Origin of the sequence: Limnohabitans sp. Jir72, assembly GCF_003063575.1 — a bacterium.
Taxonomy (GTDB): Bacteria; Pseudomonadota; Gammaproteobacteria; order Burkholderiales; family Burkholderiaceae_C; genus Limnohabitans_A.
Window position 1 is genome coordinate 1 of sequence record NZ_NESC01000001.1, and the last position, 461373, is coordinate 461373.

Genomic DNA, 461373 nt, shown 5'->3' on the forward strand with positions numbered 1-461373 from the left:
TCATCCCTTTGCAGCGCCTTGACTTGGTAGTAAAACGTGCTGCGAGGCAGCTCGGCCACCTGGAGCAAAGTGGCCAAGGGGTGATGCTGCCTTAGTTCGATCAGGGCTTTCGCTTTGTCTGCGCAGCCTGCTGCTTGGCTCGAACTAAGGCATCCAACTTTTTTAGATAAGCCACCTCCGCTCGCAAGTACTCATTTTCGCGTTGCAGCTCTTGCAACGTTTTGTCCTGCACGGGCTGCTCGCTAGAGGGCGTAGTGGGTTCGGGAGGTTTCATCGGTTTTGGGCGCCCTCGGGGCTTGGGAGCTAATGCTGTGATACCGCCCTCATGGTACTTGCGCTCCCAATCCGAGACAACTCCAGTGCCCCCGCGCAGATCAAACAAGTGAATGGTCTGGTTAAACGAAAGCTCTTCGCGCCACATGTGCTCTAGGACACGCAGCTTAAATTCAGCGCTGTAATGACTGGACTTCTTGGTTAGCCCACTATCGCCGTTTTGAAGAAAGGCGCCCACCCAATGCCGTATCTGTCCATCATTGACTCCGTACTTGGCAGAAAGCTTTGTGTAGCCACCGCCACCGGCTAAGTAATCTTGAACAACAGATTTTTTAAATTTCTCGTCGTACTTCGTCATGAAAAACACCCCAAAGGTTGGATTGGTGTCCAACTTTTGGGGTGCAGTTCATTTATTGCGGCTTTTTATTATTTGAATAAATATGTTATTTAAAAAATATAAAAGTCTTAAATTGATTGAATTTAATACATGCCTCGTTTATAGTTAGAAAGATTAACGGATACACAAACTGGGTTTAAATTAATTCCATGTCATTCGAAAAGTCAAACCGCATCAGTGGTGAGCTATTGCGCAATTTGCGAGAAGCCAAATCCATGGAGATTTCGGCGATTGCACGAAGGGTCAATTTGTCTGTGGCCCAGTTGCGGCAATTGGAGTCTGATCGGTTGGCACCCGGTGAAAAGGCTTTGTTTTACTCGGAGGCCATCAAAGCGAATGCAGCCAAAAAAGTTGCACGCGCTCTTGGCGCGGATTTGGATGCTTTGGTCGCGGCCCAAGACAGCGCAACCGCAACCGCAACCGCAACCACGAATGACGTGCACGACAAGCAAGTCATGGAAGACCTGGCGCAACTCCTTCAAAAGCAAGCGCGTGCCCAACAAGTTGGCCAAGGGCGTGCTTTTTTCCGAGTCAAGTGGCTGTGGCCAGTTTTGGCGCTTTGTGTTGTGACGGCCTTGCTCTGGTCTTTTCAAAAATCACTGTTTGAGTTTGAGTGGCACATTGCCGCTCCTGCAACGCCGCCAGTGTCCGATGCCTTGACTGTGCCCGCTGTTGTCCCTGTCAGCGAAGCTGCTGCAACGGTTGATTTGCCCGTCCTTGCCATGTCCGAGGTGACCAGTGTTTCGCCCGCAGAAGCTTTGTGCACCCTCGAAGTGACGACTGCTCCACTGAAAGCTTCTGCGCCCAACAAGGCGGGTAAAGTGGTTTATTTGGTGGCCAATGTCGATACCTCTGTGTGTGTGCAAGATGCTTCAGGGAAAAAAATCGCGGTCAACCTCAAGGCGCAAGAGTCGCGCAGTTTTTTTGGTGCGCCGCCATGGAAGTTGCACGTCGGTGAAACTGCGGCGCTTCAATTGTTTTTCCAGGGGCAGCGCATGCGTTGGCCAGAGGGCGGGCAAAAGTCCTTCACCCTGGAAGAGGTGCCTGGCGCTTATTGAACAGCATTCAGTTGGGTTTGAAGTTCAAGCACTTGCTGGCGCAAGCGGTGATTTTCTTCGGTCAGTGCTTGCAGGCGCAGTTGCAGGTCTGCCAAGCGCTCATTCGTTGAGCTTGCGTCACTCGGTGCTTCTTCTTTTGCCGGTTTGAGCTTGATTTCACGCACGCGCTTGGCCGCTTGCTTGAGTTCGTCCTTGCCACCCAAGACGGCACTTTTTTGATCTTCAGTGGGCAAGGTGGCCACAGCCGCTGCAGCGTTGATGGAAATTGTTCCCGCTTTGACCGCAGCCACCAACTCGGGCGCGGCTTGCTTTTGGATCTTTTCGATCTGCATGACCTGGCTGCTGCTCAGCCGAGCGGCTTTGGCGATGTCGGAGCGGCTTTTCAAGGGTTCTGTGCTGTTCGGCTCGGCGCCAGCATCGGCGGGCGGTGAGGCATTTTCCGCTGCGGCTGCAAGGCGGCGTTCTTCGAGGATCTCGCGCTTTCGCAAAGCCAGCACGCCACGCTGAAAGTCCGAGACGCTGCGCCTGCCCAGGTGCTGGTCGATCATCCACAGGTGCACATCTTCCATCGACTGGAACCGTGTGTTCTGAACGGTCTGAAAGGGCAGGCCATGTTTTTGGCAGATGCCATAGCGGTTGTGCCCGTCCACCAGCACATCACCCCACAAGACCAGTGCATCGCGGCAACCTTCGGCCAGGATGCTGCGCTCCAATGCCTTGTGCTCATCGGGGGTCAAGGGATCGATGTAGGCCTTGAGTTTTTCGTTGACGGTGATGTTCATGGTGGGGGCTTTGTCTGCTTCGGAAATGCCGAAGGCCCCTTGCGGGGCCTTCTTGAAGTTGGAGCGGGTGATGGGAATCGAACCCACGTTATTTGCTTGGGAAGCAAGAGTCCTACCATTGAACGACACCCGCGATGGATGTGATTGTACGTTGTACTCAGTGAGGTACTCCGACCGCATTGGCAGTCTCACGGGTGACGATTTGGAACCATTGTTCTGGCTTACCCGGTGGACGAGTCAGCCAGCTTCGCATAACTTGGGGTTTTGAGTCCACAGAAGTTTTTGAGCATGACCACTGATCTCCATTCCCCGATTGAAACCACCGATGCACAACGTCGCAAAACCTTGCAAGGCATGGCAGGCATCTTGGCTGGCTTGAGCGCTCCAGCGCTCATCAGCGGACCAGCTTGGGCGCAAGACAAGTTTCCCACCAAGCCCATCACCTTGATTGCACCTTGGCCGCCTGGCGGCAGCAGTGACGCGGTCATGCGCGCCTTCGCCGAGAGTGCTTCGCGCGCACTGGGCGTGTCGGTCATTGTGGACAACCGGCCAGGCGCTGGGGGCACGCTGGGCGCCACCGCCATGGTGAACGCCAGGCCCGATGGCTACATGCTCACACAGCTGCCTCTGGGCGTGTACCGCTTGCCGCACATGCAGAAAATGCCGTTTGACCCCGTCAAGGACCTCACACACATTGCTTGTTTGACCGGCTACACCTTCGGCCTGGTGGCCACGATGGATTCACCTTTCAAGACGCTCAAGGAAATGGTGGCCTATGCCAAGGCCAATCCAGGCAAGCTGGAGTACGGCAGCACGGGCACCGGCACCACACCCCATTTGGCCGTTGAAGAGTTCGCGCAAAAAGCGGGCATTGTCCTGAACCATGTGCCCTACAAAGGTTCTGCAGAATTGATGCAGGCCATCCTGGGTGGGCACATCCGTGTGATGAGCGGCACCACGGAATTTGCGCCTTTTGTCAAAGAAGGCAAGCTGCGTTTGCTGGCCACACTGGGGCGCAACCGCACCAAAGCTTTTCCCGATGTGCCCACCGTCAAGGAAAGCGGCTGGGACACCATCACCGAATCGCCATTTGGCATTGGTGGACCCAAGGGCATGGACCCGGCCGTGGTGCGGGTGCTGCACGATGCGTTCAAGAAAACATTGGAGGACCCCAAGGTTCTGGAGACGCTAGACCGCTTTTTCCAGCCCGTGATCTACATGGGCACCGAGGAATACACCCGCTACGGACAGCGCACGTTTGAAGCCGAGCGCGCCACCATCGAGCGCTTGGGCTTGGCCAAGAAGACATGAAAAAGGCACCCGAAGGTGCCTGATCTCAAGACGTAAAAAGCCGCCAGTTTGTCTGGCGGCTTTTTTCATTTCAAGATGTCGCCCACGCAGAGGTACTTGATCTCCACATAGTCGTCGATGCCGTGGCTGGAGCCTTCGCGGCCCAGGCCCGACTGCTTGACCCCACCAAAGGGCACATGCTCGGTGGCCAGGATGCCAACGTTGATGCCGACCATGCCGTATTCCAGCGCTTCGCTCACGCGGAAGATGCGGCCCACGTCGCGGCTGTAGAAGTAGCTGGCCAGACCAAACTCGGTGTTGTTGGCCGCATCAATCGCTTCTTGCTCGGTCTTGAACTTGAAGATCGGCGCGAAGGGACCGAAGGTTTCTTCACGGGCGCAAACCATGTCTGCCGTCGCGTCGGCGATCACGGTGGGCTCGAAGAACTGGCCATCCAGTCGCTTGCCACCGGTCAGCACGCGGCCGCCTTTGGCAATCGCGTCTTTCACATGGCGCTCGACCTTGTCGAGGGCTGAGGGCTCGATCAGCGGCCCCTGGTTGACGCCGTCTTCAAAGCCGTTGCCGACCTTGGCGGTTTGGACCTTGGCCGTGAACTTGGCGGCGAATTCGTCGTACACCGATTCCTGCACATAAATGCGGTTGGAGCACACGCAAGTCTGGCCCGCGTTGCGGTACTTGCTGGCAAAAGCGCCTTCCACGGCGCTGTCGATGTCGGCGTCTTCAAACACGATGAAAGGCGCGTTGCCGCCGAGTTCCAAGGACATTTTTTTGACGGTGGGGGCCGACTGCGCCATCAGGATGCGGCCGACTTCGGTGGAACCGGTGAAGCTGATGTGGCGCACCACGTCGCTGGCGCACAGGGCCTTGCCAATGGCGATGCTTTGCGGACCGTCGGCGGTGATGATGTTGAGCACGCCCGCCGGAATGCCGGCGCGAATCGCCAGCTCGGCGGCGGCCAGGGCTGTGAGCGGCGTTTGTTCGGCGGGTTTGATGATCACCGGGCAGCCTGCCGCCAGCGCCGGGGCCACTTTGCGGGTGATCATGGCCAGCGGGAAGTTCCAGGGCGTGATGGCCGCGCACACGCCAATGGCCTGGCGCAGCACCAGCAGGCGGCGGTTGTTGTCGAACTGGGGCAGGGTTTCGCCATTGATGCGTTTGGCCTCTTCGGCAAACCACTCCACAAAGCTGGCGCCGTAGGCCACTTCGCCACGCGACTCGGCGATGGGTTTGCCGTTTTCGGCGGTCATCAGGCGGGCCAAGTCTTCGGTGTTGGCGATCAACAGGTCAAACCATTTGCGCAGAATGATGCTGCGTTCCTTAGCGGTCTTGGCGCGCCAGGCGGGCCAGGCCGCGTTGGCCGCGGCAATGGCGGCTTCGGCTTGCGCTGCGCCCAAGTTCGCCACGCTGGCCAAGTGCCCACCCGTGGCGGGGTCGGTCACGTCAAAGCGCTGGCTGCCCGCGACCCACTGGCCGTTGATCAGCGAGTCTGTTTTAAGCAGGCTAGGGTCGTTCAGCAGTGCGAGGGGCGATGTCTTCATGTCCATGATCGTGCCTTCATTTAGTTAACCAGTTAATCGATTTAAGTGTGCCACGGTTTTTAGACGCTCGCCAGAAAACCCGTAGGGCTTGCGCACCGATACCCCGCTTTTTTGTGAGTTAATTGGTATTCAAAAAATCAGTGCTCATTGTGCGTGGCTTATTGCAAGGATGTTTATGACCAGCCAGAAGATGCCGTCTAATCTGAAGTGGGTGGGCGACCCGTATTGCGTGCAGCAAACACGGGAGTCACGGCCCATATCGATCACCTCGGGACAGTTAAAGGCCATTTGTCCGCGGGCCAACAAGGCTCTCTGAGCGGCTGGGTTCAACCCATGACGGGACAGACAGGTTACGCCCGTTGGGGAGACGCTCCAGTGTTGTGGCTTTCGTTTTCGCTTTTGTGTTTGGGCTTGATCTCTCGTGCGGTGAAACCCGTGAGACCTGCCCAATAGTCAATCCAATGATTTTCAGCGTTTGCCTGCAAAACTCCCATTCGCATGCGGAGCACCACCCGTGGGCTTGCTCAAAAACCACTGTCCTTGCATCATAAATTGGTTCAGGTCCATTCGCCCCATGGCCATGGCATGGTCCGGACCCGTGCTCCCCCCCAAAGTGAAATCGCCGTTGGTGTTGTTGATTTGTCCTGACAGCGCGAATTGGGCCTGGTTTTCAGGTTGAACCCAGCCATTGAGTTTGCCATCAGGGCTCAGCTGCAGCGAGAAAGCGCCAGAGAGTTGGCCTGCAAATCGACCCGTATACAGTCCCGCGGCCTTCATGAACGCGCCAGCAAGAGGAGAAGCATTGGAGGCATAGCCATTCTGGGCAACCACGACAGTCGTTGGCTGCACCACCACCGCCGTTTGTACAGGCATGGCATGAGCCATTGGTGTCGCACGTGTAGAGAGCTGCGCATTGACCTGAGACGAGGCGGAAGTGGCCTGCACCAACAAGGGTTTGTTGCGCACTTGCTGAACGATGCGATTGAAGTTGTCCAGTAAGCTGGCTGCCAGCAATTTTCCTTCTGGTGTTTTCGAATAGCCACCCGCGCTGGCCCAGCCAAAGCCGCCCCAGCCCCAGCCCCCCAAGCTGAAGTCCATTTTGCTGGCTTGTCCTTCGGCACTGGCCACCTGAATTCCTGAGCGCACATCAGCAAGCAACAATGTGGTCTCAGCTTCCTTGAAGCTCAAACCACCGGCTAACCCGCCCAGCGCACCGAGGGCACCTCCCATGCGGCCCAACAATCCGCCTACTGCTGCCCCTATTCCCCCTGTACCGCCAGAGAATTGCAGACTGGGGGAGAGCACGAAATCGGCCGCTTGCAGTTGTCCTCCTCCCATATTGGCATCCTGCTGGAGCAAGCCTCCACTGGCGAGTGCGCGTTCTTGCTGGATGTTTTGCATGGCCACACCGCGCTCTACCACCGTGAAACACCCCGACTCTTGGGCAATCATTCGCAGCATGGTGCTGGGCGAGCCCAGTTTGTATTGGCCTAGACTGGCCAGTACATGGCTTTGGGGTTCCGCTACGGCAAGCGTACCCAGATTGCGTTCGCATTTTTCAATATTGCCCTCCTTACCCCCAGAGCCTGTTTGCGCTTGTGTGGGCACATTGCCCAGCAGACCAAACACCAGCAAAGTCAGGCCAAAGGCAGAGAGTTGAATGCGCGGGTAATTGGGTTGCATGAGAAATCCTTCCTGAGTTGATGAATACAGTAATTAAGCAATATGTTTTAATTTTAATTCACTTAAAAATATTTTTTAGACGGAAAAGTACATCTTTCTCGTTCTGTGCGTGCAGAACCATGGGGATAGGAGCGTACCAATTTGGGGTTTGTGTTCTGAGGCTTATGCGCTGTGGGTAAGCGATGCAGATTTATTTGAATGCCCTCAGCAGGCCTGACCGGCGGTCTGTCGTCCCTGCTTGTCAAAGCGGATGGCGGTGATGCCTTGGTGCAGTTCGCTTTGGGGTTGGGTGAAGCCTTGCCCTTGTTGCACTTGCTGGGCCATCAGGCGTTGCTCGGTGCGTGCCAGGCTGGCATCGTAGCTGCGTTGCCAGTCGGTGGTGATGCTGTTGCCTGCTTGCAGGTGGGCTAAGCCAGCGAGGTCGCGGCGCAGGTTGGTGGCGATGGTGCGTTCAGGCGCGAGGGTGCGCAGCCAGGGGCGTTGTACGGGGCTGAGGGTCAGCCCTGTGACTTGTTGCTGGCCGTTGCGAGGGTGATGCAGCCAGTGGCCCGTTCCTTGGAGATGCCTTGGCTCAATACCAAGTTTCAAGAAAGTCCCCACCCGGCATGCTGTGCCTGGGCAAGCCACCAGAAAAGCGCTCAATGTCCCAGCCGAACAGCACGCCGTCTGGCTTGAGACGAAACTTCAAGCGCAAGCCACCACCGTTTTTGCGGATTTCTCGGACTACATCGTCGGGGATGCGGCTGGCAACTGGGAAGGTGTAGTCGCCAACGATGGGGGCGCTGTAGCGTATACGGCCTTGTTTGTCGTAGAAACCTTCTGATGCATTTTTTCTCCAAGTCACCCGCACCCTTTCCGGCACCACCCCACTGGGGAAGGCCATGATGGCTCTTCCTGTTTTTCTTTGCAGAGAACGGGCATAAAACGGAAACTCATTGCCGTCAGCAAAAAACTCCACGCCCAGCATTTCTGCGCCTTCCACGGCGTCCACCACCAGGGTCAGGCCCATGCCGTCCATGCGTTTTTGGGTGGGGCTGAGGGGCGGGCGCTGGCCCATTGCGGTGACGTTGCAGGCGCTCAGTAAGGCGGCCACAGGCAACAGCGCCAATGTTTTTACAAAAAATCGTTTGATGTTTGGCATGGTCATTGCACCTTCAGGTTTCCAAGTTCGTAGCCGTTGTCCCGCAACCATTTCAGATAAGCGGTCATGTCCACTGTGCCTGTGCTCTGATCGCTTTGGGGTGTGCGGGTTTGTGTTCCATCGCTGTTGAGCTGGGGCGGGTAGTAACTGACAAACTGCCCCGTATCGGCATAGGTCATGGTGGTGCCGGTCATTTGGCGCTGCGTGCCACCACTGCCGCCGTGCACCGCCCGGTCTTCGCTGCAGCCAGGGCCATTCAGGCAATACTGGTTGTCGGTCTTGTCGTGGAGGACTGGATTGGAGTCAACTTGATTTCTGATTGGATCATTTATCTTCACCCCTGCATCTTTTGCTTGCTCAATCATCCAGTTCAAGGTCACAAGGGGTAAACCATTCTCCTGATTCTGAAACCCACCCCCGATATCCGCATGCGAGCCGATGAAGCCCATCTCAATGCGGGTCTGGCCAACAGGCACTGCGGTGCCCATGATCGACTCCAGCGGAAACGCGCCCGTGGAATTGGGCAAACGTCTGAAGGTGTCGCCACGGTACTCGTTGAGGGCCACGGCTTGTGCCACATGCTGAAAGCCGGGGATGACCGTCATGTTGTAGCTGGTGCCGCTGAGGTTGGTTGATAACACCGTGTCCCACAGCCCCATGAAGCGGAAGTTGATCATCTGGCAGTGCTGCACCTGCTTGCCATCGACCGTGGTGGTGTAGCTGTATTGACCGTTTTTCGTGTTGGCATTGATGCGGTTCGCAAAATCACGTGCCTCGGCTGCGCCACGGCTAAATCCGACAATGTCCACATCCATCAATTTGGAGTTTTCAGAGAAAAGCTCTGCCTCCGCATTGAAGTAAGCGACCATCCGCTCGATGCGCTGTGGGCCCGTGAAATTGCCACCCATGTCCACGGTCGAGGTGTTACCCCAGCTCCAATGGATATCGCCGCCAAACTGCGGGTCGGTTTCACGGTGGCGCGTACCGACACCAGTGACGTAGCGCCTATTTCCGTCGGCATAAAGCTGGCGAAACTGCCACACGTTCGAGATGCCGTTGCCCAGTTCATCGAGCGCGGCCTGGTCATTGCTATTTCCCGTCCCATCAAACGCAAACAGAATGAGCCCATCGGGGTCTATGAAGGTGAGCGGATTTCCCGCTGCGTAGAGGTAAGCGTTGGGGCCGTCAGGTTGGCCCAGCGGGTCGGGGCTGAGGTACTGGCCCCGCTCAGGGGCGTAGTAGCGCTGGCGGTTGTAGTGCAGGCCGGTTTCTTCGTCCCACACTTGGCCGGGCAGGCGGATGTGCAGGGTGAAGGTGCGTGATGCAGAGCCGGTGTTTTCAGAACCTTTAGCCGATGCGAATGTCCGCACCGTTGCTCCCCCAAATGGCGCGTAATCAGCTGCCCAGACGGGCAGGCCTTGGGCGTTGGTGGCCAGCTCGGGTGCGCCCAGGTGGTTGCTGTGGATGAAGGTCAGCTGCCAGGGGTGCTCGGTCACTGCGCTGCCCATGACTTGGCCCCAGCTCACCACCAGTGCCCACAGGTCTTGCGTGAGGGGCACTTCTTGCGCCAAGGGCTGGCTGTGTGCGGTGTTTGCGGTATCAGCAGCACTGGCGGGGGTGAGCCCTGAGTCTGAGTCCATGACGGCCAGCAGCCTGTCGGCCAGCCAAATGTATTGGCGGGTGATGCGGCCTTGTGCGTTGAGTTCGGCCAAGGGCTGACGGGACTCGTTGTAGAGGGTGTGGGTGGTGGTGTTTGCTGAGCCAGAGCCGCTGACGGTTTTGGTGGTTCGCAGGCCGCGGTGGTCGTAGGCGTAGCGGGCCAGTGCTTGGTCGCCTTGGCGCACTTGCGTCAGGCGCCCCAGTGCGTCCCAGTTGTAGCGGCGCGGGCCTTGGGCGGTGCCCACTTGTTCGGGTTGGCCGTTGAGGTTGTAGGTGGTGGCCAGTGTGGCTTGGCCTTGCCCGTCAATTTGCCCGTTGCCTTGTGCTTTGGTTTGCTCCGATACGCCCAATTTCTCGGCGATGTGGCGATAGGTCAGATGGCGAGCTTTGAGGTGCGAACGCAAGCTGTCAAAAATGAATTGTCCGGTTTTCATTTTTGAATTATTAAGCATTCTTTATCCGTGTGAGTCTGATTGCGGTGAGCGGTGGCTCCCTATAATCAAGCGGCTTACTTTTTGCCTGGGTGCCGCAGCCCGGTTCACACTCTCTTATTGCCATGAGCCAACCTGTTATTTCCGTTGCCGACATCCGCAAGACCTTTTTGGACTTTTTTGCGTCCAAAGGTCACACCGTGGTAGCCTCCAGCCCCTTGGTGCCGGGCAACGACCCGACCCTGATGTTCACCAACTCGGGCATGGTCCAGTTCAAGGACGTGTTTTTGGGCTCCGACAAGCGCTCGTATGTGCGTGCGGCCTCCGTTCAGGCCTGCCTGCGCGCCGGTGGCAAGCACAACGACCTGGAGAACGTGGGCTACACCGCCCGCCACCACACTTTCTTCGAGATGCTGGGCAACTGGTCGTTTGGCGACTACTTCAAGCGCGAATCGCTGCAATGGGCCTGGGAGCTGCTGACCGAGGTCTACAAGCTGCCTGCCGACAAGCTTTACGCCACGGTGTACATGGAAGACGATGAGGCCTATGGCATTTGGCAAGACATTTTTGTCAAAGCAGGCTGGACGCCTGAGCGCATCGTGCAGGAAACCCGCATCATCCGCATCGGTGACAACAAAGGCGCCCGCTACAAGTCCGACAACTTCTGGATGATGGCCGACACCGGCCCCTGCGGCCCTTGCTCTGAAATCTTTTACGACCACGGTGACCACATTCCCGGCGGCCCACCCGGCAGCCCCGATGAAGACGGCGACCGCTTCATCGAAATCTGGAACAACGTGTTCATGCAGTTCAACATGGACGAAACCGGTGCCGTCACGCCGCTGCCCGCACCGTGCGTGGACACGGGCATGGGCTTGGAGCGCTTGGCCGCCATCTTGCAGCACGTTCACAGCAACTACGAAATCGACATTTTTGACGCGTTGATCAAGGCCGCTGCCCGAGAGACTGGCTGCACCGACCTGAACCACAAGAGCCTGCGCGTGATCGCTGACCACATTCGCGCCACATCGTTCTTGGTGAGCGACGGCGTGGTGCCGAGCAACGAAGGCCGTGGTTACGTGCAGCGCCGCATCATCCGCCGCGCCATTCGCCACGGGTATTTGCTGGGCCAGAAAAAACCGTTTTTCCACAAGCTGGTGCCCGATCTGGTCCAGCTCATGGGCGCGGCGTATCCCAACATGGCCAATCAGGCCGACCGCATTGCCGACGTTTTGCGTGTGGAAGAAGAGCGCTTCTTTGAGACCCTGCAAAGCGGCATGCAAATTCTGGACGCGGCTCTGGACGGTGGCGTAAAAGTGCTGCCCGGCGAAGTGGCTTTCAAGCTGCACGACACCTATGGCTTCCCGCTCGACCTGTCTGCCGACGTCTGCCGCGAACGCGGTTTGAGCGTGGACGAAGCCGGTTTTGCCACCGCCATGGAAAAGCAAAAAGCCCAAGCCCGGGCAGCCGGCAAGTTCAAGATGGACAAGGCGCTGGACTACTCCGGCGCTGGCAACGACTTTGTGGGCTACGAAGACCTGACGGCCAACGCCAAAGTGCTGGCTTTGTATGCCGATGGCAATGCTGTGACCGAGCTGAAGGCTGGGCAAGCGGGCGTGGTCGTGCTGGACACGACCCCGTTCTACGCCGAGTCCGGCGGTCAGGTGGGCGACCAAGGCGTGCTGAACAACGCGGGCGGCCAGTTCAATGTGGCCGACACCCTCAAGATCAAGGCCGATGTGTTTGGCCACCACGGTGAAGTCAAATCCGGCAGCCTCAAGGTGGGCGACGCGGTGCAAGCCCATGTGGACTTGGGCCTACGCGCCGCCACCGTGCGCAACCACAGCGCCACCCACCTGATGCACAAAGCCCTGCGCGAAGTGCTGGGCACCCATGTGCAGCAAAAGGGCAGTTTGGTGAATGCCGAGCGCACCCGTTTTGACTTTGCGCACAACGCGCCTGTGACCGACGCTGAGATCCGTCAGATCGAAGCCCAAGTCAACGCCGAAGTCTTGGCCAACGCTGCGGCACAAGCGCGTGTGATGGACATTGAAAGCGCCCAAAAAACTGGCGCGATGATGCTGTTTGGCGAGAAGTACGGCGAGACCGTGCGTGTGCTCGACATCGGCTCCAGCCGCGAATTGTGCGGCGGTACCCACGTCAAAGCCACGGGTGACATTGGCCTGTTCAAGATCGTCAGCGAAGGCGGCGTGGCCGCAGGCGTGCGCCGCATCGAAGCCGTGACCGGTGCCAATGCTTTGGCTTATCTGCAATCGCTCGAAGACACCGTGACGCAAGCTGCAGGCTCGCTCAAGGCCCAGCCTGCCGAGCTGAACAACCGCATCGCGCAGGTGCTGGACCAAGTCAAAGCGCTCGAAAAAGAACTGGCTGCCGCCAAAGGCAAGCTGGCTTCGGCCCAGGGCGACGAGTTGATGACGCAAGCGGTGGATGTCAAAGGCATCAAGCTGTTGGTGGCCAAGCTCGAAGGGGCCGACGCTAAAACCTTGCGCGACACCATGGACAAGCTCAAGGACAAGATGAAAACTGCCGTGATCGTCTTGACGGCAGTGGATGGCGAGAAGGTGCAGATCGCCGCTGGCGTGACCGCCGACACCACCGGCAAAGTCAAAGCCGGTGAGCTGGCCAGCTTTGTGGCGGCCCAAGTGGGCGGCAAAGGCGGCGGCAAGCCCGACATGGCCATGGCCGGGGGCACCAACCCCGCTGCCTTGCCCGCAGCCTTGGCCAGCGTTCAGGCTTGGGTGACTGAGCGGGTTTGATCGACCCCATTCGCGAAAGGCGCTCCTGCTTTGGCGGGCGCGCCTTTTTCATTGAAACTGTGAAACCAGCCGCTTGACCATGAACTGCTCGCTTGTGAACTTGGCCCTAAGAGGCTTGCTGGCGGCTGTGTTCACGCTTGTTCCCCTCAGTGCTTGGGCGCAGTTCGACAAGCAAGCCTGGCCTGCGAAGACGGCGTCGCCGGTCTTGAATCTGCAAGACCTGCAAGGCCGCATGTGGACGAGTGCCGCCTTGAAAGGCCGTGTGGTGGTGCTCAATTTTTGGGCCACCTGGTGCGCACCTTGCAAAGAGGAAATGCCCACCTTGCAAGACTTGCACGATTCGCCTCAGCCACCCGTGGTGATTGCGGTCAATGTCAAAGAGCCCAAGAGCCGGGTGCAGGCTTTTTTGAATCAACGCAACTTGAGCTTGCCCGTGGTGCTGGATGAACGCGGGGATTTGGCTCGGCAGTGGGGCGTGCGCGTGTACCCCACCACGGTGCTGATCGCGCCTGATGGTCAGGCCCGTTGGCGGGTGCTGGGCGATCTGGACTGGGACGGCTTGCAGGCCGAGGCTTGGATCAAGGACCTGCAGCGCCTGCGCTGAAACGACCTGCGCAGCCGCTGGAGCTTGCATCAAGGATAATCGCCGCAGCTGTGCGCGCTGTGCGCCAGTTGACCTGCCTTCGGGGCATTGGCGATCCACCTGCACAGGTGGCGCCTCGTGTGTGCCGACAGGTCTTGCCCCTACACCGGAGTTTCTTCATGACGACCGCTCGCCGTTCCTTGCTCAAAGGCGGTGCCGCCTTGGGCGCGCTTTTCGCGACCCCCACTTGGCTGCACGCCCAATCCCCCGATGCACAACGACGCTTTGCGCCCCAAGTCGGCACTTGGCGCACTTTTGACGTGACCACCCGCGTGGAGATCGCTGACCCCCAAGGTGCCACCCGCATTTGGCTGCCCGTGCCCAGTGTGGACACCGCTTGGCAGCAGTCCCTGGACACCCGCATCAGCAGCAATGGCCAGGCCCGCATGGCCAGCGATGGCCAAGAAGGCACCCGTTTCGTGTCCGCTGAATTTGCAGCAGGCGTGCGCCCCGTGATCGAGATCACCAGCCGCGTGCAAACCCAAAACCGCGCCGCCGAACTGACAGCGCGCAACACCTCACCTGAAGCGGCCGACACGCTGCGTTACTTCACCCGTGCCACCCAGATGCTGCCGCTCGATGGCATTGTGCGCACCACCGCCTTGAAAGCCACCCAAGGCGCCAAAACCGACGAACAAAAAGCCCGCGCCATCTATGACTGGGTGGTGCGCAACGCCTACCGCGAGCCCAAAGTGCGCGGTTGCGGCGAAGGCGACATCAAGACCATGCTCGAGACCGGCAACCTGGGCGGCAAATGCGCCGATCTGAACGCCTTGTTTGTGGGCCTGTGCCGCGCGGTGGGTCTGCCTGCCCGCGATGTGTACGGCCTGCGCCTGGCGCCATCGGCTTTTGGCTACAAAGAACTGTCGGGCAACCCGAACAGCCTCAAAGGGGCACAACACTGCCGCGCCGAGGTGTACCTGCAAGCCCACGGTTGGGTGGCTGCAGACCCGGCCGATGTGGCCAAAGTCATGCGTTTGGAGACTGCTGAGTGGCTCAAGACCACCGACCACCCCGTGGTGGCACCCGTGTACAAGCACCTGCTGGGCGGCTGGGAAGGCAACTGGCTGGCCTGGAACACGGTGCACGACTTGCGCTTGCCGGGCTCCAAAGGCGACAAGCTCAACTTTTTGATGTACCCGATTGCCGAAACCGAAGAGGGCCGTTTGGACTCTTATTCGCCCGACGCCTTCAAGTACACCATCACAGCGACCGAAGTGAAAGCTTGATGCCCAATTGAGTACCAAACAGAGGTGTGGCTGAAAAAGCCCCTGCAAGCGAAGCGCATGCAGGGGCTTTTTGCTGGGTTGAGCTGTCCGCTACAGCTTGTGCGTCATGCTCAGTTGCAGCCGACTCTCAAACTTGCGGTGCTCGCCCGTCAAGGGGTCGGTGAATGCCACCGCCTGTGCCAGCAACTGCAAGGGGCGCTTGAAATCCTCCGCTTCGTCCGGGCCGCGCAGCACATGGGGATAGAACTGATCGCCCTCGATGGGGATGCCCAGCGCGTTCATGTGCACACGCAGCTGGTGGCGTTTGCCGGTGACGGGTTCGAGCTGGTACAAGGCCCGCTGGCCTTCTTGGTGCAACACAGCGATGCTTGTTTCGCTGTTGGCCTCACCCGGTACTTCGCGCATTTTGAAAAAATGCGCCGGGTCTTCGGCCAAGCGGCTGGTGTGCACGCTTGGCAGCGCCAGGTTTGCGCAGTGCGCGGCCACGGCGTGGTAACGCTTGTGAATCTGGTGGTCTCGAAACAGGGCGTGGTAAGCATCGCGCTCGTGCAGGCGTTTGCCAAACAGCACCAGGCCTGCCGTTTCGCGGTCAATCCGGTGCAAGGGCACGAGGTCGGCGTGGCCCGTCAGCCGTTTGAGTTGCACCAAGAGACATTGCTGCACATAGGGCCCAGACGGCGTGACGGGCATGAAATGCGGCTTGTCTGCCACCAGCAGGTGATCGTCTTCGAACAAGACCGCCGCCTGCACGGGCAGGCGTGGTTCGTCGGCCACGTTGCGGTAATAAAAAAAGCGCTGCCCAGCCTGGCAGGCTTGGTCAACTTGGGCGCTTTGCCCGCTTTCTTGCAGCACCAAGCCTTGGCTGAGACGCTGCGCCCATTCATCGCGTGGGATGCCGGGCATGCGTTGGGCCAAAAAGTCGAGCAAGCTGGGCCAGTGCCCAGCCGGAACCGACACCACGCTGGCGCTCACGCCCTCGTGCACAGGCATTTGGGCAACGCGTCCCGAGCGGGTCATGTCAGACCCGGCGGAACACCAAGTCCCACACGCCGTGGCCCAGCTTGAGGCCGCGGTTTTCAAATTTGGTCAGCGGGCGATAGTCTGGCTTGGTGGCGAAGCCACCAGCGTCTGCGCTGGCGGTGTTGGCCAGCAGCGGTTCTGCGCTGACCACGGCCAGCATCTGCTCGGCATAGGGTTGCCAGTCGGTGGCCAGGTGCAGGTAGCCGCCGGGTTTGATGTGCTGTGCCAAGCGCTGCACAAAAGGCGACTGGATCAGGCGGCGCTTGTGGTGGCGGCTTTTGTGCCAAGGGTCCGGAAAAAAGATGTGCACCCCGTCCAGGCTGTCTGTGCCCAGCATGTGGTCCATCACCTCCACGGCGTCGTGTTGCACGATGCGGATGTTGCCAATGCTTTCTTCGCCGCAGCGCTTGAGCAAAGCGCCCACGCCGGGCTCGTGCACTTCGCAGCACAGGAAGTTGTCATCGGGGCGCACCTGCGCGATCTTGGCGGTGGCGTCGCCCATGCCAAAACCGATTTCCAAAATCAAGGGCGCACTGCGGCCAAACGCGGCCTGCACATCCAAGCGCTCTGCGCTGTAAGGCACGAGGAACTGCGGGCCGAACTGATCGAAAGCACGCACCTGGCCAGAGCCCATGCGGCCTGCACGCAGCACATAGGTTTTGATGGTGCGCATGAAAGGTGCCTCTGCGGGCGGGGTCGGCGTGGCGGTCGTCTGGTTTTCTGGCGTGGTCATGGGGCGGTCAGTGTTTCGCGTAAGCCCTGATTATCGCGGTTGGTCGTGCATTGCAAGCCTGTCAGGCATCAGTTGCGGGTGGCCCAGTCCTGACACCACTGGCTCAATGCTTGAGGAATACGCGTCTCGGCCGGCACCGCTGCCAAGCCCAGCGCCTGCGCCGCCTGGTTGAGCGCTGTCAGTGGCGCGTTCAGGTCCAGTGCTTGCGCGCCGTTTTGTTTGCTCAGTTTTTCGCCATTGGCGCCCAGCACCAGCGGCGTGTGCAGGTATTGCGGGGTGGGCAGGCCCAAGGCGTGTTGCAGCACGATTTGACGTGCGGTGTTGTCGGCCAGGTCTTCGCCGCGCACCACATGGGTGATGCCTTGCGCCGCATCGTCCACCACCACCGCCAGTTGGTAGGCCCACAGGCCGTCAGCCCGGCGCAGCACAAAGTCGCCGACCGCTTCGCTCACGTTTTGGTTTTGCGCGCCCAATCGGCGGTCTTGCCAGTGGGTCAATGCGGGCAGCTCCAAAGCCTGCTGAACGGCCTGCACATGGAGCCGCCAGGCCCGAGCGGTTTTGCCTTGCAGCCCTTGGCGGCAAGTGCCGGGATAGACCGCCGCATGGTGCCGGGCCACGGCCTGGCTTTGGGCGGCTTCTATCTCCTTGCGGGAGCAGCCGCAGGGGTAGGCCCAGCCTTTCGCGATCAGCGTGTCCAGCGCCGCTTGGTAAGTGTCACCCCGCTGGCTTTGCCAGAGGGGGGCTTCGTCCGGCTGCAAGCCGCATTGGGCCAGTTGCGCAAGGATGCGGTGATCGGCGCCTGGCACGCAGCGGGGCGTGTCCACATCCTCGATGCGCACCAGCCAGCGGCCTGCGTGGGCGCGTGCGTCCAGCCAGCTGGCCAAGGCCGCCACCAGCGAGCCAGAATGCAAAAGGCCGGTAGGCGAGGGCGCGAACCGGCCTGTGTACCTCACACCCATGCGGGATCAGCGTTTTTTCAGGACCGACAGTGCCAGCTCCAGACCCGAGACAAAAGCGTCTTCGACCCGGTGGCCCAGGCACCAATCGCCACACAGGCCAATGCCCTGGTCCTTGAACCACAAGTGGCTTTGACCCAGAGGCACAGCGGTTTTGGCGTACAGCCAGCGGTGCACCTCGGCCTGGGCCGGTGTGGCGCGGATGCCGCTGATCTCGGCAAAGGCCTTGAGCAGCTTGCCGCTGATGCGGTCCGCGCTGTCGTTGATGTGCTCGGCCGACCAAGGGGCGCTGGCTTGCACGGTCCAGCGCTCGATGCGTTCGCGGCCGGGTTTGGACGATTCGCGTGACATCCAGGCGATGCGGTGGTGGGTGCTGCGGGCAGCGTTCCATTGGGGCCCAATCGTGATCAGACCGGGCTGCACCGCTTGGGGGTAGGCCACCATCAGCGTCCAGCAGGGATCAACCCGCACATCCTTCAAAGGCTCGGCCAGGTCGTTCAGCTGCGAGGCCCGCAGCAGATCGGTCGCCTGCGCAGGCGGAATTGCCAGGATCACTTTGTCAAAGCCGCCATACACATGCACTGCGCCGTCATCGGCTTCGGTGTGCAGCTGCCAGCTGTTTTTCTGGAACGGGTCGGCACTGATTTGCGTCACGCGGGTTTGCAGCAACACATTGTTGTCTTCCACCAGCGGCTCGGCCCAGGCTTTGACCAGACCGTTCATGCCCGGCGTGGCCACCCAGTGGCGCTCGCCGCCGGGCAGACCCGCTTCGATCACCCGGCCATTGGGGTCCAGCACGCGCACGGCGTTGGCGCTCCAGGGTTTGCACAAGCCGGGCACCGTGCCCAGCGCCAATTCAAAGCGCGGGTCGCGCACCGTGAAGTACTGGGTGCCATGGTCAAAGCTGCCAAAGGCACTGGCACGCGTGGCCATCCGACCGCCCAGTCCCCGGCTTTTTTCAAACAGGGTCACTTGGTGACCGGCTTGGCGCAATGTCCGTGCGCAAACCACGCCGGCCATGCCGACGCCGATGATGGCGATGTTTTGTGTGTTCATGACCCTACTCTACACGCGATGCACTGGGGCGAGCAATGCGTCCCGCGTGGCCGGGCGTTCCAATTGCGACAACCACCAGCGCAGCGCCTGACCCGCCGGGGCTTCCTTGCTGTCGCGCCACGCGCACTGCACGGTGGCCACGCGCTGGCTTTGCACGCGCTTGGCCACCAGCAAGCCTTTGTCGATGAAGGCTTGCGCCATGGTCTCGGGCAAAAAACCCCCACCCAGCCCACGCAGTTGGGCGTCCAGTTTGCTGTCCATGTCTGGCACGGTGAACACGTCTTGGCCTTCCACCAGGCCGATGGTCAGGCCTGCGCCCCGGCTGACCGAATCGGCCACGGCCACCGCCCGGTGTTGCTGCAACTGGGTTGGGGTCAGTGGCTCTGTGGCGCAGGCCAAAGGGTGGTGGGCGGCGACGGCGTAAACAAAAGCCACCTTGCCCAGCACCTGGTGCTGGATGTCAGAACCCGTGCCTGGCTCCAGCACCACGCCCAGGGCCAGATCGGCTTGGCCAGAGGTGAGCGCCGTCAAGGTGCCAGAGAGCGTCTCGTAACGCAGCCGCAGTTGTGTGGGGGTCTTGAGGTCCAAAAACGCAGCGCACAAGTCCATCACCACCGGGCGGGCAATCAGGCTGTCCACCGCGATGGTGAGCACCGCTTCCCAGCCTGTGGCCACGCGGCGCACCCGGTTGGCCACCGCGTCCATGTCGTCCAACAGGCGTTTGGCCTCGCGCAGCAGGGCTTGGCCCGCCGCTGTGGGGCGGGCCTGACGCGAAGACCGGTCGAACAGCAACACGTCCAGCGCGTCTTCAAGCTGGCGCACCCGGTAGGTCAAGGCGCTGGGCACCAGGCCCAGCTGCCGAGCGGCGCCGGCAAAGCTGCCCGCTTGGTCGATGGTCACCAGCATCGTCAGGGCTTCGGGGGTCAACCAATCGCGGGGAGTTTGCATGATGGGGGTATGAGGATTCAATTGGTTTGAATGATGCCAGCAAATGGATTGCACCGCACGGTCGGGCTGTTTGCTTACAGTCATGCTCTTGAATACAAAGGAACAGACATGCTGACACTGCGCAAATCCACTGAACGCGGCTACGCCGACCACGGCTGGCTCAAGTCGTTCCACAGTTTTTCGTTCGCCAACTACTTTGACCCGGCCCACATGGGCTGGGGCAATCTGCGCGTCATCAACGAAGACCGCATCGCACCAGGCACCGGTTTTGGCACCCACGGCCACCGCGACATGGAAATCATCAGCTACGTGCTCACAGGCAACTTGGCCCACCAAGACAGCATGGGCAACGTCAAAGGCATCCCGCCTGGCGATGTTCAGCGCATGAGCGCGGGCCGCGGCGTGCAGCACAGCGAGTTCAACCACGCCAAGGGCGAGCAGACCCACTTTTTGCAAATCTGGATCGAGCCCAATGTGACGGGCATTGAGCCCGGCTACGAGCAAAAAACGGTGCCCGACAGCGCCAAGCGCGGCCAGCTGGCGCTGGTGGCCGCACCTGAAGTCGGTGAGCACACGGTCAAAATCCACGCCGATGCCCGCATGTACGCGGGCCTGTTCACCGGCGCTGAAACCGCGCAGCTGGCGCTGGATTCATCCCGCAAAGCCTATGTGTTTTTGGTGCGTGGCGCTTTGCAGGTCAATGGCCACAGTCTGAGCGCCGGTGACGCCGCCATGCTGCAGGCTGAACCCTCATTGACCCTCAGCCATGGCCAGGATGCAGAAGTCCTGGTGTTTGACTTGGCTGCCTGATTTTTCTTTCTTCTCTGTCTTTTTAAAGGAGTTTTCTCATGGCTAAAACTGTTGTTGTTTTCCATTCCGGCTACGGCCACACCCAGCGCGTGGCCCAATTTGTGGCCCAGGGCGCGAACGCCCAAACCATCGCCATCGACGCCGACGGCAACATCACCGAGGCTGACTGGGCCACACTGGACGCGGCTGACGCCATCATCTTTGGCTCGCCCACCTACATGGGCATGGCCTCTTGGCAGTTCAAGAAGTTTGCCGACGCCACCTCCAAGCGTTGGTTCACCAGCGCCTGGAAAGACAAGGTCGCTGGCGGCTTCACCATCTCGGCCAGCCCCAGTGGCGACAAGCTGTCTACCATCCAGTACTTCATCACCCTGGCCATGCAGCAAGGCATGGTCTGGGTGGGTCAGCCTTCCATGAACGACGGCAACATCAACCGCATCGGCTCCAACTCCGGTGTGATGGCGCAAGTGGGCCCGACCAGCCCTGCGGAAGATATCCCACAGGGCGACCTGGACACCGCCAAAGCTTATGGCGAGCGAGTGGCTGCTGTGGCCACCAAACTGCGCGCTTGAGTGCCCGGCTCCTGGGGCCCATCCAGGAGCCGTCTCGCTGTCTAAAGCGGGTGGCTTTTTCAGGGGATTGGTTTTCTCCATTGTTCAAGCCAGTGCGGTTTTTTTTCTGTGCCTGCTAGGCCCAAACTCGGGCATCGCACTGAATGGACCTGAGGGGCTGTTTTGAAAAGGCTCTTTCAGCAGGCTGGAATGCACAGCGCCTGTGCCGCCCTGTCTGATGCGGGGCATGTCCTAAATTCGTGGCGCAGCGCAGCGCCAGACCCTATAAAAGGCCTGCAACTGTAGGCCTGCAACGCGCCCCCGGCCCATGTGTCCGGTGACTTCTGGGTGCAGCCCCAACTTCCACGTTTTTTTTATTTTCTTGCATTGGTGCGTCTGCACCTGCACCTGCTGTTTGCGCGCGCAGTCGTGTTCTGTGGGCACCCACTTGCTTGTAGATACAACGCTTATTTCGAGCGTGCTTAATAGAATTCAATGATTTCTTCGAAGTGATTACATTTGTTAATTTTTGTACGCCAATGTGGGTATTTAATTTCGATAAATAAGATAAACAATATCAACCGTATAAATCTGTTTTCCATTGCAAATAGTGGTTTACACAAGGGCCTAAGGGAAAAAATGAACACCGCTCAGTCTAGCCAAAATAGTTACAAAGTTCAGATCAAAAATGCGCAATCTGGTGCTCAGCAGGCATTTGACTTGCCTCAAGGCACAGCCGCTCCGCAAGGAGCCGTGCGCATCAAGGCCAAGGCGGGTGACAAGTACCAATTGGAGACTGTGTCGGCCGAGCGCAGGTCTGGACCAGAGCAGGTCAAGCTCAAGCGCGTGGGCCAACATTTGCAAGTCATTTTTGATGACGCCGAGCAAGCCAGTCTGATTGTTGAAGACTATTACAGTGTCATGCCAGAGGGGTACCGCGGGGTGATCGGACAGGCAGAAAACGGCAACTTGTATGACTATGTGGCCGAAGACTTGGCGTCCACGCCTGGTGGATCGACTTGGCCTGCGGATGGTCAGGAAATCAATGTGGTTCTGGGTGCTCAGGCTGCAGGCTCATCGGGTGCCGCTGTGGGTGTTGTGGCCATCAATCCTTTGTTGGCGGCTTTGGGTGTCGCTGGTGCGGCAGGTGCTGCGGCCGGAGGGAGCGCAACGTCAACACAAACCGTTCAACCAACCACGGTGGTCAATTTGGCCAGCAGCAGCGATACCGGTGTCGTGGGTGATCAGGTGACTCGAGATACCAAACCGGTGGTGACCGGCAAGACCGCGCCCGGAGCCGCCTTGGTGCTTGAGATCAAGAATGCCCTGAGCCAGGTGGTGGCCACCTACACGGCCACAGCCGATGCCAGTGGCAACTACAGCATCCCGGTCCAGCAAGCGCTGGTGGATGGTACCTACACACCGGTCCTCAAAGTCACGTCCACGGGGGCGGGCACCGTGGTCAGTACAGGCGCCGAATTCACCATTGATACGGTTGCACCGACCGTCATGCTCAGTACAGACAAAACAAGCTTGCTGGCCGGGCAGTCGGCCACTGTGACATTCACATTCAGCGAAGCCGTCAATGACTTCGCACTGGACGATGTGGCGGTGTCGGGTGGCACCCTGTCCAAGCTGGAAGGCAGTGGCAACCACTACACCGCCATCTTCACAGCCACAGCCACCGAGGTGGTGGTGGCCAGCATGACTGTGCAGACCCAGCGTTTCACCGATGTGGCGGGCAACGCCAACGCGTCGCTCAGCAATGCCGTACAGATCAAACTCAACGCTTCGGCCAACGCCAATGCTGTGCTTGACATTCTGGCGATCAGCGAGGACACGGGCAGCAGCAGTACCGACTTCATCACCCAAGACAATACTTTGACCTTTACAGGTTCGTTGGCTGGTTTTTCCAGCAACGGGGACCGTGTGCTGTTGGTACTCAAAAACGCGGCCAACGAAGTTCTTGCCAGCACGACTGTGGTGCCCACGGGTGACCGTTGGTCGTGGACCGATGCGGCGGTTCGCGACGATGGCCAATACAGTTTGCAAGCCACCTTGGTCGATGCACAAGGAAAGCCTGTGGTGGGTGACAACGGGTCGCCTTCGGTGCAGGATGCTCAGCGCATCACCATCGCCCATGTGACGGCAGCGGCCGACATGGTCACGGCCCAGGAAGCTGGTGGATCGCACAATGCTTTGCTCGGTATAACGCCCAGCGGCAAATTGTTGGCCAACGATCTGGGTGCCAACTTGGTGGTGCTTGATGTCGCAATGGCCGATGTGGGGGGCAAAGTCCCTGTGGGCACGGGCATCTTGCTCGATGGTCTTTACGGCCGCCTGAGCCTTCAGGCCGATGGCACTTACACCTACAAAGTAGACAATAACCTCACTGAGGTGCAAGCCCTGCATTCGCGCAGTGACACCTTGGTCGAGCAGTTTGTGTACACCGTCAAAGACGCTGTCTCGGGTGCACTCAGCAGCGCATTGTTGTCGGTGACTGTGCAAGGTCAGAATGACGCCCCAGACTTGCTTGTGCCATTGCGTGATGTGTCTTATGCCGTGGGTAAGTCCTTTTCCATCGGTGGTGTGGCCTCCAGCTTTACCGATGTCGACAGCAACGATGTCACCATTTTGAACGCCACGCTGGCCGATGGCGGTGCCTTACCTTCGTGGTTGATTTTCAATGCGTCGACGGGCAGTTTCAGTGGCTTGGCTCCGAGTGGTACCGCTGCACAAGTCCTGGACATTGTGGTCACCGCCACTGATTTTGCGGGCTTGAAGGTCTCGGACAGCTTTAGTCTGAGCATGTTGGCACAACCCCTGCCTAATGGTGGTTTGGCGCCGTGGGTCACTGTCCAGAACGATACCAACAACGATGGCAACATCAATGCCTCAGAAATCGGGTCTGCCAACAGTCTGAGTGTGAGGGTTGGTTTTGATCCTTCCAGTATGACTGCAGGCGATCGGGTGGTGGTCAGCAGCGGCAGCGCTTCGCAGACCCTGGTCATCAAGGAGGCCGACATTGCCAATGGCTATGTGCAAGCCAGCGTGGACAAACCCGCAGAGGGCGGTACCCTGAGCGTGACCGCACGTGTGCAGGATGGCAGTGGCAACAACAACACGGCTTGGGGCACCGACAGCGCGCTGCTCGATACCGTAGGCCCGGTTCTGCTCAGCTTGGACATGGACAAAACCACTCTCAAAATGGGTGAAACCGCCGTGGTGACCCTCCATTTCAGTGAAAAGGTCATGGGTCTGGAATTGGGTGATTTGACGGCGACCAGCGGCAAGCTCAGTCACCTGCTGAGCACCGATGGAGGTCAGACTTGGACGGTCACCTTCACCCCGACGACCGATCTGGAAGAAGCAAGCAACGTCATCACACTGAATGGCAATTACACCGACTGGGTGAACAACCCGGGCGCTAAAGGCGACGGCCCCAATTACCTGGTGGATACCAAGGCCCCAGTGTTCACCGTGCAACTGGACGATGCCAGCAACAGCGCATCCAAGACGGACCGCTTGACCAACGACGACACGCCCACCCTGACTGGCACTGGCACCGATGGCGACACCATTGAGGTGACCATGCCCGGCTCTAACGAAGTCCTCAAGGCTGTGGTTTCAGGCGGCGTCTGGCAGGTCACGCCCACACAAGCGATTGCCAGTGGCAGCGTCACGGCCATGGCCCAAGATGTGCACGGCAACACCAGCGCATCACAAACCTTGGCCTTGGCCATCGACACCATCATCGCCACCCCCGGCCTGAGCTTGGTATGCGACAGCGGCAGCAGTGCTGGCGATAAGGTCAGCAAGGACGCATCGCTCGCACTGAGCAAGCTCGAAACCGGTGCGCTGTTGGAGTACAGCACCAACAACGGCAGTTCTTGGACCTCCTCGTTTACACCCAAGGAGGGTGCCAACACCGTCAACGTGCGCCAGACCGATGCGGCAGGCAACGTGGCCGTCTCCAGCACTTTGAATTTCACGCTCGACACCACGGCCCCAGTGCCCACCTTGAGCGTCAGTCCCATTTCCGGCGACAACGCCATGGGTCCGTCCGACGCGCAATCGGCCACCACCAGCATCGTGGGCGTGGTCAACAATGCGCAAGACGGTGACAAAGTCAACGTTTACGTCCAGGGCAAAACCTTCACAGGGACCGTGGACGCCTCGGGTCATTACAGCGTCGAAGTGAACACCGCAGACCTGATCGCCGACTCTGACCGAAGCATCAGCGTGGTGGTGTTTGCCACAGACGCTGCAGGCAACACTGCCCAGGCATCGGTGGACCAGCTCTACAGCGTTGACATCACAGCCCCCACGGTGCAAAGCTTGGTGGTCAGTCAAACATCACTCAAGTCATCGGAGACGGCCACCGTCACCATCACCTTCAGCGAAAAAGTGACCGCTTTCGACCTGAGCGATATCAGCGCCGACAACGGCGTGCTGAGCAATCTCACGAGTAACGACGGGGGGCAGACCTGGCGTGCCACCTTCACGGCCAACGCCAACGTGGAAGACCTGACCAACGCGATCCAAGTGGGCTTGGCCTACACCGACTTGGCAGGCAACGCCGCCGTGGGTGGCCCAGGCAACATCAGCAGCAACTACGTCATTGACAACAAGGCCCCCACGGCCACGATCCAACTGGCCGACGAAGCCCTCAAGGCAGGAGAGACCACCACGCTGACCATCACCTTCAGCGAGAAGGTGGCCAACTTCAGCAACGCCGATGTCACCGTGGCCAACGGCAGCTTGGGCACGCTCAGCAGCACCGATGGCATCGTCTGGACCGGCACCTTCACGCCCAGCGTCAACCTCGAAGACGCGACTAACAGCATCACCTTGGCCAGCACCTACACCGACGTGGCAGGCAACGCAGTCCAAAGCGCCGACAGCGGCAACTACACCGTAGACACCAAGGCCCCCACGGCCAGCGTCACCCTCACGGACAACACCAATACGGCCATCACCAGCCTGACAGCCGGTCAAAGCGCCAAAGTCACCATCACCTTCAGCGAAGCGGTCAAAGACTTCAGCAACGCCGACGTCACCGCGCCCAGCGGCACGCTCAGCACCCTGGCCAGCACCGACGGCGGCACCACCTGGACGGCCACGTTCACGCCGAGCGCCAACGTCGAAGTCGCCGCCAACAGCATCAGCGTCAACCCCGGTGCTTACAGCGATCTCGCCTCCAACGCAGGCAGCGCAGCCTCCAGCGCCACCTACGCCGTCGACACCCAAGGCCCCACCGCCAGCATCAGCATCAGCGACAACGCCTTGACTGCCGGCGAGACCGCCCAAGTGACGATCAGCTTCAGTGAGAAAGTCACCGGCTTTGACAACAGCGACGTTGCTGTAGAAAACGGCACGCTCAGCACCCTGGCCACCACCGACGGCGGCAAAACCTGGACGGGCACCTTCACGCCCACCGCAGGCACGGCCGACGCCAGCAACCTGATGAGCGTGGCCAACAGCTACACCGACGTGGCGGGCAACCAAGGTGCCAGCACCGCAAGCGGCAACTACGCCATCGATTTGAAGGCCCCCACCGCCACCATCGCTTTGAGCGACAACGCCCTCAAAGCAGGCGAGAGCGCCACGGTCACCATCACCTTCAGCGAGAAAGTCAAAGACTTCAGCAACGCCGACATCACAGCCCCCAACGGAGCCCTGAGCAGCTTCACCGCCAGCGCAGACGGCCTGATCTGGACAGCCACCTTCACGCCAGCGGTGGACACCGAAGCGGCCAGCAACACATTGAGCCTGGGCACCGCCTACACCGACGAGGCGGGCAATGCAGGCACCACAGCGCAAGCCAGCTACGCAGTCGACACCAAAGCCCCGGTGTTCACCGTGCAACTGGACGACGCCAGCAACAGCGCGGCCAAGACCGACCGCCTCACCAACGACAGCACCCCCACCATCAGCGGCACGGGCACAACGGGCGACACCATCCAAGTGACCATGCCCGGCACACTGGAAGTGCTCAGCACCACCGTGGATGCAAACGGCAAGTGGAGCGTGACGCCCACTTTGGTGATCGCCAGCGGCAGCGTGAGCGTGACGGCCCAAGACGCAGCAGGCAACACCAGCCCGGCGCAAACCCTGGCTTTGGTGATTGACACAGCAGTGGCCACACCTACAGTGGCCCTGGTGTGCGACAGCGGCGCGAGCAGCAGCGACAAGATCAGCCAAAGCGGCGTGATCAACGTGAGCGGCCTGGAGGCCGGAGCCACCGTCGAGTACAGCACCAACGGTACAACGTGGGGCACGACCTTCACAGCCACTGAAGCCGCCAACACGGTGTACGTGCGCCAAACCGACACGGCAGGCAACGTCAGCAGCACAACCAGCCTGAGCTTCACCCTGGACACCACAGCGCCCACGCCCACCGTCAGCATCAACGCCATTGGCGGCGATGACGCCCTGAGCCCTGCGGACGCGGTGCAAACCCACACCGGCATCACCGGCAGCGTGACCGACGCCCGTGAAGGCGACCTGGTCAAAGTGCTGGTCAACGGCCAAACCTTCAGCGGCACCGTGGACGCCCTGGGCCACTACAGCGTCAGCGTGCCCACGACCGACCTGATCGCTGACCAAGGCTCAGAAATCGAAGTTGTCCTCATGGCCAGCGATGCGGCAGGCAACACCCACATGGTCTCGGACACCCGCGCCTACGCGGTGGACGTCACCGTGCCCACAGTGCAAAGCATCGTGCTGGACAAGAGCGCCCTCAAAGTGGGCGACAGCGCCACCGTCACCATCACCTTCAGCGAGAAAGTCAAAGCCTTTGACCTGTCGGACCTGACGGCCGACAACGCCGCGCTTAGCAACTTGGCCACCGCCGACAGCGGCCTGACCTGGACCGCCACACTCACACCGACGGCCAACATCGAAGACACCACCAACGTGGTCAAAGTGCTGGCCAACTACACCGACCTGTCGGACAACCTGGGCACCGCAGGCACCAGCGGCAACTACAGCGTGGAAACCCTGGCCCCCACAGCCACGATCCAACTGGCCGACGAAGCATTGAAGGCCGGAGAGACCACCACGCTGACCATCACCTTCAGCGAGAAAGTGGCCAACTTCAGCAACGCCGACGTCACCGTGGCCAACGGCAGCTTGGGCACGCTCAGCAGCACCGACGGCATCGTCTGGACCGGCACCTTCACGCCCAGCGTCAACCTCGAAGACGCCACCAACAGCATCACCCTGGCCAGCACCTACACCGACGTGGCCGGCAACGCAGGCCAAAGCGCAGCCAGCGGCAACTACAGCGTGGACACCAAGGCCCCCACGGCCAGCGTCACCCTGACCGATGGCACAAGCGCCAACACAGCCATCACCAGCCTGACCGCCGGTCAAAGCGCCCAAGTCACCATCACCTTCAGCGAAGCCGTCCAAGACTTCAGCAACGCCGACGTGACCGCGCCCAGCGGCACGCTCAGCACCCTGGCCAGCACCGACGGCGGCACCACCTGGACCGCGACGTTCACGCCCAGCGCCAACGTCGAAGTCGCTGCCAACAGCATCAGCGTCAACCCCGGTGCCTACAGCGATCTCGCCTCCAACGCAGGCAGCGCAGCCTCGAGCGCCACCTACGCCGTGGACACCCAAGGCCCCACCGCCAGCATCAGCATCAGCGACAACGCCTTGACTGCCGGCGAGACCGCCCAAGTGACGATCAGCTTCAGTGAGAAAGTCACCGGCTTTGACAACAGCGACGTTGCTGTAGAAAACGGCACGCTCAGCACATTGGCCACCACCGACGGCGGCAAGACCTGGACGGGCACCTTCACACCCACCGCAGGCACAGCCGACGCCAGCAACCTGATGAGCGTGGCCAACAGCTACACCGACGTGGCGGGCAACCAAGGCGCCAGCACCGCAAGCGGCAACTACGCCATTGACCTCAAAGCCCCCACGGCCACCATCGCCCTGAGTGACAACGCCCTCAAAGCAGGCGAGAGCGCCACGGTCACCATCACCTTCAGCGAGAAGGTCAAAGACTTCAGCAACGCGGACATCACGGCCCCCAACGGCACATTGAGCAGCTTCACCGCCAGCGCAGACGGCCTGATCTGGACAGCCACCTTCACACCAGCCGTGGACACCGAAGCGGCCAGCAACACCCTGAGCCTGGGCACCGCTTACACCGACGAAGCGGGCAATGCAGGCACCACAGCGCAAGCCAGCTACGCAGTCGACACCAAAGCCCCGGTGTTCACCGTGCAACTGGACGATGCCAGCAACAGCGCGGCCAAGACCGACCGCCTCACCAACGACAGCACCCCCACCATCAGCGGCACGGGCACAACAGGTGACATCATCCAAGTGACCATGCCCGGCACACTGGAAGTGCTCAGCACCACGGTGGATGCAAACGGCAAGTGGAGCGTGACGCCCACTTTGGTGATCGCCAGCGGCAACGTGAGCGTGACGGCCCAAGACGCGGCAGGCAACACCAGCCCGGCGCAAAGCCTGGCTTTGGTGATTGACACGGCTGTGGCCACCCCCACAGTGGCATTGGTGTGCGACAGCGGCACCAGCAGCAGCGACAAGATCAGCCAAAGCGGCGTGATCAACGTGAGCGGCTTGGAAGCGGGTGCCACGGTTGAGTACAGCATCAACGGCACAACATGGGGCACGACCTTCGCAGCCACAGAAGGCAGCAACACGGTCCAAGTGCGCCAGACGGACGCCGCAGGCAACGTGGCCACCTCGAATGCCTTCAACTTCACGCTGGACAGCCAGATGGGTGCCTTCACGGTGGCGCTCAGCTGCGACAGCGGCACGGCAGGCGACAAAGTCAGCCAAGACGCCAGCCTGCTCATCACCGGCGCCGAGGTCGGAGCCAACGTGGCCTACAGCACCGACGGCAGCACCTGGGACAGCACTTACGCGGCAGCCGAAGGCGTGAACAACGTCAAAGTGCGCGTGATGGACGCGGCAGGCAACCAACGCACACAAGACTACAGCTTCACCCTGGACAGCACAGCGCCCACCCCAGCCGTGCTCACCTTGGTGTGCGACAGCGGCAGCCAAGCGGGCGACAAACTCACCAACAACGGTGCCCTCAACGTGGTGGCCGAAGCCGGTGCCACGCTGGAGTACAGCACCAACGGAAGCACCTGGAACAGCACCTTTGCGGCCGCAGACGGCGCCAACACCGTCAGCGTGCGCGTGACCGACAAGGCGGGCAACGTCAGCAGCACCTCCAGCCTGAGCTTCACGCTGGACAAAACAGCGCCCGTGGCTGCCAGCGTCAGCCTGGTGTGCGACAGCGGCCTGACCGCCGTGGCCAACAACGACAAAATCAGCCACACCGGCACACTGGCGGTGCAAACAGCAGAAACCGCAGGGCTGATTGAATACAGCACCGACGGCCTGAGCTGGGCCGCCACCTTGGCCGCAGCCGAAGGCGTGAACAACGTCAAAGTGCGCGTGACCGATGCGGCAGGCAACCTGGGCGCGGTCACCGACTACGCCTTCACACTGGACACCCAAGCGCCTGCAGCGCCCGTATTGGGCCTGGTGTGCGACAGCGGCCTGTTGGGCAGCGACAAGATCACCCAAAACGGCGCATTCAGCGCCACCACAAGCGAAGTGGGCGCGACACTGCAATACAGCACAGACGGCGTGGCCTGGGGCAACACCTTTGTGGCGGCCGAAGGCAGCAACACCGTCAAGGCACGGGTGTTGGACGCCGCGGGCAACGCAGGCGCAGCCAGCACGCTGAGCTTCACGCTGGACACACTCATCAGCAAACCCAGCGTTGCGCTCAGCTGCGACAGTGGTGCCAGCAGCAGCGACAAGATCACCCGCAGCGGTGCGCTGAGCCTGAACAACGTGGACAGCGACGCCCAAGTGCAATACAGCACCGACGGCCAAAACTGGACCAGCAGCTTCACGGCGGTGGAGGGCAGCAACAGCGTGAGCGTCAAAGTGACGGACGCGGCAGGCAATGTGGCCACCTCGGACACCCTGGTGTTCCAGCTGCGCACGCTGGACGCGGCCTTCACACTGAAGCTGGACAACACCAGCAACAGCGGCAGCCAGACCGACTTGGTGACCAACGACGTGACCCCCACGATCAGCGGCACGGGCACCACAGGCGACATCATCCAGGTGACCATGCCCGGTACAGGCGAAGTGCTCAGCACCACGGTGGCGGCTGACGGCTCGTGGAGCGTGACACCCACGATGGACGTGGCCAGCGGCAGCGTGAGCGTGACGGCCACCAACGCAGCGGGCGTGGTGAGTGCGCCCAAGACACTGCCTTTGGTGATGGACACGGCCGTGGCCACACCTACAGTGGCCTTGGTGTGCGACAGCGGTTCAAGCAGCAGCGACAAGATCAGCCGAGACGGCAGCCTCGTGGTGGGCAACCTGGAAGCAGGCTCAACCGTCGAGTACAGCACCAACGGTACAACGTGGGGCACGACCTTCGCGGCTTCAGAAAACGCCAACACGGTGTACGTGCGCCAAACCGACACGGCAGGCAACGTCAGCAGCACAACCAGCCTGAGCTTCACCCTGGACACCGCCGCCAGTGCCTTCACCTTGGCCTTGGCCTGTGACAGCGGCACGGCGGGTGACAAGATCTCCAGCGTCGCCACACTGGCCTTGTCCGGCGTGGAAGCCGGTGCCGTGGTCAGTTACAGCACCAACGGTGGTACCACTTGGTCCAACACCTTTGCGGCCACCGAAGGCGCCAACACCGTCAGCGTGCGCACCACCGATGTGGCGGGCAACGAGCGCATTCAGGATCTGGCCTTCAGCTGGCTCAAAACCAAACCCTTGGCACCCGTGTTGACGTTGGTGTGCGACAGCGGTCTGTCGGGCAGTGACCTGATCACCAAGACCGATGCCTTGCACGTCATCACGGCGGTGGGCACCACTTTGCTCTACAGCACCGACGCCGCCACATGGACCAACACCTTCACCGCCATCGAAGGCGCCAACACGGTGTACGCCCGAGCGGTGGATGCAGCGGGCAATCTGAGTGACACCAGCGTTCTGGCTTTCACGCTCGACATCACCGCCCCCTTGCCGGTGACCATCAGCCTGACCTGCGACAGCGGCAGCAGCAACAGCGACAAAATCAGCCAAAACGGCACATTGGCCGTGAACACGTCCGAAACCGGCGGGTTCATTGAGTACAGCGTCAACGGCGGTGCCTGGGGCACCACCTTCACGGCGGCCGAAGGCCTCAACAGCGTCAAGGCACGCCTGACCGACACCGCTGGCAACGTCAGCAGCCTGACCACTTACAGCTTCACACTCGACACCGCCGCACCCGCAGCCCCCGTTTTGGCCTTGGTGTGCGACAGCGGCAGTCTGGGCGGCGACAAAGTCACCAACAACGGCGCGGTGAGTTCCACCACCCTCGAATCGGGTGCCAGTGTGCAGTACAGCCTGGACGGCAGCGCATGGGGCACCACTTTTGCGGCCGTGGAGGGCAGCAACACGGTCAAGTCGCGTGTGGTCGATGCCGCAGGCAACGAAGGGGCCGTCTCGACTCTGAGTTTCACTTTGGATACGCAGGTGTCCAAGCCCACCGTCAGCCTGGTGTCTGACACCGGTTTGGCCGGTGACAAGATCACCGCCAATGGCCAATTCACCGTGTCCGGTGCCGATGTCGGGACGGTGCTCAGCTACAGCACCAACGGCACGGTCTGGTCGAACACCTTCATGGCCACTGAAGGCACCAACGCCCTGTATGTTCGCGCCACCGATGTGGCAGGCAACAGCGCCGTGTCCGACGTCTTCAACTTTGTGCTCAACACCCAAAGCAACAACCTGACCGCCACACTGGCCTCGACCAGCAACAGCGGCAGCTTGTTGGACCTGGTCACCAACGACGACACCCCCACCATCAGTGGCACAGGGTCGGCAGGTGACCGCGTACAGGTGACCATGCCTGGCACGGGCGAAGTCCTGAGCGCCACCGTGGACGCCAGCGGCCAGTGGAGCGTGACCCCCCTGACCGCCATCGCTTCGGGCGATGTGTCGGTGCTCTACACCGGCCCATCGACCTCGTCCACCAGGACCTTGGCCTTGGTCATTGACAAAACCATTGCCACCCCCGGCCTGAGCCTGGCCTGCGACAGTGGCAGCAGTGCCAGCGACAAGATCAGCAACAGCGCCAGCTTCACGGTGAGCAACCAGGAATCGGGTGCCACGCTGGAATACAGCACCAACGGCAGCGCCTGGAGCACCACGTTCACGCCCACCGAAGGGGCCAACACGGTGTTCGTGCGCCAGACCGACGCCGCAGGCAATATGGCCACCTCCAGCGTGCTGAACTTCACGCTCGACACCACGGCTCCCACACCCACCTTGACGGTCAGCCCGGTGGCGGGTGACGACGCCATTGGCCCGGTCGATGCACAGGCGCTCACGACCACCATTGAAGGTGCGGTGACCAACGCCCGCGAAGGCGACAAAGTCAGCGTGTTTGCACGCGGCAAGACCTTCACCAGCACCGTGGACGCTTCGGGCCACTACAGCGTCGACGTGACCACCGCCGACCTGGTGGCCGACTCCGACAAGACCCTCAGCGTGGTGGTGTATGCCACCGACGCTGCGGGCAACACACAGACGGGGTCGATCAACCACAGCTACACCGTGGACACCGCAGCACCCACCGTGCAAAGCTTGTCCATCAACAAGGCCAGCCTCAAGGCGGGCGATACGGCCACCGTCACCATCACGCTCAGCGAGAAAGTGATTGGCTTTGACCTGAGCGACCTGAGCGCCGACAACGGCGTGCTGAGCAACCTGGCCACCAGCGACAGCGGTCAGACCTGGAGCGCCACCTTCACCGCCAACGCCAATGTCGAAGACAGCACCAACGTGGTCCAAGTGGGCACGGCCTTCACCGACATCTCGGGCAACGGCGCACTCAGCTCTGCCAGCAACACCAGCAACAATTACGCCATCGACAGCAAGGCCCCCACGGCCACCATCCAGCTGGCCAACGAAGCCCTCAAGGCCGGTCAATCGACGGTTCTGACGATCACCTTCAGCGAGAAAGTGGCCGACTTCAGCAACGCCGACGTCACCGTGGCCAACGGCAGCCTGGGCACCTTGAGCAGCGCCGATGACGGCAAGACCTGGACCGGCACCTTCACACCAACAGCCAATCTGGAAGATGCGACCAACGTCATCACCCTGGCCAACACCTACACCGACTTGGCGGGTAACACGGGCAGCACCGGTGCCAGCGGCAACTACACCCTCGACACCCTGGCTCCCACTGCCTTGGTGAGTCTGAAAGACGGGCAGGGTGCCAGCATCACCAGCCTGACCACCGGCCAAAGCGCCAGCGTCACCATCACCTTCAACGAAGCCGTCAAGGACTTCAGCAATGCCGATGTGACCGCCCCCAACGGCACCCTCAGCACCCTGACCAGCACCGACGGTGGCAAAACCTGGGCCGGCACCTTCACCGCCAGCAATGCCACAGAGTCCGCTGTCAACGCCGTCACGGTCAATGCAGGCGGCTACAGCGATTTGGCGGGCAACCTGGGCGGCACGGCTGCCAGCGGCAACTACGCCGTGGACACCCAAGGCCCCACCGCCACCATCACCCTGAGCGACAGCACCCTGACCGCCGGTGAAACCGCGCAAGTCACGATCAGCTTCAACGAAAAGGTCAAGGACTTCGACAACACCGACGTCACGGTGCAAAACGGCACTTTGGGCACCCTGGCCACCACCGACGGTGGCAAGACTTGGGTGAGCACCTTCACCCCTACCAATGGGGTTCAGGCGGCCAGCAACACCGTCAGCATCACCAATGCCTACACCGACCTGGTAGGCAACCAAGGCAGCAGCCAGACCAGCGCCAACTACAGCGTGGACCGCAAGGCCCCCACCGCCACCATCAGCCTGAGCGATACCGCTTTGCAGGCCGGTGAAACCGCGACGGTGACCATCACCTTCTCGGAAAAGGTGAGCAGTTTCACCAATGCCGACGTGACGGCAGAAAACGGTACGCTGAACACCTTTGCCAGCACCGACGGCATCACTTGGACTGCCCAGTTCACCCCGAGCGCCAGCACCCAGGTGGCTGTGAACACCCTGAGCCTGGCCACCAGCTACACCGACGAAGCGGGCAACACCGGCACCGCCGCCAGCGCCGTGTATGCCGTGGACACCCGCGCCCCCGCATTTGTGGCCAAGCTGGACGTCAGCAGCAACTCGGGTGCCAGCACCGACCTCATCACCAACGACGACACGCCCACCATCAGCGGCACCGGCACCGCCGGTGACCGCATCGAAGTGACGATGCCCGGCACCAACGAGCTGCTGTCCACCGTGGTGGGCAGCGATGGCAACTGGACCGTCACGCCCACCCAGGCGATCAGCAGTGGCAACGTCAGCATCGTGGCCAAGAACCCCTCGAACGTGAGCTCCTTGCCCCAGTTGCTGGCCCTGACCATTGACAAAACCATTGCCACCCCGGGCCTGAGCCTGGCCTGCGACAGCGGCAACAGTGCCAGCGACAAGGTCAGCAACAGCGCCAGCCTCACACTCAGTGGCATTGAAACCGGTGCAGTGGTCGAGTACAGCACCAACGGCAGCGTGTGGGGGACCACCTTCACCGCCACCGAAGGCGTCAACACCGTCCGCGTGCGCCAGACCGATGCCGCAGGCAATGTGGCCACCTCCAGCGTGCTGAATTTCACACTCGACACCACGGCACCCAGCCCTGTGGTCACCGTCAGCCCCATTGCGGGCGACAACGCCATTGGCCCGGTGGACGCTCAAGCCACCACCACCGCCATCGTGGGCACCGTGACCAACGCACTGGCCGGTGACAAAGTCAGTGTGTTTGTGCACGGCCAGACCTTCACTGGCACCGTGGACGCCTCGGGCCACTACAGCGTCGAGGTCACCACCGCCAACCTGGTGGCCGACTCCGACAAGAGCATCAGCGTGGTGGTGGATGCCACCGACGCGGCTGGCAACACCAAAACCGGCGTGGCCGACCACAGCTACAGCGTGGACACCGATGCGCCCACGGTGCAAAGCCTGTCCATCAGCAAGCCTGCCCTCAAGGCGGGCGATACGGCCACGGTCACCATCACCTTCAGTGAAAAAGTGACGGCCTTTGACCTGAGCGACATCAGCGCCGACAACGGCGTGCTGAGCAACCTGGCCACCAGCGACAGCGGTCAGACCTGGAGCGCCACCTTCACTGCCAACGCCAATGTCGAAGACACCACCAACGTGGTCCAGGTGGGCACCGCCTTCACCGACCTGGCGGGCAACGCAGCCATCAGCAGCGCCAACAACACCAGCAGCAACTACGTGATCGACAGCAAGGCCCCCACGGCCACGATCAAACTGGCCAACGAAGCCCTTAAGGCGGGTGACTCGACCACGCTGACCATCACCTTCACTGAAAAAGTGGCCGACTTCAGCAACACCGACGTGACCGTGGCCAACGGCAGCTTGGGCACCTTGTCCAGCGCCGACGGCGGCATCACCTGGACCGGCACCTTCACGCCCACAGCCAACCTGGAAGACGTCACCAACGTCATCACCCTGGCCAACACCTACACCGACCTGGCGGGCAACACCGGCAGCACCGGCACCAGCGGCAACTACACCATCGACACCCAGGCACCTTCTGCCAGCGTGACGCTCAAGGACGGGCAGGGCGGCAGCATCACCAGCCTGACCGCAGGCCAAAGCGCCAACGTGACCATCACCTTCAACGAAGCCGTCAAGGACTTCAGCAACGCCGACGTCAGCGCCCCCAACGGCACCCTGAGCACCCTGAGCAGCGCCGATGGCGGCAAAACATGGACGGCCACTTTCACGGCCACCAGCGCCCTTGAAGCAGGCGCCAACGGCATCACCGTCAACGCCGGCGGCTACAGCGACCTGGCCGGTAACCTGGGCGGTACCGCCGCCAGTGGCAACTACGCCGTGGACACCCAAGGCCCCACCGCCACCATCGGCCTGAGCGACACCGCCCTCACAGCGGGTGAAACCGCTGTGGTGACCATCAGCTTCAGCGAGAAGGTCAAGGACTTCGACAACACCGATGTCACGGTGCAAAACGGCACCCTCAGCACCCTGGCCACCACCGACGGTGGCAAGACCTGGGTGGGCACTTTCACGCCCGACGCCGGTGTGGTCGATGCGACCAACACCATCAGCCTGTCCGCCGCTTACACCGACTTGGTGGGCAACCAGGGCAGCAGCGCCACCAGCGTCAACTACGCCATCGACCGCCAGGCCCCTACGGCCAGCATCGCCATCAGCGACACCGCACTCAAAGTGGGTGAGTCCGCCACTGTGACCGTGACGTTCAGTGAAAAAGTGCTGGGCTTCAGCAAAGCCGACATCGGTGCCCCCAACGGCAGCCTGACCGACTTTGTGGCCAGCACCGATGGCCTGGTCTGGACCGCCACCTTCACCCCGGCTCAGGGTGTGGAGTCGGCCAGCAACAGCCTGAGCCTGGCCACCAGCTACACCGACGAGGCCGGCAACACCGGCACCGCCGCCAGCGCCAGCTATGCGGTGGACACCTTGGCACCCAGTTTCACAGTGCAGTTGGCCACGTCCAGCAACAGCGGCAGCACCGCCGACCTGGTCACCAGCGACGACACCCCCACTTTGAGTGGTACCGGCAGCAACGGTGACCAGATCAAGGTCACCCTGCCCGGCACCAACGAGGTGCTGACCACCGTGGTGGCTGCAGGCGTGTGGTCGGTCACGGCGCAGCAAGCCATGGCCAGCGGCACCGTCAGCGTGGTTGCCACCGATGCTGCGGGCAACACCAGCGCCGCGCAGACCCTGACCTTGACCATTGACAAGTCCGTGGCCACGCCCACCTTGAGCCTGACTTGCGACAGCGGCTTCAGCAGCAGCGACAAGATCTCCAACCAGGGGGCCATCACCACCGGCAACCTGGAAAGCGGGGCTTTGCTGGAGTACAGCACCGACGGCAGCACTTGGGCTGCGACTTTTGCCGCCACCGAAGGCAGCAACACCCTCATGGCCCGCCAGACCGATGTGGCTGGCAACGTCAGCGCCAACGCCAGCCTGAGCTTCACCTTGGACACCAGCAAGGCCACCTCGGTGTTCACCATCGACGATGTCACCTCGGGCAACACCCTCAACCTGAGCGAATCGGGCCAGACCACCACCCTGGTCACCGGTCGTGCCACCAACGCCCGCGAAGGCGACACGGTGGAGTTGATGATCAACAACACCCCTTACACCGGCACCCTGGACAGCGCTCTGGCTTTCAGCATCGCGGTCGATACCGCCGACCTGATGGCCGATGGCGACACCAAGATCGCCGCCAAGCTGCTGGGTTCGGACACGGCTGGCAACAACGACGTCACCAACCAGACCAAAACCTACAGCATCGACACCACACCGTCGAGCTTTGCCATGGCCTTGGGCACGTCCAGCAACAGCGGCGTGAGCAACGACCTGATCACCAGCGACACCACCCCGACGGTGGTGGGCTTGGGCACGGCCGATGACACCCTCATCGTCACCTTCCAAAGCACGGGCGAGATCCTCTCGACCGTGGTGGCCGCGGACGGCAGCTGGTCGGTCACCCCCACGCTGGGCCTGTTTGACGGCAACCGCACCGTGAGCGCCGTGGTCAAAGACCCGGCGGGCAACGTCAGCAGTGCACAGACCCTGACCCTGACCATTGACACCAGCACCAGCAAGCCTGTCTTTACACTGGCTTGCGATTCAGGCAACTCCGCATCCGACCTGATCACCAAACAAGCGGGCCTGAGCGCCATCACCGGCATCGAGACCGGTGCCACTGTCGATTACAAAGTCGACAGCGGTAACTTTGGCTCCAGCTACACCGCGCCCAGCACCAACGGCGTGCACACCGTGGTGGTGCGCAGCACCGACGTGGCTGGCAACGTGTCCACCGAGAGCCTGACCTTCACCCTTGACCTGGAAGCGCCCCTCAAGCCCGCGATTTCACTGGTTTGCGACACCGGCACCTTCAGCGCCGACAAGGTCACTTACACCAGCGAAATCAAGCTGGACAAGACCTACGCCCCGACCGACACGGTGGAATACCGCTACAGCAAAGACTCTGGCGTCACGTTCACCGCTTATGACAGCTTGTTCTTGCCCACCACCAGTGGCACGTACCTGGTCCAAGCCCGTGTGTCCGACGTGGTGGGCAACCAGGTGGTCAGTGACATCTTCACCTTCAACTACGACATCACCGCGCCCAACGCGCCCGTGGTGGCTCTGTACGACGACAACGGTGTTGACCCTGCCGACAAGAAAACCAACAACCCGACCTTGGTCATCACCGGCGGCAACACCGGCGTGGGCGACGTTTACCAGTACAGCATTGACGGCGGCATCAACTGGACCGGCTCTTTCAATGCCCAGACCGGCCCCAACAACCTGTTGGTGCGCATCAAGGACCTGGCCGGCAACAACAGCAATGCCACCGCCTTCAGCTTTGACTACAACAACGCGGCGCTGGCACCCACCGTGGTGTTGCAAATGGATTCGGGTTACAGCAGCAGCGACAAGCTGACCAACGTGACGGCCGTCGGCGTGACCGATGCCGCCTCGACCGACACCTTCGAGTTCAGTCTGGACGGCTTCACCTGGACCAGCAGCTACGCTGCACCCACGGTGGACGGTGCCTACGGCCTGCGTGTGCGCCGCATCGACGAGTTTGGCAACATCAGCCCCAACACCACGCTCAGCTTTGTGCGCGACACCACCGCTGCAGCCATCAGCAGCGTCACCAGCACCAGCCCCAACGCGGCTTACGACATCCTCACGGCCTCGGGCGGCTTTGGTGTGGGCGACACCCTGAACGTCACCATCAACCTGAACGAAGCGGTGGTGGCGGGCTCCTACATGATCGTCAAGTTCGACACCGGCCAGAAGGTGGTGGTCACTGCTGCGGCCAACGGCTCCACACTCACAGGCGTCTACACCGTCGGCTCCAACGAATCGACCACCGACCTGAACGTGGTCGACATCGTCAAGGTGGCGCTGACCGATTTGGCCGGAAATGCCTCGACCACGGCGACCATTCCCAGTCTGTCCAACTTTGGGGACAACAAAGACATCTCGATCCGTTGGGGCCTGATGGGCACCAGTGGCAATGACCAGATCAACGCCCTGACCCGTGGCACCGGCACCAACGACGATTACAACGGTTTGCAAGGATCGGACACGCTGGATTACAGCGCCTCGGCCTTGGGCTTCAGCCTGAGCCTGGCCGCTGGCGTGGCCAGCGGTGGCGACATCGGCATCGACAGCATTGTCGGTTTTGAAAACGTCATGGGCGGTGCGGGCAACGACACCTTGGTGGGCGATGCACAGGCCAACATTTTGTCCGGCGGCGCAGGCAACGACAGCCTGGACGGCGGCTTGGGCAACGACACCCTCATTGGTGGCCTGGGCAACGACAGCGTGGACGGCGGCGGCGGCATCGACTGGATGGATTACAGCGCGGCATCGGGGGCGGTGATCGGCACCCTGACCGGTGCGAGCGACGCAATCTTCACCGATGGCGATGGTGGCACGGCAGAAAAACTGCGCAACATTGAAAACATTGCGGGCAGCGCCGCCAACGACAACATCGGCGGCGACGGCTCGGACAACATCTTGCTGGGCGCTGCAGGCAGCGACACCTTGTTAGGTGGCGCAGGCAACGACTCGCTGGATGGCGGCACCGGCAATGACTCTTTGGACGGTGGCTCTGGCAACGACACGCTCAACGGTGGCATCGGAGACGACTATCTGATTGGGGGCACCAACATCGATTGGGCCGACTACAGCGCAGCGCCCAGCGGCCTGAACCTGAACCTGGCCACCTCGATCGCTGCAGACGGCAGCGGCGGTGTGGACACCCTCTCGCAAATTGAAAACGTCATGGGCACCGCCTATGCTGACGTGATGGTGGGCGATGCGGCCGACAACCGTTTGGTGGGCGGCGCGGGCGACGACACTTTGCAAGGTGGCCAAGGCAGCGACACCTTGGAAGGCGGCGCGGGCAACGACTGGGCGGTGTATTCGGAAAACAACCTCGGCGTCACGGTGGACCTGGTGGCGGGCACCGCCACCGGCAACGCGGGCAACGACCTGCTCAGCGCGATTGAAAACGTCATGGGCGGCGCGTCCAACGACTACCTGGGCGGTGATGCACTGGCCAACATCCTGAACGGTGGCCTGGGCAACGACACCCTGAACGGCGGCGCGGGCAACAACACCCTGATCGGTGGCGGCGGTGCCGACCTGATCGTGGGCGGCTCGGACAACGACAGCATCGTGACCAGCGCGGGCAGCCAGGTGATTGCGGGTGCAGGCAATGACACCATTGCATTCGAGAACATTGGGCAGGACTTCACCAACGTCTCCATCGACGGTGGCATGGGCACCGATGTTTTGCGCCTGACCGGCTTCAACCAGACCTTCAACGTCTATGGCCTCAATGGTGCCAGTGCCCATGTGGCCGCGCCCATCAGCAAGATCGAGGTGATTGACCTGGGCAACGGCCTGAACCAGTTGAACCTGTCGGATTCGCTGGAGACCATCGAGAACCTCGTCAATGGCGCGGGCACGGCTTCTTTGCTGCGCATCGACGGCGACAACGGCAAAGTGTTTTTGGCGGCCGGTTGGTCGTCCATGGGCACTGGCACCACCACAGTGATTGGCGGCGCGACCTACGACCTGTACGCCAACGCCGTGGTCTCGGGCAATGACACCTTGGCCGTCAAGCAAGGCATCGAGGTCACTTACCCGACCACCCTGACCCCGAGCAACGACAACTACTCGGGCGACGAAAAGTCCAACTTCATCGATGCCATGTCGGGCAACGACAGCATCAATGGCTTGGGCGGGGACGACACCATCCGTGGTGGCACCGGCAACGACACCCTGGACGGCGGTGCAGGCAACGACTGGTTGGACTTCGGTGATGCCAGTCTGGGCACCGCATCGGTCAGCGTGAACTTGACGACCGGCGCATTCACCAGCACCGTTTTGGGCACCGATGTGGTGACCAATTTTGAGAACGTTGTCGGCGGTGCAGGCAACGACACCGTGGTCGGCACCACAGCCGACAATTGGATCAAAGGCGGCGCAGGCAACGACTCGATCCTGGCGGGTACGGGCAACGACACTTTGACCGGTGGCGTGGGCAACGACTGGCTGGACGGCGAAGCCGGCACAGCCGACTGGGCCGATTATTCCAACGCCAGCGGCGGTGTGACCGTGTCCCTGAGCAGTGCCACACCCGGCTCGGCCACCACCTCGGGTGCCGATGGTGTGGACACCTTGCGCGGCATCGAAAACCTCATGGGCGGCACTGGCGCGGACAACCTGGTGGGCGACGGCAATGCCAACTACCTGATCGGTGGTCTGGGCTCTGACACCTTGCAGGCCATTGGCGGCAACGACACCTTGTATGGCCAGGACGGCGACGACAGCCTGGTGGGCGGCGCAGGTGCCGATTTGTTCCAGGCCGAACTGGGCAACGACACCTACACCGGTGGCGACACTGGCAACGCTGGCCCCGCCGACACCTTGGACCTGAGTGCCTACAACGGCAACTACTCGGTGCTGGGCACCACCCAGACCGACCTGACCATTTCGGGCGGCAGCACCGGCATCGACCGGGCCAGCTACATCGATGTATGGAAGTTTGGCAATGGCAACATCACCTTCAATAACCTCACCAGCCTGGGCAACACCACCTGGAACGAAACCGTCATCACCGGCAGCGGCAACGACTCGATCTGGACGGGCAACGGCAAGGATTACATCCTGGCAGGGGCAGGCAACGACACGGTCAACGGCAGTGTGACGGGCACGGTGGACACGGCTGACCTGGACACCATGGACGGTGGCCCCGGCGAGGACTGGTTGTCGTACCAATCCCAAGGTTATTCGGTTTATGTGTCTTTGGACGGTGGCTCCACCTCTTGGCAGACGGTGACCCTTGCGGGCAGTGGCAGCTACATCGATTACGTCAAAGGCTTTGAGCACATCATCACCGATGCGGGGGCCGACAAGATCTGGGGCGGCAGCGGCAACTCGTCCATTCTGGCCGGTGCCGGTGCCGACTATGTGAGCGACTTGCAAGGCGACAACTACATCGACGTGGGCAAGGACTGGCGTGGCAGCAACGACGGTGCCACCGATACGGTGGTGGCTGGTTCTGGTAATGACACGATTTACACCGGTGGTGGCGTATTTGAATCTGTTAACGCAGGCGACGGTAACAACTTGGTGGATGTAACCGGCTCAACCGGTTATGGCGACACCATCACCAGCGGTGCTGGCAATGACACCATCGTGGGGTTTACGGGTACCAATTACAACCGTACATATTCGAGTTACTACGCAAACATGTATGGCAACGGTTATGCGGGCTATTACTACATCCCCGGATTTGTGAATGCTGGCGATGGCAACAACTACATCAAGAGTTCTTCTGCTTCTGCAACCTTGGCGGAGAGTGTGATTACAGGTTCTGGAAATGATTACATCGATGTAACCGGGGGGCGTTTGGATGAATATGCATCTGACACCGTTTTTTCTGGTGCTGGCAATGACACGATTTATGTGGGTGGCGGGTATGCATACAATCCGACCACAGGTTTGCCCAGCGAATTGCAAGTGGTAGATGCCGGGGATGGGGATGACCAAGTATTTGCGTTTTATTCGTCATCCGGTGGCAGCAACAACTCGAACTCGATCATCGGCGGCGCAGGCAACGACACCTTGTCATCCACCGGCGGCAGCACCAACGTCATGGACGGCGGTTTGGGCAACGACTCGATGGTCGGCGGCACGGGTTCTGACACCATGATCGGTGGCGCGGGCAACGACACGATTGCCGTGTTCTCGGGCACCGACACGGTGGATGCAGGGGACGGCAATGACGTGGTCACCTCTTCGGGCTACGGCACTTTGCGTGGTGGCGCGGGTGACGACCAGTTGATCCATGCCTCCACCACGACCTACATCAACCTCTTGGGCGAAGCGGGCAACGACACCCTGATTTCGGGCTCCGGTGCAGACTCTCTGGACGGTGGCAGCGGCAACGACAGCCTGTTCAGCGCTGCAGGTGCCGACACCTTCCGGGGTGGCGATGGGGATGACACCTTGGGCTTCGGCGGCGGCGCTCGGGTCTTTGGCGACGCGGGCAATGACCGCATCGTCAGCAATGGCGGACCTGCCTCGTCCACGGTCTGGGGCGGCGCTGCTGACGATTACATCGACATGCGTGCCGACACTTTGGGCGACACCATCATGGGTGACGATGTCTCGGTGCTGGCCACCGACGGCAAAGACACGATTTATGCAGGCTCAGCCGCGGACAGCATCCTTTCAGGTGGCGGCGACGACTTCGTGTCCGCAGGCGGGGGGGCCGACAACGTGTCTGGTGGTGACGGCAACGACTACCTGATGGGCGATGGCGGCAACGACAGCATGGACGGTGGTCTGGGCGATGACCGCCTGGACGGCGGTGTGGGCAACGACACCTTGCTGGGTGGCGCAGGCAGCGACACCATCACCATGGGCGATGGTGCCAACTATGTGCAGGGGGGCACGGGTTCAGACTTGTTTGTCTACGACGCCACTTGGGCGGCAGACAGCATGGCCGACACGGTGGACGGGGGCACTGGTATTGACGCGGTGTATTTCACCGGTGCCAACCAGGCGCTGGACTTGACTTCTCCAACCTTGCACTTGAATGCCAACTGGCTGTCTGTTGAGCGCATCGACTTGACCGGCACAGGCAACAACACCTTGAAGCTGCACGCTCAGGATGTGCTGGACTTGACCGACATGACGGCGGCCACGGCTGTGCTGATGATCGATGGCAACACAGGAGATGCGATCGACATGTCGGCCTTCGGTTTGGGTGTGGGTACGCTCAACGCGTTGAACAAACCGACATCGGCCAAGAGCATCAGCTTGGACTTCAACGGCAACGGTACGTTTGATGTGGGTGAAACAGCCACTTCAGACGCCACGGGTCTGATCACCTTCAACAATGGTTTCCGGGGCAGCCAGACTTATCAGATTTGGCAAGCAGGCAGCTCCAACGCGACCTTCACCGGCATGATGATGCTGGTGGACACGGACATCGTCTTCACCGGTATTTGACAGAAGCCCATCCCTTGGCCATGGGTGTGGCCACGCCCACGCCCTGCCAACCATCGCCCACAGGGGTGGGCTCCTACGATCTTTTGCGTGCCCCGCCCAAGGGGAGATCCGTTGCTCGCAAGGGCTTGTGCAAAAGCCAATGCCTGGTTTTTGTAGGAGCTCACCCCGTGGGCGATGGGCGTGGCACACGCCCTGTCAACCATCGCCCACAGGGGTAGGCCCCTACGAGCTTTTGCGTGCCCCGACCAATGGGAGATCCGTTGCTCGCAAGCGTTTGCGCAAAAGCAAAAGCCAATGCCTGGTTTTTGTAGGAGCCCACCCCGTGGGCGATGGGCGTGGCACACGCCCTGCCAACCATCGCCCACAGGGGTGGGCCCCTACGAGCTTTTGCGTGCCCCGCCCAAGGGGAGATCCGTTGCTCGCAAGCGTTTGCGCAAAAGCAAAAGCCAATGCCTGGTTTTTTGTAGAAGCGCACCCCGTGGGCGATGGGCGTGGCACACGCCCTGCCAACCATCGCCCACAGGGGTGGGCCCCTACGAGCTTTTGCGTGCCCCGCCCAAGGGGAGATCCGTTGCTCGCAAGCGTTTGCGCAAAAGCAAAAGCCAATGCCTGGTTTTTGTAGGAGCCCACCCCGTGGGCGATGGGCGTGGCACACGCCCTGCCAACCATCGCCCACAGGGGTGGGCCCCTACGAGCTTTTGCGTGCCCCGGCCACGGGGTGGGCGGCTGCAAGATGAGGGCTTAGACCTGAAAGCCTTTTGGGGGCAGGCCTTGGGCGTGTCTTTGTGCCATGTGGCTGTAGGCCGATGCCATCCGTTGGGCGAGCCGCTGGCCGTCAAACAGGTCGGCGCGTTGGGGGCTTTGCATCACGCGTTGGCGCAATTGCTGCAGCCGCGTGGGCTGCTTGCACAGTTGCAACGCCAGGTTTTCATAGTCGGCCAGGGTGTGGGTGATGAGTTCTTGCAGGCCCAGGCTGCTCAGCAGGCTGGCCCCCACGCGTGAGGCGAAGCTGCGCCCGCTCAGGGTGAGCACGGGCAGCCCCACCCAGAGGGCGTCGCTGGCGGTGGTGTGGGCGTTGTAGGGCGCGGTGTCCAAAAACAGGTCGGCCAGCCGGTAGCGCGAGAGGTGTTGGGCCAGGGGGGCGTACTCGGCAAACACCAGCCGCTCGGGCGCAAGGCCTTGCGCGGCCGCGCATTGGCGCAGTGTGTCTTGCACTTGCCGGTTTTTGTCAAACAGCCACAGCACGGCCTGCGGCACCCGCTTCAGGATGCGCAGCCAGACTTGAAACATCTCGGGGCTGATTTTGAAGGTGCTGTTGAAGCAGCACAGCACCAGCGCGTCTTCGGGCAGTCCGGCTTGGGCGCGGCTGAGGCCGGGGGTGGCCACGGCCCGCTGTGTGTCGTTGGCCTGGTAGCAGCCGGGCAAGCGGATCACTTGCTCGGTGTAGAAGGCTTCGTCGCCCGGTGGGATGACACTGGCGTCGCCGACCACATAGTCCATCCAGGGGGCACCCGATGTGCCCGGAAAACCGATGTAGCTGACCTGCAGCGGGGCGGCACGCCAGGCAAAAATATGGGGCCGGCCTTGGCGGGTGTGGCCTTTGAGGTCGACGGCGATGTCGAGTTCATGGGTGCGCGCCAGTTCGGCGATGGCGCGCGGGCCCAGGGCGCTGACTTCGTGAAAGTGCTCGATCCCGCGTTCCAGGCGCTGACGGTAGGCGTGCTGCCGGGCGTTGGGGCCAAAGCTGTAGGCAAAAATTTCAAACTGCTGCCGGTCGTGCGATTCGAGCATTTGGGCCATCAGGTAGCTGGTGGCGTGGTCATGGAAGTCGGCAGAAAAGTAGCCAATGCGCAGGCGTTGCAGGCGGGCGCTGCGCGCCGGATGGGACACTACGGGGAAGGGGAAGGGCAGGGGCTGGATGTGCTGCCCAATCAGGGCCGATTCCAGCTCGGCCGCACGGCGTTGCAAGGCGGGGTCGTCGCTGACGATGGTCATCAAAAAGGGGTTGACCGGCACGTCGCTGTGCGCGGCCGCGTGCAGCACCTGTTGGAGCCGCTCATCGTGGTGCTGCCAGTCGCCCACGCAGCGCTCGGCCCGCATGAGGGCCGACAGGGCGTGCACGTTGTCGGGTTCGATGCGCAGGGCGTGCTGGTAAGCGTCTCGGGCTTGCAGGTCTTGCCCCAGCGATGTGCAGCTGTGGCCGTATTGCAGCCAGGCATCAAAGTGGTTGGGCAGGTGTTCGGTGGCCAGTTGCAGCAGCTGACGTTGTTGGGGGGTGTCGTCCAGTTGCTCGGCCCCACGGGCTTGCAGCAGCAGCACATCGCCCGGATGTCCGGCGGCTGGCGTAGGCAGCCTCAGCAACCGCTGCCACCACGGACGGGCCTGGGCCAGTTGCCCCAGCTCGTCGAGGGTGATGGCGATGTTCGATAAATAGTAGGGGTTGTGGGGCTCGCGTGCGTGGGCTTGCTCGAAGTCGGCCAGGGCCTGGGGGGTGGGCAGGTCATGCGCGCGCCCGAGCATGCCGCGCAGGTTCAGGGCTTCGGCGTTGCCCGGCTGGAGGTCCAGGGCTTGCTGCACGCAGGCCAGGGCCTCGGTGTGTTGTTCCAAGGCCAGGTGGACCGAGGCTTGTTGCACCCAAGCGCCGCTGTGCCGGGCTTGCCGTGCGGTCCAGGCCTGACACAGTGCCAGGGCGGTGGCCAGTTGGCCACGCTTGCGCTGCAGCCGGATGTGCAGCAGCGGGTATTCGGTGTTGTGCGGGGCCTGGCTTTCCAGCTGGCCGAGGTGTTCGCAGGCGGCTGGGGTGTGCCCTGCTTGTTCGAGGGTGAGGGTGAGTTCGTAGCGCAGGCGCTCGTTGTCCGGGGCCAGCCGGTGGGCTTGCTGCAGGTCGCTCAGGGCTTGTGCCTGTGCCGCGCGGCTGTTCACGCGCAGTGCGCTGTGGGCACGCGCTTGCCAGAGTGTGGCTTCGGTGGGCCGGTGTTTGAGGGCTTCGTCAAAGAGGCTCAGGGCGGCTTCGGTTTGACCGGCCTGCAGCAAGTGTAGGCTTTGTTTTTGCAGTTCTTGGGCGCTGGCAGCCGACAGCTTGGGGGCCGGGGCGGTGATGGCTGATGACGATGACGGCTTCAGCGCTGGCGTGGCGGGTACCGTGATGTCGGCCGGTGCCAGGCCGTTTTGCCAGCGTTGCCACATGGCGGTGTAGGCCGCTTCCAAGTGACGGCAGGTGAGGGCCGCGTCGAACAGGGGCAAACGGGCGCGGTGGCTGCACAGGTGCGCGCGCAGGCTGTGCAGGCGTTCGGGTTGCTGGGCCAGGGCCACGGCGCGGGCAACGTAGTCGGCCGCTTGGTCGACCGCCAGGGTGTCGACCAGGGTGTTGATCAAGGGCGCATGGGGCGTGTTGGCTGTGTGAGGGGCATCGGCTTCGGGCGGCAGCTGGCAGGCGTGCAGCAGCGACAGCCCGACCCGGCTGGAGAAGCTGCGCCCGTAGCGTGTCAGCACGGGCAGTCCCATCCACAGGGCGTCGGCGGCGGTGGTGTGGGCGTTGACGGGAAAGGTGTCCAGAAACAGATCGGCGTGGACGTGTCTGGCCAGGTGTTCGGGGGTGGGTGCCCGTGGGGCAAAGACCAGCCGCGTGGGGTCGATGCCGTGTTCAGCGGCCTGTTCGCGCAAGCGGCTGGGCACTTGGTCGTTGGCATCGAGCAGCCACAGCACGCTGCCGGGGGTGGCCTTCAAAATGTTCATCCATTGGCCGAACACGTCGGGCGTGATTTTGTAGCTGTTGTTGAAGCAGGCAAACACAAAGCCTTGTGTGCCTGAGCCTTTTTCGGGCAAGCCCAGCTGGGCGCGGTTGGGGCAGCTTGGGGCCACGCTGCGCAGGGGGTCGTTGGCTTGGTAGCTGTGGGGCAGGCGGGCCAGGTGTTCGCTGTAGTGCAGGCGGTCTGCCGGGGCAATCACATGCGGATCGGCGATCAAATAGTCGATGTAGGGCGCACCCAGCGAGCCAGGGTAGCCCAGGTAGTTGACCTGAATGGGGCAGGGCCGGTGCGCGAAGATGCCCAGTCGGTAGTTTTGCGCAAAGCCTTTGATGTCGATGGCGATGTCGATGTGCTGACTGGCCATCCACTGGGCCACTTGCACATCGCTTTGCCCGGAGATGTCGATAAAGTGCTCAACGCCTGCGCGGATGCGTTGCTGCATGCTGTCTTGCAGTGGGGTCCAGGACAGGGCGAAGATTTCAAACCGGCTCGTGTCGTGCAATTCGAGCACGCGGGCCAGCAACACGGCGGTGGCATGGTTGCAAAAGTCGTTGGACAGGTAGGCCACGCGGATGCGCGGGTTTTGCCAGCGTGCATCGGTCCACAGGGGCGCGGTTGGCGGGTGTCGGTCTTGCACCAGTTGGCGGGCGCAGTGGAGGTGTTCGGCAGGGTCGTCGCTGAAGCCCAGGTATTCAAATGGCCATGCGGTGCGTTGCCTGCTGCGCAGGGCTTGCTGGAGTTGATTTTGTCGCTGGGCGTCGTCTGTCCAGTCGGCCATGAGTCGGCGTGTGTAGGCCAGGCGACCGAGCATGTAGGGGGCGGCTTGTCCTCCTTGCAGGCTTTGTGCCAACCAACGCTGGCAGTGCTCGGCAGCTTGCGCGTAGCGGCGGGTGCGGTGCAGCAGACCTGCCAGGTTCTCCAGGGCGTCGGCGTGTTGCGGCTGTCTGGCCAGGGCTTGCTCAAAGCGGGCAATGGCTTGGTCGTCGCGGCCCATGCGCGCGAGCACGGCACCCAGTGCATTGAGGATGTCGGGGTTGTTCGGGGTGAGCTGCCGGGCTTGTTCAAACACGCTCAGAGCTTGTTGGCCGTCCAGCTGTCGGTCGGCGTGCAATTGGGCACCCAGCCTGAAAAGTGTTTGGGCTTGAATGCTTTCGGGCGTTGGCAGCATGGGCATTGAGCCTGTCTCAAGCGCGCATGGCTTGGCCTGTGATGATGCGGTGGTGTCGGGGCAGGCAGACGCTTTGGTAGTCGTAGTGCTGGACCACGTGGGTCCGTGCTGCACGTCGGATATCCAGGTAGTCCTTGGGCCGTGCCAGAACATCGCACACTTTTCGTGCGATGTCTTTGGGGTCAAAGAAGTCCACCAACAAGCCGTTTTGGCCGTGGGTGATGACTTCTTGAACGGGCGGTGTGGACGAGCCGACCACGCAGCAGCCCAGGCTCATGGCTTCGAGCATGGACCAAGACAGCACAAAGGGCACCGTGAGGTACACATGCACCGCAGAAATGCGCAGCATGTTGACCATGGTGCCGTAGGGCACTTGGCCGACGAAGTGGACGCGGGACAGGTCGATTTTGTCTTGCACTTCGCGCAGGAATTGCGCTTTGTAGCCGCCGCCGGTGGCCGGGGCCGGGCCGTAGCTGACTTCGTTGCCGCCGAGCAAGATCACCCGCGCGTTGGGGCGCTCGGCCAGGATGTGGGGCAGTGCCCGCATGAAGCTGTGGTAGCCGCGCATGGGTTCGAGGTTGCGGTTGATGAAGGTGATGATTTCATCGCCCATCTGGGCCTTGATGTTGTCGCGCCCAAGTTTGATCCAGGCATCCTTGTGGGGGGTCAGTCGATCGGTTTCGATGCCGTCGTGGCAAACCTCAAGGCGTTGGCGCAAAAAGTCTGGGAATTGGCTGGCTTGCCATTCGGTCGGCGACAGGCCCACGTCCGAGTCAACCAGGGCCGATGTGAGGTGCAGGTTGCGTGCATGGCAGCGCAACATGGCATCAGGGGCTGCAGGGAACTCGGGGTCGAAGTCCACATCGCTGCCTTGGCCGTGGTAAAAATATTCACAAAAACTGACGATGCGGGCGTGAGGCGCGACCTGGCGCACGAACTGCATTTCGCCCCAGCCGGCGTGGCCGACGATGGCATCGGGCACAAAGCCGTTTTTGATCAGTTGTTCCAGCGTGCTGGCCACGGCCTGCCCTCGGATGATGGCCGCTTCGGTCGATTGCAGCCAGGGGTGGATGTTTTTGCTGGAGCTGCGCGGGTTCTCGTAGCTGATGTTGGGGATGCCCTGGATGCTGGTTTCCTTGCGGCTTGAGATGGCCATCACTTCGTGGCCTTGCTTGACCATGGAGGGAGCCAGCGCCCGGTACTGACCCGGAAAGTTCTGGTGAATGAAGAGGATTTTCATGAGGGCTGTGAATCGGGTGTGGGGGTTTGGTCTTGGGCCTCGTCGCTTTCGTCCTTGTGTTTGGACGCAGGTGTGGGCCAATTGAATTGGCAATAGGTCTTGTAGGCTTGTTTCCAGTTGTCCGAGTCGTATTGGCCACCACTGAAATGCGTCATGGCAATGGGCCAGACGCCCATGCGCAGTCCGGCCCGGTGCGCACGCTGGCAAAACTCCATGTCGTACAGGTGAAAGGCGAGTTCGGGCGCGAATTGCACTTTGTGCAATCGCAGTGTTCCTGCGCGTGCAGCCAGAAACACGCCGTCGAGCACGCGTGCAGCTGTGCGGGTGGGGCCATAGCGGCTGAATCCGTTGGCCCGATCGGGCAGTTCGTGGTTGATGCCGCCCAGCAGGTTGTGGGCATGGTCCCATTGGCCCATTTTTTCGGCAAAGGCCCAGGCACCTTGTCGGGGTTTGAGGCGGCGGTTGCCTGCCACCCCAATCACGTCAAAAACGGCCAGTCCTTCGACCAGACGATCAGCGATGAACAGGTCATCCAGACGCACGTCGTCGTGGATAAACACCAGAATTTGCTCGGGCGCACGATGCGCGATGGCTTTGTTGTAAAGCGTGGCCAGGGGACTGGCATTTTGTGCAGCCAATTCAAGTGCAAAGGCCACGCCTTGTCCTTGCAGTCGGGTCAGCGATTGCCCCAAGGGTGCCTTTAGCCAAAAGTCGTCCACGCTGAGCCGGGTGGCGCAGACGAAGACCACCAGGGGAGGGCTGTTCGGGAAGCTCATGTCCGGGCACCTTTGTGAGGTGTTTGGGGGGTGGCCGCTGGCGTGGCAGCATCTGGCGCAGCCACAGCCATGTTCCAGCTGCCCGAGGCCAAGCCATGGGCCTGACAAAGCGCTTGCAGTTGGCCTGCGAGGGCGGGCAAATCATTGGCTTGTTGGGTCCTGTCTGATGCCTGACTGGCCAGCAGCAGGTCATGGCGCATGGCCAAGGCATGCGGCAGTTGCTTGACCAGAGCCATTTGCGCCCAGGCATCGTGCAGGCGCTCAGCCAGCCAGAAGTCTTGGATGTGGGCTTGCGGCGAAAGCCAAAATGCGTGCCCCCCTTGCTGCGCAATGGCTTGCAGCTCGGTGCTCAGGCAGCGGACGGTGTTTGTGTTGGTGTCGATGGGGTGCAGCACCCAGCGCTCGTCGGTCAGTAGCCGTGCGATGTCGGCTCTGTCAGCCAGATGGGGCAGTTCGCAAATGAGGTGGATCTGGCGCTTGAGACTGCTTGCCGCAGGCGCTTGGGTGCGGACCTGACCGATTTTGATGAGCCATCCGGCCAAGCGCAGGCTTTGGGCCGTGCTCAGTTGCAGAGATTGACCCCATTCGCCGATGCTGCGCGGCTGCGTGTTGTGCAAGGCGGGCAGGGCTTGGGCCACTTTGTCTGCTGGGGGCAGCCAAGTTTCGACCAGAAAACTCCACATGCGCCACTGGCGAATGTCTCTCGCTTGCGATGCGGTCGCCTTGGCGGTGTAAACGCCCGGCCATTCCTGGCGGTACAGCGGGGTGCTGGGCTGCAGTTTTTTGCTGGGGTAGTGGCCGAAAAGGTCGGCTGGGCTCAGACGGGCGCTTTGGATGCGGGGCAGGCGCGGTCCGCTGTCCGCCTGTTGGCGTGCCTTTTGCTCACGCCACAGTTCGTCGTATCGGCCAATGATGTGATGCCAGTCAAAGTGCTGGCGAGCGTGCTCTCGCCCGGCTTGGCCCATGCGCTGGCGCAGTGGCGGTTGTGTCAAGAGAAGGGTCAGGGCCTGGGCTGCAGCTTCGATGTCCACCGATGTCAGGGCGTGGACGTGGCCGATGTAGTGGTCGTAGCTGAGCGCGTCGTCTGCGTAGCGGTGTTCAAGGCCGTCAAGTCCGACACGGCTGGGCATCTGGGTGGGGATCAGGAAACCGTGTTCGCCGTGTAGGGCTGTTTCGCGATAACCGTTCCAATCGCTCAGGATGCAGGGCAGGCCTGCTGCCATGGCCTCCAGCGGTGTGAGCCCGAAGGTCTCTTGAATGTTGTCGGACAGTGAGCAAAACACATCTGCAGCAGCAAAGCAGCGTTGCACCAGGGCGGCGTTGCGCCCGTCAACCCTTTGAACGGTGATGCCAAATTGGTGTGCAGCTTCGTCAAAAGCGTGCTCGGTGGGCTCGTTGGCAAACCAGCCGCATTCGAGGATGCGCACTTTTTGCCCGGTCTGACCAGATGCTTGGGCAGCTGCACGGTACAAGGCCAGAGGGTTGGCTTTGGCGTGAAAGCTCAGCCGCCCCACAAACAGCACCACCTGCTCGTCAGGCGAAAATCCCAAGGTGGTGCGGGCGGCCAGTCGGTCCATGGGCGTGAAGGCGAAATCCCCAGTGTGAATGCCCAGCGGTATCACCGGCAGGTCCGGCAGTGCAGGGGCTTGCCGGAATGGCCCAAAGCGCCTTTGCAAGACGGCTTGCTCCACTTGCCAAATACGCTCGACGGCCTTGTGCACTGACTGCGAGGTGCAAATCAGGGCATCGCTGCGACGGGTGGGTTCGCGCACGTAGGCGCTCAGTTGCTGCACGATCTGGGCTGAGCTGATGGTGTGGGTCACGCCTGACAGGCTCAGCCCGTTGAGTCGGTGCACCCCCCGCTGCGCGAGTTGTCGGCTGCTCATGGGGGCGGGCATGTGGACCACGTCAAGCGCGCTCCATGTGGCCGGTCTGTGCAGGTTTAATTCGGGCAGGATCAGCTCTTTGGCCTGCGAGGGCAGGCATTGCTGCACCACTTTGCGCACGGCGTCGCGGGCTTGGGTGCCTGGCGTGAGCAAGGTGATGCGCTCTCGCAAGCTGCTGTGGTTTAGACATGCCCGTAAAAAACCGTGTCCTGCCGATTGCCGCCCCATGAGTTTAGGGTTGTCCATGGAGATGGCGTCTTCGGTGAGGATCAGCCCGATGCGTGGGGGGGGCGGTGTTTTGGCCATGGTGTTTTGAGTTGTACCGCCTGCGCTGTTGTCTGAGCTTGCTGCGAAGCGGTATCGGTCAGGGGGTTGAGTCAGAGAGGTCTTAGATTTCGCAGGCTTACAAGCGCGCTGTGACAGATCCCAAGGTAGTGGTTATGGTTTCATATTCCTACTTTAATGGATGTTGACGATTTTTTTGAGTCCTTAAAAATTAATCGTTTGGCGTTCTGCTGTCATGCAAAGGCCAGTCGCCGCTTAGGCTTGTCCTTGTTACGATGGTGACTTATGAAAATCATTTCGATGTTGCCCTGGGCCGATTGGATGGCTCTGTTCACGTTTTTTGGCTTGTGGGTTGGTTACGCTTGGTTGGCTAAGGTGCGGGGGCTGCGCGACCAAAGCCTGATTGCCACCACCAACCGTTACCGTCAACTGTGGATGGTGCAAGCGACCGGTCGTGATCCGCGCATGCTCGATGGCCTGATCACGCAAAATCTGTCGCAAACACCGGCTTTTTTTTCCTCGACCACGATCATCATCATCGGCGGCTTGTTTGCTTTGCTGGGCACCACCGATAAGGCCGCCGAGTTGGTGCGCGAAATCCCCTTTGCGCAGCCAACGCCAATCTTGGTATTTGAGTTCAAGATTTTGCTCTTGGTGGGTATTTTTGTGTATGCGTTTTTCCGCTTTTCCTGGTCCATGCGACAGTACACTTTCGTCGCTCTGGTCATTGGGGCCATGCCGCCGCCAGCTGATTTCGCCTGTCAGCAGTTGGATCGCCAGTGCTTCTCGGAGCGCGCAGGCAAACTGGTGAGCGCTGCTGCCGAAACTTTCAACGATGGTTTGCGAGCCTATTATTTTTCCTTCGCCGCCATGGCCTGGTTTTTTTCATCTCTTGCGTTGGTCTTGGCTACGGCTTTGGTTGTGCTGATTTTGTATGGGCGTGAATTTCGTTCAGACGTGTTACAAGTCTTGCGTGACGAGCGATTTTGAGCCTTGCCAGTCCCTCCAATGGTTGGGTAATCACCAACGCGCCAGGCAATCGATGACAACTTGCATGTGTGCGAACCGTGTTGCTGTAGTTGTTTTATCAGCAGGGGTCTATTTCTTCATCACCCCTTTTCTTTATTAAAGTCTTGGACCGTACACGGTTTTTTGCGAATTAATTAATTTTAACTAATATTTTGTATTTATAATTTTCAATATATTCGGTGAATGTTCTGTGAAAAATGCTGTCATTAAGGCATTTTGTATGATTGAGTAAATCATATATTTCAAAAAATCATTTAATCTAAATTTTCTGTTTAAATTGATTTTAAAAGTATTAAAATTTACATCAAACTAGTTTTTCAGTATGTGTATTGTGATGTATGATAGACGAATCAATGTATTAAATTTTTTAATCATGAAATTGCAAGCTTCGTCCGTTTCACAGGCACATCGCCTGGATGTGTTGAAGACGCTTGAGAGTCGATACAGTGATCGGTCTGGTTTGAACCGAATTCGTCTTAAATTGAAAATTAGCGCATGGTATCTTATTATATATTTCGCAGCTTCCCTTAAAAGATTATTGGATATTTTTGGTGCAATATTTGGATTGCTTATTTTTTCTCCAATTTTCATCATTGTTTCTTTTTTAATTTATTCTCACGATGGGGGAGCGGTGATCTTCACGCAAAGGCGTGTTGGTCGCTGGGGGCGTGAATTTGAATTTCCGAAATTTCGCTCCATGGTAAAAAATGCCGAAGATCTTAAAAGTTCATTACTGTCGCAAAATCAACATGCCGATGGAGTGACTTTTAAAATTAAGAAAGATCCCAGAATTACGCCCATTGGCAGGTTCATACGAAAAACAAGCATTGATGAGTTGCCGCAGCTGTGGTGTGTGCTGATGGGGGATATGTCTTTGGTCGGTCCAAGGCCCCAACTGCCAGATGAGGTTCTCAAATATTCATTGGCCCAACGGCGTCGTCTGGACATCAAGCCAGGGTTGACATGCTTTTGGCAAATCGAAGGCAGAGGAGATATCCCATTTTCCAAACAAGCCGACCTGGATATTCAGTATGTGGACAGTCAGAGTATTTTTCTTGATATTTTTCTGATCATCAAAACAGTTCCTGCCGTTCTGTTTGGTAAAGGTGCGTATTGAGATGCAAGGCCCTGAATCTCATTCGTTTGCTGTCTTGGTTGTGGGGTCACCTTTTGATCGAACAGAAGCGGCACCTTTTCTTTATGAAAGACCCGTGCACCTGACGCCGTTACTTGGGAAAAATAGTCTTATTTATGCCTTGGAAGCGATCGTAGATTCGGGCATCAAAGAGATCGTTTGCATGGGTTGGGATGAAGAGCCGCAGCAAGTTCAAAAGCTGTTGGGACATGGGGATCGCTGGGGATGTCGGCTAACTTGGTTGACGCTCTCTGGGCCCGAACAGGTGTTCAAGAAACTGGCGCAATTAACCCTCCACCGGCAGGATGTCTTGTTGGCGAGTACGGCCAGCTTGATGTTGCCTCCAACGCCTCAGCCTAAGTTTTTGTGTGGCACTTTATTGACAGCGCCGATGCATTCCTCGGCATGGCCTTGGGCCATTCTTGATGCCGGACAGTGTGCTGCTTTGGCCAAGACTGGGCAGTGGGCGAGATGGGCAGAGAGTTTGCGCTCTGTTTGTATTCATCAGCATGAGCTAGTAGGTGCGGATGTTTCTGATGGCGCTGCTTTGTTGAATGCCATGGAACGGATTTTGTCGCGTGACATGCCTTTGTTGATCGACGCCAGCGAAGTCGAACCGGGCGTTTTCATCTCGCGAGGTGTTGTGATTCATCCTACTGCTGAGATTGTCCCGCCCGTTTACTTGGCAAGAGATGTTGAGATTGGTCAGGCTTGCCAAGTGGGGCCTTTTGTGGCTTTGGGCGCACGCAGCCGAGTCGGTCATGGTTGCCACATCGTTCAAACCCAAGTGGGTCCAAACGCTTGGTTGGGCGAGCAGTTGGATGTGCACGACGCCATGGTTTGGCGCGGCGTGGTCTGGAGCCGTAAATGGCGCGATCGGCTCACGATTGTCGATCTGGATTTATTGGCTGATGGTGGCTTTCCCAAATGGGGTTGGCGATCTTTGTCTTATGCAGGGATGCGTTTGATCGGGGTGATTTTGGCTTTGATGCTGTCGCCACTTTGGTTGCTGCTGAAAATCTGGTGCGCTGCATTCTCAGGTCAGTCTCGCACGCTCGAGTTTGTTCAGTCTGGTTATGCCTTGGCCTTTATGCGGACTCGAGTTTGGCAGAGTTGGTGGGGTGCAACGCCGCGCAGCCGAGGATGGTTGCATGCCTTTGGATTTGTGCTTCCCAATATGTGGGGGGCGGTTGTTGGGCACTTGAATCTATGTGGTTTGCGCCCTCGCACTTTGGAGGAGTGGGAAGTTGAACCCCCGGATTACCGCCAATGGTTGTCTCGCTCGAAGGCGGGATTGATTCAAGAGGAGTGGTTGAACAACGATGCTGACGGCAGTGAGTTGGGCGCGATGGTGATTGAGCGGTACCAGGTTTCTCGTTCCGCCTCGTTGCGCTATCGGATGGATTTGTGCTTTCGGTATGTACGAGCTTTGAAAAAAACAATTGATCAAAAGGGATTTTCACCATGGAAATAGAGGTTAAAGACCATCGCCAGATCCAAGTTCTGAAGCCTGTGGTGAAGGCTTTGGATGCCTCCAATTCAACGCTTTTCAAGGATCTCGTTCGTCCTCGGTTGGTTGCTGGTACCGCTATTTTGTTGGATTTGGAACATGTGAACTTCATGGACAGTTCCGGCTTGGGTGTGCTGGTTTGGTTGCTGCGTGAAGTCGAGACCCAGAACGGACAGGTCAAATTGTGCTGTGTCAATAAACCAGTTCAGTTGCTTTTAGAGATGGTTCGAATGCACCGTGTTTTTGAAATTGAACCCAGCGTAGAGCAGGCTGTCAGCGGATGGGTTGCATGAGTGCAGATGTGACTTTCCTGCCGCCGCTTGACACGGTGCACTGGAGTCCGGCCTTGGCGTTGACACGTCTGGACGGCGATGACCAATTGCTGGCAAGCGTGATTGCGCTGATGCGGTCGGTGTTGATCCGCGAATTGCCTGTGTTGTTGCATTGCATCCAAATACGAGATTGCATGCGCATACGGCAGCTCACTCATGCGCAGTTGCCTTCGCTCAAAATTTTAGGTTTCGATAAGCCGGCGGAAATTTTCGAGCGCTTTGAATCCGTGGCGTTGAAGTCGGATTGGCAAGCGTGTGAACACATGATGCCCTCAATCGAGATGATCTGGACGCGCATCATTGATGCCCTTGGCCAGCATTTGCAAACTCAGGATTAGCACGATGCGCATTGGTGTGATTTCTGCCTTGTATCCGCCGACTTCAATTGGTGGCGCAGAAGTCATGGCGGCTCAATTGGTGAATGGATTATCGCCACAGGACGATGTCCATGTGCTGACTTTGGAATCGGTGCAATCTTCGATTCACCAAGTCAGAGGCGTTGAGCGGGTGCCGCTGCGTAATTTATATTGGCCCTACGATCGCCAAAAGGTTTCACGATCGAGTGTCAGTCGCTTAGCCTGGCATGTGATTGACACGGCCAATCCATGGATGGTCAAAGTGGTGGAGCGTTGGGTTCGAGCACATCAGTTTGATGTGGTTTGTACGCAAAATCTGCAAGGATTTTCGACGTCAATTTGGCCCATGTTGTCTCGCATGAGAATGCCTGTTGTGCATGTCTTGCACGATTTTTCCTTGCTGTGTCCCAGAACCATCTTGTTTCGCAATGGAAAGCTTTGTGGTCATGGCCCAAAAAGGTGTGCTGAGTGTCGGGTGCTGACGGGGCCAAGGTTCAAGCATGCGCAATCACTCGATGCTGTTGTCGGGGTCAGTCATTCGATTTTGAACTTGCACCAAGAGCATGGCTTGTTTCAACAGGCACGCTGCTCAGTCATCTACAACGCGCTGGACGCACAGTCCATGCCCGCTACGCCCGTGCAGTGGAGCCATTCGGCTGTATTGCGTTTGGGTTTCTTGGGGCGGCTTGATCATGCCAAAGGCGTGGATGTCTTGTTGGGCGCTGCACAGCTGTTGCAGCAGCAGGGCATTGCATTGCGACTTGTGTTGGGCGGTCGCGGTCAGGAGGGGCAGATTGCTGCGTGGAAAGAACAGTTTGCAGACTTGCACATTGAATGGTGTGGCCACATGGCACCTTCTGTGCTTTGGCCTGAAATTGATGTTCTTGTTTTTCCAAGTGCCTCAATGGAGGCGTTAGGCAACGTGGTGCTGGAGGCTGCGGCAGCAGGACGGCCGAGCATCGTGAGCCGTCATGGCGGCGCTCCTGAGTTGGTTGAGGATGGTGTTACCGGTGCGAGCTTCGCTCCGGGCGATGTTCATGATTTGGCGCGCCTCATTGCGCAATGCCATGCACAGCCGGGGCTTTGGCGTCAATGGGGCGACGCCGCATTTTTGCGAGCTCAGAGATTCAATGTTTCTGAGCGAATCCGTGCATTCAGGGCACTGTTCGAAGAGGTTGTCCATGCATACCGCTGAGCAGTTTGCGAAGACGAATGCAATGCGACCTATGCGCGTAGCAGTTGTGCATGACTGGTTGGTGGTCTATGGAGGTGCCGAGCGCGTTCTTGAACACATTTTGGACATCTACCCGCAGGCCGATCTGTTTACCCTGATTGATTTTGTGCCCGCTGAACAACGTCACTTTCTGCGGGGCAAGATACCTAAGACCAGTTTTTTGCAGCGCTTACCTGGTGCGCATCGGCATTACCGAAAAATGCTGCCGCTGATGCCTTTAGCGATAGAGCAGTTGGATTTAACGGATTATGACTTGATCATTTCGAGTCACTACAGTGTGGCCAAGGGGGTCTTGTCCGGACCCAATCAGGTTCATGTGTGCTACTGCCACTCCCCTATGCGCTACGCGTGGGACCATTACCAGCCGTATTTGCGTGAGATGAATTTGCAGCGCGGGCCAGCCTCTTGGTTTGCCCGTTGGCAGCTCCATTGGATTCGTGGATGGGATCAGCGAAGCTCTGTGGCGGTTGATCAATTTGTGGCGAACTCTCAATTTGTGGCGCGGCGGATCGCAAAATTTTATGGACGGGACAGTTCGGTCATTGCACCACCTGTTGACACACAGTTGTTCAGCCTTGTGTCGAAAAAAGAAGATTTTTATGTCTGTGCGGGACGGTTTGTTCCCTTCAAACGGATTGATCTGGTGGCGGAGGCTTTTGCTGCCATGCCGGGTAAAAAACTGGTGTTGATCGGCGATGGGCCTGAGATGGAGAAGATCAAATCCAAAGCGGGTCCCGATTGTGTGTTCACAGGCTTTTTGCCGCCCGATCAGGTTTATGGCTACCTCAGTCGTGCCCGGGCTTTTATTTTTCCTTCAGAGGAAGACTTTGGAATCGTTCCTGTGGAGGCACAAGCGTGTGGCACACCGGTGATTGCGTTTGGCCGTGGCGGTGCTTTGGAGACGGTGGTCGGTTGGTCGAGTTCGCTGGGTGATAACAAGGTGGCCACCGGTACTTTTTTTGAAGATCAGACAGTGCATAGTCTGATTCAGGCAGTCAAGCAGTTTGAGTCCATTGAGGCCGATTTAAGTGCTGCGACCATCAGTCGGCATGCACAGAGTTTTTCGATTGATTCGTTTAAACGGAAATTTCAGTGCGCTGTCAATGAAGCCTTGGCTCGCCATGCTGCTTGGCAGGCGCCCAGTGTCAAAGATCCCGCACAGCTTGACCAGAGTGAGGCGCGGAATTTTGAATAAGGCTGTCCAGTACCTGCTGCACTGTATGCGACCACAAGAATTTTCTGGCGTGTTGCATGCCGAGAATACGCATGTTTTGTCGCATGGGTTCGCTTTGCATCACGCGCGCGATGGCATCGCTGAGCGATTGAGCTTGGTGTGGATCACAGTAAATGGCAGCATCTGCGCAGACTTCTGGCAGTGCGGATGTGTTTGCTGCAATCACAGGGCAGCCTTGCCACATGGCTTCCAGCGGGGGCAAGCCGAAACCTTCGTAAAACGAGGGGTAGACCAGCACACCGGCACGTTGGTACAAGGCAACCAACTCACCGTCTGTGACATAGCCCAAATGGTGAACACGGTGCATGTCAAGGCTGCTGCTGGCAAAAACCCGGTCATAACGTTGACCGACGATCACACAGGGGGGCGCATCTTGGCCCAGCATGGACAGTGCAGCGATCACCGCAGCGAAGTTTTTGTTGGGGCTGGCACTGGACACGGCCAGGACAAAAAATTTTCCTTTGAGGTCACTCAGCAGCGTTTGAAGTCGGTCCGAGAAATCGACTTGGCGGCGATCCATATGGTCTGCACCCAAGTGCGCCACAGTGATGCGCTCTGGCGTAATTGCGGCGTATCGATTCAGTTCTTTGGCCGAGAACGCAGAGTTTGTCAAAACGCCTGCGCTGAAATAGCCGCTGATGCGAAAAAGCGCCCTGTACCAAAAGCGCAATGCAGGTGTGAAGTTTTCGGGGATTGCAAATGTCTGTGCATCGTGAAGAAACATCCACTGACGGCGTTTAAACAGTGGCCCCGTATTGCAAAAATTGATCAAACCATCGTGCCAAGTGACGAGGGGCAGGACTGTTTGCTCCCAGAAGTGACCATTGCCAGTGCCCGCCTGCTTCATAGGCAAAGAAGGCCAAGGATTATTCAGTGCATTCGCCGTTTGAGGCGCGATCAATTGAAATTGAATTCGTCCACCGGCCCCATGCCATTGGCCTTGCGGATCCAGATGATGCTCGACCAAGGCAGAGATGATTTCTATGGCAACGCGTTCCACGCCAGTGATGGCGCGGGTGAGGAAGCGTGCGTTGATCCAAATGACCGGTATGGTTTTTTGTCGTGTCGAGGTCATTTGCAGCCTGTGAAGTTCCGTTCAGGGAGATTGAATGTCTGAAATCAATCCATCGCTGAATGCGATTGCTGAAAAATTGCTTCCACTGCGTATTTTAGTAGTTGATGACGATCCTGTATTGAGACACATAGTAGGCTCTTGGCTGATGCGCCTCGATTATCAGTACACCTTGGTGGATGATCTTGATTCGGCAGATCAGCACTTGATTGATCAGGTGTGGGATGTGGTCATTGCCGACTTGAATCTGGGCGTGCGTGTTGGCGAAGGCAATGGCCTCGATTTGATCAAAAGGGTCAATGCTCTTCAGGCGAATGCAGCTTGTGTGTTGATGACTGCCTATGGCGAGCAGCATGAATTTTCGAGTGCCGTGAAGATGGGCATCGACCGATTGCTGATCAAGCCATTGAGGCGCGATGAGTTTTTGGACATGTTGTCCAAGCTGGATCAGATCCGATTGACCAGGCATGACTTGAGTCAGGCGCGTGCTGCATTGGAGACGAGCCATAAATTGCTATTGGGCTGGCGTGAGCGCGAACACCGGATAGCCAATGTTGCACAAAAGTATCTGCTGTTCTCTGTGCCGCATGAAAAACTGGAACGCATGTCTCTTTTTGCGGCGGCACAGGCCCAGGAAGGGGCAAGCGGTGATTTGATCGATGTTTGCAGACACCAGCATGGCATTGATCTGGTCATGGGGGATGTGATGGGCAAAGGCCTGGGCGCAGCCATTGTCTCAGCGGGCATCAAAACGTCCTTGGCTCAGGTGCGACAACACAGTGCCGAGGCTGCCATCGAGAGCTTGGTCGATTCTTTGCGAGCCCGCATCAATCCCATGCTTCATGAAATGGAGAGCTTGTTGACCTTGATTGCGGCGCGCGTAGATACCGGCGTCGGAGAGTTGCGTTTTGTTGATTTTGGTGCCCCCTATATCTTGCTGCAACGAGCCATCAGTGGGCGTGTGATTTTTGTGCACGGCGACATGTTGCCCTTAGGCGTATCCGATGAGGACTTGCGTGTCACGCGCTTGCCGCTTTATCCGGGTGACCGCTTGTTATTCATCTCAGATGGCATTTTGGATGGCTTGGGTTTGCCTGATGCCAGGCAGGCTTACGCGCACTTGGCGCAACACTGGACTGACTGTGCAGCGATGGATCCGCAAGATTTTGTACATGGGCTGGTTAAGTTTTTTGGCCAATCGCATGCACATCAAGACGATAAATCTTGTGTGCTTATTCAATGCGCTCATGAAAATCTTTCAAAAAGGAAAATCATGAATTTTGATTTTGAAAGTAGTTTGCATGAGGTCGCTGTATTCAGAGAGGCATTGCAATTGGCTGTGTGTGATTGGATTGCGAAATCTATTCGGATGCCTGAGCATTGGTTATCTGAGTTTGCTCTTGGTGCAACAGAGATATTTACAAATATCATTAAGCACGGTCTGAAGATGGAAAAAAAATCTTCATCCATTCAGGTGTTATTGACCTTGGAATCGCATGGTATTTGGTTGGAATTTTTTTACCAAGGTTTACCTTATATTGCCCCGTCCAAGCGTCAAGTTATTGCACCAAATCCTGAATCAATGAATGAATCTGGTTATGGAATGTTTCTTATACAAGAATTGTTTGATAAAGTGGATTATTTTACGGAAATGGCCAGCAGTCAAGCCATTGTTGTTTTTAAAAATTTAATGCCTGAAGAGGATTGAATTGATGAAAAAAATCAATATTTCTATGTTTAGATATTTTTTTGTAGGATTTGCAATTTTTTTAAATTATGCGAATATGTCGATCGCACAAGATTTTAAAATAACACCCATACCAGATATTTATGGGGTACCTAAACAAGTCAATCCAACAGCTGCTGCTGAAGGAGGAATGGAATCTCCAAGGCAAAAAATAGACAGACCCAATTCGCTTTACCCGAGTCTACGCATGAACAATATTTCAAGCAGAGTCACAGTTGAGCCTCCGACTGTTAATAAGCAAGGAAATAAAATTCCATCACCGAAAGAAATGTCGGATTTTGAAATCATGGTTCAGCAAAGCTTGGGTGTTGTGTTACCCGTTTTTGGTCGTGAACTCTTTGATGCACCTGCGAGCACATTCAATACGGGAGATCAGGTGAATGTGCCATCTGATTTTGTCATAGGTCCAGGGGATGAGTTGATCATTCGCGCTTGGGGATCAATTGAGTTGGAGTATGCAGTCACAGTTGATCGACAAGGAGCAATTTTCATACCAAAATTAGGTAGTTTACCGTTGGCAGGAGTTACGTACAAGGAAGTCTCATCCATAATCAATATGGCGTTGTCAAAAATATACAAAGGTTTTGAATTAAACGTCACAATGGGAACTTTGAGAAGTATTAGGATTTATGTGACAGGCTATGCACGTTCACCTGGAACATATCAAATTAACTCTTTGAATTCTTTGATCAGTGCACTGTTCATGACGGGCGGCCCTTCCAGCACAGGAGATATGCGTCGTATTGAATTGCGTCGCAATGGTGCAGTGACTGGAACCATCGATTTGTATGATTTTTTAATTCATGGAAATCGACAAGGGGATATGCGCTTGCAAAATGAAGATGTCATTCACATTCCATCTTTAGAAGGACAAGTTGCGATTGCCGGCAGTGTTCGCAACAGCGCCATTTTCCAAGTCAAAGCAGGAATGACTTTAGGTGATTTATTTCAGATCAGTGGGGGATCAAGTTCTACAGCAGATGGACTTAAATTGTCATTAGAGCGCGTCAAACCTGCAGTGATTTCTGACCCATCTGCAGAAGCATCACTTGGTCAAACTGATCGTAAGTCGAATCGAATCATTGAAGAGCTGACCTTCAGCCCTCAGTCGATGTCGACCGTTCTGAGAGATGGTGATTTGGTGATCGTGGTTCCGCTTTCTCCTCAATTCACCAATGCCGTCACGCTCAAAGGTCAAGTGGCTTTACCTTTGCGCTTCGCATGGCGAAATGGCTTGCGTATCTCTGACATGCTGCCTTCTGCATCTGCCTTGATTTCTCCAGATTATTGGATTCAAAGAAATGCTGAAACAAAATTGGCTTCATTTTTGACCGACCCGGCAAAAACACAAGGGGCTCCTACATTTCCTGAAATCAATTGGGAGTATGCCGTTATTGAAAGAATATTGCCTGAATCTTTGCGTGTAACCTTGATTCCGTTTGAATTGGGTAAAGCTATTTTGGAGCGTGATCCTAAGCATGATTTGATTTTGCAACCAGGCGATGTGATCACGGTATTTTCACGAAAAGAATTCAGGGGGCCATTGGAAAATACCACACGTTTCGTAAAAATTGAAGGTGAAGTAAGACGTCCAGGAATTTATCCGGTTGCTCAAGGTGTTAATTTACCTCAAATCATTGAGCAAGCAGGCGGTGTTACAGATATTTCATATTTATTTGGTACTCAACTTTTCCGTGAATCTTTGAAATCCCAACAACAGAAAAGAATTGATGAGGCAATTGAGGGTCTTGAGCGAGATATAACACGAAATATTGTTGATCGAAGTCGAAATTCCTTGGTTGCTGAAGAACCGAATGCAGTTTCTAAAGAGGCAGACGCTGTAAAGTCTTTTCTTTCAGTTCTCAAGCAAAAGAAACCGGATGGTCGAATGCTTTTGGAGTTGAATATCTCTACAAGTAAGACATCTCAATTGCCAACCATTCGACTTGAAAATAATGATGTCATTTATATTCCTGCAGTTCCTGAGACTGTAGAAGTGGTTGGTGCTGTTGCTGCACAGAGGTCTTTCCTTTGGAGGGATGGTCGAAATGCTGAGGATTATATTCAGATGGCTGGTGGGCGCAAGAAAATTGCGAGTTCTTCACCGCCAATGCTGATACGCGCAGATGGCAGCATGTTGAGATTATCTTTTGTTAATAATACTAATGTGGCACCTGGGGATACCATCTGGGTTGAAGAAAAAGAGGAGCAAGTTGGATGGCTTCGCTTGATCAAAGATTGGAGTCAAATTATTTATCAATTTGGTTTTGGGGCTGCTGGATTCAAAATATTGCAGGGAGGTTTGTAAGTCATGAGTGATTCAATAGATCCAGCTGTAAGTTCCAGCCCGCCGACGAAAGAGAATTACAGTTTAATGCCGATTCTTCTGCCACTTGTACAGGCTAAACTGATTGTTGTGGGTTTTCCATTTTTAGTTTTGGTTTTGGTTTTATTGCATGGAATTTTTTCTACGCCATATTACACTGCATCGACTCGTATATTGCCGCCTCAATATAATCAAAATACAATTGGAAGAGGGCTGGTCACCATGGGCGGAGAGAGTGCATTGGGTAACTCTGCCTTGAACTTGAAGAATCCTACCGATTTATTTGTCGGAATTTTGCGCAGTCGAACCATTCTGGATGGGGTCATCACGGACAATGATCTGATCAAACATTATGAGGCGAAAGATATTGACAGTGCCCGTGGCAAGTTGGCGTCCAGAACTGGAATTGAGTCAGGCAAAGATGGAATTGTTGAAATTTCCGTGGAAGATTCCAGCGCTGAATTGGCTGCACAACTTGCCAATTCATATGTCAAAGAATTGCAGACTTTTTCCGGTGAACTGGCCAAAAGAGAGGGCGGCCGACGCACTGATTTTTTCAATAATGCGTTGAACCGGGCGCGACAAAGCCTGAATGAGGCCGATGAGCGTTTGAGGCAGGTGGAGAGCAAAACGGGTTTTACCCGTTTGCGTGGACAAGACGAGGCCATTGTCAGTGGTGTGCGGGATCTTCGCAGCCAATTGGCTGATAAAGAGGTTCAGTTGCGCACACTGATGAGTTATTCGACCGATTCAAATCCAGATGTCAAATTGTTGAGAAATGAAATAGCCAACTTGAATTCAAAAATTCAGGAGGTTTCGGGGCTGCCAAATACTCCGAATCAGGCATCGGGAACATCGCATACCGCGCTGACTTTGGCACAAGTACCCGATGCCTTGATGTTGCACAGCCAACGCAAACGCGATGTCGAGTATTGGGTCAATATTGTGACAATTCTTGGCCAATACACGGAGCTTGGAAAAATGGATGAAACGCGTGATTTTTCCTTGTTTCAAGTGCTGGATGTAGCGGTACCTCCGCTGGATAACTCTCGGCCGAGAATTAAATTGAACTTGATTGTTTTTGGTTTGGGTTCGTCAATGCTGGTTGTTTTCTATGTTTGGGCACGGGCTTATGTCAGGCAACGGCGCTCATCGAGTGATTATTTTGCTTCACAGTGGGTGATCTTGAAGGCAGAACTGTTGAAGATGCCGTGGCGTCAGTCAAAGTGATGGTCAAGAAAAATGTCTGGCAACGCAACGCGCTTGCATTGTATGTATTGCAGATTGCCAATTACATCATTCCATTGTTGACATTACCATTTTTGGTGAGAACGCTGGGTGCTGAAGCTTACGGTTGGTTGGCATTTTCGGCGGCAGTCAATTTTTATTTCGTGTTGGCTGTTGATGCCGGCATGAACACCCACGGGGCCAGACTTTTGGCGCAGCTCGATCCAGTTCAAGATCCACTTTGTGCTCACAAGTCGGGCATCTTGTTTGCAAATATCACTGCGCTCAAGATGCTTTGCGCATTGGTGTGCTGCATCTTTTTGATGACTTTGGTGTTGGTAACGCCCGCATGGCGTGCCCAATCAGCTTTGTTTGCATGGAGTTTCTTACCCGTTCTGGGCTCGTTGACCTTTCCTACCTGGATGTTTCAGGGCATGCAGGTGATGCATTTGACAATGGTGCTTGGGGTTTTGGGGCGTTTGCTCATGACGGGGGCCTTGTTTTTGTGGGTGAGCGGGCCAGAGGACCTTTTGTGGGCTGCGGCCTTTCAAGGCGGCGCGACTTTGATGTCCGGCGTATTGGCTTTGATGGTTTTGGCTCGCATGCCAGGGCTGCGCTGGTGTTTGCCGACTTGGCGGGGTGTTCAAGATGTGGCGATGAGCAGTCGTGAGTTTGCTGTGTCCGAGTTTTCTTTGACCGCTGTGGCCAACAGCACCGTTTTTTTTGTGGGATTGGTTGAGTCCAAAGAGGTGGTGGGGGTGTTTGCCGCCATTGAAAAGGCGTTGCGTGCCGCGGCCAGTTCGTTCAGTCCACTGATTCAGGCCATGCAACCCCGTATCGTGCAAGCATGGATTGGCTGTCAGGAGGGTGTGCCTAGAGTGTTGCTGCCTTGGAGTCGACGTGTCGCTTTACTCGCACTGGTCTGTGGTTTGACAGGGATCATGGTCACGCCTTGGGCATTGCATGGGCTGTTCGGGCAAGCCATTGAAGGCCATGAAGCATGGGGGCAGATGTTGTGTGTCTGGGTGCCGTTTTCCGTGACCAATATGCTGTTGGCTCAGTGGTGGTGGCTTGGATCGGGGAGAGGTCGGGGTTATGCCCGTCGTGTCTTGCCTGGGGTGATTTTGCAGGCAGGACTGTTTTTCACCCTGACCAGTTTGGAGGGGGTTTCCTGGGGCATAGGGTGTTGGGTCCTGGGGGAGTTGCTGATGACGGGCCTCTTGTTGTTTAGAAGCGGATGGCTCAATGACGCTTTCTGATCCCGTGCAGGAGCGAGTCGAGCGATGGGTGCTGGTGGCTTTGCTGGCTTATTCGGTTGCAGCCGTAACGACAGGTCCTTTGCGTTGGGGCTTGGGCATGGTCAAACTCAGTCCTTTGATTTATGTGCCTCAAGTGTTGATGATGTTGACCATTGCGGCCGTGGTCGTGTGGGAGGCGCGTCCCGGTTTCACGCCTGAGCGAGCGATGACATTGATGGTTGTTGCTTTTGCTTTGACGGTTGGCGCACTTTATACGCCACTCAAGCAGGTTGCTTTTGGTTGGTACAGCTTGCTTCCGTTTTGGTTTGGCTTGGCATGTGCTGAGATCGTGTTCAAGCACTGGGGCCAAGTCAGTCGAGTGGCGCTGTATTTGTGGGTGATTGTGCTGGTGGGCGTGGTGGTTAACAACATGTTGTCCTATCCTTGGGAGGGGTTCAGTTACTCTGTAGGCGAGGTGGAAGTGGTCAGTTCCCGTGAATGGGAAAACATTGGCGGTGGCAAGCGTTTGGCGGGATTTGCGCGCGCATCATTTGATGCGGGTTTGCAAGCTTTGTTGCTGGGTCTGATCGTTGCCTTGAGTTTGAAGTCCACTGTGTGGCGTACTGTGGTGTGGAGCTTGAGCTTTGTCACCATTTACCTCACCACCAGCAAAGGCGTTTACAACATGTTTTTTGTCTTGACGCCCTTGGCGATTGCCGGTCATAAAGTGCCCAGCTCTTTGGTGAGAATGTGGCCTTTGCTGATTGGTTTGGTTGGCTTGCTGATGCCCATGACACCCTTGTTCATGAATGTGAATTTTTATATCCGTGATGAACAGCTTGCCAACCTGACATTTTCCTTTTGGGATCGGTTGAACGACATGTGGCCTAACGCCTGGCGCTTGCTGGAGGAGCACGGCCATCCTTTGTGGGGGCGAGGTTTGGGAGGGGTGGGCACGGCGCAAACGTATTTCGAACCCATGCGATTTAATGCGGCGGACAATTTGTTCATATATTGGTTTGTGATCTGGGGATGGATTGCTCTGCCAGGTTTCCTTGTCCTGCTGTTGCGTACCCTGCGCTTGAATCACAGACGATCCAGCCAGGAAGCAGCCTCGTTTTCAATCTTACTGGCCACCTTTGTGTATGGAATCACCGCTAATGTGGTTGAAAGCGGACTTTTTGCCATTGCATCAGGCATGTCCATTCGTTTCTTGTTCATACGGTCAGACGATTGACCCTTGACCACTTGCTGCGAGATGCTGGCTTGCTTTGCATATGCTGCATTTTGTCTGGTGCACACACTCAAAAGGACGGGTAGGTCTCCATAGCGTGCCTACAATCTGGAGATGTTTGTCCATCTTCGCCTCCATTCCGAATTCTCAGTCGTTGACTCCACTTGCCGCATCGACGATGTGGTCAAGATGGCCGCCAAGGATGGGCAGCCCGCCCTGGCCATCACCGATCTGAACAACTTGTTTGGCGGGGTCAAGTTCTACAAGGAAGGCCGCGGCAAGGGGGTCAAGCCCATCCTGGGGGCGGAAATCAACCTTGAAGGTCTGGGCGGTGATGCGGGTGCGCTGTCTCGTGTGATCTTGCTGGTGCAAAGCCACCAGGGCTACCTGAACATTTGTGAGCTGCTGGCGCGGGCTTGGACGCAAAACGTGCTCAAAGGCGTGGCGGTCGTCAAAGTCAACTGGCTCAAGGAATTGTCTGAAGGCTTGATCTTGCTTTCTGGCGCACAGGCCGGGCCGGTGGGGCAGGCGATTGTGCAGGGCGACACCGACAAGGCGGCCGATGTGGCGCTGCAGTTGGGCTCGACTTTTCCACACCGTTTTTACTTGGAGCTGCAACGCGCAGGCCGTCCTGAAGACGAAACACAAGTGGCTGGTGCCGTGGCGCTGGCAGCGCGGCTGCATTTGCCGGTGGTGGCCACGCACCCGGTGCAGTTTCATGCGGCAGACGACTACGAGGCCCATGAAGCCCGCGTGTGCATTTCCGAAGGCGAGATCCTGGCCAACCCGCGCCGAGTGCGCAAGTTCACGCGCGAGCAGTATTTCAAGTCGGCCGAGGAAATGTGCGCCTTGTTTGCCGATGTGCCCAGCGCGATCGCCAACACGCTGGAGATCGCCAAGCGCTGCAACCTGAGCTTGGTGCTGGGCAAGCCGCAGTTGCCCAACTTCCCCATTCCACCCGTCGACGGCGTGGTCATGTCGGTGGACGATTATTTCCGCCATGTCTCTTTCGAAGGCCTGGAGGCGCGCCTTGCCCACCTGTACCCGGATGAGGCCAAGCGCAACGCCGAGCGCCCGCGCTACGTGGAGCGGCTGGAGTTTGAGCTGGGCACCATTTTGAAGATGGGCTTTCCGGGTTACTTCCTGATCGTGGGTGACTTCATCCAGTGGGCCAAGGCCAATGGCTGCCCTGTGGGCCCGGGCCGGGGTTCGGGTGCGGGCTCGCTCGTGGCCTACGCGCTCAAGATCACCGACCTGGACCCTCTGCAATACAGCCTGCTGTTTGAGCGCTTTTTGAACCCCGAGCGGGTGTCCATGCCCGACTTTGACATCGACTTTTGCCAGGGCAACCGGGACAGAGTGATCGACTATGTGAAGGACAAATACGGGCGTGACGCGGTCAGCCAGATCGCCACCTTCGGCACTATGGCCGCGCGTGCGGCGATCCGCGACGTGGGCCGCGTGCTGGACATGAGCTACACCTTTTGCGACGGCATCAGCAAGCTGATTCCCAACAAACCGGGCATGTCGGTCACCCTGCAATACCCGCCCGCCACGCCCAAGGAGGGCGACAAGAACAACTACGCGATTGCCATGGAGCCCATCCTGGCCGAGCGGATTGAGCGCGAAGAAGACGTCAAGACCCTGATCGAGCTGGCCCAAAAGCTCGAAGGCATGACGCGCAACATCGGCATGCACGCCGGGGGCGTGTTGATCGCGCCAGGCAAGCTGACCGACTTTTGCCCGCTGTACCAGCAGCCCGGCAGCGAATCGGCAGTGAGCCAGTACGACAAAGACGACGTGGAGGCCGCAGGTCTGGTGAAGTTCGACTTCTTGGGCCTGGCCACGCTGACGATCCTGGAGATCGCCCGCGAATTCATCATGAAGCGGCACAAAGGCCAGGAAAATTTCGCCTTTGAAAACATCGCCATCGACGACGCGGCGACTTACAAACTGTTCTCGGACGGCAAGACCGAAGCCGTGTTCCAGTTTGAAAGTCGCGGCATGCAGGGCATGCTGCGCGACGCCCGCCCGAGCCGCCTGGAAGACCTGATTGCGTTGAACGCGCTGTACCGCCCGGGGCCTATGGACCTGATCCCCAGTTTTGTGGCTCGCAAGCACGGGCGCGAAGTGGTGGAGTACCCGCACCCTGCAGTGGCCGAGATGCTGAGCGAGACCTACGGCATCATGGTCTATCAGGAGCAGGTGATGCAGACGGCGCAGATTCTGGGCGGCTACTCGCTCGGCGGCGCGGACTTGCTGCGCCGCGCCATGGGCAAGAAAAAGGCCGAAGAAATGGCCGAGCACCGCGAGAAGTTCCGCGCAGGTGCCCTGGCCACCCACGGCATTGCGCAGGACAAGGCCGACGAGGTCTTTGACCTGATGGAAAAATTTGCGGGCTACGGCTTCAACAAGTCGCACGCGGCTGCGTATTCACTGCTGGCGTACCACACCGGTTGGCTCAAGGTGCACTACACCGCCGAGTTCTTCTGCGCCAACATGACGGTGGAAATGGACGACACCGACAAGCTCAAGGTGCTCTACGAAGACGCGCTGAAGTTCGGCATCACCTTCGACCCGCCCGATGTGAACCGGGGCACGCACCGCTTTGAGCCTGTCACAGATAAGGTCATCCGTTATGGTCTGGGCGCCATCAAGGGCACGGGCCAGCAGGCCATTGAAGCCATTGTGGCCGCCCGCAACGAAGGCGGTCCGTTTACCAGCTTGTTTGATTTTGCCGTGCGCGTGGACCGCACCCGCATCAACAAACGCACGGTGGATGCGCTCATCAAGGCAGGCGCTTTCGACTCGCTGCACATGAACCGTGCCGCCTTGTCGGCCAGCATCGACCGGGCTTTTGAATTTGCCAGCGCCACCACGGCCAATGCCAACCAGGGCGGCTTGTTCGACATGCTGGGCGATGACTCGCACGGATCAAGCACCCAAGAGCCTGATTTGGTAGACGTGTTGCCATGGGGCATCAAAGAGCGCTTGCTGCTGGAAAAAACCGCTGTGGGCTTTTACCTGTCGGGCCATTTGTTCGATGCGGTGGAGCGCGAAGTGCGGCAGTTTGCGCGCCGCAAGATCGACGACCTGATCGACAGCCGTGAGTCCATGGTGCTGGCGGGCATCGTCAGCGATTTGCGCATCATCAACGGCCAGCGTGGCAAAGTGGCCATCTTCAAGCTCGACGACAAATCGGGCGTGATGGAAGCCACCGCCGACGAAGGCCTGATCAACTCGGCTAAACAGTTGCTCAAAGACGACGAATTGATCATCGTCACGGCCAAGATGCAGGCCGACCGTTTTTCAGGCGGCTTTCGCCTCAAGATGGAACAGATCATGGACCTGGGCGCAGCGCGTTGCCGCTATGGCAAATTCCTGCGCGTAGCCGTCAACGGCCGCGCTCCGGACATTGCGCGCTTGGTCAAAGAATTCCCGGCGCAGCGTGAGCAAACCGAGCAGGGCGAGCTGGTCAGGGGCTTGCCGGTGCGCTTGCAACTGGAGCGCCGCAATGAACAGTTGGGCGCACGTGCCGAATTGGCGCTGGGAGAACAAGCCCGCTTTTTTCCGTCCGATGCGGCTTTGGCCAGCTGGATGGCCCAAGCCGATCAGGGGCAGGCGGTCATTGTGTACGAAGACAACAACCCGATACTGACCTTGAGGACGGTGTCGCAGTAAGGCAGCTTGGTCCAAGCCGATGCTGTGCCTTGGACCACTGAGCGAAAAACACTGACCCGACAGGGAGTGCCCTCGATGGGCGAAGTTTCACTCAGTCCTGAGGCCTGAAGCCCAATACGATGACCGAGGGAACCCGGCCATCGGTGTCCTTGGGAAAAACCTCGGTCTTGTCGATGGCACGCAGCACGACGTCGTCCCAAGCGCGGTTGCCGCTTGTTTGGACAATGCGGCGGCTCAAGATGGTGCCATCCGGGCTGACCTTGACTTCCACCTCGGCACGCGGGTTGCCGACCACATCGCCGGGGTAGGTGATGTTGGGTTTGATGCGGCCCACCAGGCGACCGGCATAGCTGGCCGATGGGCCGGATGACTTGAGGGCGCTGCCCGTGGCGTTCTCGCCCCCCGAAGCCCCAGCCAAGCCTTGCATTCGTTTGAGGTTCTCGCTGCGCAGGTCGTCCATGCGGGCTGCGTCGGCTTTGGCGTCTGCCGCCTTTTTGGCGTCGTCTTGCTTGCGCTTTTTAGCGTCGGCCTCGGCTTTTTCGGCAGCCTTTTTCTTTTCAAGCTCTTTGTCAGCCTTGTCCTTTTCGGCCTTTTCTTTGGCGGCTTTTTCTTCTTTCTCGCGCTCTTTGCGCTTGAGTTCGGCTTTTTCCTTTTCCAGCTTCTCGGCTTCTTTTTTCTGGTCCAGTTGCTTTTTCTTTTCGAGCGCAATTTGCGCATCGCGCCGCTCGACTTCCGGATCGGGCGCGGGGGGCGGCGTCGGCGTCGGTTTGACCTTGGGCTCAGGTTTGGGGGGCTCGGGTTCGGGCTGTGTCGCGGGCGGGGGCTCTTGCAAGCGGGGAGCGGCGGCCTGTGGTGTCGCCGACCACAATTCGGCCTCGGCTTGAACGGTCTGGGGCTGGGTTCGCCATTGGGTGGCCAATGCCAAGGCCAGGAAGAGGGCCGCGTGCGCTGCGATGGCGATCAACAGCGAGCCTTGACGCCCCTCCGGTGCGGGCGGTGCAAATTCCAGGTGCGGGGCAGGGCGTGGGCTCACAGCCGAATTCCTCATGCAGAGCTCAAGGTGCCAGCTGGACCGACAGGCCCACACGCGCAACGCCTGCGCGTTGCAAACTGTCCATGACCTTGACCACGGTTTCGTATTTCACCGTGCGGTCGGCACTGATGACCACGGCGGTGTTGCTGTCCTGACCGATCAGGTTTTTGACGCTGGCCGCCACGCTGTTGAGGGTGGCGTTGTTGGTTTTACCGTCGCTGACCAGCTCCAGCCGTTCGTCTTTCTGGATCACCACTTGGATCACCTTGTCGGGCTGCTTGGCGGCTTTGCCCACGCTGGGCAAATCCACCATGCTGGGCGTGATCATGGGGGCGGTGACCATGAAGATGATCAGCAGCACCAGCATCACGTCGATGAAGGGCACCATGTTGATTTCAGCGATGGTGCGGCGACCGCGACCCCGGGATGAAACGGCGGGCATGCAGTGCTCCTTTCAGTGGCCAGACGCCGAGCTGCTGGTACCGGCCGAACCCAGGCTGCGTTGCAAGATGTTGGAGAACTCTTCGATGAAGGTTTCCATCTTGATGGCGATGCGGTCCACGTCGTGTGAGAAACGGTTGTAGGCCAGCACGGCTGGAATGGCGGCAAACAGGCCAATGGCGGTGGCCACCAGTGCTTCGGCAATGCCGGGGGCCACAGTGGCCAAGGTCACTTGCTGCAAATTGGCCAGACCGGTGAAGGCATGCATGATGCCCCACACCGTGCCGAACAAGCCGACATAAGGCGAGATCGAACCGACCGAAGCCAGAAAGGCCAGCTGGGATTCGGCCACGTCCATCTCGCGTTGGAAACTGGCGCGCATGGCGCGGCGTGCACCGTCAAGCAAAGTGCCTGCATCGCTGATGCGGCGCTCGCGCAGCTTTTGGTACTCGCGCATGCCGCTGGCAAAAATGCGTTCCATGGGGCCCGACATCTTGGCGTTTTGTGTGGCTGCATTGAACAGCTCGTTCAGGCTGGTGCCTGACCAGAAGACCCGCTCGAACTCTTCATTGAGGTTTTTAATGTGCTTGAGCGCCGACAATTTGCGTGCAATGGCTGCCCAGCTGGTGACCGATATGCCCAGCAAGATGAGCACCACCAACTGGACCACAAAGCTGGCGTGCAGCAACAGCGAGACGATGGACATGTCTTGGTTCATTTCAGGGCTTCCAGAACGGGGGCCGGAATGCGGCCCGGTTTCAAAGTTTGGCTGTCGACCCAGCCAAGGCGGATGGTGCCTTCGGCCAGGAGTCGGTCGGTTTGGCCGGGCGTGCGCAAGTAGGCACGCTGGGCAATGGTCAGGCTCACGCGCCCGGATGCTTGCAGCTCGGCGGTGACCACCAAGGTGTCGTCCAGCCGGGCAGGTGAATGGTATTTGACGGCCGTTTCGCTCACCACGAACATGCCGCCCGACTCGTCGCGCAGCACCTGTTGGCCAAAGCCCAATGCGCGCAGCCATTCGGTGCGGGCGCGTTCAAAGAACTTCAGGTAGTTGGCATAGAACACGATGCCACCGGCGTCGGTGTCTTCCCAATAGATGCGGATGGGGAACTGAAAGGGTGTGTTCATGGGTGCAGCCAGGCTTTCAGGCGTGCAATCGCCGTTTGCAATTCGACCATCGAGTTGGCGGTGGAAAACCGCACAAAACGCGCAGTCTGGTCGGTGCCAAAGTCGCGGCCGGGTGTGATGGCCACATGGGCATGCTCCAGTGCGGCGAAGGCGAAGTCCCAGCTGCCCTTGAGGCCCAGCTTTTGGCAGGCGGCCGTACAGTCGGCCCAAGCGTAAAAAGCGCCATCGGGGGCCACGGGTACCGTCAGACCCAAGTCGTTCAGTGCAGGGATGAAGTAATCACGGCGGGCTTTGAATTCGGTACGGCGGCGCTCGTATTCGGCCAGGCTTTCGGGGGCAAAGCAGGCCAATGCGGCCTGCTGCGCCACGGTGCTGGCACAGATGAACAGGTTTTGCGCCAAGCGTTCGAGCACCGGCACCAGCGCCTCGGGCACCACCAGCCAGCCCAAGCGCCAACCGGTCATGTTGAAGTACTTGCTGAAACTGTTGATGCTGACGATGTCTTCGCCCAAAGCCAATGCGCTTTGGCCAAACTGCTCATCGTGGCTCAGGCCCAGGTAAATCTCGTCGATCAGGGTGATGCCGCCGCGAGCACGCACCACCTCATGGATGCGACGCAGCTCGGCCGGATCGATGGACGTACCGGTGGGGTTGGAGGGCGAGGCCAGCAACACGCCGCGGGTGTGCGGCCCCCAAGCGGCGGCGACTTTCTCGGCGCTGAGCTGGAAGCGTTCTGCTGCTGTGGTGGGGATCAGTTTGGCAGTGCCCTCTGCTGCGCTCACAAAGTGGCGGTTGCAGGGGTAGCTCGGGTCGGGCATCAGGATTTCGTCGCCACGATCGATCAGCGCCAGGCAAGCCAGGTGCAAAGCAGCCGAGGCGCCTGCGGTGATGACGATCCGGCTGGCAGGCACCTCAACGCCAAAGCGCGAGCCATACCAGTTGCTGATGGCTTGGCGCAAAGGCTCCAGGCCCAGGGCAGGGGTGTATTGGGTTTGACCCGCGTCGATGGCTGCTTGCGCGGCTTGCTGCACCAGGGGCGGGGCGGTGAAGTCGGGCTCACCGATGTTGAGGAAGACCACCGGGCGGTCGGTGTGGGCCACTTCGCGGGCTTTTTGCGAGGCGGCCTTGGCCACCTCCATCACGTAAAACGGCTCGATGCGCTCGGCGCGTTGGGAGGTGCGCATGGGGGCTGTGCAGCTTTACTTGATGCGACCGGCCTGGCGGTCGGCTTGTACCTCGGCGGCGCGCAACTCGGGGGCCAAGCCACCCAACACGGCATTGACGTATTTGTGACCGTCGGTACCGCCAAAGTCCTTGGCCAGCTCGATGCACTCGTTGAGCACCACGCGCCAAGGCACGTCCAGGCAGTGCTGCAGCTCGTAGACGCCGATCCACATCACGGCGTGTTCAACGGGCGAGATCTCGGCAAAACTGCGGTCCAGCTTAGGGCCGATCAGGCCGTCCAGTGCTTTCGCTTGTTCGGTACAGCCGTAGAGCAGGGCGTCGTAGTGGGCCGAGTCGGCTTTGTGAAAGCCAGACAGGTCGCGGGTAAAGACGTCGATGTCCGAAGCTTCGTTTTTACCCACGATGTGCTGGTACAGCGCCTGCAGTGCAAATTCGCGCGAACGGCTGCGGGCTGGTTTGGCCGAGGACTTGCGCGAGCCCTGGGCTGCAGGCAGGGTGCTGGCCGTTTCTGTCTCTGGCGTGCTGTTTTGGTCGTTCATCACGCGTTCTCTTCGTCGTCAAACTCTTCGGCCAGATCGGCTGACAGGTCGTCCATGATGCAGGCCATCTCGACCGCCACGCGTGCTGCGTCGCGGCCTTTTTCGGTCTGGCGGGCGATGGCTTGCTCCAGGTTTTCGGTGGTCAAAATCGCGTTGGCAATGGGCAAGTTGTAATCGAGCGAGACGCGGCTCACGCCTGCGCCGGATTCGTTGGCCACCAGTTCAAAGTGGTAGGTCTCGCCGCGGATGATGCAGCCCAGCGCGATCAGCGCGTCGTATTCGGCGCGTTCGGCCATGGCCTGCAGGGCCACGGGCACTTCCAAAGCGCCGGGCACCATGACGTGGTCGATGCTGGTCACGCCCAGCGCTTGCAGCTCTTCGATGCAGGCTTTGGCCAATGCGTTGGTGATGTCTTCGTTGAAACGGGCTTGCACAATGCCGATGTGCAGGAATTGCCCGTCAAGTTCTTGTTCTGTGCCTTTGTTCGCTTCGAGCATGTTCATTCCTTGGGGATGTAACCGGTGATTTCGAGGCCGTAGCCGGTCATGCTGGGCATGCGGCGGGGCTGGCCCATGAGTTTCATCTTGTGAACGCCGCATTCGCGCAAAATTTGCGCGCCCACGCCGTAAGTGCGCAGGTCCATCTTGCCGCGCTCGGGCGCTTGGGCTGAGCGGGCCCGGCCTTCAAACTGTGCCAGCAGCTGGTCAGCCGATTCGCCGCAGTTGAGCAGCACGGCCACGCCGCAGCCTTGGGCGTTGAGGTAGTGCAAGCTGGTGTCCAGGCTCCAGGAGTGCATGGCGCGGTTGACTTCGAGGGCATCCAACACCGACAGGGGTTCGTGTACACGCACGGGCACTTCGGTGTCGGCGGACCATTGGCCTTTGACCAGCGCCAAGTGCACGGTCTGGCTGGGTTGGTCGCGAAAAGCGTGTGCGGTGAATTCGCCGTGTGCGGTTTGCAACGTGCGGCTGCCGATGCGCTCCACCAGCGATTCGTTGCGGCTGCGGTATTCGATCAGGTCGGCTATCGTGCCGATCTTCAAGCCGTGCTCGGCCGCGAAGATTTGCAAGTCGGGCAGGCGGGCCATGGTGCCGTCGTCTTTCATGATCTCGCAGATCACGGACGATGCGCTGCAACCGGCCATCGCAGCCAAATCGCAACCCGCTTCGGTGTGGCCTGCGCGCATGAGCACGCCGCCATCCACCGCTTGAAGCGGGAAGATGTGGCCGGGCTGGACCAGGTCAGTGGGTTGGGTGTTGCGCGCCACGGCCACCTGCACCGTACGAGCACGGTCAGCGGCCGAAATGCCGGTGGTCACGCCTTCGGCGGCTTCAATGGAGACGGTGAAGGCGGTGCTGTAGACCGTGCCGTTGCGCGCCGCCATGGGCGGCAGCTTCAAAAATTCGCAGCGCTCGCGGGTGAGCGTCAGGCAAATCAGGCCCCGGCCAAAGCGGGCCATGAAGTTGATGGCTTCGGGTGTGACGTGGTCGGACGCCAGCACCAGATCGCCTTCGTTTTCGCGGTCTTCTTCGTCGACCAGGATCACGATGCGACCGGCTTTCATCTCGGCCACGATCTCTTCGACCGGCGAGATCGCCACGGGTGTCAATTGCGCTGGAACGTTCATGCGGTGTCTTTCTGGATCAGGCCTGCGCTGAGCATGCGCTCAACGTAACGGGCGACGGTGTCGATTTCGAGGTTGACCCGGCTGCCTGTTTGGAGGCTGCCAAGCGCCGTGTTGTCCACGGTGTGGGGGATCAGGTTGATGCTGATCTCGCAGCCTTGCGCCACATCGGCCACCTTGTTCACCGTCAGGCTCACGCCGTTGACGGTTATGGAGCCTTTGTAGGCGAGGTATTTGGCCAGTGTGTGCGGTGCCAGAACGCGCAATTCCCAGCTTTCGCCAATTTGCTCGAAATGGCTGATTTGCCCCACACCGTCCACATGGCCCGACACGATGTGTCCGCCCAAGCGGTCATGGGCACGCAAAGCTTTTTCGAGGTTGACGGTGCCTTCTTGGTCCAGACCGCTGGTTTTGTCGAGCGATTCGGCCGAGATGTCGATGGTGAATTGACGGCTCTCGGGGTTGAAGGTGGTGACGGTCATGCAAGCGCCGTTGAGGGCGATGCTGTCGCCCAAGCCCACATCGTCAAGGTACCCGGCGGGGGCCTCGATGGTGAGGCGCTTGCCGTGGTGTAAAGAGCGACCCAAGTCGTGGTGGGCGACGATTCGCCCCACGCCAGTGATGATTCCAGTGAACATAGCTGTCTATTTTCGCAGGGATTGCGCTGGAATCGGGTTGCACGCCAAGAAAAACCTTCATCGGCGCGTATTTCCTTGATGCCAAGTTTGGCCTGATGCACTTATCAGGGTAAACCGGGTTTGCCTCATTCTGGTGCCTACCTAAAATGTGTTGCAGTGCAGCACAATGGCTTGTTGCCTGTGCTTTTCTTGGAGTTCTCTGTGCCGATCCCGTCTTCATCTCGCGATTCATCGTCTGAGTCCTCTTCGGCGGGTTCCGTGCGCACGATCAAAAAATACCCCAACCGCCGTCTGTACGACACCCAGACATCGTCTTACGTCACGTTGGTCGAATTGAAAAAACTGGTCATGGACGGCATGCCGATGGTGGTGCGTGATGCCAAAACAGGGGATGACCTGACCCGGTCCATCTTGCTGCAGATCATTTTGGAAGAAGAGTCTGCGGGCGTGCCGATGTTCAGCGAGGCTGTCTTATCCAACATCATCCGCTTTTACGGCCATGCCATGCAGGGCTACATGGGCTCTTACCTGGAGAACCATGTCCAATCCTTCATGGATTGGCAGTCCAAGCTCGGGGCGAACAGCCAGCCTCTGAGCCCCGAGGTGTGGGCGCAGTTCATGCAGTGGCAAAACCCGCTGATGCAAAACATGTTCTCTGGCTTGGCCAATCCGTCCCAGAACGTGGTCTCGCAAATGCAGGAGCAGATGCAAAAACAGATCCAGAAGAACACCGAGCAGATGCTGGGCGTGCTCGGTTTGAGGACTTGATGGGCGCTTCATGCCCTTTTGTCACATCGCCATCGTTTTTGCGCGGACAATCGGGGCATGAGCGAAACGATACCTACACCCGCCCCCAAAGTGGGCTTTGTCAGCCTGGGTTGCCCCAAGGCTTTGACCGACTCCGAGTTGATCCTCACGCAATTGAGCGCTGAGGGTTACCAGACCTCCAAAACTTTCGATGGTGCCGACTTGGTCATCGTCAACACCTGCGGCTTCATTGACGATGCGGTCAAGGAAAGTTTGGACACGATTGCCGAAGCCCTCAACGAAAACGGCAAAGTGATCGTGACCGGTTGCCTGGGCGCCAAGACCGGCGAGGGCGGCGGCAACATGATCCGCGAAATGCACCCCAGCGTGCTGGCCGTGACAGGCCCGCATGCAACCCAAGAGGTGATGGACGCTGTGCACGCCTATCTGCCCAAACCGCATGATCCTTTCATGGACTTGGTGCCAGGTGGCTTTGGTGAAGCCGGTTTGAAGCTAACGCCGCGCCACTATGCGTACTTGAAAATCAGCGAAGGATGCAACCACCGGTGTACGTTTTGCATCATCCCATCCATGCGCGGCGACTTGGTCTCGCGCCCGATTGGCGATGTGCTCAAGGAGGCCAAGGCCTTGTTCGATGGTGGCGTCAAAGAGTTGCTGGTCATCAGCCAGGACACTTCTGCCTATGGCGTGGACGTCAAATACCGCACGGGTTTTTGGGATGGCAAGCCGATCAAGACCCGCATGCTGGAGCTGGTCCGTGCTTTGGGTGAGATGGCACGTGAGCACGATGCTTGGGTTCGTTTGCACTATGTGTACCCATATCCCAGCGTGGACGACATCATCCCGCTGATGGCCGAAGGCCTTGTCTTGCCTTATCTGGACGTACCGTTCCAGCACAGCCACCCCGATGTTCTCAAGCGCATGAAGCGGCCCGCCAGCGGAGAGAAAAATCTGGAGCGAATCCAGCGCTGGCGCGAGCTGTGTCCCGAGTTGGTCATTCGCAGCACTTTCATTGCTGGTTTCCCCGGTGAGACCGAAGAAGAGTTCCAGCATTTACTGGACTTTTTGCGCGAAGCGCAAATCGACCGCGCCGGTTGCTTTGCCTACAGCCCGGTCGAGGGTGCAACAGCCAACGAGTTACCAGGCATGCTGCCCGATGATGTGCGTGAAGCGCGTCGAGCTCGCTTTATGGCCGTGGCCGAGGAAGTGTCGATTGCCCGCTTGCAGCAGCGTGTGGGCTTGACCATGCAAGTTCTGGTCGATTCGGCGCCAGCGATGGGCCGACGCGGTGGTGTGGCGCGCACCTACGGTGATGCCCCCGAGATTGATGGCGTGGTGCGTTTGTTGCCGCCCGAGAAAATCAGCAAGACATTCAAGGTGGGTGAACTCATCCGTGCACGGATAGTGGCCGTGGAAGGCCACGACCTGGTGGGAGTGCCGGTTTGATTTTCTGCCTGACGCCGATCAGCCTCAAGGCTGACGGCGCGGGCCGTCGTTCATCGCTTTGTGAAATGGGCAACAAAAAAGCCGTTGATCAAAAATTAACGGCTTGTAATGCATCCTATTCGATAAGATTGGTGCCCAGAAGAGGACTCGAACCTCCACGATGTTACTCGCTAGTACCTGAAACTAGTGCGTCTACCAATTCCGCCATCTGGGCATCTCAGGAAGATTTGAATTATAGGTCATCCCCATCGTCTCTCCGGGCTCGACTTGAACAAAAATGCAAATTTATTGCGGCAACCGGCACGGGGACAAACAAAAAAGCCGATGAGTTGAATTCATCGGCTGATATGGGTTTGTGTTTGTTTAAGATGGTGCCCAGAAGAGGACTCGAACCTCCACGATGTTACTCGCTAGTACCTGAAACTAGTGCGTCTACCAATTCCGCCATCTGGGCATCTCAGGAATCAAGGATTGTATATTAAAAAAGTAGCTCCAACCAGCGGGATGCTGGATGAAATCGAAGGTCAGGTGCAAGGGCACCGTGACGGCCATGGCTTCCTGATTCGTGACAATGGCGAGTCGGATATTTACCTCTCGCCCAACGAGATGCGCGCGGTGTTGCACCGCGACCGGGTCAAGGTGCGCATCGTGCGCCAGGACCGCAAAGGTCGGCCCGAAGGGCGCATTGTCGAAATCGTTGAGCGTCCCGAGCAGCCCATCATTGGCCGCTTGTTGCAAGAGGGTGGTTTGTGGCTGGTGGCGCCGGAGGACAAGCGTTACGGCCAAGACGTGATGATCCCCAAAGGTGCCACGGGTACGGCCAAGCCGGGTCAGGTGGTGGTGGTTGAGCTGACCGAGCCACCTGCTTTGTTTGGGCAGCCCGTGGGCCGCGTCAAAGAGGTGCTCGGTGAGATCGATGATCCCGGCATGGAGATCGAGATTGCGGTGCGCAAATACAGCGTGCCCCACGAATTCTCTGCGGGCTGTCTTGAGCAAGCCAAGGGCCTGCCCGATAAAGTGCTGGCCAAAGATCGCAAGGACCGAGTGGATTTGCGCGATGTGCCTTTGGTCACCATCGATGGCGAAGATGCGCGTGATTTTGACGATGCCGTCTATTGCGAACCGGCCAAGGTCGGTCGCGGCAAGGGCTGGCGTTTGCTGGTGGCGATTGCCGATGTGAGCCACTATGTGCAAACAGGCAGCGACATCGACATCGATGCCTACGACCGAGCCACCAGCGTGTATTTCCCCCGCCGGGTTATTCCGATGCTGCCGGAGAAATTGTCCAACGGTCTGTGCTCGCTGAACCCGGATGTTGACCGCTTGTGCATGGTCTGCGACATGCTGGTCAATGCCAAGGGCGATGTGCATGCCTACCAGTTTTACCCAGCTGTGATGCACAGCCATGCGCGCTTCACCTACACCGAGGTGGCTGCCATTTTGGCCAACACCCGTGGGCCAGAAGCGGCCAAGCGCAAGACGCGCGTGACCGACCTGATGAACTTGCAGGACGTCTACAAGGCGCTGCTGGCCTCGCGTGCGGTGCGCGGTGCGGTGGATTTTGAAACCACTGAAACTCAGATCGTGTGTGACGAGAGTGGTCGCATTGAAAAAATCGTGCCACGCGTGCGCAACGAAGCGCACCGCCTGATTGAAGAAGCCATGCTGGCGGCCAACGTTTGCAGCGCTGATTTCATCCAGCAAGGCAAGCACCCTGGTTTGTTCCGCGTGCACGAAGGCCCGACGGCCGAGAAAAAAGACATCCTGCGCAATTACCTCAAGGCCTTGGGCTTGGGCCTGAGCATCAGCGACGACCCGCACACTTCTGAGTTTCAGAAGATTGCGCAAGCGACCAAGGACCGCCCGGACGCACAGCAGATCCACACCATGCTGTTGCGCTCCATGCAGCAGGCCATCTATACGCCCGTCAACAGTGGCCACTTTGGCCTGGCTTATGAGGCATATACGCATTTCACCAGCCCGATCCGGCGTTATCCGGATTTGCTGGTGCACCGTGTTATCAAATCGATCTTGATGGGTCGCAAATACCAGCTCCCCAAATTGCCGGTGCCAGGCGAGGCGCATGCCAAGTTGACCAAACGTCTGGAGAAAAACAAGGCAGCCAAGGGTGCATCCGATGCGAATGCGCCTCGCGTGCACATGTCGGCCGCTGACCAGCAAGCCTGGGAGGCTGCAGGCCTGCATTGCAGTGCCAACGAACGACGTGCGGATGAAGCCAGTCGTGACGTGGAGGCTTGGCTCAAGTGCAAGTACATGCGCGAGCACCTTGGCGAGGAATATGGCGGCGTCGTGTCTGCTGCGACCAGCTTCGGTATTTTTGTGACCTTGGACGCTCTGTATGTGGAGGGCCTGGTGCACATCACCGAACTGGGCGGCGAGTATTTCCGCTTCGATGAGCTGCGTCAGGAGCTTCGCGGTGAGCGCACCGGTATCCGCTATGCCATTGGCACGCGGGTGCAGGTGCAGGTCAGTCGGGTGGATCTGGATGGTCGCAAGATCGACTTCCGTTTGGTGCACCCCGGCGATGATTTGGTGCCGCGCGCCATGCGCGACAAAGGCTTGTCGGCTCCAACGGCTCCTGAAGGCGTGCATGGCAAAAAGCATGGCGGTCCCGCCCGGGGTGATCGCGCTGCGGATCGCCGCATGGCCGATGCCGAGCGCAACCGCTCGCCGATTCAGGCGCTCAAAGCTTCGGTCAAAAAGGCTTCTGCGAAGAAAACCGGCACCAATAAGAAGGGACCTCGGACCAGCAAATCGCGCCGTTGAGCCGATGATGCCCTGTAGCGGCCATGCACTGGAGTGCATGGCCGTTTTGCATGGTGTATTTCAGTACAAGGCCTGAGCCAGTTGGCTGGCCGTGAGTGACCGGCCTGCAGGCCAGTCATCCGCAACTTGACCGTGTTGATGCACAGCGGCGCAAGCGGCATCAAAGGCACTCAGGTTTTGAGCCATGCGAGCGCCAATGAGGCCGGCCAGCACATCGCCGGTGCCACCGATGGCCAATTTGCCGTTGCCTGTGGTGTTGATGCGCGGGGTCTGCCCGGGTGCTGCAATCACGGTGCCTGAGCCTTTGAGCACCACAACACAATCGAACAGTGCCGCCAGGTCTTGAGCCGCTTGCAGGCGATTGTTTTGAATGCTCGTGGTATCGGTTTTCAAAAGCCTTGCGGCTTCCAGGGGGTGGGGTGTCATCACTGTGGCCTGTTGGAGGCCACGGCCGCGCAAGGCCCTGGCCAGTACTTCGTCTTGTGCCACTGCGTTCAGTCCATCGGCGTCCAGCACCAGTTGTGCGCTGCGTGCCAGCACTTCGGCTAGGAGGGTTTGGATGGCTTGTCCGCCACCGCAGCCACACACGACATGCAGTTTTTCCAGGTCCAGTTGCGTCCACGGGCGTTGCATCAGATCCGGTGGCACCGACACCTCGGGCTCACCCAGCAGACTGAGCATCACCCGCCCAGCGCCTGCGTGAAGTGCGGCCGTAGCGGCCAATACAGCCGCGCCGCGCATGCCCATGCCATGCAGGGCCATCGCTTCGCCACCGATGATGGCGACATCGCCGTGACTGCCCTTGTGGCTGGCGTGGGCCTTATGGCGTTGTTCGCCAGGCGTGTTGAGCCAAGCCTGTGGCAGAAGAAGGACGGGCTCTTTGGCGTCTGAATCGAGGCTTTCCAACCAGATGTCTCCACAGACATCTCGGCCATGGCCCATGAATAGGCCCGGTTTGGCTGCAACAAAAGTCAGTGTGTGATGTGCCCGTACGGCGCGCGACGGCGTCTTTGCATCCGCGCCCAGAAGTTGGCCAGACTGCGCATCTAGCCCTGTGGGTAAATCCAGCGCCAAAACTTGTGCCCGGGAATGGTTGATGGCGTCGACCCAAGCTTGTATTTGAGTGCTCAGTGGGCGGGATGCGCCCAAGCCCAGCAAGCCGTCGATGCACAGGTCTTGCGGGCCCATGCCTGCGATCCAGTCGCAGGGTATCTCGGTTTGTACCGTGAGCCCTGCATGCAGGGCTCTGGCCAGTGCCGCTTGTGCATCGGCGGCTTGTTGGTCTCGGTCGATCAGCAGGCTGACCCGCACCGTCTTGCCAGCCAGGTGCAGGTGCATGGCCGCTTCCAGACCATCGCCCCCGTTGTTGCCCGGTCCAGCCGCCACCCAAATGCGCTGGGCATGCGGGGCCATGGCCAGTGCCAGTTGCGCCGCGGCGAGGCCTGCGCTCTGCATCAATGGGTCATGGCTGCAGGCCTGAAGTTGTCGCTCCAGGGCTTTCAGGCTGTCGCGCTGAAAAACAGGCCAGTTGGAGGTGGGGGTCAAGCGGTGCATGGTGCTCAGGCTTTTTGAAGCAGTGGTTCGAGCAGCAGGGCCAATTGAAGGATGGCGTCGTCGTGCATGGCACCATGCCAGGCCATCAGACCGACCGGCAGTTCACCCGGCGCATGGCAAGGCAGGCTGATGCCGCAGCCGTCCAGCGTGTTGACGGCTGCTGTGTTGCGCAGCAACAGTCCATTGACCCGGAAGAATTCGGCGTCACGCTCAGCGCCGGGTGCCACATCGCGCAAGAGCGGTGCGGCGATCGGTGTGGTGGGCGACAGCACGGCATCGTGGTGCTGCAAAGCGGCTTCGATGCGCTGGATCCAATCGGCGCGGGCATGCAGCAGGTCGATGTACTCGTGCGCCTTCATGCCAGCGCCAATTTGGATGCGTTGAGCCACCCGAGGGTCGTACAAATCGGCGCTTTGTGCCAGCAATTGCCGATGCCAAGCAAAGCTTTCCGCAGGACTGAAGCCCCCGGTGCGCATCATGGGGCCGATTTCCAGGAGTTCAGGCAAGGCGATTTCTTCAATTTGCGCACCAGCCGCGCGCAGTGTTTGCAAGCTGCGTTCAAACGCGCGGCTCACGGTGGCGTCCATGCCATCTTGCATGAAGTCACTGACCACAGCGAGTCGGTAGCTGGCCAAGGGTTTGTCAGATTTCGGTACTTGGCGGTTCGACAGGATTTCGTGCGCGAGGATGGTGTCGCGCACGGTCCGGGTCATGGCACACACCGTGTCCAGCGTGGTGGACAAGGGCAGGGCGCCTTGTGTGGGCACCAGACGGGCGGTGTTCTTGAAGCCCACGATGCCGTTGAGTGCGGCGGGAATCCGGATGGAGCCTCCAGTATCGGAGCCCAGTCCGATGAAGGCCGCGCCTGTGGCCACGGACACAGCCGCGCCAGAGCTAGAGCCGCCTGGCACCCTGGGTGATTGGGCATCGCCAGCGGGTGTGTCGGTCAGGGCATCCCAAGCGGCGGGAGTGCGGTGGTGGGGGTTGACGCCCACGCCAGAGAAAGCGAACTCCACCATATTGGTCCGCCCAATCAGCCCGGCCCCGGCGGCGCGCAATCGCGCCACGGCTTGTGCATCTTGCTGCGCAGGGGGCTGATCACGCAAAACCACCGATCCGGCTGCTGTCACTTGTCCTTGGACATCGAACAAATCTTTGACAGAGACCGCCAGACCCGCCAAAGGCCGTGTCTTGACGACCGCTTGGCTTGCCGTTTGCTTCAGCGTTTCAGGGGTGAGTAGCAAAAAGGTGTCCCGGCAATCGGTGCTTTGGGCGATGTCGAGGCAGGCTTCGGCCACGGCTTGCGGATGGATTTGGCCCTCCACAATGGATTGACGGGTGGCGATCAGGTCTTTTTTCATAGCGGGCGGCTGAGTTCAGCGTGTGTCAGGATGCTATAATCCTAAGGCTTTGTACAGCGCAGCGGCTGTCTCTTGGGTAGCTTACCCAAAAGCCAGATCAGCCAAGCCAGCAGAGCACATCCGCAAACCAGCCCCCTCAAGGTGTTGCGCTAATTTTGTTGGCGTGATCAGTGGGCTGGATTTTAGACACAACCTTTGGAGTACTTTATGTCCGTTACCATGCGCGAAATGCTGGAAGCCGGTGTCCACTTCGGCCACCAAACCCGCTTCTGGAACCCCAAGATGGCACCCTTCATCTTCGGTCACCGCAACAAGATTCACATCATCAACCTGGAAAAATCGCTCCCGATGTTCCAGGATGCGATCAAATTCGCCAAGCAGTTGTCTGCTAACCGTGGCAACATCCTGATGGTTGGCACCAAGCGCCAAGCCCGTGAACTGGTGGCTGCTGAAGCCCAGCGCGCTGGCGTTCCATTCGTCGACCAGCGCTGGTTGGGTGGCATGTTGACCAACTTCAAAACCGTCAAGACCTCGATCAAGCGTCTGAAGGACATGAAGGCTCAACAAGAAGTTGGCCTCGACAGCCTGAGCAAAAAAGAGCAATTGATGTTCAAGCGCGAGATGGAAAAGCTCGAAAAAGACATCGGTGGTATCCAAGACATGGCCACTTTGCCTGATGCGATCTTCGTGATCGACGTTGGTTACCACAAGATTGCCATCGCCGAAGCCAAGAAATTGGGTATCCCATTGATCGGTGTGGTGGACTCCAACCACTCGCCAGAAGGCATCGACTACATCATCCCCGGCAACGACGACTCGGCCAAGGCTGTCGCTTTGTACGCACGTGGTATCGCTGACGCCATCATCGAAGGCCGTGCAAACGCCGTCAACGATGTGGTCAAAGCTGTGACAGAAGGCGCTGACGAATTCGTCGAAGAAGCCAACGCTTCTGCCTGAGTCCATAGGACTCGATGAAAGGGGCTTTGCGGCCCCTTTTTTTTAATCTGACTTTTAGACTGAATACGGAGAAATCAAATGGCTGTAATTACCGCAAGCATGGTCGCTGAACTGCGCGCAAAAACCGACGCCCCCATGATGGAGTGCAAAAAAGCCCTCACTGAAGCTGAAGGCGATATGGCCAAAGCCGAAGAGTTGTTGCGCGTCAAGCTGGGCACCAAAGCTGGCAAAGCAGCTTCGCGCGTGACAGCTGAAGGCGTTGTCACAAGTTTCGTCAGCGGCACCACTGGTGCCATGATTGAAGTCAACTGCGAAACCGACTTTGTGACCAAGAACGACAGCTTCTTGGCTTTGGCCAACGCCGCTGCCAAACTGGTCGCTGAGCACAACCCTGCTGACATCGCTGCTCTGGGCGAGTTGGCTTATAGCCAAGACGGCTTTGGCCCCACTTTGGAAGATGTGCGCAAAGGCCTGATCGGCAAGATTGGCGAGAACATGAGCTTCCGCCGTTTCAAGCGTGCTTCGGGCGATGCCAAGATTGCCAATTACCTCCACGGCACCCGCATCGGCGTTTTGGTGGAGTTTGACGGTGACGAAACTGCAGCCAAAGACGTGGCCATGCACGTCGCCGCCATGAAGCCTGTGTCCTTGACCAGCGCTGAAGTGCCGGCCGAATTGATCGAAAAAGAGCGCTCGGTGGCTGCTGCCAAGGCTGTTGAGTCGGGCAAGCCTGCCGACATCGCGACCAAGATGGTCGAAGGCTCTGTGCAAAAGTACCTGAAAGAAGTGTCTTTGTTCAACCAATCTTTCGTCAAGAACGACAAGCAAACCGTTGAGCAAATGCTCAAGGCTGCAGGCACCACCGTGAAGGCTTTCACGTTGTATGTGGTCGGTGAAGGCATTGAGAAGAAAGTCGACGACTTCGCTGCTGAAGTGGCTGCCCAAGTGGCTGCTGCTCAAGCTGCTGCTTGAGTTGAACCCCTTGCGTCATCCCCTTGTTCGTTTCCACATTGAAGGAGTCCATCATGTCCCAAGCCAAGCCAGCCTTTAAGCGCATCTTGCTCAAGCTGTCCGGCGAGGCCCTGATGGGGGATGACGCTTTCGGTATCAACCGCGCCACCATCGTGCGCATGTCCGAAGAGATCGCGGAAATCACGCGTCTCGGCGTTCAAGTAGCCGTGGTGATCGGTGGCGGCAACATTTTCCGTGGTGTGGCGGGTGGTTCGGTCGGAATGGACCGTGCAACCGCCGATTACATGGGCATGTTGGCCACGGTGATGAACTCCTTGGCATTGGCCGATGCCATGGACAAGGCCGGTTTGACAGCGCGTGTCATGTCGGCCATCGGCATTGACCAGGTGGTGGAGCCCTATGTTCGCCCAAAGGCTTTGCAGTACCTTGAAGAAGGAAAGGTTGTCGTTTTCGCTGCGGGCACTGGCAATCCTTTCTTCACCACCGATACAGCAGCGGCTTTGCGTGGCGCGGAAATTGGCGCCGAAATGGTGCTCAAGGCCACCAAGGTGGATGGTGTGTACACCGCAGATCCCAAGAAAGATCCTTTGGCGACCCGCTACAGCAAAATCAGTTTCGACGAAGCCATCTCGCGCAACCTGGGCATCATGGACGCCACCGCGTTTGCCTTGTGCCGCGACCAGAAGCTGCCAATCAAGGTGTTTTCGATCATCAAGAACGGAGCCTTGAAACGCGTGGTGATGGGTGAAGACGAAGGCACGCTGGTTTACGCTTGATCCCGTTCTGACGAGGAGAACCCTATGACGATTGCAGACATCAAAAAGACAGCAGAAACCAAGATGGATCAATCCATTGCGGCGTTCAAGAACAACCTCACCAAAATCCGCACTGGCCGTGCCAATCCGGCATTGCTGGACACCATCCATGTCGATTACTACGGCTCGCCCGTGCCTTTGTCGCAAGTGGCCAATGTGTCATTGATGGATTCGCGCACGATCAGCGTTCAGCCTTGGGAAAAAGGCATGGGTGCCAAGATCGAAAAAGCCATCCGTGAAAGCGAGTTGGGCCTGAACCCTGCATCCATGGGCGATTTGATTCGTGTGCCTATGCCGCCCATGAGCGAAGAGCGTCGCAAGGAAATGACCAAGCTGGCCCGTACCGAAGGTGAGAACAGCAAGATTGCCATTCGCAACCTGCGCCGTGACGCCAACGAATCGGTGAAAAAGCTGGTCAAGGAAAAACTGGCTTCGGAAGACGATCAAAAGCGTGCTGAGGCCGATGTGCAAAAATTGACAGATAAGCGCATGACCGAGATTGATCAACTGGTGACCGCCAAAGAACAAGAGATCATGGCGGTCTGAGTCTGCACACGATGCCGTGGCCATCCACGGTCTGAATGGCCGCCTATTGGCGGCCTTTTTTTCTGGAGAAAGCATGCTCAAGCAAAGAGTCATCACAGCACTGGTCTTGCTGGCCTTGTTGTTGCCCGCCTTGTTTGCGGTCAATCCCTGGCCCTTCATGGCTTTGACCGTGCTGATGATTGCTGCAGGGGCTTGGGAGTGGGGGCGCCTGAATGCCATGGGGCCAATGTGGTCATGGGCAGGGGCATTAATGGTTTTGACGCTGTGTGGCCTTGCCCAACGCTCGGGCTGGGTGCAGGCAAGTCCGCCACAGATTTGGCTGCTGGCAGGTGCCGGCTGGGTCTTGCTGGGGGCCTGGATGATTCGCCGCGGCGTGGACGCATGGGCCTTGTGGCCGAAGACCTTGCGTTGGGTTCTTGGTTTATGCCTCTTGGTCATCGCTTGGTTGGCCATGGCGCAAGCCCATCAGCGCGGAGTGAATTTCTTGTTGTCGGTATTGGTCTTGGTGTGGGCGGCGGATGTGTTCGCCTATTTCTTTGGACGTGCTTTCGGTGGCCGTCTGGTGGGCGTGAAACTGGCGCCCAGCATCAGTCCCGGTAAAAGCTGGGAAGGTGTGTTTGGCGGGATGCTGGGGGTGATGCTGGTGGCATTGATTTGGTCCCAAATCGATCGCCGTTGGGCGCTGCCCAGCCAGAGCTTTTATTCCTTGCTGTTTGCTAAAGGTGCCTGGGTGGCTTGGCCCGCTTTGCTGTTCATGTGCGCCATGAGTGTGGTGGGTGATCTGGTCGAGTCGCTGGTCAAACGCAGCGCGGGCATGAAAGACAGCTCGGGTTTGTTGCCTGGGCATGGCGGCGTGCTCGACCGTGTCGATGCTTTGCTGCCCACCTTGCCATTGGCCATGATGTTGGTAACCTGGATTTGAAGGGCGATCGATGAACAATAAACAGAGCATTACCATTTTGGGTTCTACCGGCTCCATCGGGACCAGCACCTTGGATGTCTTGGCACGTCATCCCGAGCAGTTTTCGGTCTATGCCCTCACGGCTTCCCGCCAGGTGGACCTGATGCTGGCCCAGTGCGCGCAATTCAAACCACAAATAGCTGTGATGGTCCGCGAGGACGCTGGGCGTTTGCTGGCCGATCGGGTCAAGGCCGAAGGCTTGCCGGTGGAGGTGCGATGGGGGGCTCAGGCGCTCGATGAAGTGTCATGTGCGCCTGAAGTCGATGCGGTGATGGCCGCCATTGTGGGTGCCGCAGGTTTGTCACCCTGTTTGGCTGCAGCACGTGCCGGCAAGCGATTGCTTTTGGCGAACAAGGAAGCCCTGGTCGTGGGCGGCGACGTGTTCTTGTCGGCTGTGCGCGAGGGAGGGGCAACGCTGCTGCCCATCGACAGTGAGCATTCGGCCATTTTCCAGTCCCTGCCCGAAGACCCCACAACGTGGCAACGTCGTGTGCACAAGATCATTCTGACGGCTTCAGGGGGGCCGTTCCGTGGACGTGATCCATCCACCCTCAAGGATGTGACCCCCGAGCAGGCTTGCGCCCACCCCAATTGGGTCATGGGGCGCAAAATTTCGGTCGATTCCGCCACCATGATGAACAAAGCGTTGGAGGTGATCGAGGCGCGTTATTTGTTCGGCATGTCCCCAGATCAACTCGAAGTGGTTATCCATCCCCAAAGCGTGATCCACTCTATGGTTCAGTACAAGGACAATTCGGTGGTCGCTCAGCTGGGTACGCCAGACATGCGTGTGCCCATTGCTTATGGCTTGAGCTGGCCGGAGCGCATGACGTCAGGCGCCTCGGCACTGGATTTCCACGCACTTGCGGCAATGACCTTTGAGGCCATGGGTGACCATGGCCATCCCCGGCGCTTTCCGGGCATTCAGCTGGCTTGGGAGACGCTTAACGGCGCGCCTGGAAGCTGTGCCGTGCTCAATGCGGCCAATGAGATTGCGGTGGAGGCTTTCTTGAACCGGCAGATCCGGTTCGATCAGATTCACGGTGTTAATCAAACGACATTAGATAGACTGGTTTGCACAACACCGCGCAATTTGGTTGATTTGTTGGAACTTGATCGACAGGCTCGTGAGATGGCCAGAACGACAGTGAGCAAGCTTCTTGAATGACATCTCTTTGCCTGTTCAATGGATGGATAAAAGTCGGTTAGGGGGTCTCCTGCGATATGATCATCCCGATTCTGATGTGGGTTAGGTCAGCGCTATGTTGCTCGAAAACCTGGAATTTAAATGTTGTTTTTTGAATTTATTTTGGTTTTTTTAAAAAACTTTGAGATGCATTTTTTAACTCGACTCTGATCGTTTCGATTGCCGCCTTTTTTCTTCACTGGGTCATCCATGAATTTTCAATTTATCCGTCGCCGCACGAACGCCTCTGCGTTGACTTTACTGGCATCGGCGTTGGCATGTTTGCCAGCCTGGGCTGTCGAGCCTTTCACTGTTCGGGATATCCGAGTTGAAGGCTTGCAGCGGATCGAGCCAGGGACTGTTTTTGCTTCATTGCCATTTCGAGTTGGTGAACAGTACACCGATGACAAAGGTGCTGCTGCTATCCGGGCCTTGTTTGCACTGGGTTTGTTCAAAGATGTGCGCTTGGAAACACAGGGCGAAGTCTTGGTGGTGGTGGTGGAAGAGCGGCCATCCGTTGCTGCAGTTGAATTTGTGGGCCTCAAGGAATTTGACAAGGATGTACTGTTCAAGGCGCTCAAAGAGGTGGGTTTGGCCGAGGGGCGTCCTTATGACAAGGCGTTGGCTGACAAGGCTGAACAAGAACTCAAGCGCCAATACATCAGCCGCAGTCTTTATGGCGCAGAAGTGGTGACAACGGCCACCCCTATTGATCGCAACCGTGTGAATCTGACTTTCACGATCACAGAGGGTGGCCCCGCCAAGATCAGCCATATCGAGATTGTGGGCAACAAGGTATTTTCTGCTGATACCTTGCGTGACCAATTCAATTTGGACACTGGTGGCTGGATGAGTTGGTACACCAAATCGGATCGGTATTCACGCTCCAAACTCAATGGCGATCTTGAGGCATTACGTTCATTCTATTTGGCGCGAGGTTATTTGGAGTTTCGTATTGACTCTACACAAGTGGCCATGACACCAGATAAACAGCAGATGTCAATCACTGTCAATATCAATGAAGGTGAACGATTTCTTGTGTCTGGCGTCAAGCTGGAAGGCAATTACTTGGATAAGGATGATGAGTTCAAATCGCTGGTGAAGATAAAATCTGGTGAGGCCTATAACGCTGAAACAGTGGCGGAGACAATCAAGATATTTACCGATTATTTTGGTAAATTTGGGTTTGCTTTTGCTAGGGTTGAGGCCAAGCCGGTCATTGACCGAAAGAACAATCGTGTGCAATTTTTATTGTTTGCTGAGCCATCACGTCGTGCTTATGTGCGTCGTATATTGGTCGCAGGTAACAATCGTACTCGAGATGAGGTCATTCGCCGAGAGTTTCGTCAATTGGAAGCAGCGTGGTATGATGGCGATAAAATAAGTCTTTCCCGAGATCGTGTCAATCGTTTGGGTTATTTCACTGACGTTAATGTCGACACGCAAGAAATTCCAGGTGCGCCTGATCAAGTGGATTTGTTGTTCAGTGTGACTGAGAAGCCTACCGGCAGCATTTCACTGGGTGCGGGTTTTTCTTCAGCAGAGAAGGTAGCTCTTAGTTTTGGCATTCAGCAAGAGAACGCTTTTGGCTCTGGAAACTATTTGGCAATTCAAGTTAATACCAGCAAATACAACCGAAATTACGTTGTCAGCACCACCGATCCTTATTTCACCCAAAACGGTATTTCTCGATCGGTTGATTTATTTCACAGAACCACACGCCCCTATTTAGGTGACTTGAATGCCTACAGCTTAGTGAACTCGGGTTTGGGCCTGCGTTTTGGTGTGCCAGTGACAGAGACGGACCGTGTATTTGTGGGGGGCAATTTTGAGCAGACACAAATTGTGGCTGGTACTGGCTTACCTGTTGAATACCAGAATTATGCAAATAAATTCGGCTCTACCAGCACGGCCCTGCCACTCACGCTGGGCTGGGCACATGACGGGCGTGACAGTGCCTTGGTGCCCACCAAGGGTAGCTTGCAGAGCTTCACTGCTGATGTGAGTGTTGCTGGTGATGTTCGTTATGCTCGGACAAATTTCAAATATCAGCAATATATCCCCTTAAACAAAAAATATACATTTGCATTTAATACGGATTTGGGTTGGGGTCAAGGTTTGAGTGGGCAGGATTATCCCTTGTTCAAGAACTTTTATGTCGGGGGCTTGGGTAGCGTCCGTGGTTTTGAGCAATCCACATTGGGCCCAAAATCATCATCAACATCCGGTATTTATTTGGGCGGTCCGAAGAAAGTGGTCTTTAATGCCGAATTGATGACGCCATTTCCGGGTGCAGGCAATGACAAAACACTGCGTTTATTTGCCTTTACCGACGTAGGCCGAGCTTTTGGGCAGAACGAAAGCGTGTCCTTTGCCCAACTTCGCGCCTCCGCAGGTTTTGGCTTGAGTTGGATTTCACCCATGGGTCCATTGCGTTTTTCGTATGCTGTACCGATTCGTCAGCAGACTGACGATAGAATCCAAAAACTTCAATTCCAAATCGGAACTTCTTTCTAATGAAAACGATTCGTCAACATTTCACACTGGCCCTGATCACTGGTGTCGTCGCTTTTTCTGCCATGGCCCAAGCGCAGGAGTTCAAGCTGGGCTTCGTGAACACCGAGCGGATTTTCCGCGAGGCGGCCACCGCCAAACAGGCACAGGCCAAACTTGAGCAAGAATTCTCCCGACGCGAGAAGGAGTTGGTGGATGCGGGCAACACTTTGAAGTCAGCTTCGGAAAAATTTGAGCGCGAAGCACCAACGCTGGCGGAATCGCAGCGCACAGCACGCCAAAAACAATTGTTAGACCAAGACCGTGAGTTTCAGCGCAAACGCCGTGAGTTCCAGGAAGATTTGAATGCTCGCAAAAATGAAGAGCAGCAAGCCGTGGTCGAGCGTGCTAACCGTGCGGTCAAGCAAGTGGCCGAATCTGAAAAATACGATGTGGTGTTTCAGGAAGCGGTGTACATCAACCCCAAGCATGACATCACTGAAAAAGTGATCAAGGCACTCAACGCCTCTGCTGGCAAATAACAGGTTCTGACCTGTTGGAAATGGCGGCATTGAAGCTTAGATCCATCGTAGAGGCACTTGGTGGCCGCTTGCTGGGGGCTGCCGACTTGCAGATCGCCGGGCTTGCACCTTTGCAAACGGCGCGTGCCGATCAAATCAGCTTTCTGAGCCATCCCCGTTACCAAAACCAGTTGGCCATCAGCTTGGCCGGATGTGTGATTGTGGCTCCCGCGTTTGAGGCGATGGTGGCAGATCGACCTGCAGCGATCGTTACAGACGATCCATACCTTTATTTCGCACGCTTGACCCGGTTGTGGAAGCGCGAACAGCATCAGCACAAAGGGCCGCGTATTCACCCCAGTGCAGTCATTGATCCCAATGCCTCGGTTGCGGATGATGCAGTGATCGGACCTTTGTGCGTGATCGAGCGTGGAGCCCGGGTCGGTTCGGGGTCTGTGCTGAAGTCACGCGTCACGCTGGGCGAAGACTGCAGCATAGGTGCCCGTTGCATTGTTCATGCAGGCGTGGTCATTGGCGCAGATGGTTTTGGTTTTGCCTTGCACAAGGGGCAATGGGAAAAGATCGAGCAATTGGGTGCTGTCTGCATCGGTGACGATGTGGAGATCGGAGCCAACACCTGCATCGACCGCGGCGCATTGGATGACACGGTGATCGAAAACGGCGTCAAGCTGGATAACCTGATTCAGATCGGGCACAACGTGCGCATTGGCCAACACACTGCCATGGCAGGGTGTGTAGGCGTTGCGGGCAGTGCTCGCATTGGTGCACATTGCACGGTGGGTGGTGGTGCGATTGTTCTGGGTCATTTGACGGTGGCCGACCATGTCCACATTTCAGCAGCCTCTGTGGTTACTCGATCTATCGCTCAGCCCGGTCAATACACCGGCATGTTCCCACTTGACAGCAATGCCAATTGGGAAAAAAACGCGGCCAGCCTCAAACAGCTCTCGCGCTTGCGTGACCGCATCAGAGCGCTGGAAACTGACATTCAAAATAACAAGGAAACCTAGACCATGATGGACATCCACCAAATCCTCAAGCAATTGCCTCACCGCTACCCCATCCTCTTGGTCGATCGCGTGCTGGAGCTTGAAAAAGGCGTGCGCATCAAGGCACTCAAAAATGTGTCCATCAATGAGCCCTACTTTTTGGGTCACTTTCCACACCGCCCCGTCATGCCGGGCGTGTTGATGCTCGAAGCCTTGGCTCAGGCGGCCGCCTTGCTGGCTTTTGATACCCTGGGTGAGACCCCGGATGACCAAACGGTGTATTACTTTGCAGGCATCGATGGCGCCCGTTTCAAACGCCCTGTGGAGCCCGGTGATCAATTGATTCTGGAAGTGGAACTGGACCGCATGAAAGCGGGCATTTTCAAGTTCAAGGCGCGTGCCAAGGTGGGTAACGAGATCGCTACCGAAGCCGAACTGATGTGCACCATGCGCAAGATCCCTCAGGCTTGAGCACCATGAGTAATATCCATCCAACGGCCATCATCAGCGTGAGCGCTGAGCTCGACAGCTCGGTGACCGTTGGGCCTTACAGTGTGATCGGTCCGCACGTGCGCATGGGCGCGGGGACCACGGTGGCCAGCCACTGCGTGATCGAAGGCCACACCACGATTGGCCGTGATAACCGGATTTTCCAGTTCAGCTCCTTGGGCGCTGTGCCGCAGGACAAGAAGTACAACAACGAGCCATGTGAACTGGTCATCGGTGACCGCAACACGATCCGCGAGTTTTGTACCTTCAACATCGGTTCGCCCGGTGACCGCGCCGTGACCTCGGTGGGCAACGACAACTGGATCATGGCTTATGTGCATTTGGCCCATGATTGCCAAGTGGGGAACCACACGATCTTTGCCAACAACACGCAATTGGCCGGTCATGTGGTGGTGGACGATTGGGTGATCTTGGGGGGCTTCACGGTGGTACACCAGTTTTGCCGCATTGGCGCGCACAGCTTCACCGCCATGAACTCCTTGCTGTTCGCCGATTTGCCGCCTTTTGTGATGGCACAAGGGCAACCTGCCCAAGCGCGTTCGATGAACTTTGAAGGTCTGCGTCGCCGAGGTTTTACGCCTGCTCGCATCAGCGCCGTCAAAGCCATGCACAAGGCCCTTTACCGAGATGGCTTGTCTTTGGCCGATGCCATGGAACGCATTGCTGGCCTGACTGCCCAAACGCCAGAGGCCGCAGAGGATGTGAAGATGATGTTGGACTTTTTGTTGGCCGCCTCGCCGCAGCGCGGCATTGTGCGTTGATCACCGATGACTGATGCTCAGGCTCCGGTGCAACAGGCCCCTTCGGGGGCCTTGTCCTTTGGCATGGTGGCCGGAGAAGCCTCGGGCGATTTGCTGGCGGGTTTGCTGATTCAAGGTTTGCAGCAACGTTGGCCACAGGCGCAGGGCTTTGGCATTGGCGGCCCCCGGATGGCCGCTTTGGGTTTCGATGCCTGGTGGCCTCACGAACGCCTGGCGGTCCGTGGTTACGTTGAAGTGCTGCGCCACTACCGTGGCATTGTGGCCATCCGTGAGCAGCTCAAGCAGCGGCTTTTGGCCTCGCCACCCGATGTGTTCATCGGGGTGGATGCCCCTGATTTCAATCTGGACCTAGAGGCTCATCTCAAAGCTGCAGGCATTCCCACGGTGCACTTCGTGTGTCCTTCGATCTGGGCATGGCGACCTGAGCGCATCGAAAAGATTCAGCGCAGCGTGGACCACATGCTGTGCATTTTCCCGTTTGAACCCGAGCTGCTGGCACGCGCTGGCATTGAGGCCACCTATGTGGGCCATCCGCTGGCGCAAACCATTCCCATGACACCTGACCGTGTTACCGCACGCCAAAGCTTGGGTCTGAATCCGGATCGTCCCTTGGTGGCCTTGTTGCCAGGCAGTCGCCAATCCGAGATCGAGCACTTGGTGCCGCGTTTCATTCAGGCAGCGCAAATCATGCAAAAGAAACAGCCCCTTCTGCAGTTTGTGTTGCCTGCCATCCCGAGCTTGCAAGCATCGGTTCAAAGCCTGGTCGATGCACAAGGCGGCTTGAGCGGACTGCATCTTCTCAAGGCTCAATCGCATCAGGCTTTGGCGGCCTGTGACGTGACTTTGATCGCCAGCGGCACCGCCACGCTGGAGGCTGCCTTGTTCAAGCGCCCCATGGTCATTGGCTACCACATGAACTGGCTCAGCTGGCAGATCATGAAGCGCAAAAAATTGCAGCCCTGGGTGGGCTTGCCCAATATCCTGTGCCAAGACTTTGTGGTGCCCGAATTCATCCAAGACCAGTGCACGCCCGAAGCCCTGGCCTCAGCCACACTCGAATGGCTGGCGCATCCGGACCGTGTGGCTGCGGTACAAACCCGTTTCGAGCAGCTGCACCAGACCTTGCAGTGCGATACCGCAGATTTGGCGACCCATGCCCTCGAAAAAGTCCTGGGCGCTTGAGCAGGCGCCATTGAATTTTGACGTCCCCGGCCTGATGGCCGGTGTGGACGAGGCTGGCCGTGGCCCTCTGGCAGGGCCTGTCGTGGCTGCGGCCGTGATTTTGGATGACTTGCATCCGATCGCTGGTCTCAATGACTCGAAAAAGCTCAGCGCCAAACGCCGTGAGCAATTGTTCGATGAGATCAAAGCCAAGGCTTTGTGCTTTTCGATTGCCCAAGCGTCGGCGCAAGAGATTGACGAGATCAACATTTTGCAAGCGACCCTGCTGGCCATGAAGCGGGCGGTCGAAGGGTTGCGCCTCAAGCCCGTGAAAGTTCTGGTGGATGGCAACCGTCTGCCGAGCATTGACATTCGCGCAGAAGCGATTGTTCAAGGCGATGCCTTGGTGCCCGCCATTTCAGCGGCATCCATTTTGGCCAAAGTGCACCGCGATCGGCTTTGCGAGCAAATGCACGCACAGTACCCGCAATACGGGTTTGATCAACACAAGGGCTATGGCACAGCCGTTCATATGGCGGCTTTGCAAGCCCATGGCCCAGCCGAATGCCACAGACTGACTTTTGCCCCGGTGGCCAGGAGTGTTCGATGAATCTGATCACCTCGCGTGACAACCCCTTGGTCAAGTCCATACGACGCTTGGCGCAAGAGAGTTCGGCCTACCGCAAGGCCGGGCAGTTCTGGCTGGAGGGTGATCATTTGTGCCGCGCAGCAGTGCAGCGCGGTGTGCGGCCTTTGCAGGTTGTGCTGACGGAGTCATTTTGGCAAGAGCAGGGCGCCGAATGGGCTGCGCACGGCGATCAGTTGATCGTCATGCCGGACACCTTGTTCGCTTCCTTGAGTGGCCTGGAGTCACCCGCCCGCATGGGCTTTGTGGTGGCTTGGTCGGACCAAGCCGCAGTCTTGCCTGATGCGTCCACGGTGATCCTGGACCGCTTGCAAGATGCCGGCAATGTGGGTGCCATCCTGCGCTGCGCTTCGGCTTTTGGCTATCGGCAGGTTCTGGCGATCAAAGGCACCGCCGCGCTGTGGTCGCCTAAAGTCCTTCGGGCGGGCATGGGCGCGCACTTTGGCCTCCATCTGGTCGAGTCGGCCAGCGTTGCCGATGTGGCGGCCTTGACGGTGCCGGTCTTGACCACCAGTTCCCATGGCGGCTCTTTTTTGCACGAGCTTTTGAAAAATGGGCAGTTGCAACCGCAGTGCGCGTGGCTGTTTGGCCATGAAGGGCAGGGCGTCAGCGAGGCCTTGATGTTGCATGCCCGGCAAATGGTCCGCATCGCGCAACCGGGGGGTGAAGAGTCCCTCAACGTGGCAACAGCGGCGGCGATTTGTTTGCACGCCAGTGCAACGGCTTGAATTTGACCGCTTTCGCAGGCCTGATCCGGATTTGGCGAGGGTATTTGTCAGGGTTTTCGAGGTGGTCCTCGGCTATAATGGGAGGCTTTCCTGCATCAACCCGTACGCCACAGTCCATCCCAGGCCCATTCCTCGAACAAGCAGCCAAAAAGAGACTTGATCTCTGATGCGCGCTGAGGCGTACCCGAACTATTCCGGAGAACCCAGTGCTTTTGTCTCTTCAGGGAACCTTCCCGCCCGCCATTTTGGCGCTCGCAGACGGCACGGTCTTTATCGGCAACTCGATTGGAGCCACCGGCTCCACAGTCGGCGAAGTGGTGTTCAACACCTCGCTCACCGGCTACCAAGAAATCCTCACCGACCCCAGCTACTGCCAGCAGATCGTCACCTTGACGTACCCGCACATCGGTAACTACGGCGTCAACGTGGAAGACATCGAAGCTGACAAAGTCCATGCCGCTGGCTTGATCATCAAAGACTTGCCTTTGGTTGCAAGCAACTTCCGCTCTTGCCAAACCTTGTCGGCCTATTTGGCGGATGCAGGCACCGTGGCGATTGCCAACATCGACACCCGTCAATTGACACGCATTTTGCGCACCAAGGGTGCCCAAAACGGCGCGATCGTGGGTTTGGCCAAAGGCCAAGAAGTCACACAAGCGTTGATCGACCAAGCCGTGGCCGCCGCCAAAGGCGCGCCTAATATGGCTGGCCTCGATTTGGCGCAAAAAGTCACCGTGTCCAAGTCGTATGAGTGGACACAAACCGAGTGGACATTGGGCGAAGGCTACGGCAACTTGACCGCACCTAAGTTCCATGTGGTCGCGTATGACTTCGGCGTGAAGAAAAACATCTTGCGCATGTTGGCCGAGCGTGGCTGTAAAGTGACCGTGGTGCCTGCCAAGACGCCAGCCGCTGACGTGCTCAAGCACAACCCCGACGGCATCTTCTTGTCCAACGGCCCTGGCGACCCTCAGCCTTGCGACTACGCGATTGCGGCAGCTGCTGAGTTGATCGAAACCGGCATTCCCACATTTGGCATTTGCTTGGGTCACCAAATCATGGCCTTGGCCAGTGGCGCGAAAACTTTCAAGATGAAGTTTGGCCACCATGGCGCGAACCATCCTGTGAAAGATCTCGACTCAGGTCGTGTGTCCATCACAAGCCAAAACCACGGTTTTGCGGTGGACGAAAAAACCTTGCCTGCCAATTTGCGCGCCACCCATGTGTCGCTGTTTGACGGCACCTTGCAGGGCTTGGCCCGCACAGACAAGCCTGCTTTTTGCTTCCAAGGTCACCCCGAAGCTTCTCCAGGCCCGCACGATATTGCTTACCTCTTTGACCGCTTCATCCACCTGATGGAGGCTCCATAACATGCCAAAGCGCACCGACCTCAAAAGCATCCTCATCATTGGCGCCGGCCCGATCATCATCGGTCAAGCTTGCGAGTTCGACTACTCCGGCGTGCAGGCCTGCAAAGCTTTGCGTGAAGAGGGCTACAAAGTCATCTTGATCAACAGCAACCCTGCCACGATCATGACCGACCCAGCCACGGCCGACGTCACCTACATCGAGCCCATCACTTGGCAGACGGTTGAGAAGATCATCGCCAAAGAACGTCCCGATGCCATTCTGCCCACCATGGGCGGCCAGACGGCGCTGAACTGCGCGTTGGACCTGTGGCACAACGGCGTGCTCGACAAGTACAAGGTCGAGCTGATTGGCGCGACGCCAGAGGCGATCGACAAAGCCGAAGACCGCTTGAAGTTCAAAGACGCCATGACCAAAATTGGTCTGGGTTCTGCGCGCTCTGGCATCGCCCACAGCATGGAAGAAGCTTGGGATGTGCAAAAGACCTTGGGTTTCCCCACGGTCATTCGCCCCAGCTTTACCTTGGGTGGCACGGGTGGCGGCATTGCCTACAACCCCGAAGAATTCGAAGTGATTTGCAAACGCGGTCTGGAGGCTTCGCCCACCACCGAGTTGTTGATTGAAGAATCTTTGCTCGGTTGGAAAGAGTACGAGATGGAAGTGGTGCGCGACAAGGCGGACAACTGCATCATCATCTGCTCGATCGAAAACCTGGACCCCATGGGTGTGCACACGGGCGACTCGATCACCGTGGCACCTGCCCAGACGCTGACCGACAAGGAATACCAGATTCTGCGCAACGCCTCTTTGGCTGTTCTGCGTGAGATCGGGGTGGACACCGGCGGCTCTAATGTGCAGTTCTCGATCAACCCCAAAGACGGCCGCATGGTCGTCATTGAGATGAACCCCCGCGTGTCGCGTTCATCGGCATTGGCATCTAAAGCCACGGGTTTCCCGATTGCGAAAGTCGCGGCCAAACTGGCTGTGGGTTACACGCTCGACGAGTTGCGCAACGAGATTACAGGTGGTGCAACCCCCGCGTCTTTCGAGCCTTCGATCGACTACGTGGTCACCAAAATCCCACGTTTTGCGTTTGAGAAATTCCCCACAGCCGACAGCCGTTTGACCACCCAAATGAAGTCGGTGGGCGAGGTCATGGCCATGGGTCGCACCTTCCAAGAGTCGTTCCAAAAAGCCCTGCGTGGTCTCGAAGTTGGCGTGGACGGCATGAACGAAAAAACCCAAGACCGCGAAGTGCTCGAGAAAGAACTGGGTGAGCCCGGTCCTGAACGCATTTGGTACGTGGGTGATGCCTTTGCCATGGGCCTGAGCGTGGACGAGGTGTTTGCCTTGACCAAGATCGACCCTTGGTTCCTGGTGCAGATCGAAGAGATCGTGAAGATCGAACTGGAACTTGAAACCACCACGCTGGAAGCCATCACGGCAGACGAGCTGCGTGCGCTCAAGAAGAAAGGCTTCTCCGATCGCCGCTTGGCCAAGTTGCTCAAGACCACAGAGCACGTGGTGCGTGCCCGTCGCCATGCCTTGAACATTCGCCCCGTCTACAAACGCGTGGACACCTGCGCGGCCGAGTTCTCGACCGATACGGCCTACATGTACTCTTGCTACGAGGGTAATGGCGACGGTGAGTGCGAAGCCGAACCGACGACCAACAAGAAAATCATGGTGCTGGGCGGTGGTCCGAACCGCATTGGTCAGGGCATCGAGTTTGACTACTGCTGCGTGCACGCCGCGCTCGCCATGCGCGAAGACGGTTACGAAACCATCATGGTCAACTGCAACCCCGAGACCGTGTCGACCGACTACGACACCTCAGACCGTTTGTATTTCGAACCCGTCACCTTGGAAGACGTGCTCGAAATCGTCGACAAAGAGAAGCCCACGGGCGTCATCGTTCAATACGGCGGCCAAACCCCTTTGAAATTGGCGCTCGATTTGGAAGCCGCTGGCGTGCCCATCATCGGCACCAGCCCCGACATGATCGACGCTGCGGAAGACCGCGAGCGTTTCCAAAAGCTGCTGCAAGACTTGGGTCTGCGTCAGCCGCCCAACGCCACAGCGCGCACCGAGCCAGAAGCGCTGGAAAAGGCAGCCGCCTTGGGTTACCCCTTGGTCGTTCGCCCCAGCTATGTGCTGGGTGGCCGCGCCATGGAAATCGTGCACGAGCAACGTGACCTCGAACGCTACATGCGCGAAGCGGTCAAGGTTTCGCATGACTCGCCCGTGTTGTTGGACCGTTTCTTGAACGATGCCATCGAATGCGATGTGGATTGCCTGCGCGACCCCGAAGGTAAAACCTTCATCGGTGGCGTGATGGAACACATCGAACAAGCGGGCGTGCACAGCGGTGACTCGGCTTGCTCATTGCCGCCTTATTCGTTGTCGGTTGAAACCGTCAACGAACTCAAGCGCCAATCGGCTGCCATGGCCGGTGCTTTGAACGTGGTCGGTTTGATGAACGTGCAGTTCGCGATCCAAAACATCGATGGCAAAGACGTCATCTATGTGCTGGAAGTGAACCCCCGCGCTTCACGCACTGTGCCTTACGTGTCTAAAGCCACGGGCATCCAGTTGGCCAAGGTCGCTGCTCGTTGCATGGCGGGCCAATCGTTGGCGTCACAAGGCATCACGAAAGAAGTTACGCCTCCATATTTCAGTGTTAAAGAAGCGGTGTTCCCGTTCGTGAAGTTCCCAGGCGTTGACACCATCCTCGGCCCTGAGATGAAGTCCACGGGCGAAGTCATGGGCGTGGGCAAGACCTTTGGCGAAGCTTTTGTGAAGAGCCAATTGGGTGCAGGCACCAAACTGCCGCGCCCCACCAAAGCCGACGGCACGCCCTCAGGCAAGGTGTTCATTTCGGTCAAGAACAACGACAAGCCACGCGTCATTGAAGTAGCTCGCCAATTGGCAGCGCAAGGCTTTGCGCTGATTGCAACCAAAGGCACGGCCAACGCCATCAATGCTGCGGGCGTGGCTTGCGCCATCGTGAACAAGGTCACCGAAGGTCGCCCCCACATTGTGGACATGATCAAAAACAACGAGGTGGTGTTGGTCATCAACACCGTCGAAGAGCGCCGCAATGCGATCGCCGATTCGCGTCACATCCGTACCTCGGCCTTGCTCAACCGTGTCACCACCTTCACAACCATCGCAGGCGCGGAAGCGGCTGTGGAAGGCATGAAGTACATGGATCAGCTGGACGTGATTTCTGTACAGGAAATGCACGCTCAATTAACGGCCTGAAAAGCCAGCTTGAAGCCCGTGCCTTGCGCCTTTGGTGCAAGGCATAATGGAATCATTACCGCCGAGTCGCAACACTCGGCGGTTTGTTTTTGGAGAACAGAACATGTCAACCATCCCGATCACAAAACGCGGCTCAGAAAAGCTCAAAGACGAATTGCATCGTCTCAAAACGGTGGATCGTCCCAGTGTCATCCAAGCCATTGCCGAGGCGCGTGCCCAAGGCGATTTGAGTGAGAACGCCGAGTACGAAGCCGCCAAAGACCGTCAAGGTTTCATCGAAGGCCGCATCCAGGAAATCGAAGGCAAGTTGTCTGCAGCCCAGATCATCGACCCTGCAACAGTCGATGCTGGGGGCCGTGTTGTCTTTGGCACCACTGTCGAGTTGGAAGACGAAAGCACCGGTGATACGGTGACTTATCAGATCGTGGGCGAAGACGAAGCCGACTTGAAGCTGGGCCTGATCAACATCAGCAGCCCGATTGCCCGTGCTTTGATTGGCAAGGAAGAGGGTGACGTGGCTGAAGTCCAGGCACCGGGTGGCGTGCGTCGCTATGAAATCGTGGGCGTTTCCTACATCTGATCACCATGAAAAAAGCCTGGGCGTTCACAGGAACATCCAGGCTTGAGGGTTTCAGCCAGGCATTGATGCCCGGCTGTTGGTCGATCAGTCCAAGCGGCCTTTTTTGACAGATTTTTGCTTGGGTTTGGCGCGTTTGATCTGGCCGCCCGCGGCCAGGCGCTGGTTGCCCAAAACCCGCAGGGTTTTGACTTCAGGCCGTTGGCCACCACGCTTGCTGTATTTCAGGATTTTGAAGTCACGCGGACCCGCTTTGCGGTCTTCGTCAATTTCCTTGATTTTTTCAGGCTGAGGCCTCCACAGGACCAGCAATTTTCCGATGTGCTGAATGGGCGCGGCGTTCAGCTGGTCCGCCAGTTGGACGAACATGGCTTCGCGTGCTGCTCGATCGTCGCCCAGAACCCGGATTTTGATCAGGCCATGGGCATTGAGCGCGGCTTCGGTTTCCTTGATCACGGCGGCCGACAGGCCATCGCCGCCGATCATGACGACAGGATCAAGGTGGTGTGCATCGGCGCGGAAAACCTTACGCTCTGCAGGAGTGAGTTGTATTTGAGGCATGTCGCTATTATCCCAGCAAGGACGGACAGGAATGAAAGTAAAAACACAAAGTAAAAAAGTCAACAAGGCCTGGCTGAATGACCATGTCAACGATCCGTATGTGAAGTTGGCTCACAAAGAGGGCTACCGGGCTCGTGCGGCTTACAAACTCAAGGAGATTGATGAGACCCTGGGTTTGATCCGTCCGGGGCAGCTGGTGGTGGATCTGGGCTCGGCACCGGGTGCTTGGAGTCAGTACCTGCGCCGCCGTCTGTCGCCTCAGGGGGCCGCTGTCGGTGAGCTCAACGGCACCATTGTGGCCTTGGATCTTTTGCCGATGGACCCGATCGAAGGTGTCCAGTTCATTCAAGGGGACTTTCGTGAAGACGCTGTCCTTGCAGAGTTGGAGGCGGCTGTGGCTGGGCGTCAGGCGGATGTGGTTGTATCCGACATGGCCCCTAATTTGTCGGGTATCGATTCCACCGATGCGGCCCGCATAGCCCATTTGACCGAACTGGCTCTGGAATTTTCTCAAAAGCACCTCAAGCCTCAGGGGGCCTTGGTGGTCAAACTTTTTCATGGCAGTGGTTACAGCCAGCTGGTCAAGCTGTTCAAAGCCACGTTCAAAGTGGTCAAACCCATCAAGCCCAAGTCCTCGCGCGACAAATCATCGGAGACTTTTTTGGTTGGTATCGGGCTGATTTCACCGCGAGCGGATTAATTCCCGCGTTTTACAGGGCCAAAACACCAAGAGCCACTAGGAAGCGTCAGTGCACAGGCCTAAAATGACAACAGTAATTTTTTCAATTGGAGCCTCGCTTGAATAACCCCTGGTTTTCAAAGATTGCCGTTTGGGTGGTGATAGCCATGGTGCTGTTCACTGTGTTCAAACAGTTTGACACTCACGGCACGGCTGGCGCGAATGCCATCGGGTATTCGGATTTCCTCGAGGAAGTGCGCGGTAACCGCATCAAAACTGCGACGATCCAGGAGAGTCCTGGTGGCACGGAAATTCTGGCCACCACCAACGACGACCGCCGCATCAAGACCACCGCCACTTACCTCGACCGTGGCCTGGTAGGTGATCTGATCAACAGCGGTGTCAAATTCGACGTCAAGCCCCGTGAAGAAGGCTCCTTGCTCATGAGCTTGCTCGTGAGCTGGGGCCCCATGTTGCTGCTGATCGGTGTCTGGGTGTATTTCATGCGACAGATGCAAGGCGGCGGCAAAGGTGGTGCCTTCAGCTTTGGCAAGTCCAAAGCACGCATGCTCGACGAGAACAACAATCAAGTGACTTTTGCCGATGTCGCCGGATGTGACGAAGCCAAGGAAGAAGTCAAGGAAGTCGTGGACTTCCTGAAAGATCCCCAAAAGTTTCAAAAGCTCGGTGGCCGCATTCCCCGTGGCTTGTTGCTCGTAGGACCTCCGGGTACCGGTAAAACGCTTCTGGCCAAAGGCATTGCAGGCGAAGCCAAAGTGCCATTTTTTAGCATTTCCGGTTCGGACTTTGTCGAGATGTTTGTGGGCGTTGGTGCTGCCCGTGTCCGCGACATGTTCGAAAACGCCAAGAAAAATGCACCTTGCATCATCTTCATCGATGAAATCGATGCGGTCGGTCGCCAGCGCGGTGCAGGCTTGGGCGGTGGCAACGATGAGCGTGAGCAAACACTCAACCAGATGCTGGTCGAGATGGATGGTTTCGAGACCAACCTGGGCGTCATCGTGGTCGCTGCCACCAATCGCCCCGACATCCTGGATGCCGCTTTGCTCCGTCCAGGTCGTTTTGACCGTCAGGTGTATGTGACTCTGCCCGATATCCGCGGCCGTGAGCAGATTCTCAACGTGCACATGCGCAAGGTGCCGATTGGCCAGGACGTCAATGCCGGGGTGATTGCCCGCGGCACGCCCGGCATGAGTGGCGCTGATCTGGCCAATCTTTGCAATGAAGCGGCCTTGATGGCCGCCCGCCGAAACGCGCGAGTGGTCGAGATGGTGGACTTCGAAAAGGCCAAAGACAAGATCCTGATGGGCCCAGAGCGCAAGAGCATGGTCATGCCAGAACATGAGCGCCGCAACACGGCCTACCACGAAGCAGGGCACGCCTTGATCGGCAAACTGCTGCCTAAATGCGATCCCGTGCACAAGGTCACCATCATCCCCCGTGGTCGTGCTTTGGGCGTGACGATGAGCCTGCCCGAGGAAGACCGCTACAGCTATGACAAAGAATTCATGCTGAACCAAATCAGCATGTTGTTCGGTGGTCGTATTGCCGAAGAAGTCTTTATGAACCAAATGACGACTGGTGCCAGCAACGACTTTGAGCGTGCCACATCGATTGCCCGTGACATGGTGATGCGCTATGGCATGACCGATGCGCTGGGCCCCATGGTCTATGCCGAAAACGAAGGCGAAGTGTTCCTGGGCCGTTCGGTGACCAAGACCACCAACATGAGTGAATCCACCATGCAAAAGGTGGATGCCGAAGTGCGCAGCATCATCGATGAGCAGTACAAACTGGCTCGCCGCTTGATTGAAGAGCACAGCGTGCAGATGCACGCCATGGCCAAGGCATTGCTGGAATGGGAAACCATCGACAAGGACCAGCTTGATGACATCATGGCCGGGCGCGATCCCCTTCCCCCCAAGGACTGGACGCCTCGCAACCCGCCTTCGGGTGGTGGTTCTGCGGGTGGCACCCCAGTGGTTAAGGCAGAACCTGCCACTACAGCTGTTTGATTTACAACAAGCAGCATGCAAACGGGGCCTTGTGCCCCGTTTTGCATGGTGGGCAAGAAATCAAGGAGTTTTTCATGGGCATGCGTTGGCAAACCACACGTTTTGATCTCGATTTGTCCTACCCACGGGTGATGGGCATTGTGAACGCAACACCGGACTCCTTTTCGGACGGTGGTCGTTACCAAGACACGCGGGCAGCAGTTCAACATGCTGAGCGACTGCTCAAGGATGGGGCGGCCATTTTGGATGTAGGCGGTGAGTCCACAAGGCCAGGTGCCGCGGTGGTGCCTGCCGAAGAGGAGCTGTCCCGCTTGATCCCGGTTTTGCAAGAACTGGTTCGTTGGCAAGTCCCCATTTCTGTGGACACTTATAAGCCTGAGGTGATGCAAGCGGTGCTGGACTTGGGTGTGGACATCGTCAATGACATCTGGGCTTTGCGCCAGCCTCGCGCAGAGGCGGTTGTGGCGGCGCACCCCAAGTGTGGGGTGTGTCTGATGCACATGCACCGAGATCCCCAAAGCATGCAATTGCACACCATGGAGGGTGATGTCTTGGACGCTGTCACGGCATTCTTGGCGCAGCGGCTGCAAAGTCTGCAAGCACAAGGGGTGGCTGCGCAGCGCCTGGTTCTCGACCCGGGCATTGGGTTTGGCAAAACGGTGGCGCAAAACTTCCGCTTGCTCGCGCGCCAATCCGACCTGTTGCATTTGGGGCGGCCTGTTTTGGCGGGGTGGTCACGCAAGTCCTCTTTGGGCGCAGTGCTCTCGCAAGATGGTCAGGCCCCAGCGCCTTCGCAACGGGAAACGGCCAGCGTCGCTGCCGCCTTGTTGGCGGTGGAGCGGGGCGCTGCCGTGGTGCGCGTGCACGATGTCAAGGCCACAGTGGATGCACTCAAAGTCTGGCAGGCCATACAAGACAATGCTTGATCGCGTGCAGTGCCGAACAGTGACTCTTAAAGTGTGTGCTTGCACGGCATAAAATCAACGATCGATTACAAATTTCAGGACTGTTGGCATGACTCGGCAATATTTCGGCACAGACGGCATTCGCGGCACGGTGGGTCAAAAGCCTATCACTCCAGATTTCATTTTGCGTTTGGCGCACGCGGTGGGACGCGTACTGAAGTCCCAGGAGGCCCACCCAACGGTCCTGATCGGCAAAGACACCCGCATTTCGGGCTACATGCTCGAAAGTGCGCTGGAGTCCGGCTTCAATTCTGCGGGTGTGGATGTGGTTTTGCTGGGCCCTGTTCCTACGCCTGCCGTCGCCTATTTGACCCGCGCCCAAAGGGCATCCTTGGGCGTGGTCATCAGCGCCAGTCACAACCCATTTGCTGACAACGGCATCAAGTTTTTCAGTGCCCAGGGAACCAAGTTGTCCGACGCTTGGGAAGAGGCCGTTGAAGCCGCTTTGCTGGAAGACCCGGTGTGGGTGGATTCGGCCGCATTGGGTAAAACACGTCGTTTGGACGACGCGGCTGGCCGCTACATTGAGTTTTGCAAAAGTACATTCTCCAACGATCTGACCCTCAAAGGTTTGAAGATCGTGGTCGATGCCGCACACGGTGCCGCCTACCAAATAGCCCCCAAGGTGTTTCACGAACTGGGCGCTGAAGTCATTTCAATGGGATGTTCTCCTGACGGTCTGAACATCAACAAAGGCGTGGGGGCCACCCACCCCGAAGCCTTGGTTCAACTGGTCAAGGACCATCAGGCCGATTACGGTGTGGCCTTGGACGGTGATGCCGATCGATTGCAATTGGTGGATGCCTCGGGCCGCTTGTTCAATGGCGATGAGTTGTTGTATTTGATGGTGGCTGATCGCTTGGCGCGCGATGAAGCCGTGCCGGGAGCCGTGGGCACCTTGATGACCAATATGGCGATCGAAGTGGCACTCAAGAAGAAGGGCGTTCAGTTCGTGCGGGCCAAGGTGGGTGATCGCTATGTGCTAGAGGTTTTGCACGACAAAGGCTGGTTGCTCGGCGGTGAAGGCTCGGGCCATTTGCTGGCCTTAGACAAGCACACCACGGGCGATGGCTTGGTCAGTGCGTTGCAGGTCTTGCAGGCCTGTGTGGGCAGCGGCCAGACCATGGCGCAATTGTTGTACGGTATTGAGCTGTTTCCGCAAACCTTGATCAATGTGCGCCTGAAGCCGGGCTTTGACTGGCAAGGCCATCAGCCTTTGTGGGATGCCACCAAGGCAGCAGAAACCGAGTTGGGTGAAGCGGGGCGGGCGTTGATCCGGGCCAGTGGTACAGAGCCCTTGGTGCGCGTGATGGTGGAGGGGCGTGATCCTGTTCAGGCACGCCAGTGGGCGGAGCGCATTGCCGCCACATTGGCCCAGTGATTGCCCCAACCAGTCGTTCCCGCCTGTGACGGGCGGCTCAATAAATGAGCCGTTCGGGGCGGATTTCCTGCAAGATGGTGGTGGCGATTTCTTCGATGGACTTGGTCGTTGTGGACAGCCACCGAATGCCTGATCGGCGCATCATGGCCTCGGCTTCGGAGACTTCCATGCGGCAATTTTCAAGGCTTGCATAGCGGGAGTTGGGGCGGCGTTCTGAGCGAATTTCGGCTAGGCGTTCTGGTTGAATGCTCAGACCAAAAATCTTTTTGCGGTGCGGCACCAGGGCAGGCGGCAGTTGCCGACGGTCAAAGTCCTCCGGAATCAAGGGGTAATTGGCCGCCTTGAGGCCATGCTGCATGGCCAAATACAAGCTAGTGGGTGTCTTTCCGCTGCGGCTGACACCGACCAAGATGACCTCAGCCGACTCCAGATCCCGGTTCGATTGCCCATCGTCATGGGCCAGCGAGAAGTTGATCGCTTCGATCCGGTCGTGGTATTCCTTGCTTTTGCTCACGTCCGAAAACCGACCCACACGGTGGTGTGATTTGATGCCCAGCTCATTTTCCAGCGGGTTCACAAAGGTGCCGAACATGTCCAACAACATGCCCTGGCAATGTTCCTGGAGCACTTTCAGCACATCCATGTTCACCAAGGTGGTGAACACAATCGGTTTGTTGCCTTCGGTCTCTGCTGTGTGGTTGATCTGGCGCACCGCCTGGTGGGCTTTGTCGATGGTGTCGGTGAAAGGCAGGCGCACATGGCGGGTTTTCATCTCGAACTGCGCCAAGATGGCGTTGCCAAAAGTTTCGGCAGTGATGCCTGTGCCATCTGAGACAAAGAAAACAGTGCGTTTGGACATGTTGATCAGAAAATATTTCAAAGGTCAGGGGCGGCCAAGCCCCTAAAATGATTCGATTATCCATGGCCCTCAGGTTTGCGGTTCCATAAAGAGAACAATAAAGCCCCGCCTGACACATGGAGCCCGGTTTTTAACTTTGGAGCTTCTCATGTCTGTTTTGTTTGATGCGGCCGCTTTGGTCGTCCCGTTTGAAAAGTTACGAATGACCGATGTGGAGTCGGTTGGTGGCAAAAATGCCAGCTTGGGGGAGATGATTTCCCAGCTGCCTTCAGGTGTCCGCGTGCCCACCGGTTTTGCAACCACCGCCCATGCTTTCCGCGAATTTCTGAAGTTCGATGGCCTGACCGACCGCATCAATGCGCGCCTGGATGCGCTGGATACCGAAGATGTCCGCGCTTTGGCTGTGGTCGGTGCCGAGATCCGTGCCATGGTGGAGGCGCAGCCCTTTCCAGCCGACTTGGAAAATGCCATCCGCGAAGAATTCATCCGTCTGCAAGGTGGCAATGCGCAGGCCTCTTTCGCCGTCCGATCTTCCGCCACAGCAGAAGACTTGCCGGATGCTTCTTTTGCCGGTCAACAAGAAACGTTCCTCAATGTGGTGGGCATCGAAGATGTGCTGCACAAGATGAAAGAGGTGTTTGCCTCCTTGTACAACGACCGCGCCATCAGCTACCGCGTGCACAAAGGCTTTGCCCACGCCGATGTGGCCTTGTCGGCGGGCGTGCAGCGCATGGTGCGCTCCGATCTGGGGGCAGCCGGTGTGATGTTCACCATCGACACCGAATCCGGTTTCGAAGAGGTCGTCTTCATCACCTCCAGCTATGGTTTGGGTGAAACCGTGGTGCAAGGTGCCGTGAACCCTGACGAGTTTTATGTGCACAAGCCCATGTTGGCTGCTGGTCACCGTGCCGTCATTCGCCGCAATTTGGGCTCCAAACTGATCGAGATGGTGTTTGCTAGCCCCGAAGAAAAAGCCGCTTCAGGCAAGTTGGTCAAAACAGTTGATGTGCCTGCTGAACTGCGCAACCGCTACAGCCTGACCGATGCCGAAATCGAGCAATTGGCCAAATATGCGCTTGTCATTGAGCAGCACTATGGCCGTCCTATGGACATCGAGTGGGGCAAGGACGGGTCAGATGGCCAGTTGTACATTTTGCAGGCACGTCCCGAAACCGTGAAGAGCCAAGCCAAGGGCACGCCAGAACTGCGTTACAAGCTCAAAGGCAAGAGCACTGTGCTGGCTGAAGGTCGTGCCATTGGCCAGAAGATCGGTACGGGCCCCGTGCGCTTGGTGCATAACATCAGCGAGATGGACAAGGTTCAACCCGGTGATGTGTTGGTGACTGACATGACCGACCCGAACTGGGAACCCGTGATGAAACGCGCCAGCGCCATCGTCACCAACCGAGGCGGGCGCACCTGCCACGCAGCCATCATCGCCCGTGAGTTGGGCATTCCCGCTGTGGTGGGCTGCGGCAACGCCACTGAGCAATTGACCGAAGGCACCTTGGTCACTGTCAGTTGTGCTGAGGGCGATACCGGTCACATCTACGATGGCCTGCTGGAGACCGAAATCAGCGAGATCCAGCGCGGCGTGCTGCCCGAGATCAAAACCAAGATCATGATGAACGTGGGCAACCCTCAACTGGCCTTTGATTTTGCCCAGCTGCCCAATGCAGGCGTGGGTCTGGCCCGCTTGGAGTTCATCATCAACAACAACATCGGGGTGCACCCCAAGGCGATCCTGGACTACCCCGCAATCGATGCGGATTTGAAGAAAGCCGTGGAGTCTGTAGCCCGGGGTCACGCCTCGCCACGTGCTTTCTACGTCGATAAAGTGGCCGAGGGTGTTGCCAGCATTGCTGCTGCGTTCTGGCCCAAACCGGTGATCGTGCGTTTGTCGGATTTCAAGAGCAACGAATACCGTAAGCTGATCGGCGGCAGCCGTTATGAGCCCGAGGAAGAAAACCCGATGTTGGGTTTCCGAGGCGCTGCGCGTTACATCAGCGCAGACTTCGGTGAAGCCTTTGCCATGGAGTGTGAAGCCCTCAAGCGCGTGCGCGGCGATATGGGTTTGACCAACGTTCAGGTCATGGTGCCTTTTGTGCGTACATTGGGGCAGGCTGAAAAAGTCACCAAGTTGTTGGCCAGTCAGGGCCTGAGTCGTGGAGAGAACGGCTTGAAAGTCATCATGATGTGCGAGGTACCCAGCAACGCCATCTTGGCCGAGCGCTTCCTTGAGTTCTTTGATGGTTTCTCGATCGGCTCCAACGATTTGACCCAGCTCACGCTGGGCCTGGACCGTGACTCAGGCATGGAGCTGCTGGCGGTTGACTTTGATGAACGCGACCCCGCCGTGACGGCCTTGATCGAGCAGGCCATCAAGGCCTGCCTGGCGCAGGGAAAATACATCGGGATTTGCGGCCAGGGCCCCAGCGATCACCTTGATTTTGCACATTGGTTGATGGACCGCGGTATCAGCTCGATTTCGCTGAACCCAGACACGGTTATAGAGACTTGGACGGCTTTGGGTTCCTGAACCCTTTGTGGTGCATGCGATGAACGAGTTGACGCAAGCGGGTATCACCTCAGCTTACCGATGGCGAATTCATCGCAATGTGCTTTGTTACCTTGTGATCTTGATCGGTTTGATAGCGACGATGGCCTGGGCCGAGCAGTGGGGCTTGTCACGCAATTTGATTGGCCCCATTTTCCTGTTCAGCACGGTGATGATCTATGCCTTGATCGGCATATCCGGGCGCACCTCTGATCAGGACGAATATTACGTTGCTGGGCGGCGCATCCCAGCCATGTACAACGGCATGGCCACTGCGGCCGACTGGGTCAGCGCGGCTTCTTTCATCAGCTTGTCGGGGGCGCTTTATTTACAAGGCTTTTCCGGGAGTGGTCAGCAGCCAGGGGGGCTGGCGTATGTGATGGGCTGGACTGGGGGCTTTTGTCTGGTCGCTTGTCTGATTGCACCTCATTTGCGGTCCATGAATCTGTACACCTTGCCCGATTACTTTGATCGCCGATTTGGCGGTCGCTGGCCTCGTGTGATCGCAGCGCTGGCGTCGGTTTTGTGTTCCTTTACCTATGTGGTGGCACAGATTTATGGCATTGGCCTGATCGCTTCACGCTTGACGGGGGTGCAATTTGAGATTGGCATATTGCTCGGTTTGGGGGGGGTGTTGCTCTGCTCTTTTTTAGGTGGCATGCGTGCAATTACTTGGACGCAGGTTGCGCAATACATCGTTTTGCTGCTTGCTTTTTTGATTCCTGTATCTTGGCTGGCCTACCAACAATTAGGATCGCCCATGGCAGCACTGGCCTATGGGGCCCAGCTTTCACGCATCGAAGCCATCGAGAAGAGGCTGATCGATGATCCGGCCGAAATCGAAGTTCGCCAAGAATATGCGCGCCGCGCCGGTGTGTTTGAATCGCGACTGGTCGATGTAGACCGTGCCATGGTGGACCTTCGCCAGTCACTGGAAGACGAAATTCGTGAATTGAAATCGCAAGGGGCTGACTTTGCGTCGATTGCCAAAGCGCGCCGTGAATTGTTGGCGGTCCCCAAAGATCCCGCTGCGGCCAGAGAGTTGTGGTCCAAGGCCATGCTGGACAACCAAGAGCGCTCATTGCCGCTGGGGGGGATGCCCCCGCACGCTCAGGCTTTTCAGGGAGACCCGGATGGCAACCCCGAGCAGATCAGGCAATTCAATGATTCGAGACTGAATTTCATGGCGCTGATTTTTTGCTTGATGGTCGGGACCGCGGGTTTGCCACATTTGTTGACCCGCTTTTATACACTCCCATCGGTGGCTGAAACCCGTTCATCTGTCGCGTGGTCTTTGTTTTTCATAGGCTTGTTGTACCTCAGTGTGCCGGCGTTGGCGGTACTGGTGAAGTTCGAGGTTCTGAACAATCTGGTAGGCAGCAGTTTTGAGGATTTGCCCAGCTGGATGGCGCAATGGGCCCGGGTGGACTCCGGTTTGCTGGAAATCTCGGATGTCAATGGAGATCGGGTTTTGCAATTGGGAGAACTCAAACTCGGTGCTGACATGATCATGCTGGCGACCCCCGAGCTCGGTGGGATGCCCTTTGTTGTCTCGGGCTTGGTGGCCGCCGGTGGGTTGGCTGCTGCTTTGTCAACCGCAGATGGTTTGCTGCTGACCATCAGCAATGCTTTGGTGCACGACATTGGGCCGGGCAGGGCGCGCAAACCCAAATCGGCGGAGGGCCGTGTGATCTTGTCCAAATTCGCCTTGCTGGCGGTGGCCATGCTCGCGGCGGTGGTAGCAGCTTTTAAGCCCGCCCAGATTCTCGCCTTGGTCTCGGCCTCGTTTTCTTTGGCTGCGGCGGCTTTTTTTCCGGGTATGGTGCTCGGCATGGCCTGGCAACGGGTGCACCGCAAAGCCGTCGTGGTAGGCATGCTATCTGGGCTGTCGGTGACGGTTTATTACCTCATATCGAACGCGCCGGGCCTGCGTCATGCGCTCATGCTGGAACCTTTGGGGGGCTTGTGGTTCGGGATTCAGCCCTTGTCTGCAGGGGTGTTTGGCGTTCCCGTTGGATTTTTGGCCATGATCTTTGCCACCTGGCTCTTGCCTCCTTCGGTGGACTCTACAGCATCGCAGACGCATGAGGCAGATCATCCCCTTGAGCGCTATCCGGGACTGTGAATTCACGCTATAATTTGAGGCTTCGCCTTGCTGCACCCCGACAGACGCTGGGGGCAGCTTTTCCAACCTTTTGGGTTAACCGCAAGGAGTCTCAATGCGTCATTACGAAATCATTTTGCTGATCCATCCCGATCAGTCCGAACAAGTTCCAGCCATGCTGGAGCGTTACAAAGGCATGATCACTGCCGGCGGTGGCAATATCCACCGCGTTGAAGACTGGGGCCGCCGTCAGTTGGCATACCAGATCAACAAGCTGGGCAAAGCCCACTATCTGTGCGTGAACATCGAAGCCGACCAAGCTGTGATGGCTGAACTGGAGCATGCCTTCAAGTTCAACGATGCTGTTTTGCGTCACCTGACTGTGCAAAAGAAAAAGGCCGACACCGCTCCTTCGTCCATGATGAAGACTGTTGAGCGCGAAGAAGCCCGCAAGTCACAACAAGCCGAATTCGCCGCTTGACACGTGCCTGTTGAGGAGTGAACCGTACCCAACTGACTGCCTGTATTGCCGAGCAAGCCGCTTTGCGATACACACCCGCTGGTTTACCTGCTTTGGATGTAATCCTCGAGCACGCCTCTGAAGTTCAAGAGGCTGGGCAAAACCGAAAAGTCCAGTTGAAAATTCGCGCTTTGGCCATTGGGTCCATTGCCGAAAGACTGGTCAAGCAAGCAGTGGGCAGTGTTTGGACGTTCAAAGGCTTTTTGGCTACCCCTCGACAAGGCAAAAGTGTCGTGTTGCACATTCAAGAGTTTCAGCAAGATTAATTTCAGGAGGCCCCATGGCCACGTTCAAAAAATTCAACAAAGACAAGCGCCCAAAGCGCAACACCCAGTCGCTGCTGTTCAAACGCAAGCGTTTTTGCCGCTTCACCGTGACTGGCGTCGAAGAAATCGACTACAAAGATGTGGACACATTGCGTGACTTCATCGCCGAAAACGGCAAGATCATTCCTGCACGCCTGACTGGCACACGTGCCATTTTCCAGCGTCAGCTCAACACAGCCATCAAGCGTGCACGCTTCTTGGCCATGTTGCCCTACACCGACCAGCACAAAGTCTAAGGAGTCCAGCCATGCAAATCATTCTGCTCGAAAAGGTTGTGAACCTGGGTAATCTGGGTGAGATCGTCAAGGTCAAGGACGGTTACGCACGTAACTTCCTGATCCCTCAAGGCCGCGCTCGCCGCGCCACCGAAGCCAACAAGGCCGAGTTCGAAGCTCGTCGCGCCGAGTTGGAAAAAGCTGCTGCTGCCAAGTTGGCCGAAGCCCAAGCCCAAGGCGAAAAGCTCGCTGGTCTGGTGGTCAAGTTGACTCAAAAAGCCGGTGTGGATGGCCGTTTGTTTGGTTCTGTGACCAACCACGACATCGCTGAAGAATTGAACAAGCAAGGTTATGCCTTGGTCAAGTCTCAGATCCGCATGCCCCATGGCCCCATCAAGGTCGTGAGCGATTCCACCGTGTCCGTGGCTTTGCACACCGACGTGGTGGTGGATGTCACCGTGACGGTTTACGGCGAAACAGCCTGATCGTCCGGTTCATCCCGGCAAGAGCCGCCAGCGAAAGCTTGGCGGCTTTTTTTATTGCATTGCGCGCTTTGGTATTCATGTGCAGGTTGTCCCGCATTGATCACCGGATTCCCCATGCTTATCCACAGACTTATCCCGTGACGGGCTGGCTGGGGCCGAGTACCATGATCTTTTAAGTTGTGTCCTGATGTCTGCTGTATTTTCAAACCACCTCAACGAGTTCCCTGCCGATCTGTCAGCCGACAGCCAAGTGGCCAAATTGCGCGTGCCGCCGCACTCGATTGAGGCCGAATCCAGTGTGCTGGGTGGACTCTTGCTGGACAACGGCGCATGGGATCGCGTGGGTGATCTGCTGGTCGATAACGACTTTTACCGTCACGAACACAAACTGATTTACAGCGCCATCGGTGCCTTGATCAATGCCTCCAAGCCCGCCGATGTGATCACGGTCAGTGAGCATCTGCAAAACCAGGGCAAATCCGAAGAAATGGGGGGCTTGACCTACCTGAACTCTTTGGCGCAATACGTCCCCAGTGCCAGCAACATTCGGCGTTACGCCGAGATCGTTCGCGAACGCTCCATCTTGCGCAAGCTGGTGACGGCCAGTGACGAGATTTCCACCAATGCCTTCAACCCGCAGGGCAAGGCGATTGACCGCATTCTGGACGAAGCTGAGCAAAAAATCTTCAACATCGGGGAAGAGGGCTCCCGCATGAAACAGGGCTTCCAGTCCATGGACACCTTGGTCGTGGAGTTGCTCGACCGCGTTCAGGAGATGGCCGACAACCCGAACGACATCACCGGCGTGCCGACCGGTTTTTACGATCTGGACCGCATGACCTCAGGCCTCCAGCCAGGCGATATGGTGGTTTTGGCGGCGCGTCCTTCGATGGGTAAAACCGCATTTGCGATCAACATTGCGGAGCACGTGGCGCTCAACGAAGGCCTGCCTGTGGCCGTGTTCTCGATGGAGATGGGCGCATCGCAGCTGGCCGTTCGTGTGGTTGGCTCCATTGGGCGCGTGGACCAAGGGCATTTGCGAACCGGCAAGCTGACCGACGAAGAATGGCCTCGGTTGACGGAAGCCATTGAGAAGCTGCGCACGGTGTCCTTGCACATCGATGAAACCCCTGGTCTGACACCGTCCGAATTGCGTGCCAACGCCCGCCGGCTGGCGCGCCAATGTGGCAAATTGGGCTTGATCGTGGTCGACTACTTGCAGCTGATGAGTGGTTCTGGCGGCTCTGGCGGCGACAACCGCGCTACCGAGCTGGGTGAGATTTCTCGGGGCTTGAAGATGCTGGCCAAAGAGTTGCAGTGCCCGGTCATTGCCTTGTCCCAGCTCAACCGAAGCGTGGAACAGCGCACCGACAAGCGGCCCATGATGAGTGACTTGCGAGAGTCGGGTGCGATCGAGCAGGATGCCGACATCATCATGTTCATCTACCGCGACGATTATTACAACAAAGATTCCAAAGATCCGGGTGTGGCAGAGATCATCATCGGCAAACAACGAAACGGTCCCACTGGGACCGTTCGTTTGGCATTCTTGAAGAACCTGACGCGCTTTGAAAGCCTGGCCTCAGGTGGCCTGGGCAGCGACGATTACTGATCGTCGTTGCTGAGCAACTCAGAGAGTTTCGCTGGCAAAGTCGGCCAAGCGAGAGCGCTCACCGCGGGCCAGCGTGATGTGACCACCGTGGGCCCAGCCCTTGAAGCGGTCCACAGCGTAGGTCAGGCCTGAGGAGCCTTCGGTCAGATAAGGCGTATCGATCTGGGCCAGGTTGCCCATGCAGATGATCTTGGTGCCCGGGCCAGCACGCGTGATCAAGGTCTTCATCTGTTTGGGCGTCAGGTTTTGCGCCTCATCGATGATCACGTACTTGTTCATGAAGGTGCGACCCCGCATGAAGTTCATGCTTTTGATCTTGATCCGGCTCTTGATGAGCTCGTTGGTGGCAGCGCGCCCCCATTCGCCCGCATTGCCGCCATCGCCTTTGGCCAGGAATTCCAGGTTGTCGTCCAATGCGCCCATCCAGGGGCCCATTTTTTCTTCTTCGGTGCCAGGCAGGAAGCCGATGTCTTCACCCACGCTCACGGTAGCGCGGGTCATGATGATTTCGGTGTAGCGGCGATCGTCCAGTACCTGCGTCAAGCCAGCGGCCAAAGCCATCAAGGTTTTGCCGGTGCCAGCGGTGCCTGCAAGCGTCACAAAGTCCACATCCGGATCGGTCAGCAGGTTCATGGCGAAGTTCTGCTCGCGATTGCGAGTGGTCACGCCCCAGACAGCGTTCTTTTGCGAAGTGAAATCTTTGAGCGTGCGCAGCACCGCCGTCTTGCCTCGGATCTCAGTCACGCGGGCATACAAACTGGGCTCACCCGGTGCTTCAAAGTAGACAAACTGGTTCATATACAGGCTGGGCACCACCGGGCCGGTGATCCGGTAATAGGTGTGTGTGCCTTGCTGCCAGCTTTCCACGGTTTTGCCGTGCTTGGTCCAAAAGTCGGTGGGCAGGGCCAAAGAGCCTGGGTAGAGCAGGTCGCCGTCTTCCAGTGTCTTGTCGTTCTGGTAGTCCTCGGCTTGCAGGCCCAAGGCGCGGGCCTTGACCCTCATGTTGATGTCCTTGGAAACCAACACCACTTCACGAGGCTTGTGCAGTTCACCCAAGGCTTTGACCACCCCCAGAATCTGGTTGTCGGCTTTGCCTTGTGGCAAGGCCAGCGGCAAGCTCAGGTCCAGCGCTTGCGTTTGGAAAAAAAGCTGCCCCAAAGCATCGGTGTAACCCGTTGTGTTCAAGGGTGACCCTTTGCCCAAGTCTGCGCCTTGGGCTGACGCAAGGGCGTCCAGCGATCGGCTGGCTTGGCGCGCATTGCGCGCCACCTCGGTCATGCCTTTTTTGTGACCGTCCAACTCCTCCAGAACAATCATGGGCAAGAAGACGTCATGTTCTTCAAACCGGAACAGACTCATCGGGTCGTGCATCAGTACATTGGTGTCCAGAACAAACAGCTTCGTTGGACCTGTATGGCGTTTGCTGCGCGTTGGTTTGGTTTTTTCGCGCGCGTTGTCACGGGACTCAGGGGCTGCAGCTTGAGGTGCGGCGGCCAATGGTGCAGTGTTGCGAACGGCGGCGGTTTTGCTGGACTTCGCTGTGCGTTTGGCGTTACGGGACTCTTGCGATGGCACGGGCTTGCTCGTTGCCTCTGTTACTGCGCCGTCATTGTCATCGGGCTGGGTGTCGAAAGCCTTGTGGGTCAGACGGCTGGCGCGTTGGGTGGGAGCGGGTGGCAGTGGCATGGACGTAAGCCTCTTGAAAAAGTGAAACAGATGCCGTTAAAAAAGAAAAAGCCGCCTGGAGGCCAAGGCGGCTTTTACGTGGTGTGTGGGGCTGATGTTCACCGGCATGAATTCATTATGCACGAGCCCTGTGACAACTTTCGAGAAATGATTTTAAAAAATCATTTGGCCTTTTTCAGGTCTTTGACGGCCTTGAGGACTTCTTCCACATGACCGGGAACCTTCAGGCCACGCCACTCTTGCTTGAGTGTGCCATCTTCGCCGATCAGGAAGGTGCTGCGCTCGATACCTTTGACCTTCTTGCCGTACATGATCTTGTTTTTGACCACACCAAACATGTGGCACATTTTTTCTTCGGTGTCGGCGATCAGCTCGAAGGGCAGTTCCAGCTTCGTCTTGAATTCGTCGTGCGATTTCATGTTGTCGCGTGAAACGCCAAAGACCGCTGCGCCTGCTTTGACGAAGTCCTTGTACTTGTCACGAAACTGCATGGCTTCGGTGGTGCAGCCAGGGGTGTTGTCCTTGGGGTAGAAGTACAACACGACAGTTTGGCCGAGATGGGAAACGTTCGAAACTTTCAGACCGCCGGTGGCGTTCGATTCAAATTCGGGGAGGGGCTTGTTCAGAACGATCGCCATAAAACTTTGATCTCGCTTGACTGGTTGAGCGTTTGCCACCATCGGTTGGCGTCAGCTTCGCTAAAGGCCATGAGCCTTGACAACCTGCTATTTTACTCTGAAAGCGCCAGGGTCAGATGCCCAGTATCCATGAGCAGGTCATAAGGTGGATATGCATGCTTTAAGGTTCGATCAAAAGCGCAGCCAGCACTCTGCGACCCTCGCTGGCCAATATGTTGTAAGTGCGACATGCGGCGGAGGTGTCCATGGATTCCAGGCCGATACCTTTCGAAATCAAGGGAGCCATCAAGGACGCTGCTGGAAACTGCAGCCGTTTGCCGCAGCCCAAAATAACCAGCTCAATGCCGTCTTGGGCCAGAGCCTCAAAAGATTCAACGGTGAGCTGACCAAAGTTGTTGGCCTGCCAAGTCCAGGAGGGCAAACCCTCCAGACTGCTGACCACCACGGACTGCGTGTGCTTGAGTCCATTGACTTCAACCCAATCAGGTCCATAGGCATTGATGGTGGGGGCGTTGGATTTGTCGGGCTGAAGTTTCATGGGGTGGATCCAATGCGCGTCTTATGGCTTGTAGGCTGCAGGCCGAAACAGGCCTGAAATTGTGGTCAAATTATAGGTTTTCCCTCAATGCAACTGACTTTGGAGGCACTTTGAAGCCTATTCAGAAATCCGCCAAGCTCGCCAACGTCTGTTATGACATCCGCGGCCCCATCATGGACCGCGCTCGCCAGATGGAAGAAGACGGGCACAAGATCATCAAATTGAACATCGGGAACCTGGCGGTTTTTGGTTTTGACGCGCCCGAAGAAATTCAACAAGACATGATCCGCAACCTGCCCAATTCGGCGGGCTACTCGGACAGCAAAGGCATTTTTGCAGCCCGCAAGGCGGTGATGCACGAGACCCAAAAGCAAGGCATTTTGGGCGTGACGCTGGACGACATTTACCTGGGCAACGGGGCCAGCGAATTGATCGTCATGGCCACCAATGGCTTGCTCGACGATGGCGATGAATTGTTGCTGCCGTCCCCCGATTACCCACTGTGGACCGCTGCTGCCAGTTTGTCGGGCGGCACGCCAGTGCACTACCGCTGTGACGAAGCCAACGGCTGGATGCCTGACCTGAACGACATCCGAGCCAAAGTCACACCGCGCACCAAGGGCATCGTGGTGATCAACCCGAACAACCCAACGGGAGCCTTGTACTCAGACGCGCTGTTGCAGGGCATCGTGGCCATTGCGCGCGAACACGGCTTGGTGATTTTTGCCGATGAGGTCTACGACAAAGTTTTGTATGACGGCGTCAAGCACACCCCTTTGGGCAGCTTGTCGCAAGACGTGCTGACCTTGACGTTCAATTCCTTGTCCAAGAGCTACCGCTCCTGCGGCTACCGTGCAGGCTGGATGGTGATCTCGGGCGATAAGAAAGTGGCCAAGGATTACATCGAGGGCCTGAACATGCTCTCGAACATGCGTTTGTGTGCCAATGTGCCCGGCCAGTGGGCCATTCAGACGGCGCTGGGTGGGCATCAGAGCATCAACGAGCTGGTGGGCGAGGGCGGTCGTCTGCGCAAGCAGCGCGACCTGGCCTATGAACTGATCACCGCCATTCCCGGCGTCAGCTGCGTCAAGCCACAAGCGGCGCTTTACATGTTTCCCAAACTCGACCCGAAGATTTACCCGATCCAGGACGACCAAGATTTCTTCTTGCATTTGCTGGAGGAAACCAAGGTGATGTTGGTGCAAGGCACGGGTTTCAACTGGCCTGACCCTGACCATTTCCGGATCGTGTTTTTGCCGCATGTGGACGATCTGCGCGAAGCGATTGGCCGGGTGGCCCGTTTCCTGGAAGGTGCGCGCAAGCGTTTTGGCACCGAACACCTGGTGGCCTGATATTTTTAGAATCATGACCCGGAATCTCCGGGTCCAACTGTAGAAGAGAAGTCGATGAAACCGATCAAAGTGGGCCTGTTGGGCATTGGTACCGTGGGCAGTGGCACTTTCAATGTGCTCCAGCGCAACCAGGAAGAAATCCAGCGCCGTGCTGGCCGTGGCATTGAAATCGCCATGGTGGCCGACCTGAATGTGGCCCGCGCCCAAGAGGTGGTGGGTGCTGGCGTGAAGGTGGTGGCCGATGCCCGTGAGGTGATCGCTAACCCGGACATCGACATCGTGATCGAGCTGATTGGCGGCTACGGCATCGCCAAGGCCTTGGTGCTGGAAGCGATTGCCGCAGGCAAGCATGTGGTCACGGCCAACAAGGCCTTGCTGGCCGTGCATGGCACCGAAATTTTTGCGGCTGCGCAAGCCAAGGGCGTGATGGTGGCGTTTGAAGCCGCTGTGGCCGGGGGCATCCCGATCATCAAGGCGCTGCGCGAAGGCTTGACCGCCAACAGCATCCAATGGGTGGCCGGCATCATCAACGGCACCACCAACTTCATCTTGTCCGAAATGCGCGACAAGGGCCTGGACTTTGGCGTGGTGCTCAAGGAAGCGCAGCGTCTGGGTTATGCTGAAGCCGATCCGACTTTCGACATCGAAGGCGTGGACGCGGCCCACAAAGTGACTTTGATGAGCGCGATTGCTTTTGGCATTCCAGTTCAGTTCGACAAGGCCTATGTCGAAGGCATCACCAAGCTGGGTGCTGCCGACATCAAATACGCCGAGCAGTTGGGCTACCGCATCAAGCTCTTGGGCATCACCAAGCGCACGGCGCAAGGCGTGGAGCTGCGCGTGCACCCCAGCCTGGTGCCGACACAGCGTTTGATCGCCAACGTCGAAGGCGCGATGAACGCCGTGATGGTGCAAGGCGACGCCGTGGGCACGACCTTGTACTACGGCAAGGGCGCAGGCTCCGAGCCAACGGCCAGCGCCGTGATCGCCGATTTGGTGGACATCACCCGTTTGCACACCGCCGATCCGCTCAACCGTGTGCCGCATCTGGCCTTCCAGCCGGGCGCCATGAGCGATCTGAAGGTCCTGCCCATGGCCGAAGTCGTCACCAGCTATTACTTGCGTTTGCGCGTGGCCGATCAAGCCGGTGTGCTGGCCAAGCTGACCGGTTTGCTGGCCGATGCGGGCATCAGCATCGATGCCGTGTTGCAGCGCGAAGCCGATCAGGTGAGCCAGGCGGGTGAAAACCAGACCGACGTGATCATCCTCACGCACGACACCCGCGAAGGAACACTGAACGATGTGCTGGCCCAAATGCAGGCCTTGCCCACCGTGATGGCCCCGATTGTCCGCATTCGCAAAGAAGAGTTGAACTGATGCGTTATTTGTCCACCCGCGGCCATGCTGACCGCAAACGCTTTTGCGAAATCCTGCTCGAAGGTCTGGCGCCCGATGGCGGTTTGTACCTGCCCGAGTCATACCCCCATGTGGATGTCGATGCTTTGACGCGTTTGCGCCAAGTCTGGCAAAGCCAGGGCTATGCCGCGCTGGCGTTTGAGATCTTGTCGCTGTACATCGACGACATTCCAGCCGATGACCTGAAGGCCTTGTGCCAGAAAACCTACACGGAAAAAGTGTTTGGCAGTGCTCAGATCGTGCCGCTTAAGCCTTTGCAAAGCGCTGGCAGCAGCAAGCCGGATGTGTACCTCGAAGCTTTGTCCAATGGTCCGACACTGGCCTTCAAGGACATGGCCATGCAATTGCTGGGCAATTTGTTTGAGTACGAGTTGGCCCGCCGCGGTGACGAGCTCAATATTTTTGGCGCCACCTCGGGCGACACCGGCAGTGCGGCCGAGTACGCCATGCGCGGCAAAAAGGGTGTCCGGGTTTTCATGACCAGCCCGCATGGCCGCATGAGCCCGTTCCAGCAGGCCCAGATGTTCAGCTTGCTCGACGAAAACATCCACAACATCGCCATCGAAGGCGTGTTCGACGATTGCCAGGACCTGGTCAAGGCGGTGTCCAATGACTTGGCGTTCAAGCGCCAATACAAAATCGGCACAGTCAACTCGATCAACTGGGCGCGCTTGCTGGCCCAGGTCGTTTACTACTTTGCGGGCTATTTCCAGGCCACCACCAGCAATGACCAGAAGGTCAGCTTCACGGTGCCCAGCGGCAATTTCGGCAATGTCTGTGCCGGCCATGTGGCCCGCATGATGGGGCTGCCGATCGACCGCCTGGTCGTCGCCACCAACGAAAACGATGTGCTGGACGAGTTTTTCCGCACCAGTGTTTACCGTGTGCGCGGCACAGCCGACACGCATGAAACATCGAGCCCTTCGATGGACATCTCCAAAGCCAGCAACTTCGAGCGCTTTGTCTTTGATTTGCTCGAACGCGACGCGCCCAAAACCCAGGCGATTTTCGGTGAAGGTCTCAGCCGTGAAGGCTTTTTTGACTTGTCGACCGATCCCCGTTTTGCCAAAGCCGCCAGCTTTTACGGCTTCGAGAGCGGCAAAAGCACCCATGCCGATCGCCTCAAAACCATCCAGCAGGTGTTCGCACAGTACGGCGTGATGGTCGATACCCACACCGCCGATGGCATCAAAGTGGCCAAAGAGCATCTGAATCCGGCGGTGCCGATGATCGTGCTGGAGACGGCATTGCCCATCAAATTCGCAGCCACCTTGGTGGAAGCCTTGGGCCGCGAGCCAGACCGTCCTGCTCAGTTTGAAGGCATTGAGCTATTGCCCAAACGTGTCATGGTCATGAAAGCGGATGTGGCGCAAATCAAGGCCTATATCGCAGCGCACTGCGATTGAGAACGCCCATGCCCAGCGCCCCACGAAAGCCTTTAATGCCTCTGGATGAGGCACTGTCCACTTTGCTTCAGCAGATCACGCCCTTAACGGGCGCTGAGCAACTTGCCACCTTCGACGCGGATGGCCGTGTGCTGGCCGAGGATGTGGTGTCCTCATTGCAGGTGCCGGCATTCGACAATTCGTCCATGGACGGGTACGCCGTTCGCTGTGCGGACTTGCTGCCCGACGCTGAGCTGTCGGTGACCCAACGCATTCCCGCAGGCCATCAGGGGCAAGCTTTGCAGCCAGGTCAAGTGGCACGCATTTTCACTGGTGCACCTGTGCCATTGGGAGCCGATGCCATCGTGATGCAAGAGCAAGCCGAGTTGGTGGCCGACGGTGAAATTCCCCGTGTGCGTTTCACACACCAGCCGCAAGTCGGTGAGTGGATTCGGTGCAGTGGCGAAGACATCCGGCAGGGGCAAACCGCTTTGCGCCGTGGTCAGAAGTTGGGGCCTGCTGAACTGGGTTTGGCTGCCAGCCTCGGATTGGCTCAATTGCTTGTGGTGCAGCGTCCACGCGTGGCCTTGTTCTCGACAGGCGATGAACTGGTGATGCCCGGTGATGTGGCGCCGCAAGACATGCCCGCAGGCGCCATCTACAACTCCAATCGTTTTTTCCTGCGGGCTTTGCTGCACCGACTGGGCTGCGAAGTCAGTGATCTGGGCATCGTGCCCGACCGCCGCGACGCCACATTGGCTGCACTCAAAACGGCAGCCGACCACCATGACCTGATTTTGACCAGTGGTGGCGTGTCGGTGGGCGAGGAAGACCATGTCAAACCCGCTGTGCAAGCATTGGGTGCTTTGGCTTTGTGGCAAATTGCCATGAAGCCCGGTAAGCCCTTTGCCTATGGCCATGTGCGCCGGGAAACGCAAACCGGCACAGCCCATTTCGTGGGCTTGCCGGGCAATCCGGTTTCCAGTTACATGACTTTCCTGCTCTTGGTCAGGCCCTTGATCCTGAAATTGCAAGGCGTTGAAAACCTCACACCGCCTTGCCTGCAATTGCCCGCGCACTTTGACTTGCCCAAGGCCGACAAGCGCCGGGAGTTTTTGCGCGCTCGCCGCAACGACCAAGGGGGGCTGGATCTGTTTGCCAACCAGAGCTCGGGGGTACTGACCTCGGTGGTTTGGGGGGATGGCGTGATCGACAACCCATCGGGTAAGACGATCGCCCGTGGTGATGTCGTCAACTTCTGGCCTTTTGCAGGATGGTTGTCATGAAGATTCAAATCCGTTATTTCGCCTCTTTGCGCGAGACTCTGGGCATGCCCGGCGAAACACTGGAGACCACCAGTACAGATGTTGCGGCCTTGCGCGCCGAGTTGATGGCCAAGGGAGACGCCTATGCGCAAGCCTTGTCCTCGGGTCGTGCTGTACGGGTTGCGGTCAACCAGGTCATGGCCTCGGGCGATACACGCTTGAGCGAGCATTGCGAGGTGGGCTTTTTCCCGCCTGTGACTGGGGGCTGAAGCCATGTCCACACGTGTGCTGATTCAAACCGCTGACTTTGATGTCAGCGCCGAGATGGATGCGCTCCGTGCCCAAGATTTGCGCGTGGGGGCGGTGTGCAGCTTTGTCGGCACGGTGCGCGATACCCAGGCCTTGACCGGGCAAGCACAAGACGAAGTGCAGGCCATGGAACTGGAGCACTACCCGGGCATGACCGAAAAATCCATCGAAGCCATGATCGATGAAGCGCACACACGCTTTGATTTTTATGGCGCGCGTGTGGTGCACCGGGTGGGACGCTTGCTGCCTGCGGACCAGATCGTGCTGGTGGCGGTGACGTCCGCCCATCGGGGTGAGAGCTTCAAAGCTTGTGAGTTTTTGATGGACTACCTCAAGACCCAGGCGCCTTTCTGGAAGAAAGAACAAACCCCTGAAGGGGCGCATTGGGTGGATGCCCGGGTGTCCGACGATGCCGCCTTGGCCCGCTGGGGCATTCAGTCCACCAACGCTTGAGGGCTTGGCGCGCTCAGTGCGTGTAGCGCGGTGGCGTTTCTGTCACCAGCGCTGCTGGCTCGGCAGATACAGGCGCGTTGGGGGTCGTGGTGAAGCCCCATTCGGCCTTGACCAAGGCTTGCTGGATCAAATGCACCAAGCCGTGCACCAGGCTCGCTTGCAGGTTCAGCTGGCAAGACTTGACGGCACCCTCTACCGATTTTTCCTGGAAAGTGATCAACAGGCCGCCGCCGGCTTGCAAGCTCAGCTGCGCGTCGGTGATCAAGAGTGGCTCTTCGCCCAGAGGTCGTTGTTCAGCTTTGGCCTCGAACGGGGTGGCGAAATCGGCTTTCTGCAAAAACGCATCCCGTTTGATTTCGGTGAGTATTTTTTGCGATGAAGGATCAGGCGCGGCCACTCCCGGCTGACTGGCCTCCAGACGAACCACCGACTGGTCAATCGCAGGCATCAGACGCAGGCACATGCGGCGTGTCAGCCAAAAGCGGAACTCTTGCTTGTCGAGTGTGTTCAAACGCAACAAGATGCGGTCTTGGCGTTCTTCATAACTGACGGAAAGCTGGTGAATGTTCATGATTTGATTTTAGGCAAATTCCATGCAGGCCATAACGCTTGAAAATGCCAAGAACGGCCCAAGCTTGGAATCATTGGAGAAACATACATGCGCATCGATAAATTGACCACCAAATTTCAGGAAGCCTTGGCCGATGCCCAGTCTTTGGCGCTGGGCCGCGACCATGCTTACATCGAGCCGGCGCATGTGCTGGTGACCATGCTCAAGCAAGACGAAGGGCCCAAAGCCCTCTTGCAACGTGCAGGCGTTCAGGTCCAGGGTTTGCTGCAAGCCTTTGAGGCGGCCGTGACACGTTTGCCCCAAGTGACGGGCCAAGACCAGGTGCAGGTGGGGCCTGACTTGGCCAAACTGCTGCAAGCGGCCGAAAAGGAATCCATCAAGCGAGGCGACGCATTCATTGCCAGCGAATTGTTTTTGCTGGCCTTGGCAGACAGCAAGTCCGAAGCAGGGCGCTTGTGCAAAGAAAACGGGCTCTCACGCAAGAGCCTGGAGTCTGCCATCGATGCCGTGCGTGGTGGTCAGACTGTGGGCAGCGCCGATGCCGAAGGCCAACGCGAAGCCCTCAAGAAATACTGCATTGACCTGACCGAGCGCGCCCGCATTGGCAAGCTCGATCCGGTGATTGGCCGTGATGACGAAATTCGCAGAGCCATCCAGGTCTTGCAGCGTCGCACCAAAAACAACCCGGTGCTCATCGGCGAGCCTGGTGTCGGCAAGACCGCCATTGTCGAAGGCCTGGCCCAGCGCATCGTCGCCGGTGAAGTGCCTGACTCTCTCAAGGGCAAGCGTGTCTTGTCGCTGGACATGGCCGCTTTGCTGGCGGGGGCCAAGTTCCGTGGTGAATTTGAAGAGCGCCTGAAAACCGTGCTCAGCGAATTGGCCAAAGATGAGGGCCAAACCATCGTGTTCATTGACGAACTGCACACGATGGTCGGCGCGGGCAAAGGCGAGGGCGCGATGGACGCTGGCAACATGCTCAAGCCCGCGTTGGCCCGAGGTGAGTTGCATTGTGTGGGGGCAACCACGCTCAATGAATACCGCAAGTACATCGAAAAAGACGCGGCATTGGAGCGTCGTTTTCAGAAGATTTTGGTCAGCGAACCTTCTGTGGAAGCCACGATCGCGATCTTGCGCGGCTTGCAAGAAAAATACGAAATCCACCACGGTGTGGACATCACCGATCCGGCCATTGTGGCAGCAGCTGAGCTGAGCCACCGTTACATCACGGACCGCTTCTTGCCCGACAAGGCGATTGATTTGATCGACGAGGCCGCCGCCAAGATCAAGATTGAAATCGACTCCAAACCCGAGGTGATGGACAAGCTCGATCGCCGATTGATCCAGCTGCAAATTGAGCGTGAAGCCGTGCGCAAGGAAAAGGACGAAGCGTCTCAAAAACGCTTGACCTTGATCGAGGAAGAGATCATCAAGCTCAAGAAGGAAGCGGCCGATTTGGAGGAAATCTGGCAAGCCGAAAAAGCCCAGGCCCAAGGCGGCCAGCAAGTGCGCGAGCAGATTGACCAGTTGCGCCAGCAAATCGAAGAGCTGACCCGCAAGGGTGATTTCAACAAGGTGGCCGAGCTGCAATATGGGCAATTGCCTGCCTTGGAAAAAACACTCAAAGACGTGCAGGCCAAAGAAGCGGCACCTGGCGAAAAACCGGTGCACCGCTTGCTGCGCACCCAGGTGGGCGCTGAAGAGATTGCCGAGGTGGTCTCGCGCGCCACTGGCATTCCCGTGTCCAAGATGATGCAGGGGGAGCGTGAAAAACTGCTGCAGATGGAAGACAAATTGCACCAGCGTGTGGTGGGGCAAGACGAAGCCATTTTGGCTGTCGCCAACGCCATTCGCCGTTCGCGCTCTGGTCTGTCTGACCCGAACCGCCCCACAGGTTCTTTCTTGTTTTTGGGCCCCACCGGTGTGGGAAAGACAGAGCTGTGCAAAGCCTTGGCCGGCTTCTTGTTCGACAGCGAGGACCACCTGATCCGTCTGGACATGAGCGAGTTCATGGAGAAACACTCGGTGGCCCGTTTGATCGGTGCGCCACCGGGCTATGTGGGCTACGAAGAGGGCGGGTACCTGACCGAGGCGGTGCGCCGCAAGCCCTACAGCGTGTTGCTGTTGGACGAAGTGGAAAAAGCCCATCCGGATGTGTTCAACATCTTGCTGCAAGTGCTGGACGACGGCCGACTGACCGATGGCCAAGGCCGTACCGTGGACTTCAAAAACACGGTGATCGTCATGACCTCCAATTTGGGCTCACACCTGATCCAGGCCATGGTAGGGCAGCCTGCCGAAGAGATCAAGGACGCTGTCTGGGACGAACTGAAGACGCATTTTCGTCCTGAGTTCCTCAACCGCATTGATGAGACCGTGGTCTTTCATGGGCTGGATGCACAGCACATTGCGTCGATTGCCAGCATCCAATTGCAAGCCTTGCGCGATCGCCTGACACGCATGGACTTGAGTCTGAATGTCAGCACTGCGGCTTTGTCTGAGCTGGCCAAGGTGGGTTTTGATCCGGTGTTTGGTGCGCGTCCGCTCAAGCGCGCTATTCAGCAAAGGCTGGAAAACCCTTTGTCTCGCTTGTTGCTCGAAGGGCGCTTCCCGCCCAAGAGCACCATCGAGGTCTCGGTGGACCCCGTGCAAAACCCGGGGCATTTCGATTTCAAGGTGATCGAAGCGGCCGTTTGAAAGCAGCGCTTCCCATAGGGGCATGGTGGCGACACCATGCCCCTTTTTTCATGGCTAAACTGCAGCATTTGCAGCGCGCCAAGCCTTCACATTCTTGAAGCCGCCCGTTGCAAGCACGAAAGAACAGACGTTTATGCAACTGGCCTCATCGGGTTCTGAGCCCACAGTTTCCTTGCAAAGTGACGCCAAAGTGATGGGGCTGGTCGGTTTGGCCCATGCCAGCTCGCACTTTTCGCACCTCTTGCTGCCCTTGATGTTCCCCATCTTCATTCGGGACTTTGGTTGGTCTTATTCAGAGCTGGGATTGCTCACCACTTTGTTTTTTGTGGTCTCGGGTGTGGGACAGGCTTCGGCAGGCTTTGTGGTGGACCGCTTGGGCGCCCGTCCGGTCTTGTTCAGCTCCCTGGTCTTGTTCACCTTGGCTTGTCTTTTGGCTTCGGTGGCCGAGGGCTATGCGGCGCTCATGGCGGTGGCGATGCTGGCTGGCTTGGGCAACGCACCGTTTCATCCGGTGGACTTCACGATCTTGAACCAACGCGTGTCGTCTCCGCGCCTGGGCTATGCCTTCAGCGTTCATGGCTTGAGCGGTAATCTGGGCTGGGCTGTGGCCCCGGTGTTTTTCACGGTCACGGGTGCGCTTTGGGGCTGGCGGCAGGCGTTTGTGGCAGCTGCAGGCCTGTATGGCCTGGTCTTGTTGGTTCTGGTGCTGAATCGTTCTGTACTCAAGACCGAGCCCTCTGCGCGTGCACAAGGTGATGCAGGTGTGGCGAATGACTTGGCTTTCATGCGCTTGCCCGTGGTGTGGTGGTGTTTCGCCTTCTTTTTGCTGTCCACTGTGACGCTGGCGGTGGTGCAGAATTTCTCCGTGCCCATCCTCAAGGCCTTGCATGGGGTGAGCTTGGAGCTGGCCTCCATGACACTGACCGCGTACATGCTGTGCGGCGCTGTCGGCATGCTGATCGGTGGTTTTGTGGCGGCGCGCTGGCCGCGCTGGAGCGATCGCGTGGTGGCCGCATGCATGGCGGGTGCAGCAGTTTTGATGGCCTTGTGTGCCAGTGGCTTGTTTGGTCAGATGGGTACGCTGTGGGTTTTGGCCGCTACAGGTTTTGCCATTGGCGTGGGTGGGCCGAGCCGCGATTTGATGATCAAGAAGGCGACGCCTAAAGGCGCCACGGGGCGGGTCTATGGCTTGGTTTATTCTGGTCTCGATGTGGGTTTTGCCTTGTCGCCCGTATTTTTCGGTGCGCTCATGGACCGCGGGCTTTACCAAGCGACCTTGCTGGGTGCGGCTTTGGTGCTCTTGTTCAGCGTCGTGGCCGCTTTGGGTGTAGGCAAGCGAACTGCAGTGCCCGCTTGAGCACTTAACGCTTGGGCGACAGATGGCCGCAATGGGCTTGGGCAAAATCAGCGCATGACACAAAAAATTGCAGGCCACCTTCTCGTTGAATGCCTCTTGGCCCAAGGCGTTACCCATGCGTTTGGCGTGCCGGGTGAAAGTTATCTGGCGGTACTCGATGGTTTCCACCTGCACCGCGACCAGATCCGTTTTGTGATCTGTCGCCAAGAAGGTGGCGCGGCCTTCATGGCCGAAGCGCAAGGCAAGTTGACGGGCCGCCCCGGTGTCTGTTTCGTCACCCGGGGTCCAGGTGCGACCAATGCCTCGATTGGCGTGCACACGGCTTTTCAGGATTCCACACCGATGGTGCTCTTTGTGGGCGATGTGGCCAGCGATACACGCGACCGCGAGGCCTTTCAGGAAATGGATTACACCCATTTCTTCGGCCCGTCGACCAAAGGCATGGCCAAGCGGGTCGAACGCATCGACGACCCCGAGCGCTTGCCCGAATACGTGGCGCGGGCATTTGCAACTGCCATGAACGGACGTCCGGGTCCTGTGGTGCTGGTTTTGCCCGAAGACATGTTGACCCAGGCCGTTGACCATGTGCAGGCTTTGCCGCGCGTGGAGCCTGTGCAGGCCTGGAGCGACCCCGGTGCACTGCGCACGTTGCGGGACATGCTGCTGCAGGCCCAAAAACCACTGGTCATTTGCGGCGGCGGTGGGTGGACCGTGCAGGCTGCGCAGGCCTTGCAGCGCTTTGCGGAGAACTGGCAATTGCCTGTGGGCAACGCATTCCGCTTTCAGGATACTTTTGACAATCACCATCCTCTTTATGCGGGCGATGTGGGCATCGGCATCAATCCAGCCTTGGCGACTCGTGTGCGAGACTCGGATTTGATCCTGGCGATCGGCCCACGTTTGGGCGAGATGACGACCGGCGGCTACAGCTTGCTGAAGGCACCCAAGACGCAGCAAAAGCTGGTGCACATCCATGGCAGTGCAGAAGAGTTGAACCGGGTCTACCAAGCCGATCTGGCCATTCTGTCCACCATGAACGCCGCGGCCAGGAGCCTAGAGGTGTTGACCGCTCCCGCCGACTTGCCATGGACAGATTGGGCGCGTTCAGCCCATGCCGATTACCTGGCCAATCTGCAGCCGCAAGCACTGCCTGGCGACATCGACATGCCGGCCATCGTGGCCACGCTGAAAAAACACCTGCCTGAAGATGCGGTATTGACCAACGGCGCAGGCAACTTTGCCAGCTGGATGCACCGGTTCTTCAAACACCATGGGTTGGTCAAAGGTCACAAAACCCAGCTGGCGCCAACCGTTGGCGCCATGGGGTATGGCGTGCCGGCGGGCATTGCCGCCAATCTGTTGACAGGGCGTTTGGCCTTCACGATCGCTGGTGATGGTGATTTCCTGATGAATGGGCAGGAGCTGGCCACTGCCGTGCAGCATGGCGGCAAGAGCATCATCTTGCTCTTGAACAATGGCATGTACGGCACGATCCGCATGCACCAGGAGCGTGAATACCCCACACATGTGACGGGTTCACAACTGAGCAATCCTGATTTCGTGATGCTGGCTCAGGCCTACGGCTATGCAGCCACACGGATTCACAAAACGGCAGAGTTCGAGCAAGCCTTGCTCGATGCACTGCAAAGGCCGCAGGGCACCTTGATTGAGGTGATGCTCGATCCGGAGGTGATCACCACCCGAGGCACGCTGAGCGCCATCACCGAGTCTGCCTTGGCCAAGCGCCAGGCTTGAAAACTTGCACGCTGCGCTGTTGGCGCTGCTTTGGACATGAAAAAACCCGCCGAAGCGGGTTTTTTCATGGGCTCACCAGAATCACTTCAGGTGCTTGCCGATCAAGCCAGCCATTTCGAACATGGTGACTTGCGCTTTGCCGAACACTGCTTTGAGCTTGTCGTCAGCATTGATGGCGCGGCGGTTGGTTGCGTCTTGCAAGTTGTGTTTCTTGATGTACACCCACATCTTGCTCACGACTTCAGTGCGCGGCAGGGGAGTTGCACCCACCACAGCGGCCAATGCGGCGCTGGGGGTCAGTGCTTTCATGAACGCAGCGTTGGGTGTGCGTTTGCTCGCGGGAGCTTTGGCCGCTACTTTTTTAGCGGGTGCTGCAGCTTTGGTTGCTGGAGCGACTTTCTTTGCCGGTGCTGCTTTTTTAGCGGGAGCAGCTTTTTTAGCCGGAGTTTTTTTCGCAGTTGCCATGGTTAAGTTCCTTTGATCGGAAGTTGGTTCGCCGCTGAAAAACGATGCGTTTTCAGCTCAACGCATGCTACTGGAGAAAGCTGTACTTTCCAAGCGGAAAAATCAATTTTTGCTAGGGGTTGTTCCGGATTTGTCTTGCTCCTCGCGCATTTCAAGACTTTTTGCCCCTGCATGGTGCGTATGGACTGTGTAAGTGAGCTGATTTCCACTCTCACTTTTTTGAAGGACTCCGCCATGCCCACAGCATCCTCGATTGCTTTTTCAACGTGTGATTTTTGTGATGACCAGAAAACGAACGGCATCGCAGACTTTCGCGTCATTCCAACGGTCTTCCAGAACTATGGCGCTCGCGTGAAATTTGCTGGCCCTGTCTTGACGGTCAAATGCTATGAAGATAACAGCCATGTCAAGCAGGCGGTGGAGTCCGAAGGTCACGGCCGCGTGCTGGTGGTCGATGGCGGAGCTTCAATGCGTCGCGCCTTATTAGGAGGCAATCTGGCCACTGCTGCTTTGCGCAATGGCTGGGCTGGCATAGTTATTGATGGTTGTGTGCGTGATGCAGCCGAGTTGGCTGCCCTGGAGACCGGCATTCGCGCACTTGCTTTGAACCCCATGCCGACCGATCGTTCTGCACAGGGGCAGACGGGCTTGGTCATTCACATACAAGGCGTTCCAGTCAAAACCGGTGACTGGCTCTATGCCGATCTGGATGGCATCGTCATCAGCAGCATTGCTTTGCATGCTGTTTCATGATGCACATTCAGTTTTTTATAATATGAAATAAACACATGCGGCACCGCTTCATTTTTTCTCAATATGGGAAATACAATTTCGCATTGAGAAAATATATGCGTAAGTTGCTGAATTTAAACAAATAAAAATAACTCTTGTATAAGACATAAGAATAAGAATATGTCTTGTACAAGAGTTAAGCTTTGTCCAACGACAAAGCAGAATCCGCTGCCCACATCGCCCGATTTCAACTTGACTTCAGGAGTCCTGACATGCCAGCAAACCTCAACCAACAATTGAGCCGTGAACAACAAATCGCCGCCCTCGAAAAAGACTGGGCCACCAACCCCCGTTGGAAAGGCGTCAAGCGCGGTTACTCCGCTGCTGACGTTGTGCGTCTGCGCGGCAGCATGCAAATCGAGCACACACTGGCCAAGCGCGGTGCAGAAAAGCTGTGGGAAAAAGTCAACGGCGGCGCCAAAAAAGGTTACGTCAATGCCTTTGGCGCCATCAGCGCTGGCCAGGCCATGCAACAAGCCAAAGCCGGTCTGGAAGCTGTGTATCTGTCCGGTTGGCAAGTGGCTGCTGACGGCAACACATCGGAAACCATGTACCCCGACCAGTCGCTCTACGCCTACGACTCGGTACCCACCATGGTTCGCCGCATCAACAACACCTTCAAGCGCGCAGACGAAATCCAGTGGGGCCGTGGCATCGAGCCAGGTTCCAAGGACTTCATCGACTACTTCCTGCCCATCGTGGCCGACGCTGAAGCCGGTTTCGGTGGCGTGCTCAACGCTTTTGAACTGATGAAGAACATGATCTCGGCAGGTGCTGCTGGCGTTCACTTCGAAGACCAACTGGCTGCCGTGAAGAAATGCGGCCACATGGGCGGCAAGGTGTTGGTGCCTACACAAGAAGCTTGCGAGAAATTGATCTCTGCACGTTTCGCTGCGGACGTGATGGGCACATCCACCATCGTGTTGGCCCGTACCGATGCTGAAGCTGCCAACTTGATCACATCTGATCACGATGCCAATGACAAGCCATTCTTGACCGGCGAGCGCACACAAGAAGGTTTCTACCGCGTCAAAAACGGTTTGGAACAAGCCATCAGCCGTGGCGTGGCTTACGCTCCCTACGCTGATTTGGTGTGGTGCGAAACAGGTGTGCCAGACATCGGCTTCGCTCGCGAATTCGCACAAGCTGTGCACGCGGCATGCCCCGGCAAGTTGTTGTCTTACAACTGCTCGCCTTCTTTCAACTGGAAGAAAAACCTCAACGACAGCCAAATCGCTTCGTTCCAAGAGGACTTGTCGGCATTGGGCTACAAGTACCAGTTCATCACCTTGGCGGGTATCCACATCAACTGGTACAACACCTTCCAGTTCGCCAATGCATACGCCAACGGCGAAGGCATGAAGCATTACGTCAACATGGTGCAAGAGCCTGAATTCGCAGCACGCGACAAGGGCTATACCTTCGTGTCACACCAACAAGAAGTGGGCGCAGGCTACTTCGACGACGTGACCACTGTGATCCAGGGCGGTTCGTCTTCTGTGAAAGCTTTGACAGGCTCTACAGAAGAAGAGCAGTTCCACTGATCAACCAATTAAAGTGCGCTCTAAAAGCGCATTTCTTTAGAAAAAGCCACCTGCTGCGAGAGCATCGGGTGGTTTTTTCGGCTTCAAAATTAAAATGGTTTTGTGACAGCAAAGTTGATCCGCATATCTCCAGGCTGTGTATTCGCTGTGGTCCATACGCTGGGTTTTTTACCGATTGCCACGGCCATTGACAAGGTCCAATACGCTTTGTCAATTGTGCCCCCGAGTTGCATGCCTGCACCTTGGAGCATGTACGCGATGGAGTTTGTTGCGCTGCTCACTGGTCTGTGATCACTCTTTACTGCACCTATGTCATAAAACAGACCGCCCCAAACTTCGGGCACAACTTGGTGAGTGAAATCAAACGAGAGCTGCGCCCCTTGGTCGCCAACCCCGTCGATCGACGAGAAAGACCGCATTCCGTTGATACCGCCCAACGCAATTTTGTTGTAACTGTCCAGATTTTTGGATGCAGCTTGAGCTCTCCACCGGATGGATCCCGTGTAAATGCCATCCTTATCGAGTCTTTGCGATACGCCGCCATTCATTTCCAGCTTTTGGTACTTGCCAGCGACTTTCAATGTCGATGCATCGTAAAGTTTGTCGGTGTCAAGTCGATCTAAATTGATATAACCCGTGGTCAAAATCAGTTCATTATTGAAGCTGTCCGTCCATCCTTTAGAGGATTCTGCACGCAGTTTCAGTCTCAGTTGTTGGTCTACGCGATTGGCTGTCACAAGACCAACCGTAGAGTTTTCTGTTTGACGGCGTGATACTTCCATAGCAGCTAACCAACGACCGGTGCGATCCGTGCTCAATAACTTCGTCAAACCGGCTCCGAACTCCTGTGACGAACCATTGGTTTTAATCGATTGGCTTTTGACGTCACTGCCATACACTTTCCAGCGCACACCCCTTGCGATGCCAGGGGCTTCGTAATCGGCACGGTAATAGCCGACACCTTCAGATTGTTGTGTTGTCAAACCAAGTTCAGACAGTGGCGTGAAGCCAGCAATGCGAACATTGCCGAGCAATTGCGCACGTCCAAATTGCTGTAATCCATAATTGTTGGCTTGTAATATGCCGCCCAGCACATGGCCTGTTTGAGCGTCAACAGTTCGCAAGTGAATGACAACATCCACCACAGTGCGGTTGGTTTGACGCATGCTCACTTCAAGCTCAACAGGAAGATCATAGGTCACGGCATTGAGCTGGTTTTCAAACCCTTGAATATCGACGGTCGTGCCTGACTTGTAAATGGTGCTGAAGCGACGAGTCACCTCGTCAGCGAACTCTTTTCCCTTGTTACCTTCTGTTGTCACAACAAACACTTTTCCTACAGTCGGAAACACAGTGTCCACTGTCAAAATTGTGCCTTCTGGTGTCAATTCAGTACTGGTTGTGATGTAGGCCAGATAGCCTTTTTTTTGAAAGAAATTCCATGCGAAAGCTTTGAACTCACTCATCTTTTGGGCTGGAACGGGCTTGTTGATTTCACTCTTCCAGAACGCCATCAGCTCTTGTTGGTACATAGGGCTGGTCACGTGAATTTCTTTAAGGAGAGAAAACCCTTGATCGGTTGTGACGGATGGGGTTTCTTGCTGGGCCGCTGGTTTTTGAGTTGAGCGACTGAAGTCAATTTTGTTTTGCTCGATGTTGCGCAGAACGTCGGCAGCGGAAGGGGCTGTTTGAGCGTATGCAGTCCTCGTGAGAAAAACACATATGCACGCACTGGCAATGAGCCCAATTTTGAAACCGGGTTTAATTATTTGATATTTTTTCATTTGGAAGAAAGTCCTGTCAGTAACGATCGAGGTTTATTTTTAATTTCTTTTTCGTAGCAAACAATCACTTCTTCATGGACAGTCGATGCTTCGCAAAAGCATGTCTCAGGGTCGTTTTCAAAACAAGTTTCTTCAGCAACATTCTCGCTAAAAGTACGCTCAGATAAGGGCTCTGAGCCAAGGTTAATTTTCACGCGAGAAGTCAGATCCTTAGGTTTGCTTGGTGAAATCGGCGGTACCGGTTTTGACGGTTGATCCGTGATCGTTGCTTTGGTCGTTGCGGCGCCTGAGGTGCTGAGCTTGTAGTTATTCCAGTTGCCTGTGCCGTTGGTTTTTGTCAGTGTTTCCACATTGTTCACGGTCACAGTTTTAAGGCTTCCTGGTGCCGAATCAGAAAAATTGCCTTTACCGCTGATCAATAGAATTTCAGTTTCAATGCCAGTGTTGATTACCCCAGATGTGATGGTGGCCTCTGTGGTGCCGTCGAACATCTTGTTTGCAGCTGTGATACTCTCGAGTGTCACGTTTTTGGGCTTGATATCGGCCATTGTCCTCGCCGAGCCGGTCGACGTCAGGTTGTAGTTGTCCCAAGTACCTGTGCCATTGGTTTTGAGCAATGTGGCGACATCTGTCACAGTCACAAGCTTGCCCGCAGCGGCATTTTTGTCAGAAAAATTGCCCGCTCCACTGATGGCCAAAGTCTCGGAAGTCACGCCAGTTGGGATGTCGCCTGAAATCACAACGGCATCGGTGTTGCCGTCGTAGGTTTTGTTGGCTGCTGTGATGCTCAGTAAAGAAACATCTTTTTTGCTGATATTTGCGGTCGCTGTGGCCTGATCGGTCACGCTGTAGTTGCGCACATCTGCACCCCCAAAGGTGTTGTTCAGGCGCACGGTTTTGCCATTGGCGGCATTGTTGTCACTGAAGTTGCCGGTGGAGGTGACGGTCAGTTTGTCGCCCGCAACCAAGTCGCTGAAGACGGCATTGGAGACAAAGATGTTGGCACTGCTGGTACCGTCATATGTTTTGTTAGCTGCGACGATGCCCGACAAGGCGACTTTTTTTGGTGTGATGTCGGCGATGGTGAAGCTTTGGCCTGCAACGTTGTAATTGCTTAGATCTGGACCACCCAGGGTGTTGTTGAGATTCACCGTCTTACCCGTTTCAGCATTTTTGTCGCTGAAGTTACCGCTAGAGGTGACGGTCAACTTGTCGCCTGACTCGATGCCATTGAACAGGGCATTACCTGTTTCGATATCGGCATGTGTTTTGCCATCGTAGATTTTGTTAAAAGCGGTGATGCCTGACAAGGTGATGGATTTTGAATTGACCACATAGTTCTTGTCGGTGGTTGTGAGTCCGGCAAAGCTGTAGTCGCTTGAATCGTCACCAGTGATCGCTGTGGCGGTCTGCTTGTAGCTGCCCGCTTTGAGATTGCCGCTTGAACTTGTGGCGGCGTCCACGATGGAGGCGGAGGCCGTCACCTTGTCAGCACCTTGCACGTTGCCAAAGCTCACGGCACCGGCGTCAGCTGCTGTGGCGTAGGTGGTGGTGACGCCAGCAATGGCGGCATTGGTCAGGGCCAGTTGATTGACGACATAGTTCTTGTCGGTGGTTGTGAGTCCGGCAAAGCTGTAGTTGCTTGAATCGTCGCCCGTGATGGCGTTCGACGTCTGCTTGTAACTGCCCGCTTTGAGATTACCGCTTGAACTTGTGGCCGCGTCCACGATGGAGGCGGAGGCCGTCACCTTGTCAGCACCTTGCACATTGCCAAAGCTCACGGCACCGGCGTCAGCTGCTGTGGCGTAGGTGGTGGTGACGCCAGCAATGGCGGCATTGGTCAAGGCCAGTTGGTTGACAACGTAGTTCTTGTCGGTGGTGGTCAGTCCAGCAAAGCTGTAGTTGGCAGAATCGTCGCCGCTGATGACGGTGGCGGTCTGCTTGTAGCTGCCCGCTTTGAGATTGCCGCTGCTGCTGGTGGCAGCGCCCACGATGGAGGCTACAGAAGTGACCTTGTCAACGCCTTGCACATTGCCAAAGCTCACGGCACCGGCGTCAGCTGCAGTGGCGTAAGTGGTTGTGACGCCAGCAATGGCGGCATTGGTCAAGGCCAGTTGATTGACCACATAGTTCTTGTCGGTCGTGGTCAGCCCAGCAAAGCTGTAGTTGGCAGAATCGTCACCGCTGATGACGGTGGCGGTTTGCTTGTAGCTACCCGCTTTGAGATTGCCGCTTGAACTTGTGGCGGCGTCCACGATGGAGGCGGAGGCCGTCACCTTGTCAGCACCTTGCACGTTGCCAAAGCTCACGGCACCGGCGTCAGCTGCTGTGGCGTAGGTGGTGGTGACGCCAGCAATGGCGGCATTGGTCAGGGCCAGTTGATTGACGACATAGTTCTTGTCGGTCGTGGTCAGCCCGGCAAAGCTGTAGTTGGCCGAGTCGTCACCAGTGATCGCTGTGGCGGTTTGCTTGTAGCTGCCCGCTTTGAGATTGCCGCTGCTGCTGGTGGCAGCGTCCAAGATGGAGGCGGAGGCTATCACCTTGTCAGCACCTTGCACGTTGCTGAACGTCACCACACCTGCATCGGCTGCTGTAGCGTAGGTGGTGGTGACACCGGCAATGGCGGCATTGGTCAGGGCCAGTTGGTTGACCACATAGTTCTTGTCGGTCGTGGTCAGCCCGGCAAAGCTGTAGTTGGCCGAGTCGTCACCAGTGATCGCTGTGGCGGTCTGCTTGTAGCTGCCCGCTTTGAGATTACCGCTGTTGCTGGTGGCGGCGTCCACGATGGAGGCGGAGGCCGTCACCTTGTCAGCACCTTGCACGTTGCCAAAGCTCACGGCACCGGCGTCAGCTGCTGTGGCGTAGGTGGTGGTGACGCCAGCAATGGCGGCATTGGTCAGGGCCAGTTGGTTGACGACATAGTTCTTGTCGGTCGTGGTCAGTCCAGCAAAGCTGTAGTTGGCAGAATCGTCACCGCTGATGACGGTGGCGGTTTGCTTGTAGCTGCCCGCTTTGAGATTGCCGCTGCTGCTGGTAGCAGCGCCCACGATGGAGGCCACAGAAGTGACCTTGTCAACGCCTTGCACATTGCCAAAGCTCACGGCACCGGCGTCAGCTGCAGTGGCGTAGGTGGTGGTGACGCCAGCAATGGCGGCATTGGTCAGATCAAGCTTGTTGACCACATAGTTCTTGTCGGTGGTCGTGAGCCCGGCAAAGCTGTAGTTGGCCGAGTCGTCACCAGTGATCGCTGTGGCGGTCTGCTTGTAACTGCCCGCTTTGAGATTACCGCTTGAACTTGTGGCAGCGTCCACGATGGAGGAGGAGGCTGTCACCTTGTCGGCACCTTGCACGTTGCCAAAGCTCACGGCACCGGCGTCAGCTGCAGTGGCGTAGGTGGTGGTGACACCGGCAATCGCGGCATTGGTCAAGGCCAGTTGATTGACGACATAGTTCTTGTCGGTGGTTGTGAGCCCGGCAAAGCTGTAGTTGGCCGAGTCGTCACCAGTGATCGCTGTGGCGGTCTGCTTGTAACTGCCCGCTTTGAGATTACCGCTTGAACTTGTGGCAGCGTCCACGATGGAGGCGGAGGCCGTCACCTTGTCAGCACCTTGCACATTGCCAAAGCTCACGGCACCGGCGTCAGCTGCTGTGGCGTAGGTGGTGGTGACGCCAGCAATGGCGGCATTGGTCAGGGCCAGTTGGTTGACGACGTAGTTCTTGTCGGTGGTAACGATCCCGGCAAAGCTGTAATTTGCGGAGTCGTCACCAGTGATCGCTGTGGCGGTTTGCTTGTAGCTGCCCGCTTTGAGATTACCGCTTGAACTTGTGGCGGCGTCCACGATGGAGGCGGAGGCGGTCACCTTGTCAGCACCTTGCACGTTGCCAAAGCTCACGGCACCTGCATCGGCTGCAGTGGCGTAGGTGGTGGTGACACCGGCAATCGCGGCGTTGGTCAAGGCCAGTTGGTTGACGACGTAGTTCTTGTCGGTGGTGGTCAGTCCAGCAAAGCTGTAGTTGCTTGAATCGTCACCAGTGATCGCTGTGGCGGTTTGCTTGTAGCTGCCCGCTTTGAGATTACCGCTTGAACTTGTGGCGGCGTCCACAATGGAGGCCACAGAAGTGACCTTGTCAACGCCTTGCACGTTGCCAAAGCTCACGGCACCGGCGTCAGCTGCTGTGGCGTAGGTGGTGGTGACACCGGCAATCGCGGCATTGGTCAAGGCCAGTTGATTGACCACATAGTTCTTGTCCGTGGTTGTGAGTCCGGCAAAGCTGTAGTTGGCCGAGTCGTCACCGGTGATCGTTGTGGCGGTCTGCTTGTAGCTACCCGCTTTGAGATTACCGCTTGAACTTGTGGCCGCGTTCACGATGGAGGCGGAGGCTATCACCTTGTCAACGCCTTGCACATTGCCAAAGCTCACGGCACCTGCATCGGCTGCTGTGGCGTAGGTGGTGCTGACACCGGCAATGGCGGCATTGGTCAGGGCCAGTTGGCTGACTTTATAGTCGCCTTTGATATCGGCAAAGCTGTAGTTGTCTTTGTCAACACCATTCAGGCCAGTGAGGGATTGGATTGCCGCGTAATCACCGGCTTTGAGGTTGCCGCTTGTGCTGGTCCTGCCGCTGGTATCGATGTTCACACCACTGGCATGGACATCGTCTGAACCGACCTTGTTGGTCAAGTTCACTGTGCCAGCAGTCATGCCAGAGCCATAAACGCTTACACCTTGTGCGATGGAGCCGGTCAGTGCCAGTTTGTTGACCACATAGTTGGCGGTCGGCGTGGTCAGACCTGCAAAGCTGTAGTTGTTGGCGTCTGTACCAGTCAAGCTTGTGCCGACGGTTTGTGCATAGTTGCCTGCTTTGAGGTTGCCACTGCTGCTGTTGGTGCCGTTGACCAGGGTTGCAGCGCTGGAAGCCAGAACATCGTCTGTGCCGATTTTTCCGATCAAACTGACTGCGCCCGTGGAGGCCGGTGTGCCATAAGTGGTGGTCACATCCGCGATGCTGCCGGTCAATCCTTTGGCCGACAGCACAGCCGTATTGCCAATGCTTGCAGCACTCAAGGCGGGTAATTTGTAATCGTTGGCCAAAGCCCCATTGGGACCATCGATCAGGGTCACCGCATTCACAAAGTTGATGCTGTTGTCAGCCACGTTTTTGCTGTTCATCGTGGCATTGGTGTACCCAAGGCTCTCTGTGCCTACACCGGTGGTGATGCTCAGCTGGGCACCTGTGAGTGTTTTGTTGCCGTCGTAAATTTTGCTGGCCGCCAGGCTGACTTCTTTTTGGTCAATGAACAAGCTGCCATTGATTTTGGTGATCGCGTAGTTGCCGTTGGTGTAAGACGCGTCATTGAGCGTGCTGCTGTAAGTACCTGCATGTGTACCCTTGGCGCCAGCGGAGATGCTGGCCAGGTCCACCGAAATGCTGTCAGTTCCCTGCAGACTCCCGCTGGTGATGGCAAAGCCATTCACACTTTGTTCCGTGCCGTTGTAGACCTTGCTGGTGTCGCTGTTGGCCGTCAAAGTCAGGGGGGCTTTGTTGATGGTGCTTGTGGTGTTGTTGGCATAGGTCACGGTGTAGTTCTGCCCGTTGTTGCCATCGTTCACGGTCACAGCCGAAACTTCAACCACTTTGTTACCGGTGCCTGCATTTTTATTGGTGAACGTGAATGCACCACCACTGAGGTTGTCTGAACCAAACAACTGTGTGTTTTGTGTGACCGCAGCAGAACCCGAAGCGCTGGTTGTGCCATCGTAAGTTTTGATCACATTACTGGAAGTCAGCACAAGTGGCGCAGCAGTGATGGCGCCGTCTGCCCCTGAGAGGCTGGATGAACCACCGCTCAGGTGGTAGTTGCTGGCATCGGCACCACTCAATGCGATGTTGGCAATGGTGTAGTTCAGGCCCGTGCCCACATTCTTTTGAGAAAACGCACCGTTGCCGCTGATGGACAAGTTGTCGCCAGTGATTTCACCTGTCAAACCCACCTGCACATTGGTCATGGCCGTGGTGCTGTCGTAAACCTTGCTCACGCCGGTGGCATTAGGGGTGATGGCCTTGGTGGTGATGCTCAGGCTGCCAGCAAAGACAGGCGCACCGACAAAGTTGCCCCCCACCACTGTGGGACTGACGTCCTTGATGCTGTAGTTGCCTACCACCGTGTTGCCAGAGCTGCTCAGCCCGGCTGGGCTTGTGCCTGCATAGGGCTTGAGCGTTGCAGTGACCGAAGTGCCTGCGCCATCGCTGAAAGTAAACCCGCTGCCGCTGACAGTGCGGTTGAGTGTGATGATGGTGTCGTTTTTGCCGTCCAAGTACTGGGCTGTGGGGTTGTAAGTCCAGTTGCTGCCATATGTGGTGCTGATGTTGTCGTTGCTGATCAACAACTGATTGGCCGGCACGATGGTGTAGTTGCCGGTGGCATAGGCAATGCTGTAGTTGCCCGAAGTCAGTCCGGATGGCGACAAAACACCTGCATAAACACCAGCGCCCAGGGTCGAAGCATTGGTGCGCGTGATGGCCAGGGTGCCGCCCAGCACGCTGCTGGTCTCGCCATTCACCAAACCTGTGTAATAGGCCCCTTTGAAACCAACGGTGTCTGTGCGTCCTACAAAACGGGCATCGTCGACTGCCGTGACTGTCAGGTTGGCCTTGTTGATCAGGCTGCTGGTGTTGTCGGTGTAGGTGATGTTGTAGTTGCCGGTCATGTCGGCATTTGCCGCATCTTTGATCGTCACACCAGAAGCTCGCACAGTTTTATTAGAGCCCGCATTGGGGTCCAAAAAGGCTTGGGTGCCTGTGCTGTTGACCACATCACCGCCCCCCGCACCCGCCAATGAAGCTACCGTGCCCAAGCCCGAAGCGTTGTTGGTGCCGTCATAAGTTTTGGTGACAGGGTTGGCTGTGATCGTCAGGTTGGCCTTGTTGATGGTCAATTCGCCCGCGCTGTAGGTCAGACCATAGCCCAGCGCGTTTTTACCGCCTGCGTCGATGGCCGAAATCACATACGGTGTGGCCGATGCATTTTTAGTGCCCTGCGAAGAGCCACCGAATGCAACGTTGGCCGTGAGCCCAGCCAATGTGTCGCCATTGGCCAATGCCCCGGATGTCAATGTACTGTTGAGGGAGCCACCGCTGAAGCCGAGGCCATCGTAGGTTTTACTCACACTGTTGACCTGCACGGTCACCAGAGGTTGTTCGCGGTAAATGGCATAAGCGCCAGAGCCCAAGGCTGAGGTGTAGCTGGTGGTGACTTCATCGCTGTTGTAGCGGTTGTTGCCGGCCAAGACCCCCATGCCGGTGCTGCCCAAAATAGAACCCGTCATGTAGGTGGCGCGTCCACCGCTGCCCACGGTGACCGCACCGCTGCCCGAAATCTGAATGTCGCCGCCTGTGGCTGTGCCCGCTGCCGTGGCTTTGCCGGATTCGAGAAACACGGCTGACGCCGTGGCGTTTGTCGTGCTGATGCCTTGCTTCACCAACAGGTTGCCATCGGTGACCAAGTTCGCCGTGCCGCCTGTCAGGTTGATGCTGCGGTTGACCGTCAGGTCACTGGTTGCACCCGTGATGTTGGCCGACACGTTGCCTGCGCCAGAAATGGTGTTGGCGATGGTGGTGCTGGCGGAGCGCACATAGCTCAAAGTGGCGTTGTTGCTGAGCGTGACATCGCCTGCGCCCAAGGTGCCTGTGCTGCCACCGTTGCCCACCTGCAAGGTGCCACCACTGACGGTGGTGGTGCCTGCATACGTGTTGTCTGCAGCCAAGGTGCTTGTGCCCGAACCCATTTGGGTCAAGGTGCCTGTGCCGCTGATGGCACCGCTCACCAGCAAGGCGTTGGAACGGTTGAACACCAGATTGGTGTTGTTCACCACTGCGCCAGTGCCCAAGGTGCCAGCGGTGCCACCGTTGCCCACTTGCAAAGTGCCTGTGCTGATGGTGGTGGTGCCCGAATAGGTGTTCGTGCCTGTCAGGATGGTGGTGCCTGTACCGGATTGCGTCAGCGTGCCCGTGCCGCTGATGGCGTTGCCCACGGTCAGCGTATTGCTGCGGTTAAAGACCAAAGCGGCGTTGTCCACCACCGGACCTGTGCCCAAATTCCCCGTGGTGCCGCCATTGCCGACCTGCAAGACACCCGCACTGATGGTGGTGGTGCCGGTGTAGGTGTTGTTGCCCGTCAGGATCTGCGTGCCTGTGCCTATTTTGGTCAGTTTGGCTGCTTGTCCGTTCGCATCCTGGATGACCCCTGAAAATGTGCCTGAGCCGTTGTTGACTCCCACATTGATGCCATACCCATAACCTGGAAACCCTGAGTTGACCGTTCCACCGCCGGTCAAGGCATCCACGGTGATGTTGCCTTCCACACCCTGAAACGTGGCGCCGGTTGCAACATTCAGTGAAGCTTTGTTGTTGGTCCAGATGTCATTGGCACTGTTCGATCCAACAAGAACCCCGGCTTGCACATCGATCAAACCGCCGGTCATGCCAAAAACAGCAGAAGCACTACTCCAGGTTAAACCACCTGCACCCGTTTTTTGCAGCGTGCCTGTTCCTGTGAACGTGTTACTGGTTAAATAGTTGGCTGTTGTTCCCGTCTTGACGTTGAAATTCAGGGTGGCACCCGAAGCGATGTTGGTCGTACCTGAACCAATCTGTCCGTTGTTGGTTCCATCGCCAATTTGCAGCATGCTCGACACCACATCGGTGCCACCTGTGTAGGTGTTGACACCGGTCAAGGTGGTGACACCTGTCCCTGACTGGGTCAATTTTCCTGATCCACTGATGATCTGGCTGATCGTGACCGCATCGGAATGTTTGATCACCAGATTGCCGTTGTCCACAATGTTGCCGGTGCCCAAATGGCCCGATGTGCCACCATCGCCCACTTGCAAAGTGCCGGCACTGATGGTGGTCACCCCGCTGTAGTTGTTGGCACCATTGAGGCTGGCCGAGTCCATCAATGTCAGCGTGCCAGTGCCGGCCTTGGTCAACCCACCCGTTCCGGTGATTTTCTGGTCAGCCGTGATGTTGTCGCTGCGATTGAAAGCCAGTGTGCCGTTGTCTGTGACGGTGGTGGAGGTTCCCAGTGTGCCTGTGGTGCCGCCATTGCCAATTTGCAAAGTGCCTGCGCTGATGGTGGTGGAGCCGCTCCAGTCGTTGTTAGCTGTCAGCGTGGTCATGCCTGTGCCCGCCTGGGTCACAGTGCCCGTGCCAGAAATTTTGGCACTGACCACCAAAGCGTTATCGCTGCGGTTAAAAATCAGTGCACCGTTGTCGGTGATGGCACCTGTCCCAATGGTGCCCGCCGTACCACCGTTGCCAATTTGCAAGGTGCCTGCGTTGATGGTGGTGGTGCCGGCGTAAGTGTTGTTGCCCGCCAGAACTTGTGTGCCCGTGCCGTTTTTGACCAAGTTCAAGGGTGATGAAGTCCCGACGATGGTGCCGGTATACGTTGCACTGCTGCTGTTGTTGCCCACGCTGAAGGTGGTCAGCAAGCCGCCTGAAGTGCTTGCGGTTTCGACTTTGCCCGAACCCGAAAGCCCATCGATCGATTGGTGATTGCCATCCAGCATGCGCAGTGTGCCGTTGTTGATCACATTCGTCGTGGTGGGCAGGTTGTACTTGGCGCTGGCTTGAAGTACCGTGCCCGAGGAAATGGTGACATTGCCCACAAAATCATTGGCCGAAATTCCTGTACCGCTGACGGCGCCCATCGTGATGCGGGTGCCGGTCAAGGTGATGTTGCCCGTGCCTGTGATTTGACCGTCCAGTGTCAATCGGTCGTTGGTGGCATCGTTGATAAACACATCCCGGTTCAGGGTGATTTTGCTGTTGACCGTCGACCAGCCCCGCCCCGTCTCGCCCGCAGGTCCATAGGTGGTGCCCAAGGTGGCTGTGCCTGTGCCATTGTTGGTGAAAGTGATGTCTCTGGTCAGGTAACCCCATTCATTGCCAGGCGTGCCTTTTTCGACCAGCAAACTCACGTTGTTGTTGCCCGTATTGAGATCGCCCACAACGATCGCGCCGGTGCCTGCCGTTTTGTTGTAGTTGCCACCGCCATGCCCGATCACCAGTGCGCCTTGACTGATGGTGGTGCCCCCCGAGAATGTGTTGGTCTCGTAGTTCCCTGTGGTGGCGTTATAGGCTGACAAGGTCAGTTGACCTGCGCCTGATTTCAGCAGTGAGCCGGTGCCGCTGATCGTGCCCGAAATGGAGCCCACCGCAGGGTTGGTGACGGTGAGTTGGGTGCCAACAGAGATGTTGCCAGCAGCCACCAAAGAAGTGCCAGAGCCCACCCCGCCAGAAGTCAATGTGGTGGCTTGTGTGGATGTCAACCTGGCAGCACCATTGCTGATGTTGATCGCCGCGCCGGATGCGCCGGTGTTTTCGCCGTTGATGGTGATGTTCGCGGCCGTCAAAGCGGCGGAACTTTTGATTTCAACACCGCTGCCCAGAGTGCTTGCCTTCTTGCCGCTCAAAACGATCTGACCCCCGTCAGTCGCGGTGATGGTGCGCAGCATTGGGTTGCTGGCCAAATTCGGGTCGGTGGCTCGCAAGCTGTCAGCGATTTGGACGCCTGAGCGGCCAGAGGCTGTGGACACACCACTGCCTGCCGTGAAAACGCCCCCAGCGAACGTGCCGCCCGTGTTGTCGATGATCACGTTCTTGCCGGTGATGGCCGTTGAGGTCACCGAGTTGGGTACCCCGTCTTGAATCAAGATCGAACCTTGATTGCTCTTGAGGGTGGTGTTGCCGCCTGTCGATACAAATGAAGATGCGCCGCCTATATAGCCTGGAGCTGGGACACCTGCAAAGTATGCGGAAGAATTGATGAAAATCGCGTCTGTAGCGGCGTTGTTGGTGGTGGCACTGACGGTCAGGTCCCCGTCGGCCCTGGCCTGAACACCCACCATGCTGATGGTGGGACTGGTGTTGGCCGCAGAGGCGTTGGTGCCAGTGATGCTGAGGGTGCCACCCGCTGTGTACGCGCTGACCAGGTTTTGCCAGCTGGTCGTGCCGTGATCAATGGCTTTGCCGGAGCCTTCGCCATTCACGGTGCCGGTGATCGACAGATTCCCGGCTGCTGTAACGGTGTTGCCCGCGAATGCACCGATGTAGCTGAGAAAACCCGATGAACCCGCACCCGATGTGCTGCCATGGATGGAGACATTTTTGCCCAGCAACTTCATGTTGTAGGCGTTGCTGTATGTCAAATTGTTGAAAACGCCGTGATTGCCTGTGGACGTCCCCGTGATCGAAATGTCACCTGTGGTGCCTGCATCGATGAGGGTGTTGTTCAAGGCAACACCGTAGCCTGTTCCAGAAGTCGATGTGCCCGTGACCGTCACAGCGCCTGGGGTGGTGATGCTGGCACCAGAACCGAATTGGACGCCAGCCCCTGCACCCGTGTTTTTGTTAGTGCCCGTCAAGGTGACCGCGCCATTGGTGTTGATGGTGCTGCTCAGCACAATGCCTTGGCTGCTGGCGTGTTCGGCTGTGTTGCCCTGGTAGTTGCCGTTGGCCGTCAAGTTGACGTTGACCCGTTGAGCGCTTGCGGCGTTGGTGGTGATCGATGCGCCCGCGTTTTGCGTGATGCCGTTGTCGGCCACCAGGTTCAAGCTGGCGTCTGTGGCCCCTTGGTTGTTGAAGAGCAAGGCGTTGGCGAGGGTGATGTTGCCAGCGCCCGTGGTGTTGCTGTCATTGGTGGTTTTGATGGTGACGCTGGTGCCCGCGTTGATGGCCGTCTGAATGGTGTTGACGCTGACCACGCTGCTGGTGCCCGTGGCCCCGTTGGGCGTGGTGTCGGCAGGGCTGGTGCCCGTCACATTGCTGTCGGCGGCGCTGGAGATGGTGATGTCGGACGGGTCCAGCAACCACTCGGCTGCTTTGACAGAGACCTCGCGTGTGACCAGGTGGTTGCCCGAAGTCTCGACAAAGCCGCGCTGGCTTTCCAACTTGGCACCGCTCACGTCGGTGGCCTTGGCCAATGCACCCGTTTGTTCATCCCGGCCAATGACAATATCGCCGCCTCGATTGGCTTGGCCATCGGTGTGACCTGAGCTGTTGGCTGTGATGCTGCCATCGACCTTGATGACGCCTCCATCAGCCAAGACCGTGACCGCCCCCGCTTGGGGGGCTGATGTGTCGATGTGTCCGCTGTGCGTCACGCTGGCTACTGCCGTGCTGAGTGCAGCTGCTTGCAGCAATACTTGTCCACCCTCTGTGACGATCACGCCGCTTTCGGTGTTGTTCACTGCGGTGTTGATGGCCGCTGGGTCCAGCTCCAGGCGCACGCGTTTGCTCAATGGCACGCTCACTGTGCTGGGGGGGGCGGGCAGGGTGGCGTTTTCTGCGGCCACCAGCATCACATCGCCTTGGGGGGCGTGGATGATGCCTTCGTTGGTGACTGTGGCACCGATCAAGGCCACAAAGCCTCCGGCAGCAGTTTCAATCGTGCCTTGGTTGACCACAGACGCTGAGCTGCCGTTGCGCTTGTATTTGTACAGGCCGGCCTTGAAATCAGCATCACTCAAGCCGAAGGTGCTGGCTGTAAAGGCGCTGGCTGTGACCGAGCCATCTTTGCCGAATACGATGCCGTTGGGGTTGAGCAAAATCACCTGTCCATTGGCTGAAAGCTTGCCCAGGATTTGACTGGGGTCGTTGCCGATCACACGGTTGAGCAATACCGACGATGCACTGGGTTGTGTGATGTTGACAGCCGCATCGCTGCCAATGCTGAAGCTTTGCCAGTTGATGCTGGCCTTGTCGGTGCTTTGGTTGATGGTCATTTGGGCACCGTTGTTGCCAATGGTGGCCGAACCCGTGCTGACAATGCCTCCTTGAGGCAAAACGGTAGAGAACAAGTTGCCGCCTGCTTTCGCTTGCGTTGTTCCCAAAGCGATGCAAACCAAAGCCCCTGATGCAAAAATCAGCCGCAAAATGCCCACAAAACCTTCGAACACGGTGTTGACCACTGCCTGTGGTGCCACGTGGCCATGGCAAGCTTGGCCGCTTGCTGTTTTGCTTGTGGCGGTGGCATGTTCGCCCACAGCCACGAGCGCGCCCAGGCGTTCAGAGAAGATGGTTTTATAGCAATTGGTGTTCATATGGCTTGCAGTCAGCAAATTTCTTGAATTTATTGAAGACTTATGAATTCTATTGAATTTGCTTAATACGTATATACGCTGATTGGCGTATCAAATTAAATTATTTGTTATTCGTGATGAAAGTGCCACCCTGCTGGACGGTGTCACGCTGGTGCGTGCGTTTGGCGGTCATTCAATGCGCTGTGTGGCCAAGCAAGCCTGCGCCATACGACCCGCAAAGGGGCCTTGAAGCAATGAATCAAAAGCCAAGCGCCATTGGGAAATGGGGGGGAGGGCGGGGAAAAAGAGGGGTGAGGGAGGCGCAGACAATGTCTGGCCAACAAGCCGTACAGGGGCTTTGCCCTGAGCACCTGCATTGGGCGGCGTAAAATCTACCCTCAGCGTTTAGATATCTCTTTCAAGCGCGGCCTTTGCCGCGCTTTTTTAATTGCAAACTCATGGTTCAGATTACCCTTCCCGACGGTTCATTGCGTGAATTTCCCGGCCCTGTGACGGTGGCCGAAGTGGCCGCGTCCATTGGTACAGGTTTGGCCAAGGCGGCTTTGGGCGGCAAGGTCAACGGTCAATTGGTTGACACCAGCTTCAGCATTGCGGGCAATTCTCAACTGGCCATCGTCACTGCCAAGGACCCTGAAGGTCTGGAGTTGATCCGTCACTCGACCGCCCACTTGCTGGCCTATGCCGTCAAGGATCTTTTTCCTCAGGCGCAAGTCACCATCGGTCCAGTGATCGATAACGGCTTTTATTACGACTTCTCCTACAGTCGCCCTTTTACGCCAGAAGATTTGGTGGCCATTGAAAAACGCATGACCGAGCTGGCCAACAAGGATGAGCCCGTGGTGCGTCGTGTTTTGCCGCGTGATGAAGCGGTGGCCTATTTCAAGAGCCTGGGCGAGCACTACAAAGCCGAGATCATTGCCAGCATCCCCACCGATCAGGACGTGAGCTTGTACCGAGAAGGCGCGTTTGAAGACCTGTGCCGCGGCCCGCATGTGCCCAGCACCGGCAAGCTCAAGCACTTCAAGCTGATGAAGGTGGCAGGCGCCTATTGGCGAGGTGACAGCAAGAACGAGATGCTCCAGCGTGTTTATGGCACCGCATGGGCCAGCAAAGATGACTTGCAGCTGTACCTGACCCGCCTGGAAGAGGCCGAAAAACGCGACCACCGCAAATTGGGCCGCGAACTCGACCTGTTCCACATTGACGAACACGCGCCAGGCCTGGTGTTCTGGCACCCCAAAGGCTGGACCGTCTGGCAAACCATTGAGCAGTACATGCGTCAGGTGTACCGCGACAACGGCTACCAAGAGGTCAAGGGTCCACAGATCATTGACAAGAGCCTGTGGGAAAAGACCGGCCACTGGGACAAGTACCGTGACAACATGTTCACCACCGAATCGGAAAAACGCGATTACGCCTTGAAGCCGATGAACTGCCCGGGTCACATCCTGATCTTCAAGCAAGGCATCAAGAGCTACCGCGATCTGCCTTTGCGCTACGGTGAATTTGGCCAGTGCCACCGCAACGAGCCTTCGGGTGGCCTGCACGGCATCATGCGCGTGCGAGGCTTCACGCAGGACGACGGCCACATCTTCTGCACTGAAGACCAGATCCTGCCCGAGTGCGACACCTTCACCAAGGTGCTCAAGAAAGTCTATGCCGATTTCGGTTTCACAGACATCCTTTACAAGGTCTCCACCCGGCCAGCAGCGCGCATTGGGTCGGACGATCTGTGGGACAAGGCTGAGAAAGCCTTGATGGACAGCTTGCGTGCCTCGGGTTGCGATTTTGTGATCTCTGAGGGTGACGGCGCTTTCTACGGTCCCAAGATCGAATACACCCTGAAAGATGCGATTGGCCGTGAGTGGCAGTGCGGCACGATTCAGGTGGACTTCAACCTGTCCGAGCGCCTGGATGCTGAATACGTGGCCGAAGATGGCTCGCGTCAAAGGCCCGTGATCTTGCATCGCGCTATCGTGGGCAGCATGGAGCGTTTCATCGGTATTTTGATCGAGCAACACGCAGGTGCCTTGCCCACTTGGCTGGCACCGCTTCAGGTCTCAGTGCTCAACATCACCGATGCGCAGTCCGATTACTGTCGCGAAATCGCTGCAAAATTGCAGAAATCAGTGTCAAATCAAGGCCTTAGGGTCGATTTTGACCTGCGCAACGAGAAAATCACGTATAAAATACGTGAGCATTCGTTGCAAAAGCTGCCTTACATCCTTGTCGCTGGCGATAAGGAAAAGGCAGCAGGTACCGTCGCAGTGCGCGCCCGAGGCAACAAAGACCTCGGTGTGATGTCGATCGATGCGTTCATTGAACTCATCGCTTCCGACATCGCTTCTAAAGCCTGAAGGTGAGTTTCGCCACAAGCTTTGGCCCGTGGGCACAAAGGCGGTTAGGCTGCTTTTCGCAGTTTTTACCCTTGAAGGATTGAGTCATCGCTACCGAATTTCGTGATCGTCGCCAACGCGAAGAACGCAAACACCGTTTGAACCGTGAAATCATGGCCCCTGAGGTGCGTGTTTCCGGCCCTGAAAACGAGCCATTGGGCATTTTGTCACTGGCAGACGCCTTGCGCATGGCAGGTGAGTTGGACGTGGACCTGGTTGAAATTGCCGCCACTGCCAATCCACCTGTGTGCCGTTTGATGGACTACGGCAAGTTCAAGTACCAAGAGCAAAAGCGTGCGGCAGAAGCCAAAGCCAAGCAAACGGTCATTGACATCAAGGAAGTTAAATTCCGCCCTGGTACCGACGATGGTGACTACAACATCAAGATGCGCAACATCCGCCGCTTTTTGGCAGATGGCGATAAATGCAAGATCACTTTGCGTTTCCGCGGTCGTGAGATCACCCACCAAGAGCTGGGCATAGCCTTGCTGAACCGGATTCGTGATGAGCTGGCTGATTTGATTCTCGTTGAGCAGTTTCCTAAGCTCGAAGGTCGTCAGATGATCATGATGATCGCGCCTGGCCGTAAAAAACCTGCAGGCAAAGCAGCGGACACGGCAGCATCTGCAGAATCGGCTTGAAGAAGAATTTGACTGGCCTTCGGGCTGGTCGAGTCTGAGACCACCTTCGGGTGGTTTTTGTAAAAGTGGCTCGGGGCCATCAAGGCTGCAAAATTTTTGCAGACGCCTCACGAGCACAAATAAAGGAGCATTGATATGCCCAAGATGAAGACCAAAAGCAGTGCTAAAAAGCGCTTCCGTGTTCGTCCAGGTGGAACCGTTAAACGCGGTCAAGCCTTCAAGCGTCACATCCTGACCAAGAAGACCACCAAGAACAAACGCCACCTCCGCGGTGCAGTGGCTGTGCATGAGACCAATATGGGTCACATGGCGCAGATGCTGCCTATGGCTGGCCTGTAATTCACTGACGAACTAGGAGAAAAATATGCCTCGCGTTAAACGTGGTGTAACGGCACGTGCCCGTCACAAGAAAGTTTTGGCCCTTGCAAAAGGTTTCCGCGGTCGCCGCGGCAATGTCTTCCGTATCGCCAAACAGGCGGTGATGAAGGCTGGCCAATACGCCTACCGTGATCGCCGTACCAAAAAGCGTGTGTTCCGTCAGTTGTGGATTGCCCGTATCAACGCCGCTGCGCGTGAATGCGGTCTGACCTACAGCCAGTTCGCCAACGGCCTGAAAAAGGCTGCCATCGAAATCGACCGTAAGATGCTGGCGGACATCGCCGTGCACGACAAGGCCGCTTTTGCTGGCATCGTGAACCAAGTTAAAGCCAAGTTGGCCTCAGCTTGATTTCATGAGTGACATGAACCTTTGGTTCATGCCGCGCACTCGATCAAAGGGATTGAGGCTCACAAAAGCTTCAATCCCTTTTTTATTCCCCATTACACAGATCACCCACAGATCTCCCACACCATGAACGAGCTGGACACCCTGGTCGAATCCGCCCGCCAGAGTTTTGCGCAGGCACTGACACCTGCTGACCTCGAAAACGCCAAAGCCCAATTTCTGGGCAAAGCCGGTCGCCTGACCGAGCTGATGAAGGGCATGGCCGCTCTGAGCGTGGAAGACAAGAAAACCCGCGGTGCGGCCATCAACCTCGCCAAGCAAGCGATCGAGGCCGCGCTGAACGGCTGCCGCCAGGCTCTGGCCGACGCCGAGCTGCAAGCGCAGCTCAAGGCCGAGGCGCTCGATGTGAGCTTGCCGGGCCGCAGCGCCAATGTAGGCGGTTTGCACCCCGTCTCACTCACGCTCGAACGCGTGGAACAAATTTTTGGCTCCATGGGCTTTGAAGTGGCCCAAGGCCCAGAGATCGAGACCGACTGGTTCAACTTCACCGCGCTCAACACGCCAGAAGACCACCCGGCCCGCTCCATGCACGACACCTTTTACGTCGAAGGCGGCCACCTGCTGCGCACGCACACGAGCCCCATGCAGATTCGCCATGCAGTGCAGCACGTCAAGCGCTACACAAACCAACTCGATGCGGGTCAGGGCATGCCCGAGATCCGAGTCATCGCGCCAGGCCGCACTTACCGCGTGGACAGCGACGCCACCCACTCACCCATGTTTCACCAGTGCGAAGGTCTGTGGATTGGTCAGAACGTGAGTTTCAAAGACCTGAAGGTGGTGGTCACCGATTTCTGCCGCACCTTCTTTGAAAGCGACGATCTGGTGCTGCGTTTCCGTCCCAGCTTCTTTCCATTCACCGAGCCCAGTGCCGAGATCGACATCCAGTTCCAAAGTGGCCCGCTGGCTGGTCGCTGGCTTGAAGTGGGTGGCTCTGGCCAAGTCCATCCTAACGTGGTGCGCAACATGGGTCTGGACCCCGAGAAGTTCATCGGCTTTGCCTTTGGCATGGGCATGGACCGCTTCACCATGCTGCGCTACGGTGTGAACGACCTGCGCCTGTTCTTTGACGGCGATGTGCGTTTTCTGAGCCAATTCCAATAAGCCTCTTCCTGTCTTCCCTGAACGCTGGCCTGGTGTGCGCCCGGCAGCGAAAAGAAGTGAGTTCTGCAAATGCAATTTCCTGAATCCTGGTTGCGCGAGTTCTGCAACCCGTCCTTGACGACCCAGCAACTGGCCGACACCTTGACCATGGCTGGCCTCGAAGTGGAAGAGCTCGAGCCTGTGGCCCCGCCGTTCACCCACATCGTGGTCGGTGAAATCAAGGAAGCCGTGCAGCACCCCAACGCCGACCGCCTGCGTGTGTGTCAGGTTGACGTGGGGCAGGGCGCACTGCTGAACATCGTTTGTGGTGCACCCAACGCCCGAGTGGGCATCCGCGTGCCTTGCGCCATGGTCGGGGCCGAATTGCCTCCGGGTGAAGACGGCAAGCCATTCGTCATCAAGGTGGGCAAGCTGCGTGGTGTGGAAAGCCAAGGCATGTTGTGTTCAGCCAAAGAACTGAAGATAGCGGATGACCACGGCGGCCTGCTGGAGTTGCCCGCAGACGCGCCTCTGGGTCAGGACATTCGTGAGTACCTGAATCTGGACGACACCCTGTTCACCATCAAGTTGACGCCCAACTTGGCCCATTGTTTGAGCGTGTACGGCATTGCCCGTGAAGTGGCTGCCCTGACCGGTGCGCCGTTGAAGGCCCCATCCTCCCCTGCTGTGGCGACTCAAATCCAGGACAAAGTGGCGGTGCAAGTGCAAGCCACCGACCTGTGCGGGCGCTTCAGCGGCCGTGTGGTCAAGGGCGTAAATACCCAAGCCCAAACTCCCAAGTGGATGGTGGACCGCCTGGCCCGTTGCGGCCAGCGCAGCGTGAGCCCATTGGTGGACATCTCCAACTACGTGATGTTCGAGTTCGGTCGACCTTCGCATATTTTTGACCTGGACAAAATCCACGGCGACCTGCAAGTGCGGTGGGGCAAAGCAGGTGAGTCTCTCAAGCTGCTCAACGGCAACACCGTGACCGTGGATGAGAAGGTCGGCGTGATCGCCGATGACAGCCAGGTCGAGTCATTGGCCGGCATCATGGGTGGGGACGCCACTGCCGTGTCCGACGACACACAAAACATCTACATCGAAGCCGCCTTCTGGTGGCCCACGTCGATCGCAGGCCGTTCGCGCCGCTTCAACTTCTCGACCGACGCCGGTCACCGCTTTGAGCGTGGTGTGGACCCGCAGCTGACCGTGGAGCACATTGAGCGCATCACCCAGCTGGTGCTCGACATCTGCGGCACACCCGAGACAAAGGTCGGCCCGATTGACGACCAAATTCTGAACATCCCAGCGATCACACCCGTCACACTGCGCGTGGCCCGTGCGGTCAAAGTCATCGGCATGCCGCTCACGCAGCAGCAGTGTGCCGATGCTTTGCGCGGTTTGGGCTTGCAAGTCGCCGAAGGCGAGGGCACCGTCACCGTGACACCGCCCAGCTTCCGCTTTGACCTGCAGATCGAAGAAGACCTGATCGAAGAAGTGGCCCGCATGGTGGGCTACAACAACCTGCCAACCAATCCGCCGCTGGCCCCCATCACCGCCAAGGTGCGCCGCGAGACCGAGCGCAGCCCATCTGCCGTGCGCCGCGCCATTGCGGCTCTGGGTTACCAGGAAACCATCAACTACAGCTTTGTTGAAGAAGCTTGGGAAAAAGACTTGGCGGGCAATACCAGCCCGATCCGCCTGCTCAACCCGATCGCCAGCCAGATGAGCGTGATGCGCTCCAGCCTGATCGGCTCTCTGCTGCAAGTCGTGAAGTTCAACGCCGACCGCAAGGCCGACCGCGTGCGCGTTTTCGAGCTGGGCCGCGTATTCCTGCGCAATGCCACGGTGCAAAGCACCGACACCACGGTGGAGGGGTTCGAGCAACCCATGCGCGTGGCAGGCATGGCTTGGGGCCCGGTGGAGCCTTTGGGTTGGCAAGGCAAGGCCCGCAACGTCGACTATTACGACGTCAAGGCCGATGTGGAAAAACTGCTGGCCCCACGCAAAGCAGAATTCGTTGCCGCTGAACACCCTGCCTTGCACCCTGGTCGGTCGGCCCAGGTGCTGTTGGAGGGGGTTGTCATCGGTCATGTGGGCGAATTGCATCCCCGCTGGCGTCAGGCCTGGGAGCTGAGCAGCGCACCCGTGGTGTTCGAGCTGTCGCTTGAAGCCGTCACGGCCCGCACGGTACCTGTGTCCCAAAACGTGGCCAAGCACCAGCCGGTGGAGCGTGACATCGCTGTGATCGTGGCCGAATCGGTCACCCATGTGCAGTTGATGCAAGCCATCCACGCAGCCCCCACCGAAGGTTTGCTCCAAGGCGCGGTGTTGTTTGACATTTACCGCCCCAAGGCCGATGCAGCGGGTGCAAGCTTGACGCAGGGTGAGAAGAGTTTGGCCGTGCGCCTGACCTTGGCCAGTCCCGATGCCACATTGACCGATGCTCAGATCGACGCCGCCATGAACGCGGTGTTGGCCCACCTGGCCAGTCAAGTGTCCGCGCGTTTGCGCGCTTAACAGGGTGGGTGTGATGGAAATTTCAGTTGAAAGCCTTGAAACCCCGGCCTTGACCAAGGCGCATCTGGCCGATTTGTTGTTTGAACAAATCGGCTTGAACAAGCGCGAGTCCAAAGACATGGTCGATGCCTTCTTTGATTTGATGGTGGACAGCTTGATCGAAGGCACAGACGTCAAGATTTCTGGCTTTGGCAATTTCCAAATCCGCACCAAAGCAGCTCGTCCCGGGCGCAATCCGCGTACCGGAGAATTGATTCCGATTGATGCACGTCGCGTCGCGACCTTCCATGCCAGCCATAAACTCAAGGCTTTGATTCAGGGCGAGACTGACGAAAACAGCACCATGGAGATGCTGGGTATTTGAGTCGGACCTCTGAAGCTTCTAGGAGGACCCCATGCTTTTCAAATTCAAATCTGCCGCCGCCAGCGACCTGATCATGCTGGAGCTTGACGCCCGCAAATTGCTCCAGATCATGCTGGGGGACGATCCTGTGCAAGGCATCATGCTGGCCAACACCCTGTCTGCACGCATCCAGACATTGGAAACTGCCGTGTTGCAAGACGAAACCTTGCGCAAACGGCTTGCGCAGCAAGCTGCATCGGGCGCAAGCGACTGCGACGAGAGAGAAGTGGCGCTGGATGCCGTGCGTTTGTCTCAAAGGGCCACGCCCATGCTCAAACTCTTGCAGCGCAGCTTGGCGGAAAGCTCAGACGTGGTTTGGGGCATTTAAGGCGGGGTCAACCCCGGCCTTAAGGCGATCAGCGGGCAAATGCCTGGCCACCCAACTGGTAGCCCGCCTTGATTTGCCGTTTGGCAAACCAACCGACATTCATTTCCAGCACAAAACGCACCGGTCTGGTAGAGCAGTGGGAATCATCGCTTTGGGGCTTCATGTCGGCCAAGTTCACGATGGTGCCATCTTCGGCAATGAAAGCCGCAGTCAAAGGGATCAACGTGTTGCGCATCCAGAAACATTGTGTGGCGGGCTGTTCAAATACAAACAACATGCCTTCGTGTTGGGGCATTTCTTTGCGAAACATCAGGCCGATTTGACGTTGCTCAGGCGTTTGGGCCAGTTGAACGTCCAGCATGTGCATGCCCGCCGTCAACTTGGTGCGCGGCAACTGCATTTGTGGACCGGCTTGCGCCGCAGCCAAGGTGCTCACCGCTGCCAGCAAACATCCAGCAGTCCAATGCATGGATTGGGTGCAAATACGGGAAATCAAGCGAAAAGTCATTGAGAAAATCCATCCGAGCAGGTAGCACAAGCCCACAAGGATAACGCGTACCGTAAACACCGCTAAGCAGGCGACCCCCAATCAGGTGACAGGACCCGGCGAGTCCTGTGCCGCTTGCGCGGGCAATGCTGCACTCCGTTCAGCCAATATATGAGTGGCCATCAAGCCTTTGGCTCCGTTGTTGAGCTCGAAACTGACCCGAGCACCCTCTTTGAGACTTTTGAACCCTTCGCCCTCAATGGCTGAAAAGTGGGCAAAAGCATCCGGACCACCGCCATCGGGCTGGATGAACCCGAAGCCCTTGGCATCGTTGAACCATTTGACCGTTCCGGTGGGCATGGCGTGTCTCCATTTTTTTGTATGCACCAGTTTGAAGCGTGCCTGTTGATTTTGTCAATGTGAGGTTTTCCCCGAGATGCAAGGCCACATCCAAGTCTTTTCAGGCCTTGCGCTTCAAGGGCTTGAAAGCACCGATAGAATGAAAACATGGCTACGAAAAAACCACAGAATCCAACGCTGCCGCCATCAACGCCCAGCACCACAGACGGTGGCGACTCGGTGGTTCTAGAGCGACGGGCCCAGAAAGTTCAGCCGCCCCAGATGTACCAGGTGGCCATGCTCAATGACGACTACACCCCGATGGAGTTCGTGGTGATGGTGATCCAGGAGTTCTTTGGCAAAGACCGCGAGGCGGCCACCCAGATCATGCTCAAGATCCATCTCGATGGCAAAGGCGTTTGCGGTGTGTATTCCCGCGATGTGGCCGCCACCAAAGTCGATCAAGTGCTCGATGCCGCCAAGCAGGGGGGACACCCCTTGCAATGCATCAGCGAACCCATTGAATAGTGGGCAGGATGCCCCACATGCACAAAATCTCTCAGCAAGGCAAAAAGGAAATCACATGATTGCCCAGGAATTGGAAGTCAGCTTGCACATGGCCTTTGTCGAGGCCCGTCAGCAGCGCCACGAGTTCATCACGGTCGAGCACTTGTTGCTCGCCTTGCTGGACAACCCCAGCGCGGCCGAGGTGTTGCGTGCTTGCGCCGCCAACATCGACGATTTGCGCACCGCCTTGACCAACTTCATCAAGGACAACACCCCCCAGGTGGCAGGCACCGAAGAGGTGGACACCCAGCCCACCTTGGGGTTTCAGCGCGTTATCCAGCGCGCCATCATGCACGTCCAATCAACGGGCAATGGCAAAAAAGAAGTCACCGGCGCCAATGTGCTGGTGGCCATCTTTGGCGAGAAGGACTCCCATGCCGTGTATTACCTGCACCAGCAGGGCATCACACGCTTGGACGTGGTCAACTTCATCGCCCATGGCATCCGCAAAAGCGATCCGCCTGAAGCGGCCAAATCTGCAGAAGCACCGTCCAATTCGGAGTCTGAGGAGTCGTCGGGTGGCGAGCGCAACGAAAAAGCTTCGCCCCTTGAGCAGTACACCAACAACCTGAACCAGGCCGCGAAAGAAGGCAAGATTGATCCGCTGATCGGCCGCGAGTACGAAGTCGAACGCACCATCCAGATCCTGTGCCGTCGCCGCAAAAATAATCCGCTGTTGGTGGGCGAGGCCGGTGTGGGTAAGACTGCGATTGCCGAGGGCTTGGCCTGGCGCATCACGCAAGGCAGCGTGCCCGAGATCCTGACCGAGGCCACGGTGTATTCGCTCGACATGGGCGCTTTGCTGGCCGGCACCAAATACCGGGGCGACTTTGAGCAGCGCTTGAAAGGCGTGCTGAAGTCGCTCAAGGACAAGCCCAACGGCATTTTGTTCATCGATGAGATCCACACCTTGATCGGTGCCGGGGCGGCCTCTGGCGGTACGCTGGATGCGTCCAACCTGCTCAAGCCTGCACTGTCCAGTGGTCAGCTCAAATGCATCGGTGCCACCACCTTCACCGAGTACCGTGGCATCTTCGAAAAAGACGCGGCCTTGAGCCGCCGCTTCCAAAAAGTGGACGTGGTTGAGCCTACCGTGTCTGAGACTGTGGACATCCTCAAAGGCCTCAAGAGCCGTTTTGAAGACCACCACAGCGTCAAGTACACCATCGCCGCCCTGCAGGCCGCCGCCGAACTGTCGGCCAAGTTCATCAACGACCGCCAACTGCCCGACAAGGCGATTGACGTGATCGACGAAGCCGGTGCCGCACAGCGCATTCAAATCGCTTCCAAGCGCAAGAAAACCATTGGCAAGGCCGAGATCGAAGACATCGTGGCCAAGATCGCCCGCATCCCGCCGGCCAACGTGTCCAACGACGACCGCAGCAAGCTGCAAAGCATCGAGCGCGACCTCAAGTCGGTGGTGTTTGGCCAGGACAAAGCCCTTGAGGTACTGGCCTCTGCCGTCAAAATGGCCCGCTCGGGCTTGGGCAAGACCGACAAGCCAATTGGCTCGTTCCTGTTCTCGGGCCCCACCGGTGTGGGCAAGACCGAAGCGGCCAAGCAACTGGCCTACATCCTGGGCATTGAGCTGATCCGCTTTGACATGTCCGAGTACATGGAGCGCCATGCGGTCAGCCGCTTGATTGGCGCGCCTCCAGGCTATGTGGGCTTTGACCAGGGCGGCTTGCTGACCGAAGCGGTGACCAAGAAGCCGCATTGCGTGCTCTTGCTCGACGAGATCGAGAAAGCACATCCGGACATCTTCAATGTGCTGCTGCAGGTCATGGACCACGGCACGCTGACCGACAACAACGGGCGCAAGGCCGACTTCCGCAACGTGATCATCATCATGACCACCAACGCGGGTGCCGAGACCATGAACAAGGCCACCATTGGTTTCACCAATCCGCGTCAGGCCGGTGACGAAATGGGCGACATCAAGCGCTTGTTCACCCCTGAGTTTCGTAACCGCCTGGACGCCATGGTCAGCTTCAAACCGTTGGATGAACAAATCATCCTGCGCGTGGTGGACAAGTTCCTGCTGCAACTGGAGCAACAGCTCGGAGAGAAGAAGGTTGAAGTCACTTTCACCGACAACTTGCGCAAGTTCCTGGGCAAGAAGGGCTTTGATCCGCTCATGGGCGCTCGCCCGATGCAGCGCCTGATCCAGGACACGATCCGCAAGGCCTTGGCCGATGAACTGCTGTTCGGTCGCTTGACCGAGGGTGGTCGCCTCACGGTGGACATCAACGACAAGGACGAAGTCCTGCTGGACATCACGCCACTGCCCAAGAAGGAAGGTCGCGCATCACGCGTGGAGCCTGCTGAGCCGGAAGAGGCTGCAGCGAGCTGACGCACAGCTCAAACCATGAAACAAGCCAGACCGAGTGATCGGTCTGGCTTTTTTTCATTCTGCATTTGGAATCAGCGTCTGCGTTTACCGCCAGCCGACCCCAGCAATCCCCCAAGCACGCCGCGCACGATCTCCCGGCCGATGGCCGAGCCGACGTTGCGCACAGCACTTTTCACCAACAGTTGCGCCACGCCGTCGTGTTGACCGCCACGCGGGCCGGTGGAGCCGAAGATGAAGTCGGACACTGTATTCATGAGGCCTGAGCCGCTTTCGGCTGGGGCACCGGCTGCACCCGTTGGGGCTGGGGTGCCATTGGCAGCCGGTGAGCCTTTGAGTTTTTCGTAGGCCGATTCGCGGTCTTGCGTGGTTTCGTAAACACCGGCCACCAGGGAATTTTTCAACAAGGCTTGGCGCTGCTCCGGCGTGATCGGGCCCAACTGGCTGGCCGGTGGCATGACGAACACACGCTCGGTCTCGGTAGGGCGGCCTTTGGCGTCCAGCAGGCTGACCAAGGCTTCGCCCACGCCCAGCTCGGTGATGGCCGCTTCGATGTCCAGGCCCGCCTTGGGGCGCATGGTTTGCGCCGTGGCGGCCACGGCTTTTTGGTCGCGGGGCGTGAAGGCGCGCAGCGCATGCTGCACGCGGTTGCCCAGCTGGCCCAAAATGCTGTCTGGGATGTCCAGCGGGTTTTGGGTCACGAAATACACCCCCACGCCTTTGGAGCGCACCAGTCGCACCACCAGCTCGATGCGTTCGATCAAAGCTGCAGGTGCGTCTTTGAACAAAAGGTGGGCTTCGTCAAAGAAGAACACCAGTTTGGGTTTTTCAGGGTCGCCAATTTCGGGCAAGACCTCGAACAATTCTGAAAGCATCCAAAGCAAGAAGGTCGCGTACAGGCGCGGCGAGTTCATCAGCTTGTCGGCGGCCAGGATGTTGACCACACCCATGCCGTCGGCGGTTTGCATGAAGTCTTCGATGTTGAGCATGGGCTCGCCAAAGAATTGGTCGCCGCCCTGGGTTTCGATCTGCAGCAAGCCGCGCTGAATGGCGCCGATGCTGGCGGCGCTGATGTTGCCGTATTCGGTGGTGAAGTTTTTGGCGTTGTCGCCCACGTGCTGCAGCATGGCCCGCAGGTCTTTCATGTCCAGCAGCAGCAAGCCGTTGTCGTCGGCGATCTTGAACACCAGGTTCAGCACACCGGCCTGAGTCTCGTTGAGCCCCAGCATGCGGGCCAGCAGCAGGGGACCCATGTCGGACACCGTAGCCCGCACGGGATGGCCCTGCTGTCCAAACACGTCCCACAAGGTGGTGGGGCAGGCCAAGGGCTCGGGCAGGGCGATGCCCCGGTCCTTGAGCACCGCCGCCAGCTTGTCGCCGATGTGGCCAGCCTGACTGATGCCCGTCAAATCGCCTTTGACGTCGGCCATGAACACCGGCACGCCCAGGCGTGAGAAGTTCTCAGCCAGGGTTTGCAAGGTCACGGTTTTGCCGGTGCCAGTAGCGCCGGTGATCAGGCCGTGGCGGTTGGCCAGGCTGGGCAGCAGGTGGCACTGTGCCGTCTTGTTTTGGGCAATCAACATGGGTTCGGCCATCAAAAAATCCCTCACGCGTGTGAAAAGTAAAATCTACCCATAGGTTAAATCAACATTCAAGGAATTCCCGATGGCTGGCCACAGTAAATGGGCAAATATTCAGCACCGCAAGGGCCGACAAGACGAAAAAAGGCAACGTATTTGGACCCGGGTGGTTCGCGAGATCATGGTCGCCGCGCGCACCGGCGGCGGCGATGTCTCGGCCAACCCCCGTTTGCGTCTGGCCATTGAAAAGGCCAAGGCGGCCAACATGCCGGCCGACACCATCAAGCGCAACGTCGACAAAGCCACCGGCAACCTCGAAGGCGTCAGCTACGAAGAAATCCGCTACGAAGGCTATGGCATCGGTGGCGCGGCCGTGATTGTGGACACCATGACCGACAACCGCGTGCGCACGGTGGCCGAAGTGCGGCACGCCTTCAGCAAGCATGGGGGCAATTTGGGCACCGAAGGCTCGGTGGCTTTCCAGTTCAAGAATTGCGGTCAACTGATCTTTGCCCCGGGCACCGACGAAGACAAGGTCATGGAAGTCGCCTTGGAGGCCGGTGCCGAAGATGTGATCACCGATGAGGAAGGCGCCATCGAGGTGCTGACCGCACCGGCTGATTTTGAAGCCGTGAAAAACGCACTCGAAGCTGCGGGCCTGGTGGCCGACATGGCCGAAGTGACCATGCGTGCTGAAAACACCATCGCGCTCAGCGGTGATGACGCAGCAAAAATGCAAAAGCTTCTGGACATTCTGGAAGATCTGGACGACGTGCAAAACGTGTTCCACAACGCCGAGATGGAAGAATAAGGAAATCTGATGAAAGTTTTAGTGGTCGGCCATGGTGGCCGTGAACATGCCATGGCCTGGAAATTGGCCCAGTCTCCCCGCGTGCAGCAGGTGTATGTGGCCCCCGGCAATGGCGGCACAGCCCGCGACAAGAATTTGGTGAATGTGCCCATCACCGACATCCCGCAGTTGCGCCAATGGGCGCAGGACAACCAGATTGGCTTGACGGTGGTGGGCCCCGAAGCCCCCTTGGCAGCTGGCATCGTGGACGACTTCAGCGCCCATGGTCTGCGTATTTTTGGCCCGACCCAAAAGGCAGCGCAACTGGAAAGTTCCAAGGCATTTTCTAAAGCCTTCATGGAGCGCCACAGCATTCCCACGGCGGAGTTCGAGACCTTCACCGATCCGGTGGCGGCACACGCCTACGTGGACCGCAAAGGCGCACCCATTGTGGTCAAGGCCGATGGTCTGGCCGCTGGCAAGGGCGTGGTCGTGGCCATGAGTCTGGCCGAAGCGCACGAAGCGATCGACTTCATGCTGGTGGACAACACCCTGGGCGTGACCCACAACGAAGGTGGCGCCCGCGTGGTGATTGAAGAGTTTTTGCAAGGCGAAGAGGCCAGCTTCATCGTGCTGTGCGATGGCAAGAACGTGACCGCTTTGGCCACCAGCCAAGACCACAAGCGCTTGCTGGACGCAGACGAGGGCCCCAACACCGGCGGTATGGGCGCCTATTCGCCAGCGCCCGTGGTCACGGCCGATGTGCACGCGCGTGCCATGCGCGAGGTGATCATGCCCACCATCAAGGGCATGGAAAAAGACGGCATTCCCTACACCGGCTTCTTGTACGCCGGCCTGATGATCGATGCCCAAGGCAAGCCCAAGACGCTCGAGTTCAACTGCCGCATGGGTGATCCTGAGACTCAGCCGATCCTGATGCGTTTGAAGTCCGATCTGTTGGAAGTCATGCTGGCCGCGACCTCCGAAGGTCTGGACAAGATCGAGCTGGCGTGGGACCGCCGCGTGGCTTTGGGTGTGGTGATGGCCACGGCCGGTTACCCGCTGAACCCACGCAAAGGCGATGCCATCACCGGTTTGCCTGCAGATGCTGAAGAAGCCATGGTGTTCCATGCGGGCACGACTGAAAAAGAAGGCCAGATCCTGACGTCCGGTGGTCGCGTGCTGTGCGTGACGGCTTTGGCCGATTCGGTGCGCCTGGCCCAGCAAAAGGCTTACCAGACTGCCAGCAGCATCCGGTTTGACGGCATGCAGTTGCGCAAGGACATTGGCTTTCGCGCCATCAAAAACTGAAGCAAACCCGAAAGACCCCTCTTCATGGCACACCCTGTGACGTTCAAAGGCTCTCGCTTGGCCCGATGGATTTTGAAAGCCTTTGGTTGGAAGCTGGCCTTTGAGGGTTTCCCCACGCTCCAAGGGGTGGCCATCGTGTACCCGCATACCAGCAATTGGGATTTCCCGGTTGGCATTCTGGCCAAGTGGGCCTTGGGCATACCTGCGAATTTTTGGGGCAAGGATTCCTTGTTCAAATTGCCGGCAATCGGGGCCTGGATGCGCTGGGTAGGCGGCGTGCCAATTGACCGCAGTTCGCCCAAAGGCGTGGTGGGCGAAATGGTGCAGGTCTTCGTGCAGCACAAACGCGAGGCTCGACTGCTTTGGCTGGCCTTGGCCCCAGAGGGCACGCGCAGCCTGACGCCCGGTTGGCGCAGTGGTTTTTACCAAGTGGCCAAAGGGGCTGACGTGCCTTTGGCGCTGGTCAAGATCGATTGGGGCACACGCACTTTGTCCTTGGTCGATTTCTACAATTTGACGGGCAATGTCGATGCCGACTACGCCCACATGGCACAGGTGTTTGATGGCGTCAAGGGGTACAACGCCCTTCAGGCATCGCCAGTGCTCCCTTGGAGTCCTCCTGCGCGAATTGAGCCTTTGGCCTCCAGCACTTGTGCAAGCGATGTAAACAGCACCCACAAAAATTTGCATTCATGAACGACGCCATTGATCTGGGCGCTGTGCGCCAATACCTGCTGGGCTTGCAATCGAGCATCACCCAAGCCTTGACCGACATCGATGGCACGCCTTTTCTGGTGGACCACTGGACCAAGCCCGCTGGCGAGAAACTGCAAGGCAGGGGCGTCACCCAGATCCTCGAAGGTGGTCCGATTTTCGAACGCGCCGGTTGTGGCTTTTCGCATGTGAGTGGCCCGCAATTGCCGCCATCGGCCACGCAGCACCGCCCTGAACTGGCCGGTTCGGCCTTCGAGGCCATGGGCGTTTCGCTGGTGTTCCATCCGCGCAATCCGCATGTACCCACAGTGCACATGAACGTTCGCATGATCGCGGCCAAGCCCGAGGGGAGGGCGCCTGTGGCCTGGTTTGGCGGCGGCATGGACCTGACGCCTTACTACGGCCATGACGAAGATGCGGTGCATTTCCACCAGACCTGCAAGGACGCCTTGGCGCCGTTTGGCGAAGGCCTTTATCCGCGTTTCAAGACCTGGTGTGACGATTACTTTTGCAACAAACACCGCAACGAACAGCGCGGCATTGGCGGCATCTTTTTTGACGACTTTTCCGAGCTGGGCATGGGCCAGAGTTTTGCCATGCTGCAAAGCGTCGGCGATGCTTTGTTGAATGCCTATTTGCCCATCGTCCGGCGCCGCAAAGACATGGCCTGGGGTGAGCGTGAGCGCGATTTTCAGCTGTACCGCCGTGGCCGCTATGTCGAGTTCAACCTGGTCTGGGACCGGGGCACCCACTTTGGCTTGCAGTCGGGTGGCCGGACCGAGTCGATCCTCTTGTCCATGCCGCCTGAGGTGCGCTGGTCCTATCAGCGCCAGGATGAGGCGGGTTCGCCCGAGGCGCGGTTGCTCAGCCACTATCTGGTGCCCAAGGATTGGATTTGAGGACTGCACAGCCACCGATGCGATTGGGTGTTTTTGGCGGGGCGTTTGACCCGCCGCATATCGCCCATGTGGCCTTGGTGGAGGCGGCCATTGGCCAGCTTCAATTGGACGCGGTGCATGTCTTGCCCACCGGGCAAGCGTGGCACAAGCCCCGCTTGCTCAGTCCGGCCGCAGACCGGTTGATGATGGCGCAGTTGGCTTTTGCGCCCTTGCCGCAGGTGGTGGTCGATGACCGTGAAATGCAGCGCCAAGGTCCCAGCTACACGGTTGAGACTCTGCGCGAGCTCCAAGCCCAATTTCCGCAAGCCCAGCTGTATTTGTTGCTGGGCGATGACCAGCGCCGCTCACTGCCATCTTGGCACCAGATCGATGAAATCGCCCGGCTCGCTATAATCTGTGCCGCAGGCCGCGATGCAGCCGTTCAGGCTTGGAGTGATTCCAGCACAGGAACCCCATCCCTGGCCCTTGACCCCTCATTTGATGCGCGCATCCACTCCTTGACGATGCCGCTCATGCCCCACAGTGCCACGGACATCCGTGCGCTGGTGGCCACAGACCACAGCATTGCAGGTCTGGTGCCCCCGGCGGTTGAGCGCTATATTCACGAACAACACCTCTACAGGCCCCATTGATGACCGAAACCGCTGCCAAAAAAGACATCCAAAAACTCCAGCGTGCCATTGTGGACGCCCTGGAAGACGTGAAGGCGCAAGACCTGCAGGTCTTTGACACCGAGCACCTTTCCCCTTTGTTCGAGCGCGTGATCATCGCCTCGGGCACCTCGAACCGCCAGACCAAAGCCCTGGCCGCCAGCGTGCGAGACAAAGTGCGCGAAGCCGGTTTTGGCAAGCCCCGCATTGAGGGCGAAGACAACGGTGAGTGGATCATCGTGGACTGCGGCGCGGCTGTGGCGCACATCATGCAACCCACGATCCGTACTTATTACAACCTCGAAGAAATCTGGGGCGACAAGCCTGTGCGCTTGAAGTTTGGCGCCCCCAAGCCGGTGGCAACCGAACCCAAGGCCACAACGCGTAAAGCCGCTGCCAAGAAGTCTGCAGCCAAATCGCCAGCGGCTAAAACCAGCGCGGCCAAGCCTGCAGCCAAAGTTGCTTTGAAAGCCCCCGCCAAGAGCACCCGCTCTGCGGCCAAACCTGCAGCCAAGTCGGCCGCAAAAGCACCGGCTAAAACACCGGCTAAAACACCGGCTAAAACACCGGCTAAAACACCGGCCAAGTCCGCAGCTGCTAAGTCCAAAGTGGTGAAGGCGCCTGCCAAGACAGCGTCCAAACCCACCGTGAAGACGGTGGGCAAACCATCGCCCAAAGCCGCAGCCAAAGCCTCGGCAGCCAAGACACCCGCTCGCAAGGCCCTGAAGGTGCCTACCCGCCGCAAAGCCGATTGATCTTTCATGAAGCTGCTGATCGTTGCGGTCGGCCAGCGTGTGCCTGACTGGGCGCAGACCGCCTGGGACGACTATGCCAAGCGTTTCCCGCCCGAGCTCAAGGTCGAGCTCAAGGCGGTGAAAACCGAGCCACGCGGCTCCAAAACCCTGCCCACGTTGTATGCGGCCGAGCGCCAACGCATCGAAGCGGCCATCCCTCGCGGCACCCGCATTGTGGTGCTGGACGAGCGCGGCACCAACCTCACCACACAGGCACTGGCGACTCGACTGACCTCTTGGCAATTGGGAGGTGACGATGTGGCCTTGGTGATTGGCGGGCCCGATGGCTTGGAGCCAGAATTTCGCCAAGCGGCACACGAGCGCATCCGCCTGTCCGACATGACTTTGCCCCACGCCATGGCCCGGGTGTTGCTGATCGAGCAGCTTTACCGCGCCTGGTCAATCAACGCCAACCACCCCTACCACCGCGAATGAGTGCATTCATTTACCTGGCTTCGCAAAGCCCGCGCCGCAGCCAGCTGCTGACGCAAATTGGCGTGACCCACGAGCTCCTCTTGCCCGACCCCGCCGAAGATGCGGAAGCCTTGGAAGACATCCGTGGCAGCGAAGCCCCTGGCCGTTATGTGGCCCGAGTGACGGGTCTCAAGCTCGATGCCGCTGTGGCCCGCCTCCAGCGTTTGGGCTTGTCCGCAGCGCCGGTGCTGTGCGCCGACACCACCGTGGCCTTGGGCCGCGAGATTTTGGGCAAGCCAGCCGATGAAGCCGATGCCCGGCGCATCTTGCAGCAACTGTCGGGTCAGACGCACCGCGTGCTGACCGCTGTGGCTGTTCAGTCTGGCCGCAAACGCGTTCAGGCGGTGTCCGAGTCTTGGGTGCGTTTTGCGCCCATGAGCGCTGCGCAAATCAAGGCGTATGTGGCCAGCGGCGAGCCCATGGGTAAGGCGGGCGCTTACGGCGTGCAGGGCAGGGCCGCGTCGCACATCGAACAGATCCGTGGCAGTTATTCGGGCATCATGGGCCTGCCCCTGTTCGAGACGGCGACGCTTTTGCGATCAGTGGGCATCTCTTGCTGATCCTTGTCGGCTGACCGACACCCCTCATCTCACACGAAGCGTTCCATGCAACAAGATATTTTGGTCAATTGGTCCCCGCAGGAGACGCGTGTGGCGGTCGTCGAGTTCGGCGCCGTGCAAGAGTTGCATGTGGAGCGCACGCTAGAGCGTGGCTTGGTGGGCAATGTTTACCTGGGCAAAGTGGCCCGCGTGTTGCCGGGCATGCAGTCGGCTTTCATCGACATCGGTCTGGACAAGGCCGCGTTTTTGCATGTGGCCGATGTCTGGCAAAAACACACCGATGGTGATGCCTCTGCACGCACAGGCCAACCCCTGGTGCCTATTGAAAAGCAGGTGTTTGAGGGCCGGGCCATCATGGTGCAGGTCATCAAGGACCCGATGGGTACCAAAGGGGCCAGACTGTCCACCCAGATCAGCATCGCTGGGCGGCACTTGGTGTTTTTGCCGCAAGATGATCACATCGGCGTGTCGCAAAAAATCCCGTCTGAGCAGCGCGATGCTTTGCGCAAACGCGTGCAAGCCTTGGTGGGGCCCGCCGGTGGAGGCTTCATTTTGCGCACCAACGCAGAAGACTCCAGCGACGAAGAGTTGCAAGACGACATCGCCTACCTGCGCAAGACCTGGGCCCGAATTAAAGAAGCGTCGATGCGCTTGCCGCCTGCGTCGTTGTTGCATCAGGATCTGACATTGCTGCAGCGTGTCTTGCGCGACTTGGTTGGGGATGTCACGCAAAGCATCCGCATCGATTCGCAGGAGCAGTACGCGCAGTTGGAGGCATTTGGCCGCGAGTTCATGCCCAAGGCGGCCGAGCGCTTGCAGCTGTACAAAGGCGAACGACCAATTTTTGACTTGTATTCGATTGACGAAGAAATTGCCCGAGCTTTGGGGCGCCGTGTTGACTTGAAGTCGGGGGGTTACCTGATCATCGACCAGACCGAGGCCCTGACCACGGTGGATGTGAACACCGGGGGTTATGTGGGGGCCCGCAATTTTGAAGACACCATCTTCAAGACCAATCTGGAAGCGGCGCAGGCCATTGCCCGCCAACTGCGCTTGCGCAATCTGGGCGGCATCATCATTGCCGACTTCATTGACATGTCGCGCAGCGACCACCAAGAGCAGGTGTTGGGTGAGTTCCGAAAACAGCTTTCGCGCGACAGGGTCAAGACCATGGCCGGTGGGTTTTCATCGCTGGGTTTGCTGGAGATGACGCGCAAGCGCACCCGTGAATCGCTGGCACACATGCTGTGCGAGCCATGCCCCAGTTGCCAGGGCAAGGGCATCGTCAAGACGGCTCGATCGGTCGTTTATGACATCTTGCGTGAGATCTTGCGCGAAGCCCGTCAGTTCAACCCACGTGAGTTCCGCGTGGTGGCGGGGGCGGCGGTGATCGATTTGTTGCTCGACGAAGAAAGCCAGCACCTGGCGGGCTTGTCGGACTTCATTGCCAAGCCGATTTCTCTGCAGGTGGAAACGTCGATGGGCCCCGAGCAGTACGACATCGTGCTGCTCTGAGGGCCGCTTCACGCCTGTGGGGTCACCCACTCGCCTCGGTGGTGCAAGCGGGCGTAGGCACCGCCTGCAGCCAGCAGCGCCGCCGGTGCGCCTTGTTCCACAATCTGTCCTTGCTCCATGACCACCACCCGGTCGGCATGCTCGATGGTGGACAGGCGGTGTGCCACGATCAAGGTGGTGCGTCCTTGCATGAGTTTTTGCAAGGCGTCCTGTACCAGCCGTTCCGATTCGTTGTCCAGCGCTGAGGTGGCCTCGTCCAAGATCAGGATGGGCGCGTCTTTGTAGAGAGCTCTGGCGATGGCCAGGCGTTGGCGTTGGCCACCAGACAGCTGGCTGGCGTTGTGGCCGAGCAGGGTGTCCATGCCATGCGGCAATTGCACCACATGGGTCCACAGGTTGGCCGCTTCAAGACTTTTCTGAATGCGCTCACGATCTGGCGTCTGCCCCAGGCACACATTGGCAGCCAGCGTGTCGTTGAGCATGACCACATCCTGGCTGACCATCGCGATTTGTTGGCGCAGGCTGCGCAAAGTCCAGTCCTGTACAGGCACTTGGTCGATCAGCACCTGCCCGGCAGTGGGGTTGAGAAAGCGCGGCAGCAGCTGAATCAGTGTGGTTTTGCCAGCACCAGAACTGCCGACCAGAGCCACGGTTTCTCCGGCTTGCACCATCAAGGACACGGCATGCAGCGCCGGTGGACTGTCCGGCTTGAATTGCAGGTCCACGTTTTGCCATTCAATCGCACCGGTGGCCCGCATGGTTTCATACGTGCCCTGGGTTTCTTCTGGTGCGTCTTGCAGCAAAGCCAGACCACGCTCCAGCGCGGCCAGACCGCGCGTGATGGGGTTGGCCACTTCGGCCAAGCGTTTGATGGGCGACACCAGCATCAGCATGGCGGTGATGAAGGCCACAAAACTCCCGACAGTAGCGCCTGAGGCGCTGTCCCGGCTTTGGACCAAGGCGATGACCAGCACCAGTGACAGGGCAATGGCCGACATGATCTGCGTCAAGGGCGACATGGCGGCCGAGGCGGCGGTGGACTTGAGGGCCAGTTTGCGCAAATTGCGGCCCAGATCTGCAAAACGTTCAATTTGCTGGTTTTGGGCCCCGTGCAGCCGAATCATGCGGTGTGCCAGCACGTTTTCTTCGACCACATAGGCCAGGGCATCTGTGGAGTCCTGGCTTTCGCGGGTGAGGCGGTAAAGGCGCTTGGAAAGGGCTTTCATGATGTAACTCAGGGCTGGGGCCACGATGAACACCACCAGGGTCAGCTTCCAGTTGAGCCACATCAAATAGCCCACCAGGGCCAACAAGGTGAAGCCGTCGCGGCTCAGGCCAATCAAGGCAGAGATCAATTGGGCCGCCCCGTTCATCACCTCGTAAACCACGGTGTTGGACAGCGCGCTGGCCGACTGGCGGTTGAAAAGGCCCAATTCGGCCTTCACCAGTTGGGCAAACAAATCATTGCGCAGCTTTTCCATGCCATCGTTGGTCACGCGTGCCAAGGCGTACTGCGCCAAAAAAAAGGTGATGCCCCGGATGGCGAACAAACCGATCACCGCCACCGGGATGAACCAAAGCGGCAAACCTTTGCCCGTAAAACCTTGGTCCAGCAGTGGCTTGAACAAGGCCGGAATCAAAGGTTCGGTCATCGCTGCGACCACAGTGGCACCGATGGCGACCCCCCATATGCCACGCTGGCGCACAAAATAGGGGGCCAATTTCAACAGTCGACTGCGAATGTTGGCAGCAGGTGGGGGGGCTTCGTCAGTGATCATGTGCGCTAGATTGTAGTAAGCGAGGTCTTCCCCATGGCAGGGTGGGCAGAAAAGGGCCTTTGACGGTGTACGATCACGGCTTGTCTTTAAGGCCGTCTGGTCACTGTGCTGAAAATGAAACGTTTTTTTGTCCGAATGGTGCGCTCGATCCGATGGCTTGAGCTGACCGCTTTGGTGTGTCTTGTAGCGCCTGCATGGGCACAATTTCGAGTGGAAGTCACGGGTGTTGGCATGACGCAATTGCCCGTGGTCATTGCCCCATTCAAGGGGGAAGCCCAGTCACTCCAAAAAATCTCAAGCATTGTTCAGGCAGACCTAGAGCGCAGTGGGCAATTCAAGGGCTTGCCTGCCGGCGGTACTCAGCTGGATGAAATCAGCCGCCCAGATTGGACCGTGTGGCGTCAACTCTCAACAGAGGCTTTATTGGCCGGCTCGGTCACGCGCTTGGCCGATGGCCGACTGGACATTCGTGCTCGATTGTGGGACGCGGTCAAAGGGCAGGAAAAATCCGACTTTCGTGAAACCGTGGTGGCGGCTGATCTTCGTTTGTCTGCGCACCGCATTGCCGACTGGGTTTACCAGCAATTGACAGGTGGGCAAGGCGCGTTCGCTACGAGAATTGCCTACGTGACCAAATCTTCGGGGCGCTACACCTTATGGATCGCTGATTCCGATGGTGAGGGTGCCAAGGCGGCCTTGAGCAGCCCGGAACCCGTCATTTCACCTTCATGGGCACCCTCGGGCACCCATTTGGCTTATGTCTCGTTTGAATCGCGCAAACCCGTGGTGTATGTGCACGAGCTTGCATCTGGGCAACGCCGTGCTGTGGCCAACTTCAAGGGGTCCAACAGTGCCCCGACCTGGGCACCAGATGGTCAATCTTTGGTCGCCACACTCAGCCGTGACGGTGGATCACAGCTGTTTCGCATCGAGTTGAAGGGTGGGGAACCCCGAAAATTGACCCATACAGGCAGCATCAATACCGAGCCGAGCTTTTCTGCCGATGGCGGCACCTTGTTTTTTGTCAGCGATCGAGGCGGCAGTCCACAGATTTACCGCATGCCCTCACAAGGCGGGCCCGCCGAGCGGGTGACCTTTGCGGGCAATTACAACATTTCACCGGCGCTTAGCCCGGATGGCCGCTGGCTGGCTTATGTGGCGCGCAGTGGATCGTCATTTCGCCTGCATTTGATGGACTTGGGTACGGGACAAGTCACGCCATTGACCGATACTTCGGCTGATGAACGACCGAGCTTTGCACCCAATAGCCGCTTGCTGATGTATGCCACTTTGCAGCAAGGCCAAGAAGCCTTGATGACGACGACCTTGGATGGGCGCATCAAAGCACGCTTATCGGGGCAAGGTGGCGATATCCGTGAGCCCCATTGGGGCCCATTGCGGAAATAAAATTTCTGTTTTTTTATAAATGAGGTGGATGATGAAAAAGAGTATCTGGGCGGGTTTGTTGATGGTTGCACTGCTGTCAGGTTGTGCGTCAGGCGTACGACTTGAGGATGTTCCGGTGGAAGACAAGTCTGCAACGTCTACAGGTGCCTCTGGTGCCAACAGCCAGGGCATAGGCGCGGGCCAAAACGGTGTTGCAGGTGTATTGAGCAGTAAATCAGGTGATGGCGTTGGACCCGCAGGCGTGGGCACGGTCGTTTATTTCGATTACGACAGCTATGTGGTCCGTGCTGAAGCCCGACCATTGATTGAAACGCATGCACGATTCCTCAAGTCCAACCAACAGCGCAAAGCTTCGCTGGAGGGTCATACCGATGAGCGTGGCGGACGTGAATACAACTTGGCGCTGGGTCAAAAACGTGCCGAGGCTGTGCGCCAAGCGATGACTTTGCTGGGTGTATCCGATGCGCAAATCGAAGCCGTCAGCTATGGCAAGGAAAAGCCTGCGGCCATGGGCTCCTCTGATGCAGACTTGGCGAAGAATCGCCGCGTTGAAATCCGTTACTGATCGCCATGAGTTCGTCCTTGAATTTCACCGGTACCCTGTGCCGATTTGTTTGCGCTCTGTCCTTTTTGACATTGACAGGGACTGCTCAAGCGGCTTTGTTTGATGACGATGAGGCTCGACGTGCCATCCTGGACTTGCGCCAACGGCTTGAGCAGACCAACAAGAATTTGAGCGACGAAAACGCACAATTGCGCCAGTCCATGCTTGACCTGCAGTCTCAAATCGAGGCCCTTCGCAATGATGTGTCTCAAACACGTGGTGCTCAAGAGAATCTTGTGCGCGATGTTTCTGAGATTCAGCAGCGGCAAAAGGACGTGGCTGCGGGTGTGGATGAGCGCATTCGCAAACTTGAGCCCATCAAAGTTTCCGTGGATGGTCGAGAGTTTCTGGCGGAACCGGCTGAAAAGCGTGAATATGAAGCAGCCATGGAGATTTTCCGCCAAGGTGATTTTGTGTCGGCTCAATCTGCATTGGTTCAGTTCCTGAATCGCTATGGAAAAAGTGGCTATGCGCCTTCCGCCTTGTTCTGGCTGGGCAATGCACAGTACGCGACGAAGGCCAATAAAGAGGCTATGGCGAATTTCCAGCAGATGCTCAACCTTGCGCCTGGGCACACGCGTGCACCCGAAGCTTTGCTGGCAATTGCCAATGTGCAGCTTGAACTCAAAGACAGCAAGGGTGCGCGCAAATCGCTCGAAGATTTGATCAAGGCCTATCCCGCATCCGAAGCGGCAAGCACCGCACGCGAACGCATTGCCCGGATGCGGTGAGCGGCATCACCATGGATTTGAACGAAGATCAAGCGCAACGCCGCTTTGGAGGCTTGCAGCGCCTGTATGGCATGACCGGAGCCCAGCGCATTCGACAAGCTCACGTGGTGGTGGTCGGCCTGGGCGGCGTGGGTTCATGGGCTGCTGAGGCCTTGGCGCGCAGTGGCGTTGCTCGCCTGACTTTGGTCGATATGGACCACATTGCCGAATCGAACATCAACCGCCAGATTCATGCGCTGATGTCCACCGCCGGCCAAGCCAAGGTGCAAGCCATGCGTGAACGCATTGCCTTGATTCACCCGCAGTGCCAAGTCGATGCGGTGGATGATTTTGTATCGCCCGAAAATTGGCCGTCGCTGCTGCCCGCGATACCCGATGCCGTCATAGATGCCTGCGATCAAGTCACGGCCAAAGTCAGCATGGCCGATTGGGCATTGCGCCATCCAATTGGATTCATCACCGTGGGCGCAGCGGGTGGCAAACGGTTGGCGCACAAAGTAGATGTGGATGATTTGTCAAAAATCACGCACGATCCTTTGCTGGCACAGCTGCGCTATCGCTTGCGCAAACACCATGGGGCCGCCAGAGGTGACAAGCGCATGGGCGTTCAAGGTATTTTCAGTCGTGAATCAGTCGCACCTCCAGATGCCTCCTGCGCAGTCGATGGCGATGGCTCTCTCAACTGCCATGGCTATGGATCGGTGGTCAGCGTCACCGCGACTTTTGGCATGTGCGCTGCGGCAGAAATTTTGAATTTTTTAGCCACACGTCCCGGCGAGGACAAAAAATAACGCTATAATTTGAGTCTTGCTGCAGTGCAGGTCACAGCAGCAAAGGGACCATAGCTCAGTTGGTAGAGCAGCGGACTTTTAATCCGTTTGTCGTGGGTTCGACCCCCGCTGGTCCCACCAATCCAAAAAGCACTTTGTATGTGAATACAAAGTGCTTTTTTCATTGGCGATATTCTCTGCCTTGCGTCACGTTTTGACCGAAAGAACCCCGACATGTCCGCCAAATTGAACATCCAAAATGAACTGAAAAAGATGACCCTTTGCGAGCCGTGCTCAGGCATCCAACGCAATTGGCGGCGCGCGCCTGGTCACGCTGAACTCGTGCAAGGTGCCAACCATAAAGAGCTGCGTGACAGTGGCACAGTCACCATCACACGCTACCGCTGTGACCGCTGCGGCACCAGTTGGGAATATGAAAACAACAAGGCCGATCAACACGCTGGCTGGTCTGTGGTTGGTGGCTGAGCTTTGTGCTGACTATGAAAAAAACCGGGCAACCCCCAAGGGTGCCCGGTTTTTTCATGTTGCTTGGCGTTTTTAAGCCGCAGCTTCCAGCAAGGACGACAGCTCCAGCCAACGCTCTTCCAGCGAGGCCACTTCATCGCTCAAGGACTTCAGGCGGCGGCCAGCTTCAGCGATTTCGGCGGGTGTAAGGGGTGTGCTCAACTGCGCTTCAAGCGCAGCTTTTTCTTTTTCGATCACAACAGTGCGCTGCTCGTTTTGTTCCAACTCTTTTTTGAGCGGACGGGTTTGCGCGGCCAATTGCTGGCGACGTTGCGCATCGAGCTTGCGTTGCTCTGCACTGCTGGCAGAAGGCTGCACAATCGGTAAAGCAGCCGCAGGCGCTGCCACTTTTGCGGGCACAGCGACTTCGGCAGGCACCGCCAAGGTGCTGCTGGCCGAGTCTTTGGCTGAATTTTTGGCCTCTTCGCGCAGGCGCTTGGATTCTTCCAGCAAGTACTTTTGATAATCGTCCAAGTCACCATCGAATGGATCGACCTTGCCTCGGCCCACCATCCAGAACTCATCGCACACGGCGCGCAACAAAGCGCGGTCGTGACTGACCAGCATGACGGTGCCTTCGAACTCGTTGAGCGCCATCGACAGCGCTTCGCGTGTGGCCAAGTCCAGGTGGTTGGTGGGCTCGTCCAGCAGCAAGAGGTTAGGGCGCTGCCACACGATCATGGCCAGCACCAGACGGGCTTTTTCGCCGCCGCTCATGGTGCCCACGGCCTGCTTGACCATGTCGCCTGAGAAGTTGAAGGTGCCCAGGTAGTTGCGCAGGTCTTGCTCTCGGCTGGGCTCGCCACTGCCCAGCTCTTTGGCCAAGCGGATCATGTGCTCCAGTGGGTTGTCGTTGGGGTGCAGCACATCCAGCTCTTGTTGGGCGAAGTAGCCAATGTTCAGGCCCTTGCCTTCGGTCAGCGTGCCCGCCAGCAGCGGCATGGTGCGGGCAATGGTCTTGACCAGCGTTGATTTGCCCTGGCCGTTCGCGCCCAAAATGCCGATGCGTTGCCCGGCCAGCACCGATTTGCTGACCCCTTGCAAGATGGCTTTGGGCGCATCGTCCACGGTGTAGCCAAAGCTCGCATCGCTGATGGCCAGCATCGGGTTGGGCAGGTTGTTGGGCTCTTTGAAACCAAAGGTGAATTCGGCGTCGGCCAGCAGAGGGGCCACTTTTTCCATGCGCTCCAGGGCCTTGACCCGGCTTTGGGCCTGCTTGGCTTTGCTGGCCTGGGCCTTGAAGCGGTTGATGAACTTTTGCAGGTGGGCAATTTTGTCTTGCTGCTTGGAAAACGAGGCTTGTTGCAATTCCATCTGCTGGGCACGCAGGATTTCAAAGCCGCTGTAGTTGCTGCCGTAACGGGTCAGTTTGGCGTGGTCGATGTGCAGCGTCACATCGGTCACCGCGTCCAAAAACTCCCGGTCGTGGCTGATCACGATCATGGTGCCCGCGTAGCGCTGCAGCCAAGCTTCCAGCCAGACCAAGGCATCCAAGTCCAAGTGGTTGGTGGGCTCGTCCAGGATCAGGATGTCGGACGGGCACATCAGTGCACGGGCCAGTTGCAAGCGCATGCGCCAGCCGCCCGAGAAGCTGTTGACCGGGTTGTTCAGTTCGTCCACCCGAAAGCCCAAGCCCAAAATCAAGGCTTCGGCGCGGGGCAGGGCGTCGTGGTCGCCCGCGTCGGCCAAGTCGGTGTAGACGTGCGCCATTTCCATGCCGTCGCCACTTTCTTCGGCCAGCACCAAGCGTTGGCGCAGCTCGGCCAGGCGCGTGTCGCCCTCCAGCACAAAATCAGATGCGGGCTGGTCGGTCTCGGGCATGTTCTGCGCCACTTGGGCCATGCGCCAGGCTTTTGGCATCTCGAAGTCGCCCCCGTCTTCATGCAGGGTGCCATTGAACAACGCAAACAAGGTGGATTTGCCCGCGCCATTGCGCCCGACCAAGCCGACTTTCTCCCCCGGGTTGAGGGTGACCGAGGCTTGGTCCAGCAGCACTTTGGTGCCGCGTCGAAGGGTGACGTTTTTGAGGTTGATCATGAAAAAGCAATGTCCGGAGGGATTCCGGTGGGGCAAGTTGTTTGTCATTCCCGCGCAGGCGGGAATTCAGGGCATTGGAGATATTGCTGTTTGCGCTGACATGGATCTCCGCGTGCGCGGGGATGACATTCAGTGGATGGCAGCGATTTCCGGTGGTGAGGCTCGAATTATCGGCGCTTAAGCAGGGCTTCCCGGGTGACCAGCAAAACCTGATCGTCGCCCGCACTCGTGTCGAGCCAGGTCGCTTCGAGTTCGGAAAAAGCCGCGATGAAGTGTTCTGCCTCGTTGCCGATCTCCAGCACCAGCACTGCATGTTCGCTCATGCATGCTGGTGCATCCTTGAACAACTGGCGCACAAAGTCCATGCCGTCTGTGCCACCGGCCAGCGCCAGTTCGGGCTCGGCGCGGTATTCGGCGGGCAGCGCGTCCATGCTGGCTTGGCACACATAAGGCGGGTTGCACAGGATCAGGTCAAACGGGCCGGGCAAGTTGCTCAAGCCGTCACTGTGCACCAGCGTCACGCGTTCTTGCAATTCATGACGCGCCACATTGATGGCGGCCACGGCCAGCGCATCGTCAGAAATGTCGGCCCCGGTGACTTGCACCTCGGGCCAGGCCAGCGCCGCCAACACGGCCAGGCTGCCGTTGCCGGTGCACAGGTCCAGTACTTGCTGAGTTTGCTCACTCAGCCAGGCGTCGATCGTGCCATCGGCCAACACCTCGGCGATCAGGCTGCGCGGCACAATGGCGCGCTCGTCGATGTAAAACGACACGCCTTGCAGCCAGGCTTCACGCGTGAGGTAGGCGGCGGGTTGACGGGTGGCGATGCGCTCTTCGATCAGAGCGGCGCATGAAGCTTGCTGTTCTGGTGTCACGGCTTGATCAGCCACATCATGGAGATCGGTGTCCAGCGGCAGGCCCAGACGCCAGAGCACCAGCCAGACGGCTTCGTCAAAGGCGTTGAGCGTACCGTGGCCAAAAGCCACCTCGGCGTTTTCCAGTCGGGCTGCTGATTGACCAATCAGCGCAGACAAAGTCATGGCGCTCATGCGGACAAGCCCAGGTTGAGTTGTTCCAGTGTGCGGCGGTAGATGTTTTTCAGTGGCGCGATGTCGGTCAAGGCCACATGTTCGTTGACCTTGTGGATGGTGGCGTTGGGCGGGCCGAATTCGATGACCTGCGGGCAGATCTGGGCGATGAAGCGGCCGTCGCTGGTGCCGCCGGTGGTGGACAGCTCGGTGCTGAGGCCTGTTTCGTCGGCAATGGCTTTTTGAATCGCCGCGACCAAGGTGCCGGGCGTGGTCAAAAACGGCAAGCCGCCGATGGTCCATTTCAAATCGTACTGCAGCCCATGTTGGTCGAGCACGGCGCTCAGGCGCTGCTGCAGGCTCTCGGGTGTGGATTCTGTGCAAAAGCGGAAGTTGAAGTCCACCACGCAGTCACCGGGGATCACATTGCTCGCGCCGGTGCCCGCGTGGATGTTGCTCACCTGCCAGCTGGTGGGCGGGAAAAAGGCATTGCCTTCGTCCCAGCGGATGGCCACCAGCTCCGCCAGCGCAGGTGCCAGGCGGTGGATGGGGTTGTCCGCCAGGTGCGGGTAGGCGATGTGGCCTTGCACGCCCTTCACGGTAAGTTTGCCGCTCATGGTGCCGCGTCGGCCGTTTTTGATCATGTCGCCGGTTTGTTGCACAGAGGTCGGTTCACCCACGATGCAAAACTGTGGTGCGTCGCCACGTTCTTTGAGCTTGTCGCAAACCACCACTGTGCCGTCGAGCGCCGGGCCTTCTTCGTCGCTGGTCAGCAAGAAGGCCAGCCCCAAAGCCGGGTTGGGGTTGGCTGCCAGAAATTCTTGCACCGCCACCACCATGGCTGCCAGCGAGGTTTTCATGTCGCTCGCGCCGCGCCCGAACAGTTTGCCGTCCTTGTGGGTGGGCGTGAAAGGGTCGCTGTCCCATTGCGTCAGCGGCCCGGTGGGCACCACGTCGGTATGACCGGCAAAAGCCAGCGTTTGGCCCGATGTGCCAGCGCGCTTGGCCCAGAGGTTGCGCACGCGAAAGGTCTCGGGGCCGGAGTCCACGAATTCGCAGTCAAAGCCCAGAGGCTTCAAAGCGTCGGCGATCACATCCATGCAGCCCGCATCGTCGGGCGTGACGGAGGGGCGTGCGATCAGCTGCTCAGCCAGGCGCAGGGTGTCGTGACAGGTGCTCATGGTCAAGGCTTGCTCGGGTGGGCACGCACAAAGCGGGCGATGCGCTCGGCCGCTTCCAGGCATTCGGCGGTTTCGGCCACCAAGGCCATGCGGATGCGGCCACGGCCAGGATTGAAGCCCTTGAACTCTCGCGCCAGATAGCTGCCCGGCAGCACGGTGACGTGTTCTTTTTCGTACAGCGCCTTGGCAAAGGCTGCGTCGTCGCCTTGCCAGCCGGCAGGCACACCGGCCCACAGGTAAAAGCTGGCGTCGGGCAGCTTCACGTCCAGCACTTCGGCCAGCACGGGTGTGACCTGGGCAAACTTGGTGCGGTACTGGTTGCGGTTGTCCACCACATGGCTTTCGTCGCCCCAGGCGGCGATGCTGGCGGCTTGCACCACCGGGCTCATGGCGCTGCCGTGGTAGGTGCGGTACAGCAAAAACTGTTGGATGATGGCCGCGTCTCCGGCGACAAAGCCGCTGCGCAGGCCAGGCACGTTGCTGCGCTTACTGAGGCTGGTGAAGGCGATCAGGCGTTTGAAATCGGTGCGGCCCAGCTGGTGGGCGGCTTCCAGACCGCTCAAGGGCGCTTCTTCTCGGAAATAAATCTCGCTGTAGCACTCGTCGGACGCGATCACAAAGCCGTGCTGGTCGGACAAGGCAAAGAGCTTGGCCCATTCCGTCAGCGGCATGACTGCGCCCGTGGGGTTGCCGGGCGAGCAAACAAACAACAGCTGTGTGCGTGCCCAGACATCGGCAGGCACGCTGTCCCAGTCGTTGGCAAAGTTGCGCGCCGGGTCGCTGGGCACGTAATACGGCTCTGCGCCAGACAGCAAGGCCGCGCCTTCGTAGATTTGATAAAAAGGGTTGGGGCTGACCACCGTGGCCCCGGGTCGGGTCGGGTCGATCACGGTTTGCGTCAGGGCAAACAGGGCTTCGCGCGAGCCGTTGACCGGCAACACTTGCGTGGCTGGGTCGAGCGTCAGGCTGTAACGGGTTTGCAGCCAGGCGGCACAAGCCTTGCGTAATGCAGGCTCGCCCGCTGTTGCCGGGTAGGCCGACAAGCCGTTGGCGACTGATGCCTTGAGCGCTTCCTGAATGAAGGCGGGCGTGGCGTGCTTGGGCTCGCCAATGCCTAAGCTGACGTGGCGCAGGGCTGGGTTGGGCGTGACGCTGGCAAACAGCTGTTTGAGCCGTTCAAAAGGGTAGGGCTGCAGCTTGGCAAGAAGGGGATTCATCCCTCGATTATCCCGGATCAAACGGGGTGCTGGCGCAGGATGTACAGAAAACCGCCACCACCTGCAAGCGGCAGGCATGACCTTTGCGCTGGTGACCACGCGCAGCGGCGGCAGGTCAGTGTCGAAACACCGCATCCTTTGGGGATCAACACATCCGCACGCATGGTGCGGCTCCTGCGACGCTGTGATTATTCCGCCTTCGCCCCCGACTCCTTGACGACCTTGGCCCATTTGGTGATTTCAACCGCTTGGTATCGGGCCAGTTCTTCGGGCGTGGACAGCACGGGGTCAAGGCCCAGGGTTTTCAGGCGGTCTTGAACTTCTGGCAGGCGAAAGACGCGGACGACTTCGGCGTTGAGTTTGTCGATGACCGGCTTGGGCACGTTGGCCGGTGCAAACATGGCAAACCAGGTGGTGGCCTCGAAGCCGGGCACAAATTCGGCCATGGTCGGCACATCGGGCGCGGCGGGGGAGCGTTTGGCGGTGGTTTGCGCCAAGGCGCGGATTTTGCCGTCACGAGCCATGGGCAGGGCCGAGGGCATGTTGTCAAACATCAGCTGGATGCTGCCGCCCACCAGGTCCGGGATGGCGAACTGACGGCCTTTGTAGGGCACGTGGGTCATGCTGGTGCCGGTCATGGATTTGAACAATTCGCCCGAAACGTGCACCGAGGTGCCGGTGCCAGGCGAGCCAAACGACAGTTTGTTGGGGTTGGCCTTCATGTATGCGATCAGCTCGGGCACGCTTTTGACGGGCAGGTCGTTGTTGACCACCAACAAGTTGGGGGCCGAGGCGACCATCGAGATGGGAGAGAAGTTCTTCACCATGTCGTAGGGCATCTTGTCGTAAAGCGCTCCGTTGATCGAGTGCGTGCCCACCGTGCCCATGACCAGGGTGTAGCCGTCGCCGGGGGATTTGGCCACGATGTCGGCACCGATGTTGCCGCCCGCGCCGGGTTTGTTGTCAATGATGACGGGTTGGCCCAGTTGGGCTTTTTCGCTGAAGAGCCGGGCCAGAATGTCGGGCGCGCCGCCGGGCGTGAAGGTCACGACCAAGCGGATGGGCTTGGCGGGGTAGGTCTGTGCCAGTGCGCTGGTGGCTTGGAGTGCCATGAGGCCGATCAGCAGGGCGCTGGACAGGGTTTGTGCGAGGGGGAATTTCATGCAAATGGCTCCTTTGTTGCCACTTTAGAGATTTGCATGCCAGCCCCTGATGGTGAAAACCCTTTGACAGCCTGTCGCAGCAACAAGCTTGCGCCGTTTTCAGATGTCTTCGAGCAGTGGGTAGGGCAAGGGTTGGCGTGTCAGCACCGGGCCTGTGGGGCTGAGGGCATTGAGTTGTCCGGGTGTGGTTTCGGCAATGGTTTGCATGGAGACGATGGCATCAAAGCCGCCTGTGGGGCAGGCCGCTCCAGCGACGACCATGCCGCAGGCTTGGTCTGTGTCGCTGGTGTGGAAGACTTCTTGTCCGCTTTGCAGCGGGGCATCGGCATGGACCAAGTAGGCGCGGCGTTTGAGGGTGCCTCTGAATTGACTGCGGGCCACGACTTCCTGGCCGGGGTAACAGCCTTTTTTGAAGTTGACGCCGCCGACCGATTCGTAGTTGAGCATTTGTGGCACGAAGGCTTCATAGACGGCTTGGCTGATCAAGGCGACGCCGCTCATGACCTCGGTCCATTGCCAGATTTCGGTGCTTATTTCGGTGCCCGCTGGTGTGGCAGGGCCCGTGGGTGCCACCCAAAGGGCCCGAGCGACTCGGGTGTCGCCCAACACCGCAGGGTACAGCGCCACGGTGAGTGCGCCATCGGTCGCAACCGTTTGCCAAGCCGCGGCGCCTGCCAGCACCGCTTGGGCGGTCTCGCCCAGCAGGCCGCGCAGTTGCCATTGCGCGGTGGCGTCGGTCATTTTGACTTTGGCGCGCAGTACAAACATGGACAGGCGTTTGAGTGTTTGGGCCAGCAAGTCTTGCGGCATGACCAGCAGCACAGTGTCGGGCGCGGTTTTGATGAGCACAAAACTGGCTTGCATGCGGCCTTTGGCCGAGCAAAAAGCGGCCAAGCGCGATTGGCCAACGGGCAGCAGCAAGACGTCGTTGCTCAGTTGGTTGTGCAAGAAGTTGGCGGCGTCTTCGCCCTGCGCCTGGATCACACCCAAGTTAGGCAAGGGGGCTTGGCCGTTGAGCTGGAGGGCCATGTCTTGGCTTGTTGGGGGTTTGTTTATTTGGGGCATGTTTTGTTCGTGTTGCCCCTATGGGGCGGGCGATGCCTGAATTATGATCAAGCCGAGTTGGGTTCGGTCTGGTGTGGCCATTTTTACGGGCATTTTTGAAGGCTTCGGGTGATCAAAAGTTTGTTCAAAGTGGTGGGGGTGTTGTTGTCGCTGGCCGGCACCTTGGCGGCGGCGGCTTTTTTTTGGCTGCACCAGCCCATGGGCTCTCGCGTGGCAGGGACACCTGCAGATGCGGTGTTTGACTTGTCGATAGAGCCCGGCACTTCGCCCAAAGCCATGGCCCAGTTGGCTGTGGACGCCGGTGCCGATGTGCCGCCCATGGCTTTGTATGCCTGGTTCCGAGTGTCGGGCCAGTCACGCCAGATGCGGGCGGGCAGTTACGAGTTCAATGCACAGACCACGCCGATTCGCCTCTTGGCCATGCTGGTGCGGGGCGAAGAAAGCCTTCGCACCCTGACGCTGGTGGAGGGCTGGAACATCCGTCAGCTGCGCCAGGCCTTGGCCCGGGCCGATCAGCTCAAAGCCGACAGCCAGTCCATGGACGATGAGGCCTTGATGGCGCAATTGGGTCGGCCTGGGGTACACCCTGAGGGCCGGTTTTTCCCGGACACCTACAGCTACGCCAAAGGCTCGAGCGATCTGGCAGTGCTCAAGCGGGCGATGAAGGCGATGGACAGGCAGTTGGACAAGGTCTGGCAAATCCGCTTCCCCCTTACGGCGGTCAAGTCGCCCGAAGCGGCTTTGATTTTGGCCAGCATTGTCGAGAAGGAAACTGGCAAGGCCTCGGACCGGCCGCAGATTTCGGGGGTGTTCAACAACCGCTTGCGCATCGGCATGATGCTGCAGACCGACCCTACTGTGATTTATGGCTTGGGGGCTTCGTTTGACGGCAATTTGCGCCGCAGCGATTTGCGCTACGACACCCCTTACAACACCTATGCGCGCGCTGGCTTGCCGCCCACGCCGATTGCCATGCCGGGCAAGGCGTCTTTGTTGGCCGCTGTTCAGCCGGCCGATACGCGTGCGCTGTATTTCGTGGCCAAGGGCGATGGCAGCAGCCATTTCAGCGCCACGCTGGACGAGCACAACCGCGCGGTCAACCGGTTCCAGCGGGGGCAGAAGTAACCGGTGTTGACAAGACCCTATCGCAGTCTGTGACCGCTCCCACGGGGGGTCGGCACCTGCGACAATCGACAATTCACTTCACATCTCTATGACACGCGGCACATTCATCAGTTTTGAGGGCATCGACGGTGCGGGCAAGTCCACGCACGTGGCGTCCGTGGCCGCGTTCTTCCGCCAGGCGGGGAGGGCGGTGGTGCTCACCCGCGAGCCCGGTGGCACGACTTTGTCTGAGAAGCTGCGCGAGCTGGTCTTGCATGAGCCCATGGACGCGCTGACCGAGGCGCTGTTGATGTTTGCCGCACGCCGTGAGCATTTGGTGCAGGTGATTGAGCCTGCGTTAGCCCGGGGCGATGTGGTGCTGTGCGACCGTTTTACCGACGCCACCTTTGCCTACCAAGGCGGCGGGCGTGGCTTTGACTGGCAGGTGCTGGTCCAGCTGGAGCGCAGGGTGCAGGCCTTGCCCGATGGCAGCTTGCGCCAACCCGACCTGACCGTGTGGTTTGATCTGGACCCGCTGATTGCGGCCGAGCGCTTGGCTTCGGCCCGGGTGCCAGACAAATTTGAGTCTCAACCGGTCGATTTTTTTGCCGCTGTGCGTGCCGGTTATGCCCGTCGGCAAGCCGAGATGCCCGAGCGTTTTGCCCGCATTGACGCCGCACAGACCCGCGAGGCGGTGGGTGCCGATGTGGCCCGTGTGGTGACGCCCTGGTTGCAGCGGAGTGCCGCATGAGAGTCGTGGTGAACGCGCCCTGGATTGCCCGACAGGCCACCGATTTGTTGGCTCAGCGCGGCCATGCTTGGTTGTTGCAAGGGCCCTCGGGTTTGGGCCAGTACGAATTGGCGCTGGCGATGGTCTCGGCTTGGTTGTGCGAACAGCCCAGCGCCCATGGCGCTTGTGGCGATTGCCCCAGCTGCCACGCGATTGCGGTGCGCGCCCATGCCGACTTGGCGGTGCTGATGCCCGAGACGGTGATGCTTGAGCTGGGCTGGCCTTTGTCGGAAAAGGCCCAGGACGAGATCGACAAGAAAGCCCGCAAGCCGAGCAAAGAGATCCGAGTGGACGCGATGCGTGAGGCGGTGGAGTTTTCACAACGCACCAATGCGCGTGGACGCGGCAAGGCGGTGCTGGTGTTTCCGGCCGAGCGCATGAACACGATCACCGCCAATGCTTTGCTCAAGACGCTGGAGGAGCCGCCCGGCGATGTGCGTTTTGTGCTGGCCACCGAGGCCAGCCATTTGTTGCTGCCCACCATCCGCAGCCGCTGCTTGGCCCACACCATGAAGTGGCCCGAGGCAGATGAGGCCATGACCTGGTTGACCGAGCAGGGCGTGCCTGCCGATGTGGCGCAGGCTTTGCTGCGCAGTGCGGGCGGCCGCCCCACCGATGTGCTGCGCCAGGCCGAGGCCGGCTTGTCGCCCGACTGGTGGGCGGCGCTGCCCAAGGCCATGCGTCAAGGCGATGCCCGGCATTTGTCGGATTTGAGCCCCGCGCAAGCCATCGATGCTTTGCAAAAGCTTTGCCACGACTTGGTGTTGCGCCAGTCGGGCGCTGCGCCGCGCTTTTTTGACGTGGCCCAATTGCCGCCGAGCCAAGCGTCGGTGGTGGTACTGACCGATTGGTTCAAGCGGCTGATGCAATCGGCCCGCACGGCCGAACACCCTTTCAATGGCGGTCTGATGCTCGAAGCGCTGACCGCCGATGCCCAACAAACCCTGATGTCCAAGGGCTGAACCATGTACACCGATTCCCATTGCCACCTGAATTTCCCCGAGCTGATGAGTCAGCTCGACAGCATCCAGCAGGCCATGCAGGCTGCCCAGGTGACCCGCGCACTTGTCATCTGCACCACGATGGAAAAATTCAACGAAGTGCATGATCTGGCGCTTGCCCACGACAACATGTGGGCGACTGTGGGTGTGCACCCCGACAACGAAGGGGTGCTTGAACCCAGCTTGCAAGACCTGCTGGACGGCGCGGCGCGCCCCAAAGTGGTGGCGATTGGTGAGACCGGCCTGGATTACTACCAAATGGATGAACGCAAGGGCGGTCGCACTGTGGCCGATATGGAGTGGCAACGCGAGCGTTTTCGCACGCACATTCGGGCGGCGCGCCAAACGGCATTGCCCTTGGTGATCCACACGCGCCAGGCATCGGATGACACCATTGCAATCCTGAAAGAAGAGGGCGAGACTGGGGGGGCGGGGAGCGCGGGAGGCGTGTTCCACTGCTTCACCGAAAGCCAGCAGGTGGCTCGGGCAGCGCTGGACCTGGGTTTTTACATCTCGTTTTCTGGCATCTTGACCTTCAAGACGGCCGCCGATTTGCGTGAGGTGGCCAAGTTCGTGCCCGATGACCGTTTGTTGATCGAGACCGACAGCCCGTATTTGGCACCTGTGCCACACCGGGGTAAGCTGAACAACCCTTCTTATGTGCCCTTTGTGGCGCAGCAATTGGCCGAGCTTCGTGGCTCTACCGCTGAGCGCATAGGGGCTTTGACCAGCGCCAATTTTGACCGACTGTTTTCACGCGTGATCGCCTCCTGAATCGATGTTTAACTTTAATTTTCTTAAAAAGTCCATTGTTTTTTCTGGGTTTTTATTTCAAATACTCTTTTCTCATGCGGGTTCTTACGACGACTTTTTCAAAGCCGTGAAGCTCGATGATTTGCAGGCCGTTCAGGCTTTGCTCCAGCGTGGTTTTGATCCCAACACCTTGGATGAGCGCGGTCAGTCGGCTTTGGTGCTGGCACTTCAAGCGCCATCGCCCAAGGTGGCCGAAGCTTTGATCCGGCTTGCCCAAACCCAAATTGAACTGCGAAATGACAAGGACGAAAGCCCTTTGATGTTGGCCGCACTGCGCGGTCAAAAGAGCCTTGTTGAGCTGCTGATCTGGCGCGATGCAGATGTGAACAAAACCGGCTGGACGCCTTTGCATTACGCTGCCAGCGGTGGCCATGCTGGGATAGCCCAGTTGTTGTTGGACCACAGCGCCTACATCGATGCAGAATCACCCAACGGCACCACGCCCTTGATGATGGCGGCCATGTACGGCACGCCGGAGGTGGTCCAGTTGCTCTTGGCACAAGGGGCCGACCGTGACCTCAAAAACCTGCTTGGCATGACAGCACTGGACTTTGCCAAGCAAGCCAGCCGCAAAGACGCAATGCTGTTGTTGAGTGCGCCTGCGAACTTGTCCAATCCGACCACGGGGATTTCCTCTGTACCGCCCAAGCGGTGAGCACACTTGGGCCATTTCCAGATGGCGCAGCACTGTATTTGCTTGCTCAAGCTGCCACTTTGGATTCGCACGATGTATATTATGTTAAGTTACTAATGGGGACTCAAACGTCGCACCGGGATCGGTTGGTGAATCACGCAGTCATGGACTGCCAGCGCATGAAATGCGCGTGAGCGCACCGACATCGCTGCATTGAAAAAATACCCTTGTACTTGTTCACAAAGATCTGTGATGACACAGCTTGGGACAGCACAAGGAGATTTGGAAATGAAAAATACAAACAGCATCATTGCGGCACTGTTAGCGGTGACTCAAGCTTGTTGGATGCTGGAGCCCGCAGGGGCTCAATCTGCCGAGCACGGCCGATACGAAAACAGTCAAAAAGACATGCATGCCGATCGACAACTGGAATTGCGCAAGGAACACCAGCAAGGCAGACCCCGCACACAACCCGGAGCAAATCATGCAGATGGTCCGCATGAAGGCATGCGTTCGCCAACCTACAACGGCCCTGTGCAGATCGGCACATATTTCCGGGAGCACCACCGTGAAGCGGCTCGTGAATATTACGAACGGCCGGAAAATAGGGGCTTTTGCCCGCCTGGATTGGCCAAAAAAGGCAATGGCTGCATGCCGCCAGGTCAGGCAAAAATATGGCGACGCGGCTATCCACTGCCAGCGGGCGTGGTCTATTACGAGGTACCTCGTTCGGTTGCGCTCAGCCTGGGTATGGCACCCCCAGGTTACAGGTATGTGCGGGTTGCTTCCGATATTTTGCTGATCACGGCAGGCTCCAGCATGGTGGTGGATGCCATCGAAGATCTGGTGCATTGACCAATGCCTCGGGCACACGGTAACCAAATCGGACTTAAATGTGGCCCCAAACCATCAGCGCATCACGACCTTCGGTGACCAAATCCACCTTGGCCCCAACGGGCAGCAGCACCTTGGTCTGTACATGGCCAAAAGGCAAACCGGTGAGCACGGGGGCCTTGATCTGGCTGCGCAACCAGTCGACGACAGTGGCCAGCTTGAAGCCCTTGTCGTGGGCAGGCACCAGCTTGTAGTTGGTGAATTGGCCAATCAGCACCGCTTTTTGTTGGGTCAGTACACCCGCGTGCAGCAGCTGCGTCAGCATGCGCTCGATGCGGTAAGGGTGCTCGCCTACGTCTTCAAGAAAGAGCACGCCACCTTTGACATGCGGAAAGTACGGCGTACCCAGCAGCGATGTCAGCACGGTCAGGTTGCCACCCCACAGCGTCGCGTCTTTCACCAGCACGCGGCGCTCGGCCTCAAGCTTGGGCAGTTGCCAACCTGTGCCCTCGCCCTGCTCCAGCAGCAGGTCGTCAAAACAGGCTTGCATGATGTCGTCGGGATCTTGGCTTGGACCAAAGTCTTCGCCCAATGCAGGTCCTTGCCAGCTGATGCGTCCGGTCTTGGCATACACCGCTTGGTTAAGGGCTGTGAAGTCACTCAGACCGACAAACTGCGTGCCGCCGTCGATGGCTTTGGCAATGGCTTTGTAGGGCAAGGCAGGCAGGATGCGCGTGAGGCCGTAACCGCCGCGCGAGATCATCGCCACATCGGCCCCGCTGACTGCGGCACGATGGATGGCGGCGATGCGTGTGGCGTCGTCGCCCGCAAAGCGCATGTGGCTGTCCAAAGCGGTTTCGTCCACCTCGACTTCATGGCCTTGGGCTTGCAGGCGCTTCACGCCACGGCGAAAAGCGGCTTTGTCGCGCACCGCGCTGGAGGGGGAAAAAATGTAAATGTGGGCCATGTTTTTGAGTTGAATGGTGATGCAGTCGGAACCCACCCCGTGGGCGATGCCATTGTTGTTAGAACCCACCCCGTGGGCGATGCCATTGTTGTTGGAGCCCACCCCGTGGGCGATGGCATGCTGTGGCAGTGTGCCCAAAATCGCCCACAGGGGTGGGCTCCTGCAGGGAGAAAAAAAAACACTTGCATCAAGGCCTGAAGTGTCGCACAGCCGCCTCGGCGATCGCCCTGCCCTGCTCCTGAACAAAATGGCCCGCATCGGGCAGCAGCATGGGCTCGGGACAGCCCTTGATTTGGGTTTGCAAATGTCGCATCACCGGCTCGCCCAGCACCGGGTCTTGCTGGCCAATGGCCATGAAACTCTGGCCTGGCCAAGCGTTGCGCCAAAAGTCCCGAGCTTGCCGCGAAATGGCCGCGCCGGGCGAATCGGCAAACTCCGGCACCATGGGCGGAAAGGCCCTGAGCGCGGCGCGGAAACCTTTGTCCGAGAACGGTGCGTTGTAGGCGGCCGTCTCTGCAGGCGTCATGCTGCGGTTGCCGCGTGCAAACAACTTGCCCACATCGAACAGCGTTTGGCTTTGGCACCAATTGCGCCAAGCCAAAAAGCCGTCGCTCAGCGGCTGCTCGCCCGTGGCCAGCGTGGTGTTCATGACCAGCAAGCCCTTGTAACGCTCAGGCGCGGCCATGGGCAAAGTCAGGCCCAAAATGCCGCCCCAGTCCTGCACCACCAGCACCACGCGCTGCAAATCGAGCCGCTCGATCAAATCGAGCAAGGACTGGCGATGGGTTACAAACTGGTGAAAACTGTCCTTCTTGGGCTTGTCGCTCTTGCCAAAACCGATCAGATCGGGCGCGACCACGCGGTGCCCCGCCGCCAGCCAGACCGGGATCATCTTGCGATACAGGTAGCTCCAGGCCGGGTTGCCGTGCAGGCAAAGCCAGGTCAATGGCGCATTCCCATCGCCCTCGTCCAGGTAATGCATGCGCAAGCCCGAGATGCTGGGCAGGTCGTTCACGTAGCGCGGCGGCCAGGGGTAATCGGGCAAATCGGCAAAGGCTGCTTCGGGCGTGCGCAGCGCGTCTTCGCGCACCGGGGCGGCATTCACACGCCGGGGTTTGAAAAAGTCTTTCAGCAATTGCCCGCACTCGTCGGCCAGCACGCCACCTGTGACCTGCGTCTGGTGGTTCAACTGCGTGTGCCCAAACAGGTTGAGCACCGAACCCGCCACCCCAGTGCGCGGATCAGCTGCGCCAAACACCACCCGGTCCACCCGCGCATGCAGCATGGCACCGCTGCACATGGCGCAGGGCTCCAAGGTCACATACAGGGTGCAGCCGTCCAGCCGGTAATTGCCCAGCAAACGGGCCGCTTCGCGCAGCGCCACCACCTCGGCGTGCGCCGTTGGGTCGTGGCTGGCGATCGGGGCGTTGCGGCCGGTGGCGATCACCCGGCCGTCCTTGACCACCACCGCGCCCACCGGCACCTCGCCCGCTGCGGCGGCTTCGCGGGCCTGCTCCAGCGCCAGGCCCATCCAGTGTTCGTCGGAATGGCTCACACCAGCCCCAATTTTTTCATCCAGCCTGCCAAGGCTTGTTCTTGTTCGCCGCCTTGCGCGTAAGCGGCATGCATGGCCGCATGGGCTTCGGGCCGGTGCTGGTTGAGCTTGACGGCGCATTGCAAGCTGACGATGCGCAGCTCAAAGGCCTGGATCGCGTTCAGCATCTTGACGGTGTAGTCCTCAGGCAAGCTGCGCCATTGCGCCGCATAGGCCGGTTCATGGTCAGAGATCAGTTGTTTGAGCAACGCGTCTTTGGCTTCTTCGCCTTCAAGCAAGCGCGCCTGCACGCGGGCTTGTACGGCCAGATAAGTCCAGGTCGGTACGCGCTGCTGGTCGGTATACACCTGGGGCGACATATAGGCCTGTGGGCCCATGAAACTGGCCAAAGCCTCAGGGCGCTCCGTCAGGTAACGGGCCAAGGGATTGCCCCTGGCGCAATGCCCCAACAAGCGAACGGGCTGAGCACCCTCCTCTTCCAATTTGAGGGGCAGGTGCGTGACAAACGGAAAGCCCGTGTCGTCCGTCGTGATCAAACTGGCAAAAGGATGCCCGCGCATGATCGCGCAGGCATGCTCAGGCTTGTCAAACTGTTGGGGCAAATACATGGCTCAGCCTTTGACCATGCAAAAGGCTGCCAACGCGACGGCTTTGTCCAGATCGTTCGTGCCCACGCAGGTGTAAGCCATCATTCGCGTCTCCTTTTTCTAAAAGCCCCGAATGTACACTGGCCCATTGCTCTGAAATGGCCGCTCAAGGGACAGCCAGCCAGCCCAATCCTTTCGCATGCAGGCTCTGAATGTAGAGACGATCGGCCGTCTCGGTCACACCCGTGCTTTCGGGGTACTTGCCGCTGGGGTCTTGCAGGTCACGCACCACTTGGCCGTCTTCCGTGAAAGCCATCACATGGCCATAAGCCTTGGGGATCGGCCACAGGGCTCGGGGCAAGCGCAGTGTGACCTTGCGCATGAAAGGCTTGTCCGCCAGTTTGTCGATGGTCGGGTTGCGCGGCTTGGCAAAGCCCAGCCAGATCTTGCCATCGCGACCGCGCATGAGGTTGTCGGGATAACCTGGCAAGTTGTCAAACAGCACGCGGGCCTGTTCGCCGCCTTGCCTGACGTCCAGCCCTCGGGCTTTGACGTCGATTTTCCAGACACGGTACTTGCCGGTCTCGTTCACAAAGAGGTGCTTTTCATCTTGGCTCAGCGCCACACCGTTGGCAAAACTCAGGCCTTGGGCCACCACGCGGGTTTGACCATTGGCGGGGTCAAACTCCAGAACGCGCCCTGTGGCAGATTGCTCCAGAATATCGAGCACACTGGCCTCGAACGTGCCGCCCCAGTCCTTGGGGGCAAATCGAGTGGAGGCGTCGCTCAGGTACATCTTGCCGTTTTGCGCGACCACCACGGCATCGGCGTAGCGAATCGGGTCAGGCTTTCCCCCCACGCTCACTTGATCGGTGAGCAGTTTGATCGATTTATCGGGGGCAATCGAGAGCAGGCCCTTGACGGCGTCCGCTGCGATCAGGTGCCCCTGAGCATCAAAGTCAAAACCCAAGACCCTGCCGCCTGTTTGCGCAAACACTTCTTGCTGGCTGCCGTCAGGCTGCATGCGCAAAATACGGCCACTCTCCACCGTGGTGTAGAGCTTGCCGTCCGGTCCGATGGCGATGTGTTCCGGCCCGGTTTCGACACCCAAATCAATCATGCTGAGTTGGGCCAATTTGTCGTTGACGGCGTGCGGCCCGGCGTAGCCTGGCGCAACAGGGGCCACCCAGCTCACAGGCTCAATCGGAATAGGCCACAAGCAAAAATATGCCAAACCTGCCAGGACCAGTCCACCCAAAACGCCAAACAGCTTTTTCATCATGACTCCATCATGAGCCCCGATCAGGGCACCTGTGAGCATTGAAACAGCTTCAAGCCTGAGTGGCCTCAGAGCAAACCCTTGAAACCAAGCATGACGGCCTTCCAACTCACACAGGTGGTGGCCGGCATGTTCAAACTGAATCTCAAGAGATCAAGCGCTCAAGCCAACTGTCAGCATTGGCTACCAACAGCGGCTGAGTTCATTGACTTACAGTCAAACTTCGCGTAAAATTTTCACAGTTTCATTGATTTTGTTAATTTTATTGGATAGTTATGTCAAAAATTCGCCGTAAATTGAGTCTTATCCTCGGACTTGCTGCTGCTTCATTTGCCGGTTTGGCTATGGCAGCAAAAGGTAGTCCATCATTGATGAGTGATGCTGATCTTGACAAAATCAATGGTGCCGGTGGGGGCACCATTGGAGGCCGTCCGGACTCTAATGACCAGCGCAGACCTAGCGAAAAGAAGCATCGTTGATGCATATCTCCATGCAGCGCTTGGCTTTTTGGCTGTAATTTTTTTGATTACTCAAATCTTATAGCTGGATGTAAACCTTTCCACTTCAAGTCAGACAACCCTCAATCTTTGAGAGATCTGTGCTGGTTAAAAAATTACTTAGAGTGCTTTGACTATCAAGTTATGTGCATTCAAGTTCACATACCTAATGTGAATGCTTGGCCTGTCCTCCAAACGTTCACAAGGCTTGGCATGAGTGCCCGGGTTCCGACAAAGCCAATCGGAATTATTTAATAAACGCCATAAAATCGGCCTGCATGCGCTGGTCCTGCTCCGGAAGCCAGAAAATCATGGTGTCGAAATTCAGTCATGAAATTTCAAAGTGCGGTTGATCGGCTCAGAGACTGGTCAGTTCATTTCCTGAAGAATGCAGGAGAGCTACCAGACGAATTTGATTGGCGCACATACCTGCTGGTCAATCCCGATGTTCGCGCCGAAGGCTTCGAACCCGTGCTGCACTACATCAAACACGGCAAATCTGAAGGGCGCATTTACGCATTCGACTCGTTTGCAGTTAATCCCAAAAACTATTCGTCTAGGCTGCAAAACGTACTTTTAGTCACCCACTCGGCATCCCGCACTGGAGCACCTATCCTTGCTCTGAACCTGATCGAGGACTTGAGCTCACGTTTTAATGTTGTGTGTCTGATTCTGGGCCCTGGATCACTCATTCAACATTTCAAGTCTTTGTGCTCGCTCGCATACGAGCTACCCACAGGCGCAGGCGGGGCTTATGAATTCGAATTGCTGCGCCATCTCAACGCCCAATTTCATTTCGAGTTTGCAATGGCCAATACTATGGAGTCGGGGCGTGTTTTGCCATGGCTGGCATACATGGACTTGCCAACCATTTTGCTTGTCCATGAGTTCGCGACCAACTACGCGCCTGCCCACCATGCTGTTGCACACATCGCCACTTGGGCCAGCAGGCTTGTCTACTCCAGCGATCTGACGCTCGAAGATGCACGGCACCACTACCCCAAGCTCAATACACAACGCGTGCATGTCGTCCCTCAAGGCAGGTGCAGTGTGCCTCAAGAAGGCAATGCACAAGATCAGGGCATTGAACGACAACGGATTCAGAAACTGGTCCGCCCGGCAGATCTCCCCGTATCGAGCGTTGTCATCCTGGGCATAGGCTCAGTTGCACTGCGCAAAGGCGTAGACCTGTTCATTCAGACCGCATCCGAGGTCATTAGGCGCGAACCGTCTCTTCAATTCCGGTTTGTCTGGATTGGACTGGGCATGGAGTCTGCACTGGACCCTTCTGAATACGCCACATACGTACTCGATCAGATCCGCCGATCCGGTTTGCAGGATCAAATCGTTTTTGGTGGTGAAACATCGCAAGTCGATACGGCCTACAGCGCATCAGACATCTTCATTCTTCCCTCCAGACTCGATCCCTTGCCAGGCGTCGCTTGGGAAGCCATGGACCATGGACTGCCCGTGGTTTGTTTCGATAATGCCACAGGCACTGCGGAATTCCTTGTTCAGTCAGGTTTGCGCCAAACATGCGTCGCCCGCTACCTCGACACCTCGAACATGGCCGCCAAAATCATCTCCTTGGCGCTTGACCCAGCGCTACGCAAGAGCATTGGCAACAGCCTTCGCCAGCGCGTCGCAGACGAGCGAGGCATGAAGCCTTATGTGGCCCAACTTCTGAAAGTGGCAGATTTGGCCACTCGGCAGGAAACCGACCTCCAAAAACAGCAATCGATTGATATTCAAGACATCATTGACAGCAATTTGTTCAGGCAAGACTTCTTTTCTGCACAAGGTCAACATCCTCCATTGCAGTCCGACGTGCGAGATTACGTTCGATCTTGGGCCAAAGGCCCGGCGCAACGCAAGGGCTTGCCCGGATTTCACCCCGGGGTCTATCAAACCAGTCAGAAATCCTCCATCGATCCATGTGACCCTTTGGCACATTATTTGCGTGCAGGATGCCCTGATGGGCCCTGGCTGCAAACCCTCATCAGTCCTGATCAGAAATCAGAAAAAAACTTTATCCCTGCGTGCGATCAACGGGTGGCTTTGCACATCCATGCCTACTACCCTGATCTGTTGCCCTCCATCCTGGATCAGCTGGAACGCAACCGCATTCGCCCAGACATCTTCATCAGCACCTGCAGCAAGGAAGCGCGACAGGAAGTTTTGCGCGTTCTTAAAGGCCGGGGGCTAAGCACCATTTCTGTGCAGGTAGTTCCCAATCTTGGCCGAGATATTGGGCCTTTGTTGACGGAATTCGGTCAAGCGTTGCACGATCAGTACGACATCGTGGGTCACGTACACACCAAAAAGAGTCTTCATGTGATCCAGCGTGAATTCCTCGATCGCTGGAACACATTTCTTCTGTCCAATGTACTGGGTGAAGTCGATTGCCCAATGGCAGACATAGTCATCAGCAGGATGTGCGAAGACCCCAATATCGGTTTGGTGTTTCCTGAGGATCCCCACGTGATCGGATGGGATCTCAATCTGCATGAGGCCCAAAAGCTCGCGAAAGTCCTTGGCCTAAGCGACTTGCCCCAACACTTCAACTTTCCAGTTGGCACCATGTTCTGGGCCAGAACCAAAGCACTGGCTCCGCTCTTTAACCTGGGACTGGGTTACGCAGATTACCCTCGCGAGCCCCTGCCCATCGATGGCACCATTCTTCATGCCATTGAAAGGATACTGCCCATCGTTTGTACAAGCAGCGGATATCAAGTGGCAGTCACCAACATACCGGGCGTCACACGCTGATGACTATGCCACCTGCAAACGCCAATCGATTTCATCGCATGCAATCTCACTTACTCAGACGGCTAAGCCGGTGCTGTTTGCTTGCTTTAGCATTTACAAATGTGTGCATGGCCGAGGAGCCCGCCTGGTTCAATTCACTTCAGGAAATCCGGGAACAAGGCGTGGTCATGCAGGAGTGGGAAAACAGCTGTGCCGCTGCCAGCCTTGCCACCGTACTCACCTTCGGATTTTACGATCCCGTCAGCGAGCAGCAAATTGCATTGGACATGCTGTCAAACACCAGCCCGAACAAAGTCAGGACACGTGGCGGGTTTTCTATGCTTGACATGAAAAACTACTTGGTCAGGCGAGGTTATCAGGCAGATGTCTTTCAGGACCTCTCACTGGAACAGCTGAGCGTGCTCAAAGCCCCCATCGTCATCATCGAAAACATGGGTGTGCCTCACTTTGTGGTTTTTGATCAACTCAGCCAAGGTCAAGTTTCCCTGGCCGACCCTGCGTTTGGAAATCGCCAAATCCCAGCCGAAGCTTTTCAGCAAATCTGGAGACGGGGCATAGCACTATGGATCAACAGAAAATGATAAAACCCAAACACCTATCTCTCCTACTCGCCACAATGTGGCTTGCGCTAGGTACCTGCACCCCGGCGTTCAGCGGCGAAACCCCCACCCAGGTCGGCTCACAGTCTAATGAAGTGGAAACTCTGCGAAGCCAGATCAAAGCCCAGCAATTGCTGATCAAGCAATACCAGCGCAAATTGCAGGAACTCCAGCAGCAACTGGAAAAATCGACCAGTGCTGCAGAGCCACCCACAAGTGGTGCTCTTGACAAACAAGCCTCATCCCCCTCTAGCCCCACGCCCAGTGCAAAAGAAGCCAGCGCGCTCGAACAGAGCCTGCAGCTCAAAGGCATCTCCATGATGCCAGTGGGCAGCGTCAGGCTCAACAACGGCTTTTCCTGGTCGCACTACGGTGCCAACATGAGCTTTGAAGACTCCTACAAAGCCAGGTTGGGCATGGACGTGGGCCTGCCTGGCACCACGATGTTTTCTGTGGCAGTTCCTCTGGTCTCTCAAAATTACGCCATCGGCAACTCCAGAGGGGTTGGAGACATCTCCGTCTCCTTGGCTCGCGAGTTGGTTCAGGAAACCCGAAGTGCTCCGTCCCTGGTCAGCAGCCTGTCCTACACCCACAACACGGGCAAAGACCCCTTTGAGCAGGTCCCCATCGGCTCGGGCTTCAGGAGCATCTCGGGCAATCTCTCAGTGCTCAAACACCTCAACCCGATGGCGGTCTACGGTTCCTTAGGCATCAGCCATCCTTTTGCGCGACACGTATCCACCCTAGACGGGTCGGCCTTCAATGGCAGCATCACGCCCGCCAATTCATACTCTGCATCTCTAGGCGCATCTCTGGCCGTTAGCCCTAGCGCCTCTATCAATATGGGCTGGTCTTACGCCCGCAACGGAGCGACCATTTACCAGCCGGGCCTCGGCACCCCTTACTTGGGTACACCTGGCAATGCCGCCTACCTCCAGATTGGTGCAGGATTCGCATTGACCAAGAACTGGTATCTTGACATCTCTGCTGCTGCAGGCGTCACCCGCGACGCCTGGGACCACATCTTTACAATTTCACTGCCTTACAGATTCTGAAGTCCGCCGCAATCCCGTGCACTACCCACACACGCGTAAGCTTTCCAATTCATGCAGTCAACATGGAACCTCGTGAACTCGCGGACTCAGGATCTCCAAAACAGAAAATGGCTTGATGCCATCTCGGAATGCGACCGTGCCATTGCCATCGACCGAGATGATGTGCAATCATGGTACGAAAAAGCTCTCGCTCTGATGCAACTGGGGCAGCATTCGAAAGCGCTTGAATGCTTCGATACCGCCCTCGGGCTTGATCCTGATCTTGATTTTGCATTCGGAGAACGGCTGAACGCATTGCTCAAAATGAGTGATCTCGATGGCATAGTGCAATCTCGCTCGCTGCTGCAGCTCATGCTCCAGCGAGGTCAAAGTGCCTCCATGCCTTTTGAGGTTCTAGTCCTGTTCGACGACCCATCGCTGCAGCAACATGCAGCCAGCCTGTGGGTCCAATTCATCCAGTCACAAACCAAATCACGCTCCAATCAGCCCAATCCACTCGCATGTGATCACATGCATGGACAGACAAAACCAAGCACGGCAGGGTACCCTGATAATTCAGATCTGGCGAATCGAAAAATCAGAATTGCCTATTTCTCGGCCGACTTCCGAAACCACCCGGTCACCACCCTGCTGCAAGGGGTGATCGATTGCCACAACAGACAAAAATTCGAAGTCATCGGCATCTGCCTGCACAGCACGCATGACCCGATGCGTCAGAGAATCCGCGACGCGTTCGATGAGTTTCATGAGTTCCAGGATCACTCTGATGAAGCAATCGTTGAATGCGCAAGACGCTTGCGCATCGACATTGCCGTCGACCTTGGTGGTTTCACACACCACAACCGGTTTGCAACTTTCCTATCACGTCTGGCCCCTGTGCAGGTGAACTATCTGGGCTACCTGGGCACCAGCTCCAGTCAAGCCATCGACTACCTGATCGCAGACCCAGTGCTCATTCCTCCTGAGCAAAGGCAGTACTACAGCGAAAGCATCGTCTATCTGCCGTGGTACCAACCAAACCCGGCCCACAGGGAGGTCGCATGCCAGAATATCACCCGCGTCCAGCTCGGCCTGCCATCCTACGGGTTTGTGTTCTGCTGCTTCAACGACAACTACAAAATTTCTCCAGAAACCTTCCAGTCATGGATGCGCATTCTGCTCAGGGTGCCTGAAAGCACATTACTGCTGTACGTCGACAACCCATCTTCTGCAAACCACCTGAGACAACAAGCCCGTGCATGCGGCATACAACCCAGACGCCTGGTCTTTTGCGGACGCGTACCCGTTCCGACCTACATGGCGAGATTTGGTGTTGCTGACCTGTTTTTGGATACCCTGCCCTATAACGCGGGGACCACGGCCAGCGATGCTGTTTGGACCTCGACTCCTGTCATCACCCTCGCAGGCCAGAGCTTTGCTGCACGCATGGCAGCGAGCGTGCTCATCAGCATCGGCATGGATGAATTGGTGACCCACTCCTGCCAGCAGTACGAAGATCTGGCCGTCTCCATCGCCGCAGACCCTGACCGCCTTCAAGGACTTCGAAAAAAACTGGCACGATGCAGATCATCGAGACTTTTTGATCCACAGGCCTACACATACCATCTTGAAACAGCCTACACGCAAATGTTTGAAAGAGCCTTGACTCGTCTGCCCGCACAGGATCTCCACCTTACTCTCTCTGCTTCTGACAACCGGACTGTTCGCCTAGAACATCAACCACACAACATGCACGCCAAGCTCCAACACAAAATTCTGGACCATGTGCTCGTTCGACCCTACGAAATGCCATTGGTGCCATACTTCAACGGAGGTGCCGTTCTGGAACAGGACTCAGAGGGGTGCTTGCGTCACACCAGAAATCACCTCCCGTTTGATCGCATCACGCCGCTGGAGCCAGCCGAACGCGGTGCACTGCCTGTGTTGCCAGGCCGTTTCATCTACGGAGGCCCACTCTACCGACACCACTTTGGGCACTTCATGGCTGAATGCATTCACCGCATCCTCCCGTCCAGAAACGTTTTCAAGGAAAACGAATGGTTGTTTGTTGTGGAGTCAGGCTGCGCACAACATGACAACCGCCTGCCTGAGTACATTGAGCAGGCGTTTGATCTGCTGGGCATCGATCCGGAGCGGGTGACGCTCATTGACCAACTCACCGTTGTGGAGAGCCTCGCGATCTGCGAGCAAGGCTCTGATCTGGGTGGCGGACCAAAAGACGGATACCTGCAGGACCTGCATGACTACATTACCCCCAGACTCAATGCCCTGTACGGTAAAAAAAACCGAACGTCCAAGGTGTATGTTTCCCGATCAAACATCCTCACGGGTGGAACCTTTTTAGGAGAGCGCTATCTTGAATCGCTGCTGCAAGAAGAAGGTTTTGAAATCTTCAGACCGGAAGACCACTCATTGACCTGGCAATTAGATGTTTACCGCAGTGCCAAAGCGCTTGTTTTTCCGGAAGGATCCGCATGCCACGGAGTTGAGCTGCTGGGAGCCGGCTCGCTGGGGCACTGCTACCTGATGGCTCGACGTCAGGACATCGCACAGGAATTCTTTGCCAGGATTCTGCAGCCACGTGCCGAGAAATTTCTTGTGCTCAACGCCAACAAGCCTCTTGGAACCATCATCGTCGATCCCGCCCAGAAGGTTCCCCAACCACATCGGGAAGTCTGTCTTTACGATGTAGATGCATTGATTCGTTTCTTTCGCGAAGAGTCCCTGGCCAATCTCAGGAATTTCGATAAGGACAAGTACTACCGGGCTGCAGCCCAGGATTTGTGGCGATACATCAGCCACCATTTCCGGCATCATCGCGAGTGGCTTGAGTTGAAACTGCTTCCTCGTCTTTTGCTAAACTACCTTCGCGAAGGCTCAATCTGACTACTTCATCATCAGTGCAGATTCATATGAACGATGAGACTCGCCACAATCGGAATATTCAATGGCATAGAGCAAGTGTGACCCGCATGCATCGGCAAGTACAAAATGGTCACAGCAGCGTCATTGTCTGGCTGACCGGACTCTCGGGTGCAGGCAAGTCCACCATTGCCAATGCAGTCGCATCGCAATTGCACAACAACTGTTGCCACGCCTACGTTCTCGATGGCGACAATTTAAGACACGGTCTTAACGGCGATCTCGGATTCAGTGACATCGACCGATCAGAGAACATTCGTCGCGTCGGCGAAGTGGCCAAACTGTTAATCGACGCAGGCGTCATCACCATTGCAGCTTTCATCTCTCCATTTAGCAAGGACCGTGATCGCGTCCGTGCGATGGTGGGGCCGGATGACTTTATTGAAATCTACTGTCGATGCCCCATTGAGGTGTGCGAGCAACGTGACGTCAAGGGCCTTTACAAAAAGGCACAATCAGGTGAGCTCAGGCAATTCACTGGGCTAACTTCTGCCTACGAACCCCCGGAAAACCCCGATTTGGTTCTTGACACAGACCAAATGGATCTGGCTAGCACAGTCCATCAGATACTTGCCCTGCTTGAAAAAAAGCAACTCGTCGCATTTCTAAGCCGTGGCTAGAACTCCAATGCAGCATGCTGACCCCTTAAGACACTTGCCTTGTAGAAACAAACAATGATCATTGTGGTAATTGGCACGCACAGATCGGGCACATCGATGGTGGCCCACGCACTACATGGCATGTGCATGAACCTTGGCGAGCAGATCGACATTGAGCCACACCCCGCCAACCCCAACGGGCGCTGAGAACACAGCTTAGTCTGGCAAGCACAGGAGAATTTACTGATTGATATGTGACGGGAATGGCTAACTATTGGGCCTCAGGTTTGAGGCTCAGGAGCGGCTATAGATTCCGCATCGATCCACAATGTTCTACAGCAATTCGATCCATTTTTAATTGATCCGTCTTCGCCATAGGACAAAATAGGTAGCAACCAGCATAATTCACCATACATATAATGCTTCTACCGTTAACTTGTAATTTTCACAGTCGTAGTTACTTGTAAAGTTGAAGCCAAGGAGAAAATTTTGATTGAAAATAGATGTGACAGCTCTCTACCAATCGACTTCGATTCGGCAGCCTACCTAGAATTAAATCCTGACGTTGCCTCAGCTGGCATGGACCCTGTAGCTCACTATTTGAACCATGGACGGCTGGAAAAAAGAAGCTACAAAATGAATGGTTCCCTGAAATTCATATATGGAGACACTCTAGATTTCCCAACACACTATCAAGCACCCAAAAAAATAGTTTGTATTTACTTCATACCTAGAAGCGGCTCCAATTACCTGGCTGATTTATTAAGACAAACAAATCTACTGGGGTTCCCACTTGAATATTTTCCGCCAGGAAACAACGGAAGCATAACCCCATACATGCTCAATCGACTCAAGACAATTCATGGAGTCATCAGCAAAAGAACTTCACCCAACGGTGTTTTTTCTTTCAAATGGAATTCATCGTTTCATAGCAACTGTGTCACACAAGATCTGAGCCTCAAGATAAAAAACAAAATCACACATAAAATATTTATTGACCGAGAAGATCGGTCAGCTCAAGCCAGGTCTTATGCTATTGCGAAAAATAATAACAATTGGGTTACTGTTAAAAATCAAGAGCGAAAAATTTTCCATGTGGACAATTTGTCAACCAATGACCTGCGCAATGCAGAAAATTTCCTGTCGAAAATTCGTACCGAAACCTTACCCCTTCTTGGTGACAATTTTCTCAATATCCGTACAGAGAAACTCCTAAGCGATCCGAAATCGACTCTATCTAGGATATTTGAATTTTGTGAAATATCAATCGGTGACATTGAAATTCCGGATAAATCCCTTTGGACTCTGCCCACTAAAATGGTGGGCGACTCCATTTAATTAAACCATAGACATATCATGATCACAGTCGTTATTTCATCGTTCAATTACGGCCATCTGGCCTCGCATTGCATTGAATCAATAATCAGCCAAACAAGCAGTCCCGAACGCGTAATTTTTGTTGATGACGGTGCTGGCGACTGCAGACATTTACAGAAATATTATCCGGAGATTGAATACATTCATCGCGAAAAAAATCTTGGAGTAGTGAATAATTTCGATGACATGCTTTGCAGAGTGACTTCCGACTATGTCATGTTCGTGGGTGCAGACAACTGGCTGAGATCTGATGCAATTGAATTACTTGAAAATAAACTAAAAATCGATAATACTGATATAGTCGTATATGACATCATGGTCACCGGCGAACTCAAGAGTGAAATACTCTTAAGACATCCCAATGAAGTTCACCCCTGCCACGGCGACTACTACTGGACAAGAAATGGTCATCATGGATCCATGGTTTATAAAACCAAACTGGGGCAAGAAATAGGATACAAAAGAAGACTGGAAGATTCTATCCATCCAGAGGAGGACTGGAACCTATGGCTTGAAATGGTCAAGAATAATGCAAAAATCAGTCACATCCCTCAGGCCCTGTTGTATTACAGAAGGCATCGCAATAATTTCCTGAAATATACTTGACCATGCTCGCATCTTCACACAGTACTGATTCGATGTGTGACCAATCAAGCGATCTTAACTTATGATCGCCGCGTAAGTTGTTGGTTTAATTGACAAATCGGTTTTACTGACCATTTTTGAACGGTGCAAAACCAATTCTGGTTTATTCCCACTCAATCGTCGCTGGCGGCTTGGAACTCACGTCGTAGGTCACGCGGTTGATGCCGCGCACTTCGTTGATGATGCGCCCCGACACTTTCTTGAGCAGCGCATAGGGCAGCTCGGCCCAGTCGGCGGTCATGAAGTCGCTGGTTTGCACAGCGCGCAGGGCCACCACGTAGTCGTAGGTGCGGCCGTCGCCCATCACGCCCACGCTTTTCACGGGCAGGAATACGGTGAAGGCTTGGCTGGTCAGGTCGTACCAGGTCTTGCCTGATTCGTCGGTGAAGTTGCGCAGCTCTTCGATGAAGATGGCATCCGCACGGCGCAGCAGGTCGGCGTATTCTTTTTTGACTTCGCCCAGAATGCGCACGCCCAGGCCTGGGCCTGGGAAGGGGTGGCGGTAGACCATCTCGCGCGGCAAGCCCAGCGCCACACCGAGTTCGCGCACTTCGTCTTTGAACAATTCGCGCAAGGGCTCCAGCAATTTCAGTCCCAGCTGCTCGGGCAAGCCGCCCACGTTGTGGTGGCTCTTGATGGTGACGGCTTTCTTGCTCTTGGCGCCGCCCGACTCGATCACATCGGGGTAAATCGTGCCTTGGGCCAGGAAGGTCGCGCCTTTGACGGCTGGTCGGCCGTCATTCCCATCTTTGCCGCCGTCGGCAGCTTTCAATTTCGCAGCCTGCTCTTTGAACACATCCACAAACAAACCACCAATGATCTTGCGCTTGGCTTCGGGCTCGCTAACGCCGGCCAGTTTGCCCAAGAACAAATCGCTGGCATCGACACGGATGACTTTCGCGTGCAACTTGCCGACGAACATTTCCATGACCATGTCGCCCTCGTTCAGGCGCAGCAGACCGTGGTCCACAAACACGCAGGTCAGCTTGTCGCCAATGGCGCGGTGAATCAGGGCTGCAGCCACCGAAGAATCGACGCCACCCGACAAACCGAGGATGACTTCTTCGTCGCCGACTTGCTCGCGGATTTTGGCAACCGCTTCTTCGATGTAATCGCCCATGATCCAGTCAGGGCGGGCCTGGCAAATGTCGAGCACGAAACGGTTGAGCAGCGCCTGGCCCTGCACGGTGTGCGTGACTTCGGGGTGGAACTGCACCGCATAAAAGCGGCGGGCCTCGTCGGCCATGCCGGCAATCGGGCAAGCCGGGGTCGAGGCCATGACCTTGAAGCCCTCGGGCATCTGGGTGACCTTGTCGCCGTGACTCATCCAGACCTTGAGCATGCCGTGGCCTTCCGGCGTGGCAAAGTCTTCGATGCCTTTGAGCAATTCGGTGTGGCCGTGGGCGCGGACTTCGGCATACCCGAACTCGCGTGTGGTGCCCGCTTCGACCTTGCCGCCGAGTTGCTGCGCCATGGTTTGCATGCCATAGCAAATGCCGAGGACTGGGATACCCAACTCAAAAACAGCATCGGGTGCGCGGTCATCGACTTCGTAGACGCTGGCATGGCTGCCCGACAGGATCACGCCTTTGAGGTTGCCGTCCTTGGCGTACTCGCGGACCCAGTCACTGCTCACGTCGCAGGGATGCACTTCGCAAAACACATGCGCTTCGCGCACGCGACGGGCAATCAGCTGGGTGACTTGCGAGCCGAAGTCGAGGATCAGGATCTTGGAATGGGACATGCGAAAAGGAATGCGTTAAGTGTTGGAAGATTCATCGGCAGCGAGCATGGACTGCAGATTTCTGAGGGTTGCGTCGTAAAGCACTTCATCTTGCGTTAAGTCACCACGCGCCTGAATACGCTCAATTTTGGCGGCCACATCAAGGATGTGAAGCGCATAGGCACGCCATGACTTACTCATAACGGTACAGCTTCAGCCAGGACTTGCGCTCTGACATGGGGGTTCAACTCGTGCTCTGGGACCAGATCCACTTTGCGATGCAACACATCACCTAAACCCTGCGCCAGGGCCATGCGCTGGGCGAACAAGTCATACCCGCGCGGGAGTTCGACGAGAAAGTCCACATCGCTGTCCGAGGTCTCTTCGCCACGCGCCACCGAACCAAAAACGCGCAGACGAGAAGCACCAAACTGATCAGCGATGCTGTTCAGGCGGGTGTTCATCTGGCGAAGTTGGTCAAGCAACACGGTGGATCCCTTAACGACTCACAATTTTGGCGCAATGCATGAAATCAGCTCAAGCATCATTCAGCCCGGTAATTCGGCGCTTCTTTGGTGATCTGCACGTCGTGCACATGGCTTTCGCGGATACCGGCAGCGGTGATTTCCACAAACTGCGATTCCTTGTGCATGGCTTCAATGGTGGCGCAGCCGCAATAACCCATGCTGGCGCGCAAGCCGCCCGCCATTTGGTAAATGATGGAGACGACCGAGCCTTTGTAGGGCACGCGGCCTTCGATGCCTTCAGGCACCAGTTTGTCCGCATTGGGGTTGCCGGTGCTGGACTCCTGGAAGTAGCGGTCTGCACTGCCTTGCTGCATGGCGCCAATGGAGCCCATGCCGCGGTAGCTCTTGTAGCTGCGGCCTTGAAACAGCACGATTTCGCCAGGCGCTTCTTCGGTGCCCGCAAACATGCCGCCCATCATCACCGTGCCCGCACCTGCGGCAATCGCCTTGGCGATGTCGCCGCTGTAGCGGATGCCGCCGTCAGCGATCAAGGGCACGCCTGTACCCAAGAGGGCCGTGGCCACAGAGTCCACCGCCATGATCTGCGGCACGCCCACACCCGCCACGATGCGGGTGGTGCAAATGGAGCCGGGGCCAATGCCGACCTTGACGCCGTCCGCACCCGCCTCGACCAAGGCCAAAGCAGCAGCGCCGGTGGCGATGTTGCCGCCAATGACTTCGATGTGCGGGTAGTTTTGTTTGACCCAGCGCACGCGGTCAAGCACGCCTTTGCTGTGGCCGTGTGCAGTGTCCACCACGATGGCGTCCACACCGGCACGGGCCAGCGCTTCCACGCGCTCTTCGGTGCCCTCGCCCACACCCACGGCCGCGCCCACGCGCAGCTTGCCTGCGGCGTCGCGTGCCGCGTTGGGAAAGTTCAGCTGCTTGGTGATGTCCTTGACGGTGATCAAGCCCTTGAGTTCAAAGGCATCGTTGATGACCAACAATCGTTCGAGCTTGTGTTTGTTGAGCAGGTGCTTGGCTTGCTCAGGGGTGGTGCCTTCGGGCACGGTGATCAGGCGCTCGCGCGGCGTCATGATCTCGCTGACCTTTTGGTCGTAGCGGGTCTCAAAGCGCAGATCGCGGCCTGTGACGATACCGACCACTTGGCGGCCATCGCAAACCGGAAAACCCGACACGCCCAGCTCGTCAGACAGGGCCATGACCTGGCGCACGGTGGTGTCGGGGGTGATGACGACCGGGTCGCGCAGCACGCCAGACTCGTAGCGCTTGACCTTGGCCACTTGGGCGGCTTGCTCTTGCGCTGTCAGGTTTTTGTGCACGATGCCGATGCCGCCTTCTTGCGCAATGGCAATGGCCAGACGCGCTTCGGTCACCGTGTCCATGGCGGCGGACACCAAGGGCAGGTTCAAGCGGATGTTGCGGGTGAATTGCGTCGCCAGCGACGTGTCCTTGGGCAGGACTTGGGAGTAGGCAGGGACGAGGAGAACGTCGTCGAAAGTAAGGGCTTTACCGAGTAGGCGCATAAGCTAAGGCTCCAAAAAATGGATTGTACCCGCGCCGCGCAAGGGATTTCCCTGCCGGATCGCCAAAAAATGGCCCTGCTTGAGGCTTTTAAGCGCTTGTCAGGCATTCTGGTAATGCAAGACTTTGAGGGATTTTTCGGGTGAAACATCCACAAATGCGGCCGGATTGGCCAAGCGCTCAACAAAACGCAGACTGGGCGCAGCCTCGGTCACCTGGCTGTGCAAAAACTGCGTGTCCAACTCCGGGGCATTCAGGCACAAGAGCACATGGCCTTGCGGCTCCAGCAGGTCAGGCAAGCGACGGATCAACTTGATGTAGTCCTTGGTCGCGATGAAGCTGCCCTTTTGGTAGCTGGGCGGGTCGATCACGATCACACCATAGGGCCCCATCTTGTTGATCTTGCCCCAGGTCTTGAAGATGTCGTGCCCCAGAAAACGGGCTTTGGGTGGCAGATCGTTCAGGCGGTGGTTTTGCTGGCCCACCGCCAAAGCGCCCTGGCTCATGTCCACATTGACCACTTGCGCTGCCCCACCTTGCAAAGCCACCACCGAAAACGCGCAAGTGTAGGCAAACAGGTTGAGGATGTTCTCGTGCTTGGCATGTTGTCTAAGCCATTCACGGCCATTGGCCATGTCCAGAAACAGGCCATGGTTTTGACCACGCATGACGTGCACCAGGTAATGGGCCCCCTGCTCGGTCACCACATGCTTTTCGGGCACGCTGCCCGCCATGAGCCGGGTTTCGGTCTGACCGGTGGCTCGGCACTGGAACACCCAGTTGAGCGGCTCATGGGGTGCCAAGGCTTGCCAGCGCTGTTCGAGGGCGTTGTGGCACTGGGCCAGTTCTTCGTCGGTGACGGGCTTGAAGCTCGTCAAGACCCAGACCGGTGCAAACCAATCGAGCGTCCACTGTTCGCTGTCGGGATAAACACCGCCGCGACCGTGGAAAACACGGCGCGCATCGGTGGTCTTGTCCATCTGGGCGATGGCGTTCAAAAGGGCTTGCATGGTGTTTGGGTTGAAGAGGACATGGGTAGGTCAGTGGCTTGAGCCCCGACATGAGTTGAATGCAGGCGTCGGAGCTGAAGCTGCCGACCTACAGAGTCACTTAGACGCCTCAATAGCCTGCGGCCACGCCGCTTTTGCGGTTGGCAAACAAGCCGGTGCGGCCTTTGCCTTGGCGTTTGAAACGTTGGCGACGTGCCACTTTGGGATCGACCTTCAGGTCCCGGTACAGCTCAATGCGATCACCTTCGTGCACACGGGCTGTCCACAACACCTTGTGCCCCCAGATGCCTGGGTGCATGAAAGGCAATTTGGCCAGGTCAGCCCCCGACACCTGGGGCAAGCCTGCGGTCAAAACCTGCGCCATCAGCGACTGGACCGTGCTGCCCTCGGGCACTTGCATGGCATGTTCCTGCACCTGGCGAGGCTGCAGGCTCCAGCACAGCGTGATCTGAATCATCGGTTCAGCCATAAACGGCTTCTGCACGCTTGACGAAGGCATCTACTAGGCTGGCCGCGATCTTGTCAAACACCGGTCCGATCAGCGCCGCCAAAGTGGTACTGGAGAAACCGTATTGCAAGTCCAACTCCACCTTGCAGGCCCGCTGCGAGCCATCACCCACGGGCAAAAAGCGCCATGTGCCATTGAGCTTGGAAAACGGCCCCTTGACCAGACTCATGCCCACCGAGCGTCCTGCTTCGTGGATGTTGCGGGTGGTGAAGGTTTGGTGGATGCCGCCCAAGCTGATGCCCACCTCGGCCAGCATGCCCTGCGCATCGCTTTCAAGCACACGCGACTGGTCACACCAAGGCAAAAACTCGGGGTAGCGGGCCACATCGGTGACCAGGCGAAACATTTCCTCAGGGGCATACCAGATGAGGACGGACTTGTGGATATTCTTCATACAATGGTGCGATTGTAGTTTTCCAATTCGGCGCTTTTCTTTACAGCCGTTTGGACTTCCTTGAGAACGGCCTGGCCGTCCCTATCTGTTGACCATGGCCACCACCAAAAAAACAAGCGCTGCCCCCACCTTTGCCAAGATCGCCGAAAACAAAAAGGCGGCCTTCGACTATTTTTTCGAAGAGCGCTACGAGGCAGGCATGGTGCTGGAAGGCTGGGAAGTCAAAGCCATCCGTGAAGGCAAGGTGCAACTGACCGACGGATATGTGGTGATCCGCAACGGCGAGCTGTTCATCATCGGTTGCCTGATCAACCCGCTCAAGACCGCGTCTACCCACATCAACCCGGAAGCCGCACGCACGCGCAAGCTCTTGCTGAACAAGGAAGAGATCAAGCGCCTGATCGGCAAGATCGAGCAAAAGGGCTACACCCTGGTGCCGATCAACCTGCACTGGAAATCAGGCAAGGTCAAATGCGACATCGCGCTGGCCAAGGGCAAGGCCGAGCACGACAAACGCGACACCATCAAGGACCGCGAAGGCAAGCGCGAAGTTGAACGCGCCATGAAGAGTCGCCACCGCTGAATTGAATGTGGGAGCCCCGCGCTCGGAGCGATGAAGCAGCTGAGCTGAGCACAAGCCTTTCGCGGCGGGGGGCGCCGCTCCTACATCAAATCGCGCAGCGGGTGGTGATCTGAAGGCCAAGGGCTGACAAAGAACCGTTCCGCTTCGGATGCATCCACTTCTTCCACTCGCGCAGGCTTCCAGTTCGGCGAGTGGTCTTTGTCTACCGCCAAGGCGCGAATACCTTCGACGGTGTCGCTGTCGCCGACTGCACGCAAGTGGAAGCAGTGGTGCACCATGTCACGCTCCATGCGCAGGTCGTCGGCCAGGCTCATTTGACGCGCACGGCGGATTTGCGCAAGGACAACATGCAGCATCAAAGGCGAGCGGTGACGCAAGGCGTGCGCAGTTTTCTGACTCCACTCGTCGGTCGCCGACTCCAGCTTGTCCAGCATGTCTGAAATGGTGGGCAGACCAAAGACTTCATCGATCTGAGGCTGTGGCGTCAGCTTTTCTGGCGTCATGGCACCTGCTTGGGCCAGCACCCAGCGCTCCACCGATTCAGCATTTTCAAAAGGGCTGCTGATCAAGGTTTGCCAGATCGGCTCCAGCATGCCGCTGGGCAAGGCGATGTCGGCCAGCTTGGCGGCCACGGCCTGTGCCCCCCCCAGCATGTGCCCGGTCAGGCCCAGGTACTCCCCGAGGCGACCTGGACAGCGGCTCAGAAAATAGCCGCCGCCTACATCGGGAAAGAGCCCAATATTGGTTTCGGGCATGGCCATCTTGGTGCGTTCAGTGACCACGCGCACACTGGCGCCTTGGCTGATGCCCATGCCACCGCCCATGACGATGCCGTCCATGAAGGCGATGTAGGGCTTGCTGTAAGTGTGGATCAGGTGGTTGAGGCGGTACTCTTCGGTGAAAAAATCACCCAAGGCAGTGTCGCCTGCATGTGCGGCTTGATGAAAGAAGCGAATGTCGCCGCCTGCACAAAAAGCACCGAAGGGACCCTCTTTGCCCGTGCCGCGAACGGCCACCGCCAACACCTGAGGATTGTCCTGCCATGCGAGCAGCGCCTGGGTCAAAGAACGCACCATGTCGAGCGACAAGGCGTTCAGCGCCTTGGGGCGGTTCAGGGTGATGCAGCCGATGCGGCCTTCAATTTGCGCGATGACATCAGACATTGTTTTGTCTCCAGCCTAACCATTCATTGAGAAGCAAGGCACCCAAGACCAAGGTGCCTCCCAAAAGTACGCTCAGCTGCGGTGTTTCATCAGCGCCCCACCAAGCCAAAGCGATACCAAAAACAATTTCAAGCAAAGCCAGCAACGCCACTTCAGGAGCTTTGAGCACCCGAGCACACACCACCGACAAAGCGCAGGGGATGGCCAATTGAAACAAGCCCAGCATGGCCAGCAAACCCACATCATGAACTGAGGCCTGAAACGGCATGGACAAAGGTAAGGTCAGCAACGTTGACAGGATGGCCCCCAGCATGACCGAGGGCACGAGATCCAGATTTTGGCCTTCGTTCTGACTTTTTTGCACCAGCGTCCATTGCACGGAACCCGCAATGGGCACGCACAGGGCGACCAAAGAACCGATCAGCAAGTGGGGATCGTCCAGACTCAGTTGCGAGCCATACATCCAGCCAATGCCAACGCCAGCCAACACAATCGCCAACCAAGTGCGCCCTGGCAGACGGTGACCCAAAAACACCCGGGTGATCAGCGCCGTCAGCAAAGGCCCCGACGCCATGGTGATCAGCACATTGGCCACAGCGGTCAGGGTGAGCGCCACCATGAAGGCGGTGAACATGACACCCCAGCAAATGCCGGAGGTCCAAAAGTAACGGCTGCGCAAAGGCAGCCGTGACCAAACACTTCGGCCCTGCCACAAAGGCAGGATGACCAGCAAGGACACCACGGTGAAGAAGCTGCGCCAGAAGGTGACTTCAAAGCTGCGCGCTTGCTCCAGATGCCGCGTCACCACACCGGCCATGGACCAGAGGGCAGCGACGCCCACCATGGTCCAGGCGGCCGTGCCGTGCGTTAAACGCATGATCGTCAGCCGATCACTTGTTGCGCTTGCGGTCGCTTTCCTTGAGGAAACGCTTGCGCAGACGCACGCTCTTGGGCGTGATTTCGACCAGTTCGTCGTCCTCGATGAACTCGACGCCGTATTCCAGTGTCAAATCGATGGGAGGCGTGATCTTGATCGCGTCTTCCTTGCCAGACACGCGGAAGTTGGTCAGCTGCTTGGTGCGCGTGGCGTTGACCACCAAGTCGTTGTCACGGCTGTGGATACCCACAATCATGCCTTCGTACACAGGATCGTTCGCCTTGACGAACATGCGACCACGGTCGTCCAGCTTGCCCAGGGCGTAGGTGAAGATTTCACCGTCGTCCATGGAGATCAGCACACCGTTCTTGCGGCCACCGATGTCACCTTTGTGTGGCTCGTAGCCGTCGAAGATGTTGGAGATCAGGCCGGAACCACGGGTCAAGTTCAGGAATTCGTTGGAGAAACCGATCAGGCCACGGGCCGGGATGCGGTATTCCAGACGAACGCGACCACGACCATCGGGTTCCATGTTGACCAACTCGCCTTTGCGCTCGCCCAAGGCTTGCATGACGCCGCCTTGGTGCGTTTCTTCGATGTCGGCAGTGACCAACTCGATAGGCTCATGGCGCTCGCCGTCCACATCACGGAACAGCACGCGAGGCTTGGACACGGCCAATTCGTAACCTTCGCGGCGCATGTTTTCCAAAAGAATAGTCAAGTGCAATTCACCGCGACCCATGACTTCAAAGATACCTTCTTCGTCGGTTTCATTGACGCGCAGGGCCACGTTGTGTTGCAGTTCTTTTTGCAGACGGTCCCAGATTTGACGGCTGGTCACAAACTTGCCTTCACGACCGGCCAATGGCGAGGTGTTCACGCAAAAGTTCATGGTCAGTGTCGGCTCGTCCACTTTCAACATGGGCAGTGGTGCTGGGTTGGCCGGGTCGGTCACGGTCACGCCGATGTTCAGGTCGGCAATGCCGTTGATCAACACGATGTCGCCAGGGCCGGCTTCGGTCACTTGCACGCGGTCCAGACCTTGGAAGGTCAGCACTTGGTTGACGCGGCCTTTGATGGAAGAACCGTCCGGGCCTTCCATGACCACCACGTCCATGTTGGGCTTGATGGTGCCTTGGCTGATGCGGCCCACGCCAATACGACCGACGAATGTCGAGAAGTCGAGCGCCGAAATTTGCAATTGCAGCGGAGCTGTTGGATCGCCTGCGTTGGGCTTGACGTGCTTGAGCACGGTGTTGAACAGGGCCGACATGTCGGGACCCCACTGTTCACCAGGAGCGCCCTCTTCCATCGATGTCCAACCGTTGATACCGGAGGCATACACCACGGGGAAGTCCAGCTGCTCGTCGTTCGCACCGAGTTTGTCAAACAGGTCAAAAGCGGCGTTCACCACTTTGTCGGGGTTCGCACCGGGCTTGTCGACTTTGTTGACCACCACGATGGGCTTGAGACCCAAGGCCAAGGCCTTTTTGGTCACAAAACGGGTTTGAGGCATAGGGCCTTCTTGTGCATCGATCAACAGCACCACGCCGTCGACCATGGACAAAGCACGCTCCACTTCGCCGCCGAAGTCCGCGTGTCCGGGGGTGTCCACGATGTTGATGTGGGTGCCTTCCCAGCTCACGGCACAGTTCTTGGCCAGAATGGTGATGCCACGCTCGCGTTCGATGGCATTGTTGTCCATGACGGTGTCGACCACTTTTTCATGGTCAGCGAAGGTGCCCGACTGACGCAGCAGTTGGTCGACCATGGTGGTTTTACCGTGGTCAACGTGGGCGATGATGGCGATGTTGCGAATTTGCTTGCTCATGCTTTCTCTTCCTTTAAACCTGCTCGGCCAGCAAAGGCACGTTGACAGGTGATTTTTCCAAAATCTGTTGAATTTCGATCGGGCTCAACAATCGACCCGGAATCAATTCGCCGCCACGCACATGTGCTGTTCCCAGCAATGCCCGAGGATGTTCTCCATAGACGGCCACATGATCACAATCAACCCAAGGGCCGCGTCGGCGCACCCCACTCAAAAATCGTCCAGCGTTCTCGCTGTCAAGGCTCACTTGCGTGAACCCCGGCAACAAGGCATCCACCGGCAGCAAAGCGCTCAGGCGCTCAGCTTCATCCATGGCTTCCAGCGCTTGCAGCGTCACGCATTGCGCGGCACCAAAAGGACCGGTTTGCACCCGGCGCAAAGCACTCAGATGGCCCCCACAACCCAGGGCTTGGGCAATGTCCTCACCCAAGGTGCGGATGTAAGTGCCTTTGCTGCAGGCCACACGCAAACGTAAAAAAGGGGCATCCCCTTGCAGTTGCATGTCCAGTAGTTCCAGATCATGGATCACCACCTTGCGCGCTTCGCGCTCAACGGTCTCGCCCTCACGGGCATATTCGTACAAAGCTTTGCCGTCCTTTTTCAAGGCACTGTGCATGGGCGGCACCTGGCTGATCGGGCCCATGAACTGGTCCAGAACTTCCACCACACTACCAGACGAACATGACACTTCACGTGTCTCAATCACTTCGCCCTCTGCGTCAGCGGTGCTGGTCTTCAAGCCCAGCCGCACGGTCGTCTCGTAAACCTTGTCGGCATACAAATGCTGCTGACTGAACTTCGTGGCAGCGCCAAAGCACAAGGGCAATGCCCCCGTGGCCAAGGGGTCCAATGTGCCCGTGTGGCCCGCTTTCTCGGCGCGCAACAACCATTTGGCTTTTTGCAAAGCCTGATTGCTGGACAGTCCCAGCGGTTTGTCGAGCAGCAACACCCCGTGCACAGGGCGCCGCTGCACCCTCGTGCGTGGCGCTGTGTTCATTCTTCTGCGTCTTTTGCCCGTGAAGCCACGGCTTTGGAGATCAAGGCATTCATGTCCGATGCACGCTCAGTGGTGCGGTCAAACATGAAATGCAGTGTGGGCACGGTGTGAATGTGCAAACGCTTGAACAAACCATTGCGCAGAAAGCCAGCTGCAGCGTTCAGGCCTTCCGTCGCCTCTTCGGGGTTGCCCGTCAAGACGCTGAAAAACACTTTCGCATGCGCGTAGTCGGGTGTCACCTCGACCGCGTTGATCGTGACCATGCCCACGCGCGGGTCTTTCAACTCACGCGCAATCAACTCGGCCAGATCCCGCTGGATCTGGTCGGCCACGCGGAAACCGCGGTTCGGCACGGATGAAACCTTCTTACGGGCCATTTACAGCGTTCTCGCAATTTCCTTGACGTCGAAGAATTCGAGTTGATCGCCTTCTTTGATGTCGTTGTAGTTCTTGAGCTTGATACCGCACTCGAAGCCTTCCTTGACTTCGCGCACGTCGTCTTTGAGGCGCTTGAGGGAGTCGAGCTCGCCGGTGTAGATGACCACGTTGTCCCGCAGCAGGCGGAATTTGGCATTGCGGGTGACTTGACCCGAAGTGACCATACAACCTGCAACCGTACCGATCTTGGAAGCCACGAACACGGTCCTGATTTCGGCCATACCCATGATCTCTTCGCGTTGCTCGGGTGCCAGCATGCCGGACATGGCGGCTTTGAGTTCATCCACAGCGTCATAAATGATGTTGTAGTAATGCACGTCAACGCCATTGCCTTCGGCTGTTTTGCGGGCACCTGCATCGGCGCGCACGTTGAAACCGATCACGATGGCCTTGGAGGCGATCGCCAGGTTGATGTCAGACTCGCTGATACCGCCCACACCGGAGTAAACCAACTGGACTTTGACCTCTTCGGTCGACAGCTTGAGCAAGGAAGCACCCAAGGCTTCTTGCGAACCCTGAACGTCGGCCTTGATGATGATCGGCAGCATCTTGACTTCGCCAGCAGACATGTCGGTGAACATGTTCTCCAGCTTGGCCGCTTGTTGCTTGGCCAACTTGGTGTTGCGGAACTTGCCTGCACGGTAAGTGGCGATTTCACGGGCTCGGCGTTCGTCGCCCATCACCATGAATTCGTCACCGGCTTGTGGCACTTCGGTCAAGCCTTGGATCTCGACCGGAATCGAAGGTCCTGCCGACTTGATGGCCGCGCCGTTTTCGTCCAGCATGGCACGAACGCGGCCAAAAGTTTGACCAGCCAACACCACATCGCCAGTGTTCAAGGTACCGGATTGCACCAGGATGGTCGCAACGGGACCGCGGCCCTTGTCCAGACGGGCTTCGATGACCAAACCCTTGGCAGCGGCTTGCACCGGTGCCTTGAGTTCGAGCACTTCAGCCTGCAAGAGCACTTGCTCCAGCAAATCATCGATGCCCATGCCGGTTTTGGCAGACACAGAGACAAAAGGCGACTCACCGCCAAATTCTTCGGGCACGACTTCTTCGGAAATCAGCTCGGCGCGAACGCGCTCGATGTTGGCATCGGGCTTGTCCATCTTGTTGATGGCCACCACGATGGGCACACCGGCCGCTTTGGCGTGCTTGATGGCTTCCTTGGTCTGAGGCATCACGCCGTCGTCACCGGCCACGACCAAGATGACGATGTCGGTGGCTTGCGCACCACGGGCACGCATGGCCGTGAAGGCCTCGTGACCAGGGGTGTCCAGGAAAGAGATCATGCCGCGTGGTGTTTCCACGTGGTAAGCACCAATGTGCTGCGTGATGCCACCGGCTTCACCCGAGGCCACTTTGGCGCGGCGGATGTAATCCAGCAAAGAGGTCTTGCCGTGGTCAACGTGGCCCATGACAGTCACTACCGGGGCGCGTGGCAGCGCCTCGGCATGCTGCTCAGAGACTTCTTCGTCGGTGAAGGCTTCTGGATCGTCCAGCGCCGCGATCACCGCCTTGTGGCCCAGTTCTTCCACCACAATCATGGCGGTATCTTGGTCCAGCGGTTGGTTCATGGTGGCCATCAGGCCCAGTTTCATCAAGTGCTTGATGACCTCGGAAGCCTTGATGGCCATCTTGTGGGCCAACTCGGCCACGGTGATGGTTTCGGGCACGTGCACTTCGAGCACACGCACTTCTTGCGGTGCCGATTGGCCATGCGAATCGTCACGGTCACGCTCATTGCCACGGCGACCGCGAGGACCACCACGCCAGTTGTTGCGACCCACGCCACCACTGCTGTCGCCACGTGTAGGAATGGCTTTCTTCTTGGCCGGGTCGCCTGCCCAGCTGGACGACAACTTGGCAGATTTGACTTCCTTGTTGCCTGCCGGGCCGGTGGCATCACCGGCTTTGGCTGCGGCCGCGCGAGCGCCTGGCGCTGGCGTGCCGGCGGGCTTGTGCAGCGTGCCTTTGACTGCGGCTTTGGGCTCGACCTTGGGTTCTTCTTTTTTCGCGACGAGCACCTTCTTGGGCGCGTTCATCATGGCGCGAATGGCCTCGGCTTCAGCCAGCGCTTTGCGGCGGCGCTCGTCCAAATCGCGGGCTCGAGCAGACTCTTCGTCGGCACGGGCTTTGGACTCGGCAGCGACTTTGGCCGCCGCATCTTCGCGAGCGGCCTGATCGGCCTTGGCCTTTTCGGCCGCTTGTGCAGCCGCTGTTTCTTGCGGAGAAATCGCAGGTGCAGGAGCAATCATAGGCTTGGCTTGCGAGGCATTGATACTGGCCGCTTCGGCGCGCGCCAATTGTTCACGCGCTTCACGGGACAAAACCGGTTTGGCTGCAGCCGTTTGTGCCGTTACTTGTGCCGTTACTTGTGCGGCTGCCAGTGCAGCGGCCTGAGCCTCGGCTTGGGCTTTTTGCTCCTGTGCCAACACCTGAGCACGTTGCTCGGCCTCTTGGGCTTCACGCAAACGGCGTTTTTCCGCCAATTCCTCTTCCTGACGGCGAATCAATTCGGCTTGACGGCGGGCTTCTTCTTCTCGACGGGTCAACTCGGCATGGTCAATGACCGGCTCTTGAGGTTCCTCAACAACCGGCGCAACATCGTCGTCACGCTTGATCAGCGTGCGCTTTTTACGCACTTCAACCTGAATCGTACGGGCTTTGCCTGTGGAGTCGGCTTGCTTGATCTCGCTGGTCGATTTCTTGACCAAGGTGATCTTCTTGCGATCCCCGGCTTGGGTGCCGTGGCTGATTTGCAAATAGCTCAAGAGCTTTTGCTTATCGCTGTCGTTCAGGGTATCGCTGTCCGATGTTTTGGCTACGCCTGCTGCGCTCAATTGCTGCAACAAGACATCGGCGGATTTTTTGAGTTCATTGGCGAACTCGGCAACTGTGGTGCTGGACATAATGGTGTTCAAGCCTCCGTTAACTTCAGGCCTGGCCTGCGAACCAATGTTCGCGGGCTTTCATGATCAGGGCGGTGGCATCTTCGGCGGATTGAGCAGTGATATCGGTCAATTCGTCGGTGGCCAGATCAGCCAGGTCGTCACGGGTATGAACACCCGCTTCCACCAGCTTGGAAATCAGCTCAGGCGTCAAGCCTGGCAGGTCACGCAGGTCTTGAGAGACGTCTTCAACACTCTCTTCACGCGCAATCTCTAAGGTCAACAAAGCGTCTTTGGCGCGTGAGCGCAGCTCGTTGATCGTGTCTTCGTCAAAGCTTTCGATCTCCAGCATTTCCTGAATGGGCACATAGGCCACTTCTTCCAAGCTGGTGAAACCTTCTTCGATCAGGATATCGGCGATTTCCTGGTCAACATCCAGCTTTTCCATGAACAGCTGGCGGATGCCAGAGCTTTCCTCGGCTTGCTTTTGGGCCGATTCGGCGGCGTCCATGATGTTGATCTTCCAGCCGGTCAGGTCGGAAGCCAAGCGAACGTTTTGACCGCCGCGACCAATCGCGATCGCCAGGTTTTCTTCGTCCACCACCACATCCATGGCGTGCTTTTCTTCGTCCACCACGATGGACTGCACATTGGCCGGGGCCAGAGCGCCAATCACGAATTGGGCGGGGTCTTCGCTCCACAACACGATGTCCACGCGCTCGCCAGCGAGTTCGTTGGTCACGGCATTCACGCGGGTGCCACGCACGCCAACGCAAGTGCCGATGGGGTCCACACGCTTGTCGTGTGAGAGCACGGCAATCTTGGCGCGCGAGCCGGGGTCACGGGCGCAAGTTTTGATTTCCAACAAGCCCTGCTCGATCTCAGGCACTTCTTGGCGGAACAGCTCGATCATGAATTCAGGGGCCGAACGCGACAAGATGATCGGCGCACCGCGCAAGGTCAGGTCCACGTCCATGATCATGGCGCGCACGCGGTCACCACTGCGCAGGTTTTCTTTGGGAATCATCTCGCTGCGGCGCAGACGGCCCTCAACGCGACCTGCTTCACAGATGAGGTCGCCCTTGTCCATGCGTTTGACGGTGCCGACAAAGATTTTTTCGCCACGTGACATGAAGTCGTTCAGCAGCATTTCACGCTCGGCATCACGAATCTTCTGCAAGATCACCTGCTTGGCCGCCATGGCACCAATACGGCCAATGGGCAAAGACTCGATAGGCTCTTCGATGTACTCATCGACCTCAATGTCGGGGATTTGCTCTTTGGCTTCAAACAACAGGATTTCCTGCTCTGGCAATTGCAAGCCCGCTTCATCGGGCACCACGTGCCAGCGACGAAAGGTTTCGTAACTGCCACTGTCGCGGTCAACCGCAACGCGGATGTCCACTTCGCCCGAATACAGCTTTTTGGTGGCTTGGGCCAAAGCGGCCTCCACAGCACCAAACACCACGTCGCGCTCTACGTTCTTTTCACGTGAGATGGCATCGACCAACATCAACATTTCGCGATTCATGACTCGACTCTCCTGTTCCATTGGGACTTGTGATTCAGCCCCGATTCAAATATTCAAAAAGCTACCGCAAGGGTCAAGCTTGCGCCTTGGACTTGCGCCCTTTGAAATCCACCACGGGCGCCAAACGGGCCTCGCGCAATTCGTCCAGCCTGAAACCCAACGCGTGCAAAGGCGCGGGAACTCGTTTTTTGCTGATCCGTTGACCTGGTTTGACAGCAGGCTCATCGCTCCAGACGATTTGCCAGCCAGCACCTGTGGCGTCACGCTCGAGCGTGCCGCGAAATTTTTTACGACTCGCACTGACCATGCCTTGTGCGCTTTCACCCATGGGGGCTTTGAGCGTCAGGTCGATCAACTCGCCCACAAAACGTTCAAAGTCTTTGTCGTGGCGCAACGGCCGGTCAATGCCGGGGGATGAAATTTCAAGCCGGTTGTAGGTCACGCCATCGACTTCGAGGGCGAACTGCAACTGCCGATTGACTTTTTCGCAGTCTTCCACTGTGATGAAAGCATCTGAACCAGGCTGCCATGGCCAATCGATGGTGATGCGCAGCAAACCGCCCGCAGTGCGGTCAATTTCGACCAGGTCGTAGCCCAAGCCGATCACGGTTTCTTCAACGATTTGTTGCAATGCCACAGAACTTCGAAATGTCAAACGTAAAAATGAAAGACCAAAAAAAACGGGCGGTGAAAACCCGCCCGTTTGGTCGTGAAGCCAGTATTCTATCTGAAAAATGCGCTAAGTGTGTGATTTTCAAGGAAAACAAGTCCTTTGAAGCGCCTAGATTTGGATGATCAAGGGAAAGCGTCCAGCAAAGTACGCGTGTAGGGGTGTTCAGGCCTGTTAAGCACCTGCGGTGCAGGGCCTGCCTCCACCACTTGACCGGCCTGCAAAACCAGAATCTCATGCGCCATCGCGCGCAGCACATCGACATCGTGTGTGATCAACAAATAGGCCATGCCCCGGGTTTTCTGCAAATCCTGCAGCAAAGCCAGGATTTGCTGCTGGACGGTGACATCCAAGGCGCTGGTGGGCTCGTCCAGCACCAACAACATGGGAGTGACCACCAAAGCGCGGGCCAGCGCAATGCGCTGGCGCTGCCCGCCCGAAAAAGCATGCGGATAGCGGTTAAGCACATCGGGGAACGCCGCCACAGGCAGCCCCACCTCGCCCAAGGTGGCCAGCACCTGCTGCTCAATTTCAGCCGCAGACCATTGTGGATGGTGCAGTCGCAGACCTTCCGAAACGATCTCGCCGACTGTCATACGAGGCGACAAACTGCCAAAGGGGTCCTGGAACACCACCTGGACTTGCGCCCGCAAGGCGCGGTCATGCGATGGCGAGCCCGACCAGGTTCGCCCTGAAAAGCGCACACCCCCCTCAAACGGTATCAAGCCCAACACCGCCTGGGCCAGGCTGGACTTGCCAGAACCGGACTCGCCCATGACCCCCAAGGTCATGCCGGGACGGACTTCAAAATCGGTGTCCTGCAAGGCGGTGAAGCGGCGCGGCTTGAACCAACTGCGAAAGCCACCGCCCGCCATGGGGTAATGGATGGCCAAGGCCTTGACTTGCAGCAAAGGCAACAACGCCAGATCAGCTTGGGCCAAACCCGCCCGGCTAGGGCGGCTGTCCAGCAGTTTGCGGGTATAGGCGTGCTGAGGCTTGGCAAACAGCTGCGCCATTGGCCCCTGCTCCACCAGTCGGCCTTTTTCCATGACGGCCACCCGATCGGCAAAATGCCGCACCAAGGACAAGTCGTGCGTGATCAAAAGCACCGCCATGCCGGTCTTGCGCTGCAAGTGCCCCAGCAACGCCAGCATTTGCAGGCGCAAGCTGGCATCCAAAGCCGTGGTCGGTTCATCGGCCAACAGCAATTTGGGCTCGCACGCCAGGGCCATGGCCATCATGGCCCGCTGCCGCTGACCGCCCGACAGCTGATGGGGGTAGGCGTCAAAACGGCGCTCAGGATCGTCGATACCGGTGTCTGCCAACAACTCGACCGCGCGGGCCTTGGCGGCATTCGGGCGCAAGGCCTTTTTCAGCTCGAGCACTTCTGTGATTTGTTGCCCCACCGTGAGCACAGGGTTCAAGGCCGTCATGGGCTCTTGAAAAATCATGGCGATCTCGTCACCGCGAATGCGCTGCATGTCGGCCGAGGACTTTTGAATCAGGTCCTCGCCTTGCCAAAGCACCTGGCCCGACAGTCTGGCCGATTCCATCAAACGCAAGATCGACAAAGCAGTGACCGATTTGCCAGAACCCGACTCGCCCACCAGGGCCAGACGCTCGCCCGATTGGATGGTCAGATCCACACCGTGCACGACGGCACTGTCGCCAAACCGGACGCTGAAGTCTTTCAGTTGCAACAAGGGGCTGTTCACGATTGCGCCTTTCGCGGGTCCAGGGCGTCGCGCAGAGCATCTCCCATGAAGGTCAGCAAGAGCAAGGTGACCACCAGCACGCCGAAGGTGGAAATCGAAATCCACCAGGCGTCAATGTTGTTTTTGCCTTGTGCCAGCAACTCGCCCAAAGACGGCGTGCCCGGCGGCACACCCAGGCCCAGAAAATCCAGCGAGGTCAAAGCCAAAATTGCACCGCTCATGCGAAACGGCAAGAAGGTGACCACAGGCGTCATGCTGTTGGGCAGCACATGACGCCAGATGATCTGTGCATGGCCCAGGCCGAGCGCTCTGGCCGACTTGACGTAGTCGAGCTGGCGGTTGCGCAGGAATTCGGCCCGCACATAGTCGGACAAGCCCATCCAGCCAAACAGGCTGAGCAAGACAAGCAGCAAACCCACACTGGGCTCGAACACCGCAGAGAAGATGATGAGCAAATAAAGCTCCGGCATGGCGCTCCAGACCTCGATGAAGCGCTGGAACACCAAATCGATCTTGCCCGCAAAAAAGCCCTGCACCGCCCCCGTGAGCACACCCAGCAGCACGCCAAAAATGGTCAGGGCCAGGGCAAACAAAACCGAGATGCGAAAGCCATAAATCAGGCGCGCCAGCACATCGCGCCCGCGGTCATCCGTGCCCAGCCAGTTGCGTGAGGTCGGAGGTGCCGGGTTGGGCAATGGCGCAAAGTAGTCCAGCGTGCTGTGGTGGTAAGGGTTGGGTGCCTTGAGCACCCAATTGTCCGCTGCTTGCAATTGTTTCTGAATGAAGGGGTCAAGGTAATCGGTGGGCGTTTCAAAGTCCCCGCCAAAAACCTTTTCAGGCAAAGTCTGCACCACCGGAAAATACCAATGGCCTTGGTAGCGCACCAGCAAGGGTTTGTCGTTGGACAAAAATTCGGCGCACAAGCTGAGCACAAAAAAGACCATGAAAATGACCAGACTGCCATAGCCCAGACGGTTGTGCTTGAAACGCAACCAGGCACGGCGTGCAGGGGACATCTGAGGGCTGGCGATTGTCATTTGTCGAACTTCACGCGGGGGTCAACCCAGAGGTAACACAGATCGCTGATCAGTTTGGTCACCAGACCGATCAAGGTGAACAGGTACAAAGTGCCCAGCACCACCGGGTAGTCCCTGCGGATCACCGCCTCGTAGCTGAGCAGGCCCAGGCCGTCCAAAGAAAACAGTGTCTCGATCAGCAGCGATCCGGTGAAAAAAGCCCCGATGAAGGCCGCAGGAAAACCCGTCACCAAAGGGATCAGCGCATTGCGCATGACATGGCGGTACAGCACACGGCGCTCACTCAGGCCCTTGGCGCGGGCGGTCAGCACATATTGCTTGCGGATTTCCTCGAGGAAGGCGTTCTTGGTCAGCATGGTGATGACGGCAAAAGCACCCAACACACTGGCCGTGACGGGCAAGGCGATGTGCCACAAATAATCGGTCACCTGGGCACCCCAGCTCAGTTGCGACCAGTTGGACGAGGTCAGCCCCCGCAGCGGAAACCATTGCAACTGCCCGCCAAAAATCACCAACAGCGCCACGCCCAAAACAAAGCCGGGTATGGCGTAACCCACCAACACCAGCAAGCTGGTCAGCGTGTCAAAGCGCGAGCCCGCCCGCACCGCCTTGGCAATGCCCAGCGGCACGGACACCAGGTAACTCAAGAAGAATGTCCACAGCCCCAAGCTGATGGACACTGGCAACTTCTCCCGGATCAGGCTCCAGACATCCTTGGGGTAGAAAAAACTCTTGCCCAAATCAAAGCGTGCAAACTGCTTGAGCATCATCCAAAAGCGCTCAGCGGGCGGCTTGTCAAACCCATACAAGGTCTTGATTTCGGCAATCCGTGCCGCGTCCACGCCCTGCCTGCCCCGGTAACCGCTGCCCGAGGTGGTGGCACCCTCCCCGCCCGAATCACGGCCTTGCAGTTGGGCCACCATCTGCTCCACGGGGCCACCCGGCACAAACTGGATGACCACAAAGGTCATCAGCAACACGCCCAGCAAAGTCGGGACCATGAGCAACAAGCGTTTGACGATGTAGGCGAACATGCTCAAGGCCTTTTGGCAGATGGGGACCACCACACCGTCGTCACCAAAGCCTCGGGCTGGTAGTAACGGGGCAAGACTTCAGGCCGATCAAAAGCCGCAGCCCGCCATGACACCCGGTGTACGGCGCCATACCAATGCGGCACCACATAGTGACCGTGCCTGAGGACACGATCCAGGGCGCGCAAGCTGGCCACCAACTGCGGGCGGGTGGTGGCGCTGACCACCTTGTCGAGCAAGGCATCCACAGCCGGGTCCTTCAGGCCCAGCACATTGCCCGAGCCTTCGGCATCGGCCGATTTGGACCCAAATCGTTCAAGCAACTCGGTGCCAGGTGCCTCGCTGCCCACGGTGCGGTTGCTCACCACATCAAAGTCGAACACGTCCATGCGCTTTTGCAGCAAGGCAAAGTCAATCACTTTGTACTGGACTTGAATGCCCAGCTTCTCCAGATTCTTGGCAAAAGGTGTGACCACCCGGCCCATGGAGCCGGAACTGTCCAAGAATTCAAGCACCATCGGCTGGCCCTTCGCGTTGCGCAATGCGCCGTCCCGGTACGTCCAGCCCGCCTTGGCCAAAAGATCACGCGCTTGGCGCAAGTGGTCGCGCAGGGTGTGCCCGGAATCAGCGGCCAATTCGGTCGCCGGTGGCTGCGGTACGTCGGCATCCCACACCGCTGCAGGCAAGAGGGCCCGCAAATGCTCCAGAAGTGGCAACTCATCAGCGCCCGGGCGGCCCTTGGCCTCAAAATCACTGGCCACGAAATAACCTCGCACCCGTGTATAGGCGTTGTAGAAAAGTTGGCGGTTGAGCCATTCAAAATCCATCGCCAAAGCCATGGCCTGGCGCACCCGCACATCTTGAAATTTTTCGCGGCGCAAATTGAACTGAAAGCCCTGAAAGTCACCGGCATTGCCGTGTGGCAATTCGGCCTTGAGCAGTTCACCACGGTCAAACGGGCGGCCGGTGTAGGCCCGGGCCCACTCACGCGCCACAAAAGACTGCATGTAATCGAACTCCCCGGCCTTGAAGGCCTCAAGCTGCGCCGTGCTGTCCTTGTAAATCTTGTAGGTGATGCGGTCAAAGTTGAACAGGCCCTTGCGGACATTCAAGTCACGCGCCCAGTAATTGACATCGCGCACATAAGTCACGTCCCGGCCGAACTGCACCGGCCCGATGCGGTAAGGCCCCGATGCAATGGGCATGTCCGTCACCAGCTGGTCCAGCGGCTTGTGCGCCCCCGCCTGCCAACCCCATTGGCGGCTGAACACGGGCAAAGTGCCCACAATCAAAGGCAACTCGCGGTTGGGTCTTTGAAAATCAAACCGAATTTGGCGCTCGGACAGCACAGTGGCAGATTTCACCTCGCCAAAATAAGTGCGGTACTGCGGCGCCGCTTGCTTGCTGGTGATGCGCTCAAACGAATGCTTCACATCGGCCGCCAGGACAGGATCGCCGTTGTGAAAGCGCGCCAACGGATTCAAGGTGAAGGTCGCCGACAAGCGGTCAGGTGCGACCAGAACATCCGAAGCCAGCAAGCCATAAGCGGTGGTCGGCTCGTCCATATTGCCCACCAGCAAGGTGTCAAACACCATGCTCAACATGCCAGGCGGCGCGCTGCCTTTGAGGGTGAACGGGTTGTACTTGTCAAAATTCGATTGCCGCGTAGGCGGCACCAGCGTGATCTCGCCGCCCTTGGGGGCCTGCGGATTGACATAACTGAAATGCGCAAAACCAGCCGGGTAGCGCACATCGCCAAACTGGCCATAAGCGTGCGCGGCCCAAACGGGCATCGCCAAGCAGGCCATGACCGCCAACAGGCAACTTCTTCCGATCCGAACCGTGTGTCTTGGCATGCGACAATTCTGCACATATTTTCTCGGAGTTGAAGACATGACCCAAAAAACAGGATTTCTGGCTGGTAAAAAACTGCTGATCACCGGCGTGTTGTCCAACCGCTCGATCGCTTATGGCATCGCCAAGGCCTGCCATGCCCAAGGTGCCGAGCTGGCCTTCAGCTATGTGGGTGAGCGTTTCAAGGACCGCATCACCGAATTTGCGGCCGACTTCGGCTCCAATCTGGTGTTCGACTGCGACGTTGGCAGCGACGAGCAAATTGAAAAGCTGTTCACCGACCTGTCGGCCCACTGGCCCAAGTTCGACGGCTTCGTGCACGCCATCGGCTACGCCCCCCGCGAAGCGATTGCAGGCGACTTCCTCGACGGTCTGTCGCGTGAAGGCTTCAAGATCGCCCACGACATCAGCGCCTACAGCTTCCCTGCGATGGCCAAGGCTTGCTTGCCCTACCTGAACGACAAGTCCTCTGTACTGACCCTCACCTACCTGGGTGCCATCCGCAACGTGCCCAACTACAACACCATGGGCCTGGCCAAAGCCAGCCTGGAGGCCTCGGTGCGCTACCTGGCCGAATCTCTGGGCAGCCAAGGCCGCGGCATGCGTGCCAACGGCATTTCGGCCGGCCCCATCAAAACCCTGGCCGCCAGCGGCATCAAGGGCTTTGGCAAAATTTTGTCCGTGGTCGCCGAAACATCACCCATCCGTCGCAATGTGACCATCGAGGATGTGGGCAACGTCGCAGCCTTCTTGTTGAGCGATCTGGCCGCTGGCGTGACCGCCGAAATCACCTATGTAGACGGTGGATTCAGCCAAGTCGTGGGCGGCATTGCCGAACCTGCACAAGCGGCCTGATTGGCGCTGAGCCCCAACAAAAAAGCGGCCGAGGCCGCTTTTTTATTGTCGTGATCTTGGCGCAAACCAAGCGCCTAAGCGCTCAAGACTCCTTCACGCAATCGGCAAAATAACGCTTCTTGCCATCCTCGCTCTTGATTTCGACCAAGCCGTGGATGTCGGTCTCAAAGCCAGGGCACTTTTCGTTGAACTCGCGGGCAAATTTGAGGTAATCCACGATCTTCTTGTTGAACACTTCCCCGGGAATCAGCAAAGGAATGCCAGGTGGGTAAGGCGTCACCAAGCCCACAGTAATGCGGCCTTCCAAATGGTCAATTTCCACGCGCTCGGTCTTGCGCTGGGCAATGTGAGCATAGGCATCCGAAGGCTTCATGGCAGGCGCAAGGTCTGACAAATACATGTCGGTGGTCAGGCGCGCGATGTCGTACTTGGCGTACATCTCGTGCACATGCTGGCACAAATCACGCAGGCCCATGCGCTCGTAGCGAGGATGCTTCTGGCAGAACTCCGGCAGGATTTTCCACATCGGCTGGTTCTTGGCGTAATCGTCCTTGAACTGTTGCAAAGCCGTCAGCAGCGTGTTCCAGCGGCCCTTGGTGATGCCGATGGTGAACATGATGAAGAAACTGTACAGCCCCGTCTTCTCGACCACCACACCGTGCTCGGTCAAGAACTTGCTGACGATGGATGCAGGAATACCGGTCTTGTCGAACTTGCCATCCAGATCCAAACCGGGCGTGACGATGGTCGACTTGATCGGATCGAGCATGTTGAATCCGTCAGCCAGTTGCTGTCCAAAGCCGTGCCATTTGCTCGCCTTCTTGCGCGGATCATTGCGCAAGATCCAATCGTCGGCGCGGCCAATGCCCTCTTCGCCAAACTTTTCAGGGCCCCAGACCTTGAACCACCAGTCCTTGCCGTATTCGGCATCCACCTTGCGCATGGCACGGCGAAAGTCGAGCGCCTCGGCAATGCTCTCTTCCACCAGCGCGGTGCCGCCGGGCGGCTCCATCATGGCGGCAGCCACGTCGCAGCTGGCGATGATGCTGTACTGCGGGCTGGTCGAGGTGTGCATCAGGTAAGCCTCGTTGAACAGCGGGCGGTCCAGCTTGGTGTTTTGCGCGTCTTGCACGAGCACATGGCTGGCTTGGCTGATGCCCGCCAGCAACTTGTGAATGGACTGTGTCGCGTAAACAATCGACTCTTTCGGTCGCGCACGTTTTTTACCCATGGCATGGTATGGGCCATAAAAAGGGTGGAATGCCGCATGCGGCAACCAAGCCTCGTCAAAGTGCAGGTTCTCCACATAACCATCGAGCATGCTCTTGATGGTTTCGGTGTTGTAGAGCACGCCGTCATACGTTGACTGGGTCAGCGTCATCACGCGCGGTTTGACCTTTTTGGCATCCACACCTTTGAGCAGCGGGTTCTTTTTGATCTTGGCCTGGATGGCCGCAGGCTCGAACTCGCTCTTGGGAATCGGACCGATGATGCCGAAATGGTTGCGTGTCGGCTTCAAGAAAACCGGAATGGCACCGGTCATGATGATCGCGTGCAAGATGGATTTGTGGCAGTTGCGGTCCACCACCACCACATCACCCGGCGCCACGGTGTGGTGCCACACAATCTTGTTGGACGTGCTGGTGCCGTTGGTCACAAAGAAGCAGTGGTCGGCATTGAAAATACGGGCCGCGTTGCGCTCGCTCTCGCCGATCGCGCCGTTGTGGTCCAGCAGCTGACCGAGCTCTTCTACCGCATTGCACACGTCAGCCCGCAACATGTTTTCACCATAGAACTGGTGGTACATCTGGCCCACAGGGCTCTTCAAGAAAGCCACGCCACCCGAGTGACCCGGGCAGTGCCACGAGTAAGAGCCATCTTCGGCGTAATCTAGCAAGGCCTTGAAAAACGGTGGCTGCACGCTTTCCAGGTAGCTCTTGGCCTCGCGGATGATGTGACGCGCCATGAATTCCGGCGTGTCTTCGTACATGTGGATGAAGCCGTGCAACTCCCGCAGGATGTCGTTGGGCAAGTGCTGGCTGGTCTTGGTTTCGCCGTAAATGTAGATCGGCACCTCGGCATTTTTGCGGCGCACTTCGTCGATGAAGGCGCGCAAGTTGATCACCGCAGGGTCCAGATCCGGCCCGGGCGAAAACTCCTCATCATCGATCGACAAGATGAACGCACTGGCACGGCTTTGCTGCTGCGCAAACTGCGACAGGTCACCGTAACTGGTCACCCCCAACACCTCGAAGCCTTCGCTGACGATGGCGTCCGCCAAAGCGCGGATACCCAAGCCTGAAGTGTTTTCAGAACGGTAGTCTTCGTCAATGATGACGATGGGAAAGCGAAATTTCATGGCGGAGGTGGGCTCAAGCCCCAAAGAGGGAGAAACAGGCGCGAAGTTTAAGGATAAAAAGTGACTTCCACGCGACAAAAAGCAGAATTACTCAAAAAACCTCATGCGCAGCCGCGATACGAATTGTCAGAGGACACCCAGAACGCACTTTTCCGCTGCTACAATCAGAGGCTCTGGAACGGTGGATGAGTGGTTTAAGTCGCACGCCTGGAAAGCGTGTGTGGGTTAATAGCCCACCGCGGGTTCGAATCCCGCCTGTTCCGCCAGATGTAAACCCTAAGTGATTGATTCACTTAGGGTTTTTTCTTTTGTACTCTTGCTGAGTCACACTTGAAGTCACACTAATGTGCTGGACTTCACCCCTCTAACCACGACATTTCTGGACAATGTTGCTTGGACACACCAATTTCTAAGGCAAGCGCCCTCCTCCATATATATATGTACGAGAGATGGTTGCTGGCTCTGGGTGTATCTCAAACCCAGTACAACAGGTCATAGAGTGTGACTTGCCGCCATAACCGTCAACCTGAAGTACAGCCTATCTTCACAGCGCCGATCCAGTCCAATAGTGTCAGGATAGAGTCCATATTTATTTGTTTGACACCCTGTAAAGGTCCATCTAAGATCCTTGTTAGACAAAACGAGGTATCAAGCGATGGCAAAAGGACAATTGGTCGGTTACATCCGAGTGAGCACTGAAGAGCAGAACACTGCCCGTCAGCAAGAGGCATTGGCCGACTTCAATATCGACAAAACCTTCACCGACAAAGCCTCAGGCAAAGACACTGAGCGCCCACAACTTCAGGCAGCGCTGGCCCATCTCCGTGAAGGTGACACATTCATCATCTATTCCATGGATCGGCTGTCCCGCTCACTGACTGACTTGATCAACACAGTCAGGGGTTTAACAGCCAAAGGCGTGAAAGTTCAGTTCATCAAGGAAGCGCTGACCTTCACGGGCGACAACAACCCGATGGCCAATTTGTTGCTAGGCGTCATGGGATCTCTTGCCGAATGGGAACGAGCCGTCATCCGTGAGCGTCAGTTGGCAGGTATTGCCATTGCCAAAACAAAGGGCGCCTACAAAGGCCGAAAGCAAGCTCTGAGCAGTGAAGAACAAACCAAGCTCAAAACACTTGCCGAATCTGGTGTCAGCAAGTCAGTGTTGGCCCAACAGTTCGCCGTGTCCCGTCAGACGGTCTATGCCTATCTGAAATAAAAAAATCAGATATTTGATTGCCGGGATAAATACCTGGCATGAGAACAACCCTTCAAGATCAGATCACAGACGCTGCCGAGCAGCGCCAGCGAGAGCATAGGCAAGACCACTTCGAGTGGATGCTTGCCCATGCGCACCTGATCACCCATGCCGTCACACTGACACTCGATCCGAAAAAGATCGATGCCTACACCGCTGCCTTCAATCGCTCACTCACTCGGAACCATCCGGAAATGATCGAGCGCTACAAGGACAGCGTGAAACTGTTTGCCAATATTCTTGATCGCTCCCTGTTCGGGAACATGAATCAAAGAAAAGGCAGTCCGTTCCTGTTTGTGCCGGTGATTGAGGGATTGAACAACGGGAAAGTCCCACACTTTCATTGCTCAGTCGGCATCCCGGAAAACCGATTCGATGTCTTTGAGCAGAAGGTGCTGGACGCTTGGCACCGTGTGCCGTTCTCAGGCTTTGCCGTCAAGGTCGTGCCATATCGTGATGAGGGATGGCTCAACTACTCAACCAAGGGATGTAAGTTCCCCAATCGTGAGTCCATCGATTGGCTGAATGTTCGTATTCCCAGAAGTCCTGACCTCATCACCACCAAGTCCTGAGCCACGCTCGTCAAGGTGTAGGTCAACCGCTCTCACGGGATCGGTAATGGCCTCGCCTTGCTGATTTAGGCTTCAATGTCAGAAAGGTAATCAATGATGCCGGTGACGCTAAGATGGAGAAATCTTCATTGCTGAAAAACTGGAATCGAGTTTATGAAACCAATCTCTAAATTTGCTGTGGTGGTCATTTCTATCTCAATTAGCCATACAGCTAGTGCCGGCTGGTTTGACACCGTGAAGCGGCTGGACTGTGGTGTGGAAGTAACCCGGGGGATCGTTCAAAGAGTCCTGTTAGAGCTCAATCTAACAACTAAGAAGGTGAATATTTTTGGCCCAGGATACGGTGTCCATCCTGGTGACGGAGTCATCCGTTATGAAGTTCTCAACATCCGAGAGTCGACTGACACTTTGACATTTGGTGGCATCGGAGAAAAAAATCCAACATATGATCTGGATAGAAAGTCATTACGCCTTTCTTATAATTCAAAATTTTACAAAGAAATTGGTTCTGGACAATGTCAGGTAATTGATAAGTTTGAATTCAAGATGATTCCAATGGACAAGAACCAAATCTGAAAATTACTGAAATGCCATAAGCAAATCTCGATATGAGAATGACACAGCATAGTTTTTTTATGCTGGATTGGCCGTAGATTCGAGTTGCCAAGAGCGAAAGTTACCACTGATCAAAACCGGCAGCAAACGGCCAAGATGAGTTCATGGCTCCCGATTGATGTCTGCCAAATGATTCTGAGCAACACGAACCCGATTGATGGCCTTGGTCTTTCGCTCTTTCTTTTTGACTGCCTTCTTGGCATCAGCCATGGATTTCTTCATGCCCTGTTTCGGGGTCATGGGTTTGATTGACTTGATGATGCCGCTCTTGGGCTTGATTGGTCGAATCACGCTTGTTGATGGTTCGATAGGCTTGATTGACTGCTCTAGCACGGTCTGATGAACGCTCTGGACATTGCCACGACCGTAGAGCCGTGTCAGCAGATACCGAGCCTGAATGAGACCATCACAGCGGATCTGAACCCGTATGGTCACCGATCCCATGCCATCGACAGCACAGCGAACCACGGCCACGAATGACTGAAGTCCATCCCCCACGACTTCGCTGATTTTCATTTCATGCTCCTCATGACTTCGAGGTAGCGCCCACACATGTCACGGGCACTGCTGTTTTCATGACTGAGCCTCAGGACATCCAGTGACATGTCGAGGTTCTGTTTTGACCTGAAGACGGGCAACCAAATATTGGCAATGACCTCGGCAATTTCCTGAGTGCTGTCGCTGTCGGCATAAATCATTGCTTCGGCTAGAACTTCGATGGCGCTTGGTGGGTGTTGAGTAGCTTGGGTGTTCATGTCTTATTTATTTGATTTAGACAGAACACGACTCCATAGGTATTTGATTGCCTAGCCACGGCACATCGCTGGAAAGGCCCTAAACGCTCTTGTTATGAATAAATACATCAATCAAACAAGGAGCACACACCGCCATGATGCTGAACAAAATTCCAGCCAACACATCCCTTCAATCCGTCCTGACCTATCTGGTCACATCCACCAAGTGGGGAGCCAGAAATCGGGCACTGTTCGCCGTTCGCCAGCAACTCAGGATCAAGGACATCGCCCAATTGACGGTCTCAAGCGTCGTGAATTTAGACGCTTCTATCCGTCGATTTGTCTTGGCTCCAGACTGCACTCGATTCGAATTGAGCGAAGCGACACAAGCAGAGGTTCGCCGCTATTTGATTGCCCGCTTCGACATCGGGGGTGATACATTGGAGCCGCTGTTGGCGCTGGACCTCGATGTATCGCTGTTCCCGACCCAAAAGCGCTGCCAGTTCTCACCGAACACATTGGCCCAGCACTTCAGTCACCTCGCCAAGCTCATCCATCAGCGGTTCAATGCGACAGGACGAAGCAGGAGCGCTCAAAACAGATCAGTCAGTAGTACCATACCCGAAACAGTAATTGGGTTGACCTTGAGTAAACTCCTGACTTCACTTGGTGTCAGCCAAGAATATTCACCATGATGCAAATTGAACCATGCCCTAGAACATTAAATAACAAGATGCCCAACTCATCAAACCATAAAAGTCCTAAAATGGAAAATAATAGAACCTACACTTATAAAGCCGTATTGTCTAATAAGGCTGCTTTGGCTGGTGCATTGGCAACTGTTTCAGCATATACAGACATTTTCCATGGCGCCAACCCCATTGAAAGCATTGGTGCAGAAATTTTTCAAGAAATGGCCGGAAATTCAATGCTATTAGAATTTGAAAAATTAGGAAACAAAGAATATAGAGATATTTCCATTGAAGAAATAAAAAACAATAAAGACATGGCAAGAGTCTTCAATTCACTAAAGAAAATTCCACCGACTCCATTTATGGGCAACATTTCAAAAAATATTGAAGATGGCTATATTGAAGTCACATCAAAAGGTATATCGCCGAACGATTATATATTCATCATATCTCCTGAGTTTCTTGCTGCAGTTTATAAATTCAAGGATGTCACCTTGCCGAATGATGATCTAAAAAGGTCTGCAGTAAATAAATTATTTTCTGAATTCAAAAATAATCCTGATAAATTTCCAGAATTTTACAAAGAAATATCTGAAAAAGGACTCGAAAAAGATTTCACAAACTTTGGATCCGATTTTCTTAGCGAAACACTCAAGCAGGGCTTAGAATATGGTTCAGAAAAATTTATAATTAAGTCACTGATTGACAACAATGTCGGACAATTTGTTATATTCGAAGAGGATCATGAGTGAACTATTGATTTGAAATATATTTTCAATTTCTTTATTTCCATTTTTCGAACCTGATTCCCACTAAAATGACAAAGGCCCTGCCAGAGCAGAGCCTTCGATGGTGGACCTCATTCCGTCAGTGCCCGGAGACCAGCGCTCGAACATCCGACTCACGCCAACATGTGGTTCGGGTACCGAGCTTGATCGGCGTCGGGAATTTGCCCTCAGCGACACCCGCCCACCAAGAGCTTTTGGAGATCGGGATGATCGGCGGGATGCCGTTGCTCTTGTCACCCACGATGTCTTTGATTCGAAGCAGTCGTTCCATGTTTTTACTCCTTAGATTTGTTCAGTTCCAGAAACCACGATCAGTTGGGGCTGGGTCGGTTTGGGTAGTGCCGATGTCCTCAGCAACCCTGCCTGTTTGAGCGCCAGCATCTTGTCGATGGTCCTGAGGTAGTCACGGACATCCCGATTGCTGCCGGTGTATTTCTCAAGATTCTTGGTCACCTCAGCCAGCGTCATCACCACACCCTCTTGCTCAAGGATGTGCTGAGCACGAGGCGCAAAATCCTGTGGCGAGATCTGGGTGAACTCGTATTTGTCACAGCGAGAGCGGACGGCATTCTCGAACTTCATCGGGTCATTTGTCGTGAAAATCACCATCAGACGGTCTTTGTAGTCGTCCAATGCGATCCACAGGCGGCTCAGGCTTTTGCTGTATTTGTCCAGTTCATGGAACACAACGACACAGCGCTGGTGCTGGGCATCACCGTAGTACTGGACGGTGTTGGACAGGTAGTTGGCCAGGTCCTCACGGCTCAGGAATTGCTCGATGCTGTCTTGAATGAGCAGACCCGATCCACCAGTCAGCGCTGTGGCCACCAGATTGGCAATGGTCGTTTTGCCATTGCCGTTGGTGCCATACAGCATCAGGTTGTCACAGGAATACTGCCCAGAAATGATCCCCTTCACGAAGAACTCGGTGTCAGGGTCATTGAAAACCACATCATTGATGGTCTGAGGGGCATACTTGATTTCGGTGCGAATGGTCATTTTTTCTCCTTTGGATTTGTGGGTGGCTGGCACACACGACACCATTGCCGTGTGTGCCATGTCGGTCAGGCGGCCTTGAGTTCCTGCTGATCGGCGGATTGAATGAACTTTTCAGCCTCAGCATTGAGCAGGCTCATGGACTGATTGGCTGCCTTCCATTTACGGGCGGCGCTACGAACCAGCGAGTTGTAGACAGCCGTCTCGATGTCCTCAACGACACAAACGATCTTGAGTTCGCCATTGGGGCCGGGCTGAGTGATCAGGGCGCTGATGCTCTGGCAGCAGGTTCCGGTGATAGTCACGGAAGCCAGAGGCTGGCCCTTACGCTTTTCAATGACAGCATTGATTTGTGTGACTGCCACTTCCAGTTCTTGGCGCTTGGCAACCTTGGCTTGGTTCTCTTTGGTCAACTTGGCAACGCCGTCAATGCCATGATTGCCACGGAGCCAGTCAGGAAGTACAGTCGGCTTGACGCTGAACTTTTTGGCAACCTCCACGGCCTTCTGGTAGCAAAGCACACGCTTACGGTCGCTCTTGAACACATAGCGAATCAGAAGACCCAGCACACTGGAATTGCTCTGGACACGGACACCGGATTGGGTGAGCTTGCTGGCGATTTCTTGGCGAAGGGCCAGGCGCTCCTCAGCGCTACGGTTGATGAACGAGTCCTCGTAGAAGCCGTAGACCTTGCCAAGGAGGCCATAGAGCGCCTCGGTGGCCGTCTGGTAAACCGTGCTTTCCCAGACCTCACGCTCACCAGACAGGGCTTCAAGTTGCTGGATCGCGTTGCTGGTATAGACTTGAGTGGCCTTGGCGATGGTTTTGGTTTTTTTGGTTGCTTTCATTTCTATCTCCTAGAATCGTCGGCTGTTTAGCGAAGCGCTCACATTTGTTTCACCGACCTAGGAATGATCTGAAGCTGTGCGCCGACGATCTCGGTCCGGATGACAATGATTGATCCCCGAACCATGACCAGCAATCCCATCCAAGACGAATACGAAGAGCCCCGCCAGAAAGGCATGACCCACTTCCGGCATGCCACCATGGAAGAGGAAATTGCCGATGCCAGCACCAGCATCCGTCGGTGGTGGTGGGAATTTCTGAGGCTCAGCAAGGACTATTGGCTGCTGTGCCAGAGCACTCAGGGCGGAGAGCCTGTGACCTACGATGAGCGGCTGGCCCAGATCTATCGAGACTTTGGCAACATCTACGACTGCTCATTCGAAGAGTGGTGGCGTCGCACTGGCTCCCAGTTGTTCAAGGAGCAGCAACTCCCGCCCCGTGTCCAGCAGATCACATCCGTGGAAAGTGCTGTTTCGGGCAATCGGGCTGGAAAAATTCTGGTCGAAATACCGCTCCAACTGAGCAAGGAAACGGTCCAAAAACAAATCAACTGGATTCTTGAGTCGTTTCAGGACCGACGCCCATCAAACCGCTTGGAAACCAGCACCTCACGCTATCCGATCAATGTGACGCTGGCCCGTCTCAATGTGCTCCAAAAATCACATGAGGTGTATTGCTTACATCATGAATTGATTGCCAAACCCACAGCCATGGCTCAATCGAACATGAGCCGGTTAGATACTGAGTTCCAGGAGCGGGCTGACCTGTTCAAGATCGGCAAGGCGCTCCGAATCAGCCCAGGCAATGAGAGCTTAACCGGCACAAAAGAGCAGATCGACCGCCGTGCTAACAGCATGAGGCAGATGGTCTGGGTCTTCATGAACAGAGCCAGAGCACTGATTGCGAATGCCGAGCGTGCCGTGTTTCCAGACGCTGAGATGCCCGAAAAGACACCCCCTCGGTTTTCGTCCAAACAAGACGCCCAGCACAAGGAACTGGAAGCCCAGTGGTGGGCACTGGACCTGTCATCGACACTGAGCGAGAACAGGCTGGCCATGGCCCGAAAACTCCACTACGACGGCAACTGATCCATGTCGTGGGCGTCTAAAAACAGGACGCTCACTTCAAAATTTAAAACCACATATATATAATTTCTTTTTTTAAGTGGAAAATATTTCGTGAAAAAAATCGACATTTTGCTCCAAAGTAACCCAACTCACATCTCTGCCCCTGTTGTTTGGAATAAAGCAGTTATGATGAGTCACGGCGAAGATGACTATGGCCTATTTATAAACATCTTCCCATCTGGAAGATTAATTATGGAAAGAGATAACTGGGGAAACTCTTTTAAGGAAACCAAGAAGAATATTGAAAAACTCACAAATAATAAAGTGCAAGAAATTGAATATGCCACATGGAATGGATGGGAAGAAAATAAATACTTCTGCGATATAAAATCAGTGAAGTCAGATGAAAATAAATTTTACACAGGGAATAGCATTTGTCACATGAAGAGGTGGTTTTGTGACAAAAACAAAGTTATAATTATATTATTCAATAATTCTGAGCTTATATTTGAACACGAATTAGGCGGACCAAGTAGCTTGGAAATAATCAAGAAACTTGAAAAAATCGAAAGTGATGCATTTATAGCGATCAAGCCAAAGGGCTTCTTTCATCCTATGTCAATAATTTGTGAGCAGTGTTACTTTACAGATGTAACTCCCATTAAAGAAGGCTGGCTATTATCTGAATCCAAAGCTCATCCATGGATTTATAGCACTGAACAGCGAACAACAAAAAATAGATTTATAAATGAAATAGTATCGCATCTGTATCGCCGGTATGAAATTGAGATTCCATTCAACTGGAATTGGTCAAATGAACTCTATCGCAATGAAGTTTATGTGGTTATGGAAAGCAGCATGCTGAAAAATGAAAACAGACACATAACATGTAGTGCAACGCCTATATATCGAGATAAATCGACAAATAAATTACAACGCATTGATAACAGCTCATTGCAAAAACATATTTTAGAGATATGCAATTATGATCTAGGAATGCTGCTTAATTACTTTCATACAAGTTACATTGATCAGATGGCTAAAATTTTATAGGAAATTTTAAATCATTTATTCTAATTAATAGAATTTATTTTCCAAATGAATAAAACAAGAAGTAATTACTTGGATATATATTTTTAAAAAATCATCATTTGCAATTTAAAATACAACACTCAACCGATTACTATCTTTGCTTCTATTGCCTTTTTCATCAAAGCTTGCCCGCAAGTTTCCATTAACAACGCTTCTTCATGAGTGAAATTATCAACAGAATTATTTATTATTTTCAGATATATATCATGCCCATCTACAATCAACTTGTATGCGGCACCACCAAGAATTATTGCCATGCAAGAATTCACACCATTGGTGAGGTATTCTCTGCCTTTGATATAGTTTTTTATTTTAAATTCCGATATTGCGAATGTTAAGGCATCAGTTGAAACTTTTTTTGTGGCAATTTTCCCATCTTTGTCCTTTGATAGCCATCCTATGTCCTGGGAAGCAGCACGCTTCAAGAATTCCAAAATAACATCATCATCTTTCGTTATGTCATTGGATTGATTATTTTTGAATGAATTACAATTTGCTGCAAAATACAATTCAGCAGATTTTATGAAGCGCTCTTTATCCATTGGTTTGAACTTCAGATTTTATTGGTTGATTTTATTTTATTGATCAAAGATGAACGACCAATTTGCACTATTTCCCATCTTAACCGGCCACAACACTTAAATCAATGCTTCGTTCTAGTCTGAAGAAAATTATGCAGGTTGAGCCACAAAATTTGCCCAACCTGCCATCAACGCTCGGCGCTTCTCTAGGTAGTCTCCACGCTGATAGGCTGCTTCGGTCTGATCAGCCAGCGAGTGAGCCAGCGACTGTTCGATGACTTCTCGGCTATGCCTAGATGTCTCACCTGCCCAGTCACGGAACGACGAGCGAAAGCCGTGAACGGTGTATTCCTTGAATCCGAGTGTACCCTTCAAATAGTTACTCATTGCCATGTTCGAAAGCGGCTTGCCCTTGCCTCGGCTATCGAACACCCAAGGCGAGTCATCAACTCGGTTGATTGACTTCAAAACTTCAATCGCCTGATCTGACAGTGGCACCCTGTGCTCACGCCCCTTTTTCATTCGCTCTTTCGGGATCGTCCAAATCGCCTTGTCAAAGTCGAATTCATCCCACTTCGCTTCAATCGTCTCGCTGGTTCTGGTTGCCGTCAGAAGACACAGGAGCAAGGCTTTTGCCGACAACACTGGCGTGATACCAATCGTATGAAATAACGCTGGTATATGAGCGTAAGGCATAGCGGCATGGTGCTTGACCCGCTGACGCTTGCTGATTGACGGCAGCAAGTGAGCCAACTTGCCTTTCCAGATTGCCGGGTTGTCGCCTGTTCTGTGACCGGACACAACGGCCCAATCCATGATGCTTTCAATACGACCTCTGAGCCGTGTTGCCGTCTCGTTCTTTGTCGTCCAGATTGGCTTGAGGATTTCCAGCACCAACTCAGTCGTGACATCAGAACAGGCCAAAGTGCCGATGACCGGATTGGCATAAGTTGAGATTGTGTTTGTCCACTGGTCAGCGTGTTTCAAATTTCGCCAGCCGTGTCGCTTTGTCTCAATGTAAATTTGGGCAGCTCGTTGAAAAGTCATGACATCACTGGCAGCGGCAGCCGCCGCTTGAATCTTGCTTCGTTCAAGACGGGGATCGCCGCCCTGTCTCACCAGTCGGTGATGTTGAACTGCTGTATCTCTTGCCTCAGCCAGGGTGACATCCCTGAGCGGACCCAATCCAATCGTGTTTTTGCCGCCAGCGCCCCACCGAAAAATCCAACTTTTGTTTGGCTGACTCGGGTCGGGTGAAGCCTGAACCTTGAGGTACAGCCCACCACCGTCAGCGTGAAGGCCGACCGTCTTGAGTGACTTGATTGAAAGCGCTGTAAGTTTGCCCATGATGTCTGTGTATCTTGAAATCCAAGATACATTCTAAGACACACTAATGAGCAAAACGCTATAGGATTTGGTTGGACAAACAAAGATCAATAAAATTCATAAGTCATTGATTTGTATAGAGTAAAAGAGATTTATTGGTTGCTATTGAACAGCGTTGGACAACATAGTAGAATGACGCCTGTTCCGCCAGAAACGAAAAAAGCCTGCACGCAAGTGCAGGCTTTTTTTTGCCCAAACGCCCCCGTTTGAGGGCGAATGGCTTCAGCGAACCACGGCCAGCTGGGCGCGTTCACCACCTTTGTAGGTGTACAGCGTCAAAGCGCCATTCTTGATGTCGCCTTTTTCGTCAAACGCAATGTCTCCGGTCACGCCTTTGTACTTGATGGCTTTCAGAGCTGGCAAGTACTTGGCAGGATCGGCAGAACCGGCGTTCACCATGGCGGTTGCCATGACTTTCACAGCGTCGTAGACATAGGGCGCGTAGACCTGCACATCGGCATTGAACTTGGCTTTGAAGTCTGCGCGGAACTTGTCCATGCCGACTTTTTGCTCGCCTTCCACACCGCCGGCCTCAGCGCAAAACACAGTCTCGTCTTTCATGGCGTCGCCAGCCAGTTTGGCCAGCTCGGTGGTGCAAATGCCGTCACCGCCCATGAATTTGGCACTGATGCCCAAGGACTTCATCTGGCGCAGCATCGGTCCAGCCACCGCGTCCATCCCGCCAAAGAACACGATGTCAGGCTTCTTGGCCTTCAGTGTGGTCAAGATCGCATTGAAGTCGGATGCCTTGTCGGTCGTGAACTCATGGCCCACGATGGTGCCGCCCGAAGCCGTGGCACCCTTTTTGAACTCTTCAGCCACGCCCTGGCCGTAAGCAGTACGGTCGTCGATCACGGCGATGTTCTTGCCCTTGAGGGTTTCCACCGCGTATTTGCCCAGTGTGCCACCGAGGTGAACGTCATCAGCCACCACGCGGAAAGCACCGGTGTAACCCTGTCGGGTGTATTTGGGGTTGGTGGCCGAAGGCGAAATCTGGGGAATGCCTGCCGTGTTGTAAATCTGCGAAGCAGGAATGGTGGTGCCGGAGTTCAGGTGACCGATCACGCCATTGACCTTGGCATCCACCAGTTTCTGAGCGGCTGCTGTGCCTTGTTTCGGGTCGGATGCATCGTCTTCGGCCAGCAGCTCAAACTTCACGGCCTTTTCGCCAAACTTCAGACCGGCGGCATTGAGCTCTTCGATGGCCATGCGTGCGCCGTTCTCGTTGTCTTTGCCCAAGTGTGCAATGGCGCCGCTGACGGGGCCCACGTGACCAATCTTGATGACTTGCGCGTCCGAAGCCGCTTCTTTTTTACCGCAAGCGGCCAAAGCCACTGCAGCCACGGCAACAGCGATCACAGACAAGGAACGACGACTTGAAAATTTCATGAAAACTCCGAGGAAGAAATTGCTTCAATCAAGCAAGCCTGAACCATACCGCAACTGGCCCAGCTTGTGACTCAGGAAAAACCTAAATGACACACTTCAGATCGCCGTTGAACTGCTCGTTTTATAGATCTCTGCCCGCTTGGCCCACATGCCCTCAACACTTCTTTGCGCCAGTTCGGCCGCCATGCGGTCCAATTCTGGCCGCAGACTGAGCATCAACTCCTGGGACAAACCCAATATCATGGCCCTTTCAGCCTGTCGGGCTTCCAAAGCAAGCAACAAGGGCTGCGGGATGTCCTTGGCAGAAATCTCCCGGGTCAAAACCGGGATCGTCTGCGGGGGCACATCGCTCAAAGCACGGGCAACAGAGGCATACGTCATGACAGGCTCCGCTTCGATAAATCATGTTGCACCAAATCATAGCCCTGCGCCGTGTAGTGCTTCCAGCGCTGACGCGCCGTCATGCGGCCGTGGTCATCCACCGCCACAATTTCAATCAAGCGCCCAAACTGCTCGAAACCGGCGGGCACTTCATCACCCAAATTGACGAGCACATCCCTGCCAGCGCAGCGCTCAGGATCTTCACTCAGCAAAATGGCTGAAACATCTTGAACATCAGCGCCCTCAGAGGATGTGCTGTGAGGCAAAAAGTCCACCGCCGAGAAAGTCCACAGCGCTGAGTCGAGTTGACGCAAGGCCTGAGCCGAGCCCACCACGCCGATGCGCAGCTTTTGCGTGTGCGCCTTGCGCAACAAACGACACGCATACTGCAAGCGCTCGGTGGCATTGAAATGAAATTCAATCCGGGTCATCGCGGTGCTCATGCAGGGCGACCGGCCCTCGCTGGCACCTTGGCCTTGGCCTTGGCCTTGGCCAGCAAATAGTGCATCAGCAAGGCCACAGGGCGACCCGTTGCGCCTTTGGCAGCGCCGCTCTTCCAAGCGGTACCGGCAATGTCGAGATGAGCCCAAGGGTATTTATGGGCAAAGCGCTGCAAAAACTTGGCGGCGGTCACCGCCCCTGCAGCCCTGCCCGCCACGTTGGCAACATCCGCAAAACGGGTCTTCAAACCTTCGGCGTAGGGGTCGTCCATTGGCATGCGCCAGCACAAGTCGCCCGAGCGGTCACCGGCTTGCTGCAGCTGCAGCGCCAATTCATCGTCACTGCTGAAAAGGCCAGAACGCACGCCCCCCAAGGCAATCACGCACGCGCCGGTCAAAGTCGCAACATCGATCACGCATTGCGGCTTGAAACGCTCAGCGTAGGTCAAAGCATCGCACAGCACCAAACGCCCTTCAGCGTCGGTGTTGAGGATCTCAATGGTCTGCCCGCTCATGCTGGTGACGACATCGCCGGGTTTGATCGCCAAACCATCGGGCATGTTTTCGGTGGCCGGAATCAGCCCGACCACGTTGATGGCAGGCTTCAATTCACCCAAGGCTTTGAACACCCCCAAAACACTTGCGGCACCGCTCATGTCGTATTTCATTTCATCCATTTCGGCAGCAGGCTTCATCGAAATGCCGCCGGTGTCGAATGTGATGCCTTTGCCCACCAGAACAACCGGCGACTGTGAGCTTGCCGCACCGTTGTAACGCATGACGATGAAGCGCAAAGGCTCGGCCGCCCCTTGAGCCACCGCCAAAAATGCGCCCATGCCCAATTTGGCAACATCTTGGGGGCCAAGCACCTCGCATTTGAACGACGGGCCTTTGGCCAAGGCCTTGGCCGCTTGCGCCAGCATGGTGGGTGTAGCGTGATTGGCTGGCCGATTGGCCCACTCCTTGGCCAGCTCCACACCTGCGATCAGGGCTTGGGCCTGCGCAAGCGCCATGCACAACTCCGAGCTGACTTCGGCGGCACTGAATAAGACCTGCTTCAAGGTCCTGTGATGGGGTTTGCTGAGCGTGGTGGTGTAGCTGTAGCTCGCTTGTGCCAGCGCAGACGCAGCAGCATCCAGGCCGCTGGCAGACCATTCACCCGCCAAATAAACACCCAGCTTTTTGGCCTTGCTCGCCTTCAATGCACTCCAAGCGGCCAGCATGGCACTGCGAATTTGGTCTGGCGTGTTGTCTTGCGAGCACACGACAGCCACATGGCGAGCCTTGATGCCCGCTTGACCGTACATGGCCAAAACAGCCCCCGCCTTGAGCTCCAAATCACCGGCTTGAACGGCTTGACTGACCAGGGTCGACAGAGGGTCTTTTTCTGAAGGCGTCGCTGCAGTTTGCGCGGGCCAAAGAACAATCAAAGCATCAAGATCATCACGAATGACACGAGACAGGGCGCGTTTTTGGATTTCGAAGTTCATAATTCAGTTTTTCCTTCCCGCCAATGTTATTCCATTCCACTTTACGCAAGGACCTGGCTCGCAATTTCGGAGCCACGCTGGTGATTTTGATCACCATCGTGATGACCGTCATTCTGATCCGCACCTTGGGTCAAGCCAGCCGCGGCAGCGTCAACCCCTCGGAAGTCATGCTGATCATGGGCTTCAGTGTGTTGAGCCAGATGACCACCATCGTCACCCTCAGTTTGTTCATAGCGGTGGTCTCCACCCTCTCGCGCATGTACAGCGACAGCGAAATGGTGATCTGGTTTTCCAGTGGCCAGGGCCTGGCCCATTTCGTCAGGCCCTTGTTGCACTTTGCCTGGCCGATTTTGCTCATGATCGTTTTGCTGGCCTTGTTTGCCTGGCCCTGGAGCAACTTGCAACTGCAAGAGCTGGAAAGCCGCTTCGAGCAACGCAACGACCTTGAACGCGTAGCCCCAGGACAATTCCAAGAGTCCGCAGGCGGAAAACGCGTATTTTTCATCGACAAAGACAGTCCGAACAACCGTTTTGGCAACCATGTGTTCGTCTCCAGCCTGGAAGACGGCACGGAAACCGTCACCACCGCCCAACAAGGCCGCATCGATATGGTGCGCAACGAACGCTTTCTGATGCTGGACAAAGGCCAGCAATGGCTGACCAACCTGCAGACAGGCGAGACCCGGTTGACCCAATTTGAGCACTATGAAGTCTTGGTCGATGCCAACGCCACATCGGACACCAAATCACTGAGCAGCCGACACGCCGACAGCTGGACTTTATTCAACAACCCGACACGCGAGAACTTGGGCGAGCTCGGCTGGCGACTGGGTCTGGGTCTGGCCGCCATCAACTTGGTGCTGATGGCCCTGGCCGTGTCTGCCATCAACCCTCGGGTCGGTCGCAGTTACCACCTGGGCTTGGCGCTGTTCATCTTCATCGCTTACTACAACATGCTCAACGTGGGCCAGAGCTGGGTCACCACAGGGCGTGTCACGTTCGCATCGTTCATGTTGGTGCTGCATGGCAGCGTGTTCGCCATCGCCATCACGTGGCTTTATGCCCGCCACATGAACTGGTCTTGGCGTGCACTTTTGACCCGGCGTGAACACACCGCCAAGGTGATCGCATGAAAACCGTTCGTCGACTGCTGTACCGCGAAATCATCACGGCCGTTGCTTTTGTGGCGGTAGGCTTTTTGGCCTTGTTCATGTTTTTCGATTTGGTCGATGAGTTGCAATCCGTCGCACGGCATGCATCGCAGGGGTATCAGCTGCAACAAGCGCTGCTCTACATCGCACTCAAGACGCCCGAGCACTTGTACCAGTTGCTGCCCCTGTCAGTGCTGATCGGGTGCATTTTTGTCATGGCCCGGCTCGCGCAAAGCTCCGAATACACCATCTTGCGCACAGGCGGACTGGACCCCCTGCGGGCTTTGGGCACTTTGCTGCAACTGGGGCTGGCACTTGTCGCATTGACCTTTGTCATCGGAGATTACGTGGCCCCCTGGGCAGACCGACAAGCCATTCAAATCAAGGCCATTTACCAAGGCCACTTGACGCTGGGACAAACAGGCGCATGGCTCAAAGAAAATCAAGGCGAACGACATTTTGCAGTCAATGTTCGCAGCTTTGACGGCATCGAACACATGCGCAATGTTCGCATCCACGAATTCAACGAAAACGGTCAATTGCTGGGCATCACCACAGCCGAACAAGCCGAAATTCTGAACGGGGCCTGGCAACTGCAACAAGTACAGCAAAAAACCATGCAGATAGAACCCCGCTCAGGCAAACTCCAATACGAATTGTTGCCCATGGCAGCGCAAACATGGCGCACAGGCATCAGCGCGGACATGGTGGCAGCCGCCTTGCTCAGCCCAGAACGCATGCGCACTTGGGAACTCTTCAAGTACATGCGGCACTTGTTCAGCAACAAGCAAAACTCACAACGCTACGAAGTCGAATTCTGGCGAAAAGTGTTCTACCCCTTAAGCTGCCTGGTGATGCTGGTTCTGGCACTGCCCTTTGCATACCTCCACTTTCGGACCGGTCAGATTGCCGGTCATGTGTTCATCGGTGTGTTGGCGGGCATCAGTTTTTCCTTGTTGAACAACGTCTTCAACTTCATCGGCGTCTTGCAAAATTGGGAGCCCTGGCTAACCTCAGCGGCACCCTCGTTGATTTACAGCGCCATATCTCTGGCAGCATTTTGGTGGATGGTCTTAAGGCGATGACACAGCAACTTCCAATCGGCACGGGCGTCATATTGTTTGCGCACGGTTCACGCGATCCCTTGTGGCGCTTGCCCATCGATGCCGTTGCACAAAGCATGCGCCAGCGCTGGCCCCATTTGCCAGTGGCCTGTGCATTCTTGGAATTGACCACACCGGATTTGCCCACCGTGGTCGAACAATTGATGGGGCAAGGCTTGAGCCAGCTGCGCATTGTTCCCATGTTTCTGGGTGTTGGACGCCACGCCCGGGAAGACCTGCCCAAGCTCGTTGACGAACTCCAGCAAGCGTATCCCCAGATGCAGTTTCAACTCACGCCCTCGGTCGGCGAGCACCCGGCCATGACGACACTGATGGGCGACATCGCTGCCGGCTCAGCATAGACCTGTAAAGCATAATGATGACAATCCATAGACATTCTGCGCATGAACCTTCATCAATTTCGCTTCGTTCAGGAAGCCGCCCGTCGCAACCTGAACCTCACTGAAACCGCCAAGGCACTGCACACCTCACAGCCCGGCGTGTCCAAAGCCATCATCGAACTCGAAGAAGAACTGGGCATCGAAATTTTTGCCCGACATGGCAAACGCCTCAAACGCATCACAGAGCCCGGACAGCACGTGCTTCAAAGCATTGAAGTGATCTTGCGCGAAGTAGGCAACCTTCGCAAAATTGGTGACCAATACAGTGCCCAAGACAGCGGCACCTTGTCGATCGCCACCACCCACACCCAAGCCCGCTACGTCTTACCACTGCCCGTGGCCAAACTGCGCGAGAAATACCCACTGGTCAACATCAGCCTGCACCAAGGTGCACCAGACCAAGTGGCCCAAATGCTGCTTCAAGAAGTGGCTGAAATCGGCATCGCCACCGAATCACTGTCGGCCTACGAAGAACTCGTCACCCTGCCCTGTTATGAATGGCAACACGTGCTGGTCCTGCCCCTGGACCACCCCCTGGCCGCCAAGCAAAATGTCTCACTCGAAGACATCGCTGAGCAATCCCTGATCACCTACCACCCCTCCTTCACAGGGCGAAGCCGCATCGACCAAGCCTTTGCGGCCAAAAAACTGCACCCACGCATCGCACTCGAAGCGATCGACTCGGACGTCATCAAAACCTATGTTCGGCTCGGACTGGGGATCGGCATCGTCGCCGAAATGGCCGTCAAAGACGATCCCGTGCAAGATCTGGCGGTCAGGCCATTGGGACGCTTGCTGGGCATGAACGTGGCGCGTGTCGCCTTCAAGCGCGGCGCTTACCTGCGCCACTTTGTCTACCATTTTGCGCAATTGCTCAGCGACCGACTGACCGCCCCCCTCATCGCCAAAGCCATGACGGGCCACGTCAACGACTACGAGCTTTGATCTCGCACCCACTCTGTTTGTCTACATTCCCCCACCAAGACACCATGAACGCACACACCCCGAACCTGGTCTCCAAAGCCCCCCACATGGGCACCACCATCTTCACCGTCATGTCCGCACTGGCGACTGAGAAAGGCGCGGTCAACCTCGGCCAAGGCTTTCCCGACTTTCCGTGCGACCCGCACTTGCTCGATCTGGTGAACAACGCCATGCGCGAAGGCCTGAACCAATACCCCCCCATGACGGGAGTCGCACCGCTGCGCGAGGCGGTGTCGCAAAAGATCCAGACACTGTATGGCCGCCACTACGACCCCATCAGCGAAATCACCGTCACGGCCGGAGCCACCCAGGCCATCCTCACCATCATCTTGGCCATCGTTCACCCCGGCGACGAAGTCATCGTGCTCGAGCCCTGCTACGACAGCTACGTGCCCAACATCGAGCTGGCAGGCGGCGTGGTCGTGCGCGTGCCACTCACACCCGGTACCTTCCGCCCCGACTTTGACAAAATCCAGGCGGCCATCAGCCCCAAAACCCGCGCCATCCTCATCAACTCGCCGCACAACCCCAGCGGCATGATCTGGTCACGCCAAGACATGCTGCGCCTGCAAGACATCCTTGCGCCGACCGAGGTGCTGCTCATCAGCGACGAAGTCTATGAACACATGGTCTATGCACCCAACCAACACTGGAGCGCTGCGCACTTTGACGGCCTGGCCGCCCGTGCATTCATCGTCTCCAGCTTTGGCAAAACCTACCATGTGACAGGCTGGAAAATCGGCACCGTGGCCGCGCCCGCCTCGCTGACGAGCGAATTTCGCAAAGTGCACCAGTTCAATGTGTTCACGGTCAACACCCCCATGCAACACGCCCTGGCCCGCTACATGGCAGACCCCAAACCCTATCTGGACCTGCCCGCGTTTTACCAGCGCAAACGCGATCTGTTCCGCCAAGGCCTGGCCCAAACCAAATTCAAACTGCTGCCAGGTGAAGGCACCTACTTCCAGTGCGTCGACATTTCAGCACTCGATGTGCCCGAAAAAAACCTGGGCGAAGCCGCCTTCTGCCAATGGTTGACCACCGAAATCGGCGTCGCCGCCATCCCCCTGTCCGCGTTTTACGGCAACAACTTTGACCAGCAAGTCATCCGCTTTTGCTTTGCCAAGAAAGACGAAACGCTCGAAGCAGCCCTGGACAAACTCAAACGCCTTTGACCACTCAATCGTCGGTGTTGTCGTCCAAACCCGGAAACAGCACCGACGTGAAGCCAAATCGGCTGAAATCCCTCACCCGCATCGGGTAAAGCTTGCCAATCAAATGGTCACACTCGTGCTGCACCACCCGGGCATGAAAACCCTCGGCCGTGCGAACGATGACCTGACCCTTGGCATCGAAGCCCGTGTAGCGAATACGCTGCCAGCGCGGCACAATGGCCCGCATGCCCGGCACCGACAAACAGCCCTCCCACCCCTCTTGCTCCTCTTCACCCAAAGGCGTGATCACCGGATTGATCAACACGGTTTGCGCAAACGCCGGCTCATGCGGATAACGCGGATTGACCTGGCCGCTGCCAAAAATGACCACCTGCAAATCCACCCCGATTTGAGGAGCAGCCAGGCCAGCGCCATTCACAGCCCCCATGGTCTCCAGCAAGTCCGCCACCAAAGCATGCAACTCAGGCGTGTCAAAAACAGTCACCGGCGCAGCGGTACGCAGCAAACGCTCATCGCCCATCTTGAGAATTTCACGAACAGTCATTCAAGGTCCCCAGTAAAACCAACAGCATATCGCCATCCCCGTAGGAGCCCACCCCTGTGGGCGATGAGCGTGGTACACGCCCCCCCAAAAACCATCGCCCACGGGGTGGGCTCCTACCTGGAGATCGCGCAATGGGGCATGCCGACGGCATCATCCCGTAGGAGCCCACCCCTGTGGGCGATGGGCGTGGCACACGCCCCCAAAAACCATCGCCCACGGGGTGGGCTCCTACCTGGAGATCGCGCAATGGGGCATGCCGGACGGCATCATCCCGTAGGAGCCCACCCCTGTGGGCGATGGGCGTGGCACACGCCCCCAAAAACCATCGCCCACGGGGTGGGCTCCTACCTGGAGATCGCGCAATGGGGCATGCCGACGGCATCATCCCGTAGGAGCCCACCCCTGTGGGCGATGCCATCCCCGTGGGAGCCCACCCCTGTGGGCGATGGGCGTGGCACACGCCCCCCAAAAAACCATCGCCCACGGGGTGGGCTCCTACCTGGGGATCGCGCAACGGGGTGGGTTCTTGCAGAAAGATGCCTGATTGCTCAAGCCCTCAAAAGGCTGGATCAATTGGGTTTTTGCCCCAAAAGCAGCGTGGCCAAACCTGCATCGTCGAGCACCGGCACGCCCAGAGCCTGCGCCTTGTCGAGTTTGCTGCCCGCCTCGGCACCGGCCACCACGTAGCTGGTTTTTTTGCTCACCGAACCGGCCACTTTGGCACCCAAGGCTTCGAGCTTGTCTTTGGCTTCATCGCGCCCCATGCTTTGCAAGGTGCCCGTCAACACCACCGTGACGCCCGCCAGCGGCATCTCGGTCGGGGCCAGGGCATCGCCCTCGGCCCAGGTGATGCCTGCATCGCGCAGGGCCTGTACCACTTCGCGGTTGTGCGCTTGGTCGAAAAACGTGCGGATGCTGTGCGCCACGATGGGGCCCACATCGGCCACTTGCAAAAGCGCATCTTCGCTGGCCACCATGATGGCGTCCAGCTGCCCAAAGTGCCGCGCCAGCTCCTTGGCGGTGGCCTCGCCCACATGGCGAATGCCCAAGCCGAACACAAAGCGCGGCAATGTGGCTTGCTTGGATTTTTCCAAGGCATCGAGCAAATTGACAGCCGACTTTTCGGCCATCCGATCCATATTGGCCAGGTTCTCCAGTTTCAGGTGGTACAGGTCTGCCAAGGTGTTGACCTGACCTGAGTCGACCAATTGGTCCACCAATTTATCGCCCAAACCATCCACATCCATGGCGCGGCGGTGTGCAAAATGCCAAACCGCTTGCTTGCGCTGCGCACTGCAAAACAGCCCGCCGGTACAGCGGTGGTCGGCTTCGCCGTCATCGCGCTCAGCCAAGCTGCCGCACACCGGGCAGTGGCTCATCATGGTGAACACCTGAGCATCTTCTGGGCGCTTGTCCAGCACCACCGACACCACCTCGGGGATCACATCGCCCGCACGGCGCACGATCACGGTGTCGCCCACCCGCACATCCTTGCGGCGGGCCTCCAGCTCGTTGTGCAGCGTGGCATTGGTCACCGTCACGCCACCCACAAACACCGGTGCCAACTTGGCCACCGGGGTCAACTTACCCGTCCGCCCCACCTGCACATCGATGGCCAGCACGGTGGTCATCTCTTCTTGCGCCGGGTATTTGTGGGCCACGGCCCAGCGGGGCTCGCGGGTCACAAAACCCAGTTGTTGCTGCCAGTCCAAGCGGTTGACCTTGTACACCACGCCATCGATGTCATACGGCAAGGCATCGCGCTCGGCGGCCATGCGCTGGTGAAAGCCCACCAGACCTTGAGCACCATCCACACAGGAAGTTTGCTCGGCCACCGGAAAGCCCCAGCGCTTGAGTTGTTGCAAGGCCTGTTCATGCGTGGCCCAAACGGGAGCGCCTTCAGACGGCGCGCTGATGTCGCCCCAGCCATAGGCAAAAAAGCTCAAGGGCCGCTCGGCCGCGATGCCCGAATCCAGCTGGCGCACCGCACCTGCTGCGGCATTGCGCGGATTGACGAAAGTTTTTTCACCCTTCATGCCCGCAGCAATGCGGGCACGCTGGCGCTCGTTGAGCTTTTCAAAATCATCGCGGCGCATGTAAACCTCGCCGCGCACCTCCAGCACCGCAGGGGCATCGGCCGGCAAGCGCAGCGGGATCTGGCCAATGGTGCGGATGTTGGCCGTGACCTCTTCCCCCGTCTCGCCATCGCCACGCGTGGCGGCCTGCACCAGCACACCGGCTTCGTAGCGCAAGCTCATGGCCAAGCCATCGAACTTCAGCTCGGCCACATACTGAACGGCAGGCTCGGCCTCGCTCAGGCTCAGCTCTTTGCGCACACGGGCATCAAAGGCCTCAGCACCGCTGGCCTCGGTGTCGGTCTCGGTGCGGATGCTCAGCATCGGCACCCGGTGCCGCACGGGCGCAAACGCATCCAGCACCCGACCGCCCACACGCTGCGTGGGCGAATCCGGCGTCAACAACTCGGGGTGCACCGCCTCCAGCGCTTGCAACTCGCGAAACAGCCGGTCGTACTCCGCATCTGGCACCTCGGGCGCATCGAGCGTGTAGTAGCAATGCGCGTGGTGGTGCAGCAACGAGCGCAACTCGGCGGCCCGGGCCAAATTGCCCGCTTTGTCTGCGCCGCCGGTCGAGGCCTCCCCAAACAAGTCCCGTGTGGCCATGCTTGCACCGATCACGAGAAAAGGCGGCGCGCCTGCAGCGACCCCGCAGACAACTCGCGCTGGTCGAGCGCATCGTACAAGTGGCCCAGATCAGCGGCAATCTGATCGAGCACCTCGTCACCCAAAACCTGACCCGCGCCATCGGTGACCCAAGCATCCATGTCCTTGGCCAGTCGGCTGGCCGATTGGCGCAGTCGCTCAAAAGCCTGGTCCTCGCGGGCAATCTGGGGCAGATCCAGGCTCAAGGAAAACTCGCGAATGGCCGACAAAGTCGGGTCATCGGCCATGGCCGCGTGGGTGTCAAAAGTCAAAGACAACACCGGCGCCAAGCCCTGCACGCCCGATGGCAACACCATGCGCCCGGGCATGGCACCGGGCACAAACCCCAAACGCCCAGCATGCTGCTGGATGTAGCCCGGGCTCCAGGCGGCGGCACGGGCACAAAGCGTGAAACTCAGCTGCGCATCATGGTCGCTGGCAAATTGGTCCAACTCACGGGCGCGGGCCACTTGTTCCAGCATCTCGCCGAAAGTGGCCGTGCCATTGACCGCATCGGCAAAGGCCTGCGTCTTGACCACGAACTCGGAGAACTCGATTTCATTGAGTGCGCCCATGCGGTTGGCCATTTGCACCCCCGCCTGAAACGCCGTATAGCGGCGACCCGGCAGCAAAGGCTCCCACTCGCCATTGAGCTGGCTGCAGCCCTCCACATTGAACGGCTTGGTGCCCACGCGGCGGGTGCTTGGCAAAGCCGCCAAGGCGGCATCGCCCGACACCGGCTGGTCCACCTCCACCATGGCGATCACATCGATCAAACCATCCAGCCGCGCCTTGCGCTCAGGCTGGGGCAGGTTGGCAAAATCATCGGTCAAGACCGGCTCCAAGGGCTCGGAAACACCCAACCCCAAAGCTTGCTCGGGCAAAGGCTCGGTCTGCGGATCGGCCTGGCGAGGCGCATTTTTGCGCGACATCCAGTGGTTGTAGATCACGACCCCGACCAAGGTCAGGCCACCGATACCGGCCAAACTGATTTGCAAAGAACTCAAAGAATCGGGCATAAAAAAATCTTCAATTTCAGGCCATATCGGCCATCGACACCGCAGACTCCATGTCCACGGCCACAATGCGCGAAACGCCCTGCTCCTGCATCGTCACGCCAATCAGTTGCTCGGCCATTTCCATGGCAATCTTGTTGTGGCTGATGAACAGAAACTGCGTTTCCTTGCCCATGCCCGCCACCAGCTTGGCGTAGCGCTCGGTGTTGGCGTCGTCCAGCGGCGCGTCCACCTCGTCCAGCAAGCAAAACGGCGCCGGGTTGAGCTGAAAAATCGCAAACACCAGCGCAATCGCCGTCAGCGCTTTTTCGCCACCCGACAGCAGGTGAATCGTCTGGTTTTTCTTGCCTGGCGGCTGCGCCAAAACCTGCACGCCTGCGTCCAAAATTTCGTCGCCCGTCATCACCAAACGCGCATTGCCACCGCCAAACAGCTCGGGAAACATGCGGCTGAAATGCTCGTTCACGATCTTGAAAGTGCCGCCCAACAACTCGCGGGTCTCGCCATCGATCTTGCGGATCGCGTCCTCCAGCGTGTTCATCGCCTCGGTCAAATCGGCGTTTTGCGAATCCAAGAAAGTCTTGCGCTCACGCGAGGTGCTCAGCTCTTCCAGCGCGGCCAGGTTGACCGGCCCCAAAGCCGTGATCTCGCGGTGAATGCGGTCGATCTCGCCTTGCAAACCCGTCACGCGCACCTGGCCCGTCTCGATGGACTGGGCCACGGCCTCCAGATCGGCCTGCGCATCGGCCAGCAGCTGGGTGTATTGCTCCAGACCCAAGCGGGCGGCTTGCTCCTTGAGCTGCAAATCGGTGATGCGCTGGCGCAGCGGGTCGAGTTCGCGCTCAAAAGCCACCCGGCGCTCGTCACTGGCGCGCAGCTTGGCGGTCAGCTCGTCATAGGCGCTGCGGCGAGCGCCCAAAGCCTGCTCGCGCTCCATCTTGACGGCCAGCACATTCTGCAAGCCCGCCTGGGCCGCAGCATCGGTCAAGCGGCTCAGTTCATCGCGGGCACGCTGCATTTCGGCGTCGATGCTGGCCACTTGCTGCTGCGCGGTTTCAATCGTGCGGCTGAGTTCTGCGCGGCGGGCGTCCAGACTGCGCTGCGAGAACTGCGCCTCTTGGGCGCGGCGCTCCAAGCTGCGCTGTTGTTCGCGGCACTCGCTCAGCTTGCGTTCGGACTCGATCACCCGCTCGTCCAGTTGGGCGTGGCGCTCCTGGCTGTCGGCCAGTTGCATGTCCAGCTCTTCAAAACGGGCCTCGGCCGTCACGCGGCGCTCTTGCAGCTCATCCAGCAAAGCCTCCACTTCGGCCAGATCGTTGGCAATCTGCTCGCTGCGGGCGCGGGTCTGCGCCACCAGCTGCGACAAGCGCAGGGTTTCGACCTGCAGCTCGTGCGTGCGCGACTGGCTCTCGGCCGCTTCGCGGCGCACCGCGACCAAACGCTGCGTGGCATCGGCATAAGCCGCCTCGGCGCGCACCAAGGCACTGCGGCTTTCCTCGGCGATCAAGGTCTGGGCGCGCTGCTGCTTTTCAAAATTTTCAATGTCCTGGGCGCGGCCCAGCAAACCGGCTTGCTCGGAGTCTTGTGCATAAAACACCACGCTGTTCAAGTCCACCGCATGGCCGGCCTGCACCAACAAAGTCTCGCCGGGCTGCAGCTGGCCTCGCCAAGCCAAGGCTTCTTCGATGCTGGGCGCGGTGTAACAGCCCTGCAGCCAATCGGTCACCAAAGCCGACAAACCGGCATCCGAGATCCGCAGCTTTTGCGCCAAAGGCACGCAGCCGCCAGGCAAGCCACTGCGTGGCTTGGCGGTACAGGCCAAAGGCGAAGTGAAGAAAGACAACTTGGCGGGCGGCGCATCGTTGGCAAAGGCGCGCACCATGTCCAAGCGCGACACCTCCAAGGCCGACAAACGCTCGCGCAAGGCCGACTCCAACGCGTTTTCCCAACCCGACTCGATGTGAATGCGGCTCCACAAACCTTCCAGCCCATCCATGCCATGCTTGGCCAGCCAAGGCTTGAGCTTGCCGTCGGTGCGCACTTTTTCTTGCAAAGCCTTGAGCGCCTCAATGCGGGCGCTCAACTCGGCCAAGCGGGCCGACTCTTCATTGACCGCTTTTTGGCGCACACGGCGGTCTTCGTCCAGCGCAGGCACCTGCTCCTGCAAGTCATGCAAGCGGGCCTGTGACTCAGCCGCCAAGGCCTCAGCCTGTGACAACTGCGCTTGCAGCGCGTGCAGGCGCGCCTCGTCGGGCGCGGCCAGCGCATTGCGATCGGCCAGCAAACGCTCACGGCGGTTTTCAAGCTGGCGCGATTGTTCTTCCACATTGCGCTGGTCAGCGGCCAACACACCAATTTGCTGCTGCACCTGCACCACGCTGGCGCGCTGAGCATTGGCATCGTTTTGCGCTTTTCGCAGCGCCTCCTCCAAATCGGGCAAAGCCATGGCCTGGTCTTCCACCTGGGCGGCCAGCGTCATGCTCTGGTCTTCGGCCATGGCCGCTTGCTCGGCCAGCGTTTCCAACTCGGCCTGGGCATCTTCGCTGCGGGTGCCCCATTGAGCGGTTTGTTCGATCAACTGCTGCAAACGCTGCTCGGCACGCTGGCGGCCCTCCACCACAAAACGGATTTCGGCCTCCAGGCGGCCCACCTCGGCGCTGGCCTCATACAAAGCCCCCTGCGCCTGGTTGACCTGATCGCCCGCGTCGTAGTGCGCCTGGCGGATCGTTTCCAAGTCGGACTCCACATGGCGCAAATCGGCCACGCGCGACTCCAGCGCATTGACCGCCTGGTCCACATCTGACTTGACCTTGCCCTGATCAGCCTCGGCATCGCGGCGCTTGAGGAACCACAGCTGGTGCTGCTTGAGCGTGCTGTCGGCCTGCAAATTGTTGTAGCGCTGGGCCACCTCGGCCTGCTTTTCGAGCTTTTCCAAATTGGCGTTCAGCTCGCGCAAGATGTCTTCAACACGGGTCAGGTTCTCACGCGTGTCGGACAAGCGGTTCTCGGTCTCGCGGCGGCGCTCCTTGTATTTGGACACACCAGCGGCCTCCTCGAGGAACAAGCGCAGCTCCTCAGGGCGCGACTCGATGATGCGGCTGATCGTGCCCTGGCCAATGATGGCGTAGGCACGTGGGCCCAAGCCCGTGCCCAAAAACACATCCTGCACATCGCGGCGGCGCACCGGCTGGTTGTTGATGTAGTAACTGCTGTTGCCGTCGCGGGTGAGCACGCGCTTGACGGCGATCTCGGCAAACTGGCCCCACTGACCGCCCGCACGGTGGTCGGCATTGTCAAACACCAACTCCACACTGGCACGGCTGGCCGGTTTGCGGGTATTGGTACCGTTGAAAATCACGTCTTGCATGGACTCGCCACGCAACTCGGACGCCTTGGACTCGCCCAACACCCAACGCACCGCGTCCATGATGTTGGACTTGCCACAACCGTTGGGGCCAACCACGCCCACCAACTGCCCAGGCAGCACAAAATTGGTCGGCTCAGCAAACGATTTGAAGCCAGAAAGCTTGATGGAATTGAGACGCACGTCGGTCGAATCGATCAAAAAAAGAGTGAACCGGATGACACCACACAAGGCGCATCAGCCCGATTGAAAGCCCAAACCCGCAGGCCCGGAACAACCATCAATATTAACCCAGCCGCCCCCCTCAAACACACAGCGCCACAACACCCCATCACCCACAAGGTGGGCGCCCATACAGACCGTGTGGATGTTTGTAGGAACCCACCCCCGTGGGCGATTTCGCGCAAACCCCCAACGCAAGCCATCGCCCACAGGGTGGGCTCCTACAAAGGCAAAGCCATCGCCCACAGGGTGGGCTCCCACAAAGGCAAAGCCATCGCCCACGGGGTGGGCTCCTACAAAGGCAACGTGGGGTTTTTGTAGGAGCCCACCCCCGTGGGCGATGGTTTTTGGCGCATCAAAGCCACGCCGCATCCCAGTGTGAATACGCCCCCACCGAAACACTCAAACCCGCCCGGACGGGATTGGCAATCACATACCGCGCCAAGGCCTTGATGTCTTCTTCGCGCCGCACCGCATGATCGTGGTAACCCCGCTGCCAAACCTGCTGACCCAAACGGTGCGTCGTGATCGACTTGATACCGCGCACACTTTGAGCCAACGACGTCGACTCGCCCAACTGCATCAACCAATGCAAATGATCGGGCATGACCACAAACGCCAAGCTTGAAGCACGATGCATGTCACTTTCTGCTTTGAGAATTTGAACCAGCACACGCGCAGCAGAAAAATCATCAAAGATGCGCCGCCTTTCAGCCGTGATCAGCGTGACCATGTAAATCTGTCCGGCCTGCGAAAAGCGGCCCGAGCGCAAACGATGCGCATGCGGCTTCGAATCGTCCATTTGTTGCTCTCTCCCTGAAGAGAAAGACTACCCAAAAAATCGCAAACTGTGAATCGGGCAATCGCCCACGGGGTGGGCTCCTACGGTTTTTTGTGGGAGCCCACCCCTGTGGGCGATTTCACGCATACCGCCAATTCATGCAATCGCCCACGGGGTGGGCTCCTACGGAGGCAAAACCATCGCCCGTGGGGTGGGCTGCTGCGAGGACAAAAATCACATCTTGTATAGATGTGGTTTTTTGAGGACGTGCTTGACGGCCAATCTCACACCGAATGCATGCTGCCGAGCAATTGGTCTGCTAATTCAGAAAAAACCGATCTGGCCTCTGCAAAAGACACCGTTTCGCCAAAAACCAACTCGTCTACAAACTGCAAATAGTCACGCTCAAAACCATCTGCTTGCGCGTGAAGTGCTTGGAGCACATCGCGCATCTGGCCAACAGGGTTCAGCTCAAACTCAGGGTACTGGTTGCGGTATTGCGCAGCATCGCCCGCCACCAGCGCTGCAAAATGCGCATGCGGCGGCTCGCTCTTCAAGCGCTCATGGTGCGCCACAATCGCCTGCACATCGTACAGATGGCGAACCAAACGATCATCGTATTCAGCGCGATTGCGCCCTGCCCGCACCTCTGCCGTGCGGCGCAAAAACGACAACACCTTTTCGGCCAAAGTCTCGTCCACGCTGATGCACTCGATCTGGAAATCATCTGCGCGGTCAGCGATCAACTCAGCCAGCATCGAGCGGATCGGCAAAGGCGCTGTGGGCAAAACCGGTGGACGCGCATTGAACTCCACCTTGATCTCGGGGCGCAGACTGGCCACAGGCGAAAACCGACTCTCGTAAAGCAAATTCATCGCCACATAACTGTTCTCGTCACGCGCCACGACCTGCTCTGGCGGCACATGAAAACCCGCTTCCTGAAACACCAGCGTCACCCTCTTCTTGAACTGACTGAGCCGCTTACTGCGGGCCGTGCGCGACAAGCCCTCGGGCACCACCAGCTTGAAATCGACATCTTCGGACATCCGATCAATCAACCTGTGTGCTTTGGAAAGGCATGTCCCACCGCAAAACACCAAGCCCACGCCATCCGTGTCCGTGCTGGCGATGTGCCGAAGCGCCTGGGTCAAGAGCAGGTCTTTTTCGAATATCCCAGGGGGCAACGACGACAAGGATTCGTTGCGAATATCCAGAATTTGCTTATGCTCTTGCGCTGTAATTGTTTTCATAACGCACCGTGCTGATACCGACTGTGATCTTGCGGGTGATGCGGCGATCACCCGTATCGAATGTGGTGCGCACCGGAATCTGCGTCGTCCGCCTTTCGATATAAGCACGCTGCGCACGACCCAAAGTGACAGGCACATTCAGTTTTTCAAATGTCTCTTGCGCCAACTCTTCAAGCGACACACGCGGCACGGGCTTGCCCGAGAGACTGCTGGGCCGAGCCTTGGCATACGTGCCATAACCCAAACGCACCAGCTTGCCATCGGCCACCAGCTGCTTGAGCACGCGGCTGATCTGACTGGGGCTGCCCATGCGCTCGAAATCGACACGCATGACCACCTCTCCTTTGCGCAAAGCAATGGAACGAACCATCCTGTCCTTCAAGCTGTACCGGCTCATGAGGGCCTCCCAAGTGATGCAAACAATGCTCATTCACTATACAACAAATCAAATATTCAATCTTTTTAAAACCCATCAACTACAGGGCCCAGCATGCGTAGGAGCCCCACCCCTGTGGGCGATTTCGGGCATACCTCCAACGCAGGCAATCGCCCACGGGGTGGGCTCCCACGGTTTTTTGTAGGAGCCCACCCCTGTGGGCGATTTCGGGTGTACCTCCAACGCAGGCAATCGCCCACAGGGTGGGCTCCTACGGTTTTTTGTGGGAGCCCACCCCTGTGGGCGATTTCACGCATATCGCCAATCCATGCCATCGCCCACAGGGTGGGCTCCCACGGTTTTTTGTAGGAGCCCACCCCTGTGGGCGATTTCACGCATATCGCCAATTCATGCCATCGCCCACGGGGTGGGCTCCCACAGTTTTTTGTAGGAGCCCACCCCTGTGGGCGATTTCGCGCATATCGCCAATTCATGCCATCGCCCACAGGGTGGGCTCCCACGGTTTTTTGTAGGAGCCCACCCCTGTGGGCGATTTCTCGCATACCTCCAACGCAGGCAATCGCCCACGGGGTGGGCTCCCACGAAGGCAACGTGGGTGTTTTGTAGGAGCACACCCCTGTGGGCGATTTCGGGCATACCTCCAACGCATGCCATCGCCCACGGGGTGGGCTCCTACGGTGTTTTGTAGGAGCCCACCCCTGTGGGCGATTTCGGGTGTACCTCCAACGCAGGCAATCGCCCACAGGGTGGGCTCCCACGAAGGCAACGTGGGTGTTTTGTGGGAGCCCACCCCTGTGGGCGATTTCGCGCATATCGCCAATTCATGCCATCGCCCACAGGGTGGGCTCCCACGGTTTTTTGTAGGAGCCCACCCCTGTGGGCGATTTCGGGCATACCTCCAACGCATGCCATCGCCCACGGGGTGGGCTCCTACACAAAACAAAACCCCACGCCCTTGTGAGGCGTGGGGTTTGTTTTTGGTGATTGATTGAGTGAGTGAAACAGCTTATCGCTGCGCTGCCATAGGTGCTTTACTGACAGAGTCGATGATGTCCAATTGACGCTTTGTAGCGCGCTGCATCACGCGGGTATAAACGACGGCCTTTTCTTCAGGCGTGGCGCTACGGAAAAACCGTGCAAAAGGTGTTTCAACAACCGAGGGGGATTTTTTAGGCGTACGTTTTGGCATGTGAGTTCAATTGTGGATGGCAATTTCCATGACTTGCTCTCGGTTAAATCGTTCAGGAACCAACTTGTCAACATTATCCACATCGGCAAATGACCGCTGTGTTGAGCCATCCGTGTTCTTTAACAAAACGTCTACACGGATTTGATGGTCGTACTTGTCCTTCAATTTCTGAACAACCTCACGAGCCAAAAAGTATTGATCTACAAACTTCTCTGGTGGGATGTACCTGCCTTCATGCACCTCTCTGGCACGCACAAACTGCCATGCAAAAGCAGGCTCTTGATACACGTACAGAATCTGCACAAGACGTCCACGCTTGAGTGAACGTTCTATGTTTTTCTGGGCCACTGCGTAATTAGACAAAGTTCCGTCAAGTAAAAAACTTTGACCTTGGGCCAAAGCGCGGTCATGAATGCGCTCAACCAACAATGCCACAGCTCCTTGAAATAGCCAAGAATTTGAGCCTCCATAAGCTGGAAACTCAACACGCAAATCATCTGGGTCTATGCGAAGAATCGAATCAAACTCACTCAGCAGCTCCATAGATGCCTCGGTCTTTCCTGCACCAGGCGAGCCCGCCATAAAAACTGAAACAGGCTGCTCTTCACTTGGGAACTTATCTAAATCCGTTCTTTCACGCGCAATGCGCGTGCGGTGTGATTTGGCATAAGCCAGCGCTTGTGCTTGCACTTCTTCATTGGTTTGAATCATTGCCACCCCTTTGCTCGCAATTTAACGTAAAAACCCCACGCCCTTGTGAGGCGTGGGGTTTGCGCGTGAAAGCCTAGCTTTCCACGGAACAAATCTGACACACGTGGTTGCGTCACACTCAATCAAGCGTGTAGTGAACGCATGGCCAGTTCCGGGGACGTCGACACAATTTTCAACAATGCCGCTGCGGGACCGGTTGGGTTACGGCGGTGTTGTTCCCAATTTTGAAGCGTCTTCACGCTCACACGCATCATCTGCGCGAACTCGGACTGCGACAAACCCACTTGCTCGCGAAGCAGACGCACATCAAGATTGTCGATCTCAAAGCGTCGTGAAGCCTGGGCATTCCCCTTGGAAATCGCTTTGGCCTCTTTCAAACTTTGTACCAAATCATCGAACAATGCTTTTTCCATTTTCACAACTCCTTCACCAAGTCATATCGTGTTTGTAGGAGCCCACCCCTGTGGGCGATTTCACGCATACCGCCAATTCATGCCATCGCCCACTGGGTGGGCTCCCACGGTTTTTTGTAGGAGCCCACCCCTGTGGGCGATTTCACGCATACCTCCAAAGCAGGCCATCGCCCACGGGGTGGGCTCCTACACAAAACAAAACCCCACTACCTTGTGAGCCGTGGGGTTCAAGCCTGAACTGAAAAAGATTAAGCCGCGTGTCCGTGTAGCACCTCAACAGGCAGTGCACCATTTGCACGGGCGTCCAGCACGACGACTTCAACGGCGGTGCCATCAGCGGCGAAGCTGACATGCGTATTCCAGTCTTGCGACACCTTGCGAGTGATAGGTTTGTCTGACAGATGAATCAGCAAAATATCATCGTCGGCGTCATAAGTAGTTTGCATCGTTACTTCACCAAAACAAAATATGAGTGAAATCAAGAAACTTCGACGCAGGCCATTTCGTGAATTAGCAGCGACTCTTGAATCTGTTGCCTGTTATCCAACAAAATTTTCAACGTTGCGGCTCGTGAAAAATTTTTTGTTTTCAACCAAATCACTTGTGGGGTGGACCCCATACCAAAGACAACTCTTGAAAATCTGCATCGCGCGTCACGATGACAAAACCATGCTTTTTTGCATGATTCCAAACATCCGTGTCGGAGCCGGACTCCAAGCCCTCGAGCACGACTTGCGAAGAGGCTGGGAAATCGTGCTGTAAAAAAGGAACCAATCTGCGGGACAGGTTTTCGTCCAACAACAACTTCATTGCACCGCCAGCGCGTACACCTTGTGTTCACGGTCTGCGGCAAAAGCCAACACCGCCGAAATGTCTTCCTTTTCTAGCTCAGGAAAATCTTCCACGATGTCATCGGCAGACATGCCATTGGAGAGCATCGACAGCACGTCGTAAACCGAAATACGCAAACCACGAATGCACGGGCGACCGCCGCGCTTTCCTGGCTCTAAAGTAATTCTGTTCATACCAACTCCAATCCGTGTTCGATGCGAACATTTTGCAATAAACCCTGCACAAACAAAAACCCCATACCCTCGTGAGGCGTGGGTGCGGGTGTTTTTTGTAGGAGCCCACCCCTGTGGGCGATTGCATGCGTTGTGGGTATGCCAGAAATCGCCCACAGGGGTGGGCTCCTACAAAGGCAAAGTCATCGCCCACAGGGGTGGGCTCCCACAAAGGCAAAGTCATCGCCCACGGGGTGGGCTCCCACAAAGGCAAAGTCATCGCCCACAGGGGTGGGCTCCCACAAAGGCAAAGTCATCGCCCACGGGGTGGGCTCCTACAAAGGCAAAGTCATCGCCCACAGGGGTGGGCTCCCACAAAGGCAAAGTCATCGCCCACGGGGTGGGCTCCCACAAAGGCAAAGTCATCGCCCACAGGGGTGGGCTCCCACAAAGGCAAAGTCATCGCCCACGGGGTGGGCTCCCACAAAGGCAAAGTCATCGCCCACAGGGGTGGGCTCCCACAAAGGCAAAGTCATCGCCCACGGTGGTGGGACTTACACGGCACGAAGTTCTTCGCGCACGACTTGGCGAATCAGGTGGCTCAATGAATCGGCCTCCAGGCTTTTGCGCAACGTTTCGTTGATCAGGGTTTGATAACCGCGACCACCCGCCTTGGCTTTAAACGCCTGCAATACGGTGTCATCCACCATGATGGTGATGCGTGTTTTTCCTGAAACGATCGAAGGAACAACTTGCGGCAGCAGCTTCATCTTTTTGATTTGAGCCAACGTCAACTCTGGACTCTCATCGTCAGGTTTTTCGCGCAACGCTGCGGCATCCACTTTGTCCCAATCAATGATGGGAAGCTCTTGCGAAGGTTTGAGTGTCAAATTTTTTTTGCTCACGATGATTCGCCTTTCTGAAAGAAATGATGTGAACCGTTTGAGGGTCTGGGATGCAAAAAACCACCACCATTAATCGCCCACTCAAAAAATTCATACCTATAAAACGTTGCTCGGGATAAACCTTGCGTACATCCTCAATGACAACCATGTGCACATCAAACATCCCCCTGGCCGCCAGTAAGGGCAGACCTCGATCACGTTCATTCGTCGCACTTTTGATGGCATTGCAAGTGAAGATCAGATCTTCATTTAAATGCATATTATCATGCATATAAATTATCTTCCATTTCAAAATATTTTTTGGGATTAATTCGACAAACCAATGACCCATGGGTGTTTTGTAGGAGCCCACCCCTGTGGGCGATTTCGGGCATACCTCCAACGCAGGCAATCGCCCACGGGGTGGGCTCCTACAAAGAAAAAAACCCACATCCTTGTGAGATGTGGGTTTTTTGAAAGCTTCAGGCTTGAAGGCCTTGGCTTGGGTTTAGCTGTGCTGTGTCATCAGCATGTGCTGGTCGATCAGCAGTTGGGCTGATGCGTCGTTGGTGGCGTTGTAGACCGCGTAGCTGTGGCCGTTGTCGGTCACTGTCGTGCCCGTGTTGGTCCAGTGGGCGGTGTCCAGGTCCACCGTGTCGTTGGCGTCGCCCTCAAAACGAAACTCGCGCTCTTATGAGGCACCGGTGCGGATGATTGTTGTAGGAGCCCACCCCTGTGGGCGATTTCACGCATACCGCCAATTCATGCAATCGCCCACGGGGTGGGCTCCCACGGTTTTTTGTAGGAGCCCACCCCTGTGGGCGAATTCGGGCATACCTCCAATTCATGCAATCGCCCACGGGGTGGGCTCCTACGAAGAAAAAGCCCACACCCTTGTGGGGTGTGGGCTCTGTCGCGGGTAGCGGCGGGGTCGTGTTACGACATCGTCGCTTGCTGCATGTGCTGCTGGTCGATCAGGGCTTGCAGGGTGGCGTCGGCTCTGTGATGTGCATCTCCACATCGAGACCCATTTTTGTGGCCATCGCCACTGTGTCCAACGCAAACAGTTCTATCTTTCCACGGAACAAATCTGACACACGTGGTTGCGTCACACTCAATCAAGCGTGTAGTGAACGCATGGCCAGTTCCGGGGACGTCGACACAATTTTCAATAATGCCGCTGCGGGACCGGTTGGGTTACGGCGGTGTTGTTCCCAATTTTGAAGCGTCTTCACGCTCACACGCATCATCTGCGCGAACTCGGACTGCGACAAACCCACTTGCTCGCGAAGCAGACGCACATCAGGATTATCGATCTCAAAGCGTCGTGAAGCCTGGGCATTCCCCTTGGAAATCGCTTTGGCCTCTTTCAAACTTTGTACCAAATCATCGAACAATGCTTTTTCCATTTTCACAACTCCTTCACCAAGTCATATAAAAGCGCCACCTCTTTATCGGTCAGCGTGTCCTTGGCTGACTTCGGGTAAGCCAACAACAAATAAATCTGAAACTCATCTTTGAGCCAGTAATAAATCACCCGGACCCCCGCACTTTTGCCACGCCCTTGCACTGCATAGCGCAATTTGCGAATCCCTCCGCCGCCTCGGATCAGATCGCCAAGAGCCGGATTTTCAACCAATGCCATCTGCATTTGCGCATAAGAATCATCCGACAACAACACGGTGATCGTGCGTGTAAAAGTGGGAGTTTCGATGAATTCCACACGACTCCATTCTATACGCCATTGGCGTATCAATTTTATTTAAAAACCAATCGCCCACAGGGGTGGGCTCCTACAAAGAAAAAAACCCACATCCTTGTGAGATGTGGGTTTTTTGAAAGCTTCAGGCTTGAAGGCCTTGGCTTGGGTTTAGCTGTGCTGTGTCATGAGCATGTGCTGGTCGATCAGCAGTTGGGCTGATGTGTCAGTGGCCGAGTTGTAGACCGCGTAGCTGTGGCCGTTGTCGGTCACTGTCGTGCCCGTGTTGGTCCAGTGGGCGGTGTCCAGGTCCACCGTGTCGTTGGCGTCGCCGGTCAGGGTCAGCTGGTGCATGCCGTTGGTGGTGGGCAGGCTCAGCACATCGGACAAGTTCAGCTTCAAGGTGTTGGCACCTGTGCCGGTCAAGTCCACGGCGGTTGCATTGCTGTGCGCTGCCAACACGCCCGACAAATCGAGGCTCATGCCGCTGCCCAAGAAGTCCACCATATTGGGGGCCACCGGGTTCACCGCCACTTGCTCGTTGGGGCTTGCGGGCAACAGCCAGGCATCGACCACTTCATGCTTGACGCCATCTGTCGTGGTGAACGACGAGAAGCCGCGCAAGTAGTTGCCGTTTTGCGCCACCATGGCGTCGTCGGCTGCCAAGTTGATGTCGACAATGCCCACATCGGCCATGGTGCTCAGCTCGCCAGCGTCGGTCACGCCGTCGCCATTGGCATCCACCCACACACGCAGCTGGCTGAACACCGCGTCAGCGGCATCGATCTTGCCGTCTGCATTGGTGTCGTGCTGCGCCAAGGCTTGCCAACCATCGGCGGCTTTGCTGCCATTGGCCAGCTGGGTGCCAGAGCCGAGCAACTCGGTGCCGCTGTTGATCTGACCGTCGCCGTTCAGATCGATGGCCAGCAAACCATCGTGACGGTCCACCCAAGATGTGACCTGCTTGTGACCTGTGCCAGCCAAGTCGAACACCACGCCAGCGCTGGTGTCCACGGTGTGAACCCCATCGCCATTCAAGTCCAAGACCAAGGGGCTCGTGTAAGCCGCACCAGTTGTGCTGGTCAAGTTGTACATTTGCGGCAACGTCTTGGACACGCCGTTGTAAACCAGCACCGCCGAGTAAGAGCCAATCTGGGCAGAAGTGATTGTCCATTGCCCGCCACTCGAGTTCGTGGACGGGCTCAAGTAAGCAGCGTAATTACCAGAATCTCCAGCAGTGATCGTGTGCGAACTCACAACCGTGCTACCGACATAGACGGTCACAACCCCGCCCACAAACAAGGGGTTGTAATAAGCATACACATGCACAAGGTCAAACACACCATTGGTCATACCAGCGTAGCCAACGGCTACACCGTCGGCCGCGCGCGTTGCACCATTCAACGACGTGTCCAGACTGAACGACACCTGCCCTGCCCCGCCATTGTTGCCAGCCACATCGGTGTAGCTGTTGGCGGCAACGCTGAACAGATTGCTCGCATTGGTGACACCCGGTGTCGGGGTGTAGGTCGCCGTCCACACCTTGTTGTCAGAGGTGGTCACGTTGGACAGCGTGCCATTGGCCACCGTCACGTCGGCGTTGCTGAACCCAGCCACCGCCTCCGAGAAAGTGAAGGTCACTGGCGTGGCACCGTTAACTGTCGTGGTGCCTGATGGCAAGCTCACCGCCACCGTAGGCGCCAACATGTCCACCGTGGTGGGCGTGGCGTACTTGGTCACCAGGGTCGAGCCGTCAATGCCCGTCTCGCGCACCTGCACCGTGTTGGCCGCATACTTGGCCGCTGGCAAGGTGAAGCTGGTGCCCGAGCCGGTTTGCCAAGTGACACCCGAATCGGTGGAGTACGACCAAGCATCACCCGCATGCGACAAAGCCACATTCATCAAACCATTGTTGGTGATCGAATCGCTGGTGCTGGTGCCCGTATCGCTGGCCAAAGCCAAGGTCGCAGCCGACAAATGGAAGCCCGACAAAGTGACCGCATTGCCGCTGTAAGGCGTGCTGCCGCCATGCAAGGCACCGGACACGTCCACGGTGGCGCCCGAGGCGGGGGCCACGGCAGCCGAGTCGTCGACCAGGCGGGCGGTCAGGTCTTGCTTGTTGACCAGCGAGGTGTTGGTGGCCGAGGGCACAAAGCGGATCAAGTCGGTCTTGGCCAGGAACACCGAAGTGCTGTCGGACAAGCCACCGGCCAGGGGAGTCCAAGTGGTGCCGCCGTTGCTGGAGTACTGGTACTGACCCAAGCTGGTGACGTTGGCCGCCGTGCCCGCCGAGGTGATGACCACGCCACGCATGGTGTCGAAATCGGCGTCGGTGTAAGTGCCGCCGAAAAGGGCTTCGACGGATTGGGCGGGAGTGGCCGTAGACACTGGAACCGAGACTTTGGCAAAAATGCCGTTAGGTGCGCCGCTGATGTAATCGTCCATTACGGCGATGCTGCTGATACCCTCCGGAATGGTCGATGCATCAATGGTCAAAGTGCCATTGATATTTGGAGCAGTAGTACCAGAAAGACCAACACAGTTAATCAGTGAACCTGCTGCATCAAATACCGGTGTCACAGAAATATCTGCCATTGAGGATGGCCATACCTGATCTCTGCCGAGCAAGGTTTTGAAATTGGCTGCGGTTAATTTGTATTGCGTTCCATTGATAAAAACCCGCAAGATTTCATTGTCGTTAGCTAAAGTCGTTGGATTCAGCATTGCAAAGTCAACCTGAACGCTGGCAACAGGCTGTGCGAAGCTGATGGTTGCCGTCTCGTCAACGTTTGCATCACCCAAGCGGAAACCACCTGAGGCTGGGACGTACTCCAATGTACTGCCAGTCAGTACGCCAGTATTACCGCTCACGGTTGCAGTGTTGGTGCCAAAGGTGAATGGGCCATTGCCTGTGAACGCAGAGAAACTGGTCAGAGGAACAACCGCCGCCCCCAACAAATCCCCATAAACCACCCCATCCGCATCCGAAGACACGGGTGCGCGGTTGAGCAGGTTGATGGTCACGGTGTCGCCCGTGCCGCCGCTGTTGCCGCCGCTGAAGGCGGTGGAGCCGCCGTTGACGCTGGCGTTGACCGTGCTGCCGGTGGAGGCCGCTGTCAGCGTGCCCGTGCCGGTCAGGCCCGAGTTGTCCACCAAACGCACCGTCAGGTTTTGCGGGTTGATGACGTCCACGCCGCTGGCACCGGCAAAGCGGATCAGCGCGGATTTGTCGGCGTAGACCGCTGTGGTGTCGGTCAAGCCGCCGGCCACGGCGGTCCAGGTGGTGCCGCCGTCTTTGGACAGTTCGTAGTGACCCAAGGTGCCGTTGGTGGTGTTGGCCTCAGCAGCTGTGCCCGCTGCGGTGATGGCCACACCCTTGAAGGTGCCGTTGGCCGTGGCTGAGGCGTTGCTGTCGGTGAAGGTGGCTGCAAACAGGCTGTCGATGGTGACGGCTTGGCTGTAGGCCAGTTTGGGGGTTGTCGATGCCGCTTTGTTGTAAACCGTGTAGTTGTTGTCCACAAACAAGGTGGCACCGTTGAGCGTGTAGGCCTTGTAGGTGTGACCTGCCAAGAAGTTGTATGCACTGCCATAAACCGCGGTCAGGCTTTCAGCGGTTTGAGCGGCGCCCACGTTCCAAAGCGGCAGATGAACCAGGTTGAGCGCTTCTGTGGCGGCCAGGTCGCTGCTGACCACCAGCATCTTGGACTCATCGGCCATGGTGCCAGCCACATCGGTGGCCCCGGACAGGGACACCACTGCAGCGTAGTCCAGCGTGAGGGTGCTGCCGTTGCCGCCCACACCGCTCATGTCGATGCTGCTGAAGTTGTGCACGCGGGCACGCACAGCGGCGTCGGTCAAGTCCAACACCGTGGCAGGTGCAGCCGAGACGGCCGACAGCTGTAAAAAGTTCACCCCGCTGCCGCCGTCCACGGTCATCACGCCCGCGTTGTTGTTGTTGAAGATGACGGTGTCGTTGCCTGCACCGGCGTAGACCTTGTCGGTGCCGGTGGCGGCGGTGGTGGCGGCGGTGGCGATGTTGAAGGTTTCAGCGGCGTCGGTGCCGGTGAGCACGTCGGCGGCGGTGGTGCCGACAAAATTTGTAGTCTGATAGCTGCTGGCGATTTGCTCTACAGACAGCGAGTCAACGACAATGGCCCCCTCTGACACCGTTCCACCCAGATTCGAGCTATCCAAGCTGACGACTGCGGTACTGCCCGTGGCTGTAAAGGTATAAAACACTTTTTGCCAACCATCAGTTAAACCGGCGCTGCTGGTAAATGTTTTCGAAACACCATTGATGGTCATATTCAATCCACCACCCTGCCGGGTCGTTCCATCTTGAAATTTCATGGTGATTTGCTGCCACTCCACGCCATAAACATAAGTTTGGCCTGCAGTCAACCCGGTCAATGTGCGAGTTATACCTTCCAGATATCCGCCACCGGTCGCTATCAGCATTTCTGCGTATGTCCCTCCATTGGTTGAAATACCATTCAAATTACTCTGTGTATAGGTACCCGCATTGTTGTAATTGGTTCCCCATGTTGTGTTGACGTAATCGTTCAAGTCTGGTGTACCAATATGCACCGTCCAACCATCTGGCGCTTTACCTTGGCCGTCTGCACCTGTCGTTGTGCCATCAATCACGGCTGTAATAGCTGTAGTGACCGGCGCATATGCCTGCGTCGCAGAGTTACCCAGCCCATTCACACCGGCTGCATTGGTGTAGCTGCCGTCAGCCAAGCTGATGGCGGTTGCACCTGCGCCGGTAGCAGGCGCACTCGCCTTCACCGTCCAGGTGGTCGCGTCCACTTGCGTGAGCGAGCCTGCCACCAAAGTGCCGTTGGTCACGGTCACGTCGCCTTCAGTCAAGGTGCTGGCCTTGATGGCTTCGCTGAACTTGAGGGTGTAGGTGACTTGCGTGCCGTTGGTCACGCTGGCGGCGCTTTGGTCGTCGGTGATGGTCACCTCGGGCGCGGTGGCCGTGGCCGCAAACACGTTGCTCACCACAGTCGGGTTGGCCACGGGGGCGGCGTTGAGTTCGGCGGTGCTGTGCAGGGTGACGGTGTCGCCGCTGTACGGGGTGCTGCCGCCGTTGTGGTCCACGGTGTCGACAAGGTCGGCGTCGGAAACGTCGATCACTTGGCCGCTGGTGGGGGCCACGCTGGCCGAGTTGTCAACCAGTCGAGCCACCAAGTCGGGCTTGGCGAGTGTGCTGGTGTTGGTGCTGGAGGCGACGAAGCGCACCAGGTCGGTCTTGGCCAGGAAGACGGCTTTGGTGTCGTCCAGGTCTGCGGCCAGGGTGGTCCAGGTGGTGCCGTTGTCTTTGGAGTACTGGTAGGTGCCCAAAGCGCTGGCGTTGGCCGTGGTGCCCGCCGAGGTGATGGTGACACCTCGGAAGGTGTTCAACGCGGCGTTGGTGTCGACGTCGGTGAAGGTGGGGCCGAAGAGTTGGTCGACGGTTTTGGAGGCGGTGATGGCGGGGCCACTGGATACACCCGTCGAGACGGTTGCATATATTCCGTATGGCGTACCAGAAATCACGTCATTGGTCACAGTGACGCTGTTGATGACCCCGCCGGGAATGTCCTTGGCGTAAATGGTGATGGTGCCATCAATGGCGGTTGGGTTAGATATCCCTGCAATCAATTGAGTACCTGGAGGACCTCCCGCTGAAAATCCGTCGGCAGAAATCACGGGCGTGACGACAGTGGTTTTATCTCTATAGTTGACAAACGCCAAATCAGCTTTGCGCAGATCAAAGGCTTGGCCATTGATGTTGATGCGGATCACCTCTGTGGCACCATATGTCGTGTCATTGTCCAGACTATTAAAGGTGATTTTCACCATGGAGGGACTGGATGTGACCGCGTACGTTGCACTTGCGTCTAGCTGAGCTGAGGGTCCTCCGGGTACCGACAAACCAACTTGATCACCTGAACTGAAGGAGCCCGAAGGAGGTGTAAGCGTGGTGTATGTCACTGAAGAGGCCGCCACCGCCCCCAACAAATCCGTCGTGATCACGTCGTTGACGTTCACGTCGCCGTTGGCCACGGGGGCGTGGTTGACGTTGGCCACCACGATGTCCACGGTGTCTTGGTCGGTCAGTGTGCCGCCTGTGCCGGTATTGCCGTTGTCGCTGGTGGTCATCGTCAACTTGTCGGTGCCGCTGTAGCCGCTGACGGGTGTGTAGGTCACGGCGTTGGCGCTGGCCAGCAAGGCGTTCAGGTTGGCTTTGGTGCCGCTCAGGGTGACGCTGCCAGTGCCATTGGTGCCCAGGGTGATGCCGGTGCCGGTGGTGGCCACGTTGATGGTGCCGTGGTCCACCGCCAGGGTGATGCCAAAGACCAGAGTACCGGCGGGGTCGTCCACGTCGGCAATGGCCAAGCCGGTGATGACTTTGGCGGTGTCTATGCCGGTGCTTTGTGCGCCGGGCACGGTGTTGACCGGCGCGTCGTTGACGGCTGTCACGCCGAAGCCCAAAGCTGCTGTGGTGGCCGAGTAGGCGCCGGTGGCGCCTTCAAGGGCGCTGATGTTTTTGTAGGCGCCAGAGGTTGCGCCGTCAGTGCCGTCCCACGTTCTCACAGTGGCCGTGCCTAAGGTGCCATTGGCGTTGAGGTTGCCTTGGAAGTACACGCGTGCGGTGGATGCCAACACAAAGGCGTTGGTTTCCGATGCCGTGGCCAATGCTGTGGTGAGGTTGAGCCAAGTGGTGCCACCGTCAATGCTGTACCACGCTGTGCCAAAGGTGGAGGTAATGGGGGCCACAAAGGCTAAGCCCACCGCTGCGCCTTCCACGTCAAGGCTGGCACCGTTGATGCCGCCCAAGCTGGCGATGGTTTGACCAAAGCTCGCGCCCGAGGGCGCGCCTTGGTCTTCCGCGCTGGCCGTGGAGCTGATGTTGGCGGGCACAGTGGGCTGGTCGTTGGTGCCGTGGATGGTCACGTCGAGCACTTGGCTGGCGGTGCCGTCCAGGCTCTTGACGGTGATGGTGTCGTGCACGGTGTCCGTGGCTTTGAGCGCGTTGGTGGTGGCCTTGGTGTTGTCCAAGGTGTAGGTCCAGGCACCGGTGGCGGTGTTGAAGGCGAAGTTGCCGTAGGTGCCTGCCAAGGTGGTGGGCGTGGCAAAGATGGCTTCGCCGGTGTCCACGTCGGTCACGGTCAGTTTGCCTGTGGCCACGGTGGTGGCGTTGTCTTCGGTCAGGTCGCCCACAGCTTGGCCGGTGATGGTGGCCGTGTCGTTGGCACCGGTGATGGTGACGACGATGTCTTTGCTGGCGGTGTCGTCCAAGCTGGTGACGGTGAGTTTGTCGGTGACTTGCTGGCCTGCGGCCAAGGCCTGCGTGGCGGCTTTGGTGTTGTCCAGGGTGTAGGTCCACTGGCCGGTGGTGGTGTCCAGGGCAAAGTTGCCGTAGGTGCCTGCCAGGCTGGCGGGGGTGGGCGTTTTGAGGCCTGCTTCGCCTGCATCAGGGTCGGTGACGGTGATGGTGCCGGTGGCGGTGGGTGTGCCTGCAATGGCGTTGGCCACGCCGCCTGCTTCGACCGCTGCACCGGTGATGTCGCCGCCGATGGTGGCGTTGTCGGCCACGGCGCTAACGGTGATCGCGACGGTGTTGATGGCGCTGGTGGCGCCTGCGCTGTCTTTGGAGACGATGCTCAGGGTGTCTGCGCCGTTGTAGTCGGCGTTGCCTGTGTACTTCACTGTGGCCAGCGCGGCGTTGATTTGCGCTTGGGTGCCGCTCAGGGTCAGGGTGCTGTTGTCGTTGGCACCCGAGGTGATGGTGGCACCCGACAAGGTGACGTTGATCGTGCCGTTGAGCACGCTCAAGGTGGTGCTGGCCAGGTTGCCATCGGCGTCGCTTGCGCTGATGCCGGTGATGGCCAGGGCAGTGTCTTCGGCCACGGTTTGTGCGCCGGGGTAGACGTTGGTGGGGGCAACGTTGCCGACGGTGGCGAGCACGGCTTCGTCACCGCTGTACGGGGTGCTGCCACCGCGTGTGGTGACGTTGAGTGTGGCACCAGATGCAACGCCTGGGCCTGTGTTGTCGACCACGACGGCACGCAGTTCGGTGTGGCTGGCGGGTGTGCCCACCCATCGCACGAGGTCGGTGCCTTTGAGGAAGACGGCGGCGCTGGTGCTGGCACTGGTCAGCGCGTTCCAGGTGCTGCCGTTGGTGGAGTATTCCCAATGGCCTGCCGGGTTGGTGGATGCGGCTGCAGCTGTGAAGGCGTAGCCTTGCACAGTAGCGCCGGTGTCCACGTCGGTGCTGGCGGGCATGAGCGAGGCCACGGTGGCACCTGCGGCGGGGGTTGCTTGCGAGGCAAGGTAAGCGTTGAGTTGGCTTGCGCTGAGTGAGTCGACAACGATGTAGCCGTTGCCTGTGGCCCCTTCGCTGTTGGTTGTGTCGGCACCTACTGTTAAGGTTGTGGTTGTTTGTGTTGCTGTAAACGTGTAGGTGGCGACGTCCCAGGCGTCCGTTGCTGCGCCGACCGTTTTGTTGTATTCCTGACGCGTTGTGCCGTCAGAGATGAACATTGAGCCACCACCAGCAAATTCTGTTGTGGCACCTTGCCATTGCAAAGCCACGGTGTAGGTTTGCCCCACCACAGTTGTCAATTTTGTCGACATCGATTCGAAGTTGCCGGTTGAGGTGGAGGCCCACATACCGGCCATGCCGCCACCATCAATGGATGTTCCGGCAATAGAAGATGCGACCAGTTTACCTTGACCTGTTCCTTGGCCATTTACGCCTGTCAGGGTATCGGGCGTTTGACTTGCAGGTGTCCAGCCAGTGGGTGAGGCACCTACGACCGCAACCCCATTGATCGGTGTCAAGCTAAGCGGCGTTCCCGGAACGGTTGCTGTTGACTCAAAAAGACCTGCCTTCGATGTCATGGGCTGACTCGTCAGAACTGGGGCATCGTTCAGGCCGGTGACGGTGACGGTGATGTCTTTGCTGGCGCTGCCGTCGGTGCTGGTGACGGTGAGTTTGTCTGTGACTTGCTGGCCTGCGGTCAGGGCCTGCGTGGCGGCCTTGGTGTTGTCCAGGTTGTAGGTCCATGCGCCGGTGGCGGCGTTGAGCACAAAGCTGCCGTAGGTGCCTGCCAGGCTGGCGGGCGTTTGCAGGCTGGCTTGGCCTGCGTCGCCGTCGGTCACGGTCACGGTGCCGCTGGCGCTGGCCGTGGTGTCTTCGGTCACGCTGCCGCTGAAGGTGCCGCCCAAGGTGGCGGCGTCGTCGTGGCCGTGGATGGTGACCTTGATCTCTTGGCTGGCTGTGCCGTCTGCGCTCTTGACGGTGACGGTGTCGTACACGGTGTCACCGGTTTTGAGCGCGTTGGTGGCGGCCTTGGTGTTGTCCAAGGTGTAGGTCCAGTCGCCGGTGGCGGTGTTGAGCGTGTAGGTGCCGTAGGTGCCTGCCAGCGTGGTGGGTGTGGCAAAGATGGCTTCGCCGGTGTCCACGTCGGCCACAGTGAGTTTGCCGCTGGCCACGGTGGTGGCGTTGTCTTCGGTCAGGTCGCCGACGGCTTGGCCGGTGATGGTGGCCACGTCGTTGGTGCCGGTGATGGTGACGACGATGTCTTGGCTGGCGGTGCCGTCCAAGCTGGTGACGGTGAGTTTGTCGGTGACTTTTTGGCCTGCGGTCAGGGCCTGTGTGGCGGCTTTGGTGTTGTCCAGGGTGTAGGTCCACTGGCCGGTGGTGGTGTCCAGGGCAAAGTTGCCGTAGGTGCCTGCCAGGCTGGCGGGCGTTTGCAGCATGGCTTGGCCTGCGTCAGGGTCGGTGACGGTGATGGTGCCGGTGGCGGTGGGTGTGCCTGCAATGGCGTTGGCCACGCCGCCTGCTTCGACCGCTGCACCGGTGATGTCGCCGCCGATGGTGGCGTTGTCGGCCACGGCGGTGACGGTGATGGCGACTTTGTCGGTGTCTTGCGCGCCTTGGCTGTCGGTGGAGACGATGGTGAGTTCGTCTGCGCCGTTGTAGTTGAGATCGCCTTTGTACTGCACGGTGGCCAGGGCGGCTTTGATTTGCGCCTCGGTGCCGCTCAGGGTCAGGGTGGCGCTGTTGTTGGCACCGGTGCTGATGGTGGCGCCGCCTGCCAGGCTGACGCTGAGGGTGCCGTGTGCGACGCTGATCTGGCTGGTGGCCAGGTTGCCGTCGGTGTCGGTCACGCTGATGGCGTTGGCTCCGGTGAAGGTCAAGGCGGTGTCTTCGGCCACGGTTTGCGCGGCGGGCACGGTGTTGAGCGGCGCGACGTTCAGGTTGACGGCGTAGTTTTGCATGGCGTTGGCCACGGTGCCGCCGGTGCCGGTGATGCTGGCTTCGATTTGGGTGTTGGCGTCGGCCACCAGTTGGGCGGCGGGCACGACGATGCTGTAGCTGCCGTTGCCTGCGGTGCCGGTGTAGCCCGTGCCGTTGACCATGATGGTGACGATGTCGTTGGGCGCAAATGCGCCGGTGACTTTGCCGGTGAGGATGATGCTGCCGGTGTTTTCTGCGCTGACGATGATGTTGTCGGCGGTGACGGGGTCGATGCTCAGCGCCGTGAGCTTGCCTGCGGTGGCTCCGGTTTCGACCACGTAGTCTTGTGCGGCCACGGCGGTTTGCACGGTGCTGCCGACGGTGGCGGCGATGCGGGCTTCGACTTTGGTGTCGGTGTCGGCGATCAGCTCGGCGGTGGGCACGGGGATGCTGTAGTTGCCTTGTGCGTTGACGGTGCCGGTGTAGGTTTTGAGGCCTGTGGGCAGGTCGAGCGTGATGGTGACGGTGTCGCCTGCGGCGAAGGTGCCGGTGGCTTTGCCGGTGAGCGTGGTGGTGGTCACGCCGCCCTCAGCCACGGTGATGATGTTGTCACCGGTGATGGGGTCGAGCCACAGGGCGGTTTTGGCGGCTTCGGTGTGGGTGTCGCTGTCCATGGTGTATGGACGCGGTGTGGCGGTGTAGGTGCCGGTGTTGCCTGCGGCGTCGTGGGCCAGCACGGTGGCGTCCACTTTGTGGTCGCTGTCGGGGCCGAATTTGCTGCCGTCGACGCCGCTGATGCTGTAGACGCCTGCGGCGTTGACGGTGCCGCTGTAGTTGGCTGCGCCCACGGTGATGGTGACGAGGTCCCCTGCCCTGTATTCGCCGGTGACTTTGCCGCTGATGGTGACGGTGCCTGCGGCTTCGTTGCCGGTGATGAGGTCGTCGCCGGTGATGGCGTCGATGCTGATGGCGCCCACGGGGGCGCTGGTGTCGAGCACGGCGGTGTCTGTGCCTTCGGCAGAGGCTTGGTTGCCTTGGTCGATGAGTTGGGCTTTGACGTTGATGGTGGTGCCGCTGGCGGGTGCCGTGAGTTCTTTGGTGATGCTGCCTGCGCTGATTTGCGCGGCGGTCAGCACGATGGTTTCGGGCGTGCCGTTGACGGTGACGATCAGGCGGTCTCCGGCCTTGGCGGCGGTGGGGATGCTGATGTTGACGCCCACGGTGCCGCTGAGTTCGGCGGCGTTGATGTAGGTGTCGTCGTTGGTGTCTTCGGTGATGGTGACCACGGGTGCACCGGCGATGGTGGTGCGCATGATGGCGCTGTCGGTGGCGTCGGGCGCTGGGCTGGCGTTGCCTGCGGCGTCTTTGATGCTGGCCGTCACGGTGAAGGTGTTGCTGTCGCCGACGCTGTTGTAGTCGGTGATGACGTATTTGCCTGCGGCGATGTCGGCGGCGGTCAGGGTGACGGTTTGGTCGTTGTTGCCGCTGGCTTTGATGGTGAGGGTGTCGCCCACGGCTGCGCCTTGGGGCAGGAGCACGGTGACTTTGATGGTGCCGCCGGTGGCGGCCAGCTCGGCGGCGGTGATGATGCCGTCGCCGGTGGCGGGGGCGTCGGTGTCGATGTTGACGCCGACGGCGCTGATGCGCGGGCCGTTGGGGTTGAGCGGGTCAACTTTGCTGAAGTCGGTCAGGTCGAGCTTGGCGCTGTCGGTGCCGGGGTTGCTGATGTTGCCCGAGGAGGCGGCTTTGAGTGTGGCGCTGACGGCGAAAGTGCTGCCGTCTGCAGGTGCTGCAAAGCTGGTCAAGATGCCGTTGGCGATTTGCGTGGCGGTGAGCGTGAAGGTTTGCGGTGTGTTGACGCCGTCGGTGACGGTGATGGTGTCGCCCACCGCTGCGCCTGTGGGCACGGTGACTTTGACGTCGATTTGGCCCGAGAGTTCGGCTTTGTTGATGTAGCCGTTGTTGTCGGCGTCTTCGAGGATTTTCACGTCTGGCGCGCCGGCCAGGTTGGTGTCGATGGTGGCGCTGTCGCTGACTTTGCCGCTGGTGTTTTTGGCCAGGTCGCTCAGCTCGGCTGTGGCGACAAAGTTGGTGCCGTTGGCCGGTGCGTTGAAGACGACGAGCACTTGGCGGGCTGCGACTTGTTCGGCGCTGAGGGTGAAGTTTTGTGGCACGTTGCCGGTGCCTTCGACCACCAGGGTGTCGCCTGCTTTGGCGTCTGCGGACAGGGTGACGGTGGCGTTGATCTTGCCGCCGGTCAGCTCGCTGACGCCGAGGACGGCGTTGTTGTCACCGTCCGAGGTGATGACGATGCTGACGTTTTTGCTGGCGTTGGCGGGGTTGGTGTCGGGGCCGAAGTTGGAGGTGTCCAGTTTGGCGCTGTCGGTGGCTTCAGGGGTGGCGTTGCCAGCGGCGTCTTTGAGGATGGCTTTGATGTTGGCGCTTTGGCCTTCGGCGGGCACGGGCACGCCTGTGAGCGTGACTTGGCCTGCGGTGATGGCAGCGGCGTCGATGGTGACGGTTTGTGTGCTGCCGTCGGTCAGTGTGAAGGTGACTTTGTCGCCCAAGCTGACTTTGGTTTTGTCAAAGCTGGCGCTGACGCTGAGGCTGGTTTTGTTGCCCAGTTCGGTGCGGTTGATCCAGCCGTCGTTGTTGCCGTCGGTGTCGATGGTCAGGCCCAGGGCGTTGCCGCCGTTGGGCAGTGTGGTGTCGATGGTGGCGGTGTCTGTGCCTTCGGCCGAGGCTTGGTTGCCTTGGTCGATCAACTGTGCCTTGACGGTGACGGTTTGGCCGTTGGTGGCGCTGACTTCGCGGGTGATGCTGCCTGCGGCGATTTGCGCGGACGACAGGACGATGGTTTCTGGCGTGCCGTTGATGTTGACGATGAGGCGGTCGCCTGCCTTGGCGGCGGCGGGCACGGAGATGTTGACGCCCACGGTGCCGCTGAGTTCAGCGGCGTTGATGTAGGTGTCGTCGTTGGTGTCTTCGGTGATGGTGACCACCGGCGCACCTGCGATGGTGGTGCGCATGATGGCGCTGTCGGTGGCGTCGGGCGTGGGGCTGGCGTTGCCTGCGGCGTCTTTGATGCTGGCCGTCACGGTGAAGGTGTTGCTGTCGCCGACGCTGTTGTAGTCGGTGATGACGTATTTGCCTGCGGCGATGTCGGCGGCGGTCAGGGTGACGGTTTGGTCGTTGTTGCCGCTGGCTTTGATGGTGAGGGTGTCGCCCACGGCTGCGCCTTGGGGCAGGAGCACGGTGACTTTGATGGTGCCGCCGGTGGCGGCCAGCTCGGCGGCGGTGATGATGCCGTCGCCGGTGGCGGGGGCGTCGGTGTCGATGTTGACGCCGACGGCGCTGATGCGCGGGCCGTTGGGGTTGAGCGGGTCAACTTTGCTGAAGTCGGTCAGGTCGAGCTTGGCGCTGTCGGTGCCGGGGTTGCTGATGTTGCCCGAGGAGGCGGCTTTGAGTGTGGCGCTGACGGCGAAAGTGCTGCCGTCTGCAGGTGCTGCAAAGCTGGTGAGGATGCCGTTGGCGATTTGCGTGGCGGTGAGCGTGAAGGTTTGCGGTGTGTTGACGCCGTCGGTGACGGTGATGGTGTCGCCCACCGCTGCGCCTGTGGGCACGGTGACTTTGACGTCGATTTGGCCCGAGAGTTCGGCTTTGTTGATGTAGCCGTTGTTGTCGGCGTCTTCGAGGATTTTCACGTCTGGCGCGCCGGCCAGGTTGGTGTCGATGGTGGCGCTGTCGCTGACTTTGCCGCTGGTGTTTTTGGCCAGGTCGCTCAGCTCGGCTGTGGCCACAAAGTTGGTGCCGTTGGCCGGTGCGTTGAAGACGACGAGCACTTGGCGGGCTGCGACTTGTTCGGCGCTGAGGGTGAAGTTTTGTGGCACGTTGCCGGTGCCTTCGACCACCAGGGTGTCGCCTGCTTTGGCGTCTGCGGACAGGGTGACGGTGGCGTTGATCTTGCCGCCGGTCAGCTCGCTGACGCCGAGGACGGCGTTGTTGTCACCGTCCGATGTGATGACGATGCTGACGTTTTTGCTGGCGTTGGCAGGGTTGGTGTCGGGGCCGAAGTTGGAGGTGTCCAGTTTGGCGCTGTCGGTGGCTTCAGGGGTGGCGTTGCCAGCGGCGTCTTTGAGGATGGCTTTGATGTTGGCGCTTTGGCCTTCGGCGGGCACGGGCACGTTGGTGAGCGTGACTTGGCCTGCGGTGATGGCAGCGGCGTCGATGGTGACGGTTTGTGTGCTGCCGTCGGTCAGGGTGAAGGTGACTTTGTCGTTCAAGCTGACTTTGGTTTTGTCAAAGCTGGCGCTGACGCTGAGGCTGGTTTTGTTGCCCAGTTCGGTGCGGTTGATCCAGCCGTCGTTGTTGCCATCGGTGTCGATGGTCAGGCCCAGGGCGTTGCCGCCGTTGGGCAGTGTGGTGTCGATGGTGGCGGTGTCTGTGCCTTCTGGGCTGGCTTGGTTGCCTTGGTCGATGAGTTGGGCTTTGACGTTGATGGTGCTGCCGTCGGCGGGGGCGGTCAGTTCTTTGGTGATGACGCCTGCGGCGATTTGCGCGGCGGTGAGCACGATGTTGTCGGGCGTGCTGGTGCCGTTGATGTTGACGGTGACTTTGAGGGTGTCGCCTGCTTTGGCAGCGGCAGGCACGGTGATGGTGACGCCGACGGTGCCGTTGAGTTCGGTGGTGTTGATGTAGGTGTCGTCGTTGGTGTCTTCGGTGATGGTGACCACGGGTGCACCTGCGATGACGGTGCGCATGATGGCGCTGTCAGTCGCGTCGGGCGTCGGGCTGGCGTTGCCTGCGGCGTCGTGGATGTTGGCGCTGACGGTGAAGGTGTTGCCGTTGGTGACGCTGCTGTAGTCGCTGATGACGATTTGTTTGGCTGCGATGTCGGCGGCTGTGAGCGTGATGACGCGTTGGCTGTTGCCGCTGGCGTCCACTGTCAGGGTGTCGCCCACGGCTGCGCCTGCGGGCAGGCTGATGGTGACTTTGATTTTGCCGCCGGTGGCGGCCAGTTCGGCGGCGGTGATGATGCCGTCGCCGGTGGCGGGGGCGTCGGTGTCGATGTTGACGCCGACGGCGCTGATGCGTTTGCTGGCGTCGGTGGGGTCGACTTTGCTGAAGTCGGTCAGGTCGACGATGGCGCTGTCTGTGCCGGGGGCGCTGACGATGCCTGTGGGGGCGTTGCCGCCGGTGGCTTTGAGCGTGGCGGTGACGGCGAAGTTGCTGCCGTCTGCGGGGGCTGCAAAGCTGGTGAGGATGCCGTTGGCGATTTGCGTGGCTGTGAGGACAAAGGTTTGCGGCACGCCGTTGCCGTCGGTGACGGTGATGGTGTCGCCGGGCACTGCGCCTGCGGGGGCGGTGATTTTGACGTCGATTTGGCCGTTGAGTTCGGCTTTGTTGATGTAGCCGTTGCTGTCGGCGTCTTCGAGGATTTGCACGCCCGGCGCGCCGGCCAGGTTGGTGTTGATGGTGGCGCTGTCGGTGACTTTGTTGCTGGTGTTTTTGGCCAGGTCGCTCAGTTGGGCAGCGGCGGTGAAGGTGGTGCCGTTGGCGGGTACGTTGGCAAAGGTGACGAGCACGGCTTTGTCAATGATTTGCTGGGCGCTGAGGGTGATGGTTTGGGCGTTGTTGCCGGTGCCTTCCACCACCAGGGTGTCGCCTGCTTTGGCGTCTGCGGACAGGCCTACTTTGACGAGGATTTTGCCGCTGGCGAGTTCGTTGACGTCGAGCACGCCTTGGCCTGTGCCTTGGGCGTCAGAGGTGATGTCGATGGTGATGTTTTTGTTGGCGTTGGCGGGGTCGACGTTGGGGTCCACGGGGCCGAAGTTGGAGGTGTCGACTTTGGCGGTGTCGGTGGCCTCGGGGGTGGCGTTGCCAGCCGTGTCTTTGAGCACGGCTTTGACGGTCATGCTTTGGCCTTCGGCGGGCACGGGTACGCCTGTGAGCGTGACTTGGCCTGCGCTTTGGGCTGCGGCGTCGATGGTGACGGTTTGTGTGCTGCCGTCTGGCAGGGTGAAGGTGATTTTTTCGCCGACTTCGACTTTGGTGGCGTCAAATTTGGCGGTGACGCTGACGGTGGTTTTGGTGACGTTGTTGGCAACGAGTTCGCTGCGGTTGAGCCAGCCGTCGTTGTTGGTGTCGGCGTCGATGGTCAGGGCCAGGGCGTTGCCGCCGTTGGGCAGTGTGGTGTCCACACGCGCTGTGTCGGAGCCTTCGGCCGAGAGTTGGCCGCCGACGTCGAGCTGGGCTTTGACGGTGATGGCTTGCCCGTTGACGGGGGTGACTTCTCGGGTGATGGTTTGCGCGCTGATTTGCGCGGCCGTCAGCACGATGGTTTCGGGCGTGCCGTTGATGGTGACGATGAGTTTGTCACCGGCTTTGGCAGCCGTGGGGATGGTGATGTTGACACCGACGGTGCCGCTCAGTTCGGCGGCGTTGATGAACCCGTCGTCGTTGGCGTCTTCGGTGATGACGACGACCGGGGCACCCGAGACGGTGGTGCGCATGAGGGCGCTGTCTGTGGCGTCGGGCACGGGGCTGGTGTTGCCTGCAGGGTCTTTGATGCTGGCGGTGACGTTGAAGGTGTTGTTGTCACCGACGCTGTTGTAGTCGGTGATGACGATTTGCTTGGCCGCAATGTCGGCGGCGGTCAGGGTGATGTTTTTGTCACTGTTGCCGCTGGCTTTGACGGTGAGGGTGTCGCCCACGGCTGCGCCTGCGGGCAGGCTGATGGTGACCTTGATTTTGCCGCCGGTGTTGGCCAGTTCGGCGGCGGTGATGATGCCGTCGCCGGTGCCTGTGGCGTCGGTGTCGATGTTGACGCCGACGGCGCTGATGCGCGTGCCGTTGGGGTTGAGCGGGTCAGGTTTGCTGAAGTCGGTCAGGTCGACGATGGCGCTGTCTGTGCCGGGGGCGCTGACGATGCCTGTGGGGGCGTTGCCGCCGGTGGCTTTGAGCGTGGCGGTGACGGCGAAGTTGCTGCCGTCTGCGGGGGCTGCAAAGCTGGTGAGGATGCCGTTGGCGATTTGCGTGGCTGTGAGGACAAAGGTTTGCGGCACGCCGTTGCCGTCGGTGACGGTGATGGTGTCGCCGGGCACTGCGCCTGCGGGGGCGGTGATTTTGACGTCGATTTGGCCGTTGAGTTCGGCTTTGTTGATGTAGCCGTTGCTGTCGGCGTCTTCGAGGATTTGCACGCCTGGCGCGCCGGCCAGGTTGGTGTTGATGGTGGCGCTGTCGGTGACTTTGTTGCTGGTGTTTTTGGCCAGGTCGCTCAGTTGGGCAGCGGCGGTGAAGGTGGTGCCGTTGGCGGGTACGTTGGCAAAGGTGACGAGCACGGCTTTGTCAATGATTTGCTGGGCGCTGAGGGTGATGGTTTGGGCGTTGTTGCCGGTGCCTTCCACCACCAGGGTGTCGCCTGCTTTGGCGTCTGCGGACAGGCCTACTTTGACGAGGATTTTGCCGCTGGCGAGTTCGTTGACGTCGAGTACGCCTTGGCCTGTGCCTTGGGCGTCAGAGGTGATGTCGATGGTGATGTTTTTGTTGGCGTTGGCCGGGTCGACGTTGGGGTCCACGGGGCCGAAGTTGGAGGTGTCGACTTTGGCGGTGTCGGTGGCCTCAGGGGTGGCGTTGCCAGCCGTGTCTTTGAGCACGGCTTTGACGATGAGGCTTTGGCCTTCGGCCGGGGTGGCCACGGTCACGGCGACTTGGTTGGCGGCTTTGGCTGCGGCGTCGATGGTGACGGTTTGTGTGCTGCCGTCGGCCAGGGTGAAGGTGACTTTGTCGCCGATGTCGACTTTGCTGCCGTCAAAGGTGGCTTTGACGGTGACGGTGGGGCTGGCGGTGCCGTTGGTGACGAGTTCGCTGCGGTTGAGCCAGCCGTCGTCGTTGCTGTCGGTGCTGATGAGCAGGCCCAGGGCGTTGCCGCCGTTGGGGGGGGTGATGTCGGTGTTGTAGGCGACGCTGATTTGGTTGTTGGCTTCTTGGACGGTGCCTGCAACGCCTGCGGCGTAGGTGTCTTTGTTGAGGTTGCCGGTGGTGTCGCTGAATTTGCCCGAGGCGATGCCGATGGTGGCGGTGCCGACCTGCCCTGCTGCGGGGGTGTAGGTGGCGGTGTATTGGGTGTTGTTGCTGCCTGCAACGGCGCTCAGGCCGGTGATTTGGCCGCTGGAGACGTCGATGTCAGAGGTGACGAAGCTGGCGGGGTTGACGGGTTCGCTGAAGGTGAAGACGATGGTTTCGGTGGTGCCGCTGGCACCGATGCCGTTGCCGACCACGTTGGTGCCGGTGCGGGTGATGGCCACGGTGGGCGCTGTGGTGTCGGCGGGGTTGGCGGTGGTGTTGAAGGCGGCGCTGACGAGGTTGTTGGCTTCGTAGTTGGCGCTGGTGTTGTCGTAGGTGTCGGTGTTGAGGTTGCCTGCGGTGTCGCTGAATTTGCCTGCGAGCACGCCGATGCTGGCGGTGCCGGTGCTGCCGCTGTTGGGCGTGAAGGTGGCGGTGTATTGGGTGTTGTTGCTGCCCGCAACAGCGACCAGGTTGGTGATGGTGCCGCCTTGGGCGTTGATGTCGCTCAGGGTGAAGTCGGCGGTGGCTTCGGTGAAGTTGAAGTAGATGGTTTCGGCACCGGTGATGGTGCCTGTGCCGGTGCGGATGACTTCGACTTTGGGGGCGGTGGTGTCAACGGTGTTGGTGTTGAAGCCGATGCTGACTTGGTTGTTGGTTTCAACAACGTGGTTGGCGACGTTGTCGGCGGTGGCGCTGTAGGTGTCGAGGTTGTTGTTGCCTGCGGCGTCGGCAAATTTGCCTGCCGTGACGCCGATGGTGGCTGTGCCGCTGGCGCCCGCTGTGGGCACGAAGGTGGCGGTGTAGAGGTGGTAGCCGGTGCTGGCGTTGCCCGAGCTGGGCACGGCGCTCCAGTTGGTCAGGGTGCCGCCGGTGACGGTGATGTCGCTTTGGTCGAAGGTGAGCGAGTTTTCGCTGAGGGTGAAGGTGATGGTGTCGCTGTTGCCTGTGGCCAGGTTGCCTGTGCCTGCGCGGGCCACGCTGATGGTGGGCGCGGTGGTGTCGGGCGTGGGTGTGGGGTTGGCGGTTGTGTTGACGGGGATGTCAATTTTGTTGTTGGCTTCCAGCACGTCGGTGCTGGCGTTGGTTTGGTAGGTGTCGAGGTTGCTGTTGCCTGCGGCGTCGGTAAATTTGCCCGAGAGTACGCCAATGGTGAGGGTGCCGTTTTGTCCGGCAGCGGGCGTGTAGGTGGCGGTGTATTGGGTGTAGCCGGTGCCTGCGGTGCCGCTGGTGGGCACTGCGGTGAAGTTGCTGAGTGTGCCTTTGCTGGTGTCGTAGGTGACGTCGCTCAGGGTGAAGTCTTTGGTGGCTTCGGAGATGGTGAAGCTGATGGTTTCGGCGCTGGTGAGTGTGCCGGTGCCCAGGCGCGCCACGGCAATGGTGGGCGGTGCGCTGTCCACGCTGGTTTGGTTGGTGGCGAAGTTGACGGTGTTGTTGGCTTCTGCGCCGTCGTTGTTGGCGTTGGCGGCGGCGTCGGAGAATTTGCCCGAGGCGACGCTGACGGTGCCGGTGAAGCCGCTGCCCGCTGTGGGGGTGTAGGTGGCGGTGTAGGTGCTGCCCGAGCCTGCAAAGTTGCTGAGGGTGCCGCCGGTGACTTGCACGTCTTCGGCTTTGAAGTCGGTGACGGCTTCAGAGACGGTGAAGGTGATGGTGCTGGTTTGGCCTGCGGTGAGGCTGCTCTTGTCGGCGCTGACCACGATGGTGGGGGCGACGGTGTCGATGGTGAAGGGGGTGCCGTTGGTGGGCGCACCTGCCGCGCCGCCCACGGGGGTGACGGTGATGACGGGGGTGTAGGTGTTGTCTGGCAGGGCCGCAGGGACGTTGATGGTGTATTGGCCGTTGGCGTCTGCGGTGGTGGTGTAGTGCACGCCGTTGATGAGGACGTCTACGGCCGAGCCTGCAGGGGCGGTGCCGCTGTAGGTGGGGGTGTTGTCTTGGGTGAGGTTGTCGCCTGCGGTGCCGGTGTCGGAGCTGCTGGCCAGGGCGCCGGTGGCGGTGCCGCTGATGACGGTGTTGGTGCTCAGGCGGACTTCGTTGTTGGCGTCTGCGCCGTCGGCGTTGGCGTTGCCTGCGGCGTCGCTGAATTTGCCGCTGTCGACCCGGATGACGCTTGGCACGGTGCTGTTGGCGTTGGGGGTGTAGACGGCGGTGTAGACCAGGGGGTTGGCGCTGCTTTGGACCAGGTTGGCCATGGTGCCACCGGTGACGCTGACGTCGGCGGTGGTGAAGTCTGTGCTGGCTTCACTGAGGGTGAAGGTGATGATGCTGGTTTGACCGGCCAGGAGCGCGGTTTTGTCGGCGCTGATGGCGATGGTGGGGGCCACGCGGTCGACACCGGTGGTGTCGGTGGTGAGGGTGAGTTTGTTGTTGGCGTCTGCGCCGTCGGTGTTGAAGTTGCCTGCCGCGTCAGACAGTTGCTGCGAGGCGACGCTGATGACGCCGGGCGTGGTGCTGCCCGCTGTGGGGGTGAAGGTGGCGGTGTAGACCTTGGGGTCGGTGGCGCTTTGCACCAGGGTGCTGAGTTTGCCGCCGGTCACGAGCACGTCGCTGTCGGTGAGGTCTTTGACGATTTCGGAGGTGGTGAAGGTGATGGTGGCGGTTTGGCCGCTGGCCAGCGTGGCTTTGTCGCTGCTGATGGCGATGGTCGGGGCCACGGTGTCGATGGTGAAGGCGGTGCCGTCGGTGGTGACGGGGGTGCTGCCTGAAGCTGCAGGGGTGATGGTGATTTTGGGGACGTAGGTGCCGTCGGGCAGGTTGTTGACGGCGGGGATGGTGTAGGTGCCGTCGGGTGCTGCGGTGGTGGTGTAGTGGACGTTGTTGATGACCACGTCGACTGCCGAGCCTGCTGGCGCTTTGCCGGTGATGCCGGGGGTGGTGTTGTTGGTGGTGTTGTCGCCTTTGGTGCCGCTGTCGGTCGCCGCAGACAGGTAGCCCGTGCCGCCACCTGCGATGGTGTTGGTGGGGATGCTCAGGGTGTTGTTGAGGTCTGCGCCGTCGGTGTTGAAGTTGTTGGCGGCGTCAGAGAATTTGGACGAGGCGACGCTGATGACAGCGGGCGCATTGCTGTTGGCTGCAGGCGTGAATGTGCCTGTGAAGACGCCGTTGCTGCCGGTGATGTTGCTCAGGGTGCCGCCAGTGACTTTGATGTCGGCGTCGGCGAAGTCGTTGACGCTGGTGTCTACCGTGCTGTCGGTGGCCGACTTGGAGATGGTGAAGGTGACGGTGGTGGTTTGTCCGGCCAAGAGGCTGGCTTTGTCGGCCGTGATGGCGATCACGGGGGCGGTGGTGTCGATGGTGAAGGGGGTGATGTCTGTGGAGACAGGCACGCCGCCGCCTGCCGGGGTGACGTTCAGAACCGGTTTGTAGGTGCCGTCTGGCAGGTTGGTGGGTTGGGTGAAGTTCCAGCTGCCGTCGGGTTTGACGGTGACGGGGTAGGTTTGGCCATTGATGGTGACGGTGGCGCTGGCACCCGGGGGGATCTTGCCGCTGAGGGCGGGGGTGTTGTCGTTGGTGTTGTTGTCGCCCAATACGCCGCTGTCGCTGCCGGCGTCGAGTTTGCCGTTGGCGGTGCCGGTGCTGTTGTTGCCGTCGGCTTTGGCGGTGTTGCCTGCGGTGTCGACCGCTGTGGCGGTGATGGGGCCTGCGGTGACGTTGCTGGTGGGTGTGAAGCTCCACTGGCCTGAGGCGTTGGCGGTGGTGCTGCCAATGACTTGGCCATTGATGTCTTTGAGGGTGACGATGTCACCGGCTTCGGCGGTGCCGACGATGGCGTTGGTGGTGCCTGCGGTGCCTGAGTTGGTGATGGCCACCGTGGTGACGGTGTCGATGGTGAAGGGGGTGCCGCTGGTGGGCGTGCCTGCGGTGCCGCCCACGGGGGTGACGGTGACCGATGGGGTGTAGGTGCCGTCGGTCAGGCCGGTGGGCACGTTGAGGCTGTATTTGCCGTTGGCGTCTGTGGTGGCTGTGAAGGGGCCGTAGGTGGTGCCGTTGGGGCCTGCCAGGGTGACGGAGACGGTGGAGCCTGCGGGGGCTGTGCCGGTGATGTCGGGGGTGTTGTCCAGGGTGCGGTTGTCGCCTTGGGTGCCGCTGTCGCTGGATGAGGCCAGGCTGGCGGTGGCGGTGCCGATGACGGTGTTGGTGTCGATGCGGACGGTGTTGTTGACATCCGAGCCGTCAAGGTTGTTGTTGCCTGCGGCGTCGGTGAAGGCGTTGTTGCCCACGCTGATGACGGCTTGTGCGGTGCTGCCCGGTGTGGGCGTGAAGATGGCTTTGTAGACCTTGGGGTCGGTGCTGCTTTGCACGAAGTTGGACAGTGTGCCGCCGGTGACGGTGATGTCGCTTTGCACAAAGTTGGCGCTGGCCTCAGACAGTGTGAAGGTGATGACCGAGGTTTGGCCTGCGGTGAGCGCGGCTTTGTCGGCGCTGATGGCGATGGTGGGCGCGGTGGTGTCAACAACCGTGGTGTCGGTGGCCATGAGGACCGCGTTGTTGGCGTCGTTGCCGTCGGTGTTGGTGTTGCCTGCGGCGTCGGTGAAGACGCTGCTGCGCACGCGCACGACGCTGTCGGCTTTGCTGGCCGCTGTGGGGGTGAAGCTGGCGGTGTAGACGGAGGGGCTGACTTGCGTGAAGTTGCTCAGGGTGCCGCCGCTGACTTCGACGTCGCTTTGCACGAAGTCGGTGACGCCTTCAGACAGGGTGAAGGTGATGGTGGCGCTGTCGCCGGTGCGCAGTTGCGTTTTGTCGCTGCTGACCACGATGCTGGGGGGCACGGTGTCGATGGTGAAGGGGGTGCCGTTGTGCGGCGTGGTCACGCTGCCGGTGGTGATGTTGAGCACCGGGGTGTAGGTGCCGTCAGGCAGGTTGGTGGGCTGGGTGAAGCTCCAGCTGCCGTCGGGGTTGACCGTGACGGGGTAGGTTTGGTTGCCGATGGTGACGCTGGCTGTGGAGCCTGCAGGCACGGTGCCTTTGAGGGTGGGCGTCGTGACGTTGGTTTTGTTGTCGCCTGGCAAGCCGCTGTCGTTGGGGGCTGCGGGGTCGAGGTAGGCGGTGCCGCCACCGACTTTGGTGTTGGTGGGGATGGCCAGGTTGTTGTTGAGGTCTGCGCCGTCGGTGTTGAAGTTGCTGGCGGCGTCAGACAGGCGGCCGTTGGTCACGCTGATGGTGCTGGTGGCGGTGCTGCCTGCGGTGGGCGTGAAGGTGGCGGTGTAGACCGTGGGGCTGACTTTGGTCCAGTTGGACAGGGTGCCGCCGGTGGCTTGCACGTCTTCTTGCTGGAAGTCGCTGACGGCTTCTGAGACGGTGAAGGTGACTTGGGTGGTTTGACCGGCGAGCAGCTGGCCTTTGTCTGCCGTGATGGCGATGGTGGGGGCCGTGTTGTCAATGGTGAAGGGGGTGCCGTCGGTGGGCGTGCCCGCCGTGCCGCCTGCGGGCGTGACGGTGATTTTGGGGGTGTAGGTGCCGTCGGTCAGGTTGGCGGGTACTTTGATGCTGTAGTTGCCGTTGGCGTCGACCACGGCGCTGTAGGGGCCGGTGGTGGTGCCGTTGGGGCCTGCCAGGGTGACCGAGACGGTGGAGCCAGGGGTGGCTTTGCCGGTGAGTTCGGGGTTGACGTTTTTGGTGACGTTGTCGCCTTTGGCACCGCTGTCGCTGTCTGTGGCGAGGAAGCCAGAGGTGTTTGCGACTGGAGTGACGGGGGTGACGCCACCACCGCCGCCACCGCCTGCTGCAGCTGCCGCACCTGCCGCACCTGCCGCACCTGCCGCACCGAGCGCGGCCAGCAAGGGGTTGAAGGCCAGCACGGCCAAAGCGGCACCAGCGCCCTGCACTTCTTGGCCACCCAGGGCCACGTTGACGGCTTGGCCGTCTTGGGCCAACTCAGGAATCAGGCCTTTGACGCTGGGGTCTTCGGGCACGTATTCGTAGAAAGAGCCGTTTTCTGCCTGACCAATGACGCCGTTGTAGCCGTCGGTCATGACGTTGTAGTAGTCCTCAATGATCAGGTCGGCAGCGCTGTCGTCTTCAAAAATGATGTGCAGGTCTTTGCCGACACGTTTGACTTTGACGTATTGCGGGGCTGCGTTTTTGTCTTGACCGACTTCTTGAAGTTGGTACTTGACGCCCGCTTGGGCTTTGATTCGAACAGGTTGACCACGGTCACCAGCGCCTTGCTCAATGTCAATGGTCTGGTTGTTTTCTGCTTTACCAGATTTGACGAGAACTTTGTATTGCTTGTTGCTGGTTTTGTTGGTTGCCATGATTATTCCTGTTGATTGATGAATACGGGGGTTTCCCAAATATCCGCGAATCAAGTTTGCCAAAAAAAAGTGCAGGAACAATACGCTAGTTGGCGTATTTAAGTTGCAAATTTGTAAAACATTTGAAACTGAATTGAGATAATTAGTTTTTTAATGATTCAAACTGATAAAACCAACTTTTGAAGAACACTCATTCTTCTAACTTTGTCAGTTCTAGCAAGTCGAACCTGTCTGAAATTGCAAGAACTTCGCAGTGTGGAAATTGTTGGGTTGATTTCAAAATTAGCAAAAAACCAGCGGCCAGGGTGTTTTGTAGAAGCCCAGCTGGACGTTTTGTAGGAGCCCACCCCCGTGGGCGATTTCGGGCATACCGCCAACGCATGCCATCGCCCACGGGGTGGGCTCCTACAACAAATGCAATCGCCCGTGGGGTTTTGTAGAAGCCAAGCTGGACGTTTTGTAGGAGCCCACCCCTGTGGGCGATTTCGGGCATACCGCCAACGCATGCCATCGCCCACGGGGTGGGCTCCTACAACAAATGCAATCGCCCGTGGGGGTTTGTAGAAGCCCAGGTGGACGTTTTGTAGGAGCCCACCCCTGTGGGCGATTTCGGGCATACCGCCAACGCATGCCATCGCCCACGGGGTGGACTCCTACAACAAATGCAATCGCCCGTGGTGGTTTGTAAGAGCCCAGGTGGGCGTTTTGTAGGAGAGCCCAGGTGGACGTTTTGTAGGAGCCCACCCCTGTGGGCGATTTCGGGCATACCGCCAACCCATGCCATCGCCCACGGGGTGGGCTCCTACAGCAAATGCAATCGCCTTCGGCTGGGGTGATGTGGCTGTTCGTTTGGTAGAACTTGTGCGCAGATCAAAAAAACGCCTTGGGCTCCAGAGAGCCCAAGGCGTTGAAATTGAAGCTTGGCGGACGCCGTTCAGTTTTTGCGGTGTACGCCCGAAATTTCGACCACGACGCGGCGGTTGGGCTGGTTGCACTGGATTGCAGTTGCGCTGAGTTCCCGACCGCATGTGGTGACCACCGGCTCGCGGGCACCTTTGCTTTGGCCAGTGATGCGGGTGTTTTGCAAGCCGTGGCTGAGCAAGTACGCGCGGACTGTGAGGGCGCGGTCGTTGGCGAGTCGTTCGTTGAGGGCTTCGTTGCCCAATGGGTCGGCGTGACCGACCACGTTGATGCGCTCAACGCTGAGGTATTCCGCTTTGATTTTGCTGATCAAGTTATCCAACGATTGACGACCGGCGGCTGTCATGCTGTTTTTGTCAGATTTACTGAATGCAAACAAGGCATCTGCGGCCAGGTTGATTTGATCTGGCTTGGCTTGCGCTGGCACAGGGGTGACTTGGGGTTCCGATGCACCGTCGACGCATTCTTGGGCGTCAGCCACTCGGCTGAGTGTGTGGATTTGCTGGCGTGTGGTCTGGAGTTCAGCCAGGGCTTCGTTGGCAGCGATGGGCTGAAGTGTGGCGCGGGATGTACCGGGTTCGCGCACACGCAAGAAGGTGGTTTGGCCCGCAGCCAAATTGACGGGGGCTGTGGTGTCCAGGCCGTCTTTAGCGGGATCTCCGACTTTGACCATGCGCACGCCAACAGTGGCTTGTTTGGGCAGCATGCACAGCTGGGCGTAACCACCGGGAATCAGCGAGGCGTGGTATCTGCCGTTGACATAGACGGTTGCAGCGCCGGGTTCTTTTTGGGTGGTGGGACGGTAAAAAATGACACGGGTTTGTTTGGCTGTGACGCGGTCAAATATGGAAAAGCTGTCGCCCAGAGGCTCTTGGATGTTGCTAACGGCACTGGTTTTGGCGGCTTCGGTGTTGTCTGCTGCAAACGCATAGGAGGTAGTGCCGCCCGCACAGGCGCACGCGATGGCCAGAACGACGGATTGCAAAGATCCCAATTTGGCAAACTTCATGTGATAAATCCCATTAAATGTGTTTTTTGATAAAAAATTTTTGATAATTCTCCAAGTATTTGCGATTGAGTAAATACGCCAAATGGCGTACATTTGTCCATTTTCGTAGCCTTATAGGATTTGAATTTTGCATCCAAGGATGCCGCTTAGCGCGGCATGGTCGGTGCCGAATGGCTGCAGTCGTCAGTCCAATGGCGTCACCACCCACCGAGGCAAAGACAAAGCCACGCCTGGGAGGTGTTGTAGGAGCCCACCCTGTGGGCGATTTCAAGTGCACCGCTATGGCATGCCATCGCCCACAGGGGTGGGCTCCTACCAAAGGGCAGACCATGCCTGTGCACACAGTGGTGGGAGCCTACCGAGGCAAAGACAAAGCCATCGCCTGGGAGGTGTTGTAGGAGCCCACCCCGTGGGCGATTTCAAGTGCACCGCTATGGCATGCCATCGCCCACAGGGGTGGGCTCCTACCAAAGGGCAGACCATGCCTATACACACAGTGGTGGGAGCCTACCGAGGCAAAGACAAAGCCATCGCCTGGGAGGTGTTGTAGGAGCCCACCCCGTGGGCGATTTCAAGTGCACCGCTATGGCATGCCATCGCCCACAGGGGTGGGCTCCTACCAAAGGGCAGACCATGCCTATACACACAGTGGTGGGAGCCTACCGAGGCAAAGACAAAGCCATCGCCTGGGAGGTGTTGTAGGAGCCCACCCCGTGGGCGATTTCAAGTGCACCGCTATGGCATGCCATCGCCCACAGGGGTGGGCTCCTACCAAAGGGCAGACCATGCCTGTGCACACAGTGGTGGGCGCCTACCGAGGCAAAGACAAAGCCATCGCCTGGGAGGTGTTGTAGGAGCCCACCCTGTGGGCGATTTCAAGTGCACCGCCATGGCATGCCATCGCCCACAGGGGTGGGCTCCTACCAAAGGGCAGACCATGCCTGTGCACACAGTGGTGGGCGCCTACCGAGGCAAAGACAAAGCCACGCCTGGGAGGTGTTGTAGGAGCCCACCCCGTGGGCGATTTCAAGTGCACCGCCATGGCATGCCATCGCCCACAGGGGTGGGCTCCTACAAAAGAACAGACCATGCCAGTGCACACAGTGGTGGGCTCCTACCAAAGCGCAGACCATGCCTGTGCACACAGTGGTGGGCTCCTACCGAGGCAAAGACAAAGCCACGCCTGGGAGGTGTTGTAGGAGCCCACCCTGTGGGCGATTTCAAGTGCACCGCTATGGCATGCCATCGCCCACAGGGGTGGGCTCCTACCAAAGGGCAGAACATGCCAGTGCACACAGTGGTGGGCACCTACCGAGGCAAAGACAAAGCCATCGCCTGCTTAAAGCCGAGTTGTCAGTTCAGTGTCTTGATCATCTCGATGTGCGCAATGCCTGCCTCTTCAAAAATGGCCCCGTGAGTCTCGAAGCCGGAGCGTTTGTAAAAGCCTTCGGCGCTGCACTGCGCGTGCAGCACGACTTGCGTGTCGCCGCGCTCTCGGGCTGCGTCCATCAGGGCATGCAGCACCCGGCGGCCCAGCACGCTGCCGCGCATCTGCTTTTTGACGGCCATGCGGCCAATGCGGGCCACGCCCGGGGCGTGTTGCAGCAAGCGGCCTGTGGCCAGCACCATGCCCATGCGGTTGATGGCCACGCAGTGCAGCGCGCTCGCATCGTCGTGGTCCCATTCCATGTCGGCCGGGACTTTTTGCTCGTCCACAAATACCTCGGTGCGCAGTGGCGCAGCCAGCTTTTGGAAGTCGTGCCACGAACCCAGGTGCAGTTGCACCATGTCTTCGCCGCGCTCAAAGCCTTCGAGCATCTCGCGCAACTGCGGCGGGATGGGCTGGCTCTTTTTGGCGACCGGGTCGGCGTAAACATAGACCAGCTCGCTGGTGATCAACAGCTCTTCGCCCCGAAAGATCGCGCCCGCAAAGGTCATGGACGAATTGCCGATGCGGTCGCAGCGCATGCACACGTCGAGGTAGTCGTCCATCTCGGCGCTGGCGTGGTACTCGACACTGGCCTTTTTGACGTACAGGTCACCACCCAGCTGGTGCATGGTGTCGGCGTAAGGCATGGCCAGGCGGCGCCAGTAGTCGGTCACAGCGGTGTCGAAGTACATGAGGTAGTGACCGTTGAAGACGATCTTTTGCATGTCCACCTCGACCCAGCGCACGCGCATGCGGTGAGAAAAACGGAAGTCCTGGCGTTTCATCTTGTTCCTTTGGGCTTTTTATCGCAATGGGGTTCAGTGACTTGTGGGAGCGGCGCCCTCGCCGCGATGGTCTTTTGCAAAGGCTGATCGCTGCGAGGGCGCAGCGCCTACAAAAAAGCGTGTTTCAGGGCCCGGCCCGCATCGGCATGGGCCTTGAGGGCATCGGGAATGGCGCGGCCCATGGTGATGAAGCCATGGATCACGCCCCGGTAAATCTCCAGATCGACAGGCACGCCCGCCATGCGCAGCGTGTCGGCGTAACGCACGCCCTCGTCCACCAGCGGGTCGCATTCGGCCAAGCCCATCCAGCACGGGGCCAGGCCGCTGTGGTCTGGTGCATTGCCGGGGGCAAAGCGCCAATCGTCACGGTCTTGGGCATCGATGTAGCCGTCAAAAAACCAGGCGATGGTTTCCTTGTCGAGCATGAAGCCTTCGCCAAAACTGTGGTGCGAGGCGGTGTCCTGCTTGGAGCCGCAGCCTGGGTAAAACAGCATCTGCAAGGCGAGCTCAAGACCCGCATCGCGGGCCATCAAGGCGCACACGGCACTGAGCGTGCCCCCAGCGCTGTCACCCCCCACGGCCAGGCGCGTGCTGTCTAGGCCCAAGGTTTGGCCGTGCTGGTGCAGCCAGTTCAGGGCGTCCCAGGCGTCGTGCACGGCGGTCGGAAAGCGGTGTTCGGGTGCCAGCCGATAGTCCAGTGACACCACGGCGCAGTGGCCCTGGCGGCTGAGTTGGCGGCACAGCACATCGTGCGTGGTCAAACTGCCCACGGTGAAGCCACCGCCGTGGATGTACATCAGCACCGGCAAGGGGGTGTCGCTTTGCGGTGCGTAGAGGCGAGCGGGCATGGCGTGGCCATCGCGTGCTGGGATGGTGATGTCTTGCACACGGTCCACATGGGGCGCAGGTTGAATGTCCAAGATGGGTCCGCCGATGTCGTAAAACTCGCGGGCTTGCTGGGCCGTCAAGGCGTGCATGGGCGGGCGGCCTGCGCGCTGGACGCGGTCAATCAGGGTGCGCGTGGCCGGGTTCAGCAAGGATCGGGGGTTGGTGTGGTGGCTGCTCATGAAGGCTTGTGGGTGGTCAGGCGCGTAGGCATGCGGGTGTAGCCAACGTGACGGGCTTGGCGTTGCGCCGGATGGACAAAGGCGGTTCCTGAATCAAAATGAACGCAAATCGTACAACGCCCCGCACACGGGGTCTGTCACCTGCTCACACACCGGAGAACTTGGCATGTCTTTCATCAATTACGTCACCCAGATCCAGATCGACTTTGGCGCGATCAGTCTGCTCAAGGCCGAGTGCGAGCGCGTGGGCATCACCCGCCCCTTGATCGTGACCGATGCGGGCGTCAAAGCCGTGGGCATTTTGGACAAGGCCCTGGCTGCCCTGCCGGGCCTGCAGGTCAGCGTGTTTGACCAGACCCCCTCCAACCCAACCGAAGCCGCTGTGCGCGCCGCTGCCGCCGTCTACAAGCAAAACAACTGCGACGGCCTGATCGCCTTGGGCGGCGGTTCGTCCATCGACTGCGCCAAAGGCGTGGCCATTGCCGCCACGCACGAAGGCCCACTCAAAACCTACGCCACCATAGAAGGCGGCTCACTCAAGATCAGCGACCGGGTGGCCCCGCTGATCGCCGTGCCCACCACGGCTGGCACGGGCTCCGAAGTGGCCCGTGGTGCGATTTTGATCGTCGACGACGGCCGCAAACTGGGTTTTCACAGCTGGTTCATCGTGCCCAAAGCCGCCATTTGCGACCCCGAACTGACCTTCGGCCTGCCGCCTATGCTGACAGCGGCCACCGGCATGGACGCGATTGCGCACTGCATGGAGACTTTCATGGCTGCGCCCTTCAACCCGCCCGCCGACGGCATTGCGCTGGACGGTTTGGCGCGTGGCTGGGCCAACATTGAACGCGCCACCACCAACGGACAAGACCGCGAAGCGCGTCTGAACATGATGAGTGCCAGCATGCAAGGTGCCATGGCTTTTCAGAAAGGCTTGGGCTGTGTGCACTCGCTCAGCCACAGCCTGGGTGGCGTGAACCCGCGCCTGCACCACGGCACTTTGAACGCCATGTTTTTGCCCGCTGTGGTCACGTTCAACGCCGCTGCCGAATCGGTGCAAAAAGAAAACCGCCTGAACCGCATGGCCCAAGCCATGGGCCTGCAAAGCGGCGGCGACATTCCAGACGCCATCAAGGACATGAACGCCCGTCTGGGCCTGCCCACAGGCTTGGGGGCCATGGGCGTGACCGAAGGTTTGTTCGATCAGGTCATCGCCGGGGCGCTGGCCGACCATTGCCACAAGACCAACCCGCGCATCGCCTCGGCGGGCGAATACCGGGACATGTTGCTCACCAGCCTGTGAGACTTGGCGAAAGCCTTGTTTTTGTAGCGCCCAACCGTGTGGACGATTTTGGTCATAGCGCCAAGGCATGACATCGCCCACGGGGTGGGCTCCTACAAACGCAAATCCATCGCTCCTACTAACGCCCACGGGGATCGGTATTCGCAGGAGCCCACCCTGTGGGCGATTTTGGGCGTAGCGCCAAGGCGTGACATCGCCCACGGGGTGGGCTCCTACAAACGCAAATCCATCGCACCTACAAACGCCCACGGGGATCGGTATTCGTAGGAGCCCACCCTGTGGGCGATTTTGGGCGTAGCGCCAAGGCGTGACATCGCCCACGGGGTGGGCTCCTACAAGGATAAGAAACCATCGCCCACGGGGTGGGCTCCTACAAGGATAAAAACCTTCGCCCACGTGGTGGGCTCCTACAAGGATAAAAACCATCGCCCACGGGGTGGGCTCCTGAAAAGTGAGCGAATGTCAGCCCAGTGTGCGTGCGGGCGCTGGACGGGTTTTCAAACGGGCTTTGGCCCTCTCGCGTGCCTGCGCCTTGGCCAAATGCCCTCGGGCTGCGGCTTCCCAGGCCGAGCGGGCCCAGTGCACCGCCTCGGTGGGCTCGTCAAAAATAGCGTCGGGCGCAGACCAGTAAGACAAAGCCACTTCCCTGCCCTTCATGGGGAAAGTGAAAGGCGTAAGGCACAGGGCTTCAAAGTCGGGGCGGTTGATGTCGTCCGCCTTCAAGTACAGGTGGTTGTTCATGACGATGGCGAACATCAAGCCTTCGTGGTACAGACCATGGCCGCCAAACATGCGGCGGGCCGATACGCTGCCCCACCCGTCCAGCAACTCCTGTACAAAAGGGATGAAGTCACTCATGTTCTGCTTGCGAGCGCTGGCATTCAAGGTGCCTCGTGGTCAGGCATCTTGGCCCCTACATGCAGCTCGCCCCGCGCTTCGGCCAGCTCCACCTGGCGCTGGCGTTCGGCCAGCTTTTCTTTTTGCTCAGGCGTGCGCTGGTCATGACAATAGGCGCAGCTCACGCCCAAAACGTAATGCGGCGACTGCTTGTCTTGCTCGCTCAGCGGCCAACGGCAAGAGCGGCACAGCTCGTGGTGACCCAGCCCCAAACCGTGACCCACGCTCACGCGCTCGTCAAACACAAAGCAGTCACCTTCCCAGGTGCTTTGCTCGGGCGGGATTTCTTCGAGGTACTTGAGGATGCCGCCTTCCAGGTGGTAGACCTGGTCAAAGCCGCGCATTTTCATGAGTGCGGTGGATTTTTCGCAGCGGATGCCGCCCGTGCAGAACATGGCCACTTTGGTCTTTTTGGCGGCTTCGCCTTGCAGGGTTTCTTGCGCGTCCAGCCAGGCGGGCAGCTGCACAAAGGTCTTGATGTTCGGGTTGACCGCGCCCTTGAAGGTGCCAATGGCCACCTCGTAGTCGTTGCGCGTGTCGATCACCACCACATCCGGGTCGGCCAACAAGGCGTTCCAGTCGGCGGGTTTGACGTATTGGCCCACGGTTTTGTTCGGGTCCAGCTCGGGCACGCGCAAGGTCACGATCTCTTTTTTGAGCTTGACCTTCATGCGGGTGAACGGCGGCTTGGGGCTCCAGGACTCTTTGTGCGGCAAGCTGGCCAGGCGCGGGTCGGCTCGCAAAAACGCCAGCACGGCGTGGATGCCGGCCTCGGGTCCGGCAATCGTGCCGTTGATGCCTTCGTGGGCCAAGAGCAAGGTGCCCTTGACCTCGTTGGCTTCGCAACAGGCTTGCAAAGGGGCTTGCAGATCGACGAAGTCGGGCAGATCGACGAATTTGTAGAGGGCGGCGGTGAGGTAAAGGCTGGACTCGGACATGGCGTGATTATCCCAGCCTGTTCACAAAGGTTGAATGCGCTCAACGTCCGGCCGAGCAAGCCAGCGCGCAAACTCGTCCGCCAGCTGCTGACTGGCCCGTGCCGCCGCCGTCCACGCCTTGACGCGCCCCGCCAAATCCCGGTCGTAGGTCATGAAGTCTTTGCGGTCAGGCAGCTTGCCGCCCGGCAAGGTCTTGACCCACTCGGGGTTGGGGGCCAGGACGATGGTGTTGTCCAAAAACGGGGTGGCACCGTGTCGCCACTTGAGTGCTTTGTCGAGCCAGCCGGGCACCACGTTGTGCTGGAAGTGCGGGTACAGCACGATGGACCGGTCCGGCCCCTGTGATGGCGCGGTCCAGTTCAGGTGCAGGTGGTAGTCGGTGATGCCGCCGTCCCAATACGCGCCAGCGGGTGCGCCGGGGATGTCGTGCACGGCTTTCAGGGCAAAGGGAATGGAGCAGCTGGCCTGCAGCGCGGGCATGAAGTTGCCCTCGGTCAAGGCCACTGTTTGGGTGCGAAAGTCTTGTGCGTCAAAAGGCAAGGCTGCGCCCTGCGCAGAAAATACCACCCGCTCCAGCCAACCGCCCAGCGCCCGGCGGCTCACGGCGTTGCTCAGGTAAGCCCCGGCATAGCCCAGCGGCGTGGCCAGAGGGTGCTCGCGGTGCAGGATGTGCCGCCCGCGTGAGGTGACGATGTGCAGGCGATAGCGCGGGTTGTTCACAGCTTGGTCGATGCGGCCGCCGTAAAAGGCTTGAAGGCTTTGGCCAAAGGCCTCGCTCACCTGCTCGGCCGTGACGCGCTTTTGTCCGGGCAGCGGTTCGTAGTGCTGGTGGATGTAGTCGTGCTCCAGCCGCTCGAATGCCGCCACCGGGTCATTCAGGCAGGCCGTGGCCATGCGCCACGCGCCAATCGATGCGCCCACCAGGTCCACGGGCTGCGTGCTTTGGACGAGCCATTCGCCAAAGATGAAGCGGTCGAGTGCACCGAGGATCAGGCCTTTGGGGCCGCCAGCAGCACCCGGAATGACGCCGATGTGTTCGGGCCGCAGGCCGTGTTCACGGATGTGGGCCAGGGCATTGGGGCCGGCGTGGATGTGCAGGGCTTGCATGGTCAGGTTCTCTCATAAGCGCTCATCTGCTTGAGCATTTCAATTGTAGGAGCCCACCCCTGTGGGCGATTTCGGGCATACCTCCAACGCATGCCATCGCCCACGGTAGGCGATTTCGGGTATACCTCCAACGCATGCCATCGCCCACGGGGTGGGCTCCTACAAAGGCAAAACCATCGTCCGTGGCTTGGGCCAGGATGGGGCTTGGTAGGAGCCCACCCCTGTGGGCGATTTCGGGCATACCTCCAACGCATGCCATCGCCCACGGTGGGCGATTTCGGGTATACCTCTAACGCATGCCATCGCCCACGGGGTGGGCTCCTACAAAGAACATAGCCATCGCCCATGGTGTGGGCTGCCACGAGGTCTGTTTTTCACTTTTTCAGAGCTTGCAACTTGGCAAAGGCGCTGGCCATGGCCGAGCCTGCAGCGGCTGGTGGCGAGGTGTAGCCCCCACCCGATCCTGCGCCGCGCTGGCGGTTGCCTGGCCCTGCCCCTTCAAACTTGTTGTCGCGTGGCGCATCGCGCCGGGCAGGCGCGGCGTCGAGCTTCATGGTCAAGCTGATGCGCTTGCGGGCCACGTCGACTTCGAGCACCTTCACTTTGACGATGTCGCCGGTCTTGACCACCTCGCGGGCGTCGGTCACGAACTTGTTGGCCAGCTGGCTCACATGGACCAAGCCGTCCTGGTGCACGCCCAAATCGACAAACGCGCCAAACTGGGCCACGTTGCTCACGGTGCCCTCCAAGGTCATGCCCTCTTTCAGGTCCTTGATGTCTTCCACGCCGTCCGCCAGACGCGCCACTTTGAAGTCGGGGCGTGGGTCACGGCCGGGTTTTTCCAACTCACCCAGGATGTCTTTGATGGTGATCGCGCCAAACTTGTCGTTGGCAAACAGCTCAGGCTTGAGGGTTTTCAAAACGTCCGAGCGGCCCATGATTTCTTGAATGGGCTTGGCGGTCTTGACGATGATTTGCTCGACCACCGGGTAGGTTTCGGGGTGCACGCCCGTCATGTCCAGCGGGTTGTCGCCACCGCGAATGCGCAAAAAGCCCGCGCTTTGCTCAAAGGTCTTGGCCCCCAGGCCGGTCACTTTGAGCAAGTCCTGCCGGGTCTTGAACACGCCATTGGCATCGCGCCAGCGCACGACCGACTTGGCCACGCTGGCCGACAAACCTGACACACGGGTCAACAAAGGAACGCTGGCGGTGTTCAGGTCCACGCCCACCGAGTTCACGCAGTCTTCGACCACCGCATCCAGCGTCTTGGCCAGCTCGCTTTGGTTCACGTCGTGCTGGTACTGGCCCACGCCAATCGCTTTGGGGTCGATCTTGACCAGTTCAGACAACGGGTCTTGCAGGCGGCGGGCAATCGAGGCCGCGCCGCGCAGGCTCACGTCCACGTCGGGCATCTCTTGGCTGGCAAATTCGCTGGCCGAGTACACCGAAGCGCCTGCCTCGCTGACCACCACCTTCTGGATCTCGACACCGTCCCGAAGCCGGGCCAGTTGCTTGATCAGGTCACCAGCCAGCTTGTCGGTTTCGCGGCTGGCGGTGCCGTTGCCAATGGCGATCAGGTTGACGTTGTGCTTTTCACAGAGCTTGGCCAGGGTGAACAGCGAGCCTTCCCAGTCCTTGCGGGGCTCGTGCGGGTAAACGGTGGAGGTGTCCACCAGCTTGCCGGTGGCATCGACCACGGCCACTTTCACGCCGGTGCGGATGCCCGGGTCCAGGCCCATGACCACGCGGGGGCCTGCGGGTGCCGCCAGCAGCAGGTCGCGCAGGTTGTCGCTGAACACCTTGATGGCGACTTTTTCGGCCTCTTCGCGCAGGCGGGCGAACAGGTCGCGCTCGGTGGACAGGCTCAATTTCACGCGCCAGGTCCAGGCCACACATTTGCGGATCAGGTCGTCCGAGGGGCGGGCCGCATGGCTCCAGCCCAGGTGCATGGCGATCTTGCCTTCGGCGATGCTGGGTTTGCCAGGCTCGGGCTCCACGGGCAGCACCAGCTTGGCGTCCAGCATTTCCAGTGCACGGCCACGGAACACGGCCAAAGCGCGGTGGCTGGGCACACGGCCAATCGGCTCGTCGTAGTCAAAGTAATCGCGGAACTTGGACACGTCGGCGTTGTTCTCGTCCTTGCCGTCCGCCAGCTTGCTTTTGAACAGGCCTTCGTGCCACAGCCATTCGCGCAGCGCTTGCACCAGTGAGGCGTCTTCGGCCCAGCGCTCGCTCAGCAAATCGCGCACGCCGTCCAGCACGGCAGCAGTCGTTGTGAAGTCGGCCCCTTCAATCGCGCCTGCGGCCAGCACAAAGGCTTGCGCCTGGGCGTGCGGATCGAGCGTCGGGTCGGCAAACAGCTTGTCGGCCAGCGGCTCCAGCCCGGCTTCGCGGGCAATCATGCCCTTGGTGCGGCGCTTGGGCTTGTAGGGCAAATACAGGTCTTCCAGCTCTTGCTTGGTGGGCGCGGCGTCGATGGCGGCCAGCAATTCGGGCGTCATCTTGCCCTGCTCGGTGATGCTTTTGATCACGGCGGCGCGGCGGTCTTCCAGCTCGCGCAGATAGCCCAGTCGGGCTTCGAGTTCGCGCAGCTGGATGTCGTCCAGCCCGCCGGTCACTTCTTTGCGGTAACGGGCGATGAAGGGGACGGTGGCACCGCCGTCGAGCAGCTCCACAGCGGTTTTGACCTGCTCAGGGCGGATACGGATTTCTGCGGCCAGTTGGGCCAGGATTTTCTGCATGCGGAATTCGTGAATGTAAGACGAAGCGGGCGAGTTTGCCACAGTGGCTTGGCCGCCCTCGGGCATCGTTTTTTGAAATTACGATCTGGATGTTTTTGATATTTATGAGTATCAAATAATTAAATTCGCCACTTTATGGCTAATTTATTGAAGTTTTCACATCAAAGGCATTGACTGAACTAAATTATAAATTTACATTAATTGTAAATAATGACAACTCAAGTCGCAAAAAAACAGCCAAGCGGCGTAAAACCATGAAAAACATCAATTTAACCGCACTCGTTCGATGCCTGGGGGCGGGCTTTGTGGTGGCTGCACTGTCGGCCTGCAACGCCTTGCCCATGGAGGAATACACACAATTCCAGCCCCTGCCCACCCACAAGCGCGTGATGAACCAGGTCAAGATCGGCTGGGAAGTGCGTGACGATGTGGCCGACTACTGCGCCAAAGCCAAAGGCATGGGCAAGGAGGCGGCCTTCTTGACACCGCCGCTGGCCTGCGCAGTCTGGAACACGCCCGCCAAGGAATGCACAGTGGTCACCGGTAAAACGACCACCCACACGGCCTTGGGGCACGAAATTCGCCATTGCTTTGAGGGTCACTTTCACTGACCCTGTGCACAAACCCAGACTCAGCTGCGCAAAGCCGCCTTGAGTGCCACCCCGATTTCAGGCTTGGCAGCGAATGGGTCGGGCGGATTGATGCCCTGAACGATGGCTTCCATGCGGCTTTGCACATTGCCCAGCGCATGCGGGTGGCTGTAGATGTAGAACTGGTCATGGGCGACCGCATCGAACACCTTTTGCGCCACATCGGTGGCCGACACTTTGCCACTGCCCACCGCTTTGTCGCTCTGCGCCTGGCCGATCAATTGGCTGGCTGTGGGTTTGTCCGCCGCCAGCGCAGAGGGCCGATTGCGCTCGCTTTGACTGATGCCCGTGGGCACAAAGTAAGGGCACAACACGCTCGCGCTGATCTGGTCAGACACCAGATGCAAATCTTGGTAAAGCGTTTCGGTCAGTGACACCACGGCGTGTTTGCTCACGTTGTAGATGCCCATGTTGGGCGGCGTCAGCAAACCGGCCATGCTGGCGGTATTGACGATGTGGCCACGGTAAGTCGGATCGGCTTTGGCGGCTTCGAGCATCATGGGCGTGAACAGGCGCACGCCGTGCACCACGCCCCAGAGGTTGACGCCCAGCACCCATTCCCAGTCTGCGACCGAGTTTTCCCAAACCAGGCCCCCTGCTCCCACGCCCGCGTTGTTGAACACGAAGTGCGGTGCACCAAAGCGGGCTTTGACGTCGGCAGCGAGTTGCTCCATGGCTTGGGCGTTGGAGACGTCCACCTTGCGGGCCAGCACCTGCACGCCTTGGGCTGTCATTTCGGCTTCGGCCTTGTCCAGCGCGTCTTGCTGCACATCCACCAGCACCAGGTTCATGCCCAGCTTGGCACCGATGCGGGCGCATTCGAGACCAAAGCCCGAACCTGCGCCGGTCAATACAGCGGTTTTACCTTGAAAGTTGTCGATCATGCGGCGGCCTTTTTGAGTGTGAATCCCACGCGGGGGAAATGAACATGCACCGTGCCTGCGCGCTCATCGGTGCGGCGCAAGGTGTAGCGGGTACGGGTGGCAGCCATCAGGTCGCCCTCGGTGGGCTCCAAGCCAAAATTGTCGGCAGCGATCACCACTTGGCTGCCCAGCGCGATGCCGTGCTCGTCTTGGAAAACCTCGCCTTGCACAGAAACGGGCGTTGAACTTTGGGCTGTTTGCAAGGCTTCTTCGGCACTGCATTTGCCGGGGGTGCCGTGGCCGATGGCCTTCATGCGGGCCATCCAGCTTTTGACTTCGGGCGTGGCGTCCAGAATGCCCGCGAGGGCTGGCGTGCGCTCTTGGGTGAACCACAGCGGGTGGTAGAGCGCAAAGTCGGCCACGCAGGGCTGCGCGCCCAACACAAAGTCTTGCCCGTGCAGCATGTTGGCGATGCGCCGCAGGTAGCTTTTGTAGGTGGCGGCGGCGTCTGTGGACGACATGCGCGCCGCGCCACTGCGCATGGCGGCGCGGTCGGCCACAAAGGCCTGCACGCCTTCGGCGGGTGTGCCCGCAAAGACTTGCGCCACGCCCGCAGGCTGGAAGTTGTAGGCCATGGCCGCGGTGAACAAGGCGGTGTCTGCCCACTGCGTCACGATGCGCGCTGCGCCGTTGAGGGCCACGGGGTAGAGGCTGGGCGTGGGTGCGAGGTGCTCCAGCACCTCGCAAATCAGCGCCGTATCGCAGTAAATGTCGGCCCCGATTTGCAGCACAGGGGTGCGGCGGTACCCGCCTGTCAAAGCGGTCAAATCGGGCTTGGGCATGATCATCGGGATGAACACGCTCTTCCAAGCCAATTGCTTGTGGCCCAGAATCAAGCGGACCTTCTCGGCGAATGGCGAGGTCGGGTAGTGGTGCAAGATCAGGTCGGACATGTTGGCTTTCAGAGCAACTTGACCAATTGCTTGCCGAAGTTCTTGCCTTTGAGCAGGCCGAGGAAGGCCTCAGGTGCAGCCGCCAGGCCCTGAGCCACGGATTCACGGGGGCGCAGTTTGCCCGTGCCCACCAGGGTGCCGAGTTCTTGCAGAGCTTCGGGCCAGACTTCCATGTGCTCGCTGACGATGAAGCCTTCGATCTTCATGCGGTTGACCAAAATCAGCGCAGGGTTGCTCATGGGCAGGGGCGCGCCGTCGTAGCCAGCGATCATGCCGCACACCGCGATGCGGGCAAACGCGTTGGTGCGCAGCATCACGGCGTCCAAGACCATGCCGCCCACGTTTTCAAAGTGGCCGTCGATGCCATTGGGGCAGGCTTCGCGCAGCGCCTTGGACAGGCTCAGATAGTCTTTGTGTTCTTTGTAGTCGATGCAGGCGTCAAAGCCCAGCTCGTTGACCACGTAGTCGCACTTGTCTTTGCCACCGGCAATGCCCACCACGCGGCAGCCACGGGCTTTGGCCAGTGCGCCATAAGCGCTGCCCACGGCGCCGCTGGCCGCGCTCACGGTGACGGTCTCACCTGCTTTGGGGTTGATGATCTTGACCAGGCCATACCAAGCGGTCACGCCGGGCATGCCCACGGCGCCCAGGTAATGCGACAGCGGCACATGGGTGGTGTCCACTTTGCGAAGTGCGCCGATCACGTTGGCGTCGACCACGCTGTACTCTTGCCAACCGCCCATGCCAACCACCTGGTCACCGGCTTTGAATTTGGGGTGGCGGCTGTCCACCACCTCGCCCACGGTGCCGCCGATCATGACGTCACCCAGCGGCTGGGGCACGGCGTAGCTCTTGCTCTCGTTCATGCGGCCACGCATGTAGGGGTCCAGGCTCAGGTAATGGTGGCAAACCAAAACCTCGCCGTCTTTCAGTTCGGGCAATGGCAGCTCGACCATTTTGAAGTTGTGGGTGGTGGCTTCGCCTTGTGGGCGGTTGTCCAAAACGATGCGGTGGTTGATGGGCATGTGTGTCTCCAGTGAAATTGAAAAGGTGAATGGGTCGGGCTCAGTCGGTCGAAGGTGAAGGCGTCTCGCGACGGCTCACGTACTTGAAGGTGCCGGTGGCCGTGGCGCAGAGCTGGCCTTCGGTGTCGTAAATGCGGCCTTCGGTGAAGGCCATGCTGCGTGTGCGGTGTTGCAAATGGCCTTTGCCCACCAGCGCCTGACCTGCAGGCACTTTGGCTGGGCGCATGAAGGTGGTTTTCATCTCGATGGTGACCACGCCCATGTCGGGGTCGACGCTGCGCGCCGCCGTGGCCATGATCACATCCAGAAAAGTCATGACGGCACCGCCGTGCGTGACGTCGAATGAGTTGAGGTGTTCGGGTCGTGGCGCGAAATGCAGCTCGGACTGGCCGCCCTCAAACTTCTCCAAAGTAAATCCCAGATGGTCAACAAAAGGGATCTTGGCGCCGAAAGGGATGCTCATGCTCAAGGACTTTCGCATCAGCCGCCGATGATGGCGCTGACGCCACCGTCCACGGCCATCCACTGGCCGGTGATGTGCTTGCCTGCGTCCGAGGCGTACAGCAAGGCCAGGCCTTTGAGGTCTTCGTCATCGCCCAAGCGGCGCAGGGGGGCACCTTGAGCCATCTTGTCGGCGCCCAATTTTTCGAGCAGGCCGTAGGTCATTTTGCTGGGGAAAAAGCCGGGGCAAATCGCGTTGACGGTGATGCCATGCTCGCCCCACTCGCCTGCCAATGCACGGGTGAAGTTGATCACTGCGCCTTTGGAGGTGTTGTAGGCGATGGTTTTCATCTCGGACGGGTTGCCCGCCAAGCCCGCAATGGACGCCACGTTCAAGATGCGGCCTTTTTTGCGCGGGATCATGCACAGCTTGGCCACTTCTTGGGCCAAGATGAAATAGCCGCGCACGTTCAGGTTCATGACCTTGTCCCAGGCATTGACTGGGTGTTCTTCTGCTGGCGCACCCCAAGTCGCCCCTGCGTTGTTGATCAGGATGTCGATCGGGCCCATGCGCTGCACCGTCTCGGCGGCGAGTCGGCGGATGTCTTCTTCCTTGCCACAATCTGCGGCAATCCATTGCGCCTCAATGCCTGCGGCTTTGAGCTCTGCGGCGGCGGCTTCCAGGTCTTCGGCCTTGCGCGAGCTGAGCATGATTTTGGCACCCGCCTCGCCCAAGGCGTGGGCCATTTGCAAGCCCAGGCCGCGCGAGCCGCCGGTGACCAAGGCCACTTGGCCGGTCAAGTCGAAAAGTTGTTGGATGGTGCGTGTCATGGTGTCTTTCTTTTATTTCATCAAATGCTTGGCCAATGCCATGTAGGCGGGCAAAGAGTTGGGGTCATTGAAGGGGTTGTTGGGCATGGGGTGCGAGGCAAAACGGACGATCACCATCTCGGCCTTGGGGTCGATGTAGATCGCCTGGCCGTGGATACCACGCGCTGAATAGGCGCCGTGTTCGTTGTTCGAGACCCACCACATGTTGCGGTAGGACCAGCCCGGCAAAGTGGGGAAAGTCGCTTGCGGGAAGGCGCTCTTGTCACCGCCTTTGGCGATGTCTTGCACGACAGCTGCGGGGATGATTTGCTGACCGTTGAACTTGCCCTGGTTGCGCATCATCTCGCCAAAGCGGGCCATGTCGCGCAGGCCGGCATTGAGGCCGCCGCCAGCAAACTCGTTGCCCACGCTGTCCACGGTGAAATAGGCGTCTTGCTCCATGCCTAAGCGCGACCAGATCCGCTCTGACAAGAGTTGCCCGATCGATTGACCTGTGGCGCGGCGGATCACCCAACCCAAGGCGTCTGAGTTGACGGTCTTGTAGGCAAAGGAGCCGCCGTGTTCGCCCTCTTTCTTCACGGTTTGCAAAAACTCGTAAAAAGTTTGTGGTCCTTGGTAGCCGGGCGGGCGCGGCAGGACACCGCCAGCACGGGTGTGCTGCCAGATTTCGGCATTGGGGTCGAGGTAGTTTTCGCTGTACTTCAGGCCGGTGCGCATGTCCAACACCTGGCGGATGGTGGCGTCACCAAAGGCACTGTCTTTGAGCTCGGGAACATAGCGGGACACCGGGGCGTTCTCGTCGAGTTTGCCTTCGGCCACCAGCATCGCGCCCAAGGTGCCAAAAAAGGATTTGGTGACCGACATCGAGATGTGTTGGCCCTCAGGCCGCAAAGCTCCCGCATAACGCTCGTACACAATCCGGCCCTTGTGCAAGACCACCACACCATCGGTGTAGTTGGCATCAAAGGCCTGAGCCCAGGTCATGGGCGTGTCTTTGCCTAAAGGAACAAAGCTGACCGCATCAAGGTCGTCTCGCAAGGCACGGGGCAAAGGCACGGGTGCACCCGTGCCGCGTGAAACCTGGGTGGTCGGGAGGAGTTGCCGGAAATTCGAAAAACTCCAACGCGTTTGCGGAAATTTGTAACCCGATCCATCGGCAAAACGGATCAGTTTGTCGGCAGGCGGCGGCGAGCCCACCATCCAGCCCAAAGCCACCGGATCGGTTTGAGCCGCTGTTGGCAATGTGGGGGTTTGTGCCAACAAACCGCTTGCTGCGGCGGTCATGGTCAATCCCATCACAGTGCCTCGCAAAAGTGAACGTTTCATGTGTTGTCTCCAGTGCTTGAGGTCTTGGGACCTTCTTTACAGGGGGTAATCCATGCAGCGGCGCTCTTTGACGACCGCCTTCATGAAAGGCTTGATGGCCAGATGTTGCGGGTGATTTTGGTATGCCGCTAGCACCTGCGCGTCATCGACCAGCATGTGCAGCACCAGGTCGTTGGTGCAATCCATGCCGGGTACGGCGGTGGCCACTTCAAAAGTCTGGATGCCGGGCACCACTTGGGCGCAAGACAAAAGCAATGCTTTGGCTTTGTCCAGATTGGTGGCCTTGTCGGTCCCTTCGGCGTGGTCTTGCAGGTTCCACATCACGATGTGTCGGATCATCAGAAAGCCTCCTCGGGCAATTCGGCGCAGGTCGGGTCGCGGCTTTTGACCACATTGAGCCAAGCGCCAATTTTGGGCAATTCGTAGCGGAAGAAGTAACGGCAGGCGGCGCGGCGGCCTTGGGCCGCTGCGCTGCTGTCGTCGCCCAAGCTGTGGGCCACGTCGAGCCAAATCCAGGCAATGACGGTGTGGCCAAACGCTTGCAAATAAGGCACGGCATTGGCCAAGGCCTGTGCAGGTTCGGCACCGGCCCAGGCTTGCTGGGTGGCTTGGCCGATTTGCTGGAGGGCATCGCGCAAGGCGGCGGCTTCAGTTGCCCAGCCCGTCTCGGCCTTGGCGGCTGTGGCCATCATGCGTTCGCCCAGCAGTTGCAAGCCGCGCCCGTTTTCCATCAGCACCTTGCGGCCCAGCAGGTCCATGGCCTGGATGCCGTGGGTGCCCTCGTGGATCATGTTCAGGCGGTTGTCGCGCCAGTACTGCTCCACCGGAAAGTCGCGCGTGTAGCCATAGCCGCCGTGGATCTGGATGGCCAGGCTGTTGGCTTCCAGGCACCACTCGCTGGGGAAGCTCTTGACGATGGGCGTCAGCACCTCCAGCAGCAAACGCGCCACATCGGCGTCTTCTGCCGTGCCGGTGTGCTGCTCGTCCACCAGGCGGGCGCTGTACAAAGCCAGCGCCAGAGCGCCTTCGCTGTAGGCCTTCTGAGCCAGCAGCATGCGCTTGATGTCGGCGTGCTCGATGATGCGCACCTGCGGACGGCTGGCGTCTTTGCCCCCTGCCCCACTGGGTCGGCCTTGCGGGCGGTTCTTGGCGTAGTCGAGGCTGGCGTAGTAACCGGCCATGCCCAGCATGGTGGCGGCCATGCCCACGCCAATGCGGGCCTCGTTCATCATGTGGAACATGCAGCGCAGGCCTTCGCCGGGCTTGCCGACCAAGTAGCCCACGGCGCCGCTTCCGGCACCGTCCAAGCCTGCGCCCGATTCACCGCGAACGGGGTACTTGCCTTCGCCAAAATTCAGCAGCGTGTTGGTCGTGCCGCGCCAGCCGCATTTGTGGTTGAGCCCCGCCAGCGCCACGTCGTTGCGCTCGCCCGTGAGTTGCCCCTGTGTATCCACCAATTTTTTGGGCACGATGAACAGAGAGATGCCTTTGACGCCCGGCACCAGTTGGCCATTCGCATCCGGAATCTTGGCCAGCACCAAATGGATGATGTTCTCGGAGAGTTCATGCTCGCCGGAGGAGATCCACATCTTGTTGCCCTTGAGGCGGTAGCGTGCCCCCAAAGCATCAGCTTCAAAGTCAGTGCCATCGGGTGTGGCGCGGGTGGTGACGTCACTGAGCGACGAGCCCGCTTGCGGCTCGCTCAGGCACATGGTGCCCGAAAAGCGGCCACTGAATTCGTTCAGGGCAAACACCTGTTTTTGCAGCTCGGTGCCATGGACCATCAGCAAATTGGCGTTTCCGCTGGTCAGCATGCCCGAGCCGATGCTCACCGAGGCCATGGCAAAAAACGCATTGGCCGCCGCCTCCACGGTGTAGGGCAATTGCATGCCGCCAAACTCATAATCTTGCGCGGCGCTGAGCATGCCCGACTCGGCATAGGCCTTGTAGGCGTCGTGCGTGGCTTGGGGCAAGATGACTTTTTCGCCGTCAAACTGCGGCTCTTGTGTGTCGACCAGGCGGTTGAACGGTGCGTACTTCTCGCGGGCAATGCGCTCGCAGGTGTCAAGCACCGCGTCAAAGGTTTCACGCGAGTGGTCGGCAAAACGTTCGCGGGACTGCAGGCGTTCCACCTTCAGCCAGTCGTGCAGCAAAAAATCAACGGTGGGGCGCAGGCTCATGTCGCATCATCCCGGTTCAGAAAAAAAACAGACAAAGAAAAAGGCGGTCAGCTGCAAACCGACCGCCTTGGTGTTGATCAGGCGTCAACAGCCAGGGGCATCACAGCACTTCAAAAATGCCGCAAGCGCCCATGCCGCCGCCAATGCACATGGTCACCGCCACGCGCTTGGCACCACGGCGTTTGCCCTCGATCAAGGCATGGCCTGTCAGGCGCTGGCCTGACACGCCGTAGGGGTGGCCCACCGCGATCGCGCCGCCGTTGACGTTCAAGCGATCGGCCGGGATGCCCAGCTTGTCGCGGCAGTACAGCACCTGCACCGCAAACGCTTCGTTCAATTCCCACAGGTCGATGTCGTTGACGGTGAGGCCCAGACGCGCCAGGGCTTTGGGCACAGCGTAGACGGGGCCAATGCCCATTTCGTCAGGCTCGCAACCGGCCACAGCAAAACCCAGGAAACGGCCCAGTGGCTTCAAGCCACGTTGCTCGGCCAGCTTCTCGTCCATCAGCACGCAAGCGCCTGCACCGTCCGAAAATTGGCTGGCATTGCCTGCCGACACCAGGCCGCCGGGCAGCGCAGAGCGCAGGCCGCTGATGGCTTCCACGGTGGTGCCTTCACGCAGGCCTTCGTCCACGCTGACGGTCACTTGCTTGGTGGTCATGCCCATGACTTTGTCGATCACGCCTTGCGTGACGGTGATGGGGGCGATTTCGTCGTTGAACAAACCGGCAGCTTGCGCAGCACAGGCTTTTTGCTGGCTGGCCGCACCATACGCGTCCATCACATCGCGGCCGATTTTGTAGCGCTTGGCCACTTGCTCGGCGGTTTGCAGCATGTTCCAGTAAATCTCGGGCTTCATTTTGGCCAGCGCCAAGTCTTGCAGCATGTGGGTGTTCATTTCTTGCTGCACGCAAGAGATGCTTTCCACGCCACCGGCCACATAGACCTGGCCTTCGCCCGCGATGATGCGTTGCGCAGCCAAGGCAATGGTTTGCAAGCCGGAGGAGCAAAAACGGTTGACGGTCATGCCCGACACAGAAATCGGCAAACCGGCTTTGAGGGCGATCTGGCGGGCGATGTTGGCACCGGTGGCACCCTCGGGTGTGGCGCAACCCATGATCACGTCTTCGACTTCGGCGGCGTCAATGCCTGCGCGGGCCACGGCGTGTTGCACCGCGTGGCCACCCAGAGTCGCGCCGTGGGTCATGTTGAAGGCGCCTTTCCAGCTCTTGGCCAGCGGTGTGCGTGCGGTAGATACGATGACAGCATTCGTCATGATGGTCCTTTCAAGTGGGGGACAGAGCTGAAGATCTGTCCCGCCAAAAATTTAAAAAATCAGTTGAATGTCTTGCCTTCGGCCACCAAACGAGCCAAGAGAGGCGCGGGTTGCCAGAATTGGGCGTCGTCATGTGGGTTTTTGGCAAAGCGCTTCATGGCTTCGGCCACGTTGAACAGGCCAATCGTGTCGGCGTAGTTCATGGGACCGCCGCGCCAGAACGGGAAGCCGTAGCCGGTGATGTAGACCATGTCGATGTCGCTGGCCTTGCTGGCAATGCCTTCTTCCAGAATGTGGGCGGCTTCGTTGACCAGCGAGAACACCAGGCGTTGCACGATTTCTTCGTCCGAAATTTTGCGTGCTGTGATGCCCATGTCGGCGCGGTGTTTTTCGATCATCTCGACCACCACGGCGCTGGGGATCGCGTCGCGCTTGCCCGCTTGGTAGTCGTACCAGCCTGCGCCTGTTTTCTGGCCGTAGCGGCCCATTTCACACAGCAAGTCAGCGGTTTTGCTGTACTTGAGGTTGGGCTTTTCGGTGTAACGGCGCTTGCGGATCGCCCAGCCGATGTCGTTGCCAGCCAAATCGCCCATGCGGAAAGGGCCCATGGCAAAGCCGAACTTCTCAACAGCCTTGTCGACCTGCGCAGGGGTGCAGCCCTCTTCGATCAAAAAGCCGGCCTGGCGGCTGTACTGCTCGATCATGCGGTTGCCGATGAAACCATCGCACACGCCAGAGACCACCGAAGTTTTCTTGATCTTCTTGCCAATCGCCATCACGGTGGCCAGCACGTCTTTGCCGGTCTGCGCGCCGCGCACGACTTCGAGCAACTTCATGACGTTGGCAGGGCTGAAGAAATGCATGCCGATCACGTCTTGCGGGCGCTTGGTGAAGGATGCGATTTTGTTCACGTCGAGCGTTGAGGTGTTGGACGCCAAGATCGCGCCGGGCTTCATCACTTCGTCGAGCTTCTTGAAAACGGCTTCTTTCACGCCCATTTCTTCGAACACGGCTTCGATGACCAAGTCGGCTTGGCCGATGTCGTCATAGCTCAGCGTGGTGCTCAGCAAGGCCATGCGCTCGTCGTATTTCTCTTGCTTGAGCTTGCCCTTTTTGACCTGTGCTTCGTAATTTTTGCGGATGGTGGCCACGCCACGGTCCAGCGCGTCTTGCTTCATCTCGAGCATCTTGACCGGGATGCCCGCGTTCAGGAAGTTCATGGAGATGCCGCCACCCATGGTGCCTGCACCGATGACGGCGATGGCTTTGATGTCTCGCATGGGGGTGTCGGCTGGCACATCCGGAATCTTGGACGCTGCACGGTCGGCCATGAAAATGTGGCGCAGTGCACGGCTTTCTGGCGTCAACATCAAGTTCATGAAGATGTCGCGTTCAACGACCATGCCGTCTTCAAATTTTTTCTTGGTGGCGGCTTCGACCGCGTCCACGCACTTGACGGGTGCGGGCAGGTTTTTGGCCATGCCTTTGACCATGTTGCGGGTGAACTGGAAATAGGCATCGCCTTGTGCATGCTTGCAAGGCAGATTGCGCACCAAGGGCAACGGCGAACCGTCTGCATGGGCTGCAGCCACTTTTTGAGCCAGTGCCAGCGCCTCTTCGGCCAGGGTGTCGACCGATTTGGCCATCGCGTCAAACAGCTTCTGGCCGGGCAACATGGCCAGCATCTCACTCTTGATGGCTTCGCCGCTGACGATCATGTTGAGCGCGGCTTCGACGCCGATCACACGGGGCAGGCGCTGTGTGCCGCCCGCGCCGGGGATCAGGCCCAACTTGACTTCGGGCAAGGCAATCGAGGTGCCAGGCGCTGCAATGCGGTAGTGGCAGCCCAAGGCCAGCTCCAAGCCTCCGCCCATGGCCACCGAATGGATGGCGGCCACAACAGGTTTGGCCGAGTTTTCGCAAGCGCGGATCACGCTCAACAAATTGGGTTCCTGAATGGCTTTGGGCGAGCCAAATTCACGGATGTCCGCGCCGCCCGAAAAGGCTTTGCCGCCACCGGTGATGACAATCGCCTTGACGGCTGCGTCGTTGTTGGCTTTTTCCAGCCCATCGGTGATGCCGATGCGGGTGGACAGACCCAAACCGTTGACGGGCGGGTTCATCAAGGTGATGACCGCGACATCACCGTGGACTTTGTATTCAGCTGTCATGCTGGCGTTCCTTTGCGTGAAATAAAGCTGGGAATAAAAAAGAACGGTCGTTCGTTTTTAAAGATTGTAGTGGCTGATAGAGAGAATGGCATCCCGGACTGTCTCAACCGGGACGGCGCTCAGACTTCCAGCCACTCCTTGCGAATGTAGGTGTTTTGACGGAGCTCCTCGGGCGTGCCCTCAAACACGATGCTGCCATGGCCCATGACCAGTGCGCGGTCTGAAATGTTCATCGCGATGGTGAGCTTTTGCTCGATCAAAAGCACCGAAATGCCACGGCTCTTGAGCTCCTGAAGGTACTGACCCACCAGTTCCACAATCTTGGGGGCCAGGCCTTCGGTCGGCTCATCGATGATGATCAGGTCGGGGTCACCCATCAGGGTGCGGCAAAGCGTCAGCATCTGCTGCTCACCGCCTGACAACACCCCAGCCTCGGTGTGTTCGCGCTCTTTGAGCCGAGGGAACATGGCGAACATGTCGTCAAAAGACCAACGCCCGTTTTTTCCGCTGCGCTTTTGACCGAGCTGCAGGTTCTGGCTGACGGTGAGCTTGGGGAAGATGTCCCGGTTCTCGGGCACATAGCCAATGCCCAGATGCGCCACTTCGTAGGCTTTCTTGCCTTGAATGGCTTGACCTTGCCAGTCGATGCTGCCTTGGCAGTCCACCAGACCCATGATGGCTTTGGCCGTGGTGGAGCGGCCTGAGCCGTTGCGCCCGAGCAAAGCAACGATCTCACCTTGGCCCACACCAAAGCTGACGCCATGCAGCACATGGCTCTTGCCGTAATAGGCGTGAAGGTTGTCAATTTTGAGCATCTCAGTGGCCTCCCGCCTGGCTGTCGGCCACACTGGAGCCCAGATAAGCCTCTTGTACTTTCGCATTGGCACGCACGGCCTCGGGCGTATCAAAGGCGATCACCTCGCCATAGACCACCACCGCGATCTTGTCGGCCAAGCCAAACACCACTCCCATGTCGTGCTCCACCGTCAGCAATGTTTTGCCCACAGTGACTTCCTTGATCAGGTGGATGAAGCGCGAAGTTTCGCTCTTGCTCATGCCGGCCGTGGGTTCGTCCAGCAAAATCACATCTGAGCCACCCGCAATCGTCACCCCAATCTCCAGAGCGCGTTGCTCCGCATAGGTCAGATTCATCGCCAGCACATCGCGTTTTTTGTCGAGGTGAATCATGTCCATCAACTGTTCGGCGCGCTCGTTGGCGTCTTTCAGCCCCGAGAGGAACTTGAAGAAGGTGTACTTGTAGCCCAGGCTCCAAAGCACCGCGCAGCGCAAGTTCTCGAACACACTCAACTTTGGAAAGATGTTGGTGATCTGGAAGCTGCGCGACAACCCCATGCGGTTGATCTCGTAGGGCTTCTTGTGCTGAATGGCTTGGCCATTGAGCAAGATGTCGCCGCTGGTCGGGCCAAAGCGGCCGCTGATCAGGTTGAACAAGGTGGATTTGCCCGCGCCGTTGGGGCCGATCACGGCCACGCGCTCACCGGCCTGAACGGCCAAGTTCACACCACGGATGATTTCGGTCTTGCCGAAGTTCTTGCGAACGTCTTTCAGTTCCAGTGCGTAGGTCGTACTCATACTGCAGTCTCCCGGCGCTTGATTTCTTTTTCAATTTCGGTCTGGATGTCACCCCACTCGCGCATGTACTGGCGGCGAGACAGTTCAAACAAGCCCAGACCGGTCAGCATGACAAAGGCACACCCGAACCAGCTGTCCAGCCCCTTGGCATTGAGCGTGGCGCCCATGAACTTGACCGTGTCACCCAAAGCCGAGTTCAGCTGCAAGTGGTAGACCATCTCGATCATGGCGCCTGCTCCTGCCAGCATGACAAAGGCCGTCAGGGCCAGGCCCAAGTAACTGGTCCAAATCTGACGCAGCTTGCCAAACTTGGCCACCCGCAGGTTCATCATGATCAGGCTGGCAATGCCGCCGGGGGCGTACATGACCATGAACAGGAAGACCAAGCCGAGGTACAGCAACCAGGCTTTGGTCAGCTCGGACAGCAAGACAAAAGCAATGACCATCAAGACGGCGCCGATGATGGGGCCAAAGAAGAAGGTGGCGCCGCCCAAGAAGGTGAACAGCAAATAAGCCCCCGAGCGCCCTGCCCCCACCACTTCGGCGGTGACGATTTCGAAGTTCAGCGCCCCCAGCCCCCCTGCAATCCCCGCGAAGAAACCGGCAATGATGAAGGCGATGTAACGCACACGCTGGGTGTTGTAGCCGATGAACTCGACGCGCTCCGGGTTGTCACGCACCGCGTTGAGGATGCGACCCAAAGGCGTCTGGGTGAAGGCAAACATCAGCGCCACACACACGAAGGTGTAGGCGGCGATCAGGTAATACACCTGAATCTGGGGCCCATAGGTGATGCCAAAGAAGGCTTGCCCGGCCACACGGTTGCCCGAGACACCGGCTTCGCCCCCGAAGAACTCGGAGAACATGAGCGACATGGCAAACACCAGCTCGGCCACGCCCATGGTGATCATGGCAAAGGGTGTGCCCGATTTGCGGGTGGTCACATAGCCGAGCAAGATCGCAAAGCCCATACCTGCCACACCACCGATGATGGGCAAAAGGCTGACCGGTATGTTGAGCTGGCCACCACTGACCGCGTTGAGTGCATGAATGGCCATGTAAGAACCCAGGCCGGTGTACACGGCATGGCCAAAGCTGAGCATGCCGCCTTGCCCCAAGAGGATGTTGTAGGACAGGCAGGCAATGATGGCAATGCCCATCTGGGCCAGCATGGTGGTGGACAAATTGCTGGTGAAGACCAGTGGTGCCACCAGCAGCACCAAGGCGAACAAGCTCCAGATGACCCAGCGGCCGACGTTGTATGGTTTGAATTTGTAAACAGCAGCCATGGCTCAACCCTCTCGTGTGCCCAAAAGACCCTTGGGCCGGAAAATCAGGATCAGCACCAGGAACAGGTACGGCAAAATCGGCGCGACTTGCGACACCGTGAGTTTGGCAAATGTGTTGTCTTGCGCAGCGGCAGACACTGCCCAGCCCATGTCTTTGGCCAAGACCAGGAAGGAGTAATCAATGGCCACGGCAAAAGTCTGGATCACACCAATCAGGACCGATGCCAAGAACGCGCCAGACAACGAGCCCATGCCGCCGACCACCACCACCACAAAAATGACCGAACCCACCGTGGCGGCCATGGCCGGTTCTGTCACAAAGGTGCTGCCACCGATGACGCCCGCCAGGCCCGCCAAGCCGGTGCCTGCACCAAAGACCAGCATGAACACGCGGGGCACGTTATGGCCCAGCGATTCGGCCATTTCAGGATGGGTCAAGGCCGCCTGGATGACCAAGCCGATGCGGGTGCGCGTCAGCAAGAGCCACAAGGACAGCAGCATCAACAAGGCCACCAGCATCATGAATGCGCGTGTGGCCGGGAATGGCGAACACACGACCCGGATGGCCGCATCGGCAGCACTGCACATTTCAGCAGGCGCAGAGCCCCAAACCATGCTCAGACCATTGAGTGAATGGTTGATCAGGGTGAATGCCGAACTGCGCAAAATCTCTGGCGGTGTGAACTCGACCGCGGTGCGGCCCCAGACCAACTGGATCAACTCCAGCACGACGTAAGACAAGCCGAAAGTCACCAACAACTCGGGCACGTGGCCAAAGGGGTGGACTTTGCGCAATGTGATGCGCTCAAACAATGCGCCGCAAGCCCCCACAAACAGGGGGGCAATGACCAAGGCAGGCCAAAAGCCAATCCACCCCGACAGGGTGTAGCCGAAATAGGCGCCGATCATGTAAAAACTGGCGTGCGCAAAATTGAGCACCCCCATCATGCTGAAAATCAAGGTCAGCCCAGAGCTGAGCATGAAGAGCAACAGCCCGTAACTGAGACCGTTGAGCATGGAGATGATGAAAAACTCCATAGATACTGCTACTTTCCAGGCTTTGAGCGCCTAACTGCGTTACCGAAAGTGGGTCATGTCAACCCGAGTGAAGACGGTGTGTGAACACCCAAGAAAAAGGCCCGACAACGGTGCATGTCATCGGGCCCGCGAGCCAAACTCAGATCAGCCAGGGCGCTTCATCTGGCAGCTGGTGGGTGTGCTGGACACATAGGATGGGAACTCCTTGACTGGGGCCAAGGTCATGCCGGTGTTTTCGGGGCTGTAGGGGTACTTCTTGTCCGCCTTTTGCCACACGGTCATGTACAGCGGCTGCTGCAGCTGGTGGTCGGTCTTGCGCATTTCCACTTCGCCGTTGTAATTCTTGTACTTCAAGCCCTCCATGGCCGCAGCCACTTTGGCGGGATCGGTCGACTTGGCCTTGGCCATGCCCTCGCCCAGTGCGTTGAAGATGGAGATCACCGAGCCGGTGTAGAAATCGTCGTTGAACTTGGTCTTGAACTCGGCCATCCACTTGCCCAAGTCCCCACCCATGTTGTAGTGGTTGTAGGCGATCTGGTAAACACGGCCTGCACCACCTGTACCCAACGCTGTCGGGGTGCCGGACACACCTGTGTAATAGGTGTAGAACTTGCCGTTGTAGCCGCCTTCGTTGGCCGCTTTGACCAACAGCGCCAGGTCAGAGCCCCAGTTGCCGGTGATCACGGTGTCGGCACCCGAAGCCTTGATTTTGGCGATGTAAGGCGAGAAGTCACGCACTTGGGCCAGCGGGTGCAGGTCTTCGCCCACGATCTGGATGTCGGGGCGCTTGCGGGCCAGGTTTTCCTTGGCGAACTTGGCCACTTGTTGACCATGTGAGTAGTTCTGATTGAACAGGTAAACCTTCTTGATGTCCTTGTCGTCTTTCATGAAGGTGGTCATGGCCTCGATCTTCATCGAGGTGTCGGCGTCAAAACGGAAATGCCAGTAGCTGCACTTGCTGTTGGTGAAGTCCGGGTCCACGGCCGAGTGGTTCAAGAAAATGATTTCCTTGCCGGGGTTGCGCTCGTTGTGCTTGTTCACCGCCTCGATCAGGGCACCAGCGACAGAAGATCCGTTGCCTTGGGTGATGTAACGCACGCCCTGGTCCATGGCGGCTTTGAGCGCGTTCAGGCTTTCGGCGGGGCTCAATTTGTTGTCGATGCCGATGACTTCAAACTTGACGCCAGCCGGGTTGGTCTTGCTGAATTTTTCGGCAAAAAACTGGAAGCTTTTCAGCTGGTTGCTGCCGACCGGGGCCATCAGGCCAGACAGTGGATCAATCCAGGCAATTTTGACAGTCTCGCCCTTTTGGGCCATCGCGCCAAAAGCACAGGTGGTCAAGGCTGCGGCAGCGATCAAGCGGGTGGTGAATTTCATTCAAAGTCTCCTGCGTTGTGAATCAGAACAACTCCAGCGTAACCGCTCAATTCACAAACCCGCTCGGGGTTTGCCCCTAAGCTGTATCACCCGTGCGACTTATTGATGTGGGCCCATGAAGGTTGAAGGGACCTTGTGTTTGACCGTCATGCGCCTATTTTTGTTATGCAGGAACCCACCCCGTGGGCGATGGCGTGCTTTGGGGGTGTGCGTGCAATCGCCCAGATGGGTGGGCTCCTACAAAAAACAAGATCAAGAGTTGTCAGTGCGGTTTGCCTTGCATCAAAGGCCTGGCAAGACGTAGTCGGCCAGCTGTTCGCGCAAGCGGGTTTTGAGCATCTTGCCAGTGGCACCCAGTGGGATCGCATCGACAAACACCACGTCATCGGGGATTTGCCATTTCGCGGTTTTGCCGTCATAAAACTGGATCAACTCGTCACAACTGACTTCGGCACCGGGCTTTTTGACCACGCACACAATCGGACGCTCGTCCCACTTGGGATGGCGAATGCCCACGCAGGCCGCCATGGCCACCGCTGGGTGTGCCATGGCAATGTTCTCCACATCGATCGAGCTGATCCACTCGCCGCCGGACTTGATCACGTCCTTGCTGCGGTCGGTGATTTGCATGAAACCATCGGCATCGATGGTGGCCACATCACCGGTCGGGAACCAGCCATCGACCAAGGGGCTGGCACCCTCTTGTTTGAAATACGAAGCGATGACCCACGGGCCTTGCACCAGCAAGTCGCCAGCAGCTTTGCCGTCATGTGGCAGCTCTTTGCCTTGCTCATCCACGATCTTCATCTCGATGCCAAAAATGCAGCGGCCTTGCTTCATGCGCAGCTTCATCTGCTCGGCTTCGGGCAAGTTCTGGTGCTTGTTTTTGAGTGTGCACAAAGTGCCCAGCGGACTGAGCTCGGTCATGCCCCAGGCGTGCAGCACATCCACGCCGTAGTCCTCGCGGAAGGCGGTGATCATGGCCGGTGGGCAAGCCGAGCCGCCGATGACGGTGCGGTTGAGCTTGGAAAACTTCAGGCCTGCTGGCTTCATGTGGCCCAAGAGCATTTGCCACACGGTGGGCACACCCGCCGCAAAGGTCACGCCTTCGGCTTCGATCAATTCGTACACCGACTTGCCATCGAGTGCCGGGCCGGGGAAGACCAACTTGGCACCCACCATCGCCGCGCTGTAGGGAATGCCCCATGCATTGACGTGGAACATGGGCACCACCGGCAAGATCGAATCGCGCGCCGAGATGCACATGACATCGGGCAAGGCAGCGGCATACGCGTGCAAAAGTGTTGAGCGGTGGCTGTACAGCGCGCCCTTAGGGTTGCCCGTGGTGCCGCTGGTGTAGCACAAGGTGCAAGCGGTGTTTTCATCCAATTCGGGCCAGGTGTAATGGTCAGACTGCTGCCCCATCCAGGCTTCGTAACTGACCAAGCCAGGAATGCCCGTGTCGGCCGGCAGTTTGTCTGCATCGCACAGCGCCACATATTGGCGAATCGTGGCGCATTTGGCGTGCACGGCTTGCACCAATGGCAGGAAGCTCATGTCAAAGCACAGCACCTGGTCTTCGGCGTGGTTGGCAATCCAAGCGATCTGGTCGGGGTGCAGACGCGGATTGATGGTGTGCAAAACGCGGCCAGAACCGCTCACGCCAAAGTAGAGTTCCAGATGGCGGTAACCGTTCCAGGCCAGCGTGGCCACCCGGCTGCCGCGTTCAATCTGCATGCCATCCAGTGTGTTGGCCACCTGGCGCGATCGTTTGGCCGCTTGGGCCCAGTTGTAGCGGTGGATGTCGCCTTCGACACGGCGCGAGACGATCTCGCCGTCGCCGTGATGGCGCTCGGCAAATTGAATCAAGGAAGAAATCAGCAAAGATTGCTGTTGCATCAGTCCCAGCATGGGGGTCTCCTGTTGGTGGTTGATTGGATGCGTTCATTTTGCACCCGCCTTGCGCACCGACTCGAACGAAGACCCGTCAAACCATGTGTCCTTGTCAAGGGCGTGACAATGGAGCCATGTTTTCTGTCTCCGAGCCCTCTTGTGCCCCATTGCCCAAATGGGATTGGACGCACCGCCTGACCCAATTGGGCCCCCGTTTTTTCACCCGGCTGCACCCCACGCCTTTGGCGGCACCGGTCTGGGCCATGCGCAACCTGGCCTTGCTGGGCGAGCTGGACTGGTCCCCGGACTTGCTGGATGACGAACACTTGAGCGCATTTGCGGGCAACAGCGTACTGCCCGGCTCGGACCCCATGGCCACGGTCTACAGCGGCCATCAATTCGGCCAATGGGCAGGCCAGCTGGGCGATGGCCGCGCCATTTGGCTGGGCGAGGCACCGTCTCGTCTGGGTCCGCAAGAAATCCAGCTCAAGGGCGCGGGCAGAACCCCTTACTCTCGCGGCGGCGATGGCCGTGCGGTGTTGCGATCGAGCATCCGCGAATACCTGTGCAGCGAAGCCATGCACGGTCTGGGCATTGCCACTACTCGGGCCCTGTGCCTGGTGGCCTCGCCCGAGCCTGTGCGGCGCGAAACGCTTGAGACCGCAGCCGTTGTGACCCGCTTGGCCCCCAGCTTTTTGCGCTTTGGGCATTTTGAGCACTTTGCTGCACAAGGCGATGTGCAGAGCCTGCGCACGCTGGCGGACCACGCGATCGCGCACCACTTGCCCGAATGCCATGCGCGTGCAGAACACCTGAACGGCAACGTTTATGCCGCTTTGCTGCAAGTGGTGCAAGAACGCACGGCGCATTTGCTGGCGCAGTGGCAGGCGGTGGGCTTTTGCCACGGCGTGATGAACACCGACAACATGAGCCTGCTGGGCCTGACCATGGACTATGGGCCGTTCCAGTTCATGGACGGCTTTGACCCCGGCCACATCTGCAACCACACCGACACCCAGGGCCGCTACGCCTACAGCCGCCAGCCCAACATCGCTTACTGGAACCTGTTTTGCTTGGCGCAAGCCTTGCTGCCTTTGATCGACGACCAGGACCTGACACTGCAGGTGCTGGAAGGCTACAAAATCGGTTTTCCCCGCGCACTGGGCGATGCCATGCGGGCCAAACTGGGTCTGACCGGTGACTTGGCCACAGAAGAACAACGCGAAGCCGACTGGCAACTGGTCGAAGACCTGCTGCAACTGCTGGCGTCCGAGCGGGTGGACTTCACCCTGTTTTGGCGCTGCCTGAGCCATGCGGTGGCCAGCGGATGGAGCCAGCAAGCGCGAAAGGCCCCCGCCACCGACGTCCAGGACCTGTTCATCAACCGCAACGCCTGGCAAGCCTGGCTCAGCCGCTACAAGGCGCGCCTGGGACAGGCCAACCTGGCCCAGGTCGGACAAACCATGTTGCGCACCAACCCCAAATTTGTCTTGCGTAACCATTTGGCCGAAATCGCGATCCGCCAAGCGCAAACGGGTGACTACTCGGAAATCGAGACCCTTCACAACTTGCTAAAGTCACCCTTCGACGAGCATCCGGGCTTTGAAGCCCATGCCGACCTGCCGCCCGATTGGGCCCGTCAACTGGAAATCAGCTGTTCATCATGAGCCTTATCAAAACCGAACAAGAATGGCGCGACATTTTGCAAGCCAAAGGCGCCGAGCCTGTGGCCTACGCCGTGACGCGCCAAGCCGCCACTGAGCGCCCCTACACCGGCAAATACGAAGGCCACTGGGCGACAGGCATCTACCGCTGCATTTGTTGCGATGCCGAATTGTTCAAGTCCGACACCAAATTTGACGCCGGTTGTGGCTGGCCGAGCTTTTCGCAGGCCATTACCGACAAGGCCATCAAGGAGCATGTGGACCGCAGCCAAGGCATGCGCCGCGTTGAAACCGTGTGCGCCCAATGCGGCGCGCACCTGGGCCACGTGTTTGAAGATGGCCCTGCCCCCACCGGCCTGCGCTACTGCATGAACTCGGCTTCGTTAGACTTCGAGCCTCTGTGATGAACCCGGCCCACGATTGACCTCATGAAATTCCTGATCGATTTTTTCCCCATTGCACTGTTTTTTGGGGCTTTCAAAATGGCCGACATCTACACCGCTACGGCGGTGTTGATGGCCGCCACCGTGGTGCAAACCGCCTTGATCTACAAGCTGGACGGCAAGCTGCAGACCATGCACAAGATCACCCTGGTGCTGGTGTTGGGCTTTGGTGCCTTGACGCTGGGCCTGCACGACGAGCGCTTCATCAAGTGGAAACCCACCTTGCTGTACACCGGCTTGGCCGTGGCTTTGGCCATCGCGCATGGGGTCATGAAAAAGAACTTTTTGCAAATGATGCTGGGCCAGCAACTGCAATTGCCTGACCGGGTTTGGCACCGCATGAACATGGCCTGGATGCTGTATTGCCTGTTCATGGCCACCATCAACGGCTACGTCGCCGCTTATTTTTCGACCGAAGACTGGGTCAACTTCAAGGTCTGGGGCTACGTGTTCCCCTTGGTCTTCATCGTGGCGCAAGGCGTTTACGTGGCCCGTCACCTGCCCAAAGACGAATGATCGCCATGCCCACAGTTGCCGAACAAATCCACATGCGCCTGACACAACAGCTGCAGCCCACCAGCCTGAAGGTGGTCGATGAAAGCGCTGCCCACGCCGGGCACGCAGGTGCCAGTGCCACTGGCCAAGGCAGCCACATGCGTGTGTGCATTGCTTCACCCTTGTTTACATCACTTTCACGCGTTCAGCGCCATCGCCTTGTGTATGATGCGCTGCAAGATTTCATCGACCAAGGTTTGCATGCCTTGGCCATTGAGCTGATCTGAACTCCCGCCTTTATTTCATACCCAACGAACCGTCATTGAGGAAAAATCCCATGAAAAAGCAAATGCTCAGCGCCGCGACCGCCGTTTTGGCATTGATGGCTGCGCCAGCTTTCGCCCAAAACCTTGCTGTGGTCAACGGCAAGCCCGTGCCCTCCTCCCGCGTGGAAGTGCTCAAGCAGCAAGTCGAACGTTCCGGCCGCCCTGTGACGCCTGAAGTCCTGGCCCAAATCAAGGAAGAGTTGATCGCCCGTGAAGTCTTCATGCAAGAAGCCAGAAAACGCGGCATGGACGCCACCGAAGACTACAAAAACCAGCTCGAGTTGGCCCGTCAGACCCTCCTGATCCGCGAGCTGTTTGCCGATTTCCAGAAAAAGAACCCGGTGACAGACGCCGACATCAAGGGTGAATACGACAAGTTCGTGGCTGCCAACGGCGGCAAAGAATACCGTGCCCGTCACATCCTGGTGGAAAAAGAAGACGAAGCGCTGGCCCTGATCGCAGACATCAAAAAAGGTGCCAAGTTTGAAGACCTGGCCAAGAAAGCCTCCAAAGACCCAGGGTCGGGTGCCAACGGTGGCGACCTGGACTGGGCTGCAGCTGGCAGCTATGTGCCCGAGTTTTCTGGCGCCATGGTCAAGCTGGACAAAGGCCAGATGACCGACACCCCCGTCAAGAGCCAGTTTGGCTACCACATCATCCGTGTGGACGATGTGCGCGAGGCCCAATTGCCCAAGCTGGAAGAAGTCAAACCTCAAATCTCGCAGCAACTGCAACAGCAAAAGCTGACCAAGTTCCAGGAAGATCTGCGCAGCAAAGCCAAGATCCAGTGATCTGGAATGGCCTTTCTTGAAAAACGCGACTTCGGTCGCGTTTTTTGTTGTCTGGGGTTCTGTGGTCAAAAGGCATGGGCGCGGGCTGGGATTCAGCCCCCCCCCCCAGGAGCTGAAGGGTATCCCCAGGGGTAAAGGGTACAAGCTGGGATAATCCCAGTCCATGCAGCCTCACCAACTCGAACTCCTCGCCCCCGCCCGCACCTTTGAGATTGGCATCGAAGCCATCAACCACGGAGCGGACGCGGTCTACATTGGCGGCCCGTCTTTTGGAGCGCGCTCCACGGCGGACAACTCAATCCAGGACATTGCCAAGCTGGTGCAATACGCCCACCGCTTTCACAGCCGCATTTTTGTCACGCTCAACACCATTTTGCGCGATGACGAACTCGAAGGCGCACGCCAACTGGCTTGGCAGATGTACGACGCGGGTGTGGACGCGCTGATCGTGCAGGACATGGGCCTGCTGGAGATTGACATGCCACCCATCCAGTTGCACGCCAGCACCCAGACCGACATCCGCACGCCCGAAAAAGCCAAGTTCTTGGAAGACGCAGGTTTGAGCCAAATCGTGCTGGCCCGCGAACTCACGCTGCCGCAGATCAGCGCGATCCGCGACGTGATCGACACCGAGCGCACGGTGATCGAATTTTTTGTGCACGGCGCTTTGTGCGTAGCCTACAGCGGCCAATGCTTCATCAGCCACGCCCACACCGGCCGCAGCGCCAACCGGGGCGACTGCTCGCAGGCTTGCCGCTTGCCCTACGAGGTCAAAGACGCGCAAGGCCGCATCGTGGCGCACGACAAGCATGTCTTGAGCATGAAGGACAACAACCAAAGCGAGAACCTGCGCGACTTGGTGGACGCGGGCATCCGCAGCTTCAAGATCGAAGGCCGCTACAAAGACATGGCCTATGTCAAGAACATCACGGCCCACTACCGCAAGCTGTTTGACGAGGTGCTGAACGAGCGCCCGGAGTTGGCTGCTGCCTCACACGGCCACACCACCTTCAGCTTTGAGCCCGATCCGAACCAGAACTTCAACCGCGAGTTCACCGACTACTTTGTGCAGGGCCGCAAAGAAGACATTGGCGCGTTTGACACCCCCAAAAATCCCGGCCAGCCGATTGGCTGGGTCAGCAAGGTCACGCCAGAGCACGTCGAAATCACCACCGACGACCCGGCCACCGAGCTGCACAACGGCGACGGCCTTTGCTATTACGACCTGCAAAAAGAATTGATTGGCCTGCAGATCAACCGCGCCGAAGCGCAAAAAGCCAAAGGTGTTTGGCGTCTGTTTCCCAAAGACCCCATGAACGGCTTCAAGGACCTGCGCAAAGGTGTACAGGTCAACCGCAACCGCGACATGAGCTGGGTGCGCACGCTGGACAAAAAATCGGCTGAGCGCCGCATGGGTGTGTGGATGCAGCTGGCTGAAACCGCAAGCAGCAAGGGTGAAGGCCTGCAACTGACGCTGACCGACGAAGCAGGCCACACTGGCACGGCGCAAATGGCCATGGCCCGGCAAGCCCCCAAAGACGCCGCCCAAGCCGAGGACAAACTCAAGGCTGCTTTGGGCAAACTGGGCGACACCTTGTTTGAACCGCTGGATGTGCAAGTCGCCCTGCCCCGACCCTGGTTTGTGCCGCCCTCACAGCTCAACGCCCTGCGCCGCGACGCCGTTCAGGCACTCGAAGCCTCACGCGCCCAAGGCCTGCACCGCCTGCCGCGTGCGGCGCCCGTCGAACCGCCTGCCCAGTACCCCGAGGACACCTTGACCTATCTGGCCAACGTGTTCAACCAAAAAGCCCGCGACTTTTACGCCAAACACGGCGTGAAGATGATTGATGCGGCCTATGAAAGCCAAGAAGAGCTGGGCGAAGTGAGCCTGATGATCACCAAGCACTGCGTGCGTTTCAGTTTGAGCCTGTGCCCCAAGCAGGCCAAGGGCGTGACCGGCGTGCAAGGCACGGTGAAAGCCGAGCCCATGCAATTGATCAACGGCAAGGAAAAACTCACCCTGCGCTTTGACTGCAAACCCTGCGAAATGCATGTGGTGGGCAAGCTCAAAAAATCGGTGCTCAACGCAGTGCCTGAAAGCCCAGTGCAGTTTTACAAGACACGCCCAGCGGTTGGCATGCATTGATTTGTCCTTCATGTTAATTCCGAGTTGAGCAGCATCGAAGGGTACGGTCCTGCAAATGGACACCGCCGAAGGACAAGCGAGAATGTATTTTCGTCCTCAAGATTTGCATGAAAAATGGCTGCTTACAACGTACAAAGTCTCTTCGTTTTCTTCGCCATCATTTCCCTTTTAGGCGGTGGCGTGGCCAGCCTGTGTTTCAAGCGACTGGACACTTCGGCCAAGTACTGGACCGTGGCCACGGTGTTGTGGGGCATCACAGGCATGGTCACCGTGTTTCGCAACGAGTTGCCACAACTGTGGTCTTACAGCATCGCTATTGGGGTCAACAGCGCCAGTTTTATCCTGATGGGGCTGGGCATTGTCCGTCTGTATAAACAAGGGCCTCAATGGCCCAGCTTGCTGGCGTTGAGCCTGGCAACCGTGGTGTACACGGTGACCATGGAGTTGTGCCGCCTGCATGCGGGCCCCAAAGTCACCTTGGTGCTGTCGGGTCTGGCTTTTGGCTTGTCGTCCATTTGGTGCGCTTATCCGGCCCATGTGCATTTCAAATTGACGCGCAACCGGTTTTCAATGCACATGCGCTGGGTGATGGCTGGGCTGGGGCTATTGCACTTGGTGCGCATGCAAGGCGCCCTCACCGGTTGGGGTGTGGAGACTTTCGGGCAAGATGCTTGGACTCTGGGGATCTGGTCGGCGATTTTTGTGTTCGGCATGATGCGGTATTTCACTTATGTGGCCATGCGCATTCAAGAACAAAACGATGCCAGAATCAAAGCCGCTGCCGCACTGGCACGCGAAGAAGAAGGCAGGCGTTTGGGTTCACAGCTCGCTCAGCTTGAGCGCCAACAAAGTCTGGGCATCATGTCTGCCGCCTTGGCGCACGAACTGAATCAGCCTCTGGGGGTTATCCTCAACTACGCGGAGTTGCTACAGCATCAACAGCGCTCAGGAACAAGCGAGCCGGCCATGACCCTGAGTGTGTTGGATGACATCATCGCCAACACCTCTCGAGCGAGTGAAATCATCCGGCGCATCAGACGCTTCATTCAACCGCGCCAAATCCAAAAAACCGAGCACTTTGACATGCGCACCGTGATGGAAGACGTCTTGGCGCTGGTGGCCCCCGAGGCTGTACGCTCGGCGATCACTGTGACCAAGTCTTCAGTGCCTGAGCCCATGTGGGTGCGGGCAGATCCTGTTTTGTTGTCTCAAGTTTTGTTCAATGTTCTGCGCAACGCCATGGAGGCCATGGCGGACAGTTCTGTGCGCCACATCCGTCTGGACATCGGCCAAAACAAGCAGGAAATCCAAATCGGGGTGGCCGACAGTGGCTCGGGATTGAGTGAGGAAGCCATTCAAAAAGTGGGCGAGCCTTTCTACACGACCAAACCCTCGGGAATGGGCTTGGGCTTGTCCATCTCCAAAAGCATCCTGAGCCAATACGGCGGAAGGCTTTTGCTCACGAACACAGGCTCCGGAACGCATGCATTGATGTGTCTACCCAAGGGTTCACCTCCTGCCGTCAAGCAAGGGGCAGATCGACCGGACCGAGCTCCGGGTGAGCAGGAGCACTGTGCGCGCCCGATTCTGTTACAAAATTTCGACCTGAACAGGGCAATTGATCAGGTCGCCTGCTAGCATGGGCCGATGACGTTCCCCAAGAGTCTCCCCATGAATTTCACACCGTCCGCTGCACACGCTTTTCATTTCTCCTTGGCTTGCAGTTTGTTCGCGCTGTCAGCATGCACAGGCATGGGTGGCAGCGGTGCAGGCTCGCCGGTGCTCTACCCTAATGCGGCTTACAAGGCCATGGGCGAGGCGGCGGCCCGTCAGCATTTATCGCATTGCCTGAACCTGGCGCAATCGAGTGGTTTGGACCAGATGGACAACAAACACTCTGCAGCCTCTGGTGCAACCATGGGTGCTGCCGTGGCAGGCGTCACAGGCGCGGTGGGTGGTTTGGTTTTTGGCCGTGGTGATTTGAACCAGGCCATCAAATATGGAGCCCAAAGTGCCGTGGTGGGTGCTGCAGCCGGTGGCACACGCGGTGCCATGAGCCAGCAGCCCAACAGCACTTACCGCCAGTTTGTCCAGCGTTGCGCTGGCGAAAAAGGCCTGGACATCATTGGCTGGCAATGACACAAGGGACCCTGCGCTGAGCGCACAAGGCTTGTGTCGGTGCCTGCGTCCCGACATGCCAGCACAGCCGCTCCCACTCAGCCCAGCGGCTTGAGCAATTCGTTCAAGTCGGCCTCGCCAAACAAGGGCTCTTTGCGCTGCACGGCGCCTTCGTACATGTCTTGAGCCAACTGGGCCTTGCGCTCTTGCAGGGCCAGCATGCGCTCTTCAATGGTGCCTTGCGCCACCAGTTTGACCACCCAAACACTTTGCTTTTGCCCGATGCGGTGCGCTCGGTCGGTGGCCTGGTTTTCGACCGCCGGGTTCCACCAAGGGTCATAGTGGATCACGGTATCGGCCTGCGGCAGGTTCAAGCCCACGCCACCGGCTTTCAGGCTGATCAGGAACAAAGGCACCTGGCCGCTGGTGAACTTGTCGATGATGGCGTCGCGGTTTTTGCTTTGCCCTGTGAGCTTGACCCAAGGGATGCCCAGCGCAGGCAAGGCTTTCTCGATCAGACCGAGCATTTCGGTGAACTGCGAGAACAACAAAATCTTGCGGCCCTCGGCCACCATCTCGGGCAGCATGTCGAGCAACTGCTCCAGCTTGGCCGATTGCTGCACCTGGCTGGCGGCGCTCAACTTGAGCAATCGTGGATCGCAGCAGACCTGGCGCAGCTTGAGCAAAGCATCCAAGATGGTGATTTGCGAACGGCCAAGGCCCTGGGTGTGCAGCGCTTCGCGCACGGTTTTTTCCATGCCCAGGCGGATGGTTTCGTACAGATCAGCTTGCTGGCCCAGCAAGGGCACGGGCATCAGGGTTTCGATCTTGGGCGGCAATTCGCTGGCCACCAGGTCTTTGGTTCGGCGCAGCATGAACGGCGTCACCCGCGCACGCAACTGGCTGAGTTTTTCGGTGCTGCCCTGACGCTCGATCGGGTTGCGGAACAACTCGGTGAAGCGTTTTTGGCTGCCCAAAAATCCGGGCATCAAAAAGTGGAACTGGCTCCAGAGTTCACCCAGGTGGTTTTCAATCGGCGTGCCCGACAGGCACAGGCGGTGCACGGCCGGGATCTCGGTGACGACCTGCGCAGCATTGGTGTTGGCATTCTTGATGTTTTGCGCTTCGTCCAGCACCAGCAAATGCCAAGGCACTTGCAGCCACATGTCGCGGTCACGAGAGAGCAGCGAATACGCGGTGATGACCACGTCATAGCGGCACAACTCCTGCGGGGTTTCGTGCCGCGACAAGCCGTGGTGAACATGGGTGGTGAGACCCGGGCAAAAGCGTGCCGCTTCGCGCTGCCAGTTGCCCAACAAACTCACAGGTGCCACGATCAGCGCCGGGTGCGTCAAACGACCGGCGTTCTTTTCGGTCAGGATGTGGGCCAGCGTTTGCAGGGTCTTGCCCAGACCCATGTCGTCGGCCAAGATGCCCGCCAGCCGGTGCTCGCGCAAGAACTGCAACCAGTTCAGGCCTTGCTGCTGGTAAGGGCGCAAGGTCGCTTGCAAGCCATCGGGGACCGGCACAGCGGTCAAGGCGGCCTGCCCGCGCATCTGCTGCACCAGAGCCAGCATGCGGCTGGCACCTTGCCAGTGCGCGCCCTCGCCCAGCGATGTAGCGGTACGCAGCGCATCCATGCGCGACAGGCGCAAGGCATCGCCATCCCAGTCGCGGCCGCGCTCGCCGTGCAGTTCCATCAGCATGCTCAACCAGGGCTTGATCCGGGCCGTTGGCAAGCGCACATACCCCGGGCCTTGCAGATCTGGCAAATACAAGTGGGCGGGCAAGCCCTGAACGTCCGCAGAAAGGCCCGAGCTTTTGACCCCGGCCAAGGCCGCCAGGATGGCAGGCACCCAGGGCAGGATGTTGACCCGCTGGCCATCGATGTCCATGCCCAGCGATAAATTGAACCACGGGGATGTTTCATCGACACTGTCTTCGCCCGACAGATCGATGTGCACGTCATCGGCCAAACGCAACCAAGTGTTCAAGCCACTGTCGGTGTGGACCTGCAGACCTGCTTCGCGCAGTGGTTCAAAGTCGCTTTCCAGCCATTCGAGCCAGAGCGCTGCGCTTTGTGAGCCGGTCAGGCTGAGTGTGGCGCCATGCGCCACATCGAAGCCCAAATCCTCCAGCGCATCCAAAATACGTTGTTCGGCCACCAGTTCGCGCTGCAACATGCGCGCAGACGATCCTTTGCCAAGCGCCACACGCCTTTGGGCATGGGTCCAGTGACCTTGTTGACCGTCGTAATCAAAACTCAATTGCGCCTGAAAAATCCCTTGATCCATGCGCTTTTGCAAAGGTACCGCCGAAATCCGCAGCACCCCCACAGGCTCCACACCCCGGATTTCGGGCAGCTTTTGAATGACAGGCGGCAGCGGCATGGGGCCGAGTCGCTCAATCAACTGCTGCTGGAACTTGAGCGCCACACGCTCGGGCAAGACGGGCGACTGCGTCAGCAGCAGCAAGCTCTCTGCGCTCAGGCCCTGAGTATCCAATCGGCCGCAGCGACCCCGCGCCACGTCCACAAAAATGGGCGGTTCGTTCAGCCCGTGAACCACACCCTCTGAACCGGCCTGCATGTGCAGTTGCCAGCCTGCAGGAGCGCCGTCTTGCTCGGGCACGGCCTGCCAGGTGCCGCTGATGCTCAGGGCATCATCGGTCCAGAGCAAAGGCGTCATGGCTTTGCCGTCTTCCCACATCAGGCGACCGGTCTCGCTGCATTTTTGCAGCAGCAGTTCAGCCACCAGGCCCTGCAGCTTGACCGCGCTGTGAAAACCGTAAGAGCCGAAACTGTTGGTGGCGGGGCAGGCTTTGAACAGGTCAAAAATACCGCGCTCGGAGGCGGTCGCACCGCGCCAGATCGGGTCATGAGGCAAGGGTTCGCTGGTGACTTTTTTGGGTTTGCCCCATGCCCCTTCGCGCTTGAGGATGGCGCGTTTGATGGTCAGGTGAAACACCGGGCGCTGCCCTGCTGTCTCGACCGAGAGGCAATACAGAAAATGCTCGGGCGTGCTGCTGGGCAAGCTGAAGTGCTGCGCCACATCGGCGGTTTCCAGGCGGCCCAGCCAATCGCGCACTTGGTACTCGGCCTGCTGCAAGGCGCGCTCTTGCCGCGCCTGGACTTGCTGTTCGGAAAGCTCCCCAGAAGGCGCTTCGTCTTGGGCTTCGCGCAAGGACTGGCCTTGCATGGCCACATGAATGCCCAAGGCCGCGCCGTGCTTGCACATGCGCCCCACGGCGCAGGTGCAGGTGGAGCGCCAGGCCTGCAGGTTGCCCCCGTCTGACACGCGCAAATGCGCCGTGACGGTAAAAGGCGATGCCTGCAACTCGGGCACCTGAGCCACCAGCTTCCAGCCATCGGCTTCGGGGCTCAGCTGCGCAACGATGTCATCGTTTTGCAGGTACAGCGCCGTGCCCTTGGCCCAGGCATTGGAGTCAAAGTAAAAAGCCAGCTGAGATGGTGGAAACCACTGCTCAGACACTTCAGATCTCACACGCACCGGCGGTCAACCTACCCACTTGCGGGCGTTTTGCCACACGCGCAGCCAGGGGCTGGTGGCGTCGATGCCACCCGACTGGCCCAGGTCTGTCCAGCTCATTTGCACATTGCGGAACACCCGCTCGGGGTGCGGCATCATGGCCGTGAAGCGCCCATCCAAGGTGGTCACAGCCGTGAGGCCGCCCGCGCTGCCGTTGGGGTTGAAGGGGTACTGCTCGGTGGCTGCACCTGTGTTGTCCACAAAGCGCATGGCCCCCAAAGCTTGGGCCGCATTGCCCCGGTGCTTGAAGTTGGCGAAGCCTTCGCCGTGCGCCACGGCAATCGGCAAGCGGCTGCCCGCCATGCCCTGCAAGAACAAGCTGGGCGATTCCAGCACCTCAACCATGGACAGGCGGGCTTCAAAACGCTCGCTCTGGTTGGTGGTGAAGCGCGGCCAGGCCTCGGCACCGGGGATGATGTCTGCCAGTTCGGCAAACATCTGGCAGCCGTTGCACACGCCCAGACCAAAGGTGTCGGTGCGGCCAAAGAAGCCTTTGAACTGCTCAGCCAATGCGGGGTTGAAGGTGATGCTGCGGGCCCAACCGATGCCCGCGCCCAGCGTGTCGCCGTAGCTGAAACCGCCACAAGCCACCAGGCCTTTGAAATCGGCCAAGTTGGCGCGGCCCGATTGCAGGTCGGTCATGTGCACGTCGTGCGACTCGAAGCCCGCTTTGTGGAAGGCGTAGGCCATTTCCACATGCGAGTTGACGCCCTGCTCACGCAGGATGGCCACTTTGGGACGCGACAAATTCAGAAACGGCGCGGCCACATCCTGTGCCGGGTCAAAGCTCAGCGACACATGCATGCCGGGGTCGTCGGCGCGGCCCGCGGCGGCGTGTTCGGCGTCGGCGCAAGCGGGGTTGTCGCGCTGCTGGCAAATCTTCCAGCTCACGTTGTCCCAGACCTGGTGCAGGTCTTCCAGCTTGGCAGCAAACACCTCTTTGGTGTCGCGCCAGATGCTGAGCTCGCCCACGCCTTTTTGGATGATCGATTGCACGGGGCGGGTCTTGCCAATGACATGCGTGTGCTTGGACAGGCCGTGTTCGCGCAGGGTTTGCAGCACCGCGTTCCGCTCGGCCGTGCGCACTTGCAGCACCACGCCCAGCTCTTCGTTGAACAGGGCCTTGAGGGTGAGTTCTTCGCGGCGGGCGCTGACCTGGCCCGCCCAGTTCTTGGCGTCGCCATGGTCGGCGCGGCTGTCGGTGATGCCGTCGCCTTCGGTGACCAGCATGTCCACGTTGAGCGCCACGCCCACATGGCCGGCAAAAGCCATTTCGGCCACAGCGGCGAGCAAGCCGCCGTCGCTGCGGTCGTGGTAGGCGAGGATCTGGCCTTGCGAGCGCAGCGTGTTGATGGCCTTGACCAGATGGACCAGCGCTTGCGGGTCTTCGAGATCGGGCACTTGGTCGCCAAACTGGCCCAGCACCTGACCCAGCACGCTGCCACCCATGCGGTTTTGGCCTTGGCCCAGGTCGATCAAGAGCAAGCTGGTGTCATCGGTTCTTGCGTCCAGTTGCGGCGTGAACGTGCCGCGCACGTCTCTCAGGCTGGCAAAGGCGGTGATGATCAAGCTCACGGGCGAGGTGACTTTGTGTGTTTCCCCGTTGTCGGTCCACTGCGTGCGCATCGACAAACTGTCTTTGCCCACCGGGATCGAGATGTCGAGCGCCGGGCACAGTTCCATGCCTACGGCCTTGACGGTTTCATAGAGTGCCGAGTCTTCGCCCGGCTCGCCGCAAGCGGCCATCCAGTTGGCGGACATCTTCACTCGGGGCAGCTCGATCGGCGCGGCCAGCAAATTGGTGATGGCCTCGGCCACGGCCATGCGGCCAGAGGCTGCGGCATTGAGCGAGGCCAGCGGTGTGCGCTCGCCCATGCTCATGGCTTCACCGGCAAAGCTGGCGTAGTCGGCCAGGGTCACAGCCACGTCAGCCACCGGCACTTGCCAGGGGCCGACCATCTGGTCGCGGTGCGTGAGGCCGCCCACGGCGCGGTCGCCAATGGTGATGAGGAAACGCTTGGACGCCACCGTGGGGTGGCTCAGCACATCGATCACGGCTTTTTGCAAACTCACGCCCGTCAGGTCCATCGCGGGTGACTGGCGCACCACGGTGGTCACGTCACGGTGCATCTTGGGCGGCTTGCCCAGCAGCACGTCCATGGGCATGTCCACGGGCGACTCCTGGCCTTGGTCTTCCAGAACCAATTGGCGCTCATCGGTGGCCACACCGATCACCGCAAACGGGCAGCGCTCGCGCTCGCAAAAAGCGGTGAACTGCGCCAAAGACTCGGGCGCAATCGCCATCACATAACGTTCTTGGCTTTCGTTCGACCAGATTTCTTTGGGCGACAAGCCAGATTCTTCGAGCTTGACGGCACGCAAATCAAAACGTGCACCGCGACCAGCGTCATTGGTCAATTCAGGGAAGGCGTTGGACAAACCGCCCGCGCCCACGTCGTGGATAGCCAAGATGGGGTTATTCGCGCCCTGTGCCCAGCAGTGGTTGATGACCTCTTGCGCACGGCGCTCGATCTCGGGGTTGCCGCGCTGCACCGAGTCAAAGTCGAGGTTGGCGGCGTTGGTGCCTGTGGCCATGGAGCTGGCCGCGCTGCCGCCCATGCCGATGCGCATGCCGGGGCCACCCAGCTGGATCAGCAAACTGCCCGCCGGGAATTCAATCTTTTTCGTCTGGTCCGAGTCAATCTGGCCTAGACCGCCCGCGATCATGATGGGCTTGTGGTAACCACGCACCACGCCGTCCACGGTTTGTTCGTATTCGCGGAAATAGCCCAGCAAGTTGGGGCGGCCAAATTCGTTGTTGAACGCCGCGCCACCCAGCGGGCCTTCTGTCATGATTTGCAAGGGGCTAGCGATGTGCTCGGGCTTGCCGCCCAATTGGTCGGACATGCCACCCCAGAGTTTGGACACGGTGAAACCCGACAAACCCGCTTTGGGCTTGGAGCCACGACCGGTTGCGCCCTCGTCACGGATCTCGCCGCCCGCGCCCGTGGATGCACCGGGGAAAGGCGAAATCGCGGTCGGGTGGTTGTGGGTTTCGACCTTCATCAGCACATGGTGCAAGGCTTCTTCGGCTTGGTAGGCCGCGCCCTGCCCCGAAGTCCGGGCCACAAAGCGCTCCACGGTGTGGCCTTCCATCACCGAGGCGTTGTCGGAATACGCCACCACCGTGTGCTGGGGGCTGAGCTGGTGCGTGTTGCGGATCATGCCGAACAGGCTCTTGGGCTGGGCCACGCCGTCGATGGTGAACTCGGCGTTGAAAATCTTGTGGCGGCAGTGCTCGCTGTTGGCCTGCGCGAACATCATCAACTCCACATCGGTGGGGTTGCGCTTGAGGCCAGTAAAAGCGGTGACCAAATAATCGATTTCGTCTTCGGCCAGGGCCAGGCCCCAAGTCTTGTTGGCGTCTTCCAAAGCAGCGCGACCGCCCACCAGCACATCCACATGCGCCATGGGCGCAGGGTCCAGGGCAGTGAACAAGGCGGCAGCCTCATCGCGGCTGGGCATAGCCGACTCGGTCATGCGGTCGTGCAGCACAGCAGCCACTTGACCCAATTGCTCAGGGGAGAGTTTGGCGCTGCTCAGCAAGCCGGATTTCAATGTCAAGCGGTATTCGGTCAGGCGCTCCACACGGCGCACATCAAAACCGCAGTTGTGGGCAATATCGGTCGCCTTGGACGCCCAAGGTGACACCGTGCCCATACGCGGGCTGACCACGATCACGGGACCATCGGTGGGCCCTGCGTAAGGCTCTCCGTAGCTCAATAAGGCCGAGAGGGTTTGTTTTTGGGCATCACCCAAAGGCGCTGCGGTGGCCACCAAGTGCACAAAACGGGCGGCGATGCCCACAATTTGTGGAGAGATTTCTGCCAGACGTGGCAAAACTTGGGCAATGCGAAAGTCGCTGAGGGCGCTGGCGCCTTCGAAAGTCGTGATGTGCAGGGACACGGGGTGGCCTTGTGAAGAGACGGGAAACCGCAGCGCCGGGGCCGCTGACTGGGGCTGACCGGCAAAGGCGGTATTTTAGCCGTGGAAACCCTGACGCGATGGCCTGCAAACGCATTTCAATCCACATGCAGGCCTCTTGGCCCCGCGCATGCAGCGCGCACATGTAAGAAAAGTTAATTATTGGGTACAAAAGTCAACTCATTACCGACAGACGCGTTAGATGAGCTTCATCTGAACAGAAAGAATGCACCATGCAATTTCCCCCCAAAGCCATCCTCGCCATCGCCCTGCTGGGCATGGTGCAAATCAGCCATGCAGGCAACCCACTCGGAACCATGTTGGGGCAGGAAGCAGACAAACTTCAGCAGCGAGGCAAAGACCACGCTTTGGACGCCGCACAGCATGGCCACACAGCGGACAGGCAGCATGAACACGCACACGAACAACATGGGCAAGACCAAGCCGGCAGCGGTCAAACCTGTCCCGACGAACGCGGCCTGCGCTCGGCTCAAGGCAATGTCCACACCACCATGAACTTCCTGAACAAACGCGTTCATGAGGTTCGCACTTATTGGCTGGACTACCAGGGCCGCAGGGTTTTCTACAAGGCGATTCCTGCCAAAACCCGCTACACACAACCCACTTACCAAACACATCCTTGGGTGGTGACTGACCAGCGAGACAACTGCATCGGCGTTTTTATTTCCAACACCCGCTCTGGGATGGCCGAAATTCGCTGAGCCAAGCAAACACACCCTACGCTGCAGATAACTCGTCCCTTTCAAGGCGTGCGGTCTAGTCAGGGCCATCGCGCCTTTGGCTGTGCTGAGGGATAATCGCGTCCCATGACGATCACCATCAAAACCGCCGAAGACATCGAAGGCATGCGCGTAGCTTGCCGCCTGGCTTCGGAAGTCCTCGACTACATCGAGCCCTTCATCAAGCCGGGCATCACCACCAACGAGATTGACAAGCTGTGCCACGACTACATGGTCGATGTGCAAGGCTGCATCCCCGCGCCGCTGAACTATGCGCCAGGTGGCTACAAGCCCTACCCCAAGTCGATCTGCACCTCCATCAACCACCAGGTCTGCCACGGCATTCCGAATGACAAGCCCCTCAAAAAAGGCGATTCGCTCAACGTCGACATCACCACCATCAAGGACGGCTGGCACGGTGACACCAGCCGCATGTTCATGGTGGGCGAGGCCTCGATTGCCTCCAAGCGCCTGGCCAAGCTGACGTATGACGCCATGTGGAAAGGCATTGAGCAGGTCAAGCCCGGTGCCCATTTGGGTGACATTGGCCATGCGATTCAAAAGTTTGCCGAAGGCCACGGCTTTTCGGTGGTGCGCGAGTTTTGCGGTCACGGCATTGGCCGGGGTTTTCACGAAGAGCCACAGGTGCTGCACTACGGCAAGCCCGGCACCCTGATTGAGCTGGTGCCCGGCATGATTTTTACAATCGAGCCGATGATCAACGCGGGCCGCAAAGAGATCAAGGAAATGGGCGATGGCTGGACCATTGTGACCAAGGACCATTCCTTGTCGGCGCAATGGGAGCACACCGTGGTGGTCACCGAGACTGGCTACGAGGTGCTGACCTTGTCGGCAGGCAGCCCCGCTATTCCCGACTTCATCACCTCCAAAGCGGCCTGAGATGACCGAGCTGGCTGCGCTGCGCGACGCCTACAAGCGCGACAAGGCAGCGGTGCTGCAAACCCTGGCCGAATCCAAGGCCAGCACGCGCAGCCTGCAACGCACACTCAAGCACCTGGCGGCTTTGGCCGACGGCTTGCTGATTGAGCTTTGGCGTCAAGCAGGCTTTGCCCCTGCGTTGTGCCTGGTTGCCGTGGGTGGCTTTGGCCGAGGTGAGCTGTTCCCGGCTTCCGACGTGGACGTGTTGCTGCTCTTGCCCGCAGGCCAGTCACCAGAAACCTCGCCCGAGCTGCAAAGCCAGCTGGAGCGCTTCATTGGCAGTTGCTGGGACACGGGCCTGGAAATCGGCTCCAGTGTGCGCAACCTGGACGAATGCCTGGCCGAGTCGGCCAAGGACATCACGGTCCAAACATCTTTGTTGGAATCGCGCCTGATCACGGGCAACGCAGTGCTGTTTGCGGATTTCCAGAAGCAATACATCGGCGCGATGGACCCGCAAGCCTTCTTCGTGGCCAAGTCGCTGGAGATGCGCCAGCGCCACACCAAGTTTGAAGACACACCCTACGCGCTGGAGCCCAATTGCAAAGAGTCCCCCGGTGGCCTGCGCGACCTGCAGATCATTTTGTGGGTGGCCCGTGCAGCCGGTCTGGGCAGCAGCTGGGACGATCTGGCGCGCAACGGCCTGGCCACGCCGCTGGAAATCCGGCAAATCAAGCGCAACGAAGCCCTGCTGGGCCTGATCCGTGCGCGTTTGCATTTGCAAGCGCGCCGCCGCGAAGACCGGATGGTGTTTGACTTGCAAACCGGGGTGGCCGAGTCGTTCGGCTACAGCGCCGATGTCTTGCCCGATGGGCGCTTGGCTTTGCGTGCCAGCGAAAAGCTGATGCGCCAATACTATTGGGCCGCCAAGGCGGTCACGCAGCTCAACCAGATTTTGCTGCTCAACATCGAAGACCGCCTCAAAAGCGACCGGGGCGAGACCCTGGGCAGTTTTCGCCCGCTGAACGAGCGCTTTTTCGAAAAAGCCGGCCTGATCGAAGTCGCCAGTGACGACCTCTACGAAAAGCACCCCCACGCGATCCTGGAAACCTTTTTGCTGTACCAGGCCACACCGGGAGTGACCGGTTTGTCGGCCCGCACACTGCGGGCACTGTACAACGTGCGGGCCATCATGAACGGACGCTTCAGGGCCGACCCGGTGAACCGCCAGACCTTCATGCAAATCTTGCAGCAGCCCTTTGGCATCACCCATGCCATGCGGCTGATGAACCAGACCTCGGTGCTGGGCCGCTATTTGTGGGTGTTCCGTCGCATTGTGGGTCAGATGCAGCACGACCTTTTCCATGCCTACACGGTGGACCAGCACATCTTGATGGTGCTGCGCAATGTGCGGCGCTTTTTCATGGCAGAGCATGCGCACGAATACCCGTTTTGCTCGCAACTGGCCGCCGGTTGGGACAAGCCCTGGATCCTTTACGCCGCTGCGCTTTTCCACGACATCGCCAAAGGCCGTGGCGGAGACCATTCGCAACTGGGCAAGGCCGAGGTGCGTGCCTTTGCGCGCCAGCACCAACTGGACAAAGCCGATGCGCAGCTGGTCGAGTTTCTGGTGGGCGAGCACCTGACCATGAGCCATGTCGCGCAAAAAGAAGACCTGAGCGATCCCGATGTGATCGGGCGGTTTGCCCAGCGCGTGGGCAATGAGCGCAACTTGACCGCCTTGTATTTGCTGACGGTGGCCGACATCCGTGGCACCAGCCCCAAAGTCTGGAACGCCTGGAAAGGCAAGCTGCTGGAAGACCTCTACAAATCCACGCTGCGTGTGTTGGGTGGCCGTGCGCCCGATGCCAACGCCGTGGTGGAAGCGCGCAAGCGCGATGCCCTGGTCGAGCTGGCCCGCCACGCCGAACCCCACGAAGGCCACAAGGCCTTGTGGGACACGCTGGATGTGGGTTATTTCATGCGCCACGATGCCAGCGACATCGCTTGGCATGCCCGCCAACTGTCGCGCCATGTGGCCAAACCCGATCCGGCCGGGCCGCGCACCATCGTGCGTGCCCGCATATCGCCCGTGGGCGAAGGCTTGCAGGTGCTGGTGTTCACCCCGGACCAAGCCGATTTGTTTGCCCGCATTTGCGGTCACTTTGATCAGGCTGGCTTCAGCATTTTGGACGCCAAGGTGCACACCACCCGCACGGGCTGGGCGCTGGACACTTTCCAGATCGTGACCAACACACTGCCCGAGCATTACCGCGAATTGATCTCCATGGTGGAGTCAGATTTGGCCCTCACGATCGAGCGCCAAGGCCCCCTGCCCGCGCCCTCGCGCGGCCGTGTCTCACGCCGGGTCAAGAGCTTCCCGATGACGCCGCGCGTCACGCTCAAACCCGATGACAAGGCGCAAAGTTGGTTGCTCAGCATCTCGGCCAGTGACCGCATAGGTTTGCTCTACAGCATCGCCACCGTGCTGGCCAAGCATGGCATTGACCTGCAACTGGCCAAGATCAGCACCTTGGGCGAGCGGGTGGAAGACACCTTCTTGATCAGCGGTCCGGCCCTGCAACAAAACAAGGCGCAAATCGCCATCGAAACCGAATTGCTGCAGGCGCTTGAAGCGGTCTGAACAGACCTGGGTGCGCCTTGGCCTGCGCCTTACTGGCTCATGCGAGACGAGTAACGACACACGCGTGGGTCAAACCAGGTTTTCGAAAATTCAGCCACTTCGTTGCCAGCGGTCCAAGAAACGCGCTCAATGTAACCGGCCCACGCGCCGGGGCTCAGCAGCAATACCGAATCGGCCCAATCGGGCGCGGGTGCTGCGCTGATCTGGTCTTCCACCCGGGCAATCCAGACATTCAAGCGCTGTTGGTAGAACAGGTACATCGAGTCGCCCAACTCGGAAGCGCTCAACTGTGGGCAGCCCTGGGCGGTAAACCAGATTTCCTCCAGCGCCACCGGCACTTGGCTCAAATAACGCAAGCGGCGCACCCGCCAGCAGGGCGCACCCTCCTCACCGAGCGCATCACTGCCCAGCTGAGGCATGCCAGGCTCGGCCTTGAGTTGGCGGACCTCGAGAATTTTGGCCGTTGGCAAGCCCGGCCCGTCGGTCAATTCCAGGCGAAACAGCTCGTAAATCTGCTGCGAACCCTGCACACTTTTCACATAGGTGCCCGAGCCCTGAATGCGCTCGAGCACGCCTTGACTCTCCAAAAGCGCCAGCGACTTGCGCAACGTGCCCACCGCGACAGACAGCGTTTGTGCCAGGGCCGCTTCGGTCGGCAAACGCTCGCCACGGTGCCAGTAGCCTGCCTTGATTTGACGAACCAACAGTTCGGCAATTTGCAGGTAAACGGGGAGCGGTTGAGCGTGATTTGCAGCTTTCATGGCCCACAGTATGACAAATTGGTGGAAACCCCCAAACCAACACGCGTCAATTCCTATACTATTCATTCATTAATTCAGGAGATCTGACATGAGCATCGTTCCCGTCAAAGGACAAGACGTCCAAGGCGCTGAAGTCGCTTGGTTTGCACCGCTGTGTTCGGATGATTTTCGCCACCTGGGTGTGCCCGATGGCGACTTGCGCAGCAACTGGGCCAACACCAGCCGCATCGTCGAAAGGGCCGATGAACTCGGCTATCGCAACATCCTGTGCCCATCGTCCTACCAGGTCGGGCAAGACACCCTGACCTTTGCCGCCGCCGTCGCCCACAAAACCCAGCGCATGAACCTGCTGGCAGCGATCCGCTGCGGCGAGGTGCACCCTGCCATGCTGGCGCGCACCGTGGCCACGTTGGACCACATTCTGGAAGGCCGCCTCACGCTGAACGTGATTTCGTCTGACTTTCCCGGCCAACAAGAGGACAGCGCTTACCGTTACCGCCGTTCGTGGGAAGTGGTCGAGATCCTCAAACAAGCTTGGACCCAAGACGAGATCAACTACGACGGCGAGATCTACAAGCTCAAGGGCCTGTCCACCGACCCTGTGCGGCCTTACCAAACCAACGGCGGCCCCCTGCTCTACTTTGGGGGCTACAGCCCCGACGCACTGGCCCTGTGCGGCGCACACTGCGACACCTATTTGATGTGGCCCGAGCCCAAGGACATGCTGGCCCAGCGCATGCGCGATGTGCATGCCCAGGCCGAGAAATACGGCCGCTTGCTGGACTATGGCTTGCGCGTGCACATGATCGTGCGCGACACCGAAGCCGAAGCGCGTGAATATGCGCGCGAGTTGGTCTCGCAACTGGACGATGAAAAAGGCCGCGAAATCCGCCACAGGGCCTTGGATGCCACCAGCCTGGGCGTTTCGCTGCAAAGCGCCAACCGCGACCGCGCCGACGACGAAGGCTATGTCGAGCCGCATCTGTGGACCGGTGTGGGCCGCGCCCGCAGCGGCTGTGGCGCTGCGCTGGTGGGCAGTGTCGATCAGGTGCTCAGCGAAATCGAGGCTTATCAAAAGATGGGCATCCGGGCCTTCATCTTTTCCGGTTACCCTCACCTGCAGGAGTGCGAGATCTTTGGCACCAAAGTCTTGCCACAGCTCAAGACGGTTTCCCTTGCACAAGAATATGGCCGCGTTCCGGCCCAAACACCGCCCACACCGTTGGGCACAGGAGTTCGCAAATGAGTTCAAAGCAAATCGGCCGCCTTGCGCTGCCCAACGGGCGCAGCCTGAGCCGCATGGCCTATGGTGTGTGGCGCCTGTCCGAGGCCACCGACCACTCGGTGGACGCCAACTTGGCGCGCATTGACGCTTGCTTGGCGCAGGGCATCACCACTTTCGACCATGCCGACATTTACGGCAATTACAGCTGCGAAGAACTGTTTGGCCAAGCCATCAAGGCACGCTCCAGCCTGAAAGACCAGATCGAAATCGTCACCAAAACCGACATCATGCTGCTGTCGGACAAATGGCCGGACACCCGCGTCAAGCACTACGACACCAGCCCGGCCCATGTGACCGCCAGCGTGGACCGATCCTTGTCGCGCATCGGTGTGGATGTGATCGACCTGCTGCTCATCCACCGCCCCGACCCGCTGATGGACGCCCAGGCTTTGGGTGCGTGCCTGGATGGCCTGATCGACAGCGGCAAGCTGCGCGGCGTGGGCGTGTCCAACTTCATGCCCTGGGATGTGGACTTGCTGCAGTCGTGCATGAAGCACAAGCTGCAAACCAACCAGATCGAGCTGAGCCTTTTGAACACAGCACCGTTCACCAACGGTCAGATTGCGCATGCGCAACAGCACCGCATGCCGGTGATGGCGTGGTCGCCCTTGGGTGGCGGTCGCCTGCATTCGCAAGCGCACACGACAGGCACAGCCGCCGCACGCTTGGCCCCCGCATTGGCCAAACTGGCGCTGGCCTCGGGCAGCGACACCACCGCCGTGGCCATGGCCTGGCTGATGCACCACCCCGTGGGCATCTTGCCTGTCATGGGCACCAACCAAATGGAGCGCATCCAGCGCTTTGCCGATGCGGCGCGGATCCCCATGGACCGCCAGACTTGGTATGAACTGTATGAATTGGCCAACGGCCATGAAGTGCCTTGAAGAAAGTGCCCATGCGCCACATGCCCGATGACATCACTTCAGCAGCCACTGCGGCTGCCCCCGTGAGCGACCCTGCCGATTACCGCAAAGCCCTGGGCTGTTTTGGCACCGGCGTCACGGTGGTCACCGCACACCACGAGGGACAAGACTGGGGCATGACCTGCAACTCCTTCAGCTCGGTCTCCTTGAACCCCCGACTGGTGCTGTGGAGCATCCGCAAAGAAGCCAGCAGTTTGCCCGCGTTCACGCAATCGGGCGGCTTCACGGTCAACGTTCTGGCAAGCACTCAAGCCACCGTGGCCAACCAGTTTGCCAAAGGGGCCATGGCCGAACGATTTGCAGGTGTGCCGGTTCACCGGCAAGCCAGCCAGCGCCTTCGGCTGGATTCATGCGTGGCTTGGTTTGACTGCACCGTTCACCAATTGGTGGACGCGGGCGATCACCACATCATCATCGGCCAGGTCAGGGACTTTGGTTGGCAAGACGCAGCGCCCCTGGCTTTTTGCCGCAGCCAATTCGGCTTGTTTCAGCCTTTATCGAGCTGATGGGGCTGATGGGGCTTTTGCGGCACGCCGTGTGCTGCAAAAGCCCGATACAGACGCGCCCCTCTCAGTCGAACTTCAGGCGGGAGATGACGCCTCAAGCCTGCACGCTGGAAGACACGGGCAGCAACGCAGACAAGGCCGTCTGGTCCAATCCCGTCGCCATCCAGAAGGGGTACGACGCGGCCTCGCGAAGCACCAATAAACGGTTGGCCAACGGCCCGGCCTGGGTCACGGCGGGGTTGATGAGCAGCACATAACGCGAGGCCTGGGGCCCAGCTTCATCACGCAGCAAGCCCACCCAATCGAGGCTTCGCAAAACCTCCAGGACCGACAAGACCTCGCGCAAATCCAGACGCAAACGCACACTCAAGGCCTCGGCGCTCAGGCCATGCGGGGACAACTGCCGCTGGGCATTGAGCGTGGCCGTCACCTCCAGCGCGACCCGAAACGCCCAGCCCGCGCCATCCGCTTGGCGCAGCTGTTGACGCCGCACCTCGGGCATGCTGGCCGCAATCACCGCCCCCAGCAGCACAATCACCCAGGTCACATAAATCCAGACCAACAAAATCGGCACAGCGGCAAAAGCGCCATAGATCACCGAATAGGTCGGAAACTGGATGAGGTAAATCGCCAACAACTTTTTGGCGATCTCGATGCCGCCCGCCACCAAAAAACCCGCCGTCAGCGCATGGCGCCACTGCACCCGAGTATTGGGTACATAAAAATACAGGCCGCTCACACAAGCGACCAACAAGAAGAACTCCACACCGTCGAGCAAGCCGCGCACGATACCGGGCAAAACATTCACCACATCTTGCGAGGCGGTCACCACATACGAGGTGATGGCCAGACTGGCACCCAGAAACAAGGGGCCCAACGTGATGGCCGACCAGTACAGCAAGACCCTCTGCGCCAAGGGACGCTGCCGGTCGATGCGCCAGATCTGCCCCAGCGTGCGCTCGATCGTCACCATCAAAGCGACCGCAGACATGACCACCGCCACCAGACCGACCGCACCGAGTCGACTGGCTTTGCGCGAAAACTGCGTCAGGTAACTGAGCACCTGCCGCGAAATGCTCTCGGGCACCAAGCTGTCGATCAGCCAGCGTTGGATCGTGTCCTGGAACTTGCCAAACATCGGAAAGGCGGCGAACACCGACAAGCCCACCACAAACAAAGGCACCAGGGCCAGCACGGTCGTGAACGTGAGCGAACTGGCGCTCACGCCCAAGCGGGCATCGCGAAAACGCTGCGCCAAAACGCTCAGCATCTGACGCCAAGGCAGCTCGGTCAGCTCTTGCCACCAAGCTTTGAAATGTTCGCGCCAAGTCAGCACGGGAGGAAGGGATTTCATGACCGGTATGATGCCACCGCCATGAACACAAATACTGACAACATCCCCTCTGGCGTGAATTTCACGCGCTGGCTTGCCGTGGGCAGCTTGCTCGGCCTGATTTTGGTGGGCCTGGCCTGGGAGTTGTGGCTTGCCCCGCTGCGCCCGGGCGGCTCTTGGTGGGCCATCAAGGTGCTGCCTTTGTGCCTGCCTCTGGCCGGTTTGCTCAAGCACCGCATGTACACCTACCGTTGGGTGAGTCTGCTGGTCTGGCTGTATTTCACCGAAGGTGCCGTGCGGGCCTGGGGCGACAAGTGGCCATCGAATGGCCTGGCCCTGCTGCAGGTGCTGCTGTGCACCAGCCTGTTTGTGGCTTGCGCCCTGCATGTGCGCATCCGCATCCAAGCCGCCAAGGCGACGGGCAACTTCGTGCCCGTGCCCAAAGATTGAGTTTTTTGAACCTCACGGCCCAAGGGCCGTGCGCATGCACATGAACACCCCTTTGCCATCGACCGCCTCGCTGATTGCTCAACTGCGCCAGATTTGCGGCGCGGCCAACGTGCTCACCCACGATGACCCCGGCGCCGACCTGAGCCCCTGGGAGCAGGACTGGCGCAAACGCGTCAGAGGCAAAGCGCTGGCCGTGGTGCGCCCAGGCAGCACCCCCGAAGTGGCCGCCGTGGTCAAGGCGTGTGCGGCAGCCCACACACCCATCGTGCCGCAAGGCGGCAACACCGGCCTGGTGGTGGGCGGTGTGCCCGATGACTCGGGCACGCAGATCGTGTTGAGCATGACCCGTATGAACGCGGTGCGCGCCATCGACCCCGCCAACTTGACCATCACGGTGGAGGCCGGTTGCGTGCTGCAAAACCTGCAAGCCGCAGCCGAAGGTGCGGGCTTTTTGTTCCCCCTGAGCCTGGGGGCTGAGGGCAGCTGCACGATTGGCGGCAACCTGGGCACCAACGCAGGCGGCACGCAAGTGGTGCGCTACGGCAACACGCGCGAACTTTGCCTGGGCCTGGAAGTGGTGACCGCACTAGGCGAGGTCTGGAACGGCCTGACCGGCCTGCGCAAAGACAACACCGGCTACGACCTGCGCAATTTGATGATTGGCAGCGAAGGCACGCTGGGCATCATCTGCGCCGCCACCATGAAGCTCTACCCCCTGCCTGCAGCGCAGCTGACCGCCTGGGCCGCTGTGCCCAGCATGCAAGCGGCGGTCGATCTGCTGGGTCTGGCGCATCAGCGCCTGGGCCCGGGCCTGACGGGTTTTGAAGTCATGAACCAGTTTGCGCTGGGCCTGGTGGACAAGCATTACCCGCAACTGCGCGTGCCGCTGTGGCAGGGCACCCCCTGGTGCGTGCTGCTGGAAAACTCCGACAGCGAAAACGAAGCCCATGCGCGTGCTCAGTTCGAAGCCTTGCTCGAAGCCGCTCTAGAGGCAGGCTTTGTGAGCGACGCGGTGGTGGCCGAGAACCTGACCCAAGCCCGAGGCCTGTGGCACATCCGCGAAAGCATCACCCTGGCACAGGCCGCCGAAGGCCTGAACATCAAGCACGACATCAGCATCCCGGTCTCGCGCATACCGGCCTTTGTGGCCGAGACCGATGCCCTGCTGGCGCGCGAAGTGCCCGGCGTGCGCATGGTGGACTTTGGCCACCTGGGCGACGGCAATCTGCACTACAACGTGCAAGCCCCTGAAGGCGTGGATGGCCAAGTCTTTTTGCGCGAGAACGAAGAGCGCGTGAACACCTTGGTGTTTGACCAAGTGCTCAAATTCGACGGCTCGATCAGCGCCGAACACGGCGTGGGCGAGCTCAAAGTGGGCAAACTGCCCGACTACAAAGACCCCACAGCGCTGGCCATGATGCGGGCCGTCAAGCAAGCGCTGGACCCACAGAACCTGCTCAACCCGGGTCGCGTGCTGACCCGGCCCTGAGACCGAACGCCGTCCGCAGCGCCTCATCGGTGCAATGGCACGGCCCACGCCGGTTTTCAGCCCTCCACAAACACCCGCGCCTTGCGCGGTGTCAGCACCAGCGTCTCGCCCTCTTTGAAGTCTTGCTGGCGGTATTGCGAAGCCGACAGCTGCGCTTCGATGATCGCGTCTTTGCCGAAGTGGCTTTCCACGGGCTCCAACTCAAGACGGGCCACCGGGCCCACCACGATGGCACGGGTCAGCTTGGCCACGATGCCCGTGTTGACAACGCCGGGCGTGTAGCGGGCTACGTCCAAATCGTGCGGGCGCACGTAAGCAAAAGCCTTGGCGTCTTGCACCTGAGCATGTTCAGGGCTGTCCAGTCGAACCGCATGCTGGTCGGCACCGATCAGCATCTCGCCTTCGTGTGCACGGCCGTGGAACAGGTTCACGTCGCCCAAAAAGCCATACACAAACGGGCTGGCCGGGTGGTCCCACACGTCTTGCGGCGAGCCGATCTGCTCGATGTTGCCTTTGTTCATCAGCACCACGCGGTCGGCCACTTCCAGGGCTTCTTCCTGGTCGTGCGTCACAAAGATGCTGGTCACATGCAATTCGTCGTGCAGACGGCGCAACCAGCGGCGCAGCTCTTTGCGCACCTTGGCATCCAGCGCACCAAAGGGCTCGTCGAGCAGCAGCACCTTGGGCTCCACCGCCAGCGCACGGGCCAGCGCAATGCGTTGGCGTTGCCCGCCTGACAGTTGCGAGGGGTAGCGGTCGGCCAGCCAGTCGAGCTGCACCAAGCCCAGCAGCTCGTGCACCTTGCGCTGGATTTCCGATTCGCTGGGGCGTTCTTTGCGGGGCTTGACGCGCAGGCCAAAGGCCACGTTCTCGAACACCGTCATGTGGCGGAACAAGGCGTAGTGCTGGAACACAAAACCCACCTGACGTTCGCGCACATGCACATGGGTGTTGTCTTCGCCGCTGAAGCCAATGGTGCCGCTGTCGGCGGTCTCCAGCCCCGCGATGATGCGCAGCAGCGTGGTCTTGCCGCAGCCCGATGGCCCCAGCAAAGCGACGAGTTCACCCGACTCGATGTCGAGGCTGACGTTGTTCAGCGCGGTGAAGTCGCCGAATTGTTTGTTGACGTTGCGGATTTCGATGCTCATGGTTTCTCTCGATGGGTGTACCGTGGCTGATGGCTGATGGCTGATGGCTGATGGCTGGTTGTCGGTGACTGTTGTTGTAGGAGCCCACCCCGTGGGCGATTTCACGCACACCGCCAAGGCATGCCATCGCACACGGGGTGGGCTCCTACAAAAATTCAGTGTGGGCTCTGTGGATGGGTGGGTGGGCTGGGCCGCTCAGGCGCGGTATCAGCCGTGGCTTTCATGTCTTGCTCGTGGCGCCACTCGATCACCGACTTGATGACCAAGGTCACCAAAGCCAGCAAGGCCAAGAGCGAAGCCACCGCAAAGGCGGCCACCGATTGGTATTCGTTGTACAAAATTTCCACGTGCAGCGGCATGGTGTTGGTCTGCCCACGGATGTGGCCCGAGACCACCGACACCGCGCCGAACTCGCCCATGGCCCGTGCATTGCACAAGATCACGCCGTAAATCAGGCCCCACTTGATGTTGGGCAGCGTGACGTACCAAAAGGTCTGCCAGCCGGTGGCACCCAGCACAATGGCGGCTTGCTCTTCGTCGTTGCCCTGCGCCTGCATGAGCGGGATCAGCTCGCGGGCAATGAAGGGGAAGGTCACAAACACCGTGGCCAGCACGATGCCGGGCACCGCGAACACGATCTTGATGTCGTGCGCCTGCAGCCAAGGGCCAAACCAGCCCTGCGCGCCAAACATGAGCACATAAATCAAACCGGCCACCACGGGCGAGACCGAAAACGGCAAGTCCACCAGCGTGGTCAAAAAGGCTTTGCCCTTGAATTCGTATTTGGCAATCGCCCAAGCCGCTGCGACCCCGAACACCAGGTTCAACGGGACCGCAATGGCGGCTGTGATCAAGGTCAATCGGATGGCCGACCAGGCATCGGGCTCCTTGAGCGCTTCAAAGTACGCCTCAAACCCCTTGCGCAAAGCTTCGGTGAACACCGCCGCCAAGGGCAAGACCAGAAACAAAAACATGAACACCAGCGCGATGCCGATCAGGCTGTAACGCACCCATGCTGGCTCAGTGGTGCCCGCTTGCGCGCGGCGTGAAGAACTGTTCGTGCTCATGCCGGGGCTCCTGTGTGACGGCGCTGCCAGGCTTGCAGCGCGTTGATGACGAGCAGCAAAACAAAAGAGAACACCAACATGACCAAGGCCACGGCAGTGGCACCTGCGTAGTCGTATTGCTCGAGCTTGCCAATGATGATCAGCGGCGTGATCTCGGACACCATGGGCATGTTGCCCGCGATGAAGATGACCGAACCGTATTCACCAATGGCACGCGCAAACGCCATGGCAAAGCCCGTGAGCAATGCGGGCGCGATCGACGGAAAAATCACCCGGGTGAAGGTTTGCCAGCGCGTTGCGCCCAAGCAGGTGGCCGCTTCTTCAAGTTCTTTCTCGGCGTCTTCCAGCACAGGCTGCACCGTGCGCACCACAAAGGGCAAGCCAATGAAGATCAAAGCGATCACCACGCCATTGGGGTTGAAGGCCAGTTGAATGCCCAGAGGCTCCAGGTACTGCCCCACCCAACCATTGCCCGCCAGCAAAGCCGTGAGCGAAATGCCCGCCACCGCCGTGGGCAGCGCAAAAGGCAAATCGACCAATGCGTCAATGAGCTTCTTGCCAAAAAAGTTGTAGCGCACCAGCACCCAAGCCACCAGCAGGCCAAACACCACATTGACCATGGCTGCGATCAGCGATGCGCCAAAGGTCAGGCGATAAGAGGCCATCACACGCGGCCCCGTCACAGCGGCCCAAAACTGGTCCCAGGTCAAGGTGAAGGTTTTGAAAAACAGTGCCGACAAGGGGATCAGCACGATCAAGCTCAAATAGAAGATGGTGAACCCCAGGGTCAGGTTGAACCCGGGCAACACTTTGGCTGGCACCCGCCGTTTGGCAGGCGCCGCAATGGGCAATGCGGTCATGGGTGGGAAAACTTATTTGACGGTGTACAGCTTGTCGAACTGACCGCCATCGTTGAAATGGACCTTTTGGGCTTCGCTCAAAGAGCCAAACAGCTCCTGCACAGTGAACAGCTGAATGGGCTTGAAGGTGCTGGCGTATTTTTTGAGGATCGCCGCATTGCGGGGGCGCAGTGCATGCTTGGCGGCGATCTCCTGCGCCTCGTCGGAGTACAGGTAGTTCAAATAAGCCTTGGCCAAATCGCCCGTGCCTTTTTTGGCCACAGTGCGCTCCACCACGGCCACCGGGTTTTCAGCCACGATGCTGATCGAGGGGTGCACCGCATCGACCTTGCCCGCGCCAAACTCGTTGTCCACCGAGACCACTTCGGACTCGAAGGTCACCAGCACATCACCGATGTTGCGCTGCAAAAAGATGGTCGTTGCATCACGCCCACCTTTGGCCAAGACCGGCACATTCTTGTACAGCTTGCCCACAAACTCGGCCGCCTGTGCATCGCTGGCCCCTTTCTTCTTGGCATAGCCCCAGGCCGCCAAATAAGCCATGCGGCCATTGCCACCGGTCTTGGGGTTGACCACGATCACCTGAATGCCGGGCTTGGTCAGATCGTCCCAGTCCTTGATGTTTTTGGGGTTGCCATTGCGCGTGAGGAACAGCATGGTTGATGTGGTGGGCGAGGCATTGTTGGGGAAGCGCTTGGGCCAATCCTTGGCCACCACACCGGTGCTGGCCAAAAAGTCCACATCGGTGGTGGTGTTCATGGTCACCACATCGGCGTCCAGGCCATCGTTGACCGCACGCGCCTGCGCGCTGGAGCCGCCATGGGCCTGGTCGATCTTGATGTCCTTGCCCGTGGTCTTTTTGTAGTTGGCAATGAAGGCCGCGTTGTAGTCTTTGTAGAACTCGCGGGCCACGTCATACGAGGCGTTGAGCAAGGTTTGTGCACTGGCGCCCAGGCCAGACAAAGCCAGCGTGGCGGCCAAGGCGATGTGTGTGAGTTTTTTCATGCGGTTTCCAATTGAGATTCAGGGGTACCGCTCCAAGAGAGCGAACCGGTCAGGGATTGCAGCAAAGCCAAGCCCAATGGCCATTCGCCAAAGCCCGCTTCGATGTTGATGTGCCCTGCATTTTGCAGGCGCACCACTTCACTGCCCCAAGACCGGGCATAAGCGCCTGCAGTGCGCACGGGGCAAAAGGGGTCGTTGGTGCTGGCCACCACGATGCTGCGGTAAGGCAAGGGCTGGTAAGGCACGGGCGCAAAGTCCGCCAAGGGGCCACGGCGCTCCGGATCGGCCGGTGCCACGAGCAATGCACCGCTGATGCGGCCAGCCACCTCAGGCGGCAACAGCGTGGTGGCGATGCACCCCAAACTGTGCGCCACCACCACCACAGGCCCCGGCTGCGCCAAGATGGTCTTGGCGATGGCCTGCAACCACACCGCCTGCTTGGGGCGCTGCCAGTCCTCGTCGGCCATCGCCACGCGCACTGCGCCCGGCAGGCGCTTGGCCCACAAGGTTTGCCAGTGGCCGGGGCCAGAATCTTTCCAGCCGGGAACGATGACGAGGGTGGTTTCGCAAGACATGTGGGCGATTGTCCCGGCCGCCCTTTAAAACCCAAACTACTTTTTTATTGTTTGTTAATGACTAAAACAGATAAAGATTTGTATCGCTCCAAAGAATTTCTTTATTTTGAATCATTAAGCAGTCGTTGCGACCATTCGGGCTGATAACGGTCCGCCTGGATGTCCGGCGTCACACCGTGCGTGAACACCTCGTCGGTGATCGGGATGAACTGCGCGTTCCAGTCCTCCCACTTTTGGCGCAAGCGTGCAAACACCTCGGGCAGCTTGTTCTTGAGGTTGGCGCGCTCCAGCGTGTCGGTGACCACGTCAAACAAAAATTCGTGCTCGTTGATCTTGAGGTACTTGTAGGGTCCCTCGCGCACGGCCCGCTGGGCCTGCGCTTTGTAGCGCCAGAACAGGCTGCGCTCGTGCACCGGGGCCTGGCCCTGCAGCACGGGCAGGATGTTCTCGCCGTCGGGTGCGTAGTCGGGATGCGGCTGCAGCCCCGCAGCGGCCAGCAAGGTGGGCAGCCAGTCCATGCTTATGGTCACCTGCTCGCTCACCTGCGGCTTGAGGCCCGCTGGCCAGCGCAGCAATGTGGGCACGCGCAAGCCACCTTCGAGCAGTTCGGTCTTTTGCCCGGTGAAGGGCCAGGTCTTGGCAAAGCGCTCGCCGCCGTTGTCGCTGCTGAACACCACGATCGTGTTGTCATTGAGCCCCTGGCGTTTGAGTTGGCCCAGCACCTGCCCCACCGCCGCGTCGAGCGATCGCACCATGCGTGCATAGGTGGCCAGGTTGCCGCCGTCGTAATGGAACAGGTCTTTCAGGTTGCGTGAGACTTCTTCGTCCTCCGGCCCCACCCAGGGCCAGTGCGGCGCGGTGAAGTGCAGCGACAAGAAGAAAGGTTTGTCTTGGCTCTGCTGGCCGATCCAGTCACTGGCCTCATCGGCCAGCAGCTGGGTGTAGTAGCCCACGCGCTCCACGGGCACCTCGCCCTCGTACAAATCACGCGGCACTGCCTCGCCCACACCCGGCTTGTGCGTGAAGTAGTCGATGGCGCCGCCGTAGTTGCCAAAAAAGCGCTGGTAACCACTCTTGAGCGGCCCGAAACTGGGCAGGCTGCCCAGATGCCACTTGCCGATCAGCGCGGTGTTGTAGCCCGCATCGCGCAAGAGCGAAGGCAGCGTGGGATGTTCGGGCGGCAGGCCATAGCGCTGCGCCTGCCGCACCAAAGGCTCTTCGAGCCCGCCACGAAAGTGGTACTGGTAACGCCCGGTGATCAGCGCAAAGCGCGTGGCCGAGCACACGGCCGAATTGGCATAGGCCTGCGTGAAGCGCACACCCTCGGCGGCCATTTGGTCCAAGTGGGGCGTGGTGAAGGCCGTTTGACCATACACACTCAGGTCGGCCCAGCCCAGGTCATCGGCCAGGATGAAAACAATGTTCGGTGGCTTGGTGCTCATGGCTTCACTTCGCCTTGGGTTTGGCCGCTTTACCAACGGCTTGGCCTTGCGCGTCCAGCTCGGTCCAGAACTTCTCCAGCTTCAGGTCCTTGACGGCCTGCTGCACAAACTGCGGGGCAAACCATTCCTTGACCGCAAAGCCCTGCTTGATCAAGCCCAGCTTCAGGCCCTCGTCCACCACGCGCTGGTAGTCGGCCACCAGGTCTTCGTCGATCAGCGGCGAGAACCGTTCTTTGAGGTTTTCACCTTCAAACTCAGACCGGATGCCCAGCTCGGGGTTGCCGCTGTGCTCGACCGACAGCTTGATGAAGGCCTCGCGGTTGGACTCTTGCGACGCAAAGTGCGCTGCACGCACCAGCTGCTTGACCAGACGCGCCGTGACCTCGGGGTACTTGGCAATGAAGTCTTCGGTGGCCAGCACGCCCGCGTCGATCTTGAACGCGGGACCGCGCCCTTTGGTGCTGAGTGGAATGTTCACGCCCTTGTCTTTGAGCAAAAACAGGTCCGAGCCGCCAAAGGTGGCGTCGATATCTTTGGACACCACGGCGGTCTTGGAACTGGGCCAATCCAGATTGATGAGCTTGACGTCTTTTTCGGTCAGGCCTGCCGAAGCCAGCAGGTTGTCAAAAGGCCGCTGGTAGGCCGTCCCCTTGAGCACCGAAATCTTCTTGCCCTTGAGGTCGGCCACGGTTTTGATGTCCACGCCCGGCGCGGTGGCCAAGTAACTGTTGGAGCCTCTGCCCGAAGCAAAGATGTACTGGGTGGGCAAGCCGCGTGCACGGCCAATCACCGAAGCCAAATCACCCAAAAACACCACGTCCAGCTGCTTGGCCGCCAGCCCCTCGGCAATGGCGGGGCCTGCGCCGCGAAAGAAGTTCCATTCGATCTTGATGCCGTCTTTGGCGAACTCTTGTTCCAGCCACTTGTGCGACTGCACCACCGTGAGCGGCCCGGCGCTGGCCGAAGGCTTGCCCGCCGTGCCCAGGTCGGGCGAGCCGATGCGGATCACGGTGGGCGCATCGGCCGCGTGCGAGGCGGCAGACCACAAGAGCGCGGTGCTGGCCAAGGCGAACAAGGCCGAAGCCACCACGAGGCGGGGGATGCGGTGAGTCAAAGTTGTTTTCATGTTGTGCTTTCAATAAGTCAGGCGACACAAAGCGTGTCGATGCGCTGACTTTATGAAAACATCCATGTGATGAAAACGAATCAAAACAGATAAGCAACTGCTCAGAAGTTTCAGGCATATGCTTAGATTCGACAGTGCCCGTTGCCCCATCAACAGTCAATGACTCTGCTAGACTGATTGTGATTGAAAATTGCTTTTAGCACGACGCCAAGACCCCTCCAACACGCTGTGCAGGTCACCCCGATGAGCAACAAAAAGACCCCTCTGTCCCTACCGTCCAAAGTGCTGGTGCGTTCCTCGGCAGCGGAGTACCTGACCTTTGTGGCCGCTGCTGGGCAAAGTGGTGTGGAAGCGATCTATGCCGACGAAAACGTGTGGCTGACGCACAAGATGATGGGCATGCTCTATGACGTGGAAACCCACACCATCAACTACCATCTGAAAAAAGTGTTTGCCGATAGCGAACTGATCGAAGATTCAGTTATTCGAAATTTTCGAATAACTGCCGCTGACGGCAAAAACTACAACACTCAGCATTACAACCTGTCGGCCATCATCGCTGTCGGCTACAAGGTCAATTCAGACCGTGCCGTGCAATTCCGAAAATGGGCCACAGGCATCGTCGAGTCGTTCACCATCAAAGGCTTTGCGATGGACGATGAACGCCTGAAAAACGATGGCTCGGTGCTCACACAGCAGTATTTTGAAGAGCAGCTGCAACGCATCCGGAAGATCCGTCTATCGGAACGCAAGTTTTATCAAAAGATCACCGACATCTACGCCACGTCGATTGATTACGACATCAGTGCGCAGGCCACCAAACGGTTTTTTTCTACGGTCCAAAACAAACTGCACTGGGCAATCCACGAGCAAACCGCAGCCGAAGTCATCGTCCAGCATGCCGATGCCCAAAAGGAAAACATGGGCCTGACCTCTTGGAAAGATGCGCCCAGCGGCAAGATCCAAAAGTTTGATGTGGTCGTCGCCAAAAACTACCTGACCGAAACTGAAATGGCGCAGCTGTAACGTCTAGTGTCAGCCTACCTGGATGTGGCCGAAGATATGGCATTGCGCAAAATCCCCATGACCATGCAAGATTGGGAAACGCGCCTGAACCGCTTCATCGAAGCCACCGACCGAAATGTCTTGCAAGATGCAGGCAAAGTCACCGCCGAAATTGCCAAGGCCCACGCTGAATCTGAGTTTGAAAAATACCGCATCGTTCAAGACCACTTGTTTGAAAGCGACTTTGACCGCTTGATCCAACAAATCGGGGTAGACAAGAAACGGTAGAGGTCGCTCCTGCGGGCGAATGTCGGCTGTGCCCTGCGGGTCATCGCCCACAGGGTTGGCTCCTACAAGAGTCAGGTCAAACGGCAAACTGCCAAGCGTCGATGGCAGCTTTGGCGAGCAGTGGCTCGCGCAGCGGCGGCTCGGCCAGGTCGGCGGGGGAATGCTCTGCAAACTCGGCCAGCACCCGGTCTTTGACCTGCGCAAAGGCGTAGCTGGCGCGGTCGCGAGGGTGCGGCAGGTCCACAGGAATGGTGCGGCGGATGCGCCCCGGGCGCGGCTCCATCACCACCACACGGTCGCCCAGGTACACGGCTTCTTCCACGTCGTGCGTCACCAAAATCATGGTGATGCCCTCGCTCTGCCAAATGCGCTTGAGCTCTTGCTGCAGGTGGGCGCGTGTCATCGCGTCCAGTGCGCCAAAGGGCTCGTCGAGCAGCAATATTTCGGGCCGGTTGACCAGCGCACGGGCAATCGCCACGCGCTGCGACATGCCGCCCGATAGCTGGTAGGGGTAAGCCTTTTCAAAGCCCAGCAGGCCCACCAGCGCGATGTGCTCGCGCACGGCGATGCGACGCTGGCCCTCGGTCTGGTTCGAGTTGAGCAGGCCCAGACCAATGTTTTCTTCCACGGTGAGCCAAGGGAACAGGCGATGCTCCTGAAACACAATGCCGCGCTGCAAGCTCGTGCCCTTGACGCGCTGGCCGTCCAACGCGATCTCGCCGTCATAGCCCTCTTCGAGCCCGATGATCAGGCGCAGCAGCGTGCTCTTGCCACAGCCGCTGCTGCCGACAATGCTCACAAACTCGCCCGGCGCAATACTCAGGTTGATGTCCTGCAACACAGGCAAGGTGTCACCCTTGACCTCGTAGTTTTTGTAAAGGCCCGTGATGGCCAATGTTCCGGCGTGTGCCATAGGGAAGTCTTTCAATACTGGGCAATGGTGTTTTGACGCCATGCCAACAAACGTTTTTCAATCAATGACAGCGCGAGGTTGAGCACATAGCCCACCGCACCGATCACCAGCACGCCGAACAGCACCAGGTCCATCCAGAAGTGCTCGCGGCCGTCGATCAGGGTGTTGCCAATGCCTTGGCCCGAGACCAGCAGGTACTCGGCCCCGAGCGTGGCCAGCCAGGTGTAGATGAGTGACAGGTGAATGCCCGTGAAGATGGACGGCGCTGCCGCAGGCAAGACCACCCGCCGCCACAACTGCAGCGGCGAGAAGGCGAACACCCGGGCCACCTCGATCAACTCGCGCGGCACGCTGCGAAACCCCTCAAAGGTGTTGAGTACCACCGGAAAGAACGCTGCCATGGCGATGAAGGCGATCTTGGCGCTGTCGCCCAGGCCAAACCACACCGACAAAAGCGGAATCCACGCGAACAGCGAAATCTGTTTGAGCGTGTGAAAGCTCGGGCCCAGCAGCTTTTCAAACCAGCGCGACGCGCCCAGCAACGAGCCAAACAACAGCCCCGCCAGCGTGCCGATCACAAAGCCCTGCGCATCGCGCCACAGGCTGGCCGACAGCGCCGCCCACAACTCGCCACTGGCCACTTGCGCCACAGCGCGGTCCCACACGGCCACGGGCGACACCAAAATCGGCGAGGTGGACCACTTCAGCTCCACCGCCAGCCACCACAGCAGCAGCAAAGCGGCTGGCAACACAAAGCCACGCAGGCTTTTCAAATTCAAGTTCAAATGAAACATGCCCTGTCCTCTCACAAACCCGGGTTGCGCCAGCGCAGCAAATGCGACTCGGCCGCGCCCAACACCTTGTCGATCAGGTAACCCAGCACGCCCACCACCACCACGGCGGCCAGCACGATGTCGAGCTGGAACAGCTGGCGGCCATAGACGATCATGAAACCGATGCCCTCGGACGAGGCCAGCAACTCCACCACCACCAGGGCCAGCCAGGCGTGGGTGAAGCCGTAGCGCAGCCCGTTCCAGATCTGCGCCGTGGCGGCCGGGAACACCACTTTGGTCAGCAACTGCCAGCGCGTGAAGCGAAACACCTTGGCCACCTCGACATACGCGTTGGCTACGCCCTGAATGCCCTGGCAAGTGTTGACCGCCACCGGCACCAGCGCCGCCTTGGCGATGAGTAAAAACTTGAGCGCCTCGTCAATGCCCACCAGCAGCATGAGCAGCGGCAGCCAGCCGATGACCGGCACCTGGCTGATGGCCTTGAACAGCGGAAACACATAGGCGTTGAAGCTGCGCGACAAACCCAGGGCCACGCCGAGCGCCAGACCGACCGACGCGCCGATGCCAAAGCCATACAGCACCCGCACCGCGCTGATCTGCAGGTTGTCCAGCAACTCGCCCGAGCGGGTCAGGTCCACCAGCGTGGCCCACACCTGCTGCGGGCTGGGCAACACCTGCAAGGCGATCCACTCGTGGTGGCTGGACAAAGCCCACAAGCCCAGCAAGAGCAAAGGCACCACCCAAGCCAGCAACCAGTCCACAGCCCAGGCACGCAGCCCTTGCAGCCAGACCCGGCTGCGCGCAGGCGCTAACGGGCGGGCGATTTTATGCTGGGGCGTCACGGGCAATGACGAGGTGATGGCAGAGGACAAAGCCGAAGGCACAGTGGCCGACAACACCAAATTCAGAACAGCAGGCATCCGACACCCCACTCAGCGGCCGACCTGCTGGCCGTTGGCCGCGTAGGCAGGCCAGTAGTTTTCGAGCTTGAGTTCCTTGAGCGCGGCGTTCAGGTAGCTGCGGTCAAACCAGCTGTCGATCTCGGGCTTGCCTCGGGTCAGCTTGAGGTCAAACGACTCGTTGGCCGCGTCCTTGTAACGCGCCACCAAGAAAGGATCGAGCAACGGCGAGAGGCGCACGCGCAGCGGCTGGCCAATGAAGTCTTCGCGCCAGATCTTGTCGGGGTACTCGGCCTTGCCCCAAGCGTCAAACAGCTCGGCACGGCGGTTTTCGTCAGAGTATTTGTGGGCGTATTTCACAATCACCTTGACCACGCGCTCCACCGCTTTGGGGTGCTTGGCGGCAAACTCGTCGGTCACCAGCAAGGCGGTCTGGCGGGTGTATTTGAAGTTGTCCTCGTGCGCCGACCAGATGATCTTGGCCAGCCCCTTGTCACGCAGGTTGAAGAGGCCGACGTAGTCAAAACTCGCGTCAATGTCCTTGGACACCAGCGCCGCCGCAGAGGCCGCTGGGTCGAGGTTGATCAGCTTGACGTCTTTTTCTTTCAGGCCGTGGTCGGCCAGCGCACGCACAGCGGCCAGGTGCAGGTTGGTGCCCTTGAACACGGCCACCTTTTTGCCACGCAGGTCTTCGATGCGGCGGATGTTCGACTCGGGTGCCACGCCCAGGTACAAACCATTGCGCACACCACTGCCCAAAATGATCTTGGTCTTGACCCCGGCAGCGCGGTGCACGATGGAAGGCAAGTCGCCCTGCCAAGCCAAGTCCAGCTGCTTGTTGACCAGCGCCTCGTTCACAGCGGGGCCAGCGCCCTTGAAGAAAATCCACTCGACCTTGGTGCCGTCCTTGCGGAACTCGTCTTCAATCGCCTTGTCGGCATAGGCCAGCGCAGTGCTGGTGCCGCCATGCCGAATCGGGTTGCCCACGCCCACGGTGGCCACACCAATGCGGATCACGGCAGGTGCCTCTGTTTTGATGTCTTGCGCCTGCGCCAGTGCTCCCCCCAACAGGCCCCAAGCCAAAGCCCAATGGGCAATTCGTCTGTTCATCACTCACTCCTTGTTTGTGCAATGGAGTGACTTTATTCACGCGACCTTGTGATGAAAACGAATCAAATCAGATAAGAAATGGCTTAGATGAGTTGGGAATATAGATAGATGGTGGCGGGCTGCGATTCAGACTTCTGGACTCAAAGAAGTGCAGCCAATCCAGTATTGCAGCGAATGCCGTCCTTCGCGTACTGAACTCACCATCCATAATTTACCGTTCAGCATTTGAACTGAGCGGCAAGCGTCGCTAACCGCCACTGGCATATTGCTTTACCAGCAACTCTGCCAGCTTCTAGGGGCAATCGTGCAGCGAAGGCTGCAGAATGATTAGGAATGGTTCCCACTCCCGCGCATCAGTGGCGATCTCTCGGCCATACCTGGCGTTGTCTGTAGGTATCGTCGCTACTGCTGCCAGCTGGGCCAGTCGTGCGGCACCAGCGCTGGCGGACTCATCCAAGGTTCCTCCACGAGCGCATCTTGGAACCACTCGTCCGCGAAGTTCGCATGTTCTGTGACGATGATTTGGAATCCAGGTACCACCTTCTTCGTGTAGTTGAGAAGAATCTCGAACAAGCGCCTTGCGGCAACCAAGTCCGCGTCTTTTGTTTGCTGCACACGCTGGATGTCGCCGGCAGCCGCCTCATAGGCAATCTGCGTGGGGAAGTACACCTGTGTTGGCTGGTCGAGCATCAAGAAGCGAGGGATCGGGACACCGTTCTTGGACGCGTAGTGATGCATCGCCAGCAGGGCGGACATGTGATATGCGAGCCAGTTGGCACCACCCCCCGTCCGCTTCATGGGCACCGGATTGCCGGGCCTCTGAACCACAACCGTGAGATCGCGCATGTCCACCCAGAACGGAAACTCCCAGAAAAACGGCTTGAACTCGCCAATGAGCGAAGTCATAGTTGAGGAGATATTCGTCAAAACCGAGTGCATCCGCGCTTCAGCATCGTCCTCCGCGCCGGCGTCCAGAATGAGCTCATCAAGTTTGGCCTGGAGTCGCTGGACCTTGAGCTTCAAGGTGTTGATGGCGTCGCTAGGCTTTAGGCTTTCAAGGTAGAAGCTCACACGGCCCTGCACCCTGGACGCCTGAGCATTAGCATCCGCCAACGCCACGGCCTTCTCTTCAATCAGCACTGCGGCGTTGATGCTCTGCTCTAGCTGGCGAATTTCAGCTGCCAGGCTGCTGGACTTCTCGGTCAAGGTCGCAAGTCGCTGATCCAGCCGCGGACGGGCGCCACCGACGGACTGAAGTTCTTCGCTGAGGCTGGAGAGTTCACCCAAAAGCGCCTGAGCAATGCCGTCCATGCGGGCGTCCTCCTCCCTGAGGAACGGCCACTGCCAAGCGCCATCTGCGCTGCGGGGCAGGGCGTTGATGGATTCCAACCTTGCCCGCTGCTCGTGAATCTCACTCTCGAACTCTGAGGCCCCTTTCACATACCGCTGGGTGGCGGCAATCTCGCCCTGCACGTCGTTGCGCTGCATGCGCAAGCTGAGCCGACGCGCCTGCAACTTGGCCATCTCGCTGTTAGCCATCAAAGGAGTGGATCCAGGTCTCCAGCTCAGTACCTGACGCAGGGATGCAACCAGATCACTGGCCGGCCCAGTGCTCTCAGGCATATCCGATGCCGATGCGCTGCCGAATTGGATGCCGACGGCTCGCGCTTCGGCAAGCAGCCCAACACCCTTGGTGTCCAGCGCTTCCTCTGCCTCCTCGGCGGAACGCAGCTCCTTAGTGGCAATCTTCAACTCACGCTGCGTGGCTCGACGGTTGGCCTCCGTCTCCATGTCAGCAAGCTGCGAAATCCCGAACAGCACAGCGAAGGTGTCGCGGATAGCCTGAGGGAGGTGTTCTTCGCTCTGCCTGTAAAACAGAAGATCCTTGCTGGCGACCAGTCCCTGCTTCTGGAACAGGTAGTAGGTGGTGTGCTTGACGTTCACTGAGTAGCTGACGCGGCTGCTGCGCTCCGGCACCGCAGTCTTTGTCTCAGGGATACCGAGCATCGAAGACAGTACCTGCTGAACAAGTTCATCGCCGCCGTTGTGAGCGAGATCCTCGAAGTCAGGAGTCTTGATTTTCGCACCGCGCAGCAGCATCGCGAGAGAGCACTGGACACGCCCGGGCCTCGGATTCGGCTTGGCCACAAACACCTGCTGGCCAGGAAACTGGAAGGTGACAGCAAACCAGGACACCTTCTCGCGAATGAAGCCCTCTGCAATCTTGCAGTCGGCCTCGCCCATGCAGTACTCGACGATGTCGGAGAGTGACGATTTTCCAGTGGACGCCAGGCCCGTGATGATATTCAGCCCTTCGGTTTCAAAAGGCTGATCCCGCCGGCGACCGTCATGGCTGTAGATATGGATAGAGGCAATTTTCATGGGCGGATAGACAGGCTTGTGTAGATCGTCACGCGGTCATTGATTCGTGCGAAGTCACGGCCGACGACCGTGGCTGCCACGCGGCATGCTTCTGCATCTGCTGTAGGCAGCGATTTAGGAGACACCTTGCGAGGCAGCAAACTGATGCATCCGTCGTCGGTGACCTCGATACAGCCTTTGCTCGACAGCAGGGCGAACGCCTCAAGGGCGTACTGCACGAGAGCTTTGGCACGGGGCGCGAAGTGAATCAACAGCTCGGGACGCAGGGCGATGACCCTCAGGACGGAGATTGACTTGTTGTCGAGGATCTCATCCCGGGTCGTTGGGTGCAGGCAAAGCGGTAGCACCAGCAGCGCGAGTGAGTAAGGCATCGGCTTGCCCGCAGTGCGTTCGTGCGCACGGATGGCTGCGGCGATGACGAGCGCGCAGAACGCGGGATTGAAGAGGTTGCGCTCCTCGAACGGTCGTTCTCTCCAGTCAATCATGGTACCGCCCCCACCGGGGTCTTCAGCATATCGAGGAACTTCGGATGCCAGTAAACACGTGGTTCCGGCTTCTCATCAGCCAGAATGTGGAAGCTACCTCGACGGATGAAGTCCTCGGTGACCTGCTTGCGTATCTGCAGGTGCCTCGACTCGTTCTCGGCCCATTGGTACAGGAGCTGCCCAGCTTCCAGAACCTGAGCGTCGGTGCTAAGGCCTTTAATGGAAACCCACGACTTCGCACGCTTCCATTCTTCGACAAGCCGGGCTTCGAACCTCTTCATCTCGCCACCCAGCAACACGTCAACCCGTGCCCAGTGCGAGCGCTGGGAAACGGCGCGGTAGAAGTCCAGGATGGCCATCTCGAGCCCGACGGTATCGATACTTATTGAGCGAAGCTGCTGGACGAACTGGCGCGAGTCGTTCAAAGGGTCAACCCCTTCAGGCGGAACCTCTTCCTCGAACGTGACTGGTAAGCGCTCATCGTGGTACTGGTTGGAGATGGAGGAGACCATCAACCACACTTCCGAAGAAGTTATGGGTGCGCGCTTCTTCCGGATGAGCTCAATAGCCTGACCAAACCACCAGCCTTCAAGGCGCTCGCGGACGTCAGTGCGGAACTTGGGGATGACCGACTTCAGCTGGCTGGCGACTGCGGCCTCGAGCTCGTTGATACGAAGAGAGCAGTCGGCGATGACGATGCGGGAGAAGAAGTCGCCGAGTTCGGTGTCGCTCAGGTCGGCCATCGAAGCTTTGATCTCTGTGGTCAGCTCAGTCGAGGAGTTCTGCAGCTCGGCAAGCAGCTTGGCGGCGAAGTCCGCCGGCTGAGGCTCTGCATCGGCCTGGAAATGCTTCAGCATCGAGTTCGGACCGACACGAGCCGTAGTGGCCATGCAGTAGGCGTGGCTGCAGGCCAGTTTGCCATCCCGTTTGTATCGGTCCAGCCAGATACGCACGGACTTCCAGAAGTCGACAGAAAGAGTGCCTACGGTTTCGCCTTCCTTCTTGTGCTTGAGGGAGATCAGTTTGTCCTTGCCGTTGACGTCCTTCACCTGGACATCGTCGTCGGCCTCGATGAGAAGGAACGAACTCTCGTCGTCCTGCCTCATAAGGTGCGCCAGTGCGAACCGAATTTGGTACACGTAACCTAAGCCTTGCTCGCCTGCGGCGTACTTGTCTGTCTTTGTTACCACGTCCCTTTCCCCCTTATAGCCATCAGCTAACCGCATGGGGGTAGCCGTAATCCAAATTCCGTTGGCCGGATTCTCCAATCTGAATAACCTGCGCTCTGGCGACTCAGCTGATCCCATCAACACCAATGACTAGATTGCGTAACATTCAGGCTGGACATCCAGCTTTTAAGGTGCCACATAGCAGCCAGTCTCGATCTTGCGCTTTCAGCTTTTAGTTGACTTTGATTGCGCATGATTCTGCCCAAACCGCCAACCTATAAATCTATCAAAACCATGACCCAATCAGCTCTCAATCCCCTGCCCCAACAAACAAAAAAACCCACGGCTTTCGCCGTGGGCCAAATGAACCCGCCAAGATTCAGTCAACAAGGGGTATGCGATCAGAACGCCTGATCCGCCGTGAAGGTGATGCGGTGCAGCTTGCGGTGTTGCGGGAAATAGTCGCCCACGGCGTAGTGCTGGGTGGACCGGTTGTCCCACACGGCCAGGGTGTTGGGCTGCCAGCGCAAGCGCGCCTGGTATTCGGGCACGGTGATCAGCGCATACAGCTGCGTAAGCAACGCGTCGCTTTGCGCACGGGGCAGGCCCTTGATGTGGCTCGTGAAAGTGGGGTTCACATACAAAATCTTTTTGCCTGTGACGGGGTGCACGCGCACCACGGGGTGTTCAACCGGCGGGTATTTGGCGCGGGCCCCGGCCAAAGCTTGCACTGATAGACTTCATTACTGGTGCATACAAGTGCCAGCCAGTGACTCAGACAATTTCAATCAGGGAGACATTCACATGGCAAAAATTGAAGTGAAAGGCACATCAGTTGCTGTCGTTTCTATCAACGACATGGACTTTATTTCCTTGACCGATATGCTCAAAGCCAAGGATGGGGACTTCTTCATATCCGATTGGCTGCGCAACCGCAACACTGTTGAGTTTTTGGGAATCTGGGAACAAGTCCACAATCCGGCGTTTAATTACGGCGAATTCGCCACAATTAAAAGTCAGGCGGGTCTGAACAGCTACAAGATCAGCGTCAAGGAGTGGGTGGAAAAGACCAATGCCATCGGTCTCACTGCCAAAGCAGGACGCTATGGGGGTACTTATGCCCACAAGGACATTGCTTTTGAATTCGGCATGTGGATCAGTGCCGAATTCAAAATTTACCTGATCAAAGAATTCCAGCGCCTCAAAGATATCGAACAACAGCAGCTTGGCTGGGACATCCGTCGCAACCTCACAAAAATCAACTACCGCATCCATACCGATGCGATCAGGGCGCATTTGATACCGGCAAAAATTACTGCAATACAAAGCGGCATGATCTATGCCAACGAAGCTGACTTGCTCAACATGGCATTGTTCGGCAAGACCGCCAAACAGTGGCGAGACGAGAACCCCGCGCACAAAGGCAATATCCGTGATGAAGCTAACGCAGCGCAATTGGTCTGCTTGGCCAATCTCGAAACCCTGAACGCGCATTTCATTGGACAAGGCTTGCCACAAGGTGAGCGCTTGAAGCTGTTAAACCAAACCGCTATCGGACAAATGACACTCCTGCTGGCGGACGCCAGGGTTCAACAGTTGGGTAAAAAATCAAACGCCAATAGCCACAAAAATAGCCATAAATATCCATAAAAAAACCCACGGCTTTCGCCGTGGGCCAAATGAACCCGCCAAGATTCAGTCGACAAGGGGTATGCGATCAGAACGCCTGATCGGCGGTGAAGGTGATGCGGTGCAGCTTGCGGTGCTGCGGGAAGTAGTCACCCACGGCGTAATGCTGGGTGGATCGGTTGTCCCACACGGCCAGGGTGTTGGGTTGCCAGCGCAGGCGGGCCTGGACTTCAGGCACGGTGACGAGCGCATACAGCTGCGTGAGCAGCGCGTCGCTCTGGGCTCGGGGCAGGCCTTTGATATGGCTCGTGAATGTGGGGTTCACATACAAAATCTTTTTGCCGGTGATCGGGTGCACACGCACCACGGGGTGTTCCACCGGAGGGTATTTGGCGCGGGCTTCGGCCAGTTGTTGGCCGCTGCTGTCTTTGCCCAGCAGGTATTCGGTCCAGCGGCTGATTTCCCAGGTGTGCACGGCCGTGAGCGTTTCCAGGTAGGCCTTGAACTCGGCGGGCAGCTTATCAAACGCCGTGGTCAGGCTGGACCAAATGGTGTCGCCGCCGCTGGCCGGGATGACTTGCGCATACAGGCTGGTGCCCACGGGCGGGTTGTCGCGCCAGGTGATGTCGGCGTGCCAGTTGTTGGCGGCGCTGGGGCGCTCGGCGGTGCTTTCCACAATCTCGATCTCGGGCTGGCTTTCCACGCGGGGAAAGAAAGCCTTGACTTCGTTCACATGGCCAAAGATGCGGGTGAACTCGACCTGTTGCGCGGGCGTGATGACTTGGTCACGGAAGAAGAGGACTTCGTAGGTGGCCAGCGCTTGCTTGAGTTCGCTTTGGGCCACATCGCTCAGGGGCTTGGACAAATCCAGCCCATGGATGGTGGCACCAATGGTGGGGGTGTAGGGCTCGACCGCAAAGCGGGTGTAGGCCTGGGGCAGATCGTTGAGTTTGGACATCTCGTGTTCCTTTCAAAATTGACTTGAGATGGCTCTACCTTAAAAACCATTCGCACTCAGGTCAAAGAAGGTTTTGGCGCATCGATATATGCAAATGAGCGCAGCGTTTGTTCATGCCATTTGCTTCGTTGTGCGGGCGCGGTGGCCGCCCAAGAATGCCTGTCTCTTCAACTTTTGCGGGACACGACATGAGCCAACCCAACACCCCCAAACGGCAACTGCGCCTAGGCGCTTTCATCATGCCCACGGGCCACCACATTGCCGCGTGGCGGCACCCCGGCTCACAGGCCGATTCGGGCGTGAACATTGACCACTACATCGAGGTCGTCAAAACGGCCGAGCGTGGTCTGTTTGACCAGGTGTTTGTGGCCGACAGCCCCGGCATCTGGCACCAGGGCGATGACGAGTCGTTCAGCCGCCAGGGCCGGGTGTCGCACTTCGAGCCGGTCACGCTGTGGGCCGCGCTGTCTGCCGTGACAAAGCACATTGGCTTTGTGGCCACGGCGTCGACCACTTACGAAGACCCGTTTTTGCTGGCGCGCAAGTTTGCGTCGCTGGACCACATCAGCAAAGGCCGCGCCGCTTGGAACGTGGTGACCACCAGCGCAGAGTCGGTTTATGGCAACTTTGGGCTGGACGCGCACCCCGACCCGGCCACGCGCTACGAGCGTGCGCACGAGTTTGTGGAGGTGGTCAAAGGCCTGTGGGACAGCTTTGAAGACGACGCCTTCAGCCGCAACAAAGACAGCGGCGTTTACTTTGACCCGCACAAGCTGCACAAGCTCAACCATGTGGGCCAGCATTTCAAGGTGTCGGGCCCGCTCAACATTGAGCGCCCGCCGCAGGGCCACCCGGTGATCGTGCAGGCAGGCTCCAGCGAAGACGGCAAAGAATTGGCTGCCGCCACGGCCGAGGCGATCTTCACCGCTTGGACGAGCCTGGCCGAAGCGCAGGCCTTTTATGCCGATGTGAAAGGCCGACTGGCCAGACACGGCCGCACGCCCGACCAGCTGCTGGTCTTGCCCGGCATCTCGCCCGTGGTGGGCCGCACACAAGAAGAGGCCGACGCCAAATGGGCCGCGCTGCAAAAGCTGATCCACCCTGCCGTGGGCTTGGGCACCTTGGCGCCCTTTTGGCCGCTCGACGAATTGCAAAAATGGGACTTGGATGCCCCACCGCCCTACTACCCCGAGCCGCCCAAGGGCGTGAACAGCCGAGCGCATGTGGTGATCGAGCTGGCCCGGCGCGAAAAGTACACCATCCGTCAGCTCTACGAATACCTGGCGGGCGCTCGCGGGCACCTGGTGGTGGTGGGCACCCCGGCCAAGATCGCTGACACGATCCAAGAGTGGTTTGAACAAGGTGCCGCCGACGGCTTCAACGTCATGCCGCCTGTGCTGCCCGAGTCGCTCAACGACTTTGTGGACCTGGTCATCCCCGAGCTGCAACGGCGCGGGCTGTTTCGCACCGCCTACGAAGGCAGCACCCTGCGCGAGAACCTGGGTCTGGCCCGGCCGGAGAGCCGGTATGCCAGCGTGCTGAAGGTGGCTTGAACTTTAGGAGACTACCCCGTGCGCGATGGCATGCATGGGCGGTGTGCGAGCAATCGCCCACAGGGGTGGGCTCCTACAAAATACCTAACAGGCGACGGCCTTCTACATTTGTAGGCGAAGCCTGCGTCGCGATGCGGCCTCTGCAAACTGCAGGCGTGCCAACGCGGGGGGCGATCCTACAAAGTTGATTCAACTGACGGCCAGCGCCTGCTCCACCGCCTCACGCGTGAGGGTGGGCGCAAAGGTTTCGATGAAGCTGTAGGCGAAGCCACGCAGCCAAGCACCACGGCGGATGGCCAGGCGGGTCTGGTTGATTTCGAACAGATGCCCGGCGTCCAAGAGGCGCAGGTGTGTGTCACGGTCCGAGTCCACCGCAATCGACGCGACGATGCCCACGCCCATGCCCAACTCGACATAGGTCTTGATCACGTCGGCGTCCATGGCCGTCAGCACCACATCGGGGCTCAGGCCTTCCTTGGCAAAGGCGTCGTCGATGTGCGAGCGCCCGGTGTAACCATGCTCGTAGGTGATGATGGGGAACTTCGCCAATTGCGCCAGATTCACGGGGCCACTCACCTCCAGCAGCGGGTGGCCCGGCGGCACCACGATGCTGTGCGTCCAGCGGTAGCACGGCAGCGCCACCAGCTGCGGGTATTGCGCCAGCGCTTCGGTGGCCACGCCGATGTCGGCCTCGCCCGAGAGCAGCATTTCGGCCACCTGCTTGGGCGAGCCCTGGTGCAGGTGCAGCGACACGTTGGGAAACAGTTGCCGGAAGTCGCGCACCACATGCGGCAAGGCATAACGCGCCTGCGAGTGTGTGGCCGCGATGGAAAGTTGCCCATTGAGCTTGGCGCTGAAGTCGTCGCCCACGCGCTTGATGTTGTCGGCACCGAGCAACAATTTTTCAACCAAGGGCAACAAGGTCTGACCGGGCGGTGTGAGCCCAGTCAGGCGCTTGCCATTGCGCACAAAAATTTCAATACCCAGCTCGTCCTCCAGCTCGCGGATCTGACGGCTCACGCCGGGCTGCGAAGTGAACAGCATGTTGGCCACTTCGGTCAGGTTGAAGTTGCAGCGCACGGCCTCGCGCACCGATTTGAGTTGCTGGAAATTCATGACTCAAACCGCACCGAGTTGAAAGTCTTGGGAATGCTCACAGTTTGGCAATCGACACTTCCGTCGACTTCACCAAGGCAACGACTTCAGAACCAACTTGAAGGCTCAAGTCGTCCACGGATCTGGTAGTGATGACCGAGGTGACGATGCCCCAAGGGGTTTGCACATCGATCTCAGAAACAACATCACCACGGATGATTTCTTTGATCTTGCCTTTGAACTGGTTGCGAACGTTGATGGCTTGGATGGACATGGGTTTCTCCTTGAAAGTCCGTTGATGAAAAGATGAAAACTGGACAGCAGGCAAGGCTTCGCCCGTGCCGCTGTTGCGGGTTCTATGGCTCAGGCGCTACGAAGTGTTGTGCCAAGGCATGGAGGGCATTGGCTTGTAGGAGCCCACCCCGTGGGCGATGTGCGTGGCGTCACCCCCCCTGCAAGCCTTAGCCCAAGGGGTGGGCTCCTACAAAGTCAAGGACAACGCCACACCTCAAACGCTGCACCGCACTTCAGAAAACGGCACCGACCTGAAGCGCCCTGAGTTGGACAAGCCCTGGATGAGGTTTTCCACCACCAGGGTATCCACCGCTTCATCCAGTCGGAGGCCGATCTCGCTGTCCACTTGGTAGCCGCCTTCGGGGGTGACCACCACTTGCGCATCGGTGGCATAGATGCCGGGCAGGATGTGCTTGGCGCCCAGCGACTGCAGCACTGGGCGCAGTGCATAGTCCAGCGCCAGCATGTGATGTGGGCTGCCGCCGGTGGCCAGGGGCAGTACAGTTTTACCTTTGAGCGCAATTTGCGGCAGCAAGTCCAGAAACACTTTCAGGATGCCGCTGTAGGCCGCCTTGTAGACCGGTGTGGCCACCACCAGCACCGAGGCTTGGGCCACCAGCTCTTGTGCGGCCAACACAGACGGATGTCCGAAGTCGGCCAGCAGCAGCGCCTGAGGGTTAAGGTCACGCACCCGCAGGCGCTGCACTTGCACGCCCCGGGTTTCCAGCCGCTGGCCTGTGGCCTCCAGCAGCGCCGCCGTGCGTGAGCGTTCCGACGGGCTTCCTGCGATCAATAAAACAGACATGGCGGCTTCCTTGCGTTCAGAGCTGGATCAGTTCTTGGTGTAAATCTGGTCGAAGCTCGCGCCATCGGCAAAGTGGTCCTTGGCCGCTTTGGTCCAGCCGCCAAAGGCTTGGTCGATCGTCACCAAATTGAGCTTGGGGAACTGCTTGGCGTATTTGGCCTGGGCCTTGGGCGCAATGGGACGGTAGAAGTTCTTGCCCACAATGTCCTGGCCTTCGTCGGTGTACAGGTACTCCAGATAAGCCTGCGCCACAGCGCGGGTGCCCTTCTTGTCCACGTTTTTGTCGACCACGGTCACAGCGGGTTCGGCCAGGATGGACAGTGAGGGGTAGACCACGTCGAACTTGGCCGAGAACTCTTTTTCGAGCAGGTAGGCCTCGTTTTCCCAGGCGATCAGCACATCGCCCTGGTTGCGCTGGGCAAAGGTGATGGTGGAACCCCGGGCACCGGTGTCCAGCACGGGCACATTTTTGTAAAGCGCCGCCACAAAGTCTTTGGCTTTGGCGTCACCGCCCAATTTGCGCTTGGCAAATTCCCAGGCGGCCAGGTAGTTCCAGCGGGCTCCGCCCGAGGTCTTGGGGTTGGGCGTGATCACTTTCACGCCAGGTTTGACCAAATCGTCCCAGTCTTTGATGCCTTTGGGGTTGCCCTCGCGCACCACCAAAACGATGGTCGAGGTGTAGGGCGAGCTGTTGTGCTGCAGGCGTTTTTGCCAGTCTTTGGGGATCAGCTTGCCGTTGTCGTGCAGGGCGTCGGTGTCACCGGCCAGGGCCAGGGTGGCCACATCGGCGTCCAGGCCGTCGATGATGGAGCGGGCCTGTTTGCCCGAGCCGCCGTGCGACTGCTTGAAGCTCACGTCCTGACCGGTCTTGGCTTTCCAGTGTTTGGCAAAGGCCTGATTGAACTCCACATACAGCTCACGGGTGGGGTCATACGACACATTGAGCAGGCTGACCTGGGCTTGGGCGGCCAGACCGCTCAGGCCCAGAGCGGCGGCGGCGACCAGTTGAGAGATCTGACGAGAGAATTGACGATGGTTGTTCATGTTCGGCTTTCAAAATGGCTTCGTCTTTTTGACGATGGGATGGATTCTGAAAGCCAGTCCTTAAAACTCAAACGACTGAATAATCATTTCCAAATGAGGGAAACATCTATGGAAAAGAACTGCACGGTCAATTCAGGGCCTGCAAGTCGCCGCAATCCCCCAAGGCCAATGCCGTAAACTGACACCCCATGAACACGCCCGCCCGCCCCATCCGCAGCCAATACGAAGACTTCATGCGCCATGTCTACACGACCGGCGTGCAAAAAGGCGACCGCACCGGCACCGGCACGCGCAGCGTGTTTGGCCACCAGATGCGTTTTGACCTGAACGAAGGCTTTCCGCTGGTCACCACCAAGAAGGTCTTTTTGAAGGCCATCATTGTGGAGTTGCTGTGGTTTTTGCGCGGCGACAGCAACGTGAAATGGCTGCAAGAGCGCGGCTGCACCATCTGGGACGAATGGGCCCGCGAGGACGGTGATTTGGGTCCGGTGTACGGCGTGCAGTGGCGCAACTGGCCCACGCCCGGTGGTGGCCACATCGACCAGATCCAGCAGGTCATGGACACGCTCAAAAACAACCCCGACTCGCGCCGCATCATCGTGAGCGCCTGGAACGTGGCAGAACTCGACCAAATGGCGCTGATGCCATGCCATGCCTTCTTCCAGTTCTATGTGGCACCGCCCAAAAAGGCGGGCGACAAGCCCAAGCTCAGCTGCCAGCTGTACCAACGCAGCGCCGACATCTTTTTGGGCGTGCCCTTCAACATCGCCAGCTACGCCCTGCTCACCCACATGATCGCGCAGCAGTGCGACATGGACGTGGGCGACTTCATCTGGACGGGTGGTGACTGCCACATCTACAGCAACCACCACGAGCAGGTCGAGTTGCAGCTGAGCCGCTCGCCCATGGCCTACCCCACGCTCCACATCAAGCGCAAACCCGCTTCGATCTTTGATTACGAATACGAAGACTTTGAGGTGCTGGGCTACGAATGCCACCCGGCCATCAAGGCACCTGTGGCCGTTTGAGTGGCGGTTTGATGAAACTGCACCTGATTTATGCCCGCGCCCGCAATGGCGTGATTGGTGCCAACAACACCCTGCCCTGGCACCTGCCCGAAGACCTGGCGCATTTCAAACGCACCACGCTGGGCCAGCCGGTCATCATGGGTCGCAAGACCTGGGATTCGCTGCCGCCCAAGTTCCGCCCTCTGCCTGGCCGCGTCAACATCGTGGTCACCCGCCAAGCCGATTGGCAAGCTGAAGGCGCTTTGCGCGCAGGCTCCATCGACCACGCCATGCAGCAGTGCCCCGAAGCCACCGATGCCTGGGTGATCGGCGGCGCCGAGATTTACGCGCAGGCCGAACCGCACGCCATCACAGCGGTCGTCACCGAGATTGACCAGGAATTTCAAGGGGATGCATTCGCCCCTACACTCGGCCCCGGCTGGCAAGAGGTCCAGCGCGAACAGCATGTAGCAGCCAGTGGCTTGCCCTTCAGTTTCGTCACCTACCAACACAACATCTGAGGAGACTTCCATGTCAGGAGATGGTTTTCACGTTCACGGCCCGCACGACCACGAACTCGAGCACGCCGCGCAAGGCCATGGCGACAGCCACACCAGTTCGATCGCCATGTTCACGGCGGTGATCGCCACGGTGGGTGCCTTGTTTGGCTACATGGGCGGTGCCACGCAAGCCAATGCAGGCCTGTACAAAAACAACGCAGCCATCAAGAAGACCGAGGCCTCCAACCAGTGGAACTATTACCAAGCCAAGAGCAGCAAGCAAAACCTGAGCGAGCTGGCCATGGAGCTGGCACCTGCGAAAAAAGAGTTCTACCAAGAAGAAATCAAACGCTACAAGTCAGAGAAGGCCGAGATCAAAACCGGTGCGGAAAAACTCGAAGCCGAGGCCAAAGCCTGGGATGAAAAGTCTGACGAACAAATGCACCAGCACCACCGCTGGGCACAAGCCACCACCGTGCTGCAAGTGGCCATCGCCATGGCCGCGATTGCCCTGCTGTCCAAAAAGAAATGGCTGGAATATGTCATGTACGGCGCAGGCACTGGCGGCGTGGTGGTCGGCGTGTTGGCCTACCTGCACATTTAAGAGAAACGCTGCCTCATGAAAATTGCGACTTGGAATGTGAACTCGTTGTCGGTCCGCTTGCCCCAGGTGCTGGACTGGCTTGCCGCCAACCCCACCGATGTGCTGGCCCTGCAAGAACTCAAGCTGACGGACGACAAATTCCCGGTCGCGGCTTTCAACGAAGCCGGTTATCAAGCCCACTGGTTTGGCCAAAAAACCTACAACGGCGTGGCGCTGATCTCGCGCAGCGAAGGTGTGGATGTCGTCAAGAACATCCCCGGTTTTGAAGACGACATGTCACGCGTGATTGCCGCGACCTACAGTGACGTTCGCGTGATCGGCGCGTACTTTCCCAACGGCCAGGCGCCCGACAGCGACAAGTTCGTCTACAAAATGCGCTGGCTCGACGCGCTGCGCGATTGGGTCAAGGATGAGATGACACGCCACCCGAATCTGGTGCTGCTGGGCGATTACAACATCACCTTTGACGCGCTGGACATGTGGGACCCGATCGCACTGGCGGGCACCATCCACTGCACCGATGCAGAGCGTGAAAAACTCCAAGCCCTGATCGATCTGGGCTTGACCGACAGCTTCCGCCTGTTCGAACAGCCTGAAAAAAGCTACAGCTGGTGGGACTACCGCGAATTCGCCTTCCGCCGCAACCGAGGCCTGCGCATCGACCACATCCTGATCACAGAGGCGCTCAAGGCCCGAGCCACCGCCTGCGTGATCGACCGCGCACCCCGCAAGAACGAACGCCCCAGCGACCACACGCCGGTGGTGTTGACGCTGGCTGATTGACCATCTGCATCGCCGCGGCAAGGCGAGAAGCCCTGTAAGCCAGCGCGTCAACTCAGGCACCAGCAGCGCCATGAGCCACTTTGCCGGGGCGAAAGCCAACGCCCTGTCAAGCTTCACCCGCGCGGGTGGTGTTGCGCGTGCAGGCTTTTGAGCCGCTCCCGCGCCACATGGGTGTAGATGGTGGTGGTCGAGATGTCGGCATGCCCCAGCAACATCTGCACAGCGCGCAGATCGGCCCCGTGGTTGAGCAAGTGCGTGGCAAAAGCGTGGCGCAAGGTATGGGGCGACAGCGGCGAGGTGATGCCCGCCTGGATGGCGTAGCGTTTGACCAAGTTCCAGAACATGACGCGCGACATGGCCGTGCCCGGCTTGGGGCCGCTGGAGGTGATGAACAGGTCTTCGGTCTGCCGCTGGCCCAGCAAGGCCGGGCGGGCTTGCCCCATGTAGCGCTGCAGCCATTGCTGCGCTTCCTGACCAAAGGGCACCAAGCGCTCCTTGCTGCCCTTGCCCATGATGCGCAGCACGCCTTCGTTGAGTGAAACATGCAAGGTCTTGAGCTGCACCAGCTCGCTCACGCGCAGGCCACTGGCGTACATCAACTCCAGCATGGCGCGGTCACGGGCACCCAGATCGGTGGCCGTATCAGGGGCGCTCAGCAAAGCATCGACCTGAGCCTCGCCCAAAGTCTTGGGCACACGCAAAGCTTGCTTGGCCGCCAGCATGCGCAGCGTGGGGTCTAGTGGCACCAAGCGCTCAAGCAGGGCCCAGCGAAAGTAACGTTTGAAAACCGTGAGCCTGCGGTTGGCCGAAGTGGCTTTGCTTTGGGCGTGACGCTCGGCAAAGTAGGCCTGCAGGTGATGCTCTTGCGCGGCATCCAGCGCCAGCCGATGTGTCAGGAACAGCCAAGTGGCCAACAACTCCAGATCGCGGCGGTAGGCCGCCAAGGTGTTGGCGGCAAGGCCATCCTCCAGCCAGAGGGCATCGGCAAAGCGGTCGATGGCCGACTGGCTGTCTGGGTGCATCAGTCCAGCTTGAGCTTTTGGGTGTCGACGACCTTTTTGTACACCTCGAACTCGGCCTTGATCTGGGCTGCGAATTCCTCAGGTGTATTGGCCACCACCAAAGAGCCCGTGTCCTGAATGCGCTTGACCACGGCCGGATCTTGCAGCGCCTTCTTCACGCCTGCGCTGACTTTCTCGACCACTTCCTTGGGCAAATTCTTGGGGCCATAAATGCCGTAATAAGCCATGCGGTTGACCGGCTCCAGACCCACTTCCTTGAAGGTGGGCACATTGGGCAACTGCGGCAAGCGCTGAGGCGCAGCCACCACAATGGGGATCAGCTTGCCTGTCTGAATGAAGGGCATGGCCGAGGGCATGTTGTCAAAAATGATCGGCACCTGACCGGCCACGGTGTCGTTCAGTGCTGGGCCCGCACCGCGGTAAGGAATGTGGGTGATGAACACACCCGCCAAGCCCTTCCACAGTTCGGTCTGCAAGTGGCCAATGCCACCCGTGCCCGAGGATGAGTACGAATATTTGCCGGGGTTTTTCTTCAACTCAGCGATAAAACCCTTGTAATCATGTGCCGGAAAGCTCGGGTGTACCGCGATCACATTGGGCGTGGCCGCAATGTTGATGATGGGGGTGAAATCGGTGACGGGGTTGTACGGGATTTTGGTGTTGATGGCGGGGTTGGCGGCCGTGGTGGACACGGTGGCCACGCCCAACGAATAACCATCCGGGCTGGACTTGGCGGTTTCATTGGCACCGACCACACCGCCGCCACCGGCCTTGTTTTCGACGATGACACTTTGGCCCAGCGCTTTGCCCAAGGGTTCTGAGATCACACGCGCCACGATGTCGGTGGTGCCGCCGGGTGCAAAGGGCACCTGCAATTTGATGGTGCGGTTAGGGTAAGCCTGCGCCCAAACCGAACCGCTGACCAAGGCCAAGGTGGCCACCGAAATCCAACTGCTGCGTATCATGTCAAAACTCCTAAAGACAGCGCCCATCATAAGCACAAAAAATGACCATTCCGCCAAGAGGAAATCCTTGAAAAAGTCCTCGCCTTCACCGATGCGACACGGCCAATTCGATGCCACTTCAAGCACGGTTATGCTCAAGCCGTGAACTTCGCTCAACTGCTCTTCCCCGATTTCTCGCTCATTCTGTGCGGGTACCTGATTTGCCGCTACACAGGACTGAACCGTCCCGTTTGGCAATCGGTCGAAACACTGGTGTATTTCTTCCTGTTTCCGGTCTTGCTGTTCCACTCGATCATCAAAAGCCCGATCGACCTGAACACCGCCTCCAGCCTGATTGGCGCGGGCTTGAGCCTAGGCCTGTGCGCGATTGCCTTGTCCTACAGCCTGCCGCATTGGCCCTTTCTGGGCAAACGGCTCGACAAACGCGATCACGCCGCCAGCGCGCAGGTGGGGTTTCGCTTCAACTCCTTCATCGCACTGGCACTGGCTGACCGCCTGGCGGGCCCCGAGGGCTTGCTGATGATCTCGATGCTGATTGGGGTTTGCGTGCCCTTGTTCAACATCGCTGCCGTCTGGCCCATGGCCCGGCACGCCAACAAGGGCTTCGTGGGCGAGCTGATCCGCAACCCCCTGATCGTGGCCACAGGCACAGGCTTGATCGCTAACTTGATGGGTTTTCGGATGCCGCAGTGGCTGGACCCCAGCATTGGCCGCATTGGTGCATCGTCTTTGGCGCTGGGCTTGATGGCCGCTGGCGCAGGCATGCAACTGGGCACCCTGACGCGGGGCAAATTGCTGGGCCTGAGCGTGTTGTCGATCAAACACTTCTTTTTGCCCTTGATCGCACTGGGCATGTCGCGGCTGTTTGAACTCAACCCGACCCAGACCACCGTCTTGCTGGCGTTCTCGGCCTTGCCGACCGCATCGACTTGCTACGTGCTGGCCGCCCGCATGGGCTACAACGGGCCTTATGTGGCGGGTTTGGTCACCTTGTCCACCCTGTCGGGCATGTGGAGTTTGCCCTTTGCATTGGGCGTATTGCGCTGATCCAGGTTGGCATCTGTAGGTCGGCAGCGTCAGCTCCGACATGGATTGATCAACCACAACCATTTGCAGGGGGTGAAGCCACCGACCTGCAAAAATTTCAAAACTTGGCCAAGGACCAAGCCACCTGCTCTTGCACCACGGGGTCCGCATGCGCTGTGAGGGCCCTCAAAGACTGCTGAAGTTTTTGCCGCTCTGAAAGCGCCAGCGCATCAGCCGCCAGCGCATTGCCCGCCGCCAGCGCCAAATTGCGCAGCCAGCGGGCGTGGCCGATGCGGCGGATCGCGCTGCCTTCGGTGCGGCGCAAAAACTCGGCTTCGGTCCAGGCCATCAAATCCACGATGTGGCCAGCACTCAAGCCTTCACGCGGCTGCCAGTCGGGCAGCGTGCTGACTTGCGCAAACTTGTTCCAGGGGCAAGCCAACTGGCAATCGTCGCAGCCGTAGATGCGGTTGCCGATCAAGGGGCGCAGGGCTTCGTCAATCGGCCCGGCGTGCTCAATCGTCAAATACGAAATGCAGCGCCGCGCATCCAGCTTGTAGGGCCCAACAATGGCCTGGGTCGGGCACAGGTCCATGCAAGCGGTGCATTGGCCGCAATGGCCGCTGACAGCAGCGGTCTCGGGCAAGGCGAAGTCCACGAACAGCTCACCCAAGAAAAACATCGAACCCGCTTCCCGGTTCAGCACCAGGGTGTGCTTACCGCGCCAGCCCAGGCCGCTGCGCGTGGCCAGTTCGGCCTCCAGCACCGGGGCCGAGTCGGTGAAGACGCGGTGACCAAAAGGACCGATCGCATCGGCAATGCGGTCTTGCAGTTTTTGCATTCGGCTGCGCAAGACCTTGTGGTAATCGCGCCCTCGGGCATAGACCGACACCACCGCCTCGCCTGGCTGCTGGCTGCGGGCGGTTTCGCGGGCCACCCAGTCGGGCGGTGTGCCCTGCGGCAGATAATCCATGCGGGCCGTGATCACGCTCACGGTGCCCGGCACCAGCTCGGCCGGGCGTGCGCGCTTCAGGCCGTGAGCGGCCATGTAGCCCATGCTGCCGTGAAATCCAGCATGAAGCCAGGCCTGTAATCCGGGCTCGGCGCTGGACAAATCGATGCCCGTCACGCCAATTTGGGACAATCCCAATTCCAGCGCCCAGATTTGCATCTGGGGCCACAGTTCAAGAAGGTCGATTTGAGTACGTTGAGCAGTCACACACCGATTGTAGAAAGCCCCGCCACCACCCCGCCCTTGCCCGCGGTCTGGACGGGCTTTTGGCCCGATGAATCGGCCACCCAAAGCTTTGCCGCCCAACTGGCCCAGGCCCTGCAAACCTGGCCCGGCGGACGCGATGCGCGCATCGAGCTGCGCGGCAACCTGGGCGCGGGCAAAACCACCTTGGTGCGCCACCTGCTGCGCGCCGCCGGTGTGCAAGGCCGCATCAAAAGCCCCACCTACGCCGTGGTAGAGCCCCACCAAGCCGGCTCAGGAGCATCTGCCTGGCCCATCTGGCATTTCGATTTTTACCGCTTCAGCGACCCGCAGGAATGGGAGGACGCGGGCTTTCGCGACATCTTTGCCGGCCCAGGCCTCAAGCTCATGGAGTGGCCTGACAAGGTGGCTGGCCAGCTGCCCCCTGCCGATCTGGTGATCGCGCTGCACGCGCTGGACGAAGACCAGCGCCAAGTCAGCATGCGCGCCCACACACCTGCTGGCCAACACTGGCTAAGCAATTGGATGGCCAGTGAGCATGCGCGCTGACCGACGACGCCTCGTCAAGGCTGGTTTTCTGGCGCTCAGCCTGGGGGCCTCGCACATGGTGCGCGGCGCCACCATGATGGCCGTGCGCATCTGGCCGGCCGCCGATTACAGCCGGGTCACGCTCGAATCGGACAAACCCCTGCAAACCCGGCAGAGCTTCATCGCCTCGCCGCCGCGGCTGGCGGTGGACATCGAAGGCATGGAACTCAACCCCGCGCTGCGCGAGCTGGTGGGCAAGGTGCAGGCCACAGACCCCAATATCGCGGGCATCCGGGTAGGCCAGTTCAGCCCGAACGTGGTTCGGCTGGTGATAGATCTCAAGCGCCCCATTGCGCCGCAAGTGTTCACCCTGGCACCCGTGGCGTCCTATGCCAACCGCTTGGTGCTGGACCTCTACCCGACGCAAGCCGTGGACCCGCTGGAACAGTTGATCCAGGAACGCACCGCCCCCACAACGGGCACATTGCCGACCCCGCCAACGCCCAGCGCGGACCCCTTGGGCGAGTTGATCGCCAAACAAGGGCAAAAACTGCCTTTGCCTGTGCCATCCACACGCAAGCAAGATTTTGAGCCGCCACCCACGGCCTCGATGGACAGACCCGACCATCCGCCACGCCTCATAACGACCACGGACCGGCTGATCGTGATCGCGATCGATCCCGGTCATGGTGGCGAAGACCCCGGTGCCATCGGCCCCGGCGGCACGCAGGAAAAAGACGTGGTGCTCAAGATCGCCCACCTGCTGCGCGAGCGCATCAACGCGGCCAGCGTGGGCGGCAGCCCCATGCGCGCCTACCTGACGCGCGATGCCGACTACTTTGTGCCACTGCAGGTGCGTGTGCAAAAAGGCCGCCGCGTGCAAGCAGACCTGTTTTTAAGCATCCATGCCGATGCCTTTTTCACCCCCGAAGCCAGCGGCGCCAGCGTGTTCGCGCTCAGCCAGGGCGCAGCCTCCAGCACGGCAGCGCGCTGGATGGCGCAAAAAGAAAACAAGGCCGATCTGATTGGCGGCATCAACCTCGGCAGCCAAGATGCCCAGGTCCAACACGCCTTGCTGGACATGAGCACCACGGCCCAAATCAAGGACAGTTTGCAGCTGGGCGGCCATTTGTTGCGCCAGATTGGCGGTGTGGGGCGGCTGCACAAACCCCGGGTCGAGCAAGCCGGATTCGCCGTGCTCAAGGCGCCCGACATCCCCAGCGTGCTGGTCGAAACCGCCTTCATCAGCAACCCGCAAGAAGAAGAAAAGCTGCGCAGCGAGACCTACCAAAAGCAACTCACCGACGCCCTGATGCGCGGCATCTTGCAATACTTTTCACGCAACCCACCGCTGGCGCGCAATCGGTCCATTTGAGGTCAAAAAACACTCAACAAGATCAAACTGTGCCCGCCTGCGCCACCGCCAGCTTGCCTGGAGGCGGGCCATCATCGCCCACGGGGTGGGCTCCTACAAAACGGCCTGCTGGCTCGTTTGCACGTCTTGGTCAAACTGGGCCATCGCGGCCAGCGTCAGCGGGTCGGTGGCCAAGCCAGCGGCGAACTCGGGGCGCACCGTCACGGCATGGGCACCGCATGCGATCAAGCGCGAGAGCACATCGGGCGACTTGATGCTGGCGGCCAGCAGTTGCAGGCCATCGGCTTGCAGGGCCACGCAAGCCTCGATCAGTGCCCAAACATCGCGCCCATCGGCTTGCAGGCGGCCCACATAGGGCGCGACATAACTGGCCCCTTGCGCTCTGGCCCACAGCAGCTGCAACGGGTTGGACAAACCTGTGAGCAGCGTGGGCACGCCCCAGGCCTGCACCTCGCGCAGCACGGGTTGCCAGTCGGGATGGCATGGGAGTTTGATGGTCAGGCGCACACGGGCCTGCACCGCAGCGGGCAGCAGCACTTCGAGCCACTGCGCGGCTTCGCCCACATCGGCACGGGGCAGTTGCAGCATCAGCTCCGGGATTTTGGCCTCACCCGCCTGTGCCACCAGTTGCAAATAGCCAAGCAAGCTGACCGGTAAACCCGCTTGCATGACCAGCGTGGGGTTGGTGGTCACGCCCTGCACCGGCGGGCAACCTGCGGGCAGCGCCCATTGGCGGGCATCGGCGGAGTCGAGGTAGAACTTCATGCGGCGTCCTGCTTGAGGAAGATGTCTTTGTCGGGGAAGAACTGGCTGTGCAGCGGCAGCAAGGCCCCGCCCAAAGCGCGGGCATGCGCGCCCACTTGGCCCGCCAGCAGTTGCGGCTGGTGCATGCCGTCAAAGCGGTAACCGGCCAGCGCCTCTTGTGTGGCGGCCATCAGGGCGCACATGAGCGGCGCGCCCAGCGAGCCGTCCATCACCACAGCGTCCAGGTCGAGCAAGGCGGCTGAACTGGCCACCGTCATGGCCAGCGCTTGGCTGGCCTGAGCGATCCAAGGCGCGGTGAATTCGGCATGAGCCGCGTCCATGATGGCGTTCTGGTGAATCAGCAAGGGGTTATGCCCTGCGGCGAGCAAGGCTTGTTCGAGTTGCCAGCCCGAGGCTTTTTGCAGCAATTGCGGCGGCATGCCTGAGCCCTTGGACTCGGATGTGGCCAAGCCAACCGGCAGTGAACCAATGGCCCCGGCGTTGCCGCGCTCACCGTTCATGATGTGGCCCGACAACACCAGGCCACCACCAATGAAGGTGCCCACAAAAACATACAGAAAACTGCGCACGCTGCGGCCATGGCCTTGCAGCAATTCGGCCACGCAGGCGGCGGTGGTGTCTTTGGCAAACACCACCGGCAAATCGGTCAGGCGCTGCACTTCGGCGGGCAGATCGATGTGTTCCCAGCGGGCCAGGGCTTGTGAGGCTTGCCCACCCATCAGGTCGGCCCATTTGTGCAACGACAAGGGGGCCGTCAGGCCCACGCCCACGGTGCGCGCCCACAAATCGCCCATGCGTTCTTTCAGCGTTTGCAGGCCCCGGGCCATGGACTGGAACAACACATCCGGATCGGGATAGTTGTAAAGCACTTCCACGCGCTCGACCGGCTGCCCGGTGAAGTCGGCCACCAGCAACTCCAGATTGCGCCGCCCCACCTGAATGCCCACGCTGAACGCACCTTGCGGGTTGAGCGACAGCGGCACCGAAGGCTGGCCGATCTTGCCGCGCACCCGGTCTTGTTTGAGCAGCAAGCCATCGTCGAGCAATCGCCCCACGATGATGGCCACCGTCTGGGTGGACAACTGGGTGAGGCGGGCCAGATCAGCCTTGGGGATGGCCCCGTGGTGGCGGATGGCCTGGAGCACGATGCGCTCGTTGAACTGGCGCATGCCGACGTGGTTGGAGCCGCGCATGGCTGAATTCGGGATGGCGCTGTTCATTGAAAACCTGAATGGCTTGGGTGACAAAGAGTTAAAGCAGGATCACGCCCTTGCAGAACAAGGCGTTGCCGTAGGCCGTGCCTTCGCCGCTTTGCACAATCAGGCTGGCCCCTTTGATTTTCTCGTAAAAGGCGTAGCGCTCGACGGACTCGACCTGTTCGGCCTGAAAGCCCTCGGCCACGACCAGATCCACCACCGCCTGCTGGGCCGCCGTGCGGTGACCGTCAGCGCTGTGGCACACGCGCATGAAAGCGGCCGGTTGCGCCACATCGACTGCCAGCGGCAACACCGACAGCACCGCTCGGCTCACGCGCTCCAGGCTGTGCCCGGGGATGCGCACCACCGGCTTGCCCTGGCTCAAAAAATCGGCCGTGAAATTCGCGTCCACCACCGCCACCCATTCGCCATGACCCATGGCGCACAGGTGCATCAGCAGCTCGGGCGTCAGCAGCGGGTCGATTCCTTTCAGCATGTGACGGCCTCATTGACTTCTGAAGAGCGCAAGCTGGCCGGGTCGATGGCCCCTGTGATCAGGCCCACGATTTCTTCGGGGCTGGTCTCGCGGGTCAAGCGGCTGCAAATGATGCGGCCTTGGCGGAACACCCAGATGCGGTCCACCAGATCAAAAACCTGGCGCAGGTTATGGCTGATGATGATGAGTGGAATGCCACGCTGCTTGAGGCCCTTGATGATTTCTTCCACGCGGGCCGTCTCTTGCACGCCCAAGGCTGCGGTGGGCTCGTCCAGGATGATGAGTTTTTTGGCAAAACCGGCGGCGCGGGCAATGGCCACGCACTGGCGCTGACCGCCCGACATGCCGCGCAGGCTCTCGGACATGTCCTGGATTTTCACGCCTGTGGTGGCCAACATGGCCGCTGACTTTTCGCGCATGGCCTTGTGGTTCAGGATGGACAGCGGCCCCAGGTTCAGGCGCGTGATCTCGCGGCCCAAAAAGATGTTGGCAGGGACATCCAGGTCTTCGGCCAGCGCCAGGGTTTGGTACACCGTCTCGATGCCCTGCTCTCTCGCATCGAGGGGTGACTCGAAATTCACCTTGCCTCCGTCCAGCAGGATGTCGCCCGAATTGGGCTGCTCGGCACCGGTGATCAGGCGCACAAAAGTGCTTTTGCCTGCCCCGTTGTCGCCCACGATGGCGGCGTGCTCGCCGGGCAGCAGTCGAAATTGCGCATCGGTCAGGGCTTTGACGCCACCGTAATGCTTGGTCAATTTCTGGATTTCAAGAACAGCTTGGGGTGTGGACATGGCAATCACTTTCACGGGGAATGGCGGCAAGCATCGTGGATTTGATGATTTATTGCATTAGTAAAACTACTAGGTTTACTTAGTCGGTGTTTTAGATTCCAATCCGTTCGCGGTCAGAAAAAGCGGAGCGATGACCGAAAACCTCAACAACGGAGATAAAACCCATGATCACCAAACGCACATTCGGCCGCCTGGCCATCGCTGCAGCAGCGGCCACCCTGTTCACCTCGGCCATGGCGGCTGACGTGACCGTGGCCTACATCACCAACGGCAACACCAACGAAGGCTGGACGCTGATCAACGGTGGTGCCAAGAAAGCCGGTCAGGCCAAAGGTGTGAAGTTCATCGAATTGGCCGCAGAAAAAGGCGAGCTGTCCAAGCAACTGGCCATCGTCGAAGACATGATCACCCGCAAGGTCAATGCGATTGCCATCGCGCCTGTGGACTCCGCTGGCATCGCCCCCGCCATCAACAAGGCCCTGAAAGCCGGCATCGCTGTGGTGGCCGTGGACACCGGCATCACCGGCGCAGCCATCACCTCTTATGTGGCCACCGACAACATCAAGGCCGCCAATGTGCAGGGCAAGTGGGCCGCAGGAGAGATCAAGGACGGTGACACCGTGATTTATGTGACCGGCGACCAAGGCCAGTCCACCGGCCAGGAGCGCAAAAAAGGTTTTGTGGACGCTTTGAATGCAGGCCGCAAGAACATCAAGATCGTTGAAGTGGCCACCACTTGGGACCAGACCATGGCCCAAAACGGTGTGGAAGCCGCTTTGCGCGCCAACCCCAATGCCAAGGTGATCGCCTGCGCATGGGACGGCGGCGCGCTGGGTGCCAAGGCAGCTTTGATGGCCGCGGGCAAAAAACCCGGCGACGTGAAGATCGCTGGCTTTGACGGCTCCCCCGGCGGTCTGGACATGATGAAGCAAGGCTGGCAGCAAGCCAACGCCGCGCAAATGCTGGCCAAGATCGGGCAGGTCGGCGTGGAAACAGCTGTGGCTGCGGCCCAAGGCAAGAAGGTGGATGCACGCATCGACACCGGCTCCTTCCTGGTGCTGCCGTCCAACGTGGACAAGTTCGCGGCCGACTCCGGCGTGGGCCAGTTCATGAAGGTCAAGGCCAAATAAGTCAAGGCCGCGATATGGCCCGCCCGGACCAGCGTGTCCGGGCTTTCCTCCTGATGTAGGAGCCCACCCCTGTGGGCGATTGCACGGCCAGTGCGCCACAGCCAATCGCCCACGGGGTGGGCTCCTACAGCAAGACATGCTTTGAAAATTGAAAAGATCATGAAATCCATCACCCGACAAGAGTGGTACGGCGCCTTTGTGGCGGTCATCGTGCTGGGCGTTTTGCTCACCTTCGCCTCGCCTTACTTCCTGACCACCGGCAACCTGTCCAACATCTTGGTGCAGGCCTCGGTGATTGCCTTGCTCGCGGGTGGACAAACCTTTGTGATCCTGACCGGCGGCGTCGACCTGGCTGTGGGTGCACTCACCGCGCTGGCCGGTGCGGTGGCGGGTCACCTGATGATCAAGGTCGGCATCGATCCATATCTGGCCATGTTGGTGGCGCTGGCCATCGGCGCTGCGGTGGGAATTTTCAACGGGTATTTGGTCGCGTTTGTCGGCATTCCAGCCTTCATCGTCACCTTGGGTGGCCTGACACTTTGGCGCGGCTTGGCCTTTGATTTGACCGGCGGTTTTGACAACGCGGGCTTGCCCGAGCCCTTCCCTTTCCTGGGCTATGGCGATGTGTTCGGTATCCCCATGCCCACGCTGATCACGGGCCTCTTTTTTGTGGTGATGGCCTTCATTTTGTCGAGCACCAAGATCGGTCGCTATGTGTACGCCATGGGCTCCAACGAAATGGGTGCCCGCCAGGTGGGCATCAACATCCGCTGGTACAAGCTGGGCGTGTACGTGGTCTCGGGCCTGAGCTGCGCGCTGGGTGCCATCGTGCTGATGGCCCGCATGGACTCGTCGAGCGGCAAGATGGCGCAGATGTTCGAGCTGGACGCGATCGCAGCGGTGATCCTGGGCGGCACATCGCTCTTTGGCGGTCGCGGCAGCATCTGGGGCAGCTTGCTGGGCGCGGTGCTGATCACCATGATCCGCAACGGCATGAACCTGATGGAAGTCTCCCAGTTCAAGCAAATGATGGCGATTGGCGCGGTCGTGATCGTGGCCGTGTGGATCGACGTGGTGCGCCGCAAGCACCTGCTCAAGAAGTGAATCCCCTGCCTTGATTTCCGACATGACCACTTCGATTTTTGTGCTGGGCGAAGCCCTGATGGACTGCATCGCGCAGCCAGATGGCCAATTGCGGCCGCTGATGGGCGGCAGCCCCTACAACCTGGCCCGCGCCGCCGCCTTGCGTGGGGCACCGGTCACTTACTTGAACCCGCTGTCCACCGACAACTTTGGGCAACAACTGCGTGCGCAGCTGGTGGCCGATGGCGTGCAGCTGCTGGCCCAGCCCTCGCGCCAACCCACGTCACTGGCCGTGGTGCAGGTCAAAGACGGCCAGCCGAGCTACGGCTTTTACCGTGAAGGCATCGCCGACCGAGACTACAGCGTGGAGAGCGTACTGGCCCAACTGAAAAACACGGTGCCCGGCATCTTGCACACCGGCTCGCTGGCCTTGGTGCCGCCCGAACACGAGAAAGTGCTGGCCATCGTGCAAGGGGCCAAAGCCCTGGGCTGGACCGTGAGCGTGGACATCAACCTGCGCCCCAAACTGGCTGCCGACCTGAACGCCTATGTGGCCGCCGTGCGCTCGGTCATGGTGCTGGCCGACTGGATCAAGGCCAGCGACGAAGACCTGGAAACACTGGGTTTTGAGGGCGTCAAACTGGCCGAGTCAGCGCGCCTGGTCGCTGAACTGCGATCAAGCGCCACACCCGGCGCTTTGAGCCGCATCGCCCTCACCTTCGGGGGTGATGGGGCCTGTCTGGACATCGACGGCCAGCACCACAGCCTGCCCGTGCCCCGCATCACCGTGGCCGACACCGTGGGTGCAGGCGACACCTTTTGGGGCAACACCCTGGCCGACTGGGCATTGCAGACCGAAGGCGCAGCGCAGCGCGTGGCGGCCACGCTGGAACTGTCCATGAAAGCAGCAGCCATCAACTGCACCCGCCAAGGCTGTCAACCGCCGACTTGGGCTGAAGTGCAGGCGTTTTATTGATCAGGCCCTTCAGAGTCTTAAACAACCGGCAAGGGCTATTTTGTAGGGCCCACCCTGTGGGCGAGGTCTGTCATTTGCGCGCCCGCCACGCACCGATGACGGCGATCAAGCCCGGTACAAAGATCAAAGCCCAGATGATCTTGGACAGGTGCGTCTGCACAAAGGGCAAGTTGCCAAACAGGTAGCCGGCCAGCGTCAGGCCCACCACCCAGATGGTGCCGCCCACCACGTTGAACATCGTGAACTTGTGGCGCGTCATCTCGGCCACGCCTGCGACAAAGGGCACAAAAGTGCGGATGAAGGGCATGAAGCGGGCCAGCACGATCGTGATGCCGCCGTATTTTTCATAAAAAGCGTTGGCCTGCATGAAGGCTTGGCGGTTGAAAAAGCGCGAGTTCTCCCACTTGAACACCTTGGGGCCAAAGTAACGCCCGATGCTGTAGTTGGTCTGGTCGCCCAGAATGGCGGCCGCCAGCAGCAAAACCACCGTCAAAGGCAGGTTCAGCAAATCGGCGCCACACAGCGCGCCGACGATGAAGAGCAGGGAATCGCCTGGCAAGAACGGCATGATCACCAGGCCGGTCTCCACAAAGATGATCACGAACAAGAGGGCATACACCCACGCGCCGTGCTGGCCCACAAAGGCCTCCAGGTAGCGGTCCACGTGGAGGATGAAATCGAGGAGTTGCAAAAGGATGTCCATCGCAGGATTATCCCCTGTGAAGCCCTAAAATCAGGCGGGTGACCTCCGAACAAACCCCGGCTTCCGCGCGCCGCCCCATTCGCGAACTCCCCGATGAACTGATCAGCCAAATCGCCGCAGGCGAGGTGGTCGAACGCCCAGCCTCGGTCGTGCGCGAGCTGGTGGACAACGCCATGGACGCGGGCGCGCAAAGCATCACGTTGCGACTGATGGGCGGCGGCACCCGGCTGATTTCGGTGGAAGACGACGGCGGCGGCATCGCCCCGGATGAGCTGGCCACCGCTTTAAAACGCCACGCCACCAGCAAGATCGGCAACCTCGATGAACTCGAATCGGTCATGACCATGGGCTTTCGGGGCGAGGCGCTGGCGGCCATCAATTCGGTGTCCGAACTCACCCTGCTCTCGCGCATGGACGGCCAGCCCACCGCCTTTGCGCTGGACGGTCGCACCGGAGAAATTCGCCCCGCCGCCCGCGCTGTGGGCACCACGGTGGAGGTCAAAGAGCTGTTTTTTTCGACCCCCGCCCGCCGCAAATTTTTGAAAAGCGACAGCACCGAGCTGGCGCACTGCATCGAGGCCGTGCGCCGCCACGCGCTGGCCCGCCCCGATGTGGGCTTTGCCATTTGGCACGAGGGCAAGCTGGTCGAGCAGTGGCGCGTGCACCCCGGTGCGGCGGGCTTGGAGCAGCGTTTGGCCGATGTGCTGGGCGAAGAATTCGTGGCGCAATCCATTGCCGTCGAATACAACGCCGGGCCGCTCAAAGTGATCGGCCGCGCTGGCCTGCCCGACGCCGCCCGCTCGCGCCCCGACCACCAATTTGCCTATGTGAATGGCCGATTTGTGCGCGACAAGGTGGTCATGCACGGTGCGCGCAGCGCCTACGAAGACGTGTTGCACGGCCACAAGCAACCGGCCTATGCGCTTTTCATGCAGATCGACCCCACGCTGGTCGATGTGAACGTGCACCCGACCAAGATCGAGGTGCGTTTTCGCGACAGCCGTGCTGTGCACCAAGCGGTGCGCCACGCGTTGGAAAACGCGCTGGCCGCACCGCGTTCGCAAAACTTGGCCGATTCATCCTCAGAGACCCCGAGCGGTTTCGACCTGCAAGCCCCCGCCCCCAAAGCCCTGCCCGAGTCGGCCAGCTGGCAACAAGGCGGCATGGCCTTTGAACGCCCCGGCCCCGCCACCTTCAGTGCCCCGGCCTACAAACCCGCTGATTTTGTGCGCCCCCGCGTGGATGGCGAACAGGCCATGGCCGACCTCAAGGCGCTGTGGCAACCCGCTGCGGATTCACGCGCAGGCACTGCGCTCAAGGGCCAAGAAGACGACCCCATCCAAATGCGGGCAGAAGAAAGGTCGGGCATGTGGTCCGTCGGCCCAGGGGCCGTCGAAGCATCGCGCATGGGGGTGCGCGCCTACAGGGAACACAGCGCCCAGCCAGCCCCCCTGCCCGAAGGCGACTGGCCCTTGGGCCGAGCCGTCGCACAGCTGCACGGCGTGTACATCCTGGCCGAAAACAAGCAAGGCTTGGTGGTGGTGGACATGCATGCTGCGCACGAACGCATCGTGTACGAGCGCCTGAAAAACCAATTGAACACCACCGACGGCGAAGGACCGCGCATCGCCAGCCAGCCGTTGCTGATCCCTGCCACCTTTGCCGCCAACCCCACCGAAGTGGCCACTGCAGAAAGTTGCGCCGAAGTGCTGGAACAACTGGGCCTGGAAATCTCACCCCTGTCGGCCAAGACCCTGGCCGTGCGCGCCGTGCCCACCAGCCTGGCCCAAGGCGACGCGGTCGAGCTGGCCCGCAGTGTGCTGGCCGAGCTGGCCCAGCACGATGCGAGCACCGTGGTGCAACGCGCCCAAAACGAGATCTTGGCCACCATGGCCTGCCATGGCGCAGTGCGCGCCAACCGCCGCCTGACCTTGGACGAAATGAACGCCCTGCTGCGCCAGATGGAAGAGACCGAGCGCTCTGACCAATGCAACCACGGCCGCCCCACTTGGCGGCAGATGACGATGCGCGATCTGGACGCCTTGTTCTTGCGGGGCCGTTGATGGGTCGGCACTTTGTTGTTGTGTTGTTGGCCCTGCTGCTCGGGGTGCAGGCGGTCACCACCGACTTGTACCTGCCCACCCTGCCCGCCATTCGCGACAGCCTTGGGACCAGCATGGGCGAGATCCAACTGACCCTGACCGCGCTGCTGCTGGCATTTGGTATTTCGCAGCTGGTCTGGGGGCCACTGTCTGACCGCTTTGGGCGCAGGCCCGTGTTGCTCTGGGGCATGAGCGCTTATGTCCTGGCTTCGCTGGCATGTGTGGCAGCGCCCAGCATTGATTGGTTGATCGCGGCGCGCACAGTGCAAGGCATCGCCATGGGTGCCGGCGTCATGGCCGCACGCGCCATCGTGCGCGACCTGTACCCGCCGCACGAAGGCGCGCAGGTCATGTCGCAAGCCCTCACAGGTCTGGGCATGATCGCCTGCACCTGTGCGCCCATGGGCGGTCTGCTCAGCGACTGGGTGGGCTGGCGCTACGCTTTGTTTTCCGTGACCTTGTTTGGTCTGCTCACCTTGGGCCTGTTGATTTGGGGCTACCGCGAAACCCTGCCACAACGCCGTTTGGACGCGCTGCAATGGCGTTCCCTGTGGCGGTCCAATGTGGAGATCTTTCGCCACCCGACATTCCTCACCTGGTGCGCGCTGTCCTCAGCGTCTTACCTGGGGCTGTTCACATTTTTGGCCACATCGTCCTTCGTCTTCACGCAACAACTGGGCTACAGCAAAACCACTTACGGTCTGCTGATGCTCACCATGTCCTTGTCCTACATCGTGGGCACTTTTTGGGGGCGCTGGATGTTGCGGCGCACCAGCATCCACCGCACTGTGGGCTTGGCCGCCGTGCTGTCCTTGTTGGGCGGCGCGTTGCTGACGGTGCTGGCCCATCTGGGCGTGGGTCAAGCTTGGTACGGCGGTTGGGCTGTGATGCTGCCGGTGTACTGCTACATGTTTGCCCATGGCGTGCACCAGCCTTGCGGTCAAAGCGCAGCGGTCGCCCCCTTCCCGCTCAAGGCGGGTACGGCCTCGGCACTCAACGGTTTTCTGATGATGTTGGGTGCCTTCTTCATGGGTGATTGGCTGGGGCGCAACATGGACGTGCCGGTCTTCGCCTTGGCGCATGGCATGCTGGTTTGGAGCACGCTGTTGGCCATCATGGCCTGGACCGCGGTGCAACGCCATGGCAAACCCTTGGCGCTGAAAGCCGCATGAGCAAGCCCATTCACACCCAGTCACTCGACGCCATCGCCATCGTCGGCCCGACCGCCAGCGGCAAAACCGCTGCAGCCCTGGCATTGGCACACGCGCTGCGACAGCAAGCTCATGGCGGAGCCGAAATCATCAGCGTGGACTCGGCCTTGGTTTACCGGGGCATGGACATCGGCACCGCCAAGCCCAGCCGCGAAGAACTGGCCGCCGTGCCGCACCACCTGATCGACATCCTCGACCCGCTGCACAGCTACAGCGCCGCCGAGTTTGCGCGTGACGCCAGCCGCCTGATCGGTGAGATCCGCGCACGCGGTCGCATGCCGCTGTTGGTGGGCGGCACCATGCTCTACCTCAAGGCCTTGCTCGAAGGCCTGAACGACATCCCCGCCGCCGACCCGCAGGTACGCGCCAACATCCAGGCCCGCGCCGAACAAGCCGGCTGGCCCGCCCTGCATGCCCAGCTGATGCAGATCGACCCTGTCACCGCTGCCCGCCTGGCTCCTGGTGACAGCCAGCGCATCGGACGCGCTCTGGAGGTGTGGACCGCCACGGGACAAACCCTGTCGGCCTTTCATCAAAGCGCCAAGGCCGCTGCACCCGACTGGCACATCCCGGTGCTGAGCCTGGAGCCACAGGACCGCAGCTGGCTGCACCAGCGGATTGCCCAACGGTTTGAGCTGATGATGGCGCAAGGCTTCATCCATGAAGTGCGCCAACTGCGCGCACGCGGTGACCTGAACCCCGACCTGCCCTCAATGCGCTGCGTGGGCTACCGGCAAGCTTGGCAAGGGCTGGACGAAGGCTGGAGCGAAAAAGAAATCGCAGAGCGCGGCATCTTTGCCACCCGCCAGCTGGCCAAGCGCCAGATCACCTGGCTGCGCAGCATGAACGGCCGTCAGGTGATCGCTGCCGATGCGCCGGATGCTTTGGCGCAGGTGCTGGCCACGGCCCAGCGCCTGCTGCTCTGAGCCACCCTCAATATGCGTCGTCTTTACGACGCGTGCTTTTCAATTTGGCCTGTATCGCCTTGCCCTGCAAGCGCCGCTGCACAGCGCCGTAGCTGGGCTTGGTGGCTTTGCGGGCTTTTGGCGCTTTGGCAAATTGGTCGAGCAGTTCGTACAGTCGTGACCAGGCATCCTGGCGGTTGGCTTCTTGCGTGCGGTAACGCTGGGCCTTGATGATGAGCACCCCTTCTTGCGACAGGCGGCTATCGCCCGACTGCAGCCACCGCGCCTTAACGGCTTCGGGCAAGGAGGAGCCAGCCACATCGAAACGCAGCTGAATGGCGGTGGAGACTTTGTTGACGTTTTGCCCACCCGGGCCTTGGGCACGGATGGCGGTCAGTTCGACTTCAGCCTCGGGAATGTGCAGGGAAGTCATGGACTGCTCAGGCTGGGCATCGGTCAACAGCCAAGTTAATGACCAGCTTCAAAAGCGGCCAGTCGTTCCTTCAGACGCGGCAGCTGCGCCAGCATGGCCACGCGGCCCGCTTCAATGGAGCGGCGGCGAGCGCTGAAGTCGGCGCTTTTGACACCGCTGAGCGCCGGACGGATCACGATGTCCGCCTCTTTGAGCGCCAAGGTGTTGATGCTTTTGCCCATGATGGTGAAGGTCTGCAGCAAGATCTGGAAGGTGTCACCTGCGGGGTTGCCCTCGGGGTCGCTGGAGATGTCCACGGCGATCACGAAATTGGCCCCCATCTCGCGCGTCTGATGCACCGGGACTGGTGCAACCAGGCCGCCATCCACGTACTCCCGGTCCCCAATGCGCACTGGCTGAAACACGGCCGGCACCGCGCTGGACGCACGCACCGCCGAGCCCGTATTGCCCCGGCGGAAGGTGATGGCCTCGCCGCTGCGCAAATCGGTCGCCACAATGCCAAGCGGTATCTTCATGTTTTCCAAGTTGCGTCCACCCACCTGGGCGTTCACATATTTGGCCAAAGCTTCACCCCGCAAAGCGCCCCGGTTGAGCAAGGGCACCATCCAGTCGGTGATCTCGGCTTCTTCCATCGTTTCGGCGGCTTTGCGCAGTTCTGCCACACTTTTGCCGCTGGCATACAAAGCCGCCACCAGCGAACCCGCCGATGTGCCCACCACGTGGCTGGGCTTCAAACCCGCCTCCTCCAGCACCTGGATCACGCCCACGTGCGCAAAGCCACGCGCAGCGCCACCGCCAAGTGCCAAACCCAGATGCACCGGTCGGCGCGCCAAGGGCACTTCAGCGGTGGGCGCGGGCGTGACTGGCGTTGGGGCGGTATTGACCTCGGTGTTGACCGCGACCGGCGGCAAACTGGTGCAAGCACCGAGCAGCGCGAGCAAAACGCATGCGCTGCTTCTGATCAAGCACTGCGGCAAGCTCTTGTGTCCGTTCATCTTTTTCCCTGATTTCAAAACGTTATTGATAATGATTCTCATTTGATATAGAATTTTCACATCGAAACAAAGCCTGAGAGCACCCCATGCGCCTCCTGCCAGCCGCCATCACACTGCCCTTGCTGATCGCCTCGTCCATGGCTTTTGCCCAAGACAAAGTGGTCAACATCTATTCGGCTCGCCACTACCCGACCGATGAAGCGCTCTACAGCGACTTCACCAAGGTCTCCGGCATCAAGATCAACCGCGTCGATGCCGACGATGCCGGTATTCTCGCTCGCCTCAAGGCCGAGGGCGCTGCCTCCCCTGCGGACGTGATTTTGCTGGTGGATGCCGCCCGCCTGTGGCGCGCCGAAGTCGATGGCCTTTTTCTGCCCGTGCAATCGAAGACACTGCAGGCAGCCATTCCCGACAACTTGCATGCCAAACCGGCCGACAACGGTGCCATCGCCTGGTTTGGCTTGTCCACCCGCGCCCGTGTCGTGGTCTACGACAAGCTCAAGTTCAACAAGTCCGATGTGGACAGCTACGAAAAACTGGCCGATCCCAAGCTCAAAGGCGCTTTGTGCATCCGCTCCGGCTCGCACCCCTACAACCTGAGCCTGTTCGGCGCGATGACCGAGCACCTGGGCGTAGAAAAAACCGAAACCTGGCTCAAAGGGCTGGTGGACAACATGGCGCGCAGCCCCAAAGGCGGTGATACCGACCAAATCAAAGGCGTGGCCTCAGGCGAATGCGGCGTGGCCGTGACCAACACCTATTACCTGGCCCGCATGATGCGCTCGGCCAACCCGGCCGACAAAGCCGTGACAGAGCGCATCGGCGTGGTCTTTCCGAACCAGTCGAGTTGGGGCACGCACGTCAACGTGGCCGGTGGCGCTGTAGCCCGCCATGCCAAGAACCCGGACAACGCCATCAAGTTCCTGGAATACCTGGCCAGCCCCTCAGCGCAAAACCACTTTGCCAACGGCAACAACGAGTGGCCAGCGGCCAAAGGCGTGAGCTTTGACAACCCAGCGCTGAAAGCCATGACCGGCGGCAGCTTCAAAAGCGAGCTGATCCCGATCAGCGCCGTCGGCATGAACCAGATCAAGGTCCAGCAAATGCTCGACCGCGTGGGCTTCAAGTAAAGCCCCCTCGGGCCGAACGGCACGTTCGGCCTGCCCACCCTCTTGAGCCAGCCATTCACCCCGGACCCGCCGGGGGTGATAGCCAGCCATCGCCTGTTTTCCCGAAAACCGCCGTTTTCGGCCGCCTTGGATTGGACTTCACCATGCACACCGCCTCCACAAAAACACCCCTATTGCCCCTGGCCGCACTCATGCTGGCGGGCGCCGTGAGCCCCACCGCACAAGCCCAGTCCGAACGGGAGATGGGCACGGTGGTCATCAAGGACACCCGCATCGAAGACGCCAAAAGCGTGCTGCGCGTGCGTGAGACCGAGATCGGCAAGGGCCGCCAGGCGTTGCGCGACATCCCGCAAACCGTGACGGTGATGACCGAGCGGCTGATGAACGACCGCAACATGGACGATCTGCGCGAAGTGCTCAAAACCACCGCAGGCGTGACCTTTCAGGCGGGTGAGACCGGCGAAGAAGATGTGCGCCTGCGTGGCTTCTCGCTGGGCCAGGCCGGCGACATTTATGTGGACGGCCTGCGCGACGCGCCGCTGATCGAGCGCGACACCTTCAACCAGGACCGGGTCGAAGTGCTCAAGGGCTCGGCTTCCATGCTGTTTGGCAAAGGCTCCACCGGCGGCGTGGTCAACCAGGTCAACAAAGCGCCGCAACTGATCGAACAGCACGAGCTGAACCTGACCGTGGGCAGCGGCAACCAGCAGCGCCTGACGGGCGATTTCAATTGGGTCACCGGTGAAGACGCGGCCTTGCGCCTGAACGCCATGACACACCAAGCCGACAACTGGGGCGCGAAGGTGGACAAAAAAGGCATTGCGCCGACTTTCCGCTGGGGCATCGGCCACCGCGATGAATTCAGTGTGGGTCTGTACCACCTGGAAACCGATGGACGCCCGCTCTACAACCACCCTTGGTTCATCCAGAACGGCGTGATCGTGCCCACCTTGCCCGCCCAAAACTACTACGGGCTGGCCAGCGACTACCTGCGCACCGAAAGCACTTACGGCACCTTCAGCCATGTGCACCGCTTGGGCGCCGACAGCCAGATCAAGACCCAGCTGCGCCAAGGGCACTACGAGCGCGACCTGTGGGCCAGCGCCATCGCTTTCGTCAACCCAATCACCAGCTTATCGGACATCACGGCCAGCACTGCGCTCAAACGCACGCCCAAGGGCCGCTTGGGCGTGAGCGATTTGACCCAGGTGCAAAGCGACTACTCCGGCAAGTTGCAAGCTTGGGGTCACACGCACCAGCTGATCACCGGCGTGGACGCTTACCGCGAAAACGCCCAGCGCAACCAAAGCTTTGCAGGGGCAGCCTCGGGCCTGAACACCGCCGTGGGCACGCCCAACGACGGCGCTTGGCGCGCCGACATGCGGGGCAACGCCCCCATGAACACCTTCAAGGCCCAAGGCCTGGGGGTCTATGCCCAAGACACGGTCGAACTGGTGCCCCACATCAAATGGGTGGCGGGTTTGCGCTTTGACCACTTCACGGGCGACTACCGGGACCCCAGCGGCAACCGTTTTGCCATGAGCGAAAACCTCTGGAGCCCGCGCACCGGCTTGATCTTCCAGCCTGACGATTTGAGCAGCTACTACGTCAGCGCGGGCACTTCGTACAACACCTCGGGCGACACCTACCAGTTTGCCCTGGGCAGCTTTGCTGAGGGCGGTGCCAATGCCAAACTGGCCAACACCCCGCCCGAGAAAAGCCGCAACGTGGAGTTGGGCGGCAAGTGGGAGGTCTTCAACAAGAAAGCCTCGTTGGGCGTGGCCCTGTTCCACTCCGAGAAATACAACGAACGCAACACCGACCCGGATGCCGCTGCGGCGCAAATGCTCTTGTCGGGCAAGCGCCACGCGAGCGGCATGGAGTTCAACCTGGCAGGACGCCTCACGCCGAAATGGGAAATTTTCTACAACCAGACCTGGATTCCCAGCGCCCGCATTGACGAGAGCAACATCACCAGCGGCAATGCACAGCGCCTCGGCGATCGCCCTGCCCTCACCCCCAAGCAAAGCGCGAGCCTGTGGACCAGCTACCTGCTGAGCAGCCAATGGCGTATGGCTGGCGGCCTGAACCACCGGGGCGAACAATCGCCCGAAGGCAACCGCAACGTGGTGGCCGCCGCCTTCACCACGCTGGATGCCATGGCCGAATACAGCTTCAGCGAAGCCACCACGCTGAAACTGAACGTGAGCAACCTGACCAATAAGCTCTACGCCGACACCCTGTACCGCGGCTTTTATGGCCCGGGCGCACCGCGCACGGTGCAGCTGTCGCTCAAAACCATGTTCTGAGGTCCCTGTGCTGCTGCATCTGCCCCATATCCTGAACCCCCAAGAGTTGGCCACGGCGCGCCAGCTGTTGGGCAATGACGCGCCCTGGAACGATGGCCGCAGCAGCGCCGGGCCGCAAGCCGTGGGCCAGAAAAACAACCAGCAATTGCGCCAAGACAGCGATGCGTCCCATCGGCTGCAGGCCATCGCCTTGCAGGCTCTGCAGCGTGAGCCCATGTTTTTGTCGGCCGCGCTGCCCAGGCGGATTTTCAATCCCCTGTTCAACCGCTACGGCGGGCAGACCAACCACTATGGCGACCACATCGATGGTGCCGTGCTGCGCAGCGCCAGCACCGGTGAATGGGTGCGCAGCGACTTGTCGTGCACGCTGTTCCTGTCGGACCCATCGGACTATGAGGGTGGTGAACTGGTGATCGAAGACGCCATGAACAACGCGGCAGTGGCTCAGAGCCTCAAATTCTCTGCCGGCGATCTGGTGCTCTACCCCAGCACCCATGTGCACCGAGTGGAACCAGTCACCCGGGGCGTTCGCCTGGCCAGTTTCTTCTGGGTGGAGAGCATGGTGCGCAGTGGCGAGCAACGGCGCATCTTGTTCGACCTGGACATGAACTTGCTGAGGCTGCGCCAGCAGCTCGGCGAAACCGACGAGACCACGGCCCTGACCGGGGTCTATCACAACCTGCTGCGGCAATGGGCCAGCACGTGACCCACACCGTCAACCTGCAAGACCACGAAGACGCCGCCCGTGCTGTGCTGGACGATGGCGCCTGGGCGTATTTCTCGGGCGGTGCGGCTGACGAGATCACGCTTGGCCGCAACCAGCAGGCCTGGCAGCAATGGGCGCTCGCACCGCGGGTCTTGCAAAACCTGCGCGGCGGGCACACGCACTGCCAGCTGCTGGGCCAAACCTGGCCCTTCCCTTTGCTGGTGGCCCCGATGGCCTTGCAGCGCTGGGCGCACCCCGATGGCGAAGCGGCCATGGCCCTGGCCGCCGCCAGCCAGCAATGCGGCATGGTGCTCAGCCACCAAACCAGCACCGACTTGCACACGGTCGCGCAACTGACCCGGCAAATGGCACTGCAGGGCACCGAACGCGGCCCCCTGTGGTTTCAGCTCTACGCACACGGCGACCGGGGCGCTCTGGCTGAATTGGTCCAACAAGTGGAGGCTGCGGGCTATGAGGCACTGGTACTGACGGTGGATGCGCCGGTCAGCGGTGCACGCGACCGCGAGCGTCGCCATGCGGCTGCAAGGCCCGCCCACATCCACGCGGTCCATGCACAACCACCCGCAGTGGCTTCAGCGATAGGCTTGTGCCAAGGCCTGGCCAACAGCGCCCCCACTTGGGACGATGTGACTTGGCTGCAAAGCCGCACGCGGCTGCCCATCTTGCTCAAAGGCATCACCCACCCTCTGGACGCTAAGCAAGCCGCCCAACTGGCGCTGGCCGGGCTGATCGTGAGCAACCATGGCGGACGCACGCTGGACACGATGCCCGCCACCGCAGAACTGCTGCCGCGCGTGGCCGATGCCGTGCAAGGCGAGATGACGCTGCTGGTCGATGGTGGCATCCGGCGCGGCACCGACATCTTCAAGGCGCTCGCCTTGGGCGCCGATGCCGTGCTGGTCGGGCGCCCTTGCGTGTACGGCCTGGCGCATGCCGGGGCGCAAGGCGTGGCCCATGTGCTGCGCCTGCTGCGCGATGAGTTTGAAATCGCCCTCGCCTTGTCGGGCTGCGCCACGCCTGAAGCCATCACACGGCACCACCTGTTTGGAAACACGCCATGAATCAGCCCGCGCAGCCTTTGCGGCCTCATCAGGAAGTGCCTCGCGCGAGTGGTGATCGAACGACCGTGCCCCTCTTCAACAGCCGAGACTTGTTTGGCGATGGCTCTTTGGTGTTCATCGACCACCAGGGCGAGCGCTACCGCTTGCAAATGACCCGGCAAGGCAAGCTGATCTTGACCAAATGACTGGGCACTTGCGTCATTGCAAGTGCCCTGAAGTGCCCTGTTCAGACCGCCGATGGCATCAAAAATTCCCGGCTGATGCGGCCGCCCAGCACGTTCACGCGGTCCAGGAACTGTGTCAAATACGCGTGCAAGCCCGTGGCCAAAATCTCGTCGATGCGGCCAAAGGCCAGCTCTGACAGTAGGCGGCCTGCGTGGCGCAGGGTATCGCTTTCGGGGTCATGCGAGACCAGCTTCAAGTTGGACAAAACCTCGTTCAGACTGGCGTGCAGCGAGCGTGGCATGTCGGGGCGCAAGATCAGCAACTCGGCCACCCGCTCGGGGCGGATCACATCGCGGTAGACCTTGCGGTAAACCTCGAAGCCGCTGACGCTGCGCAAGATGGCGCTCCAGTGGTAGAAGTCGTATTCCTGCGTGGTTTCTGCGCCAGCCGTGCTGTATTGAGGTGCGCCAAAAAAGTCGTTGTTCATGGCATGGAACTTCACGTCCACCAAGCGTGCCGTGTTGTCGGCCCGCTCCAAGAAGGTGCCCATGCGCATGAAATACAGCGACTCGTCCATCAGCATGGTGCCCACCGTCACACCGCGTGACAGGTGCGAGCGGAATTTCACCCACTCAAAGAACTGACCCGGATCGCGCTCGAACTCGCCGCTCTTGAGCATGCGGTTGACTTCCAGCCAGGTCTGGTTTTGTGTCTCCCACACCTCGGTGGTCAGCGTGCCGCGCACAGCACGGGCGTTCTCGCGGGCAGCGCGCAAGCACGAAATGATGGACGAGGGGTTGTCCACGTCCTTGACCATGAAGGCCATCACATCGCGGGACGTGATGGTTTTGTACAGCGCCAGGTACGCGGGCAGCAATTCGCTGATCGACAAAATGCCTTCCCAGCCAGCCTCTACCGCGGCAGCAGATTGGGGCAAGAGCGAGGTCTCGTAACTCACATTGAGCATGCGGGCGGTGTTCTCTGCCCGCTCCATGTAGCGGGACATCCAGAAAAGGTGGTCGGCGGTTCTTGAAAGCATGTGTGTTCTCCCCTTTTCAATCCTGCAAAATCCAGGTGTCCTTGGTGCCGCCGCCTTGGCTGCTGTTGACCACCAAAGAGCCTTCTTTCAAAGCCACGCGGGTCAAGCCACCGGGCACCATTTGCACGGTGCGGCCGCTCAGCACAAAGGGGCGCAGGTCGATGTGGCGCGGCGCGATGCCACTGTCCACAAAGGTCGGGCAGCTCGACAGGCTGAGCGTGGGCTGCGCGATGTAGCCCTCGGGGTTGGCCAGCAGTGCGCCACGGAATCGCTCAATCTCTTCCTTGGTCGAAGCCGGGCCGACCAGCATGCCGTAGCCGCCTGCGCCGTGCACTTCCTTGACCACGAGGTCTTTCAGGTTGGCCAGGGTGTACTTCAAGTCATCGGGCTTGCGGCATTGAAAAGTGGGCACGTTTTTGAGGATGGGTTCTTCGCCCAGGTAGAACTTGATCATGTCGGGCACATACGGGTAGATCGACTTGTCATCGGCCACGCCCGTGCCCACCGCGTTGCAAATCGCCACATGCCCGGCCTTGTAGGCGTCCATCAGGCCCGCGCAGCCCAGCGTCGAGGTGGGGCGGAACACATTCGGGTCCAAAAAGTCGTCGTCCACCCGGCGGTAGATCACGTCCACGCGCTTGGGGCCGCGCGTGGTGCGCATGTAGACGAACTTGTCTTTCACGAACAAGTCTTGGCCTTCGACCAACTCCACGCCCATTTGCTGCGCCAAAAAGGCGTGTTCGAAATAGGCGCTGTTGTACATGCCGGGCGTGAGCACCACCACCGTGGGCTCGGCCGTGGTGGCGGGGCTTGAGGCGCGCAGGGTCTCCAGCAGCAAGTCAGGGTAATGTGCCACCGGGGCCACGCGGTGCTGGCTGAACAATTCGGGGAAGAGCCGCATCATCATCTTGCGGTCTTCCAGCATGTAGCTCACGCCGCTGGGCACGCGCAGGTTGTCTTCGAGCACGTAGTACTCGCCCTTGCCCGCGCTGTCCGGTGCGCGCACGATGTCGATGCCGCTGATGTGCGAATAAATTTGGTTGGGCACGTCCACACCCACCATCTCGGGGCGGAACTGGGCGTTGTTTTCGATCTGCTCACGCGGGATCACGCCGGCCTTGAGGATGTCCTGGTCGTGGTAGACGTCGTGGATGAAGCGGTTCAGCGCGGTGACGCGTTGCACCAGACCGGCCTCCATGCTCTTCCATTCCTGGGCGGCGATCACGCGGGGAATCAAGTCGAAGGGGATCAGGCGCTCGGTGCCTGAGCCATCCTCGTCCTTGTCGCCATAGACCGCGAAGGTGATGCCCACGCGGCGGAAAATCATCTCGGCTTCTTCACGGCGGGCTGCCATGGTTTGGGGGTCTTGCGCCTGCAACCAGCGGGCATAGGCCTCGTAGTGTTGTCTCACCTCACCCGCATCGCCTGATGCAGGCAAGCGGCTGTACATTTCATCGAATTGGCGCATAGCTCGGTACTCCTGCAGTGAGGATAGCAAGATGCGTACCTGCTCGGACTGGCAGGCGTCAAGGCGGGGCGTGGTGCCAATAGCGGCGCGCGCGCTCGCGCTCGCAAACCAGCTGCTCAGGTGCATCGCTGCGCCAAGTGGCCGCGCCGCAGTGCACGCTGTCCACCACACGGATGCGCAGGCCTTGGTAGCGGGCCAGCACTGCGGGTGCCGGGTGGCCAAAACGGTTGCGGTAGCCCGCTTGCACCAGCGCCAGCTGAGGTGCCAAGGCGTGCAAGAACTCGGGCGTCGAAGAGGTCTTGCTCCCGTGGTGCGGCACCAGCAGCAGATCGACCGGCGCCAGTCCTGCCGCCACCAAGGCTTGTTCTTGCGGCGCTTCGATGTCGCCCGCGAGCAATGCCGAATGCACGCCATCGCTGATGCGCAAAACGCAACTCAGCGCATTGGGCTTGATCGGCTTGTCCAGCGGCAGCTGAGGCAGTGCCGTGGGGTGCAGCACCTCGAAACGCACGCCGTCCCAGACCCAAGCCTGGCCCCGTTGGCAAGGCTTTGTGCTGACGGCCACCGCATGCAAAGGGTGCCCAGCTTCCAGCGATGACCACAGCGCCGCTTGCGGCTGCATGGCCAATACCGCTGGCGCACCGCCCGTGTGGTCAGTGTCGCGGTGGCTGAGCATCAGCACATCCAGCCGCTCGGCCATCTGCGCCAGCAAAGGCACCAACACGCGGTGACCGGCATCGCTTTCGGGCGAATAGCGCGGCCCCGCGTCGTACAGCAAACTGTGACGCGCCGTTCGCACCAAAACAGCGTTTCCCTGCCCCACATCGGTGATGAGCAATTCATAAGTACCCATCGCAGGCCGAGGCGCCGTCCAAAACAGTGCAGGCCACAGCAGGGGCAAGCTGGCCAGCTTCCACGACTTGGGCCAGCGCGACACCCACAACAGCGCCGCCAACAAAGCCAAGACGGCAAAACCCCAGGGCGGCAAAGCCAGGCTCACACTGGCACCCGGCCAGCTGGCCATCCAGACCAACAGTGTGGTCAAAGGCCTGAGCGCCGCTGCAGCCAGCACCGCAAACCCCGACCAGAGCACCCCCAGCATGGCCAGCGGCGTGACCACAAAACTCACCCACGGAATGGCCACCAGATTGGCCAGCAAACCCACAAGCGAAACCTGCCCAAAGAAGAGCAAACACAAAGGTGCCAACGCCAGCGTGACCACCGATTGCTCGCGCAACAAGCCCCACACCCGAGCACCCCAACGCGCCAAGCCTTGCGGCCACACCACATGCACCCCTGAAAGCCCCCCAAGCCACGCACGCCAGCGGTGCACGCCCCGCTCAAGCACAGGCTTGGTGCACAAGCAAGGCGGATCGGCCTGCGGTGCATCGGTTCTGGGCCCCTCGCGCTGGCTGGTCCACAGCAGCACCGCCACCGCCACAAAGCTGAGCCAAAAGCCCGGCTGCAACAATGCCCAAGGGTCCAGCGTCAACACCACGGCCGCCGCCAGCAAACACACCAGACCGGCCGACCATTGCCGTGCAGACAAGCGCAAGAGGACCACCACGCCCAGCATCCAGACCGTGCGCTGCGCAGGCACGCCCCAGCCACTGAAGGCGGCATACAACGCCGCCAGCCCCAAGCCCGCCACAGCCCCCACCTGCGGCGCAGGCCAATGCAAAGCCCCCTTGAAACCCCACAGCGCAGACCGGCGCCAGCACCAGCCCACCGTCATGGCCGCCAGCCAGGCGAACATGGTCACGTGCAGGCCCGAGATGCTCATCAGGTGCGCCACGCCGGTGGCCCGAAACACATCCCAGTCGCTGCGGTCGATCGCCGCCTGATCGCCTGTGACCAGCGCCACCACGATGCCGCCGACGTTCAGGCCCGCGTTGCCAGTCACCCCCAAGCGCGTCTGCAGCCGGTCGCGCACGCTTTGCCGCCACCACTCCATCGGGTGCCGCCAGGTCTGCGCCAGGCGCAGGGGTGCGGGGTGGGCCGCCCCGGCGCGGACCGTTCCGGTGGCGCGAATGCCCTGCTCCCACAGCCACAGCTCATGGTCAAACCCCCGGGGGTTCAAGTTGCCGTGCGCGGCCTTCAGGCGGGCACGCAAACGCCAGCGCTCGCCGGCCTGCACCGGCTCGGGCAAGGCCGTCAAATTCCAGCCGCTGTCCGTCACGCCGTCTTGCCCATACCAGGCCAAATGGATGTGCTCGGGCACCTGCACGCCTTGCCCACCTTGGACCGCGTGCGCCTGCTCCACCTGAAACCTGAAACGCCAGCCGATGTCTTGCCGCTGCGGCATGGCCTGCACCACGCCCACCAGATCCAGGTCTTGCCCCTCCAGCGCCGGGTCCATGCCCGGCGACTTCCACAGCGCATGCCCCCCGGTGCAGGCAAAAGACAACAAGGCACTCGCCAAACACATACCAAGCGATGGCATCGCACCCCAGCAGCGGCGCCGCCACAGCACCAGCAAGGCCAGTGCAGCCAGCGCGGCATACGCCTCAGTGGACCAAAGGGCGGGCTGCTGCAGCTCAAGCGCCACGCCTGCGCACCAGGCCAGCAGCGCAGGCCCCAAGCCATGTGCCCAGCGCAAGTCATGCATCGTCAGCCCCCCTGAATCGGCTTTTTCATGGGCGCCTGGCCTCGGGCTGGCGCGTGTCTTGCTAGTTTAAAAAGCCCAAGCTGCACTTGTCATGCGTGCAGCCCCTGTTGCGCTCGAAGAAATATGTCGATACACGTTGCCCTGCACCACGTCACCCATTACACCTACGACCGGCCGGTTCAGCTCGGCCCGCAAGTCATCCGCTTGCGCCCCGCACCGCACAGCCGCAGCCGCATCCTGAGCTACAGCCTCAAGGTCGAGCCCGCAGATCACTTCATCAACTGGCAGCAGGACGCCTTTGCCAACTACCAAGCGCGGCTGGTCTTCCCCAAAAAGACCACCTCGTTCAAGGTGACCGTGGACGTGGTCACCGAAATGGCCGTGTTCAACCCCTTTGATTTCTTTCTGGAGCCCTCGGCCGAGGAAGTGCCCTTCAAGTACTCGGACCTGGTCAAGGAGGAGTTGCAGTCTTACCTGGACAAGGACAACAAAACGCCCTTGTTCAAAAAATACCTGGCCAGCCTGGACCGCAAGCGCCAGCGCACCATCGACTTCCTCGTCCAGATCAACCAGCGCCTGCACCAGGACATCCGCTACACCATCCGCATGGAGCCCGGGGTGCAAACGCCCGAAGAAACGCTGACCCTGAAAAGCGGCTCTTGCCGCGACTCGGCCTGGCTGCTGGTGCAGCTCTTCCGCCACATGAACATCGCGGCCCGCTTTGTCTCGGGTTACCTGATCCAACTCGCCCCAGACGTGAAATCGCTCGACGGCCCCAGCGGCACCGAAGTCGACTTCACAGACCTGCACGCTTGGTGCGAGGTGTATTTGCCCGGCGCAGGCTGGGTGGGGCTGGACCCCACATCGGGCCTCTTGGCCGGTGAGGGGCACATTCCGCTGGCCTGCACCCCGCAACCCTCAGCAGCGGCACCGATCGAAGGCCTGATGGACAAGGCCGAGGTCGAGTTCAGCCACGAGATGAGCGTGACGCGCATCCACGAGTCGCCCCGCGTGACCAAGCCTTACACCGACGAGCAATGGGCCCAGGTGCTGCAGCTGGGCGAACAGGTCGATGCACAACTGGTGGCTGAGGACGTGCGCCTGACCATGGGCGGCGAGCCCACCTTTGTGTCCACGCAAGACCCCGATGGTGCCGAGTGGAACACCGATGCCCTGGGCCCGACCAAGCGGGGCCTGGCCACCGAGCTGGTGCACAAGCTGCGCCAGCAATACGGTCAAGGCGGCTTCTTGCACTTTGGCCAAGGCAAGTGGTACCCGGGCGAGCAGCTGCCACGCTGGGCGCTTTCCATTTACTGGCGTGCCGATGGCTCGCCCTGCTGGCAAAACCCCGAGGTGTTCGCCGACGAACGCGAGCCCAGCCACTACACCAGCGCCGATGCAAAGCGTTTCGTTCAGGGCCTGACACAGCAATTGGGCTTGCCAGACGACACCGTGCTGCCGGGCTACGAAGACACCTGGTACTACCTCTGGCGCGAACGCCGATTGCCGGTGAACGTGGACCCGTTTGACGCCAAGCTGGACGACGAGATGGAGCGCAACCGCCTGCGCCGCATCTTCAGCCAAGGCCTGGACCAGCCGGTGGGTTATGTGTTGCCGATTCAGCCTGTAGAAGCGGACACACCCGAGTTGACCGACCCACAGTGGCAAACCGGCCGCTGGTTCCTGCGAGACGAACGCATGTACCTCATGCCCGGCGACTCGCCCATGGGCTGGCGCCTGCCGCTGGACTCGCTGCCTTGGGCCGCGCCGACCGACCGTTGGCACATGATCGAGCAAGACCCCTTTTCGCCACATCTCGCCCCACGCCACCCCCTGCCCTCCATGGCGCCCGTGACGCAGCAGGCGCGCCATGCCAAAGCCATGCCCGCGCAAGCGCCGGTGGCCAAGTTCGAGTCCGACCCGTCGGTGGTGCGAACCGCTTTGTGCGTGGAAGTGCGCGACCCCAACCGCGCCAACGGCCCCAAGGTGGAAGCCGAGGCCATGGCCAAAGGCGAAAAATCTGGCGTGCTTTACGTCTTCATGCCGCCCCTGGCGAGGCTGGAAGATTACCTGGCCTTGGTCAGCGCCGTGGAGGCGACCGCCGTGAAGCTGGGCCTGAAGATCGTCATGGAAGGCTACCCGCCGCCGCGCGACCCACGCCTGAAACTCCTGCAGGTCACGCCCGACCCGGGCGTGATCGAGGTCAACATCCACCCGGCCCACAACTGGACCGAGCTGGTCGAGCACACCGAGTTTTTGTACCAAGCGGCTTTCGAGACGCGCCTGTCGGCCGAAAAGTTCATGACCGATGGCCGCCACACCGGCACCGGCGGCGGCAACCACATGGTGATGGGCGGGGCCACACCTGCTGACAGCCCCTTCCTGCGCCGCCCCGAGGTGCTGGCCAGCCTCATCCTTTATTGGCACAACCACCCGAGCTTGAGCTATTTGTTCAGCGGCATGTTCATCGGCCCCACCAGCCAGGCACCACGGGTGGACGAGGCTCGCAACGACCAGGTCTATGAGCTGGAGATCGCGCTGCGCGAGATCACACGCAACCGCCAGAAGTTTGGTGCCGACATGCCGCCGTGGCTGGTGGACCGCACCCTGCGCAACATTTTGGTGGACGTGACCGGCAACACGCACCGCAGCGAGTTTTGCATCGACAAGATGTACTCGCCCGACAGCAGCACAGGGCGTTTGGGCCTGTTGGAGCTGCGGGCGTTTGAGATGCCGCCGCACGCCCGCATGAGCATCGTGCAGCAGCTGCTTCTGCGTGCGCTGGTGGCCCGCTTTTGGGATGCGCCGTATTCAGCGCCCGTGACCCGCTGGGGCACCGAGCTGCACGACCGCTTCATGCTGCCGCACTGGATTCACAAAGACTTTGACGACGTGCTGACCGAGCTGGGCGATGCGGGCTTTCACTTTGACCCCAGCTGGTTTGCACCACATTTCGAGTTCCGCTTCCCGCTGGTCGGTCAGGTCCGGGTCGACGGCGCGGTGGTGACGCTGCGCAACGCGCTGGAGCCCTGGCACGTCATGGGCGAAGAAAGCTCAGCAGGCGGCACCGCCCGCTATGTGGACTCGTCGCTCGAGCGCATCGAGGTCCATGTGACCGGCATGAACCCCTCACGCCACACGGTGACCGTGAACGGCAAGGCCCTGCCCCTGCAACCCACGGGTGTGGTGGGCGAATACGTGGCCAGCGTGCGCTACAAAGCCTGGAACCCGCCTTCGTCGCTGCACCCGAGCATCGGCATGCATGCGCCGCTCACGGTGGACCTGGTGGACACCTGGATGAAGCGCTCACTGGGTGGTTGCCAGTACCACGTGGTCCACCCCGGTGGCCGCAGCTACGACAGCTTCCCGGTCAACGCCTATGAGGCCGAAAGCCGACGCCTGGCGCGCTTCTTCCGCATGGGGCACACGCCCGGGGCGATGAAGCAGCTGGCGGCGCTCGGCCCCAACGCCACACTGCACGCCAGTCCTGAGTTCCCTTACACACTGGATTTGCGCAAGGCTTGAGCGACAATGGTTCAATGAATGAATCCAGCCAAAGCACTGTCCAACATCTGGACGCGCAAGCCATGTCCTGGCTGGCGCACCAGGCCTTGGCCGCGCCCGAGGGACACTGGGATGAACTGCGCGGATTGACCCTTGCGCCCACGGCACAAGAGCAAGCGTCGGATGCGCACATGAGCAGTGCTTGGCAAACGTTCATCGACCATGTGGCGGGCGAAGGCCTGCAGGGTCTGAACGTGCGCATGAAAAACTTGCAACGGCAAGTGCGCGACAACGGCATCACCTACAACGTGTACGCCGCGGCCGATCAGCCCCAGCGGCCATGGTCGCTCGACCTGTTCCCACTCATGGTGCCCGAGGCCAATTGGCAGCAGATCGAAGCGGGTGTGTTGCAGCGCATGCAGCTGCTCGAACGCATCATGGCCGACGCCTACGGCCCCCAAAAACTGGTGCTCGACGGGCATTTGCCTGCGGCGCTCATACAAGGCCACCCCGCGTACCTGCCCGCCATGCATGGCGTGCCGCCAGTGGGGGGCCGTTATTTGTCGGTGGCCGCATTCGATCTGGCACGCGGGCCGGATGGCTGCTGGTGGCTCTTGTCGCAACGCACGCAAGCGCCTTCGGGCTTGGGCTATTTGCTGGAAAACCGTTTGATCGTCTCGCGCTTGTTTCCGCAGGCGTTTGAAGCGTTTCCTGTCAAGCGCCTGGCCGAGACCTACCGCACGCTGATCGACGGCATCAAGGCCAGAAGCCCGGCGGGTGCTTCGGCCCACATCGCACTGCTCACGCCTGGCCCCTACAACGAAACCTATTTTGAACACGCCTACCTGGCCCGCTACCTGGGCCTGAGCTTGGTGCAGGGCAACGACCTGACGGTGCGCGACGAAAAGCTTTACCTCAAAACCCTGCAAGGCCTGCAACCGGTGCACGGCCTTTTGCGCCGCGTGGACGACGATTGGCTGGACCCGCTGGAGCTGCGCGCCGACTCCACGCTGGGCGTGCCCGGCCTCTTGCAGGCGGTGCGCAGTGGCAACGTGCTGGTGGCCAACACACCCGGCTCGGGTTTTCTGGAGTCGAACGCGCTGCTGGGCTTCATGCCTGCGCTGGCGCGTGACCTGTTGGGTGAAGAACTGCAGCTGCCCGCCATTCCGAGTTGGTGGTGCGGCGAAGCAGCGGCCCTGAAAGATGTGTTGCCGCGCATCGGCAGCTGCGTGATCAAACCCACCTACCCTTACAACACCGACCGCCACAGCTTTGAGCCTGTGCTGGGCCACCAACTGAGCCGCCGCGAACAGGACGAATGGGCGGGCCGCATCCTGCGCGACCCGGATGCCTTCACCCTGCAGTCGTGGTTGCCGCTGTCGCACCAGCCCACCTGGCAAACCCGGGTGGATGGCCCAAGCGAAAGCCAAGCGGCGATTGAATCTCGCCCAGTGGTGCTGCGCGTGTTTGCCGTGGCCGATGCACAAGGCGGCTGGCAGGTGCTGCCCGGTGGCTTGGCGCGGCTGGGCACCCGCGAAGGCATTGCCTCGATGCAGCGCGGCGGCAGCAGCGCCGATGTGTGGGTGCAGGCGAGCTCGGCTGAGGCCGCTGAGGGCGGCGCCCTTGCGGACGACGGTGTGCGTGCCCAGACGGGAACGGCTCAGCGTTTGGTGCCCGGCGATAACACACCCCGCGCCGTCTTGGCGACCCAAACACAGTCGTCCGTGCCCATGGCACCATCCCAATCGCAATCCCAATCCCAATCCCAATCCCAATCCCAATCGCCATCGCAACAGCCCTCGGCCAAGGTGTTGGCCCAGCGCCAGCGCTTGGTCACCAGCCGTGCTGCCGAAAACCTGTTCTGGATGGGCCGCTACACCGAGCGCACCGAAAACACCTTGCGCCTGGTGCGCCTGAGCTTGGAAATCCTGAACAGCGAAAACCAGAACCAGCCCCAGCTGCTGAACTTCATCACCCAAATGGCCACACGCCACGGCCTGGTGCGCCCCGGCGTGCCTGCGGCGGCGCTGTCGCACCGTGTGTTTGAACGCTCGCTGATCGCGGGTCTGTGGGACAAAAAACTCGCCACCAGCGTGGGCTTCAACCTGCGTTCGGTGCGGCTGGCAGCGGCCTCGGTGCGCGAGCGTTTGTCGCCCGAGCACTGGCGCTTGCTGGAACAAGCCGAGTTGCGCTTTTTCAACTCGGTGGCCAGCGACAACTCGCAAGACACCGTGGAAGTGCAAGGCCTGCTGGCCGAGACCAGCCAGATGCTGGCGGCCCTGACCGGTGCGCAAACCGACCGCATGACACGCGACGACGGCTGGCGCCTTTTGTCGATTGGCCGCCACATCGAGCGGCTCGAATTTTTATCGAGCGCCTTGAGCAGCGCCGTGCAAGGCGGATTGATCGGCGAACAAGCCGGGTTTGACGCCGTGCTCGACCTGTTTGACAGCACCATCAGCTTCCACGCGCAGTACCAGCAAAGCCGCACGCCCCAGGCCCTGCTGGACCTGCTGGTGACCAACCCCGACAACCCGCGTGCTTTGGGCTGGGTGGCGCACACCCTGCGCTCGCGCCTGCTGCGCATGGGCAACTTGGCCGACGGCGTCACCTTGCCGCTGGCAGGTTTGGTGCCACGCTTGGTGGACCTCACACCCGAAGCCCTGTGGCCACTGGACTGCCGGGCCGATGCGATCTGGACCACCTCGGTCCAGCCCCTGCCCTTGCACGCGGCATTGGCCGATTGCCAGACCGCCGCGCGGCATGTGTCTGACCAACTGTGTGGCCTGTTCTTCACCCACAGTGGTGAGGCCCGTTTCAGCTTTGTCTCTTGACCGACAGTGACCATGCGCCTGGCCATCACCCACGAAACCCGCTACAGCTACAGCCCTGCCGTGCAAACCGCGCAGCATGTGGCCCACCTGCAGCCCGCCAACTCACCGTGCCAACAAGTGCTCAGCCACAGCTTGCATGTTGAGCCTGCGGCCTTTGTGCAGCACAACGTGGACGCGTATTGCAACCACCGCGCTTACTGGGCATTGACCAACCCCCACAAAGGTTTGCTGGTGCGCGCTTACAGCGAGCTGGAAACCTCAGTCATTGCGCAAGCCACCTCCTCACAAAGCTGGGAATCGGTGCGCGAACATTTCCGTTACCGGGGCGGACATCCGGCCGACGTGAACAACGGCTTTGTTTTTGGCTCGCACCATGCGCCCGTGCACGAGGCCTTTTTGGCTTATGCGCAAAGCAGCTTCACCCCGGGGCGGGCCTTGATGCCAGCGGCGCTGGAACTGACGGCGCGCATGCACAGCGATTTCACCTACGCCTCGCAAAGCACCGACATCAACACCCCGGCACTGCAAGCGCTGCAAAGCAAACGCGGTGTTTGTCAGGACTTCGCCCACATCCTGCTGGCCTGCCTGCGCTCGCTGGGCTTGCCCGCCCGTTATGTGAGCGGCTACCTGCTGACCCAACCGCCACCGGGCCAGCCGCGCTTGGTGGGCAGCGACGCCTCGCACGCCTGGGCCTCGGTGTATTTGCCCGAGCTGGCCAGCCACGCCTGCCAAGGCTGGCTGGACCTGGACCCCACCAACAACCGATGTGGCCTGGCCAGCCCGGGCCTGGACTATGTGCGCCTGGCGGTGGGCCGCGACTTTGCCGATGTGTCGCCCCTGCGCGGCGTGCTGCAAGGCGGTGGGGAGCACACACTGGATGTGGCCGTCACGGTGGCACCACTGGACGAGCATTGATCCGGCCCCATGAAGTTTGAATGGCCCTTGTTTGTCAGCCATGGGCTTGTTGTTGCTGTAGGAGCCCACCCCTGTGGGCGATGGCTTGCAGGGCGTGTGCCACGCCCATCGCCCACAGGGGTGGGCTCCTACAAAAAATCAATCCCTTGCTTGCTGCTCAAGACATCAAGAGGCCGGATCAACAAGCCACACATCGCGGCCAAAGCCTCCTGGCTGTAACAAGCCACCCTGCAGGTCAGCGCTTCAACTCCGACACGGCCGATTCAGCGACAATCTGATCCAGTTTTCAACCCTGAGATGAGCCCACCATGAGCGTTTACGACACCCTGAAATCCTTGAACATCGAATTGCCACCCGTGGCGGTGCCTGCTGCGGCCTATGTACCCTACGTTCAAACCGGTAACCTGGTTTTCCTGTCCGGCCACATTGCCAAAAAAGACGGCAAAGTCTGGGCCGGCCAACTGGGCAAAAACATCGACACCACCGAAGGCCAACAAGCCGCTCGCGCCGTGGCGATTGACCTGATGGGCACGCTGCACGCCGCCGTGGGCGACCTGAACAAGGTCAAGCGCATCGTCAAGGTGATGAGCCTGGTCAACTCTACAGGCGATTTCACCGAGCAGCACCTGGTCACCAACGGATGCAGCGAGCTGCTGGGCCAGGTGTTTGGCCCGCAAGTCGGTGCACACGCCCGCAGCGCTTTTGGCGTGGCCCAGATCCCCATGGGCGCTTGCGTCGAGATCGAGCTGATCGCCGAACTGGCTTGACCCTCGGCCATGTCCATTGAACTGAGCAAAGAAGACCGCGCTCAGGCGATTGCCAGCATTGAGCGCTACTTTGAAGCCAACTTCGAGCAAAAGATCGGCAACATTTCTGCCAGTGCCTTGCTCGGCTTTGTGCTCGAAGAAATCGGCCCCAGCATCTACAACCGCGCCGTGAGCGATGCCAAAGAACGCATGATCACCCGCGTGGAAGATCTGGAATACGAAGTCCGTGCGGACGAATTCCAATACTGGCAAAAGTTCAACAAGCGCAAATGATGTTCAAGTTGTTTCTCGCTCTGACGCTGCTGACCGGCTTGGCCGGCTGCGGCCTGACTTCGCCGCAAGCCGTGTACGAGGGCATACGCGCCCAAGAAAAAGCCAACGCCGTCGGCACCAATGCACCGCCCAACCAGGGCTTGCCGCGCTACGACCAATACGAAAAGGAGCGCTCTGTGCGCCCTGAAACCCGCTGACCGACCATGCAAACCGTTGACCTGAAACATGCCTACCGCCTGCTCAACCACGGCCCCACCGTGCTGGTGGGCAGCGCACACGCAGGCCGCAGCAATGTGATGGCCGCTGCATGGGCCATGCCGCTGGACTTTGACACGCCCAAGGTGGCGGTCGTCATCGACAAGAGCACCCTCACGCGCGAGTTGATCGATGCCTCGGGCGTGCTCAGCCTTTGCGTGCCAACGGTGGCGATGAAAGATCGGGTCATGGCTGCAGGCGGCATGAGCGGCAAAAACCACCCCGACAAACTGAACCGTTGCAAGATCAGCACCCAAGCCGCACCGCAGACCGGCGCTCCCTTGGTGGACGGCAGCATCGCCCAGATGGAATGCCGCGTGCTGCCCGCCACCGCCCATGTGGCGGGGCCGCACGACTTGATCCTGGCCGAGGTGGTCGGGGCTTGGGCCGATGCGCGCGTGTTCAGCCAAGGCCGCTGGCACTTTGAACAAGCGCCCCCCGAACTGCGCAGCCTGCACCATGTGGCAGGCGGGCACTTTTATGCCATCGGCGAGGCGGTCCAGGCTTTGCCTGTGGCCAACGCCTGAATTTCCAAAGCCAAAATTTTCAACAACGACCGGAGACTTTCATGACCATTTCCATGTCCAGCGCCAGTTTGCCTGTGTGCACCCGCATGCTGACCAACCTGAGCCACATCCTGGCCAAGGCCGAGCAATTCGTCGACACCAAAAAGATCGACCCCACGGCGCTCACCACTTACCGCCTGGCCCCCGACATGTTCCCCTTCACACGCCAAGTGCTGATCGCTTGCGACGCGGTGAAAAACGGCGTAGCCCGTTTGAGCGGCATCGAAGCGCCCAAGTTCGATGACACCGAAACCACCTTGGCACAACTGCAAGAACGCATTCAGAAAACCCTGGCCTTCATCGCCACCGTGCCAGCCGCAGCGCTGGACGGCACCGAGGACAAAGAGATCACCTTCCCTGCTGGCCCGGGCAAAACCCGCACCCTCAAAGGTCAGGATTACCTCACGGGCTGGATGCTGCCCAATCTGTACTTCCACATCACCACGGCTTACACCATCCTGCGCCACAACGGCGTGGATGTGGGCAAGATCGACTACCTGCTGGGCGCACAGGGCTGATCCTGTCACCGAGTGGACTTTCTTGGGGATTACACGAAGTCCCCTTTTTTTGAGCCTCTCCATAATCAGTTGGGCTGTATGGATCCTTGTGGATTCACGGCCCCGGCTCGTCGTCTGCACAAACGGGCCTCAAATCATGGAGACGAACATGGCTCAAATCAATTTGAAGGTCAACGGAAAGGCCCGCGCAGTCGATGCCGATCAGGACATCCCGCTGCTGTACGCGCTGCGCGACAACCTTGGCCTGAATGGCCCCAAATTCGGCTGTGGCAAAGGCCAATGCGGCGCCTGTACCGTGATCGTCAACGGTCAAGCGACACGTTCTTGCATCACCCCCGCAGCCAGCGTGCAAGGCAAAGCAGTCACGACCCTGGAGGGGCTGGGCAGCTCAGCCAAACCCGGCAAGCTTCAGCAAGCCTTCATGGACACCCAGGCGGTGCAATGCGGTTACTGCATCAACGGCATGATCATGACGGCCACAGCTTTGCTGGCACAAAACAAAAACCCCAGCGACCAGCAAATCAGCGAAGCGCTGGCGGGCAACCTTTGCCGCTGCGGCACCCACCAACGCATTGTGGCCGCCGTCAAACGCGCCATCACCGCCTGAGGAAAGCACCATGACTTCATTCAATCGACGTCAATTTCTCGGTGCAGCGGGCGCAGGTGTTCTGACCGTTGGCTTTTCCTTGACAGGTCAGGCTCAGGCGGCGACTGGACTTCCTCCAGCCAAAAGCGTGGCCCCTGACGTGCTGGACTCCTGGCTGACCATCGACAAGAACAACCGCATCACGCTGTATGTCGGCAAGGTCGATCTGGGCACCGGCACCAAGACGGCGCTCACCCAAATCGCCGCAGATGAGCTGGATGTCGCCTTCGGCCGCATCGACATGGTCATGGGCGACACAGGCACCACGCCCGACCAATGGATCACGGGCGCAGCGCTCACCATCTCTCAAGGCGGCAGCGAACTGCGCATCGCTGCGGCCAACGCGCGTCAGGCTTTGTTGCAGCGCGCATCCAAAAACTGGGGCGTGCCTGTGGCCGAGTTGGTCGTCAACGATGGCGTGATCGCGCACGAGGCCAGCCGCCAAACCGCCACCTACGGCAGCCTGATCGGCACCGGCTTTGAAGTCAAGGTCGACCCCAAGGTGGTTGTGAAGAAACACACCGACTACAAACTCGTGGGCAAGTCTGTGCCGCGCGTCGACATTCCCGGCAAGGTCACGGGCGAGCACACCTATGTGCACGACCTGCGCATGCCCGGCATGCTGCACGCCCGGGTGATCCGCCCCACCCAGATTGGCGCCACGCTGCAGGGCTTTGACGAGGGACCCGCCAAACGCGTGAACGGCTTTGTGCAGACCGTGCGCAAGGGCAATTTTTTGGCGGTCGTGGCCAAGACCGAATGGGCGGCGATCAAAGCCTCACAGGCCATCAAGGCGCAATGGAGTGCGGGCCCGGACCTGCCCGCCAAGGCCACCATTTTTGAAGCCTGGCGCAAGATGCCCATCGCCAAGGAGGAAGCCACGCAAAAAGTAGGCGATGTGTCGCAGGCCTTGGGCAGTGCCGTCAAAAGCGTCAAGGCCACGTACAACTTTGCCGTGCAAACCCATGCCTCCATCGGCCCATCGTGTGCCGTGGCCGATTTCAAAGAAGGTCAACTGGTGTGCTGGTCGGCCTCTCAGGCCACGCACTCCATGCAGCATGAGCTGTCGGTCATCACCGGCTTGCCCAAATCGGCCATCCGTCTGGTGTACCTGGACGGCTCAGGCTGCTACGGCCGCAACGGCCATGAAGACGCCACCGCAGACGCAGCGCTGATTGCCATCCAAATTGGCAAACCCGTGCGTGTGCAGTGGATGCGCCAAGACGAGACCGCGCTCGCCCCCAAGAGCCCGCCCCGGTCCATGGACCTGGAAGCCAGCCTCGATGCGCAAGGCAAGATCACCGGCTGGAAAGGCGACTTCTTCATTGCACTCAACCACATCGCCGCCTTCAAGCCCTTGGACTTTCCTTTGCTGGCCGCCAGTGACACGGGCGTTCCACGTCCAGGTAACTGGGTGGGCTTCCTGTTCCAGAACGCGGGTGCACCCTACGCCGTGCCCAACATCCTGGTCACCACCAAACACGTGGCGCAAACTTTCCTGCGCTCATCGCACTTGCGCAGCCCAGGCCGCATTGAAAACAGCTTTGCCAACGAAGCCTTCATGGACGAACTGGCTGCAGCAGCGGGCGCCGATGCTGCTGAGTTCCGCCTCAACCACCTGAACGATGCGCGTGCCAGCGGGGTGATCAACGCGGTGCTCAAGGCCTCCAACTGGAGCAAACGACCCTCGGCTACACAGGTCAGCACAGGCAACATCACGCGAGGCCGCGGTATTTCTTATGTGCGTTACAACAACGCCATCACTTACGTGGCCACGGTGGCCGAGGTGGAAGTCAACCGCAGCACAGGCCAGATTTTGGTGACCAAGGTGTTTGTGGCCCACGACTGCGGTCAGATCATCAACCCCGACGGTGTGCAGAACCAGATCCAGGGCGGCGTGATCCAAACCGTGAGCCGCACGCTGATGGAAGAAGTGCAGTGGAGCGGCAGCACCATCGACAGCGTGGACTGGGCCAGCTACCCCATCTTGCGCTTCCCGGACACGCCCACGGTGCAAACGGTCTTGATCGACCAGCCTGGCCAGCCAGCATGGGGCGCTGGCGAACAAACCCCCACCACCGTGCCTGCCGCCATTGCCAACGCCTTCTTTGATGCCACGGGGGTTCGCCTGCGGACCATCCCCTTCACGCCAGAGAGTGTGAAGACGGCTTTGAAGGGCACCGATCGCAAAGTCGCTTGACGCATTCAGGCCAACGAAGGCCAAGAACAGACAAACCGTGGCGTCCTGTACAGGCGCTGCGGTTTTTTGTCTTTCAAGAAGGTGTCACTTGCAACTGAAGTTGCTGGCGTCTTCTGCCGAGCCACTGCCTTTGTAGGTGGCCACGGTGGGGTAAGCACACAGTGGGCGTGTGCGCTTGGCCGACCAATCGGCGGGCAGTTCGGTGTTCACGCCGCCGGCGTTGCCTGCGCCCCGCACACTGGCCAGCACGGCTTGCGGTGCCTCGCCCTGCTCGACCCACTTGACCAAGGGTCCGAGCAGGTCAAATTGGTCAGCGGCCGGGCCCATGCTGCAGTGGTTCATGCCGGGCACCGGGAAGTAGCGCGCAAAGTCAGCACCGGGGTTCAGCCCCGCCTTGCCCAAGCGCTCCACCCATTGGCGGGTGTCTTCGGCAGAGAAGATGGCATCACTCACGCCGTGGTACAGCACCACCTTGGCGCCTCGGCTGCGCAAGGCGGCCAAATTGTCAGGCTGGGTTTCGCCGGGCGGCGTCATGAGCGACCAGCCCGACTCGCGGTAGCTCTCGTTGGTGGCGCTGAACATGGCCAGGCGCGCCGCGATGTTGTCCTTGAGCGGGTCCACGGGCGCAGGTGGCACGCTGAAAATCGTGCTCAGGGCCAGCGGGTCGCGGATCAGTGAATCGATGAATTTCCAGCTGCCCCAGTTGGCCCCGGCGACACCCATGTCGTATGGAAAGCTGGCATAAATGGGCTGACCCGAAGCGGTCTTGGCACCGCCAAACACCGTAGCCAAGACGTCTTTTTGTGCGGAGGTCAAGCAAGCACCGTTGCGCTCACCGTTGCAGGTGGCCACATCGGTCTTCAGGTTGAACACCGCCTGACAAGCCTGCGTGGCCTGGACCATGCCGTCTTTGGCACCGTCAAGCGCATCGCATTTGTTGGCAATGGCCTGAGCCACCGTCTGGCGCTCTTGCACCGTGAAGGCGCTGGCCAGATCGGGCAAGGTGCCGTTGGGGTTGAGTGGGTTTTTCACGGTGGCGCCTGACGTGGCCAGAGGTGCCCACTGTTGCGCACCCCAGATTTGCGCCAGCGCCGCATAAGGCAAACGGTAGCCCGGTGCACCCACGAGGTAGCCGTCGTACTGGTCACCCAGGCGCGCCGCGGCCACCATGGCATGGCGGCCACCGTTGGAGCAGCCGCCAATGTAGGAGCGGTCAGGCCCCTTGCCATAGGCAGCCTGAATCAGCTGCTTGGCCATGGGCGTGAGCTTTTGCACTGCCTGGTAACCGTAGTCCAACCGGGCCTGCGGCTCCAGTCCGAAGACGGTGGTTTGCGGGCCGCTGTGTCCGGCATCCGAGCTGATCACGGCAAAGCCTTGCATCAATGCACCCGTGAGCGGCCCACCGCCCAAAGCACCCAGCGCGGGCACCACAGCGCCATCCAGCCCGCCGTTGCCTTGGTAAAAAAAGCGGCCATTCCAAGCCACAGGCAAACGCATTTCAAAGCCGATGGCGTAATCGCGCCCATCGCTGCCCTTGCGCTCGTGCATGCGGCCCAAGACCCGGCAGTGCTCGGGCACAGCGCGGTCTCCTTGCATGACAGCGCCTGCCGCAACCAATGCCGCCGATTCGATGCGGGTGTGGCTCAGCTTCAAGGAGTCCACCAAAGTGGTGCAAGCGGGCAGACTGGCACCGGTCGCGGCCTTGAGGGTTGGCAGTGCACCGCCAGGCAAGCTGCTGCACGCGATCAAAACGCTGCCAGCGCCCAACAGGGCAAGGCTTTGGAGGGTGGGTTTGAACTGGATTCTTGTCATGGCTTGTCTCCTGTTGTGATGGCACTGGACTTGCGCTGCGGTGGCTCAAGCCACTTCAAAAAACCGCATCACCACCTTGTCTGGGTGGCGTGCCCCCGTGCCCACAAACAGGCGCTCGGTGATCCAGCCCAAAGAGGCAGATGCGGTCTCAAAGCTGGGCGTGCAGCGAAAATACACTGCCTCAGGCGGCACAGGCTCGCCCCGGATGAGCTTGGCCATCACCTCAGGGGCGGCGGTGCGCACCGCGTGGTTTTGCACAAAAATCAAATCGCCGCCATCGGTCTCCAACATGTAGCGGGCATCGAGCTCGGCCATGCGCGGGTTGAGGATCAACTGGAAATCGGCACCGCCGGGCAGGACGCGGGCCGTCCAGCCGTCGCCTTGCACCTGCCCGCCCAGAATCGGGATCAAGCGGCGAACGCCGTGGTGGGTTTGACCCACCTCCTGGGGCTTGTCCACCTGGACAGACAAGTCAGCAAAAAATTTCAGTTGAGGTGTCGGTAAATTCAGCATGGGGTCATCCTAATCCCAAGTGATCGGCTGCACTAAACCCAATGCGACACCACCCGGAATGTGATGAAGGCCGCGCCATAAGCCAGCGCCAGCTGGTACAACAAGGTGATGGCAGGCAGCTTCCAGCTGCCGCTTTCGCGGTGGATGGCCACCAGCGTGGACAGGCACTGCGGCGCAAAGATGTACCAAGCCAACAGCGCCATGCCCGTGGCCAAGCTCCACTGACCGGCCAGCACAGGCGCCAGCGCCGTGGCGGTGGCCGCGCCGCCGTCTGCGGCCACCACGGCATAGACCGTGGCCAATGCGCCGATGGCCACTTCGCGGGCGGCCATGCCGGTCAACAAGGCCACGCTGATTTGCCAGTTGAAACCCACGGGCTCAAACAGGTGCACCAGCACGTGCCCGATTTGCCCAGCGTAACTGTATTCAATGGCAGGCCCGGCCGCGCCCAGGGGCGCCGCCGGGTAGCTGGCCAGCCACCACAAGGCCACGGTCAGCAGCAAGATCACCGTGCCCACACGGCGCAGGAAGATCCAGGCCCGCTGCCACAAGCCCAGCGCCAAATTGCGCAGCGTAGGCCAGTGGTAGGACGGCAGCTCCATCATCAGTGGCCGCGACTGACGGCCCGAGCGTGTGAGCAGCTTGAGCACCCAGGCCACCGCCATGCCGCCTGCAATGCCCGTGAGGTACAAGCCCAAGAGCACCAGCCCTTGCAGCTGCATGCCGCCCCGGCTGCTGGCCGGGATGAAGGCCGAAATCAACAAGGTGTAAATCGGCAAGCGCGCCGAGCAGGTCATCAAAGGCGCAATCAATATCGTCACCAGCCGGTCACGCCGGTTGGCAATGGAGCGCGTGGCCATGATGCCCGGCACAGCGCAGGCAAAGCTCGACAACAGCGGGATGAACGAGCGCCCCGACAGCCCCACCCCGCCCATGATGCGGTCCAGCAAAAACGCCGCGCGTGGCAGGTAGCCCGACTCTTCGAGCAGCAAAATGAAGAAAAACAAAATCAAGATTTGCGGCAAGAACACCAGCACGCCGCCCATGCCCGCCAACAGCCCCTGCACCAGCAAATCGCGCCACCAGACCTGCGGCAAAGCTTGCATGGCCAAAGCCGACAAGGCATCGGTGGCCGACTTGATCAGGTCCATGGGCCATGTGGCCCAGGCAAACACAGCCTGAAACACCAGGAACAGCACCGCCAGCAAAATCATAGGCCCCGCCCACGGGTGCAGCACTACGCGGTCGATGCGGTCGCTCAGTGCATCGGGCACCAGCGCATCGAGCTGCAAGCGGCGCAAGATGCCTTGCACCTGCACGTGGTCACCCTCGGTGTTGGCTGTATCATGCTGCTCACCTGGTGCATCACGGCTGTCTGCAACAGGGCTCCACCGCGTCCAGGGTTGCGCGGCCAGCCAGGAGCGCACCGCTGCATCGCCACCGGTATGCACGGCCACACTGGTCACCACCGGCAATGCCAGCGCCTGCGACAAGGCAGCAGCGTCAATCTTCAAGCCACGGCTTTCGGCCAGATCGGCCATGTTGAGCACCACCAGACACGGCAAGCCCAAGCGTTTGACCGCCAACACCAAGCGCAACCCCCGACGCAGGTTGGTCGCATCCACCACGCAGACCAGCGCATCGGGGCGCTTTTCTCCGGGGGACCGACCCATCATGACAGCGCAGGCCACGCGCTCATCATCAGACCTGGGGTACAGGCTGTAAACACCTGGCAAATCCAGCACACGCAATGCGCTGCCATCGGGCATGGCCAGACGACCTTCTTTCTTTTCGACCGTGGCACCGGCGTAGTTGGCCACCTTTTGGTGGCTGCCGGTCAGGCGGTTGAACAAAGCCGTCTTGCCGCAATTGGGGTTGCCCACCAGCGCAACCATCGTGCCGCGCGGCACCAGGTGCAAGCGCTGCTCACGCATCGGCTGGCTCCAGCTCGATGCAGCGGGCTTCGTCGCGGCGCAAAGCAAAGGTGGACAACCCCACCCGCACCGCCAGCGGATCACCGCCCCACGCGCCCCGCGACATCACGCACACGGCCTCGCCAGGCAAAAAACCGATTTCTTCCAGCTGCCGCGCCTGGTCTTCACGCCCGCAAGGCACGCGCACCCTCGCCACGCGCAACATGGCAGACAAAGGGGCTTGATCAAGGTTCATGGAGAGAATGGGCACGTCAATCACCATTCTATCGAGAATCATTCTCAATTGAGTTGATGCAAGGCAAACACCGGACCGATGGCTCCGGCAATGACCGCCGCGTGACCGCCCCGTTGCCTCTGAAATTCAAAAATGACCGGATGGCTGGGCTTTAAAGGGGGGTGCGGGCGTTGTGAGCTTCAACGCTCCAGCTCACCGCCGGCAAGCCACCTTGCGCCGCGCTGGTACAACTCGTTGACCACCGGCCCTTTGAGCATGGGCATGTCCATCTTGACCTTGTAGCCAATGCGTGTCTGGATGTAGGCCAAGTGCCGGTAGCCTTCCGGAAAGGTCGCCAGCGCCGCCGCGTCCAGTTTAAGAACAGCTGTGGAATCCACCGGGTCGATGCGGTCTTTTTCGTAGATCGGCTGGCGGTGCAGCAACTTCCACTCGCCATTGTGGCGGGTGACAAAGTCGTAAAAGCGACCGGTGCAGACGACGTCACACAATACAGGACCGTTTTCGCCCTCGACCATGCCGCGCTGCGAAATGGTCATCTTGGTTTGCGCGATGGCGCGGTCGCCGGCGACATCGATGGCCGAGCCTCCCAAAAAGTGGAGGATGCTCACCCCCTTGGCCCAGCCCTCTTGCGTGACGCGAATGAAGTCGGCAAACGGGCCTTGAAACCAGGTGGCCATCATCACCCCTTCAGGGTGCCAGACGGTGGCAAACCGGTCCCAATCGCCCGCGTCGCGCCAAACGGCCCAGCGCTCGACCATTTGGCGGATCAAAAGTTCGTCATTCAAATCAGTGTTCATGGGGTGTTGCTCCAAAAGTTCAATGTGAGGGGAAGTCCACTTGGTGGCGTGCAATGCGCAGGCCCTCAAGTTCATTTTTGACCCGTTGGTGCTCGGGGTGGCTGGCATACGCATCAAGCGATGCCTGGCTGTCAAACTCGCTGTACAAGACCACGTCGCATGCGTAATCGATACGGCTGGTGTCGACACCAATCTCCAACTGCAGCAAGCCAGGAATCAAGCCGCGCAAGCTCTCAAAGCTGCGCTGGACTTGCGCGATGGCCTGTGCTTTTTCTTCGGGCGTATGGCCACGCACGTTCCACATCACGATGTGTTTGATCATATAAGGTGCCTCAGACTGCGGGCGGAAAGCCGACTTTTTGGGGCCACAGATTCACAAACGCGTGCACCGTGGTGCTGCCGTACAAACCCGCTTTGGTGAAAGGCTCCTCCGCCAGCCAGGCGTGCGCGGCATCGCGGCTGGGGAAGTCGATCACCAACAAACTGCCCAGCATGGTTTGGCCGTCGTCGTGGGTGAATGGCCCCGCAAAGGCCATGCGGTCGGCCGCCGCGGCCAAATAAGCCTTGTGCTCAGGCCGCACACGCTGGCGCATTTCTGCGTGGTTGGGTTTGTCGATCAGGATGAAGGTAAACAGCATGTCAAATTTCCATGTTCAAACTGGGGCGGGCGTCTTTGTCACTCGGGCTTGACGCCAGCTTGCTGAGCGACTTTTTGCCAGCGGGCCAATTCTTCTTTGATGTAAGCCGAAAACTGCTCGGGTGTCGTGGCCACGGCCAAAGCGCTGTACTGGGCAAACTTGTCTTTCACTTCAGCAGACGCCATGACCGTGACCAGCCCCCGGTGCAGGCGCGCAATCACCGGCTTGGGCGTGCCCGCAGGCACCACAATGCCCTGCCATGAGCTGACATCAAAGCCTGCGAACCCTTGCTCGGCCACCGTGGGCACTTGCGGTGCCGCGCTGGCGCGCTTGTCGGTGGTCACGGCCAAGGCACGGGCCTTGCCTCCAGCCACCAAGGGGTAAATGCTCGAAAACGGGTCAAACAAAACCTGGATTTGTCCGCCCACCAAATCGGTGATGGCGGGCGCACTGCCCTTGTAGGCGATGTGGTTCATCTTGATGCCCGCCAGGCTGTTGAACTGCTCCACCGCCAAATGAATGGAACTGCCCGCTGTGCCGTAATTCAATTTGCCGGGTTGGCTTTTGGCCAGTTGCACCAACTCAGCCAAGTTCTTGGCAGGCACCCCAGGGTGGACCGTGATGAGCAAGGGCTGCACCGCCACCATGCTGACGGGGTCAAAGCTGGTCACAGGGTCGTAACCCAGCTTGGCAAACGTGGCCGGGTTGATGCCCAAGGTGCTGATGTTGCCCATGATCAGGGTGTAGCCGTCGGGCGCTGCGCGGGCACCCCATTCAGCGCCAATGGCACCACTCGCCCCTGCCCGGTTTTCCACCACCACGGGCTGGCCCAACTCGGCGCTGAGCTTGACAGACACGGTGCGCGCCACGATGTCGGTCACGCCACCCGGCGGGAACGGGACGATCAGTTTCAGGGGCTTGCTGGGGTAATCGGCCTGAGCCCAGGCCAGCGATGAGAGCAAGCTGCACAGAACCAACAACGGCTTGAGCAGACGAGTGGTGATCCATGGCTTCATGCGGCGATCTCCTGGTAGGCCAGCTCTTTGGGCGGGCAATGCAAACTCAAAATCGTGGCCCCTTCAGGCCCCGCAGTGCACACGGGCAGCGCTTCATCCCGAGACACAAAAAAGAGCTCCCAAGGTGCCAGCGTTTGGGTGGGCAAATTCAGCTGCCCCTGCAAGACGAAGACAAAAACGCCATCGCTGGCGGGATGCCGGTCCATGTGAATTTGACCTTGGGGCTGCAGTTGCAAATAGCCCACGCCCAGGCCATCGGCTTCGAAGGGGTGCAGCGCCAGTTCTTGCCCAGGCTGAGAGCCGACAGGTGGCGCAGACAAATCAATGGGGCCCACTGTGAGGTGCCGTTTGGGGCCGCGCACCATGTGTTCACGCGCTTGAGTCGCGGGAATAAAACCCGACTCGCACACAGGCCGAATGGTGAAATACTTGATGCCTTTGGGGCCTGCAATCAAAGGGCCATAACCGGTGTAGGCCCCGGCGTAATGCACCAACACGCAGTCCAATGCATGCGGGCCAATCTGCCCGTCGCCCTCGACAAACACTTGGAATTGGTTTTGCCGATGGAAATGCGCCTCGAGCGTAGCGTGAGGCGGTTGCTCAATCAAGGAAGCCGTTGGGGACAGCACAGGGTCTTCACCCGCCTCCAGCCATTCAGACTTGTAGAAATGCTCGACCATCTTGGGCAGCTGCCGCCGCTTGCTCACCCCATGGGCTCGGGTTCCTATGGCAATCATCGAATACTCCTGGGCATTGAAGCGCTCAGTGTGGCGACAGACCTGACATCCATCAAGAATGCCATGTCTTGTGGGGGACTTCGCTTGACATCGCTGGGCCAAGAGCACAACGACGCCCTCTGCACGCGGACGTGATGATGGCCTTGCACGCCAAGCCCCCTAAAATCGGCGCAGGTCTGCAGCTCGCTGTTCGAGCAAGACAACACCTGAAGCTTCACCATGTCCACCCCCACGGGCCACAGCGCCGCCACACACACTGCCCCCGCCAGCTCGGTGCTGGAATTTGCCAACGCCCTGTGGCGCGTGCGTCGGCCCAAGCCCTTTGTGCTGGTGATTGAAGGTGAAGTCGGCCATGAAAGCACCGAGCCCAGCGACTACTTGCACGACCAACTCCTTTTGCCCGAATGGCGCGAAGCCTTTTACCAATTGGTCGATGACACAGGCTTGGTCGTCTGCCTGAATTCGCACACCCAACACCCCACCTACCGCGATGTGCGTGGGCGCTCCAGCAAAGGCCGGCTGAGCCAAGGCGAGTATTACCACCACGACGGCTGCACAGGCCCCGTCAAACCACGCTTTGTCGAAATCCGCTGCCCCATCCAGCCGCAAACACGCGGCGTGGCCACCGCCGTGGCACCGCACCGCGATGTGGTCAAAGCCATGGTGCAAGTGCTGCCCGCAGAGTTGGCCGCCACGACAGCATTGGCCACGCAAGACATGAGCCTCGAAACCCTGAGCCAAATGGACGACGAAGCGCTAGACCACTTGCAAGGCCTCATCACGCGCACCGTGCGCAAGAAGCTCAACGCCGAAGGCGCACGCAGCTACTTCCGCCAAGTGGATGCTGCCGCCAATGCCTACTTTGAACCTTGGGCCTTGGGCGAAAGCCGCTTCATCGCCAACGCCAACAGTGGCATCACCATGCAACACCGCCGCGCCTACCAAGCCCCTCACAACGGCGGCGTGGCCAACGGCCACTTGGTCAAGCGCTGGACCCATGAAGAGTTGCTGCTGCCCGGCCAAGTAGTGGACCAAGCCTTGATTGCTGCGCTGTGCAGCGAAGAAGGTGATGAGGTGGATGGGGAGCGGGCTGAGGGGTGTTACCTCGGGGCGCATTGAGCAGCTGTTCGGCGCGTTGCCTTTTGCAGCACAAGTGACAGTTCTGCAGGCCACGCGTGCATAAAGTGCATGCTATTGACCCATCGAAAGAGCATCCATGTCGAACGCATCAACCACAGCACCAGCCCCAGCGCACACCCAAGACGATCCTGTTTGGCAAGCCAAGGTGCACTTGGCCGCCGCTTTGCGTTTGGCGGTGCTGCACGACTTTGATGAGGGCATCGACAACCACTTCACCGTCGCCGTGCCGGGCCGTGAAGACCAATACCTGATTTCGCCCTTTGGCGTGCACTGGTCCGAAGCCAAAGCCAGCACCATGATGGTGTTCAACGAAGCGGGCGAAACGCTGGAAGGCACGGGTTTGGTAGAACTGTCGGCGCAGTCGATCCACGCCCCGGTGCACCGATTGACTGGAGCCAAAGTGGTGCTGCACACCCACCAGCCTTGGGCACTGGCTTTGAACATGCTCAAAGCCAACCGTTTGCTGCCAGCCACCCAAACAGCGGCGTTCTTTGATGGCGCCATCGCCTACGACGACCACTACACCGGGCTGGCCGCAGAATTGTCGGAGGGTGAGCGCCTGTCGCAGCTCATGAGCGGTGGCAAAACCGTGCTCTTCATGAAAAACCATGGCGTGATGACGGTTGGCGACACCGTGGCACAAGCCTACCGCAGGCTCTACAAACTGGAAAAAGCCTGCCGCACCCAGGTGCTGGCCATGGGCACAGGCCAGCCCCTGAACGTGCTGACCGAATCCGTGATCCAGCGCATCAAAAACCCGAGCCCCCTAGACCGTCACCCCCGAAGCGAACGAGAGCGCCTGTTTTTTGAAGCCATGATGCGGGTGGTCGACCGGGTGAACCCGGGTTATGCCGATTGAGCCTGGCAGCGGCAAGTAGCATCCAACAAGCCCCGATGTTGGGTGGCTAAAGCGGCGCCGCCCCATCCATCAGCGCCTTGCCGCCAGCGGCTGCGGCCGCGCTGACGCAGGTCCCCCAGGCCACGTCCATCACCGACAAGCCCATCGGCCACTGCTTGAGCGTCGCCAGGTTCGTGAGGTCATAGGTGGCGTAGGCAAAAAAGCCAAACAACGCCGCCATGCCCATGGTCTTGCCCCAGCCCGGGGCGGGACCGGCAGGCAGCACCGCAAACACCACCAGTCCGATCCCGAACAGCGCGTAAAAAAGCACTGCCGCTGACATGTTGGGTTTGTCGGTCATCAGGTGACCGATGCCTTGTTGGTAGATTGGCTTGGCGATGATGCCCAGCCAAAGCAAGTCCAGTCCCACCATCACGATCAGGGTGCCGAAATAAGCAGCGAGGTGTCTTTTCATGTTGGCGTTGGTGGCGCTGCCGCCCGTTTTAAGCCGACAAGTTGGTGAGCGACCCATGCTCGCCCAGCCCCACGGGCTTGCCCGCGATGACGGAGGCGATCATCCCTAAGGCCCGCACCATCTTGCTGCTGGGTCCATCCCAGTAGTCGGCCCTGTTCGGAATGAACTTCAGCAGCGCCAAGTTGCTGGAGTCCGGGCCGTCGGGAAACCAAGGCTTCGCGATGACGGTCCACAACTGTTGGATGCGCGCACGGTCGGTATCGATTTCAGCGTGGCCCGACAGCGACACATAAGCGCCTTGGTCCCTGTCCGTGTAACTGAGATTGACCACACGCAAATGGTCGACTTTTGCAGATTGCACATCGGTGAAGAACCACAGCGCGCCTTGGGCGTCCATTTCGAGGGTGGTCATTGGGCGGCTGGCCAAGGCGCCGTCGTCGTCCAAATTGGTCATCATGGCGACCGGGATGTTTTTGATCAGCTTGCTGACATGGGTGAGTTCGGCATTGGTCTGGGTTGCGATTTTCATGGGTGGCCTCAGGGTGAAGGTTTTGTGAGTGAGCTGTGGGCGACGCGTTGCAGGCTGCCCATCGCGCGGCGCTTACTTGGGCAATGACTTGAGCAATGACTTGGGCATCAAGACGGTGTCGATGGCATGGATCACGCCGTTGTCGGCTGTCACATCGGCGGCCACAATGTCTTTGGCCTGTTCGGCGAGGGCCGCGATGAGCCATGTTTTCGTGTTCATCAAATTTTCTTTCGGTTGGGTTGATGCCGCGTCCCGATAACGGTGTGCCCTGCAAGGTGGGATATGTGCTGGATTTGCGGCAAGCACCCAACTTAGCGATTGGCGTGCGGCCGGTCTGTCTGTTGGCACGCAAAGAGCGGCTGGACGCCACGCCAACATGACTGAACCCCAATGGGGTGTGAATCAGCAAATGAAAGGCCTGTTGACTGCACAGCGTCAATTGCCAGTCCCGGGTCAATGGCAGCAGGATTTGGTCGGCGTCATTCTCAAAGGCGACGGTGCCCGCTTGTTTTACGGGCCATGCAAAGGTTGGGATGGGTCTTGCAATCCCCTTTTTCACCACTATGTAAATAGTTGACAGCAATTTCTGTTGCCTTCTTTTCACATTGATTCAAAAATTCCTATGCTGTTTAGCCCTCTTCAAATCGGCTCCGTTTCCCTCGCCAACCGCATGCTCATGGCACCACTGACCCGTGCGCGTGCCAGTGCCGGGCATTTGCCCAATGCACTCATGGCCGAGTACTACGCGCAGCGCGCCAGCGCCGGGCTGATCATCACCGAGTGCACCATGATTGCCGAGAACACCTCGGCCTTTGTCAACGAACCCGGCATTTACAACGCCGCACAAATCGAAGCCTGGAAAGAAACCACCGCCGCTGTGCACGCCAAGGGCGGCAAAATCTTCATGCAAATCTGGCACGCTGGCCGCGCCGCTCACCCAGCCAACAACGACGGCGCACCGATTGTTTCGTCCAGCACCCTGCCGCTCAAGGGCGATGCCCACACCGCGCAAGGCACTCTGCCTCAAGCCACGCCCCACGCCTTGCTGGAAAGCGAAATTGCCCCCATCGTTGAAGCCTTTGCACAGGCTGCCAAAAACGCCATCGCCGCAGGTTTTGACGGCGTGGAAGTCCACGGTGCCAACGGCTACTTGATTGACCAATTTCTGCGCGACAGCGCCAACCAGCGCAGTGACGGCTACGGCGGCTCTCTGGCGCATCGCGCACGCTTCCTGTTTGAAGTGTTGACCGCCGTGTGTGCCGCCATCGGCAGCGACCGCGTGGGCCTGCGCCTGTCGCCGCTCAACAGCTACAACGACATGAAAGACAGCGACCCGCTGGCCTGGACAGCCTACCTGGCCGAGCAACTCAACCGCTTTGATTTGGCCTACTTGCACATCATGCGGGCCGACTTTTTTGGCCTACAAAAAGCCGATGTGATGCCTGTTGCCCGCGCCCACTACAAAGGCGTGCTGATTGGCAACATGGGTTACACCCCAGACGAAGCCGAGACCGCCATCACAGAAGGCAAGCTGGATGCCGTCGCCTTTGGCACGGGCTTCCTCGCCAACCCAGACTTCCCCGCCCGTGTCAAAGCAGGTGCTGCCATGAACGTACCCGACCAAAGCACCTTTTACACCCCAGGTGCCAAGGGCTACACCGATTACCCGACGCTGTAATCAACGCTGGTGAAAAAAAGCCCGAACTGGCAACAGTTCGGGCTTTAAGCGGATGGGGAGCGGGCTGAAGGCTGTTACCTCGGGGCGCATTGAGCGCCGTCTCAGTCGGGGGTGTTCCCCGGCAACTCTGCAAACTTGGCCGCCATCGTGGGGTTGCCTCGGGTGAGCTTCTTGATCGTCAAGTCGTCGGCCTTGTCGTTGGCCAGGCGCAGATTGTTGGCCGACTTGTGCAGCGCTTCCTTGGTTTTTTCCAGGTCCTTGATGGCTTCGTCAATGCGCCGAATAGCTTCTTCAAAACCCTCAGAGGCCAAACGCCAATTGCGGCCAAACGCCGTCTTGAATTCGTCCAGCTGGGTTTCAAACTTGGTGATGTCCACGTTCTGCGAGCGCACCAAGGCCAGCTCAGACTTGTACCTCATCGCGTTCAAAGCCGCATTGCGCAACAGCGTGATCAGGGGCACAAAGAACTGCGGCCGCACCACGTACATCTTGGCGTAGCGGTGCGACACATCAACGATGCCGCTGTTGTACAACTCGCTCTCCGGCTCCAGCAGGGACACCAGCACCGCGTACTCGCACGCTTTTTCCGTGCGGTCCTTGTCCAGCTCTTTCAGAAAATCATCGTTCCGCTTTTTGGTGGCCGTCTCGTCGCTTTCGTTCTTCATCTCAAACATGATGGAGACGATCTCGGCACCCGACTCGTCTGAGTCCCGAAAAATGTAGTCACCCTTGCTGCCGTTGCGGGCGTCGTTGTCTTTCTCAAAATGCGCCCGTTGAAAGGCGGCTGCGCGGATGCGGTTGAACTCGATCTCGCAGTGCTGCTCTAGGGTTTCACCCACCATCTTGGTCGACAGCCGCGCCTTCATGTCCCGCAGGCGCGCAATCTCGCCATCACGGTCGCGCAGCTGCAAGGCGAATTGCTCCTTGATGGCTTTCTCTTCCAGCTGATTTTTCACGGCAATGAGGTTGAGGTCATTTTTCAAGCCATCGCGCTCCCGGGCGACCACACCCACGGCCTCGTTCACAGCCAGCTGGCGCGCTGTCTCGGTGGCCGCCAGCTTGGCTTGCAGCGCCTGAATTTCGGCGTCCTTTTTGGCAGCCTCGGCCTGCAGCGCATGGGCCAGCTTGGCCTCGGCCAACTGAGCTGCCGCATGGCTGCTGTTGCGCGCCCACTCCTGTTCGGTCTTCAGCTCGTTGGCCAACTGATCACGCTCTTTGCTCACCGTGCCCAAAGCCTCCGACACCGCCAGCTTGCGCGCCACCTCGCCCGCGTCGAGCTGGGCTTTCAGCGCCTGAATCTCCGTGTCTTTGGCCGCCGCTGTTTTTTGCAGCGCATTGGTGACATTGGCCTCGGCCAAAGCAATCGCGCCCTGCTTTTCCCGCTCGGCCAGCTCCAGCCGCTCGTGCAACTGCCTTTCAAAATCGCCATCACGCACCTGCTTGAGGATGTCGGCATACCCAGCCTCGTCGATCTTGAAGGCTTTGTGGCAGTGGGGGCAGATGATTTCGTGCATGGGGAATAAACCTTTCCTTGTTAATTGGGCTGGCATCAAATACCCAGCAAGCACCCGAAGATCTATAAACCATTGATTTATATATATTTTTTCAAAAAGGCTTGATCACCCAGACCAATTCCATCAAATACCCAGCAAGTAAATTCAAGCCCAGCTTGGAAGGTAACGCCGAGTCTTTGGCGGCGCAGTCGGATCTTGCAAGCGAATAACACCGGCACCCAGTGCCTCTTTGATCAGCCTTGACGCGGTAGCGCTGTTTTTGGCGTCGATGCCAAAGCGATCCCTCAAGGTTGTGTTGGTCATGAACTCACGCTCTACGTAGCGCAAGCAGGCATGCAAGTACACCGCCCGCACGCGGTCGGCTTGCTCCATCTTCGTCAAGGTCCGAGGCGCAAACAAGGTGCTTCGAGTGGAGTCGCCCGTTACCTCACCTTAGCGGATTCGACCAGCACAGCAGACCTGTTGCTTTCCAACACACATTCCAGACGGCGCAACAGGGCGAAAGGCAGGATGACGCGGCCGTATTGGCTCTGTTTGAAGTCGCCGCGCAGCAGGTCTGCCAGCGCCCACAGGTCGGCGGCGAGGTTGTTGGTTTCTTGGGTCATTTTTTACGAATGAGGGGTTGGAGTTTCAACCTGATAGCCCACAAGTATTACACGGGGTTTAGGGGGAATTGGCCCTGAGCCACAAAGGCCAGCTGACCGGCGGCGTGGGGTGTTTTTTTAGCCTGGATATACTGTGGTATCTACCATCGCGCCATGGAGGTTAAACATGTCCCAAACCGCCAAACTTTTCCTGAACGGTCGCAGCCAGGCAGTGCGCCTGCCAGCGGCCTACAGGTTTGACACCGAAGAAGTCTTTATCCGCAAAGACCCGGTCACGGGTGATGTGATCCTTTCACGCCGTCCCGATGACTGGACTGGTTTTTTCGCGGCGGCTGACAACGCCCAGGTGCCTGACGACTTTTTGAGTCCCGAAGAACGCACACCACACGGCCAGGCTGAGGCTACAGATCGGGACCCTTTTGAGTCGTTACCCAACACCTTGGGGCACTGAGCCAGGCCATGAAAACACGCTACCTGCTGGACACCAACACGGTCAGTCACCTCATCAAACACCATCCGCAGGCAACCCAACACTTGCTGGCTGTGCCCATGCACAGCGTTTGCATATCGGCCATCACGGCAGGTGAGCTGGCCTATGGTTTGGCAAAACGCCCCGAGGCACTGGCGTTGAAAGCGGCTGTGCACGAATTTTTGCGTCGCGTAGAAGTGCTGCCGTGGGATGAAGCCGTGGCTCAAACCTACGGCACATTGCGGGCGCAACTGCAAAGCAAAGGCATCAGCCTGTCGGCGTTGGACATGCAAATTGCGGCGCATGCACTGGAAGCCAAAGCCGTGCTGGTCAGTAGCGATGCCGCCTTTTTACATGTAGCTCAGCTCCAAATCCAAAATTGGATGGATGCCATCAGTTGATGGATTTTTTACGCTCTGAGTCAAAGACACCAGTTCATCAAAAAGAAGCCGCCAACCCTTTCAGGTTGGCGGCTTCTTTGTTTAAAGCGCGAAGCGTTTACTTCTTGCTAGGCGGCAAGTCCGTGCAGCTACCGTGCGCCACTTCTGCCGCCATGCCGATGCTTTCGCCCAGCGTGGGGTGTGGGTGGATGGTTTTGCCGATGTCCACAGCGTCTGCGCCCATCTCGATGGCCAGAGCGATCTCGCCAATCATGTCGCCAGCGTGCGTGCCCACCATGCCGCCGCCCAAGATCTTGCCGTGGCCGTGGGCCTCGGGTGAATCGTCAAACAGCAGTTTGGTCACGCCTTCGTCGCGGCCGTTGGCAATGGCGCGGCCCGAGGCGGTCCAAGGGAACAAGCCCTTTTTCACCTTGATGCCTTGTGCTTTGGCTTGGTCTTCGGTCAAGCCCACCCAGGCCACTTCGGGGTCGGTGTAGGCCACGCTTGGGATGACTCGTGCGTTGAACGCAGCGGCTGCCAGCTCTTTGTTGCCTTGCAGTTCGCCCGCAATCACTTCGGCCGCCACGTGTGCTTCGTGCACCGCTTTGTGCGCCAACATGGGCTGACCCACGATGTCGCCGATGGCGAAGATGTGCGGCACGTTGGTGCGCATTTGAATGTCGACGTTGATGAAGCCACGGTCGGTCACAGACACGCCTGCTTTTTCAGCGGCGAGTTTTTTGCCGTTGGGCGTGCGGCCCACGGCTTGCAACACGAGGTCGTACACCTGCGGCGCGGGGGCTGTGCCGCCCTCTTCTGCCGGTGCAAACGTGACTTCAATGCCTTCAGGCAAGGCGCGTGCAGACACGGTCTTGGTCTTGAGCATGATGTTGTCAAAGCGCTTGGCGTTCATCTTTTGCCAGACCTTGACCAAGTCGCGGTCAGCGCCTTGCATGAGGCCGTCCATCATTTCCACCACGTCCAGGCGTGCGCCCAGCGTGCTGTAAACAGTGCCCATTTCCAGGCCGATGATGCCGCCGCCCAAGATGAGCATGCGCTTAGGCACTTCTTTGAGTTCCAAAGCACCCGTGCTGTCGACCACGCGTGGGTCGTTGGGCATGAAAGGCAAACGCACGGCTTGTGAACCTGCAGCGATGATGGCCTTCTTGAAGGCGATCACTTTTTTGCTGCCGTTTTGTTCTTGCGCGGTGCCGGTGGTCTCGGACACTTCGAGGTGGTTGGCACCTACGAACTGACCCAAGCCGCGCACGGTGGTGACCTTGCGCATCTTGGCCATGGCAGCCAAGCCGCCGGTGAGTTTGCCGATGACTTTTTCTTTGTGGCCGCGCAGCTTGTCGATGTTGACCACGGGTGCGCCGAAGTCCACACCAAGGTCAGCCATGTGCGCCACTTCGTCCATCACCGCTGCGACGTGCAGCAAGGCTTTGGATGGGATGCAACCCACGTTCAAACACACGCCACCCAAGGTGGCGTAGCGCTCAACGATGACGACATTCAAGCCGAGGTCAGCCGCACGGAATGCAGCCGAGTAACCGCCGGGGCCACCGCCCAACACGAGCACATCGCACTCGATGTCGGCCACCCCTGCATAGCTCTCGCCGAAGGATGACGCTGCGGGTGCAGGGGCTGGGGCGGGGGCGGGGGCAGCAGCCACAGGCGCGGAAGCAGCAGGCGCAGCCGCTGGAGCAGCAGTGGCGGTAGCCGGGGCCGCAGCAGCGCCCTCACCTTCCAGCACCAACACCACCGAGCCTTGCTTGACCTTGTCGCCGAGCTTGACCTTGAGTTCTTTGACCACGCCACCGTGGCTGCAAGGAATTTCCATCGAGGCCTTGTCGCTCTCCACGGTGATCAGACTTTGGTCAGGTTTGACGGTGTCGCCCACTTTGACCATCAGCTCGATCACGGTGACTTCGTCGAAGTCGCCGATGTCTGGAACTTGGATATCAATCATTGCCATACCAAGTCCTTAGAGCAACACGCGACGGAAGTCGCTGAGGATTTGACCCAGGAACGCGTTGAAGCGTGCCGCTGCGGCGCCGTCGATGACACGGTGGTCCCACGTCAAGCTCAGAGGCAACATCAAGCGGGGCACAAACTGCTTGCCGTCCCACACGGGTTCCATGGTGCTCTTGCACACACCCAAGATGGCCACTTCGGGCGCATTGATGATGGGCGTGAAGTACTTGCCACCGATGCCGCCGAGGCTGGAGATGGTGAAAGTTGCGCCGGTCATTTCGGCAGGTCCGAGTTTGCCGTCGCGGGCTTTCTTGGCCAGCTCGCCCATTTCCTGGCTGATTTGCAGCACGCCTTTTTTGTCGCAATCGCGGATGACGGGCACCATCAAACCATTGGGCGTGTCAGCGGCAAAGCCGATGTGCCAGTAGTTTTTGTAGACGATGGCATCGCCGTCGAGCGAGCTGTTGAACTCTGGGTATTTCTTGAGCGCGGCCACGCAGGCCTTGATCAAGAACGCCAGCATCGTGACCTTGACGCCGCTCTTCTCGTTCTCTTTGTTGGTCGAGACGCGGAAGGCTTCGAGGTCGGTGATGTCGGCATCGTCATGGTTGGTGACGGCCGGGATCATGATGGCATTGCGCAACAGATTGGCACCGCTGATCTTCTTGATGCGGCCCATCTCTTTGCGCTCGATGGGGCCGAACTTGGCGAAGTCGACCTTCGGCCAAGGGATCAGACCCAAGGCCGCACCGTCGCCACCCGAAGCTGCAGGGGCTTTGGCCGCTTGCGCTTTGGTTTGGGCGGCACCCGACATGACAGCCTTGGTGAAGGTTTGCACGTCGTCTTGTGTGATGCGGCCTTTGGGGCCATTGCCTTTGACTTCGTCCAAAGGCACACCGAGTTCGCGGGCGAACTTGCGCACCGAAGGCGATGCGTGGGGTAGGCCCACAATGCTGCCACCAGGGGCATGGGCGGGCGCTGACGCTGGGGCAGCAGCCGCTGCCACAGGGGTTGGCGAGGCAACGGGTGCCGAGGACACAGCCACAGTCGCTGCGGAGGCAGCAGCGGGGGCCACAGGTGCAGCTGCCGCAACAGAGCCTTCCAGAATGGCCAGCAGGTCACCAATGTTGACCGTGTCGCCTATTTTGACTTTGAGCTCTTTGAGCACGCCAGCCACCGAGGACGGGATTTCCATCGCAGCTTTGTCGGACTCAACAGTGATCAACGATTGCTCGACCCTGATGGTGTCGCCGGGCTTGACCATGACTTCAATGACGGCGACGTCTTTGAAGTCGCCGATGTCAGGCACGCGGATTTCAATGGGGCCAGATGCGGCGGCCACTGGAGCAGCAGCCACAGGGGCTGGCGCAGCAACGGGCGCGGCAGCCGCAGGGGCCGGTGCACCAGCAGCCGGTGCAGCGGCTGCACCAGCGGCTTCAACCACCAGCACAACCGAGCCTTGCTTGACCTTGTCACCCAGTGCCACGCGCATTTCCTTGACCACGCCGGCAGTGCTCGACGGAATTTCCATTGAGGCTTTGTCGGACTCGACCGTGATCAGCGATTGATCGGCTTTCACCGTGTCGCCCACTTTGACCATCAACTCAATGACGGTCACTTCATCAAAATCCCCGATGTCCGGGACTTGTACTTCTACCAATGCCATGTGTGTCTCCCGGATTTATGCGTACAGCGGGTTGATCTTGTCGACTTTGATGCCGTACTTTTGGATGGCTTCAGCCACTTGTGCAACTGGCACGGTGCCTTCTTCGCTGAGGGCCTTGAGTGCAGCCACCACGATGTAGTGGCGGTTGACTTCAAAGTGCTCACGCAGTTTGCTGCGGAAGTCAGAGCGGCCAAAACCGTCGGTACCCAGCACTTTGTATGTGCGACCAGAACCATCCGAATTTTTTGGAATGAACGGACGGATCTGCTCGGCATAGGCCTTCATGTAGTCGGTCGATGCGACCACGGGGCCACTGTGTGCCGCCAGCTGTTGGCCCACAAAGGACACACGAGGCGTAACGAGTGGGTGCAGCATGTTGTGGCGCTCGGCGTCTTGGCCGTCGCGGGTCAGTTCGTTGAAGCTTGGGCAGCTCCACACATCGGCCTGGATGCCCCAGTCGGTCGCCAGCAGGGTTTGGGCGGCAATGGATTCGCGCAGGATGGTGCCCGAGCCCAGCAGTTGCACACGCTTGTCACCAGCAGCACCCGGCTTGCACAAATACATGCCCTTGATGATCTGCTCTTCGGTGCCGGGGCTGAGGCCTGGCATGGCGTAGTTTTCATTCAGCAGCGTCAGGTAATAAAAGACGTTGTCTTGCTTCTCGACCATGCGCTTGAGGCCGTGGTGCAGGATGACGCCGACTTCGTGTGCGAAGGTGGGGTCATAAGACACGCAGTTAGGAATGGTGTTGGCCATGATGTGGCTGTGACCGTCTTCGTGCTGCAAGCCTTCGCCGTTCAAAGTGGTGCGGCCCGATGTGCCGCCCAACAAGAAGCCGCGTGCTTGCATGTCGCCCGCAGCCCATGCCAAATCGCCAATGCGCTGGAAACCGAACATGGAGTAGTACACATAGAACGGGATCATGATCCGGTTGGACGTGCTGTAGCTGGTGGCGGCAGCGATCCAGCTTGACATGCCGCCGGCTTCGTTGATGCCTTCTTGCAGGATCTGACCAGCTTTGTCTTCCTTGTAGTACATGACCTGGTCTTTATCGACCGGTGTGTATTGCTGACCTGCAGGGTTGTAAATACCGATTTGACGGAACAAGCCTTCCATACCGAAGGTGCGGGCTTCGTCCACCAAAATTGGCACCACGCGTGGCCCCAAAGCTTGGTCACGCAAGAGCTGCGTGAGGAAGCGCACATAGGCTTGGGTGGTCGAGATTTCACGGCCTTCGGCTGTGGGTTCCATCACCGATTTGAAGATGTCCAACGACGGCACGGTGAAGCTTTCTTCAGCTTTCGTTCGACGGTGTGGCAAGTAGCCGCCCAAGGCCTTACGGCGCTCGTGCAGGTACTTCATCTCAGGGGTGTCATCCGCAGGCTTGTAGAACGGCACGTTGGCCAATTCGCTGTCTGGCACTGGGATGTTGAAGCGGTCGCGCATGTAGCGGATGTCTTCGTCTGTGAGCTTCTTGGTTTGGTGAACGTTGTTCTTGCCCTCGCCTGCTTTGCCCATGCCAAAACCTTTGACGGTTTTGATGAGCAACACAGTCGGTTGGTCTTTGTGCTTCACGGCTGCGTCGTAAGCGGCGTAGACCTTTTGTGGGTCGTGGCCGCCGCGCTTCAAAGCCCAGATTTCGTCGTCGCTCATGTGGGCGACCATCTCTAAGGTGCGTGGATCACGACCGAAGAAGTGCTTGCGCACATAAGCGCCATCGTTGGCTTTGAACGCTTGGAAGTCGCCGTCCAAGGTATCCATCATGATCTTGCGCAGTGCGCCGTCTTTGTCGCGGGCCAAGAGCTTGTCCCACTCGCTGCCCCACAAGAGTTTGATGACGTTCCAGCCTGAGCCACGGAATTCGCCTTCGAGTTCTTGCACGATCTTGCCGTTGCCGCGGACTGGGCCGTCCAAGCGTTGCAAGTTGCAGTTGACCACGAAGATCAAGTTGTCGAGTTTTTCGCGAGCGGCCAAACCGATGGCGCCCAAAGATTCAACTTCGTCCATTTCGCCGTCGCCGCAGAACACCCAGACCTTGCGGTTTTCGGTGTTGGCAATGCCGCGTGCGTGCAAGTACTTCAAGAAGCGAGCTTGGTAGATGGCCATCAATGGGCCAAGACCCATGGACACGGTGGGGAACTGCCAGAACTCAGGCATGAGTTTGGGGTGTGGGTAGCTGGACAAACCTTTGCCATCGACTTCTTGACGGAAGTTGAGCAACTGCTCTTCGGTCAAGCGGCCTTCAAGGTAAGCACGGGCGTAAACGCCGGGTGACACGTGACCTTGGATGTACAAGCAATCGCCACCGTGGTTTTCGTTTTCAGCGTGCCAGAAGTGGTTGAAGCCGGCACCAAACATGTGGGCCAGTGAAGCGAAGGAGCCGATGTGACCGCCGAGGTCGCCGCCGTCGATGGGGTGGTGACGGTTGGCTTTGACCACCATCGCCATCGCGTTCCAGCGCATGTAGGCGCGCAGACGTTCTTCAATTTCGATGTTGCCGGGGCAATGCGTTTCTTGATCAGGTTCGATGGTGTTGACGTAACCCGTGGTGGCTGAGAACGGCATGTCGATGCTGTTTTCGCGGGCATGTTCGAGCAGCTGCTCAATCAGGTAGTGGGCGCGTTCGCCGCCTTCTTTTTCAATCACGGCGGACAGTGCGTCCATCCATTCACGGGTTTCTTGCGAATCCAAATCAGGCTTCGGCTGTTGTGGGTTTGCCGCTGTCATGCGTGTCTCCTGCTTGTTGTGAGTCAAATGATGCCCGTTAGTTTCTCATAATTTTTCAAATATTTCAAATGGTGCCGAATGATTTCTCATTGTGAAATTTTAATCAATCTCTTTGGCGTGTCTGACACGCCAACCCCGTCACTGCGCAGGGCTTGTCCCCTAAACTCAAGCCATGGAATTGAACAAAGCAGCATCAGTAGTCAAAAAAGTGGGCCCCTGGGCCTGGTGGCGCTCTTGGTGGGTGCGCCAATCGCCCAACCGCCAAGACCGCTTTGCGAACCTTGCACCGGTTGCGGCAGTTTTGTTGTTCTTGGCGGCCATCGCCAGCGCCTTTTGGTACCTGCGCGTTGAAGAGGTGGAGCGTGAGCAAGAAGCCATCAAGCGAGATGTCGAATATGCGCAACAGCGGCTGCGACTGCGCTTGATTGAACGCCAAGAACAGGTCATGCGCTTGGCGCGTGATGTCTCGAACCACGAGATCAAGCCCGATCAATTCCTGTCGCGCGCAGAAGCACTGGTGCAGCAATACCCTGAATACCAATCTCTGACTTGGATCGACGATCGCCGCCGCATCATTTCCAGTCAAAGTGTCTCCAGCCTGTTGCCCAGCCAACACCTGCGCGCAGGCGCTGTACTCAAAGTCGGAGAAACCGAAGCCAACTACAGCCTGGCGCGCGATCTGCTGCAGCCCATCTATGGCCGTGTCGATGTGGACGACGACAAGGACAACAACAACACAGTCTTGCAACTGCACTCACCGCTGAGTGATGATCAGGGCCGTTTCAGTGGCGTGATTTTGGCCGAATACTCGATGGACGGGCTGTTGCGCTACGGCATTCCGACCGAAGTGCTGGCCAAATACGCCGTGGCTCTGCAAGACAGCAAGGGCCAATTGCTGGCGGGGCAAACCATCCCCAAGCGCGTGCACCTTCTGAATTTGCTGCCCGGCACCCAAAGGCTGGACAACGACTATGAAATTCCCGTGCCGCCAGTGGGCAACGACCTGATCTTGCGTGCCCAGGCCTGGCGCACCTCGCAAGGTCTGGTGGGCAGCGGCTTGTTCTGGCTGGTGAGCGTCTTGAGTGTGATGACGGCCTGGATGCTGATTGGCAACTGGCGCCACACGCGCAGGCGCTTGCAGGCGCAAAAGGCACTGGTGGCCGAAACCAATTTCCGCCGTGCCATGGAGAACTCCATGCTGACCGGCATGCGGGCACTCGACCTGCATGGCCGCATCACCTATGTGAACCCCGCTTTTTGCCAGATGACCGGCTGGAATGAGGCCGAGTTGGTGGGGGCTACGGCCCCTTTCCCTTATTGGCCCGATCAGGACCGCGAGCAGCTGACCAAGCGTCTCGAAGAAGAAATCAGCGGACAGCACTCGGCGGGGGGCTTTCAAGTCCGAGTCAAGCGCAAAGACGGCAGCTTGTTCGATGCACGCATGTATGTGTCGCCGTTGATCGATGCCACTGGCAAACACACGGGCTGGATGACCTCGATGACCGACATCACCGAGCCCAACCGCATCCGGGAACAACTGGCCAGCTCGCACGAGCGCTTCACGATCGTGTTGGAAGCCTTGGACGCTTCGGTATCGGTTGCGCCTTTGGGCAGCGAAGAGCTGCTGTTTGCCAACAAGCTCTACCGTTTGTGGTTCGGCCAAAACACGCAAGGCCATTTGCGATTGGTAGCGCAAGCCGGTGCCTACGAAGGCCCCAAAGACGCTGATGATGTGGACGATTTGGCGGGCTTGCCCACCGAAAATCTGACGGTGACCACCTCGGAAAATGCCGAAATTTTCGTTCTCGAACTGGGCAAGTGGTTGGAAGTGCGCTCGCGCTACATCAACTGGGCCGATGGCCGCTTGGCACAAATGGTGATTGCCACCGACATCACGCCGCGCCGCCAGGCCGAGGAGCTGGCAGCCCAGCAAGCCGAACGCGCCCAGACCGCTAGCCGCTTGATCACCATGGGCGAGATGGCCTCCAGTGTGGCCCACGAACTGAACCAGCCCTTGACCGCCATCAGCAATTACTGCAGCGGCATGATCTCGCGGATCAAGGCCAAGGAGGTCGAAGAAAAAGACCTGCTCTGGGCCTTGGATAAAACCGCGCACCAAGCCCAGCGTGCGGGTCAGATCATCTTGCGCATCCGCAGTTTTGTAAAACGCAGCGAACCCAACCGAGCCCTGTCGGATGTGACCGCCATGGTCAGCGAATCGCTGGAGCTGGCCGAAATTGAACTGCGCCGCCGCCATGTGCGCCTGAGCCACTATGTGGCCGCGCGCTTGCCCCAATTGATGGTGGACCCGATCTTGATCGAGCAGGTGCTGATCAACCTGATGAAAAATGCGGCTGAATCGATTGACAACGCCAACCGGACTGCGGACAAACGCCATGTGGAATTGAAAGTGGTGCCCGCCGTGGTGGATGACAAACCGGTCGTGGAATTTTCTGTCACCGACACAGGGCAGGGCCTGCCGCCCGAGGCCATCGACCGCGTGTACGAGGCCTTTTTCTCGACCAAGGTCGAAGGCATGGGCATTGGCCTGAATTTGTGCCGCAGCATCATCGAGTCCCATCAGGGCCGCATCGCGGCCGAGAACCTCTACAATGCCGACGAGGTAACCGGCTGCCGGTTCTCCTTCTGGATTCCGGTCGACGCCACTTTGACCATACAACAAGCCACTGGGGTAAATGAATGAGTTTGATTCCGAAAAAAGGTACGGTTTATGTCGTGGACGACGACGAAGCCGTTCGCGACTCCCTGCAGTGGTTGCTCGAAGGCAAAGACTACCGTGTGCGTTGTTTCGACAGCGCTGAATCCTTCATCAGCCGTTACGACCCCCGTGAGGTGGCCTGCCTGATCGCCGACATCCGCATGAGCGGCATGACTGGCCTGGAGCTGCAAGACCGCCTGATCGAACGCAAATCGCCCCTGCCCATCGTGTTCATCACCGGTCATGGTGACGTGCCCATGGCCGTGAACACCATGAAAAAAGGTGCGATGGATTTCATCCAAAAGCCCTTCAAGGAAGAAGAGCTGCTGAGCTTGGTCGAACGCATGCTCGAACAAGCCCGCGAGGCCTTTGCCGGTCATCAGCAAGCGGCCAGCCGCGACGCGCTGTTGTCCAAGCTGACCGGTCGCGAAGCCCAGGTGCTGGAACGCATCGTTGCCGGACGCCTGAACAAACAAATCGCCGACGATCTGGGAAATCGCCGACGATCTGGGCATCAGCATCAAGACGGTGGAGGCGCACCGCGCCAACATCATGGAAAAGCTCAACGCCAACACTGTGGCCGATTTGCTCAAGATTGCCCTGGGACAAAACGCGCCCAAGGCCTGATGCTTCGCCTCCCCACGAAACGCCCGAACCTGTCGGGCGTTTTGCATTTATCACCGACTTATTCGAGTTTTTACACATGACCGCCCAACTCATCGACGGCAACGCCCTGTCCAAACAACTGCGCACCGAAGTGGCCACCCGCGCCCAAGCCCTGAAGGCCAAAGGCGTCACGCCCGGCCTGGCCGTGGTGCTGGTGGGTGACAACCAAGCCAGTCAGGTTTATGTGCGCAACAAGGTCAAAGCTTGCGAAGACGCAGGCTTGCACTCGGTGCTGGAGAAATACGAAGCCACCATGACCGAGGCGGACTTGCTGGCCCGCGTGGAAGCGCTCAACAACGACCCCAGCATCCACGGCATCCTGGTGCAGCTGCCCTTGCCCGCACACATTGATGCTCAAAAAGTGATCGAAGCCATCAGCCCCGCCAAAGACGTGGACGGTTTCCACATCGCCAGCGCCGGTGCGCTCATGACCGGCATGCCAGGTTTCTGGCCCTGCACGCCTTATGGTTGCATGAAGATGCTCGAAAGCATCAACTACGACCTCAAAGGCAAGCACGCCGTGGTGATTGGCCGCAGCAACATCGTGGGCAAACCCATGGCGCTGATGCTCTTGCAAAAGAACGCCACCGTGACCATCTGCCACAGCGGGACCAAAGACCTCAAGGCCATGACGCTGCAGGCCGATGTGATCGTGGCCGCCGTGGGCAAACGCAATGTGCTGACCGCCGACATGGTCAAGCCCGGTGCTGTGGTGCTGGACGTGGGCATGAACCGCAACGACGAGGGCAAGCTGTGCGGCGATGTGGATTTTGAAGGCGTCAAACAAGTCGCCAGCCACATCACCCCCGTGCCCGGTGGCGTCGGCCCCATGACCATCACCATGCTGCTGGTCAACACCCTTGAAGCCGCCGAACGTGCCTCCAAGTAATCCACAAGGCAAGCAACGCCCAAAATGTGTCATCCCGGGCTTGACCCGGTGCCCATCCCTGCCAGCCCTTGACCCGCAAAACCCCAAAAAACCATGACCAATCCTCTGCTCGACACCTCCGGCCTGCCCTTGTTTGACCGCATTGCCCCCGAGCATGTGGCCCCTGCGGTGGACGAACTGCTGGCCGCGGCCAACCAAGCCCTCGAGACAGTGACCGCGGCCGACTTTCCCGCGCAATGGGCCACGATCGCCAAAGTGCTGGACGTCAGCACAGAGCGTCTGGGCATGGCCTGGGGCGCAGTCAGCCACCTCAACAGCGTGGCCGACACCCCCGAGCTGCGGGCAGCCTACAACGCAGCCCTGCCCTTGGTCACCGAATTCTGGACACGTCTGGGCAGCGACGAGCGCCTGTACGCCAAGTACAAAGCCATCGACACCACCGCCTTGAACGCCGAGCAAAAACAAGCCCACCAGAACGCCTTGCGCGCCTTTGTGCTGGGCGGTGCCGAGCTGCAAGGCGAGGCCAAAGTGCGATACGCCGCCATCCAGGAGCGCTTGGCCGAGTTGACCCAGAAGTTCAGCGAAAACACGCTGGACGCGACCGACAGCTTTTCCTTGTATGTGAGTGAAGACCGTCTGGCGGGCGTGCCCGCTGACGTGGTGCAAGCCACCCGCGCCGCCGCACAAAAAGAAGGCCAGGAAGGCTGCCGACTGAGCCTGAAAATGCCGGTGTACCTGCCGGTGATGCAATTTGCCCATGACGCGGCGCTGCGCGAGCAGCTGTACAAAGCCCACGTCACCCGCGCATCGGACCAGGCACCAGAAGACAGCCGCCAGTTCGACAACACCGCCTTGATGCAGGAGATCCTGGTCTTGCGGCAGGAAGAGTCTCAACTCTTGGGTTACGACAACTATGCGCAGGTCTCTGTGGTGCCCAAGATGGCCGAGTCGCCCGAAAAAGTGATCGGCTTTTTGCGCGACTTGGCCGTGCGCGCCCGCCCCTTTGCCGAAAAAGACCTGGCCGACTTGCGCGACTTTGCAGCAAAGGAACTCGGCCTGACGGACACATTGAACGCCTGGGACGTGCCCTACCTCAGCGAAAAGCTCAAGGAAGCGCGCTACAGCTTCAGCGAACAAGACGTCAAACAATACTTCACCGCCCCCAAGGTGCTGGCCGGTCTGTTCAAAATCATCGAGACCTTGTTCGAAGTCAGCATCCGACCAGACCAGGCCCCGGTCTGGCACCCTGCGGTGCAGTTCTTCCGCATCGAGCGCGGCGGCCAACTGGTGGGTCAGTTCTACCTGGACCAACCGGCCCGCGCAGGCAAACGCGGCGGTGCCTGGATGGACGATGTGCGCGGCCGCTGGCAGCGCCCCGATACCGGCGTGCTGCAAACGCCGGTGGCGCACCTGGTGTGCAATTTCGCCGAAGGCGTCAACGGACAACCTGCGCTGCTCACGCACGACGACGTGATCACCCTCTTCCACGAATTTGGCCATGGCTTGCACCACATGCTCACGCAAGTGAACGAGCGCGATGTTTCAGGCATCAGCGGCGTAGAGTGGGACGCGGTCGAGTTGCCCAGCCAGTTCATGGAAAACTTCTGCTGGGAATGGTCGGTGCTCAGCCACATGACTTCTCACGTCGAAACAGGCCAAGCCTTGCCCCGCGAACTGTTCGACAAAATGCTGGCCGCCAAGAACTTCCAAAGCGGTCTGCAAACCCTGCGCCAGATCGAGTTTTCGCTGTTCGACATGCTGGTGCATGCCGAGCATGACCCTTCGCAAGACTTCATGCCGCTGCTGCAAGAAGTGCGCAACGAGGTGTCGGTGATGCAGCCGCCCGCCTTCAACCGCATGGCCCACACCTTCAGCCACATCTTTGCTGGGGGTTATGCAGCGGGTTACTACAGCTACAAATGGGCTGAAGTGCTGAGCGCTGACGCCTACGCCGCCTTTGAAGAAACCGCCGCTGCCGACGGCAGCCCGAGCCTAGAAACAGGCCGCCGCTACCGCCAAGCGATTTTGGAAGCCGGGGGCAGCCGCCCTGCGCTGGAATCCTTCAAAGCATTCCGAGGCCGTGAGCCCAGCCTGGATGCGCTGCTGCGACACCAGGGCATGATCTGACACGCGCCAGCTGTAGGCAGTGATTCAAATGACAACAATGGGCTGCACATGTCTGCCCTGTTGTCCTCTGTCATCAAGCCACTCCAATTCAAGTTCGCCATTGCCCTTGGCTTTGGTGAAAAAAGACAGAAAAGGATTGGCAGAGATCCCTGCACTCATCTCGGCTCTGAAGACCAATTGCCCCGCGTAATGGACTCGAAGGGTGTGGATGACGTTTTGAGGTACCGCGCTGCCAAGCAAGTCAAAGCGATAGCCGGTCTCCATGGGGTGCTGAAGTAGAACCCGAATCTCAAAAACCTCACCCATGCGGACAGAGGATGGGACCATCACACGGGCCAACATATCAGGACGCATCCAAACATGCAGACTCGGTGACCTCGACCTCGGCGCGGGTGGACCACCAGCTGAGGTCTGACATCTGCGCCAACACCACCACTTCCTGGGTGCCATTGAGCCGCACACGGGTAGAGACCTCGGCCCGCCCGGCATGCGGCCCGAGAAAATAACGCGCCATCAATGGACGCGGGTTTCGCATGGACACCACACAAATCTGCAGCACGTGGTCCTCATCAGTCATTGGACTGTTCACTTGAATCCTCAAAGGAACAGACAAACCGTTGTCAGCCAATCTGGGCAGGGTCAGTTGGACCCGACCCTCACGCACAGGCTGGCTTTGGGTCAGGTGCTGTATCCAGGCCTGCGGACTGCGTTCAACCTCTTGAGCGAAACCCTGCCCGCAAACCGTTGCGCCCACCAGACCAGCCAAAACCGTGCGTCGTTGAGTCATGCGTGGTGTCCAGGAGATCAGATGATTTCCAGCCCTTCGTTTTTGAGCGGCAAATTGCGAACGGGCTTGCCCGTCGCGGCAAAAATGGCATTCATGATGGCCGGCGCAACAACACAAATGGTGGGCTCACCCACACCCCCCCAAAAATCAAAGCTGGGGGCGATCACGGTTTCAATGTGGGGCATTTGTGCCAAACGCGCAATGGGATACAGGTGGAAGTTGTTGTCCACAATGCGCCCGTCTTTCACCGTGGACTGGCTTTGCAACGAATCAAAGCCATACGCGACAGACCCCTCCACTTGGGCAGCGATTTGTTGCGTATTGACCGCGTGGCCACAATTGGTGGATAACACCAATCGATGGACTTTCACCTTGCCGTCCTTGACCGATACTTCGGCTACCGCAGCGGTATAGCTGCCATAGCCCATGAACTGGGCAATACCTCTGTGACGTCCGGGGGCTAAAGGCTTGCCCCAGCCTGCTTTGTCTGCCGCGGCATTGAGCACCGCCAAATGCTTGGGGTGATTGGCCATCAGCTCGCGTCGGAACTCCAGGGGATCCTTGCCCGCAGCCTTGGCCACCTCTTCCATGAAGCATTCGAGGTAAATACCATTCTGGTTGGTGTTGACACCACGCCAAGGCCCCACCGGTACATGGGTGTTGCGCATGGCATATTCCACCCGCAGATTGGGAACGGTGTAACCCAGCTGGGCATCACCCGGCTCTTCGTAGTAACCCTGCAACTGGCGGCGGTCCTTGCCGTTTTGAATGTTGTGAGGTGCAGCAAATGCATTGATAGATTGCCCGGAAACGCGCAGTTGCAAACCCACGAGTTGGCCCTTGTCATCCAAACCCGCCGAGAGTTTGCACTGGCCGATGGGGCGAAACATGTCATGCGACATGTCTTCTTCACGCGTCCAAATCATCTTGATTGGTGTGCCGATGAACTGCTTACCGATGAGGGCCGCCTGTCGCACATAGTCCTGCGAGCCTCCACGGCGACCAAAGCCGCCGCCCAGTGTGGGGTTATAGACCTCGCATTTCTCGAGAGGCAAGCCAGCAATGTTGGCTAACACGGCCAGTGCCGCCTCAGCGTTTTGTGTTGCCACCCAGGCCTCAGCACGTTCTGCGGTGATGCGCACCGTGCAATTCATGGGTTCCATGCAGGCATGGGCTACAAAAGGCGTGCTGTAAACCGCCTCCACTTTGCGGGCCGCATTCGCAATGGCCGCAGGTGCATCGCCCACATCGCGGTCGGCAAATACATTCTGTGTCGAGGTCAAACCTTCTTTCAGGTGCAGGGCAATCGACTCGCTGGAGACCTTGCCATTGACGCCCTCGTCCCAAACAATGGGTAACTTTTCAAGCGCCTGCTTGGCACGCCAAAAGGAATCTGCAATGACGGCTACAGACTCGTCATCGACCTTGACCACCGCCTTGATCCCCCGCAGCCCCAACACCTTGCTTGCATCAAAGCTGACCAGCTTGCCTTCAAAGACAGGACAGGCTTTGATCGCCGCGATCAGCATGCCCGGCAAATCCAGATCAATGGCGTATTTCTGCTTGCCCATGACCTTGGGGGCCGTGTCCAAGCGCTTGAGGGGTTTGCCAGCAATCTTCCAGTCACGGGGATTTTTCAGAACGATGGCCTTGGCATCGGGCGCAGGCAATTTGGCAGCCGCATCGGCCAACTGACCGTAGGTCGTGGAGCGACCACTGGCCGCATGCATCACAACCCCTTTGTCCACACGCAACTGGTCAACAGGAACTTGCCATTGGTTGGCCGCCGCTTGCATGAGCACCATGCGGGCCGCAGCGCCCCCTTGGCGGACATACTCGTGGGAATCGCGGATGCCACGGCTGCCGCCGGTCGCCATGTTGCGCCACACGCGCTTGCGGGCCAAGTTCTGACCGGCTGTGATGGGTTGAAGAACCACCTTGCCCCAGTCGCACTCCAATTCCTCTGCGACCAATTGAGCCAAGCCAGTGTGCGTCCCCTGCCCCATTTCAGCGCGGGCAATGCGAATCACACAGGATTCATCAGGACGAACAAGCACCCAAGCGTTCACCTCAGCCGGCCCTGCGTTTTGTATGTTTTGTGCAGCCAACGGCACATGAAAACCCACAGATAGGCCACCACTGGCAACAACAGAGCCGATGATGAAATGTCGACGAGACACCGATGTTTTTGTACTCATGCTTTGACTCCTCAAGCCAGCTTGGACTGCGCCATGGACGAAGATCCAGCATCGACCATGTGGATCACCGAGCCGACTTCCTTGCCCGTTTGAGCGGCCAAATGAATGGCTGCACGGATTCGCTGGTATGCGCCACAACGGCACACATTGGTCATCGCCTCATCGATGTCTTTGTCTGTCGGTTTGGGTTTGCGCTTGAGCAAAGAAGCTGCCGCCATGATTTGCCCTGACTGGCAATAACCGCACTGAGGCACATCCAGTTCGATCCAGGCTTTCTGCAAAGGATGATTGCCGTCCTTGGACAAGCCTTCAATCGTGGTGATGCGTTGTGCTTTGACTGCGCTCGCCGGATAAGAGCATGAACGCACCGCTTGTCCATCGATGTGCACCGTGCAGGCCCCACATTGCGCGATACCGCAACCGAACTTGGTGCCCGTCATACCCAGTTGTTCACGCAATACCCACAAAAGGGGCATGTCGGATTCCGCGTCAACTTTGTGCCGTTTGCCGTTGATATTCAATTCCACGCTTGTCTCCTCTTGCAACTTAACTCTGTGATGCCCTGACAAGACTATCTTTCTAGGCTCGACCACAGAGTCGTCCACGTGACATACGAGGCAGCAGAAAATAAAAACGCCCCATGCAAAAGTATTGGGCGTTTTGAATAAATGTCGCTGAACGACAGCCGCACTGCGCTGGATTCGTTCAAAGCCTTACCGGGCCGCGAGCCGAGCTTGGATGCGCTGCTGAGGCACCAGGGGATGGTGGTGAACGGCTGAAACAAAAATGGGAGCTCGAAAGCTCCCATTTCTTTGGGTGGTGCTGGATCAACGGGAATAGAAGGTAGCGCCTGCTGCACCTACCGCCACATACTGGCTGCGGACATTGGTCAAGCCGTACAGTGAAGCCGCCCCCGAAACTGGTGCAGCGGCTGTCCATGTCAAACCATCCTGACTCGATACAACCGTGCCGGAAGCCCCCACAGCGAGGAACTGATTCGGTAATGATGAAATCGTCAGCAAATCAGCCGTAACATTTGGAGTTGTATCCCAAGTTCCTGCCGTCCAGGTTGGTATAGCGGCTGTAGCTGCGTCTGTGCTGTACAACACAACACCTCCAGCGCCAACGACGACGTAAGCGGCAGCTGTGGTGGTCGTACCTGCTGGAAGGGTTGTTGTTACCGTTGTGGCCGGACGGTATGCCGCCCCCATCAAGTCAGTAGATACGCCAGACGCCTGTGCCGTCCATGTGACGCCATCTGGACTGCTCAACAGCGTCCCATTGGCACCAACGGCCAGCCATAAGCCAGAGCTTGAATAAGACACGCCATAAAGATTTTCCGAAGTCGGTGCAGAGGCCGCAACCCACTTCACACCATCGGCAGAATAGACAATGGTTCCAGCGCCGCTCGCAGCATTTCCTACCGCCACAAGCCTGGAGCCATTGCTGGCCAGCGCATTGAGCTTGGGTGTTCCCGTCAAAGTGGAGGTGGTCCAAGTGGACAAGTCGGCGCTCGAAGAGACCAGAGCCGTATGAGCGTCGGTGCCATCATCACCAACGACGATGAATTTGCTGAACGCATAGATCGCCGAATTCAAATGACCAGCAACGCTGCCCGACGGCGTCCAGACAAGACCAGCAGACGTCACGTCGTTGCTGCTCTTGTACAAAGTGCCCGTCGAGCCAGCCGCAAGGAAATACGAAACGCCATCGCTGGCGGTCCCCGAGGTGATCCCGCGCAAATCATCCGTGGGCAGGGTGATGCCGGAACCCGGGCTCCATGAGGTGCCTGCGGTTCGCGGCATGACCGTCAAAGCTTGTGTCAAGGCTCCACCCTTGCCCGTTCCCGTGCGACCATTGAGCGCGAAGGTATATGTTTGCCCATTGGTCAATCCGGTCAAGACATAGGGCGACGAGACATTGGTAAGCCAGCGCAAGCCGACCGTCTTGGTGAAGTCTGTCGAATCAAAGGCTGCCTGGGGCGCGTAAGGCAGCCAATACTCCACCCCTGAAGTCATGTTCCAGCTGATCACGACTTGACCATCGCCCGGCGTCACCGTGAACCCCGATGGCGGATCTGCCGGCCCACCACGGCCACCACAAGCGGCAACGAGTGAAACAAGAATCAGAAGAAATACCCGACGAGTAAAGGTATGAAACATGGCAGTGAGGTTCAATCCAAATGAAAGTGGCAATTATTCAGCACGAATGGCCATGTCATGTCGCCTTGATCGTGCGGCAGATGACCGTTGATGACAAAAATCTTAATCTAATGCAAAAGCGTGCCGCTTTGAACACTGTTTTGTAAAGTTAGAGGCTGTGGGTTGGTGCGCAAACATCCAAGAAGCACAAGCTAAAAAAAAAGCACCTAGCGTTTGTGCTAAGTGCTTTTCAGGGTCTGTCTACCGAATTTGGTAGGCGCGATTGGACTCGAACCAACGACCCCCACCATGTCAAGGTGGTGCTCTAACCAGCTGAGCTACGCGCCTGTTGAAGCCTTGAATTATAGCAGCAAAAATCAGCGTCTTCGAGCTGCCCGAACACCTTTGACGTTTCGCACCGTGCCCAGGACTTTGTTCAGACCTGCAGCATCGCTGACTTCCACCGTGAACGTCATCCAAGCCGTGCCTTTGACGGATTGGGTTTGCACCCCGATCACGTTCATTTTTTCTTTGGCAAAGACCTCCGAGATGTCGCGCAGCAAGCCCTGGCGGTCATACGCTTCGACCGATACATCGATGGGGTACACCGCTGCATCTGCGCCTTTGTGCTCGCCCCAGCGCACATCGATCACCCGCTCGCCGTGGCGCGAAGCCAGTTCGCGGAAATTGCTGCAATCCTGACGGTGGATGCTCACGCCTTTGCCGCGTGTGACAAAGCCACTGATCACATCGGGCGGCGCGGGTTTGCAGCAGCGCGACAACTGGGTCAAGAGCGAATCGACCCCCACCACCAGCACGCCCGAGGGCGACTTGCGCGCCACCGCGCCTTTGAATTTCTTTTGCAGGTACTCATCGGGCAGCAAAGCAGGCTCAGGTGGGTTGAGCAAGACCTCGATGTTGCGCAGCGAATACTCGTCCTTGCCCACCACCTCAAACAAGCCCTCGGCCGACTTGAAACCCAGCTGACTGGCCAAATCCTCTAGCTTGGTAGAAGTGCGGCCCAGCCGTTGCAACAGTTTTTCAACCGACTCGCGGCCGCGTGCGATGGTCTCTGCGCTGATCTGGGCGTTGAACCAGGCGCGCACTTTGGCGCGCGCCCGGTTGCTGACCAGATAACCCAACTCGGGGTTGAGCCAATCGCGCGAAGGGCCGCCTTCCTTGATGGCCGTGACTTCCACCGTTTGGCCATTGGCCAGGGGCGTGTTGAGCGGCACCATGGCGCCGTCCACCTTGGCCCCACGGCAGCGGTGGCCCAGATTGGTGTGCACCGTGTAGGCAAAGTCCACCGGTGTGGCGCCTTGCGGCAGCTCGACCACCGCCGCATCCGGCGTGAGCACATAGATGCGATCATCGAACAAGCCTTCGCCCTGCCCAGCACCCGACAAGTCGCGCTCCCACGCCAACAGCTGGCGCAAGACCGCGATCTTGGCGTCGTAGTCGCTGCTGGCCGAAACACCCGCATAGCCTTTGGCCCCCGCCTCCTTGTAGGCCCAGTGGGCAGCCACGCCATGCTCGGCATGGTCGTGCATGGCTTGGGTGCGGATTTGAATTTCGATGGGCCGTCCGTCCACATCGCGCACCACGGTGTGCAGCGACTGGTAGCCGTTGGGCTTGGGCTTGGCGATGTAGTCGTCAAACTCTTGGGCAATCGGTGCAAAGTGCTCGTGCACCCAGCTGAGCACTTGGTAGCAATCGGCCACTGCAGGCACCACCACGCGCAAGGCCCGGATGTCGAACACCCGATCAAACGCCAGCGACTTGCCGCGCATCTTGCGCACGATGCTGTAAATGTGTTTGGGTCGGCCGTCCACTTGGGCCTGAACACCCTGGGCGGCCAGCGTCTGCTGCATGCGCTCGCGCAAATCGACCATGTAGCGTTCACGCTCAGCGCGTTTTTGGTCGAGCAGGCTGGCGATTTCCTTGTACGTCACCGGCTCCAGAAAACGGAAAGACAGGTCCTCCATCTCCCACTTGATCTGCCAGATGCCCAAGCGGTTGGCCAGGGGTGCAAACACCTGCAAGGACTCCCGGGCCAAAGCGGGCGGCACCGGCAACTTGGTGGCCGCGTAATGGCGCAAGGTCTGCAGGCGCGAAGCCAGACGCAGCATGACCACACGCAAGTCGCGGCTGAACGCCAGCAGCATCTTGCGCACGTTTTCGGTTTGCAGCTTGGGGTCATCGAGCAGCTGCGCACTGGTCTCGGCCGCCCGCGACAAGCGCTGCACATGCACCAAGTGGTTGGTCTGCATGGCCAACTGCGCCAAGTTGGGCCCAAAGGCCTTGCCGATGACGTCTTCGGGTTTGTTCAGGTGCGGACAGGCATAGACCAAATAACAGGCCGCCTGCATTTGAGCCGAACCACCGATCTCCGCCAAGATGGCGGCCACAGCGTCCGCATGCATGAGGATGTTCTCGCCCGTGTCCAGGCTTTCGCCCGAGATCAAGGGCTCGGCAAAGGCCCGGGCGCGGGCCAGGGTGTCAGCAGGGTCGGCGTTATCGGCCGTGGCCAGCATGACTGGCGGTACCGCCGCATGCAAATGCGTGGAGATGCGGGTCGGGCTGGCGGCGTGGCTGGTGTTGGGACTGACCATGGTCTTAAGCCCTAAGCAAGAAATTGACCACCACCTCGATTTGCGCAGCGCTGGTGATGGTGGGGGCATGGCCGCAATCGGCCCAAGTCTCCAGTTGAGCCTTGGGGCCTCGCTGGGTCATGGCCAAAGCCGTTTCAGGCGTGAGCAAATCAGAATCTGCACCACGAATGAGCAGGGTTTGGGCCCGGATCTGGTCATACACCCCCCACAATGCGGCTTCACCAGCCACCGCCGCTTCAGGCGTCAACGCCCTCACCGGCGTGCCGATGGCCGGGTCGTAATGCAAGGTCACAGCGCCATCCGTGCCAGGCCGGACCATGTGCGAGGACATCTCGCGCCACACATCGGCGGGCACCGGGCCAAACCCCTGCGACAGCGCCCACATGGCCGCTGCAGCTTCGTCCAGGTCACGGTACTGGCCATATTGGCCCACATAGGTTTGCATCCGTTGCACAGAGACCCAGGTGATCGCCGGGCCCACATCGTTGAGCACCAAACGGCGAACCGGCGCGGGCATGGGCAAACCGGGCTGCCCGGCCAACACCATGCCAATCAATCCGCCCATGCTGGTGCCCACCCAATCGAGCGACTCGATGCCCTTGCCCACTGATGCACCAAGCTGACCCAATAAGGTCAGCATGTCGGCGGCATATTGAGGGATCTGGTAGCCCATGGGGTCAGTCAGCCAATCGCTGCGCCCGCGCCCCACCACGTCAGGGCAAATCACCTGCAAGGGCTCGGCACTGCGGGCCACCAAAGCTTGGGCCAAACGGTCAAAGTCGCGCCCCTGACGGGTCAAACCATGCACACACACCACCACCCGGCGCGCCTGGGCATCACCCCAGCGCCAATAAGCCATGCGGTGCTGGCCCTCAGGGTGGGGGCAGGACACAAATTCAAGTTGAGGCTGCAAATCGCTGGAGGTCATGACATTCGGACACAATCAGATCAGACGTTACCCAAAAGAGTCATTGGGCAGCGCGATAATGGACTTTTATGCATCCTAATTCATCTGGAGTGGAAATCATGTTGCAAGGTAAAACAGCTTTGGTCACGGGTTCAACCAGCGGCATCGGTCTGGGCATTGCCAAGGCCTTGGCCAAACAAGGAGCCAACATCGTTTTGAACGGTTTCGGCGATGCCGAGGGCCCCCAGAAAGAAATCGCCGCGCTGGGTGTCAAAGTCGCCTACCACGGCGCCGACATGAGCAAAGCCAGCGAGATCGAAGCCATGATGAAGTTCGCGGCCGACACCTTTGGCCGCGTGGACATCTTAGTGAACAACGCTGGCATTCAGCATGTGGCCAAGGTCGAGGACTTTCCGGTGGAACGCTGGGACGCCATCATCGCCATCAACCTGACCAGCGCCTTCCACGCCACCCGCCTGGCACTGCCCGCCATGAAGGCCGCCAACTGGGGGCGCATCATCAACGTGGCTTCTATCCACGGCCTGGTGGGCTCTGCAGAAAAATCGGCTTATGTGGCCGCCAAGCACGGTGTGGTCGGTTTGACCAAAGTCACCGCACTGGAAAACGCCACCTCCGGCGTGACCTGCAACGCCATTTGCCCCGGCTGGGTGCTGACCCCGCTGGTGCAAAAGCAGGTGGATGCCAAAGCCACAGCCATGGGTTTGTCCAACGAAGAAGCCACCAAACTGCTGCTGCAAGAAAAAGAACCTTCCATGCAATTCACCACACCCGAAGAACTGGGTGACTTGGCGGTCTTCTTCTGCTCGCCCGCAGGCAACAACGTGCGCGGTGTGGCCTGGAACATGGACGGCGGCTGGACTGCTCAATAAACCGCGCGAATGCCACAGGCTCATTGACGCCCCACACATGACCACATCTAATTCACGCTTGGACAAAGTCATCATCGTTGATGATGATGCACGTATCCGCGATTTGTTGCGCCGCTTCTTGTCACAAGAAGGCTTTGACGTTTTATTGGCCGAAGATGGTCGGGCGCTGGACCGCATCTTGCTGCGCGAAACGATTGACCTGATCGTTTTGGACCTCATGCTGCCGGGTGAAGATGGCATGAGCATCTGCAAGCGTCTGCGCCAGGCTGGGCTGAAAACGCCCGTGATCATGCTGACAGCCAAGGGCGAGGACGAAGACCGCATCTCGGGTTTGGAGATTGGCGCGGACGACTACCTGGGCAAGCCCTTCAACCCACGCGAGTTGCTCGCGCGGATTCACGCCGTGCTCAGGCGCAGACCGCAATCGGAGGTTCCCGGCGCGCCAGCGAATGACAAAGAAGTGATCAGCTTTGCCGAGTTCACTTTCGACTTGGGTGCACGCTCACTGAAGAAAAGTGGACAAGACATTGCCTTGACCACCGGTGAATTCGCCATGCTCAAGGCTTTGGTGCGCCATCCACGCCAGACCCTGAGCCGCGACAAACTCGCCCAATTGGCCCGTGGCCGCGAATTCGAACCCTTTGACCGCAGTCTGGATGTACAAGTTTCGCGCTTGCGCAAAATGATCGAGGTCGATCCTGCGTCGCCCAAAATCATCCAGACCGTATGGGGCGTAGGTTACGTCTTCGTGCCCGATGGTCAGTCGTGACGCACTCTGAAGACCCTCATCTGGAGCATCCAGCCCAGCCTCAAGAGGCGCTCCCCCGACTCAAGCTAAGCCTGTTCTGGCGCACCTTCGTGTTGCTGGCCATGCTGATTTTTTTCAGCAGTCTGGCCTGGCTGCAACTGTTTCGAACACAAGAGTACGAACCGCGCATTCTGCGCAACGCCCATCAAATCGCGACCGTGGTCAACCTGACCCGTACCGCTTTGGCGCATACCGACGCCATCGCGCGCGTCTCCCTGCTCAAGGCATTGGCGGACGAAGAAGACGTCAGCATTCAAACGCGTGAGCCCGACGACCGCATCACCCCCTTTGGCGAAACGACCATTGAAAAACAACTCGTTGTAGAGATGGTCAAATGGCTGGGGAAAGGCACCATGATCGCGTCCAGCGTGAACGACCAATCGGGCCTGTGGGTGGGTTTCGCCATTGAACGCGACAGCTATTGGTTGCAAATGGACCCCGAACGCCTGCGACCACTGGGCGGCACCGCCTGGCTCACTTGGTTGATCGTGACCACTGTTCTGTCATTGGCTGGGGCTGCTGTCATGGCCGGTTTGATCAACCGCCCGCTCAAGCGCCTGTCATATGCCGCCAGCCAGGTGCGTGAAGGGCATTTCAACACCTCCACGTTGGACGAAAATGCCGCTACCAGCGAGATCCGCGAAGTCAACATCGGATTCAACCGCATGGCCGAGCGCTTGGCCAAAATCGAGGCCGAACGCGCACTGATGCTGGCGGGCATCTCTCACGATTTGCGCACACCTCTGGCCCGCTTGCGGCTGGAAACCGAATTGAGCGTGGCAGACCATGAGACACGTGAACTGATGGCGGGCGACATTGCACAACTGGACGAAATCATTGACAAGTTCCTCGACTACGCGCGCCCCGAACCGACCAACCTCGGCCCGGTGCTGCTGTCGGGTGTGATCAGCCGCTGCATTGCGCCATTCCGGGTCAACCCGCGAATGGACATCACCGTGGATGTGGCCGAAGACCTGCATGTCAAGGCCGAAACAGTCGAGCTGGGCCGCGTGCTGTCGAACTTGCTGGAAAACGCCCGCCGCTATGGTCAAAGCCCCAGCGACGGCATCACCCGCGTCGAAATCGTGGCCCGGGTCCATGACGGCTGGGTGCTGCTGCGTGTGCGCGACCAAGGCCCCGGCGTGTCCGAAGACACCCTCAAAAATCTCACCCAACCGTTTTACCGGGGCGACACCGCCCGCACATCGGCCACCGGTTCGGGCCTGGGCCTGGCCATTGTCGAGCGCTCGGTGCAGCGCATGGGGGGCACGTTTTCGGTGTTCAACAACAGCGCAGGCGGCCTGATGGCGCTGATGAAATTTCGCCAAGCCGAAGCTGGCTGAGCTTGGCATCCCTTGTTCGGGCTTGACCACCCCGCCAAACTGCGTCTTGAAGCAAAACCGTCAAATCCGTCAGCGGATTGCTGCTGCACCATGACCAACAGCCCATCAAAAATGTGACCAGAGAAGTCTTCCTAGGTTGCTCCATGGAAAACACCTATGTTTATTGAAGTTAATTTTTAAATAATTAGTTTTATGTGTTGCATAAAACCAATTCAACACAAACCACAAGCCATCGTCCCCTTTGCCTTGGTGGTTATCGGCCTGTTCTTTGTGATGTACAAGGTCAGTGTGGTGTCCCTTTTCTGGAATGACCTGTCCACAGTTCAACAGTGGATGGGCCACTTTTTGGGCGTGAACCTGCAAGGTATGGCTTCTTGGCAAAGTACAGCAGCACGCGTGGTCGACATGCTGCTGTGGGGCTTGTTGTTTCAAGATTGGTGGTTTGGTGCCAAAGCCGCGCGGGCGTGGTATCTAAACGATGGCTTGAATGAGGAGGTGATTGAGCACATCAACCGATGCGCCGTCCTCATCAACACGGCGTGGGCATTCACGATGCTGGTCCGTCCTTTTCGCAACCTTTTGGTGCAATGGCACTTGCCCGTGGTGCAGTGGGTGTTGAAGTGGCAATACGCCATGAGCGATGCCATCACCCTGATGGTGTGTCTTTGCCTGGTTTTGATGGCCATGATTTGCAAAAAATGGCAACGCACCGACCAGGAAAACAGGGCGTTCATCTGATGCCAATCGTCGTTGAACTCGATTTGATGCTGGCCCGAAGAAAAATGCGATCCAGAGATTTGGCGGAACAAATTGGCATTTCTGAAACCAATTTATCCCTGCTCAAGTCGGGCAAGGTCAAGGGCGTGCGCTTCGATACCTTGAGCAAAATCTGTGCTGTTTTGCAGTGCCAACCCGGCGATTTGTTGCGCCATCAAGCAGCACCATTTCAGGAAAATCCCCTTCCACATTAACCCCCAATAACGAACAAGATGCGTCGAGCTGCCATGAACTATTGCCAAAAACTCCAGCCATTTGTGCAAATCACAGCCGTGCTTTGCACCCTGCTTGCAAGCAACCCAAGCCCGGCTCAGGGGTTTGGGCGTTTGGCTTCGCAGTTTCAAATCACCCAAATCGTGCACCATGAAGACATTGCTGCGGACTACACCAGCAAAAGCACCGTCATGCTGGAAAGACAAGCCTTGTCCGACCAAGGTGCGGTCGTGGTGGGCAAGTACAACGTGTCCTTCAACCCCGACCTGGAGTCCATGGAGATCGTGGAGGCTTACACCGAGAAAGTGGATGGTCAAAAAATCCCCGTCTTGCCGCATCAAATCAACGAGCAAAAAGGATTTTTGGCGCCCGGCACACAAACCAGTTGGCCAGGCATGAACACGTTTCAAATTACTTTCGCTCAAGTTCAAAACGGTGACAAAACGCGGGTGCTTTATCGCAAAAGCACACGCCGCCCGGCCTTGCCGCAGTGGTTGAA

364 protein-coding genes, 6 tRNA genes and 5 pseudogenes (1 of these 375 only partly in view) are annotated in these 461373 nt (G+C 58.8%); 183 read left to right on the forward strand and 192 right to left on the reverse strand.

The features are described 5' to 3' along the window. Nucleotides 1–100: 100 nt before the first annotated feature. The gene (locus B9Z52_RS00005; RefSeq protein ID WP_108411841.1) at nucleotides 101–631 is read right to left on the reverse strand and encodes a helix-turn-helix domain-containing protein; all 531 of its coding nucleotides are present in this window, start codon (nucleotides 629–631) and stop codon (nucleotides 101–103) included. A 188-nt stretch (nucleotides 632–819) separates the two neighbouring features. On the opposite strand from B9Z52_RS00005, the gene B9Z52_RS00010 reads away from it, so the two are divergent. After that, nucleotides 820–1728 (forward strand): RodZ domain-containing protein, encoded by a 909-nt coding sequence (locus B9Z52_RS00010; RefSeq protein WP_108411842.1) that lies wholly within the window; start codon nucleotides 820–822, stop codon nucleotides 1726–1728. Here the strand turns inward: B9Z52_RS00010 and B9Z52_RS00015 are convergent. Continuing rightward, the gene (locus B9Z52_RS00015) at nucleotides 1722–2510 is read right to left on the reverse strand and encodes a plasmid replication/partition related protein (protein WP_108412309.1); all 789 of its coding nucleotides are present in this window, start codon (nucleotides 2508–2510) and stop codon (nucleotides 1722–1724) included. The genes B9Z52_RS00010 and B9Z52_RS00015 overlap by 7 nt on opposite strands. Before the next feature lie 59 nt (nucleotides 2511–2569). Beyond that, nucleotides 2570–2643, reverse strand: a tRNA-Gly gene (locus B9Z52_RS00020). Nucleotides 2644–2798: 155 nt separating this feature from the next. Here B9Z52_RS00020 and B9Z52_RS00025 point away from each other — a divergent pair. After that, nucleotides 2799–3821: a tripartite tricarboxylate transporter substrate binding protein gene (locus B9Z52_RS00025; protein WP_108411843.1), complete on the forward strand. Its 1023-nt coding sequence runs from the start codon at nucleotides 2799–2801 to the stop codon at nucleotides 3819–3821. Nucleotides 3822–3886: 65 nt separating this feature from the next. On the opposite strand, the gene B9Z52_RS00030 is transcribed toward B9Z52_RS00025, so the two are convergent. From B9Z52_RS00030 to B9Z52_RS00050, 5 genes are all read right to left on the reverse strand, one after another. After that, complete coding sequence (locus tag B9Z52_RS00030) at nucleotides 3887–5365, reverse strand: NAD-dependent succinate-semialdehyde dehydrogenase (protein ID WP_108411844.1); 1479 nt, start codon at nucleotides 5363–5365, stop codon at nucleotides 3887–3889. Nucleotides 5366–5827: 462 nt separating this feature from the next. Continuing rightward, nucleotides 5828–7042, reverse strand: a complete 1215-nt coding sequence (locus tag B9Z52_RS00035; protein WP_108411845.1) for a CsgG/HfaB family protein — start codon at nucleotides 7040–7042, stop codon at nucleotides 5828–5830. A gap of 204 nt (nucleotides 7043–7246) precedes the next feature. After that, complete coding sequence (locus tag B9Z52_RS00040; RefSeq protein ID WP_108411846.1) at nucleotides 7247–7630, reverse strand: hypothetical protein; 384 nt, start codon at nucleotides 7628–7630, stop codon at nucleotides 7247–7249. Then, nucleotides 7614–8183, reverse strand: coding sequence for a hypothetical protein (locus B9Z52_RS00045; protein ID WP_146182745.1), 570 nt, complete (start codon nucleotides 8181–8183; stop codon nucleotides 7614–7616). Before B9Z52_RS00045 ends, B9Z52_RS00040 begins: the two co-directional genes overlap by 17 nt. Before the next feature lie 2 nt (nucleotides 8184–8185). Further along, the gene (locus tag B9Z52_RS00050) at nucleotides 8186–10276 is read right to left on the reverse strand and encodes an RHS repeat-associated core domain-containing protein (protein ID WP_158270477.1); all 2091 of its coding nucleotides are present in this window, start codon (nucleotides 10274–10276) and stop codon (nucleotides 8186–8188) included. Nucleotides 10277–10398: 122 nt separating this feature from the next. On the opposite strand from B9Z52_RS00050, the gene alaS reads away from it, so the two are divergent. The 3 genes from alaS to B9Z52_RS00065 all read left to right on the forward strand — a co-directional run bounded on the left by alaS (nucleotide 10399) and on the right by B9Z52_RS00065 (nucleotide 14922). Beyond that, a complete protein-coding gene (gene alaS, locus B9Z52_RS00055) occupies nucleotides 10399–13050 on the forward strand; it encodes an alanine--tRNA ligase (RefSeq protein ID WP_108411849.1) in 2652 nt (883 codons plus the stop codon). Nucleotides 13051–13129: 79 nt separating this feature from the next. Beyond that, nucleotides 13130–13654 (forward strand): TlpA disulfide reductase family protein, encoded by a 525-nt coding sequence (locus tag B9Z52_RS00060; RefSeq protein WP_108411850.1) that lies wholly within the window; start codon nucleotides 13130–13132, stop codon nucleotides 13652–13654. Between the two features lie 158 nt (nucleotides 13655–13812). After that, nucleotides 13813–14922 (forward strand): transglutaminase-like domain-containing protein, encoded by a 1110-nt coding sequence (locus B9Z52_RS00065; RefSeq protein ID WP_108411851.1) that lies wholly within the window; start codon nucleotides 13813–13815, stop codon nucleotides 14920–14922. A 90-nt stretch (nucleotides 14923–15012) separates the two neighbouring features. On the opposite strand, the gene B9Z52_RS00070 is transcribed toward B9Z52_RS00065, so the two are convergent. The 5 genes from B9Z52_RS00070 to B9Z52_RS00090 all read right to left on the reverse strand — a co-directional run bounded on the left by B9Z52_RS00070 (nucleotide 15013) and on the right by B9Z52_RS00090 (nucleotide 19635). Continuing rightward, a complete protein-coding gene (locus B9Z52_RS00070; protein WP_108411852.1) occupies nucleotides 15013–15939 on the reverse strand; it encodes a pseudouridine synthase in 927 nt (308 codons plus the stop codon). Nucleotide 15940: 1 nt separating this feature from the next. Beyond that, nucleotides 15941–16675 carry a tRNA (guanosine(46)-N7)-methyltransferase TrmB gene (trmB, locus tag B9Z52_RS00075; protein ID WP_108411853.1) on the reverse strand — a complete coding sequence of 245 codons (735 nt, stop codon included), beginning with the start codon at nucleotides 16673–16675 and terminating at the stop codon, nucleotides 15941–15943. A gap of 68 nt (nucleotides 16676–16743) precedes the next feature. After that, on the reverse strand, nucleotides 16744–17634 hold the full coding sequence (gene gluQRS / locus B9Z52_RS00080; protein WP_108411854.1) for a tRNA glutamyl-Q(34) synthetase GluQRS: 891 nt from the start codon (nucleotides 17632–17634) through the stop codon (nucleotides 16744–16746). Nucleotides 17635–17640: 6 nt separating this feature from the next. Next, nucleotides 17641–18687, reverse strand: a complete 1047-nt coding sequence (locus tag B9Z52_RS00085) for an NAD(P)/FAD-dependent oxidoreductase (RefSeq protein ID WP_108411855.1) — start codon at nucleotides 18685–18687, stop codon at nucleotides 17641–17643. A gap of 9 nt (nucleotides 18688–18696) precedes the next feature. Continuing rightward, nucleotides 18697–19635 carry a LysR family transcriptional regulator gene (locus B9Z52_RS00090; protein WP_108411856.1) on the reverse strand — a complete coding sequence of 313 codons (939 nt, stop codon included), beginning with the start codon at nucleotides 19633–19635 and terminating at the stop codon, nucleotides 18697–18699. Nucleotides 19636–19743: 108 nt separating this feature from the next. Between B9Z52_RS00090 and B9Z52_RS00095 the strand changes: the two genes are divergently transcribed. The 3 genes from B9Z52_RS00095 (at nucleotide 19744) to B9Z52_RS17775 (ending at nucleotide 45164) form a co-directional block, all read left to right on the forward strand. Continuing rightward, nucleotides 19744–20445 carry a pirin family protein gene (locus B9Z52_RS00095; RefSeq protein WP_108411857.1) on the forward strand — a complete coding sequence of 234 codons (702 nt, stop codon included), beginning with the start codon at nucleotides 19744–19746 and terminating at the stop codon, nucleotides 20443–20445. Nucleotides 20446–20483: 38 nt separating this feature from the next. Further along, nucleotides 20484–21017, forward strand: coding sequence for a flavodoxin family protein (locus B9Z52_RS00100; RefSeq protein ID WP_108411858.1), 534 nt, complete (start codon nucleotides 20484–20486; stop codon nucleotides 21015–21017). A gap of 618 nt (nucleotides 21018–21635) precedes the next feature. Further along, entirely contained in the window at nucleotides 21636–45164 is a 23529-nt protein-coding gene (locus B9Z52_RS17775) for an Ig-like domain-containing protein (RefSeq protein WP_158270478.1), read from the forward strand. A gap of 741 nt (nucleotides 45165–45905) precedes the next feature. Here the strand turns inward: B9Z52_RS17775 and B9Z52_RS00160 are convergent. The 4 genes from B9Z52_RS00160 to B9Z52_RS00175 are packed head-to-tail and all read right to left on the reverse strand — an operon-like array spanning nucleotide 45906 to nucleotide 54289. Then, on the reverse strand, nucleotides 45906–50087 hold the full coding sequence (locus tag B9Z52_RS00160) for a tetratricopeptide repeat protein (protein WP_158270479.1): 4182 nt from the start codon (nucleotides 50085–50087) through the stop codon (nucleotides 45906–45908). 10 nt (nucleotides 50088–50097) lie between these two features. Continuing rightward, a complete protein-coding gene (locus B9Z52_RS00165) occupies nucleotides 50098–51321 on the reverse strand; it encodes a glycosyltransferase family 4 protein (RefSeq protein ID WP_108411860.1) in 1224 nt (407 codons plus the stop codon). Next, a complete protein-coding gene (locus B9Z52_RS00170; protein WP_108411861.1) occupies nucleotides 51318–52097 on the reverse strand; it encodes a glycosyltransferase in 780 nt (259 codons plus the stop codon). The genes B9Z52_RS00165 and B9Z52_RS00170 overlap by 4 nt, the downstream gene beginning before the upstream one ends. Further along, nucleotides 52094–54289, reverse strand: a complete 2196-nt coding sequence (locus tag B9Z52_RS00175; RefSeq protein WP_108411862.1) for a glycosyltransferase family 4 protein — start codon at nucleotides 54287–54289, stop codon at nucleotides 52094–52096. The genes B9Z52_RS00170 and B9Z52_RS00175 overlap by 4 nt, the downstream gene beginning before the upstream one ends. Before the next feature lie 264 nt (nucleotides 54290–54553). Between B9Z52_RS00175 and B9Z52_RS00180 the strand changes: the two genes are divergently transcribed. From B9Z52_RS00180 to B9Z52_RS00210, 7 genes are all read left to right on the forward strand, one after another. Beyond that, entirely contained in the window at nucleotides 54554–55258 is a 705-nt protein-coding gene (locus B9Z52_RS00180; RefSeq protein ID WP_108411863.1) for a DUF599 domain-containing protein, read from the forward strand. A 412-nt stretch (nucleotides 55259–55670) separates the two neighbouring features. Further along, complete coding sequence (locus tag B9Z52_RS00185; protein WP_158270480.1) at nucleotides 55671–56414, forward strand: sugar transferase; 744 nt, start codon at nucleotides 55671–55673, stop codon at nucleotides 56412–56414. A gap of 1 nt (nucleotide 56415) precedes the next feature. Beyond that, nucleotides 56416–57906 (forward strand): hypothetical protein, encoded by a 1491-nt coding sequence (locus tag B9Z52_RS00190; RefSeq protein WP_108411865.1) that lies wholly within the window; start codon nucleotides 56416–56418, stop codon nucleotides 57904–57906. Then, nucleotides 57897–58235, forward strand: coding sequence for an STAS domain-containing protein (locus B9Z52_RS00195; RefSeq protein WP_108411866.1), 339 nt, complete (start codon nucleotides 57897–57899; stop codon nucleotides 58233–58235). The genes B9Z52_RS00190 and B9Z52_RS00195 overlap by 10 nt, the downstream gene beginning before the upstream one ends. Next, the gene (locus B9Z52_RS00200) at nucleotides 58232–58612 is read left to right on the forward strand and encodes a hypothetical protein (RefSeq protein ID WP_146182746.1); all 381 of its coding nucleotides are present in this window, start codon (nucleotides 58232–58234) and stop codon (nucleotides 58610–58612) included. The genes B9Z52_RS00195 and B9Z52_RS00200 overlap by 4 nt, the downstream gene beginning before the upstream one ends. Nucleotides 58613–58616: 4 nt before the next feature. Beyond that, nucleotides 58617–59825 carry a glycosyltransferase family 4 protein gene (locus B9Z52_RS00205; protein ID WP_158270481.1) on the forward strand — a complete coding sequence of 403 codons (1209 nt, stop codon included), beginning with the start codon at nucleotides 58617–58619 and terminating at the stop codon, nucleotides 59823–59825. Further along, the gene (locus tag B9Z52_RS00210) at nucleotides 59812–61059 is read left to right on the forward strand and encodes a glycosyltransferase family 4 protein (protein WP_158270482.1); all 1248 of its coding nucleotides are present in this window, start codon (nucleotides 59812–59814) and stop codon (nucleotides 61057–61059) included. The genes B9Z52_RS00205 and B9Z52_RS00210 overlap by 14 nt, the downstream gene beginning before the upstream one ends. Here B9Z52_RS00210 and B9Z52_RS18240 read toward each other — a convergent pair. Then, nucleotides 61010–62173 (reverse strand): glycosyltransferase family 1 protein, encoded by a 1164-nt coding sequence (locus tag B9Z52_RS18240; RefSeq protein WP_108411870.1) that lies wholly within the window; start codon nucleotides 62171–62173, stop codon nucleotides 61010–61012. The two genes, B9Z52_RS00210 and B9Z52_RS18240, sit on opposite strands and share 50 nt — an antisense overlap. Nucleotides 62174–62207: 34 nt before the next feature. Here B9Z52_RS18240 and B9Z52_RS00220 point away from each other — a divergent pair, with 34 nt between their 5' ends. The 6 genes from B9Z52_RS00220 (at nucleotide 62208) to dnaE (ending at nucleotide 73623) form a co-directional block, all read left to right on the forward strand. Further along, entirely contained in the window at nucleotides 62208–63878 is a 1671-nt protein-coding gene (locus B9Z52_RS00220) for a SpoIIE family protein phosphatase (RefSeq protein WP_108411871.1), read from the forward strand. A gap of 4 nt (nucleotides 63879–63882) precedes the next feature. After that, the gene (locus B9Z52_RS00225; protein ID WP_146182748.1) at nucleotides 63883–66225 is read left to right on the forward strand and encodes an SLBB domain-containing protein; all 2343 of its coding nucleotides are present in this window, start codon (nucleotides 63883–63885) and stop codon (nucleotides 66223–66225) included. A 3-nt stretch (nucleotides 66226–66228) separates the two neighbouring features. Next, a complete protein-coding gene (locus B9Z52_RS00230) occupies nucleotides 66229–67473 on the forward strand; it encodes a Wzz/FepE/Etk N-terminal domain-containing protein (protein WP_108411873.1) in 1245 nt (414 codons plus the stop codon). Next, nucleotides 67455–68729 (forward strand): oligosaccharide flippase family protein, encoded by a 1275-nt coding sequence (locus B9Z52_RS00235; protein WP_146182749.1) that lies wholly within the window; start codon nucleotides 67455–67457, stop codon nucleotides 68727–68729. The genes B9Z52_RS00230 and B9Z52_RS00235 overlap by 19 nt, the downstream gene beginning before the upstream one ends. After that, nucleotides 68716–69945, forward strand: coding sequence for an O-antigen ligase family protein (locus B9Z52_RS00240; RefSeq protein WP_108411875.1), 1230 nt, complete (start codon nucleotides 68716–68718; stop codon nucleotides 69943–69945). Before B9Z52_RS00235 ends, B9Z52_RS00240 begins: the two co-directional genes overlap by 14 nt. Before the next feature lie 111 nt (nucleotides 69946–70056). Continuing rightward, nucleotides 70057–73623, forward strand: a complete 3567-nt coding sequence (gene dnaE, locus B9Z52_RS00245; RefSeq protein WP_108411876.1) for a DNA polymerase III subunit alpha — start codon at nucleotides 70057–70059, stop codon at nucleotides 73621–73623. Nucleotides 73624–73714: 91 nt separating this feature from the next. Here the strand turns inward: dnaE and tolA are convergent, their stop codons facing one another. The 9 genes from tolA to B9Z52_RS00290 are packed head-to-tail and all read right to left on the reverse strand — an operon-like array spanning nucleotide 73715 to nucleotide 80211. Beyond that, nucleotides 73715–74656: a cell envelope integrity protein TolA gene (tolA, locus tag B9Z52_RS00250; protein WP_233251752.1), complete on the reverse strand. Its 942-nt coding sequence runs from the start codon at nucleotides 74654–74656 to the stop codon at nucleotides 73715–73717. Between the two features lie 22 nt (nucleotides 74657–74678). After that, the gene (locus B9Z52_RS00255) at nucleotides 74679–75098 is read right to left on the reverse strand and encodes an ExbD/TolR family protein (RefSeq protein WP_108411878.1); all 420 of its coding nucleotides are present in this window, start codon (nucleotides 75096–75098) and stop codon (nucleotides 74679–74681) included. Nucleotides 75099–75110: 12 nt separating this feature from the next. Beyond that, the gene (gene tolQ / locus B9Z52_RS00260) at nucleotides 75111–75815 is read right to left on the reverse strand and encodes a protein TolQ (protein ID WP_108411879.1); all 705 of its coding nucleotides are present in this window, start codon (nucleotides 75813–75815) and stop codon (nucleotides 75111–75113) included. Then, on the reverse strand, nucleotides 75812–76225 hold the full coding sequence (gene ybgC, locus B9Z52_RS00265; RefSeq protein ID WP_108411880.1) for a tol-pal system-associated acyl-CoA thioesterase: 414 nt from the start codon (nucleotides 76223–76225) through the stop codon (nucleotides 75812–75814). The genes tolQ and ybgC overlap by 4 nt, the downstream gene beginning before the upstream one ends. Beyond that, nucleotides 76222–77409, reverse strand: coding sequence for a pyridoxal phosphate-dependent aminotransferase (locus tag B9Z52_RS00270; protein ID WP_108411881.1), 1188 nt, complete (start codon nucleotides 77407–77409; stop codon nucleotides 76222–76224). The genes ybgC and B9Z52_RS00270 overlap by 4 nt, the downstream gene beginning before the upstream one ends. Before the next feature lie 15 nt (nucleotides 77410–77424). Further along, nucleotides 77425–77949, reverse strand: a complete 525-nt coding sequence (gene nusB, locus B9Z52_RS00275; RefSeq protein WP_108411882.1) for a transcription antitermination factor NusB — start codon at nucleotides 77947–77949, stop codon at nucleotides 77425–77427. After that, the gene (gene ribH, locus B9Z52_RS00280) at nucleotides 77949–78446 is read right to left on the reverse strand and encodes a 6,7-dimethyl-8-ribityllumazine synthase (RefSeq protein ID WP_108412312.1); all 498 of its coding nucleotides are present in this window, start codon (nucleotides 78444–78446) and stop codon (nucleotides 77949–77951) included. Before ribH ends, nusB begins: the two co-directional genes overlap by 1 nt. Before the next feature lie 2 nt (nucleotides 78447–78448). Next, nucleotides 78449–79576 (reverse strand): bifunctional 3,4-dihydroxy-2-butanone-4-phosphate synthase/GTP cyclohydrolase II, encoded by a 1128-nt coding sequence (ribBA, locus tag B9Z52_RS00285; protein ID WP_108411883.1) that lies wholly within the window; start codon nucleotides 79574–79576, stop codon nucleotides 78449–78451. Beyond that, nucleotides 79573–80211, reverse strand: coding sequence for a riboflavin synthase (locus tag B9Z52_RS00290; RefSeq protein WP_108411884.1), 639 nt, complete (start codon nucleotides 80209–80211; stop codon nucleotides 79573–79575). The genes ribBA and B9Z52_RS00290 overlap by 4 nt, the downstream gene beginning before the upstream one ends. Before the next feature lie 207 nt (nucleotides 80212–80418). On the opposite strand from B9Z52_RS00290, the gene phaR reads away from it, so the two are divergent. Further along, nucleotides 80419–80979: a polyhydroxyalkanoate synthesis repressor PhaR gene (gene phaR / locus B9Z52_RS00295; RefSeq protein WP_108412313.1), complete on the forward strand. Its 561-nt coding sequence runs from the start codon at nucleotides 80419–80421 to the stop codon at nucleotides 80977–80979. A gap of 57 nt (nucleotides 80980–81036) precedes the next feature. After that, on the forward strand, nucleotides 81037–82425 hold the full coding sequence (gene rimO / locus B9Z52_RS00300) for a 30S ribosomal protein S12 methylthiotransferase RimO (RefSeq protein ID WP_108411885.1): 1389 nt from the start codon (nucleotides 81037–81039) through the stop codon (nucleotides 82423–82425). A gap of 129 nt (nucleotides 82426–82554) precedes the next feature. Here rimO and B9Z52_RS00305 read toward each other — a convergent pair. Together B9Z52_RS00305 and B9Z52_RS00310 are read right to left on the reverse strand one after the other, a co-directional pair. Further along, nucleotides 82555–82639: transfer RNA gene (locus B9Z52_RS00305), tRNA-Leu, on the reverse strand. Between the two features lie 155 nt (nucleotides 82640–82794). Then, nucleotides 82795–82879: transfer RNA gene (locus B9Z52_RS00310), tRNA-Leu, on the reverse strand. A gap of 50 nt (nucleotides 82880–82929) precedes the next feature. Here B9Z52_RS00310 and rnr point away from each other — a divergent pair. Continuing rightward, entirely contained in the window at nucleotides 82930–85212 is a 2283-nt protein-coding gene (rnr, locus tag B9Z52_RS00315; RefSeq protein ID WP_233251753.1) for a ribonuclease R, read from the forward strand. Between the two features lie 60 nt (nucleotides 85213–85272). On the opposite strand, the gene B9Z52_RS00320 is transcribed toward rnr, so the two are convergent. After that, complete coding sequence (locus tag B9Z52_RS00320) at nucleotides 85273–86766, reverse strand: NAD(P)H-hydrate dehydratase (RefSeq protein WP_108411887.1); 1494 nt, start codon at nucleotides 86764–86766, stop codon at nucleotides 85273–85275. Between the two features lie 5 nt (nucleotides 86767–86771). Further along, nucleotides 86772–88127, reverse strand: a complete 1356-nt coding sequence (locus B9Z52_RS00325) for an amidase (protein ID WP_108411888.1) — start codon at nucleotides 88125–88127, stop codon at nucleotides 86772–86774. Nucleotides 88128–88334: 207 nt separating this feature from the next. Between B9Z52_RS00325 and rpsB the strand changes: the two genes are divergently transcribed. From rpsB to greA, 17 genes are all read left to right on the forward strand, one after another. Next, nucleotides 88335–89084: a 30S ribosomal protein S2 gene (gene rpsB, locus B9Z52_RS00330; protein ID WP_108411889.1), complete on the forward strand. Its 750-nt coding sequence runs from the start codon at nucleotides 88335–88337 to the stop codon at nucleotides 89082–89084. A 78-nt stretch (nucleotides 89085–89162) separates the two neighbouring features. Continuing rightward, nucleotides 89163–90056 (forward strand): translation elongation factor Ts, encoded by an 894-nt coding sequence (gene tsf, locus B9Z52_RS00335; RefSeq protein ID WP_108411890.1) that lies wholly within the window; start codon nucleotides 89163–89165, stop codon nucleotides 90054–90056. 53 nt (nucleotides 90057–90109) lie between these two features. After that, nucleotides 90110–90832, forward strand: coding sequence for a UMP kinase (pyrH, locus tag B9Z52_RS00340; RefSeq protein ID WP_108411891.1), 723 nt, complete (start codon nucleotides 90110–90112; stop codon nucleotides 90830–90832). 24 nt (nucleotides 90833–90856) lie between these two features. Next, complete coding sequence (gene frr, locus B9Z52_RS00345) at nucleotides 90857–91417, forward strand: ribosome recycling factor (protein WP_108411892.1); 561 nt, start codon at nucleotides 90857–90859, stop codon at nucleotides 91415–91417. 73 nt (nucleotides 91418–91490) lie between these two features. Beyond that, complete coding sequence (locus B9Z52_RS00350; protein WP_108411893.1) at nucleotides 91491–92339, forward strand: phosphatidate cytidylyltransferase; 849 nt, start codon at nucleotides 91491–91493, stop codon at nucleotides 92337–92339. Between the two features lie 10 nt (nucleotides 92340–92349). Next, nucleotides 92350–93546 (forward strand): 1-deoxy-D-xylulose-5-phosphate reductoisomerase, encoded by a 1197-nt coding sequence (ispC, locus tag B9Z52_RS00355; RefSeq protein ID WP_108411894.1) that lies wholly within the window; start codon nucleotides 92350–92352, stop codon nucleotides 93544–93546. 228 nt (nucleotides 93547–93774) lie between these two features. Further along, nucleotides 93775–96081, forward strand: a complete 2307-nt coding sequence (bamA, locus tag B9Z52_RS00360; protein ID WP_108411895.1) for an outer membrane protein assembly factor BamA — start codon at nucleotides 93775–93777, stop codon at nucleotides 96079–96081. After that, nucleotides 96081–96599, forward strand: a complete 519-nt coding sequence (locus B9Z52_RS00365; protein ID WP_108411896.1) for an OmpH family outer membrane protein — start codon at nucleotides 96081–96083, stop codon at nucleotides 96597–96599. The genes bamA and B9Z52_RS00365 overlap by 1 nt, the downstream gene beginning before the upstream one ends. Before the next feature lie 20 nt (nucleotides 96600–96619). Beyond that, on the forward strand, nucleotides 96620–97609 hold the full coding sequence (lpxD, locus tag B9Z52_RS00370; protein ID WP_108411897.1) for a UDP-3-O-(3-hydroxymyristoyl)glucosamine N-acyltransferase: 990 nt from the start codon (nucleotides 96620–96622) through the stop codon (nucleotides 97607–97609). 3 nt (nucleotides 97610–97612) lie between these two features. Continuing rightward, nucleotides 97613–98059 (forward strand): 3-hydroxyacyl-ACP dehydratase FabZ, encoded by a 447-nt coding sequence (gene fabZ / locus B9Z52_RS00375; protein WP_108411898.1) that lies wholly within the window; start codon nucleotides 97613–97615, stop codon nucleotides 98057–98059. 5 nt (nucleotides 98060–98064) lie between these two features. Next, the gene (gene lpxA, locus B9Z52_RS00380; RefSeq protein ID WP_108411899.1) at nucleotides 98065–98859 is read left to right on the forward strand and encodes an acyl-ACP--UDP-N-acetylglucosamine O-acyltransferase; all 795 of its coding nucleotides are present in this window, start codon (nucleotides 98065–98067) and stop codon (nucleotides 98857–98859) included. A gap of 6 nt (nucleotides 98860–98865) precedes the next feature. Beyond that, complete coding sequence (lpxB, locus tag B9Z52_RS00385; RefSeq protein WP_233251754.1) at nucleotides 98866–100041, forward strand: lipid-A-disaccharide synthase; 1176 nt, start codon at nucleotides 98866–98868, stop codon at nucleotides 100039–100041. Then, nucleotides 100013–100630: a ribonuclease HII gene (gene rnhB / locus B9Z52_RS00390; RefSeq protein ID WP_108411900.1), complete on the forward strand. Its 618-nt coding sequence runs from the start codon at nucleotides 100013–100015 to the stop codon at nucleotides 100628–100630. Before lpxB ends, rnhB begins: the two co-directional genes overlap by 29 nt. Then, complete coding sequence (locus tag B9Z52_RS00395; RefSeq protein ID WP_108411901.1) at nucleotides 100627–101394, forward strand: RNA methyltransferase; 768 nt, start codon at nucleotides 100627–100629, stop codon at nucleotides 101392–101394. The genes rnhB and B9Z52_RS00395 overlap by 4 nt, the downstream gene beginning before the upstream one ends. Before the next feature lie 206 nt (nucleotides 101395–101600). Continuing rightward, nucleotides 101601–102764: a glutamine-hydrolyzing carbamoyl-phosphate synthase small subunit gene (gene carA, locus B9Z52_RS00400; RefSeq protein WP_199222010.1), complete on the forward strand. Its 1164-nt coding sequence runs from the start codon at nucleotides 101601–101603 to the stop codon at nucleotides 102762–102764. Nucleotide 102765: 1 nt separating this feature from the next. After that, nucleotides 102766–106026 (forward strand): carbamoyl-phosphate synthase large subunit, encoded by a 3261-nt coding sequence (gene carB / locus B9Z52_RS00405; RefSeq protein ID WP_108411903.1) that lies wholly within the window; start codon nucleotides 102766–102768, stop codon nucleotides 106024–106026. Between the two features lie 103 nt (nucleotides 106027–106129). Then, a complete protein-coding gene (gene greA, locus B9Z52_RS00410) occupies nucleotides 106130–106606 on the forward strand; it encodes a transcription elongation factor GreA (protein WP_108411904.1) in 477 nt (158 codons plus the stop codon). Nucleotides 106607–106690: 84 nt separating this feature from the next. Here greA and B9Z52_RS00415 read toward each other — a convergent pair whose 3' ends face one another. Then, entirely contained in the window at nucleotides 106691–107164 is a 474-nt protein-coding gene (locus B9Z52_RS00415) for a YhbY family RNA-binding protein (RefSeq protein WP_108411905.1), read from the reverse strand. Nucleotides 107165–107195: 31 nt separating this feature from the next. Here B9Z52_RS00415 and B9Z52_RS00420 point away from each other — a divergent pair, with 31 nt between their 5' ends. From B9Z52_RS00420 to glmM, 4 genes are all read left to right on the forward strand, one after another. Then, a complete protein-coding gene (locus B9Z52_RS00420; protein WP_108411906.1) occupies nucleotides 107196–107864 on the forward strand; it encodes an RlmE family RNA methyltransferase in 669 nt (222 codons plus the stop codon). Nucleotides 107865–107962: 98 nt separating this feature from the next. Next, nucleotides 107963–109879 carry an ATP-dependent zinc metalloprotease FtsH gene (gene ftsH / locus B9Z52_RS00425; protein WP_108411907.1) on the forward strand — a complete coding sequence of 639 codons (1917 nt, stop codon included), beginning with the start codon at nucleotides 107963–107965 and terminating at the stop codon, nucleotides 109877–109879. An 80-nt stretch (nucleotides 109880–109959) separates the two neighbouring features. Next, nucleotides 109960–110805, forward strand: coding sequence for a dihydropteroate synthase (gene folP / locus B9Z52_RS00430; protein ID WP_108412315.1), 846 nt, complete (start codon nucleotides 109960–109962; stop codon nucleotides 110803–110805). A gap of 88 nt (nucleotides 110806–110893) precedes the next feature. Beyond that, entirely contained in the window at nucleotides 110894–112225 is a 1332-nt protein-coding gene (glmM, locus tag B9Z52_RS00435; protein ID WP_108411908.1) for a phosphoglucosamine mutase, read from the forward strand. A gap of 37 nt (nucleotides 112226–112262) precedes the next feature. Here glmM and B9Z52_RS00440 read toward each other — a convergent pair whose 3' ends face one another. Further along, complete coding sequence (locus B9Z52_RS00440; protein ID WP_108412316.1) at nucleotides 112263–113084, reverse strand: pyruvate, water dikinase regulatory protein; 822 nt, start codon at nucleotides 113082–113084, stop codon at nucleotides 112263–112265. A 148-nt stretch (nucleotides 113085–113232) separates the two neighbouring features. On the opposite strand from B9Z52_RS00440, the gene ppsA reads away from it, so the two are divergent. From ppsA to dnaB, 7 genes are all read left to right on the forward strand, one after another. Further along, complete coding sequence (ppsA, locus tag B9Z52_RS00445) at nucleotides 113233–115623, forward strand: phosphoenolpyruvate synthase (protein WP_108411909.1); 2391 nt, start codon at nucleotides 113233–113235, stop codon at nucleotides 115621–115623. A 19-nt stretch (nucleotides 115624–115642) separates the two neighbouring features. Next, nucleotides 115643–117766, forward strand: a complete 2124-nt coding sequence (locus B9Z52_RS00450; RefSeq protein WP_108411910.1) for a VC_2705 family sodium/solute symporter — start codon at nucleotides 115643–115645, stop codon at nucleotides 117764–117766. 94 nt (nucleotides 117767–117860) lie between these two features. Then, the gene (gene rpsF, locus B9Z52_RS00455; protein ID WP_108322559.1) at nucleotides 117861–118226 is read left to right on the forward strand and encodes a 30S ribosomal protein S6; all 366 of its coding nucleotides are present in this window, start codon (nucleotides 117861–117863) and stop codon (nucleotides 118224–118226) included. A 17-nt stretch (nucleotides 118227–118243) separates the two neighbouring features. Continuing rightward, complete coding sequence (priB, locus tag B9Z52_RS00460) at nucleotides 118244–118531, forward strand: primosomal replication protein N (protein ID WP_108411911.1); 288 nt, start codon at nucleotides 118244–118246, stop codon at nucleotides 118529–118531. 14 nt (nucleotides 118532–118545) lie between these two features. Next, nucleotides 118546–118827, forward strand: a complete 282-nt coding sequence (rpsR, locus tag B9Z52_RS00465; protein ID WP_019427495.1) for a 30S ribosomal protein S18 — start codon at nucleotides 118546–118548, stop codon at nucleotides 118825–118827. An 11-nt stretch (nucleotides 118828–118838) separates the two neighbouring features. After that, nucleotides 118839–119291, forward strand: a complete 453-nt coding sequence (gene rplI / locus B9Z52_RS00470) for a 50S ribosomal protein L9 (RefSeq protein ID WP_108322561.1) — start codon at nucleotides 118839–118841, stop codon at nucleotides 119289–119291. A gap of 187 nt (nucleotides 119292–119478) precedes the next feature. After that, on the forward strand, nucleotides 119479–120903 hold the full coding sequence (dnaB, locus tag B9Z52_RS00475) for a replicative DNA helicase (protein WP_108411912.1): 1425 nt from the start codon (nucleotides 119479–119481) through the stop codon (nucleotides 120901–120903). Nucleotides 120904–120921: 18 nt separating this feature from the next. Here dnaB and B9Z52_RS00480 read toward each other — a convergent pair whose 3' ends face one another. From B9Z52_RS00480 to B9Z52_RS00490, 3 genes are all read right to left on the reverse strand, one after another. Beyond that, nucleotides 120922–122589 (reverse strand): PhoH family protein, encoded by a 1668-nt coding sequence (locus B9Z52_RS00480; RefSeq protein ID WP_108411913.1) that lies wholly within the window; start codon nucleotides 122587–122589, stop codon nucleotides 120922–120924. A gap of 161 nt (nucleotides 122590–122750) precedes the next feature. Continuing rightward, a complete protein-coding gene (locus B9Z52_RS00485; RefSeq protein ID WP_108412317.1) occupies nucleotides 122751–123227 on the reverse strand; it encodes a peroxiredoxin in 477 nt (158 codons plus the stop codon). 160 nt (nucleotides 123228–123387) lie between these two features. Next, nucleotides 123388–123765, reverse strand: a complete 378-nt coding sequence (locus tag B9Z52_RS00490) for an Mth938-like domain-containing protein (protein WP_108411914.1) — start codon at nucleotides 123763–123765, stop codon at nucleotides 123388–123390. A gap of 110 nt (nucleotides 123766–123875) precedes the next feature. On the opposite strand from B9Z52_RS00490, the gene B9Z52_RS00495 reads away from it, so the two are divergent. The 6 genes from B9Z52_RS00495 to B9Z52_RS00520 are packed head-to-tail and all read left to right on the forward strand — an operon-like array spanning nucleotide 123876 to nucleotide 129945. Continuing rightward, complete coding sequence (locus B9Z52_RS00495) at nucleotides 123876–125117, forward strand: pyridoxal phosphate-dependent aminotransferase (RefSeq protein WP_108411915.1); 1242 nt, start codon at nucleotides 123876–123878, stop codon at nucleotides 125115–125117. A 54-nt stretch (nucleotides 125118–125171) separates the two neighbouring features. Next, a complete protein-coding gene (locus B9Z52_RS00500; RefSeq protein ID WP_108411916.1) occupies nucleotides 125172–126494 on the forward strand; it encodes a homoserine dehydrogenase in 1323 nt (440 codons plus the stop codon). After that, the gene (gene thrC, locus B9Z52_RS00505; protein WP_108411917.1) at nucleotides 126494–127939 is read left to right on the forward strand and encodes a threonine synthase; all 1446 of its coding nucleotides are present in this window, start codon (nucleotides 126494–126496) and stop codon (nucleotides 127937–127939) included. Before B9Z52_RS00500 ends, thrC begins: the two co-directional genes overlap by 1 nt. 8 nt (nucleotides 127940–127947) lie before the next feature. After that, the gene (glp, locus tag B9Z52_RS00510) at nucleotides 127948–129204 is read left to right on the forward strand and encodes a gephyrin-like molybdotransferase Glp (RefSeq protein WP_108411918.1); all 1257 of its coding nucleotides are present in this window, start codon (nucleotides 127948–127950) and stop codon (nucleotides 129202–129204) included. Next, a complete protein-coding gene (moaD, locus tag B9Z52_RS00515) occupies nucleotides 129201–129452 on the forward strand; it encodes a molybdopterin converting factor subunit 1 (protein ID WP_108411919.1) in 252 nt (83 codons plus the stop codon). Before glp ends, moaD begins: the two co-directional genes overlap by 4 nt. A 4-nt stretch (nucleotides 129453–129456) precedes the next feature. Next, complete coding sequence (locus B9Z52_RS00520) at nucleotides 129457–129945, forward strand: molybdenum cofactor biosynthesis protein MoaE (RefSeq protein WP_108411920.1); 489 nt, start codon at nucleotides 129457–129459, stop codon at nucleotides 129943–129945. Between the two features lie 13 nt (nucleotides 129946–129958). On the opposite strand, the gene B9Z52_RS00525 is transcribed toward B9Z52_RS00520, so the two are convergent. After that, nucleotides 129959–130516: a hypothetical protein gene (locus B9Z52_RS00525; RefSeq protein ID WP_108411921.1), complete on the reverse strand. Its 558-nt coding sequence runs from the start codon at nucleotides 130514–130516 to the stop codon at nucleotides 129959–129961. Between the two features lie 87 nt (nucleotides 130517–130603). Between B9Z52_RS00525 and clpB the strand changes: the two genes are divergently transcribed. The 3 genes from clpB (at nucleotide 130604) to B9Z52_RS00540 (ending at nucleotide 136322) form a co-directional block, all read left to right on the forward strand. Beyond that, on the forward strand, nucleotides 130604–133210 hold the full coding sequence (clpB, locus tag B9Z52_RS00530) for an ATP-dependent chaperone ClpB (RefSeq protein ID WP_108411922.1): 2607 nt from the start codon (nucleotides 130604–130606) through the stop codon (nucleotides 133208–133210). 133 nt (nucleotides 133211–133343) lie between these two features. Continuing rightward, nucleotides 133344–134567, forward strand: a complete 1224-nt coding sequence (locus B9Z52_RS00535) for an MFS transporter (protein WP_108411923.1) — start codon at nucleotides 133344–133346, stop codon at nucleotides 134565–134567. A gap of 54 nt (nucleotides 134568–134621) precedes the next feature. After that, a complete protein-coding gene (locus tag B9Z52_RS00540) occupies nucleotides 134622–136322 on the forward strand; it encodes a thiamine pyrophosphate-binding protein (RefSeq protein WP_108411924.1) in 1701 nt (566 codons plus the stop codon). An 81-nt stretch (nucleotides 136323–136403) separates the two neighbouring features. Here B9Z52_RS00540 and B9Z52_RS00545 read toward each other — a convergent pair whose 3' ends face one another. Together B9Z52_RS00545 and B9Z52_RS17790 are read right to left on the reverse strand one after the other, a co-directional pair. Next, nucleotides 136404–136787, reverse strand: coding sequence for an SWIB/MDM2 domain-containing protein (locus B9Z52_RS00545; protein ID WP_108411925.1), 384 nt, complete (start codon nucleotides 136785–136787; stop codon nucleotides 136404–136406). Between the two features lie 2 nt (nucleotides 136788–136789). Further along, on the reverse strand, nucleotides 136790–137023 hold the full coding sequence (locus tag B9Z52_RS17790) for a hypothetical protein (RefSeq protein WP_158270485.1): 234 nt from the start codon (nucleotides 137021–137023) through the stop codon (nucleotides 136790–136792). On the opposite strand from B9Z52_RS17790, the gene rraA reads away from it, so the two are divergent. Continuing rightward, nucleotides 137022–137540 carry a ribonuclease E activity regulator RraA gene (gene rraA / locus B9Z52_RS00550; RefSeq protein ID WP_108411926.1) on the forward strand — a complete coding sequence of 173 codons (519 nt, stop codon included), beginning with the start codon at nucleotides 137022–137024 and terminating at the stop codon, nucleotides 137538–137540. The two genes, B9Z52_RS17790 and rraA, sit on opposite strands and share 2 nt — an antisense overlap. A 251-nt stretch (nucleotides 137541–137791) precedes the next feature. After that, entirely contained in the window at nucleotides 137792–139123 is a 1332-nt protein-coding gene (aceA, locus tag B9Z52_RS00555) for an isocitrate lyase (protein WP_108411927.1), read from the forward strand. An 89-nt stretch (nucleotides 139124–139212) separates the two neighbouring features. On the opposite strand, the gene B9Z52_RS00560 is transcribed toward aceA, so the two are convergent. Beyond that, nucleotides 139213–140907: a ShlB/FhaC/HecB family hemolysin secretion/activation protein gene (locus B9Z52_RS00560; RefSeq protein ID WP_108411928.1), complete on the reverse strand. Its 1695-nt coding sequence runs from the start codon at nucleotides 140905–140907 to the stop codon at nucleotides 139213–139215. Next, nucleotides 140904–154013 carry a YDG domain-containing protein gene (locus B9Z52_RS00565; protein WP_108411929.1) on the reverse strand — a complete coding sequence of 4370 codons (13110 nt, stop codon included), beginning with the start codon at nucleotides 154011–154013 and terminating at the stop codon, nucleotides 140904–140906. Before B9Z52_RS00565 ends, B9Z52_RS00560 begins: the two co-directional genes overlap by 4 nt. 437 nt (nucleotides 154014–154450) lie before the next feature. Between B9Z52_RS00565 and thrS the strand changes: the two genes are divergently transcribed. The 8 genes from thrS to B9Z52_RS00605 all read left to right on the forward strand — a co-directional run bounded on the left by thrS (nucleotide 154451) and on the right by B9Z52_RS00605 (nucleotide 162171). Continuing rightward, complete coding sequence (gene thrS, locus B9Z52_RS00570; protein ID WP_108411930.1) at nucleotides 154451–156370, forward strand: threonine--tRNA ligase; 1920 nt, start codon at nucleotides 154451–154453, stop codon at nucleotides 156368–156370. An 86-nt stretch (nucleotides 156371–156456) separates the two neighbouring features. Then, nucleotides 156457–157050 carry a translation initiation factor IF-3 gene (gene infC / locus B9Z52_RS00575; protein ID WP_108411931.1) on the forward strand — a complete coding sequence of 198 codons (594 nt, stop codon included), beginning with the start codon at nucleotides 156457–156459 and terminating at the stop codon, nucleotides 157048–157050. A 135-nt stretch (nucleotides 157051–157185) separates the two neighbouring features. Beyond that, nucleotides 157186–157389 (forward strand): 50S ribosomal protein L35, encoded by a 204-nt coding sequence (gene rpmI / locus B9Z52_RS00580; protein WP_108322580.1) that lies wholly within the window; start codon nucleotides 157186–157188, stop codon nucleotides 157387–157389. A 25-nt stretch (nucleotides 157390–157414) separates the two neighbouring features. Continuing rightward, nucleotides 157415–157777, forward strand: a complete 363-nt coding sequence (rplT, locus tag B9Z52_RS00585) for a 50S ribosomal protein L20 (RefSeq protein ID WP_108411932.1) — start codon at nucleotides 157415–157417, stop codon at nucleotides 157775–157777. A gap of 123 nt (nucleotides 157778–157900) precedes the next feature. Further along, nucleotides 157901–158938 (forward strand): phenylalanine--tRNA ligase subunit alpha, encoded by a 1038-nt coding sequence (gene pheS, locus B9Z52_RS00590; RefSeq protein WP_108412318.1) that lies wholly within the window; start codon nucleotides 157901–157903, stop codon nucleotides 158936–158938. Nucleotides 158939–159007: 69 nt separating this feature from the next. Beyond that, nucleotides 159008–161440, forward strand: a complete 2433-nt coding sequence (pheT, locus tag B9Z52_RS00595) for a phenylalanine--tRNA ligase subunit beta (protein WP_108411933.1) — start codon at nucleotides 159008–159010, stop codon at nucleotides 161438–161440. A gap of 13 nt (nucleotides 161441–161453) precedes the next feature. Beyond that, complete coding sequence (locus B9Z52_RS00600) at nucleotides 161454–161804, forward strand: integration host factor subunit alpha (RefSeq protein ID WP_108411934.1); 351 nt, start codon at nucleotides 161454–161456, stop codon at nucleotides 161802–161804. A 31-nt stretch (nucleotides 161805–161835) separates the two neighbouring features. Next, entirely contained in the window at nucleotides 161836–162171 is a 336-nt protein-coding gene (locus B9Z52_RS00605; protein ID WP_108411935.1) for a DUF1840 domain-containing protein, read from the forward strand. A gap of 28 nt (nucleotides 162172–162199) precedes the next feature. Here B9Z52_RS00605 and B9Z52_RS00610 read toward each other — a convergent pair whose 3' ends face one another. Next, nucleotides 162200–162640 (reverse strand): DUF192 domain-containing protein, encoded by a 441-nt coding sequence (locus B9Z52_RS00610; RefSeq protein WP_108412319.1) that lies wholly within the window; start codon nucleotides 162638–162640, stop codon nucleotides 162200–162202. Between the two features lie 120 nt (nucleotides 162641–162760). Then, nucleotides 162761–163018: a cold-shock protein gene (locus B9Z52_RS00615; protein WP_108411936.1), complete on the reverse strand. Its 258-nt coding sequence runs from the start codon at nucleotides 163016–163018 to the stop codon at nucleotides 162761–162763. Nucleotides 163019–163165: 147 nt separating this feature from the next. Between B9Z52_RS00615 and clpS the strand changes: the two genes are divergently transcribed. Together clpS and clpA are read left to right on the forward strand one after the other, a co-directional pair. Next, nucleotides 163166–163525, forward strand: coding sequence for an ATP-dependent Clp protease adapter ClpS (clpS, locus tag B9Z52_RS00620; RefSeq protein WP_108411937.1), 360 nt, complete (start codon nucleotides 163166–163168; stop codon nucleotides 163523–163525). A gap of 55 nt (nucleotides 163526–163580) precedes the next feature. Continuing rightward, nucleotides 163581–165917, forward strand: a complete 2337-nt coding sequence (gene clpA, locus B9Z52_RS00625) for an ATP-dependent Clp protease ATP-binding subunit ClpA (RefSeq protein WP_108411938.1) — start codon at nucleotides 163581–163583, stop codon at nucleotides 165915–165917. Nucleotides 165918–165988: 71 nt separating this feature from the next. Here the strand turns inward: clpA and B9Z52_RS00630 are convergent, their stop codons facing one another. After that, nucleotides 165989–167509 carry a helicase HerA-like C-terminal domain-containing protein gene (locus B9Z52_RS00630; protein WP_108411939.1) on the reverse strand — a complete coding sequence of 507 codons (1521 nt, stop codon included), beginning with the start codon at nucleotides 167507–167509 and terminating at the stop codon, nucleotides 165989–165991. Nucleotides 167510–167579: 70 nt separating this feature from the next. Between B9Z52_RS00630 and B9Z52_RS00635 the strand changes: the two genes are divergently transcribed. From B9Z52_RS00635 to rng, 9 genes are read left to right on the forward strand one after another with little or no spacing between them, the layout of a single operon-like run. After that, complete coding sequence (locus B9Z52_RS00635; RefSeq protein ID WP_108411940.1) at nucleotides 167580–168305, forward strand: YebC/PmpR family DNA-binding transcriptional regulator; 726 nt, start codon at nucleotides 167580–167582, stop codon at nucleotides 168303–168305. 9 nt (nucleotides 168306–168314) lie between these two features. Then, nucleotides 168315–169595 (forward strand): phosphoribosylamine--glycine ligase, encoded by a 1281-nt coding sequence (gene purD / locus B9Z52_RS00640; RefSeq protein ID WP_108411941.1) that lies wholly within the window; start codon nucleotides 168315–168317, stop codon nucleotides 169593–169595. Between the two features lie 24 nt (nucleotides 169596–169619). Next, nucleotides 169620–170291 carry a 1-acyl-sn-glycerol-3-phosphate acyltransferase gene (locus tag B9Z52_RS00645; protein ID WP_233251756.1) on the forward strand — a complete coding sequence of 224 codons (672 nt, stop codon included), beginning with the start codon at nucleotides 169620–169622 and terminating at the stop codon, nucleotides 170289–170291. After that, nucleotides 170288–171208, forward strand: coding sequence for an oxygen-dependent coproporphyrinogen oxidase (hemF, locus tag B9Z52_RS00650; protein WP_108411942.1), 921 nt, complete (start codon nucleotides 170288–170290; stop codon nucleotides 171206–171208). Before B9Z52_RS00645 ends, hemF begins: the two co-directional genes overlap by 4 nt. Nucleotides 171209–171225: 17 nt before the next feature. Next, nucleotides 171226–171840, forward strand: a complete 615-nt coding sequence (nadD, locus tag B9Z52_RS00655) for a nicotinate (nicotinamide) nucleotide adenylyltransferase (protein ID WP_108411943.1) — start codon at nucleotides 171226–171228, stop codon at nucleotides 171838–171840. Next, nucleotides 171840–172613 (forward strand): ribosome silencing factor, encoded by a 774-nt coding sequence (rsfS, locus tag B9Z52_RS00660; RefSeq protein WP_108411944.1) that lies wholly within the window; start codon nucleotides 171840–171842, stop codon nucleotides 172611–172613. The genes nadD and rsfS overlap by 1 nt, the downstream gene beginning before the upstream one ends. A 6-nt stretch (nucleotides 172614–172619) precedes the next feature. Continuing rightward, nucleotides 172620–173087: a 23S rRNA (pseudouridine(1915)-N(3))-methyltransferase RlmH gene (gene rlmH / locus B9Z52_RS00665; protein ID WP_108411945.1), complete on the forward strand. Its 468-nt coding sequence runs from the start codon at nucleotides 172620–172622 to the stop codon at nucleotides 173085–173087. Further along, on the forward strand, nucleotides 173084–173686 hold the full coding sequence (locus tag B9Z52_RS00670; protein ID WP_108411946.1) for a nucleoside triphosphate pyrophosphatase: 603 nt from the start codon (nucleotides 173084–173086) through the stop codon (nucleotides 173684–173686). Before rlmH ends, B9Z52_RS00670 begins: the two co-directional genes overlap by 4 nt. Before the next feature lie 45 nt (nucleotides 173687–173731). Continuing rightward, on the forward strand, nucleotides 173732–175201 hold the full coding sequence (rng, locus tag B9Z52_RS00675) for a ribonuclease G (protein ID WP_108411947.1): 1470 nt from the start codon (nucleotides 173732–173734) through the stop codon (nucleotides 175199–175201). Nucleotides 175202–175209: 8 nt separating this feature from the next. Here the strand turns inward: rng and msbA are convergent, their stop codons facing one another. Beyond that, nucleotides 175210–176979 (reverse strand): lipid A export permease/ATP-binding protein MsbA, encoded by a 1770-nt coding sequence (msbA, locus tag B9Z52_RS00680; protein WP_108411948.1) that lies wholly within the window; start codon nucleotides 176977–176979, stop codon nucleotides 175210–175212. 135 nt (nucleotides 176980–177114) lie between these two features. Here msbA and tolB point away from each other — a divergent pair, with 135 nt between their 5' ends. From tolB to B9Z52_RS00710, 6 genes are all read left to right on the forward strand, one after another. Next, nucleotides 177115–178386 (forward strand): Tol-Pal system beta propeller repeat protein TolB, encoded by a 1272-nt coding sequence (gene tolB / locus B9Z52_RS00685; RefSeq protein ID WP_233251784.1) that lies wholly within the window; start codon nucleotides 177115–177117, stop codon nucleotides 178384–178386. Between the two features lie 31 nt (nucleotides 178387–178417). Further along, entirely contained in the window at nucleotides 178418–178951 is a 534-nt protein-coding gene (gene pal / locus B9Z52_RS00690; RefSeq protein WP_108412321.1) for a peptidoglycan-associated lipoprotein Pal, read from the forward strand. Nucleotides 178952–178956: 5 nt separating this feature from the next. Further along, nucleotides 178957–179721, forward strand: a complete 765-nt coding sequence (ybgF, locus tag B9Z52_RS00695) for a tol-pal system protein YbgF (protein WP_108411950.1) — start codon at nucleotides 178957–178959, stop codon at nucleotides 179719–179721. 11 nt (nucleotides 179722–179732) lie between these two features. Further along, nucleotides 179733–180512, forward strand: coding sequence for a ThiF family adenylyltransferase (locus tag B9Z52_RS00700; RefSeq protein WP_108412322.1), 780 nt, complete (start codon nucleotides 179733–179735; stop codon nucleotides 180510–180512). Between the two features lie 44 nt (nucleotides 180513–180556). Next, a tRNA-Lys gene (locus B9Z52_RS00705) sits at nucleotides 180557–180632 on the forward strand. Nucleotides 180633–180725: 93 nt separating this feature from the next. Beyond that, nucleotides 180726–180977 carry a hypothetical protein gene (locus B9Z52_RS00710; RefSeq protein WP_108411951.1) on the forward strand — a complete coding sequence of 84 codons (252 nt, stop codon included), beginning with the start codon at nucleotides 180726–180728 and terminating at the stop codon, nucleotides 180975–180977. A gap of 72 nt (nucleotides 180978–181049) precedes the next feature. On the opposite strand, the gene B9Z52_RS00715 is transcribed toward B9Z52_RS00710, so the two are convergent. Continuing rightward, on the reverse strand, nucleotides 181050–183053 hold the full coding sequence (locus B9Z52_RS00715) for an ABC-F family ATP-binding cassette domain-containing protein (RefSeq protein WP_108411952.1): 2004 nt from the start codon (nucleotides 183051–183053) through the stop codon (nucleotides 181050–181052). Between B9Z52_RS00715 and B9Z52_RS00720 the strand changes: the two genes are divergently transcribed. Further along, nucleotides 183052–183234, forward strand: a complete 183-nt coding sequence (locus B9Z52_RS00720; RefSeq protein ID WP_108411953.1) for a hypothetical protein — start codon at nucleotides 183052–183054, stop codon at nucleotides 183232–183234. The genes B9Z52_RS00715 and B9Z52_RS00720 overlap by 2 nt on opposite strands. Here B9Z52_RS00720 and prmB read toward each other — a convergent pair. From prmB to B9Z52_RS00745, 5 genes are all read right to left on the reverse strand, one after another. Next, nucleotides 183221–184102, reverse strand: a complete 882-nt coding sequence (prmB, locus tag B9Z52_RS00725) for a 50S ribosomal protein L3 N(5)-glutamine methyltransferase (RefSeq protein WP_108411954.1) — start codon at nucleotides 184100–184102, stop codon at nucleotides 183221–183223. The two genes, B9Z52_RS00720 and prmB, sit on opposite strands and share 14 nt — an antisense overlap. Next, entirely contained in the window at nucleotides 184099–185262 is a 1164-nt protein-coding gene (dapE, locus tag B9Z52_RS00730; RefSeq protein ID WP_108411955.1) for a succinyl-diaminopimelate desuccinylase, read from the reverse strand. Before dapE ends, prmB begins: the two co-directional genes overlap by 4 nt. A 2-nt stretch (nucleotides 185263–185264) precedes the next feature. Then, nucleotides 185265–186479: a succinyldiaminopimelate transaminase gene (dapC, locus tag B9Z52_RS00735; RefSeq protein ID WP_108411956.1), complete on the reverse strand. Its 1215-nt coding sequence runs from the start codon at nucleotides 186477–186479 to the stop codon at nucleotides 185265–185267. Between the two features lie 188 nt (nucleotides 186480–186667). Further along, nucleotides 186668–187642, reverse strand: a complete 975-nt coding sequence (locus B9Z52_RS00740) for a tripartite tricarboxylate transporter substrate binding protein (protein ID WP_108411957.1) — start codon at nucleotides 187640–187642, stop codon at nucleotides 186668–186670. A gap of 99 nt (nucleotides 187643–187741) precedes the next feature. Then, nucleotides 187742–188671 (reverse strand): folate-binding protein YgfZ, encoded by a 930-nt coding sequence (locus tag B9Z52_RS00745; protein WP_108411958.1) that lies wholly within the window; start codon nucleotides 188669–188671, stop codon nucleotides 187742–187744. Between the two features lie 147 nt (nucleotides 188672–188818). Between B9Z52_RS00745 and mltG the strand changes: the two genes are divergently transcribed. From mltG to B9Z52_RS00775, 6 genes are all read left to right on the forward strand, one after another. Further along, the gene (gene mltG, locus B9Z52_RS00750; protein WP_233251785.1) at nucleotides 188819–189832 is read left to right on the forward strand and encodes an endolytic transglycosylase MltG; all 1014 of its coding nucleotides are present in this window, start codon (nucleotides 188819–188821) and stop codon (nucleotides 189830–189832) included. Between the two features lie 88 nt (nucleotides 189833–189920). Then, complete coding sequence (gene tmk, locus B9Z52_RS00755; RefSeq protein WP_108411959.1) at nucleotides 189921–190562, forward strand: dTMP kinase; 642 nt, start codon at nucleotides 189921–189923, stop codon at nucleotides 190560–190562. Next, nucleotides 190559–191563: a DNA polymerase III subunit delta' gene (locus B9Z52_RS00760; RefSeq protein ID WP_108411960.1), complete on the forward strand. Its 1005-nt coding sequence runs from the start codon at nucleotides 190559–190561 to the stop codon at nucleotides 191561–191563. The genes tmk and B9Z52_RS00760 overlap by 4 nt, the downstream gene beginning before the upstream one ends. A 3-nt stretch (nucleotides 191564–191566) precedes the next feature. Continuing rightward, nucleotides 191567–192376, forward strand: coding sequence for a TatD family hydrolase (locus B9Z52_RS00765; protein ID WP_108411961.1), 810 nt, complete (start codon nucleotides 191567–191569; stop codon nucleotides 192374–192376). A gap of 106 nt (nucleotides 192377–192482) precedes the next feature. Next, nucleotides 192483–193070, forward strand: coding sequence for an ankyrin repeat domain-containing protein (locus B9Z52_RS00770; protein WP_369907777.1), 588 nt, complete (start codon nucleotides 192483–192485; stop codon nucleotides 193068–193070). Between the two features lie 267 nt (nucleotides 193071–193337). Continuing rightward, the gene (locus B9Z52_RS00775; protein WP_108411963.1) at nucleotides 193338–193904 is read left to right on the forward strand and encodes a hypothetical protein; all 567 of its coding nucleotides are present in this window, start codon (nucleotides 193338–193340) and stop codon (nucleotides 193902–193904) included. 34 nt (nucleotides 193905–193938) lie between these two features. Here B9Z52_RS00775 and B9Z52_RS00780 read toward each other — a convergent pair whose 3' ends face one another. The 4 genes from B9Z52_RS00780 to B9Z52_RS00795 form a co-directional block, all read right to left on the reverse strand. Next, on the reverse strand, nucleotides 193939–194850 hold the full coding sequence (locus B9Z52_RS00780; protein WP_108412324.1) for an LD-carboxypeptidase: 912 nt from the start codon (nucleotides 194848–194850) through the stop codon (nucleotides 193939–193941). 187 nt (nucleotides 194851–195037) lie between these two features. Further along, nucleotides 195038–196405, reverse strand: coding sequence for a tRNA adenosine(34) deaminase TadA (gene tadA / locus B9Z52_RS00785; RefSeq protein WP_255417783.1), 1368 nt, complete (start codon nucleotides 196403–196405; stop codon nucleotides 195038–195040). Next, the gene (locus B9Z52_RS00790) at nucleotides 196402–197013 is read right to left on the reverse strand and encodes an FMN-binding negative transcriptional regulator (RefSeq protein ID WP_108411965.1); all 612 of its coding nucleotides are present in this window, start codon (nucleotides 197011–197013) and stop codon (nucleotides 196402–196404) included. The genes tadA and B9Z52_RS00790 overlap by 4 nt, the downstream gene beginning before the upstream one ends. Before the next feature lie 145 nt (nucleotides 197014–197158). Continuing rightward, nucleotides 197159–198274, reverse strand: a complete 1116-nt coding sequence (locus tag B9Z52_RS00795) for an SMP-30/gluconolactonase/LRE family protein (RefSeq protein ID WP_108412325.1) — start codon at nucleotides 198272–198274, stop codon at nucleotides 197159–197161. A 272-nt stretch (nucleotides 198275–198546) separates the two neighbouring features. Here B9Z52_RS00795 and B9Z52_RS17545 point away from each other — a divergent pair, with 272 nt between their 5' ends. The 8 genes from B9Z52_RS17545 to B9Z52_RS00825 all read left to right on the forward strand — a co-directional run bounded on the left by B9Z52_RS17545 (nucleotide 198547) and on the right by B9Z52_RS00825 (nucleotide 208695). After that, nucleotides 198547–198750: a hypothetical protein gene (locus B9Z52_RS17545; protein WP_146182750.1), complete on the forward strand. Its 204-nt coding sequence runs from the start codon at nucleotides 198547–198549 to the stop codon at nucleotides 198748–198750. A gap of 348 nt (nucleotides 198751–199098) precedes the next feature. Then, nucleotides 199099–201537, forward strand: a complete 2439-nt coding sequence (locus tag B9Z52_RS00800) for a rhamnan synthesis F family protein (protein WP_108411966.1) — start codon at nucleotides 199099–199101, stop codon at nucleotides 201535–201537. Nucleotides 201538–201644: 107 nt separating this feature from the next. Next, entirely contained in the window at nucleotides 201645–202118 is a 474-nt protein-coding gene (locus tag B9Z52_RS00805) for a C39 family peptidase (protein ID WP_158270486.1), read from the forward strand. Then, the gene (locus B9Z52_RS00810) at nucleotides 202100–203191 is read left to right on the forward strand and encodes a hypothetical protein (protein ID WP_108411968.1); all 1092 of its coding nucleotides are present in this window, start codon (nucleotides 202100–202102) and stop codon (nucleotides 203189–203191) included. Before B9Z52_RS00805 ends, B9Z52_RS00810 begins: the two co-directional genes overlap by 19 nt. Before the next feature lie 51 nt (nucleotides 203192–203242). Then, nucleotides 203243–206077, forward strand: coding sequence for a glycosyltransferase 61 family protein (locus tag B9Z52_RS00815; RefSeq protein WP_108411969.1), 2835 nt, complete (start codon nucleotides 203243–203245; stop codon nucleotides 206075–206077). A 26-nt stretch (nucleotides 206078–206103) separates the two neighbouring features. Next, the gene (gene cysC / locus B9Z52_RS00820; RefSeq protein ID WP_108411970.1) at nucleotides 206104–206733 is read left to right on the forward strand and encodes an adenylyl-sulfate kinase; all 630 of its coding nucleotides are present in this window, start codon (nucleotides 206104–206106) and stop codon (nucleotides 206731–206733) included. Between the two features lie 468 nt (nucleotides 206734–207201). Beyond that, nucleotides 207202–208050, forward strand: coding sequence for a hypothetical protein (locus B9Z52_RS17550; RefSeq protein ID WP_146182752.1), 849 nt, complete (start codon nucleotides 207202–207204; stop codon nucleotides 208048–208050). Nucleotides 208051–208068: 18 nt separating this feature from the next. After that, a complete protein-coding gene (locus B9Z52_RS00825; protein ID WP_108411971.1) occupies nucleotides 208069–208695 on the forward strand; it encodes a glycosyltransferase family 2 protein in 627 nt (208 codons plus the stop codon). Nucleotides 208696–208837: 142 nt separating this feature from the next. On the opposite strand, the gene guaA is transcribed toward B9Z52_RS00825, so the two are convergent. From guaA to B9Z52_RS00855, 7 genes are all read right to left on the reverse strand, one after another. Further along, on the reverse strand, nucleotides 208838–210478 hold the full coding sequence (guaA, locus tag B9Z52_RS00830; RefSeq protein ID WP_108411972.1) for a glutamine-hydrolyzing GMP synthase: 1641 nt from the start codon (nucleotides 210476–210478) through the stop codon (nucleotides 208838–208840). A 15-nt stretch (nucleotides 210479–210493) separates the two neighbouring features. Next, nucleotides 210494–210658, reverse strand: coding sequence for a hypothetical protein (locus B9Z52_RS17795; RefSeq protein WP_158270487.1), 165 nt, complete (start codon nucleotides 210656–210658; stop codon nucleotides 210494–210496). Continuing rightward, nucleotides 210655–210945, reverse strand: a complete 291-nt coding sequence (locus B9Z52_RS00835; RefSeq protein ID WP_108411973.1) for a nucleotidyltransferase family protein — start codon at nucleotides 210943–210945, stop codon at nucleotides 210655–210657. Before B9Z52_RS00835 ends, B9Z52_RS17795 begins: the two co-directional genes overlap by 4 nt. A gap of 56 nt (nucleotides 210946–211001) precedes the next feature. Continuing rightward, nucleotides 211002–212471, reverse strand: a complete 1470-nt coding sequence (guaB, locus tag B9Z52_RS00840) for an IMP dehydrogenase (RefSeq protein ID WP_108411974.1) — start codon at nucleotides 212469–212471, stop codon at nucleotides 211002–211004. A gap of 99 nt (nucleotides 212472–212570) precedes the next feature. Beyond that, the gene (locus tag B9Z52_RS00845) at nucleotides 212571–213479 is read right to left on the reverse strand and encodes a class I SAM-dependent methyltransferase (protein WP_108411975.1); all 909 of its coding nucleotides are present in this window, start codon (nucleotides 213477–213479) and stop codon (nucleotides 212571–212573) included. A gap of 109 nt (nucleotides 213480–213588) precedes the next feature. Further along, on the reverse strand, nucleotides 213589–213948 hold the full coding sequence (locus B9Z52_RS00850) for an RnfH family protein (RefSeq protein ID WP_108411976.1): 360 nt from the start codon (nucleotides 213946–213948) through the stop codon (nucleotides 213589–213591). Further along, nucleotides 213941–214381, reverse strand: coding sequence for a type II toxin-antitoxin system RatA family toxin (locus B9Z52_RS00855; protein ID WP_108411977.1), 441 nt, complete (start codon nucleotides 214379–214381; stop codon nucleotides 213941–213943). Before B9Z52_RS00855 ends, B9Z52_RS00850 begins: the two co-directional genes overlap by 8 nt. Nucleotides 214382–214475: 94 nt before the next feature. Between B9Z52_RS00855 and smpB the strand changes: the two genes are divergently transcribed. Further along, complete coding sequence (smpB, locus tag B9Z52_RS00860) at nucleotides 214476–214964, forward strand: SsrA-binding protein SmpB (protein ID WP_108322627.1); 489 nt, start codon at nucleotides 214476–214478, stop codon at nucleotides 214962–214964. An 80-nt stretch (nucleotides 214965–215044) separates the two neighbouring features. On the opposite strand, the gene B9Z52_RS00865 is transcribed toward smpB, so the two are convergent. From B9Z52_RS00865 to B9Z52_RS00920, 12 genes are all read right to left on the reverse strand, one after another. Continuing rightward, nucleotides 215045–216127, reverse strand: coding sequence for an enoyl-CoA hydratase/isomerase family protein (locus tag B9Z52_RS00865; protein ID WP_108411978.1), 1083 nt, complete (start codon nucleotides 216125–216127; stop codon nucleotides 215045–215047). After that, nucleotides 216120–217004: a DMT family transporter gene (locus B9Z52_RS00870; RefSeq protein WP_108411979.1), complete on the reverse strand. Its 885-nt coding sequence runs from the start codon at nucleotides 217002–217004 to the stop codon at nucleotides 216120–216122. Before B9Z52_RS00870 ends, B9Z52_RS00865 begins: the two co-directional genes overlap by 8 nt. Nucleotides 217005–217017: 13 nt before the next feature. Further along, on the reverse strand, nucleotides 217018–218835 hold the full coding sequence (gene typA / locus B9Z52_RS00875) for a translational GTPase TypA (protein WP_108411980.1): 1818 nt from the start codon (nucleotides 218833–218835) through the stop codon (nucleotides 217018–217020). Nucleotides 218836–218848: 13 nt separating this feature from the next. Then, nucleotides 218849–219832, reverse strand: a complete 984-nt coding sequence (gene truB / locus B9Z52_RS00880; protein ID WP_108411981.1) for a tRNA pseudouridine(55) synthase TruB — start codon at nucleotides 219830–219832, stop codon at nucleotides 218849–218851. Next, nucleotides 219829–220209 carry a 30S ribosome-binding factor RbfA gene (gene rbfA / locus B9Z52_RS00885; RefSeq protein WP_108411982.1) on the reverse strand — a complete coding sequence of 127 codons (381 nt, stop codon included), beginning with the start codon at nucleotides 220207–220209 and terminating at the stop codon, nucleotides 219829–219831. Before rbfA ends, truB begins: the two co-directional genes overlap by 4 nt. Next, on the reverse strand, nucleotides 220210–223185 hold the full coding sequence (gene infB / locus B9Z52_RS00890) for a translation initiation factor IF-2 (protein ID WP_108411983.1): 2976 nt from the start codon (nucleotides 223183–223185) through the stop codon (nucleotides 220210–220212). Between the two features lie 25 nt (nucleotides 223186–223210). After that, nucleotides 223211–224695, reverse strand: coding sequence for a transcription termination factor NusA (gene nusA / locus B9Z52_RS00895; RefSeq protein WP_108411984.1), 1485 nt, complete (start codon nucleotides 224693–224695; stop codon nucleotides 223211–223213). A 73-nt stretch (nucleotides 224696–224768) separates the two neighbouring features. Next, on the reverse strand, nucleotides 224769–225332 hold the full coding sequence (rimP, locus tag B9Z52_RS00900) for a ribosome maturation factor RimP (protein WP_108411985.1): 564 nt from the start codon (nucleotides 225330–225332) through the stop codon (nucleotides 224769–224771). A 158-nt stretch (nucleotides 225333–225490) separates the two neighbouring features. After that, a complete protein-coding gene (locus B9Z52_RS00905; RefSeq protein WP_108411986.1) occupies nucleotides 225491–227080 on the reverse strand; it encodes an ABC transporter ATP-binding protein in 1590 nt (529 codons plus the stop codon). Beyond that, nucleotides 227077–228117, reverse strand: coding sequence for an ABC transporter permease (locus B9Z52_RS00910; RefSeq protein ID WP_108411987.1), 1041 nt, complete (start codon nucleotides 228115–228117; stop codon nucleotides 227077–227079). The genes B9Z52_RS00905 and B9Z52_RS00910 overlap by 4 nt, the downstream gene beginning before the upstream one ends. Further along, nucleotides 228114–229151, reverse strand: coding sequence for a microcin C ABC transporter permease YejB (locus B9Z52_RS00915; RefSeq protein WP_108411988.1), 1038 nt, complete (start codon nucleotides 229149–229151; stop codon nucleotides 228114–228116). The genes B9Z52_RS00910 and B9Z52_RS00915 overlap by 4 nt, the downstream gene beginning before the upstream one ends. A gap of 2 nt (nucleotides 229152–229153) precedes the next feature. After that, entirely contained in the window at nucleotides 229154–231004 is a 1851-nt protein-coding gene (locus B9Z52_RS00920; protein WP_108411989.1) for an extracellular solute-binding protein, read from the reverse strand. A gap of 37 nt (nucleotides 231005–231041) precedes the next feature. On the opposite strand from B9Z52_RS00920, the gene fabI reads away from it, so the two are divergent. Further along, nucleotides 231042–231857: an enoyl-ACP reductase FabI gene (fabI, locus tag B9Z52_RS00925; protein WP_108411990.1), complete on the forward strand. Its 816-nt coding sequence runs from the start codon at nucleotides 231042–231044 to the stop codon at nucleotides 231855–231857. A gap of 82 nt (nucleotides 231858–231939) precedes the next feature. Here fabI and B9Z52_RS00930 read toward each other — a convergent pair whose 3' ends face one another. Beyond that, nucleotides 231940–234216 (reverse strand): arginine/lysine/ornithine decarboxylase, encoded by a 2277-nt coding sequence (locus B9Z52_RS00930; RefSeq protein WP_108411991.1) that lies wholly within the window; start codon nucleotides 234214–234216, stop codon nucleotides 231940–231942. Between the two features lie 175 nt (nucleotides 234217–234391). Between B9Z52_RS00930 and B9Z52_RS00935 the strand changes: the two genes are divergently transcribed. From B9Z52_RS00935 to B9Z52_RS00950, 4 genes are all read left to right on the forward strand, one after another. After that, nucleotides 234392–234482: transfer RNA gene (locus tag B9Z52_RS00935), tRNA-Ser, on the forward strand. Nucleotides 234483–234871: 389 nt separating this feature from the next. Next, on the forward strand, nucleotides 234872–235435 hold the full coding sequence (locus B9Z52_RS00940) for a recombinase family protein (protein ID WP_108411992.1): 564 nt from the start codon (nucleotides 234872–234874) through the stop codon (nucleotides 235433–235435). A gap of 38 nt (nucleotides 235436–235473) precedes the next feature. After that, nucleotides 235474–236046 (forward strand): hypothetical protein, encoded by a 573-nt coding sequence (locus B9Z52_RS00945; protein WP_108411993.1) that lies wholly within the window; start codon nucleotides 235474–235476, stop codon nucleotides 236044–236046. A 153-nt stretch (nucleotides 236047–236199) separates the two neighbouring features. Then, nucleotides 236200–236622, forward strand: a complete 423-nt coding sequence (locus B9Z52_RS00950) for a hypothetical protein (protein WP_108411994.1) — start codon at nucleotides 236200–236202, stop codon at nucleotides 236620–236622. Nucleotides 236623–236763: 141 nt separating this feature from the next. On the opposite strand, the gene B9Z52_RS00955 is transcribed toward B9Z52_RS00950, so the two are convergent. Then, nucleotides 236764–237177, reverse strand: coding sequence for a hypothetical protein (locus B9Z52_RS00955; protein ID WP_108411995.1), 414 nt, complete (start codon nucleotides 237175–237177; stop codon nucleotides 236764–236766). Then, nucleotides 237174–237416: a hypothetical protein gene (locus B9Z52_RS00960; RefSeq protein ID WP_108411996.1), complete on the reverse strand. Its 243-nt coding sequence runs from the start codon at nucleotides 237414–237416 to the stop codon at nucleotides 237174–237176. The genes B9Z52_RS00955 and B9Z52_RS00960 overlap by 4 nt, the downstream gene beginning before the upstream one ends. A 134-nt stretch (nucleotides 237417–237550) precedes the next feature. On the opposite strand from B9Z52_RS00960, the gene B9Z52_RS00965 reads away from it, so the two are divergent. Next, a complete protein-coding gene (locus tag B9Z52_RS00965) occupies nucleotides 237551–238090 on the forward strand; it encodes a hypothetical protein (protein WP_108411997.1) in 540 nt (179 codons plus the stop codon). Next, entirely contained in the window at nucleotides 238087–238839 is a 753-nt protein-coding gene (locus B9Z52_RS00970; RefSeq protein ID WP_146182753.1) for a hypothetical protein, read from the forward strand. Before B9Z52_RS00965 ends, B9Z52_RS00970 begins: the two co-directional genes overlap by 4 nt. Nucleotides 238840–238954: 115 nt before the next feature. Here the strand turns inward: B9Z52_RS00970 and B9Z52_RS00975 are convergent, their stop codons facing one another. The 3 genes from B9Z52_RS00975 to B9Z52_RS00985 all read right to left on the reverse strand — a co-directional run bounded on the left by B9Z52_RS00975 (nucleotide 238955) and on the right by B9Z52_RS00985 (nucleotide 240719). After that, nucleotides 238955–239146 (reverse strand): AlpA family transcriptional regulator, encoded by a 192-nt coding sequence (locus B9Z52_RS00975; protein ID WP_108411999.1) that lies wholly within the window; start codon nucleotides 239144–239146, stop codon nucleotides 238955–238957. 11 nt (nucleotides 239147–239157) lie between these two features. Beyond that, nucleotides 239158–239874 carry an AAA family ATPase gene (locus tag B9Z52_RS00980; protein WP_158270488.1) on the reverse strand — a complete coding sequence of 239 codons (717 nt, stop codon included), beginning with the start codon at nucleotides 239872–239874 and terminating at the stop codon, nucleotides 239158–239160. 65 nt (nucleotides 239875–239939) lie between these two features. Beyond that, nucleotides 239940–240719 (reverse strand): hypothetical protein, encoded by a 780-nt coding sequence (locus tag B9Z52_RS00985; protein WP_108412001.1) that lies wholly within the window; start codon nucleotides 240717–240719, stop codon nucleotides 239940–239942. Nucleotides 240720–240842: 123 nt separating this feature from the next. On the opposite strand from B9Z52_RS00985, the gene B9Z52_RS00990 reads away from it, so the two are divergent. Both B9Z52_RS00990 and B9Z52_RS00995 read left to right on the forward strand, forming a co-directional pair. Beyond that, on the forward strand, nucleotides 240843–241805 hold the full coding sequence (locus B9Z52_RS00990; RefSeq protein WP_108412002.1) for a hypothetical protein: 963 nt from the start codon (nucleotides 240843–240845) through the stop codon (nucleotides 241803–241805). Between the two features lie 90 nt (nucleotides 241806–241895). Continuing rightward, complete coding sequence (locus B9Z52_RS00995) at nucleotides 241896–242837, forward strand: hypothetical protein (protein WP_108412003.1); 942 nt, start codon at nucleotides 241896–241898, stop codon at nucleotides 242835–242837. Between the two features lie 119 nt (nucleotides 242838–242956). On the opposite strand, the gene B9Z52_RS01000 is transcribed toward B9Z52_RS00995, so the two are convergent. From B9Z52_RS01000 to B9Z52_RS01025, 6 genes are all read right to left on the reverse strand, one after another. Beyond that, nucleotides 242957–243418 (reverse strand): hypothetical protein, encoded by a 462-nt coding sequence (locus B9Z52_RS01000; protein WP_108412004.1) that lies wholly within the window; start codon nucleotides 243416–243418, stop codon nucleotides 242957–242959. 129 nt (nucleotides 243419–243547) lie between these two features. Beyond that, nucleotides 243548–244744: a site-specific integrase gene (locus B9Z52_RS01005; RefSeq protein WP_108412005.1), complete on the reverse strand. Its 1197-nt coding sequence runs from the start codon at nucleotides 244742–244744 to the stop codon at nucleotides 243548–243550. A gap of 261 nt (nucleotides 244745–245005) precedes the next feature. Next, complete coding sequence (locus tag B9Z52_RS01010) at nucleotides 245006–246172, reverse strand: branched-chain amino acid ABC transporter substrate-binding protein (RefSeq protein ID WP_108412006.1); 1167 nt, start codon at nucleotides 246170–246172, stop codon at nucleotides 245006–245008. A 96-nt stretch (nucleotides 246173–246268) separates the two neighbouring features. Further along, entirely contained in the window at nucleotides 246269–246553 is a 285-nt protein-coding gene (locus B9Z52_RS01015) for a hypothetical protein (protein WP_108412007.1), read from the reverse strand. Further along, nucleotides 246550–246984 (reverse strand): DNA polymerase III subunit chi, encoded by a 435-nt coding sequence (locus B9Z52_RS01020; protein ID WP_108412008.1) that lies wholly within the window; start codon nucleotides 246982–246984, stop codon nucleotides 246550–246552. The genes B9Z52_RS01015 and B9Z52_RS01020 overlap by 4 nt, the downstream gene beginning before the upstream one ends. A gap of 8 nt (nucleotides 246985–246992) precedes the next feature. Next, nucleotides 246993–248483 (reverse strand): leucyl aminopeptidase, encoded by a 1491-nt coding sequence (locus tag B9Z52_RS01025; RefSeq protein WP_108412009.1) that lies wholly within the window; start codon nucleotides 248481–248483, stop codon nucleotides 246993–246995. 23 nt (nucleotides 248484–248506) lie between these two features. Here B9Z52_RS01025 and lptF point away from each other — a divergent pair, with 23 nt between their 5' ends. From lptF to B9Z52_RS01050, 5 genes are read left to right on the forward strand one after another with little or no spacing between them, the layout of a single operon-like run. After that, nucleotides 248507–249616, forward strand: a complete 1110-nt coding sequence (gene lptF, locus B9Z52_RS01030) for an LPS export ABC transporter permease LptF (protein ID WP_108412010.1) — start codon at nucleotides 248507–248509, stop codon at nucleotides 249614–249616. Then, the gene (lptG, locus tag B9Z52_RS01035) at nucleotides 249613–250719 is read left to right on the forward strand and encodes an LPS export ABC transporter permease LptG (protein WP_108412011.1); all 1107 of its coding nucleotides are present in this window, start codon (nucleotides 249613–249615) and stop codon (nucleotides 250717–250719) included. Before lptF ends, lptG begins: the two co-directional genes overlap by 4 nt. Beyond that, nucleotides 250716–251099: a sirohydrochlorin chelatase gene (locus B9Z52_RS01040; RefSeq protein ID WP_108412012.1), complete on the forward strand. Its 384-nt coding sequence runs from the start codon at nucleotides 250716–250718 to the stop codon at nucleotides 251097–251099. The genes lptG and B9Z52_RS01040 overlap by 4 nt, the downstream gene beginning before the upstream one ends. Before the next feature lie 42 nt (nucleotides 251100–251141). Further along, nucleotides 251142–252083, forward strand: coding sequence for a CysB family HTH-type transcriptional regulator (locus B9Z52_RS01045; protein WP_108412013.1), 942 nt, complete (start codon nucleotides 251142–251144; stop codon nucleotides 252081–252083). 44 nt (nucleotides 252084–252127) lie between these two features. Continuing rightward, a complete protein-coding gene (locus B9Z52_RS01050; RefSeq protein WP_108412014.1) occupies nucleotides 252128–253297 on the forward strand; it encodes a pyridoxal phosphate-dependent aminotransferase in 1170 nt (389 codons plus the stop codon). A gap of 4 nt (nucleotides 253298–253301) precedes the next feature. On the opposite strand, the gene def is transcribed toward B9Z52_RS01050, so the two are convergent. The 23 genes and pseudogenes from def to B9Z52_RS01155 form a co-directional block, all read right to left on the reverse strand. Continuing rightward, a complete protein-coding gene (gene def, locus B9Z52_RS01055; RefSeq protein WP_108412015.1) occupies nucleotides 253302–253841 on the reverse strand; it encodes a peptide deformylase in 540 nt (179 codons plus the stop codon). 569 nt (nucleotides 253842–254410) lie between these two features. After that, entirely contained in the window at nucleotides 254411–256522 is a 2112-nt protein-coding gene (gene ligA / locus B9Z52_RS01060) for an NAD-dependent DNA ligase LigA (RefSeq protein ID WP_108412016.1), read from the reverse strand. An 11-nt stretch (nucleotides 256523–256533) separates the two neighbouring features. Beyond that, on the reverse strand, nucleotides 256534–257568 hold the full coding sequence (locus B9Z52_RS01065; RefSeq protein ID WP_108412326.1) for a cell division protein ZipA C-terminal FtsZ-binding domain-containing protein: 1035 nt from the start codon (nucleotides 257566–257568) through the stop codon (nucleotides 256534–256536). 28 nt (nucleotides 257569–257596) lie between these two features. After that, entirely contained in the window at nucleotides 257597–261124 is a 3528-nt protein-coding gene (gene smc, locus B9Z52_RS01070; RefSeq protein WP_108412327.1) for a chromosome segregation protein SMC, read from the reverse strand. A gap of 394 nt (nucleotides 261125–261518) precedes the next feature. Then, nucleotides 261519–261965: a transposase gene (locus B9Z52_RS01075; protein WP_108412017.1), complete on the reverse strand. Its 447-nt coding sequence runs from the start codon at nucleotides 261963–261965 to the stop codon at nucleotides 261519–261521. 263 nt (nucleotides 261966–262228) lie between these two features. Beyond that, complete coding sequence (locus tag B9Z52_RS01080; protein WP_108412018.1) at nucleotides 262229–263194, reverse strand: nucleotidyl transferase AbiEii/AbiGii toxin family protein; 966 nt, start codon at nucleotides 263192–263194, stop codon at nucleotides 262229–262231. Further along, the gene (locus tag B9Z52_RS01085) at nucleotides 263166–263624 is read right to left on the reverse strand and encodes a DUF6088 family protein (RefSeq protein ID WP_369907794.1); all 459 of its coding nucleotides are present in this window, start codon (nucleotides 263622–263624) and stop codon (nucleotides 263166–263168) included. Before B9Z52_RS01085 ends, B9Z52_RS01080 begins: the two co-directional genes overlap by 29 nt. Before the next feature lie 973 nt (nucleotides 263625–264597). Beyond that, nucleotides 264598–264780 carry a hypothetical protein gene (locus B9Z52_RS17555; protein ID WP_146182754.1) on the reverse strand — a complete coding sequence of 61 codons (183 nt, stop codon included), beginning with the start codon at nucleotides 264778–264780 and terminating at the stop codon, nucleotides 264598–264600. Between the two features lie 6 nt (nucleotides 264781–264786). Beyond that, on the reverse strand, nucleotides 264787–265491 hold the full coding sequence (locus B9Z52_RS01090; RefSeq protein ID WP_108412019.1) for a zeta toxin family protein: 705 nt from the start codon (nucleotides 265489–265491) through the stop codon (nucleotides 264787–264789). 122 nt (nucleotides 265492–265613) lie between these two features. Continuing rightward, nucleotides 265614–265904, reverse strand: coding sequence for a NadS family protein (gene nadS, locus B9Z52_RS01095; protein ID WP_108412020.1), 291 nt, complete (start codon nucleotides 265902–265904; stop codon nucleotides 265614–265616). Nucleotides 265905–266152: 248 nt separating this feature from the next. Beyond that, the gene (locus tag B9Z52_RS01100) at nucleotides 266153–266350 is read right to left on the reverse strand and encodes a DUF2283 domain-containing protein (protein ID WP_108412021.1); all 198 of its coding nucleotides are present in this window, start codon (nucleotides 266348–266350) and stop codon (nucleotides 266153–266155) included. Between the two features lie 32 nt (nucleotides 266351–266382). Further along, nucleotides 266383–266714 (reverse strand): annotated as a pseudogene (locus tag B9Z52_RS18245) (DUF5615 family PIN-like protein). Beyond that, nucleotides 266711–266929 (reverse strand): DUF433 domain-containing protein, encoded by a 219-nt coding sequence (locus tag B9Z52_RS01110; protein ID WP_108412022.1) that lies wholly within the window; start codon nucleotides 266927–266929, stop codon nucleotides 266711–266713. Before B9Z52_RS01110 ends, B9Z52_RS18245 begins: the two are co-directional and overlap by 4 nt. Before the next feature lie 533 nt (nucleotides 266930–267462). Beyond that, nucleotides 267463–267798 carry a BrnA antitoxin family protein gene (locus B9Z52_RS18045; RefSeq protein WP_233251758.1) on the reverse strand — a complete coding sequence of 112 codons (336 nt, stop codon included), beginning with the start codon at nucleotides 267796–267798 and terminating at the stop codon, nucleotides 267463–267465. Then, nucleotides 267761–268144: a BrnT family toxin gene (locus B9Z52_RS01120; RefSeq protein WP_146182755.1), complete on the reverse strand. Its 384-nt coding sequence runs from the start codon at nucleotides 268142–268144 to the stop codon at nucleotides 267761–267763. Before B9Z52_RS01120 ends, B9Z52_RS18045 begins: the two co-directional genes overlap by 38 nt. A 156-nt stretch (nucleotides 268145–268300) precedes the next feature. Further along, nucleotides 268301–268444 carry a hypothetical protein gene (locus B9Z52_RS17800; RefSeq protein ID WP_158270489.1) on the reverse strand — a complete coding sequence of 48 codons (144 nt, stop codon included), beginning with the start codon at nucleotides 268442–268444 and terminating at the stop codon, nucleotides 268301–268303. Nucleotides 268445–268766: 322 nt separating this feature from the next. Next, nucleotides 268767–268904 (reverse strand): annotated as a pseudogene (locus B9Z52_RS01125) (hypothetical protein); the annotation flags it as partial. 6 nt (nucleotides 268905–268910) lie between these two features. Continuing rightward, nucleotides 268911–269201 carry a NadS family protein gene (gene nadS / locus B9Z52_RS01130; protein ID WP_108412025.1) on the reverse strand — a complete coding sequence of 97 codons (291 nt, stop codon included), beginning with the start codon at nucleotides 269199–269201 and terminating at the stop codon, nucleotides 268911–268913. A 2-nt stretch (nucleotides 269202–269203) separates the two neighbouring features. Next, nucleotides 269204–269515, reverse strand: coding sequence for a type II toxin-antitoxin system RelE/ParE family toxin (locus B9Z52_RS01135; RefSeq protein ID WP_108412026.1), 312 nt, complete (start codon nucleotides 269513–269515; stop codon nucleotides 269204–269206). A 147-nt stretch (nucleotides 269516–269662) separates the two neighbouring features. Continuing rightward, complete coding sequence (locus B9Z52_RS01140; RefSeq protein WP_108412027.1) at nucleotides 269663–294046, reverse strand: Ig-like domain-containing protein; 24384 nt, start codon at nucleotides 294044–294046, stop codon at nucleotides 269663–269665. Nucleotides 294047–294980: 934 nt separating this feature from the next. Continuing rightward, nucleotides 294981–295976: an OmpA family protein gene (locus B9Z52_RS01145; protein ID WP_158270490.1), complete on the reverse strand. Its 996-nt coding sequence runs from the start codon at nucleotides 295974–295976 to the stop codon at nucleotides 294981–294983. Nucleotides 295977–297329: 1353 nt separating this feature from the next. Further along, complete coding sequence (locus B9Z52_RS01150; RefSeq protein WP_108412029.1) at nucleotides 297330–298190, reverse strand: YbgC/FadM family acyl-CoA thioesterase; 861 nt, start codon at nucleotides 298188–298190, stop codon at nucleotides 297330–297332. Nucleotides 298191–298297: 107 nt separating this feature from the next. Next, nucleotides 298298–299257, reverse strand: coding sequence for an alpha/beta hydrolase (locus B9Z52_RS01155; RefSeq protein ID WP_108412030.1), 960 nt, complete (start codon nucleotides 299255–299257; stop codon nucleotides 298298–298300). A 166-nt stretch (nucleotides 299258–299423) separates the two neighbouring features. Here B9Z52_RS01155 and B9Z52_RS01160 point away from each other — a divergent pair, with 166 nt between their 5' ends. After that, a complete protein-coding gene (locus tag B9Z52_RS01160; RefSeq protein WP_108412031.1) occupies nucleotides 299424–300560 on the forward strand; it encodes an iron-containing alcohol dehydrogenase in 1137 nt (378 codons plus the stop codon). Nucleotides 300561–301022: 462 nt separating this feature from the next. Here B9Z52_RS01160 and B9Z52_RS01165 read toward each other — a convergent pair whose 3' ends face one another. From B9Z52_RS01165 to B9Z52_RS01180, 4 genes are all read right to left on the reverse strand, one after another. Continuing rightward, complete coding sequence (locus tag B9Z52_RS01165) at nucleotides 301023–301418, reverse strand: TfoX/Sxy family protein (protein ID WP_108412032.1); 396 nt, start codon at nucleotides 301416–301418, stop codon at nucleotides 301023–301025. 23 nt (nucleotides 301419–301441) lie between these two features. Continuing rightward, nucleotides 301442–302395 carry a rhodanese-related sulfurtransferase gene (locus tag B9Z52_RS01170; RefSeq protein WP_108412033.1) on the reverse strand — a complete coding sequence of 318 codons (954 nt, stop codon included), beginning with the start codon at nucleotides 302393–302395 and terminating at the stop codon, nucleotides 301442–301444. Between the two features lie 21 nt (nucleotides 302396–302416). Beyond that, nucleotides 302417–303502 (reverse strand): patatin-like phospholipase family protein, encoded by a 1086-nt coding sequence (locus B9Z52_RS01175; protein ID WP_108412034.1) that lies wholly within the window; start codon nucleotides 303500–303502, stop codon nucleotides 302417–302419. Nucleotides 303503–303876: 374 nt separating this feature from the next. Then, nucleotides 303877–306243: a Tex family protein gene (locus tag B9Z52_RS01180; protein WP_108412330.1), complete on the reverse strand. Its 2367-nt coding sequence runs from the start codon at nucleotides 306241–306243 to the stop codon at nucleotides 303877–303879. 254 nt (nucleotides 306244–306497) lie between these two features. On the opposite strand from B9Z52_RS01180, the gene B9Z52_RS01185 reads away from it, so the two are divergent. Next, the gene (locus tag B9Z52_RS01185) at nucleotides 306498–306854 is read left to right on the forward strand and encodes a hypothetical protein (RefSeq protein WP_146182756.1); all 357 of its coding nucleotides are present in this window, start codon (nucleotides 306498–306500) and stop codon (nucleotides 306852–306854) included. A 20-nt stretch (nucleotides 306855–306874) separates the two neighbouring features. On the opposite strand, the gene B9Z52_RS01190 is transcribed toward B9Z52_RS01185, so the two are convergent. The 16 genes from B9Z52_RS01190 to B9Z52_RS01265 all read right to left on the reverse strand — a co-directional run bounded on the left by B9Z52_RS01190 (nucleotide 306875) and on the right by B9Z52_RS01265 (nucleotide 325167). After that, entirely contained in the window at nucleotides 306875–307777 is a 903-nt protein-coding gene (locus tag B9Z52_RS01190; RefSeq protein WP_108412036.1) for an SDR family oxidoreductase, read from the reverse strand. Continuing rightward, entirely contained in the window at nucleotides 307774–308709 is a 936-nt protein-coding gene (locus tag B9Z52_RS01195) for a glutathione S-transferase family protein (protein ID WP_108412037.1), read from the reverse strand. Before B9Z52_RS01195 ends, B9Z52_RS01190 begins: the two co-directional genes overlap by 4 nt. Before the next feature lie 8 nt (nucleotides 308710–308717). Beyond that, nucleotides 308718–309734: an NADP-dependent oxidoreductase gene (locus B9Z52_RS01200; RefSeq protein ID WP_108412038.1), complete on the reverse strand. Its 1017-nt coding sequence runs from the start codon at nucleotides 309732–309734 to the stop codon at nucleotides 308718–308720. A 40-nt stretch (nucleotides 309735–309774) separates the two neighbouring features. Further along, nucleotides 309775–310197, reverse strand: coding sequence for a PaaI family thioesterase (locus tag B9Z52_RS01205; protein ID WP_108412039.1), 423 nt, complete (start codon nucleotides 310195–310197; stop codon nucleotides 309775–309777). A gap of 17 nt (nucleotides 310198–310214) precedes the next feature. Continuing rightward, the gene (locus tag B9Z52_RS01210; protein WP_108412040.1) at nucleotides 310215–311006 is read right to left on the reverse strand and encodes an SDR family oxidoreductase; all 792 of its coding nucleotides are present in this window, start codon (nucleotides 311004–311006) and stop codon (nucleotides 310215–310217) included. Nucleotides 311007–311018: 12 nt separating this feature from the next. Then, a complete protein-coding gene (locus tag B9Z52_RS01215) occupies nucleotides 311019–312332 on the reverse strand; it encodes a serine hydrolase (RefSeq protein WP_108412041.1) in 1314 nt (437 codons plus the stop codon). 36 nt (nucleotides 312333–312368) lie between these two features. Next, nucleotides 312369–312671 carry a Dabb family protein gene (locus B9Z52_RS01220; protein ID WP_108412042.1) on the reverse strand — a complete coding sequence of 101 codons (303 nt, stop codon included), beginning with the start codon at nucleotides 312669–312671 and terminating at the stop codon, nucleotides 312369–312371. After that, complete coding sequence (locus B9Z52_RS01225; protein WP_108412043.1) at nucleotides 312671–314512, reverse strand: acyl-CoA dehydrogenase; 1842 nt, start codon at nucleotides 314510–314512, stop codon at nucleotides 312671–312673. The genes B9Z52_RS01220 and B9Z52_RS01225 overlap by 1 nt, the downstream gene beginning before the upstream one ends. A 100-nt stretch (nucleotides 314513–314612) precedes the next feature. Beyond that, nucleotides 314613–315788 (reverse strand): acetyl-CoA C-acyltransferase, encoded by a 1176-nt coding sequence (locus B9Z52_RS01230; protein ID WP_108412044.1) that lies wholly within the window; start codon nucleotides 315786–315788, stop codon nucleotides 314613–314615. A gap of 59 nt (nucleotides 315789–315847) precedes the next feature. Next, entirely contained in the window at nucleotides 315848–317959 is a 2112-nt protein-coding gene (locus B9Z52_RS01235; RefSeq protein ID WP_108412045.1) for a 3-hydroxyacyl-CoA dehydrogenase NAD-binding domain-containing protein, read from the reverse strand. Between the two features lie 119 nt (nucleotides 317960–318078). Continuing rightward, complete coding sequence (locus B9Z52_RS01240) at nucleotides 318079–318774, reverse strand: ABC transporter ATP-binding protein (RefSeq protein ID WP_108412046.1); 696 nt, start codon at nucleotides 318772–318774, stop codon at nucleotides 318079–318081. Between the two features lies 1 nt (nucleotide 318775). Beyond that, the gene (locus B9Z52_RS01245; RefSeq protein WP_108412047.1) at nucleotides 318776–319552 is read right to left on the reverse strand and encodes an ABC transporter ATP-binding protein; all 777 of its coding nucleotides are present in this window, start codon (nucleotides 319550–319552) and stop codon (nucleotides 318776–318778) included. Further along, on the reverse strand, nucleotides 319549–320841 hold the full coding sequence (locus B9Z52_RS01250) for a branched-chain amino acid ABC transporter permease (protein WP_108412048.1): 1293 nt from the start codon (nucleotides 320839–320841) through the stop codon (nucleotides 319549–319551). Before B9Z52_RS01250 ends, B9Z52_RS01245 begins: the two co-directional genes overlap by 4 nt. Nucleotides 320842–320844: 3 nt before the next feature. Next, nucleotides 320845–321879, reverse strand: a complete 1035-nt coding sequence (locus B9Z52_RS01255) for a branched-chain amino acid ABC transporter permease (protein WP_108412049.1) — start codon at nucleotides 321877–321879, stop codon at nucleotides 320845–320847. A 144-nt stretch (nucleotides 321880–322023) separates the two neighbouring features. Continuing rightward, nucleotides 322024–323256 (reverse strand): branched-chain amino acid ABC transporter substrate-binding protein, encoded by a 1233-nt coding sequence (locus B9Z52_RS01260; protein ID WP_108412050.1) that lies wholly within the window; start codon nucleotides 323254–323256, stop codon nucleotides 322024–322026. Between the two features lie 282 nt (nucleotides 323257–323538). Further along, a complete protein-coding gene (locus B9Z52_RS01265) occupies nucleotides 323539–325167 on the reverse strand; it encodes a 3-(methylthio)propionyl-CoA ligase (protein ID WP_108412051.1) in 1629 nt (542 codons plus the stop codon). A gap of 116 nt (nucleotides 325168–325283) precedes the next feature. Between B9Z52_RS01265 and B9Z52_RS01270 the strand changes: the two genes are divergently transcribed. From B9Z52_RS01270 to B9Z52_RS01305, 8 genes are all read left to right on the forward strand, one after another. Continuing rightward, on the forward strand, nucleotides 325284–326816 hold the full coding sequence (locus tag B9Z52_RS01270) for a YdiU family protein (protein WP_108412052.1): 1533 nt from the start codon (nucleotides 325284–325286) through the stop codon (nucleotides 326814–326816). Then, on the forward strand, nucleotides 326813–327217 hold the full coding sequence (msrB, locus tag B9Z52_RS01275; protein WP_108412053.1) for a peptide-methionine (R)-S-oxide reductase MsrB: 405 nt from the start codon (nucleotides 326813–326815) through the stop codon (nucleotides 327215–327217). Before B9Z52_RS01270 ends, msrB begins: the two co-directional genes overlap by 4 nt. Nucleotides 327218–327241: 24 nt before the next feature. Beyond that, nucleotides 327242–327772: a septation protein A gene (locus B9Z52_RS01280; protein ID WP_108412054.1), complete on the forward strand. Its 531-nt coding sequence runs from the start codon at nucleotides 327242–327244 to the stop codon at nucleotides 327770–327772. A gap of 5 nt (nucleotides 327773–327777) precedes the next feature. Further along, nucleotides 327778–328038: a BolA family transcriptional regulator gene (locus B9Z52_RS01285; RefSeq protein WP_108412331.1), complete on the forward strand. Its 261-nt coding sequence runs from the start codon at nucleotides 327778–327780 to the stop codon at nucleotides 328036–328038. A 50-nt stretch (nucleotides 328039–328088) separates the two neighbouring features. Beyond that, the gene (locus B9Z52_RS01290) at nucleotides 328089–328868 is read left to right on the forward strand and encodes a peptidylprolyl isomerase (RefSeq protein ID WP_108412055.1); all 780 of its coding nucleotides are present in this window, start codon (nucleotides 328089–328091) and stop codon (nucleotides 328866–328868) included. Between the two features lie 163 nt (nucleotides 328869–329031). After that, nucleotides 329032–331014, forward strand: a complete 1983-nt coding sequence (locus B9Z52_RS01295; protein ID WP_108412056.1) for a U32 family peptidase — start codon at nucleotides 329032–329034, stop codon at nucleotides 331012–331014. 114 nt (nucleotides 331015–331128) lie between these two features. Then, nucleotides 331129–332652 carry a sensor histidine kinase gene (locus tag B9Z52_RS01300; RefSeq protein ID WP_108412057.1) on the forward strand — a complete coding sequence of 508 codons (1524 nt, stop codon included), beginning with the start codon at nucleotides 331129–331131 and terminating at the stop codon, nucleotides 332650–332652. Between the two features lie 33 nt (nucleotides 332653–332685). Then, entirely contained in the window at nucleotides 332686–333153 is a 468-nt protein-coding gene (locus B9Z52_RS01305) for a glycine zipper family protein (RefSeq protein ID WP_146182757.1), read from the forward strand. Nucleotides 333154–333230: 77 nt separating this feature from the next. Here B9Z52_RS01305 and B9Z52_RS01310 read toward each other — a convergent pair whose 3' ends face one another. Both B9Z52_RS01310 and purL read right to left on the reverse strand, forming a co-directional pair. Beyond that, the gene (locus B9Z52_RS01310; protein WP_108412059.1) at nucleotides 333231–336623 is read right to left on the reverse strand and encodes a DEAD/DEAH box helicase; all 3393 of its coding nucleotides are present in this window, start codon (nucleotides 336621–336623) and stop codon (nucleotides 333231–333233) included. 24 nt (nucleotides 336624–336647) lie between these two features. Beyond that, entirely contained in the window at nucleotides 336648–340646 is a 3999-nt protein-coding gene (gene purL, locus B9Z52_RS01315) for a phosphoribosylformylglycinamidine synthase (RefSeq protein WP_108412060.1), read from the reverse strand. A 251-nt stretch (nucleotides 340647–340897) separates the two neighbouring features. On the opposite strand from purL, the gene B9Z52_RS01320 reads away from it, so the two are divergent. The 3 genes from B9Z52_RS01320 (at nucleotide 340898) to B9Z52_RS01330 (ending at nucleotide 344927) form a co-directional block, all read left to right on the forward strand. Next, nucleotides 340898–341386: a hypothetical protein gene (locus B9Z52_RS01320; RefSeq protein WP_108412061.1), complete on the forward strand. Its 489-nt coding sequence runs from the start codon at nucleotides 340898–340900 to the stop codon at nucleotides 341384–341386. A gap of 105 nt (nucleotides 341387–341491) precedes the next feature. Beyond that, complete coding sequence (gene map, locus B9Z52_RS01325) at nucleotides 341492–342304, forward strand: type I methionyl aminopeptidase (protein WP_108412062.1); 813 nt, start codon at nucleotides 341492–341494, stop codon at nucleotides 342302–342304. Nucleotide 342305: 1 nt separating this feature from the next. Beyond that, nucleotides 342306–344927 carry a [protein-PII] uridylyltransferase gene (locus B9Z52_RS01330; protein WP_108412063.1) on the forward strand — a complete coding sequence of 874 codons (2622 nt, stop codon included), beginning with the start codon at nucleotides 342306–342308 and terminating at the stop codon, nucleotides 344925–344927. Nucleotides 344928–344956: 29 nt separating this feature from the next. On the opposite strand, the gene B9Z52_RS01335 is transcribed toward B9Z52_RS01330, so the two are convergent. Next, nucleotides 344957–345688: a GntR family transcriptional regulator gene (locus tag B9Z52_RS01335; protein WP_108412064.1), complete on the reverse strand. Its 732-nt coding sequence runs from the start codon at nucleotides 345686–345688 to the stop codon at nucleotides 344957–344959. A gap of 88 nt (nucleotides 345689–345776) precedes the next feature. Here B9Z52_RS01335 and B9Z52_RS01340 point away from each other — a divergent pair, with 88 nt between their 5' ends. Genes B9Z52_RS01340 through B9Z52_RS01350 form a run of 3 tightly spaced genes read left to right on the forward strand, consistent with a single transcriptional unit; the run spans nucleotide 345777 to nucleotide 348402 of the window. Next, nucleotides 345777–346934, forward strand: coding sequence for an LLM class flavin-dependent oxidoreductase (locus B9Z52_RS01340; protein ID WP_108412065.1), 1158 nt, complete (start codon nucleotides 345777–345779; stop codon nucleotides 346932–346934). Continuing rightward, a complete protein-coding gene (locus tag B9Z52_RS01345) occupies nucleotides 346931–347857 on the forward strand; it encodes an aldo/keto reductase family oxidoreductase (protein WP_108412066.1) in 927 nt (308 codons plus the stop codon). The genes B9Z52_RS01340 and B9Z52_RS01345 overlap by 4 nt, the downstream gene beginning before the upstream one ends. A gap of 5 nt (nucleotides 347858–347862) precedes the next feature. Beyond that, nucleotides 347863–348402, forward strand: a complete 540-nt coding sequence (locus B9Z52_RS01350) for a flavin reductase family protein (RefSeq protein ID WP_233251787.1) — start codon at nucleotides 347863–347865, stop codon at nucleotides 348400–348402. Between the two features lie 94 nt (nucleotides 348403–348496). Here B9Z52_RS01350 and B9Z52_RS01355 read toward each other — a convergent pair whose 3' ends face one another. After that, a complete protein-coding gene (locus B9Z52_RS01355; protein WP_108412067.1) occupies nucleotides 348497–349756 on the reverse strand; it encodes a YihY family inner membrane protein in 1260 nt (419 codons plus the stop codon). A gap of 21 nt (nucleotides 349757–349777) precedes the next feature. Between B9Z52_RS01355 and B9Z52_RS01360 the strand changes: the two genes are divergently transcribed. Together B9Z52_RS01360 and B9Z52_RS01365 are read left to right on the forward strand one after the other, a co-directional pair. Then, nucleotides 349778–350185: a DUF2069 domain-containing protein gene (locus B9Z52_RS01360; RefSeq protein ID WP_108412068.1), complete on the forward strand. Its 408-nt coding sequence runs from the start codon at nucleotides 349778–349780 to the stop codon at nucleotides 350183–350185. Between the two features lie 40 nt (nucleotides 350186–350225). Further along, complete coding sequence (locus B9Z52_RS01365) at nucleotides 350226–351674, forward strand: FAD-binding oxidoreductase (protein ID WP_108412333.1); 1449 nt, start codon at nucleotides 350226–350228, stop codon at nucleotides 351672–351674. Nucleotides 351675–351730: 56 nt separating this feature from the next. Here the strand turns inward: B9Z52_RS01365 and B9Z52_RS01370 are convergent, their stop codons facing one another. From B9Z52_RS01370 to B9Z52_RS01400, 7 genes are all read right to left on the reverse strand, one after another. Further along, on the reverse strand, nucleotides 351731–352822 hold the full coding sequence (locus B9Z52_RS01370) for a sulfate/molybdate ABC transporter ATP-binding protein (RefSeq protein ID WP_108412069.1): 1092 nt from the start codon (nucleotides 352820–352822) through the stop codon (nucleotides 351731–351733). 155 nt (nucleotides 352823–352977) lie between these two features. Beyond that, entirely contained in the window at nucleotides 352978–353889 is a 912-nt protein-coding gene (cysW, locus tag B9Z52_RS01375) for a sulfate ABC transporter permease subunit CysW (RefSeq protein ID WP_108412070.1), read from the reverse strand. Next, on the reverse strand, nucleotides 353886–354749 hold the full coding sequence (gene cysT / locus B9Z52_RS01380) for a sulfate ABC transporter permease subunit CysT (protein ID WP_108412071.1): 864 nt from the start codon (nucleotides 354747–354749) through the stop codon (nucleotides 353886–353888). The genes cysW and cysT overlap by 4 nt, the downstream gene beginning before the upstream one ends. Nucleotides 354750–354761: 12 nt before the next feature. Beyond that, nucleotides 354762–355754 carry a sulfate ABC transporter substrate-binding protein gene (locus B9Z52_RS01385; RefSeq protein WP_108412072.1) on the reverse strand — a complete coding sequence of 331 codons (993 nt, stop codon included), beginning with the start codon at nucleotides 355752–355754 and terminating at the stop codon, nucleotides 354762–354764. Continuing rightward, on the reverse strand, nucleotides 355751–356329 hold the full coding sequence (locus B9Z52_RS01390; RefSeq protein ID WP_108412073.1) for an alpha/beta hydrolase: 579 nt from the start codon (nucleotides 356327–356329) through the stop codon (nucleotides 355751–355753). The genes B9Z52_RS01385 and B9Z52_RS01390 overlap by 4 nt, the downstream gene beginning before the upstream one ends. Before the next feature lie 101 nt (nucleotides 356330–356430). Continuing rightward, a complete protein-coding gene (locus B9Z52_RS01395) occupies nucleotides 356431–357771 on the reverse strand; it encodes a sulfatase (protein WP_108412074.1) in 1341 nt (446 codons plus the stop codon). Nucleotides 357772–357775: 4 nt separating this feature from the next. Continuing rightward, complete coding sequence (locus B9Z52_RS01400) at nucleotides 357776–358897, reverse strand: ABC transporter substrate-binding protein (protein WP_108412075.1); 1122 nt, start codon at nucleotides 358895–358897, stop codon at nucleotides 357776–357778. 243 nt (nucleotides 358898–359140) lie between these two features. On the opposite strand from B9Z52_RS01400, the pseudogene B9Z52_RS18050 reads away from it, so the two are divergent. Further along, nucleotides 359141–360190 (forward strand): annotated as a pseudogene (locus tag B9Z52_RS18050) (virulence RhuM family protein). 76 nt (nucleotides 360191–360266) lie between these two features. On the opposite strand, the gene B9Z52_RS01410 reads toward B9Z52_RS18050, so the two are convergent. The 8 genes from B9Z52_RS01410 to B9Z52_RS01445 form a co-directional block, all read right to left on the reverse strand. Further along, nucleotides 360267–361103, reverse strand: coding sequence for an ABC transporter ATP-binding protein (locus B9Z52_RS01410; RefSeq protein WP_108412076.1), 837 nt, complete (start codon nucleotides 361101–361103; stop codon nucleotides 360267–360269). A gap of 11 nt (nucleotides 361104–361114) precedes the next feature. Continuing rightward, nucleotides 361115–361897, reverse strand: a complete 783-nt coding sequence (locus B9Z52_RS01415; RefSeq protein WP_108412077.1) for an ABC transporter permease — start codon at nucleotides 361895–361897, stop codon at nucleotides 361115–361117. Between the two features lie 11 nt (nucleotides 361898–361908). After that, nucleotides 361909–362769: an ABC transporter permease gene (locus B9Z52_RS01420; RefSeq protein WP_369907840.1), complete on the reverse strand. Its 861-nt coding sequence runs from the start codon at nucleotides 362767–362769 to the stop codon at nucleotides 361909–361911. Nucleotides 362770–362829: 60 nt separating this feature from the next. Beyond that, nucleotides 362830–363906 carry an ABC transporter substrate-binding protein gene (locus B9Z52_RS01425; protein WP_108412079.1) on the reverse strand — a complete coding sequence of 359 codons (1077 nt, stop codon included), beginning with the start codon at nucleotides 363904–363906 and terminating at the stop codon, nucleotides 362830–362832. Nucleotides 363907–364308: 402 nt separating this feature from the next. Beyond that, complete coding sequence (locus B9Z52_RS01430) at nucleotides 364309–366288, reverse strand: DUF3732 domain-containing protein (protein WP_108412080.1); 1980 nt, start codon at nucleotides 366286–366288, stop codon at nucleotides 364309–364311. Beyond that, nucleotides 366285–366773 (reverse strand): three component ABC system middle component, encoded by a 489-nt coding sequence (locus B9Z52_RS01435; protein WP_108412081.1) that lies wholly within the window; start codon nucleotides 366771–366773, stop codon nucleotides 366285–366287. Before B9Z52_RS01435 ends, B9Z52_RS01430 begins: the two co-directional genes overlap by 4 nt. Continuing rightward, a complete protein-coding gene (locus B9Z52_RS01440) occupies nucleotides 366770–367879 on the reverse strand; it encodes an ABC-three component system protein (RefSeq protein ID WP_146182758.1) in 1110 nt (369 codons plus the stop codon). The genes B9Z52_RS01435 and B9Z52_RS01440 overlap by 4 nt, the downstream gene beginning before the upstream one ends. A 464-nt stretch (nucleotides 367880–368343) precedes the next feature. Continuing rightward, nucleotides 368344–368673 carry a TauD/TfdA family dioxygenase gene (locus B9Z52_RS01445; protein ID WP_233251759.1) on the reverse strand — a complete coding sequence of 110 codons (330 nt, stop codon included), beginning with the start codon at nucleotides 368671–368673 and terminating at the stop codon, nucleotides 368344–368346. Nucleotides 368674–368746: 73 nt separating this feature from the next. On the opposite strand from B9Z52_RS01445, the gene B9Z52_RS01450 reads away from it, so the two are divergent. Next, complete coding sequence (locus B9Z52_RS01450) at nucleotides 368747–369592, forward strand: KilA-N domain-containing protein (RefSeq protein WP_108412083.1); 846 nt, start codon at nucleotides 368747–368749, stop codon at nucleotides 369590–369592. Nucleotides 369593–369659: 67 nt separating this feature from the next. Here B9Z52_RS01450 and B9Z52_RS01455 read toward each other — a convergent pair whose 3' ends face one another. Next, complete coding sequence (locus B9Z52_RS01455; RefSeq protein ID WP_108412084.1) at nucleotides 369660–370529, reverse strand: TauD/TfdA family dioxygenase; 870 nt, start codon at nucleotides 370527–370529, stop codon at nucleotides 369660–369662. Between the two features lie 188 nt (nucleotides 370530–370717). On the opposite strand from B9Z52_RS01455, the gene B9Z52_RS01460 reads away from it, so the two are divergent. Beyond that, nucleotides 370718–372082, forward strand: coding sequence for an LLM class flavin-dependent oxidoreductase (locus B9Z52_RS01460; RefSeq protein ID WP_108412085.1), 1365 nt, complete (start codon nucleotides 370718–370720; stop codon nucleotides 372080–372082). Between the two features lie 189 nt (nucleotides 372083–372271). Here B9Z52_RS01460 and B9Z52_RS01465 read toward each other — a convergent pair whose 3' ends face one another. From B9Z52_RS01465 to B9Z52_RS01480, 4 genes are all read right to left on the reverse strand, one after another. After that, a complete protein-coding gene (locus B9Z52_RS01465; RefSeq protein WP_108412086.1) occupies nucleotides 372272–373198 on the reverse strand; it encodes a CysB family HTH-type transcriptional regulator in 927 nt (308 codons plus the stop codon). 37 nt (nucleotides 373199–373235) lie between these two features. Next, nucleotides 373236–373451, reverse strand: a complete 216-nt coding sequence (locus B9Z52_RS01470; RefSeq protein WP_108412087.1) for a molybdopterin-binding protein — start codon at nucleotides 373449–373451, stop codon at nucleotides 373236–373238. 234 nt (nucleotides 373452–373685) lie between these two features. Further along, nucleotides 373686–374276 carry an NADPH-dependent FMN reductase gene (gene ssuE, locus B9Z52_RS01475; protein WP_108412088.1) on the reverse strand — a complete coding sequence of 197 codons (591 nt, stop codon included), beginning with the start codon at nucleotides 374274–374276 and terminating at the stop codon, nucleotides 373686–373688. A gap of 27 nt (nucleotides 374277–374303) precedes the next feature. After that, nucleotides 374304–375320 carry a sulfate ABC transporter substrate-binding protein gene (locus B9Z52_RS01480; RefSeq protein WP_108412089.1) on the reverse strand — a complete coding sequence of 339 codons (1017 nt, stop codon included), beginning with the start codon at nucleotides 375318–375320 and terminating at the stop codon, nucleotides 374304–374306. 188 nt (nucleotides 375321–375508) lie between these two features. On the opposite strand from B9Z52_RS01480, the gene B9Z52_RS01485 reads away from it, so the two are divergent. Genes B9Z52_RS01485 through xth form a run of 4 tightly spaced genes read left to right on the forward strand, consistent with a single transcriptional unit; the run spans nucleotide 375509 to nucleotide 378214 of the window. After that, complete coding sequence (locus B9Z52_RS01485; RefSeq protein ID WP_108412090.1) at nucleotides 375509–376348, forward strand: thymidylate synthase; 840 nt, start codon at nucleotides 375509–375511, stop codon at nucleotides 376346–376348. A gap of 11 nt (nucleotides 376349–376359) precedes the next feature. After that, nucleotides 376360–376848, forward strand: a complete 489-nt coding sequence (locus tag B9Z52_RS01490; protein WP_108412334.1) for a dihydrofolate reductase — start codon at nucleotides 376360–376362, stop codon at nucleotides 376846–376848. Between the two features lie 10 nt (nucleotides 376849–376858). Beyond that, nucleotides 376859–377431 carry a DUF4337 domain-containing protein gene (locus B9Z52_RS01495; protein WP_108412091.1) on the forward strand — a complete coding sequence of 191 codons (573 nt, stop codon included), beginning with the start codon at nucleotides 376859–376861 and terminating at the stop codon, nucleotides 377429–377431. A 15-nt stretch (nucleotides 377432–377446) separates the two neighbouring features. Continuing rightward, nucleotides 377447–378214, forward strand: coding sequence for an exodeoxyribonuclease III (gene xth, locus B9Z52_RS01500; protein ID WP_108412092.1), 768 nt, complete (start codon nucleotides 377447–377449; stop codon nucleotides 378212–378214). A 113-nt stretch (nucleotides 378215–378327) separates the two neighbouring features. Here xth and xerD read toward each other — a convergent pair whose 3' ends face one another. Together xerD and B9Z52_RS01510 are read right to left on the reverse strand one after the other, a co-directional pair. Beyond that, nucleotides 378328–379236: a site-specific tyrosine recombinase XerD gene (gene xerD, locus B9Z52_RS01505; RefSeq protein WP_108412093.1), complete on the reverse strand. Its 909-nt coding sequence runs from the start codon at nucleotides 379234–379236 to the stop codon at nucleotides 378328–378330. Next, nucleotides 379236–380201 (reverse strand): tripartite tricarboxylate transporter substrate binding protein BugE, encoded by a 966-nt coding sequence (locus tag B9Z52_RS01510; protein WP_108412094.1) that lies wholly within the window; start codon nucleotides 380199–380201, stop codon nucleotides 379236–379238. Before B9Z52_RS01510 ends, xerD begins: the two co-directional genes overlap by 1 nt. 141 nt (nucleotides 380202–380342) lie before the next feature. Here B9Z52_RS01510 and B9Z52_RS01515 point away from each other — a divergent pair, with 141 nt between their 5' ends. Further along, nucleotides 380343–381248 (forward strand): AEC family transporter, encoded by a 906-nt coding sequence (locus tag B9Z52_RS01515; protein ID WP_108412095.1) that lies wholly within the window; start codon nucleotides 380343–380345, stop codon nucleotides 381246–381248. Nucleotides 381249–381345: 97 nt separating this feature from the next. Here the strand turns inward: B9Z52_RS01515 and queG are convergent, their stop codons facing one another. Further along, nucleotides 381346–382398, reverse strand: coding sequence for a tRNA epoxyqueuosine(34) reductase QueG (gene queG / locus B9Z52_RS01520; protein ID WP_108412096.1), 1053 nt, complete (start codon nucleotides 382396–382398; stop codon nucleotides 381346–381348). A 27-nt stretch (nucleotides 382399–382425) separates the two neighbouring features. On the opposite strand from queG, the gene tsaE reads away from it, so the two are divergent. After that, entirely contained in the window at nucleotides 382426–382992 is a 567-nt protein-coding gene (gene tsaE, locus B9Z52_RS01525) for a tRNA (adenosine(37)-N6)-threonylcarbamoyltransferase complex ATPase subunit type 1 TsaE (RefSeq protein ID WP_369907824.1), read from the forward strand. Further along, a complete protein-coding gene (locus B9Z52_RS01530) occupies nucleotides 382982–384346 on the forward strand; it encodes an N-acetylmuramoyl-L-alanine amidase (protein ID WP_108412097.1) in 1365 nt (454 codons plus the stop codon). Before tsaE ends, B9Z52_RS01530 begins: the two co-directional genes overlap by 11 nt. Before the next feature lie 93 nt (nucleotides 384347–384439). Here B9Z52_RS01530 and B9Z52_RS01535 read toward each other — a convergent pair whose 3' ends face one another. Genes B9Z52_RS01535 through B9Z52_RS01550 form a run of 4 tightly spaced genes read right to left on the reverse strand, consistent with a single transcriptional unit; the run spans nucleotide 384440 to nucleotide 387594 of the window. Beyond that, a complete protein-coding gene (locus tag B9Z52_RS01535) occupies nucleotides 384440–385111 on the reverse strand; it encodes a transaldolase family protein (protein WP_108412098.1) in 672 nt (223 codons plus the stop codon). Next, entirely contained in the window at nucleotides 385108–386331 is a 1224-nt protein-coding gene (locus tag B9Z52_RS01540) for an ROK family protein (RefSeq protein WP_108412099.1), read from the reverse strand. Before B9Z52_RS01540 ends, B9Z52_RS01535 begins: the two co-directional genes overlap by 4 nt. A 31-nt stretch (nucleotides 386332–386362) precedes the next feature. Continuing rightward, nucleotides 386363–386803 (reverse strand): RbsD/FucU family protein, encoded by a 441-nt coding sequence (locus B9Z52_RS01545; RefSeq protein ID WP_108412100.1) that lies wholly within the window; start codon nucleotides 386801–386803, stop codon nucleotides 386363–386365. Then, entirely contained in the window at nucleotides 386797–387594 is a 798-nt protein-coding gene (locus tag B9Z52_RS01550; RefSeq protein ID WP_233251760.1) for an ATP-binding cassette domain-containing protein, read from the reverse strand. Before B9Z52_RS01550 ends, B9Z52_RS01545 begins: the two co-directional genes overlap by 7 nt. A gap of 164 nt (nucleotides 387595–387758) precedes the next feature. On the opposite strand from B9Z52_RS01550, the gene B9Z52_RS01555 reads away from it, so the two are divergent. The 3 genes from B9Z52_RS01555 (at nucleotide 387759) to B9Z52_RS01565 (ending at nucleotide 390783) form a co-directional block, all read left to right on the forward strand. Further along, the gene (locus B9Z52_RS01555) at nucleotides 387759–388724 is read left to right on the forward strand and encodes a sugar ABC transporter substrate-binding protein (protein ID WP_108412101.1); all 966 of its coding nucleotides are present in this window, start codon (nucleotides 387759–387761) and stop codon (nucleotides 388722–388724) included. Nucleotides 388725–388883: 159 nt separating this feature from the next. Beyond that, on the forward strand, nucleotides 388884–389828 hold the full coding sequence (locus tag B9Z52_RS01560; protein ID WP_108412102.1) for an ABC transporter permease: 945 nt from the start codon (nucleotides 388884–388886) through the stop codon (nucleotides 389826–389828). Nucleotides 389829–389850: 22 nt separating this feature from the next. After that, nucleotides 389851–390783, forward strand: a complete 933-nt coding sequence (locus B9Z52_RS01565; protein WP_108412103.1) for a PfkB family carbohydrate kinase — start codon at nucleotides 389851–389853, stop codon at nucleotides 390781–390783. Nucleotides 390784–390853: 70 nt separating this feature from the next. Here the strand turns inward: B9Z52_RS01565 and B9Z52_RS01570 are convergent, their stop codons facing one another. Continuing rightward, a complete protein-coding gene (locus tag B9Z52_RS01570; RefSeq protein ID WP_108412104.1) occupies nucleotides 390854–391486 on the reverse strand; it encodes a DedA family protein in 633 nt (210 codons plus the stop codon). A gap of 38 nt (nucleotides 391487–391524) precedes the next feature. On the opposite strand from B9Z52_RS01570, the gene mutL reads away from it, so the two are divergent. The 3 genes from mutL to miaA are packed head-to-tail and all read left to right on the forward strand — an operon-like array spanning nucleotide 391525 to nucleotide 395725. Then, nucleotides 391525–393549, forward strand: a complete 2025-nt coding sequence (mutL, locus tag B9Z52_RS01575; protein ID WP_108412105.1) for a DNA mismatch repair endonuclease MutL — start codon at nucleotides 391525–391527, stop codon at nucleotides 393547–393549. Nucleotides 393550–393569: 20 nt separating this feature from the next. Beyond that, nucleotides 393570–394760, forward strand: coding sequence for a multidrug effflux MFS transporter (locus tag B9Z52_RS01580; RefSeq protein WP_233251789.1), 1191 nt, complete (start codon nucleotides 393570–393572; stop codon nucleotides 394758–394760). Continuing rightward, nucleotides 394757–395725, forward strand: a complete 969-nt coding sequence (gene miaA / locus B9Z52_RS01585) for a tRNA (adenosine(37)-N6)-dimethylallyltransferase MiaA (protein WP_108412107.1) — start codon at nucleotides 394757–394759, stop codon at nucleotides 395723–395725. The genes B9Z52_RS01580 and miaA overlap by 4 nt, the downstream gene beginning before the upstream one ends. Before the next feature lie 7 nt (nucleotides 395726–395732). Here the strand turns inward: miaA and arfB are convergent, their stop codons facing one another. Together arfB and B9Z52_RS01595 are read right to left on the reverse strand one after the other, a co-directional pair. Then, complete coding sequence (arfB, locus tag B9Z52_RS01590; RefSeq protein WP_108412337.1) at nucleotides 395733–396137, reverse strand: alternative ribosome rescue aminoacyl-tRNA hydrolase ArfB; 405 nt, start codon at nucleotides 396135–396137, stop codon at nucleotides 395733–395735. Nucleotides 396138–396172: 35 nt separating this feature from the next. After that, nucleotides 396173–397132: a patatin-like phospholipase family protein gene (locus B9Z52_RS01595; protein ID WP_233251761.1), complete on the reverse strand. Its 960-nt coding sequence runs from the start codon at nucleotides 397130–397132 to the stop codon at nucleotides 396173–396175. Nucleotides 397133–397218: 86 nt separating this feature from the next. Here B9Z52_RS01595 and B9Z52_RS01600 point away from each other — a divergent pair, with 86 nt between their 5' ends. The 5 genes from B9Z52_RS01600 to hemP all read left to right on the forward strand — a co-directional run bounded on the left by B9Z52_RS01600 (nucleotide 397219) and on the right by hemP (nucleotide 402544). After that, on the forward strand, nucleotides 397219–398262 hold the full coding sequence (locus B9Z52_RS01600) for an extracellular solute-binding protein (protein WP_108412108.1): 1044 nt from the start codon (nucleotides 397219–397221) through the stop codon (nucleotides 398260–398262). A 143-nt stretch (nucleotides 398263–398405) separates the two neighbouring features. Next, nucleotides 398406–400571 (forward strand): TonB-dependent siderophore receptor, encoded by a 2166-nt coding sequence (locus tag B9Z52_RS01605; RefSeq protein ID WP_108412339.1) that lies wholly within the window; start codon nucleotides 398406–398408, stop codon nucleotides 400569–400571. Nucleotides 400572–400578: 7 nt separating this feature from the next. Next, a complete protein-coding gene (locus tag B9Z52_RS01610; RefSeq protein ID WP_108412109.1) occupies nucleotides 400579–401277 on the forward strand; it encodes a Fe2+-dependent dioxygenase in 699 nt (232 codons plus the stop codon). Continuing rightward, a complete protein-coding gene (locus B9Z52_RS01615) occupies nucleotides 401262–402359 on the forward strand; it encodes an alpha-hydroxy acid oxidase (protein WP_108412110.1) in 1098 nt (365 codons plus the stop codon). The genes B9Z52_RS01610 and B9Z52_RS01615 overlap by 16 nt, the downstream gene beginning before the upstream one ends. Then, the gene (gene hemP / locus B9Z52_RS01620) at nucleotides 402356–402544 is read left to right on the forward strand and encodes a hemin uptake protein HemP (RefSeq protein WP_108412111.1); all 189 of its coding nucleotides are present in this window, start codon (nucleotides 402356–402358) and stop codon (nucleotides 402542–402544) included. Before B9Z52_RS01615 ends, hemP begins: the two co-directional genes overlap by 4 nt. 41 nt (nucleotides 402545–402585) lie before the next feature. Here hemP and B9Z52_RS01625 read toward each other — a convergent pair whose 3' ends face one another. Genes B9Z52_RS01625 through B9Z52_RS01635 form a run of 3 tightly spaced genes read right to left on the reverse strand, consistent with a single transcriptional unit; the run spans nucleotide 402586 to nucleotide 407639 of the window. Beyond that, nucleotides 402586–403563 (reverse strand): alpha-E domain-containing protein, encoded by a 978-nt coding sequence (locus tag B9Z52_RS01625; RefSeq protein ID WP_108412112.1) that lies wholly within the window; start codon nucleotides 403561–403563, stop codon nucleotides 402586–402588. Between the two features lie 16 nt (nucleotides 403564–403579). Next, the gene (locus B9Z52_RS01630) at nucleotides 403580–405031 is read right to left on the reverse strand and encodes a circularly permuted type 2 ATP-grasp protein (RefSeq protein WP_108412113.1); all 1452 of its coding nucleotides are present in this window, start codon (nucleotides 405029–405031) and stop codon (nucleotides 403580–403582) included. 58 nt (nucleotides 405032–405089) lie between these two features. Further along, nucleotides 405090–407639: a DNA internalization-related competence protein ComEC/Rec2 gene (locus B9Z52_RS01635; RefSeq protein ID WP_108412114.1), complete on the reverse strand. Its 2550-nt coding sequence runs from the start codon at nucleotides 407637–407639 to the stop codon at nucleotides 405090–405092. A gap of 123 nt (nucleotides 407640–407762) precedes the next feature. Between B9Z52_RS01635 and B9Z52_RS01640 the strand changes: the two genes are divergently transcribed. The 10 genes from B9Z52_RS01640 to B9Z52_RS01690 all read left to right on the forward strand — a co-directional run bounded on the left by B9Z52_RS01640 (nucleotide 407763) and on the right by B9Z52_RS01690 (nucleotide 420117). Then, the gene (locus tag B9Z52_RS01640; RefSeq protein ID WP_108412115.1) at nucleotides 407763–411164 is read left to right on the forward strand and encodes a DUF2126 domain-containing protein; all 3402 of its coding nucleotides are present in this window, start codon (nucleotides 407763–407765) and stop codon (nucleotides 411162–411164) included. A gap of 14 nt (nucleotides 411165–411178) precedes the next feature. Next, a complete protein-coding gene (locus tag B9Z52_RS18055) occupies nucleotides 411179–413977 on the forward strand; it encodes a circularly permuted type 2 ATP-grasp protein (RefSeq protein WP_233251763.1) in 2799 nt (932 codons plus the stop codon). 12 nt (nucleotides 413978–413989) lie between these two features. Next, entirely contained in the window at nucleotides 413990–414892 is a 903-nt protein-coding gene (locus B9Z52_RS01655; RefSeq protein ID WP_108412116.1) for a transglutaminase family protein, read from the forward strand. A 308-nt stretch (nucleotides 414893–415200) separates the two neighbouring features. Then, a complete protein-coding gene (locus B9Z52_RS01660) occupies nucleotides 415201–415659 on the forward strand; it encodes a RidA family protein (protein WP_108412117.1) in 459 nt (152 codons plus the stop codon). A gap of 9 nt (nucleotides 415660–415668) precedes the next feature. Then, nucleotides 415669–415932, forward strand: a complete 264-nt coding sequence (locus tag B9Z52_RS01665) for a DUF2164 domain-containing protein (protein WP_108412118.1) — start codon at nucleotides 415669–415671, stop codon at nucleotides 415930–415932. Beyond that, a complete protein-coding gene (locus tag B9Z52_RS01670) occupies nucleotides 415932–416129 on the forward strand; it encodes a hypothetical protein (protein WP_146182759.1) in 198 nt (65 codons plus the stop codon). The genes B9Z52_RS01665 and B9Z52_RS01670 overlap by 1 nt, the downstream gene beginning before the upstream one ends. A gap of 6 nt (nucleotides 416130–416135) precedes the next feature. After that, nucleotides 416136–416714 carry a flavin reductase family protein gene (locus B9Z52_RS01675; protein WP_108412120.1) on the forward strand — a complete coding sequence of 193 codons (579 nt, stop codon included), beginning with the start codon at nucleotides 416136–416138 and terminating at the stop codon, nucleotides 416712–416714. A gap of 41 nt (nucleotides 416715–416755) precedes the next feature. After that, nucleotides 416756–417271 (forward strand): DUF1993 family protein, encoded by a 516-nt coding sequence (locus B9Z52_RS01680; protein ID WP_199222016.1) that lies wholly within the window; start codon nucleotides 416756–416758, stop codon nucleotides 417269–417271. Between the two features lie 148 nt (nucleotides 417272–417419). Then, a complete protein-coding gene (locus tag B9Z52_RS01685) occupies nucleotides 417420–417878 on the forward strand; it encodes a (2Fe-2S)-binding protein (protein ID WP_108412341.1) in 459 nt (152 codons plus the stop codon). 10 nt (nucleotides 417879–417888) lie between these two features. After that, nucleotides 417889–420117: a molybdopterin cofactor-binding domain-containing protein gene (locus tag B9Z52_RS01690; protein WP_108412121.1), complete on the forward strand. Its 2229-nt coding sequence runs from the start codon at nucleotides 417889–417891 to the stop codon at nucleotides 420115–420117. A gap of 84 nt (nucleotides 420118–420201) precedes the next feature. Here the strand turns inward: B9Z52_RS01690 and B9Z52_RS01695 are convergent, their stop codons facing one another. The 9 genes from B9Z52_RS01695 to B9Z52_RS01735 all read right to left on the reverse strand — a co-directional run bounded on the left by B9Z52_RS01695 (nucleotide 420202) and on the right by B9Z52_RS01735 (nucleotide 427799). Beyond that, a complete protein-coding gene (locus B9Z52_RS01695; protein WP_108412122.1) occupies nucleotides 420202–421929 on the reverse strand; it encodes a tannase/feruloyl esterase family alpha/beta hydrolase in 1728 nt (575 codons plus the stop codon). 45 nt (nucleotides 421930–421974) lie between these two features. Then, nucleotides 421975–422442, reverse strand: a complete 468-nt coding sequence (locus tag B9Z52_RS01700; RefSeq protein ID WP_108412123.1) for a DUF3237 domain-containing protein — start codon at nucleotides 422440–422442, stop codon at nucleotides 421975–421977. A 32-nt stretch (nucleotides 422443–422474) separates the two neighbouring features. After that, nucleotides 422475–424376 carry a ferrous iron transporter B gene (locus B9Z52_RS01705; RefSeq protein ID WP_108412124.1) on the reverse strand — a complete coding sequence of 634 codons (1902 nt, stop codon included), beginning with the start codon at nucleotides 424374–424376 and terminating at the stop codon, nucleotides 422475–422477. Then, the gene (locus B9Z52_RS01710) at nucleotides 424369–424611 is read right to left on the reverse strand and encodes a FeoA family protein (protein ID WP_108412342.1); all 243 of its coding nucleotides are present in this window, start codon (nucleotides 424609–424611) and stop codon (nucleotides 424369–424371) included. The genes B9Z52_RS01705 and B9Z52_RS01710 overlap by 8 nt, the downstream gene beginning before the upstream one ends. A gap of 179 nt (nucleotides 424612–424790) precedes the next feature. Beyond that, nucleotides 424791–425408: a nuclear transport factor 2 family protein gene (locus tag B9Z52_RS01715; RefSeq protein ID WP_108412125.1), complete on the reverse strand. Its 618-nt coding sequence runs from the start codon at nucleotides 425406–425408 to the stop codon at nucleotides 424791–424793. Between the two features lie 19 nt (nucleotides 425409–425427). Further along, nucleotides 425428–425730, reverse strand: coding sequence for a Dabb family protein (locus tag B9Z52_RS01720; protein WP_108412126.1), 303 nt, complete (start codon nucleotides 425728–425730; stop codon nucleotides 425428–425430). A gap of 10 nt (nucleotides 425731–425740) precedes the next feature. Then, nucleotides 425741–426046, reverse strand: a complete 306-nt coding sequence (locus tag B9Z52_RS01725) for a YciI family protein (RefSeq protein ID WP_108412127.1) — start codon at nucleotides 426044–426046, stop codon at nucleotides 425741–425743. 38 nt (nucleotides 426047–426084) lie between these two features. Then, nucleotides 426085–427062 (reverse strand): tripartite tricarboxylate transporter substrate binding protein, encoded by a 978-nt coding sequence (locus B9Z52_RS01730; RefSeq protein WP_108412128.1) that lies wholly within the window; start codon nucleotides 427060–427062, stop codon nucleotides 426085–426087. Further along, entirely contained in the window at nucleotides 427059–427799 is a 741-nt protein-coding gene (locus tag B9Z52_RS01735) for a hypothetical protein (protein ID WP_146182760.1), read from the reverse strand. The genes B9Z52_RS01730 and B9Z52_RS01735 overlap by 4 nt, the downstream gene beginning before the upstream one ends. A 219-nt stretch (nucleotides 427800–428018) precedes the next feature. On the opposite strand from B9Z52_RS01735, the gene B9Z52_RS01740 reads away from it, so the two are divergent. Both B9Z52_RS01740 and B9Z52_RS01745 read left to right on the forward strand, forming a co-directional pair. Further along, nucleotides 428019–428918 (forward strand): hypothetical protein, encoded by a 900-nt coding sequence (locus tag B9Z52_RS01740; RefSeq protein WP_108412130.1) that lies wholly within the window; start codon nucleotides 428019–428021, stop codon nucleotides 428916–428918. A 97-nt stretch (nucleotides 428919–429015) separates the two neighbouring features. Next, nucleotides 429016–429798, forward strand: a complete 783-nt coding sequence (locus B9Z52_RS01745) for a class II aldolase/adducin family protein (RefSeq protein WP_108412131.1) — start codon at nucleotides 429016–429018, stop codon at nucleotides 429796–429798. A gap of 46 nt (nucleotides 429799–429844) precedes the next feature. Here the strand turns inward: B9Z52_RS01745 and B9Z52_RS01750 are convergent, their stop codons facing one another. The 3 genes from B9Z52_RS01750 to B9Z52_RS01760 form a co-directional block, all read right to left on the reverse strand. Continuing rightward, nucleotides 429845–430252: a DUF2177 family protein gene (locus B9Z52_RS01750; protein ID WP_108412132.1), complete on the reverse strand. Its 408-nt coding sequence runs from the start codon at nucleotides 430250–430252 to the stop codon at nucleotides 429845–429847. Nucleotides 430253–430280: 28 nt separating this feature from the next. After that, complete coding sequence (locus tag B9Z52_RS01755) at nucleotides 430281–430781, reverse strand: pyridoxamine 5'-phosphate oxidase family protein (protein ID WP_108412133.1); 501 nt, start codon at nucleotides 430779–430781, stop codon at nucleotides 430281–430283. A gap of 72 nt (nucleotides 430782–430853) precedes the next feature. After that, on the reverse strand, nucleotides 430854–431000 hold the full coding sequence (locus B9Z52_RS01760; protein WP_233251764.1) for a fasciclin domain-containing protein: 147 nt from the start codon (nucleotides 430998–431000) through the stop codon (nucleotides 430854–430856). Between the two features lie 23 nt (nucleotides 431001–431023). Between B9Z52_RS01760 and B9Z52_RS17805 the strand changes: the two genes are divergently transcribed. Both B9Z52_RS17805 and B9Z52_RS01765 read left to right on the forward strand, forming a co-directional pair. Continuing rightward, complete coding sequence (locus tag B9Z52_RS17805; protein WP_158270491.1) at nucleotides 431024–431161, forward strand: hypothetical protein; 138 nt, start codon at nucleotides 431024–431026, stop codon at nucleotides 431159–431161. A 242-nt stretch (nucleotides 431162–431403) separates the two neighbouring features. After that, nucleotides 431404–432459 (forward strand): alkene reductase, encoded by a 1056-nt coding sequence (locus B9Z52_RS01765; protein WP_108412134.1) that lies wholly within the window; start codon nucleotides 431404–431406, stop codon nucleotides 432457–432459. Between the two features lie 101 nt (nucleotides 432460–432560). Here B9Z52_RS01765 and B9Z52_RS01770 read toward each other — a convergent pair whose 3' ends face one another. The 3 genes and pseudogenes from B9Z52_RS01770 to B9Z52_RS01780 all read right to left on the reverse strand — a co-directional run. Beyond that, nucleotides 432561–433973, reverse strand: coding sequence for a DUF2130 domain-containing protein (locus B9Z52_RS01770; RefSeq protein ID WP_108412135.1), 1413 nt, complete (start codon nucleotides 433971–433973; stop codon nucleotides 432561–432563). 144 nt (nucleotides 433974–434117) lie between these two features. After that, nucleotides 434118–434345, reverse strand: coding sequence for a hypothetical protein (locus B9Z52_RS01775; RefSeq protein WP_108412136.1), 228 nt, complete (start codon nucleotides 434343–434345; stop codon nucleotides 434118–434120). Nucleotides 434346–434404: 59 nt separating this feature from the next. Continuing rightward, nucleotides 434405–434578: pseudogene (locus B9Z52_RS01780) on the reverse strand (type I restriction-modification system subunit M N-terminal domain-containing protein); the annotation flags it as partial. Between the two features lie 166 nt (nucleotides 434579–434744). Here B9Z52_RS01780 and B9Z52_RS01785 point away from each other — a divergent pair. Both B9Z52_RS01785 and B9Z52_RS01790 read left to right on the forward strand, forming a co-directional pair. After that, the gene (locus B9Z52_RS01785) at nucleotides 434745–435029 is read left to right on the forward strand and encodes an antitoxin (protein WP_108412137.1); all 285 of its coding nucleotides are present in this window, start codon (nucleotides 434745–434747) and stop codon (nucleotides 435027–435029) included. A gap of 8 nt (nucleotides 435030–435037) precedes the next feature. Beyond that, nucleotides 435038–435448, forward strand: coding sequence for a type II toxin-antitoxin system VapC family toxin (locus B9Z52_RS01790; RefSeq protein ID WP_108412138.1), 411 nt, complete (start codon nucleotides 435038–435040; stop codon nucleotides 435446–435448). Between the two features lie 97 nt (nucleotides 435449–435545). Here the strand turns inward: B9Z52_RS01790 and lpdA are convergent, their stop codons facing one another. From lpdA to aceE, 3 genes are read right to left on the reverse strand one after another with little or no spacing between them, the layout of a single operon-like run. Next, nucleotides 435546–437405 (reverse strand): dihydrolipoyl dehydrogenase, encoded by a 1860-nt coding sequence (gene lpdA, locus B9Z52_RS01795; protein ID WP_108412139.1) that lies wholly within the window; start codon nucleotides 437403–437405, stop codon nucleotides 435546–435548. A 9-nt stretch (nucleotides 437406–437414) separates the two neighbouring features. Continuing rightward, nucleotides 437415–439070 carry a dihydrolipoyllysine-residue acetyltransferase gene (gene aceF, locus B9Z52_RS01800; protein WP_108412140.1) on the reverse strand — a complete coding sequence of 552 codons (1656 nt, stop codon included), beginning with the start codon at nucleotides 439068–439070 and terminating at the stop codon, nucleotides 437415–437417. Between the two features lie 15 nt (nucleotides 439071–439085). Beyond that, nucleotides 439086–441797, reverse strand: coding sequence for a pyruvate dehydrogenase (acetyl-transferring), homodimeric type (aceE, locus tag B9Z52_RS01805; RefSeq protein ID WP_108412141.1), 2712 nt, complete (start codon nucleotides 441795–441797; stop codon nucleotides 439086–439088). A gap of 172 nt (nucleotides 441798–441969) precedes the next feature. Between aceE and B9Z52_RS01810 the strand changes: the two genes are divergently transcribed. From B9Z52_RS01810 to B9Z52_RS01825, 4 genes and pseudogenes are all read left to right on the forward strand, one after another. Beyond that, a complete protein-coding gene (locus tag B9Z52_RS01810) occupies nucleotides 441970–444501 on the forward strand; it encodes a PAS domain-containing sensor histidine kinase (protein WP_108412142.1) in 2532 nt (843 codons plus the stop codon). Further along, nucleotides 444498–445143 (forward strand): annotated as a pseudogene (locus tag B9Z52_RS01815) (response regulator transcription factor). Before B9Z52_RS01810 ends, B9Z52_RS01815 begins: the two are co-directional and overlap by 4 nt. A gap of 76 nt (nucleotides 445144–445219) precedes the next feature. Beyond that, the gene (folD, locus tag B9Z52_RS01820) at nucleotides 445220–446071 is read left to right on the forward strand and encodes a bifunctional methylenetetrahydrofolate dehydrogenase/methenyltetrahydrofolate cyclohydrolase FolD (protein WP_108412143.1); all 852 of its coding nucleotides are present in this window, start codon (nucleotides 445220–445222) and stop codon (nucleotides 446069–446071) included. 93 nt (nucleotides 446072–446164) lie between these two features. Then, nucleotides 446165–448198: a M3 family metallopeptidase gene (locus B9Z52_RS01825; RefSeq protein ID WP_108412144.1), complete on the forward strand. Its 2034-nt coding sequence runs from the start codon at nucleotides 446165–446167 to the stop codon at nucleotides 448196–448198. Between the two features lie 24 nt (nucleotides 448199–448222). Here B9Z52_RS01825 and soxZ read toward each other — a convergent pair whose 3' ends face one another. The 8 genes from soxZ to B9Z52_RS01865 all read right to left on the reverse strand — a co-directional run bounded on the left by soxZ (nucleotide 448223) and on the right by B9Z52_RS01865 (nucleotide 456864). Next, nucleotides 448223–448648 carry a thiosulfate oxidation carrier complex protein SoxZ gene (soxZ, locus tag B9Z52_RS01830; RefSeq protein ID WP_369907834.1) on the reverse strand — a complete coding sequence of 142 codons (426 nt, stop codon included), beginning with the start codon at nucleotides 448646–448648 and terminating at the stop codon, nucleotides 448223–448225. Further along, nucleotides 448542–448985 (reverse strand): thiosulfate oxidation carrier protein SoxY, encoded by a 444-nt coding sequence (locus tag B9Z52_RS01835; protein ID WP_108412146.1) that lies wholly within the window; start codon nucleotides 448983–448985, stop codon nucleotides 448542–448544. Before B9Z52_RS01835 ends, soxZ begins: the two co-directional genes overlap by 107 nt. Nucleotides 448986–449002: 17 nt before the next feature. Continuing rightward, entirely contained in the window at nucleotides 449003–451183 is a 2181-nt protein-coding gene (locus tag B9Z52_RS01840; protein WP_108412147.1) for a molybdopterin cofactor-binding domain-containing protein, read from the reverse strand. A gap of 11 nt (nucleotides 451184–451194) precedes the next feature. Next, on the reverse strand, nucleotides 451195–451710 hold the full coding sequence (locus B9Z52_RS01845) for a (2Fe-2S)-binding protein (RefSeq protein WP_199222017.1): 516 nt from the start codon (nucleotides 451708–451710) through the stop codon (nucleotides 451195–451197). A 300-nt stretch (nucleotides 451711–452010) separates the two neighbouring features. Next, on the reverse strand, nucleotides 452011–453345 hold the full coding sequence (locus B9Z52_RS01850; RefSeq protein WP_108412148.1) for a hypothetical protein: 1335 nt from the start codon (nucleotides 453343–453345) through the stop codon (nucleotides 452011–452013). Between the two features lie 250 nt (nucleotides 453346–453595). Beyond that, a tRNA-Val gene (locus B9Z52_RS01855) sits at nucleotides 453596–453672 on the reverse strand. Nucleotides 453673–453701: 29 nt separating this feature from the next. Next, on the reverse strand, nucleotides 453702–455936 hold the full coding sequence (locus B9Z52_RS01860; RefSeq protein ID WP_108412149.1) for a bifunctional (p)ppGpp synthetase/guanosine-3',5'-bis(diphosphate) 3'-pyrophosphohydrolase: 2235 nt from the start codon (nucleotides 455934–455936) through the stop codon (nucleotides 453702–453704). Between the two features lie 4 nt (nucleotides 455937–455940). Beyond that, entirely contained in the window at nucleotides 455941–456864 is a 924-nt protein-coding gene (locus B9Z52_RS01865; RefSeq protein WP_108412150.1) for an alpha/beta fold hydrolase, read from the reverse strand. 98 nt (nucleotides 456865–456962) lie between these two features. On the opposite strand from B9Z52_RS01865, the gene B9Z52_RS01870 reads away from it, so the two are divergent. From B9Z52_RS01870 to B9Z52_RS01895, 6 genes are all read left to right on the forward strand, one after another. Then, nucleotides 456963–457733 carry a 3-hydroxybutyrate dehydrogenase gene (locus tag B9Z52_RS01870; protein WP_108412344.1) on the forward strand — a complete coding sequence of 257 codons (771 nt, stop codon included), beginning with the start codon at nucleotides 456963–456965 and terminating at the stop codon, nucleotides 457731–457733. Between the two features lie 37 nt (nucleotides 457734–457770). Next, nucleotides 457771–458502: a two-component system response regulator OmpR gene (gene ompR, locus B9Z52_RS01875; protein ID WP_108412151.1), complete on the forward strand. Its 732-nt coding sequence runs from the start codon at nucleotides 457771–457773 to the stop codon at nucleotides 458500–458502. Further along, nucleotides 458499–459884 carry an ATP-binding protein gene (locus B9Z52_RS01880; protein ID WP_233251767.1) on the forward strand — a complete coding sequence of 462 codons (1386 nt, stop codon included), beginning with the start codon at nucleotides 458499–458501 and terminating at the stop codon, nucleotides 459882–459884. Before ompR ends, B9Z52_RS01880 begins: the two co-directional genes overlap by 4 nt. A gap of 291 nt (nucleotides 459885–460175) precedes the next feature. Further along, on the forward strand, nucleotides 460176–460622 hold the full coding sequence (locus tag B9Z52_RS01885) for a hypothetical protein (RefSeq protein ID WP_146182762.1): 447 nt from the start codon (nucleotides 460176–460178) through the stop codon (nucleotides 460620–460622). Continuing rightward, nucleotides 460622–460855 (forward strand): helix-turn-helix transcriptional regulator, encoded by a 234-nt coding sequence (locus tag B9Z52_RS01890; RefSeq protein WP_108412154.1) that lies wholly within the window; start codon nucleotides 460622–460624, stop codon nucleotides 460853–460855. The genes B9Z52_RS01885 and B9Z52_RS01890 overlap by 1 nt, the downstream gene beginning before the upstream one ends. A 33-nt stretch (nucleotides 460856–460888) precedes the next feature. Beyond that, nucleotides 460889–461373, forward strand: the start of a protein-coding gene (locus B9Z52_RS01895) for a DUF3857 domain-containing protein (protein ID WP_158270492.1). Its footprint extends 1411 nt past the window's final position; 485 of the gene's 1896 nt are visible here — the first part of the coding sequence; it begins with the start codon at nucleotides 460889–460891; its stop codon lies off the right edge, out of view.

Coding starts and splice junctions, on each gene's coding strand:
- B9Z52_RS00005 (WP_108411841.1), bottom strand. CDS start 631: ATGACGAAGTACGACGAGAAATTTAAAAAATCTGTTGTTCAAGATTAC.
- B9Z52_RS00010 (WP_108411842.1), top strand. CDS start 820: ATGTCATTCGAAAAGTCAAACCGCATCAGTGGTGAGCTATTGCGCAAT.
- B9Z52_RS00015 (WP_108412309.1), bottom strand. CDS start 2,510: ATGAACATCACCGTCAACGAAAAACTCAAGGCCTACATCGATCCCTTG.
- B9Z52_RS00025 (WP_108411843.1), top strand. CDS start 2,799: ATGACCACTGATCTCCATTCCCCGATTGAAACCACCGATGCACAACGT.
- B9Z52_RS00030 (WP_108411844.1), bottom strand. CDS start 5,365: ATGGACATGAAGACATCGCCCCTCGCACTGCTGAACGACCCTAGCCTG.
- B9Z52_RS00035 (WP_108411845.1), bottom strand. CDS start 7,042: ATGCAACCCAATTACCCGCGCATTCAACTCTCTGCCTTTGGCCTGACT.
- B9Z52_RS00045 (WP_146182745.1), bottom strand. CDS start 8,183: ATGCCAAACATCAAACGATTTTTTGTAAAAACATTGGCGCTGTTGCCT.
- B9Z52_RS00050 (WP_158270477.1), bottom strand. CDS start 10,276: ATGAAAACCGGACAATTCATTTTTGACAGCTTGCGTTCGCACCTCAAA.
- alaS (WP_108411849.1), top strand. CDS start 10,399: ATGAGCCAACCTGTTATTTCCGTTGCCGACATCCGCAAGACCTTTTTG.
- B9Z52_RS00060 (WP_108411850.1), top strand. CDS start 13,130: ATGAACTGCTCGCTTGTGAACTTGGCCCTAAGAGGCTTGCTGGCGGCT.
- B9Z52_RS00065 (WP_108411851.1), top strand. CDS start 13,813: ATGACGACCGCTCGCCGTTCCTTGCTCAAAGGCGGTGCCGCCTTGGGC.
- B9Z52_RS00070 (WP_108411852.1), bottom strand. CDS start 15,939: ATGACCCGCTCGGGACGCGTTGCCCAAATGCCTGTGCACGAGGGCGTG.
- trmB (WP_108411853.1), bottom strand. CDS start 16,675: ATGACCACGCCAGAAAACCAGACGACCGCCACGCCGACCCCGCCCGCA.
- gluQRS (WP_108411854.1), bottom strand. CDS start 17,634: ATGGGTGTGAGGTACACAGGCCGGTTCGCGCCCTCGCCTACCGGCCTT.
- B9Z52_RS00085 (WP_108411855.1), bottom strand. CDS start 18,687: ATGAACACACAAAACATCGCCATCATCGGCGTCGGCATGGCCGGCGTG.
- B9Z52_RS00090 (WP_108411856.1), bottom strand. CDS start 19,635: ATGCAAACTCCCCGCGATTGGTTGACCCCCGAAGCCCTGACGATGCTG.
- B9Z52_RS00095 (WP_108411857.1), top strand. CDS start 19,744: ATGCTGACACTGCGCAAATCCACTGAACGCGGCTACGCCGACCACGGC.
- B9Z52_RS00100 (WP_108411858.1), top strand. CDS start 20,484: ATGGCTAAAACTGTTGTTGTTTTCCATTCCGGCTACGGCCACACCCAG.
- B9Z52_RS17775 (WP_158270478.1), top strand. CDS start 21,636: ATGAACACCGCTCAGTCTAGCCAAAATAGTTACAAAGTTCAGATCAAA.
- B9Z52_RS00160 (WP_158270479.1), bottom strand. CDS start 50,087: ATGCCCATGCTGCCAACGCCCGAAAGCATTCAAGCCCAAACACTTTTC.
- B9Z52_RS00165 (WP_108411860.1), bottom strand. CDS start 51,321: ATGAAAATCCTCTTCATTCACCAGAACTTTCCGGGTCAGTACCGGGCG.
- B9Z52_RS00170 (WP_108411861.1), bottom strand. CDS start 52,097: ATGAGCTTCCCGAACAGCCCTCCCCTGGTGGTCTTCGTCTGCGCCACC.
- B9Z52_RS00175 (WP_108411862.1), bottom strand. CDS start 54,289: ATGGCCAAAACACCGCCCCCCCCACGCATCGGGCTGATCCTCACCGAA.
- B9Z52_RS00180 (WP_108411863.1), top strand. CDS start 54,554: ATGAAAATCATTTCGATGTTGCCCTGGGCCGATTGGATGGCTCTGTTC.
- B9Z52_RS00185 (WP_158270480.1), top strand. CDS start 55,671: ATGAAATTGCAAGCTTCGTCCGTTTCACAGGCACATCGCCTGGATGTG.
- B9Z52_RS00190 (WP_108411865.1), top strand. CDS start 56,416: ATGCAAGGCCCTGAATCTCATTCGTTTGCTGTCTTGGTTGTGGGGTCA.
- B9Z52_RS00195 (WP_108411866.1), top strand. CDS start 57,897: ATGGAAATAGAGGTTAAAGACCATCGCCAGATCCAAGTTCTGAAGCCT.
- B9Z52_RS00200 (WP_146182746.1), top strand. CDS start 58,232: ATGAGTGCAGATGTGACTTTCCTGCCGCCGCTTGACACGGTGCACTGG.
- B9Z52_RS00205 (WP_158270481.1), top strand. CDS start 58,617: ATGCGCATTGGTGTGATTTCTGCCTTGTATCCGCCGACTTCAATTGGT.
- B9Z52_RS00210 (WP_158270482.1), top strand. CDS start 59,812: ATGCATACCGCTGAGCAGTTTGCGAAGACGAATGCAATGCGACCTATG.
- B9Z52_RS18240 (WP_108411870.1), bottom strand. CDS start 62,173: ATGACCTCGACACGACAAAAAACCATACCGGTCATTTGGATCAACGCA.
- B9Z52_RS00220 (WP_108411871.1), top strand. CDS start 62,208: ATGTCTGAAATCAATCCATCGCTGAATGCGATTGCTGAAAAATTGCTT.
- B9Z52_RS00225 (WP_146182748.1), top strand. CDS start 63,883: ATGAAAAAAATCAATATTTCTATGTTTAGATATTTTTTTGTAGGATTT.
- B9Z52_RS00230 (WP_108411873.1), top strand. CDS start 66,229: ATGAGTGATTCAATAGATCCAGCTGTAAGTTCCAGCCCGCCGACGAAA.
- B9Z52_RS00240 (WP_108411875.1), top strand. CDS start 68,716: ATGACGCTTTCTGATCCCGTGCAGGAGCGAGTCGAGCGATGGGTGCTG.
- dnaE (WP_108411876.1), top strand. CDS start 70,057: ATGTTTGTCCATCTTCGCCTCCATTCCGAATTCTCAGTCGTTGACTCC.
- B9Z52_RS00255 (WP_108411878.1), bottom strand. CDS start 75,098: ATGCCCGCCGTTTCATCCCGGGGTCGCGGTCGCCGCACCATCGCTGAA.
- tolQ (WP_108411879.1), bottom strand. CDS start 75,815: ATGAACCAAGACATGTCCATCGTCTCGCTGTTGCTGCACGCCAGCTTT.
- ybgC (WP_108411880.1), bottom strand. CDS start 76,225: ATGAACACACCCTTTCAGTTCCCCATCCGCATCTATTGGGAAGACACC.
- B9Z52_RS00270 (WP_108411881.1), bottom strand. CDS start 77,409: ATGCGCACCTCCCAACGCGCCGAGCGCATCGAGCCGTTTTACGTGATG.
- nusB (WP_108411882.1), bottom strand. CDS start 77,949: ATGAACGACCAAAACAGCACGCCAGAGACAGAAACGGCCAGCACCCTG.
- ribH (WP_108412312.1), bottom strand. CDS start 78,446: ATGCTCGAAGCGAACAAAGGCACAGAACAAGAACTTGACGGGCAATTC.
- ribBA (WP_108411883.1), bottom strand. CDS start 79,576: ATGAACGTTCCAGCGCAATTGACACCCGTGGCGATCTCGCCGGTCGAA.
- B9Z52_RS00290 (WP_108411884.1), bottom strand. CDS start 80,211: ATGTTCACTGGAATCATCACTGGCGTGGGGCGAATCGTCGCCCACCAC.
- rimO (WP_108411885.1), top strand. CDS start 81,037: ATGAGCGAAACGATACCTACACCCGCCCCCAAAGTGGGCTTTGTCAGC.
- rnr (WP_233251753.1), top strand. CDS start 82,930: ATGCTGGATGAAATCGAAGGTCAGGTGCAAGGGCACCGTGACGGCCAT.
- B9Z52_RS00320 (WP_108411887.1), bottom strand. CDS start 86,766: ATGCACCGCTTGACCCCCACCTCCAACTGGCCTGTTTTTCAGCGCGAC.
- B9Z52_RS00325 (WP_108411888.1), bottom strand. CDS start 88,127: ATGAAAAAAGACCTGATCGCCACCCGTCAATCCATTGTGGAGGGCCAA.
- rpsB (WP_108411889.1), top strand. CDS start 88,335: ATGTCCGTTACCATGCGCGAAATGCTGGAAGCCGGTGTCCACTTCGGC.
- tsf (WP_108411890.1), top strand. CDS start 89,163: ATGGCTGTAATTACCGCAAGCATGGTCGCTGAACTGCGCGCAAAAACC.
- pyrH (WP_108411891.1), top strand. CDS start 90,110: ATGTCCCAAGCCAAGCCAGCCTTTAAGCGCATCTTGCTCAAGCTGTCC.
- frr (WP_108411892.1), top strand. CDS start 90,857: ATGACGATTGCAGACATCAAAAAGACAGCAGAAACCAAGATGGATCAA.
- B9Z52_RS00350 (WP_108411893.1), top strand. CDS start 91,491: ATGCTCAAGCAAAGAGTCATCACAGCACTGGTCTTGCTGGCCTTGTTG.
- ispC (WP_108411894.1), top strand. CDS start 92,350: ATGAACAATAAACAGAGCATTACCATTTTGGGTTCTACCGGCTCCATC.
- bamA (WP_108411895.1), top strand. CDS start 93,775: ATGAATTTTCAATTTATCCGTCGCCGCACGAACGCCTCTGCGTTGACT.
- B9Z52_RS00365 (WP_108411896.1), top strand. CDS start 96,081: ATGAAAACGATTCGTCAACATTTCACACTGGCCCTGATCACTGGTGTC.
- lpxD (WP_108411897.1), top strand. CDS start 96,620: ATGGCGGCATTGAAGCTTAGATCCATCGTAGAGGCACTTGGTGGCCGC.
- fabZ (WP_108411898.1), top strand. CDS start 97,613: ATGATGGACATCCACCAAATCCTCAAGCAATTGCCTCACCGCTACCCC.
- lpxA (WP_108411899.1), top strand. CDS start 98,065: ATGAGTAATATCCATCCAACGGCCATCATCAGCGTGAGCGCTGAGCTC.
- lpxB (WP_233251754.1), top strand. CDS start 98,866: ATGACTGATGCTCAGGCTCCGGTGCAACAGGCCCCTTCGGGGGCCTTG.
- rnhB (WP_108411900.1), top strand. CDS start 100,013: ATGCCCTCGAAAAAGTCCTGGGCGCTTGAGCAGGCGCCATTGAATTTT.
- B9Z52_RS00395 (WP_108411901.1), top strand. CDS start 100,627: ATGAATCTGATCACCTCGCGTGACAACCCCTTGGTCAAGTCCATACGA.
- carB (WP_108411903.1), top strand. CDS start 102,766: ATGCCAAAGCGCACCGACCTCAAAAGCATCCTCATCATTGGCGCCGGC.
- greA (WP_108411904.1), top strand. CDS start 106,130: ATGTCAACCATCCCGATCACAAAACGCGGCTCAGAAAAGCTCAAAGAC.
- B9Z52_RS00415 (WP_108411905.1), bottom strand. CDS start 107,164: ATGCCTCAAATACAACTCACTCCTGCAGAGCGTAAGGTTTTCCGCGCC.
- B9Z52_RS00420 (WP_108411906.1), top strand. CDS start 107,196: ATGAAAGTAAAAACACAAAGTAAAAAAGTCAACAAGGCCTGGCTGAAT.
- folP (WP_108412315.1), top strand. CDS start 109,960: ATGCGTTGGCAAACCACACGTTTTGATCTCGATTTGTCCTACCCACGG.
- glmM (WP_108411908.1), top strand. CDS start 110,894: ATGACTCGGCAATATTTCGGCACAGACGGCATTCGCGGCACGGTGGGT.
- B9Z52_RS00440 (WP_108412316.1), bottom strand. CDS start 113,084: ATGTCCAAACGCACTGTTTTCTTTGTCTCAGATGGCACAGGCATCACT.
- ppsA (WP_108411909.1), top strand. CDS start 113,233: ATGTCTGTTTTGTTTGATGCGGCCGCTTTGGTCGTCCCGTTTGAAAAG.
- B9Z52_RS00450 (WP_108411910.1), top strand. CDS start 115,643: ATGAACGAGTTGACGCAAGCGGGTATCACCTCAGCTTACCGATGGCGA.
- rpsF (WP_108322559.1), top strand. CDS start 117,861: ATGCGTCATTACGAAATCATTTTGCTGATCCATCCCGATCAGTCCGAA.
- rpsR (WP_019427495.1), top strand. CDS start 118,546: ATGGCCACGTTCAAAAAATTCAACAAAGACAAGCGCCCAAAGCGCAAC.
- rplI (WP_108322561.1), top strand. CDS start 118,839: ATGCAAATCATTCTGCTCGAAAAGGTTGTGAACCTGGGTAATCTGGGT.
- dnaB (WP_108411912.1), top strand. CDS start 119,479: ATGTCTGCTGTATTTTCAAACCACCTCAACGAGTTCCCTGCCGATCTG.
- B9Z52_RS00480 (WP_108411913.1), bottom strand. CDS start 122,589: ATGCCACTGCCACCCGCTCCCACCCAACGCGCCAGCCGTCTGACCCAC.
- B9Z52_RS00485 (WP_108412317.1), bottom strand. CDS start 123,227: ATGGCGATCGTTCTGAACAAGCCCCTCCCCGAATTTGAATCGAACGCC.
- B9Z52_RS00490 (WP_108411914.1), bottom strand. CDS start 123,765: ATGAAACTTCAGCCCGACAAATCCAACGCCCCCACCATCAATGCCTAT.
- B9Z52_RS00500 (WP_108411916.1), top strand. CDS start 125,172: ATGAAACCGATCAAAGTGGGCCTGTTGGGCATTGGTACCGTGGGCAGT.
- thrC (WP_108411917.1), top strand. CDS start 126,494: ATGCGTTATTTGTCCACCCGCGGCCATGCTGACCGCAAACGCTTTTGC.
- glp (WP_108411918.1), top strand. CDS start 127,948: ATGCCCAGCGCCCCACGAAAGCCTTTAATGCCTCTGGATGAGGCACTG.
- moaD (WP_108411919.1), top strand. CDS start 129,201: ATGAAGATTCAAATCCGTTATTTCGCCTCTTTGCGCGAGACTCTGGGC.
- B9Z52_RS00520 (WP_108411920.1), top strand. CDS start 129,457: ATGTCCACACGTGTGCTGATTCAAACCGCTGACTTTGATGTCAGCGCC.
- B9Z52_RS00525 (WP_108411921.1), bottom strand. CDS start 130,516: ATGAACATTCACCAGCTTTCCGTCAGTTATGAAGAACGCCAAGACCGC.
- clpB (WP_108411922.1), top strand. CDS start 130,604: ATGCGCATCGATAAATTGACCACCAAATTTCAGGAAGCCTTGGCCGAT.
- B9Z52_RS00535 (WP_108411923.1), top strand. CDS start 133,344: ATGCAACTGGCCTCATCGGGTTCTGAGCCCACAGTTTCCTTGCAAAGT.
- B9Z52_RS00540 (WP_108411924.1), top strand. CDS start 134,622: ATGACACAAAAAATTGCAGGCCACCTTCTCGTTGAATGCCTCTTGGCC.
- B9Z52_RS00545 (WP_108411925.1), bottom strand. CDS start 136,787: ATGGCAACTGCGAAAAAAACTCCGGCTAAAAAAGCTGCTCCCGCTAAA.
- rraA (WP_108411926.1), top strand. CDS start 137,022: ATGCCCACAGCATCCTCGATTGCTTTTTCAACGTGTGATTTTTGTGAT.
- B9Z52_RS17790 (WP_158270485.1), bottom strand. CDS start 137,023: ATGGCGGAGTCCTTCAAAAAAGTGAGAGTGGAAATCAGCTCACTTACA.
- aceA (WP_108411927.1), top strand. CDS start 137,792: ATGCCAGCAAACCTCAACCAACAATTGAGCCGTGAACAACAAATCGCC.
- B9Z52_RS00560 (WP_108411928.1), bottom strand. CDS start 140,907: ATGAAAAAATATCAAATAATTAAACCCGGTTTCAAAATTGGGCTCATT.
- B9Z52_RS00565 (WP_108411929.1), bottom strand. CDS start 154,013: ATGAACACCAATTGCTATAAAACCATCTTCTCTGAACGCCTGGGCGCG.
- thrS (WP_108411930.1), top strand. CDS start 154,451: ATGGTTCAGATTACCCTTCCCGACGGTTCATTGCGTGAATTTCCCGGC.
- rpmI (WP_108322580.1), top strand. CDS start 157,186: ATGCCCAAGATGAAGACCAAAAGCAGTGCTAAAAAGCGCTTCCGTGTT.
- rplT (WP_108411932.1), top strand. CDS start 157,415: ATGCCTCGCGTTAAACGTGGTGTAACGGCACGTGCCCGTCACAAGAAA.
- pheS (WP_108412318.1), top strand. CDS start 157,901: ATGAACGAGCTGGACACCCTGGTCGAATCCGCCCGCCAGAGTTTTGCG.
- pheT (WP_108411933.1), top strand. CDS start 159,008: ATGCAATTTCCTGAATCCTGGTTGCGCGAGTTCTGCAACCCGTCCTTG.
- B9Z52_RS00600 (WP_108411934.1), top strand. CDS start 161,454: ATGGAAATTTCAGTTGAAAGCCTTGAAACCCCGGCCTTGACCAAGGCG.
- B9Z52_RS00605 (WP_108411935.1), top strand. CDS start 161,836: ATGCTTTTCAAATTCAAATCTGCCGCCGCCAGCGACCTGATCATGCTG.
- B9Z52_RS00610 (WP_108412319.1), bottom strand. CDS start 162,640: ATGCATTGGACTGCTGGATGTTTGCTGGCAGCGGTGAGCACCTTGGCT.
- B9Z52_RS00615 (WP_108411936.1), bottom strand. CDS start 163,018: ATGCCCACCGGAACGGTCAAATGGTTCAACGATGCCAAGGGCTTCGGG.
- clpS (WP_108411937.1), top strand. CDS start 163,166: ATGGCTACGAAAAAACCACAGAATCCAACGCTGCCGCCATCAACGCCC.
- clpA (WP_108411938.1), top strand. CDS start 163,581: ATGATTGCCCAGGAATTGGAAGTCAGCTTGCACATGGCCTTTGTCGAG.
- B9Z52_RS00630 (WP_108411939.1), bottom strand. CDS start 167,509: ATGGCCGAACCCATGTTGATTGCCCAAAACAAGACGGCACAGTGCCAC.
- B9Z52_RS00635 (WP_108411940.1), top strand. CDS start 167,580: ATGGCTGGCCACAGTAAATGGGCAAATATTCAGCACCGCAAGGGCCGA.
- purD (WP_108411941.1), top strand. CDS start 168,315: ATGAAAGTTTTAGTGGTCGGCCATGGTGGCCGTGAACATGCCATGGCC.
- B9Z52_RS00645 (WP_233251756.1), top strand. CDS start 169,620: ATGGCACACCCTGTGACGTTCAAAGGCTCTCGCTTGGCCCGATGGATT.
- hemF (WP_108411942.1), top strand. CDS start 170,288: ATGAACGACGCCATTGATCTGGGCGCTGTGCGCCAATACCTGCTGGGC.
- nadD (WP_108411943.1), top strand. CDS start 171,226: ATGCGATTGGGTGTTTTTGGCGGGGCGTTTGACCCGCCGCATATCGCC.
- rsfS (WP_108411944.1), top strand. CDS start 171,840: ATGACCGAAACCGCTGCCAAAAAAGACATCCAAAAACTCCAGCGTGCC.
- rlmH (WP_108411945.1), top strand. CDS start 172,620: ATGAAGCTGCTGATCGTTGCGGTCGGCCAGCGTGTGCCTGACTGGGCG.
- B9Z52_RS00670 (WP_108411946.1), top strand. CDS start 173,084: ATGAGTGCATTCATTTACCTGGCTTCGCAAAGCCCGCGCCGCAGCCAG.
- rng (WP_108411947.1), top strand. CDS start 173,732: ATGCAACAAGATATTTTGGTCAATTGGTCCCCGCAGGAGACGCGTGTG.
- msbA (WP_108411948.1), bottom strand. CDS start 176,979: ATGATCACTGACGAAGCCCCCCCACCTGCTGCCAACATTCGCAGTCGA.
- tolB (WP_233251784.1), top strand. CDS start 177,115: ATGGTGCGCTCGATCCGATGGCTTGAGCTGACCGCTTTGGTGTGTCTT.
- pal (WP_108412321.1), top strand. CDS start 178,418: ATGAAAAAGAGTATCTGGGCGGGTTTGTTGATGGTTGCACTGCTGTCA.
- ybgF (WP_108411950.1), top strand. CDS start 178,957: ATGAGTTCGTCCTTGAATTTCACCGGTACCCTGTGCCGATTTGTTTGC.
- B9Z52_RS00700 (WP_108412322.1), top strand. CDS start 179,733: ATGGATTTGAACGAAGATCAAGCGCAACGCCGCTTTGGAGGCTTGCAG.
- B9Z52_RS00710 (WP_108411951.1), top strand. CDS start 180,726: ATGTCCGCCAAATTGAACATCCAAAATGAACTGAAAAAGATGACCCTT.
- B9Z52_RS00720 (WP_108411953.1), top strand. CDS start 183,052: ATGAAAAAGCAATGTCCGGAGGGATTCCGGTGGGGCAAGTTGTTTGTC.
- B9Z52_RS00715 (WP_108411952.1), bottom strand. CDS start 183,053: ATGATCAACCTCAAAAACGTCACCCTTCGACGCGGCACCAAAGTGCTG.
- prmB (WP_108411954.1), bottom strand. CDS start 184,102: ATGAGCGCCATGACTTTGTCTGCGCTGATTGGTCAATCAGCAGCCCGA.
- dapE (WP_108411955.1), bottom strand. CDS start 185,262: ATGAGCACCTGTCACGACACCCTGCGCCTGGCTGAGCAGCTGATCGCA.
- dapC (WP_108411956.1), bottom strand. CDS start 186,479: ATGAATCCCCTTCTTGCCAAGCTGCAGCCCTACCCTTTTGAACGGCTC.
- B9Z52_RS00740 (WP_108411957.1), bottom strand. CDS start 187,642: ATGAAATTCCCCCTCGCACAAACCCTGTCCAGCGCCCTGCTGATCGGC.
- B9Z52_RS00745 (WP_108411958.1), bottom strand. CDS start 188,671: ATGGCCCTCCAGCTCAACGGCCAAGCCCCCTTGCCTAACTTGGGTGTG.
- tmk (WP_108411959.1), top strand. CDS start 189,921: ATGACACGCGGCACATTCATCAGTTTTGAGGGCATCGACGGTGCGGGC.
- B9Z52_RS00760 (WP_108411960.1), top strand. CDS start 190,559: ATGAGAGTCGTGGTGAACGCGCCCTGGATTGCCCGACAGGCCACCGAT.
- B9Z52_RS00765 (WP_108411961.1), top strand. CDS start 191,567: ATGTACACCGATTCCCATTGCCACCTGAATTTCCCCGAGCTGATGAGT.
- B9Z52_RS00775 (WP_108411963.1), top strand. CDS start 193,338: ATGAAAAATACAAACAGCATCATTGCGGCACTGTTAGCGGTGACTCAA.
- B9Z52_RS00780 (WP_108412324.1), bottom strand. CDS start 194,850: ATGGCCCACATTTACATTTTTTCCCCCTCCAGCGCGGTGCGCGACAAA.
- B9Z52_RS00790 (WP_108411965.1), bottom strand. CDS start 197,013: ATGTATTTGCCCCAACAGTTTGACAAGCCTGAGCATGCCTGCGCGATC.
- B9Z52_RS00795 (WP_108412325.1), bottom strand. CDS start 198,274: ATGATGAAAAAGCTGTTTGGCGTTTTGGGTGGACTGGTCCTGGCAGGT.
- B9Z52_RS17545 (WP_146182750.1), top strand. CDS start 198,547: ATGTCAAAAATTCGCCGTAAATTGAGTCTTATCCTCGGACTTGCTGCT.
- B9Z52_RS00800 (WP_108411966.1), top strand. CDS start 199,099: ATGAAATTTCAAAGTGCGGTTGATCGGCTCAGAGACTGGTCAGTTCAT.
- B9Z52_RS00805 (WP_158270486.1), top strand. CDS start 201,645: ATGGCCGAGGAGCCCGCCTGGTTCAATTCACTTCAGGAAATCCGGGAA.
- B9Z52_RS00810 (WP_108411968.1), top strand. CDS start 202,100: ATGGATCAACAGAAAATGATAAAACCCAAACACCTATCTCTCCTACTC.
- B9Z52_RS00815 (WP_108411969.1), top strand. CDS start 203,243: ATGCAGTCAACATGGAACCTCGTGAACTCGCGGACTCAGGATCTCCAA.
- cysC (WP_108411970.1), top strand. CDS start 206,104: ATGAACGATGAGACTCGCCACAATCGGAATATTCAATGGCATAGAGCA.
- B9Z52_RS00825 (WP_108411971.1), top strand. CDS start 208,069: ATGATCACAGTCGTTATTTCATCGTTCAATTACGGCCATCTGGCCTCG.
- guaA (WP_108411972.1), bottom strand. CDS start 210,478: ATGTCCCATTCCAAGATCCTGATCCTCGACTTCGGCTCGCAAGTCACC.
- B9Z52_RS17795 (WP_158270487.1), bottom strand. CDS start 210,658: ATGAGTAAGTCATGGCGTGCCTATGCGCTTCACATCCTTGATGTGGCC.
- guaB (WP_108411974.1), bottom strand. CDS start 212,471: ATGCGCCTACTCGGTAAAGCCCTTACTTTCGACGACGTTCTCCTCGTC.
- B9Z52_RS00845 (WP_108411975.1), bottom strand. CDS start 213,479: ATGCAAGCCCTTTTGAACGCCATCGCCCAGATGGACAAGACCACCGAT.
- B9Z52_RS00850 (WP_108411976.1), bottom strand. CDS start 213,948: ATGGCTGAACCGATGATTCAGATCACGCTGTGCTGGAGCCTGCAGCCT.
- B9Z52_RS00855 (WP_108411977.1), bottom strand. CDS start 214,381: ATGAAGAATATCCACAAGTCCGTCCTCATCTGGTATGCCCCTGAGGAA.
- smpB (WP_108322627.1), top strand. CDS start 214,476: ATGGCCACCACCAAAAAAACAAGCGCTGCCCCCACCTTTGCCAAGATC.
- B9Z52_RS00865 (WP_108411978.1), bottom strand. CDS start 216,127: ATGTCTGATGTCATCGCGCAAATTGAAGGCCGCATCGGCTGCATCACC.
- B9Z52_RS00870 (WP_108411979.1), bottom strand. CDS start 217,004: ATGCGTTTAACGCACGGCACGGCCGCCTGGACCATGGTGGGCGTCGCT.
- typA (WP_108411980.1), bottom strand. CDS start 218,835: ATGAGCAAGCAAATTCGCAACATCGCCATCATCGCCCACGTTGACCAC.
- truB (WP_108411981.1), bottom strand. CDS start 219,832: ATGAACACAGCGCCACGCACGAGGGTGCAGCGGCGCCCTGTGCACGGG.
- rbfA (WP_108411982.1), bottom strand. CDS start 220,209: ATGGCCCGTAAGAAGGTTTCATCCGTGCCGAACCGCGGTTTCCGCGTG.
- infB (WP_108411983.1), bottom strand. CDS start 223,185: ATGTCCAGCACCACAGTTGCCGAGTTCGCCAATGAACTCAAAAAATCC.
- nusA (WP_108411984.1), bottom strand. CDS start 224,695: ATGAATCGCGAAATGTTGATGTTGGTCGATGCCATCTCACGTGAAAAG.
- B9Z52_RS00910 (WP_108411987.1), bottom strand. CDS start 228,117: ATGACAATCGCCAGCCCTCAGATGTCCCCTGCACGCCGTGCCTGGTTG.
- B9Z52_RS00915 (WP_108411988.1), bottom strand. CDS start 229,151: ATGTTCGCCTACATCGTCAAACGCTTGTTGCTCATGGTCCCGACTTTG.
- B9Z52_RS00920 (WP_108411989.1), bottom strand. CDS start 231,004: ATGCCAAGACACACGGTTCGGATCGGAAGAAGTTGCCTGTTGGCGGTC.
- fabI (WP_108411990.1), top strand. CDS start 231,042: ATGACCCAAAAAACAGGATTTCTGGCTGGTAAAAAACTGCTGATCACC.
- B9Z52_RS00930 (WP_108411991.1), bottom strand. CDS start 234,216: ATGAAATTTCGCTTTCCCATCGTCATCATTGACGAAGACTACCGTTCT.
- B9Z52_RS00940 (WP_108411992.1), top strand. CDS start 234,872: ATGGCAAAAGGACAATTGGTCGGTTACATCCGAGTGAGCACTGAAGAG.
- B9Z52_RS00945 (WP_108411993.1), top strand. CDS start 235,474: ATGAGAACAACCCTTCAAGATCAGATCACAGACGCTGCCGAGCAGCGC.
- B9Z52_RS00950 (WP_108411994.1), top strand. CDS start 236,200: ATGAAACCAATCTCTAAATTTGCTGTGGTGGTCATTTCTATCTCAATT.
- B9Z52_RS00955 (WP_108411995.1), bottom strand. CDS start 237,177: ATGAAAATCAGCGAAGTCGTGGGGGATGGACTTCAGTCATTCGTGGCC.
- B9Z52_RS00960 (WP_108411996.1), bottom strand. CDS start 237,416: ATGAACACCCAAGCTACTCAACACCCACCAAGCGCCATCGAAGTTCTA.
- B9Z52_RS00965 (WP_108411997.1), top strand. CDS start 237,551: ATGATGCTGAACAAAATTCCAGCCAACACATCCCTTCAATCCGTCCTG.
- B9Z52_RS00970 (WP_146182753.1), top strand. CDS start 238,087: ATGATGCAAATTGAACCATGCCCTAGAACATTAAATAACAAGATGCCC.
- B9Z52_RS00975 (WP_108411999.1), bottom strand. CDS start 239,146: ATGGAACGACTGCTTCGAATCAAAGACATCGTGGGTGACAAGAGCAAC.
- B9Z52_RS00980 (WP_158270488.1), bottom strand. CDS start 239,874: ATGACCATTCGCACCGAAATCAAGTATGCCCCTCAGACCATCAATGAT.
- B9Z52_RS00985 (WP_108412001.1), bottom strand. CDS start 240,719: ATGAAAGCAACCAAAAAAACCAAAACCATCGCCAAGGCCACTCAAGTC.
- B9Z52_RS00990 (WP_108412002.1), top strand. CDS start 240,843: ATGACCAGCAATCCCATCCAAGACGAATACGAAGAGCCCCGCCAGAAA.
- B9Z52_RS01000 (WP_108412004.1), bottom strand. CDS start 243,418: ATGGATAAAGAGCGCTTCATAAAATCTGCTGAATTGTATTTTGCAGCA.
- B9Z52_RS01005 (WP_108412005.1), bottom strand. CDS start 244,744: ATGGGCAAACTTACAGCGCTTTCAATCAAGTCACTCAAGACGGTCGGC.
- B9Z52_RS01010 (WP_108412006.1), bottom strand. CDS start 246,172: ATGAAATTTTCAAGTCGTCGTTCCTTGTCTGTGATCGCTGTTGCCGTG.
- B9Z52_RS01015 (WP_108412007.1), bottom strand. CDS start 246,553: ATGACGTATGCCTCTGTTGCCCGTGCTTTGAGCGATGTGCCCCCGCAG.
- B9Z52_RS01020 (WP_108412008.1), bottom strand. CDS start 246,984: ATGACCCGGATTGAATTTCATTTCAATGCCACCGAGCGCTTGCAGTAT.
- B9Z52_RS01025 (WP_108412009.1), bottom strand. CDS start 248,483: ATGAACTTCGAAATCCAAAAACGCGCCCTGTCTCGTGTCATTCGTGAT.
- lptF (WP_108412010.1), top strand. CDS start 248,507: ATGTTATTCCATTCCACTTTACGCAAGGACCTGGCTCGCAATTTCGGA.
- lptG (WP_108412011.1), top strand. CDS start 249,613: ATGAAAACCGTTCGTCGACTGCTGTACCGCGAAATCATCACGGCCGTT.
- B9Z52_RS01040 (WP_108412012.1), top strand. CDS start 250,716: ATGACACAGCAACTTCCAATCGGCACGGGCGTCATATTGTTTGCGCAC.
- B9Z52_RS01045 (WP_108412013.1), top strand. CDS start 251,142: ATGAACCTTCATCAATTTCGCTTCGTTCAGGAAGCCGCCCGTCGCAAC.
- B9Z52_RS01050 (WP_108412014.1), top strand. CDS start 252,128: ATGAACGCACACACCCCGAACCTGGTCTCCAAAGCCCCCCACATGGGC.
- def (WP_108412015.1), bottom strand. CDS start 253,841: ATGACTGTTCGTGAAATTCTCAAGATGGGCGATGAGCGTTTGCTGCGT.
- ligA (WP_108412016.1), bottom strand. CDS start 256,522: ATGGCCACACGGGACTTGTTTGGGGAGGCCTCGACCGGCGGCGCAGAC.
- B9Z52_RS01075 (WP_108412017.1), bottom strand. CDS start 261,965: ATGGACGATTCGAAGCCGCATGCGCATCGTTTGCGCTCGGGCCGCTTT.
- B9Z52_RS01080 (WP_108412018.1), bottom strand. CDS start 263,194: ATGAAAACAATTACAGCGCAAGAGCATAAGCAAATTCTGGATATTCGC.
- B9Z52_RS01085 (WP_369907794.1), bottom strand. CDS start 263,624: ATGAGCATTGTTTGCATCACTTGGGAGGCCCTCATGAGCCGGTACAGC.
- B9Z52_RS17555 (WP_146182754.1), bottom strand. CDS start 264,780: ATGCCAAAACGTACGCCTAAAAAATCCCCCTCGGTTGTTGAAACACCT.
- B9Z52_RS01090 (WP_108412019.1), bottom strand. CDS start 265,491: ATGATTCAAACCAATGAAGAAGTGCAAGCACAAGCGCTGGCTTATGCC.
- nadS (WP_108412020.1), bottom strand. CDS start 265,904: ATGGAAAAAGCATTGTTCGATGATTTGGTACAAAGTTTGAAAGAGGCC.
- B9Z52_RS01100 (WP_108412021.1), bottom strand. CDS start 266,350: ATGCAAACTACTTATGACGCCGACGATGATATTTTGCTGATTCATCTG.
- B9Z52_RS01110 (WP_108412022.1), bottom strand. CDS start 266,929: ATGAACAGAATTACTTTAGAGCCAGGAAAGCGCGGCGGTCGCCCGTGC.
- B9Z52_RS01120 (WP_146182755.1), bottom strand. CDS start 268,144: ATGGGTCATTGGTTTGTCGAATTAATCCCAAAAAATATTTTGAAATGG.
- nadS (WP_108412025.1), bottom strand. CDS start 269,201: ATGGAAAAAGCATTGTTCGATGATTTGGTACAAAGTTTGAAAGAGGCC.
- B9Z52_RS01140 (WP_108412027.1), bottom strand. CDS start 294,046: ATGGCAACCAACAAAACCAGCAACAAGCAATACAAAGTTCTCGTCAAA.
- B9Z52_RS01145 (WP_158270490.1), bottom strand. CDS start 295,976: ATGAAGTTTGCCAAATTGGGATCTTTGCAATCCGTCGTTCTGGCCATC.
- B9Z52_RS01150 (WP_108412029.1), bottom strand. CDS start 298,190: ATGAAACGCCAGGACTTCCGTTTTTCTCACCGCATGCGCGTGCGCTGG.
- B9Z52_RS01155 (WP_108412030.1), bottom strand. CDS start 299,257: ATGAGCAGCCACCACACCAACCCCCGATCCTTGCTGAACCCGGCCACG.
- B9Z52_RS01160 (WP_108412031.1), top strand. CDS start 299,424: ATGTCTTTCATCAATTACGTCACCCAGATCCAGATCGACTTTGGCGCG.
- B9Z52_RS01165 (WP_108412032.1), bottom strand. CDS start 301,418: ATGAGTGACTTCATCCCTTTTGTACAGGAGTTGCTGGACGGGTGGGGC.
- B9Z52_RS01170 (WP_108412033.1), bottom strand. CDS start 302,395: ATGTCCGAGTCCAGCCTTTACCTCACCGCCGCCCTCTACAAATTCGTC.
- B9Z52_RS01175 (WP_108412034.1), bottom strand. CDS start 303,502: ATGCAAGCCCTGCACATCCACGCCGGCCCCAATGCCCTGGCCCACATC.
- B9Z52_RS01180 (WP_108412330.1), bottom strand. CDS start 306,243: ATGCAGAAAATCCTGGCCCAACTGGCCGCAGAAATCCGTATCCGCCCT.
- B9Z52_RS01185 (WP_146182756.1), top strand. CDS start 306,498: ATGAAAAACATCAATTTAACCGCACTCGTTCGATGCCTGGGGGCGGGC.
- B9Z52_RS01190 (WP_108412036.1), bottom strand. CDS start 307,777: ATGATCGACAACTTTCAAGGTAAAACCGCTGTATTGACCGGCGCAGGT.
- B9Z52_RS01195 (WP_108412037.1), bottom strand. CDS start 308,709: ATGTCCGACCTGATCTTGCACCACTACCCGACCTCGCCATTCGCCGAG.
- B9Z52_RS01200 (WP_108412038.1), bottom strand. CDS start 309,734: ATGCCCATCAACCACCGCATCGTTTTGGACAACCGCCCACAAGGCGAA.
- B9Z52_RS01205 (WP_108412039.1), bottom strand. CDS start 310,197: ATGAGCATCCCTTTCGGCGCCAAGATCCCTTTTGTTGACCATCTGGGA.
- B9Z52_RS01210 (WP_108412040.1), bottom strand. CDS start 311,006: ATGACACGCACCATCCAACAACTTTTCGACTTGACCGGCCAAGTGGCC.
- B9Z52_RS01215 (WP_108412041.1), bottom strand. CDS start 312,332: ATGAAACGTTCACTTTTGCGAGGCACTGTGATGGGATTGACCATGACC.
- B9Z52_RS01220 (WP_108412042.1), bottom strand. CDS start 312,671: ATGATCCGACACATCGTGATGTGGAACCTGCAAGACCACGCCGAAGGG.
- B9Z52_RS01225 (WP_108412043.1), bottom strand. CDS start 314,512: ATGAGCCTGCGCCCCACCGTTGATTTTTTGCTGCACGACTGGCTGAAG.
- B9Z52_RS01230 (WP_108412044.1), bottom strand. CDS start 315,788: ATGACGAATGCTGTCATCGTATCTACCGCACGCACACCGCTGGCCAAG.
- B9Z52_RS01235 (WP_108412045.1), bottom strand. CDS start 317,959: ATGACAGCTGAATACAAAGTCCACGGTGATGTCGCGGTCATCACCTTG.
- B9Z52_RS01240 (WP_108412046.1), bottom strand. CDS start 318,774: ATGCTCAAAATTGACAACCTTCACGCCTATTACGGCAAGAGCCATGTG.
- B9Z52_RS01245 (WP_108412047.1), bottom strand. CDS start 319,552: ATGAGTACGACCTACGCACTGGAACTGAAAGACGTTCGCAAGAACTTC.
- B9Z52_RS01250 (WP_108412048.1), bottom strand. CDS start 320,841: ATGGCTGCTGTTTACAAATTCAAACCATACAACGTCGGCCGCTGGGTC.
- B9Z52_RS01255 (WP_108412049.1), bottom strand. CDS start 321,879: ATGGAGTTTTTCATCATCTCCATGCTCAACGGTCTCAGTTACGGGCTG.
- B9Z52_RS01260 (WP_108412050.1), bottom strand. CDS start 323,256: ATGAAATTCACCACCCGCTTGATCGCTGCCGCAGCCTTGACCACCTGT.
- B9Z52_RS01265 (WP_108412051.1), bottom strand. CDS start 325,167: ATGCTGGGACTGATGCAACAGCAATCTTTGCTGATTTCTTCCTTGATT.
- B9Z52_RS01270 (WP_108412052.1), top strand. CDS start 325,284: ATGTTTTCTGTCTCCGAGCCCTCTTGTGCCCCATTGCCCAAATGGGAT.
- msrB (WP_108412053.1), top strand. CDS start 326,813: ATGAGCCTTATCAAAACCGAACAAGAATGGCGCGACATTTTGCAAGCC.
- B9Z52_RS01280 (WP_108412054.1), top strand. CDS start 327,242: ATGAAATTCCTGATCGATTTTTTCCCCATTGCACTGTTTTTTGGGGCT.
- B9Z52_RS01285 (WP_108412331.1), top strand. CDS start 327,778: ATGCCCACAGTTGCCGAACAAATCCACATGCGCCTGACACAACAGCTG.
- B9Z52_RS01290 (WP_108412055.1), top strand. CDS start 328,089: ATGAAAAAGCAAATGCTCAGCGCCGCGACCGCCGTTTTGGCATTGATG.
- B9Z52_RS01295 (WP_108412056.1), top strand. CDS start 329,032: ATGCAGCCTCACCAACTCGAACTCCTCGCCCCCGCCCGCACCTTTGAG.
- B9Z52_RS01300 (WP_108412057.1), top strand. CDS start 331,129: ATGGCTGCTTACAACGTACAAAGTCTCTTCGTTTTCTTCGCCATCATT.
- B9Z52_RS01305 (WP_146182757.1), top strand. CDS start 332,686: ATGAATTTCACACCGTCCGCTGCACACGCTTTTCATTTCTCCTTGGCT.
- B9Z52_RS01320 (WP_108412061.1), top strand. CDS start 340,898: ATGCAATTTCCCCCCAAAGCCATCCTCGCCATCGCCCTGCTGGGCATG.
- map (WP_108412062.1), top strand. CDS start 341,492: ATGACGATCACCATCAAAACCGCCGAAGACATCGAAGGCATGCGCGTA.
- B9Z52_RS01330 (WP_108412063.1), top strand. CDS start 342,306: ATGACCGAGCTGGCTGCGCTGCGCGACGCCTACAAGCGCGACAAGGCA.
- B9Z52_RS01335 (WP_108412064.1), bottom strand. CDS start 345,688: ATGAAAGCTGCAAATCACGCTCAACCGCTCCCCGTTTACCTGCAAATT.
- B9Z52_RS01340 (WP_108412065.1), top strand. CDS start 345,777: ATGAGCATCGTTCCCGTCAAAGGACAAGACGTCCAAGGCGCTGAAGTC.
- B9Z52_RS01345 (WP_108412066.1), top strand. CDS start 346,931: ATGAGTTCAAAGCAAATCGGCCGCCTTGCGCTGCCCAACGGGCGCAGC.
- B9Z52_RS01355 (WP_108412067.1), bottom strand. CDS start 349,756: ATGAAATCCCTTCCTCCCGTGCTGACTTGGCGCGAACATTTCAAAGCT.
- B9Z52_RS01360 (WP_108412068.1), top strand. CDS start 349,778: ATGAACACAAATACTGACAACATCCCCTCTGGCGTGAATTTCACGCGC.
- B9Z52_RS01365 (WP_108412333.1), top strand. CDS start 350,226: ATGAACACCCCTTTGCCATCGACCGCCTCGCTGATTGCTCAACTGCGC.
- B9Z52_RS01370 (WP_108412069.1), bottom strand. CDS start 352,822: ATGAGCATCGAAATCCGCAACGTCAACAAACAATTCGGCGACTTCACC.
- cysW (WP_108412070.1), bottom strand. CDS start 353,889: ATGAGCACGAACAGTTCTTCACGCCGCGCGCAAGCGGGCACCACTGAG.
- cysT (WP_108412071.1), bottom strand. CDS start 354,749: ATGACCGCATTGCCCATTGCGGCGCCTGCCAAACGGCGGGTGCCAGCC.
- B9Z52_RS01385 (WP_108412072.1), bottom strand. CDS start 355,754: ATGAAAAAACTCACACACATCGCCTTGGCCGCCACGCTGGCTTTGTCT.
- B9Z52_RS01390 (WP_108412073.1), bottom strand. CDS start 356,329: ATGTCTTGCGAAACCACCCTCGTCATCGTTCCCGGCTGGAAAGATTCT.
- B9Z52_RS01395 (WP_108412074.1), bottom strand. CDS start 357,771: ATGAGCACCAAGCCACCGAACATTGTTTTCATCCTGGCCGATGACCTG.
- B9Z52_RS01400 (WP_108412075.1), bottom strand. CDS start 358,897: ATGAAAACAACTTTGACTCACCGCATCCCCCGCCTCGTGGTGGCTTCG.
- B9Z52_RS01410 (WP_108412076.1), bottom strand. CDS start 361,103: ATGGCACACGCCGGAACATTGGCCATCACGGGCCTTTACAAAAACTAC.
- B9Z52_RS01415 (WP_108412077.1), bottom strand. CDS start 361,897: ATGTTTCATTTGAACTTGAATTTGAAAAGCCTGCGTGGCTTTGTGTTG.
- B9Z52_RS01425 (WP_108412079.1), bottom strand. CDS start 363,906: ATGAACAGACGAATTGCCCATTGGGCTTTGGCTTGGGGCCTGTTGGGG.
- B9Z52_RS01430 (WP_108412080.1), bottom strand. CDS start 366,288: ATGAAAATTGCCTCTATCCATATCTACAGCCATGACGGTCGCCGGCGG.
- B9Z52_RS01435 (WP_108412081.1), bottom strand. CDS start 366,773: ATGATTGACTGGAGAGAACGACCGTTCGAGGAGCGCAACCTCTTCAAT.
- B9Z52_RS01440 (WP_146182758.1), bottom strand. CDS start 367,879: ATGAGGCAGGACGACGAGAGTTCGTTCCTTCTCATCGAGGCCGACGAC.
- B9Z52_RS01450 (WP_108412083.1), top strand. CDS start 368,747: ATGGCAAAAATTGAAGTGAAAGGCACATCAGTTGCTGTCGTTTCTATC.
- B9Z52_RS01455 (WP_108412084.1), bottom strand. CDS start 370,529: ATGTCCAAACTCAACGATCTGCCCCAGGCCTACACCCGCTTTGCGGTC.
- B9Z52_RS01460 (WP_108412085.1), top strand. CDS start 370,718: ATGAGCCAACCCAACACCCCCAAACGGCAACTGCGCCTAGGCGCTTTC.
- B9Z52_RS01465 (WP_108412086.1), bottom strand. CDS start 373,198: ATGAATTTCCAGCAACTCAAATCGGTGCGCGAGGCCGTGCGCTGCAAC.
- B9Z52_RS01470 (WP_108412087.1), bottom strand. CDS start 373,451: ATGTCCATCCAAGCCATCAACGTTCGCAACCAGTTCAAAGGCAAGATC.
- ssuE (WP_108412088.1), bottom strand. CDS start 374,276: ATGTCTGTTTTATTGATCGCAGGAAGCCCGTCGGAACGCTCACGCACG.
- B9Z52_RS01480 (WP_108412089.1), bottom strand. CDS start 375,320: ATGAACAACCATCGTCAATTCTCTCGTCAGATCTCTCAACTGGTCGCC.
- B9Z52_RS01485 (WP_108412090.1), top strand. CDS start 375,509: ATGAACACGCCCGCCCGCCCCATCCGCAGCCAATACGAAGACTTCATG.
- B9Z52_RS01490 (WP_108412334.1), top strand. CDS start 376,360: ATGAAACTGCACCTGATTTATGCCCGCGCCCGCAATGGCGTGATTGGT.
- B9Z52_RS01495 (WP_108412091.1), top strand. CDS start 376,859: ATGTCAGGAGATGGTTTTCACGTTCACGGCCCGCACGACCACGAACTC.
- xth (WP_108412092.1), top strand. CDS start 377,447: ATGAAAATTGCGACTTGGAATGTGAACTCGTTGTCGGTCCGCTTGCCC.
- xerD (WP_108412093.1), bottom strand. CDS start 379,236: ATGCACCCAGACAGCCAGTCGGCCATCGACCGCTTTGCCGATGCCCTC.
- B9Z52_RS01510 (WP_108412094.1), bottom strand. CDS start 380,201: ATGATACGCAGCAGTTGGATTTCGGTGGCCACCTTGGCCTTGGTCAGC.
- queG (WP_108412096.1), bottom strand. CDS start 382,398: ATGCAAATCTGGGCGCTGGAATTGGGATTGTCCCAAATTGGCGTGACG.
- B9Z52_RS01530 (WP_108412097.1), top strand. CDS start 382,982: ATGCGCGCTGACCGACGACGCCTCGTCAAGGCTGGTTTTCTGGCGCTC.
- B9Z52_RS01535 (WP_108412098.1), bottom strand. CDS start 385,111: ATGAAGTTCTACCTCGACTCCGCCGATGCCCGCCAATGGGCGCTGCCC.
- B9Z52_RS01540 (WP_108412099.1), bottom strand. CDS start 386,331: ATGAACAGCGCCATCCCGAATTCAGCCATGCGCGGCTCCAACCACGTC.
- B9Z52_RS01545 (WP_108412100.1), bottom strand. CDS start 386,803: ATGCTGAAAGGAATCGACCCGCTGCTGACGCCCGAGCTGCTGATGCAC.
- B9Z52_RS01550 (WP_233251760.1), bottom strand. CDS start 387,594: ATGTCCACACCCCAAGCTGTTCTTGAAATCCAGAAATTGACCAAGCAT.
- B9Z52_RS01555 (WP_108412101.1), top strand. CDS start 387,759: ATGATCACCAAACGCACATTCGGCCGCCTGGCCATCGCTGCAGCAGCG.
- B9Z52_RS01560 (WP_108412102.1), top strand. CDS start 388,884: ATGAAATCCATCACCCGACAAGAGTGGTACGGCGCCTTTGTGGCGGTC.
- B9Z52_RS01565 (WP_108412103.1), top strand. CDS start 389,851: ATGACCACTTCGATTTTTGTGCTGGGCGAAGCCCTGATGGACTGCATC.
- B9Z52_RS01570 (WP_108412104.1), bottom strand. CDS start 391,486: ATGGACATCCTTTTGCAACTCCTCGATTTCATCCTCCACGTGGACCGC.
- miaA (WP_108412107.1), top strand. CDS start 394,757: ATGAGCAAGCCCATTCACACCCAGTCACTCGACGCCATCGCCATCGTC.
- arfB (WP_108412337.1), bottom strand. CDS start 396,137: ATGACTTCCCTGCACATTCCCGAGGCTGAAGTCGAACTGACCGCCATC.
- B9Z52_RS01595 (WP_233251761.1), bottom strand. CDS start 397,132: ATGAACGGACACAAGAGCTTGCCGCAGTGCTTGATCAGAAGCAGCGCA.
- B9Z52_RS01600 (WP_108412108.1), top strand. CDS start 397,219: ATGCGCCTCCTGCCAGCCGCCATCACACTGCCCTTGCTGATCGCCTCG.
- B9Z52_RS01605 (WP_108412339.1), top strand. CDS start 398,406: ATGCACACCGCCTCCACAAAAACACCCCTATTGCCCCTGGCCGCACTC.
- B9Z52_RS01615 (WP_108412110.1), top strand. CDS start 401,262: ATGGGCCAGCACGTGACCCACACCGTCAACCTGCAAGACCACGAAGAC.
- hemP (WP_108412111.1), top strand. CDS start 402,356: ATGAATCAGCCCGCGCAGCCTTTGCGGCCTCATCAGGAAGTGCCTCGC.
- B9Z52_RS01625 (WP_108412112.1), bottom strand. CDS start 403,563: ATGCTTTCAAGAACCGCCGACCACCTTTTCTGGATGTCCCGCTACATG.
- B9Z52_RS01630 (WP_108412113.1), bottom strand. CDS start 405,031: ATGCGCCAATTCGATGAAATGTACAGCCGCTTGCCTGCATCAGGCGAT.
- B9Z52_RS01635 (WP_108412114.1), bottom strand. CDS start 407,639: ATGCATGACTTGCGCTGGGCACATGGCTTGGGGCCTGCGCTGCTGGCC.
- B9Z52_RS01640 (WP_108412115.1), top strand. CDS start 407,763: ATGTCGATACACGTTGCCCTGCACCACGTCACCCATTACACCTACGAC.
- B9Z52_RS18055 (WP_233251763.1), top strand. CDS start 411,179: ATGAATGAATCCAGCCAAAGCACTGTCCAACATCTGGACGCGCAAGCC.
- B9Z52_RS01655 (WP_108412116.1), top strand. CDS start 413,990: ATGCGCCTGGCCATCACCCACGAAACCCGCTACAGCTACAGCCCTGCC.
- B9Z52_RS01660 (WP_108412117.1), top strand. CDS start 415,201: ATGAGCGTTTACGACACCCTGAAATCCTTGAACATCGAATTGCCACCC.
- B9Z52_RS01665 (WP_108412118.1), top strand. CDS start 415,669: ATGTCCATTGAACTGAGCAAAGAAGACCGCGCTCAGGCGATTGCCAGC.
- B9Z52_RS01670 (WP_146182759.1), top strand. CDS start 415,932: ATGTTCAAGTTGTTTCTCGCTCTGACGCTGCTGACCGGCTTGGCCGGC.
- B9Z52_RS01675 (WP_108412120.1), top strand. CDS start 416,136: ATGCAAACCGTTGACCTGAAACATGCCTACCGCCTGCTCAACCACGGC.
- B9Z52_RS01680 (WP_199222016.1), top strand. CDS start 416,756: ATGACCATTTCCATGTCCAGCGCCAGTTTGCCTGTGTGCACCCGCATG.
- B9Z52_RS01685 (WP_108412341.1), top strand. CDS start 417,420: ATGGCTCAAATCAATTTGAAGGTCAACGGAAAGGCCCGCGCAGTCGAT.
- B9Z52_RS01690 (WP_108412121.1), top strand. CDS start 417,889: ATGACTTCATTCAATCGACGTCAATTTCTCGGTGCAGCGGGCGCAGGT.
- B9Z52_RS01695 (WP_108412122.1), bottom strand. CDS start 421,929: ATGACAAGAATCCAGTTCAAACCCACCCTCCAAAGCCTTGCCCTGTTG.
- B9Z52_RS01700 (WP_108412123.1), bottom strand. CDS start 422,442: ATGCTGAATTTACCGACACCTCAACTGAAATTTTTTGCTGACTTGTCT.
- B9Z52_RS01705 (WP_108412124.1), bottom strand. CDS start 424,376: ATGCGTGAGCAGCGCTTGCACCTGGTGCCGCGCGGCACGATGGTTGCG.
- B9Z52_RS01710 (WP_108412342.1), bottom strand. CDS start 424,611: ATGAACCTTGATCAAGCCCCTTTGTCTGCCATGTTGCGCGTGGCGAGG.
- B9Z52_RS01715 (WP_108412125.1), bottom strand. CDS start 425,408: ATGAACACTGATTTGAATGACGAACTTTTGATCCGCCAAATGGTCGAG.
- B9Z52_RS01720 (WP_108412126.1), bottom strand. CDS start 425,730: ATGATCAAACACATCGTGATGTGGAACGTGCGTGGCCATACGCCCGAA.
- B9Z52_RS01725 (WP_108412127.1), bottom strand. CDS start 426,046: ATGCTGTTTACCTTCATCCTGATCGACAAACCCAACCACGCAGAAATG.
- B9Z52_RS01730 (WP_108412128.1), bottom strand. CDS start 427,062: ATGAAGCCATGGATCACCACTCGTCTGCTCAAGCCGTTGTTGGTTCTG.
- B9Z52_RS01735 (WP_146182760.1), bottom strand. CDS start 427,799: ATGATTGCCATAGGAACCCGAGCCCATGGGGTGAGCAAGCGGCGGCAG.
- B9Z52_RS01740 (WP_108412130.1), top strand. CDS start 428,019: ATGTCCACCCCCACGGGCCACAGCGCCGCCACACACACTGCCCCCGCC.
- B9Z52_RS01745 (WP_108412131.1), top strand. CDS start 429,016: ATGTCGAACGCATCAACCACAGCACCAGCCCCAGCGCACACCCAAGAC.
- B9Z52_RS01750 (WP_108412132.1), bottom strand. CDS start 430,252: ATGAAAAGACACCTCGCTGCTTATTTCGGCACCCTGATCGTGATGGTG.
- B9Z52_RS01755 (WP_108412133.1), bottom strand. CDS start 430,781: ATGAAAATCGCAACCCAGACCAATGCCGAACTCACCCATGTCAGCAAG.
- B9Z52_RS01760 (WP_233251764.1), bottom strand. CDS start 431,000: ATGAACACGAAAACATGGCTCATCGCGGCCCTCGCCGAACAGGCCAAA.
- B9Z52_RS17805 (WP_158270491.1), top strand. CDS start 431,024: ATGCCGCGTCCCGATAACGGTGTGCCCTGCAAGGTGGGATATGTGCTG.
- B9Z52_RS01765 (WP_108412134.1), top strand. CDS start 431,404: ATGCTGTTTAGCCCTCTTCAAATCGGCTCCGTTTCCCTCGCCAACCGC.
- B9Z52_RS01770 (WP_108412135.1), bottom strand. CDS start 433,973: ATGCACGAAATCATCTGCCCCCACTGCCACAAAGCCTTCAAGATCGAC.
- B9Z52_RS01775 (WP_108412136.1), bottom strand. CDS start 434,345: ATGGAGCAAGCCGACCGCGTGCGGGCGGTGTACTTGCATGCCTGCTTG.
- B9Z52_RS01785 (WP_108412137.1), top strand. CDS start 434,745: ATGTCCCAAACCGCCAAACTTTTCCTGAACGGTCGCAGCCAGGCAGTG.
- B9Z52_RS01790 (WP_108412138.1), top strand. CDS start 435,038: ATGAAAACACGCTACCTGCTGGACACCAACACGGTCAGTCACCTCATC.
- lpdA (WP_108412139.1), bottom strand. CDS start 437,405: ATGGCAATGATTGATATCCAAGTTCCAGACATCGGCGACTTCGACGAA.
- aceF (WP_108412140.1), bottom strand. CDS start 439,070: ATGGCATTGGTAGAAGTACAAGTCCCGGACATCGGGGATTTTGATGAA.
- aceE (WP_108412141.1), bottom strand. CDS start 441,797: ATGACAGCGGCAAACCCACAACAGCCGAAGCCTGATTTGGATTCGCAA.
- B9Z52_RS01810 (WP_108412142.1), top strand. CDS start 441,970: ATGGAATTGAACAAAGCAGCATCAGTAGTCAAAAAAGTGGGCCCCTGG.
- folD (WP_108412143.1), top strand. CDS start 445,220: ATGACCGCCCAACTCATCGACGGCAACGCCCTGTCCAAACAACTGCGC.
- B9Z52_RS01825 (WP_108412144.1), top strand. CDS start 446,165: ATGACCAATCCTCTGCTCGACACCTCCGGCCTGCCCTTGTTTGACCGC.
- soxZ (WP_369907834.1), bottom strand. CDS start 448,648: ATGGCACCCAGGAAGTGGTGGTGTTGGCGCAGATGTCAGACCTCAGCT.
- B9Z52_RS01835 (WP_108412146.1), bottom strand. CDS start 448,985: ATGACTCAACGACGCACGGTTTTGGCTGGTCTGGTGGGCGCAACGGTT.
- B9Z52_RS01840 (WP_108412147.1), bottom strand. CDS start 451,183: ATGAGTACAAAAACATCGGTGTCTCGTCGACATTTCATCATCGGCTCT.
- B9Z52_RS01850 (WP_108412148.1), bottom strand. CDS start 453,345: ATGTTTCATACCTTTACTCGTCGGGTATTTCTTCTGATTCTTGTTTCA.
- B9Z52_RS01860 (WP_108412149.1), bottom strand. CDS start 455,936: ATGGTCAGTCCCAACACCAGCCACGCCGCCAGCCCGACCCGCATCTCC.
- B9Z52_RS01865 (WP_108412150.1), bottom strand. CDS start 456,864: ATGACCTCCAGCGATTTGCAGCCTCAACTTGAATTTGTGTCCTGCCCC.
- B9Z52_RS01870 (WP_108412344.1), top strand. CDS start 456,963: ATGTTGCAAGGTAAAACAGCTTTGGTCACGGGTTCAACCAGCGGCATC.
- ompR (WP_108412151.1), top strand. CDS start 457,771: ATGACCACATCTAATTCACGCTTGGACAAAGTCATCATCGTTGATGAT.
- B9Z52_RS01890 (WP_108412154.1), top strand. CDS start 460,622: ATGCCAATCGTCGTTGAACTCGATTTGATGCTGGCCCGAAGAAAAATG.